At 69.5% G+C, this 461,373-nt stretch carries 396 protein-coding genes, 1 tRNA gene and 12 pseudogenes (1 of these 409 only partly in view); 227 read left to right on the forward strand and 182 right to left on the reverse strand.

What is annotated here, in order from left to right:
- Both ATK30_RS28480 and ATK30_RS28485 read right to left on the reverse strand, forming a co-directional pair.
- Positions 1–1,808, reverse strand: the 5' portion of a protein-coding gene (locus ATK30_RS28480; protein ID WP_101438102.1) for an ATP-dependent DNA helicase. 244 nt of this gene lie to the left of the window's left edge; the window shows 1,808 of its 2,052 coding nt (coding positions 1–1,808); its start codon is at positions 1,806–1,808; its stop codon lies beyond the left edge, outside the window.
- A 91-nt stretch (positions 1,809–1,899) separates the two neighbouring features.
- Positions 1,900–2,490 carry a biotin transporter BioY gene (locus tag ATK30_RS28485; protein ID WP_101438103.1) on the reverse strand — a complete coding sequence of 197 codons (591 nt, stop codon included), beginning with the start codon at positions 2,488–2,490 and terminating at the stop codon, positions 1,900–1,902.
- A gap of 187 nt (positions 2,491–2,677) precedes the next feature.
- Here ATK30_RS28485 and ATK30_RS28490 point away from each other — a divergent pair, with 187 nt between their 5' ends.
- Positions 2,678–3,334: a hypothetical protein gene (locus ATK30_RS28490; protein WP_167442022.1), complete on the forward strand. Its 657-nt coding sequence runs from the start codon at positions 2,678–2,680 to the stop codon at positions 3,332–3,334.
- A gap of 4 nt (positions 3,335–3,338) precedes the next feature.
- On the opposite strand, the gene ATK30_RS28495 is transcribed toward ATK30_RS28490, so the two are convergent.
- Complete coding sequence (locus tag ATK30_RS28495) at positions 3,339–3,914, reverse strand: isochorismatase family protein (RefSeq protein ID WP_101438105.1); 576 nt, start codon at positions 3,912–3,914, stop codon at positions 3,339–3,341.
- Positions 3,915–3,924: 10 nt separating this feature from the next.
- Positions 3,925–5,229, reverse strand: coding sequence for a nicotinate phosphoribosyltransferase (locus ATK30_RS28500; protein ID WP_101438106.1), 1,305 nt, complete (start codon positions 5,227–5,229; stop codon positions 3,925–3,927).
- A 74-nt stretch (positions 5,230–5,303) separates the two neighbouring features.
- Between ATK30_RS28500 and clpS the strand changes: the two genes are divergently transcribed.
- The 3 genes from clpS to ATK30_RS28515 are packed head-to-tail and all read left to right on the forward strand — an operon-like array spanning position 5,304 to position 7,155.
- Complete coding sequence (clpS, locus tag ATK30_RS28505) at positions 5,304–5,603, forward strand: ATP-dependent Clp protease adapter ClpS (RefSeq protein ID WP_037718267.1); 300 nt, start codon at positions 5,304–5,306, stop codon at positions 5,601–5,603.
- The gene (locus ATK30_RS28510; RefSeq protein WP_101438107.1) at positions 5,600–6,157 is read left to right on the forward strand and encodes a DUF2017 domain-containing protein; all 558 of its coding nucleotides are present in this window, start codon (positions 5,600–5,602) and stop codon (positions 6,155–6,157) included. Before clpS ends, ATK30_RS28510 begins: the two co-directional genes overlap by 4 nt.
- A complete protein-coding gene (locus tag ATK30_RS28515) occupies positions 6,118–7,155 on the forward strand; it encodes a P1 family peptidase (protein ID WP_101438108.1) in 1,038 nt (345 codons plus the stop codon). The genes ATK30_RS28510 and ATK30_RS28515 overlap by 40 nt, the downstream gene beginning before the upstream one ends.
- Positions 7,156–7,157: 2 nt before the next feature.
- On the opposite strand, the gene ATK30_RS28520 is transcribed toward ATK30_RS28515, so the two are convergent.
- A complete protein-coding gene (locus ATK30_RS28520) occupies positions 7,158–7,529 on the reverse strand; it encodes a hypothetical protein (RefSeq protein WP_101438109.1) in 372 nt (123 codons plus the stop codon).
- Between the two features lie 81 nt (positions 7,530–7,610).
- On the opposite strand from ATK30_RS28520, the gene ATK30_RS28525 reads away from it, so the two are divergent.
- From ATK30_RS28525 to ATK30_RS28580, 12 genes and pseudogenes are all read left to right on the forward strand, one after another.
- Positions 7,611–8,018, forward strand: a complete 408-nt coding sequence (locus ATK30_RS28525; protein ID WP_009082496.1) for a M67 family metallopeptidase — start codon at positions 7,611–7,613, stop codon at positions 8,016–8,018.
- Positions 8,019–8,083: 65 nt separating this feature from the next.
- Positions 8,084–8,362 carry a MoaD/ThiS family protein gene (locus tag ATK30_RS28530; RefSeq protein ID WP_009082495.1) on the forward strand — a complete coding sequence of 93 codons (279 nt, stop codon included), beginning with the start codon at positions 8,084–8,086 and terminating at the stop codon, positions 8,360–8,362.
- Between the two features lie 4 nt (positions 8,363–8,366).
- A complete protein-coding gene (locus ATK30_RS28535) occupies positions 8,367–9,317 on the forward strand; it encodes a PLP-dependent cysteine synthase family protein (RefSeq protein WP_101438110.1) in 951 nt (316 codons plus the stop codon).
- Between the two features lie 134 nt (positions 9,318–9,451).
- Positions 9,452–10,138: a rhomboid family intramembrane serine protease gene (locus ATK30_RS28540; protein WP_416332814.1), complete on the forward strand. Its 687-nt coding sequence runs from the start codon at positions 9,452–9,454 to the stop codon at positions 10,136–10,138.
- Positions 10,135–10,935, forward strand: coding sequence for a glutamate racemase (murI, locus tag ATK30_RS28545; RefSeq protein WP_101438111.1), 801 nt, complete (start codon positions 10,135–10,137; stop codon positions 10,933–10,935). The genes ATK30_RS28540 and murI overlap by 4 nt, the downstream gene beginning before the upstream one ends.
- Positions 10,936–10,971: 36 nt before the next feature.
- On the forward strand, positions 10,972–11,739 hold the full coding sequence (locus tag ATK30_RS28550; protein WP_101438112.1) for an MBL fold metallo-hydrolase: 768 nt from the start codon (positions 10,972–10,974) through the stop codon (positions 11,737–11,739).
- Between the two features lie 91 nt (positions 11,740–11,830).
- Positions 11,831–12,607 (forward strand): ribonuclease PH, encoded by a 777-nt coding sequence (gene rph, locus ATK30_RS28555; RefSeq protein WP_009082482.1) that lies wholly within the window; start codon positions 11,831–11,833, stop codon positions 12,605–12,607.
- A complete protein-coding gene (rdgB, locus tag ATK30_RS28560; RefSeq protein WP_101438113.1) occupies positions 12,604–13,212 on the forward strand; it encodes an RdgB/HAM1 family non-canonical purine NTP pyrophosphatase in 609 nt (202 codons plus the stop codon). Before rph ends, rdgB begins: the two co-directional genes overlap by 4 nt.
- Before the next feature lie 59 nt (positions 13,213–13,271).
- Positions 13,272–13,424 (forward strand): annotated as a pseudogene (locus ATK30_RS28565) (ATP-binding protein); the annotation flags it as partial.
- Positions 13,425–13,630: 206 nt separating this feature from the next.
- On the forward strand, positions 13,631–14,836 hold the full coding sequence (locus ATK30_RS28570; protein WP_037361642.1) for an IS110 family RNA-guided transposase: 1,206 nt from the start codon (positions 13,631–13,633) through the stop codon (positions 14,834–14,836).
- 44 nt (positions 14,837–14,880) lie between these two features.
- Positions 14,881–15,176 (forward strand): annotated as a pseudogene (locus ATK30_RS47790) (AraC family transcriptional regulator); the annotation flags it as partial.
- A gap of 66 nt (positions 15,177–15,242) precedes the next feature.
- Positions 15,243–15,821: a dihydrofolate reductase family protein gene (locus tag ATK30_RS28580; RefSeq protein ID WP_101438114.1), complete on the forward strand. Its 579-nt coding sequence runs from the start codon at positions 15,243–15,245 to the stop codon at positions 15,819–15,821.
- A 49-nt stretch (positions 15,822–15,870) separates the two neighbouring features.
- Here ATK30_RS28580 and bcp read toward each other — a convergent pair whose 3' ends face one another.
- The 4 genes from bcp to ATK30_RS28600 form a co-directional block, all read right to left on the reverse strand.
- Positions 15,871–16,347: a thioredoxin-dependent thiol peroxidase gene (bcp, locus tag ATK30_RS28585; RefSeq protein WP_101438115.1), complete on the reverse strand. Its 477-nt coding sequence runs from the start codon at positions 16,345–16,347 to the stop codon at positions 15,871–15,873.
- Between the two features lie 15 nt (positions 16,348–16,362).
- Entirely contained in the window at positions 16,363–16,902 is a 540-nt protein-coding gene (locus ATK30_RS28590; RefSeq protein ID WP_101438116.1) for a hypothetical protein, read from the reverse strand.
- A gap of 197 nt (positions 16,903–17,099) precedes the next feature.
- Complete coding sequence (locus ATK30_RS28595; RefSeq protein ID WP_037358542.1) at positions 17,100–17,282, reverse strand: hypothetical protein; 183 nt, start codon at positions 17,280–17,282, stop codon at positions 17,100–17,102.
- A 31-nt stretch (positions 17,283–17,313) separates the two neighbouring features.
- Positions 17,314–18,189: a LysR family transcriptional regulator gene (locus tag ATK30_RS28600; RefSeq protein WP_101438117.1), complete on the reverse strand. Its 876-nt coding sequence runs from the start codon at positions 18,187–18,189 to the stop codon at positions 17,314–17,316.
- 116 nt (positions 18,190–18,305) lie between these two features.
- Between ATK30_RS28600 and ATK30_RS28605 the strand changes: the two genes are divergently transcribed.
- A complete protein-coding gene (locus ATK30_RS28605; RefSeq protein ID WP_101438118.1) occupies positions 18,306–19,205 on the forward strand; it encodes an MBL fold metallo-hydrolase in 900 nt (299 codons plus the stop codon).
- Here the strand turns inward: ATK30_RS28605 and ATK30_RS28610 are convergent.
- Positions 19,192–19,791: a TetR/AcrR family transcriptional regulator gene (locus tag ATK30_RS28610; protein WP_101438119.1), complete on the reverse strand. Its 600-nt coding sequence runs from the start codon at positions 19,789–19,791 to the stop codon at positions 19,192–19,194. The two genes, ATK30_RS28605 and ATK30_RS28610, sit on opposite strands and share 14 nt — an antisense overlap.
- A gap of 75 nt (positions 19,792–19,866) precedes the next feature.
- Between ATK30_RS28610 and ATK30_RS28615 the strand changes: the two genes are divergently transcribed.
- The 7 genes from ATK30_RS28615 (at position 19,867) to ATK30_RS28645 (ending at position 25,802) form a co-directional block, all read left to right on the forward strand.
- Positions 19,867–20,931 carry an FAD-dependent oxidoreductase gene (locus tag ATK30_RS28615; protein ID WP_101438120.1) on the forward strand — a complete coding sequence of 355 codons (1,065 nt, stop codon included), beginning with the start codon at positions 19,867–19,869 and terminating at the stop codon, positions 20,929–20,931.
- Positions 20,932–20,989: 58 nt separating this feature from the next.
- Positions 20,990–21,796: a metalloregulator ArsR/SmtB family transcription factor gene (locus ATK30_RS28620; protein WP_101438121.1), complete on the forward strand. Its 807-nt coding sequence runs from the start codon at positions 20,990–20,992 to the stop codon at positions 21,794–21,796.
- Positions 21,793–22,383, forward strand: a complete 591-nt coding sequence (locus ATK30_RS28625) for a dihydrofolate reductase family protein (protein ID WP_101438122.1) — start codon at positions 21,793–21,795, stop codon at positions 22,381–22,383. Before ATK30_RS28620 ends, ATK30_RS28625 begins: the two co-directional genes overlap by 4 nt.
- 44 nt (positions 22,384–22,427) lie before the next feature.
- Positions 22,428–23,189 carry an SDR family NAD(P)-dependent oxidoreductase gene (locus ATK30_RS28630; protein ID WP_244194745.1) on the forward strand — a complete coding sequence of 254 codons (762 nt, stop codon included), beginning with the start codon at positions 22,428–22,430 and terminating at the stop codon, positions 23,187–23,189.
- An 18-nt stretch (positions 23,190–23,207) separates the two neighbouring features.
- Positions 23,208–23,570 carry a MerR family transcriptional regulator gene (locus ATK30_RS28635; RefSeq protein ID WP_101438124.1) on the forward strand — a complete coding sequence of 121 codons (363 nt, stop codon included), beginning with the start codon at positions 23,208–23,210 and terminating at the stop codon, positions 23,568–23,570.
- 126 nt (positions 23,571–23,696) lie between these two features.
- On the forward strand, positions 23,697–25,139 hold the full coding sequence (locus ATK30_RS28640) for an ATP-binding protein (RefSeq protein WP_101438125.1): 1,443 nt from the start codon (positions 23,697–23,699) through the stop codon (positions 25,137–25,139).
- A gap of 156 nt (positions 25,140–25,295) precedes the next feature.
- Positions 25,296–25,802 carry a hypothetical protein gene (locus ATK30_RS28645; RefSeq protein ID WP_143271442.1) on the forward strand — a complete coding sequence of 169 codons (507 nt, stop codon included), beginning with the start codon at positions 25,296–25,298 and terminating at the stop codon, positions 25,800–25,802.
- A 102-nt stretch (positions 25,803–25,904) separates the two neighbouring features.
- Here the strand turns inward: ATK30_RS28645 and ATK30_RS28650 are convergent.
- Positions 25,905–25,978 (reverse strand) — tRNA-Leu (locus ATK30_RS28650).
- A gap of 124 nt (positions 25,979–26,102) precedes the next feature.
- Here ATK30_RS28650 and ATK30_RS28655 point away from each other — a divergent pair.
- The gene (locus ATK30_RS28655; protein WP_037358573.1) at positions 26,103–26,324 is read left to right on the forward strand and encodes a DUF3618 domain-containing protein; all 222 of its coding nucleotides are present in this window, start codon (positions 26,103–26,105) and stop codon (positions 26,322–26,324) included.
- Between the two features lie 465 nt (positions 26,325–26,789).
- Here ATK30_RS28655 and ATK30_RS28660 read toward each other — a convergent pair whose 3' ends face one another.
- Both ATK30_RS28660 and ATK30_RS28665 read right to left on the reverse strand, forming a co-directional pair.
- On the reverse strand, positions 26,790–27,296 hold the full coding sequence (locus tag ATK30_RS28660; protein WP_101438127.1) for a hypothetical protein: 507 nt from the start codon (positions 27,294–27,296) through the stop codon (positions 26,790–26,792).
- A gap of 220 nt (positions 27,297–27,516) precedes the next feature.
- The gene (locus ATK30_RS28665) at positions 27,517–28,116 is read right to left on the reverse strand and encodes a TetR/AcrR family transcriptional regulator (protein ID WP_101438128.1); all 600 of its coding nucleotides are present in this window, start codon (positions 28,114–28,116) and stop codon (positions 27,517–27,519) included.
- 221 nt (positions 28,117–28,337) lie between these two features.
- Between ATK30_RS28665 and ATK30_RS28670 the strand changes: the two genes are divergently transcribed.
- Both ATK30_RS28670 and ATK30_RS28675 read left to right on the forward strand, forming a co-directional pair.
- Positions 28,338–29,546, forward strand: coding sequence for an IS110 family RNA-guided transposase (locus ATK30_RS28670; protein WP_091517282.1), 1,209 nt, complete (start codon positions 28,338–28,340; stop codon positions 29,544–29,546).
- Positions 29,547–29,629: 83 nt separating this feature from the next.
- Positions 29,630–31,090 (forward strand): flavin-containing monooxygenase, encoded by a 1,461-nt coding sequence (locus ATK30_RS28675; protein WP_101438129.1) that lies wholly within the window; start codon positions 29,630–29,632, stop codon positions 31,088–31,090.
- Positions 31,091–31,396: 306 nt separating this feature from the next.
- Here ATK30_RS28675 and ATK30_RS47550 read toward each other — a convergent pair whose 3' ends face one another.
- From ATK30_RS47550 to ATK30_RS28700, 5 genes are all read right to left on the reverse strand, one after another.
- A complete protein-coding gene (locus tag ATK30_RS47550; protein ID WP_101438130.1) occupies positions 31,397–31,987 on the reverse strand; it encodes a helix-turn-helix domain-containing protein in 591 nt (196 codons plus the stop codon).
- A 124-nt stretch (positions 31,988–32,111) separates the two neighbouring features.
- A complete protein-coding gene (locus ATK30_RS28685) occupies positions 32,112–33,800 on the reverse strand; it encodes an LCP family protein (RefSeq protein ID WP_101438131.1) in 1,689 nt (562 codons plus the stop codon).
- A gap of 164 nt (positions 33,801–33,964) precedes the next feature.
- Complete coding sequence (locus tag ATK30_RS28690) at positions 33,965–36,145, reverse strand: phospholipase A2 (RefSeq protein WP_101438132.1); 2,181 nt, start codon at positions 36,143–36,145, stop codon at positions 33,965–33,967.
- A 553-nt stretch (positions 36,146–36,698) separates the two neighbouring features.
- Positions 36,699–38,063, reverse strand: coding sequence for a GGDEF domain-containing protein (locus tag ATK30_RS28695; RefSeq protein ID WP_101438133.1), 1,365 nt, complete (start codon positions 38,061–38,063; stop codon positions 36,699–36,701).
- 464 nt (positions 38,064–38,527) lie between these two features.
- Entirely contained in the window at positions 38,528–39,736 is a 1,209-nt protein-coding gene (locus tag ATK30_RS28700) for an MFS transporter (protein WP_101438134.1), read from the reverse strand.
- 352 nt (positions 39,737–40,088) lie between these two features.
- Between ATK30_RS28700 and ATK30_RS28705 the strand changes: the two genes are divergently transcribed.
- Entirely contained in the window at positions 40,089–40,985 is an 897-nt protein-coding gene (locus ATK30_RS28705; protein ID WP_101441116.1) for an SDR family NAD(P)-dependent oxidoreductase, read from the forward strand.
- 6 nt (positions 40,986–40,991) lie between these two features.
- Here the strand turns inward: ATK30_RS28705 and ptsP are convergent, their stop codons facing one another.
- Positions 40,992–42,566, reverse strand: a complete 1,575-nt coding sequence (gene ptsP, locus ATK30_RS28710) for a phosphoenolpyruvate--protein phosphotransferase (protein WP_101438135.1) — start codon at positions 42,564–42,566, stop codon at positions 40,992–40,994.
- Between the two features lie 103 nt (positions 42,567–42,669).
- Between ptsP and ATK30_RS28715 the strand changes: the two genes are divergently transcribed.
- The 7 genes from ATK30_RS28715 (at position 42,670) to ATK30_RS28745 (ending at position 48,152) form a co-directional block, all read left to right on the forward strand.
- Positions 42,670–43,431, forward strand: a complete 762-nt coding sequence (locus tag ATK30_RS28715) for a DeoR/GlpR family DNA-binding transcription regulator (protein WP_101438136.1) — start codon at positions 42,670–42,672, stop codon at positions 43,429–43,431.
- Positions 43,428–44,372 carry a 1-phosphofructokinase gene (pfkB, locus tag ATK30_RS28720; protein WP_101438137.1) on the forward strand — a complete coding sequence of 315 codons (945 nt, stop codon included), beginning with the start codon at positions 43,428–43,430 and terminating at the stop codon, positions 44,370–44,372. Before ATK30_RS28715 ends, pfkB begins: the two co-directional genes overlap by 4 nt.
- Positions 44,369–44,821 carry a PTS sugar transporter subunit IIA gene (locus ATK30_RS28725; protein ID WP_101438138.1) on the forward strand — a complete coding sequence of 151 codons (453 nt, stop codon included), beginning with the start codon at positions 44,369–44,371 and terminating at the stop codon, positions 44,819–44,821. Before pfkB ends, ATK30_RS28725 begins: the two co-directional genes overlap by 4 nt.
- A gap of 1 nt (position 44,822) precedes the next feature.
- Entirely contained in the window at positions 44,823–46,292 is a 1,470-nt protein-coding gene (locus tag ATK30_RS28730; RefSeq protein ID WP_101438139.1) for a PTS fructose transporter subunit IIC, read from the forward strand.
- Entirely contained in the window at positions 46,285–46,581 is a 297-nt protein-coding gene (locus tag ATK30_RS28735; protein WP_009082438.1) for an HPr family phosphocarrier protein, read from the forward strand. The genes ATK30_RS28730 and ATK30_RS28735 overlap by 8 nt, the downstream gene beginning before the upstream one ends.
- Before the next feature lie 115 nt (positions 46,582–46,696).
- Positions 46,697–47,647 carry a sigma-70 family RNA polymerase sigma factor gene (locus tag ATK30_RS28740; RefSeq protein WP_244194746.1) on the forward strand — a complete coding sequence of 317 codons (951 nt, stop codon included), beginning with the start codon at positions 46,697–46,699 and terminating at the stop codon, positions 47,645–47,647.
- Between the two features lie 91 nt (positions 47,648–47,738).
- A complete protein-coding gene (locus tag ATK30_RS28745) occupies positions 47,739–48,152 on the forward strand; it encodes an SgcJ/EcaC family oxidoreductase (protein WP_101438141.1) in 414 nt (137 codons plus the stop codon).
- A 72-nt stretch (positions 48,153–48,224) separates the two neighbouring features.
- Here ATK30_RS28745 and ATK30_RS28750 read toward each other — a convergent pair whose 3' ends face one another.
- Positions 48,225–50,048 carry an AMP-dependent synthetase/ligase gene (locus tag ATK30_RS28750; protein WP_101438142.1) on the reverse strand — a complete coding sequence of 608 codons (1,824 nt, stop codon included), beginning with the start codon at positions 50,046–50,048 and terminating at the stop codon, positions 48,225–48,227.
- Between the two features lie 143 nt (positions 50,049–50,191).
- Between ATK30_RS28750 and kynU the strand changes: the two genes are divergently transcribed.
- The 6 genes from kynU (at position 50,192) to ATK30_RS28780 (ending at position 56,129) form a co-directional block, all read left to right on the forward strand.
- Entirely contained in the window at positions 50,192–51,382 is a 1,191-nt protein-coding gene (kynU, locus tag ATK30_RS28755; RefSeq protein ID WP_101438143.1) for a kynureninase, read from the forward strand.
- A 209-nt stretch (positions 51,383–51,591) separates the two neighbouring features.
- A complete protein-coding gene (locus tag ATK30_RS28760) occupies positions 51,592–51,882 on the forward strand; it encodes a hypothetical protein (protein ID WP_101438144.1) in 291 nt (96 codons plus the stop codon).
- Between the two features lie 375 nt (positions 51,883–52,257).
- Positions 52,258–54,762 carry a sensor histidine kinase gene (locus tag ATK30_RS28765; RefSeq protein ID WP_101438145.1) on the forward strand — a complete coding sequence of 835 codons (2,505 nt, stop codon included), beginning with the start codon at positions 52,258–52,260 and terminating at the stop codon, positions 54,760–54,762.
- On the forward strand, positions 54,762–55,178 hold the full coding sequence (locus ATK30_RS28770; RefSeq protein ID WP_009082431.1) for a roadblock/LC7 domain-containing protein: 417 nt from the start codon (positions 54,762–54,764) through the stop codon (positions 55,176–55,178). The genes ATK30_RS28765 and ATK30_RS28770 overlap by 1 nt, the downstream gene beginning before the upstream one ends.
- Positions 55,175–55,549 (forward strand): DUF742 domain-containing protein, encoded by a 375-nt coding sequence (locus tag ATK30_RS28775; protein ID WP_101438146.1) that lies wholly within the window; start codon positions 55,175–55,177, stop codon positions 55,547–55,549. Before ATK30_RS28770 ends, ATK30_RS28775 begins: the two co-directional genes overlap by 4 nt.
- Positions 55,530–56,129: a GTP-binding protein gene (locus ATK30_RS28780; protein ID WP_101438147.1), complete on the forward strand. Its 600-nt coding sequence runs from the start codon at positions 55,530–55,532 to the stop codon at positions 56,127–56,129. Before ATK30_RS28775 ends, ATK30_RS28780 begins: the two co-directional genes overlap by 20 nt.
- A gap of 27 nt (positions 56,130–56,156) precedes the next feature.
- On the opposite strand, the gene ATK30_RS28785 is transcribed toward ATK30_RS28780, so the two are convergent.
- Entirely contained in the window at positions 56,157–56,621 is a 465-nt protein-coding gene (locus ATK30_RS28785) for a DoxX family protein (RefSeq protein ID WP_101438148.1), read from the reverse strand.
- 137 nt (positions 56,622–56,758) lie between these two features.
- On the opposite strand from ATK30_RS28785, the gene ATK30_RS28790 reads away from it, so the two are divergent.
- Positions 56,759–57,223, forward strand: a complete 465-nt coding sequence (locus ATK30_RS28790) for an NUDIX hydrolase (RefSeq protein ID WP_101441117.1) — start codon at positions 56,759–56,761, stop codon at positions 57,221–57,223.
- Here the strand turns inward: ATK30_RS28790 and ATK30_RS28795 are convergent.
- From ATK30_RS28795 to ATK30_RS28810, 4 genes are all read right to left on the reverse strand, one after another.
- A complete protein-coding gene (locus ATK30_RS28795) occupies positions 57,220–57,873 on the reverse strand; it encodes an HAD family hydrolase (protein ID WP_101438149.1) in 654 nt (217 codons plus the stop codon). The genes ATK30_RS28790 and ATK30_RS28795 overlap by 4 nt on opposite strands.
- A 35-nt stretch (positions 57,874–57,908) precedes the next feature.
- Positions 57,909–58,709, reverse strand: coding sequence for an alpha/beta fold hydrolase (locus ATK30_RS28800; protein ID WP_101438150.1), 801 nt, complete (start codon positions 58,707–58,709; stop codon positions 57,909–57,911).
- Positions 58,710–58,831: 122 nt separating this feature from the next.
- Positions 58,832–59,962 (reverse strand): metallophosphoesterase, encoded by a 1,131-nt coding sequence (locus ATK30_RS28805; protein ID WP_167442023.1) that lies wholly within the window; start codon positions 59,960–59,962, stop codon positions 58,832–58,834.
- A gap of 113 nt (positions 59,963–60,075) precedes the next feature.
- A complete protein-coding gene (locus tag ATK30_RS28810) occupies positions 60,076–60,489 on the reverse strand; it encodes a DnaJ family domain-containing protein (protein ID WP_101438151.1) in 414 nt (137 codons plus the stop codon).
- A 118-nt stretch (positions 60,490–60,607) separates the two neighbouring features.
- Between ATK30_RS28810 and ATK30_RS28815 the strand changes: the two genes are divergently transcribed.
- Entirely contained in the window at positions 60,608–61,411 is an 804-nt protein-coding gene (locus ATK30_RS28815; RefSeq protein WP_167442024.1) for a TetR/AcrR family transcriptional regulator, read from the forward strand.
- Positions 61,412–61,564: 153 nt separating this feature from the next.
- The gene (locus tag ATK30_RS28820; RefSeq protein ID WP_101438152.1) at positions 61,565–62,200 is read left to right on the forward strand and encodes a LysE family translocator; all 636 of its coding nucleotides are present in this window, start codon (positions 61,565–61,567) and stop codon (positions 62,198–62,200) included.
- Positions 62,201–62,223: 23 nt separating this feature from the next.
- Here ATK30_RS28820 and ATK30_RS28825 read toward each other — a convergent pair whose 3' ends face one another.
- From ATK30_RS28825 to ATK30_RS28835, 3 genes are all read right to left on the reverse strand, one after another.
- Complete coding sequence (locus tag ATK30_RS28825) at positions 62,224–63,087, reverse strand: SDR family NAD(P)-dependent oxidoreductase (RefSeq protein ID WP_244194747.1); 864 nt, start codon at positions 63,085–63,087, stop codon at positions 62,224–62,226.
- A 106-nt stretch (positions 63,088–63,193) separates the two neighbouring features.
- Positions 63,194–64,408, reverse strand: coding sequence for a lytic transglycosylase domain-containing protein (locus tag ATK30_RS28830; protein ID WP_101438154.1), 1,215 nt, complete (start codon positions 64,406–64,408; stop codon positions 63,194–63,196).
- Positions 64,409–64,573: 165 nt separating this feature from the next.
- Positions 64,574–65,590, reverse strand: coding sequence for a helix-turn-helix domain-containing protein (locus ATK30_RS28835; RefSeq protein ID WP_101438155.1), 1,017 nt, complete (start codon positions 65,588–65,590; stop codon positions 64,574–64,576).
- 51 nt (positions 65,591–65,641) lie between these two features.
- On the opposite strand from ATK30_RS28835, the gene ATK30_RS28840 reads away from it, so the two are divergent.
- The 5 genes from ATK30_RS28840 (at position 65,642) to ATK30_RS28860 (ending at position 68,856) form a co-directional block, all read left to right on the forward strand.
- Positions 65,642–66,031, forward strand: coding sequence for a cupin domain-containing protein (locus ATK30_RS28840; RefSeq protein ID WP_101438156.1), 390 nt, complete (start codon positions 65,642–65,644; stop codon positions 66,029–66,031).
- Positions 66,032–66,071: 40 nt separating this feature from the next.
- The gene (locus ATK30_RS28845; protein ID WP_101438157.1) at positions 66,072–66,578 is read left to right on the forward strand and encodes a winged helix-turn-helix transcriptional regulator; all 507 of its coding nucleotides are present in this window, start codon (positions 66,072–66,074) and stop codon (positions 66,576–66,578) included.
- 96 nt (positions 66,579–66,674) lie between these two features.
- Complete coding sequence (locus tag ATK30_RS28850) at positions 66,675–67,187, forward strand: SRPBCC family protein (RefSeq protein WP_101438158.1); 513 nt, start codon at positions 66,675–66,677, stop codon at positions 67,185–67,187.
- A complete protein-coding gene (locus ATK30_RS28855; RefSeq protein ID WP_101438159.1) occupies positions 67,187–68,224 on the forward strand; it encodes an LLM class flavin-dependent oxidoreductase in 1,038 nt (345 codons plus the stop codon). Before ATK30_RS28850 ends, ATK30_RS28855 begins: the two co-directional genes overlap by 1 nt.
- Positions 68,225–68,310: 86 nt before the next feature.
- Positions 68,311–68,856, forward strand: coding sequence for a dihydrofolate reductase family protein (locus ATK30_RS28860; RefSeq protein WP_101438160.1), 546 nt, complete (start codon positions 68,311–68,313; stop codon positions 68,854–68,856).
- 72 nt (positions 68,857–68,928) lie between these two features.
- Here ATK30_RS28860 and ATK30_RS28865 read toward each other — a convergent pair whose 3' ends face one another.
- The 3 genes from ATK30_RS28865 to ATK30_RS28875 all read right to left on the reverse strand — a co-directional run bounded on the left by ATK30_RS28865 (position 68,929) and on the right by ATK30_RS28875 (position 71,751).
- Positions 68,929–70,455: an AMP-binding protein gene (locus ATK30_RS28865; RefSeq protein ID WP_101438161.1), complete on the reverse strand. Its 1,527-nt coding sequence runs from the start codon at positions 70,453–70,455 to the stop codon at positions 68,929–68,931.
- Between the two features lie 93 nt (positions 70,456–70,548).
- The gene (locus tag ATK30_RS28870; protein ID WP_101438162.1) at positions 70,549–70,908 is read right to left on the reverse strand and encodes a VOC family protein; all 360 of its coding nucleotides are present in this window, start codon (positions 70,906–70,908) and stop codon (positions 70,549–70,551) included.
- A 24-nt stretch (positions 70,909–70,932) separates the two neighbouring features.
- Positions 70,933–71,751, reverse strand: coding sequence for a LuxR C-terminal-related transcriptional regulator (locus ATK30_RS28875; RefSeq protein WP_101438163.1), 819 nt, complete (start codon positions 71,749–71,751; stop codon positions 70,933–70,935).
- A gap of 93 nt (positions 71,752–71,844) precedes the next feature.
- On the opposite strand from ATK30_RS28875, the gene ATK30_RS28880 reads away from it, so the two are divergent.
- Genes ATK30_RS28880 through ATK30_RS45700 form a run of 3 tightly spaced genes read left to right on the forward strand, consistent with a single transcriptional unit; the run spans position 71,845 to position 72,976 of the window.
- The gene (locus tag ATK30_RS28880) at positions 71,845–72,600 is read left to right on the forward strand and encodes a hypothetical protein (protein WP_167442025.1); all 756 of its coding nucleotides are present in this window, start codon (positions 71,845–71,847) and stop codon (positions 72,598–72,600) included.
- Positions 72,581–72,760, forward strand: coding sequence for a GNAT family N-acetyltransferase (locus tag ATK30_RS45695; protein ID WP_208637436.1), 180 nt, complete (start codon positions 72,581–72,583; stop codon positions 72,758–72,760). Before ATK30_RS28880 ends, ATK30_RS45695 begins: the two co-directional genes overlap by 20 nt.
- Positions 72,761–72,796: 36 nt before the next feature.
- Complete coding sequence (locus ATK30_RS45700; RefSeq protein ID WP_208637437.1) at positions 72,797–72,976, forward strand: hypothetical protein; 180 nt, start codon at positions 72,797–72,799, stop codon at positions 72,974–72,976.
- Here ATK30_RS45700 and ATK30_RS28890 read toward each other — a convergent pair.
- From ATK30_RS28890 to ATK30_RS28910, 5 genes are all read right to left on the reverse strand, one after another.
- Positions 72,973–74,022 (reverse strand): amidohydrolase family protein, encoded by a 1,050-nt coding sequence (locus ATK30_RS28890; protein ID WP_208637438.1) that lies wholly within the window; start codon positions 74,020–74,022, stop codon positions 72,973–72,975. The two genes, ATK30_RS45700 and ATK30_RS28890, sit on opposite strands and share 4 nt — an antisense overlap.
- A 14-nt stretch (positions 74,023–74,036) precedes the next feature.
- Positions 74,037–74,849, reverse strand: a complete 813-nt coding sequence (locus tag ATK30_RS28895) for a dihydrofolate reductase family protein (protein WP_101438165.1) — start codon at positions 74,847–74,849, stop codon at positions 74,037–74,039.
- A complete protein-coding gene (folP, locus tag ATK30_RS28900) occupies positions 74,849–75,718 on the reverse strand; it encodes a dihydropteroate synthase (RefSeq protein WP_101438166.1) in 870 nt (289 codons plus the stop codon). Before folP ends, ATK30_RS28895 begins: the two co-directional genes overlap by 1 nt.
- A gap of 140 nt (positions 75,719–75,858) precedes the next feature.
- Positions 75,859–76,158, reverse strand: coding sequence for a YciI family protein (locus ATK30_RS28905; protein WP_101441121.1), 300 nt, complete (start codon positions 76,156–76,158; stop codon positions 75,859–75,861).
- Between the two features lie 180 nt (positions 76,159–76,338).
- On the reverse strand, positions 76,339–77,859 hold the full coding sequence (locus ATK30_RS28910) for a PucR family transcriptional regulator (RefSeq protein ID WP_101438167.1): 1,521 nt from the start codon (positions 77,857–77,859) through the stop codon (positions 76,339–76,341).
- 161 nt (positions 77,860–78,020) lie between these two features.
- Here ATK30_RS28910 and pucL point away from each other — a divergent pair, with 161 nt between their 5' ends.
- From pucL to ATK30_RS28935, 5 genes are all read left to right on the forward strand, one after another.
- Positions 78,021–78,902: a factor-independent urate hydroxylase gene (gene pucL / locus ATK30_RS28915; protein WP_101438168.1), complete on the forward strand. Its 882-nt coding sequence runs from the start codon at positions 78,021–78,023 to the stop codon at positions 78,900–78,902.
- A 37-nt stretch (positions 78,903–78,939) separates the two neighbouring features.
- Complete coding sequence (locus ATK30_RS28920) at positions 78,940–79,428, forward strand: nucleoside deaminase (RefSeq protein ID WP_101438169.1); 489 nt, start codon at positions 78,940–78,942, stop codon at positions 79,426–79,428.
- Between the two features lie 175 nt (positions 79,429–79,603).
- A complete protein-coding gene (locus ATK30_RS28925; RefSeq protein ID WP_101438170.1) occupies positions 79,604–81,046 on the forward strand; it encodes an NCS2 family permease in 1,443 nt (480 codons plus the stop codon).
- An 18-nt stretch (positions 81,047–81,064) separates the two neighbouring features.
- Complete coding sequence (locus ATK30_RS28930) at positions 81,065–81,442, forward strand: allophanate hydrolase-related protein (RefSeq protein WP_101438171.1); 378 nt, start codon at positions 81,065–81,067, stop codon at positions 81,440–81,442.
- Positions 81,439–82,539, forward strand: a complete 1,101-nt coding sequence (locus ATK30_RS28935; RefSeq protein WP_101438172.1) for a glycerate kinase — start codon at positions 81,439–81,441, stop codon at positions 82,537–82,539. Before ATK30_RS28930 ends, ATK30_RS28935 begins: the two co-directional genes overlap by 4 nt.
- Here the strand turns inward: ATK30_RS28935 and ATK30_RS28940 are convergent.
- Genes ATK30_RS28940 through ATK30_RS28950 form a run of 3 tightly spaced genes read right to left on the reverse strand, consistent with a single transcriptional unit; the run spans position 82,517 to position 83,848 of the window.
- The gene (locus ATK30_RS28940) at positions 82,517–82,909 is read right to left on the reverse strand and encodes an NUDIX hydrolase (RefSeq protein WP_101438173.1); all 393 of its coding nucleotides are present in this window, start codon (positions 82,907–82,909) and stop codon (positions 82,517–82,519) included. The genes ATK30_RS28935 and ATK30_RS28940 overlap by 23 nt on opposite strands.
- The gene (locus ATK30_RS28945; protein WP_244194748.1) at positions 82,906–83,151 is read right to left on the reverse strand and encodes an SDR family oxidoreductase; all 246 of its coding nucleotides are present in this window, start codon (positions 83,149–83,151) and stop codon (positions 82,906–82,908) included. Before ATK30_RS28945 ends, ATK30_RS28940 begins: the two co-directional genes overlap by 4 nt.
- A complete protein-coding gene (locus ATK30_RS28950) occupies positions 83,141–83,848 on the reverse strand; it encodes an RraA family protein (RefSeq protein WP_101438174.1) in 708 nt (235 codons plus the stop codon). The genes ATK30_RS28945 and ATK30_RS28950 overlap by 11 nt, the downstream gene beginning before the upstream one ends.
- 404 nt (positions 83,849–84,252) lie before the next feature.
- On the opposite strand from ATK30_RS28950, the gene ATK30_RS28955 reads away from it, so the two are divergent.
- The 4 genes from ATK30_RS28955 (at position 84,253) to ATK30_RS28970 (ending at position 89,046) form a co-directional block, all read left to right on the forward strand.
- On the forward strand, positions 84,253–85,422 hold the full coding sequence (locus ATK30_RS28955; protein WP_244194749.1) for an EfeM/EfeO family lipoprotein: 1,170 nt from the start codon (positions 84,253–84,255) through the stop codon (positions 85,420–85,422).
- Complete coding sequence (locus ATK30_RS28960) at positions 85,419–86,618, forward strand: Dyp-type peroxidase (protein WP_101438176.1); 1,200 nt, start codon at positions 85,419–85,421, stop codon at positions 86,616–86,618. Before ATK30_RS28955 ends, ATK30_RS28960 begins: the two co-directional genes overlap by 4 nt.
- Positions 86,619–86,661: 43 nt before the next feature.
- Positions 86,662–88,287: a phospholipase C gene (locus ATK30_RS28965; protein ID WP_101438177.1), complete on the forward strand. Its 1,626-nt coding sequence runs from the start codon at positions 86,662–86,664 to the stop codon at positions 88,285–88,287.
- Positions 88,288–88,644: 357 nt separating this feature from the next.
- On the forward strand, positions 88,645–89,046 hold the full coding sequence (locus ATK30_RS28970) for a histone-like nucleoid-structuring protein Lsr2 (protein WP_009082354.1): 402 nt from the start codon (positions 88,645–88,647) through the stop codon (positions 89,044–89,046).
- 251 nt (positions 89,047–89,297) lie between these two features.
- Here ATK30_RS28970 and ATK30_RS28975 read toward each other — a convergent pair whose 3' ends face one another.
- The 6 genes from ATK30_RS28975 to ATK30_RS29000 all read right to left on the reverse strand — a co-directional run bounded on the left by ATK30_RS28975 (position 89,298) and on the right by ATK30_RS29000 (position 96,592).
- On the reverse strand, positions 89,298–90,242 hold the full coding sequence (locus ATK30_RS28975) for an MBL fold metallo-hydrolase (RefSeq protein WP_101438178.1): 945 nt from the start codon (positions 90,240–90,242) through the stop codon (positions 89,298–89,300).
- Between the two features lie 226 nt (positions 90,243–90,468).
- On the reverse strand, positions 90,469–91,386 hold the full coding sequence (locus tag ATK30_RS28980; protein ID WP_101438179.1) for an ROK family protein: 918 nt from the start codon (positions 91,384–91,386) through the stop codon (positions 90,469–90,471).
- The gene (locus ATK30_RS28985) at positions 91,383–93,008 is read right to left on the reverse strand and encodes a dipeptide ABC transporter ATP-binding protein (protein WP_101438180.1); all 1,626 of its coding nucleotides are present in this window, start codon (positions 93,006–93,008) and stop codon (positions 91,383–91,385) included. Before ATK30_RS28985 ends, ATK30_RS28980 begins: the two co-directional genes overlap by 4 nt.
- Positions 93,005–93,835: an ABC transporter permease gene (locus tag ATK30_RS28990; RefSeq protein WP_101438181.1), complete on the reverse strand. Its 831-nt coding sequence runs from the start codon at positions 93,833–93,835 to the stop codon at positions 93,005–93,007. Before ATK30_RS28990 ends, ATK30_RS28985 begins: the two co-directional genes overlap by 4 nt.
- Positions 93,832–94,791, reverse strand: a complete 960-nt coding sequence (locus ATK30_RS28995; RefSeq protein WP_101438182.1) for an ABC transporter permease — start codon at positions 94,789–94,791, stop codon at positions 93,832–93,834. The genes ATK30_RS28990 and ATK30_RS28995 overlap by 4 nt, the downstream gene beginning before the upstream one ends.
- A gap of 4 nt (positions 94,792–94,795) precedes the next feature.
- On the reverse strand, positions 94,796–96,592 hold the full coding sequence (locus tag ATK30_RS29000) for a peptide ABC transporter substrate-binding protein (RefSeq protein ID WP_101438183.1): 1,797 nt from the start codon (positions 96,590–96,592) through the stop codon (positions 94,796–94,798).
- A 150-nt stretch (positions 96,593–96,742) separates the two neighbouring features.
- Between ATK30_RS29000 and ATK30_RS29005 the strand changes: the two genes are divergently transcribed.
- The 6 genes from ATK30_RS29005 (at position 96,743) to ATK30_RS29030 (ending at position 103,074) form a co-directional block, all read left to right on the forward strand.
- Entirely contained in the window at positions 96,743–97,888 is a 1,146-nt protein-coding gene (locus tag ATK30_RS29005) for an ROK family transcriptional regulator (RefSeq protein WP_244194750.1), read from the forward strand.
- Positions 97,885–99,339 carry a M81 family metallopeptidase gene (locus ATK30_RS29010; RefSeq protein ID WP_101438185.1) on the forward strand — a complete coding sequence of 485 codons (1,455 nt, stop codon included), beginning with the start codon at positions 97,885–97,887 and terminating at the stop codon, positions 99,337–99,339. The genes ATK30_RS29005 and ATK30_RS29010 overlap by 4 nt, the downstream gene beginning before the upstream one ends.
- A 107-nt stretch (positions 99,340–99,446) precedes the next feature.
- On the forward strand, positions 99,447–100,211 hold the full coding sequence (locus ATK30_RS29015; RefSeq protein WP_244194751.1) for an ArsR/SmtB family transcription factor: 765 nt from the start codon (positions 99,447–99,449) through the stop codon (positions 100,209–100,211).
- A 303-nt stretch (positions 100,212–100,514) separates the two neighbouring features.
- Positions 100,515–101,582 (forward strand): transcription termination factor Rho, encoded by a 1,068-nt coding sequence (gene rho, locus ATK30_RS29020; RefSeq protein WP_101438186.1) that lies wholly within the window; start codon positions 100,515–100,517, stop codon positions 101,580–101,582.
- Between the two features lies 1 nt (position 101,583).
- Positions 101,584–102,075 carry a GNAT family N-acetyltransferase gene (locus tag ATK30_RS29025; RefSeq protein WP_208637439.1) on the forward strand — a complete coding sequence of 164 codons (492 nt, stop codon included), beginning with the start codon at positions 101,584–101,586 and terminating at the stop codon, positions 102,073–102,075.
- A 90-nt stretch (positions 102,076–102,165) separates the two neighbouring features.
- Positions 102,166–103,074: a class I SAM-dependent methyltransferase gene (locus ATK30_RS29030; RefSeq protein ID WP_101438188.1), complete on the forward strand. Its 909-nt coding sequence runs from the start codon at positions 102,166–102,168 to the stop codon at positions 103,072–103,074.
- On the opposite strand, the gene ATK30_RS29035 is transcribed toward ATK30_RS29030, so the two are convergent.
- Positions 102,986–104,356 (reverse strand): APC family permease, encoded by a 1,371-nt coding sequence (locus ATK30_RS29035; protein ID WP_101441123.1) that lies wholly within the window; start codon positions 104,354–104,356, stop codon positions 102,986–102,988. The two genes, ATK30_RS29030 and ATK30_RS29035, sit on opposite strands and share 89 nt — an antisense overlap.
- A gap of 188 nt (positions 104,357–104,544) precedes the next feature.
- On the opposite strand from ATK30_RS29035, the gene ATK30_RS29040 reads away from it, so the two are divergent.
- From ATK30_RS29040 to ATK30_RS29050, 3 genes are all read left to right on the forward strand, one after another.
- Positions 104,545–105,030: an Lrp/AsnC family transcriptional regulator gene (locus ATK30_RS29040; protein ID WP_101438189.1), complete on the forward strand. Its 486-nt coding sequence runs from the start codon at positions 104,545–104,547 to the stop codon at positions 105,028–105,030.
- A 168-nt stretch (positions 105,031–105,198) separates the two neighbouring features.
- Positions 105,199–106,587, forward strand: a complete 1,389-nt coding sequence (locus ATK30_RS29045) for an aspartate aminotransferase family protein (RefSeq protein WP_101438190.1) — start codon at positions 105,199–105,201, stop codon at positions 106,585–106,587.
- Between the two features lie 66 nt (positions 106,588–106,653).
- The gene (locus ATK30_RS29050) at positions 106,654–107,061 is read left to right on the forward strand and encodes a hypothetical protein (protein WP_009082327.1); all 408 of its coding nucleotides are present in this window, start codon (positions 106,654–106,656) and stop codon (positions 107,059–107,061) included.
- Positions 107,062–107,120: 59 nt separating this feature from the next.
- Here the strand turns inward: ATK30_RS29050 and ATK30_RS29055 are convergent, their stop codons facing one another.
- Positions 107,121–108,605 carry an alpha/beta hydrolase gene (locus tag ATK30_RS29055; RefSeq protein ID WP_101438191.1) on the reverse strand — a complete coding sequence of 495 codons (1,485 nt, stop codon included), beginning with the start codon at positions 108,603–108,605 and terminating at the stop codon, positions 107,121–107,123.
- A 79-nt stretch (positions 108,606–108,684) separates the two neighbouring features.
- The gene (locus tag ATK30_RS29060) at positions 108,685–109,500 is read right to left on the reverse strand and encodes a class I SAM-dependent methyltransferase (RefSeq protein ID WP_101438192.1); all 816 of its coding nucleotides are present in this window, start codon (positions 109,498–109,500) and stop codon (positions 108,685–108,687) included.
- Between the two features lie 55 nt (positions 109,501–109,555).
- Between ATK30_RS29060 and ATK30_RS29065 the strand changes: the two genes are divergently transcribed.
- The 5 genes from ATK30_RS29065 (at position 109,556) to ATK30_RS29085 (ending at position 112,760) form a co-directional block, all read left to right on the forward strand.
- Positions 109,556–110,011, forward strand: coding sequence for a MarR family winged helix-turn-helix transcriptional regulator (locus ATK30_RS29065; RefSeq protein ID WP_101438193.1), 456 nt, complete (start codon positions 109,556–109,558; stop codon positions 110,009–110,011).
- A gap of 84 nt (positions 110,012–110,095) precedes the next feature.
- A complete protein-coding gene (locus ATK30_RS29070; protein WP_101438194.1) occupies positions 110,096–111,295 on the forward strand; it encodes an FAD-dependent monooxygenase in 1,200 nt (399 codons plus the stop codon).
- A gap of 29 nt (positions 111,296–111,324) precedes the next feature.
- Positions 111,325–111,723, forward strand: a complete 399-nt coding sequence (locus ATK30_RS29075; protein ID WP_101438195.1) for a MerR family transcriptional regulator — start codon at positions 111,325–111,327, stop codon at positions 111,721–111,723.
- Positions 111,720–112,028 carry a thioredoxin gene (gene trxA, locus ATK30_RS29080; protein WP_101438196.1) on the forward strand — a complete coding sequence of 103 codons (309 nt, stop codon included), beginning with the start codon at positions 111,720–111,722 and terminating at the stop codon, positions 112,026–112,028. The genes ATK30_RS29075 and trxA overlap by 4 nt, the downstream gene beginning before the upstream one ends.
- Positions 112,029–112,109: 81 nt before the next feature.
- On the forward strand, positions 112,110–112,760 hold the full coding sequence (locus tag ATK30_RS29085; RefSeq protein ID WP_101438197.1) for a DUF998 domain-containing protein: 651 nt from the start codon (positions 112,110–112,112) through the stop codon (positions 112,758–112,760).
- Here ATK30_RS29085 and ATK30_RS29090 read toward each other — a convergent pair.
- Positions 112,742–113,872, reverse strand: coding sequence for an MAB_1171c family putative transporter (locus ATK30_RS29090; RefSeq protein WP_101438198.1), 1,131 nt, complete (start codon positions 113,870–113,872; stop codon positions 112,742–112,744). The genes ATK30_RS29085 and ATK30_RS29090 overlap by 19 nt on opposite strands.
- A gap of 263 nt (positions 113,873–114,135) precedes the next feature.
- Here ATK30_RS29090 and ATK30_RS29095 point away from each other — a divergent pair, with 263 nt between their 5' ends.
- Complete coding sequence (locus ATK30_RS29095; protein WP_101438199.1) at positions 114,136–115,077, forward strand: NAD-dependent epimerase/dehydratase family protein; 942 nt, start codon at positions 114,136–114,138, stop codon at positions 115,075–115,077.
- Positions 115,078–115,184: 107 nt separating this feature from the next.
- The gene (locus ATK30_RS29100; RefSeq protein WP_101438200.1) at positions 115,185–118,592 is read left to right on the forward strand and encodes an aminotransferase class I/II-fold pyridoxal phosphate-dependent enzyme; all 3,408 of its coding nucleotides are present in this window, start codon (positions 115,185–115,187) and stop codon (positions 118,590–118,592) included.
- 382 nt (positions 118,593–118,974) lie between these two features.
- On the opposite strand, the gene ATK30_RS29105 is transcribed toward ATK30_RS29100, so the two are convergent.
- The 4 genes from ATK30_RS29105 to ATK30_RS29120 form a co-directional block, all read right to left on the reverse strand.
- The gene (locus ATK30_RS29105) at positions 118,975–119,517 is read right to left on the reverse strand and encodes a toxin (RefSeq protein ID WP_208637440.1); all 543 of its coding nucleotides are present in this window, start codon (positions 119,515–119,517) and stop codon (positions 118,975–118,977) included.
- Positions 119,514–119,963 carry a helix-turn-helix domain-containing protein gene (locus tag ATK30_RS29110; protein WP_101438201.1) on the reverse strand — a complete coding sequence of 150 codons (450 nt, stop codon included), beginning with the start codon at positions 119,961–119,963 and terminating at the stop codon, positions 119,514–119,516. Before ATK30_RS29110 ends, ATK30_RS29105 begins: the two co-directional genes overlap by 4 nt.
- Positions 119,964–120,463: 500 nt before the next feature.
- Positions 120,464–121,018 (reverse strand): Rv1733c family protein, encoded by a 555-nt coding sequence (locus tag ATK30_RS29115; RefSeq protein WP_244194753.1) that lies wholly within the window; start codon positions 121,016–121,018, stop codon positions 120,464–120,466.
- Between the two features lie 564 nt (positions 121,019–121,582).
- Positions 121,583–122,005 carry a hypothetical protein gene (locus ATK30_RS29120; RefSeq protein ID WP_101438203.1) on the reverse strand — a complete coding sequence of 141 codons (423 nt, stop codon included), beginning with the start codon at positions 122,003–122,005 and terminating at the stop codon, positions 121,583–121,585.
- A gap of 317 nt (positions 122,006–122,322) precedes the next feature.
- On the opposite strand from ATK30_RS29120, the gene ATK30_RS29125 reads away from it, so the two are divergent.
- Positions 122,323–122,916, forward strand: a complete 594-nt coding sequence (locus tag ATK30_RS29125; RefSeq protein ID WP_244194754.1) for a GNAT family N-acetyltransferase — start codon at positions 122,323–122,325, stop codon at positions 122,914–122,916.
- Positions 122,816–123,364 carry a TetR/AcrR family transcriptional regulator gene (locus ATK30_RS29130; RefSeq protein ID WP_416332925.1) on the forward strand — a complete coding sequence of 183 codons (549 nt, stop codon included), beginning with the start codon at positions 122,816–122,818 and terminating at the stop codon, positions 123,362–123,364. Before ATK30_RS29125 ends, ATK30_RS29130 begins: the two co-directional genes overlap by 101 nt.
- On the opposite strand, the gene ATK30_RS29135 is transcribed toward ATK30_RS29130, so the two are convergent.
- Positions 123,361–124,095 (reverse strand): enoyl-CoA hydratase-related protein, encoded by a 735-nt coding sequence (locus tag ATK30_RS29135; RefSeq protein ID WP_101438205.1) that lies wholly within the window; start codon positions 124,093–124,095, stop codon positions 123,361–123,363. The genes ATK30_RS29130 and ATK30_RS29135 overlap by 4 nt on opposite strands.
- Positions 124,096–125,292, reverse strand: coding sequence for a cysteine desulfurase-like protein (locus ATK30_RS29140; RefSeq protein WP_101441125.1), 1,197 nt, complete (start codon positions 125,290–125,292; stop codon positions 124,096–124,098).
- 93 nt (positions 125,293–125,385) lie between these two features.
- On the opposite strand from ATK30_RS29140, the gene ATK30_RS29145 reads away from it, so the two are divergent.
- Both ATK30_RS29145 and ATK30_RS29150 read left to right on the forward strand, forming a co-directional pair.
- Complete coding sequence (locus ATK30_RS29145) at positions 125,386–126,018, forward strand: peptide deformylase (RefSeq protein ID WP_208637441.1); 633 nt, start codon at positions 125,386–125,388, stop codon at positions 126,016–126,018.
- Between the two features lie 87 nt (positions 126,019–126,105).
- Positions 126,106–126,930 carry an isocitrate lyase/PEP mutase family protein gene (locus tag ATK30_RS29150; RefSeq protein ID WP_101438207.1) on the forward strand — a complete coding sequence of 275 codons (825 nt, stop codon included), beginning with the start codon at positions 126,106–126,108 and terminating at the stop codon, positions 126,928–126,930.
- An 895-nt stretch (positions 126,931–127,825) separates the two neighbouring features.
- Here ATK30_RS29150 and ATK30_RS29160 read toward each other — a convergent pair.
- From ATK30_RS29160 to ATK30_RS29170, 3 genes are read right to left on the reverse strand one after another with little or no spacing between them, the layout of a single operon-like run.
- Positions 127,826–128,344, reverse strand: a complete 519-nt coding sequence (locus ATK30_RS29160) for a methylated-DNA--[protein]-cysteine S-methyltransferase (protein WP_101438208.1) — start codon at positions 128,342–128,344, stop codon at positions 127,826–127,828.
- Entirely contained in the window at positions 128,341–129,822 is a 1,482-nt protein-coding gene (locus ATK30_RS29165; RefSeq protein ID WP_101441126.1) for an AlkA N-terminal domain-containing protein, read from the reverse strand. The genes ATK30_RS29160 and ATK30_RS29165 overlap by 4 nt, the downstream gene beginning before the upstream one ends.
- A 50-nt stretch (positions 129,823–129,872) precedes the next feature.
- Positions 129,873–130,943 carry a VanZ family protein gene (locus ATK30_RS29170; protein WP_101438209.1) on the reverse strand — a complete coding sequence of 357 codons (1,071 nt, stop codon included), beginning with the start codon at positions 130,941–130,943 and terminating at the stop codon, positions 129,873–129,875.
- Positions 130,944–131,014: 71 nt separating this feature from the next.
- On the opposite strand from ATK30_RS29170, the gene ATK30_RS29175 reads away from it, so the two are divergent.
- Complete coding sequence (locus tag ATK30_RS29175; protein ID WP_101438210.1) at positions 131,015–131,434, forward strand: DUF5709 domain-containing protein; 420 nt, start codon at positions 131,015–131,017, stop codon at positions 131,432–131,434.
- 33 nt (positions 131,435–131,467) lie between these two features.
- On the opposite strand, the gene ATK30_RS29180 is transcribed toward ATK30_RS29175, so the two are convergent.
- Positions 131,468–132,352: a DUF3800 domain-containing protein gene (locus tag ATK30_RS29180; protein ID WP_167442026.1), complete on the reverse strand. Its 885-nt coding sequence runs from the start codon at positions 132,350–132,352 to the stop codon at positions 131,468–131,470.
- Positions 132,353–132,480: 128 nt separating this feature from the next.
- Between ATK30_RS29180 and ATK30_RS29185 the strand changes: the two genes are divergently transcribed.
- From ATK30_RS29185 to ATK30_RS29195, 3 genes are all read left to right on the forward strand, one after another.
- The gene (locus ATK30_RS29185; RefSeq protein ID WP_101438212.1) at positions 132,481–132,717 is read left to right on the forward strand and encodes a hypothetical protein; all 237 of its coding nucleotides are present in this window, start codon (positions 132,481–132,483) and stop codon (positions 132,715–132,717) included.
- Between the two features lie 823 nt (positions 132,718–133,540).
- On the forward strand, positions 133,541–134,080 hold the full coding sequence (locus tag ATK30_RS29190; protein ID WP_101438213.1) for a sigma-70 family RNA polymerase sigma factor: 540 nt from the start codon (positions 133,541–133,543) through the stop codon (positions 134,078–134,080).
- The gene (locus tag ATK30_RS29195; protein WP_101438214.1) at positions 134,077–134,784 is read left to right on the forward strand and encodes an anti-sigma factor family protein; all 708 of its coding nucleotides are present in this window, start codon (positions 134,077–134,079) and stop codon (positions 134,782–134,784) included. The genes ATK30_RS29190 and ATK30_RS29195 overlap by 4 nt, the downstream gene beginning before the upstream one ends.
- Before the next feature lie 295 nt (positions 134,785–135,079).
- On the opposite strand, the gene ATK30_RS29200 is transcribed toward ATK30_RS29195, so the two are convergent.
- Positions 135,080–135,763, reverse strand: coding sequence for an alpha/beta hydrolase family protein (locus ATK30_RS29200; protein WP_101438215.1), 684 nt, complete (start codon positions 135,761–135,763; stop codon positions 135,080–135,082).
- Positions 135,764–135,767: 4 nt separating this feature from the next.
- The gene (locus ATK30_RS29205) at positions 135,768–137,198 is read right to left on the reverse strand and encodes an FGGY-family carbohydrate kinase (RefSeq protein WP_101438216.1); all 1,431 of its coding nucleotides are present in this window, start codon (positions 137,196–137,198) and stop codon (positions 135,768–135,770) included.
- A gap of 36 nt (positions 137,199–137,234) precedes the next feature.
- Here ATK30_RS29205 and ATK30_RS29210 point away from each other — a divergent pair, with 36 nt between their 5' ends.
- Positions 137,235–138,056, forward strand: a complete 822-nt coding sequence (locus ATK30_RS29210; protein ID WP_101438217.1) for a class I SAM-dependent methyltransferase — start codon at positions 137,235–137,237, stop codon at positions 138,054–138,056.
- Positions 138,057–138,079: 23 nt separating this feature from the next.
- Positions 138,080–138,889, forward strand: a complete 810-nt coding sequence (locus tag ATK30_RS29215) for a class I SAM-dependent methyltransferase (protein WP_101441127.1) — start codon at positions 138,080–138,082, stop codon at positions 138,887–138,889.
- On the opposite strand, the gene ATK30_RS29220 is transcribed toward ATK30_RS29215, so the two are convergent.
- The 3 genes from ATK30_RS29220 to ATK30_RS29230 form a co-directional block, all read right to left on the reverse strand.
- A complete protein-coding gene (locus ATK30_RS29220; RefSeq protein WP_101438218.1) occupies positions 138,861–140,396 on the reverse strand; it encodes an FAD-dependent monooxygenase in 1,536 nt (511 codons plus the stop codon). The genes ATK30_RS29215 and ATK30_RS29220 overlap by 29 nt on opposite strands.
- 18 nt (positions 140,397–140,414) lie before the next feature.
- Positions 140,415–141,023 (reverse strand): TetR/AcrR family transcriptional regulator, encoded by a 609-nt coding sequence (locus ATK30_RS29225; protein WP_101441128.1) that lies wholly within the window; start codon positions 141,021–141,023, stop codon positions 140,415–140,417.
- 117 nt (positions 141,024–141,140) lie between these two features.
- Complete coding sequence (locus ATK30_RS29230) at positions 141,141–141,317, reverse strand: CsbD family protein (protein ID WP_101438219.1); 177 nt, start codon at positions 141,315–141,317, stop codon at positions 141,141–141,143.
- A gap of 230 nt (positions 141,318–141,547) precedes the next feature.
- Here ATK30_RS29230 and ATK30_RS29235 point away from each other — a divergent pair, with 230 nt between their 5' ends.
- Positions 141,548–141,757, forward strand: a complete 210-nt coding sequence (locus ATK30_RS29235; protein ID WP_037363926.1) for a TOBE domain-containing protein — start codon at positions 141,548–141,550, stop codon at positions 141,755–141,757.
- A gap of 5 nt (positions 141,758–141,762) precedes the next feature.
- Here ATK30_RS29235 and pdxR read toward each other — a convergent pair whose 3' ends face one another.
- Positions 141,763–143,160 carry a MocR-like pyridoxine biosynthesis transcription factor PdxR gene (pdxR, locus tag ATK30_RS29240; RefSeq protein WP_101438220.1) on the reverse strand — a complete coding sequence of 466 codons (1,398 nt, stop codon included), beginning with the start codon at positions 143,158–143,160 and terminating at the stop codon, positions 141,763–141,765.
- A 46-nt stretch (positions 143,161–143,206) separates the two neighbouring features.
- On the opposite strand from pdxR, the gene ATK30_RS29245 reads away from it, so the two are divergent.
- On the forward strand, positions 143,207–143,692 hold the full coding sequence (locus ATK30_RS29245) for a carboxymuconolactone decarboxylase family protein (RefSeq protein ID WP_101438221.1): 486 nt from the start codon (positions 143,207–143,209) through the stop codon (positions 143,690–143,692).
- A gap of 76 nt (positions 143,693–143,768) precedes the next feature.
- On the opposite strand, the gene ATK30_RS29250 is transcribed toward ATK30_RS29245, so the two are convergent.
- Genes ATK30_RS29250 through pdhA form a run of 3 tightly spaced genes read right to left on the reverse strand, consistent with a single transcriptional unit; the run spans position 143,769 to position 147,114 of the window.
- A complete protein-coding gene (locus ATK30_RS29250; protein WP_101438222.1) occupies positions 143,769–145,001 on the reverse strand; it encodes a dihydrolipoamide acetyltransferase family protein in 1,233 nt (410 codons plus the stop codon).
- On the reverse strand, positions 145,001–146,017 hold the full coding sequence (locus ATK30_RS29255) for an alpha-ketoacid dehydrogenase subunit beta (RefSeq protein ID WP_101438223.1): 1,017 nt from the start codon (positions 146,015–146,017) through the stop codon (positions 145,001–145,003). The genes ATK30_RS29250 and ATK30_RS29255 overlap by 1 nt, the downstream gene beginning before the upstream one ends.
- Entirely contained in the window at positions 146,014–147,114 is a 1,101-nt protein-coding gene (gene pdhA / locus ATK30_RS29260; RefSeq protein ID WP_101438224.1) for a pyruvate dehydrogenase (acetyl-transferring) E1 component subunit alpha, read from the reverse strand. Before pdhA ends, ATK30_RS29255 begins: the two co-directional genes overlap by 4 nt.
- Before the next feature lie 140 nt (positions 147,115–147,254).
- On the opposite strand from pdhA, the gene ATK30_RS29265 reads away from it, so the two are divergent.
- Complete coding sequence (locus ATK30_RS29265; protein ID WP_244194755.1) at positions 147,255–147,707, forward strand: Lrp/AsnC family transcriptional regulator; 453 nt, start codon at positions 147,255–147,257, stop codon at positions 147,705–147,707.
- Between the two features lie 6 nt (positions 147,708–147,713).
- On the opposite strand, the gene ATK30_RS29270 is transcribed toward ATK30_RS29265, so the two are convergent.
- Positions 147,714–148,202 (reverse strand): GNAT family N-acetyltransferase, encoded by a 489-nt coding sequence (locus ATK30_RS29270; RefSeq protein WP_101438226.1) that lies wholly within the window; start codon positions 148,200–148,202, stop codon positions 147,714–147,716.
- A 675-nt stretch (positions 148,203–148,877) separates the two neighbouring features.
- Between ATK30_RS29270 and ATK30_RS47795 the strand changes: the two genes are divergently transcribed.
- Complete coding sequence (locus tag ATK30_RS47795; protein WP_208637684.1) at positions 148,878–149,564, forward strand: GNAT family N-acetyltransferase; 687 nt, start codon at positions 148,878–148,880, stop codon at positions 149,562–149,564.
- Here ATK30_RS47795 and ATK30_RS29280 read toward each other — a convergent pair.
- On the reverse strand, positions 149,543–150,385 hold the full coding sequence (locus ATK30_RS29280; RefSeq protein ID WP_101438228.1) for an alpha/beta hydrolase: 843 nt from the start codon (positions 150,383–150,385) through the stop codon (positions 149,543–149,545). The genes ATK30_RS47795 and ATK30_RS29280 overlap by 22 nt on opposite strands.
- Before the next feature lie 172 nt (positions 150,386–150,557).
- Between ATK30_RS29280 and ATK30_RS29285 the strand changes: the two genes are divergently transcribed.
- The 3 genes from ATK30_RS29285 to ATK30_RS45705 are packed head-to-tail and all read left to right on the forward strand — an operon-like array spanning position 150,558 to position 153,932.
- The gene (locus ATK30_RS29285; protein ID WP_101438229.1) at positions 150,558–151,328 is read left to right on the forward strand and encodes a thioesterase II family protein; all 771 of its coding nucleotides are present in this window, start codon (positions 150,558–150,560) and stop codon (positions 151,326–151,328) included.
- Positions 151,321–152,889 (forward strand): acyl-CoA carboxylase subunit beta, encoded by a 1,569-nt coding sequence (locus ATK30_RS29290; protein WP_101438230.1) that lies wholly within the window; start codon positions 151,321–151,323, stop codon positions 152,887–152,889. The genes ATK30_RS29285 and ATK30_RS29290 overlap by 8 nt, the downstream gene beginning before the upstream one ends.
- A 38-nt stretch (positions 152,890–152,927) precedes the next feature.
- Complete coding sequence (locus ATK30_RS45705; protein ID WP_208637685.1) at positions 152,928–153,932, forward strand: acyl-CoA carboxylase epsilon subunit; 1,005 nt, start codon at positions 152,928–152,930, stop codon at positions 153,930–153,932.
- A gap of 306 nt (positions 153,933–154,238) precedes the next feature.
- Here the strand turns inward: ATK30_RS45705 and ATK30_RS29300 are convergent, their stop codons facing one another.
- The 3 genes from ATK30_RS29300 to ATK30_RS29310 are packed head-to-tail and all read right to left on the reverse strand — an operon-like array spanning position 154,239 to position 157,283.
- Positions 154,239–154,892, reverse strand: coding sequence for a response regulator transcription factor (locus tag ATK30_RS29300; protein ID WP_167442027.1), 654 nt, complete (start codon positions 154,890–154,892; stop codon positions 154,239–154,241).
- Positions 154,893–154,914: 22 nt separating this feature from the next.
- Entirely contained in the window at positions 154,915–156,030 is a 1,116-nt protein-coding gene (locus tag ATK30_RS29305) for a sensor histidine kinase (protein WP_167442028.1), read from the reverse strand.
- Entirely contained in the window at positions 156,021–157,283 is a 1,263-nt protein-coding gene (locus tag ATK30_RS29310; protein ID WP_101438233.1) for a nucleotide disphospho-sugar-binding domain-containing protein, read from the reverse strand. The genes ATK30_RS29305 and ATK30_RS29310 overlap by 10 nt, the downstream gene beginning before the upstream one ends.
- A gap of 233 nt (positions 157,284–157,516) precedes the next feature.
- Between ATK30_RS29310 and ATK30_RS29315 the strand changes: the two genes are divergently transcribed.
- Both ATK30_RS29315 and ATK30_RS29320 read left to right on the forward strand, forming a co-directional pair.
- Positions 157,517–158,449, forward strand: coding sequence for a proline iminopeptidase-family hydrolase (locus tag ATK30_RS29315; RefSeq protein WP_101438234.1), 933 nt, complete (start codon positions 157,517–157,519; stop codon positions 158,447–158,449).
- Positions 158,442–159,401, forward strand: coding sequence for an ACP S-malonyltransferase (locus ATK30_RS29320; RefSeq protein ID WP_101438235.1), 960 nt, complete (start codon positions 158,442–158,444; stop codon positions 159,399–159,401). Before ATK30_RS29315 ends, ATK30_RS29320 begins: the two co-directional genes overlap by 8 nt.
- Here ATK30_RS29320 and ATK30_RS29325 read toward each other — a convergent pair.
- Positions 159,394–159,639 carry a phosphopantetheine-binding protein gene (locus tag ATK30_RS29325; protein WP_101438236.1) on the reverse strand — a complete coding sequence of 82 codons (246 nt, stop codon included), beginning with the start codon at positions 159,637–159,639 and terminating at the stop codon, positions 159,394–159,396. The genes ATK30_RS29320 and ATK30_RS29325 overlap by 8 nt on opposite strands.
- 238 nt (positions 159,640–159,877) lie before the next feature.
- Between ATK30_RS29325 and ATK30_RS29330 the strand changes: the two genes are divergently transcribed.
- The 9 genes from ATK30_RS29330 to ATK30_RS29370 all read left to right on the forward strand — a co-directional run bounded on the left by ATK30_RS29330 (position 159,878) and on the right by ATK30_RS29370 (position 189,181).
- The gene (locus ATK30_RS29330) at positions 159,878–161,368 is read left to right on the forward strand and encodes an AMP-binding protein (protein ID WP_101438237.1); all 1,491 of its coding nucleotides are present in this window, start codon (positions 159,878–159,880) and stop codon (positions 161,366–161,368) included.
- Between the two features lie 188 nt (positions 161,369–161,556).
- Positions 161,557–163,026: an AMP-binding protein gene (locus ATK30_RS29335; protein WP_244194756.1), complete on the forward strand. Its 1,470-nt coding sequence runs from the start codon at positions 161,557–161,559 to the stop codon at positions 163,024–163,026.
- On the forward strand, positions 163,023–164,237 hold the full coding sequence (locus tag ATK30_RS29340) for a type III PLP-dependent enzyme domain-containing protein (protein ID WP_101438239.1): 1,215 nt from the start codon (positions 163,023–163,025) through the stop codon (positions 164,235–164,237). Before ATK30_RS29335 ends, ATK30_RS29340 begins: the two co-directional genes overlap by 4 nt.
- Positions 164,234–164,710, forward strand: a complete 477-nt coding sequence (locus ATK30_RS29345; RefSeq protein ID WP_101438240.1) for a cobalamin B12-binding domain-containing protein — start codon at positions 164,234–164,236, stop codon at positions 164,708–164,710. Before ATK30_RS29340 ends, ATK30_RS29345 begins: the two co-directional genes overlap by 4 nt.
- Entirely contained in the window at positions 164,707–165,975 is a 1,269-nt protein-coding gene (locus ATK30_RS29350) for a methylaspartate mutase (protein WP_101438241.1), read from the forward strand. Before ATK30_RS29345 ends, ATK30_RS29350 begins: the two co-directional genes overlap by 4 nt.
- The gene (locus ATK30_RS29355; protein WP_101438242.1) at positions 165,972–167,168 is read left to right on the forward strand and encodes a cytochrome P450; all 1,197 of its coding nucleotides are present in this window, start codon (positions 165,972–165,974) and stop codon (positions 167,166–167,168) included. The genes ATK30_RS29350 and ATK30_RS29355 overlap by 4 nt, the downstream gene beginning before the upstream one ends.
- A 108-nt stretch (positions 167,169–167,276) precedes the next feature.
- On the forward strand, positions 167,277–183,044 hold the full coding sequence (locus ATK30_RS29360; protein ID WP_208637442.1) for a type I polyketide synthase: 15,768 nt from the start codon (positions 167,277–167,279) through the stop codon (positions 183,042–183,044).
- Positions 183,041–188,428 carry a type I polyketide synthase gene (locus ATK30_RS29365; protein ID WP_101438244.1) on the forward strand — a complete coding sequence of 1,796 codons (5,388 nt, stop codon included), beginning with the start codon at positions 183,041–183,043 and terminating at the stop codon, positions 188,426–188,428. Before ATK30_RS29360 ends, ATK30_RS29365 begins: the two co-directional genes overlap by 4 nt.
- Before the next feature lie 282 nt (positions 188,429–188,710).
- Positions 188,711–189,181 carry a GNAT family N-acetyltransferase gene (locus tag ATK30_RS29370; protein ID WP_101438245.1) on the forward strand — a complete coding sequence of 157 codons (471 nt, stop codon included), beginning with the start codon at positions 188,711–188,713 and terminating at the stop codon, positions 189,179–189,181.
- Positions 189,182–189,510: 329 nt separating this feature from the next.
- On the opposite strand, the gene ATK30_RS29375 is transcribed toward ATK30_RS29370, so the two are convergent.
- The 3 genes from ATK30_RS29375 to ATK30_RS29385 all read right to left on the reverse strand — a co-directional run bounded on the left by ATK30_RS29375 (position 189,511) and on the right by ATK30_RS29385 (position 192,100).
- Positions 189,511–189,780, reverse strand: coding sequence for a hypothetical protein (locus ATK30_RS29375; RefSeq protein WP_101438246.1), 270 nt, complete (start codon positions 189,778–189,780; stop codon positions 189,511–189,513).
- A gap of 110 nt (positions 189,781–189,890) precedes the next feature.
- Complete coding sequence (locus ATK30_RS29380) at positions 189,891–190,601, reverse strand: thioesterase II family protein (RefSeq protein WP_341867366.1); 711 nt, start codon at positions 190,599–190,601, stop codon at positions 189,891–189,893.
- Positions 190,602–190,723: 122 nt separating this feature from the next.
- Positions 190,724–192,100: an HNH endonuclease signature motif containing protein gene (locus ATK30_RS29385; protein WP_208637443.1), complete on the reverse strand. Its 1,377-nt coding sequence runs from the start codon at positions 192,098–192,100 to the stop codon at positions 190,724–190,726.
- Positions 192,101–192,389: 289 nt separating this feature from the next.
- On the opposite strand from ATK30_RS29385, the gene ATK30_RS29390 reads away from it, so the two are divergent.
- Positions 192,390–194,978 carry a helix-turn-helix transcriptional regulator gene (locus ATK30_RS29390; protein WP_101438248.1) on the forward strand — a complete coding sequence of 863 codons (2,589 nt, stop codon included), beginning with the start codon at positions 192,390–192,392 and terminating at the stop codon, positions 194,976–194,978.
- Complete coding sequence (locus ATK30_RS29395; RefSeq protein ID WP_101438249.1) at positions 194,975–195,169, forward strand: LuxR C-terminal-related transcriptional regulator; 195 nt, start codon at positions 194,975–194,977, stop codon at positions 195,167–195,169. Before ATK30_RS29390 ends, ATK30_RS29395 begins: the two co-directional genes overlap by 4 nt.
- Positions 195,170–195,228: 59 nt before the next feature.
- On the opposite strand, the gene ATK30_RS29400 is transcribed toward ATK30_RS29395, so the two are convergent.
- The 3 genes from ATK30_RS29400 to ATK30_RS29410 all read right to left on the reverse strand — a co-directional run bounded on the left by ATK30_RS29400 (position 195,229) and on the right by ATK30_RS29410 (position 198,292).
- The gene (locus ATK30_RS29400) at positions 195,229–196,188 is read right to left on the reverse strand and encodes an NAD-dependent epimerase/dehydratase family protein (RefSeq protein WP_101438250.1); all 960 of its coding nucleotides are present in this window, start codon (positions 196,186–196,188) and stop codon (positions 195,229–195,231) included.
- Positions 196,189–196,240: 52 nt separating this feature from the next.
- Entirely contained in the window at positions 196,241–197,533 is a 1,293-nt protein-coding gene (locus ATK30_RS29405) for a nucleotide sugar dehydrogenase (protein ID WP_101438251.1), read from the reverse strand.
- Positions 197,534–197,608: 75 nt separating this feature from the next.
- A complete protein-coding gene (locus ATK30_RS29410) occupies positions 197,609–198,292 on the reverse strand; it encodes a PIG-L deacetylase family protein (protein WP_208637444.1) in 684 nt (227 codons plus the stop codon).
- Between the two features lie 252 nt (positions 198,293–198,544).
- Between ATK30_RS29410 and ATK30_RS29415 the strand changes: the two are divergent.
- Positions 198,545–208,006, forward strand: a pseudogene (locus ATK30_RS29415) (SDR family NAD(P)-dependent oxidoreductase); the annotation flags it as partial.
- A 294-nt stretch (positions 208,007–208,300) separates the two neighbouring features.
- Here the strand turns inward: ATK30_RS29415 and ATK30_RS29420 are convergent.
- Positions 208,301–209,011: a TetR/AcrR family transcriptional regulator gene (locus ATK30_RS29420; RefSeq protein WP_101438253.1), complete on the reverse strand. Its 711-nt coding sequence runs from the start codon at positions 209,009–209,011 to the stop codon at positions 208,301–208,303.
- 70 nt (positions 209,012–209,081) lie between these two features.
- Here ATK30_RS29420 and ATK30_RS29425 point away from each other — a divergent pair, with 70 nt between their 5' ends.
- The 11 genes and pseudogenes from ATK30_RS29425 (at position 209,082) to ATK30_RS45710 (ending at position 237,134) form a co-directional block, all read left to right on the forward strand.
- Complete coding sequence (locus tag ATK30_RS29425; RefSeq protein ID WP_208637445.1) at positions 209,082–209,501, forward strand: hypothetical protein; 420 nt, start codon at positions 209,082–209,084, stop codon at positions 209,499–209,501.
- A 108-nt stretch (positions 209,502–209,609) separates the two neighbouring features.
- Entirely contained in the window at positions 209,610–209,840 is a 231-nt protein-coding gene (locus ATK30_RS29430; protein WP_101438254.1) for a hypothetical protein, read from the forward strand.
- A gap of 23 nt (positions 209,841–209,863) precedes the next feature.
- Complete coding sequence (locus tag ATK30_RS29435) at positions 209,864–210,604, forward strand: ABC transporter ATP-binding protein (RefSeq protein ID WP_244194757.1); 741 nt, start codon at positions 209,864–209,866, stop codon at positions 210,602–210,604.
- Positions 210,601–213,156, forward strand: a complete 2,556-nt coding sequence (locus ATK30_RS29440) for an ABC transporter permease (protein ID WP_101438256.1) — start codon at positions 210,601–210,603, stop codon at positions 213,154–213,156. The genes ATK30_RS29435 and ATK30_RS29440 overlap by 4 nt, the downstream gene beginning before the upstream one ends.
- A 99-nt stretch (positions 213,157–213,255) precedes the next feature.
- Positions 213,256–214,134, forward strand: a complete 879-nt coding sequence (locus ATK30_RS29445) for a nucleotide disphospho-sugar-binding domain-containing protein (RefSeq protein ID WP_101438257.1) — start codon at positions 213,256–213,258, stop codon at positions 214,132–214,134.
- A gap of 218 nt (positions 214,135–214,352) precedes the next feature.
- Positions 214,353–219,362 (forward strand): annotated as a pseudogene (locus tag ATK30_RS29450) (type I polyketide synthase); the annotation flags it as partial.
- Positions 219,359–224,092 carry a type I polyketide synthase gene (locus ATK30_RS29455; RefSeq protein ID WP_244194758.1) on the forward strand — a complete coding sequence of 1,578 codons (4,734 nt, stop codon included), beginning with the start codon at positions 219,359–219,361 and terminating at the stop codon, positions 224,090–224,092. The pseudogene ATK30_RS29450 and the gene ATK30_RS29455, both read left to right, overlap by 4 nt.
- A gap of 138 nt (positions 224,093–224,230) precedes the next feature.
- On the forward strand, positions 224,231–234,556 hold the full coding sequence (locus ATK30_RS29460) for an SDR family NAD(P)-dependent oxidoreductase (protein WP_463672429.1): 10,326 nt from the start codon (positions 224,231–224,233) through the stop codon (positions 234,554–234,556).
- 104 nt (positions 234,557–234,660) lie between these two features.
- Positions 234,661–235,584 carry an ATP-binding cassette domain-containing protein gene (locus ATK30_RS29465; protein WP_101438260.1) on the forward strand — a complete coding sequence of 308 codons (924 nt, stop codon included), beginning with the start codon at positions 234,661–234,663 and terminating at the stop codon, positions 235,582–235,584.
- Positions 235,584–236,411, forward strand: coding sequence for an ABC transporter permease (locus tag ATK30_RS29470; RefSeq protein WP_101438261.1), 828 nt, complete (start codon positions 235,584–235,586; stop codon positions 236,409–236,411). The genes ATK30_RS29465 and ATK30_RS29470 overlap by 1 nt, the downstream gene beginning before the upstream one ends.
- Before the next feature lie 150 nt (positions 236,412–236,561).
- Positions 236,562–237,134 (forward strand): hypothetical protein, encoded by a 573-nt coding sequence (locus tag ATK30_RS45710; RefSeq protein ID WP_208637447.1) that lies wholly within the window; start codon positions 236,562–236,564, stop codon positions 237,132–237,134.
- A 347-nt stretch (positions 237,135–237,481) separates the two neighbouring features.
- Here ATK30_RS45710 and ATK30_RS29480 read toward each other — a convergent pair whose 3' ends face one another.
- Positions 237,482–238,249 carry an AfsR/SARP family transcriptional regulator gene (locus tag ATK30_RS29480; RefSeq protein ID WP_101438262.1) on the reverse strand — a complete coding sequence of 256 codons (768 nt, stop codon included), beginning with the start codon at positions 238,247–238,249 and terminating at the stop codon, positions 237,482–237,484.
- Positions 238,250–238,525: 276 nt separating this feature from the next.
- Between ATK30_RS29480 and ATK30_RS29485 the strand changes: the two genes are divergently transcribed.
- A complete protein-coding gene (locus ATK30_RS29485) occupies positions 238,526–239,143 on the forward strand; it encodes a ScbR family autoregulator-binding transcription factor (protein WP_244194759.1) in 618 nt (205 codons plus the stop codon).
- Positions 239,144–239,317: 174 nt separating this feature from the next.
- Here the strand turns inward: ATK30_RS29485 and ATK30_RS29490 are convergent, their stop codons facing one another.
- Complete coding sequence (locus ATK30_RS29490) at positions 239,318–239,944, reverse strand: ScbR family autoregulator-binding transcription factor (protein ID WP_101438263.1); 627 nt, start codon at positions 239,942–239,944, stop codon at positions 239,318–239,320.
- A gap of 197 nt (positions 239,945–240,141) precedes the next feature.
- Here ATK30_RS29490 and ATK30_RS29495 point away from each other — a divergent pair, with 197 nt between their 5' ends.
- The 6 genes from ATK30_RS29495 to ATK30_RS29525 all read left to right on the forward strand — a co-directional run bounded on the left by ATK30_RS29495 (position 240,142) and on the right by ATK30_RS29525 (position 246,046).
- Complete coding sequence (locus tag ATK30_RS29495; protein WP_244194760.1) at positions 240,142–241,098, forward strand: ScbA/BarX family gamma-butyrolactone biosynthesis protein; 957 nt, start codon at positions 240,142–240,144, stop codon at positions 241,096–241,098.
- The gene (locus tag ATK30_RS29500) at positions 241,095–242,060 is read left to right on the forward strand and encodes an NAD-dependent epimerase/dehydratase family protein (RefSeq protein WP_208637448.1); all 966 of its coding nucleotides are present in this window, start codon (positions 241,095–241,097) and stop codon (positions 242,058–242,060) included. The genes ATK30_RS29495 and ATK30_RS29500 overlap by 4 nt, the downstream gene beginning before the upstream one ends.
- Before the next feature lie 150 nt (positions 242,061–242,210).
- Entirely contained in the window at positions 242,211–243,119 is a 909-nt protein-coding gene (locus ATK30_RS29505) for a ribonuclease Z (RefSeq protein ID WP_101441136.1), read from the forward strand.
- Positions 243,120–243,851: 732 nt separating this feature from the next.
- A complete protein-coding gene (locus ATK30_RS29515) occupies positions 243,852–244,472 on the forward strand; it encodes a dihydrofolate reductase family protein (RefSeq protein ID WP_101438265.1) in 621 nt (206 codons plus the stop codon).
- Between the two features lie 36 nt (positions 244,473–244,508).
- A complete protein-coding gene (locus ATK30_RS29520; RefSeq protein WP_101438266.1) occupies positions 244,509–244,832 on the forward strand; it encodes a YciI family protein in 324 nt (107 codons plus the stop codon).
- Positions 244,829–246,046, forward strand: a complete 1,218-nt coding sequence (locus ATK30_RS29525; RefSeq protein ID WP_101438267.1) for an RNA polymerase sigma factor — start codon at positions 244,829–244,831, stop codon at positions 246,044–246,046. Before ATK30_RS29520 ends, ATK30_RS29525 begins: the two co-directional genes overlap by 4 nt.
- Before the next feature lie 248 nt (positions 246,047–246,294).
- Here ATK30_RS29525 and ATK30_RS29530 read toward each other — a convergent pair whose 3' ends face one another.
- Positions 246,295–246,825 carry a GNAT family N-acetyltransferase gene (locus ATK30_RS29530; protein WP_101438268.1) on the reverse strand — a complete coding sequence of 177 codons (531 nt, stop codon included), beginning with the start codon at positions 246,823–246,825 and terminating at the stop codon, positions 246,295–246,297.
- Between the two features lie 832 nt (positions 246,826–247,657).
- Here ATK30_RS29530 and ATK30_RS29535 point away from each other — a divergent pair.
- From ATK30_RS29535 to ATK30_RS29545, 3 genes are all read left to right on the forward strand, one after another.
- Positions 247,658–251,029 carry a TM0106 family RecB-like putative nuclease gene (locus tag ATK30_RS29535; protein ID WP_101438269.1) on the forward strand — a complete coding sequence of 1,124 codons (3,372 nt, stop codon included), beginning with the start codon at positions 247,658–247,660 and terminating at the stop codon, positions 251,027–251,029.
- Between the two features lie 1,537 nt (positions 251,030–252,566).
- Entirely contained in the window at positions 252,567–253,682 is a 1,116-nt protein-coding gene (locus ATK30_RS29540) for an FAD-dependent oxidoreductase (protein ID WP_101438270.1), read from the forward strand.
- A gap of 121 nt (positions 253,683–253,803) precedes the next feature.
- Positions 253,804–254,046 (forward strand): PLD nuclease N-terminal domain-containing protein, encoded by a 243-nt coding sequence (locus tag ATK30_RS29545; protein WP_101438271.1) that lies wholly within the window; start codon positions 253,804–253,806, stop codon positions 254,044–254,046.
- Between the two features lie 238 nt (positions 254,047–254,284).
- Here the strand turns inward: ATK30_RS29545 and ATK30_RS29550 are convergent, their stop codons facing one another.
- Positions 254,285–254,800 (reverse strand): lytic polysaccharide monooxygenase auxiliary activity family 9 protein, encoded by a 516-nt coding sequence (locus ATK30_RS29550; protein WP_101438272.1) that lies wholly within the window; start codon positions 254,798–254,800, stop codon positions 254,285–254,287.
- Between the two features lie 236 nt (positions 254,801–255,036).
- Between ATK30_RS29550 and ATK30_RS29555 the strand changes: the two genes are divergently transcribed.
- Positions 255,037–256,392 carry an NAD-dependent succinate-semialdehyde dehydrogenase gene (locus ATK30_RS29555; RefSeq protein WP_101438273.1) on the forward strand — a complete coding sequence of 452 codons (1,356 nt, stop codon included), beginning with the start codon at positions 255,037–255,039 and terminating at the stop codon, positions 256,390–256,392.
- Positions 256,393–256,465: 73 nt separating this feature from the next.
- Here the strand turns inward: ATK30_RS29555 and ATK30_RS29560 are convergent, their stop codons facing one another.
- The 3 genes from ATK30_RS29560 to ATK30_RS29570 all read right to left on the reverse strand — a co-directional run bounded on the left by ATK30_RS29560 (position 256,466) and on the right by ATK30_RS29570 (position 258,499).
- The gene (locus ATK30_RS29560; protein WP_101438274.1) at positions 256,466–257,059 is read right to left on the reverse strand and encodes a TetR/AcrR family transcriptional regulator; all 594 of its coding nucleotides are present in this window, start codon (positions 257,057–257,059) and stop codon (positions 256,466–256,468) included.
- 4 nt (positions 257,060–257,063) lie between these two features.
- Positions 257,064–257,930, reverse strand: coding sequence for an alpha/beta fold hydrolase (locus ATK30_RS29565; RefSeq protein ID WP_101438275.1), 867 nt, complete (start codon positions 257,928–257,930; stop codon positions 257,064–257,066).
- A 170-nt stretch (positions 257,931–258,100) separates the two neighbouring features.
- Positions 258,101–258,499 (reverse strand): Fur family transcriptional regulator, encoded by a 399-nt coding sequence (locus ATK30_RS29570; protein ID WP_101438276.1) that lies wholly within the window; start codon positions 258,497–258,499, stop codon positions 258,101–258,103.
- A 118-nt stretch (positions 258,500–258,617) separates the two neighbouring features.
- On the opposite strand from ATK30_RS29570, the gene ATK30_RS29575 reads away from it, so the two are divergent.
- On the forward strand, positions 258,618–259,040 hold the full coding sequence (locus ATK30_RS29575; RefSeq protein ID WP_101438277.1) for a Fur family transcriptional regulator: 423 nt from the start codon (positions 258,618–258,620) through the stop codon (positions 259,038–259,040).
- Here ATK30_RS29575 and ATK30_RS29580 read toward each other — a convergent pair.
- From ATK30_RS29580 to ATK30_RS29595, 3 genes are all read right to left on the reverse strand, one after another.
- Entirely contained in the window at positions 259,037–260,638 is a 1,602-nt protein-coding gene (locus ATK30_RS29580; RefSeq protein ID WP_101438278.1) for a DUF885 domain-containing protein, read from the reverse strand. The genes ATK30_RS29575 and ATK30_RS29580 overlap by 4 nt on opposite strands.
- A 119-nt stretch (positions 260,639–260,757) precedes the next feature.
- A complete protein-coding gene (gene argG, locus ATK30_RS29585) occupies positions 260,758–262,206 on the reverse strand; it encodes an argininosuccinate synthase (protein WP_101438279.1) in 1,449 nt (482 codons plus the stop codon).
- Between the two features lie 515 nt (positions 262,207–262,721).
- Positions 262,722–263,810 (reverse strand): glycosyltransferase, encoded by a 1,089-nt coding sequence (locus tag ATK30_RS29595; protein ID WP_101438281.1) that lies wholly within the window; start codon positions 263,808–263,810, stop codon positions 262,722–262,724.
- A 103-nt stretch (positions 263,811–263,913) separates the two neighbouring features.
- Between ATK30_RS29595 and ATK30_RS29600 the strand changes: the two genes are divergently transcribed.
- The 5 genes from ATK30_RS29600 to ATK30_RS29620 all read left to right on the forward strand — a co-directional run bounded on the left by ATK30_RS29600 (position 263,914) and on the right by ATK30_RS29620 (position 266,982).
- On the forward strand, positions 263,914–264,186 hold the full coding sequence (locus tag ATK30_RS29600) for a hypothetical protein (protein ID WP_101438282.1): 273 nt from the start codon (positions 263,914–263,916) through the stop codon (positions 264,184–264,186).
- Positions 264,183–265,109, forward strand: coding sequence for an FAD:protein FMN transferase (locus ATK30_RS29605; protein WP_101438283.1), 927 nt, complete (start codon positions 264,183–264,185; stop codon positions 265,107–265,109). Before ATK30_RS29600 ends, ATK30_RS29605 begins: the two co-directional genes overlap by 4 nt.
- Positions 265,106–265,669: a ferric reductase-like transmembrane domain-containing protein gene (locus ATK30_RS29610; RefSeq protein ID WP_101438284.1), complete on the forward strand. Its 564-nt coding sequence runs from the start codon at positions 265,106–265,108 to the stop codon at positions 265,667–265,669. The genes ATK30_RS29605 and ATK30_RS29610 overlap by 4 nt, the downstream gene beginning before the upstream one ends.
- Positions 265,670–265,735: 66 nt before the next feature.
- A complete protein-coding gene (locus ATK30_RS29615; RefSeq protein WP_244194761.1) occupies positions 265,736–266,785 on the forward strand; it encodes an NADH-ubiquinone oxidoreductase-F iron-sulfur binding region domain-containing protein in 1,050 nt (349 codons plus the stop codon).
- Positions 266,782–266,982 (forward strand): ferredoxin, encoded by a 201-nt coding sequence (locus ATK30_RS29620; protein ID WP_244194762.1) that lies wholly within the window; start codon positions 266,782–266,784, stop codon positions 266,980–266,982. Before ATK30_RS29615 ends, ATK30_RS29620 begins: the two co-directional genes overlap by 4 nt.
- 12 nt (positions 266,983–266,994) lie before the next feature.
- Here ATK30_RS29620 and ATK30_RS29625 read toward each other — a convergent pair whose 3' ends face one another.
- Complete coding sequence (locus ATK30_RS29625; RefSeq protein WP_101438287.1) at positions 266,995–267,369, reverse strand: helix-turn-helix domain-containing protein; 375 nt, start codon at positions 267,367–267,369, stop codon at positions 266,995–266,997.
- A 337-nt stretch (positions 267,370–267,706) separates the two neighbouring features.
- Between ATK30_RS29625 and ATK30_RS29630 the strand changes: the two genes are divergently transcribed.
- A complete protein-coding gene (locus ATK30_RS29630) occupies positions 267,707–267,964 on the forward strand; it encodes a P-loop NTPase family protein (protein WP_101438288.1) in 258 nt (85 codons plus the stop codon).
- 70 nt (positions 267,965–268,034) lie between these two features.
- Here ATK30_RS29630 and ATK30_RS29635 read toward each other — a convergent pair whose 3' ends face one another.
- Together ATK30_RS29635 and ATK30_RS29640 are read right to left on the reverse strand one after the other, a co-directional pair.
- Positions 268,035–269,732, reverse strand: a complete 1,698-nt coding sequence (locus tag ATK30_RS29635; RefSeq protein WP_143271444.1) for a DUF3558 family protein — start codon at positions 269,730–269,732, stop codon at positions 268,035–268,037.
- Positions 269,729–272,284 (reverse strand): ATP-binding protein, encoded by a 2,556-nt coding sequence (locus ATK30_RS29640; protein WP_101438290.1) that lies wholly within the window; start codon positions 272,282–272,284, stop codon positions 269,729–269,731. The genes ATK30_RS29635 and ATK30_RS29640 overlap by 4 nt, the downstream gene beginning before the upstream one ends.
- Positions 272,285–272,386: 102 nt before the next feature.
- Here ATK30_RS29640 and ATK30_RS29645 point away from each other — a divergent pair, with 102 nt between their 5' ends.
- A complete protein-coding gene (locus tag ATK30_RS29645) occupies positions 272,387–272,794 on the forward strand; it encodes an ester cyclase (protein WP_101438291.1) in 408 nt (135 codons plus the stop codon).
- A 10-nt stretch (positions 272,795–272,804) separates the two neighbouring features.
- Here ATK30_RS29645 and ATK30_RS46415 read toward each other — a convergent pair whose 3' ends face one another.
- Both ATK30_RS46415 and ATK30_RS46420 read right to left on the reverse strand, forming a co-directional pair.
- Complete coding sequence (locus ATK30_RS46415) at positions 272,805–273,209, reverse strand: ATP-binding protein (protein WP_244194763.1); 405 nt, start codon at positions 273,207–273,209, stop codon at positions 272,805–272,807.
- A gap of 39 nt (positions 273,210–273,248) precedes the next feature.
- The gene (locus ATK30_RS46420; protein WP_244194764.1) at positions 273,249–273,392 is read right to left on the reverse strand and encodes a hypothetical protein; all 144 of its coding nucleotides are present in this window, start codon (positions 273,390–273,392) and stop codon (positions 273,249–273,251) included.
- A 45-nt stretch (positions 273,393–273,437) separates the two neighbouring features.
- Between ATK30_RS46420 and ATK30_RS46425 the strand changes: the two genes are divergently transcribed.
- Positions 273,438–273,830 (forward strand): hypothetical protein, encoded by a 393-nt coding sequence (locus ATK30_RS46425; protein WP_244194765.1) that lies wholly within the window; start codon positions 273,438–273,440, stop codon positions 273,828–273,830.
- Between the two features lie 224 nt (positions 273,831–274,054).
- Here ATK30_RS46425 and ATK30_RS29655 read toward each other — a convergent pair whose 3' ends face one another.
- The 8 genes from ATK30_RS29655 to ATK30_RS29690 all read right to left on the reverse strand — a co-directional run bounded on the left by ATK30_RS29655 (position 274,055) and on the right by ATK30_RS29690 (position 284,475).
- Complete coding sequence (locus ATK30_RS29655; protein ID WP_101438292.1) at positions 274,055–275,155, reverse strand: methyltransferase; 1,101 nt, start codon at positions 275,153–275,155, stop codon at positions 274,055–274,057.
- A 172-nt stretch (positions 275,156–275,327) separates the two neighbouring features.
- On the reverse strand, positions 275,328–276,476 hold the full coding sequence (locus tag ATK30_RS29660) for a TFIIB-type zinc ribbon-containing protein (RefSeq protein WP_101438293.1): 1,149 nt from the start codon (positions 276,474–276,476) through the stop codon (positions 275,328–275,330).
- A 25-nt stretch (positions 276,477–276,501) separates the two neighbouring features.
- The gene (locus ATK30_RS29665) at positions 276,502–277,683 is read right to left on the reverse strand and encodes an SPFH domain-containing protein (RefSeq protein WP_101438294.1); all 1,182 of its coding nucleotides are present in this window, start codon (positions 277,681–277,683) and stop codon (positions 276,502–276,504) included.
- Positions 277,684–277,746: 63 nt separating this feature from the next.
- Positions 277,747–278,874, reverse strand: coding sequence for a serine hydrolase domain-containing protein (locus tag ATK30_RS29670; RefSeq protein WP_101438295.1), 1,128 nt, complete (start codon positions 278,872–278,874; stop codon positions 277,747–277,749).
- A 79-nt stretch (positions 278,875–278,953) separates the two neighbouring features.
- On the reverse strand, positions 278,954–280,570 hold the full coding sequence (locus ATK30_RS29675) for an ABC-F family ATP-binding cassette domain-containing protein (RefSeq protein WP_101438296.1): 1,617 nt from the start codon (positions 280,568–280,570) through the stop codon (positions 278,954–278,956).
- Positions 280,567–282,189 carry an ABC-F family ATP-binding cassette domain-containing protein gene (locus ATK30_RS29680; RefSeq protein WP_101438297.1) on the reverse strand — a complete coding sequence of 541 codons (1,623 nt, stop codon included), beginning with the start codon at positions 282,187–282,189 and terminating at the stop codon, positions 280,567–280,569. Before ATK30_RS29680 ends, ATK30_RS29675 begins: the two co-directional genes overlap by 4 nt.
- Before the next feature lie 381 nt (positions 282,190–282,570).
- The gene (locus tag ATK30_RS29685; RefSeq protein WP_101438298.1) at positions 282,571–282,999 is read right to left on the reverse strand and encodes a MarR family winged helix-turn-helix transcriptional regulator; all 429 of its coding nucleotides are present in this window, start codon (positions 282,997–282,999) and stop codon (positions 282,571–282,573) included.
- Between the two features lie 9 nt (positions 283,000–283,008).
- Positions 283,009–284,475, reverse strand: coding sequence for an FAD-dependent oxidoreductase (locus ATK30_RS29690; protein ID WP_101438299.1), 1,467 nt, complete (start codon positions 284,473–284,475; stop codon positions 283,009–283,011).
- A gap of 85 nt (positions 284,476–284,560) precedes the next feature.
- On the opposite strand from ATK30_RS29690, the gene ATK30_RS29695 reads away from it, so the two are divergent.
- A complete protein-coding gene (locus ATK30_RS29695; protein ID WP_208637449.1) occupies positions 284,561–285,598 on the forward strand; it encodes a TetR/AcrR family transcriptional regulator C-terminal ligand-binding domain-containing protein in 1,038 nt (345 codons plus the stop codon).
- Between the two features lie 164 nt (positions 285,599–285,762).
- Here the strand turns inward: ATK30_RS29695 and ATK30_RS29700 are convergent, their stop codons facing one another.
- Positions 285,763–286,332, reverse strand: a complete 570-nt coding sequence (locus tag ATK30_RS29700; RefSeq protein WP_244194766.1) for a YdcF family protein — start codon at positions 286,330–286,332, stop codon at positions 285,763–285,765.
- A gap of 129 nt (positions 286,333–286,461) precedes the next feature.
- On the opposite strand from ATK30_RS29700, the gene ATK30_RS29705 reads away from it, so the two are divergent.
- The 5 genes from ATK30_RS29705 (at position 286,462) to ATK30_RS29725 (ending at position 292,694) form a co-directional block, all read left to right on the forward strand.
- On the forward strand, positions 286,462–288,108 hold the full coding sequence (locus tag ATK30_RS29705) for a sigma-54-dependent Fis family transcriptional regulator (RefSeq protein WP_101438300.1): 1,647 nt from the start codon (positions 286,462–286,464) through the stop codon (positions 288,106–288,108).
- Positions 288,109–288,171: 63 nt separating this feature from the next.
- Complete coding sequence (locus ATK30_RS29710; RefSeq protein WP_101438301.1) at positions 288,172–289,671, forward strand: aldehyde dehydrogenase family protein; 1,500 nt, start codon at positions 288,172–288,174, stop codon at positions 289,669–289,671.
- A gap of 28 nt (positions 289,672–289,699) precedes the next feature.
- Positions 289,700–290,821: an NDMA-dependent alcohol dehydrogenase gene (locus ATK30_RS29715; protein WP_101438302.1), complete on the forward strand. Its 1,122-nt coding sequence runs from the start codon at positions 289,700–289,702 to the stop codon at positions 290,819–290,821.
- Positions 290,818–291,756 carry an AAA family ATPase gene (locus tag ATK30_RS29720; protein WP_101438303.1) on the forward strand — a complete coding sequence of 313 codons (939 nt, stop codon included), beginning with the start codon at positions 290,818–290,820 and terminating at the stop codon, positions 291,754–291,756. Before ATK30_RS29715 ends, ATK30_RS29720 begins: the two co-directional genes overlap by 4 nt.
- A 155-nt stretch (positions 291,757–291,911) precedes the next feature.
- Positions 291,912–292,694 (forward strand): vWA domain-containing protein, encoded by a 783-nt coding sequence (locus ATK30_RS29725; RefSeq protein WP_208637450.1) that lies wholly within the window; start codon positions 291,912–291,914, stop codon positions 292,692–292,694.
- Positions 292,695–292,745: 51 nt separating this feature from the next.
- Here ATK30_RS29725 and ATK30_RS29730 read toward each other — a convergent pair whose 3' ends face one another.
- From ATK30_RS29730 to mftR, 4 genes and pseudogenes are all read right to left on the reverse strand, one after another.
- The gene (locus ATK30_RS29730) at positions 292,746–293,114 is read right to left on the reverse strand and encodes an IS3 family transposase (RefSeq protein ID WP_244194767.1); all 369 of its coding nucleotides are present in this window, start codon (positions 293,112–293,114) and stop codon (positions 292,746–292,748) included.
- Between the two features lie 78 nt (positions 293,115–293,192).
- Positions 293,193–294,320: an IS110 family RNA-guided transposase gene (locus ATK30_RS29735; protein ID WP_244194597.1), complete on the reverse strand. Its 1,128-nt coding sequence runs from the start codon at positions 294,318–294,320 to the stop codon at positions 293,193–293,195.
- A gap of 296 nt (positions 294,321–294,616) precedes the next feature.
- A pseudogene (locus tag ATK30_RS46430) lies at positions 294,617–295,482 on the reverse strand (IS3 family transposase); the annotation flags it as partial.
- Between the two features lie 222 nt (positions 295,483–295,704).
- Positions 295,705–296,355 carry a mycofactocin system transcriptional regulator gene (gene mftR / locus ATK30_RS29750; RefSeq protein ID WP_101438307.1) on the reverse strand — a complete coding sequence of 217 codons (651 nt, stop codon included), beginning with the start codon at positions 296,353–296,355 and terminating at the stop codon, positions 295,705–295,707.
- Between the two features lie 292 nt (positions 296,356–296,647).
- Between mftR and ATK30_RS29755 the strand changes: the two genes are divergently transcribed.
- Positions 296,648–297,256 carry an acetate uptake transporter gene (locus ATK30_RS29755; protein ID WP_101441139.1) on the forward strand — a complete coding sequence of 203 codons (609 nt, stop codon included), beginning with the start codon at positions 296,648–296,650 and terminating at the stop codon, positions 297,254–297,256.
- 55 nt (positions 297,257–297,311) lie between these two features.
- Here the strand turns inward: ATK30_RS29755 and ATK30_RS29760 are convergent, their stop codons facing one another.
- Positions 297,312–297,770 carry an Lrp/AsnC family transcriptional regulator gene (locus ATK30_RS29760; RefSeq protein WP_101441140.1) on the reverse strand — a complete coding sequence of 153 codons (459 nt, stop codon included), beginning with the start codon at positions 297,768–297,770 and terminating at the stop codon, positions 297,312–297,314.
- Positions 297,771–297,943: 173 nt separating this feature from the next.
- On the opposite strand from ATK30_RS29760, the gene ATK30_RS29765 reads away from it, so the two are divergent.
- Both ATK30_RS29765 and ATK30_RS29770 read left to right on the forward strand, forming a co-directional pair.
- Positions 297,944–301,387: an indolepyruvate ferredoxin oxidoreductase family protein gene (locus ATK30_RS29765; RefSeq protein WP_101438308.1), complete on the forward strand. Its 3,444-nt coding sequence runs from the start codon at positions 297,944–297,946 to the stop codon at positions 301,385–301,387.
- Positions 301,388–301,916: 529 nt separating this feature from the next.
- A complete protein-coding gene (locus ATK30_RS29770; RefSeq protein WP_208637451.1) occupies positions 301,917–303,248 on the forward strand; it encodes an IniB N-terminal domain-containing protein in 1,332 nt (443 codons plus the stop codon).
- On the opposite strand, the gene ATK30_RS29775 is transcribed toward ATK30_RS29770, so the two are convergent.
- Together ATK30_RS29775 and ATK30_RS29780 are read right to left on the reverse strand one after the other, a co-directional pair.
- The gene (locus tag ATK30_RS29775; RefSeq protein ID WP_244194768.1) at positions 303,154–303,804 is read right to left on the reverse strand and encodes an SDR family NAD(P)-dependent oxidoreductase; all 651 of its coding nucleotides are present in this window, start codon (positions 303,802–303,804) and stop codon (positions 303,154–303,156) included. The two genes, ATK30_RS29770 and ATK30_RS29775, sit on opposite strands and share 95 nt — an antisense overlap.
- 131 nt (positions 303,805–303,935) lie before the next feature.
- Complete coding sequence (locus ATK30_RS29780) at positions 303,936–305,366, reverse strand: MFS transporter (protein WP_244194769.1); 1,431 nt, start codon at positions 305,364–305,366, stop codon at positions 303,936–303,938.
- A 30-nt stretch (positions 305,367–305,396) separates the two neighbouring features.
- Between ATK30_RS29780 and ATK30_RS29785 the strand changes: the two genes are divergently transcribed.
- Complete coding sequence (locus tag ATK30_RS29785; RefSeq protein WP_101438310.1) at positions 305,397–306,140, forward strand: TetR/AcrR family transcriptional regulator; 744 nt, start codon at positions 305,397–305,399, stop codon at positions 306,138–306,140.
- 31 nt (positions 306,141–306,171) lie between these two features.
- On the opposite strand, the gene ATK30_RS29790 is transcribed toward ATK30_RS29785, so the two are convergent.
- The 4 genes from ATK30_RS29790 to ATK30_RS29810 form a co-directional block, all read right to left on the reverse strand.
- Positions 306,172–306,969, reverse strand: a complete 798-nt coding sequence (locus ATK30_RS29790) for a sigma-70 family RNA polymerase sigma factor (protein ID WP_101438311.1) — start codon at positions 306,967–306,969, stop codon at positions 306,172–306,174.
- A gap of 452 nt (positions 306,970–307,421) precedes the next feature.
- Complete coding sequence (locus ATK30_RS29800) at positions 307,422–307,571, reverse strand: hypothetical protein (protein ID WP_208637452.1); 150 nt, start codon at positions 307,569–307,571, stop codon at positions 307,422–307,424.
- A 115-nt stretch (positions 307,572–307,686) separates the two neighbouring features.
- Positions 307,687–308,049 carry a DUF5313 family protein gene (locus ATK30_RS29805; RefSeq protein WP_167442029.1) on the reverse strand — a complete coding sequence of 121 codons (363 nt, stop codon included), beginning with the start codon at positions 308,047–308,049 and terminating at the stop codon, positions 307,687–307,689.
- A gap of 20 nt (positions 308,050–308,069) precedes the next feature.
- Entirely contained in the window at positions 308,070–308,936 is an 867-nt protein-coding gene (locus ATK30_RS29810) for an RNA polymerase sigma-70 factor (protein ID WP_101438312.1), read from the reverse strand.
- A gap of 134 nt (positions 308,937–309,070) precedes the next feature.
- On the opposite strand from ATK30_RS29810, the gene ATK30_RS29815 reads away from it, so the two are divergent.
- Entirely contained in the window at positions 309,071–309,805 is a 735-nt protein-coding gene (locus ATK30_RS29815) for an SDR family oxidoreductase (RefSeq protein WP_101438313.1), read from the forward strand.
- A gap of 48 nt (positions 309,806–309,853) precedes the next feature.
- On the opposite strand, the gene ATK30_RS29820 is transcribed toward ATK30_RS29815, so the two are convergent.
- Entirely contained in the window at positions 309,854–310,405 is a 552-nt protein-coding gene (locus ATK30_RS29820; RefSeq protein WP_208637453.1) for an HAD family acid phosphatase, read from the reverse strand.
- A 189-nt stretch (positions 310,406–310,594) separates the two neighbouring features.
- Complete coding sequence (locus ATK30_RS29825; protein ID WP_101438314.1) at positions 310,595–311,464, reverse strand: oxidoreductase; 870 nt, start codon at positions 311,462–311,464, stop codon at positions 310,595–310,597.
- Positions 311,465–311,605: 141 nt separating this feature from the next.
- On the opposite strand from ATK30_RS29825, the gene ATK30_RS29830 reads away from it, so the two are divergent.
- A complete protein-coding gene (locus ATK30_RS29830) occupies positions 311,606–312,793 on the forward strand; it encodes an amidohydrolase (RefSeq protein WP_101438315.1) in 1,188 nt (395 codons plus the stop codon).
- An 86-nt stretch (positions 312,794–312,879) separates the two neighbouring features.
- Positions 312,880–314,235 (forward strand): serine hydrolase domain-containing protein, encoded by a 1,356-nt coding sequence (locus ATK30_RS29835; protein ID WP_101438316.1) that lies wholly within the window; start codon positions 312,880–312,882, stop codon positions 314,233–314,235.
- Positions 314,236–314,405: 170 nt separating this feature from the next.
- Here the strand turns inward: ATK30_RS29835 and ATK30_RS29840 are convergent, their stop codons facing one another.
- Positions 314,406–315,842 (reverse strand): aldehyde dehydrogenase family protein, encoded by a 1,437-nt coding sequence (locus ATK30_RS29840; protein ID WP_101441143.1) that lies wholly within the window; start codon positions 315,840–315,842, stop codon positions 314,406–314,408.
- A 152-nt stretch (positions 315,843–315,994) separates the two neighbouring features.
- Between ATK30_RS29840 and ATK30_RS29845 the strand changes: the two genes are divergently transcribed.
- The gene (locus ATK30_RS29845) at positions 315,995–317,434 is read left to right on the forward strand and encodes a GMC family oxidoreductase (protein ID WP_101438317.1); all 1,440 of its coding nucleotides are present in this window, start codon (positions 315,995–315,997) and stop codon (positions 317,432–317,434) included.
- An 853-nt stretch (positions 317,435–318,287) separates the two neighbouring features.
- On the opposite strand, the gene ATK30_RS29850 is transcribed toward ATK30_RS29845, so the two are convergent.
- From ATK30_RS29850 to ATK30_RS29860, 3 genes are read right to left on the reverse strand one after another with little or no spacing between them, the layout of a single operon-like run.
- Positions 318,288–319,898, reverse strand: a complete 1,611-nt coding sequence (locus ATK30_RS29850) for an amidohydrolase (RefSeq protein ID WP_101438318.1) — start codon at positions 319,896–319,898, stop codon at positions 318,288–318,290.
- Between the two features lie 3 nt (positions 319,899–319,901).
- Positions 319,902–320,690, reverse strand: coding sequence for a MoaF C-terminal domain-containing protein (locus ATK30_RS29855; RefSeq protein ID WP_101438319.1), 789 nt, complete (start codon positions 320,688–320,690; stop codon positions 319,902–319,904).
- Positions 320,691–320,700: 10 nt separating this feature from the next.
- Positions 320,701–322,572 carry a primary-amine oxidase gene (locus ATK30_RS29860; protein ID WP_101438320.1) on the reverse strand — a complete coding sequence of 624 codons (1,872 nt, stop codon included), beginning with the start codon at positions 322,570–322,572 and terminating at the stop codon, positions 320,701–320,703.
- A 142-nt stretch (positions 322,573–322,714) separates the two neighbouring features.
- Here ATK30_RS29860 and ATK30_RS29865 point away from each other — a divergent pair, with 142 nt between their 5' ends.
- From ATK30_RS29865 to ATK30_RS29875, 3 genes are all read left to right on the forward strand, one after another.
- Positions 322,715–323,431 (forward strand): SDR family NAD(P)-dependent oxidoreductase, encoded by a 717-nt coding sequence (locus ATK30_RS29865; RefSeq protein ID WP_101438321.1) that lies wholly within the window; start codon positions 322,715–322,717, stop codon positions 323,429–323,431.
- 16 nt (positions 323,432–323,447) lie between these two features.
- A complete protein-coding gene (locus ATK30_RS29870) occupies positions 323,448–324,245 on the forward strand; it encodes an SDR family NAD(P)-dependent oxidoreductase (protein WP_101438322.1) in 798 nt (265 codons plus the stop codon).
- A 77-nt stretch (positions 324,246–324,322) separates the two neighbouring features.
- Positions 324,323–324,550, forward strand: a complete 228-nt coding sequence (locus ATK30_RS29875; RefSeq protein ID WP_101438323.1) for a hypothetical protein — start codon at positions 324,323–324,325, stop codon at positions 324,548–324,550.
- Here ATK30_RS29875 and ATK30_RS29880 read toward each other — a convergent pair.
- The gene (locus tag ATK30_RS29880; protein WP_208637454.1) at positions 324,542–325,228 is read right to left on the reverse strand and encodes a TetR/AcrR family transcriptional regulator; all 687 of its coding nucleotides are present in this window, start codon (positions 325,226–325,228) and stop codon (positions 324,542–324,544) included. The two genes, ATK30_RS29875 and ATK30_RS29880, sit on opposite strands and share 9 nt — an antisense overlap.
- A 70-nt stretch (positions 325,229–325,298) precedes the next feature.
- On the opposite strand from ATK30_RS29880, the gene ATK30_RS29885 reads away from it, so the two are divergent.
- The gene (locus ATK30_RS29885) at positions 325,299–326,054 is read left to right on the forward strand and encodes an SDR family oxidoreductase (RefSeq protein ID WP_101438325.1); all 756 of its coding nucleotides are present in this window, start codon (positions 325,299–325,301) and stop codon (positions 326,052–326,054) included.
- 28 nt (positions 326,055–326,082) lie between these two features.
- Positions 326,083–326,412, forward strand: coding sequence for a nuclear transport factor 2 family protein (locus ATK30_RS29890; protein WP_101438326.1), 330 nt, complete (start codon positions 326,083–326,085; stop codon positions 326,410–326,412).
- Between the two features lie 46 nt (positions 326,413–326,458).
- Here ATK30_RS29890 and ATK30_RS29895 read toward each other — a convergent pair whose 3' ends face one another.
- The 12 genes from ATK30_RS29895 to ATK30_RS29950 all read right to left on the reverse strand — a co-directional run bounded on the left by ATK30_RS29895 (position 326,459) and on the right by ATK30_RS29950 (position 338,975).
- On the reverse strand, positions 326,459–327,154 hold the full coding sequence (locus ATK30_RS29895; RefSeq protein ID WP_101438327.1) for an ABC transporter ATP-binding protein: 696 nt from the start codon (positions 327,152–327,154) through the stop codon (positions 326,459–326,461).
- Positions 327,151–328,869, reverse strand: a complete 1,719-nt coding sequence (locus ATK30_RS29900) for a branched-chain amino acid ABC transporter ATP-binding protein/permease (RefSeq protein WP_101438328.1) — start codon at positions 328,867–328,869, stop codon at positions 327,151–327,153. Before ATK30_RS29900 ends, ATK30_RS29895 begins: the two co-directional genes overlap by 4 nt.
- On the reverse strand, positions 328,856–329,716 hold the full coding sequence (locus ATK30_RS29905) for a branched-chain amino acid ABC transporter permease (protein WP_101438329.1): 861 nt from the start codon (positions 329,714–329,716) through the stop codon (positions 328,856–328,858). The genes ATK30_RS29900 and ATK30_RS29905 overlap by 14 nt, the downstream gene beginning before the upstream one ends.
- Positions 329,717–329,746: 30 nt before the next feature.
- Positions 329,747–330,925, reverse strand: a complete 1,179-nt coding sequence (locus ATK30_RS29910) for an ABC transporter substrate-binding protein (protein ID WP_244194770.1) — start codon at positions 330,923–330,925, stop codon at positions 329,747–329,749.
- Positions 330,926–331,020: 95 nt separating this feature from the next.
- Entirely contained in the window at positions 331,021–331,407 is a 387-nt protein-coding gene (locus ATK30_RS29915; protein ID WP_101438330.1) for a nuclear transport factor 2 family protein, read from the reverse strand.
- Between the two features lie 11 nt (positions 331,408–331,418).
- Complete coding sequence (locus ATK30_RS29920; protein ID WP_208637455.1) at positions 331,419–332,186, reverse strand: MoaF C-terminal domain-containing protein; 768 nt, start codon at positions 332,184–332,186, stop codon at positions 331,419–331,421.
- Between the two features lie 111 nt (positions 332,187–332,297).
- Complete coding sequence (locus ATK30_RS29925) at positions 332,298–333,245, reverse strand: AraC-like ligand-binding domain-containing protein (RefSeq protein ID WP_244194771.1); 948 nt, start codon at positions 333,243–333,245, stop codon at positions 332,298–332,300.
- A gap of 103 nt (positions 333,246–333,348) precedes the next feature.
- The gene (gene hpaD / locus ATK30_RS29930; RefSeq protein ID WP_101438332.1) at positions 333,349–334,401 is read right to left on the reverse strand and encodes a 3,4-dihydroxyphenylacetate 2,3-dioxygenase; all 1,053 of its coding nucleotides are present in this window, start codon (positions 334,399–334,401) and stop codon (positions 333,349–333,351) included.
- Positions 334,398–335,906, reverse strand: a complete 1,509-nt coding sequence (hpaE, locus tag ATK30_RS29935; protein WP_101438333.1) for a 5-carboxymethyl-2-hydroxymuconate semialdehyde dehydrogenase — start codon at positions 335,904–335,906, stop codon at positions 334,398–334,400. Before hpaE ends, hpaD begins: the two co-directional genes overlap by 4 nt.
- Before the next feature lie 2 nt (positions 335,907–335,908).
- Positions 335,909–336,853, reverse strand: a complete 945-nt coding sequence (dapA, locus tag ATK30_RS29940; protein ID WP_101438334.1) for a 4-hydroxy-tetrahydrodipicolinate synthase — start codon at positions 336,851–336,853, stop codon at positions 335,909–335,911.
- A 23-nt stretch (positions 336,854–336,876) separates the two neighbouring features.
- Positions 336,877–337,542, reverse strand: coding sequence for a GntR family transcriptional regulator (locus ATK30_RS29945; protein WP_167442030.1), 666 nt, complete (start codon positions 337,540–337,542; stop codon positions 336,877–336,879).
- Positions 337,530–338,975 carry a fumarylacetoacetate hydrolase family protein gene (locus ATK30_RS29950; RefSeq protein ID WP_101438336.1) on the reverse strand — a complete coding sequence of 482 codons (1,446 nt, stop codon included), beginning with the start codon at positions 338,973–338,975 and terminating at the stop codon, positions 337,530–337,532. The genes ATK30_RS29945 and ATK30_RS29950 overlap by 13 nt, the downstream gene beginning before the upstream one ends.
- Before the next feature lie 245 nt (positions 338,976–339,220).
- Here ATK30_RS29950 and ATK30_RS29955 point away from each other — a divergent pair, with 245 nt between their 5' ends.
- From ATK30_RS29955 to ATK30_RS29970, 4 genes are read left to right on the forward strand one after another with little or no spacing between them, the layout of a single operon-like run.
- Positions 339,221–339,898, forward strand: coding sequence for an SAV_915 family protein (locus tag ATK30_RS29955; RefSeq protein WP_101438337.1), 678 nt, complete (start codon positions 339,221–339,223; stop codon positions 339,896–339,898).
- Positions 339,899–339,900: 2 nt separating this feature from the next.
- On the forward strand, positions 339,901–340,248 hold the full coding sequence (locus tag ATK30_RS29960) for a hypothetical protein (protein ID WP_101438338.1): 348 nt from the start codon (positions 339,901–339,903) through the stop codon (positions 340,246–340,248).
- 13 nt (positions 340,249–340,261) lie between these two features.
- Complete coding sequence (locus ATK30_RS29965) at positions 340,262–341,509, forward strand: hypothetical protein (RefSeq protein ID WP_101438339.1); 1,248 nt, start codon at positions 340,262–340,264, stop codon at positions 341,507–341,509.
- A 43-nt stretch (positions 341,510–341,552) separates the two neighbouring features.
- Positions 341,553–342,236: a hypothetical protein gene (locus ATK30_RS29970; RefSeq protein WP_143271445.1), complete on the forward strand. Its 684-nt coding sequence runs from the start codon at positions 341,553–341,555 to the stop codon at positions 342,234–342,236.
- Between the two features lie 450 nt (positions 342,237–342,686).
- Here the strand turns inward: ATK30_RS29970 and ATK30_RS29975 are convergent, their stop codons facing one another.
- Entirely contained in the window at positions 342,687–343,760 is a 1,074-nt protein-coding gene (locus ATK30_RS29975) for a DmpA family aminopeptidase (protein ID WP_101438341.1), read from the reverse strand.
- Positions 343,757–344,368 carry a TetR/AcrR family transcriptional regulator gene (locus ATK30_RS29980; RefSeq protein ID WP_101438342.1) on the reverse strand — a complete coding sequence of 204 codons (612 nt, stop codon included), beginning with the start codon at positions 344,366–344,368 and terminating at the stop codon, positions 343,757–343,759. The genes ATK30_RS29975 and ATK30_RS29980 overlap by 4 nt, the downstream gene beginning before the upstream one ends.
- 156 nt (positions 344,369–344,524) lie before the next feature.
- On the opposite strand from ATK30_RS29980, the gene ATK30_RS29985 reads away from it, so the two are divergent.
- From ATK30_RS29985 to ATK30_RS30005, 5 genes are all read left to right on the forward strand, one after another.
- Positions 344,525–345,916 carry an APC family permease gene (locus ATK30_RS29985; protein WP_101438343.1) on the forward strand — a complete coding sequence of 464 codons (1,392 nt, stop codon included), beginning with the start codon at positions 344,525–344,527 and terminating at the stop codon, positions 345,914–345,916.
- A gap of 76 nt (positions 345,917–345,992) precedes the next feature.
- Positions 345,993–346,946 (forward strand): MsnO8 family LLM class oxidoreductase, encoded by a 954-nt coding sequence (locus tag ATK30_RS29990; RefSeq protein ID WP_167442031.1) that lies wholly within the window; start codon positions 345,993–345,995, stop codon positions 346,944–346,946.
- Between the two features lie 130 nt (positions 346,947–347,076).
- On the forward strand, positions 347,077–348,006 hold the full coding sequence (locus tag ATK30_RS29995; protein WP_101438345.1) for an ABC transporter ATP-binding protein: 930 nt from the start codon (positions 347,077–347,079) through the stop codon (positions 348,004–348,006).
- Positions 348,003–349,358, forward strand: coding sequence for an ABC transporter permease (locus ATK30_RS30000; protein ID WP_101438346.1), 1,356 nt, complete (start codon positions 348,003–348,005; stop codon positions 349,356–349,358). Before ATK30_RS29995 ends, ATK30_RS30000 begins: the two co-directional genes overlap by 4 nt.
- Positions 349,359–349,362: 4 nt before the next feature.
- On the forward strand, positions 349,363–352,101 hold the full coding sequence (locus ATK30_RS30005) for a bifunctional YncE family protein/alkaline phosphatase family protein (protein WP_101438347.1): 2,739 nt from the start codon (positions 349,363–349,365) through the stop codon (positions 352,099–352,101).
- 111 nt (positions 352,102–352,212) lie between these two features.
- Here the strand turns inward: ATK30_RS30005 and ATK30_RS30010 are convergent, their stop codons facing one another.
- On the reverse strand, positions 352,213–353,520 hold the full coding sequence (locus tag ATK30_RS30010) for a lipase family protein (protein WP_101438348.1): 1,308 nt from the start codon (positions 353,518–353,520) through the stop codon (positions 352,213–352,215).
- Positions 353,521–354,106: 586 nt separating this feature from the next.
- Here ATK30_RS30010 and ATK30_RS30020 point away from each other — a divergent pair.
- The 5 genes from ATK30_RS30020 (at position 354,107) to ATK30_RS30045 (ending at position 358,643) form a co-directional block, all read left to right on the forward strand.
- On the forward strand, positions 354,107–354,742 hold the full coding sequence (locus ATK30_RS30020) for an IclR family transcriptional regulator (RefSeq protein WP_244194772.1): 636 nt from the start codon (positions 354,107–354,109) through the stop codon (positions 354,740–354,742).
- A gap of 82 nt (positions 354,743–354,824) precedes the next feature.
- Positions 354,825–356,033, forward strand: a complete 1,209-nt coding sequence (locus ATK30_RS30025) for an IS110 family RNA-guided transposase (RefSeq protein ID WP_101433892.1) — start codon at positions 354,825–354,827, stop codon at positions 356,031–356,033.
- Positions 356,034–356,374: 341 nt separating this feature from the next.
- Positions 356,375–357,355, forward strand: a complete 981-nt coding sequence (locus ATK30_RS30035) for a thiamine pyrophosphate-dependent dehydrogenase E1 component subunit alpha (RefSeq protein ID WP_101438350.1) — start codon at positions 356,375–356,377, stop codon at positions 357,353–357,355.
- A gap of 23 nt (positions 357,356–357,378) precedes the next feature.
- Positions 357,379–358,413, forward strand: a complete 1,035-nt coding sequence (locus ATK30_RS30040; protein ID WP_101438351.1) for an alpha-ketoacid dehydrogenase subunit beta — start codon at positions 357,379–357,381, stop codon at positions 358,411–358,413.
- Positions 358,410–358,643, forward strand: a complete 234-nt coding sequence (locus ATK30_RS30045) for a biotin/lipoyl-containing protein (RefSeq protein WP_101438352.1) — start codon at positions 358,410–358,412, stop codon at positions 358,641–358,643. Before ATK30_RS30040 ends, ATK30_RS30045 begins: the two co-directional genes overlap by 4 nt.
- 54 nt (positions 358,644–358,697) lie before the next feature.
- Here ATK30_RS30045 and ATK30_RS30050 read toward each other — a convergent pair whose 3' ends face one another.
- Positions 358,698–359,177: a carboxymuconolactone decarboxylase family protein gene (locus ATK30_RS30050; RefSeq protein ID WP_101441146.1), complete on the reverse strand. Its 480-nt coding sequence runs from the start codon at positions 359,175–359,177 to the stop codon at positions 358,698–358,700.
- Positions 359,178–359,248: 71 nt separating this feature from the next.
- On the opposite strand from ATK30_RS30050, the gene ATK30_RS30055 reads away from it, so the two are divergent.
- Positions 359,249–360,277, forward strand: a complete 1,029-nt coding sequence (locus tag ATK30_RS30055) for an EamA family transporter (RefSeq protein WP_244194773.1) — start codon at positions 359,249–359,251, stop codon at positions 360,275–360,277.
- On the opposite strand, the gene ATK30_RS30060 is transcribed toward ATK30_RS30055, so the two are convergent.
- Both ATK30_RS30060 and ATK30_RS30065 read right to left on the reverse strand, forming a co-directional pair.
- Positions 360,252–360,728, reverse strand: a complete 477-nt coding sequence (locus ATK30_RS30060) for a (2Fe-2S)-binding protein (protein ID WP_101438353.1) — start codon at positions 360,726–360,728, stop codon at positions 360,252–360,254. The two genes, ATK30_RS30055 and ATK30_RS30060, sit on opposite strands and share 26 nt — an antisense overlap.
- Before the next feature lie 14 nt (positions 360,729–360,742).
- Positions 360,743–363,079, reverse strand: coding sequence for a molybdopterin cofactor-binding domain-containing protein (locus ATK30_RS30065; RefSeq protein ID WP_101438354.1), 2,337 nt, complete (start codon positions 363,077–363,079; stop codon positions 360,743–360,745).
- 169 nt (positions 363,080–363,248) lie between these two features.
- Between ATK30_RS30065 and ATK30_RS30070 the strand changes: the two genes are divergently transcribed.
- Complete coding sequence (locus ATK30_RS30070) at positions 363,249–364,883, forward strand: sigma-54-dependent Fis family transcriptional regulator (RefSeq protein ID WP_220817389.1); 1,635 nt, start codon at positions 363,249–363,251, stop codon at positions 364,881–364,883.
- 604 nt (positions 364,884–365,487) lie between these two features.
- Here ATK30_RS30070 and ATK30_RS30075 read toward each other — a convergent pair.
- From ATK30_RS30075 to ATK30_RS30100, 6 genes are all read right to left on the reverse strand, one after another.
- On the reverse strand, positions 365,488–366,315 hold the full coding sequence (locus ATK30_RS30075; RefSeq protein ID WP_460431609.1) for a phosphotransferase: 828 nt from the start codon (positions 366,313–366,315) through the stop codon (positions 365,488–365,490).
- Between the two features lie 78 nt (positions 366,316–366,393).
- Positions 366,394–366,879: a hypothetical protein gene (locus ATK30_RS30080; protein ID WP_101438356.1), complete on the reverse strand. Its 486-nt coding sequence runs from the start codon at positions 366,877–366,879 to the stop codon at positions 366,394–366,396.
- Positions 366,876–367,916: a DNA polymerase III subunit beta family protein gene (locus ATK30_RS30085; RefSeq protein ID WP_167442032.1), complete on the reverse strand. Its 1,041-nt coding sequence runs from the start codon at positions 367,914–367,916 to the stop codon at positions 366,876–366,878. The genes ATK30_RS30080 and ATK30_RS30085 overlap by 4 nt, the downstream gene beginning before the upstream one ends.
- A gap of 200 nt (positions 367,917–368,116) precedes the next feature.
- Positions 368,117–368,875, reverse strand: a complete 759-nt coding sequence (locus ATK30_RS30090; RefSeq protein WP_101438358.1) for an aminoglycoside adenylyltransferase domain-containing protein — start codon at positions 368,873–368,875, stop codon at positions 368,117–368,119.
- 99 nt (positions 368,876–368,974) lie between these two features.
- Positions 368,975–369,613: a CatB-related O-acetyltransferase gene (locus tag ATK30_RS30095; protein ID WP_208637695.1), complete on the reverse strand. Its 639-nt coding sequence runs from the start codon at positions 369,611–369,613 to the stop codon at positions 368,975–368,977.
- A 30-nt stretch (positions 369,614–369,643) separates the two neighbouring features.
- Positions 369,644–370,273 (reverse strand): DUF5701 family protein, encoded by a 630-nt coding sequence (locus tag ATK30_RS30100; RefSeq protein ID WP_101438360.1) that lies wholly within the window; start codon positions 370,271–370,273, stop codon positions 369,644–369,646.
- A gap of 96 nt (positions 370,274–370,369) precedes the next feature.
- Here ATK30_RS30100 and ATK30_RS30105 point away from each other — a divergent pair, with 96 nt between their 5' ends.
- Together ATK30_RS30105 and ATK30_RS30110 are read left to right on the forward strand one after the other, a co-directional pair.
- Positions 370,370–370,996 carry a TetR/AcrR family transcriptional regulator gene (locus ATK30_RS30105; protein ID WP_101438361.1) on the forward strand — a complete coding sequence of 209 codons (627 nt, stop codon included), beginning with the start codon at positions 370,370–370,372 and terminating at the stop codon, positions 370,994–370,996.
- Positions 370,997–371,142: 146 nt separating this feature from the next.
- Positions 371,143–372,675 carry an MFS transporter gene (locus ATK30_RS30110; RefSeq protein WP_101438362.1) on the forward strand — a complete coding sequence of 511 codons (1,533 nt, stop codon included), beginning with the start codon at positions 371,143–371,145 and terminating at the stop codon, positions 372,673–372,675.
- Positions 372,676–372,766: 91 nt separating this feature from the next.
- Here ATK30_RS30110 and ATK30_RS30115 read toward each other — a convergent pair whose 3' ends face one another.
- The 3 genes from ATK30_RS30115 to ATK30_RS30125 all read right to left on the reverse strand — a co-directional run bounded on the left by ATK30_RS30115 (position 372,767) and on the right by ATK30_RS30125 (position 375,110).
- On the reverse strand, positions 372,767–373,612 hold the full coding sequence (locus ATK30_RS30115; RefSeq protein WP_101441149.1) for an SAM-dependent methyltransferase: 846 nt from the start codon (positions 373,610–373,612) through the stop codon (positions 372,767–372,769).
- Positions 373,613–373,749: 137 nt separating this feature from the next.
- Positions 373,750–374,301, reverse strand: a complete 552-nt coding sequence (locus ATK30_RS30120; protein WP_101438363.1) for a cysteine hydrolase family protein — start codon at positions 374,299–374,301, stop codon at positions 373,750–373,752.
- Between the two features lie 47 nt (positions 374,302–374,348).
- Entirely contained in the window at positions 374,349–375,110 is a 762-nt protein-coding gene (locus tag ATK30_RS30125; protein WP_101438364.1) for an alpha/beta fold hydrolase, read from the reverse strand.
- Between the two features lie 67 nt (positions 375,111–375,177).
- On the opposite strand from ATK30_RS30125, the gene ATK30_RS30130 reads away from it, so the two are divergent.
- Positions 375,178–375,597, forward strand: a complete 420-nt coding sequence (locus ATK30_RS30130; RefSeq protein ID WP_101438365.1) for a MarR family winged helix-turn-helix transcriptional regulator — start codon at positions 375,178–375,180, stop codon at positions 375,595–375,597.
- Here the strand turns inward: ATK30_RS30130 and ATK30_RS30135 are convergent.
- On the reverse strand, positions 375,540–376,538 hold the full coding sequence (locus ATK30_RS30135) for a helix-turn-helix transcriptional regulator (protein ID WP_101438366.1): 999 nt from the start codon (positions 376,536–376,538) through the stop codon (positions 375,540–375,542). The two genes, ATK30_RS30130 and ATK30_RS30135, sit on opposite strands and share 58 nt — an antisense overlap.
- A gap of 89 nt (positions 376,539–376,627) precedes the next feature.
- Here ATK30_RS30135 and ATK30_RS30140 point away from each other — a divergent pair, with 89 nt between their 5' ends.
- Together ATK30_RS30140 and ATK30_RS30145 are read left to right on the forward strand one after the other, a co-directional pair.
- Entirely contained in the window at positions 376,628–377,026 is a 399-nt protein-coding gene (locus tag ATK30_RS30140; RefSeq protein WP_101438367.1) for a VOC family protein, read from the forward strand.
- Positions 377,027–377,075: 49 nt separating this feature from the next.
- Complete coding sequence (locus ATK30_RS30145) at positions 377,076–377,597, forward strand: phosphoribosyltransferase family protein (RefSeq protein WP_101438368.1); 522 nt, start codon at positions 377,076–377,078, stop codon at positions 377,595–377,597.
- 53 nt (positions 377,598–377,650) lie between these two features.
- On the opposite strand, the gene ATK30_RS30150 is transcribed toward ATK30_RS30145, so the two are convergent.
- From ATK30_RS30150 to ATK30_RS30160, 3 genes are all read right to left on the reverse strand, one after another.
- Complete coding sequence (locus ATK30_RS30150) at positions 377,651–379,345, reverse strand: bifunctional diguanylate cyclase/phosphodiesterase (RefSeq protein WP_167442033.1); 1,695 nt, start codon at positions 379,343–379,345, stop codon at positions 377,651–377,653.
- A 221-nt stretch (positions 379,346–379,566) separates the two neighbouring features.
- Positions 379,567–380,475: an SAM-dependent methyltransferase gene (locus tag ATK30_RS30155; RefSeq protein ID WP_101438370.1), complete on the reverse strand. Its 909-nt coding sequence runs from the start codon at positions 380,473–380,475 to the stop codon at positions 379,567–379,569.
- Between the two features lie 228 nt (positions 380,476–380,703).
- Positions 380,704–381,285: a TetR/AcrR family transcriptional regulator gene (locus ATK30_RS30160; protein ID WP_101438371.1), complete on the reverse strand. Its 582-nt coding sequence runs from the start codon at positions 381,283–381,285 to the stop codon at positions 380,704–380,706.
- A 78-nt stretch (positions 381,286–381,363) separates the two neighbouring features.
- On the opposite strand from ATK30_RS30160, the gene ATK30_RS30165 reads away from it, so the two are divergent.
- The 3 genes from ATK30_RS30165 (at position 381,364) to ATK30_RS30175 (ending at position 383,861) form a co-directional block, all read left to right on the forward strand.
- Positions 381,364–382,749, forward strand: a complete 1,386-nt coding sequence (locus ATK30_RS30165; protein ID WP_101438372.1) for a cytochrome P450 — start codon at positions 381,364–381,366, stop codon at positions 382,747–382,749.
- Between the two features lie 159 nt (positions 382,750–382,908).
- Complete coding sequence (locus tag ATK30_RS30170) at positions 382,909–383,406, forward strand: nitroreductase family deazaflavin-dependent oxidoreductase (RefSeq protein ID WP_244194774.1); 498 nt, start codon at positions 382,909–382,911, stop codon at positions 383,404–383,406.
- Positions 383,406–383,861 (forward strand): NUDIX hydrolase, encoded by a 456-nt coding sequence (locus tag ATK30_RS30175; RefSeq protein ID WP_101438373.1) that lies wholly within the window; start codon positions 383,406–383,408, stop codon positions 383,859–383,861. The genes ATK30_RS30170 and ATK30_RS30175 overlap by 1 nt, the downstream gene beginning before the upstream one ends.
- A 155-nt stretch (positions 383,862–384,016) precedes the next feature.
- Here ATK30_RS30175 and ATK30_RS30180 read toward each other — a convergent pair whose 3' ends face one another.
- Positions 384,017–384,562 carry a GlcG/HbpS family heme-binding protein gene (locus tag ATK30_RS30180; RefSeq protein WP_101438374.1) on the reverse strand — a complete coding sequence of 182 codons (546 nt, stop codon included), beginning with the start codon at positions 384,560–384,562 and terminating at the stop codon, positions 384,017–384,019.
- Between the two features lie 184 nt (positions 384,563–384,746).
- Here ATK30_RS30180 and ATK30_RS30185 point away from each other — a divergent pair, with 184 nt between their 5' ends.
- The 3 genes from ATK30_RS30185 (at position 384,747) to ATK30_RS30195 (ending at position 388,520) form a co-directional block, all read left to right on the forward strand.
- Positions 384,747–385,865 (forward strand): sensor histidine kinase, encoded by a 1,119-nt coding sequence (locus ATK30_RS30185; protein WP_101438375.1) that lies wholly within the window; start codon positions 384,747–384,749, stop codon positions 385,863–385,865.
- Entirely contained in the window at positions 385,858–386,493 is a 636-nt protein-coding gene (locus tag ATK30_RS30190) for a response regulator (protein ID WP_101438376.1), read from the forward strand. The genes ATK30_RS30185 and ATK30_RS30190 overlap by 8 nt, the downstream gene beginning before the upstream one ends.
- Positions 386,494–386,945: 452 nt before the next feature.
- Positions 386,946–388,520, forward strand: a complete 1,575-nt coding sequence (locus tag ATK30_RS30195) for a hypothetical protein (protein WP_244194775.1) — start codon at positions 386,946–386,948, stop codon at positions 388,518–388,520.
- On the opposite strand, the gene ATK30_RS30200 is transcribed toward ATK30_RS30195, so the two are convergent.
- A complete protein-coding gene (locus ATK30_RS30200; protein WP_101438377.1) occupies positions 388,447–389,358 on the reverse strand; it encodes a helix-turn-helix domain-containing protein in 912 nt (303 codons plus the stop codon). The two genes, ATK30_RS30195 and ATK30_RS30200, sit on opposite strands and share 74 nt — an antisense overlap.
- A gap of 102 nt (positions 389,359–389,460) precedes the next feature.
- On the opposite strand from ATK30_RS30200, the gene ATK30_RS30205 reads away from it, so the two are divergent.
- Entirely contained in the window at positions 389,461–390,366 is a 906-nt protein-coding gene (locus tag ATK30_RS30205) for an MBL fold metallo-hydrolase (RefSeq protein ID WP_101438378.1), read from the forward strand.
- 10 nt (positions 390,367–390,376) lie between these two features.
- Positions 390,377–391,681, forward strand: coding sequence for a carboxylesterase/lipase family protein (locus tag ATK30_RS30210; RefSeq protein WP_101438379.1), 1,305 nt, complete (start codon positions 390,377–390,379; stop codon positions 391,679–391,681).
- Between the two features lie 66 nt (positions 391,682–391,747).
- Here the strand turns inward: ATK30_RS30210 and ATK30_RS30215 are convergent, their stop codons facing one another.
- Positions 391,748–392,398 (reverse strand): hypothetical protein, encoded by a 651-nt coding sequence (locus ATK30_RS30215; RefSeq protein ID WP_312878690.1) that lies wholly within the window; start codon positions 392,396–392,398, stop codon positions 391,748–391,750.
- A 98-nt stretch (positions 392,399–392,496) separates the two neighbouring features.
- Between ATK30_RS30215 and ATK30_RS30220 the strand changes: the two genes are divergently transcribed.
- Positions 392,497–393,687 (forward strand): MFS transporter, encoded by a 1,191-nt coding sequence (locus tag ATK30_RS30220; protein WP_244194776.1) that lies wholly within the window; start codon positions 392,497–392,499, stop codon positions 393,685–393,687.
- On the opposite strand, the gene ATK30_RS30225 is transcribed toward ATK30_RS30220, so the two are convergent.
- Both ATK30_RS30225 and ATK30_RS30230 read right to left on the reverse strand, forming a co-directional pair.
- Complete coding sequence (locus ATK30_RS30225) at positions 393,635–394,288, reverse strand: TetR/AcrR family transcriptional regulator (RefSeq protein WP_101438381.1); 654 nt, start codon at positions 394,286–394,288, stop codon at positions 393,635–393,637. The two genes, ATK30_RS30220 and ATK30_RS30225, sit on opposite strands and share 53 nt — an antisense overlap.
- Before the next feature lie 268 nt (positions 394,289–394,556).
- Complete coding sequence (locus ATK30_RS30230; RefSeq protein ID WP_101438382.1) at positions 394,557–395,525, reverse strand: GlxA family transcriptional regulator; 969 nt, start codon at positions 395,523–395,525, stop codon at positions 394,557–394,559.
- A gap of 122 nt (positions 395,526–395,647) precedes the next feature.
- Here ATK30_RS30230 and ATK30_RS30235 point away from each other — a divergent pair, with 122 nt between their 5' ends.
- The 4 genes from ATK30_RS30235 to ATK30_RS30250 are packed head-to-tail and all read left to right on the forward strand — an operon-like array spanning position 395,648 to position 397,323.
- The gene (locus ATK30_RS30235; protein ID WP_101438383.1) at positions 395,648–396,289 is read left to right on the forward strand and encodes a DJ-1/PfpI family protein; all 642 of its coding nucleotides are present in this window, start codon (positions 395,648–395,650) and stop codon (positions 396,287–396,289) included.
- 10 nt (positions 396,290–396,299) lie between these two features.
- A complete protein-coding gene (locus ATK30_RS30240; protein ID WP_037360257.1) occupies positions 396,300–396,605 on the forward strand; it encodes a hypothetical protein in 306 nt (101 codons plus the stop codon).
- Positions 396,602–397,051, forward strand: coding sequence for a membrane protein (locus tag ATK30_RS30245; protein ID WP_037360260.1), 450 nt, complete (start codon positions 396,602–396,604; stop codon positions 397,049–397,051). The genes ATK30_RS30240 and ATK30_RS30245 overlap by 4 nt, the downstream gene beginning before the upstream one ends.
- Positions 397,048–397,323, forward strand: coding sequence for a hypothetical protein (locus tag ATK30_RS30250; protein ID WP_037360262.1), 276 nt, complete (start codon positions 397,048–397,050; stop codon positions 397,321–397,323). The genes ATK30_RS30245 and ATK30_RS30250 overlap by 4 nt, the downstream gene beginning before the upstream one ends.
- Here ATK30_RS30250 and ATK30_RS30255 read toward each other — a convergent pair.
- Positions 397,320–399,980 (reverse strand): AAA family ATPase, encoded by a 2,661-nt coding sequence (locus ATK30_RS30255; protein WP_101438384.1) that lies wholly within the window; start codon positions 399,978–399,980, stop codon positions 397,320–397,322. The genes ATK30_RS30250 and ATK30_RS30255 overlap by 4 nt on opposite strands.
- 114 nt (positions 399,981–400,094) lie before the next feature.
- Between ATK30_RS30255 and ATK30_RS30260 the strand changes: the two genes are divergently transcribed.
- From ATK30_RS30260 to ATK30_RS30270, 3 genes are all read left to right on the forward strand, one after another.
- The gene (locus ATK30_RS30260; protein ID WP_101438385.1) at positions 400,095–400,937 is read left to right on the forward strand and encodes an SDR family oxidoreductase; all 843 of its coding nucleotides are present in this window, start codon (positions 400,095–400,097) and stop codon (positions 400,935–400,937) included.
- A gap of 12 nt (positions 400,938–400,949) precedes the next feature.
- Positions 400,950–401,366, forward strand: a complete 417-nt coding sequence (locus ATK30_RS30265; RefSeq protein WP_101438386.1) for a Dabb family protein — start codon at positions 400,950–400,952, stop codon at positions 401,364–401,366.
- Between the two features lie 268 nt (positions 401,367–401,634).
- Positions 401,635–403,236 carry an ABC-F family ATP-binding cassette domain-containing protein gene (locus ATK30_RS30270; protein ID WP_101438387.1) on the forward strand — a complete coding sequence of 534 codons (1,602 nt, stop codon included), beginning with the start codon at positions 401,635–401,637 and terminating at the stop codon, positions 403,234–403,236.
- A gap of 95 nt (positions 403,237–403,331) precedes the next feature.
- Here the strand turns inward: ATK30_RS30270 and ATK30_RS30275 are convergent, their stop codons facing one another.
- The 3 genes from ATK30_RS30275 to ATK30_RS30285 are packed head-to-tail and all read right to left on the reverse strand — an operon-like array spanning position 403,332 to position 407,628.
- Complete coding sequence (locus ATK30_RS30275) at positions 403,332–404,141, reverse strand: WD40 repeat domain-containing protein (protein WP_143271446.1); 810 nt, start codon at positions 404,139–404,141, stop codon at positions 403,332–403,334.
- An 11-nt stretch (positions 404,142–404,152) separates the two neighbouring features.
- On the reverse strand, positions 404,153–407,311 hold the full coding sequence (locus tag ATK30_RS30280; protein WP_143271447.1) for an nSTAND1 domain-containing NTPase: 3,159 nt from the start codon (positions 407,309–407,311) through the stop codon (positions 404,153–404,155).
- The gene (locus ATK30_RS30285; RefSeq protein WP_244194777.1) at positions 407,308–407,628 is read right to left on the reverse strand and encodes a CU044_2847 family protein; all 321 of its coding nucleotides are present in this window, start codon (positions 407,626–407,628) and stop codon (positions 407,308–407,310) included. The genes ATK30_RS30280 and ATK30_RS30285 overlap by 4 nt, the downstream gene beginning before the upstream one ends.
- Positions 407,629–408,116: 488 nt before the next feature.
- Between ATK30_RS30285 and ATK30_RS30290 the strand changes: the two genes are divergently transcribed.
- From ATK30_RS30290 to ATK30_RS30340, 11 genes and pseudogenes are all read left to right on the forward strand, one after another.
- Complete coding sequence (locus ATK30_RS30290) at positions 408,117–408,833, forward strand: TetR/AcrR family transcriptional regulator (protein WP_101438391.1); 717 nt, start codon at positions 408,117–408,119, stop codon at positions 408,831–408,833.
- 190 nt (positions 408,834–409,023) lie between these two features.
- Positions 409,024–409,926: an NADP-dependent oxidoreductase gene (locus ATK30_RS30295; RefSeq protein ID WP_101438392.1), complete on the forward strand. Its 903-nt coding sequence runs from the start codon at positions 409,024–409,026 to the stop codon at positions 409,924–409,926.
- A gap of 447 nt (positions 409,927–410,373) precedes the next feature.
- Positions 410,374–411,132, forward strand: a complete 759-nt coding sequence (locus ATK30_RS30300; protein WP_220818023.1) for a glycoside hydrolase family 75 protein — start codon at positions 410,374–410,376, stop codon at positions 411,130–411,132.
- 434 nt (positions 411,133–411,566) lie between these two features.
- Entirely contained in the window at positions 411,567–413,450 is a 1,884-nt protein-coding gene (dnaK, locus tag ATK30_RS30305) for a molecular chaperone DnaK (RefSeq protein WP_101438394.1), read from the forward strand.
- Between the two features lie 5 nt (positions 413,451–413,455).
- Entirely contained in the window at positions 413,456–413,941 is a 486-nt protein-coding gene (locus tag ATK30_RS30310) for a nucleotide exchange factor GrpE (protein ID WP_101438395.1), read from the forward strand.
- Positions 413,941–414,858 carry a DnaJ C-terminal domain-containing protein gene (locus ATK30_RS30315; protein WP_101438396.1) on the forward strand — a complete coding sequence of 306 codons (918 nt, stop codon included), beginning with the start codon at positions 413,941–413,943 and terminating at the stop codon, positions 414,856–414,858. The genes ATK30_RS30310 and ATK30_RS30315 overlap by 1 nt, the downstream gene beginning before the upstream one ends.
- The gene (locus ATK30_RS30320) at positions 414,855–415,166 is read left to right on the forward strand and encodes a chaperone modulator CbpM (protein ID WP_101438397.1); all 312 of its coding nucleotides are present in this window, start codon (positions 414,855–414,857) and stop codon (positions 415,164–415,166) included. The genes ATK30_RS30315 and ATK30_RS30320 overlap by 4 nt, the downstream gene beginning before the upstream one ends.
- Before the next feature lie 2 nt (positions 415,167–415,168).
- Positions 415,169–417,793: pseudogene (gene clpB, locus ATK30_RS30325) on the forward strand (ATP-dependent chaperone ClpB).
- Between the two features lie 28 nt (positions 417,794–417,821).
- A complete protein-coding gene (locus tag ATK30_RS30330) occupies positions 417,822–419,009 on the forward strand; it encodes a PucR family transcriptional regulator (protein ID WP_101438398.1) in 1,188 nt (395 codons plus the stop codon).
- Positions 419,002–419,346: a hypothetical protein gene (locus tag ATK30_RS30335; RefSeq protein WP_101438399.1), complete on the forward strand. Its 345-nt coding sequence runs from the start codon at positions 419,002–419,004 to the stop codon at positions 419,344–419,346. The genes ATK30_RS30330 and ATK30_RS30335 overlap by 8 nt, the downstream gene beginning before the upstream one ends.
- Complete coding sequence (locus ATK30_RS30340; RefSeq protein ID WP_101438400.1) at positions 419,343–420,737, forward strand: glucose-6-phosphate dehydrogenase; 1,395 nt, start codon at positions 419,343–419,345, stop codon at positions 420,735–420,737. The genes ATK30_RS30335 and ATK30_RS30340 overlap by 4 nt, the downstream gene beginning before the upstream one ends.
- A 3-nt stretch (positions 420,738–420,740) precedes the next feature.
- Here the strand turns inward: ATK30_RS30340 and ATK30_RS30345 are convergent, their stop codons facing one another.
- Positions 420,741–421,718, reverse strand: a complete 978-nt coding sequence (locus ATK30_RS30345) for a cation diffusion facilitator family transporter (protein WP_037360305.1) — start codon at positions 421,716–421,718, stop codon at positions 420,741–420,743.
- Between the two features lie 65 nt (positions 421,719–421,783).
- On the opposite strand from ATK30_RS30345, the gene ATK30_RS30350 reads away from it, so the two are divergent.
- Positions 421,784–422,589 (forward strand): IS5 family transposase gene (locus ATK30_RS30350; RefSeq protein WP_244194550.1). Its coding sequence is split into 2 segments (ribosomal slippage): positions 421,784–422,129 and positions 422,129–422,589, totalling 807 coding nucleotides; the frame shifts between segments, so codons are not numbered across the junction.
- 9 nt (positions 422,590–422,598) lie between these two features.
- Here the strand turns inward: ATK30_RS30350 and ATK30_RS30355 are convergent.
- From ATK30_RS30355 to ATK30_RS30365, 3 genes are all read right to left on the reverse strand, one after another.
- The gene (locus tag ATK30_RS30355) at positions 422,599–423,231 is read right to left on the reverse strand and encodes a DUF1345 domain-containing protein (protein WP_101438401.1); all 633 of its coding nucleotides are present in this window, start codon (positions 423,229–423,231) and stop codon (positions 422,599–422,601) included.
- A 278-nt stretch (positions 423,232–423,509) separates the two neighbouring features.
- Complete coding sequence (locus ATK30_RS30360; RefSeq protein WP_101438402.1) at positions 423,510–424,379, reverse strand: class II glutamine amidotransferase; 870 nt, start codon at positions 424,377–424,379, stop codon at positions 423,510–423,512.
- 89 nt (positions 424,380–424,468) lie between these two features.
- Complete coding sequence (locus ATK30_RS30365) at positions 424,469–425,848, reverse strand: MFS transporter (RefSeq protein WP_101438403.1); 1,380 nt, start codon at positions 425,846–425,848, stop codon at positions 424,469–424,471.
- A gap of 91 nt (positions 425,849–425,939) precedes the next feature.
- Here ATK30_RS30365 and ATK30_RS30370 point away from each other — a divergent pair, with 91 nt between their 5' ends.
- A complete protein-coding gene (locus ATK30_RS30370; protein WP_244194778.1) occupies positions 425,940–426,557 on the forward strand; it encodes a TetR/AcrR family transcriptional regulator in 618 nt (205 codons plus the stop codon).
- A 498-nt stretch (positions 426,558–427,055) separates the two neighbouring features.
- On the opposite strand, the pseudogene ATK30_RS30375 reads toward ATK30_RS30370, so the two are convergent.
- The 3 genes and pseudogenes from ATK30_RS30375 to ATK30_RS46435 form a co-directional block, all read right to left on the reverse strand.
- A pseudogene (locus ATK30_RS30375) lies at positions 427,056–427,355 on the reverse strand (IS3 family transposase); the annotation flags it as partial.
- A gap of 159 nt (positions 427,356–427,514) precedes the next feature.
- The gene (locus tag ATK30_RS30380) at positions 427,515–428,642 is read right to left on the reverse strand and encodes an IS110 family RNA-guided transposase (RefSeq protein ID WP_244194597.1); all 1,128 of its coding nucleotides are present in this window, start codon (positions 428,640–428,642) and stop codon (positions 427,515–427,517) included.
- Positions 428,643–428,938: 296 nt separating this feature from the next.
- Positions 428,939–429,804, reverse strand: a pseudogene (locus tag ATK30_RS46435) (IS3 family transposase); the annotation flags it as partial.
- 68 nt (positions 429,805–429,872) lie between these two features.
- On the opposite strand from ATK30_RS46435, the pseudogene ATK30_RS30395 reads away from it, so the two are divergent.
- A pseudogene (locus ATK30_RS30395) lies at positions 429,873–429,974 on the forward strand (IS481 family transposase); the annotation flags it as partial.
- Between the two features lie 14 nt (positions 429,975–429,988).
- On the opposite strand, the gene ATK30_RS30400 reads toward ATK30_RS30395, so the two are convergent.
- Positions 429,989–430,333, reverse strand: a complete 345-nt coding sequence (locus ATK30_RS30400; RefSeq protein ID WP_143271448.1) for a hypothetical protein — start codon at positions 430,331–430,333, stop codon at positions 429,989–429,991.
- Between the two features lie 188 nt (positions 430,334–430,521).
- On the opposite strand from ATK30_RS30400, the gene ATK30_RS30405 reads away from it, so the two are divergent.
- From ATK30_RS30405 to ATK30_RS30415, 3 genes are all read left to right on the forward strand, one after another.
- Positions 430,522–430,719, forward strand: a complete 198-nt coding sequence (locus ATK30_RS30405) for a hypothetical protein (protein ID WP_101438405.1) — start codon at positions 430,522–430,524, stop codon at positions 430,717–430,719.
- Positions 430,720–430,730: 11 nt separating this feature from the next.
- The gene (locus ATK30_RS30410) at positions 430,731–430,925 is read left to right on the forward strand and encodes a hypothetical protein (protein ID WP_143271449.1); all 195 of its coding nucleotides are present in this window, start codon (positions 430,731–430,733) and stop codon (positions 430,923–430,925) included.
- A gap of 412 nt (positions 430,926–431,337) precedes the next feature.
- Positions 431,338–431,691 carry a hypothetical protein gene (locus ATK30_RS30415; RefSeq protein ID WP_101438407.1) on the forward strand — a complete coding sequence of 118 codons (354 nt, stop codon included), beginning with the start codon at positions 431,338–431,340 and terminating at the stop codon, positions 431,689–431,691.
- Between the two features lie 138 nt (positions 431,692–431,829).
- Here ATK30_RS30415 and ATK30_RS30420 read toward each other — a convergent pair whose 3' ends face one another.
- On the reverse strand, positions 431,830–433,125 hold the full coding sequence (locus tag ATK30_RS30420) for an IS256 family transposase (protein WP_101438408.1): 1,296 nt from the start codon (positions 433,123–433,125) through the stop codon (positions 431,830–431,832).
- 196 nt (positions 433,126–433,321) lie between these two features.
- Entirely contained in the window at positions 433,322–433,990 is a 669-nt protein-coding gene (locus tag ATK30_RS30425; RefSeq protein ID WP_101438409.1) for a GntR family transcriptional regulator, read from the reverse strand.
- Positions 433,991–434,137: 147 nt separating this feature from the next.
- On the opposite strand from ATK30_RS30425, the gene ATK30_RS30430 reads away from it, so the two are divergent.
- The 6 genes and pseudogenes from ATK30_RS30430 to ATK30_RS46950 form a co-directional block, all read left to right on the forward strand.
- Positions 434,138–435,337, forward strand: coding sequence for a CaiB/BaiF CoA transferase family protein (locus tag ATK30_RS30430; RefSeq protein WP_101438410.1), 1,200 nt, complete (start codon positions 434,138–434,140; stop codon positions 435,335–435,337).
- Positions 435,338–435,348: 11 nt separating this feature from the next.
- Positions 435,349–437,436, forward strand: a complete 2,088-nt coding sequence (locus ATK30_RS30435; protein ID WP_101438411.1) for a hydantoinase/oxoprolinase family protein — start codon at positions 435,349–435,351, stop codon at positions 437,434–437,436.
- Position 437,437: 1 nt separating this feature from the next.
- Positions 437,438–439,309: a hydantoinase B/oxoprolinase family protein gene (locus ATK30_RS30440; RefSeq protein WP_101438412.1), complete on the forward strand. Its 1,872-nt coding sequence runs from the start codon at positions 437,438–437,440 to the stop codon at positions 439,307–439,309.
- A gap of 5 nt (positions 439,310–439,314) precedes the next feature.
- Positions 439,315–439,926, forward strand: a complete 612-nt coding sequence (locus ATK30_RS30445) for an isochorismatase family protein (protein ID WP_101441154.1) — start codon at positions 439,315–439,317, stop codon at positions 439,924–439,926.
- A complete protein-coding gene (locus tag ATK30_RS30450) occupies positions 439,923–440,816 on the forward strand; it encodes a hydroxymethylglutaryl-CoA lyase (protein ID WP_101438413.1) in 894 nt (297 codons plus the stop codon). Before ATK30_RS30445 ends, ATK30_RS30450 begins: the two co-directional genes overlap by 4 nt.
- A 25-nt stretch (positions 440,817–440,841) precedes the next feature.
- A pseudogene (locus ATK30_RS46950) lies at positions 440,842–440,937 on the forward strand (acyl-CoA dehydrogenase family protein); the annotation flags it as partial.
- Between the two features lie 23 nt (positions 440,938–440,960).
- Here the strand turns inward: ATK30_RS46950 and ATK30_RS30460 are convergent.
- The 3 genes from ATK30_RS30460 to ATK30_RS30470 form a co-directional block, all read right to left on the reverse strand.
- Positions 440,961–442,286: an MFS transporter gene (locus ATK30_RS30460; protein WP_101438414.1), complete on the reverse strand. Its 1,326-nt coding sequence runs from the start codon at positions 442,284–442,286 to the stop codon at positions 440,961–440,963.
- 40 nt (positions 442,287–442,326) lie between these two features.
- The gene (locus ATK30_RS30465) at positions 442,327–443,697 is read right to left on the reverse strand and encodes an MmgE/PrpD family protein (protein ID WP_101438415.1); all 1,371 of its coding nucleotides are present in this window, start codon (positions 443,695–443,697) and stop codon (positions 442,327–442,329) included.
- 97 nt (positions 443,698–443,794) lie between these two features.
- Positions 443,795–444,535: a FadR/GntR family transcriptional regulator gene (locus ATK30_RS30470; protein ID WP_101438416.1), complete on the reverse strand. Its 741-nt coding sequence runs from the start codon at positions 444,533–444,535 to the stop codon at positions 443,795–443,797.
- Positions 444,536–444,665: 130 nt separating this feature from the next.
- On the opposite strand from ATK30_RS30470, the gene ATK30_RS30475 reads away from it, so the two are divergent.
- Genes ATK30_RS30475 through ATK30_RS30505 form a run of 7 tightly spaced genes read left to right on the forward strand, consistent with a single transcriptional unit; the run spans position 444,666 to position 453,613 of the window.
- Complete coding sequence (locus ATK30_RS30475) at positions 444,666–445,199, forward strand: MaoC family dehydratase (protein ID WP_101438417.1); 534 nt, start codon at positions 444,666–444,668, stop codon at positions 445,197–445,199.
- A complete protein-coding gene (locus ATK30_RS30480; protein ID WP_101438418.1) occupies positions 445,196–446,404 on the forward strand; it encodes a CaiB/BaiF CoA transferase family protein in 1,209 nt (402 codons plus the stop codon). The genes ATK30_RS30475 and ATK30_RS30480 overlap by 4 nt, the downstream gene beginning before the upstream one ends.
- Positions 446,404–447,570, forward strand: a complete 1,167-nt coding sequence (locus ATK30_RS30485) for an acyl-CoA dehydrogenase family protein (RefSeq protein WP_101438419.1) — start codon at positions 446,404–446,406, stop codon at positions 447,568–447,570. Before ATK30_RS30480 ends, ATK30_RS30485 begins: the two co-directional genes overlap by 1 nt.
- Positions 447,567–448,376: an HpcH/HpaI aldolase/citrate lyase family protein gene (locus tag ATK30_RS30490; protein WP_158242512.1), complete on the forward strand. Its 810-nt coding sequence runs from the start codon at positions 447,567–447,569 to the stop codon at positions 448,374–448,376. The genes ATK30_RS30485 and ATK30_RS30490 overlap by 4 nt, the downstream gene beginning before the upstream one ends.
- Positions 448,373–450,487: a hydantoinase/oxoprolinase family protein gene (locus ATK30_RS30495; RefSeq protein ID WP_101438420.1), complete on the forward strand. Its 2,115-nt coding sequence runs from the start codon at positions 448,373–448,375 to the stop codon at positions 450,485–450,487. Before ATK30_RS30490 ends, ATK30_RS30495 begins: the two co-directional genes overlap by 4 nt.
- Entirely contained in the window at positions 450,484–452,295 is a 1,812-nt protein-coding gene (locus tag ATK30_RS30500) for a hydantoinase B/oxoprolinase family protein (RefSeq protein ID WP_101438421.1), read from the forward strand. Before ATK30_RS30495 ends, ATK30_RS30500 begins: the two co-directional genes overlap by 4 nt.
- A 1-nt stretch (position 452,296) precedes the next feature.
- Positions 452,297–453,613, forward strand: a complete 1,317-nt coding sequence (locus tag ATK30_RS30505; RefSeq protein WP_101438422.1) for an amidase — start codon at positions 452,297–452,299, stop codon at positions 453,611–453,613.
- Here the strand turns inward: ATK30_RS30505 and ATK30_RS30510 are convergent.
- Positions 453,561–454,766, reverse strand: a pseudogene (locus ATK30_RS30510) (cytochrome P450). The gene ATK30_RS30505 and the pseudogene ATK30_RS30510 sit on opposite strands and share 53 nt — an antisense overlap.
- Positions 454,767–454,854: 88 nt before the next feature.
- Positions 454,855–455,274, reverse strand: a pseudogene (locus tag ATK30_RS30515) (ketopantoate reductase family protein); the annotation flags it as partial.
- A gap of 20 nt (positions 455,275–455,294) precedes the next feature.
- On the opposite strand from ATK30_RS30515, the gene ATK30_RS30520 reads away from it, so the two are divergent.
- Positions 455,295–455,651: a cupin domain-containing protein gene (locus ATK30_RS30520; protein ID WP_101438423.1), complete on the forward strand. Its 357-nt coding sequence runs from the start codon at positions 455,295–455,297 to the stop codon at positions 455,649–455,651.
- A 156-nt stretch (positions 455,652–455,807) separates the two neighbouring features.
- Here ATK30_RS30520 and ATK30_RS30525 read toward each other — a convergent pair whose 3' ends face one another.
- A complete protein-coding gene (locus ATK30_RS30525) occupies positions 455,808–456,599 on the reverse strand; it encodes an SDR family oxidoreductase (protein WP_244194779.1) in 792 nt (263 codons plus the stop codon).
- 191 nt (positions 456,600–456,790) lie between these two features.
- On the opposite strand from ATK30_RS30525, the gene ATK30_RS30530 reads away from it, so the two are divergent.
- Positions 456,791–458,065, forward strand: coding sequence for an IS110 family transposase (locus tag ATK30_RS30530; RefSeq protein WP_037367968.1), 1,275 nt, complete (start codon positions 456,791–456,793; stop codon positions 458,063–458,065).
- Positions 458,066–458,082: 17 nt separating this feature from the next.
- Here ATK30_RS30530 and ATK30_RS30535 read toward each other — a convergent pair whose 3' ends face one another.
- From ATK30_RS30535 to ATK30_RS30545, 3 genes are all read right to left on the reverse strand, one after another.
- The gene (locus tag ATK30_RS30535) at positions 458,083–459,264 is read right to left on the reverse strand and encodes an NADH:flavin oxidoreductase (RefSeq protein ID WP_101438424.1); all 1,182 of its coding nucleotides are present in this window, start codon (positions 459,262–459,264) and stop codon (positions 458,083–458,085) included.
- Positions 459,261–459,848, reverse strand: coding sequence for a TetR/AcrR family transcriptional regulator (locus ATK30_RS30540; protein WP_101438425.1), 588 nt, complete (start codon positions 459,846–459,848; stop codon positions 459,261–459,263). The genes ATK30_RS30535 and ATK30_RS30540 overlap by 4 nt, the downstream gene beginning before the upstream one ends.
- Before the next feature lie 122 nt (positions 459,849–459,970).
- Positions 459,971–460,942, reverse strand: coding sequence for an AAA-type ATPase lid domain-containing protein (locus ATK30_RS30545; RefSeq protein ID WP_244194780.1), 972 nt, complete (start codon positions 460,940–460,942; stop codon positions 459,971–459,973).
- Positions 460,943–461,373 lie beyond the last annotated feature (431 nt).

Raw genomic sequence — 461,373 nt, forward strand, 5'->3', positions numbered from 1 at the left:
GCTTCCACCGCGCGCTGGCGAGCGGACAACACCGGATCGTCCGGACGGGGGAACGGGATCCGGTCCACCACCACGAGCTGCAGCGACGGACCCGGCACGTCGACGCCCTGCCACAGCGTGAGCGTGCCGAACAGACAGGTGCGCGCGTCCTCGGCGAACTGCCGCACCAGCAACGGCGTGGCGTCGTCGCCCTGGCAGAGGATCGGGTGGTCGAGCCGTTCCCGCATGGCCTCCGCGGCCTGTTTCGCCGCGCGCATCGAGGAGAACAGGCCCAGCGTACGGCCGCCGGCGGCTTCGACCAGCCCGGCCAGTTCGTCCATTGTGGACTCGGCGAGCCCGTCCCTTCCCGGCGGCGGCAGGTGCTTGGCGAGATAGAGGATGCCGTTGCGGCGGTGGTCGAACGGCGATCCGACGTCCAGTCCGGTCCATTTCGGGCCGTTGTCCTCGTCGGACGGGGCTTCCTTGTCGGTGGCCGTGCCCGGCGACTTCACCACGCGCGCGCCGCTCGGCGGGAGACCCCATTGCCGGGCCATGGTGTCGAATTCGCCGCCGAGCGTCAGCGTCGCCGAGGTCAGCACGGTGGTGTGCTGATTGAAGACCCGCTCCCGCAGCAATCCCGCGACGCCCAGCGGCGCGACCTTCAACGCCGGCGGCCGCGGGTTCGCGGAGTACTTGTCGCCGGTCACCCAGACGACGTCGCGTTGGTGCGCCAGATCTTCGTCGTACGCCTCGAGCAGCCGCACCGCGGTGTCGTGCACTTCTTCGAGCAGCGACCGCGCCAGTTTGCGCGCGGTCGCCTCGCCGACGTCTTCCTTGCGATCCGAGCCCAGCGCGGTGAGGCATTCCTTCGCCGCGTCGCGCACCGCCGGGATCGCGCCCTGCAACGGCCGGGGCAGCGCGTCGAGCCGTCCGGCCGGGATGTCGTCGAGGATCAGCGCGAGCCCGTCGGAGGACTCCAGCAGCCGGTCCGCGATTCCCGCGTCGATCAGCTTTCCGCAGCGCCGCGCGGCGGCCGACACCATGGCGCTGGTGAGCTCGCCGGTCGCGACCGAGGTGACCCGGTCGACCAGGTCGTGCGCCTCGTCGATGATCACCAGGTCGTGGTCCGGCAGCACCTGGTAGCCCTGCAGCGCGTCGATGGCCAGCAGCGCGTGGTTGGTGACCACGACATCGGCTCGGCCCGCCTCGGCTCGCGCGCGTTCGGCGAAGCAATCGGTGCCGACCGGGCACTTCGCGGCGCCGAGACATTCCCTTGCGGTGACGGAAACCTGCCGCCACGCCTGGTCGGACACGCCGGGCACCAGCTCGTCGCGGTCGCCGGTTTCGGTGTCCGACGTCCACTCGTGCAGCCGCGTGACTTCCTTGCCCAGCCGGGACACCGCGAACGGGTCGAACAGCTGCGCGTCGTCGGGTTCGTCGGCCGGGCCGGTGTCGAGCCGGTGCAGGCAGAGATAGTTGCGGCGGCCCTTGAGGATCGCGAAGGTCGGTTCGCGCCCGAGCGGCTTCTTGAGCGCCTTCGCCAGGCGCGGGAGATCGCGGTCGACCAGCTGGCGCTGCAACGCGATGGTGGCGGTGGAAACGACGACGGTGGTGTCTTTCTCCACCGCGTGCCGGATCGCGGGCACCAGGTACGCCAGCGATTTGCCGGTGCCCGTTCCCGCTTGCACGGCGAGGTGTTCGCCGGTGCGGATGGCGTGGCCGACGGCGTCGGCCATCTTCACCTGGCCGGGGCGTTCAGCGCCGCCGACAGACTCCACCGCGTGGGTGAGGAGTTCGAGGACGCCGGGGAAATCGGTTCGGGCGGGCACAGCGAGACACGATAGCCGCCAGCCCCGACAGGATCTTCGATCCGGCGCGAACGGACCCGTCGCGCCGGACCGAAGCTCCCGGAATTCCGGCTCAGTCTTCCTTGCGGAAGCGCGAAACCGCGGCCCACGCGAGCGGCAGCACCCCGGCCGCGACCACGGTCTTCAGCACGTCACCGACGAGAAACGGCGTGACGCCCTTGTCGAAAGCGGTGGCGAGATCGAACCCGGTGACGGCCATCAGCCACGGCACGCCGAAGGCGTAGATCGCGACGTTGCCGAGCACCATGGTCCCCGCCGTGCGCAGCGGAGTGCGGTCGCCGCCGCGGCGGGCGAGGGTGCCCACGAGGGCGCCGGCGAACACGAACCCGACGATGTAGCCGGCCGAGGCTCCGGACAGCCCGGAGGTTCCGCCCTGGAACCACGGCACGCCGGCCGCGCCGACGAGCAAGTACAGCAGCAGCGAGGCAGCGCCGCGGCGCATGCCGAGCGTCGCGCCGACGAGCAGCGCGGCGAAGGTCTGGCCCGTCATCGGCACCGGTGTGCCGGGAAGCGGGATGACCAGTTGCGCGGCCGCGCCGGTGAGCACGGCCCCGCCGGCGACGAGCGCCAGGTCGCGCACCAGAGTGCCGGGCACGAGGTCGGCCAGCACTTGACGGCGGGCCGGGAGAGACAGTGACGACACGGGACCTCCAACCACGGAAAACGGACGTCAGGGCAGGTTATCGTCGAGCGAGGCGACGGAACGAGACAAGTTGCGTTCCTCACCACCCCTGTCGTCCGCCACACGTCCGGGTGAGCTGCGACCGTCGACGTTTGGGACCCCCTCCGCGCTGCCGATGTCGAAGCACGGGCGAAGGGAGAGCAGTCGAATGCGCGGACGGATCTTGCTGGTCACCGGGGTTTTCCTGGCGGCGGTGCCCGCGGTGGCGCACGCCGATCCGCCGACGTCCACCGGCTGGGGTTCCGCGGGCAGCCTCGACGTCCTGGTGGACCACCAGCACGTCGTCACCGGCGAACTGGCCCGGTGCGACGCCGACGGGCCGGCTTCCGCGCGTACCACCGGCGGCGCGGCAGGCGACGTCGCGGTGTTCGGTTTCGGCGGCACCACCTGCGAGCGACAAGGCCAGGTCGCGATGGTGCGGACCGGCGGCCAGCGCTTCGAATCCGACCTGCTCACCCGGTACGGCGGGCCTGAACTGAAGGTCCGCACGTACTCGGTCGGCTGCACTACCACGACGGATTCGGGCAGCACCGGTTCGATGTCGATCGGCGAGGTCTCCGGCTTCACCGCGCCGTCGTCGATCCCGGCGAACTACCGCGTCACGATCCCCGGCGGCGCCGCGGGCACGGCGCTGGCCACGATCACGCTCAACGAGACGGTGACGCCGCAGCCCGCCGACGGCAGCCTGGTCACGCACGCGGTGCACGTGAAGCTGTTCCCGCAAGGCGGTCCGGCCAGCGGGGACATCTACCTCGGCACCGCGGCGTGCAACCCGTACGGCAAGGGCGGTGCGCCCAAGCAGTGACGCGTCAGGCGGGCGGCAAGGCGGGCGTGCCGGTGTAGCGGACGCCTGCCTTGTCGAAGTCCTTCAGCGTCGCGTCCACCGTCGGCCGCGATCCGCCGACGGTCAGATCCAGCAGCACGTGCACGTTGAACCCGGCGCCCGCGGCGTCGAGGGCGGTGGCGCGCACGCAGAAGTCGGTGGCGATGCCGACGACGTCGACGTCGGTCACTTCATGCGCGCGCAGCCATTCCTCGAGCGTCTTGCCGTCGCCGGACTTGCCCTCGAAACCGGAGTACGCGGCGCTGTACTCGCCCTTCGAGAACACTGCCTCGACCGGCACCACGTCCAGTTCCGAGTGGAACGACGCGCCCGCGGTGCCCGCGATGCAGTGCGGCGGCCAGCTGGTGTTGAAGTCGGGCGTGTCGCTGAAGTGGTCGCCCGGGTCGATGTGGTGGTCGCGGGTGGCGACGATGTGCGCGTAGCCGCCGTCGGCCATCCGCCGCGAGATGGCGGTCGCGGCGGCCGCCCCGCCCGGCAGGCCGAGCGAGCCTCCCTCGCAGAAGTCGTTCTGCACGTCCACCACGATCAGCGCGGTTCCCATGGTCGGCTCCCTACAGAAAAGTCGTCGGTATCGCGGGCTCGCCGTGCGAGAGCTTGAGGCCCTCCCACGGCAGGCTCACCTGCGCGCGCCGCAGGCGGGCACGCGCGTCGTCCAGCGTGGGCAAATCATCCATCGGCACGCCACCGCGCACCAGGGGGATCTGCAGGTCGAGATCGTTCTCGCCGGGCTCCGGACGGCCGCTGGCGGCGGTCCAGACCACTTCCTCGACCGCGGTCCCGGTGTCGCGGTGCCGGCGCAGCGCGTGCTTGCGCCCGCCGCGGGATTCCTTGTGCGCACTGCGTTTCGCGACCGGCCTGCCGTCGACCTCGACCAGCTTGTACACCATGCCGGCGGTCGGCGCGCCGGATCCGGTGACCACCGAGGTGCCGACGCCGTACGCGTCCACCGGCTCCGCGCGCAGCGCCGCGATCGCGTGCTCGTCGAGGTCGCCGGACACCACGATCCGGGTGTCCTTCGCGCCGAGCGCGTCGAGCTGGTCGCGGGCCTTGCGGGCGAGCGGGCCGACGTCGCCGGAGTCGATCCGGATCGCGCCCAGCTCCGGACCGGCGACGCGCACGGCCGCCTCGATGCCCGCGGTGATGTCGTAGGTGTCCACCAGGAGAGTGGTGTCCGCGCCCATCTTGCTGACCTGGGCGCGGAACGCGGCTTCCTCGCTGTCGTGCAGCAGCATGAACGCGTGCGCGACCGTGCCGCGGGTCGGGATCCCGTAGCGGCGGCCCGCTTCGAGGTTCGACGTGGTGGCGAATCCGGCCAGGTAGGCGGCGCGCGCGGCGGCGACCGCGGCGTACTCGTGCGTGCGCCGTCCGCCCATCTCGATGATCGGCCTGCCGTGCGCCGCGCCGGACATCCGCGCTGCCGCCGACGCGATCGCGCTGTCGTGGTTGAGGATCGACAGCACCAGCGTTTCCAGCACCACCGCCTCGGCGAAACTGCCGGTCACGGTGAGGATCGGCGAACCGGGGAAGTACAGGTCGCCTTCGCGGTAGCCGTCGATGTCGCCGCGGAACTCGTAGTCGGCCAGCCACGCCAGCGTTTCCGCGTCGACGACCGCGGTCTGCTCCAGCATGGCCAGTTCGGCGTCGGTGAACCGGAACTCGGCGATCGCGTCGAGCACGCGCGCGGTGCCGGCGACGACGCCGTACCGGCGGCCGTCGGGAAGCCGGCGCGCGAAGACTTCGAACACGCACGGCCGGTCGGCCGTCCCGTCCGCGAGCGCGCTCGCCAGCATGGTCAGCTCGTAGTGGTCGGTGAGCAGCGCCGTGCTGGCGCTGGTGACCGGCTCGGGGGAACCCATGGGAGCACCCTATTCACTCACATGGACGGACCTGGCGCGGCGTACCGGGACGGCCCCGTGACACCATGGTGTGCATGTCCACGCCTGTCGCATCCGAACAGACGCAGGTCGATCCACTCGGGGCCGAGCTGGCCGAATCCGACCAGCCTTGGCGGACGATCGTCTGGAACGATCCGGTCAACCTGATGTCGTACGTGACGTACGTCTTCCAGAAGCTGTTCGGCTACAGCCGGGACCACGCCACGAAGCTCATGCTCGACGTGCACAACAAGGGCAGGGCGATCGTGTCGTCCGGTTCGAAGGAGAAGGTGGAGACCGACGTGGCGAAGCTGCACGCCGCGGGCCTGTGGGCGACCATGGAACAGCCCTCGTGAAGGCCTGGCGGCGCAAGGGGGACGCCATTCTCGCCGGGTTCGAACAGCAGGAAGCCGCGGTGCTGCGCGGGCTGGTCGGGCAGCTGGAGGACATGCTCACCGCGCGGGCCGAGGAGGCCCCGCAGGACGAACTGGCCGAGCTGACCGGCATCCGCACCGGACCCGCCGAATCGCCGGACGACCCGGTGCTGTCGCGGCTGCTGCCGGACTTCCACCGGCTCGACCCGGACAACCCGAGCCGCGAGGACCTCGATTCGGCCGCGGCGATGCGGTCGCTGCACGAGCCGGAGCTGCTGGAGAAGAAGGTCGGCGTCGCGAAGACCGTGCTCGACACGCTGCCGCGCGACGGCGGTTCGGTGAAGCTGACCTTCGAGCAGGCCGACGCCTGGCTCGGCGCGCTGAACGACGTCCGGCTGGCGCTGGGCACCGCGCTCGACGTCACCGAGGACATGCCCGACGAGCTGCCGGACGACGACCCCCGTGCCCCCCATCTCGGCGTCTACCATTGGCTCACATGGGTGCAGGAGACGCTGATCCAGGCGCTGACCGGCTGACCGGCGGGAAAATCACCGACGTTCCCGGCGTGCTCGTAGGCCATCACCAGCGGCTGGGCGACGGCTGGGCCAGCGGAACCACTGTCGTGCTCGTGCCGGACGGCGCGACCGGCGCGGTCGATCAGCGCGGCGGCGCGCCCGGCACGCGCGAAACCAACTTGCTGGAGCCGGAAAACCTGGTGCAGCAGGTGAACGCGGTCTGTCTCTCCGGCGGAAGCGCGTACGGGCTCGCGGCGGCGGACGGCGTGATGCGATGGCTGTCCGAGCGGAATTTCGGGTTTCCCGTTGGCGCACAACCGTATGAGGTGGTGCCGATCGTGCCCGCGGCGGTGCTGTTCGACCTGCCGCGCAGTGCGTGGGGCAACCGGCCGGACGCCGATTTCGGTTACGCCGCTTGCGAAGCAGCCGGGGACGCGGTCGCGATGGGCACCGTCGGCGCGGGTTCGGGCGCGGTGGTCGGCTCGCTCAAGGGCGGCATCGGGACGGCCAGCGAGGTCGTCGGCGAGGTGACGGTCGGCGCGATCGTCGCGGTGAACGCGGCCGGCCAGGCAGTGGATTTCGCGACTGGGCGGGCTTTTGCCGCTGATCACGAAGTAGACGGCGAGTTCGGCGTCCGCTGGCCGGACCGTCCCGGCGAGGTGCCCGGGCAGCGGACCGATCTGAACACCACGATCGGTGTGGTGGCTTGCGATGCGGCGTTGACGAAGGCCGAGGCGCGCCGGTTGACGGTGGCCGCGCAGGACGGGTTGGCGCGCGCGGTGCGTCCGGCGCACTCGATGTTCGACGGCGACACCGTGTTCGCGCTGGCGACAGGTGCACGGGAGCTGCCAGGGGAGCCCGGGTCGTTCGCGGTGGCGGCGCGAGCGGGCGCGCTGGACGCGCTTTGTGCGGCGGCTGCGCGGGTGTTCGCGCGAGCGATGGTGCACGGACTGCTGTCGGCGACTTCAGCGGCTGGTGTCCCGGCTTATCGCGATGTGTGGCCGGAAGCTTTCGGCTGAGGTCAGAACGGGTCCTGCGGGAGGGCGTCCTCGCTCCGCTCGAGGTCGGCGGCGCGCACCGCGGCCACATACTCGTCCTCGATCTCCAGCACCAGGCCGCCGAACGACACGGTCGCCCCGAGCGACGGATGCAGGTCCACCGGGCCCAGCTCGGTCGACCTCGGCAGCTGCGCCCACACCGAGACCGGCTTCCACCGGCGGAAAGCGCTGCAGGCGAGGACCGTCACGTGCCGGTCGGTCACCACGACGACGAAGTTCCGGTGCGCGGCCATCATCGACACCATCAGCGACGTGGCGGGAAACACGTACTGGACGACGTCGCCCTCGACCAGGAACGAACGGCAGCGTTCGCGGACCTTCGACGACACCGGCATCCCGCTATTGTGCCCTGACCTGCGGATGAGCGGTAGCTCTCACAGTGTGGACTGGTTCGGTCCACGAACTAAGATGTCCGTGTGCTCCGGATCCGCCGTGAACTCGTCGACGAGATCGTCGCCCACGCCCGCCGTGACCACCCCGACGAAGCGTGCGGGGTGGTGGCCGGTCCTGCCGGTTCGGACCGCCCCGAGCGGTTCATCCCGATGCTGAACGCGGCCCGTTCGCCGACGTTCTACGAGTTCGACTCGGGCGACCTGCTCAAGCTTTACCGCGAGATGGACGCGAACGACGAGGTCCCGGTGGTCATCTACCACTCGCACACCGCGACCGAGGCCTATCCGTCGCGCACCGACGCGAACATCGCCGCCGAACCCGACGCGCACTACGTGCTCGTCTCGACCCGAGAGCCCGATTCGCACGAGTTCCGCTCGTACCGGATCGTGGACGCCGAGATCACCGAGGAGCCGGTCGAGATCATCGACTGATCCCGGAATAAAGCGCGGCGTCCGATGCGTCAGCGTGTTAGGAACCCACCCGGAGGTAAGAAACCATGGCCGTGACCGTGTCCATCCCGACCATCCTGCGCACCCACACCGGCGGCGAGAAGTCCGTCGAGGCGTCGGGCAAGACCGTCCTCGAGATCATCGACGACGTCGAGTCGCGGCACGCCGGGCTGAAGGCGCGCCTGGTCAAGGAGGAGAAGCTGCACCGCTTCATCAACGTCTACGTCAACGACGAGGACGTGCGCTTCTCCGGCGGGCTCGACGCCGAGGTCAAGGACGGCGACACCCTCACCATCCTGCCCGCCGTCGCGGGCGGCGCGCGCTGAGCCGGTGACTCGCTACGACTCCCTCCTCGACGCCCTCGGCGGCACGCCGCTGGTCGGGCTGCCGCGGCTGTCCCCGACCGACGAGGTGCGGCTGTGGGCGAAGCTCGAGGACCGCAACCCGACCGGCTCGATCAAGGACCGGCCCGCGCTGGCGATGATCGAGGCGGCGGAGCGGGACGGCATCCTGCGCCGAGGGTCCACGATCCTCGAACCGACCTCGGGCAACACCGGGATTTCGCTGGCCATGGCCGCGAAGCTCAAGGGTTACGGCCTGGTGTGCGTGATGCCGGAGAACACGTCGGCCGAACGCAAGCAGCTGCTGCAGGCGTACGGCGCGCGGATCGTGTTCTCGCCGGCCGCGGGCGGCTCGAACGAGGCGGTGCGGCGGGCCAAGGAGCTGGCGAAGCAGAACCCGGACTGGGTGATGCTGTACCAGTACGGCAACCCGGCCAACGCGGACGCGCACTACCGCGGCACCGGGCCTGAGCTACTGAAGGACCTGCCGACGCTGACGCATTTCGTCGGCGGCCTCGGGACGACCGGGACGCTGGTGGGAGTGGGCCGGTACCTGCACGAGACCAAGCCGGACGTCCAGGTCATCGCGGCTGAGCCCCGGTACGGCGAGCTGGTCTACGGCTTGCGGAACCTCGACGAGGGGTTCGTGCCAGAGCTGTACGACGAAAGTGTGCTCAACGGACGCTATTCGGTGGGGGCGTACGACGCTCTCCGGCGGACGCGGGAGCTGCTGGAGCACGAGGGCATTTTCGCCGGGATCTCCACGGGTGCGGTGCTGCACGCCGCTCTCGGGGTCGCGGAGAAGGCCGCTGCCCGCGGCGAAAAGGCGGACGTGGCTTTCGTGGTCGCGGACGCCGGGTGGAAGTATCTGTCGACCGGCGCGTATTCCGGGTCGCTGGACGAAGCGGCAGAACGGCTTGACGGTCAGCTCTGGGCCTGACCTTTGACTGTCCGTGAAGGACTCCTTGAGGGAATCAGATTCCCGGAAGGAGTCCTTCACGGACCGCGTCCCGGGCCTGAAGTTCAGGGATTTCTCCCGAGGCCGCCCGCTCGCCCGCGACGTAGCCTGAGGTCGTGAGCACACTGCCTCCCTTCCCGCCGACCTCGCCGCCGCCCGCTGCCGGCGGCGACAAGCCGGTCGACGCCGCGAAGCGCATCCTGCCGGCCCGTCCCAAGGCCGCGGCGTTCGTCGCGCTGGGGTTCGTGGCGGTGCTGTACCTCGTGGAGCTGCTCGACGTGATCCTCCCGGGCGACTTCACGCACGGCGGGATCCTGTCGCGGGAGGCGTCCGGCCTCGACGGCATCCTGTGGGCGCCGCTGCTGCACGCGGGCTGGTCGCACCTGTTCTCCAACACGGTGCCGGTGCTGATCTTCTCCTTCCTCGCGATGGCGGCGGGCATCGGCCGGTTCGCGGTGGTCACGGCGATCATCTGGGTGGTTTCCGGGCTTGGCGTGTGGCTGATCGGACCGGCGAACGCCTACACCGTCGGCGCGTCCGGCCTTGCCTTCGGCTGGCTCGCGTATCTGCTGGTGCGCGGCCTGTTCCACCGGTCGCTCGCACAGATCGCGGTCGCGGTCGTGCTGCTCGGCGTCTGGAGCGGGATGCTCTGGGGCCTGCTGCCCGGCAACCCCGGCATCTCCTGGCAAGGCCATCTCTTCGGCGCGCTGGCCGGCATCCTCGCCGCGTGGCTGACCTCACGCGGCGAACGCGTCAAATCCCCGAAGGCTGAGCCGACGACCCCGGGTAACCTCGGGATGTGAGTTCTCCCGGCGCGCCCATCGGTGTTTTCGATTCCGGCGTCGGCGGGCTCACCGTCGCACGCTCGATTCTCGAACTGCTGCCTGCCGAACAACTGCGCTACGTCGGCGACACCGCGCGCAACCCGTACGGCCCGTTGCCCATCGCCACCGCTCGCGAGTACGCGTTGGCCGCTCTCGACGACATGGTCGAGAGCGGTGTGAAGGCGTTGGTGATCGCATGCAACACGGCGTCCGCGGCCTGCCTTCGCGACGCGCGCGAACGCTACGACGTACCTGTCATCGAAGTGGTCCTTCCGGCTGCGCGCCGGGCAGCAGTCGCGACGCACAGCGGACGCGTCGGTCTGATCGGCACCGAGGGCACTGTGCGTTCGAGGGCGTACGACGACGCCTTCGCCGCCGCGCCCGACGTACGCCTCACCAGCGTCGCTTGTCCGCGCTTCGTGGACTTCGTGGAGCGCGGGATCACTACCGGCCGACAGATCCTCGGCCTGGCGCAGGGCTATCTGGAGCCGTTGCTCGCAGCCGAGGTCGACACACTCATCCTCGGCTGCACGCACTATCCGCTGCTGTCCGGCGTGCTGCAGATCGTGATGGGACAGGACGTCACGCTCGTCTCCAGCGCCGACGAAACCGCCAAGGACCTCTACCGCGTGCTGACCGAGCTCGACCTGCTGGCCGAACGCGACGAGCCGCCGCGGCACGAGTTCCTCGCCACCGGTTCGCCGGAGCCGTTCGCCCGCTTGGCGCAGCGGTTCATGGGCTTCGCGCCGGGTGCGCTCGCCCCGCTCAGCGCGTGACGCTGCGGCGCCGCTGAGCGGAGTTAGGGTGACGGGGTGCGACTGACGATCCTCGGGTGTTCGGGCAGCATCCCCGGGCCGAACGCCGCCGCGTCCGGGTACCTCTTGGAGGCGGAGGGCTACCGGCTCGGGCTCGAGCTGGGCACGGGCACGTTCGCCCAATTGCAGACCGTGCTGGACCCGTTCGACCTGGACGCGCTTGTCCTTTCGCACCTGCACGCCGACCACTGCGCCGACGTCAACTCCCTGACGGTGCTTCGCCGCTACCACCCCGCGCCGCCGTACCCCGCGCGGCCGAGGCAGCTGCCGCTGTACGCGCCAGCTGAGGCACCCTCGCGCCTCGCGCACGCGTACGCGGCAGACGCAGCTGAACGAGCTGGCGCGGACCTATCGGACGTGTACGAGTTCCACGAGCTTCGCGAAGAGACTGTCCAGATCGGTCCCTTCGACGTGACGGCCGTCGCCGTGTACCACCCGACGCCCGCTTTCGGCCTGCGTATCGCGTACGGCGGCACCATCCTCGCGTACACCGGTGACACCGGGCAGTGCCGAGTTCTCGGCGAGCTGGCTGACGGTGTCGATGTCCTGCTTTCTGAAGCGTCCTGGACCGATGCCGCCGACCGTCCGCCAGGCGTGCACCTCTCCGGCAAAGAAGCAGGTGAACTGGCCAAGGAAGCCGGGGTAAGCCGTCTGCTGCTGACGCACGTCGCGCCGTGGACCGACCGGAACGCAGTCTTGGCCGAGGCCAAAGCTGTGTTCCCGGACGCCGAGCTGGTGACGCAAGGCGCGGTCTACGACCTCTGATCGGAAAGCGTCAGAGGCACGTCCTAGCTCCGCCTTCCTCCCCTCCACCACCCTCAACGGAGTGGCGTTGCCACGCAGTATCGTCTGCTGCGTGGCTAGAAAAGATGGCAGGAACGACGACCAGCTCCGCGAAGTGAAGCTCACCCGCGGGTTCCAGAAGTGGCCTGCCGGGTCCGTGCTCGTCGAGTTCGGCAACACCAGGGTGCTGTGCGCGGCGAGCGTGACCGAGGGCGTGCCGCGCTGGCGTGCCGGATCCGGTCTCGGCTGGGTGACCGCGGAGTACGCGATGCTCCCGTCCGCGACCAACACCCGCAGCGACCGCGAAGCGGTCAAGGGCCGGATCGGCGGGCGGACGCACGAGATCTCCCGGCTGATCGGCCGCTCCCTGCGCGCCTGCATCGACCTGGCCGCGCTCGGCGAGAACACCATCGTCATCGACTGCGACGTGATCCAGGCGGACGGCGGCACCCGCACCGCCGCGGTCACCGGTGGCTACGTGGCCCTGGCGGACGCGATCACCTGGCTGGGAGCGGCGAACCGGCTCAACGACCCACAGCCGCTGTCGTCCTCGGTGGCCGCGGTGAGCGTCGGCGTCGTGGACGGCCGGGTGCGCCTCGACCTGCCGTACGAGGAGGACTCGCGCGCCGAGGTCGACATGAACGTGGTCGCCACCGACGCCGGAACCCTCATCGAGGTGCAGGGCACCGGCGAGGGGGCCACCTTCGCGCGGTCCACTTTGGACACGATGCTGGACCTGGCGCTGGCGGGCTGCGAGGAACTGACGCGGCTGCAGAAAGAAGCGCTGGCGCTGCCGTACCCGGGCGAGTTGCCCGAACCGCGTCCGGACAAGAAGAAGGGCCAGAAGTGACCAAGCTGCTGCTGGCCACCCGGAACGCGAAGAAACTGGGCGAACTGCGCCGGATCCTGGAAGCGGAAGGCATCCAGGGCATCGAGGTCGTCGGCCTGAACGACGTCGAGGAGTTCCCGGAAGCCCCGGAAACCGCCCCCGACTTCGAAGGCAACGCCGCGGCCAAGGCGCGGGACGCGGTCGCCGCCACCGGTCTGCCCGCCATCGCCGACGACTCTGGCCTGGCCGTCGACGCTCTCAACGGCATGCCCGGAGTCCTCTCGGCCCGCTGGTCCGGCAAGCACGGCGACGACGAGGCGAACCTGAACCTGGTGCTGGCGCAGCTGACGGACACCCCCGACGAGCGCCGGGGCGCGGCCTTCGTCTGCGCGGCAGTACTGGCTCTCCCGTCCGGCGAAATCACCACGGTCCGGGCCGAATGGCGCGGCACGCTGACGAGGGAAAAGCGCGGAACCAACGGTTTCGGCTACGACCCGATCTTCGTGCCGGAAAACGAAACGAAAACCAGCGCGGAACTGAGCCCGGCGGAAAAAGACGCGGCTTCGCACCGAGGCAAAGCCCTGCGCGCGCTCCTGCCAGCTCTGCGAAAACTGGCTGACGCATAACTCCCGCCCGCCCTGGAGCCGCGCTGGTGGCTCCGGGGCGGGACCCGGGCTGGTCTCGAGACCTGCCCCGAGTTTTCGACCGTTTCTGGCGCGCAGATCCCTCGAGAAGCCGAACCTCCGGCGGCAGCGGCCTGGGGTTGGCAATCGTCCGTAACGTGGCCGAGGCTCACGGCGGTTCGGCTATTCCCCGTTACCTTTTTCGTAGCTCCTGATCAAGGAGTTCGTGGTCGCCAGGCCCGGCATGACTGAGTCCCCCAGTCGCGTTCATGATCCGGGGGGTGGTGTCACCGGGTTTGGTGGCATCGAGGGACCGCTGATAGGGACACGGCCGCCCGCTGGGTAGGTCTCGTCGTAACGTGGCTGCCGGCCTTTGATGCTCGACTGGTGACCATGCACGACAAGACGGAAGATACCTTCGATGACCAGCGAATACGCCGTGTTCCTCGGCTTGGACGTCGGCAAGGGCGAGCATCACGCGGTCGGTCTGGATCCGGCCGGGAAACGGCTGCACGACGCTCCGCTGCCCAACAGTGAGCCGAAGTTGCGGGCGATGTTCGACAAACTCACTGTTCACGGCCCAGTCCTGGTCGTGGTGGACCAGCCCGCCACGATCGGCGCACTGCCCGTGGCGGTGGCCCGCGCCTGCGGGCACGAGGTGGCCTACCTGCCAGGGCTGGCGATGCGCCGCATCGCCGACCTCTACCCGGGCAACGCCAAAACCGACGCCCGCGACGCCTATGTCATCGCCGACGCCGCCCGCACCCTGCCCCACACCCTGCGCCGGCTCAACGTCGACGACGAAGCCCTGGCCGAGCTGGACGTGCTCGTCGGATTCGACGACGACCTCGCCGCCGAAGCGACCCGGGTCAGCAACCGCATCCGCGGCCTGCTCACCGGCATCCACCCCGCCCTCGAACGCGTCCTCGGCCCCAAAATCAGTCACTCTGCCGTGCTGGAAATCCTGTCCCGCTGCGGCGGCCCTATCGGGATCCGCAAGGCCGGTTGCCGCAAACTCGCGGCGATCGCCACCACCCACGCCCCACGCATGGGCACAAAACTGGTCGAGGACATCCTCGCCGCACTGGACGAGCAGACCGTCACCGTCGCGGGCACCGCCGCCGCGGACAAGATCCTGCCCAGACTCGCCGACAGCCTGAAAACCGTGCTGCAGCAACGGAAAACCGTCGCCGCCGAAGTCGAGGAGATACTCGATGCACACCCTCTTGCCCAGGTCCTGACATCGATGCCCGGCATCGGCGTCAGGACCGCCGCCCGCATCCTCCTCGAAATCGGCGACGCCTCCGGTTTCAAAACCTCCGGACACCTCGCCGCCTACGCCGGCATCGCCCCGGTCACCCACCGCTCCGGAACCTCGATCAAGGGCGAACACCCCGCCAGAACAGGCAACCGCAGACTCAAACGCGCCTTCTTCCTCGCCGCTTTCGCAGCCCTGTCCGACCCCACCAGCCGGACCTACTACGACCGGAAGAGAGCCGAGGGCAAGAAACACAACGCCGCGCTGATCTGCCTCGCCCGCCGCCGCTGCGACGTCCTGTTCGCCATGCTCCGCAGCCGCACCAACTACCGGCACCCCGAACCGACCAGTACCCCCGCTGCCGCTTGACAACAACATAGGGACACCCCCCGGACCCGGTCCGCGAGCTGAGTCAGACCGCCGGAGTCAGCACCCATCTGGCACCGCGGTTCAAGGCACTCATCGGCATCACGCCGAAGCGACTGGCCCGCCCCCACCGCTTCACCGCCACCGTGTTCGCGATCGACCCCGCCGGACCGATCGGCTGGAGCGACCTGGCCGGTCGCGCGGGCTACTTCGAGGCCCCCTCGGCCACGAGTTCAGCGCCTTCACCGGCCGAACGCCGACCCAGTACGTCGAAGTCCGGCGGCGGTTCCTGCGCGACCATCCCGGCCACCCGCTGGAGGGCCGGCCGTTCCCGGCCGATTGATTTCTTACCAGCGCGACCGCTGGCGAGACGCTAATTTGGGGCCATCCGAACGCAGAGGAGAACCCCGTGGGCAAGGTCGTCATGTACGGCTCGGTGTCGGCGGACGGCTTCATCGCCGGCGAAAACGACCAGCCCGGCCCGCTGTTCGACTGGCTGACCAGCGGCGACGTCCCGCTGGACGAGAGCGGCGTGCTGAAGGTGTCGCAGCCGTCCTACGACTACACCCGGCAGTACTGGGACCAGATCGGGGTGACCATCGCGGGCCGCCACGTCTTCGACCTGACTGACGGCTGGGACGGGACACCTCCGAGCGGAATCGACCACGTAGTCGTCGTGACCCACCGCCCGGCACCCGAGGGCTGGAACCCCGACGCACCGTTCCACTTCGTCGACGGCGTCAAGTCCGCCGTCGCCAAAGCGCAAGAGCTAGCAGGCGACCGCATTGTCGAGGTCGCCGCTGGTGACGTCGGTGGCCAGGCGTTAGCCGCGGGCCTGGTCGACGAGGTGCGCATGGACGTGGTGCCGGTCGTCTTCGGCTCCGGCAAACGCTACTTCGGCTCGGTCGCAGCGCAGCACCTGCTGGAGGATCCGGACGTGGTTCAGGGCGACCGGGTGCTTCACCTGCGCTACCAGGTGCGTCGCTGACCGGTCGCGCGGAGAGGCGTGTCCGGCCTCTCCGCGCTCCGGCGGCAATTCAGGCGGAAATCCCCAAATCCCGGATCAGCTTCGCCACGTGCCCGGTAGCCCGCACGTTGTAGGCGGCCTTGGCGATCTTCCCCTCCGCGTCCACGATGAACGTAGACCGGATCACGCCCTGCACGATCCGCCCGTAGTTCTTCTTCTCCCCGAACGCGCCCCACTCGGTCAGCACTGTCTTGTCCACATCGGACAGCAACGGGAAGGTCAGCTTCTCCGCCTCGACGAACTTCGCCAGCTTTTCCGGCTTGTCCGGCGAAATCCCCAGCACCTGATACCCCGCGTCGTTCAGTTCCGCGAGGTTGTCCCGGAAATCGCACGCCTGCTTGGTGCAGCCCGGCGTGCCCGCGGCAGGGTAGAAGTACACCACCACGGCCTGGCCGCGGAAGTCGCTGAGCGAGACGTTCTTGCCGGTGCTGTCCGGCAGGGTGAATTCGGGCGCTTCGTCGCCCACGGCGAGTCGCTGGTCGGTCATGGGGACGAGAGTAATTCAGGCGTCTCCGCAATACGTGACGACGGCGGGCTCGCCGGTGCTCGGCCGCACCTGCACGGCCATCCGGGCGCTCTCGGCGGGCACCGCGAAAGCGAGCGTGAGCTGCGTGGACCGGCCGGGCATCAGGTCCTTCCCGGCGTCGGAGACGCCGCCGAGCCCCTGCGTGGCGTCGACGACCTGCTTCGCCGGCTTCCCGGCGACCGTGGCGGTGACGGACATCCCGGAAACCCGGTACGGATCGGTGCCGTTGTTGGTGACCTGGATGTAGAACGCCGCCGCGCGCGCACTGCGCGGGTACGCCGCCGGGCTCGGCTGGAAGGACTGCGGGGCGGACAGCGAGACCGTGATCCCGCTGGCGAAGCGGTGATTGGCGCCGAACTGCAGGTCGCCGGAGGCTTGCGCGGCCGCGGGCTGCGCCGCCGGGTTGCCGACGCCCATCGCGGCGGAGCCTTCCCGAGCGTTGACGCCGCCGCAGGCCGCCGCGGAGAACAGCAGGCAGGCGGTCAGCAGCAGTTTCGGGGTGCGCGCGGGCGCCATCGCGGGGGTACTCCAGTCGGGGTGGGGCGGTGTGCCGTTCGGCGTAGTTGCCGGGCGGACCCGCTCCACTGTGGCGGCACTATTGCCGTCACGGTGCGGAAGACGCGGACCTGGTGTACAGCCGTGGCCGATCCGTGATCGAAAGAGCACTCCGGGTGACAGTCGTCACCCCGATGTCAACGGCCGTCGGTCGGGATTCACACCGCGAACGCGAACAACAGGATGAACACCGCGACGCCGGCGCCCCAGGCGACCATGAGCCAGCCGAAGTCGCGCACCGGGTCGACCGCGCGGCTTTCCTCGCCGGGGATGTACACGCCGCGGTTTTCGAACCAGTCCGCGCATTTGCGCAGGATCCGCAGCGGATTGCGTTCCGGCACGGCCCACACCTCCCCGATGTCCGGGCCCAGCCTACGGGTTCGCGGGGGTTTCGCGGCCGTCGAGCCCGGCGATGCGCACGGCGAGTTCGACGAACGAGCGAACGAGCGGCGGCGTCGAGTCCTCGCGCCAGGCGACCACGAGCCGGCTCGGCGGGTAGCCGGCGAGCGGGACCGTCGCGACGCCCTCGGGAAACGAGTGCACGAGCGGGGCCAGCCCGACGGTTCCGTTCCACAGCACGGCTTGCAGGCATTCGTGCACGGTCCGCACGACCGGGCCGCCGGTGACGCCGCCGCTCCAGAACGCCTGCCACTGCGGGTCGGTGCCGTCCGGGAACCGGAACCACGTCCGGCCGGCGAGTTCCTCCCGGCGCACCTCGTCGCGGCCGGCCAGCGGATCGTCCGCGCGCAGGACGACGCCCATCGGGTCGGAACGCAGCACCTGTGTGCGGATTCCGGTGGTGTCGAAGGGAATCCGGGTGAGCGCGACGTCCACGAGCCCGGCGCGCAGGCCGGTCGTCGGATCGGTGAGGCCGGCTTCGCGGACGCTGATCCGCACGCCCGGATGCCGTTCGCGGAACTCGCCGGCGAGCCGGATCCCGACCGGTTCCGAGCTGTCGGCGAGGGTGCCGAGCGTGAGCGTTCCGGGCCCGGCCGCCGCGGCGACCCTCGCCCGGGCCTGGTCCGCACCCGCGAGCAGGGTGCGAGCCTCGTCGTAGAGCGTGGTCCCGGCGGCGGTGAGCGTGACGCCGGACGGCGATCGGTCCAGCAGCGTCGCGCCGAGGTCGGTTTCGAGCTGTTTGATCGCTCGGCTCAGCGGCGGCTGGGTCATGTGCAGCCGCGCCGCCGCCCGGCCGAAGTGGCGCTCCTCGGCGACCGCGACGAAGTACCGGAGTGAACGGAGATCCACAACCAGCGACAATACCCGCGCGGTATCGGGAAAAGCGGATCAGTCTTGGACACCGGCGCGGGCGCGGCGCTGGACTGGAACGGTCCCTGATCCCGCGCTGTGAGGAGCCCCCGGCGATGACCGACTACCCGTATCCCGATCCCGTCGTGCAGACCGCACAGGTGCGCGAACTCGCCCGCGACCTCGTCGTGCTCCCGAACCAGGGCGTGCAGCTGGTGCCGAACGTCGGCGTCATCGGCGGGACGCATTCCGTGCTCGTCGTCGAGACCGGCATGGGGCCGCGCAACGCGGAAACCGTGCTGAAGTTCGCGGCCGAGTACGCGCGCGGTCGCCGGATTTACTTGACCACCACGCATTTCCACCCCGAGCACGCGTTCGGCGCGCAGACCTTCGGCGGTGCCGCGACCTACCTGGCCAACCGCGCGCAAGCGACCGATCTTGTCGAGAAAGGCCCCGGCTACCTGCGGATGTTCGCCGGCTTGGGAGAACCGGTCGCGCGGCAGCTGGAAGGGGTGGAACTGCCGGCCCCGGACGTCGTCTACGACTCTTCGCACGACCTCGACCTCGGCGGTCGCGTGGTGCAGCTGCGCGCGACCGGTCGTGCGCACAGCAAGGGCGACCAGGTCGTCACGGTCCCGGACGCGCGTGTCCTGTTCACCGGCGACCTCGCCGAGACCGGCCAGTTCGCGATCTTCCCGTGGTTCCCGCCGCACGACACCGACGTGTCCGGCATCCGCTGGATCGAGGTCATGCGGAAGCTCGCGCGGCAGCGACCGGAGATCGTCGTTCCCGGCCACGGCGAGATCAGCGGTCCGGAACTGCTCGACGACCTGCGCGCCTATCTCGAACTGCTGCGCGACGAGACCTGGCGTCGCCGGGATTCGGGAATGGACGAGGCGACCGTGATCGCGGATGTGCGGGACGAGTTGATCAAGCGGCATCCGGAGTGGGAAGGCCGCGAATGGATCGACACCGCGGTGGCGTGCCTGTGCGCGGAACACGTCAGTCGCGTTTGAGCAACGGCGCGAGCGTCGTCAGGACGGCCTGCCGGGTCGCTTCGGCCCGCTGCTCGGCGGTCAGCTCGCCGACGCGGTCGAACATGGCTTGCGACGCTCCGCGCACCGCGCCGGCGAACGCGCCGGTCAACGCGCGAGCGCTGAGGTCGTCCAGCTCGTCGGGAAAGGCTTCGGCGAGGATTCCGGCGATCCGGCGCTCGGCATCGAACTGGATCTGCAGCGCTCGGCCCTGGACGGCGGGCACGGTCTGGAGCAGCCGCATCCGCAGCGGGGTCAGCTTGCCGATGATGTCGTTGCTGACCTCGCCGCCGTGGCAAAGGACGCGAACCAGCAGGTCGATGGGCCGGTCGTCCGGGGCGCGGTTCGCGAGGGCGTCGAGCAACGCCTGCACCCGGCTCTCGGCGTCCGGGAACACCAGCTCTTCCTTGCTGGCGAAGTAGCTGAAGAACGTGCGCGTGCCGATCTCGGCGGCCGCGGCGATGTCCGCGATGGTCGTCTCGTCGTAGCCGTTGCGCTCGAAGAGGTCCATGGCCGCGTCGATCAGGGCCTGGCGGGTGCGGGCGCGCTTGCGTTCACGGAGCGACATGAGGCGAGCATACGGCACTGAGTGCAAAACAGCATTCATTGCAAAATTGCACTGAGTGCGATTATCGTGAGGTGCATGACTCGTGACGTGCTCGTGTGCGGTGCCGGGATCGCTGGTTCGACCCTCGCGTTCTGGTTGGCGCGCAATGGTTTCCGGCCGACTGTCGTAGAACGGGCGGCCGGTCAGCGCAGCAGCGGCAACCCGGTGGACGTCCGCGCCGGTGCGATGGAGGTGGCCGACGCGATGGGTGTCGTGCCGCGGTTGCGCGAGGTCGCGACGCACGCGCGCCGGTTGCGGGTGCTCAACGCGCGCGGGCGTTCGGTGGCCACGGTGCGGATGGCGGTGCGCAAAGAGATCGAAGTTCCGCGCGCCGATCTGGCCTCCGCGCTGTACGAAGCGGCGAGCGACGACGCTGAAATCCTCTTCGACGACACCGTCGCCGCGTTGCAGCAGGACGAAGGCGGGGTCGACGTCACCTTCGAACACGCTGCGCCGCGCCGGTTCGACCTGGTGATCGGAGCGGACGGCGTGCACTCGGCGGTGCGGCGGCTCGTGTTCGGCGCCGAGGAGAAATTCGTCCGGCACGCCGGGTTGTATGTCGGGACGGTGTCGCTCGGCGAGCCGTCCGACTGCCCGGAGGACGTGGTCCTGCTGAACACTCCGGGCAGGCTCGTGGCGATCCATCCAGTGCGCGGGAATTGCGGGGTCGCGTTCATCTTCCGTGCGCCGAATCCCGGTCAGGGCAAGGAAATCGTGTCCACTGCCTACCGGGGGCTCGGCTGGCGAGTCCCGGAGTTGCTTGCGCGCTTCGAAGCCGCGGACGACGTGTTCTTCGACGCGGTCGCCGTGGTCGATCCGCCGAAGTGGCACCGCGGCCGGGTCGCGCTGGTCGGCGATGCCGCTTCCTGCGTCTCCCTGCTGGGCGACGGTTCGAGCCTCGCGATCGTCGGCGCGCACACCCTGGCCACGGCGCTCGCTGAAGGAACCCATTCCGAGGCGTTCGCGCACTACGAGGCGACCCATCGAGCGCGCGTAAAGCCCAAGCAACGCGGGGTCCGGGTGGCGGCTTCGATGCTGGTCCCGCGCACGAAGCGGGGGCTGGCGGTCCGCAACCTCGCCGCCCGGCTGCTGCCCGGCTGAACCCGGTCCGAAAAGAATTCCTTGACACGAATATTCGATCTGATGAATACTTCGGTGCATGGACGGGATCGCCTCAGCACTCGCAGACACCACCAGGTGGCAGCTGGTCGAGCTGCTCGCGCAGCGGCCTCGGTCCGTCGGCGAGCTGGCTGAGCTGACTGGGCTGCGGCAGCCGCAGACGACCAAGCACCTGCAGACGCTCGCGCGCGCCGGCCTGGTCACCATGGCCCCGCTCGGGCAGCGGCGGGTCTACGCGGCCGAAGCGGCCCCGCTGCGGGAGTTCGCGGACCAGTTGCACAAGCTGGCCGAGACGGTCGAGGCGCACGCGGGGGAGCGCGATGTGCTCGATCGCTACCGCGCGGCGATCGAAGCCGAAACCGCGGCCGCGGACCGGGATCGCTGGGCCGACGGACGCGCGTTCTCTTTCGAGCGGGCGCTGCCGGTACCGCCGGAAACGGTCTGGCGGTACTGGACGGACGCCGGGCTGCTGGCGTCGTGGTGGGTCCCGCCGTCCCTGACTGTCACCGAGTGTGTCCTCGAACCGGAACCGGGCGGGCGAGTCGTTCTCGCCTACCGCGACGCCGAAGGCACGTACCGCTCGGAAGGGCAGGTCCGGACCGCTCGCGCGACCGAGCGGCTCGAGTTCGACCTGTCGGTGCTGGACGCGGCCGGCGCCGTCGCGTTCAGCGGCCACTACGACCTCGCCCTCGCCGCGGCGAACGGCGGCACCCGGCTGCGGCTGGGTCTGGAGATCAGCGCAACGACCGTCGAGGCCGTGTCCGCCATCGCCGGAATCGAAACCGGCTGGGGACAGGTCCTCGACCACCTCACCGAAGTCATCGCCCGGAAGGAAGTCCAGTCATGACCGAACGTCGTGTCACCGCCAACCTCGCCCTGACCCTCGACGGCCGCTACCACGGCCCGGAAGGCCCCGGCGACATGAGCGCGATCATCCCCTACGTGACTACCGAAACCGCGCGCAACCAGATGACCCGCATCTGGGAGAACGCGACGACCGCGCTGCTCGGCCGCCGCAACGCGGAAGGCTTCCTCGGCTTCTGGCCGACCGTCGCCGCCGACGAAAACGCCGACCCGCGCGACCGCGGCTACGCGAAATGGTTGGTGGACACGGAAAAGGTCGTTCTGTCGAGCACGCTCACCGAGTCGCCGTGGGAGCGCACGCGCGTCGTGAACGCGCCCACCGCCGAGGTCGTCACCTCCCTCAAAGCCGAGGGCGAGGGCGACATCCTGGTCAACAGCAGCGTCAGCGTGATCAAGGCGCTGCTGGCCGAGGACCTGATCGACCGGCTGTACCTGATCATCTGCCCGGAAATCGCCGGCGGCGGCCCCCGCCTGTTCGACGACGGCCTGCCGGGTACCAAGTGGACAGTCGCGCACCAGGAGACCGGCAATCTCGGTGAAGTGGCGCTGGTTTACGACCGCGTGCGCTGATCGGCTTGACCTTCACGCATACGGCAATGTTTAGCGTCGATCGCATGAGTGAAGGACAGTTTCAAGGCAAGGCCGTGATCGTCACCGGCGGCGGAACGGGCATCGGACAGGTCACCGCGCGCGAGTTCGCCCGGCGAGGCGCGAACGTCCTCGTCGTCGGCCGGACGGCGGAGCGGCTCGCTGAAACTGCGGAGGGCTCCCCGCGGATCCGCCTGTTCGCCGCCGACCTCACCGAGGCGGGTGCCGCGGAGGCGATTGTCGTTGCGGCGCTTGCCGAATTCGGCCGGATCGACGTGCTGGTGAACAACGCCGGCATCGTCGGACCGGCCGCGCTGGGAGAGATCAAGGCCGGCGCGTTCGACGAAGTGGTCGCGACGAACCTGCTCGCGCCGGTCTACCTCGTGCAGGCCGCGATGCCGCACCTGAGCGAGACCGAGGGCGCGGTGGTCAACGTGACGACCGCGATCGGACAACGCGGATGGCCGATGCCCGGCCGCGAGTTCTACGCGGCGACGAAAGCCGCGCTGGAGTCGCTGACCCGAAGCTGGGCAGTGCAGCTGGCCCCGCGCGGCATCCGCGTCACCGCGGTCGCCCCCGGCCCGGTCGCCACCGAGATCTACGCACGCGAGGGCCTGTCCGCCGAGCAAGGCAAGGCACAGCACGAAGGCCTGCGGGAAATGGTGCCCCTGCGGCGGCTGGCCCAGCCGGAAGAAGTCGCCCACTGGATCGTCGAAGTCGCCAGCCCGGACGCGGAGTACATCACCGGCGTAGTGATGCCCGTCGACGGCGGCGCAGTGATCGCTTAGCGGCGTACGCTCGGGCTGGTGCGGATCGGAGAGCTGGCGAAGGCCACCGGTGTCACCACCAGGGCGTTGAGGTTCTACGAAGAGCAGGGACTGCTGACCGCGGCCCGCTCCCACAACGGTTACCGGCACTACGACGAGTCCGCGATCGAGCGGGTGGCGAACATCCGCTACCTGCTCGATTCAGGGCTCACGATGGAAGACATCCGCCCGCTGGGCTCGTGCCTGCAAGGGGATCTGCCCGCGCGACAGCTGTCGTCAAGCGCGGTGGAACTGGTGAATCGCCGGCTGGCGGTGCTGGACGAGCGAATCGAGACGCTGACCCGGGTAAGGAAGCAGCTGTCGTCACGAGCGGCGGCGGCTCGGGGCGGCGTCGGGGCCTGATCCCGGGCGGGTGGCGGTCTCACGAGTCGATGCTGTGGCAGACAGTAGCTGTTCGCTCACGGTGATCTCAGGTAAGTATGATTCATTCTAAGTAAGATCCGATCATACTTAGATGAGGTCAAGCACGTGGTGGATTTCCCAGGACGCGCGAACGATCTCGCATTGCTTGAGCGGCAGCTGCGCCTCGTCCGGGACGCGGCTGCCACTACTCCCGGCCAAGCCGTGATCGTCACCGGCCGCAGGCGAGTGGGCAAATCTCGGCTCGTCCAGGAGTTCTGCGACCGCTCCGGGCTGCCCTATCTGATCTTTCAGGCGTCTCGCGGCCGCAATCCGGCCGCGGAGCGCGCTGACTTCGCCGCCGCGCTCGCCGAGACCGCCCTGCCCGGCGCCGATCTGGTCGCCGGGGCGCTCGGCTCCGACTGGAACCAGGCACTGCGCGCACTGGCAGTCGCGGTACCCGAGCAAACCCCCAGCATCATCGTCCTCGACGAGGTGCCGTGGCTGGTCGAGCAGGACCGCGAGTTCGAAGGCGCCCTCCAGACCGTCTGGGATCGGTACCTGTCGACCAAGCCCGTGCTGCTGTTGCTGGTCGGAAGCGACCTGTCGATGATGGAGTCCCTCCAGGAGTACGGCCGTCCGTTCCACGGCCGCGCTGGCCGCATGCTCGTGCGACCCCTAAACCCGGCCGACGTCCAGCGAATGACCGGGCTCGAGCCGGCAGAGGCCATCGACGCGTTCTTGATCACCGGCGGCTTTCCGGAGATCGTCCAACGATGGAAGCCGGGCACCAGCCGTACCGCGTTTTTGCGTGATCAGCTCGCCGACCCGCTTTCCCCGCTGCTGATGGCGGGAGAACTGTCCCTGCTGGGCGAGGTCCCTGAACCGTCGCACAGTCGCTCCGCCCTGGAAGCGATCGGCACGGGCGAACGCACATTCGGAGCGATCGCCCACCGGATCGGCGTCGGCAACCCGATCCCTTCCGGCACCCTTGCCCCCATCCTGAATACCCTGACGACCAAGCGCATCGTCGCCGTCGACACTCCGTTGGCCACCCGCCCGGACACCAAGAACAAGCGCTACCGGATCGAGGATCCGTACTTGCGGTTCTGGCTGGCATTCCTGCAGCGCGGCATTGCCGAGGTCGAACGCGGCCGCGGCGACTTGGTCGCATCACGCATCGAAAGGTCGTGGCCGTCCTGGCGCGGCCGTGCTGTCGAGCCCGTCGTCCGGGAGGGCCTTGAACGGCTCCTTCCCGACGACCGGCTGCCCGGCGCGGACGTCGTGGGCGGCTGGTGGAACCGGCAGAACAACCCGGAGATCGACCTGGTCGGCGCCGACCGCGAACGGCCCGCCGCGACCCGCATCGCGTTCACGGGCTCCATCAAGTGGCTGGAGACCGAACTGTTCGGCAAACGCGAGTGCGAAAGCTTGCTCGCCGGATCCATGTCGATCCCCGGACGCGACTACGCGACGCCCTTGATCGCAGTGTCCCGCAACGGCGTCGAAGACGGACTGCCGCTGGCTGCCTCGTTCGGTCCCGAAGAGATCGTCGAGGCTTGGCGGCGTTGAGCGCACAGCTTCGTGCGGCGAGAATCCGCCGCCCTCAAGGAACGCGTCTCCTGCTTCTTGGGTGCGGCTGGCGACAATCTCTCGTTCGGTTCGGCGGTAACACGGCAGCGGCCGATGGCGACTTGCCAAAACAGCCCGTTCGAACTGGAGGGTGCGATGACGAGTACCCGCCTCGTTGTCGGTGTCGGCGCCCTGGTGCTCGCCATCACGGCCACGGCAACGGTCACCTACGTCGTGACGGAGCCGAATGCGACGGCGTTGCTCCCTCCGGTGTCGGTCCCGCTGCCTAAGAACACATTCATGCTGACCGGTGTCATCACGATCGAAAGCGGTCCGTCAGGGGTGCGGTCGACCGGCGCCGGAGGGACTGACTCCGACTGCCAAGGGACGGGCGGATACTCGGACCTCACGCCCGGAACTGCTGTCAAGGTGTCCGACAGGTCCAGCCAGGTAATCGCAACCGGTTCGATCACCGGCGGAGAGGCGCAAACTGCCTATTCCGACGGACAGAACGTCGTGACCGGCTGCCAGTTGGGGTTCACCGTCAACGATGTCCCCGACGGGTTGCCGTCCTATGTGCTGACCGTCTCTCATCGCGGAGACCAGTTTCTGACGGCTGATCAGGCGCACGCGCCGATCACGCTCACCATCGGCGGCGGGTGACCCGGCAGCCTCAGCCCGTCCGTCTTCTTGTGGCATTCCTCTGGCCCGCTTGATGCGGATCATCGACCCCGAAATGCCGCGCCACTGGTGAGAGCTCCAGGGTGGGGCCGGAGAGACTCGAACTCTCACTGGCACGGACCTAAACCGTGTGCCTCTGCCAATTGGGCTACGGCCCCCAGGAATCAGGTGTGATCGTAGCGCGCGCCACGTTCGGGTTCGCTCGGCGTGGCCAGTCGCCGTCGCGCGGGGGTTGTCCTCTACCGTGGACCGCCTACAGTCCGACTGCGGCGAGGAGGGCACGTGGCTCGCGACCCCGAGACCATCGAGCGTGAGATCGAGCAGGCGAGGACCGCTTTGGCGGCGACCCTCGACCAGCTGGGCACGAAAGCCAACCCGCAGAAACTCGCCGAACAGGCGAAGGACGGCGTGCGCGCGAAGCTCGACAACCCGAAGGTCAAGTACCCGCTGATCGGGGCTGGCGTGCTGGTGGCCGTGCTGCTGGTGCGGAAGCTGTTCCGCTGACGGCTCGCGCTGACACGCTGACGGTCACGCCGAGTGCTGTTCCGGCCGCGGCTGCGGGAGTTGTCGACTAGCTCCCTGGATGGCGGATGGGCAGGCGTGATTGTCACGCCGGGTGAACTTCGTGAGAAGAGCCACTGAATCAGGGGTCACCTGTTTGGCGGTCGCTCACCTGGGTCGGTCGGGAGCACCACGTTCGCCGAATCGGGCTACCCCTTGGGGGTGACGAGACGGTTTTTCCCGCTGTGCTGGACGCAGGCCGCTGTTTGCGGGCGCGAGGGGATGCCGAATCCGTGAGCGGACGTCGAGACGGCCGGATCTGGCCCCGCCGGGCGGTGAAGGTCTGCGACAGCAGCGCTCAAGCGCCCCAGGGCGAGCGCTCGTCAGCGTGCGCTCGGGCACTGCGGCAAGAGAAATGCGCGCAGGGCAAAGCCAGCCCGCGAACAACGCGAGCCGGACAGAACTAGGTCAGGCGCGTGTGACCGGAGGCGTGGCCGACGCGCCCGCTGTCACACCGGGGCGGTTCGCCTCGGGCTTGCGGTCCTCGACCTCTTTCGGCAGCTGCTTGCTCGGCGGCAACGCTGGCTTCGCGGCCTTGTCCTTCTCCGTGGCCGAGGACGAGGCCGAGGTCGAGGACGACGTCGAGGCAGCTGGCGCGGAAGTCTTGCTGGACCCCGAAGCGGCTTCCTTGGCCGCCTTCGCACCGCCCGACGGCGGGATTTCCAGCGGCTCGATCTCCGGCAGCGTCAGGCGCGCGGCCATGTACGCGCTGGTGAACTCCAGTGCGTTGCCGTTCAGCAGGTGCACGACCGTGGGTCGCTCGTTCGGGGCGAGCTTCTCCACGAGCTGGTCGGCCCGGTCGCGGGCGGCGATGATGCCCGGCGCCTTGCCGGTCAGCTCCTTGCCGCGGCCGCTGACGGTGATCGTCCAGTCGTCGTTGTCGTGCTTGTACGTCGCCGTGATCGTTTCCACCACTGCCTCACCCCTCTCGTCATCAGCATGCGTCACAGGTCGAGACCCGGCCACCGCAAACTCATGACGCGATTCCTGCTCGCGGGCCGCTGGCGCGACACTCAGTGTGTCTTTCTACCGTGTCATCGATACCGCAAGAAAACTCTGTGTCACAAGTAACGGGACGAGATGTGCGCTGAGTGACGACCGAATGGACTAATGCACGGTCATCTTCACGTGCACGTTAAATCGCTCGCTGTGACAACCCGGCCCACAGCAGATCCATGGCGTACTCGGTGGCCTTCTCCGGGGTCACCTCCGGGAAGCGCTCGCACCAGATCGCCAATCGCTCGCAGGCTCCGACGACGAACTCGGCCGAGGCTTCGGCGCGCAGGGTGTCCTCGCTGTCGAAGTAGCCGCTCATCAAGGCGGTGATCAGGTCGGTCTGCTGCCGGCGGGTTTCTTCGATCTCGTCCGCGGCGGGCGTGCCGATGAGGGCCATCTCGTGCCGCAGCAGCGACCAGGCCTGGCGGCGCTCGCGGATGAAGACGAAGAACGCCAGCAGCCCGCGCCGCAGCGCCTCCTGTGCGGACTCCGCGCCGACGATCGACTGCTCGGTGGCCTCCTGCAACGCCGAGCGCGACTGCCGGATGCAGGCCAGCAGCAGGCCCTCCTTCGAGTTGAAGTACTCGTACAGCATCGGCTTGGACACACCGACCAGCTCGGCGATCTCGTCCATCGACGCCATCGCGTAGCCGCGCTCGCCGAAGACCTGCTCGGCGACCTCGATCATCTGCCTTTCCCGCTCGGCTCGGGGCATGCGCTTGCGCTTGGCGGTGGTCATGCCGCCCTACCTTTCAGGGATGTCCGCGGTCCGCGAGGATCGGCGGATGCAGGTGGAGCGGGTATGGCTTTCATGCCTGCTGCCGGTGATGGTTCAGAGTGCTGTGCCGCCCGCTCCACCACCTGGTTCTGACCGCTGATTAGGCACTGCGAACCATCGCTATGTAGGGCGTTGACGGCGGAATCGGGACGCACCACACCGTGTGATCGACCGGAGGTTCGATGGCAGTAAAAGCAGGCATCGATGTCGCCAAGGAGTTCCACTGGGTCGCGATCGTCGCCGCCGAGACCGGGAAAGTCCTGCTCTCCCGGCGCGTCGACAACGACCCGGACAGCATCGACGCCCTGATCGCCCAGCTGCGCCAGGCCGAAGCCGAGCACGGCGAGCTCACCGCCGCGATCGACCTGATGGGCGGAGTGGCCAGCTTGCTGACCGCCATGCTGCTGGAGGCAGGTGTCCGCCTGGTCCACGTCCCGGGCCTGGTGGTCAACCGAGCCCGCCGCGCCAGCAAGGGCGGCGAAGCCAAATCCGATCCCCGCGACGCGGCCACCATCGCCGACCAGCTGCGCCTGCGCGACGACTGGCGCATCGTCACCGCCGAGGACGACATCACCCTCGACCTGCGGATGCTGGTCTCCCGACGCCGTGAACTCGTCATCGATCAGACCCGCCGCCTCAACCGGCTGCGCGAAACCCTGGCCGGGTTCTTCCCCGGCCTGGAACGCGTCGTGGACGTGACCAACCTCAGCGACCTGCGGCTTCTGGTCCGCTTCGTCACACCGGAAGAGGTCCGCGAAGCCGGACGCGACGGCCTGATCGATCACATGCTGGCCGCGGGCGTCCGCCGCAGCTATGCCGAACCCTTGGCAGGCAAGGCGATTGCGGCCGCTCAGGCCCAGCATGTGATCGTTCCCGGGCAGAAGCGCATGGCCGAGTTCGCCCGCGAGTTCGCCACCGACGCGATCGCGGCCCGGCACCGCATCGGCGAACTGGAGAACCAGATCGCCGACGGGCTCGACCGCCACCCTGACGCGGCCCTCGTCCGAAGCCTGCCGGGGATGGGGGCCACCCTGACCGCGGAATTCCTCGCGGAGGCAGGAAACCTGGACCGCTTCACCAGCGCCGATCAGCTCGCTTCGGCCGCCGGCCTCGCGCCGGTCCTGCAGCAGTCCGGGAAGATGAACTACCTGCGGCGAGCCACCGCCGGCAGCAAACACCTGAAGTTCATCTTCTACCAGTCCGCGTTCTGCGCGATCCGCACCGACCCACTCAGCAAAGCTTTCTACCAGCGCAAACGCGCCGAAGGGAAGCGCCATCACCAGGCACTGATCGCGCTGGCCCGACGACGCATCAACGTCCTCTACGCGCTCCTGCGCACCCGCCAGCCTTACCAGGCCGACTACCGACACACCACGGCTACCGCTGCTTGACATAAACATTAGGCAGCACACTCTACCGCCAGTAATCTACTCCGGGTAAGCTGGACTTCGGGTAACAGTTAACGGGAGGACGCATGGGCAACCGCACCGAGACCGGCGTGATCGTGGTCGGCACCGGGTTCTCCGGGCTCGGCATGGCGATTCAGCTGCGCAAGGACGGCCGCGACGACTTCGTGGTGCTCGAGAAGGCGCACGACGTCGGCGGGACCTGGCGCGACAACAGCTACCCCGGTTGCGCGTGCGACATCCCGTCGCACATGTACTCGTTCTCCTTCGAGCAGAATCCCGGCTGGTCGCGCGCGTACTCGCCGCAGCCGGAGATCTACGAGTACATGCGCGGGGTCGCCGACAAGTACGACCTGCGCCGCTTCATCCGCTTCGGCCAGGAGATGACCGGCGCGCGCTGGGACGCGGAGGAGAGCCGCTGGCACGTCAGCACCCGCGGCGGCGACGAGTTCGTGGCTCCGGCGCTGGTCGCGGGCGTCGGCGCGCTGCACCGGCCGATGATCCCCGACCTGCCGGGCATCGAGCGGTTCCAGGGCCGCGCGTTCCACTCCGCCGAGTGGGACCACGACTTCGACTTCGCCGGCAAGCGCGTCGCCGTGGTCGGCACCGGGGCCAGCGCGATCCAGTTCGTGCCGAAGATCGCGCCGGAGGTGGCCGAGCTGACGTTGTTCCAGCGCACGCCGCCGTGGGTGATGCCGAAGGCCGACCGCGACATGCCGGGCTGGCTGCGCGGGCTGTTCCGCGCGGTGCCGCCGGTGCAGCGGCTGTACCGGGATTTCCTTTACTGGGCACTGGAAGCGCGCGCGATCGGCTTCAACGGCCAGCCGTGGATCATGAAGATCGGGCAGCGGCTCGCGAAGAGCAACATCGACCGCGCGGTGAAAGATCCGGAGCTGCGCGCCAAGCTGACCCCGGACTACACCATGGGCTGCAAACGCGTGCTCATCTCGAACGACTACTACCCGGCGCTGGCCCGCGACAACGTCGACGTGGTCACCGACGGCGTCGCCGAGGTGCGCGAGCACAGCGTCGTCGACCGGGCCGGCGTCGAGCACGAGGTGGACGCGATCGTCTACGGCACCGGGTTCCACGTGACCGACGCGTTCGACAGCCTGGAGATCGTGGGCCGCGACGGGCGGAACCTCGCGAAAGAGTGGGCGACCGAGGGGATGCGGACGCATCTCGGGATCACCGTCAACGGCTTCCCGAACCTGTTCTTCCTCCTCGGGCCGAACACCGGGCTGGGCCACAACTCGGTGGTCTTCATGATCGAGGCGCAGATTTCCTACATCGCGAAGGCGTTGCGGCTCGCGGGCGATCGGGCGCTGGAGCCGCGCGAGGACGTGCAGGAGCGGTTCAACGCCGAGGTCCAGCACAAACTCGAGAAGGGCATCTGGACCCAGGGCGGCTGCAAGAGCTGGTATCTCGACGCGAAGGGCGTCAACCGGACGATCTGGCCGGGCTTCACCTGGCGGTACTGGCTGGACACCCGGACGGTGCGGCGGGAGGACTACGAACTGCTCGGGTGAGCCGGCACGAGGGGGACTTTCGCGGCGGGGGATGGAGCCGCGAAGGTCCCCCTCGTGGTCTCCGTGGCAGTCCACAGTGGACCACGGGGGTACGAGGGGAGGCCTTCGCGGCAGGGGAGGAGTCGCGAAGGCTCCCCTCGTAGTCCGAGGGCCCGGCGGGCAGCGTTCAGCAGGGAGCGGGCGCTCCACAGTGGACGCGGGCCGGACGTGGGCGGCGTTGTCGTCGAGCGGAAAGAAACCTGAGCAGTACGAGGGGGACTTTCGCGGCAGGGGAGGAGTCGCGAGGGTCCCCCTCGTGGTCTGCGGTCAGGCGGGCGCGAGCTTGCGCAGGTGCGAAACCAGCTCGGCGGTGGGAAGGCCGCACAGTTCGGCCATGCGCTCCAGCGCGGCGAAGTCGAACGACACCTCGTCGGACGAAGTGCTCGACGAAGCGGGCTGGCCCGAAGTCGCGGGAGCGGAAGTGCTTGGCGTGCCTGAAGATCCGGATACGGAAGCGGGCGGCCGGGAGGCGGCGCCCGAGCGGACGGACGACCCCGGCAACGCGACTCCGCTCTGCCGCAATCTTCCTTCGGCCCAGCGCCGCAGCGGAGTCAGTTCCGGACCGGCCTCCTCGACGACCCGGCGCAGGTCCACGCGGACCCGGCCCGGTTCCTCGGTGAAGACCCGGCTGTGCACCTTCGCCAGCAGATCCTGCGGAAGCTCGTCCATCGCCATGCACAGTTCGACCAGGCGCACCACGGAACACTGCCGGGTACCCAGTTCGTACGTCGCCAGTGTCTGCAGCGAGATTTCGCTCTGCAGATGCGCGTTCAGCTCTTTGCGCGTCCACCCCCGGCCACGCCTGAGCTTGCGCAGCTCGTCTCCCAGCACCCGCTGGTAGTGCTCAGCGTCGATCACGGCCCCTGCCCCTCAACCAACTTCGCGGACGCGGGCTTGCGTCCCGATGGTGAAAGTGCCGAGGCGGCCGCTCATTACGCGGGTTTCGGGAAAATTCTCGGCTTGCCCCGAATGGAGCAACGCGTCAGTTGACGCAGGGCACTCCGTCAGCGGTGATCGGCTGGTCGTCGCTTCCCGGGCCCGAGGGCGTGGGCGGGGGAGAGGACTCCTGCTGCGCCGAAGGGGCTTGCGCCGCACCGGTTCCGCTCGACGCGCCGACCGCCGACGGCTGGTAGTCCGACCCCAGGAACACCTTCACGTGGCCCTTGGGCACGCTCTTGTCTTCCTGCACCGTCGCCTTCGTGCCGAGCGCGTCGGCGACCGCTTGCCCGGCCGCTTCGCCGCCGTTGGGGACCCAGATCACAGTCGTCTTGCGCGAGGACGCGTTGTCCGTGTCACCCGCGGTGAAACCCTTGTCCACCAGCTGCTTGGACACGGTCGCCGCGAGACCGGTGCGGTCCGAGGCGTTGCGCACGTCGACCGTCGTGTCCTTGTGCGACTCGTTCGGCTTCGGCTGCGGTTGCTGCGCCGGGGCGCCGTCGGATCCGGTCTGCGGGCCGGAGAGGCCCTGCACGAACGCCTTCACCTTCGCCGGGTCGACCTTGATCGCGACGCCGTCGGTGGGCGTGTGGTACTCGACGTTGTCGACCGGGATGGTGCGGAACTCCAGCTGCCCGCCGGTGAGGCCCTTCATCTGCTGGGCGAAGTTGAAGATGTCCCAGTTCTGGTTCAGCACCACGGACTTCTTGATCGCGTCGATCAGCGAGTTGAGCTTGGACGGGTCGGTCAGCGTCCCCGCGGACAGCACCTTGCGCGCCATGCCGGCCATGAACACCTGCTGGCGCACCACCCGGTCGAGGTCGCCGCGCGGCAGCCCGTGCCGCTGCCGGACGAACTCCAGCGCCTCGACGCCGGAGATGGTGTGCTGGCCCTTGGTGAACTTCGCGCCGGAGTACTCGTCGTCGACGTTGTCCTTCAGGCAGACGTCCACGCCGCCGACGGCCTTCGTGATGTCGCTGAAGCCGAGCAGGTTGATCGCCGCGTAGTTGTCGATCGTGGACCCGGTCAGCTCCTGGACCGTCGCGATCAGCAGCTTCGCCCCGGCCTGGTTCGACTTGACGTCGAGTTCCTTCGGATCGGTGACGCCCTGGGCCTGCAGGTCCTTGCGCGCCTGCAGCATCGCCCTCGCGTACGCCGAGTTGATCTTGTGCTTGCCGTACCCGGGGATGTCCACGTACGAATCGCGCGGCAGCGACATCGCGACGGCCTTGCTGCCGTCGTTCGGGATGTGCACCAGGATCAGCGTGTCGGTGTTCAGCTCGCCGTCCGATTCGCCCGCGCGCAGCTGGGCGAGCACTTCCGGGGACAGCGGATTGCCCTGCATGTCGGTGCGGCTGTCGAGGCCGACCAGAAGGATGTCGCGGGCGCCGTCGGCGGGTTTGTCGCCGCCTCCGCCGTCGCCGATCACGTCGGAGTAGTTCAGCCCGTTGACCAGCCCCTGCAGCGAGGCCCACGCGTACCCGGTGAGCCCCATGACCAGCAGCGACACCACCGTGAGAGCGATCTTCGCGCCGCGCAGCCCGCCGCCGCGGCGGGACCGCCCGCCAGGACGGCGCGGGGGCGGTCCGGGACGACGGGACGGACCCGCGGACGGCGGTTCGCGTCGCGAGCGGGGCGGTGGCCCGGGCCGCCGCGCCGGTCCCCTGCCGGGCTGGTCCTGCCACGAGCGGGCGGGGCGGCGATCGCCTTGCCCGTTCCGAGGCGGGTAGTCCACGGGCCGGCTCCTTCGTGTTGTTCTGGTCGTCCGCTTCTGGAGACGCATCGTGCCGGGCGGGGGTTGCGACGGATTCGCACCTCCCCCGTGCGGTGTGGCGCGCACCACCCATGGTCCGGTATCCGAACCATTTTCGCCCGGCCGGCGGTATGCGTGTCGCCGGATCAGGGTGTCGCGGTCGCCGCCCGTCTCGTCGGCACCATGCACGAACCCGCTCCGACCAGCGCGAATGCTGCGGTGAGGAGGTGCAGGACGACGACCGCCGAGCCGTGGGTCTCACCGCCGGCGGCGGCCACGAGCGACGGCACACAGGTCAGCGCGGCGGCGAACCACGTCGCGGCCGAGGTCGCCGCTGCGCCCGTCCGGACGGCGTGCAGCAGCAGGACGCCGAGGAGCAGGTGCACGAGGCTCTGGACCGGGTCGAGGCGAAGGCCGAGCACGTCGGCGTCCGCGGCTTCGGCGCCGAACCGGGCCAGCGCGAGACCGAACACGCCGAGCGTCGCGTACCCGATGCCCAGCGCGGCGGCTGCGCGAGTGAGCAGTACCGAACGACGGCCGGTCGGGGTGTGCGGAAGCGGGACGACAGGTGTCTCAATGCGAGGTTTGCCGGGTTTGCCCGGGTGTCGTTCGAACCACCAGAACACCAGCGCCGCGGGCACGAGCAGCAGCGCGACCGCGGCGAGCATGCGGGGCCGCAGCAGCCAGCTCAGTCCGTTCGCGATCGGTCCGGGCAGATAGACCACGGCGACGAGCAGCAGCATCGCGGCGAGGAACGCCAGATAGAGGCTCATCGGGGCGCGCAGCACGAGCGCGGCGGTGCGGGTCACCCGGTCACGTGCGGCCCAGCGCCGCAACGGTGTCGCGAGGAGCCCGATGAGGCCGAGCTGCGATACGCCCAGGAGGAGGACGGTCCACGGCCTCGCGGACAGCGCGGCAGGCGCGCCTGGGTTGCCGAGCAGTACCGGCGAAGCGTCGAAGGCGAACACTGCGACCGTGAGGGCCGCGACACCGCTTACGGCGGCGATAGCGAGCACCGAGCGGCGAAGCCGGACGCCCTCCGAGTACGCGAACGCCACCTGTTGCGCGAGGAGCGCTAGGGCGAGCGTGGCTGCGTAGCGCGGCCAGGAGACGTCCGTCCAGCTAGCGGCGAGCTCTCCGGCTACGACGATGGCAGTGAGCGCCGCGACCGACCACAGCCGCGTACGGAGGTAGAGCGCGAGCAGCATCGGCGCGCCGACGACGGTCAGCAGATAGACGCCAAGCAGCCACAGCGGGTGCAGCGCGATCCGCATGACGGTGGCGTTGGTTCCGGCCGGAATGCCCAGCAGCTCCAGCGCCAGCGGCACGATCAGGGCGACCACCGCGAAGATCAGCGCCGGGCGCAGCAGCGGACTGGACCGTTCGGCGACGTAATGCCGGTAGCCGCGGTCGCGTTCGGCCCGCCAGCCCGCCGCGTTGGCGAGCCCGCCCGCGAAGAAGAGCAGCGGGGTGAGCTGGGCAAGCCAGGTCAGCGGCCACCAGGTGCTTTCCGGCGCGCCCGCCCAGTCGGCCAGCGCGGTCGCCGATTCGCCGACCGTCAGCAGCACGGCCCCGGCGACGCCGAGCACCGCCCACGGCCGAGGGACGCCGCGGGGCAGGCGCGGACGCGGGGTCGTGCGGCGGGCGGTGTGCCACCCGCGCAGGCGCATCACGAGCAGGCAGCCGATCACGAGCACGCCCGCGACTATCGGGCCGATCGGGTCGCCGACCGGCGGGCCCCAGCGCTGATGCCACGAGTTGACCACCAGTCCGCTGGTGAACACCGACGCGACGAGCTGGCAGGTGCGCTCGGAGTTCATCGGGTTCAGCTCGCAGGTGCGGTGCATGTCCTTCTCGAGCCGGTCGTCGAGAGCGGCCCGGGCGGACTGGCCGAGCGGATGGCCCTTGTCGTTGGCGTAGCGGAGCAGGTCGTAGCCGAGGTCGTGCGCCTTGCACGGGACGGAGAAGTCCCACTTCGTGTTGTCGTCGCCCCACGGGGCGGAGCAGCCGCCGTCGAGGTGCGCCGCGCGGACGGTGCCGTCGCGGGCGGGCAGCGCGCCGGGCTTCACGCCGGTGACCGCGGTGAAGTCCTTCGGCAGGAGCGCCAGCGCGGTGGCTTCCCCGCCGGGATGGGCGAGCGCGTCGACCGCGTTCTGCGCCGCGAGCACGCCGCCGGTCGGCGGGCCCTGGTCGGGCGGGGACGCGGGCCGCGAGGCGATCAGGCCGAACCCGAACACCACGAGCAGGACGAGCAGCAGCCACCCGGACGTCGACAGGGGTCGGCGAACGCGAACGGCGGCCGGGGCACGGTCGTCGGTGGCTGGCATGCGCACCAGGGTGCCAGCCCGGCGCGCGCCGCGGGAGGCGGCTGTCCCCCTCACCCGCTTGGGGGTAACCCCCGAGGCGGGCCGAGGCGGGATGGGTTGCGCAGGGCGCGCCCAACGCCACGGTGGGTGCATGCGCCGCGCTCGACGAGAGTTTCTCGCGGCGGTGCGGAGTGCGGCCGGTTCGCGATGCAGCACTCGAGACGAGACGGGGCCGCAGGACTTCGGCCTCGCGCGTCCGGGCCAGTCGGGAGGGAGAACCCCGCGCACCGCCATGCGGCAGTGGGGCGGGCTCGGCGGGGCACAGCAAAGGGGCGGGGAGCCCGGAGGCGAGTCCGGGGGAGGGCGATCCGATTTCCGGTCCTCGGCCATCCGGGTCCGGCAATCCCGGCGGTTCCGATCCGGCCCCGAAAAACCGACTGCCGCGGTTAGCGGTCCCTCCGACAATTAACCCGGCGGCTCAATCCGGCGGCGGAACGGGCGGAGGCCGTAGCGGACAGTTGCTGAATCGGTTTCGCGATTAATCGCAAACAGTGCCGGTGATCGGAATTGTGGATCACTCGGACGGCAGATTCGCGTCCGCGAAGCGCACCTGGTTCCGGCCGCCTTCCTTCGCGGTGTAGACGGCCGCGTCGGCGGCTTGCAGCAACTGTTCCAGTGTTGTTCCGTTCACCGCGAGCAATGCGACGCCGATCGACGCGGTGCGGCCGGTGATCAATGCGGAACCGCCGCGTTTGTCGGTCGTCACGATGCGCTGATCGGCGATTGCGGTACGGATCCGTTCCGAGGTCACCTTCGCCGCCGTGCTGTCCACATCGGGCAGCAGGATGAGGAACTCCTCGCCGCCGAAGCGCCCGATGATGTCCTTGGGGCGGGTTATCTCGTCGAGAGTTTGCGCCACCGTGCGGAGCACGTCGTCGCCCGCCGGGTGGCCGTAGGTGTCGTTGATCCACTTGAAGTGATCGAGGTCGATCATCAGCAGCGCCAGGGTTTCCCCGCCGCGCGCGGCCCGCGCCAGCGCGCGCTCCGCGGACTCCGACCACCCGCGCACGTTGAAGATCCCGGTCTTCGGATCGGTGCGCGCTTCGGACTGCAGTTGGTTGATTTCCGCCAGCCGGTTGCCGAGCACCGTGATCAGCACGAGGATCACGATCGCCGGCGGGATGTTCACGAGGAGGATCGTCGCGATGGTGCCGAGGCTGATCGTCGACAGCTCGAGCAGGTTGTCGTCCTTGGTGCCCAGCACGTTGCGCAGCGTGGGCGCGGACGTGCCGCCGAGGGCGAGCAGGCCGCCGATCACGATCGCCTGCAGCGCCGCGTAGCTGAAGCCGACGAGCATCAGGATCCCGAAGACCTGCAACGAGTTCGCGGGCGAAAGCCGGGCCAGTTCGGCGGACGCGAAAGTCTGGTACAGGTAGTGCGCCAGCAATGCCGACACCGCATGCGTGAACGAGGTGAACACGAACTTGTGCGGCGGTCGCCGGGAGTTGAACCACCGCTGGACGCGCAGCAGCGCGATCAGCAGCAGCGTCAGCGGGATCGGCAGCAGCAGCGCGGCCGGGAACACCCAGATGCCGGTCAGGTCGATGTGGACGGCGGTGACCCGGTTGCGCCGCCGTTCCTCCTGCCGCCGGGTGAGCTGGATGTGCACCGTCGCGCAGCCGGCGAGGATCGCGAACCGGCCCCAGTCCACGAGATCCGGGCTCGGCGACGCGATCACGCCGAAGGTCAGCAGCGCCACCGCGATCGCGTCCCAGGCGAGCAGGAACGCCACCATCCGGCGCGGTTTCGTCCAGAGATCCCAGGACGAAACGGGGTTCGCGGCGATCAGTGCGCGCAGCCGTCCCGCGAAGCCCGTCGCGGCGGGCGGTTCCTCCCCGGGGCGGCGGTCCTCACCGCGCGCCGGTTCGGTTCCGGGCATCGGGCCGTGCCTCCTCCGGTGTCGGATGCGGTTCCCGGAAGGTTCCCGGTTCTGCGTCGTTATCAGTTGCCGGTATCATCTCACTCACCGACTTCGAACGCTGTATTCGGTCGAGTCTCCGAACCCGGAGACGCCTTCCGCGACAACTGCTGCATCCATGAAGTAAATTGCGGAGGAGCGTCCCCGCCGTCCCCCCGAGTGAGGTGTTTTCCCGTGCGCGACCGCGAAGCGTGAATCGAGCTGTTGTCATTTTCCGATGAATTGTCAGCGAGCGGAGGTGGGCAGCTGTGCGTGACCGTGAGGCGTGAGTTCCGTGACCGATCCACAGCAGATTCGTGACAATGCGAACGGAGGTGTGTTCCGTGCGTGACCGTGAAGCGTGAACCGACTTCCCGTCCGGCGTACCCGGACCCATTCGGCCGGTGCCTTGACCCCGGCCACAGTTCCCTCCGGCAATCCACGATTCAGGCCCCGGCCGCGACCGCGTGCCGCACCCGGGTCCACGAGAACGCGGTGGGGATCGCCAGCGCCACGCCCGCCAGCCCGGCCAGCGCGATGGCGGTGACCGCGGATCCGGTCGCCTGTGCGACCACCCCGCCGAGAGCCACCCCGATGCCCTGCGCGACGCGCAGCCCCGTGCGGTACAGCCCGCCGGCTCCGCCGCGCAGTTCGTTCGGCACCCAGGTGGAGAACGTCGCGGTCACGGTGATGATGTAGGCGCCCATCGCACCGGCGAGCGCGAGCAGCACCAGCGCGACCACCAGGTTCGGCTGCAGCAGGAACAGCGCGAGCAAGGCCAGCGACGTCGTCGCGAGCACGCCGAGCAGCCGCTGCCGGACCGCGGCGGACGCGAATTTCGACAGCAGATAGGCCCCGGCGACGAAGCCGAGCGGGTCGGCGGCGAGCAGCCAGCCGACCGCCGCGGACGGCGCGTTCAGCTGCTGGGCCAGCGGCGCGGCCAGTCCTTCGGGCACCACGGCCAGCCCGACGAGCCACGACAACGCGATCAGCACGCGCAGTTTGCGCTGCCCGAAGACCCAGCGCGTCGCGGAGAACCAGGTGCTGTGCTCGCCTCCGGCGGCGGGCCGGTCGTGCACCCACACCCGCACGATCACCGACGCCACCGCGAAGCTCACCGCGTCGATCGCCAGCGCCCACGACGTGCCCACGGCCGTCACCAGCAGGCCGCCGCCGGCCAGTCCGAGCAGCTGCACCGTGTTGGTGGTGATCCCGCGCAGGTCCTGGCTGCGCAGGTACAGATGGTCGTCGGTGAACACCTCGCGGGTGATCGCGTTCTGCGCCGCGTTCGCCGGTGACGCGGCCAGCTGCACCGCGACGAGCAGCAAGCACAGCGCGGCCAGCGGCATGCCGGGCAGGCTCATCAAGCCGACCAGCACCGCCTGCGCCGCGGCGCTCGCGCTCAGCACGGCACGGCGCGGGTAGCGGTCGGCGAGGAAGGACAGCCCGAGCCCGCCGGCGAGCGCGGGCAGGAACGTCAGCGCGTAGACGACCGCAGCCCAAAGCGCGGAGCCGGTGCGGTGGTAGACGAGGATGGACAACGCCACCTTCGCCAGCTGGTCCCCGGCGCTCGAGACGGCCTCCGCCGCCCAGAGCACGCGATATTCGACATTCCGCAGCGGCGCCGTAAGCCGAGAGGTCGCTTCGGTCGTCACGAGATGACCACTGCCCCCTCCCCGATCGAGTGAATGCGGGTACCCCGCATTCTGCCTTCGCCTGATTCGCTCCTGGCCAGGAGTGTCACCGCTCCGGCCAGGGCGTGCACCCTCAGTATGCCGCCGATCACACCAGGGTGAACAGCCGGGAAGAATCCGGTGGCCGGAACGCGGAGCCGTTCGGAGTGACCTGCCGCGGGGTATCCGTGGCACTGATCAGCTTTCCTCGTTCGGCGCAGCGCGACCACCGTTCGTCGCCATCGTCCGGTGCGACTGGGCCGAACGGTCCAACACTGGGAGAGACCCGGCGGAGCGGTCGTCCTCTCGCCGGGCGCACCAGCGGGGAGTGAGCGTGGACAGGTTGCTGCAGGACAAGGCCGTGGTCGTGACCGGGGCCGGGCGTGGGCTCGGGGAGGCGTTCGCCGTGCACGTCGCGCGAGCGGGCGGGGCGGTGGTGGTCAACGACGTGGACGCGGACCTGGCGGAGCGCACCGCGGCGACCATCCGCGGCCACGGCGGGCGGGCGGTCGCGAACGGGCACAGCGTGGCCGACCCGGCGCAGGCGCAGGCGATCGTCGACCAGTGCGTCGCCGAGTTCGGCCGGATCGACGGCCTGGTCAACAACGCGGGGCTGAACTACGAGGCGCTGCCCTGGGAGGACGACGCGGAACAGGCCCGGCAGCTGGTCGAGGTCAACGTGCTCGGCGTGATGTACACCGGGCTGGCCGCGATCCGGGCGATGGTCGGCGCGGGCGGCGGCGGGTCGATCGTGAACATCTCCTCGGGAGCCTCGCTCGGGCAGCGCAAGCTCGGGGTCTACTCGGCGAGCAAGGGCGCGGTCGCGTCGCTGACCTATTCGTGGGCGCTGGACCTCGAGGACTCCGGGATCCGCGTGAACGCGGTGTGCCCGGTGGCGCACACCCGGATGGTGTGGAAATCCGAGCGTGCGCTGCGGGCCTGCCCGCCGGAGCGCACGCCGGCGAAGATCGCGCCGGTCGTGCTGTTCCTGCTCGGCGAGGGGTCGCACGGCATCACCGGGCAGATGATCCGGTGCAACGGCCCGCAGCTGCACGTGATGGGGCAGCCGTATCTGAAGCAGCCGATCCTCGAACGGCCGGACTGGGACACCGAGACGGTGCAGGAGGCGTTCGACGAGGTGTTCTCCGCCCACCTGGAGAACTACGGACTGGAGAAGCGCGTGCCGCCGCGGCTGCGCAAGTGGACGGAGAACTCGATGCGGGCGTCCTGACCCGGGTCAGGACGCTTTGGCGGCGGCTTCGCGGCAGCCGGGCAGGTCGACCGCGCGCAGCGTCGCGCCGAGGGAGGCGAGCGCGGCGGAGTTCATCGACAGACTGGTCACCCCGAGCCCGGTCAGCACCGGGGCCAGCCCCGGGTCGGCGGCCGCTTCCCCGCACACGCCGACCGGCTTCCCGGCGGCGGCCCCGGCCTCGGCGACCATCCCGACCAGGCGCAGCAACGCGGTCTGGCTCGGGTCGTTGAGCGCGGCGACCGCGCCGAGCTGCCGGTCGGCGGCGAAGACGTACTGCGCCAGATCGTTGGTGCCCAGCGAGACGAAGTCGACCTCGGCGAGGATTTCCCTGGCGCACAACGCCGCCGCCGGGACCTCGATCATCACGCCGGCCCGGGCGATCCCCGCGGCCCGCGCGCGTTCGGCGAACCAGCGTGCCTCGGCGGCGGTCGCGATCATCGGTGCCATCACGGAAAGTTCGGCCCCGGTGTCGGCGGCGGCCCCGGCGATCGCGGTCAGCTGCCGGTCCAGCAGCTCCGGCCGGTCGAACGCCACGCGGACGCCGCGCACGCCCAGCGCCGGATTCGGTTCGTCGCCCATGTCCAGGAAGGCCAGCGGTTTGTCCGACCCGGCGTCGAGCGTCCGGACGATCACCGGCTTCCCGGCGAACGGCGCCAGCACTGCCGCGTAGGCCGCGCGCTGTGCGTCCACGGACGGCTCTTCCGCCGCGCTGAGGTAGCAGAATTCCGTACGGAACAAGCCGATTCCCTCCGCGCCCGCGTCGGCCGCGGCGCGGGCGTCCGCCGCGGAGCCGACGTTCGCGAGCAGCTTCACCGGATGTCCGTCGGCCAGCGCGCCGACGCCGTCCCATTCCGCGCGCGGCTTGCGGCTCGCGGCGCGCACGCTCCCGTCGGACGGCGAAACCGTTCCGGCGGCGCCGTCCACCGCGAGGCCCGGGCTCTCCACGGCGAGCACTCCGGAGCAAGCGACCACGGCCGGAATTCCCATTGCCCGCGCGAGAATCGCGGTGTGGCTGGTCGGTCCGCCCTCTTCGGTCACCAGGGCGAGGACCAGCTCCGGGTCGAGACCGGCGGTGTCGGCCGGGGCGAGGTCGCGCGCCACGAGCACGCTCGGCGACGTCAGTTCGGGCACGCCCGGCGGAGCCACGCCGAGCAGGTCCGCGACGATCCGGTCCCGCACGTCGGCGACGTCGCGAGCGCGCTCGGCCAGGTAACCGCCGGCCGCTTCGAGCGCTGCCATGAACTTCGCGGCCGCTTCCCAGACCGCGCGCGGGGCGGGCAGGGACTGCTCCCGGACGAGCTGTTCGGCCGACGCGAGCAGCGCCGGGTCCGCCGCCATCGCCGCGGTCGTCTCCACGACCGACCGGGCATCACCGGACACAGAACGGGCACGATCGGACAACCGGGCAGCGACCCGGGCGGCGGCGGGCGCGATCCGGCCCGCCTCCTCGGCCAGATCCGCGGGCACCGGCTGGTCGTCGGGTTTCCGCAGGTCAGTGGCTACGACGACGCGCGGGCCCTCGGCTCGGCCGGGGCTGACTCCGACTCCGGACAACGACATGGCGAGACCTCCGGGAGCAAAGGATCTTGTAACTGGGGATTGACAGTACGGTAACAACGGGCACAATCAAATGACAACGGGCAAACAGCGGAGAGGAACGGGCATGTACGCCGCCGAACGGCATCAGCTCCTCGCACAGCGGGCACGCCGCGACGGACGGGTCGACGTGGGCGACCTCGCCGCCGAACTGGGCGTCGCGCCCGAGACCATCCGCCGCGACCTGGGCGTTCTCGAACGCCAGGGTGTCGTCCGCCGGGTCTACGGCGGCGCGGTCGCGGTGGACCGGCTCGACTTCGAGCCCGAGGTCGCCCAGCGCGACCAGACGAACGCCGCGGAGAAGGACGCGATCGCCCGCGCCGCGCTCGACCAGGTCCCCGACCGCGGTTCGGTGCTGCTGGACGCGGGCACGACGACCAGCCGCCTGGCGACGCTGCTTCCGGCCGACCGCGAGCTGACCGTCATCACGAACTCCATCTCGATCGCGTCGATCCTGGCCACCCGGCCGGGAATCACGCTGCAGATCCTGGGCGGCCGGGTGCGCGGGACGACGCTCGCCACGGTCGGCTCCGCGTCGCTGCACGCGCTCGACGGACTGCTCGCCGACGTCGCTTTCCTTGGGGCGAACGGGTTCTCCGCCGAACACGGCTGCACGACGCCGGATCTCGAGGAGGCCGCGGTGAAAGCCGCCCTCGTCGCCGCCGCTCGCCGCCGCGTCCTGCTCGCCGACCACAGCAAGTACGGAGCCGACCAGCTCAGCCGGTTCGCCCGGCTGTCGGAGATCGACGTGCTGATCACCGACGGCGGGATCGACGCGGGCGCGGTCGCCGAACTGGAAGAGGCCGGCCCCGAGGTGGTGCTCGCATGATCGTCACTGTCACGCCCAACCCGAGCCTGGACCGCACTGCGCAGCTCAGCGAGCTGCGGCGCGGCGAGGTGCTGCGCGCCTCCCGGGTCCGCCTCGATCCCGGCGGCAAGGGCGTCAACGTTTCCCGCGCGCTGGCCGCCGCCGGGTCGCCGACCGTCGCGCTGCTCCCGGCCGGAGGCCCGGTCGGCGAGCGGCTGGCCGACCTGCTCGCGCCGGAGGGCGTCCCCGTGGTCGCGGTGCCGATCGCCGGCACCACCCGCAGCAACATCACCCTGGTCGAGGCCGACGGCACGACCACCAAGATCAACGAACCCGGTCCGGAGATCTCCCCGGCCGAGCTCGCTGTCCTGCAGCAGCGGACCGTCGAGCTCGCCGTACGCGCCGAATGGGTCGTGTGCTGCGGCAGCCTTCCGGCCGGAGTGCCGGACGATTTCTACGCCCAGCTCGGCAAACTCGCCCGCGACGCCGGGGCGAAGGTCGCCGTCGACTCCTCCGGGGCGCCGCTGGCCGCCGCGCTCGCCGGCGGTCCCGACCTGATCAAACCGAACCTCGACGAACTGGCCGAACTGGCCGGCCGCCCGCTGTCCCGGCTCGGGGACGTGGTCGAGGTATGCCACGGCCTGGTCGCCGACGGCGTCGGCGCGGTGCTGGTCAGCCTCGGCGCACGCGGCGCCGTGCTGGTCGACGGCACTGAGACTTGCCACGCGCTCGGCCCGCTGGTCGCCGTGCGCAGCACCGTCGGCGCCGGAGACGCCGCACTCGCCGGATTCCTCCACGCGGGAGGAACCGGCCCCCAAGCCCTGCGCGCCGCGGTCGCCTACGGCACCGCCGCGGTCGCGCAGGAGGGCAGCCGCATGCCCGCCCCGCAGGACGTGCACCCGGACCAGGTGCGCCTGCTCGCCGCCGATCCCACCCTCACCCTCAGCGGAGCCGCAGCATGACCACATCAGACCTGATCACCGCCGACCTGGTCGACCTCGAGCTCGCCGCCGCGGACAAGAACGCCGCGGTCCGCGCGCTCGCCGGACGGCTCGTGTCCGCCGGGCGGGTGACCGACCTCGAGCTGTTCCTCAAGGACGTCGCCGCCCGCGAGGAGCAGATGGCCACCGGGCTGGAGGGCGGCATCGGCATCCCGCATTGCCGTTCGGCCGCCGTCACCGCGCCGACGCTCGCCTTCGGCCGCAGCGCCGAGGGCATCGACTTCGGCGCGCCGGACGGCCCGGCGAAGCTGATCTTCCTGATCGCCGCGCCGGACGGCGCGGACTCCGCGCACCTGAAGGTGCTCGCCGCGCTGGCCCGCCGGCTCGTTCGCGCGGAATTCAAGCAGACCCTGCTGGACGCCTCTGATCCCGCAGCGGTCGCGACCTACATCCGCGAAGAGGTGTGCTGACATGAAGTTCGTCGCCATCACCGCGTGCCCCACCGGCATCGCGCACACGTACATGGCCGCCGAATCGCTGGAGCAGACCGCGAAGGCCAACGGCGACACGATCGTGGTCGAGACGCAGGGCTCCGCCGGTTCCGAACCGTTGTCCGCCGCGGACATCGCGGACGCCGACGCGGTCATCTTCGCCGCGGACCTCGCCGTGCAGGGCCGCGAGCGGTTCGCCGGCAAGCCGATCGTCGAAGCCCCGGTGAAGGCCGCGATCAACGACGCGGCCGGGCTGTTCGAGCGGGCGAAAGCGGCCGCCGCGGAACCGCCCGCCGCCGAGCCCGCCGCCTCCGCCGCCGCGGCGGGACCGGAGCTGACCACCAAGGTCGGCGAGCACGACCGGCTCGGCTCCCGGATCCGGCAGTGGCTGATGACCGGCGTCAGCTACCTCATCCCGTTCGTCGCCGCGGGCGGTTTGCTGATCGCGGTGAGCTTCGCGCTCGGCGGGTACAAGATCGCCGACGCGCCCAGCGTCACCGAGCATTTCGACGCCGGTTCGCTCGCCGGCTGGGCCGCGCTGATGTACCAGATCGGCAGTGTCGCGTTCAAGTTCCTGGTGCCGGTGCTGGCCGGGTTCATCGCATTCGCGATGGCCGACCGGCCCGCCATCGCACCGGGCTTCGTCGGCGGGGCGATCGCGGTCGCCGTCGGCGCCGGCTTCCTCGGCGGTCTGGTGGCCGGGTTGTTCGCCGGCGGCGTGGTGCTGGGACTCAAGAAGATCCGCGTGCCGAAGGCGATGCGCGGCATCATGCCGGTGGTCGTCTATCCGCTGCTCGGGACCGTGGTGGTCGGCGTGCTGATGTACGTCGTGGTCGGCAAGCCGATCGCGATCGCCACGACCGGCCTCACCCACTGGCTGAACAGCCTGAGCGGCACCAGCGCGGTGCTGCTGGGCGCGCTGCTCGGCCTGATGATGGCGTTCGACATGGGCGGTCCGGTCAACAAGGCCGCGTACGCGTTCGCCGTCGGCGGCCTGACCACCGGCAGCGCCGGCTCGCTGCAGATCATGGCCGCGGTGATGGCGGCCGGAATGGTGCCGCCGCTCGCCCTCGCGCTCGCCTCCACCGTGCGGAAGAAGCTGTTCACCGCCGCTGAGCGCGAGAACGGCCGGGCCGCGTGGCTGCTCGGCGCCTCGTTCATCACCGAGGGCGCGATCCCGTTCGCCGCGGCGGATCCGTTCCGGGTGATCCCGTCGATCATGGTCGGCTCGGCCGTCACCGGAGCGCTGTCGATGGCTTTCGGCGCGACGCTGCGCGCGCCGCACGGCGGGATCTTCGTGGTGCCGCTGATCGGCAACCCGCTGCTGTTCCTGGTCGCGCTGGTGGCCGGGACGCTGGTCGCCGCCGCTTCGGTGGTCCTGCTCAAGCAGCTGCGGTTCCGTTCCTCGGACTCGGCCGCCGCTGTGTCCGCCCACCCGGTCAATGCCTGAGGAGGCCCTCGTGTACCAACGTCGCATCGTCGTCGCCAGCAGTGTCGGGCTGCACGCCCGACCGGCCGGGCTGGTCGCCCAGGCCGCCGCCGCTCAGCCCGCGAAGGTCCGCATCGCCAAGGTTTCCGGCGGCGCGGCCGGTGACCCGGTCGACGCCGGCAGCGTGCTCAGCCTCATGACGCTCGGCGCCGCGCACGGCGACGAGGTCGAGCTCAGCGCGGACGGCGACCAGGCCCGGGAATCGGTCGACGTGCTGGTCGAGCTGATCGCCAAGGACCTCGACGCCTGACCCCTCGCGTGCGCAGTGCCGGTGCCGGGATCTTCCTGGCACCGGCACTTCGCGGATACCGCACCGGAAGGCGATCTGCCTGTCCATAATGGTCGCGGCGGCGAAGGGGCGTGGCGTGATTTTTGGGGAAGAGGGCTTCGGCCGTCAGATCGAGCAGTTCCGGACCGAGCTCTTCGCGTACTGCTACCGGATGCTCGGGTCGGTGCACGACGCGGAGGACGTGGTCCAGGAGACGTGCCTGCGGGCATGGCGGGCCCGGGAGAGCTACGACGAGAAGCGCGGTTCCGTGCGGACCTGGCTGTACCGGATCGCGACGAACGCCTGCCTGACCGCGCTGAAGTCTCGCGGCGGCCGGGCGCTGCCGTCGGGACTGGTGGCCGAGTCGGATCCGCTCGCGCCGCTCGTCCCGGGTGAGCACGCCTGGCTCCAGCCCGTGCCGGACTCGCTGCTGGGCGACCCGGCCGCCACCGTCATCGGCCGCAGCAGCCTGCGGCTGGCGTTCGCCTCCGCCCTGCAGCACCTGTCAGCGCGGCAGCGCGGTGCGCTGATCCTGCGTGACGTGCTCAGCTTCTCGGCGTCGGAGACGGCGGAGATTCTCGACGCCACCGTCGCGTCGGTGAACAGTTCCCTCCAGCGGGCGCGGGCCCGGCTGAAGGAAACCGGCGTCCGGCAGGAACCGGCCGAGCCGTCCGCGGCCGAGCAGCGCGTCTGGGTCGAGCGTTACCTGAAGGCCTTCGAGCTCGCCGACGTCGAGGCCCTCAAACGGCTGATCACCGAGGACGTCCTCATGGAGATGCCGCCGATGCTCAACTGGTTCACCGGACGCGGGAACTACGGCCTGTTCATGGACTGGGTGTTCGACGTCGCCGGGAAGGACTGGCTGCTGCGGGAGACCACCGCCAACGGCGGCCAGCCCGGATTCGCCGCCTACCAGCGCGCCGGCGACGGGTACCGGCTGCACACGCTCCAGATCCTCACCGTCACCGCCGAGGGCATCAGCCGGAACTCGGTGTTCCAGGATCCGGAGATCTTCGAGGCCTTCGGACTGCCCTCCGCGATTTCCTGACGATCCCGCGATGAGTTCGGCCCGCCCCGCCGGTATGTACCGGCGAGCTCACCGGAACACCCCGGGCGAGCCGAGCGCGAGGGAGAACCCGATGTCGAACACCCGTGTCGAGGACGAGGCCGCGATCCAGGCCGTGCTGGCCGACTCCTACCAAGCGTGGGAGGCGGGCGACGCCGACGGCATGGTCGCCGATTACACCGCCGACGCGACCGCCATCATGACCGGCTCGTTCCGCGACAGCCGCGAGATGATCCGCGACAGCATGGCCCAGGGCTTCGCCGGCCCGCTCAAGGGCAGCTCCACGTACAACAAGCAGCTCAGCATCCGCTTCCTCGGCAAGGACGCCGCGATCGTCGTCAGCGAATCGGCCATCCTGTTCCCCGGCGAAACCGAGATCACCGACGACCACCGCAAGGTGAACGCCACCTGGGTCTTCGAGAAGCGCGACGCCCGGTGGCTGATCGCCGCCTACCACAACAGCCCGGTCCTGGCCCCCGGGCAGTAGTTCCGGTACCGCGGCTGCCAGGCCGTTCCTCGCGGAGTCTTCGCGACGGGGACGGCCTGGCGGTCGCGGCACTCAGGCGTAGAGCGAGGCGATGTCCGGCTGGTAGCGGTCGTTGATCACCCGGCGCTTGAGCTTGAGCGTCGGGGTCAGCTCGCCGGTTTCGGGAGTCCAGGCGGTGGTGATCAGGCGGTAGCGCTTGATCTGCTCGGCTCGCGCGAGCCTGCTGTTGGCTGACTCGACGGCCCGGTCGATCTCCGCGCGCACCGCCTCGTGCTGGGCCAGCGTTTCGATGTCCGCCGTCTCGATGCCCTTCGCCTTCGCCCAGCCGGGGGCGATTTCGTCGTCCAGCACGATCAACGCCGTCACGTACGGCCGCGCGTCGCCGATCGCGACCGCCTGGCCGATCAGCGGGTGTTCCTTCAGCAACCCCTCGATCCGGGTCGGCGCGATGTTCTTGCCGCTCGAGGTGATGATCAGTTCCTTCTTGCGGTCGGTGATCGTGACGTACCCGTCGTCGTCGATCGTGCCGATGTCGCCGGTGGCGAACCAGCCCTCGGCGTCGGTGGCCGGTTCGATCGTGCCGTCCGGCTGCAGGTAGCCGAGGAACACGATCGGACCGCGGACGAGCAGTTCGCCGTCCTCGCCGGTCTTCACCTCGACGCCGTCGATCGGACGGCCGACGGTGCCCGCGCGGAACGCTTCGGCGCTGTTGGCGGTCGCCGCGCCGGTGGTCTCCGACAGGCCCCAGACCTCGCGGATCTCGACGCCCAGCCCGGCGAGGAAGTACAGCACTTCCAGCGGCAACGCGGCCGCACCGCTGGAGGCGATGTGCAGCTGGTCGAGCCCGAGCATCCCGCGCACCGGCGCGAGCACGGTCTCGTCGGTCTTCGCGATGCGCTCGGCGAGATCGGCCGGGACCTCCTTGCCGGCGCTGCGGAGTTTGTAGCCCTCCTGCAGGAGTTCGTTCGCCGAGATGAGCGCTTCGCGCCGGTCCTCGGGTACGCCGGCGAGCATGTTCTTCAAGCCCGCCACCATCTTTTCCCACACCCGCGGCACGCCGAAGAAGCTCTGCGGATGCACCTGGCCGAGCGCCGCGACCACGCCGGACGGATCGCCGACGGTGTGCACGTGGCCCGCCGCGACGATCGGCAGGTAGATCGACAGCTCGCGTTCGGCGATGTGCGCCAGCGGCAGGTACGCGATGTTCGTCGGGTGCATCGGGGCCTTGTGCAGCGTGTGCACGGCGATGCCCTCGTGGATCGCGTTGCGGTGGGAGAGCACGACGCCCTTGGGGTCGCCGGTGGTGCCGGACGTGTAGATCATCGCGAGCGGGTCGTCCGGGCGGATCGCCTGCCACGCCCGGTCGAACGCCTCGGGGTCGGCGGCGAGTGCTTCGCGGCCGGCCTCGCGCACCGCGGAGTACGCGACGAACCGGTCGTCGCCGTCCGGGATCGCGGATTCGTCGATCACCACCACGCGGCGCAGCGCGGGCAGGTCGTCCAGTACCGGCAGCCAGCGGGACAGCTCGTCGGCGCCGGCGAGGACGACGACCGGGGCGGCGCTGTGCCGGGCGACATAGCGGATCTGCTCCGGGCTGAGCGTCGCGTAGGCCGTGCACGGGATGGCCGCCAGATGCACCGCGGCGAGGTCCGCGACGAGGTGGTCCGGCGAACTCGGGGCCATGATCAGCATCCGGTCGCCCGCGGCGAGGCCGAGCCCGGCGAGTCCGCGGGACACTTCGGCGATCGCGGTCCGGAACTCGCTCCAGGTGAGCGTCGGACGGCCTTCGAGGTCGAGCGAAGTGAGCGCGGGCCGGTCGCCGTACTCCTCGGCGTTGCGCCGCAGCAGCAGCGGGATCGTCTTGCCCTCGGTCTGTTCGGCGATCGACTGGGTCAACGCTGACCTCCTCCGGTGGTGCCTGGTGAGGTCACTCTAGGTCGTCGGCGCGGGGTCCGATAGAGAATCCCGGCCAGCCTCGGCGCTCGATAAGACGGCCCGCGTCCTGTTAGAAAGGGGCACCTGGAACCCGAGGAGCGTCGATGACCGAATCCGCAGTGCGCAGCGAGAGTCTTGCCGACGAGGCGGCCGCGCTCGATGCCGCCGACCCGCTCGCCGCCAAACGCGCGGAGTTCGACCTTGACCCGGAAGTCGCGTACTTCGACGGGAATTCTCTTGGCGCGCCGCCGAAACACGTCGCGGAGCGGCTGACCGAGGTGGTCCGGCAGCAGTGGGGGCGGCGGCTGATCCGGTCGTGGACCGAGGGCTGGTGGGAAGCCCCGCAGCGGGTCGGGGAGCGGATCGCCCCGCTCGTCGGTGCCGCGGCCGGGCAGGTCGTGGTGGCGGACTCGACGAGCGTGGACCTGTTCAAAGTGCTCGTCGCAGCGGTGCGGGCGAACCCCGGCCGCGACGAGGTGCTGGTCGACGCCGCGACCTTCCCAACCGACGGCTATGTCGCCGACCAGGCGGCTCGGCTCACCGGGCACACCGTGCGGCGCGTGCCGGTGGCGGAGCTGCCCGGCGCGGTGAGCGAACGGACCGCCGCGGTGCTGATGAATCACGTCGATTACGTCAGCGGGCGGCTGCACGACATGCCGTCGGTCACCGAAACCGTGCACGCGGCCGGCGCGCTCGCGGTGTGGGACCTCTGCCACAGCGTCGGCGCGATTCCGGTTCAGCTGGACGCGTGCGACGTCGATTTCGCGGTGGGCTGTACCTACAAATTCCTCAACGGCGGACCGGGTTCGCCCGCGTTCGTCTACGTGGCACAGCGGCATCAGGCGGAATTCGATCAGCCGCTCGCCGGATGGGCCGGGCACGCGGACCCGTTCGGCATGGAGCCGGGATACCGCGGCAGCGCGGGGATCGCGCGCGCCCGCGCCGGGACTCCGGACATGCTGTCGATGCTGGCGCTCGACGCCGCGCTGGACGTCTGGGACGGCGTCGACCTTTCCGTGCTGCGCGCGAAAGGCTTGGCGCTGGGCGATTTCTTTTTCCGGTGTGCGGACGAACTGCTGCCGGGAGCCGACATTCCGACGCCCCGCGAGCACACGCGCGGGCACCAGGTGTCGGTGCGCGACGCGGGCGGGCAGCAGACGATGAACGCGCTGCACGCACGCGGGGTGCTGGGGGATTTCCGGCCGCCGGACGTGCTGCGCTTCGGACTGGCCCCGCTGTACACGACCTACGCCGAGGTGCTGCGGGCGGTGACCGTGCTGCGCGAGGTGCGCTGAAAAGAATTCGCGGATTGTCCGCGCGGATTCGGGGGGATCCGGCCGGCCTCGCGGGTCCAGGTGAACAATCGGTGTCCGGCTCGCCCCTTCGGGTGATCGACGGGCGCGCCGCCGGCTGCCCGGCGGGTATGCTCGATGCCTGTTTTTTCGCGGGCGGAGCCGATCGGCGAGCTGTTCCGCCGGGCGAAGCCGGGCGGGAAGGGGCCGAAATGATCGAGACCCGCGGTCGGGAAGTGCCGCTCTCGTATGTGGTGACCCTGCTCGTCGGCGTGGCCGTCGGCTTCGTGCTCGCGCGCTTCGGCGGCCTGGTCGCGCGTTATCCGGTCGAATCGACGCTGGTCGCGGTGCTGATCGCGTCCGTGGCGGTGCTGGCGTGGGCGTGCCGGGAGATGCTGCGCGATCTGCTCCGCCGCGACCGCCCGTCCGCCGCGGAAGAAACCGAAACGGCACCGGGTCCGCGGCTTTCCGCGCACCGGCCGCCGAATGGCGTCCGGCGCTGAATTCCGGAAATCCGTCTCGGTTTTCCCTTCGATTCCGTCGCCGACGCGGAATTGCGCATAAGGTTCCGGTGAGTTTTCGCGGGCGCACTCTCGTGACCGGCCTCACGCGCCGGCGCCCAGCGGGCCGCGGCGCGGCCGATGCGACCAAGGTCACGTCCGGTGGTGATCAGTTTTCCAAGCACCGCAGCGGGTTACTAGCAGGTAACAAGAGGGTGACGGCAACCCGGGTCCGGACTTGACTCGCCGGTGAAGGTTGCTTACCGTCGTCGCGGGCAACTCAGACCACGGTGAACTGTGATCCGGCTGGTCGGACCGGTGCGAGGAAAACACCGCGGACCCGAATACCATGGCAGGGCCGGAAGGAAAACGGATCACGTGAAGCAGAATTCCGGGCGAAACGGCCGCGGGTCGTCTATTCGCTCTCGCGTCCTTGCGATCGCGTTGATTCCGAGTGCCGCGTTGCTGCTGGTCGGTATCGCGCTCGCCGGATACCTGATTTTCGACGCTGCGCAGGCGCGCGGTTACGCGCAGAAGATTCGCGGTTCGGAAGGCCCCGGCATTCCGTTCCTCCTCGCCGCGGAACAGGAACGGCAGCTGTCGATGAGCGTGCTCGCCGGCCAGGACGCCGCGCGCGCCGAGCTGCTGGCCGCCCGGCCGAAGACGGACGCGTCCGCCGCGCAGATCACCTCGGTGCTGGAGGGCAACTTCGCGACCGACTCGAACGTGCCCGCGAGCGTCAAGCAGAACATCGCCACGTTCGCCGCGCTGGAGGCGAAACTGCCGCAGCTTCGCCAGCGGGTCGACTCCGGCCAGGTGCCGCGGCTCGAGGTTTTTTCCTTCTACAACCAGATCATCGACCAGTTCACCCAGGGCGTCGCCGGGCTCGCCCAGGGCGCGCGAGGTGCGGACAACGCGTTCGCCCGGCTGTCCGCGATCCCGATTTTCAACGCCGCCGAGGAAATGCAGCGCGCCGACGCGCTGGCGTCGGCCGGGCTCGCTTCGGGCGGGCTGTCCGGCGACGAGCAGCGCGCGTACCTCGGCGAGATCGGCGCGTACCACGCGCAGCTCGACCAATCGGTGCCGCAGATGGTGCCCGAGGTGCGGGCGAACTACGACAAGCTCGTCTCGAGTCCCGCGTGGACGACCGTGACGCAGGTCGAGAACGCCTTGCTGTCCGGTGCGAAACAGCTGCCGGTGCCGCTGGAGCAGTGGCGGACCGACGCCAAACAGGTCGCCACCACGCTGATGACGATGTTCGCCGCGCAGAGCGCGCACGCGACCAACGCCGCGATCACCGACGCGGACGACACGCTGCGGAACTCGATCATCGCGGGCGCGGCGGCGGTGCTCTTCGCGCTCGCAGTGGTGCTGGTCGCGCTGCGGCTTTCGAACCGCTTCATCGCCCGGCTCGCCCGGCTGCGCGAGGACACCCTCGACGCGGCCGAGGTGCGGCTGCCGGAACTCGTCGGCCGGGTGCGGGCCGGCGAACCGGTCGACCTCGACGAGGGCGGGCACCTGCTCGACCACGGCGCGGACGAGATCGGCGAGGTGGCCGAGGCGTTCAACCTGGCGCAGCAGTCCGCGCTCGCCGCCGCGGTCGAAGAGGCCAAGACGCGGCAGGGCACGAAGGCGGTGTTCCTCAACATCGCGCACCGCAGCCAGGTCATCGTGCACCGGCAGCTGAAGGTGCTGGACGCCGCCGAGCGCAAGCAGGAGGACCCGGACCAGCTCGACACGCTCTTCCAGCTCGACCACCTCTCCACCCGCGCGCGGCGCAACGCGGAGAACCTGATCATCCTCGGCGGCGGCCAGCCAGGGCGGCAGTGGCGCAATCCGGTGTCGCTGGTGGAACTCGTCCGCGGCGCGGCGGCCGAAACCGAGCACTTCGCGCGGGTGAAGACGGCGAAGCTGCCCGACGTCGCCGTGCGCGGGCCGGTCGTCGGCGACCTCGTGCACCTGCTCGCCGAGCTGATCGACAACGCGACGTCGTTCTCGCCGCCGGAATCGCGCGTCGAACTGCGCGGCAACGTGGTCGGCAAGGGCGTCGTGATCGAGGTCGAGGACCAGGGCCTCGGCATCGAGCCGGAGCAGGCCGACGAGTTCAACGCGATGCTCGCCGACCCGCCGGACTTCGGGATCATGGCGCTGTCCGACGAACCGCGGCTGGGTCTGTTCGTGGTCGCGCGGCTGGCGTCCCGGCACGGGATCTCGGTGCACCTGCGCGACTCCGCGTACGGCGGGACTCGGGCGATCGTATTGGTGCGCAAGGATTTGCTCGCGCCGATCAGCGAGACGGAGCCTTCGGCGGCCGACGCGGAGTCCGCTTCGGGGCCGGGCGAGGCACCGGAACTTTCCCGGCTCGCGGTGGAGCCGTCGCGGCCCGCGCCGGAACCGCCGCGGGGCGAGTCGCAGCGACCGGAACTGCCGCAGCGGCGGCCGGCGCGTCCGGAACCGCGACCGCAGCAGGCGGAACAGCCCTCGCGGATCGCGCCGGAACCGCGGGTCGCGCCGGAGCAACAGCGGCCGGAGTCGCCGACCCGGCGCGCGATGCGTCCGGCCGCCGAGGCACCGCCGGCCCGCCCGCCGCAGAACCGCGAACCGCGACCGCCCGCGGACAACGGCCGCGCGCCGCGTCCGGCGGTCGACAACGGCCGGGGCGCGCCGCCGCGTCCGCCCGGACGTCCGCCGCTGCCGCAGCGGCGCCGGCAGCAGAACCTCGTTCCGCAGTTGCGCGGCGACCGGCCGGCGCCGGAATCCGAGGACGTCCGCGAGGATTCGCCGGAGCAGGCCCGCTCCCGGCTCAGCGCGTTCCAGCAGGGCACCCGGCGGGCCCGCGAGGCCGATCCCGGGCACGACAACAGGTACGGAGATCGGGACTGATGGCGAACAACGGCGTCAACGAGCTCGACTGGCTGCTCGACGACCTCGTGCAGCGGGTCGCCGGGGCGGACCGCGCGGTGGTGCTGTCCGCGGACGGGCTGCTGATCGGCCGGTCGGGCAATCTGTCCGAGGCGGACGCGGAGCACCTGTCCGCGGTCGCGTCGGCGTTCCAGAGCCTCGCCCGCGGCACCGGACGGCATTTCGGCGGCGGCAACGTGCGGCAGACGATGGTCGAGATGGACCACGCGTTCCTGTTCGTCACCGCGGCCGGGCGGGGCGCCTGCCTCGCGCTGCTGGCCGGGGTCGACGCGGACATGGGACTCGTCGCGTACGAGATGAACCTGATGGTCAAGCGGGTCGGTGCGGTGCTCACCGCGGCGCCGCGGGCCGGAGCGGTCCAGCGGACCTCGCCATGACGGCGCGGGGCCGCGAGTCCTGGTACGAGGACGAGGCCGGTCCGCTGGTGCGGTCCTACGCCGTCACCGGCGGGCGGACCCGCTCCGACACCCGCGGGCTCGACCTCATCACGCTCGTCGTCGCGCTGCGCGCCGCGAGCGAGACGCCCGGCCTCGAACCGGAGTACTCGCGCATTCTTTCCCTGTGCCAGCGCCCGGTTTCGGTCGCCGAGGTGGCCGCGCGGGTCGATCTGCCGCTGCCGGTGGTGAAGGTGCTGCTGAGCGATTTGATAGAGCGCAATCTCGTGCTGTTCCGCACCGCGACGCCGGTGACCGACGCCCCCAGCCCCCACGTACTCCAGGCGGTTCTCGATGGCATCCGGAAACTCTGAGCCCCGCCGGTCGCTCACCGCGCAAGCGGTGAAGCTGCTCGTCGCGGGCGGCTTCGGGGTCGGCAAGACGACCCTGGTCGGCTCGGTCAGCGAGGTGCCGCCGCTGCGCACCGAAGAGGTGATCACCGCCGCCTCCGAGGGCGTGGACGACCTGTCCGGCGTCGAGGGCAAGACCACCACGACGGTCGCGCTCGACTTCGGCCGGATCACCATCAACCCCGAGCTGATCCTGTACTTGTTCGGCACGCCGGGGCAGGACCGGTTCTGGTTCATGTGGGACGAATTGGCCGACGGGGCGCTCGGCGCGGTGGTGCTGGCCGACACGCGGCGGCTCGAATCTTGTTTCCCCGCAGTGGATTTCTTCGAACAGCGAGGGCTGCCGTTCGTCGTCGGGGTGAACTGCTTCGACGACGCCTACCGGTACGGGACCGAGGAAGTCCGCGGCGCGCTGGATCTCGATCCGCAGGTGCCGTTGCTGCTGTGCGACGCGCGCGAACGGGATTCGACCAAGCAGGTGCTGACGGTGTTGCTGGAGCACGTGCTCGGACGGGCAATGCTCGTGAGCGGCAATCCCGGTTAGAACCGGGATTGCCGCTCACGACGTCGTTCACCGGCGGCGCAACTGGTCCAGCGAGGCCGCGCCCGGGCCGACCACGGCGATGGCGAGGAAGATCCAGGCGTACAGCGCGGCGGGCTCTCCCATGTTGTGCACGGGGAACAGGCCTTGCGGGGCGTGCACGGTGAAGTAGGCGTAGGCCATCACGCCGGAGAGCACGATCGCGGAGACGCGGGTGAAGAGCCCGGCGAAGACGAGCACCGCGCCGACGACCTCGATCAGGCTGGCCCAGTAGCCGGGCCACTGGCCGAACGGGAACGCGCCGCCCGCGTTGTCGATGCCGCCGAGGAGGCCGAAGCCCATCACGCCGTGGCAGAGGAAGAGGAACGAGACCACGGCGCGGAAGACGGCCAGGACGGCGGGGCGGGCACGGTCGGCCAGGGACTTCGTGCCGGTGTTCCCGGCGGCGGTCTGGGTGGTCGAGGAGGTCTTGGCGGTGGCGATCGTCGTGGTCATCGTGGGGTCCTTCCCGAGTGGCTGTCGGTTGCCTTCTGCCTATGCGTCGAACGCGGCCGACGCGGATCGACACGGGTGCGGAAACTTTTTTCGCGCCCGCTTCCGGCCTGGTCAGCGGCACCGGGCAGACTGGGCGGATGGTTGTCAGGCGCAGCGCGGGGCTGCTGCTCTTCCGCCGGTCCGCCGACCGGCCGGAGGTGCTGCTCGCGCACATGGGCGGACCGTTCTGGGCGAAGAAGGACGAGGCCGCGTGGTCGCTGCCGAAGGGCGAACTCGAGGACGGCGAGGACCCCGAGGCCGCGGCCCGGCGCGAGTTCGCGGAGGAACTGGGGCTCCCCGCGCCGGACGGGGCGCTGCGGCCGCTGGGCGACGTGCGCCAGTCCGGCAAGGTCGTGACCGCGTGGGCGGTGGAGGCGGACCTCGATCCCGAGGCGGTCGTGCCGGGCACCTTCGACCTCGAATGGCCGCCGCGGTCCGGGCGGACGCAGCAGTTCCCGGAGGTGGACCGCGTCGCCTGGTTCGATCTGGACACCGCGCGCGAGAAGCTGGTCAAGGGCCAGCGCGCGTTCCTGGACCGGTTCGCCGAACTGGACCTGGATTAGCCGAACTGCTCCAGTACCGCGTTGAGCGGTGTGGTGGCGAAGGACGGCAGGACCAGGTCTGCTTTGGCGAAGTCCAGAGTCGCCGTGATGGGGTTGGGCACCGCGACGGTGGTGATCCCGGCGGCTTTCGCGGCGCTGACGCCGTGCGGCGAGTCCTCGAAGGCGAGGGCTTCTTCCGCGGTGACACCCAGGGTGCGCAGCGCCGCCAGGTAGGTGTCCGGGTCGGGTTTGGGTTTGTGGCGGTCACCCGTTTCCACGGCGGTGAAGCGGGCCGCCAGGCCCAGTCGGTCAAGCTGGCCGTGTACCCAGGCTCCGGACGAGCTTGAGGCGACACCCAGCGCCAGTCCGCGAGTGGCGGCCTCGTCCAGGTAGTCGAGGACGCCTTCGCGCGGGCCATCCTCGGCCAGGAGTTCATGCACTCGCGCGCGCATGGCGGGGCGCAGGGTCTCCGGGTCCACGTCTTCGACCTGTTCGGCCAGCAGCTTGAACATCGTCGCGGCGGTGTTCTGGGTGCCGATGACCGTGTGCCAGACATCCAGCGGCAGCTCGACGCCGTGTCCGGCGAACATTTCTTGCCAGGACCGCAGTACCGCGGCCTCGGTGTCGGCGAGGGTGCCGTCGAAGTCGAAAATCAATGCTCGCGTGGTCACGTCTCGCAGCCTGCCTCACCGCGTTCGGCGGCGCGTCAGTTCGTGGCGAAGAACTCCGCCAAAACCGGGGCGAGCGCGGCGGTTTTCACCAGGTGCGTCTGGCCGGGCAGGGTGCGGTAGTCGGCGTGGGGCAGTTGCTTCGCCGCTGCCGCGACGCCGTTGCGCATCCAGGCGGGGCTCTTGCCTCCGTCGATGATCAGCGTTGGAACGGTGATTCCGGACCAGCGTCCTTCCGGGAGCGGGCGGCCGGCCTGGTTGTCGTCCATGATCCGGGCGTCGTAGGCCAGGGTGTGGGCGACGCGTTTCATCCGCGGCCACGCGGGCATCAGCCGCATCATCAGGACCATCAGGGCGGGCAGTCCGACGCCTTCGACCATGAACGTCTTGATCGCGTCGCCCGGTTTCCCGGCGGCGATGGCCGCTTCGAGCTTCGCCTGGTAGTCGGCCGGGACGCGCTTGCGAGAGCTGTCGACGACGAACGGCGGTTCGTACACCGCGACCTTCTGCACCGACACACCGTGGTGGGCGGCCTCCAGAACCAGAGCGGCACCGGACGAGATGCCGTACAGGCCGATCTCTCCGCCGGCCTCCTTGGCGAGCGCGGCGATGTCCTCGATCTCGCGCTCGACCTCGTACGGACTGGTATCGCCGCTTTCGCCTCTGCCGCGACGGTCGAATGTGTAGACGGTGAAGCGGTCGGAGAGAGCTTTGGCGAGATCGTCGTTTGGGGTCGAGGTCCGGTAGCAGAGCGCGCCGTCGACGAGAACGAGCGCGGGGCCGGAGCCGATGCGGGAGTAGGCGATCTGGGTGCCGTCGGCGGACGTGACGGTGGGCATGGGGTTCCTCCTCAGTGGCGGGTGCCGGTGGGAAGAACTGTCGCATCCGATGGTTTGAGCTGTCAAGACAAAAAAATTAGTCGGTGGGATGTGGCGGCGGCCGGGGCGGCGGGGAACCGGTCTCAGGCGCTGTGCAGGGTCAGCAGGGCGATCTCGTTCGGGGCGAACACCCGGAACGGCGGGCCCCAGAAGCCGGACCCGCGGCTGTTGTACAGCTGGGTCGGGCCGTGCCGGGTAAGGCCGGACAGCGTGGGCTGGTCGAGGCGGACCAGCAGGTGGAACGGCCAGATCTGGCCGCCGTGGGTGTGCCCGGAGATCTGCAGGTCGACGTTTTCCTCGCGGGCCTGGGCGACCTGTTTCGGCTGGTGGGCCAGCAGGACGACGGGAACGTCCGGGTCGGAGCCGTCGAGGGCCGCGGCCAGGTCGGGGCCGTGGCCGGCCAGGCCGGAGGCGGCTCCGGTGGGGTCGTCGATGCCGGCGAAGAGCAGGCGGGCGCCGTCGCGTTCGAGCAGGGTCGAGCGGTTGTGCAGGGTGTCCCAGCCGAGGCTCGCCATGTGGTCCAGCCAGGCCTGTGCCTCGCCGAAATACTCGTGGTTGCCGGTGATGTAGAACCGGCCGAGCGGAGCCTGGACGCCGCCGAGCGGGTCGACCTGCTTGCGCCGCTTGGCGACCGATCCGTCGGCGAGGTCCCCCGCGTGGCAGACGACGTCCGGCTGCAGCCGGTTCAGTTCGGCGACCAGGCGTTCGGACCAGCGGGTGCGGTCGAGCGGGCCGTAGTGGGTGTCGGTGATGACCGCGACGCGAAGCCCGTCGAGCCCGGGGCCGAGCTTCGGCAGCACGACGTCGACCGCCTTCACTGGCGGCACCCGCATGGCGATCCGGTTCCCGGTGACGAGCAGCACCGCCGCGACGGCGAGCGTGACCGCGGCCGCGATCCGCGGCCGGGCGGGATCGTCCACTCCGGACACCAGCAGGACCAGCCGCAGCAGATGCGTGAGGACGCTCCAGGCGAACAGCACCCAGACCGTGCCGAGCAGGACGTCCGCGACCCGTGCGGCGGCGTCGTTCTGCTTCGGACCGTGCCCGAGCACCATGAGCACCGGAAAACTCAGTGCCGCCACGGCGAAAACGACCGTGCCGACGGCGGTGGCGGCCACGGGCCAGTCCGGCAGCAGCACGAGCACCGACCACGGCTCGCCGAACAACAAGAGCACCGCGGCGACCACGAAGGCGGCCCGACGAACTCCAACCACGGTTCTCTCCTTCGCCCAGGTGCTACCCAGCGTAGCCGCATCTGGGGGAAGGTGGTCGGAGTGTGAGGGGGAGGGGAGACCGTCTTCGGCGGTACGGCCCGGATTCGCCTCGCTCAGGACTCTCCGCGGCCCGCGCGCCAGCTGGCCACCGTTTCCTCCACGTCCAGCGGCCGGGCGCGCAGAACGGGACCGTCCTGCGGCATCGCGTGTGCCTTGCGGATGCGGGCGTTCAGGTCCTCGACGATCTCGCGCACCTTCTTTTCGGTGCGGACTTTCGCCAGTTTCCTTGGCAGGTCTTGGATTTCCCGCGGCAAGGCGAGCGACGGCGGAAGGAACGCGGACACGTCGACGTCGCCTTCGCGGGCGCGGCGGAGCGCCCAGTCGGTCGCCGCGTCGCGGCCGCTCGGGGGCGGCAGCGGTTTTCCCGCTCCCGGAAGGTCTTCGAAGTCTCCGCGAGCTTCGGCGGCGGCGATCTGCCGGTCGACCCAGGTGTCGTACGACACGCCCGGTGGTTTGCGTTCGGTCACGGGAACCACCTCCCTCGCTGCCCAGCGTAGCGGCCAGTGCGACCGTGCGGAGGGGACGAAGGTCCTGAAACGGCAGGTAAGATCCCACGCTGACCGTACGAGGCCGGGAGGGGACGCGATGATCGTCGAGCACGAGGGCGACGGTCCCGAGGCCGCGCGCGAGGAGATCGAGCGCACGCTCGCGCTGCTGTGGCGCGACTGTGCGGGAGCCCCGGAGCCCTCAGCCCGCGGCAGGCGGCCGACGCTCACGATCGAACAGATCATCGCGGCGGCCATCGCGGTCGCCGACGCCGAGGGACTCGTCGCGACGTCCATGCACCGCGTCGCGAAGGAGCTCGGGGCGGGCACGATGACGCTCTACACCTATGTTCCCGGCAAAACCGAACTGATCGATCTCATGGTCGACACCGTTCTGCTCGAACGGAATCTTCCTGGGCCTGGCGAGCCGCGGCCGGAGGACTGGCGGGCGCGGGTGCGCGTTTACGCGGACCGGACGCGCGACATTTACCGTCGGCATCCGTGGCTGCGCGAGAGGTCCCGGGTCCGGCCCGCGCTCGGCCCGGGGCAGCTGGCCGGTCAGGAATATCTGCTGTCCATTATGGAGAGTCTGGGTCTGCCCGCACGCGAGGTTGTTGCGGCGGCCAATTCGGTCGCGGGCTACGTGGACGCGAACGCGGCGGCCGAGGCCGAGAGTGTCCACTTGGAACGGACCACCGGACAGTCCAATGACGCGTGGTGGGGACAGCGTTCTTCGTTCTGGTACACGTATTTCGACGTCGAGTCCCATCCGGCGATGAACCGGATCTGGCTCGCCGGCGGTTTCGAAAAGCCTTCCTCGGAGCAGGCGTCGGACGCGTCGGAGTTCGGCTTGGACCGGCTTCTCGACGGGGTCGCCGCCCGGATCGACCAGGTCGGCAAGTAGCTCAAGCGCTTCACCGGAACCTGAGCCATTGGCTTGCCGGAAAGGCGGCCGGCTCCGTCGCGAGCGCTCGAGCCCCGCGCCTGCCGCGGTGACCAGCGGGCGCGGTAAATATTGAACTGGACCGAATTCGCGGCGCACCGGGATGATGAGTCCATGTCGTCGATTGCGGCTTTCGCGGCCTTGTCCTTGGTCCTGGTCCTCATTCCCGGCCCCGCGGTCATGCTGGTCCTCAAGAGCGCGGTCGCTCGCGGCCGGGCGCCGGCCCTGCTGACCGCGCTCGGCGTGCTGGCCGCGGACCTGGTGTGGGCCGGCGCGTCGGTCGCCGGCTTGACGGCCCTGCTGGTGTCCTCGCAGATGGCGTTCGACGTGGTCCACTATCTGGGTGCCGCCTACCTGGTTTTCCTCGGCGGCAAACTCCTGCTGCCCCGCTCCTCGACCGTCTCCGCCCGACCCGACGTGGCGGCGTTGACCACCAGCCGGCCACGCGGCGGGTGGCGCGCGTTCCGGGAAGGGCTCCTCAGCGACCTGTCCAACCCCAAGACCGTCATCGTCTTCACCAGCGTCATTCCGCAGTTCGTCCACCACGGCGCCGGACCCGTCGACACTCTGGTCCTCGGGGTGGCGTTCGCGGTGATCGGATTCCTCTCTCTGACCGGTTACGCCGTGGTCTTCAGCGCCGCGGCCAAAATGCTGCGCAACGCACGGGTGATTCGCGTGATCCTCCGCGCAGGCGGCGCGATCCTGGCGGCATTCGGCGTCGGACTCGCCGTCGAGCGCCCCGCGGGGTGAACCGAGCGGACCTAGCGGGCGGGTCAGGAACCCTCGAGAGCGAACCGGATCCCGGTCGCTTCCTCGGAAAGCGTCCACAACCGGCGGCCGCGCGCTGGATCCCGGGAGGTGCGCATCGCCTTCCCTGACCGGGGTCGGCCCACCACGCCGAAGGCTGGACCGTAGTAAGAACCGCCGGTCGCGGCGGGATCGACCGCGGCCCGAACCGCGGGCCAAGCGCCGTGGTCCTTCCCCTGCGTACCCGGCGCGAGGAACCGCATGACCGGCACCGGCTGGGTGATTCCCGGCCGCGCGGGGCTGGTGCGTTCGAGACTGAACCCTGGATGCGCGAGGATCGCCCGCACCGGCGAATCTGCCGCGCGCAGCCGTCGATCGAGCTCCATGGCGAACGACTGCACTGCGTGCTTCGACAGCGCATACGCGCGAAAGTCCGAATATTTGCGCGAACTCTGCAGGTCGTCGATGTCGTATGGATACATCCGGGTGATCAGGCTGCCCGCCAGCACCACCCGCGCCGCCGACGCGGTCAGGACCGGCATCGCCAGTGCGGTGAGCGCGAAGTGGCCGAAGTGGTTGGTGCCGACCGCCAGTTCCAGCCCCTGTTTCGTGGTCCGGCGCACCGGTCCGGGCGCGGTGATGCCAGCGTTTTCGATCAACGCGTCCACGCGGTCGAGCCGTCCGAGCGCCTCGACGGCTGCCGGGACGGAGTCGAGATCGGCCAGGTCCAGCGGGATCGTGCTCAGCGAAGCCGAACCGACGCGCGTGCGCACCATTTCCACCGCCGCGCGCAGCCGCGAAGGGTCTCGGCCCAGCAGGGCGACGTGGGCTCCGGCGGCGGCCAGTTGCTCGGTGATGAAGTAGCCGATGCCGGCGTTGCCCCCGGTCACCGCATAGAACCGGCCAGCGAGGTCAGGCAGATTCCTCGGATTCCACGCCACGATCGCCCCCGCAGTCCGGTGTCTCGGTCCGGTCCGGACTATACGAACGCCGCGGTCAGTGCGTCGGCGGGGCCTGGGTCGTGGTGCTCGAAGTGGTGGTCGTGGTGGTCGGCGTGGCCGGGTTCGCCGGAGCGGAGCTGGATGGCGTCGTGCTCGTCGGCGTGGTGCTGGTGGGCGTGGTGCTGGTGGGGCTCGGGCTGGCCGGCGTAGTGGGGGTGGTCGGCGTGGTGGGCGCCGTGCTCGTCGGCTTCGCCGGGGAGCCGCTGGCCGGCGCGGTGCTGCTGCCCGGCAGTTGCGTCGGCGTGCCCGGTTGGCCTGGTTGGTTCGGCTGGTTCGGGGTGCCCGGCTGGGCCGGGGTCACCGGCGGGGCGGGCGGCGCGACGTCGCCCGCCGGGCTGCCCGCCGCGGCCTCGACCGCGCCGGGGCCGGGCGGGGCTCCGATCGGGACCGGGCTGTCCGGCAGCTTCGAGACGCCGTTGCGGTAGCCGTACGCGTACGCCATCACAGTGTCCACATAGGACTGCGAGTTGTTGTACCGGCGCACCGCGAGGCGCTGGTTGGCGTCGCTGGAGAGGTCCAGACCTCCGGAACACAGGTAGCGCGCGGTGGCGAGGGTCTCGTCGTAGACGTTGTTCGGGTCGGAGACGCCGTCGCCGTTGCCGTCGGAGGCGTAGGACGCCCAGGTCGACGGGATGAACTGGGTCGCGCCGACCGCGCGGTCCCACACCGGGTCGCCGTCGTAGCGGCCGTGGTCGGTGTCGCGGATCGCGGCGAACCCGCCGGCGCCGTCGAGGACCGGGCCGAGAATGGGTTCGAGGGTGTTGCCCCGGGAGTCGACGTAGCCGCCGCGGGCGTGGTTCGACTCGACCCGCCCGATGGCCGCGATCAGCGCCCAGTCGACGTGGCAGCCGGGCTGTTCGCGGGCCATGATGTCGGCCGCGTTGCGGTAGGCCCGCAGCATGCTGTCCGGGATGCCCAGCGGGCCGGCGGTGGTCGCCGAGCCGGGGCCGTTCGGGTAGCCCGGGACGCCGAGCGCCTGCGGGACCGGCGGCTGCGGGAGGCTGCCGTCCACGCCGATCGGCGGGAACGTGATGCCCGGCGGCAGTCCCGGCGTGTTCGGCGCGGCCTGGGCGGCCGGCGGCTCAGCGGCGCGCAACGCCATCGGGATGCCGGACGACGTCACCGTCGGCAGCACCACGAGCGCGCCTCCGGCGAGGGCGGCGAAAGCCCGGCTCCGGGCGTTCCGTCCCTGCAGGCGGCGTATGGCCATGCGCTTCTCCCCGTTCGTTTGCCGGTCCGCGGCCCAAGCTAGCGGATCCGTGCGCGATCCGGTGAGGGGTCGGCGGAATTCTGTCCGTTCCGGCCAACTTTCGTTCGTCTGGCATAAAACCTTCGGCGGGTTCCGGTCATCGGGGCTTAACCGGGATTTCGCCGATTAGGCCGAATGGAGCAATCCGTTCGGCGGGTCCACTGTGGACCGCGGGGTGGCTTCCGCCGGGCCGAACCGCTTCCGGTACTCCGACGGCGACAGTCCGGTGTGCCTGCGCAGCTGCGACCGGAGGTTCGCACCGGTGCCCAGCCCGGTGCGGGCGGCGATGCGGTCCAGACCATGTTCGCCGCGTTCGAGCAGGCGGCGGGCCAGTGTGACGCGCTCGGCGGTGAGCCAGGCCAGCGGCGTCGTGCCGAGTTCGGCGCGGAACCGGCGGTGCAGGGTGGCGGCGCTGGCCGACGCGCGAGCGGCGAGATCAGCGACCGCGAGCGGCTGGTCGAGGTGCTGACGGGCCCATTCCAGCACCGGCGCGAGGGAAGCGTCCGGACTCTCCGGCACCGGGCGTTCCACGAACTGTTGCTGGCCGCCTTCGCGGTGTCCGGTGAAAACGAGGCGACGGCTGACCGCGTTGACGATTTCCGCGCCGTGATCGCGTTGGATCACGTACAGCCCCAAATCGAGGGCAGCCGCACTTCCGGCGGCGGTAAGAACTGTGCCGTCGTCGACGAACAGGACCTCCGGCTCCAGCTGGACCCGGGGGTAGCGCGCGGTGAACGCCTCGGCCCATCGCCAGTGCGTGGTGGCGCGGCGGTTGTCCAGCACGCCGGCCTCGGCCAGGGTGAACGCGCCGGTGCAGAAGCTCATCAACCGCGCGCCGCGGGCGTCCGCACGCCGGATCGCGGCGAGGATTTCCGGGTCGGCCGGGGTTTCCGGATCCGGCCGGTTCGGGACGATCACCGTGTCCGCGGCGTCGACCGCCTCGAGGCCGGCGACGTCGGCGAGGGTGAAGAAACCCCGGTGCATCCGGGCTTGCCCGCCGGGCGCGGCGAGCGCGAAGTCGTACCACGGCCGCCGCAGTTCCGGCCGGCGCAGGCCGAACAGCTCCGCCGCGACGCCCATTTCGAACGGGTTCGAGCCGTCGCTGACGATCATCACGACGCGGTGCGAGGATCCTTTCGGCATCTGCGATTCCTAGCACTCCCGGTCATCGGTGACCAGGCCCAAGATCGACCTATGTCAACTCAGCCTCTCGACCTGCGGGCCGTGCTCGCCGGATTCGACGCCCCGTGGAGCCCTCGAATCGTCACCACTGTCAACGACTACGACATCCGGCTCGCCCGGTTCTCCGGCGAACACGTGTGGCACAAACACGACAACACCGACGAGTTCTTCCTGGTCCTCGACGGCAGCATCGAGATCGGCCTGCGCGAAGCGGACGGCGAACGGACGGTGACGCTGACCCGCGAGCAAGCGTTCGTGGTCCCGCGCGGCACGTTCCACAAACCGTCGTCGAAGGAGGGCGCGGTGGTGCTGCTGGTGGAACCGTCCGGGACGCTTTCGGTCGGCGACGAGCACGAAGAAGTGCCCGACACGGTCGACGTGACCGTCGGGCATCGCGTCTGACCTGCTGGGTTGCACTGTGGGACGGCGTATCCTCGCCGTCATGAAACGCACTTCCTTCGCGCAGTGGCCGTGCTCGATCGCCCGGACCATGGACCTGCTCGGGGATTCGTGGACGCCGCTGGTGCTGCGGGACGCCTTCTACGGCGTCCGCCGCTTCGACGAGTTCCAGCAGGCGCTCGGCATCGCGCGCAACACCCTCGCCGACCGGCTGCGCAGGCTGGTCGACGAGGGTTTGCTGGAAAAGCGCGCCTACCAGGCCGAACCGGTGCGCTACGACTATGTGCTCACCGAGAAGGGGCGCGATTTCTGGAGCGTGCTGGCCGCGATGACGGCCTGGGGCGACCGGTGGCTGGCCACCGAAGCGGGCCCGCCGATCGTGCTGCACCACGACGCCTGCGGACACGACACGACCGCGGCCGTGGTGTGCGCGGAATGCGGCGAGCCGCTGTCGGCGGACGACACCCGGATGCGGCGAGGGCCCGGATTCCCGGAGCGGCTGGCGCGGCGCCCCGACGTCCAGGCGAGGTTCGAGCCCCAGGAACAGTGAGCCGGTCCTGCCCGGCTTTGTCCTCCGGCGTGATTGACAGGGTCAGTCTAGTTACGCAACTATGCTGGTCGAGACGCCAACGGAGGAGGAACCACGATGGAGTGGACCGGCGCGCGGTACGCGGACGCCCCGACCGTGCAGGTGGACGCGTGGATCGACGGCTCGCCCGAGCAGGTCTGGCGGTTCGCCTCGGATGTCGCGCTGATGCCGGAGCTGAGCGGCGAACTGCAGGCGGTCCGGTGGTGCGACGACGGGTCGGGCCCGGCGCTCGGACGGTCCTTCGTCGGGCGCAACCGGCACGAGGCGCGCGGCGAATGGGAGACCACGTCCTACATCGTCGAATGCGAGAAGCCGCGCGTCTTCGCCTGGGCGGTCGCCGATCCGGCCAATCCGACCGCGGTCTGGCGGTTCACCCTCGCCCCGGAGAACGGCGGCACGCGGCTCACCCAGTGGGCGCAGATGGGGCCGGGACCGTCCGGGATATCGGAGGTGATCGCGCGGATGCCGGAGAAGGAACAGAAGATCGTGCACGTCCGGCTGTGCGAGTTCGAGGCCGCGATGACCGCCACGCTCGGCGCGATCAAAACCCGCGTGGAGACCGCCGGATGATGCGCACGGCCACCACCGTCGAGGCGTCCTCGGGCTGGCCGGACATCCGGGATTTCGTGCTGGAGGCGGAAAAACTGGGTCTCGGCGAATGCTGGGTGGCCGAAGCGTGGGGTTCGGACGCGCCGTCGGTGCTCGGCTATCTCGCCGCGCGCACGGACCGGATCCGGCTCGGCTCCGGCATCATGCAGCTCGGCGTGCGCACGCCGGTAGCGCTCGCGCAAGCCGCGCTCACCCTGGCCGAGATGTCCGGCGGACGGTTCGCGCTGGGGCTCGGGCCGTCTGGTCCGCAGGTGATCGAGGGGCTGCACGGGGTGCCGTTCGCGCGGCCGCTGACCCGGATGCGCGAGACGGTCCAGATCATCCGCAGCGCCTTCGCCGGGGAGAAGATCTCCTTCGAGGGCAAGGCTTTCCGGATTCCGTTGCCGGGAGAGTCCCGCCCGATGCGGCTGTCGACGACGCCGAACGAGGACATCCCGATCTACCTGGCCACGCTGTCCCCGCGAATGCTGGAACTCACCGGCGAACTCGCCGACGGCTGGCTGGGCACGAGCTTCGTCCCCGAGGGGGCCGACGCCTACTTCCGGCACCTTGACGCCGGGCTCGCGAAAGCGGGCCGGAGCCGCAGCGATCTCGTGGTGTGCCAAGGCGCGGAGGTCGCGTTCGCGTCCGATGAGGACGAACTGCGCCCCATGGTCGCCGGGCGCAAGAAGGAGCTGGCCTTTTCGCTGGGCGGCATGGGTTCGGCGAGCACGAACTTCTACCACGACGCCTACAGCAGGCAAGGCTGGGCCGACGTCGCCGCGGAGGTGCGGGAGCGCTGGCAGTCCGGCGATCGCGACGGCGCGGCCGAACTCGTGACTGACGAGATGGTGCTCGCGACGACGCTGATCGGCACTGAGGACATGGTCCGCGCGCGCTTGAAGGTGTGGCGCGCCGCCGGAGTGGACACGGTCCGGCTGTATCCGGCGGGCGACACCCTGGACGAACGGCTCGCGACGCTCGGCCGGGCACTCGAGTTGGTAACGGAAGTGCCCTGACAGACCAGGCGTTGAGCCGACCGGCTGCGTCGGCGGGTCCGGCTGCGCCATAGTGGCGGCGATCCCGAACCCCAAGGAGCCGCTTGATGCGCAAGATCGTGTCCACTTTGTTCGTCTCGCTCGACGGCGTGGTCGAGGCGCCGGACCAGTGGTCTCTCTCGTACTGGAACGACGAGCTCGAACACGCGGTGGGCGACGGCATGGCGGACGCCGACGCGATGTTGCTGGGCCGCGTCACCTACGAGGGTTTCGCCGAGGCCTGGCCCGGCCGCACGGACGACCCGGGCGCGGAGTTCATGAACAGCGTGCCGAAGTACGTCGCGTCCACCACCCTGACCACGGCGGACTGGCACAACACGACCCTGTTGCGCGGCGACCTCGGCGAGGCGATCGCGGACCTGAAATCCAGCGCGGGCGGCGACATCATGACCAGCGGGAGCACGACGCTGGTGCGATGGCTCCTGTCGCACGGGCTGGTGGACGAGCTGACCCTGCTGCAGTACCCGGTGGTGGTGGGCAAGGGAAGGCGGTTGTTCCCCGCGGAGGGCCCGCAGCTGGACTTCCGGCTGGCGGACACGACGACGTTCCGCAACGGCGTGCTGCGATTGGTTTACCGGCCGTCGGACGACTAGCGGACCGATCTCCCGCCACCGCGCCGAACGCCGCATTGGGTGCGTCTGAGGCACCCAATGCGGCACCGGGGTTCAGTTCACCTGCCGGTCCTGTCCTTCCCAGAACGGCTGGCGCAGCTTGAACTTCTGGATCTTCCCGGTCGCCGTCCGCGGCAGTTCCGGGAGGAACTCGACTCGCTTCGGGCATTTGTACCCGGCCAGGTGCTGGCGGCAGTGCGTGATCAGCTCGTCCGCCGTCACCTCGGTTCCGTCCGTCACCACCAGCGCCGTGACCAGCTCGCCCCATTTCTCGTCCGGGATGCCGATCACCGCGGCTTCCCGGACGGCCGGGTGCGAGTTCAGCGCGTCTTCCACCTCGATCGACGACACGTTCTCGCCGCCGGTGATGATGACGTCCTTCTTGCGGTCGGCGATGGTCAGGTAGCCGTCGGTGAAGGTGCCGCCGTCGCCGGTGTGGAACCAGTTGCCTTCCTGGACCCGCGCGGTCTCGTCCGGGTTTTCCCAATAGCCGTCGAGGTTGTGGTTGCTTTGGGTGAGGACCTCGCCGTCGGCGTCGATCGTGACGCGGACGCCCAGGGCCGGGGCGCCGGCGCGGCCCAGGAGTTTCGCTTGCTCGTGCGGGTCCAGGTCGGCCCATTCGCTGCGGAAACGGTTGACCGTGACCAGCGGCGAGGTTTCGGTCAGGCCGTAGATCTGGATGAACTCCCAGCCGAGTTCGGCACGCACGCGTTCGATGGTCCGGGTCGGCGGCGGCGCGCCGGCCACCACGATCCGGACCCGGTCGCGGCCGGGGATCTCGCCGTCCCAGGAGGCGGCGCCGTCCAGCGCCGCGGTGACGACGGCGGGGGCGGCGCACATGATCGTCACGCCGTGTTCCTGTACGCGGCGCAGGATTTCGGTGCCGTCCACTTTGCGCAGCACGATGTGTCGTCCGCCGAGACCGGTGACCGCGTACGGCATGCCCCAGCCGTTCGCGTGGAACATCGGCAGCGTGTGCAGCAGCACGTCGTTGTCGCTGAGCGTGGTGTGCAGGCCGAAAGTGGTGGCGTTGAGCCACAAATTGCGGTGCGTGAGCTGGACGCCCTTCGGCCGCGCGGTGGTGCCGGAGGTGTAGTTGATCGTGGCGGTCGCGGATTCGTCGGCGGACCACGGTCGCGGTTCGCCCGCACCGCCCCAGATTTTGTCGTCGTCCTCGCCGAGGACGAACACGTGTTTCGCGGTTACGCTGTCCAGCAACGGTTTCAGCTCGGGGTCGAGCAGCAAGACCTCGGCGCCGGAGTGCTCGACGATGTAGCGCACCTCGGCGGCGGCGAGGCGGAAGTTCACCGGAACCAGGATGCGGCCCCAGCCGGAGACGCCGAAGAACGACGTCAGCAGCCGCGCGGAGTTGTGGGAGACGATGGCGACCCGGCCGCCGACGGGAACGCCGAGCGCGTCGAGGTTCGCCGCCTGCGCGCGGGCGCGGCGGGCGAGTTCGCGGTAGGTCACCGAGCCCCAGGACTGCGCGGGCTGGGCGGGTTCGTCCACCACCGCGACCCGGTCCGGGTACACCGTTTCGGCGCGGTCGAGGAAGTCGCGGACACTGAGGTCATAAAACACGTGCCGATCCCTTCGCGTCAGCGGGCCGCACTGCCCGCGCGGGTGATTTTCGCTCGCCGGACCGGATCCAGCCACCCCACATGGAGGGTGCGTTCAGAAGTACTGGACGACGCAGAACTCGTGCCCCTCGGGATCGGTCATCCCCAGCACGACGCCCTCGCCGGGATAGTCGTGGCGCTCGCCGGTCCAGCGCCCGCCCAGCTCCTCGATCCGCGCCCGGGCCTCGTCGATGTCGTCCACTTCGACGTCCAGATGCAGCCGCACCTTGCCGCGCTTCGGCTCGGGAACGCGCTGGAACGTCAGCCGGGGAGCAGGGTCGAACCGCGAGCCGACCGTCGCCCAGTCCGGTCTGGCGTGCTCTGCGGAAACCGGCCGGTCGAGTAGCGCGCTCCAAAAGCCAGCCAGCACAGCCGGTTCGGCGCAATCGATCGTGACTCCGCTCAGTCGCCTCATCCGGCCATCGTCGCATCGGACGCGCTAACGAAGGAGCCCAGCGGCCCGCGCCCGGTTCACTGCCTGCACCCGGTTGGACACCGCCAGTTTCCGCATCGCGTGCTTGAGATACGACTTGACCGTGTTGGGCAGCAGGCCTAGCCGGTCGGAGATCTCGTCGTTCGTGCAGCCCTCGCTGACCAGCCGCAGCACGTCGACCTCGCGCGGGGTCAGCGCGACGCCCGGCAGGTCCAGCTCCGGACGCAGCCGTTCGCACACCGCCAGCAGCCGCTGCCGGGCGGTTTCGTCGGCGATCGACCCGGCGATGGCCGTGAGTTCGGCGTGCAGGTCGCCGCGTTCGGCTGGCGGGACGACCGTCGGCGCGGCCAGCCGGCGCTGTACTTCTTCCTCGACCTCGATGTCGCGACCCAGCCGCGTCGCCACCGCGGTCGCCGCGTGCAACAGCCGGTCGCCGAACGCGATCGACTCTCGGGACGCCGCGTACAGCACCGCGCGCGTGGTCTCGCCGACGCGCACCGGGAGCGCCACCATCGCGCGCAGCCGTTCGGGCGCCACCGCGTGGTCGTATTTATGCGTGATGCCCTGTGCGCTGAGGTAGTCGACCACCGTCGACGGCCGCGCCAGGGCCACTGCTTTGCCGCCCAGCCCGGCCCCGGTGTCCACCTGCACGTGCTGCAACGACCGGGTGGCGGTGCCGCGCAGCTGGTCGATCACGTGCGAGCGGGAAGCGGCCGACACCGGTCCGCCCATCGCGACGGGCAGCTCGGTCGCGATTTGCAGTGCTTTGAGCGCGCCGGCGACCAGGGGGCTGGCCGTCAGCGCGAGCCGGCCCGGAGGCGTCATGGGCACCGTCCCGCTTCACTCGACCTTGATGGGTGGACGTCCACGTTACGCGTTGCGTCGCGTTCGGACTACTCGTGTGGTTCGGTGGCACACGTGGCAACCTCGGATTTCGATACCGTCGCCGACCGGCTCTACGCAGGTGATCCGGCCGACTTCGTCGCTGAGCGCACCGCGGCCGCCCGCGCGGCGAAGGAAGCGGGCGACGTCGAGCTGGCGCGCCGGATCCGCGCGCTGCGGAAGCCGACCGCGGCCGCGGCGTACCTCAACCGCCTGGCGCGCGACGGGTCCGCTCCGCTGTCCGAGCTGGCGTCGCTGGGCGACAAGCTCCGCGAAGCGCACGAGAAGCTCGACGGCTCCCGGCTGCGCGAACTGGCGCACCAGCGGGCGGAGCTGGTGCAGCGGATCGTGCGGGACGCGACCGGCTTGAGCGATTCCGTCGAGCGCGAGGTGGAGGAGACGCTGGAGGCGATCGTGGCGGACGCCGACGTCGCCCGGCTGGCGCTGGCCGGACGGCTGACGTCGAAGGCTCGTCAGGACGCCGACCGCTGGCTGTCGCTGCCGACGAATCCCGCGCCCGCCAAGAAGACCCGGCAGTCCGAAAAGGACCGGAAGGCCGAGGAGGAAGCCCGGGTCCGCGCGCTCGAACGGCGGCAGGCGGTGCGGGCGCGGGCGGAGGCCGAGCGGAATCTGCAGCGCGCGGAGCGGACAGCCGAACAGGCCGACGACCGCGTGACCGAATTGCGGGAACGGCTCGCCGAGGCGGAGCAGCGCGCGGCACGGGCGGCCGACGAACTGGCCAAGGCGCAGAAGACTTTCGAGGAAGCCGACGATGCCGTTCAGCGGTCTTGAGGACTTGTCCGACGGCATGCTCGTCTTGTCGCCATCGCGTCCGGACGACGCGGAGGCGCACTTCGCGGGTGAGGACTCGGAGCTGGTCCGCTGGCTCAACGGCGGCCCGGGGACGCTCGCCGGGACCCGGGAGTATTTCCAGCACTGCCAGGAGGAATGAGCCTCCGGCGGATCACGGCAGGTGTTCGGCGTCCGGGTGAACGGCGAGCTGACGGGGACGGTCGACCTGCGGTTCTCCGGTGAGCATCTCGCGCCGGGGGGGGTGAACGTGGCTTATGGCCGCTATCCCCGATGGCGGGGGCGCGGGTTCGCGCCCAGCGGTCAGCTCAGCGAGGACGGCGCAGTGTTCGACCGGTATTTCCTGGACCTCGGCTAGATTTCCGTTCCCGCACACCACACCGTGCGGATCGCCCGCGTCGCAGACAGGTCCGCCACCGGATCGCCTTCGACCAGGACCAGATCCGCTCGTAGTCCGGGCCGGATCTCGCCTCGGTCGGTCAGCCCGAACGCCCGGGCCGGGTCGACCGTCGCGGCACGCAGGATTTCCGCCGGGGTCAACCCGGCCTCGGCCAGCAGCTCGAACTCGCGGTGCAGGCTCGACCCGTGCGCGACCTCGGCCGGGGCTCCGGGCTGGGCGTTGGCGTCGGTACCGGCGAGGATCTCGACCCCGGCGGCGTGCAGCGCGGCCGCGTTGGCCACGAAATCCCCAGCAGCGCCAGCGAAGCGGGTGAGCGCCGCTTCCATCATCGTGAGCGTCGGAACGGCCGTCTGCCCAGCGGCCGTCATCGCCGCGACGTCCTCCGCCGCGATCCGGCCGATCGTCGGCACGTGCGTCACGAACCGCGCGCCGGTCGCCACCGCCAAGTGGTACGCGCCGGGAGTGGCCGCGTGCAGGACAGTGTGCAGACCCCGTTCCCGCGCCGCGTCGACCAGCGCCTGCAACGCTTCGGCGGGCGGCCCGCCGTCGCCGGGAGCCTCCGCGACGCCCTTGACGTAGTCGACCCCTTCCGCGACCCGCTTCTCGACGAACCGGACCGCCGCGTCCGCAGTCGTCACGATCGAGGACGCGGGCATCCCCGGGATCCGGGCGTGCATGCCGCCGGGACCGATCGCGGGAGGACCAGCGCTGCGGAAGTCCGCCGGGCCTGCCGACCGCAAAGCGGCTACGCGCTCGGCGGGGAAGCACCCCATGTCGAGCGCGGTCGTGACCCCCCACGCGGCGAGGTCGGCCAACTGCTCAGGTGCGGTCAAGTGGACGTGCGCGTCGATGAACCCGGGCAGCAGCGTCGCCCCGGCGGCATCGATTTCCCGTGCCCCAGCGGAGTCCGTGCCGAGGACGGACCCGTCGATCACGACGGTGCGCGGCTCGGTGAGCCCTCGCCCGTCGAAGACGCGCACGTCGCGCAGAGCGGTCTTGGCCACGATCCCTCCCCGGGTCAGTGGACGCGATACCGCAACAGTAGTGAGTTGTCGTCCACCAGGGCGGAAAGCAGTTCGAGCTGCTGCGGGTCGATGGCCGCGCCCATCGCGACGCGCGGCGCGTCCCCGGCGACCAGCATCGGTGCCACGGTGAGGCGCAGTTCGTCCACCACGCCCGCGGCGAGCAGCGACGCGAAGAGATGCGGTCCGCCCTCGCAGTCGATCCGGCGCAGGCCTCGCCGGGCCAGTTCGTCGACCGCGGCCCGCAGGTCGACGTCGCCGTGCCGGGGGCGCGGGCGCTGCTCGTCCGGATCGGCGTGCAGGGCGGGGTCGCCGGTGGCCTCGTGCAGGGTCGGGTCGCCTGTCCCGGCGATCAGGACGTCCGCTCCGGCCGCCGCCCACGCCGCGCGCAGTTCCGGGTCGGTGGCCGCGCTCGTGATGACGATCGTCGGCACCAGCGCCTTGGTGATCACCGGGGCTTCCGGCGGCAGCGAACGGCCGGTGCTGACCACCGCGATCGGCGCGATCGGGGCCAGCCCGTGCCTGCGCCGCCGCTCAGCGGTCTTCTCGTCCGGCCGCAGGCCCTCGAAACCTTCGGCCTGTGCGGTGCCCGCGCCGACCAGCACGACGTCGGCGAGGTCGTTGCCCAGCCGGTAGACGATGCGGTCCGCGGGCGTCGACAGGCCGCCCGAGCGGCCCTCGATGGTGATCCCGCCGTCCGCGCTGGACACGAAGTTCACCGCGAGCCATTTCGGCAAGTCCGGATAGACGTAGAGCTGCTCGACGTCGGCCTCGGTGCGGTCCTGGTTCCCGGGGAAGATCTCGCGCATCAGACCGACCGTACAACGTTCGCCGGCGGCCGGGTGCCGACGATGCTCGCCACCATCTCCGCGACCTGCCGCGTTTCGCGGACCTGATGCGCGCGGAACATCGCCGCGCCGTGCATCGCGGACACCGCGGTGGCGGCGAGCGTGCCGATCACCCGTTCGCCGACCGGGAGGTCCAGCGTTTCGCCGATCACGTCCTTGTTCGACAGCGCCATCAGTACCGGCCAGCCGGTCGCGACCAGCGTGTCGACGTGCCGCAGCAGTTCGAGCGACTGGTAGGAGTTCTTGCCGAAGTCGATGCAGGGGTCGATCATGATGCCCTCGCGCGGCACGCCCGCGGCGAGCGCGCGCTCGGCCAGCGCGGTGGTGCCTTCGACCACCGCGGCCACGACGTCGTCGTACACCGGCCGGACGGCTTCGGTGCGCGGCACGAGACCGTTGGTGTGCGAGCAGATGTAGCCCGCGCCGTGTTCGGCGGCGACGTCGAGGATTTCCGGTTCGACCGCGGCCCAGTTGTCGTTGACCAGGTCCGCGCCCGCGCGGCAGACGGCGTCGGCGACCTCGGCGCGGTAGGTGTCCACGCTGATGACCAGGCCGGGGAAGTTCTCGCGGGCCCATTCGACGGTCGGCACGACGCGGCGGATTTCCTCGGCCGCGGTGACCTCGGGGCCCTTGCCTGCGGGCACGCCGCCGATGTCGATCAGGTCGGCGCCCTCGGCGTGCGCGCGGCGGATGGCCGCCTGCGCGGGTGCTTCTTCGAAGGTCGCACCGTTGTCGTAGAACGAGTCGGGAGTGCGGTTGATGATGGCCATCACCAGGGCGCGGTCACTGGTGAGGCGACGGCCTCGGAACACGAGGTCGGGCGTATGCATGCGGTCTCCCGGGCCGGAACGAAAGATCTCGCGCGATCATAGGCGAGTTCGCGGCGGGAGTTCGTCCGGCAGGTGGCGGGCGGAGCGGTCCGGAGGCCACCTGCGTCCGGGCGTTCGATCGATCTGCGTGGAGCGTGCGATCAGGAGGCGAGCGCCTCGTTGACGGTCAGGAACTCGCCCGCGGTGCGGGTGGCGGTGAATTCGATCACGCGGTAATGCGCGAGCCGTTGCAGCACGAGGGGATCGGTGGCGAGCACGGCGTCGAGCTTGCCGCGCAGGCACGGGCGGGTGATGATGACCTGGTCGGCGTCCTCGTTTCCTTTTCCGGAAACGAGGAACAATCCATGCTCGAACTGGCTTCGCAGCCACTCCGCATGTTCCGCCAGCGCGTAGTCGACTTCGTTTCGAGGTGCCGTGTAGGACAGCAAGGCGATGTACATGACCACAGAGTAGGACGCCCGGTCGGATGGTGCATCCTCCTCCCGAGTGCCGTCGCGTGTCATCGAATGGTCAAGTATTCCCAATAACTCTTTACGGATAAGCGTACTGTTTGGATTTCCGTTACGGGGTACGGGAAATCGCCGCCGCTGGCGTTTCCGCAGGACATTTCGGACGGATGGTCAAGACCACCCCCAGTTCTGCGTGAAGCAGCCCGCCAGATAAAGATCCACGCGATCGGCGAACCGGCTCGGATCGCGTCCGGTGAGTTCGCCGATCCGGGTGATCCGGTATCGCAGGGTGTTCACGTGCAAGTGCAGAGTGGCCGCCGTCTGCGTCCACGATCCCGAATGTTCCAGGAACGCCTTGAGCGTCGTTATCAGTTCGGAACCGTGTGCCGCGTCGTACGCGAGTACCGGCCCCAGTACTTTTTCGCCGAATGTCCGGCGCAAGCCCTCCGGCACGGCGGCGAGCAGCAGCAAATGTGAAGCCACTTCGTCTCCGGACAACACAGTCGCGCGGCCCGGCGTCATCGCCGCCAGCGTGCGCGCGTGCCGGGCTTCCTGCACGCCGGCGCGGAGACCGGCGGCGTCCGCGGCGCGGCTGAGGCCGAGCGTCAGCCGCGCGGACCCGAGTGCGGGTTCGATGGTGTGCACCGCTTCCCGCAACGTTTCGGTGTCGCGCGAGGAGAAGAGGCCGAACGTCTCGCCGTCGACGGTCGCCACGAGCACCGGCTGCCCGGTGGTCGCCAGCAGCTCCTCCACCAGCACCTGCGCGAGGCCCGGCCCGCCGCCGCGGACCTCGGCGGACAGCGTCGTCACCGGTTCCTGCGGGGCGAACCCGGCGGCGGACAGCCGGGACGTCAGCTCGCCCGGCGCGGCGTCGTCGGAGAGCACCAGCCGCAGCAGCGGTTCGGCCGCCCGGTTCTCGATCCGGCGGGCCTCGTCCACCCGGGACCGCTCGAGCCCGACCAGCGCCGCGAGTTCCAGGGCCAGCTCGCGGCGCGCGGACGTCCACTGCGCCGGATCGCCCTCCACCACCAGGAACCAGCTCGCGATCCGGTGCCCGGAGCGTCCGGCCGCGCCGAGCAGCGTGACCGGACCGTCCTGGCACGGCAACCGCTCGGCGCGCAGGAACCGGCGAGCCAGCGCGGTGCGGCGCGCGGCGGGCAGTTCCGGACCGCCAGCGAGCTGCTGTCCGGTCGCGCTCAGCACGAGACAGTCGGTGCCCAACTCCTCGGCACCCGCCTTGACCAGCGCGGACAGCCCGTGGCCGGAGGTCACCGCGGCCACCAGCCGCCGGTGCGAATCGCGAGCCGGAGCCGACCGTTCCGCGGCCAGGCCCAGGATCACCCGCTCGGCCACGGTCGCGAACGAAACCGACACCGGCACCTCGAACAACGGCAGGCCGACGCGTTCGCAGGCGGCCACGAGGTAGTCCGGCACCGGGCCGCCGACCTCGGCGGTGCCCGCCCCGAGAGCGGTCACGCCCGCGGCGGCCAGTTTGCCGACGAACGCGTCCGCGTCCGCCGGCCCCGGCAGCCAGCGCAGGCCGCAGAGCACGATCTCGCCGCCGTCGAGGTACCGCGTCGGGTCCTGCAGGGTCGCCTGGAAGACGCGGCCGAACTCCCGGTCGCGCGCGTTCTCGCCCGCCAGCAGCCGCAACCCCAGCTCCGGGGTGTCGAGCAGTGCACCCAGCCGCATGCGCGCCTCCTTCCGCCCATCAGTACCGCACACCAGAGGGGTTTGGCGGAAACTACGAAAAACCGGCCGTTCGCGGCCGCCGCTTTCGGTGGATCTGCCGTGGCCCGGGCCACGCCGCGCCAGGTGTACTCACTCGGCGAGCGAACGAGAAGGGATGACCAATGGCGATCGTTCTTGGCGACAACCGCTACGGGAAGGCCGAAAACCGGCTGGTCCGCGTCGACCGTGCCGCCGGTGACGGTGGCGAGCACCGCATCACCGACCTCACCGTGAGCGTGTCGCTGTCGGGCGACATGAGCGACACCCACCTGACCGGGGCCAACGACAAGGTGCTGGCCACCGACACGCAGAAGAACACCGTATTCGCTTTCGCCCGCGACGGCATCGGCGAGATCGAGGACTTCGCGCTGCGGCTGGCCCGGCACTTCGTGTCCACGCAGGAGAGCATCCACCTCGCCCGGGTCGGGATCGTGGCCCATCCGTGGGAACGGCTTCAGGTCGGCGGACGTCCCGCGCACCATTCGTTCGCGCGGTCCGGAGCGGGCACGCGCACCACGCGCGTCACTTACGACGGCGAGCGGGCCTGGGTGCTCGGCGGGGTCGAAGACCTGACCGTGCTCAACTCCACCGGTTCCGAATTCTGGGGCTTCCCGCGCGACCAATACACCACGCTGGCCGAGGTGAAGGACCGGATCCTCGCCACCGCGGTATCCGCGACCTGGCGGTTCTCCGTCGAAGAGACCGACTGGGCGCACGCGCACGAAACCGCGCTCGCCACGCTGCTCGACGCGTTCGGCGGCACGCACAGCCTGTCCCTGCAGCAGACGCTGTACGCGATGGGGGAGGCCGTGTTGGAAGCCGTCCCGGAGATCGCGGAGATCCGCTTCTCGCTGCCGAACAAGCACCACTTCCTCGTCGACCTCGAGCCGTTCGGGCTCGACAACCCCGGCGAGGTGTTCTACGCCGCCGACCGGCCCTACGGCCTGATCGAGGGCACCGTCCTGCGCGACGACGCCCCGCCGGCCGGCCCGGCCTGGTCCTGAGCACACCGAAACCTGAGCTGTTGGGAGCAGTACCGTCATGACCGTGTCCATCGATGCCGACGTCGAACGCGCCTGGCTCGCCGAATGCGTGCGGATCGCCGAGAAGAACGTCGCCGACGGCGGCGGCCCGTTCGGCGCGCTGGTGGTGAAGGACGGCGAGATCGTCGCGACCGGCGTCAACCGCGTCACCCCCTCGCTCGACCCGACCGCGCACGCCGAGGTGGTCGCGATCCGCGCGGCCTGCCAGGCGCTCGGCACGTTCAGCCTCGCCGGCTGCGTGCTCGTCTCCTCGTGCGAGCCGTGCCCGATGTGCCTCGCGTCGTCGCTGTGGGCCCGCGTGGACCGCGTGCTCTACGCCGCCGATCGCGACGACGCCGCCCGAGCCGGCTTCGACGACCGGGCCTTCTACGAGCTTTTCGACCACCCGCGCGAAACGTGGCAGACCCCGGTTTCGCGAGTGTCCACACCGGACGCTTTCGCCCCGTTCTCCGCCTGGCTAGGCCGACCCGACCGGATCGAGTACTGAGCCTCGGCGAGTGCTGATGCCGGTCAGAATCGGCTTCAGCGTCCCCCGCCCCACCCCACCGGGCCACCCTCCCGGTGCTGACCGGAGCACCAGAAAAACGCAAACGTCCCGCCGTGGGCGCCCCTCGCGCATGCCAGGGGTGCGTGCGGCACACCCACCGGCAAGGGGAGGACGCATGACCCAGGTACGCCTCGACGAAGCGGTGACCTCGGCTCCCGGACCCCAGCGCAAGTCCATTGTGGAGCGACTGTTCGAACTGCGCGCTCGCAACACCACCGTAGGCCGGGAAGTACGCGGCGGCTTGACCACGTTCGTCGCGATGGCCTACATCGTGTTGCTCAACCCGCTCATCCTCGGCGCTTCCGCCGACATCACCGGCGCGAAACTCAGCGCCGCGCAAGTGACCACGGCGACCGCGCTCGCCGCCGCGGTGATGACTGTCCTCATGGGACTCGTCGGCAACGCGCCGCTCGCGCTCGCCGCCGGTCTCGGCATCAACGGCATCGTCGCGTTCCAGATGGCCCCGTCGATGACGTGGGCGCAGGCTTTCGGGCTGGTAGTGCTCGAAGGCGTCTGCATTGTGCTGATGGCGGTCAGCGGCGTCCGGGAACGCATTATGAACGCGATTCCGGGTCCGTTGAAAACCGCGATCACCGTCGGCATCGGGCTCTATATCGCGCTCGTCGGCCTGGTGAGCGCCGGGTTCGTCACGCGGACCCCGGACGCGGCGCATACGACTGTCCCGGTGCGGCTCGGCCTCGGAGGGCATCTGCACGGCCTGCCGATCGCGGTGTTCTGCTTCGGCCTGCTGCTGATGACCGTGCTGATGGCGCGGAAGGTGCCGGGCGCGGTGCTGATCAGCATCGCCGCCGCCACCGTGCTCGCGGTGGTGCTGCACGACGGATTCGGCGTCGGCGATTGGGGCCTGACGACTCCGACGCTGCCGGATTCGGTCGTGGCGGCTCCCGATTTCGGGCTGCTCGGGCACATCGACCTGTTCGGCGGATTCGCCAAGGCGGGCGCGCTGACCGCGACGATCTTCCTGTTCACCCTGGTGCTGTCCGGCTTCTTCGACGCGATGGGCACGATCACCAGCGTGTCTGCCGAGGCCGGGCTGTCGGAGAACGGCCGGGTGCCGAGGATGGGCCGGATCCTGTTCGTGGACGGGGCCGGGGCGATCGCGGGCGGGCTGACCGGCTCGTCGCCGAACACCGTGTTCCTGGAGTCCGCGGCCGGCGTCGGGGAGGGCGCGCGGACCGGGCTGGCGAGTGTCGTGACCGGACTGCTGTTCGGAGCGACCCTGCTGTTCACGCCGATCGCGGGCATCGTCCCGGCGCAGGCCGCCGCGCCCGCGCTCGTGGTGATCGGCGGGATGATGGTGGCGCAATGCCGCAATATCCCGTGGAACGACCCGGACTACACGATCCCGGTGTTCCTGACGGTCGCGCTCATTCCGTTCACCTACTCCATCACCAACGGCGTCGGCGCGGGCCTCATCGCGTTCGTGCTGATCAAGACCTTCCGCGGGAAGTGGCGTGAAGCGGGGTGGATCCTCACCGTGCTCGCGCTCGTGTTCACCGTCTATTTCGGAATCGACGTGGTGAAGGCGATCCTCTGAGAAGAAAGGGACCGACAAATGCCTCTGATGTTCCTCAACGGCGGCGCGATGCGCGGCGAACCTCTGCACCATCTGCTCGACGGCGCTCCACTGGTGGCCGAAACGACCACGGCCGCGAAGTACCGGTTCTACTCGGTAGGCGGGCAATGCCCGGCACTCGTGCCGGTAGCGCACGGCGGCGCGGCGATCTCCGGCGAGGTCTACGACATCCCGCTGGACCAGCTGCGCGACCGCGTGCTCCCGTCCGAACCGCCGGAGCTGGAGCTGGGCGTGATCGAACTGGCCGACGGCAGTTCGGCGTTCGCGATGCTGCTGCGGCGGCCGCAGACGTCGCACGTGCAGCTGCGGGACATCACGGAAATCGGCGACTGGCGAGCGTTCAAGGCCGCGGCGTGACGGTTCTGGTCGCTCCGGACAAGTTCAAGGGCTCGCTCACCGCGGCGGAGGTCGCGGAGGTGGTGGCCGCGGCGTTCGCCGAGGTCGCGCCCGGCGAGCCGGTGCGGCAGCTGCCGGTGGCGGACGGCGGCGACGGGACAGTCGCCGCCGCTGTCGCCGCCGGGTTCCGGCAGATCCCGGTGCGGGTGACCGGCCCGACGGGCCGCCGGATCACCGCGTACTACGCGCTGCGCGGGACGGTCGCCGTGGTCGAGCTGGCGGAGGCGTCCGGCCTCCACCGGCTGCCCGGCGGCCGGCCGGAACCGCTGACCGCGTCGAGCTACGGCACGGGCGAGCTGATCGCGGCCGCCCGTGCCGCCGGGGCGACGCAGATCGTGCTCGGCGTCGGCGGCAGCGCTTGCACCGACGGCGGGGCCGGGTTGTTGACAGCGTTGGGCGCGCGGTTGCTCGACGCTTCCGGTACGCCGCTTCCGCCGGGCGGCGCGGCGTTGGCGGAGTTGTCCACAGTGGATCTGTCCGGACTGCCCGAAGTGGACATTGTCCTGGCGTCCGATGTGGACAACCCGTTGCTGGGTGTGGATGGCGCGGCCGCGGTGTACGGGTCGCAGAAGGGCGCCGGCCCCTCCGAGATCGCGTTGCTGGAACGCGGGTTGACCCGTTGGGCCGAAGTTGTGGGCTCCGCGCACGCCACCACCCCGGGCGCTGGCGCGGCAGGCGGCGTCGGGTTCGGTGTGCTCACCGGACTCGGCGCTCGCCTTCGGCCGGGCATCGAGTTGCTGCTGGAATTGCTCGGTTTCCCGGCCGCGGCTCGCGACGCCCGGCTCGTCGTCACCGGCGAGGGGTCGCTGGATACCCAGTCGCTGCACGGAAAAGCACCGGTGGGTGTTCTCCGGGCAGCGGGTGACACCCCGGTGGTCGCGTTGGCCGGTCGATGCCTGCTGTCCGCGCCGGAATGGCAGGAAGCGGGCTTCGCCGGGGTGTACGCGCTGACCGATCTGGAGCCGGACGAGGACCGGTGTGTGGCGCGGGCCCGGTCGCTGCTGCGGGACCGGGCCGCGCAGCTGGCTCGGGACTTCAGCCGAGCAATACCTGCCTGACGTGGTCGGACAGGGGGAGTCCGGCCGCGTCCGCGGGGGTCAGCCAGCGGTGGTCGTCGTGTTCGGCCGGGTTGAGCTGAAGGTCGCCGAGGAATTCCGGGTGCGCGTCGTAGTAGGCGGCGTGCACGGTGAACGGTTTGCCGGTGCGGTCCGGCCAGGATTGGCGGGTCCGCTCCCCGGCGAGCCGTACGCGCAGTCCGGTTTCCTCGGCGACTTCCCGCACCGCGGTGGCCTCCGGAGCCTCGCCGGGTTCGACGGTGCCGCCAGGGAATTCCCAATGCCCACCGAGGAAAGTCCCCGGCGCGCGGCGGATCAGCAGCACGCTTTCGCCGCGGGGGAGCAGGACGTAGGCGAGATGTTTGTCGTTCATGCCGCACCTCCGTTGGCGACGAGGACTTGACCGTTCACCCAGCCGCCTTCAGGTCCGCACAGGAACACGACGAGACCCGCGCAGTCCCGTGGCGTGCCGGCCCGGCCGAGTGGCGTGTGCTGCTTGATCGCCTCGCGCAGGGATTCGGAGATCCAGCCGGCTTCCCTCAGACGCTCGGCGATTGCCGTGCCGATACCGGCTTTCCTCCCGACGCCGGTGACGAGGGCGGTTTTATTCTTCAATGGCGCCGTCTTTCGCGCGGAGGTGCTGCCGGAACGTGTAGGACGGGTCGCTTTCCCGGCGGGCCAGGAATTCGCTGAACCGAACCTGTTCGCGGAGCGTGACGCCGTCGCGGATCTTCGCCGCCTGCCGGTGCTCGGTGTCGCGAATGGACTCCGCGAGCCGGAATACCTCCTCGGCTTGGGAGGCCGGGACGAAGAGCACGCCGTCGTCGTCGCCGAACACGAGATCGTCGGTGGTCAGGGTCCATTCGCCGACGGTCGCGGCCTCCAGCGCGTCGGCTGCGCGGTCGTTGAGGTGCAGGGGGCCGGTGGACAACGAGCCCAGGCTGTACACCGGGAGGCCGATCTCGCGCAGTTCCGCGGTGTCGCGGTGCAGGCCCCAGATGACGATGCCGCTGAGGCCTGCCGCCGCGACTTCGGCGGTGATGAGATCGCCGACACAGCTCTCGTCCAGCCGTCCGAGGTTGTCGACGACGAGCACGTCGCCGGGTTGTGCGGAGGTGAGGGCTTCGAGGAAGACGTCGACACTGCCCGCGTGCCGGGCGGGGAGGACTCGTCCGGCGAGTTTGAGTCCGGGGACAACGGCTTTGGTTCCGGCAGGTGCGCATCGCACGGTCAGCCGGGCGCGGAGGCAGCCGTCGGCCAGGTGGGCGGTGGTCAGTGCCGCGAAACGGTCGGTGAGTTCGGTGTGGTTCATGGTTCCCGCCCTTCGTGCTGACTGGTTCACGCTAGCGGAATCGGGGCGGTTGTCCTGCTGGTTTTTGGGGGTTGCGTGGGGCACCCCGAAGCTGGATTGTGCTGACCGCGGGGAGGCTTCGTATCGGGGTGCGGGGGCGGGGCTGGGCGCCTCGATTGCTGGGTGCATCGGTGGCGGTTGGGGCTGCGGGAACCTCGAGTCTCTTGGCCGCTCTGGGAAGTGTCATAAGCGGCGAACTGGACAGCCCATTACCCTACGCTTTGACGGCTATATCCGTTTTATTCCGTTTCCCGGTTGAAGTCCTGGTGAATTCCCGGCTAGGTGACGCGCTCGACCAGGGTTTCTTCACTTTCCGCACGCATAATTCCGTCCCGGTAGTCCGAACGTGTGGCAGGGAGGAAACTGTGCCGGGGTCTGTGCGCGCCCGCTGGATCGGCGGCGGGGTCGCGATTGCGGTCGTCGCGGCGGGCATCGCGTTCGCTGTGTGGCCGGACGGGGCTTCGGCGCAGGATCCGGAGATCGAGATCTCGCGGTCGGCCTGCGGGCAGGGCTGGGCGGATCCGCGACCTGGGGTCCAGACCTTTCACCTGCACAACACCGGGTCCGTGACCTCCGAGGTCGATCTGATCGACCCGGCGACCGGCGTCGTTTACGGCGAGGTCGAGGGACTCGGCAGCGGAACCACCCGGCCATTGCAGGTGACGCTCGGCAACGGAACCTACGCCTTCCGTTGTCTCCCTGAGGATTCGTCGGCGATTGTCGGGCCGAGCGTCACGGTGAGCGGTGGCTCCGAACGTGGCCCGGGCGTCGCGCCGGTGACGCAGAACGATCTGCTCGGGCCGTTGAAGTCCTATCAAGCGCATGTGACGCAAGGCCTCGGCCAGTTGGCCGCCGACGTCGGCAAGCTCAAGGACGCCGTCCGCGGCAGCGATCGCGGCGCGAGCCAGGCTGCTTGGCTCGTCGCGCATCTCGACTACGAACGCCTCGGCGCGGCCTACAACGCTTTCGGCGACTCCGACAAAGCTATCAACGGCACCGCCGACGGAAAGCCCGACGGCGCCAAGAGCTCGGACTTCACCGGATTCCACCGGCTCGAATCCGGCCTGTGGCACAACGAAGACCTCGCCGCCCTGGCCCCGGTGGCCGATCAGCTGGACAGCGACGTGCAGAAACTCCGCAAGTCCTTTGCGGACAGCCAGGTCGATCCGAACGACCTCGGCCTGCGCGCGCACGAGATCGTGGAGAACACCCTGCAATTCGAACTGACCGCGCGCACCGACTACGGCAGCGGCACCAATCTCGCCACCGCCCGCGCGAATCTCGACGGGACCCAGGCGGTCCTCGACGTCCTGCGCCCGGTGCTCGCCCCGCGCTATCCGGCACTGTCCAAGGTGGACAGCTGGATGAAGCGCACCGCCGCCGCGCTCGACAGTGCCAAGAAGCCGGACAACTCGTGGACGCCGGTGAGCCAGTTGTCCGCGCCGCAGCGGCAGAAGCTCAACGCTGACGTCAGCGAATTGACCGAACTGCTCGCTCCGATCGCCGCGATCGCGGAGCCGAGGAGGACCTCGTGACGACGGAATCCTCCCGCCGGTCTTTCCTTCGCCGCACTGTCGTCGGCGCGGGGATCACCGCGGCCGCCGGAATCGGCGTGACAGCGAGTGCGAGCGAGGACTCGCCCGCCACCGTTCCGTTCCATGGCCCCAAACAGGCCGCGATTCTCCGCAAGCCCCTGGCGCAAAGCATCATCGCGTCCTTCGACGTGGTCGCCGAGAATCGTGCCGAATTGACCGAACTGTTTCAGGAAATCACCGACCGCGCGCGGTTTCTCACGAACGGCGGCGCGCCGGCGGCACTTGGCATCACCGCGCCGCCCGCTGACTCCGGGGTGCTGGGGCCGGTCGTGCCGCACAGCGACCTCGGCGTGATCGTCGGCGTCGGATCGTCCCTTTTCGACGGACGCTACGGGCTGGCCGACCGCAAGCCCAAGAAACTCAAGCCGATGACCATGTTCCCCAACGACGCGCTCGACGCCCCGCAGTGTCACGGCGACCTGTCGCTCACGTTGTCGGCGAGCGAGCCGGACACCGTGCTGCACGCGCTGCGCGACCTGACCCGCGCGACCCGCGGCGGAATGCAGCTGCGCTGGAAGATCAACGGCTTCAGCTCGCCTTCCCGCCCGTCCGGCACCCCGCGCAATCTCATGGGGTTCAAGGACGGCATCGCGAACCCGGGCGAGTCCGAAATGGACCGGCTGGTGTGGGTGTCCGGGGCGGGCGAGCCCGCGTGGACGACCGGCGGCAGCTACCAGGTGATCCGGCTGATCCGGATGCTGGTCGAGTTCTGGGACCGGGTCTCGATCACCGAGCAGGAGAACATGTTCGGCCGCCGCCGCGACACCGGCGCTCCGCTGGACGGCGCGTCCGAACAGGACGAACCCCGCTACGCCGACGATCCGATCGGCACCGTCATCCCGCTCACCAGCCACATCCGCAAGGCGAACCCGCGCACGCCGCAGACCGACGACAGCCGGATCCTGCGCCGCGCGGTCAACTACGACCGCGGCGTGGACGGCAACGGCAACCTCGACATGGGCCTCGTCTTCACCTGCTACCAGCAGGATCTCGAGCGCCAGTTCGAGGCGGTGCAGAAGCGGCTGATCGACGAGCCGCTCGTCGACTACATCTCCCCGTTCGGCGGCGGCTATTTCTTCGCGCTGCCCGGCGTCACCGGTCCCGGCGACCACTTCGGCCGGGCGCTCCTCGCCTGAGGCGCGCCCCGATCCCCACCCGCGAAACCAGGAGGAATCCTCAGTGGACACAGCATTCGGCAGACGGCGCCGTCGCCTGCTCGGTGCGGGCGCGCTCGTCTCGGCGGCCGTGCTCGCGATCGTCACCGGCTCCGCGGCGTCGTCCGCGCAGGCCCAGCCGCTGCACCCGCTGCCGGCGTCGGGGCTGCCCACGCTCACGCCGATCAAGCACGTCGTGGTGATCTTCGGCGAGAACATCTCGTTCGACCACTACTTCGGCACCTACCCGAACGCCACCAACGAGAACGGCACCCCGTTCCAGGCGGCCAAGAACACGCCGAAGGTCAACGGCCTCGACGAGAAGCTGCTCACCCGCAACCCGAACGCCTACAACCCGAAGCGGCTCGGGCCGGACCAGGCTCTCACCTGCGACCAGAACCACAGCTACGGCGCCGAGCAGGCCGCGTTCGACGGCGGCAAGATGGACAAGTTCGTCGAGAAGACCGAGACCGACAAGTGCACCGGCCAGCCGGTCCTGTTCGGCGAGCCGGGCCTGGTCATGGACTACTACGACGGCAACACCGTCACCGGCATGTGGAACTACGCGCAGCACTACTCGCTGAGCGACAACTCGTTCAACACCGTCTTCGGCCCGTCCACCCCGGGCGCGATCAACCTGATCTCCGGCCAGACGCACGGGATCCAGGCGGTCGACCCGGTCACGCACGAGCCGAAGAGCGACTCCTACGTCGTCGCGTCGCCCGACAAGGACGGCGTCGGCACCGTGATCAACGACCCGGACCCGGCGTGGGACGACTGCTCGGGCAAGAACCACACCTCGAAGGACAACCTCGGCGCGATGCAGGGCCGCAACATCGGCGACCTGCTGAACGACCGGCACGTCACGTGGGGCTGGTTCCAGGGCGGCTTCAAGCCGACCGGGACCCAGAACGGCTACGCGGTCTGCGGGCAGAAGCACGCGAACGTCGGCAATCAGTCCTCCGTGGACTACAGCCCGCACCACCAGCCCTTCCAGTACTACAAGTCCACTTCGAACCCGCACCACCTGCCGCCGTCCTCGGTGCAGGCGATCGGGCAGACCGACCAGGCCAACCACCAGTACGACATGAGCGACTTCAACGATTCGCTCAAGGCCGGTTCGATGCCCGCGGTGAGCTTCCTGAAGGCGCCGGAGTACCAGGACGGGCACGCCGGCTATTCCGACCCGCTCGACGAACAGCATTTCGTCGTCGACGAGATCAACAAGATCCAGCAGTCGCCGGAGTGGCGTTCGACCGCGATCGTGCTCGCCTATGACGACTCCGACGGCTGGTACGACCACGAGAACTCGAAGATCGTCAACGGCTCGCAGGACGCCTCGCAGGACCAGGCCGTCTGCACCGGCAAGCCGGCCGGGCTCGGCGGGTACGCCGACCGGTGCGGCTACGGCCCGCGGCTTCCGCTGCTGGTCATCTCGCCCTACAGCAAGGTGAACTACGTCGACCACACCCGGACCGACCAGACCTCGGTGCTGAAGTTCATCGAGGACAACTGGTTCTCCGGCCGGGTCGGGGACGGCTCGTTCGACACTCGCGCGGGCGGACTGTGGAACATGTTCAACTTCTGGCGGCCGCAGGCGGGCAAGCTCCCGCTCGACCCGAAGACGGGTGCGCCCGCCGGGCGGAACTAGCTCGCGTTTCGTCTCGCACACCGAAGGCCATCGGGTTTCGACCCGGTGGCCTTCGGCCGTTTCCGGGTCGGCCCGCCCGTCCGCTCAGCGGGAAACCGCGTGCGAATAGCGCAGGCAGGACTGGAAATTTTCCAGTGCCGCGAAAGTCGCTCGCATTCCCCCGGCTCCCGGACCGCCCGGACCCGCGCGGGACAAGGAACGGTGCGCGCAGTCGCGGATTGGGTACCGAAGGTGTTCGGGAACCGGAGGGGAAAGCACGGGCGGCCGGACAGGAATGGAGTCGCGGTGCGCGGTCCGTCACTCGACACGATAGGGTAATCGCAGGCACATCCTGTAGAAGGTGAAGGAACGCGAACCATGGCGCAAAAAGTCCATGTCGAGATGGTGGACGACATCGACGGCAGCATCGCCGAACAGACCGTCCCGTTCAGTCTCGACGGCGTGAGCTACGAGATCGATCTGTCCGAAGAGAACGCTGCCGCACTGCGGGAAGAGCTGGCCCGTTACGTCGCCGCCTCGCGCCGGGTCGGCGGCCGCAAGGTCCGGATGGCCGCGGGGCAGTCCCCGCGACCGGCGTCGACCGCCGCGGACCGCGAGCGCAACAAGGCGATGCGCGAGTGGGCCGAGGCCAACGGTTTCACCGTGTCCGACCGCGGCCGGCTTCCGGCCGAGATCGTGAAGGCCTACGAGGAGCGCGACACCGAGGCTCCTGCCAAGCCGGCTCGCAAGCGCGCGACGCGCAAGAAGGCCAGCGCCTGAGCGTTCTTTTCGGCAGCTGTGCCGCGGGGGCCGCGGCTAGTGATCAGCGGTGAGGGCGCCGCCGGGATTCCCGGCGGCGCCCTTCTGGCTGTCCGGGGGAAAGCGGATTTCCCGCATCGAGGCGATGCTGAGGTCCGTAAGCGACTCCTCGAGGGGAATCAGATTCAAGGAGCCCTTCGCGGATGTCCTCGAGCGGAGCGGGCGTCGGGAAAGAGCTCCGGCAACCGCTCCGGGGAATCGATTTCCCGGGATTAAGACTTGCCGAGTCCGAGCAGCGCGTCGAGATCGATCTTGCCGCCGGCGGCGTCGCGGATCGCGCGGATCGCCTCGGCGGACGCGAGCCGTTCCCCGTGCTGGTCGGCGTGCGCGCGCAGCAGATTCCCGATGTGCCGTTCCGGGACCGTCCACGTGGGCCAGCGGCGGCGGGCGATCGTGGCCAGTTCGGCGAAGTCCGGCGTGCCCGCGCCGGCGGTCGCGTCGAGCAGCCAGTGCAGATAAGTGCGCAGCACCGCGACCGGGAAACTGCCCGGGTGGCTGAGCCCGCCGTGCCCGGGCACGAAGGTGCGGACGTCCGGGAACATTTTGTCGAGCCAGTCCAATGCGGTCAGCCAGCCGGGGATCGAGCCGTGCACGGCGAACGGCGTGGACCCGACCGACAGCAGGTCGCCGGTGAAGAGCGTCCCGGTGCGCGGTTCGAACAGCACGAGGTCGCCGTCGGTGTGCGCGGTCCCGGGAAACGGGACGACCTCCACGACCACGCCGCCCAGGTCGACCTCGACCGGTTCGATCACCGCGTGCACCGCCTCGGGTCGCGGCGCTTCGAGCTTGCCCCAGTTCGCGCAGTCGAAGATCTCCTCGTTGCACTGCGGTCCGGACCGGATGATCGGCACCGCGGTGGGCGCGGCCAGGATCCGGCCGCCGTTGCGCAGCGCGACCCCGGCCCCGTTGTGGTGGGTGCCGTGCGCGTGGGTCAGCACGAGCGTGAGCGGCATTTCGACGGTCGAGTACTTGCGGACGTCGCTGACCAGGTCGAGCGTGTCGCGTTCGGTCCCGCAGGTGTCGACGAGCAGAACGCCTTCCCGGCCCCGGATCCAGCCGCAGTTGGACACCATCCAGTCGCTCGGGCTGCGCACGTAGGCGACGACGCTCGGGTCGGAATACCGCAGCGGGACGATATTGCGCCTGATGACGGGCATGGGATCCCCTCGTTGGCCACCGGACGGGAAATGATCACCGGAATGGTATAGACCAAGTCACCTGCTGTCAGCGGGGTGGAGACCACGCTCACGCGCGTGGTCTCTCGCAGTTCTCGCCTGTCCCGTTCCGCCCAGCTTCGCGCGCATCGTTGCCCCCGGCTCCGTCGGTGCCCGACAGCGTATACCCCGACGCCGCGGTTTTCTCGATGGTCCACAGAGGACTGGTTCAGGGGTTGCTCACGTCCGGTAACCGGTGAATACCAGCAGTGAGACCGGCCGCGCCCAGCGCCACCGATTTCGCCCCGTGCCGGGAGAGCCGGACGGACACCGGCTTCCCGGACAGCAGCGGCCGTTCCTCCAGCGCTTCCCGCACCGGTTTCTCGAGCAGAGCCCAGGACTTCACCACCGAACCGCCGAGTACGCAGGTCGCGATGCCGAGCAGTCCGGCCGCGTCCGCGACCGCCTCGCCGAGGAACCGGCCCGCCTCCGTGAATACCGCCTGGGCGGCCTGGTCCCCGGCGAGCGCTTCCGCGGCGACTGCCTCCGCGGTGAGGGTCCGGCCGGTCGCTTCGGCATAACGGCGGGCCAGGGCGCGCCCGGCCGCGTACGCCTCAAGGTGTCCGATCTGCCCGCATGTGCAGCGTTCCTCCCCGTAGCGGCCGATGTGCCCGATCTCACCGGCCCCGGTCGCCCCGCCGTACAGCAGCCGCCCGTCCACGAACAACGCACCGCCGACCCCGGTGCCGACCGCGACGCCGAGCACGTTCCGCTCGCCCGGCAGCAACTCGCCGAGCAGGAATCCGTCCACGTCGTTGACGGTGCGGACCGGCACCCCGCCGAGCCGCACGGACAGCTCGGCGTTGACCGGCGTGCCCGCCCATCCGCTGAACGAATCCCCGGTGACCAGCACCGTTCCGGTCACTGGATCAACGACGCCGGCCGCCCCGACGCCGACCCCGGCGAGCGCCGCGTGATCCGGCACCAGCGAGCTGACCAGCTCCGCCGCGCGGTCGAGGATCGCCGCGCCGCCCCGGTGCGCTTCGGACGGCGCGGACGCCGACCCGAGTTCCCTGCCGTCCTCGTCGCACACCACCACCAGGGTTTTCGTCCCGCCGATGTCGACTCCGGCCCGCAACTCCGTCACGCCGCGGGGTCCGCGCCGGCCAGCGCCTCGCGCCGGCTCCGCTGCAACTGCGGGTCCGGCACCGGCGAGGACAGCAGCAACGCTTGCGTGTAGGGGTGTTCCGGAGTGCGCAACACCGTTTCCGCCGGGCCTTCCTCTACCAGTTCGCCCGCGCGCAGCACCGCCACCCGGTCGCACAGGCTGTCGACCACCGCGAGGTCGTGGCTCACGAACAGGCAGCCGAAACCGAACTCGTGATGCAGCCGCCGGAACACCTCCAGCACCGCTGCCTGCACGGACACGTCCAGCGCACTCGTCGGTTCGTCGGCGATCAGCAGCTTCGGACCCAGCACCAGAGCGCGGGCGAGGCTCACGCGCTGCCGTTGCCCTCCGGACAGCTCGTGCCCGTACCGGTCCAGCAGGCTTTCCGGCAGTTCCACCGCGTCGAGAAGTTCCCGCACCCGCCGCTGGCGTTCGCCGCGGCCGGCCGAGGTGTGGACCACCAGCGGTTCGGCGACGGTCTGCGCGACCGTCATCCGCGGGTCGAGCGACGACGCCGGGTCCTGGAACACCGCGCCGATCTGCCGCCGGACCGCCCGTGCCGAACGGCCGGTGCCTTTCGGCAGCGGTCCGCCGAGCACCTCGACGGTTCCGGATTTCGGCGTGACCAGGCCCAGCGCACAGTTCCCGAGCGTGGTTTTCCCCGAACCGGATTCGCCGACCAGCCCGACGATCTCACCGGGTGAGACGGACAGGGAAACGTCATTCACCACCCGCCGTCCGCTGTACTCGACCACCACCTTCGAGAGCGCCAGCACCGGCTTCCGGATTTCTTCGGCGGCCGGTTCGTGGGTGAAGGAACCGAGTTGCGGAACCGCGGCCAGCAGTTCCCGGGTGTACTCCGCCTTCGGCGAGGCGAACAGTTCCGCCGCCGGAGCCTCTTCCACGAGCTTGCCGTTACGCAGTACCGCGACGCGATCCGCGACATCGGCGACCACGCCCATGTTGTGCGTGATCAGCAGCGTCGCGGTGCCTTCGTGTTCGCGGATATCGCGCAGCAGATCGAGAATCTGCTGCTGCACGGTGACGTCGAGCGCGGTGGTCGGCTCGTCCGCGATGATCAGCTCGGGCCCGGCAGCGAGTGCGATCGCGATCATCACGCGCTGCCGCAGACCACCGGACAGTTCGTGCGGGTACTGCTTCAGCCGCGCGGCCGGTTCCGGGACCCCGACGCGGTCGAGCAGTGCGGCGCACCGGTCGTAGTAGCGGCGGTGCCGCAGCCGCGCCGGGTCGTGGTTGCGGATCGCCTCGGCGAGCTGGAAACCGATGGTCCGCAACGGGTTCAGCGCGGTCATCGGCTCCTGGAACACCATCCCGGCGGCCGGCCCGCGCAGTTTCCGCAGGTCTTCGCCGTGCAGGGCGAGCACGTTCTGCCCGGCCAGCTCGATCGACCCGGTGATCCGCGCGGAGCCGGGCAGCAGCCCGAGCACCGCGAGCGCCGCCGTGCTCTTGCCGGAGCCGGACTCGCCGACCACCGCCACGATCTCGCCGGGCGCGACCGACAGGCTCAGCCCGTCGACCGCCGCCGCACCGCCGGAGTAGGACACCCGCAGGTCGCGGATGTCGAGCACTGCTTCGCTCATCGTCGCCCCTTCACCGCGAACGCGTCGCGCAGCCCGTCGCCGAGGAAGTTGATCGCGCACACCACCAGCACGATCGCGATGCCCGGCGGCAGGATCAGCCACCACGCGCCGTCGAAGGTGTAGGTGATTCCCTTGGAGAGCATCGCGCCCCAGTCGGTGTCGGGCGCGGGCACGCCGAGACCGAGGAAGCTGACGTACGCCACGAGCAGGATCGCGTCGGCGATCTGGAACGTCGCGTTCACCACCACGGTGCCGATCGCGTTCGGAATGATGTGCCGGAACACCACGCGCGTGCGGCTCGCGCCGAGCACGGTGATCGCGCGGATGTAGTCGCGCTCGCGCAGGCTCACCGTTTCCGCGCGCATGAGCCGCGCGGGCACCAGCCACGACACCGCGCCGATCAGCAGTGCCAGCACGCCGACGTTCGGCGTCACCAGCGTCGCGGCCACCAGCAGCAGAAACAGCGCCGGGATCGCGACGCCGGTGTCGACGATCCGCATCAGCACGGTGTCCAGCCAGCCGCCGGTGTACCCGGCGACCGCGCCCCAGACCGCGCCGATCGCGGTGGCGATCAGCCCGGCGAGCACGCCGATGATCAGCGACGTCCGCCCGGCGACCATGAGCCTGCCGAGCACGTCGTAGCCGAGGTCGTCGGTGCCGAGCGGATGCCCTCCGCCAGGTCCGAGGCGGGCCGAGGCGAGGTCGGTGTGGGACTGGTCGGTGCCGTACAGCAGCGGCCCGAGGAAACAGAACGCCACGACGAGCAGCAGCAGGATCGCGCCCGCCACGGCGGATTTGCGGGCGGCCAGCCGCGAAAGGACAGTCACGACCGCGCTCCCTTCAGCTGGACCCGCGGGTCGATCGCCAGCTGGACCAGGTCCGCGAGCAGGGAGCCGAGCACGGTCGCCACGGCGATCACGAGCACGACGCCCAGCAGCACCGGGAAATCGGCGGTGCGGGTCGCGGTCCAGAACAGCAGGCCGATGCCGGGGTAGTTGAACATCGATTCGACGACCAGCGAACCGCCGAAGACCACCGGCACGTAGTAGCCGAGCATGGAGACCACCGAGGTCAGCGAGTTCGGCCAGACGTGCCGCCAGATGATCGTGCGCTCCGGCGTTCCCTTGGCTCGCGCGGTGCGCACGAAGTCCTCGGACAGACTGTCCAGAGTGGACGCTCGCATGTACCTGCTGAACGCGGCGAGCGCGGCTCCCGTCCCGGCGAGCACGGGCAGTACCAGCGCACCTGGTTGGGACAACAGTTCGCCGATCGTTTCACCCTGCGCGGCTTGCGCCGGGAACCACGGCAGGACCTGCGCGAACAGGATGATCAGCACCAGCGACAGGAAGAACACCGGCGTCGCGTAGAGCACGAACGTGACGGCGGTGGTGAGCACGTCCGCGGTACGGCCGCGGCGGACCGCCTGGCACACGCCGAGCGGCAGCGCGACGAGGATCGCGAGCGCGGTGGACACCACGGTGAGCAACAACGTTTTCGGCATCCGTTCGGCCAGCAGCGTGCTCACCGGCGAGTTCTGCGTGTACGACTCGCCGAGGTCACCGTGTAACAGCCGCAGCAGGTAATCCCAGTACTGCACCGGAAGCGGCTGGTCGAAGCCTTGCGCGTGGTTGAACGCGGCGATCTGCGCCTCGGTGGCCTTCACCCCGAGTACGCCGCGGGCCGGGCCGCCGGGCAGCAAATGCAGCAGCACGAACGTCACCACGGTGACCAGCAGCACGACCACCACGGCCAGCACGAGCCGGCGGAGGATGTAGCGCGTCATGTCCTCACCTCGTCCAGAACCAGCGTTGCGGCAGCAGCCCGGCCATCGGATCCTGGGTCACGCCGTGCAACGCGGTGTCGATCGCCGACACCTGATACGGCGGATTCGGCAGCCACAGCACCGGAAGCTGCTCGGCCAGATATGCGCTGTACTCGAGCATCGCCCGGTCGTCCGAGGCCAGGTTGGTGGCCGCGATCAGCTTGTCCGCCTTCGGATCGGTGTAGCCGCCGAAGTTCGTGCCCGCACCGGTCGCGAACAGGTCCTCGCCACTGGGGTTCGCCGAGAAGTACCAGCTGCCTTGCGTGCCGAAGTACGACAGCTGCCAGCTGCACGAAGGGTCCTTCGGTTCGCACGTGGTTCCGTTGGCCAGCACGGTGTTGAGCGGCTGTGCGTTGATCTTCATCTCGATGCCGATCTTCGACAGCTCCGAGCGCAGTTCCTGCATGGTGCCGTCGGTCTCGTCGGAACCGGATTCGGTCAGCATGGTCAGCGACAGCCGGGTGCCCTCGGCGATGCCCTCGCCGCATTTCGCCGGGTCCGCGCAGAGGAGCACGCCGTCGGAGCCGGGCTTCCAGCCGTGGTCGGCGAGCAGCTGCCGCGACTTGTTCAGGTCGAACGGATACGGATTGGTCTTCTGCTTGGGCGACAGGTACTTCGTGTCGTTGTCCTGCGGGACCGGGCCGTAGCCGACCCGCGCGGCGCCGCGCCAGATTACCGACGTGATCACGTCCTGGTCGACGGCGTGCTGGAGCGCCTGTCGCACGTACAGCTGGGAGAACACCTTGCCCAGCTGGGGATTGTTGAAGTTGTACGGCGAGTACGTGATGGACCAGCCGTTCCACGGTTCGACCCGGTAGCCCTGCGCCTCCAGCTTCGAGCGCTGGCCGAGGTTCGACGTCGGAACGTAGCCGTAGTCGACGCCGCCCGCCCGCAGCACGTTGTACTCCGCCGACGAACTGGTGAAGGTCAGGAACCGGACGGTGTCGAGCTTCGCCGGGTCCGGGCCGGTGTACTTCGGGTTCTTCCGCAGCGTCACCTCGCCGGAGGTGGTGAACCCGGCCAGGGCGAACGGCCCGTTCACGACCTTCCACAGTGGATTCGTCGCGTAGGTGCCGAGCTGTTTGCCTTGGCTGACCAGGAAATCGAAGACCTGCTTCGCGCCGTCGGGGGTGCGGTCGTGATCGCCGACCGGACCCGCCGCGCTCGTGCGGTCCCACGCGTGCGGCATCGGGACGATCAGGCTGAGCTGGTTGGCGGTGAACCAGTCGGGGTTGTACGCCTTGTCCAGGGTGAACGTGAAGGTGCGGTCGTCCACGGCGTGAAACCCGGTGATGCTGTCCGGGATCAGGCCCTTCGAATACTTGCCCCAGTTGTCCTTGCCCGCACGGGCGAGATTGAGCCAGAACTCGACGTCCCGGCTGGTCAGCGGCTCGCCGGTGGACCAGGTCAGCGGCTTGAGCGTGATCGTCACGGTCTTGCCGTCGGACGAGTAGCGCGGCACGTTGGCGGCGCTCGCGGCGTCGTCGAGCGTGACCGTGCCGGAACTGCCGTCGTAGCTGTACAGCGGCACGTACATGGTCGACCGGATCATGGCGTTGTACGACCCGCCGTAGCCGGGGATCGAGAACGGCATGATCCAGTTCGGCGTCGCCGACGGAGGCATCGCGAACCGCACGGTCCCGCCGGTTTTCGGGGAGCCGGAACCGCCGCCGTGCGGTTCCCGGCTCGCCGCGCAGCCGGACAGCGCCAGCGCGGCGGCGAGCGTGACCCCGAGCGCGGCGCGCCACGGGCGTCGAGCCATTCGCATCACTTCCAACAATTCTGATGAAAGACCGTTGCCAGGTGGTATGCCGTGCCCTGGCTGTCGGGTAATCTTGCACGAGAGACGGGAATTGCCAAGAGTCTCATTAAACGGTTTAGTTACATCAGTTTTGATGAAAGAGGTGACGCGGTGGATCCGGCCGGACCGCTGCGGCTGTTGTGGCTGGTCGCGCACGGCCACGCGACGTCGCGCATGGACCTGGCGCGAGCGCTCGGGCTGCCGCAATCGACGGTGTCCGTGCGCACGCAGGCGCTGATGTCCGCCGGGGTGCTGAGCGAATCCGGCGAGGGGCGGTCCGCGGGCGGGCGGCGGCCGAAGCTGCTGTCGGTCAACGCGGAGTTCGGTCACGTCTGGGCCGCCGACGTCGGCTCCCGGCACGTGCGGATCGGCGCGCTCGACATCGCGGGCAACCTGCTGCAGGTGCACGAACGGCCGCTGGACATCAGCCAGGAGCCGCGCGAACTGGTCGCCGGGCTCGCGGCCGCGGTGCGCGATGTGATGGCGGGCGCGGACTGTCCGGGTCGCACGCTCGGTCTCGGCGTCGCTTTCCCCGGTCCGGTGGACGTCGGCGCGGGTACCATCACGCTGCCGTCGCGGATGCCCGGCTGGCGCGGCTTCGCGGTGCGGGAAGCGCTGGCGGAGCACTTCGAACTGCCGGTGGTCGTGGACAACGACGCGAACATGCTGGCGTTGGGCGAATCCGTGGCCGGCGCGCCCGGCCGGACGTTGCTGGTGGTGAAGGCCGGCACCGGGATCGGGTCGGGAATCGTGCTGGGCGGCGAGCTTTACCGCGGCCGGGCCGGGGTCGCGGGCGACATCAGCCACGTGCGCGTGCCCGCGGCCGAGGACCAGCCGTGCACCTGCGGGAACCGCGGCTGCCTGGAAGTGGTGGCCAGCGGTGCCGCGCTCGTCGAACAGTTGCGGGCGCAGGGATTGAAGCTGGAAACCACCGCGCAGGTGATGGCCACCGCCGAGGACGGACATCCCGAGGCGACCACGGCCGTGCGGCGCGCCGGGCTGCGGCTCGGCGAGGTGCTGGCCACGGTGGTGAACTTCAGCAACCCGGACGAGGTGCTGCTCGGCGGCGCGCTGTCCGGTTCGGAAGCGTTCGTCGCGGCGGTGCGCGGTGCGCTGTACGAACGGTGTCTTCCGTTGGCTACCAGGGAACTGCGGATCGACCGGGTGCGGTTCGGGGCGGACGCGGGACTTTACGGCGCGGGCGCGCTCGCGCTGGACGCGGTGTTCGAGCAAGCGATCAAACGGAGCGGACGATGAAGAAACTGCGGGTCGGGATCACCGGAATCGCCATCGAATCGAGTACCTTCTCGCCGCATCGATCCACTGTGGACGACTTCCGGGTGCTGCGGGGGAACGATTTACTGGCCCGCTACGACTTTCTCGACGCCGACTGGGCTGCCGAGGTGGAATGGGTGCCGCTGGTCGACGCTCGTTCTCTTCCCGGCGGCGCGGTCACCGAGGAGGCTTATGCCGAGCTGTCCGGGGAAATCCTGGACCGGTTGCGTTCCGCGGGTGAGCTGGACGGGCTGTTCTTCGACATCCACGGCGCGATGAGCGTCGTCGGACGGTCCGATGTGGAGGCTTCGCTCGCGCAAGAGATCCGTTCCATTGTCGGCCCGGACGTACTGGTTTCCGCGTCGATGGACTTGCACGGCCACGTTTCGCGGGAATTGGTCACCGCGCTGGACCTGATCACCTGCTATCGGATGGCCCCGCACGAGGACGCGTGGGAAACCCGCGAGCGCGCCGCACGCAATTTGGTGTCGCGGCTGAGGTCTGGCGGTCGGCCGAAGAAGGCCTGGGTCCAGGTTCCGGTTCTGTTGCCGGGGGAGAAGACCAGCACCCGGCTCGAACCGGCGAAGAGCATTTACGCGGCCGTGGAGTCTGTCGAAGCGCTGGACGGCGTCCTGGACGCGGCGATCTGGGTCGGCTACGCGTGGGCGGACGAACCGCGCTGCCAGGCCGCGGTCGTCGTGATGGGCGACGACGTTCCGTTGCTCACCAAAGAGGCGGAGCGTCTCGCACAGTCCTATTGGGACGCTCGGCACGACTTCGCTTTCGTCGCCCCGACCGGGACCCTGCCGGAATGCCTCGCGCAGGCGGTCGCGTCGGACGCGCGGCCGTTCTTCATCAGCGATTCCGGCGACAACCCGACCGCCGGTGGTGCCGGGGACACGTCGTGGAGCCTGGACGTCCTGCTGAACACTCCGGCCATTGTGGACTCATCGCTGACCACTTTGTATGCGGCCATTGTGGACCCCGAATCCGTCGCGACGGCGGTGGCGGCCGGCGTCGGTGGGACGATTTCGGTGGAACTGGGCGGAAAAGTCGACTCGGGCCCGCACGGTCCGGTCGCGCTCACCGCGCAGGTGGCCGCGGTCGACGCCGACGACCCGGTCGCCGGAACCGCGGTGGTGCTGGCCGTCGGCGGCCTGCGAGTGATCGTCACCGCGCGCCGCAAGCCGTACCACCTCGAATCCGACTTCCACGCGCTCGGCCTGCGCCCGCGCGAGGCGGACGTGGTGATCGTGAAGATCGGCTACCTCGAACCGGAGCTGTACGACATGGCGGCGGACTGGCTGCTGGCCCTCACGCCCGGCGGCGTCGACCAGGACCTGCTCCGGCTGGGCCATTCCGGCATCGTCCGGCCGATGTTCCCCTTCGACGCCGACATGGCGGCCCCCTCGCTCACTCCCGAGATCTTCTGAACACAGTGAGTAGTCAGCGCCGAGGCGATCGGTAGTTCGCCTCGGCGCTGACCTGTGTCCGCAGCTGCTGGGTTGACAGGCAGGCATTTGCCTGCCTTACTGTAAGTGTGCAACCTGACCTGGACAAAGTGTTCAAGGCGCTGGCGGATCCGACCCGCCGGTACCTGCTCGACCAGCTGCGCGAGGACAACGGGCAGACGCTGGGCGAGCTGTGCCGCCGGCTGGAGATGACGCGGCAGTCCGCGACTCAGCACCTCGCCGTGCTGGAGGCGGCGAATCTGGTGAGCAGCGTGCGCCGCGGCCGGGAAAAGCTGCACTACCTCAATCCGGTGCCGCTGCACGAGATGCAGGAGCGGTGGGTGAACCGGTTCGAGCAGCCGCGGCTGCGGATGCTCAGTGCCGTCAAACGTCGAGCAGAGGAAGCCATGAAGCCGAGTTTTGTGTACGTGACCTACATTCAGAGCACGCCCGAGCAGGTGTGGAAGGCGCTCACCGACCCCGAGGTGACCGCGCAGTATTGGGGCCACCGCAACGAATCCGACTACAAGCCGGGATCGCGGTGGGCGCACGTGCGGGCCGACGGGTCCGGGATCGCCGACATCGAGGGGGAGGTCGTCGAATCGGTTCCGCCGAAGCGCCTGGTCACCACCTGGTTCGACCCGAACGGCCCGGAGGACCAGGAACCGTCCCGCGCGACGTTCGACATCGAACAGCACGAGGGCATCGTCCGGCTGACCGTGACGCACGAGGACCTGCCGGACGAGAAGGCGCACCAGGACGTGTCCGGCGGTTGGGCGGCGGTGCTGTCGAACCTGAAATCGCTGCTGGAGACCGGGCACGTGCTGCCGCAGGCTCCGTGGGAGATGCCGTGACCGCCGCGGGCCGCCGGGAATAGACCGGGGGCAGGCGTTGTTGGGGTCTTGTGAGTGCCGGTGTTCACCGGGCAGCCGCTCGCAAGGCCCCTTTCGCTTGTGCGGCCGGATCCGATGCGCTACTCTCACCGCATACCCCAGGAAGTCGGCCCCGCCGCCCCGGGGTTCTGCCCTCTCCGTCAGCGTGAGTCCACGCGACGAGAATCGGCATTTTTCCCGAAGCCCGTCGCCTGACCCGCTTCGCCTCTCTGGCGGTCCGCGTTTCCGCGTCGACTGCCTCTGCCGCTCAAGGAGCCACAAACCATGACACAGCAAGGAATTCTCGACATCCACGGCAAGACCGCCGCACTGGGCTATGCCCCCGGCGGCCCGTCCGTGCCGCTGGAGCTGATCCGCAAACACGGCCTGCGCCGCGGCGACGAACTCGTCCTCGACGACGGCGAACTCGTCTCGGTCAACGGCCGCCCGCCCGGAGAAAAGCGTCCCGATTTCGACAACCTCACTCCGATTCACCCGAACCAGCGGCTGGTTCTCGAAACCAGCCGGCACCAGCTCACCACGCGCGTCCTCGATCTCGTGGCACCGCTGGGCAAAGGCCAGCGCGCACTGATCGTCGCCCCGCCGCGGACCGGCAAAACCACTGTGCTGCAAGCGATCGCGCAAGCGGTGGCGGTCAACCATCCGGAGGCGCACCTCATGGTGCTGCTCGCCGACGAACGTCCCGAAGAAGTCACGGACATGAGCCGCTCGGTGCACGGCGAGGTCGTCGCGTCCACTTTCGACCGCAAACCCGCCGAACACACCGCCGTCGCGGAACTAGCCTTGGAACGCGCGAAACGCCTGGTCGAAACCGGCCGTGATGTCGTGCTGCTGCTGGATTCCCTGACCCGCCTGGGCCGCGCGTACAACCTCGCCGCCCGCCCCTCCGGCCGAATCCTGTCCGGCGGGGTCGACGCCAGCGCCCTGCACCCGATGAAGAAAATCCTCGGCGCGGCAAGGAACATCGAAGGCGGCGGCTCGCTCACCATCATCGCCACCGCGCTGGTAGGCACGGGTTCCCTGGCTGACACGGTGTTCTTCGAAGAACTGAAAAGCACCGGCAATTCGGAACTCCGCCTCGACCGGATGCTCGCCGACCACCGCGTGTTCCCCGCAGTGGATTTCCTCGGCTCCGGCACCCGCCGCGACGAGCTGATCGTCCCACCGCAGGAACTCGCCGTGATGAACGAGGTCCGCCGCGCTTTGTCCACCCAGGACCCGAAACGAGCCGCGGAACAATTCCTGGACCAGGTCCGCACGACAAAGTCGAACGCGGAATTCATCGCGCGGGTAACCGCTTCGCTGACCGTTCCGTCCATGGCGGCTGCCTGAATTGGAGACCGAACGCCTCCGGCTGTCCCCGATCGGCCCGCATTGTGCCGATGAGCTGTACCGGTTGCACCAGGACCCCGGCATCGCCCGCTGGTACGGCGACTGGACCCGCGCTGAAGCGGAAGCCCGCGCCGCGGAGATCGGCCGAAGCTGGCACCGCGACGGCGTCGGCAAATGGCTGGCCTACCACCGGAAATCCGGAGAACTCGTCGGCCGCGATGGACTGTCCTATCAGGACGTTTCTGGTGCGCGACGACTGGAGATCGGCTGGGCGGTTCGCGAGGCGCACTGGGGAAACGGCTATGCCACCGAGATCGGCCTCGCTGGCCTGACCCGCGCCCGAGAACTCCGGGTAACCGAAGTTGTCGCCTTCACTGAGGTGCACAATGTTCGCTCCCGTGCGGTGATGGAACGCCTCGGCTTCACCTACCGCCACGACTTCCCGCATCGCGGCGAACCCTTCGCCCTCTACGCGATCTCTCAAAGCGATTGACCCTCCGTTGCCGAAGCGAAATCGCTCAGCTCTTTCGAAAAATTCCTTATTGTGCTATAGTCCCACAATACTGGGTTAAAGTCCGATCCCATGACTCCCAGCCGCACCGCTCTCCTTTCCGCCGCAGCACGAGCCGCGCATCTGCTCGTTGACGAGCGTCCGCCCATTTTCGCCGACCCGCTCGCGAAAACCCTCCTGGGAGACCGTGCCGAAGAACTGCTCGGCTACCACCTGTCCTACGGCAGCCACCCCGCCCTGTCCGGTGCTCGCACGACAGCCGTCACGCGCAGTCGCTACACCGAGAACCGTTTGGCGGAAATGGGCGTCGACCAATACGTGATCCTCGGCGCGGGTCTGGATTCCTACGCCTACCGTGGAGCCGACCACGTCCGCGTGTTCGAAGTGGACACCCCCGTCACGCAGCGCTGGAAGCGAACACTTCTGGCCGACACCGGCATCGCCACACCCAAGACAGTCGAGTTCGTCGCCGTTGACTTCGAAAAAGAACAACCACTGACCGGTCCCCTCGGGCAAGCCGGATTCGACCCCGCCCGCCCGGCGCTGGTCAGCTGGCTAGGCGTCACGATGTACCTCACCGAGGAAGCGATCAGCCACACTCTCCACGCGATCGGCAGTTTCGCCCCCGGAACGGAACTCATCGTCGAACACCTTCTCCCTGCCGCACTCCGCGATGAGGCCGGTCAGACCTACGCGGAGCTGGTCATGGCCGCAGCGGCCGAAAACGGCGAGCCCTGGCGAACCTTCCTCAGCACAGAGCAGATGGCCGCGCTCCTGCGCGACCACCTGCTCGAGCCGATCGAACACGTCGGCCAACGCGAAACGCTTGCCGATTGGGACCGCGGCGACGCACTGCGCCCGACCGAGCTGTCCGTCCTCACCCGGGCCCGGGTCAGGGCACCGTCACCAGCCACCGATCCGGCCGGCGCCGCAAATACCCCCACCAATACCCAGCCGAAATCACCAGCACCCCAGCGGTAATCGCCAGGTCCAGCAAGCTCTGCGACACCAGCACATACCCCAACACCAGCACCACGACGCCCGGCACCACCGGCCATCCCGGCATCCGCCACACCTGCGGACGCCGATGGGCCGGACGTCGCGCCCACAGCACGCTCACCGCGATCGCCAGGTACAGCGCGACCACGGCCACTCCGGTGACGCCGCTCAGCGTTTCCACCGGCACGAAACACAGCACCGCTTCCGAAATGCCGACCACGAGCGTCGCCACCCACGGCGCGCCGAATCGCGGGCTCACCACGCTCAACGCGCGATTCACCGGCTCCGGCCAAGCGCGGTCCCGCCCCGAGGCGTACAGCACGCGCGAATTCTGGATCACCATCACGATCACCGCGTTCACGATCGCCGCCGCGATGCACAGGCTCACGATCGTGCCGAAGGTCGAACTGCTCCAGCTCACCACGAGCGCGGTCAGGTCGAGGTTCCCGAGGGTCGCGAGATCCGGAACGCCCAGCGTGATCGCCACGACCGGCACCAGGATCACGACCGCGCTGACGCCGAGCGTCCAGAACACGGTCCGCGAGACCGTCTTGTGCGGTTCCCGCATCTCCTCCGCCAGGTACACCGCGGTCGAGAACCCTTGCACCACGAACAACGCCACCGCCAGTCCGGCGATCACCGAAACCAGCGCGATGGGATGCACGCCGTCCATGCTGGGCCGCACGAGCACCGCGGCCGGCCGGGCGCTGTGCGCGAAACCGAGCACGGACACCACGACGATCGCCACGATCTCGATCACCAGGAAAATCCCGGTCAGCCACGCGTTCGACCGCAGATTCACCAGGCCCATCCCGGTGGACGCCAGCATCACCGGCGCACCCGCCACCGAGGGATCGATGTGCACGGCCACCGCCAGGTAATCGGCCACCCCGATCGCGATGATCGGCGGCACCACCAGGATCACGATGAACGACAACATGAAGGTGATCCACCCGGCGAACCGGCTGACCACTGTCGACACCATGGCGTACTCGCCACCCGAACTCGGCACCAGCGTGCCGAGTTCGGAGTAGCAGAACGCGATCCCGACGCACAGCAGCACGGCGAGCCCGATGGCCAGCGCGGTGCCGGTGCCGAGCGAGCCGAACAACGGCGGGACAAGCACGAACAACGACGACGCCGGCGTCACGCAGCTCAGCGTCAGCAGGGTTCCGCCGCCGACCCCGATCGATCTGGTCAGCGAGCGGGGCGCGGGCGACCCGGCGGCAGTGTCGGTCTGGACGGGGACCGGTTGAGGCGGCATGGGGATCCCTCCGTCGGCGGCGCTGGAATTCGACGGATGGAACAGGACGGGTTTGCCGTTGTCAACGTCGGAAAGACGACGAAATCCGTTGTCCGGCACCCGGGCCGACAGTCCATCTGGACACTCTGCGCGACTGTTCGCCACGCCCCCGGTTGCCCGAGCGAGGGTCGACCCGACATGATCCGTGGATGCAGAGCCAGGACCCGAACCGGCCAGCGCCGCCGGTCGTCGACGAGATCTCGAAGCAGATCATCGCCCAGTTGCAAGAGGACGGACGGCGGCCGTACGCCACGATCGGCAAGGCGGTCGGGCTGTCCGAGGCCGCGGTCCGCCAGCGAGTGCAGCGACTGTCCGATTCGGGCGTGATCCAGATCGTCGCGGTGGCGGATCCCTTGCAGGTCGGCCTTCTCCGGCAGGCGATGGTCGCCATCACGGTCGACGGCCCGCTCGATCCGGTCGCCGACGCACTGGCCGAAATGGACGAGATCGAGTACGTCGTGCTCTGCGCCGGCCGCTTCGACGTACTGTGCGAGGTGCTCTGCGCCGACGACGAGGCGCTGCTCGACGTGATCTCCAACCGCATCCGGACGCTGCCCGGAGTGCGCACCGCGGAGACTCTCGTGTACCTCAAGCTGCGGAAACAGTCCTACCAGTGGGGCACGCACGGCGGGTGACGACGAAATCCGAAGATCCGTCCGCATTAGACTGCTGAAATTAGTCGTTCTGGGTGGCCGGGACGACTGATCCGCTTGCCAACCGGCGTGGGCTCGTGCGATAACCGAGAAGTCCGGCCGGTGCGCCACGGTGCGTGCCGGCAGCTTCGAGGCCCGTTTCGAGGAGCCATGACCACGACCGCCGAACCCGCCGGGATCATCACCGGCTCGGGCACTGCCGCACGCGACAACCTTTGGCTGCACTTCACGCGCCACAGCCGCGAGGACACCGCCGACATTCCGGTGATCGTGCGCGGCGAGGGCGCCTACATCTGGGACGACACCGGCAAGCGCTACCTCGACGGCCTCGCCGGGCTGTTCGCGGTGCAGGTCGGTCACGGCCGCGAGGAACTGGCCGAAGCCGCTGCGCGGCAAACGAAACAGCTCGCGTACTTCCCGCTCTGGGGTCACGCACACCCGCCCGCGCTTGAGCTGGCGGAGCGCCTTGCCGCCGCTTCGCCGGGCGACCTCAACCGCGTGTTCTTCACCGTCAGCGGCGGCGAATCCGTGGAAACGGCGTGGAAACTCGCCAAGCAGTACTTCAAGCTGACCGGAAAACCTACTAAGCACAAGGTGATCAGCCGCGCGCTGGCGTATCACGGCACGTCGCAGGGTGCGTTGTCCATCACCGGAATTCCCGGTGCGAAGGCCGATTTCGAGCCGCTCGTGCCGAGCACCCTGCGCGTGCCGAACACGAACTTCTACCGCGCTCCCGAGCACGCCGACGATTACGAGGCCTACGGCCGGTGGGCCGCGGACCAAATCGAGCAGGCGATCGAATTCGAGGGCGCGGACACGGTCGCTGCGGTATTCCTCGAACCCGTGCAGAACACCGGCGGATGCTTTGTCCCGCCGCCAGGGTATTTCGCCCGAGTCCGCGAGATTTGCGACAAACACGACGTGCTGCTGGTGTCGGACGAGGTGATCTGCGCGTTCGGCCGGGTCGGCTACGACTTCGCGGCCAAGCGGTACGGCTACCAGCCGGACCTCATCACCACCGCCAAGGGCCTGACCTCGGGGTACGCGCCGCTCGGCGCGGTGCTCGCGAGCGAGCGGCTGATGGAACCGTTTGCCGGCGGCGAGGCCACCTTTATGCACGGGTCGACCTACGGGGGCCATCCGGTTTCGTGCGCGGTCGCGCTGGCCAATCTCGACCTCATCGAGCGCGAGAACCTTTACGGCCACGTGCTGGACAAGGAAACCGCCTTCCGGGCGACCCTCGACCGGCTGACCGATCTGCCGATCGTCGGCGACGTGCGCGGCACCGGTTTCTTCTACGGCATCGAACTCGTGAAGGACAAAGCGACCAAGGAGACCTTCACCGCCGCGGAATCGGAACGGATTCTGCGCGGCTATCTCTCGAACGCGCTGTTCGAGGGCGGGCTCTACTGCCGTGCCGACGACCGCGCCGAGCCGGTGGTCCAGCTGTCGCCGCCGTTGATCTGCGACCAGCCGCAGTTCGACGAGATGGAGCAGATTCTGCGCGAGGCGCTCACCGGAGCGTGGAAATTGCTCTGACGCCCGCTGCCGCGAGGGTTGTCCCGCTACGCTGATCTTCGTTGCCTACCAACGGGAGGAAAGCGCGTGGCGCAGTGGAATGACCTGGTCGCCTACATCAGGCAGACCTACCGGGTGATCCGGGACGACCCGGGCGAAATCCGGATCCGGGTCCTGTTCGGCGACGACGCGGAGACGACGGGGCGGGCGCAGGTCGTGGTGATCGCGCGCGAGATCTTCGACCAGCGCGAGGACTGGGTGCAGATCGCGACCCCGTTCGCCCGCGTGGACGAGGTCGATCTGCTCACCGTGCTGACCGAGGTAGGCCAGACGCTGGTGGTCGGCGGGCTCGTGGTGATGGGCGAGCACCTCGTGCTGCGGCATTCGCTGCCGCTGCTGAACCTCGACCTCAACGAGTTCACCGATCCGCTCGAACTCGTCGCCGGTTCGGCCGAGCTGCTGGAGCAGCAGTTCACCGGGCGTGACGATTACTGAGCCGCCGCATCCACGAAAAAGCGGGGCCCTGATCCGATCAGGGCCCCGCTTTCCTTGTCTCAGTACGGCTGCACCACCGGCGGGCGCGGACCGTCCATCCTGGACTGGGCGCTCGGCTCGACCGCCGGGCAATGCTTGCCGCGGCCCGGGCTGGTGCCGTCGATCAGGAAAGCGTCCGCGGCGTCGGTGACGCATTGGCTCTTCTTGAAGTACGCGCCGTGGCCCCAGCCCTCGTAGGTGAGCAGCGGCGCGCCGGACTGCTGCGACGCGCGCGCCGCCCACTGGTACGGCGTGGCCGGGTCGTATCGGCTGTTCAGCATCAACATCGGCACGCCCGGCCGGATCGACAGCGGGTGCTGCGGGTTGCGCACCGGGCTCGGCCAGCCGGCGCATCCGGTCGCCGCGCTCCAGCCCAGCGGGGAGAAGTGCAGGTCAGGCGACACCGTGGCGAGGGCGCGACGGTAGCTGTCGAGCTGCGGGTAGCTGGTGACCGGCAGCCGCCAGTCGGAGCAGAAGATGCTGTTGAACGGGTTCGGAATGGGGAGGTCGTCCTTGGCGAAGGACGCTTCGGCCGGCTTTCCGTCGCGCAGGTCGACGAGGTTCTTCGCGAGCTTGTCCCAGGTGGGGCCGTAGAAGTTCTGCGAGACGAGCCCGACGAACGCCATCGGGTCGAGTTTGTCGTCCGGGGTGCCGAGGTCGCCGCGTTCGGCGCGGGCGTAAAGGTCCGCGACCACCGAACTCACGTCCTGGCCGTGCAGCGCGCACGACGTCGTCCGGTCGCACCAGGCGGTGAACTGCTCGAACAACTCTTGCGTGGCCTGGGTTTCCGTCTTCAGGAACTCCCAGGTGCTGCGGATGGAGTGGTCCATGTTGCTGTCGAGCACGAGCGCGCGGACCCGGTCCGGATACGCCTCGGCGTACTGCTGGCCCATCAGCGTGCCGTAGGAAACGCCGTAGTAGGTGAGCTTTTGGTCGCCGAGCGCGGCGCGGATCGCGTCCATGTCGCGCACGACGCTGCGCGTGTCGGAGTGGCTGGCGAGCGGCCCGGTGATCCGGTCGCAGCTGCGGCCGAGCGCTCGGTTGTACGCGAGCAGCTGCTGGAATTCGCCGGAATCCTTCGGCAGCACCGGGTTTTTCGCGGTGAGCTCGTCGAGTCCGCACTTGATCGCGGTGCTTTCCCCGACTCCGCGAGGATCGAATCCGACCGTGTCGAACCGTGCGGCGACCTTCGGCGACAGCGACCAGCCGCTCTGCACCTCACCCGCTCCCGCGCCGCCCGGGCCGCCGGGGTCCATGAGCACCGAACCGATCCGGTGCGCGGGATCGGTGGCCTTGCGCCGGGCGAGCGCGAGCTGGATCGTGCCGTCGCCGGGGCGGTCCCAGTCGAGCGGCACGGTGAGCTTGCCGCATTCGACCCCTTGTCCGGTGGGACACGGTTTCCAGTCGATCGCCGCGGGTGCGGCGCCTGCCGGTGCCGCGGTCAACAACGCCGTCGCCGCGGTGACCGCGGTCGTGGCGACGGCCAGTTTCCTGCCCAGACCCAATGCCCTGTCCCTTCGGCGTGAACTGGAGACGTCAGAGCCGTCGATCTTGCCAGAAGGTGACGGGTGCCATCAGGGCGGGTTACTGTCCTCTGTAGACAGACCGGGTGCTGGCGAGGTGTACCGGGAAGGCAAGCGGAATCAGCCCGTCGGGTCCAGTCAGCGCTGGGGCCTCGGCGAAAAAGGCGGCTTTCAGTGCGCTGGAAGCCGATTCGCTGAGCGGGAAGAGGTTGTAGGTGACGGAGAAGAAATCCCAGACCTGCTCGAGCGATCCGCTGAAGTCGATCTGCTCGGTGCGCCACTGAACCGGAACGAACCCGGCGGGAGCGAGGATTTCGTCCAGCCCGGCTCGAGTCCGGCACCGCTTGTCGCCCAACGGAGACAACCGCTGCTCAGCCGGGACGTCGGCGAGGGTTTCCCGCAGCAGCTTGCCGAACAGAGCGCGCGCGTCGTCTCCGGCCGCGCTGCCGCTGAGGACGAGCGCGAGTCGCCCGCCCGGCCGCAACACTCGCGCCAGCTCCGCGGCCACCTCGTCGATGTCGGACATCAGCATGAACGCCATGTGCGACACGCAGGAATCGAACGAGTGGTCCGCGAACGGCAGCTGTTGAGCCCGGCCCTCCGCCACCGATGCCGGACGCTGCCGGGCGAGAACCAGATCCCCGCTCGACACGTCGACCCCGATTGCCTGATGTCCGGCCGCGGCAAGCAGGTCGAGCAGGAAGCCGTCGCCGCACGCGAGATCGAGCACGCGCCCAGGCCCGGCGAGCTCGTCCCGGAGAAGTTCGTAGCTCGTCCGTCCGTCTGCGCCGCGCCCGTCGGCGAAACAGCGCGAGGTAACCGCCGGATGGCTGGCGTGGAAGGCACGAAAGAAGGTTTCTTGCGCGGACCTGGTCACTCTGCCAACTTACGCACCGGCGCGAAATCCCGCCCTCTCTTTGTAGAATCACCGGATGGCGGACGTGGTGCCCGATCGGCGCGAGGCTGAGGTCTGGTGTTCCTACCAGCGTGTGCAGCGGGCGCTCGGCAGCGCGCTCGACCGGCAGCTGGAGCGCGACGCCGGGATTTCCGGAGCCGACTATGCCCTCCTCGTCCCGCTCGCGAACGAACCGGACGGCGTGCTGCGGATGCGGGAACTCGGCGCGGCGGTCGAATGGGACCGCAGCCGGCTGTCGCATCACGTGAGCCGGATGTGCAAGCGCGGCCTGGTCGTGCGGGAGAACTGCACCGAGGACGCGCGCGGGGCGAACGTCCGGCTCACCGACGCCGGACGGGCGGCGGTCGCGGCGGCCCAGCGCCAGCACTGCGAACTCGTGCGCCGGTATTTCTTCGACCAGGTCAGCGGCCCCGAGCTGGACCTGCTCGGCCGCGTGTTCTCCCGGATGCTGGCCCGGCTGGCGCAGGACTGACCGAGGCCGTCAGCGCTCCGTGCGGGAGCGGTAAGCGGTGCGCCGCAGTCTTGCCGCATCGCCTACCGATCCAGGGGAGCAGAGATGACCAGCAAGACCGTTCTCGTGTCCGGCGCCAGCGTCGCGGGTCCGTCCGCCGCCTACTGGCTGCACCGTTACGGCTATTCGGTGACCGTCGTCGAGGCCGCGCCGCGGTTGCGGCCGGGCGGGCAGGCCGTCGACTTCCGCGGCGAGCAGATGAAGCTCGTCGAAGCGATGGGCCTGCTCGACGACCTGCGGGAGTACGAGACCGCGCTGCGCGAGCAGGTGCAGCTCGACCCGGACGGACAGCCCGCCTTCGCCCTGCCGAGCGGGTTCACCAACGGCGAGCTGGAAGTCCTGCGCGGCGACCTCGCCCGCATTCTCTACGACCACACCAAGGACTACACCGAGTACGTCTTCGGCGACCGCGTCACCTCGCTCGCCGAGACCGCCGACGGTGTCGACGTCACCTTCCGCCACGGCGCCCCGCGCCGGTTCGACCTGGTCGTCGGCGCGGACGGCATCCACTCCGGCGTGCGGACGGCCGCGTTCGGTCCGGAGGCGAAATTCCGCACCGACCTCGGTTACCACGTCGCCGGGTTCACCGCGCCCAACCACCTCCGTCTCGACCACGCGGGTCTGCTCTACAACGAACCCGGCCTCGGCGCGGTCGTCACCAGCCACCGCGATCCGGCGACCGTCACCGTCGGCCTCGCTTTCCGCGGCGATCCGGACGGGTACGGCCGCCCCGACCTCGCCCGGCAGAAGGACATCGTCACGGAGGTCTTCGCCGGTGCCGGATGGGAACTCCCGCAGCTGCTCACCGCGGTCGCCGACGCGCCTGACCTGTACTTCGACACCGTCGGCCAGATCAAGCTCGACAGCTGGTCCCGCGGCCGGGTCGTGGTGCTCGGCGACGCCGCCTGGTGCGCCGGACCGGGCGGATCCGGGACCGGTCTCGCGATGATGGGCGCGCAGGTGCTCGCCGGGGAACTGGCCGCGGCCGGCGGCGACCACGTGACCGCGTTCGCCCGCTACGAGCAGCGGCTGCGCAAACCCGCCCGCGTCGGGCAGCGCAACGGAGCCGGTTCGGGCGACTTCCTGGTCCCGGCCACCGCGGAGAAGCTGCGCAAGCGCAACCGGATGTACCGCTCGCTGACCGGTCCGATCGGCCGCCGCGTCTTCGAGTACATGGGCAGCCGCGCGGCGAACGCGGTCAAATTCCGCGAATACCCCCAGCCCCGCGCGCACGCCTTGCCTTGACGCCAGCGTAAAGGTTTAGCGTCGCTGTCATGCGGATCGGCGAACTGGCCCAGCGGGCCGGAACCACCACGCGGGCCCTGCGCTTCTACGAGGCCCAGGGCCTGCTCCCGGCGGCGCGCGCGGCGAACGGCTACCGCGAGTACGACGAGGACGACCTGCGCTTGGTCACGGAAATCCAGACCCTGCGCACGGTCGGATTCAGCCTCGACGACACCCGCCCGTTCGTCGACTGCCTCCGCACCGGCCACGAGGCGGGCGACGCGTGCCCGGCCTCGGTCGAGGTGTACCGCCGGAAGCTGGAGGAGGTCGAGGCCTGCATGCGCGACCTCGCCGCGGTCCGCTCCGCCCTGCTCGACAAGCTCGCCGCCGCCACCGCGCGCCCGGCCGATCCGTGCGCGGTCCCTGCCGAACTCGAGGAGTCCCGATGACCACCGACGCCACCTTCGCCGCCGACGTCCTGGAGCACGACCAGCCCGTCCTCGTCGACTTCACCGCCGACTGGTGCCCGCCGTGCCTCATGATCGCGCCGGTGCTCGCCGAGATCTCCGCGGAACGGCCCGGCCTCACCGTGCGCGAGCTCAACACCGACGAGAACCCCGAAACCATGCGCGCGTATCAGGTGATGGCGCTGCCGACGCTGATGCTGTTCCGCGATGGTGCCCCGGTGGCGTCGTTCGTCGGCGCGCGGCCGAAGGCGAAACTGCTCGCCGACCTGGACAAGCTGCTGGGCTGAACCGGTGGCCTTTCCCGCTTGCTCGGTGGGCAGGTGACGGAGCAGGTACAAAGAGTGCACGACTTTCGGGGAGGCCGTGCCATGACCGCTTTCGTGCGCTCTTACCTGTTCCTTCGCCGCGCCATCGGCGTGCTCGGGATCCTGCTGCCGATCGTCGTGATCGTCGGCAAGGAACTGCTCGAGGGCGGCGGCTTGCTCGGCTCGCTGAGCGGCTATTACTACAGCGATCTCCGCAACGTCTTCGTCGGCACGTTGTGCGCGATCGGCGTCTTCCTGATCGCCTACCGCGGGTACGGCCGGGTCGACGACATCGCGGCCAACATCGCGGCGGTCGCGGGCATCGGCGTCGCGCTGTTCCCGACCCAGCCGGTCTCGCCGACGCCCACTGAGCACGCGATCGGGATCGCGCACCTCGTCTTCGCCGCGATTTTCTTCCTCACCCTCGCGTTCTTCTGCCTCTTCCTGTTCACCAAGGACGACGGCGCACCGACGAAGCGCAAACGGTCGCGCAATGTCGTCTATCGGGTGTGCGGCATCGTGATGCTCGCCTGCCTGGTGCTGATCGTGGTCAACGGCCTGTTCTTCAGCGCCGCCACCGCGGCCTTGCATCCGACACTCTGGCTGGAATCGCTCGCGGTGTTCGCCTTCGGTTTCGCGTGGCTGACGAAGGGCCAGACGCTGCTCGGCGATCAGCCGGAGCCCCAGGTCCAGTCTCAGCCGAGCCTGGCGTAAGCCTCGGAAACCTGGGTGAGCCAGGCGACCTCGGCGGCGAACGTCTTCGCGTCGTGGTCGTCGAACGCGCCGTTGTCCTGGCTTTCCGCCGGGGCGACGCCGGACGTCTTCGCCTCCAGGGCCTGGCGGATCTTGCGGGCCTCGGCCAGCGCCTGGTTGCCGTCCGGGGTGTCGGCGCGGTCCATGTACGGCCGCAGCGCGCGCCAGCCGTCGCGGATCTCGATCACCCGGCGGTGCAGCCGGTAGTGCAGGTCCGACCAGCGCCGGTCCGTGTCGCCCTCGGCAGGCGGTTCGAGCGCGATGCCCGGCGACGATTGGTAAAGCGAATGCCACAGCGGGTAAAGCGCGCGATAAGAACGGTAATTGCGCTGCCACCGCGCGACCGACGACACGTGTTCGCCCCACGACGGCATCGTCAGCCCGAATGAGACGATCACGATGCCCAGCGCACTGAAAATCGACGGCGTGATCGCCCACGCACCGAGATGCCAGCCGAGCGCCGGGCTCACGATGTTCACCGCGCGCGTGGCGCAGTAGCAGAACAGCACCACCGCGCCGACCGCGAGCGTCCGCAGCGTCCGGCGCAGCCACACCCTCGAGGTGCTCTTCGCGTACGGCAGGCACTGCAGGTAGATCGTCACGCACGGCACGGCCTGCGAGATGATGAACAGCAGCAGGTAGGTGAGGATCACCGGGTCGCTGCTGCCCACCGCGAAGGCGGCGCCCGGGGTGCCCGGCTTGTTGCCGACGAAGAACAGCACGGTCAGTACGACGAACAGCACCGCGCCGGAAACGATCCACGCCCGGATCTGCGTACGGATTTCCGAGGGCGGATTCGCCCACAGCATCAGCAGGAGCTGCGCGCTGATGCAATACGCGACCGCGGCGAGGTGCAGGATCAGGATCGCCAGGTTGGGGATCCCGAACACCGAGCCGATGCTGAGCGAGAGCGCGCCGAGGGTGAACGTGACGCACTGCAGGATCAGCGTCGTCATCAGCACGATGTAGGCCGGGTCGCGCCACGAGCGGCGCATCGAGAAAAGCTTGTACAGCAATGCCGCGTACGACGAGACCGCCGACAACGAGAACAGGATGATCTTCAGAGTGTTCACTCGCGCCCCCGGACCGGCCTCAGTGCCCGGTGGGCGGAACGGTGTGCGCGGCGGCCTTGGCGGAATCGTTCACGATCGGCGACCATACACCACCTCAAGTGCCGGAACTAGGGCCGGAAAACGGGTTCTGGCCAGGGCGAATTCCGAGTGGATCTCGGTGTCGGCGAGCTGGTCCAGACCGGTCGGGGTGATCTTCCGGTGAACGGCGGGCGGCCAGGTCGTGAACTGCCGCAACGGGATGCGCCCGTCGCTAGGGTGTCGCCATGAGTCTTCAGGTGGTGATCGGATACGGACCGGCGGGGGCGGCCACCGCCGCGTTGCTGGCCGAACGAGGAGAGCGAGTCCGGGTGATCGGCCGTTCGCCCCGGGAGGACGAGCCGGGGCTGGAGCACGTCGCGCTCGACGCCGCCGACCGGGCCGCGCTCACCGAAGCGACCAGGGGAGCGGCGGCGATTTACAGCTGCGCGAGTCCGCCTTATCACCGGTGGGCGACCGATTGGCCGCCGCTGCAGGACTCGATCTGCGCCGCGGCCGAAGCGAACGGCGCGCTGCTGGTGTCGCTGGGCAATTTGTACGGTTACGGTCCGGTCGACGGCCCGCTCACCGAGAATCTGCCGCTCGCGGCCACCGGAACAAAGGGCCGGATCCGGGCAATGCTCTCCGAGCAACTGCACGCATTGCACGACGAGGGCCGTATCCGAGCGGTCGAGGTGCGCGCCTCCGATTTCTTCGGCCCCGGAGTGACCGACGGCGGCCATCTCGCCGCCCGCGTGGTGCCGAACGTACTGCGCGGACGGAAGGTCCAGGTGTTCGGCGATCCGGACGCGCCGCACAGTTGGACGTACATTTCCGATGTCGCGCGCACGCTGGTCGCGGCCGCGCGCGAAGAAAAAGCGTGGGGCAAGACGTGGCATGTGCCGACTGGTCCGCCGCGGTCCGCCCGGGTGATGGTGGCGCTGTTGTGCGAGGCGGCCGGAGTGCCTCCGGTGCCTGTGCAACGCCTTTCCCCGATGTTACTGCGGGCGGGCGCGCTCGTTTCGCCGATGGTGCGCGAGCTGCAGGAGGTCCGGTACCAGTTCGACCGGCCCTACGTCCTCGATTCCCGTGCGGCACAGGAATTGTTCGCTCTCCGGCCGACCCCGGAGAAAGATCAGTTCGCCAGCACCGTGGCCTGGTGGCGTGATCGCTTGGCTACCGTGAGTTGAGGTGTCTGTGCATTCCTCCGCATAATGTCCAATGCCCTTGAAAAACCGGGTAGGAACGGGCAATCTCGGTGTCGACTGGGTGGGAATCGGCACGAGGAAGTCATGCCATGGGGTCTGCTGGATCAGGGTGGGAAGAATCCGAAAATAGCCAGGACATCGCCGTTGTCGGAATGGGATGCCGTTTTCCGGGGGCGCGCAACGTCAACGAGTACTGGGATCTGCTGAGCGAGCCCAAACCGCAGTTTCGGCGGGTGCCGGATTCGCGGTGGCGGCGCGAAGCGTTCTACAACGACGATTTCCGGGACAGCGCCGCGGCCTACTCCGACCGCATGGCGCTGCTGGAGGGGGTCGGCGACTTCGACGCCGGGCACTACAAGATCCCGCCGCGGCGGGCCAAATCGCTCGACCCGCAGCACCGGCTGCTGGTCGACCTGACCCGCGAAGCCCTGCAGGACGCGGGATGGGAGGCCGAGGGGTTCGACCGCGACGACACATCGGTGATCATGTCGCTCAGCGACAGCGGATATCGCGACCTGAGCACGCTGCACCTGCGGATGAAGCAGCTGATCGGCGGCGAGTTCGGCCGGCCGGGCGACCCGGCGATGGCCGAGGCCGCGTCCGCGGTCAGCGGCCTGCACGCCACCGCGATGGCCGGGTTGCTGCTCAACATGGGGCCGAGCACGATCAGCAACGTCTTCGACCTGCACGGCGAGAGCTACGCGCTCGATTCGGCCTGCTCCGGCGGCCTGACGGCGGTGGCGAACGCGGTGTTCGCGCTGCGGGCCGGCCGCTGCCGGATCGCGGTGGCCGGCGGCGCCCAGCTGATCCTGGCCCCGGACCTGTTCGTGGGCCTGTGCCGGATCGGCGCGATCTCGCGCACCGGCGAATGCCGTCCGTTCGACCGCCGCGCCGACGGATTCGTGCTCGGCGAGGGGGCCGGGGTCCTGGTGCTGCGCCCGCTCGCGGACGCCCGGGCGGCGGGAGACCGGGTGTACGCGGTGATCCGCGGCGTCGGGCTGTCCAACGACGGCACCGTCAAGGGCGGCATGATGCCGCAGGAGTCCGGTCAGCTGCTGGCGTTGCGGCGGGCCTACCGGGACGCGCGCGTCGACCCGGCGTCGGTCGGTTTCCTGGAAGCGCACGGCACCGCGACCGCGGTCGGCGACGACGTGGAGATCAGCGCGCTGACCGAGCTGCGCCGCGGCGCGGAGAACCCGGCGTATCTCGGTGCGGCGAAGTCGGTGGTCGGGCATTCCCTTGGCACTGCGGGAATCGCCGGGTTGATCAAGTCCATTTTGTCCGTCCACAAGGGACAGATACTGCCGCAGCCGGATTTCGAACCCGCTGAGCATCTGCCGCTGGGGGACGCCGGGCTGCGGGTGGCCGGCCAGGTCACGCCGTGGGACAGCGACGGACCGCGCCGGGCCGGGGTGAGCGCGTTCGGCTTCGGCGGTTCGAACGTGCACGTCGTTGTCGAAGAGGCGGCAGCGGAAACCGTGCCCGCCGAGACGCCGCGGCTGCTGCTGCTCACCGCGCGGGACCGGGCCGGGCTGGCGCGGCATGCCCGGGAGGTGGCCGAGACGCTCAGCAGGGAGAACCCGCCGCTGGCGGCCGTCGCGGGGACGCTCGCCCGCCGGACGCTCTTCCCGGAGCGGCTCGCGGTAGCCGCGGACGACGTTGCGGGCGCGGTTTCCCAGCTGGTCGCGGCGTCGGTCGCGCTCGAATCCGGACAGGGAGGCGAGCTGGTTCCAGGCGTGTTCGCCGGTGTGGTGTCACCAGGGGAGGAGCCGGTCGAGGACGGCGCACCGGCCGAGTTGGCCCCGCGTGCGGTGACCGGCGTCGGGCTGAGGCCGGTCGCGGACGGCCTGCCGCGCTGCACGCTGCCGCCAAGCCCGCTCAGCCCGCGCCGGCATTGGGTGGTCGACGACGCGAAGCTCGCCAAAGCGCAGACGCTGGAGCCGTTGGGGGCGACCGCGGCACCGGCCGAGGAGACGGAGGAGACGTCCGCGCGGGACGTGCTGGCGGTCGTGCTCGAAGAAGTCGCGCGGACGACGGCGTTTCCGGCCAGCGACCTGTATGCCGGGCAGTTGCTCGTCGACGACCTCGGGTTTGATTCGCTGATGCTCACCGAGTTGGAGGGGCGGCTGCGCAAGCGGTTCCCGGGCCTGCCGCTGGAGGTCGAGCAGTCGGGCGCGCTGACAGTGGGCGCGGTGGCCGGGATGATCGCTCCCGCAACGGCTTTGGCGCCCGCCGCTCCGGTTCCGGCTGTCCCGGATCCAGCTGTTCCGGTTCCGGCGTGGGATCCGGCCAGCGCGGCGATCGAGGAGTTCCCGGAGGCGGCGGCGATCGAGGCGCGGCTGAAGGAGTTCGACGACCTCGGGGTGCCGAATCCGTATTTCCGCAAGCATCAAGGGCCGATGGACGCCACGACGTCGGTGTCCGGCCGGGAGTATTTGTCGTTCTCCAGCTACAACTATCTCGGGCTGGCCGGGCATCCGGCGGTGACCGCGGCGGTGCACGAGGCTGTCGAACGGTACGGGACTTCCGTGTCCGGCAGCCGATTGCTTGCCGGGGACCGGGATTTGTCGCGTGCTTTGGAGACGGAACTCGCCGCGTTCCTCGGGGTCGAGGACAGTCTCGTTCTGGTGAGCGGGCACGCGACGAACGTCGGGGCGATCGGTCATCTGGTCGGGCCGGGAGACCTGATCGTGCACGATTCGCTGGCCCACGACAGCATCCTGCAAGGCTGTGCGCTTTCCGGCGCTACGCGGCAACCGTTCCCGCACAACGACATGGCACGGCTCGAGGACGTGCTGCGCCGGTCGCGGTCGCGATTCCGGCGGGTGCTGATCGTGGTTGAAGGCGTGTACAGCATGGACGGTGACGTCGCTGATTTGCCCGCGCTTATTGAGCTCAAGCGGCGGTATGGCGCGTTGCTGATGGTCGATGAGGCGCACAGCATCGGCACGATGGGGCCGCGGGGCGCTGGGGTAGGCGACCATTTCGCCGTCGATCGTTCCGGGGTCGATCTCTGGATGGGGACGCTGTCCAAGTCGCTGGCCGGGTGCGGGGGGTACCTGGCCGGGTCGGCTCGGACGGTGCGGTGGTTGCGGTATTCGCTGCCCGGGTTTGTTTACAGCGTGGGGATTACTCCGGCCAATGCGGCTGCTTCCCTTGCCGCGTTGCGGGTTATGCGCGAGGAGCCGGAGAGGTTGGTGCGGTTGCGGGGGAATTCCCGGTTGTTCCTGGAGTTGGCGGTGGCGGCGGGGTTGCCTACCGGGTCGGCTGGGGATACGCCGATCGTGCCTTGTGTGGTGGGGGGTTCGGAGATCACGTTGCGGCTGGCTACGGCGTTGTACGAGCGCGGGGTGGTGGTGGATCCGATCCTGTATCCGGCGGTGGAGGAGTCTCAGGCTCGGTTGAGGTTCTTTGTGACCAGTGAGCATCGGGAAGAGCAGTTGAGGTATGCGGTGGGGGTGGTTGGGGAGGAGTTGGGTTTGTTGCGAGAGGGGTGAGCTGCTCGTCGCCTGGCGGCGACATTGCAGGTGGGTGTGTGCGTGGGGCACCCCGAAGCCCGAGTGTGCTGACGGTCTGGGGGTGCTTGTCAAGGCGGGAAAGATGCCTTGACAAGCACCCCCAGACCGCAGGGAGGCTTCGTATCGGGGTGTGGGGGAGGGGCTGGGTGCCTCGAGTGTTGGGTGCGCCGGTGGTGGTTGGGTGGTGGGTGTGCGCGGCTTGTGCGTTTGGTCGCGTGGGGTTCGCGGGTGGCGGTTGGGTGATCGGTTAGCGGCGCAATGTGGCGTTGGGTGGGTTTCACGCGCCGAATGCCGCATTGGGGGGCGGGGCGGTGCCCGGCGGTCCGTGAAGGGGCCCCACGGGCCAAGCCTCGCCAGGCGGCTAGAGGAGCGAGCGCTCGATCCGGTCCATCGGGTTCTCGCCGGCTTTGGGGGTTTCGGCGATGGGTTTCGGCGGCGTGCCCATGCGTTCGGACAGCAGGAAGGCGATGATCTCCGCCTCCTGCTCCTGTGCGTCGTCGTAGGTGGCGCGCATCAGCATGTCTCGGACGATGTCCGGGTCCAGGTTGGGGAACAGCGAGCGGGCGCTCTCGTCGTCTAGGAGACCCGAGCCGCGATGACAGCAGATGATGTGACCCAGCTCGTGCAAGATGATGTGCTCCTGGTGCGCCCCGGTGGTGTTGGCGTCGAAGAAGATCAGGTCCTCGCCTCGCGCGGCTACCCACATGCCGCACGGGTGCGACGCCGGCATCGGGATCGGCACGAGGGTGATCGGCCGTTCGCGGATCTCGCCTAGGCGTGCGCAGAGGGTGGCCAGGTCGTACTTCGGCGGAAGGCCGAGTTCGGCGATCCGCTGGGCGCCTTCGTCGCGCATCCGGCGCAGCTGCTCGCGCCGCTGCGGGGCTTCGGACGGGGTGCCGGTCACTGTGCCGCTTCGTCCGTGACCGGGGGCAGCCCCTGCATCTTGCGGTACTGGTCCATGATCGTGGTGATCGCCTGGAGGTTTTCCTCGCGCATGCCCGCCGCGCGCATCGCGACCGCTCGGACGCCTGCCTGGCGCATCGCCTCCACGGCCGCCAGTTCGGACAGCACCGACCCGGCGACCTCGTCGTCGAAGAAGTACGCGACCGAGACCCCGAAGAACTTCGCCAGTGCGGCCAGCAGCTCCTGAGACGGATTGGTCCGCTTGCCCGTGCGCAGCTGAGACAGGTACACCGCGCCGACCTTCAGCTCCGGCGTCGCCCGCTTCAGTTCGGCTGCCACCTCGGCGTTCGTCCAGTGCTTCCCTTGCGGGCGCACCGTGCGGAAGAGGTCGTCGAGTCTGGAGGCCAGGGTGGGCCGGGCATCCGCCGGCTGAGTGTCTTCGGACATGCTGCTACGCCCCTCCAGTTGCAGCTGATTGCTCTCAGCTAAGGCGACTATCTCAGATTAGCTCACAGTTGACAATCGCCGGAGGGCTCCACAAGACTGTGCCTCAACGAGATAGCTGGTGGCTAACTCGCCACATTCCGGGCAGGGCGGCAGGCGTAGTACCGGCCCGGGGCGACGCTGGGGGTGTCGCTCCGCTCGGTCCGCCGAGGCCGGGCCCGGAGGCAGCAGACGCATCAGCCTGCCTCCGGGCCCGGCGAACTACGTCGTCGCCGGGCCATCGAGATCACGGTGCCAAGAGCAGCGGTCGAGCGCTTGCCGGGGCGTTGAGGAACGTGGGGGTAGTGCGCGCCCGCGCGGTGGGGACCTGGTGCGCGGAACTTCCGGTGAGCGTCGGCTGGCTGAGGTGTCCGCGACGGCCGTCGGACTGGCGGATCCGCGCCATTCGAACGGCCGACCGCGCTAGCCGGAGGAGTTCCGGTGCGGAACTCCCGCCGGAACTGTCAGCGAACCGCTTCCGGCCCGGCGAGCTGCGCCCATTCCTCGGCCCACCGCGCCGCGCGCCGGTGGTCGAGCACTCGTCGCGCCACCCAGAACGCGCCGCCCAGCACTCCGACCGCGCACAGCCAGCAGAAGGCCGCGACGAGCACGCCGTTGGTGACCGCGTCCGCGTGCGTCAGCGGGGCAGTGGTCTGCCTGCCGGTGTCGTCGAGCCAGATGTCGGTGGTCGAGCCCTCGGTCGCGGAAGCGCTGGGCACCGTGATCACGCCGGTCCGCTGCACGCCGTTCGGCGGCTTCCAGACCGCGTTCACGCGCGCGGTGTTGGCGATCGGCGCGCTGTCGCCGACCGAAGCCGCCGGTTGCGTGGCCGTCGTGAGCACCGTGGCGGTGACCTGGTGCCGCGACTGCATCTGCGCGTCCGACGCGGCGGTCTCCGCGGCGATGTCCTCGCTGCCGATCATCATCGCGAAGGGAATCGCGATGAGCGCCAGCAACGTGACGATCCCGGCGAGTACGCCTTCGATCCGATCCGACCGGCGAACGAGCGGGTTGCGCACGGCGCCGAGCCGTCGGAGCAATCGTTTACCAGGGTGTGGTGGTCTGCCTGCCCGAGTCCTGTTCCGCATGACTTCCATGGTCCTCTTTCGCGCGCGCGAGCGCTGTGTCCCGCGCAACGTTTTTCGCGTTTTTCCTGGGGATCCGGTGTGTTTCTGCTTACCTCCGGGCCCGGGGTTTACCCGTGTGGGTGACGACGAGCGGAGGTTTGCCCTGCGAGGGCACGGTTTCGGCCCCGTCGCGGCGCGCGGCGAGTGGTCCAGGCCAATGCCTCACCGGTCCGGCAGGCGTTGCCCGCGTTGATCTTTCGCTCGGCTTGTCCGTGGATGGGTTGCGGTACCGACGGTTCAGCGGCGCAGTCGATCGGCGGATCGTCTGATTCGCACGGTTCACCTTGGCGGGTAAGCGATCTTGTGTCCTCGCGCACTGGACGCTGACGCGACTGTGCGCGGAAAGTTCGCCCGCGGGCCACTGCGGGTTTCCGTCGCGGACGGGCCAGGCTGGTGGGTGTGCCCGGCTGGGAATCGGGCGATTGCCGAGAAACATTCCCGCTATCCGGGAACCATTCAGTCGACCAGCCGAATCGTCGTCGTCGAGCTGTACGAACGACGCCGGGTGATCCCGTGTTCGGCGACGATTCCGAGTTGGATGCTGCGGTCGGCGGGCGCCCAGTAGCCGGTGCGCACGAAATAGCCGTCCATTGTGCAGAGCCGGTTCGCGCTCTTGCGGGAACTGATCGCTTCCCAGCCCCATTGCCGTCCGCTCTCCTCGACGCCGTTGCGCCGCACGTGCAGCCGCGGGTTCCCGATCTCCCGGCAGTACGCGCTGCCGTCCGTGATGTAGAGCACGCCGTCGACCTTGTAGAACCGCTTGCCGTCCAACAGGCTCACCTGGCCGGACAGGGTGAAGTGCACCCTGCCGCCCTGGGCCCCGTCCATCGTCCAGTCGAGGCAGAATTCCTTCGTCGGAACCTCGAGCGACTGGGTCATGGCCGTCTCTCCTTTGCTGCCTGCCGGAGCGTCCAGGAAAATATAAGGAAGAAACGGGTTTACGACAGGTATCGGGAACCGTTTTCACCCAAAGAGGCCCCGTGCACACGCATCGTGGTCAAGCCTCGATTAATCGGTGGAATTACCGCCGATGGGGTATCGCGGACACGATAAGTGAATTATTCGTGCCCGAAACCGGTGGCGGCCCGCCGGTCGCGGAGCCAGCGGGCCGGACAGGTCGTGTCGGCAGCGTGACATCGTCCATGACGCTTGTCATAGTGCTGGCGGTGTGCGACCCTCGGGTTATGACAACTGTCATGACCGCCGTGCGACCGGCCACCGCCGGTTCCGCGGCCGACCTCGTCCGCGCCTGCTCGCCGGAGTCGCTGAGCCGCCGGTTCACCCTCGGCGGCCCGATCGACCCGGAGGCAGTCCTGTCCCGGTACCGGCGTTTCCTCCTCGCTGGCACCGCCCTCGTCGCCGAGGTTTCGGGCGCGCCGGCCGGGCTGCTGAACGCGGTCCCGGAGGAGGGCTCCCGCGTCGAACTGGGGCTGCTCGTCGCCGACCGGTGGCAGCGACGCGGCATCGGTCGCGGCCTGGTGGGGCTGGCCGCTGAGCAGTGGCGAGGCTGGACGCTGCACGCCACGGTGCAGGACGGCAACATCGCTGCGGAAGGATTGCTGCGGGCGTGCGGGTTCCGCTTCGTCCCGGGGTACGGCGGGGAGCACGAGTACGAGCTGACGGTCACGGAGGAGACGCTCGATGACGGAACGGCCGGCGCGCGACCGGATGGTCTTCAGCGCTGCGCAGTTGCTGCGTACGCAGGGCTTGAGCGGCACCGGGATGCGCGAGGTAGTAGCGCATGCCGAAGCGCCGCGGGGGTCGCTGCAGCACTACTTCCCGGGCGGTAAGGAGCAGCTGTTCAGCGAGGCCATCGAGTGGACCGGCCGCCAGGCCGCGCGCCGCGTGACCCGCGCCATGGACTCTCTCGCGGACCCGACGCCGTCCACGCTCTTCGCCGCGGTTGTCGAGTATTGGCGCGCAGAGTTCGTTGAGATCGGCTACGACTACGGCTGTCCACTAGTAGCTACAGTCGCTGACACGGCGGCGTCGAGCGAGCCGCTGCGCGAGCGTGCGAACGACGCTTTCGCACAATGGCGGAAGCCCATCGTGTCCGCGCTACAGGAAATGGGCGTACCGGCGGCGCGCGCTGCTTCATTGGCAGTCTTGATGATCAGCGCGCTTGAAGGGGCCATCGTGCTGGCGCGCGTCGAGCGTTCGGTCGTGGCGCTCGACACCGTGGTCGAAGAGCTAGGTCCAGTTCTCGACGCGGCAGTGGACAAGCGTCGTCGTCGCTAACGCCGGTCGAGCTTCGCGCGCAACGTCGCCACTGTGTCCGGGTCGTGCAGCAGCTCGGCGAAGTGCTTGGACTCCGACTCCATTCGCGCTTCGACGCTCTCGTCGGTGTGGTCGTGCAGCAGCGCGCGCGTCGCCGTCAATGCGCGCGCCGACCGTGCCGCGAGCGTCTCGACGCGTTCCGAAACGCGCTTACGGAGCGCTGTCTCGTCGGGGAGCACCTCGTTGACCAACCCGAGTTGTGCCGCCTCAACCGCAGGCAAGCGTTCTCCGAACAGCAGTAGCTCCGTCGCACGCTGTGGCCCGACTCGGCGCGGCAATGCGTAACTGCTGCCGAACTCCGGCACCAGTCCCAACGGCACGAAGGGGAACTGCAGGTAGCTGCGTTCGGTGGCATAGACGAGGTCGCAGTGCAGCAGCAGGGTCGCACCGATGCCGACAGCGGGACCGTCGACCGATGCGACGACTACTGCCTGCGTCGCGAGCAATGCCTCCTGAAAGACCCGCGCGGGCGTCTTCGTGCGGTCACCGGCTTCGTGCGCGAGGAAGTCGCCGAGGTCGTTGCCCGCGGTGAACGCACCGCCAGCTCCGCTCAGTACAGCGATGGGCGTGCGGACAGCGTCGAAGGCGTCTGCGAGGGCGACGTACATCGCCTTCGTGAGCGCGTTCCGCTTCTCCGGCCGATTGATGGTGATGGTGGTGACCTGTCCGTCGACAGTCGTCTCGATGCTCATTCACAGCTCCGCAACAGCAGCGAGCAGCAGATCGACTTCCGCTGCAGTCGTGTACGGCGCGATGCCAGCGCGTATGGCACCAGTGTCGCCAAGACCGAGATGCCGCGCGCACTCGATGGCGTAGAAGGTCGAAGCAGGCGCGTTGATCCCACGCGCTCCGAGACGCTCGTACACGGCCTGCGGCGTCAGGCCAGTGACTGAGAACAACACTGTCGGCGTACGGCGACGCGTCGGCGAGCCGTAACGGACGACGCGCGGCAGTGCGGCGAGCCCGTCCTCCAACCGCTGCAACAGGGCGTCTTCGTGCTCTTCAAGCGCCGTAAGCGAGGTACGCAAACGTTCGCGACGGCTGCCTTCGCTTGGCACGAGCCCCGCGAGGAAGTCGATAGCCGCGGTAGTGCCCGCGAGAAGCTCGTACGGCAACGTACCCAGCTCGAAACGCTCTGGAACCGCGTTGCTCGACGGCAGCAGCTTGTCCGGCTGCAGTGTCTCCAGAAGATCGGGTGAGGCGGCGAGAAGGCCAAGGTGCGGGCCGAGGAACTTGTACGGCGAGCAGGCGTAGAAGTCCGCGCCCAAGGCGGCGATGTCGACCGGCGCGTGCGGCGTCAAGTGCACGCCGTCCACGTAGCTCAGCGCGCCTGCTTCGCGCACCGCGTCGGTAATCGCCGGGATGTCCGGACGCGTGCCCAGGAGGTTCGAGGCGGCGGTGACCGCGACCAGCCGGGTCCGGTCAGTGAGCAGTTCCGTGATCGATGACGTCGGCAGCTCGCCCGTCTCGGGATCGAAGTCCGCCCAGCGGACAGTCGCGCCGCGAGCTTCGGCAGCCTGCACCCACGGGCGAACGTTCGCGTCGTGGTCCAGGCGGGTCACCACGACCTCGTCGCCCGGGCCCCAGTTCTTCGCGAGAGTACGGGAGAAGTCGTAAGTCACCTGGGTCATGCTGCGCCCGAACACGACGCCCTCCGGACGCGCGCCGAGCAGGTCAGCGACGGCTTGGCGGGCTTCGCGCACGACACCGTCCGCGCGGCGCTCCGCCGCCGTCACGGTGCCGCGGTTCGCGATGGCGGAACAGAGCGTCGAGGACACTGCGTCGCCGACCACGTCCGGGACCTGGGAACCACCGGGTCCGTCGAAGTGGGCAGCGCCGTTCTCGAGCGAGGGGAAGTGCTTGCGGATCGCGTTCACGTCGTAGGCCACGGCTGCCAGCTTGCCTGATCCCCGGGCGAGTGTCGTGCTCCGCGCGGGTGCGATCATGCCGCTGTCCCGTTGCCCTTGGAGAGGGGTTCGCCGGTGCTCGCCGAACAGGTCGAAAAACTGCTCGCCCAGCCGTTGCCGTGGCCGATCGTGCAGGCAGGCGACCCCGTGCTGCGTGCCGCCGCGCGCCCGTACGAGGGCGAACTGAGCGACGAGACGCTGTCCGCGCTGATCGCGGGCATGAAGGAGACCATGCACGCCGCGCCCGGCGTCGGCCTCGCCGCGCCGCAGATCGGCCTGTCGGTCCGGATCGCGGTCGTCGAGGACAGTGCTCGGGAACGTCCGGGGGTCGCCGAATCCACCCTAGCGACCCGCGGGATCGTCCCGCTGCCGTTCCGCGTGCTGGTGAACCCGACATACACCCGAGTGGGCGACGAAACCGCCGCGTTCTTCGAGGGCTGCCTGAGCGTGCACGGCTGGCAGGCCGTCGTCGCGCGAGCCCTGCGGATCCGGCTTCGCGGCACCGACGAAACCGGTGCCGCCCTGGACGAGGAATTGTCCGGCTGGCCAGCGCGAATCGTCCAGCACGAGACGGATCACCTGCACGGCATCCTGTACCTGGACCGAGCCGAACTGCGCTCTCTGTCCACGCACGAGGCCGTCGCCCGCCGCTGGACCCAGCCGACCCCCGCCGACGCCGCTCGCGAACTGGGCTTCGACCTCCCCTGACTCCTTCGGCGCCGGTTTTTGTCGGTGGCCGCTGATACGTTCCTCCGCAGTCGCCCCGCCCGGGGCTTGCCACTGGGGAGGAACCTCGTGAACTCGTTGCAAGACAAGGCAAAACTCTTCCGTGAACTGCACGCGACGGACGTCCTCGTGCTGCCGAACGCCTGGGACGCGGGCAGTGCGGTCGCCATCGAACGCGCCGGCGCCCCAGCGATCGCCACCACCAGCGGCGGCGTCTCCTGGGCCCTGGCCAGAGGCGACGGCCAACACCTCTCCCGCGCCGAAATGCTGTCGGTGATCGCCCAGATCGCCGCGGCCGTAGAAGTCCCGGTCACCGCCGACGTGGAAGGCGGCTACGGCTCAGCTCCCTCGGCCGTCGCCGAAACCGTGACGGGCGTAGTCGAGGCCGGTGCGGTAGGCGTGAACCTGGAAGACTCCCGCGCCGGAACCGCCACCCTCTTCACCCCGGACGAACAGGCAGAACGCTTCACCGCGGCCCGCGCCGCCGCCGCGACGGCCGGTCTCTCGGAGCTGTGGATCAACGCCCGGACGGACGTGTACCTGTTCGGAATCGGCGAACCCGCCGGCCGCTTCGACGACGTGCTGACCCGGGCCCGCGTTTACGCCGAAGCCGGAGCCGACAGCATCTTCGTCCCGGGCCTGGTGGACGTCGAGGTCCTGGCGGAGCTGGCAAAGGTCTCGCCCATCCCGGTGAGCGCCATGGCTGGCCCAGGCGCACCCCCGGTGTCGGACCTGGCAGGGGCCGGAGTGCGCCGGGTGAGCGTGGGAACGGCCATTGCCCAGGCCGCCTACTCCCTGGCCCACCACGCGGCGGCCGAGGTGCTGAACCAGGGGACCTACGGGGAGGTAACGGGCGCACTGGACTTCGGGACGGTTAACGGCTGGTTCAACTGAGGACGGCTGTGGCTGAGGAACTGCTTGGGGCTAACCCTTGCCGGCGCGGCGATCCACGTCGTCCCGCGGGTTGTCGGGGCGGAACGAGCCGGAACCACTCGCCTGCCTTTTGAAACCCTTACGCCCGCCGGGTGCTGCCGCCGCTCAACCGGTCGACCGGCTCCTTGACCGTGCCGCGGGCCGTTCGAGGAGGGTCCCGGGACGAGCCTGGGATTGGAGCCATGCCCAGTCTTCGCAGGGGAGTAGAGCGGCTAGCGAGGAGGAAGTCGACACGGTCGGCGGTGGGAGCGATCGCATGCTTGGCGATCCGTCCCCGGCCGCGGACTTCAGCGGCGCGCCTCGGTGCGCCCCCGTCTGCGGAACTCTCGATGCGGCTGCGGGGTTCCTCGCGCGTGAGCCGGTCGGTGAACTCGTCCGACTCGTCCGAAGTAAGTACCGGAGGCGCGCATCGCGGCCAGCACCTGGGCGCTGAGCGTCTGCGGTTGCAGCGAGTGAGTCGGGTCTGCTCTTGCGGGCGGATTGGGTTGAGCGTGTCGGGTGTGCGTTGTGGAGCGGCCGGGCGAAGCGAGCCGGGCTCGACCGGGCCGGAGAGCAGGACCGAGTGGGTCGGGTCTGGTCTTGCGGGCGGACTGGGTTGAGTGAGTTGGGTGTGGCGTTGCGGACTGCCGGGCGAAGCGAGGCGGGCTCGGCCGGGTAGCCGCGTCGTGCGGGCACGCGGCTCGACCGGGCTGGCACGCCGATCCCGAGACAGGTCGATCGCGCAGGCGGGTCGTGCGTGCAGCCGGGTCGGGCAGGCAGGTCGGGCGGGCAGGCAGGTCGGGCAGGCAGGTCGGGCAGGCAGGTCGGGCAGGCAGAGCGAGGCGAGATGGCGGCTCGAGCCAGCCCGTCCGGTCTCCTAGCCCTGGCTTCGGGTTGGCTCAGCCGGAGCCGATCCTTTCCGTCTGCCGCGCTCAAGCTCCAGCAACCTCCGCTTGCACTCGACCCCAGCCGCGTAGCCGGTCAGCGAGCCGTCGCTGCCCAGCACCCGGTGGCACGGCACCACGATGCCGATGGGGTTCCGGCCGTTCGCCAGGCCGACCGCACGGGACGCCGTGGGGCGGCCGATCGACTCGGCCAGCTCTCGGTAGGTCGTCGTCTCGCCGTACGGGATCTGCAGGAGCGCCCGCCACACCGTCTCTTGGAAAGGAGTGCCGCTGAAAGCTAACGGAAGGTCGAACTCGACCCGGTCGCCGGCGAAGTACTCGTTCAGCTGACGCGTCGCCGCGACAAACGGGCGGTCGTCCCGGTCGCCGAAGGCGGCGCGTGGCGGGCGGTACTGCTCGTCGCCGATGTACAGGCCGGCCAGGCCGCCGTCGCGGGCCATGAGGGGCAGCGGGCCTTCGGGACTGTCGATGACGGTGTGCACCACGGTCATGCCGATTCCTCCTCGGGAATCCGGTTGATCGGGTGGTCGCCGGTAGCCCAGAGGTGTTGGACCGCGTACGCGCGCCATGGCTGCCACCGGGTGGCGTGTGCGATCAAGGCGGCTGGACTCGTTGGCAGGCCTAGGGTTTCGGCGGCGATCTTCACGCCCAGGTCGGTCGCGACGAAGGCGTCCGGATCGCCGAGGGCGCGCATGGCGATGCTCTCGACCGTCCACGGGCCGAAACCGGGCAGCGCGGCCAGTTGCGCGCGGGCGTGGACCCAATCGCCGCCGGCGGTCAGGTCGACGTCGCCGGAGACCAGGGCCGACACGAGGCCGAGCAGGGTCGCGCGGCGGGACTTCGGCATGGCCAGCGTTTCCGGGTCCAGGTCGGCCAGGTCCTCGGGCGACGGGAACAGGTGCGTCAGGCCGCCTTCCCGGTCCTCGATCGGGGTGCCGTGCGCAAGCACCAGGCGTGCTGCGTGGGTGCGGGCGGCCGCGGTCGAGACCTGTTGGCCGAGGACGGCTCGCACGGCGAACTCGGCTCCGTCGGTCGTGCGCGGGACGCGTCTGCCGGGAGCGGCGGCCACCAGGGGAGCGAGGGTCGGGTCGGCGGCGAGCTGGTCGTCGACGGCCACTGGGTCGGCGTCGAGGTCCAGCAGCCAGCGGCAACGGCTGATCGCGGCGGCCAGGTCGCGCAGGTCGGTCAGGCTCAGGCGGCACGCGACGTGGTCCGGCTCCGGGCGGAGCGACACCACGCCGTGGCCGTGCGGCAGTCGCAGGGTGCGGCGGTAAGCGCCGTCGCGCCATTCCTCGACGCCCGGGACCGCGGTGGCGATCAGGTGCCCGAACAGGTTGTCCGGGCACAGCGGCCGCCGGAACGGGAGCCGCAGCGACAGCACGCCCGGCGACTTGGTCCGTTTGCCGCCGCGGACGCGCGAGCGCAGTTCGCTCGGCGTCAGGGCGAAAACTGCCCGTACGGTTTCGTTGAACGTCCGGATGCTGGAGAACCCGGCGGCGTGCGCGATATCGCTCATCGGCATCGTGGTGGTTTCGATCAGCAACCGGGCGGTCTCGGCGCGCTGAGCCCGGGCGAGTGCGAGCGGGCCCGCGCCCAGTTCGGCCTGCACCTGGCGTTCCACCTGCCGGACGCTGTACCCCAGCCGATCGGCCAGGCCCTGCACGCCTTCCCGGTCGACGACCCCGTCGCCGATCAGGCGCATCGCGCGCGCCACGACGTCGGCGCGCTCGTTCCACTGCGGCGAACCGGGTGACGCGTCAGGTCGGCAGCGTTTGCAGGCACGGAATCCGGCGGCCTGCGCGGCGGCCGCGCTGGGGTAGAAGCGCATGTTCTCGACCTTGGGCGGCACCACCGGGCAACTCGGCCGGCAGTAGATCCGCGTCGTCAGCACCGCGGTGAAGAACCACCCGTCGAACCGGTCGTCCTTCGACTGCACCGCGCGGACACAGCGTTCGGTCTCCTCGTACACGCCGACCAGTCTGCCCCGCCCCGCGCGCGAAACCTCGCGAAAAAACGACATCACCCTGGCGGGGCAACTGGCTCCCGATCCGCCGCCCTCGTGTCGACGACGGACAACCCGCACGCCAGCCCGGTCAGGCCCCGATGTCCCCGCGTGAAGACCATGAACACCAGATGCGCCAGCAGCCACAGCGACGTCCACCCGGAATTCAAACCGACCAGGATGAAGTAGCCGCCCGAACCGACCAGGAACCGAACGATCGACTGGAGCATTGACGGTGGCCGCCCGTCCTCGCGCACCATCGTCAGCAGAACGGCGCATTGACCAGGCGTCGCGCCGTTGCCCGCCAGCGGCACGAACAACAGCAGAACCGCGGTGGGCACCCATCGGCCGAGGACGTCGTCGATCAGCGTGTTGTTCTGCAGCGTGCCCTTCGTGACGTACTGGACCGCGAGCGCGATCGTGCTCAGCACGACACCCGCCAGCGTGACCGAGATCAGATCGAGCACCATGCCCAGCAGCCGCCGCCGAGCCAGGACTGGACGCGGTTCGTCCGGACGCAGCCGTCCGGAACGGCGCACCACGGGCGCGAGCAGCGCGCCGATCCCCGCGCCGACGGTGTTGGAGAGCAGGTCGCCGGTGTCGAACAGCCGGTACGGGCACTCCATCAGGAACCACCCGCCGGTCAGCTGGGTCGTTTCGATGGCAAGCGACACCAAGAACCCGCTGACGATGGCGAATCCGACGCTCCGCCCGAACAAACGCCGCAGGAACACGCCCCACGGCACGAAGAACGCGACGTTGAACAACACCTGCCGCAGCGCCGGATTATCGAGCAATCCAGTGTCGAACTGCCGCATGTCTTCCAGGAACTGGAGCGGATTCCACACCGGGTGCCGAAGCGCTTCGTGCGTCGCGCAGTACGCGGCGTCGACGTTCGGCAACGGCAGCAGCGTGTAGGTGACCAGCGCGAAGCAGTACACGAGGAAGGCCGGTGCCGCGATCGCGCGCAGCAGACCGAGCTCGCCGCGTTTGCGATAGCTGATCGCGACATACGGAACCACCAGAACGAACGCCAGCCCGAATCCGGCGAACACGGCGATCAGCGTGGGCCCGCTCCACTGAGTCATCGTTCCTCCACCCTACGTGCGCGCAGAGGCTAGCGGGCGGCAGTAGCCTGGGCACGCGGGAAGGAGGAGCAGTGGACGACGACATCGAAGACAACGCCGACACCGGCTTGCTGGATCCGGAGGACACCCTGGAGGAGGGCGATCCTTACGACGAGGGCTACTCGCCGCCGGAACGTCCACTCGCGACTCGCGACTGGGGCACCACCGCCTCCGAAGAAGCCACCGGGGAAAGCTGGGCGGGCAGGCTGGCCCGCGAACTCCCGGACATCCGCGCGACTGACGGCGACGGCCTGGGCGACACCGAAGACACCGACGGCGAACTCGTCGATGACGAGGTCGGCGACTTCCGCGCGGGGCGCCTGGTTGCCTCGAACGCAGGCTTCGGCCCGGAAACCGAGGCCGAGTTGTATGCCTCGGACATCGGCATCGACGGTGGTGCGGCCTCAGCGGAGGAAGCGGCGGTACACGTCGTCAACCCGCGGGATTTGTGACCTTTCTGCTGGGCACTTCAAGCCTGTGTGCCGCTAGTCCGCTGGATCCCCGATCCAGACCGAGGCCGGAAGCACGTACGGCCGCAGCAGCGTGACCAGATCCGCGTCCCCGCCGCCGTGCAGGGTCTCTTCGGTCAGCCTGCGGGCGACTCCGGCCAGGAAATCGGCTATCTGGACCCGCGGTTCGGACTTCGAGTCGACGAATCGCCACTGCGGCACCGGATCGATCAGCTGCGCGAGCCGCGCCGGGGTGAGGGACGGCTGCTCGTCGTGGATGACCTTGTCCGGACGCCAGAACGCGATCGTGTCGGCGAGGGCGGGCATCAACGGATCGAGCGGCGAGACGAGGCCGGGGTCGGCGAGAAGCTGGTCGCGCAGAGCAGTCAGTCGCGGGCGAGCCGCAACCCAATCGCCGAGGACGTCCGTCTGGGCGAAGAAGCGAGCAGGCGTGGTCGCGGGGAGACGGCGGTTCGAAGTCCGCAGCAGTCCGGTGAACGAGCGCAGGAATTCGGACCAGCGGCAGGTGCCGTGGATACGCGGGCCGTCTCGGTGCAAGGCGCGGGCGCGGGCGTCCGGACGGCACCGCAGGCATTCCGGGTACGGGGTCTGGTCGATGAGAAGGTCGACGATTTTGCCCGCCAGGAACAGGGCTTTGTCGACGAGCAGCACGCTGGCGTTGTCGGCGAGAGGCTCGGTGAGCAGCCATTCCAGCGCGGCGCGGTTCTTGGCGCGCAGGAGGTGGTTGGCTTTGTACTCGAGCGCGGGTGAACCGATGAGTTCCCTCAGCCGCGTAACACATTCCGCGGCGGCCTCGGGTTCCAGCCGGACCGCGGCGTGCGCGAATACCGCGGTGTTCGCCCCGATCAGGTTCACGCCCTCCGAACCGGACTCGTCGCACGCGATCGTCGGCGGCCGCACGAAATCGGATCCTGCCAGACCCGCGAAACGAGAGCGACCCCATTTCTCCAGGGAACCCCTGAGGTGAATTCCCGGATGTGCCGGAGGCCCCGGAAGTTTCACCATGAGAGGGACGGAGGGAGCCGGTCATGGTGCTCGTCGAGGAGGACGTACACGCACTGGACGACGTCCGGCGCGGGCTGGTGGTGGTCCACAACGGATTCGCCGGGGAGTGCTACCTGTGGTCGGTCGGCGGGCGGGTTCCGCTGTGGGAAACGCAGGCGATGGACCGGCTGCGCCGCCGGGGACTGGTGAGAATCGCCCGCCGCCGGGGCGCACCGGCGAGCCCGGTCGTGCTGACGGATCTCGGAGCCGCTGCCGCCTGAGTCCTTTGTGGACTGACGGGTCGCTGAACGGCCGCGCTGACCTTGGGATGAGATGTGCGCGGCGGCGTCCGGTGCTGGTGGTCATTGGTGTGGGTTCCCGACCCGGCTCGCGAGGCTGCCACCATATCCGCACGCGTTCGCTGGCGTGACGGCTGGCGGTGGCTGGCGAGCTTCGGGACAACGGCCACGGGCAGCCTCAGCGCACCGGCACGAACCTCGCCGTTCGCCAGGCACGGAGCGCAACGGGCCCAAGGTGCCCCGGAGCCGCCGGGAGGGCGGTGTGCGCAGCGCTCCCGGCGGCTCCAGGGCGGTCGGGCGGCCGGAGCGGTGATCCCAGTGCACGGCACCGGCGTGCGCCGACCTGGTGAGCAAGCCTTCCGGCCGGATCGATTTCGAACTTAGCCCAGGTCCGGGGCCTGGAGGCGGTGTGTTCCCCGATCGTGTCGGCGGAACCACGCTGGTGGGCGGGTATCGATCGGGGAAGCGGCACCCATCGCGGAAGCCGCACCGGCCAGGCAGCGGCGACAGACCGGGAACTGCACCGATCGGGCGAGCGACCCGAGCGGACAGCGGCCTCCAGCGCGAAGGGCGGAGGAACCGGCAGAGCTCGGCGGCGGACTGAAGCGGCTTCGTGACCGGTGCGGTGCTGGGCGGGGAGTGGCAGTCCTCGGCTGCGATAGGAAGCGGGTTCGTGATGGGACCCGCACCAGGGGGGGCGATTCGGTTGCGGAACGGATCGGCACCGTGACCAAAGCGGCACCGGCAGGAAGCGATACACCTCCGCTGCGGGACAATCGGCCCCGATCGGGAGGATGATCGGGGCATGGCCGGGTTCAGGGCCCGTCACCGGCGGGCGGTTGCGGACGAGGCGCTGGTCCGCGCGCTTTTCGAGGAGCACGGGCGGGCGATGCTCGCTTACGCCACGCGGTTGCTCGGCGACCGCGCGGCGGCGGAGGACGTGGTGCAGGAGGCGCTGGTCCGCGCGTGGCGCAGTCCGGACAGCCTGGTCAACGGGCGCGGGTCCGTGCGCGGGTGGTTGCTGACCGTGGTGCGGAACCTGGTGATCGACCGTTTCCGGGCGAAGGAGGCGCGGCCGCAGGAGGTCGCCGAGTCGCCGGCGGGTGTGCCGGTCGAGCGGGACCATGCCGATCAGGTCGTCGACTCGATGGTGGTGCTCGCGGCACTCGACGGGCTTTCTCCGGAGCATCGCGAGGTGCTCGAGCAGATGTATCTGCAGGGGCGCAGTGTCGCGGAAGCGGCTGAGCGGCTCGGGATTCCCCCGGGCACGGTCAAATCCCGCTCGTATTACGGGCTGCGGGCGTTGCGGGAAGAGTTCCGGCGAGCGGAAGGGGTGGCCGGATGAACACAGCCGACGAGCACGTCGACCTGGCGGGATACCTGACCGGTCAGCTCGGGTCGGGCGAGCAGCGCGACGTCGAGGCGCATCTGGACGGCTGCGAGCGGTGCCGGGCCGAGGCCGCGTCCCTGCGGGAGGTGCAAAGTTTCCTCGGCGAGCTGCCGCCGGAGGCCTTGCTGGACGGACCGCCGGTGGGAGCGGACCTCGTGATGCAGCGGACCGTGAACCAGGTGCGGGCCGAGGCACGCGCGCAAGCCGGGCGGGGACGGTCGATGGCTATCGTCGCCGCGGTCGTGGTGGCTGCGGTCGTGTTGGGCGTCGGGGTGATGGTGGGGCGCAGTTCGTCCGGGCCCGAAGTGGCGGTGCCGACCACGCCGCCGCCGTCGACCAGTGCGGTTCCTGGCACGAAGGTGGTGTCCGGCGCGGACGCCAGCGGGCAGACCCGGCTGACCGCGAGCATCGTGCCGGAACCCGGCTGGGTCCGCGTGGACGGTTCGGTGAAGGGCATCCCCGCCGGGCAGAAATGCCTTCTCGTCGTCCTCGGCAAGAACGGCGAGCGCCAGGTCGCGGGCGGCTGGATGGTGTCGGAACGAGCGGCCCGGGACGGCGCGAACCTCTACGGCACGGCGGTCGTCGACCCGGCACAGGTGGCGGCGGTGGTCATCGAGAACACCGCCGGGCACCGGTTCGTCGAGGCGGACGTCAGCTGAACCACCGGCAGGGCTGGCACGGGTCAACCGGGCGGATGTGCTGACCGGGCGTTGCGGCGGACCGCTGGTCGGGCCGTGCGCGGGCGGGCTGCTGCTAGCTGATGCGTCGGGGCGAGTGATCTGCGGTGGGTCGGCTGGATTGATCGGGCAGCGGTGGCCTGCCGGGGTGCGGCGTTAGCTGAACCGCTGGTTGGGCCGTGCGCGGGCGGACTGCTGCTAGCTGATGCGTCAGGCGAGTGATCTGCGGTGGGTCGGCTGGATTGATCGGGCAGCCGTGGCCTGCCGGGGTCCGGTGTTAGCTGAACCGCTGGCCGAGCCATGCGCGGGCGGACTGCCATGGCTCGTCGGCCGGGTCGATCAGGCGGAAGTGGTCGACGCCGGGAAGCTCGACGTAGTCCACGTCGTCACCTGCCGCTTTTGCCGCGGCCACGTAGTCGCGGCTGTGCGCCACCGGGACCCGGACGTCGGCGTCGCCGTGGACGACCAGTTGCGGGCAGCCGATCGGGAGTTGCCGGACCGGCGACGCCGCCGGGTCGTCGCCGGTCAGGAACAGGCCAGCGGCGCCTTCGCCCAGTTCTTCGGTCCGGGCGCGCGGGACGTCGGTGATCGGAGCCAGTGCGACGACGCCGGAGAGCGCGCCGCCGGCCAGCAGGGCCAGGTGTCCGCCCGCGGAGTGTCCGATCGCGACTGTCGGCAGCGCGGCCGGACGTTCGACGGCGGCGATCGCCGCTCGGACGTCGTCGAGGGTTTGCGGCCAGCCGCCGGTGTCGCCGTCGATCCGCCGGTATTCGACGTTCGCCACGTACCAGCCGGCGGCGACGAGGTCGGCGGCCATCGGGTCGAGCTGGTGCAGGTCGTGCCGGGCGCGCCACCATCCGCCATGCAGCAGGATCGCGGTGCCCCGTCCGCCCGGGGTCCCGTGGAGTTCGACGAACTGGCTGGGCTCGGTGCCGTAGCGGCGGGTTTCCATGCTGGTCATTAGATCACCATCGCGCCAGCCGTTCGTGCACTCTTGCGAGCCCTTCGTGTGCCGCGCGATACGCCTCGTACAGTCCGGTCAAGTCCGTCCCGGGGGCGAAGGTGCGCTCGACGGCGACGGTCGAGGCTGCGGCGGTTTCGATGTCCGGGTACCGGCCCGCGCCGACTGCGCCGAGCAAGGCAGCGCCGAGCGCGGCGCTGTCGTGCACGCGGAGGCGTTCGACCGGGCGGGAGAGCGCGTCGGCGTGGAGTTGGGTCCAGAGGTCACTGCGTGCGCCGCCGCCCGAGAATGTCACCGACGGGAGGCGTTCGCCGCAGGCTTCCTCGACGGTTTCCAGCACGTGCCGTGCCGAAAAGGCGACTCCGGTGAGGACGGCTCGGGACAGGTCAGCGGTGGTAGTGGACGAGGTCAGCCCGAGGAAGCTGCCGCGCAGGTCCGGGTCCCAGAGCGGCGCGCGTTCGCCTTGCAGGTGCGGTAGGAACACCACACCGGGCGTGCCGTCCGCGGCGGAAGCGAACACTTCAGGCACGGACAATCCGGATGCCCGGCTCCACCAGCGCACCGCGTCGCCTGCTGCTTGTGTTGGCCCGGCGTGCACGACGAGATCGCCGCGCGGCGGGAAGGTGACCAGGCCACGGACCGAGTTGTGCCGGTGCGAGGCGGCCGCGACCACCAACGACGTCCCGCAGGCGACCATCGCGCGGCCCGGTTCCGTTGTGCGGGTACCGAAAACGGCGCCGAACGCGTCCATGGTTCCTACGACGACCGGGGCGTCGCCCAGTACGGCAGCGTGGCCGAGTGGTTCCTCCGGAGCGAGCAGTTCCGGCAGACGGTCGCCGAGTCCGTCCACGAGTGCGACTGCCTCGGGCAGATAGCCGGACGCGTCTGCGATGCGCACGCCGGACAGCAGGTCGGTCGCGATCCGTCCGGTGAGCCGCGCGCCGATGAAATCCTTGGGGCTCAGCATCCATCGCGCGCGGGACCACAGCTCCGGTTGCTCGCGCGCGAACCACGCGGCCCGGGCACCGGCGAACGACGCATCGAGCGTGATCGGCCCGCCCCAGATGCGTTTTTTGTCGTCGTCGGTGAATCGTGCGTCGAGTTCCGCGGCGATCTCCGCGCAGCGCTGGTCCTGCCAGATCACCGCCGGAGCGAGCGGACGCAGGTCTTCGCCGACGAGCAGATGGGTGTTGACCTGGCTGACGATCCCGGCCGCGCGCACGGAACCGGCGGGCAGTCCGGAAAGGACGGTGCGGAGCGCGGTTTCCGTTGCGCGCCACCAGACTTCCGGGTCCTGCTCGGCCCAGCCGGGACGCGGCCGCGTGATCGGGTAGGGCACGGAGTGCGCCGCGAGTTCCCGGCCGTCCGGCGCGAACGCCGCGACTTTCACCGCGGTCGTGCCGACGTCGATGCCGAGCAGAGCTTCTTCGTCCATGCCACAGGGGTACCAGGAATTCGCTACCGTCGGAGCATGACCTCTGCCGCGGAGAATTACCTGCGCGAGTACCACGATCGCAAACCGGACGCGATGTCCGTGCTGATCGAGTCCGGCCGGGTGACCGAGGACGGCCGGACGAGTTACGAGGTCCTGGCTGATCGGGTCGCGCCCGCGAGCCGGGTGCTCGATCTCGGGTGCGGCGACGGTGCGCTGCTGGCCGTTTTCGCCCGGCGCGGGGCGGAGAAGCTCGCTGGCGTCGACCTGTCCGCGGGACAGCTCGCTCTTGCCCGGCAACGGCCCGAACTGACCGGTGCGGACCTTCGTCACGGGCGGGCGCAGGAGCTGCCGTTCGAGGACGGCAGTTACGACGCGGTCGTGTCGCACATGGCGTTCATGCTCATGGACAACCCCGAGGAAGTCGTCGCCGAGATCGCGAGGGTGCTGGTTCCGCACGGAATCTTCGCGACGGTCGTCGGCGGTCCCGAATCGACCGGCGCGACTCCGGTGTTCCTGGAATTGGCCCGGCCGCTGTTCCGGGAGGTGCCGGAGGAACGACAGGCCACCTACACCGCCGAGCGGCGCACGTCTCATCGCGAGGGGATTGACGAGGTGCTCGCTCCGGCTGGCTTCGCGCCGGTTTCCTGGGAGCCGTACGAGATCGACCTGACCGCCGCTCCGGACAAGGCGTGGACGTTGTGCTGTGAATCGTATTACTCGACCGACACCCTCGACGATGCTCAGCTGGCCCGGCTGCGCGCGGCCTTTCTCGCCGAAACCGAGCATCTGCGGACCGCGGACGGGCGGCTTCCGGCGGGATTGTGCGTCAACCTGGCCAAAACCGAGCTGCTGAAGTGACCGTTCGCGCTACCGTCACGGACATGATGACGCCCGCCGAAGAGTTCCTGCGCGATTTTCACGACCGGAACCCGGCAGCTGCGTCCGAACTGGCCGAGCGGGGCCGAGTCGACGGACGCTCGGTGTACGAGGCGTTCGCCGACCACGTCGGCCGGCCGCGCAGCGTGCTCGACCTCGGCTGCGGGGACGGCGCGCTGCTGGCGGTGCTCGCCGCTCGCGGTACCGAAAAGCTCGCCGGCATCGACCTTTCCGCCAAACAGCTGGACCTCGCGCGCGGCCGGGCCGGGCTCGCCGACGCGGACCTGCGGCCGGGCCGCGCGCAGGAGCTGCCGTTCGAGGACGACAGCTTCGACGCGGTCGTGTCGCATATGGCGCTGATGCTCATGTCCGACGTCGAGAAGGTGATCTCCGAGACCGCCCGCGTGCTGCGGCCCGGCGGCGCCTTCGTGATCGGCGTGGGCGGCGGCGGGACCGACGCGCTCGAGGTGTTCCTGAAGGTCGCCCGGCCGCTCTTCGCGGTAGTGGCCGACGACCGGCAGGTGCCGACCTCCGGCGATCCGCGCAGCCGCACCCGCGAAGGCCTGGACGCGCTGCTCGGCCCGGCCGGATTCGCACCGGTCGGATGGCACGAGCTGCTGGTGGACCTGTCCGGCACGCCGGATTCGGTCTGGCAGACGTGCCACGACACCTACTACCAGGTCGACGCCCTGGACGAGACGCAGCTGATGGGGCTGCGGACCGCGTTCAAGGTGGCGTCCCGGTCGCTGGTGGCCCCGGACGGCACGCTGCCGGCCGGGGCGCGCATCAACGTGGCGACGACACGGCTGACCTGACCGGAGCGCCGAACCACTGCGTGAGTGCGGCTTGGAGCGCCTCGCCATCTGGTTCGGCGTCGGTGGAGGACCAGGCGACGTAACCGTCCGGGCGGATGAGCAGCGCGGTGGGTGCGTCGCCAGTTGCCGTGGTGGACACGGTGGTCACGCGGTCGTGCCACGGTGCGGCCACGTCCGAGAGCGCAGCGCCGGGCGTCAGGTCCAGCAACACCGGGCGCGCGGCTTGGTACGCGGCGGTGAGCGGGCCCGGGTCGGCCAGCGGCAGGTCGGGAGCCCAGCGGCCGCTGTCCGGGTCGGTTCCGTAGTGGATGTCCGCGCCGGACATCAGATCGGCGACGTGCTGCCGCACCTCCGGATAGGCCAGGAGCTGGCCGAAGAATTCGCGCAATGCGGTGACTTCCGGCCCGGGTGCGACGAGCGCGCTTTGCGCCTGCGTGTGCATCACGACGCGCTCGCTCACCGGGCGGCGCTCGGCCTCGTAGCTGTCGAGCAGGCCCGGCGGAGCCCAGCCCCGCACCTCCGCGGCGAGCTTCCACGCGAGGTTCGCGGCGTCCTGCAGACCGAGATTGAGCCCGGGGCCGCCGATCGCGGAATGCACGTGGGCCGCGTCGCCGACCAGCAGCACTCGGCCCCGCCGGTACATCTCCGCGATCCGGGTGTTGCCGCCGGACAGCCTGCGCAGCAGGAACGGACCTGGGCCGGACGGCGGTTCGAGAGGCAGGTCGACGCCGAGCACCCGCTGCACGCTCGCGCGCAATTCCTCGAGGGTCAGCGGATCGTCGTCGGCGAAATCGGCGGCACCGCTGTGTTCGGAGACCGACAGCGTCGGGTTTGCCGGGTCGAATGGCGCGAACACGAACACTCCGGTTTCGGTCCGATGGTGCTGGAACGGCGAGAGAACGCCGGTCTCCAGCTTCAGCCCGCCGGTCACGGGATCGACGAAGGACTGCGGGAGCCGCACATTCGCGCTGCGGGACACCGTTTCGTCCCACGTGACGCCGGGAAAGTCGATCCCGGCGAGCTTGCGCACTGTGCTGCGTCCGCCGTCCGCGCCGACCAGGTAGTCGGCGGCGATTTCGTAGGGCCCGTCCGGGCCCTGCACCTGCACGGTCACCGAGTTCTGGTCCTGGGCGAAACCGGTGATTTCGTGGCCACGGCGGATCTCGGCCCCGAGCGCGGCGGCGTGCTCGGCGAGGATCTGCTCCATTTCGTGCTGTGGCCGCGGCAGCACATACATCGGATTTCTGGGCAGGTCGGCGAATTCGACCGGGAAAGCGCCGAAGACGAACTGCGGTGCCGGCGTGGGTTCGTGGACACCGGCGAGCTTCCCGAACAACCCGCGACGATGCAGCAACGGCACGACCTGGCCGACGAGACCGTTGGCACGGCGCACGCCGTCAGGTTCGGCGAGCCGCTCCAAGACGACGGGGCGGACTCCGGCGAGGCAGAGTTCGGCGGCGAGCATCAGGCCGTTCGGCCCGGCGCCCGCGATGACGATGGCGGACATGGAGATCTCCTTGCGGGATCAGGGAAGCACCTCGGCGAGCGTGTCGAACGCCCGGTGCACGATGTCGGTCAGATCCGCGGGCGGGTCGGCGCGCACCCATTCCTGGATGACTGCGCGGAGCACGCCGCCCGCGGTGGTGGCGGTGAGCTGGACGCGGAGGTCGTGGACGTCCGCGCCGAGGCGTTCCGCGATCGCTTCGGCCAGTGCTTTTTCGGCCGCGGCGTTGGCTTTGAGGAATTCGCCCGCCAGTGCGGGTTCGGCGATCATGACCTGGACCCCAGCCGTCCATTGGGCGTCGGTCGTTTCGCCCGAAGAGGTGCCTCGGTCGGCGTTGAGCTGCGCGAGCGTCGCTTCGCGCAGCGCGGTCCACAGCGGTTCCGTCGCTGGGCGCGCGCGGAGGTGATCAGCGATCCCGCGAGCGCGATCCTGGTGCCGCGCGACGATCGCTTCGGCTTTGCTGGAGAAGTAGTTGTTGACGGTGCGTGGCGAAACTCCCGCTTCGCGGGCGATGTCCTCGATAGTCACTTTCGACAGACCGCGCTCGACTGTGAGCCGGATTGCCGCCCAGGAGATGTCGACCCGGGTCTCTTGGCGGCGGCGGTCTCGCAGGTTCGGTCGCTCGGTCATGAGACCCACCATAGCGCGCTTCTTGCGTAACGCGCAAACTTTGCGCGTTGTGCAAGTTCGAGCACAAGAAGAAGCCCGGGGCACGGATGCCCCGGGCTTCTCTGCTCTTGCGTGCGGTCAGTCCTTAGAGCTCTTGAAGGCGTCCTTCACCTTCTCGGCAGCCTGCTTGAGGTTGCCCTTGCCCTGCTCCGCCTTGCCTTCGGCCTGCCACTGCTCGTTGTCCGTGGCGTTCCCGACGGCTTCCTTGGCGCGGCCCTTAAGTTCTTCAGCCTTGTTTTCGGCCTTGTCGTTCACGATGGGTGTCCTCCCTTCTCGTGCCTCGCACTTCGGCTACCCGCTCTGCCGGGCGCCAAACTCGCTAAAACGCAGAATCGGCGCCACGCTCAGTGAGCGGCAGCACCTGAGGGCACGGAGGAGTGACGGGCTCCGCACCTGCCGCAGGACGGTGCGCACGGCGACGGCGAGGGGGCGGATTTCCCTTTACTGTGGCCGTGTTCCGTCCAGTTCCGAAGGAGTTCCCAGTCATGCGTCTGTCCACTCGCAACCAGCTCACCGGCACCGTGTCCGCGATCCAGCCCGGTGCGGTCATGACCGTGGTCACCGTCCAGCTCGACGGCGGGCAGTCCGTCGTCGCCTCGATCACCAAAGACGCCGCCGAGGAACTCGAACTCGAGGTCGGCAAGCCGGTGACCGCGCTGGTCAAGTCGACGGAGGTGATGCTCGGCGTCGAGTAAGGCGATCAAGGCAGCACCCGGCACAGCGCCGCCAGCGCGCCCGACCACGCGCTCGCCGACGGGGTGCTGAAGCCGATCACCAGCGCGTCGCGGTCCGCGGGCGCTTCGGGATGCCGGAACGCGCCGAGGCCGTGCATGGCCAGTCCCTGCCACGCGGACCCTTGCACCACAGCGTCTTCCTCGCCGGACGGGACGTCCACCAGCACCTGCAGGCCGGCGGACAAACCGGTCACCCGTGTGTTCGGAGCGTGCTCGGCCAGCGCCGCGACGAGCTGGTCGCGCCGGCGGCGGTAGTGCAGCCGCATCGCCCGGATGTGCCGGTCGTAACTGCCCGAAGTGATGAACTCGGCCATGGTGAGCTGGTCGAGCACGCCCGAGAACGGGTCGCGTTCGCCCTTGGCCTCGGCGGCGGCCCTGGCGATCCGCGGCGGCAGCGCCATCCAGCCCAGCCGCAGGCCCGGGGCGAGCGCTTTGCTTGTGGTGCCAAGGTAAATCACGTGCTCCGGGTCGAGGCCCTGCATCGCGCCGACCGGGCTTCGGTCGTAGCGGAACTCGCCGTCGTAGTCGTCCTCCAGCACCAGGCCGCCGGTCCGGCGCGCCCAGTCCACCACCGCGGCGCGGCGGTCCGGATGCAGTGCGACGCCGGTCGGGAACTGGTGCGACGGCGTCAGCAAGACAGCACCGACGTCCGGCAGCTCGTCGAGGCGTTCGACCATCGCGCCGTCGGCGTCGACCGGCAACTGCGGGGTGTCGAGGCCGACCTTGGCGAGATGCGCGCGATGTACTTGCAGGCCGTATGACTCGACGGCTACTGCTCGCGCTTCACGCTGCTTCAGCACTTCGGCGAGCACGATGAGACTGTGCGACGTACCGGTGGACAGCATGATCTGGTCCGGGTGCGCGCGTACGCCGCGCGTACGGGCGAGGTATGCGGCTACAGCTTCGCGTAGCTCTGGGCGGCCGTACGGACCGCCGTAGCCGAACGCGTCGTCGGGCGCGTCGCCCAGGGCGCGGCGCGCGGCTTTGAGCCAGTCTGCGCGGGGGAAGGCGGAGAGATCGGGTTGGCCGGGGCGTAGGTCGTGCACGATCCGGTGTCGCGACGCTGGCTTGGGCACGGCCGGTGCGGGCGCGATTTCGGCGCGCGCCGCAACCCGGGTTGCGGCGCCTTGCCGTGCGGTGAGCCAGCCTTCGGCGACAAGTTCCGCATACGCTTGCGCCACGGTGTTCCGGGCGATGCCGAGATCCGCGCCGAGCGTGCGGCTGGACGGCAGCTTCGCGCCCGGCGTGAGCCGCCCGGTGCGGATGGCGTCGCGCAGGGCCTCCATCAGGCCGTCGCGCAGGCGAGGCCCGCGCAGGTCGAGGTGGAGGTCTTCACTCAGCGAACTGGCCCACTCCGCGCGCACGGAAATGGACCATAACAGAGTGCCAATCGCTCGTAGGGTCGAAACTATGACCACGACAGAACGACTTCCGGTGCAACCGCCTCGCCTCACGATGGCAGAGCTGGCCCCCGAGGCATACAAGGCGATGATCCGTCTCGACGCCGCGACCCGCCACGGCCTCGACCCGGCTCTGCGGCAGCTGGTGTTGATCCGGGCGTCGCAGATCAACCATTGCGCCTTCTGCATCGACATGCATTCGAAGGACGCGTTGGCCGCTGGCGAAACGACCGAGCGCGTCATTCAGCTCTCCGCGTGGCACGAGTCGAAGCACTTCTATACGGCGAAGGAGGTCGCCGCACTGGAGTTGACCGAAGCGGTCACCGTGCTCACCGACGGCTTCGTGCCCGACGACGTCTTCGCTCGCGCCGCCGAGCACTTCGAGGAGGCCGAACTGGCTCAGTTGATCGCCACGATCACGGTGATCAACGCGTGGAACCGGTTCGCGGTGACAACGCGGATGGTGCCCGGCGAGTACGTTCCGGGCAAGCACTGACCGGTCTGAACCGCTAGGTGAGCAGAGTCGCGGGCGAAAAACGGTCAGGCTGGCGGAGCTGCCAGCCCGACCGTCCTCACAGCGTGCGCAGCAACCGCACGGGGTTTTCGATGCAGTCCGCGACAAAGCGGAGGAATCCGCCCGCGGTGCCCCCGTCGCACACGCGATGGTCGAACGCGAGCGTCAGCTCGGTGATCTTGCGGGCGGTGACCTGACCGTCCACGATCCACGGCCGGTCGATGATCCGGCCGACGCCGAGGATCGCCACCTCCGGGTAGTTGATGATGGCGGCCGAACCGTCCACTCCGAACACGCCGTAGTTGTTCACGGTGAACGTGCCGCCGGTGAGGTCGGCCGGAGCGAGGCGTCCGGCGCGGGCCTGTTCGGTGCGGTCGGCGAGCGCGGCGGAGAGGTCTTCCAGGGTGTGCTGATGTGCGTCCTGGACCACCGGGACGACGAGGCCGCGGTCGGTCTGCGCGGCGAAGCCGAGATGCACGGCCGACGGGATGACGATCTCGTCGCCTTCGAGATGCGCGTTCAGCTCGGGGAACCGGCGCAGGCCCGCGACGGCGAACCGGGCGATGAGTGCGAGCAGGCTGATTTTCGGGGCGTGCGGATCGCTGTTGAGCGCGGTGCGCAGGCGCAGCAGTTCGGTCGCGTCGACGTCCACCCAGACGGTCGCCTCAGGGATTTCGCGGCGGGAGCGGGCGAGTTTGTCGGCGACGGTTTTGCGCAGGCCGCGCAAGGGGATTCGCTGCTCGTCTGCTGCTGCCGCGGGGGTTTCGGTGGCGGCGATCGCGCGTTCTACGTCAGCGCGGCTCACGATGCCGTCGGTGCCGGTTCCGGTCAGTGCCTGAAGGTCCACTCCGGACTCACGAGCAAGTCGGCGGACTAGCGGAGACACCACGCGGACTCGGTCCGAAGTGGACTTTGTTGCTGGGGCCGGGGATGTCGCCGGTGCTTTGCTGCCGCGTGGCCGCCTCGCGCGCCGGGTGCGGGTTTGGCTGGTGCCATAGCCGATCAGGACGTTTCCGCTGCCCTCCGGCGTCACGACGCCGGGTTCGGTGAAGTCCGCGGCACTGTCCACAGTGATCAACGGACTGCCGACGGTCAGCACTTCGCCCGGTGCTCCGTGCAGCGTCGCGACCCGGCCCGCGAACGGCACCGGAACCTCGACGCTCGCCTTCGCGGTTTCGACTTCCACGACGGTCTGGTCCACGGTGACGGTGTCGCCGACCGCGACGTGCCACGCGACGATTTCCGCCTCGGTCAGGCCTTCGCCGAGGTCGGGCAGTTTGAAGACGGCCATCACTTCTCCCCGTCGAGCGGTGCCGCGTCGTCCCACTGGAGCCGTTCGAGGGCGTCCAGGATCCGGTCGACGCCCGGCAGGTGGTGCTGTTCCAGATTCGGTGCGGGATAAGGAATGTCGAACCCGGCGACGCGCAATACCGGTGCTTCCAGGTAATGGAAACAGTGCTCGGACAGTTGCGCGGCGACCTCGGCGCCGTAGCCGCAGAATCGGCTCGCCTCGTGCACTACGACCGCGCGACCGGTGCGTCGCACGGACGCGGCGACCGTTTCCAGGTCGAATGGCGCGAGGCTCCGCAGATCGATCACCTCAGCGTGGTAGCCCTCTTCGGCGGCGGCGTCAGCAGCTTCGAGCGTCGTGCTGAGAGCGCCGCCGTAGGAGATGAGGGTGACGTCGCTGCCTTCGCGGCGGATCACCGCTTTGTCGAGACCGGGAGAACGGCGTTGCGGGTCAACGGTTCCCTTTTCCCAATACCGGCGCTTGGGCTCGAGGAAAATGACCGGGTCCGGGCTGTCGATCGCTTCGCGCAGCAGCGTGTAGGCGTCCTCCGGCGTGGCCGGGGTGACGACGCGCAGGCCGGCCGTGTGCGTGTAGTAGACCTCGGACGAGTCGCAGTGGTGCTCGACGCCGCCGATGCCGCCGCCGTAGGGCACCCGGATCACCACGGGCAGTTCGACCTGGCCCTTGGTGCGGTTGCGGAGTTTGGCGAGGTGGCTGGTGATCTGCTCGAACGCGGGGTAGGCGAACGCGTCGAACTGCATCTCGATCACCGGGCGCAGGCCGTTCATCGCCATCCCGATCGCCGTGCCGACGATGCCCGATTCGGCGAGCGGCGAGTCGAAGACCCGTGCGTCGCCGAAGCGTGCGGCGAGTCCGTCAGTGACACGGAAGACGCCGCCGAGCGTGCCGACATCTTCGCCGAAGACCAGCACGCGCTCGTCCTCGGCGAGCGCGTCGGCGAGGGCGCGGTTGAGCGCTCCGGCGAGGGACAGTGTGGTGTCGAGAGTGGCGGTCATGCCTGGTCCTCGGTGTTCTCGTGCGCCAGTTGGGCGGCCTGCTGTCGCAACGCGGCGGTCGGTTCGGCGTAGACGTGCCGGAAGAGGTCCGCCGGGTCGAGCTCGGTGTCGACGTTCATCCGCTCGCGCAATGTCGCTGCTTCCTCTTCGGCGCGCGCGTCGATCTCATGCTGCGTCTTGTCGTCGAGGAGGCCACGGTCGGTGAGGTACTGCTTGAGGCGGCTGATCGGGTCGCGCGTGAGCCACTCCTCCACTTCGGCCTTCTCGCGATAGCGCGTCGCGTCGTCGGCGTTGGTGTGCGACTCCATGCGATAGGTGACAGCTTCGATCAGCGTCGGCCCTTCGCCGGCCGCGGCGCGCGCGACAGCCTGTTCGACGACAGCGTGTACGGCGGCCGCGTCGTTGCCGTCAACGAGTACGGACGGCATGCCGTAGCCGACACCCTTGTACGCGAGCGAAGGCGCAGCCGTCTGCTTCTCGAGCGGGACGCTGATGGCGTAGCCGTTGTTCTGTACGAGGAAGACGACCGGTGCCTTCCAAACGGCGGCGAAGTTCAACGCTTCGTGCGTGTCGCCTTCACTGGTAGCACCATCGCCCACGAGAACGAGCGAGACCGTGTCTTCGCCCTTCACGCGCGCAGCGTGCGCGAAGCCGACCGCGTGCAGCGTGTTCGTGGCAAGCGGCGTGCACTGCGGCGCGACGTTGGCACGGTATGGGTCGTAGCCGCAGTGCCAGTCGCCGCGCAGCAGCGTGAGCACCTCGACGGGGTCGACGCCGCGCGCGACGACGGCCATCGAGTCGCGGTAGGTGGGGAAAAGCCAGTCCTGCGGGCGAAGCGCGAGGATCGAGCCGATCTCGGCGGCCTCCTGCCCTCGCGCCGACGGGTACACCGCGAGCCGGCCCTGTTTGGTGAGCGCGGTGGCCTGGGTGTCGAAGCGGCGTCCGGAAACCATGCCGCGGTAGAGGCGGAGGAGGACGTCGTCCGCGGGCATCGCGAGCGCCGGGTCGGGCGCGGGCGTGCCGTCGGCGGTCACGAGGCCGAGCGGCTCGTCGCTGGGCAGGAAATAGGACGCGGCAGTGCGTTCCGTGGTAGTCACCGGCAGCTCCCATCGACGAAGACGAGTAGAGCCTGATATTCGCTGCCGGGCAATCAGAGATCCAGACTTGACGGAGAACTGTGGAATGATGGCCTGGTTGTAGAGTCTTGGTTGGACGATTGGCTTGCGAGGTGGCGCGGATGTCCCGGCCGGATGGACAAATGGCAGCGGTGCTGGACGAGGTCGACCTGAAACTGATCGCCGAGCTGAAGAAAGACGGCCGCGCCTCGATGCGCGCCCTCGCCGAACACGCGCACATCTCGCGGGCCGGTTGCTACACGCGCGTGGAGCGGCTGCACCGCGAGGGAGTGATCACGGGGTACACGGCCGTCACCGATCCGCGACGCATGGGACAGGGCCTCGCGGCGTACGTGTACCTGAAGGTCACGCAGAACTCCTGGCGGACGGTGAGCGCGGAACTCAAGCACATCCCGGAAATCGAACACGGCGGTCTGGTGTCCGGGGACAACGACCTGATCCTATTCGTGCGGACCCGCGACGCGGACAGTCTGCGGGACTTGGTGTTCGAACGGTTGCAGTCCATGCCGGACGTGCTCTCGACGCACACCGTGCTGGTCTTCGACGAGCTGTGAGCGTCGCTAGGCCGCTTTGACCAGGTAGACCGCGAGCCGGTACACGCCGGTCGCCTCGAACGGCATCGGCGCACGGCGGTACCCGGCGCGTTCGTAGAGGGCGATGTTGCGTTCGCTGGACGCGCCGGTGAAGAGGACGTACTGCTTCGTCTCCGGCGGAGCGTGGCGCTCGGCGTGCTCGAGGAGGAACCGCCCGAGGCCACGTCCCGCCAGGTCCGGCGCGACCATCAAGCGGCCGATCTCCCAGCCGCCATCTTCGACAGGGCGCGCACGGACCGCGCCGACGAGCCGGTGTCCCCGCCGGACGACCCAGCTGTGCCAGGTCTTGATCGACTCGCGGACCTCGGCGAGGTCCTCGGTCAGCGCGGGATGTTCCAGAGTGTTGTTGAGCAGGGCTTCCTGAACCCAGCAACACCGCTGGAGCACCATCAGCTCGGCGGCGTCGCCGGGGCTCGCGGGGAGCAGGGTCGCGCCGGGGAGGGTTTCGAGGTCCACTCGACCTGTTCTAGCCAGGAACCCGGTTCCGGGCAACGGCTCAGGAGCCCACGAGGAACTCCGCGCCGAACGGATCGTGGACGGTCACTATGCGCCCGTACGGGCTGTCTTGTGCCTCGACGACCTCGCCGCCGTGCTCGGTTGCTGGGTCGTTGACGAGCCGGGGGCTGGGGGATTGCGGCCTTGCCAGAGCCCGAACCGTGCTCCGGTCGGGTCTTCTGCGACGGCGATGCGGGCGTGGTCGCCGTCGTCGTGGGGTTGGTCGAGAACCTTGCCACCTGCGGCGGTGACGGCTTTGTCGGTGCCGGCGCAGTCGTCGGTCGCGAAGTAGACCGTCTAGGCCGGGCGGGAGTCGGCAGCTTGGCGCAGGCTGGCGACGGGGAGGTCGCGCGGCGGGCAGTGGTGGCCGTCGAAGGTCCAGCCGAGGACGGTGCCGTAGAAGCGTTGCGCACGGTCCAGCCCCGGTACCTCGAGGGCGGTCCACCTCGGCGTACCAGCGGCTGGTTGCGGTCGACGGTGCTCATCGAGGTCCCTTTATCGGCGATGGCGGCGACGCTAGGGCGGATCGCGGACAGTTGCGGTCCGAGAGCGCTCAGCATGTGGGAGGTGGTGGCCGGATCCGGTGCGGAGCACGCATTGTGGACAAGGCACCCCGGATTGGAATGGCAGGCGAGAATGAGCACGTCCCCGCTCGAAAACCCCGCTTGGGCCGCGTTGAGCGGTCCGCACGCGTCGTTCGCGGAGCAGAAGGGGCAGGTGCTGCGGTATCCGGTCGATGTCGCTCCGTTCCTCGCCGTGCCGGACCAGCCGGACGACCACGTGTGGCACGACATCGCCGACCTCGTCGGCCCTGGAGCGTCGACGGTCGTGGTCGGCCGGGTCGGGACGCCGCCGCCCGCGGGCTGGACGGTGGAGGCCGAGATCGCCGGGGTGCAGATGGACGGTTCGGCCGCCCCGGCGGTCGCCGACCCGGAAGCGGTGCGGCTGACCGAGGCGGACGTGCCGGAGATGCTCGACCTCGTGTCCCGGACGCAGCCCGGCCCGTTCCTGCCCCGGACGATCGCCTTGGGCGTCTACCTGGGCATCCGCCGCGACGGGGTGCTGGTGGCGATGGCGGGCGAACGGATGCATCCGCCGGGGTGGACCGAAATCAGCGCGGTCTGCACGGATCCGGCGTTCCAGGGGCAGGGGCTGGCGGCCCGGCTGGTGCTGGCGGTCGCCGCGGGCATCCGCGAACGCGGGGAACGGCCGTTTCTCCACGCCGCCGGGACGAACACCGGCGCGATTCGGTTGTACGAGAAGCTGGGGTTCCGGCTCACCCGGGAGATGCAGTTCGGCGCTTATCGGGCTCCTTCGCTGTAGTCGGCGGTTCCGGCGAGGATTTCGGCGAGACCCGTCGGGTGGAGCAGTGGGTCGATGTGGCCGAGGGGCAACGAGTGCACGTCGAAGGGGTTGTCGGGGGTTAGGGCGTCGGCCTCTTCGATGAAGTGGTCTTGCAGCGCGAGGGGCATGTTGGCGTCTTCGGTCAGCCGGATGTAGGTGTGCGGGATCTGGCCCCAGGCAGCGGGATTGACGAGGTCACTACCGGCGTCGCGGGATTCGTCGGGGTCGAGGGCGGATAAGAAGGCGACGACCTCCGCGTCGGTGCCGGTGGTGGTCCAGGCGCGTTTCAATGCGGCCAGGTGTGCGGGATCGGTGGTGCGCCAGTTCATCCGGACGGCACCCAGGCGTTTCGGGTCGTCGACCGGGATTGGGCCGGAGCCGGGTGCTCTGAAGGCCGGGGTGGCGAGGTAATCGGCGGCGGTGCCGGTGACGCAGCACCAGGCTGAGACGTAGACGGTTCGGGCTAGCAGGTCGGGGACGGCGTTGGCGACGCTCGTGACGGTGAAACCGCCGCGGCTGTGACCGACCAGGATGACGGGACCGTGTTCGCGTACGCGGCGGACGAGATCGATGACGTGTGCGACGTTGTCCGCATGCGTGATGCCAGCCATCGGTGATGGTTCTGCGGTGAAGGTCGCGAGGTCTTGGGCCTGGTAGGCGGCGGAGAAACCGGCGGTGCCGTGACCGGGGAGGTCGACGGCCAGGCTGCGGTGGCCGCGCACGGCTAGTTCGCGTTGGAGCGCGGTGAAGCAGCGTCCGGCGGCGTGGGAGCCGGGGATGAGGACGAACGTTGGCTGCATGTGGAGGATTCTTCCGTTCTCGGCGGTCGGGGCGCGAAGCGCGCGGTTTCCGTTGCGGCTCTAGGGGCGGTTAGGGGTCGTTGCGCTGGTGGGGCGCGGTTAGCGTGGGTCCGCGAAGAAGATCCGTGGCCGGGTCGTCCCGGCGCAGACGTCGGAAAGGCGGTGGGACGACATGACGGGTAGCGCGAATTCCGCCGAGGACAGCTGGTTTCGCCGCTTCCACACGTCGCCCGAGGCGAAGGCAAGGCTGGTGTGCCTGCCGCACGCCGGAGGTTCGGCTCCGTTCTACTTCCCGGTTTCGCGGGCGCTGACCCCGGACATCGAGGTGCTGGCGGTGCAGTACCCGGGCCGTCAGGACCGGCGGCACGAGCCGTTCCTGACCACTGTCGACGCGCTAGCCGACCGGATCGCCGACTTGCTGCGCGGCCGCGACGACCTTCCGCTCGCACTGTTCGGGCACAGCATGGGCGCGATGATCGCCTTCGAGGTGGCCCGGCGGCTGGAGGCCGCGGGCACCGCGGTGGACACGCTCTTCGTCTCCGGCCGCCGGGCGCCGTCGCGGCATCGTGACGAGAAGGTGCACACCCGCACCGATGACGGCGTCCTCGACGAACTGCGCCGGTTGAGCGGCACCGAAATGGACCTCCTCGGCGACGACGACGTCGTGCGAATGATCCTTCCCGTGGTGCGCAACGACTATGGCGCCGTGGAGACCTACCGGTACCAGCCGGGCCCGCCGCTCGCGGCCCCGGTGGTCGCGTTCACCGGCACCGCCGACCCGGTCGCCTCGGTCAACGAGGTCCGGTCGTGGGGCGAGCACACTTCGGCGGGCTTCGAGCTGGTCCCGCTCGACGGCGGGCATTTCTTCCTGACCCGCCACCAGGACGTGATTCGCCGGTACCTGACCGATCGGCTTGTCGACAAGGGGCGTGCACATGTCTGAGGCACTGGCGGTCGGATTCGACAGCAAACTCGAGGAACTGCGGGAGATCAAGGAGGCCGCCCGGCGCGGTCCCGACGACGCCGCGACCGCCCGGCAGCACGACCGCGGCAAGCTGACCGCGCACGAGCGCATCGAACTGCTCCTCGATCCGGGTTCGTTCACCGAGATCGAGTCCTTGCGCCGGCACCGCGCGACGGCCTTCGGCCTCGAACACCGCAAGCCGTACTCGGACGGCGTGGTGTGCGGCTGGGGGACGGTTTTCGGGCGCACAGTTTTCGTGTACGCCCACGACTTCCGCATCTTCGGCGGTGCGCTCGGCGAGGCACACGCGCAGAAGATCCACAAGGTCATGGATCTCGCCGCGTCGGCCGGTGCTCCGCTGGTGTCGCTCAACGACGGTGCCGGTGCGCGGATTCAGGAGGGCGTGACGGCGCTCGCCGGGTACGGCGGAATTTTCCAGCGCAACACCCGATCTTCGGGGGTCATTCCGCAGATCTCGGTGATGCTCGGCCCGTGCGCGGGCGGTGCCGCGTATTCGCCCGCGCTGACGGATTTCGTGTTCATGGTGCGCGAAACATCGCAGATGTTCATCACCGGCCCGGATGTGGTGCACGCGGTAACCGGCGAGGAGATCACCCAGAACGGGCTTGGTGGCGCGGATGTGCACGCCTCGACGTCGGGCGTCGCCGCGTTTGTCTACGACGACGAACCCAGCTGTCTTGAGGACGTGCGGTACCTGATTTCGCTGTTGCCGTCCAACAACAACGAGGTGCCGCCGGTGGAGCCGACGGCCGATCCGGCGGACCGCCGCACGGACAAGCTGCTCGAGGTGGTGCCGACGGACGCGGCCCGCGCGTACGACATGTGCGCCGTGATCGAGGAAATCGTCGACGACGGCGAGTTCCTCCAGGTGCACGCCGGGTGGGCGACGAACGTGGTGTGCGCCCTGGCGCGGCTCGACGGGCACGTGGTCGGGATCGTCGCGAACCAGCCGGCGACGCTCGCCGGGGTTCTCGACATCGAGGCGAGCGAGAAGGCCGCGCGGTTCGTGCAGACCTGCGACGCGTTCAATATTCCGCTGGTGACGCTGGTCGACGTGCCGGGTTTCCTGCCCGGGGTGGACCAGGAACACGGCGGCATCATCCGGCACGGCGCGAAGCTGCTGTACTCCTACTGCAACGCGACGGTGCCGCGGGTGCAGATGGTCCTGCGGAAGGCCTACGGCGGCGCGTACATCGTGATGGACTCGCGGTCGATCGGCGCGGACGTTTCGCTGGCGTGGCCGACGAACGAGATCGCGGTGATGGGCGCGGAGGGCGCGGCGAACGTGATCTTCCGCCGCGAGATCAACGCGGCCGACGACCCGGAGGCGGTGCGGCGGCAGAAGATCAAGGAGTACAAGACCGAGCTGATGCACCCGTACTACGCCGCGGAACGCGGACTGGTCGACGACGTGATCGAGCCCGGCCGGACGCGGGAGATGCTGATCCGGTCGCTGGCGATGCTGCGGGCCAAGCACGCCGACGTTCCGGCGCGCAAGCACGGGAACCCGCCGATGTGATGGGGGCCCGGGTCGCGCGTCGAGGAACGGATGAAGTGATGGTGGCGGATCCGGGGCCGGGGGCGGAGGTTCGTGCTCCGGGCGGGGCTGGTTCCTCTCCGAGGGTGCGGGGTGGCTCGGCTGCGGCGGAGTCCCCTGCTGGGCAGGAGGCGTTGGCTGGGGTGCCTGGCGGTTCAGGCGCGGCTGAGATTCCTGCGGAGCCGGGGGATTCGGCTGATTTCGGTCCGGCGGGGGAGCTTGACGGTCGGAGGGCTGCGGTGGCAACGACCGCGGATGCGGTCGGAACGGAATTGCTTGTCTCGGCTGTGGAATCGGCCGGAACGCCGGTCGCTTCGGGAGCGGACGGGAAGGAACTTCCTGCGGAGCAGCGGCACCTTGCTGACCTGGACCCTGTTGGGGCGCGCCGTGAACGGCGCGATGTGACGGCAGGGTGCGCAGACGCGGCCAGCCCGAAGCTTCCGGCGGCGTCCGCAGGCGCGGCCGGAGTGGGGGTGTCTGCGGTGCAGGGTGGCTTGGCTGGTGCTGGTTCTGCTGGTGGTCGCGGTGCACTGCATGGTTCGGTAGCGGTCTCTGCGGGTTCAGCGAGGGCGCAGGCTCCTGCGGTGCGGGGTGGCTCGGCTGGCCGTGGTTCTGCTGGCGATCGTGTGCGTGGTTCGGTAGCGGGCTCTGCGGACCCGGCGACAGTGGAGGCACCTGGGGTGCAGGGTGGTTCGGTTGGCTATGCATCTGGTGGAGGGCGCGAGGTGCAGCGTGACGTGATAACGGTGTCCACAGACGCGGGCAGGACGAAAGCCCCTGCGGCACAGGGAGACTCCACCGATCAGGCAGCTGCCCGGGTGCGCGGGGAACAGCGTGCTGCCGCGGTAGCGCCCGCAGTACGTGTGGTGCGGGGAAATCCGGATGACGCTGAAGTGGCTGCCCTGCTGGTGGCATTGGCCGCGGTCGGCCGGGCCGCGGGGAATGGGCGCGCGGACATTGCTGTGCCGTCACCTCGGCAACCGTTGACAAGGTTCGTTCCGGCGACGAGCTGGCGGGCGCGATAACTCGCCCCGTCGACGACGCGAGCAGGCGGGGTCCGCATCGGCGCAGGGCGATGCGTGCTTTCCGCAGGACCGCACGTCTGGCTTCGGCAACTGCGCGAAACGCCGGTCTTCGCGGCCACGAGCCACGGCGAAGCGCCGGTCTCGGCGACCTGAGCGGCCACAGCGATCGGCGGCGAGAGGCGGAAGCCTTGCGCCACAAGAGAACAACTACTTCGTCCACAACGGACGACACGGGGACAGGTCCAAGATCCATCTCTCCAAGCTACCGCCGCCGGTCGAACATCTGCACGGTATCGATCCGGTGAATCAGGCGTGGACCGCGGTACTGTCCAAATAGGTCAGAACGGCGCGGATGCGGCGGTTCTGGTCTCGGCTGGCCTCCAGGCCGAGTTTCGAGAAGATGTTGCTGATGTGGTTTTCCACCGCTCCCTGCGTCACGACCAAAGCCTTGGCGATGGCAGTGTTCGACAGTCCCTGCGCCATCTGCGCCAGCACCTCGGTTTCCCGCGCGGTCAACGCCTCCAACGGATCCCGGCTGCGGGACAGCATCTGCGCGACGACGTCCGGGTCGATGGCCGAGCCGCCGCCGGCGACGCGGCGGACCGCCTCCAGGAAGTCCGCGACGTCGGCGACTCGTTCTTTCAACAGGTAGCCGACGCCGGAGGTGCCCTCCGCGATCAGGTCTACCGCGTAGCTTCCTTCGACGTACTGCGAGACCACGAGCACCGGCAGGCCGGGGATTTCCTTGCGCGCCGCCAAAGCCGCGCGGAGGCCCTCGTCGGTGAAGGTCGGGGGCATCCGGACGTCGGCGATGACCAGGTCCGGGCGGTGGTCCCGGATCGCCACGAGCAGGTCGTCGCCGTTGTCGACCGCGGCGGCGGTTTCGATGCCGACGTCCGCGAGCAGGCTTTGCACCCCGGCGCGCAACAGCACCGAGTCTTCCGCGATCACGACGCGCATTTTCTTGCCTCCACAACAGGATTCACCAGCGGACGGGCAGGTCGGCCCGCACGACGGTGGGGCCGCCGACGGGGCTGACGACGGTGAGCACGCCGTCGATCGTGGCGGCTCGGTCGGCCAGGCCGGCCAGGCCGCCGCCGGGGCGCATCGACGCGCCGCCGTGGCCGTTGTCGGTGATCTCGACGACCACGGTGTCGTCGTCGCGGGTCACTCGCACGGACGCGCGGTCGGCGCCGGAATGTTTGGTCACGTTGGTGAGCGTTTCGCTCACGATGAAGTACGTCGTCGTCTCGACAGGTGCGGGCGGACGGGGTTCTACGGTAACCTCGACCTCAATAGGGATAGGCATTCTTGCGGTAAGAGAAGACAACGCCGCGTCCAGGCCGCGATCCTGGAGCACCGGCGGGTAGATGCCCCGGGCGAGGTCGCGCAGCTCCGAGACAGCGAGTTTGGCGTCGGCGTGCGCGGCTCCGATGAGTTCGCGGACCGCGGTCGGGTCGTCGAGGTCGAGTTTGAGCTGCGCGCGGCCCAGGCTCATCGCGACGGACACCAGCCGCTGCTGCGCGCCGTCGTGCAGGTCCCGTTCGATCCGGCGCCGTTCGGCCTCCACCGCGTCGACTCCGCGTGCACGCGAGTTCCGCAGCTGCTGCGTGCGCGCTTCCAGTTGCGCGGTGCGGTTCGGGCCGAGGAACGACGTCGCCAGTTCGCCGTGCATCGTCCCGATGCGCGGCGCCACGAAAATTCCGAAAGGAGGTACCGCGGTGGACACGACGCCCGCCACGAATTCCACGATGCCCAACGGAAAAGCGATGAGCACGAAAGCGAACTCGCGCCAGGTGGCGGTGTCGAGCAAGCGCGCCTGCCACACGGCGAGCATGCCGGGGCCCACCGGACGGCGGCGGACGGGTTCCGCGATGGTCACGCCGAGCATCCGGTGCGCCCAGCGTCGTTCGAAGGTGCAGTACGAATACATCAGCGAGGTCGCGACCAGCAGGACGGGGATGCCGATCCAGAGCATCGTCGTCGCGACGCCGACCAGCATGGTCACCAGGATCAGCACGAACGCGGCGAGCCGGATCGGGAGGCTCAGCACGAGAAACCCGATCGTCCGCATGGTCGGCGGCCGCGTCACGGGCATAGCGCGAGCCGTTCCAGCTCCGGGACGAGGTCGTCGAGCGTCGGCGTCGCCAGCATCTCGTCGCGCACCTCGAGCGCACATTCCCGGAAGGACGGTTCCTCCAGCAGCCGGCACACTCCCGCCCGGACACTCGCGGGCGTCACGTCCTCGAGGTCCACCAGCAAGCCGTTGCCGCGCTTCGCCTGAGCCACCGCCGAGCCGCGTTCGCTCCACGTGGTGCCCGGGATGACCAGCTGCGGGACGCCGTTCACCACCGCGTTGCTGATCGTCGCGCCGCCGCCCTGGTGCACGATCGCGGAGCACGAGGCGAGGAGTTCGTTCATCGGCACGAAATCGACGGCGCGGACGTTGTCCGGGATCGAGCGCACGGACGCGAGCTGGCTCGCGTTCAACGTGGCGATCACCTCGAGGTCGAGGTCGGCGAGGCCGTCCAGCAGGTCTCCGACGGAGGTTTCCTCGACGCCGAGCACCTGCCGGTTCGAGATGCCGAGGGTGAGCATCACCCGCGGCCGTTCGGGACGCTCCAGCACCCACGAGGGGATCGCCATCGGCTTGTTCTGCGGCACGAACCGGGCCGGGACGTAGTCGACGTCCACGCCGTCGTAGCGCAGATACGACGGATGGCAGTCGATGGTCCGCACGCCGTAACGGAGGGTTTCGTCGTAGTCCGCGCCGAACCGGCCGACCGCGGCGGACATCCACGTCACGAACGGGTCCGGCGAGGTGTCTTCGGGGTGGTTCGCTCTGAGGTCGCGGTATTGCGCACCGATGCGGGCGGTCTGGTCGGCGGCGTACATCATCCGCAGGTGCGGCACCCCGAGCGCGTGCGCGACGATCGGCGCGGCGTAGATCATCGGGTCCCACACCACGAGGTCCGGCTGCCATTGCCGGGCGAAGCGGACGAGTTCGTCGAGCAGCGAGTCCGGCGTGGTCCAGCGGAACACGTCGACCCAGTGCTCGTACACGTTGCGCACGTACTCGTCGGTGTAGCGCTCGGGACGGCTTTCGGAGATGCGGAAGTCGCCCTGCATCGCGTTGTTGCCGTCGACCTGCAGCTGGCGGTGCCGGGCGATGTCGAGTTCGTCGCCGAACCACATGGCGTCCAGCCCGGTTTCGGCGAACGAGGCGACCTCGCGCGGGTTGCGCTGCCCGACGAAGCGCACCTCGTGTCCGGCCGCGGCCAGTGCCCAGCCCACCGGAGCCATGCTGTAAACGTGCGTCCTCGTCGGGAAGACCATCAGCATCACGCGCATCGCGGCAGCTCCGGGATTCGTAGGCGCAGCAGGACAAGGGAAACGGTAGGGCCACGCCGCCGCTCCGCCCACCCGGTAGGGGACCCCTGAATCCGGCACGGCGAACGGGATTTGGCTCGGCTTTAGACGCCCCTTAGGGGCTGGTGGCGCGCGGGCCGCGACGGATAGACAGGTAACCGGATCCGGCCGCGCCGCGCCGGAGAAGGACGAGGGAGGCGAACGAGGTGACGAGCATGGCTGTGGCGCCCACCGCGAAAGGCTGGGTCCCGTTCGGCGAGCACCGCACCTGGTACCGGGTCACCGGGCAGCCGGGAGGAGCGGCGCCCGCTGTGGTCGTGGTGCACGGCGGGCCGGGCAGCACGCACGACTACCTGCTGAGCCTGACCGAACTCGCCGGACACGGATTCCCGGTCGTGCACTACGACCAGCTCGGCAGCGGCGGATCGAGCAGGCTGCCAGACGCCGACCCCGGGTTCTGGAACCCGGAGCTGTTCGGCGACGAGCTGGACAATCTGGTGCACCGGCTCGGCATCGAGGACAACTACGTCCTCTATGGACAGTCCTGGGGCGGCCTGGTCGTGGCGCGGCACGCCGCCGAACGTCCGGACGGCTTGCGAGGGCTGGTGATCGCCAACTCGCCGGCGTCGTACGAGCTGTGGCGCAGCGAGATGGACCGGCTGCGCGCACTGCTGCCGCCCGGCGTCGACGAGGGTCTGCGGGCGCACGAAGCGGCCGGCACCACGGACACGCAGGAGTACTTCGATCTCATGCGCGTCTTCTACGACCGGCACGTCTGCCGCGTGCTGCCGTGGCCCGCCGACTATCTCGCCTCGTTCATGGAGATGGCCGACAACAACACCGTCTACTCGGTGATGAACGGCCCCAGCGAGTTCACCGTCACCGGCACGCTCGCGGACTATTCGGTGATCGACCGCCTCGACGACATCGAGGTGCCGACCCTGCTCATTTCCGGCGCGCACGACGAGGCCACCCCGGCCACCGTGCAGCCGTACTACGACCGGATCCACGACGTGCGCTGGGAGATCCTCCCGGAGTCGAGCCACGTCCCGCATCTCGAGGAACCGGACCGGTTCCGCGAAATCCTGCTGGGATTCCTGCAGGAAGTCCATTCCCCCGCCGAAAGAGAGGTCGCCAGTCATGGATGAGGCCAGCCAGGCCGGATCGGCGGTCGTGTTCCCCGGGATGAGCCCGTGCCGGTTCGTCGACTTCGGCAAGTTCCTGCTCATCAACCCGTTCGCGCGCAGGCTCATCAAGGACGCCGACGACCGGCTGGGCTACTCGCTGGTCGACCGCTTCCGCGAGGCCGAGGGCGACTACTCCGAGTACGCCCAGGTCGGGTTCATGCTCACCTGCGTCGCGCTCGCCGAATGGGCCGAACAGGAGTACGGGATGAGCCCGGACTACTGCACCGGCCCGAGTTTCGGCGAGAAACCGGCGAGTGTGTACGCCGGTGCGCTGACGTTCCCGGACGCGGTGTGGATGACCGCGAAGCTCGCGCGGTGCCTCGACGAGTTCTTCGCGACGGAGCACACCGACGTCGTCACGCACTCGTTCGTCCGCACCCCGGAGGAGAAACTGCGCGACGCGCTGACCGAACTCGACGGGCGCGGCGAATGGTCGGACATCTCCTGCTACATCGACCACGATTTCTACATGGTCTCGGTGCGGGAGCGGAATCTCGACTGGCTCAAACAGACCGTGCGGGGCATGGGCGGGCTCTCGCTGTACACGATGCGTCCTCCGCTGCACTCGCGTGCGTTCGGCGCGTTGCGGCGCAAGGCCGAGGACGAGGTGCTCGGCGGCCTCGACTTCCATGATCCCCTCCTTCCGATCATCGCTGACCAGGACGGTTCGGTGCTGCGGTCCGGCGAGCAGGTCCGCACGATGCTGCTGGACAGCATCGTCGAGCCGCTGCGCTGGCCGGACGTCGTCTCGTCGCTCGAACAACTCGGCGTGCGCAAGCTGTGGGTGGCCGGGCCGGACACGCTGTTCGGCCGCGTCCGCGCCACCACCAGCCGGTTCGAGGTGACCACGGTGAACCCGCGGCTCGCGCTGCAGCCGCGGCGGCGCGGCGCGGGTCCCTCGCGGGTCAGCTAGCCGGCTGCAGCTGCGACAGCGTCGCCCAGAGACGTCCGGGATTCTCGAACGTCTCCAGGTTCAGCGCGTCGTCGGAGAACCGGACGTTGTACTTCTCCTCCAGCACCGCCAGCAGTTCCACCGTGGCGAGCGAGTCGAGGCCGTACTCCTTGAGCGGTGTCTCGGCGGTCAACGCCTCGTCGGCGGGCAGGAACGGGAGGTACGGGCGGAGGGCTTCGTCGAAAGAGCTGTCCCACATGGCTACTCCGGTGGCTGGCTGGGTCGGGCACTTCTACCAGGCAGGGAAACCGACCGCCCGGTTCGGTTTTGAACTCTACCCCGCGCCGCCGCTCCGGAGCGACGCGCTGGCACCCCTATTGCACATCCGACCACAAGCAGGCCGACCCCCCATCCGGCGCGCAACCGTTGCTGCAAAGCCATGAGGCCGTGACTGTGGTCGGGTTAGCAGCGATTGGCACAGTACGCGGAGGACCACGATGGACACGACGACCACCTCGGGACTGCACGCGCGGTTTCTGCGCGGGCTGGCCCTTTCCGAGTCCCGACCGGCGGTCAGCGTCGGCGGGCGGACGCTGACCTATGGCGAGCTGCACGAGAGGGCGTTGCTGTGGGGCGGCGCGCTGGCGGAGTCCGGCGCCCGCACAGTAGGGGTGCTGGCCGGGAAGGGCGTCACCGCCTACGCCGGGATTCTGGCCGGGCTGTACGCGGGGGCGACGGTCGTCCCGCTGCGGCCGGACTTCCCGGCCGCCCGGACCGCGCAGATGGTCGAGGCCGCGGAGGTGGACGCGCTCATCGCCGACGAATGCGGACTGACCATGGCTCCGCCGGTGAAGACACTGCTGGCCCCGGAGGTCAGCAAGCTGAACGCGCACCAAGCACTAGCAGCGCCGAAGGACGTGCGTCCCGAGGACTCCGCGTACGTGCTGTTCACCTCCGGCTCCACCGGACGGCCGAAGGGAGTCCGGATCGGCCACGGCTCCACCGAGCACTACTTCGGCCTGCTTGACGAGCGGTACGACTTCACGCCGGACGACGTCTTCTCCCAGACGTTCGACCTGAACTTCGACTGCGCGATGTTCGACCTCTTCTGCGCGTGGGGCGCGGGCGCGGAAGCGGTGGTGCTGCCGGGAGCGGCGTACCGGAACGTGCCGGCGTTCGTGGAGGAGCGCGGTCTCACCGTGTGGTTCTCGACGCCGAGCGCCATCGACCTGGTGCGCCGCACCGGACGGCTCACCCCGGGCGCGATGCCCGGCCTGCGGTGGAGCTTCTTCGCAGGGGAAGCGCTGACCGTCCGGGACACCGCAGACTGGCGGGCGGCGGCGGGCAATTCGGTGACCGAGAACCTCTACGGGCCCACCGAACTGACCATCACCGTCGCCGGGTACCGCTGGGACGACGAGGAAACCCCGAGGATCGCGGTGAACGGCGTGGTGCCGATCGGCGCGGTGCACGAGGGACACGAGTACCTGCTGCTCGACGAAAACGAGGCGGGGGAGGGCGAACTCGCCATCGCCGGACCGCAGCTGACGCCGGGCTACCTCGACCCGGCCGACGAGAAGGGCCGGTTCCTCGACCGCGACGGACTGCGGTTCTACCGCACCGGCGACCGGGTGCGTCGGCTCGGCGGCGACGATCTGGCGTACCTGGGACGGCTCGATTCGCAGGTGCAGGTGCTCGGCTGGCGCGTGGAGCTGACCGAGGTGGAGCACGCGCTGCAGACGTGCGGCGTGCAGGCGGTGGCGCTGGGAGTCCAAGGCGACGGCGGGACCGAGCTGTTCGTCTTCTACACCGGGCCGCAGCGGCCGGTGATCGAGCTGGTGCGGGCGCTGCGGGCGGTGCTGCCCGAGGGCGTGATCCCGCGGCGGTACGAGCACGTCGAGGAGTTCCCGCTGAATTCGAACCGGAAGATCGACCGGAAGACGCTCGCCGCGCGCGCTGCCGACCTCCTGAACCCGGTGCCCGCTTAATTGTCCGTGAAGGGCTCCTTGAGGGAATCTGATTCCCTCAAGGAGCCCTTCACGGCTTTTGTGCGGGGGAGGGCAGAGTGCCAGCTAGGGGCCGTTAGGGGTGGGGAGCACCGCCTACGCGCGGATAACTTTCCGACGTCGGGGAGCTGTCCCGTGCAGGCACGGTGATTCTACGAATCCTTTCGGGAGTGGCAGTCGTGAACGAATCCGGTTCTCTCGTCCATGCCCTGCTCGACGCGGCGGCGGCCAGCGCGCCGGACGCCGCCGCGGTGCGCGACCGGCCGGGGGTGTGGACGTACGCCGAGCTGGCCGCTTGGAGCCACGCGGTAGAGGCGGTCCTCGCGCGGCGCGGGGTGGGGCGCGGCGATCGCGTGGTGGTGCAGTTGCCGACGGACCGGGCGCTGGTCGCGCTCTTCCACGGCACCTCGCGCCGAGGCGCGGTGTTCGTGCCGATCAATCCGGCGATGAAGCAGTTCCACTTCGATTCCGTCGTCGAGAACGCCGAACCGGTGCTGATTCTCCAGCCCGCAGAGTTCGCTCCACTGTGGACGGAAGTCGAGGAAGCCTACCGCGACGGAACTCGCACCGAGCCGACCGAGGTTGACCTCGACGACGTCGCGGTCCTCGTTTACACCTCCGGCAGCACGGCCGCGCCCAAGGGCGTCATCGGACCGCACCGGCAGGTCACCTTCGCGGCCGGCGCGATCCAGGCGGTGCTCGGCTACCGCCAGGACGACGTGGTTTTCTGCCGGTTCCCGATGTCCTGGGACTACGGCCTGTACAAGGTCCTCCTCTCGACGCTCGGCCGCAGCGAGATCGTCCTCGCCGACGCTGAGTCCGATCTCCGCTTGCTGCAGCGGATGCGCGAGGTCGGCGCGACGGTAGTCCCGATCGTGCCCTCGCTCGCGACGATGATCGCCACGCTGGCCGAGCGCGAAAGCGGCGAACCGGCTCCGGTGCGGTTGTTCACCAACACCGGCGCGGCACTTCCGGATTCGACCATCGAAAAACTCCGCAACGCCTTCCCCGGTGTCCGCGTCGTCCGGCAGTTCGGCCAGACCGAGTGCAAGCGGATCACCATCATGCCGCCCGAGGAAGACGCCGAACGTCCGGGTTCGTCGGGCCTTCCGCTGCCTGGCACGACCGTGCACATCCTCGCTGCTGACGGAACTCCGTCGCCCGCTGGGGAAATCGGTGAGATCGTCGCCGCCGGACCGCACGTGATGCCCGGCTACTGGCGTGCCCCGGAGCTGTCCGCGCGAGCGTTCCGCCGCGACGAGGCCACCGGCGAGCTCCGCCTGCACACCGGCGATTACGGCCGGCTCGACGAGGACGGCTACCTCTACTTCGAGGGCCGCCGCGACGACATGTTCAAGCGCAAGGGAATCCGGATGTCCACTTTGGAGATCGAGGCGGCCGCGATGGACATCCCGGGCGTGCGCGCGGCGGGCGCGATCCCGCCGAGCGAAACGCGCGATCTGGCGATCTGCGTGGAGAGCGACCTGCCGCCGACCACGGTGCTCAAGGAACTGGCGCAGCGGCTCGAGCCGCAGAAGGTGCCCGCGCTGTGCCACGTCGTCGACGAGTTCCCGCTCACCGCGCACGGCAAGAACGCGACGAAGGAACTCGCCCTGCTGGTGGAAGGTGCCCGGAAATGAGCAAGTACGACGAGCTGGCCGCACGGTTCGGCACGCCGGCTTACGTGTACGACCTGGACGTGACCGCCCAGTCGCGCGATCAGCTGTTCGGCCTGCTGCCGGAGGGGTTCGCGGTCTACTACGCGCTGAAGGCCAACCCGCATCCGGAGATCGCACGCGAACTCCGCGAGGGCGGTTGCCGCGCGGAGATCAGCTCGACCGGCGAGCTGGCCAACGCGCTGACCGCCGGGTTCGCGCCGGACGACATCCTCTACACCGGCCCGGGCAAAACGGACGGCGAGCTGGACGCGGCGATCACCGCGGGCGTCCGGTTGTTCTCCGTCGAATCGCTGACTGACCTGCAGCACGTCGGTGCCGCGGCGGAGCGGCAGGACACCGTCGCGCGTTGCCTGCTGCGGGTGAACACCACGCAGGGCAGCGCGTCGACCGGGATCCGGATGATGGGCCGCCCGTCGCAGTTCGGGGTCGACGCCGAGACGTTGCCGGAGCTGATGCCGCTGTTCAAGGCGGTCTCCGGGGCGAAGATCGTCGGCGCGCACTTCTTCACCATGAGCAACGCGCAGGATGAGGACGCGCTGCTCGGCGAGTACGAGTTCGTGCTGCAGTCGGCCGCGCAGCTGCGCCAGGAGACCGGCCTGCCGCTGGAACTGCTCGACATCGGCGGCGGGTTCTCGTCGCCGTACGCGGTTCCCGGCGAGCGCACCGATTACCCGAAGCTGCGCAACGGTTTGGAGCAGCTTCTCGACCTCTACCTGCCCGAGTGGCGCAGCGGCGAGGTGGAGCTGGCTTGCGAATCCGGCCGGTACCTCTCCGGGACTTGCGGCACGCTGCTGGCCGGGGTCGTGAACGTGAAAGAGAGCCGGGGGCACCGGTTCGTCATCCTCGATGCCGGGATCAACGTGGTTGGCGGCCTTTCCGGGATCGGGCGTCTGCTGCCCGCCGCGGTCGGGGTCGAGCAGGCGGGGGACAACCCGGGTCAGCTCGTCGGTCCGCTGTGTACTCCCGGTGACTCGCTCTCGAAGGCCGCGAAGCTGCCTGAGCTGGCCGCCGGTGACCTGCTGACCGTGCCGAACGTGGGCGCGTACGGCGTCACCGCGAGCCTGGTCAGCTTCCTCGGCCGTCCCGCACCGACCGAGGTCGTGGTGTGCGGCGACGAGGTCATCTCAGTGTCGCGATTGGACTATCAGCGAGCCTATGAGGTGTCGCCATGAGCGAGGAAGTCCGCGCTTACGGCAATAGCGTCGTCGAAGAGCCCAGCGGGCGCACGGTGATCGTGAGCAGCATGGCGTCGGACTCGCACACTTGGAACCTCGTGTACCTCGAACTTCTCGTGCGAGAGCTGGGTTTCGACGTCGTCAACCTGGGCGCGTGCGTGCCGGACGAGCTGCTGGAGTCCGAATGCGTCAGCCGCCGTCCGGCGATGCTGGTGCTGAGCAGTGTCAACGGGCACGGCTACCAGGACGGTCTGCGAGTCGTACAGCGGCTGCGGGCCATCCCCGAGCTGCGCCGGTTGCCGATCGTCATCGGCGGCAAGCTGGGCACCGGCGGGCCGCTGTCCGACGAGCAGACCGCGGAACTGCTGTTCGCCGGGTTCGACGGCGTCTTCGACGAGCAGAACGCCGCCGCCTTCCGGCACTTCGCGGCCACGCTTCCCGGCGGGGTCAGCCAGTTGGAGGGAGCGTGAGCTTCGAGCGGTTCGTAGCGCAGCGGCACGCGGCCGGGGAACTGGTCGTGCAGCCGCGCATGGGCTTCGACAGTCCGGCCGCGATGCGCGCCGGCCTTGTCGCGACCAAGCACGCGAACGCCGCGACCGTCGGCACGCTCACGCTCGACAGCTACACCCGCGTCCGCGACACCGAATCCGCGGAACACGCTTTGCGCAACGGAATTCCGCTCAACGGTTATCCGATCGTCAACCATCCGCCCGAGGTGACCCGGGCGATGCTCGACGGTCTGGAAGGCCCGGACTTCCCGGTGCAGGTCCGGCACGGTTCGGCCCGGCCGGTGGACATCTTCCGCGCGATGATCGCCGCCGGACTGCACGCCACCGAAGGCGGGCCGATTTCCTACTGCCTGCCCTACAGCAGCACGCCGCTCGACGAATCCGTGCGGAATTGGGCGTATTGCTGCGATCTGCTGGTCGACGCCGAACATCCGGGTGGCCGTCCGCATCTGGAGACCTTCGGCGGCTGCATGCTCGGGCAGCTGTGTCCGCCGAGCGAGCTGGTCGCGATCAGCGTGCTGGAGGCGTTGTTCTTCTATCGCAAGGGTGTGCGCAGCATTTCGGTCAGCTACGCGCAGCAGACGAACTTGCAGCAGGACCGCGAAGCCGTTGCCGCGCTGCGCCGATTGTGCGCCGAGTTCCTGCCGGAAGCGACCTGGCACGTGGTGATCTACGCCTACATGGGACTGTTCCCGCGCACTCCCGATGGCGCGATGTTGCTGCTGGGCAGGGCCGCCGAGCTGGCGATGAGCACCGGCTCGGAACGACTGATCGTCAAGACCGCCGCCGAAGCCCACCGCATTCCGACCGTCGCGGAGAACGTGACCGCGCTCGAACACGCGGCCGCGTCGGCGAAAGGCATCAAGGCCATGGTGGACGCGGACAACCAGGTCTACCGCGAGGCCTATGCCCTGGTCGACGCGGTCCTCAACAGTCACGCCGATCTCGACCGCGCGCTCGTGGTCGCCTTCAAACGCGGTCTGCTCGACGTGCCGTACTGCCTGCATCCGGACAACGCCGGGCAAGCGCGCAGCACGCTCGACGCGGACGGCCGGCTCGGCTGGTCCGAGCTCGGTTCGCTGCCGTTGCGCGGGATCGCCGAACGCGCGCCGAGCGGCCGGATCACCTCGTCGACGCTGATGTCGGCGCTGTCCTACGTCCAGCACACCCACGACACCCAGGCATTGGAGCAGCCGATGACCGCGATCGGAGGGGATTCGCGATGAGCACGCGCCGTACCGTCCGGGCGTATCCGTTCGACATGCACGAGACGTCCGTATCCGAGACCTACCACCAGTTGCAGCGCGACGAGCCGATGAGCCGGGTGCAGTTGCCCTTCGGCGAACAGGCGTGGCTGGCGACGAAGTACGCCGACGTCAAGCTGGTGACCGCCGACCCGCGGTTCAGCCGGGAGCTGGCCCAGGGGCTCGACCAGCCGCGGATGCGCCGTCAGCAGATGGGCGACGGCATCATGGGCATGGACCCGCCGGACCACACCCGCTTGCGCCGCCTGGTGATGAAGGCGTTCACCGCGCGGCGCCTGGAGGCGATGCGCGAGAGCGTCCGCACGCTGGTGCACCAGCTGATCGACGCGATGATCGAGAACGGCGCGCCCGGCGACATCGTCGAAGACCTCGCGCGACCGCTGCCGGTCACGGTCATCTGCAACCTGCTCGGCGTGCCGAAGGAAGACCACACGATCTTCCGCGAGTGGACCCAGGCGCTCGTCAGCGATGCCACCGCGAAGGGCGACGTGCTCGACGTCTATGGCGACCAGCTGGACAACTATGTGGCGCAGCTGGTCGCGCAACGCCGTGAGGACCCGACCGACGACCTCCTCGGCGCGCTCGTCTACGCCCGCGACGCCGGGGACAAGCTCACCGAGAACGAGCTGATCTCGATCGCCGGCGCCGGCCTGCTCACCGGTGGCGTGGAGACGGTGTCCTCGGCGCTGCCGAGCTTCGTCTTCACCCTGCTGACGCAGCCGGAACTGCTCGCGCAACTGCGGGCGCAGCCGGAGATCATGCCGACCGCGGTGGAGGAACTGTTGCGGTGGGTGCCGATCAACACCGCGGCGATGTTCGCCCGGTACGCCCGCGAGGACGTCCGGATCGGCGACGTCGTAGTGCGGGCGGGCGATCCCGTGCTGCCCGCGCTGCACGCGGCGAACCGCGACCCGGAGGTGTTCGCGAACCCGGACGTCCTCGACCTGACCCGCAGCCCGAACCCGCACGTCGCATTCGGCCACGGCCCGCACCACTGCATCGGGGCGCAGCTGGCCCGGCTGGAGCTGCAGGAGGCGCTGAAAGCGATTCTGGAGCGTTTTCCGGAATTGCGGCTCGCGGACGGGCGCGACGGCGTGAAATGGGAGTACGGGGTGATCGTGCGCGGCCCGTCGCTGTTGCGCGTCGCCTGGTGATTTTCCGCCCCTAACGACGTTTTCTGGGGATCCGGCGCGGCGCGAGCCGGCCATACGATCCGACCGACGACCCATGAATGCTGCCTGGCTACCGCGGTGGAGTGCGCAATGCGTGAGAGTGAGAAGAATCGGGAATCCGGCTTCGCGGAGCGGCTGACGCTTCTGCCGCCGGCGGACCGCGCGGGGTTCCTCGCCGGCGTGGTCCACGACGCGACGCGGGCGGCGCTGCAGGCCGCGCTGCCCGAGGTGCCTGCCGTCCTCGACCCGGAGAAAGCTTTCTCCGACCACGGTTTCGACTCGCTCGCCGCGGTGGAGCTGCACGCGCAGCTGACCGAGGCGACCGGGTTGGAGCTGCCGGTGACGTTGGCCTTCGACTATCCGACCCCGGCCGCGGTCGCCCGGTTCCTGCACGCCGAGGTCTTCGGTGCGGAGGAATCCGTCTCGGCGCTGGCGGCCGGTGCGGCGAACGACGAACCGGTCGCGATTGTCGGAATCGGCTGCCGCTATCCGGGCGGCGCGGTATCGCCGGAGGCGTTGTGGCAGCTGGTCGCCGACGAGGTGCACACCATCTCCGGTTTCCCGGAGGACCGCGGCTGGGACCTCGACAGTCTCTATGACCCGGACCCCGACAAGCCAGGCAGCAGTTACGTCACCTCGGGCGGATTCCTGCCCGGTGCCGGGGAATTCGACGCCGGGTTCTTCGGCATCGCGCCGCGCGAAGCGTCCGCAATGGACCCGCAGCAGCGGCTCGTGCTGGAGACCGCGTGGGAAGCGTTGGAGCGGGCCAAGATCGACCCCTCGACGCTGCGCGGCACTCCGGCTGGCGTGTTCATCGGGGCCGAGGCGCAGGAGTACGGCCCGCGCCTGCACGAAGCTCCCGACGGCCTCGACGGTTACCTGCTCACCGGCAACGCGCCCAGCGTCGTCTCCGGTCGTGTCGCCTACGCACTCGGTCTGGAAGGGCCGACGCTGACCGTTGACACCGCTTGCTCCGGTTCTCTTGTCGCGCTGCACTTGGCGGTACAGGCGTTGCGCCGTGGGGAAACCCAGCTCGCGCTGGCCGGTGGCGTCGCGGTGATGGGCGCGCCGGGCACGTTCACCGCCTTCAGCCGTCAGCGTGGTCTCGCGGAAGACGGTCGCTGCAAGGCTTTCGCAGCGGCGGCGGACGGCACTGGCTTCGCCGAGGGCGTCGGCGTGCTGGTGCTGGAGCGGCTTTCTGACGCAGTCGCGAATGGACACACCGTGCTTGCCGTGGTTCGCGGCTCGGCGATCAACTCGGACGGTGCGTCGAATGGTCTTACCGCGCCGAACGGTCCGTCACAGCAGCGGGTGATCAAGCGCGCGCTGGCGGACGCTGGTTTGAAAGCGTCCGATGTGGACGCGGTTGAGGCACACGGCACCGGTACCCGGCTCGGCGACCCGATCGAGGCGCAGGCGCTGCTGTCCGCCTACGGTCAGGACCGCGAGACGCCGCTGTTGCTCGGGTCGATCAAGTCGAACATCGGCCACACGCAGGCCGCGGCGGGCGTCGCGGGCGTGATCAAGATGGTCGAGGCGATGCGGCACGGCGTGCTGCCGAAGACCCTGCACGTGGACGAGCCGACGCCGCACGTCGACTGGACCGCGGGTGCCGTCGAACTGCTGACTGAACAGCGGGAATGGCCGGACAGCGAACGTCCGCGCCGCGCTGGCGTTTCGTCGTTCGGTGTGAGCGGGACCAACGCACACGTCATCATCGAGCAGGCTCCGGCCGTCGAGTCCTCGGAAACCATGAGTGACGAGCTCCCGGTCGTGCCGCTCGTGGTGTCGGCACGCAGTGAGGAAGCACTTCAGGCGCAGGCCGCCGCGCTGGTGTCCACTGTGGAAAACGGCAACCTGACTGACCTTGGCTTCTCGCTCGCTACCACCCGCGCCGCGCACGACCAGCGTGCCGTGGTGGTCGCGGAGGACATCGCGGACGCCGTGCGCGGGCTGCAGGCGCTCGCGGCGGGGGAGCGGGATCCGAACGTTGTCGTCGGCGAGCGCACGCCGGGCAAGCTCGCGATGCTGTTCACCGGCCAGGGTTCGCAGCGGCTCGCGATGGGGCGTGAGCTGTACCTGGCGTACCCGAAGTTCGCCGAGGTCTTCGACGAGGCTGTCGACCACCTCGACGTGCAGATGGAGACCCCGCTGCGCGACGTCCTGTTCGGCGACGACGCTGAGGAACTGAACGAAACGCAGTACACGCAGTGCGCGCTGTTCGCGGTCGAGGTCGCGTTGGCGCGGCTGCTCGAATCGTGGGGCGTGCGGCCGGACATCCTGCTCGGCCACTCGATCGGCGAGCTGGCTGCTGCGCACATCGCGGGCGTCTGGTCGCTGCCCGACGCGTGCCTGGTCGTCGCCGCTCGCGGACGGCTCATGCAAGCCTTGCCGTCAGGAGGCGCGATGGTCGCCGTCGCGGCGACCGAGGACGAGGTCCAGCCGCTGCTCGGCGACCAGGTCAGCCTGGCCGCGGTGAACGGTCCGACGTCGGTCGTCGTCTCCGGCGAGCGCGAAGCGGTGGAAGCCGTCGTGTCGGTGTTCCGCATGCATGGCCGCAAGATCAGCGAGCTGCGCGTGTCGCACGCGTTCCACTCGCCGCTGATGGAGCCGATGCTGGCCGACTTCCGCGAGATCCTCGAGGTGGTCGACTACGCGGCCCCGGCGATCCCGGTCGTCTCGAACGTCACCGGCCGGATCGCGACCGCCGAGGAACTGTGCTCGCCGGGGTACTGGCTGTGGCACGTCCGCCGCGCGGTGCGGTTCGCCGACGGGGTCCAGGCCCTGGTCGACGCTGGCGTGACGACCGCGGTCGAGGTCGGTCCGGATGCCGTGCTGTCGGCGATGGCCGCCGGCACGAGCGACGCCATCGCATTCACCCCCGCGCAGCGCCGCGACCGGCCCGAGGTCACCACCCTCGCGTCCGCGCTCGGCCGCCTGCACACCCGTGGCGTGGCGATCGACTGGATTGCGTTCTTCGGCCCCGCGCAACTGGTCGACTTGCCGACGTATGCCTTCCAGCACAAGCACTACTGGCTCGCCGCGCCCACCGGCCACGGCGACGCGGCGGACTTCGGTCAGCTGGCTTCGGGGCACCCGTTGCTGGCCGCCGAGATCGGCCTGGCGGGTGACGACGGCCTGGTCCTCACCGGTCGTGTCGCGCTCCGGACGCACCCGTGGCTGGCCGACCACGCGATCGCTGGTACGCCGGTGCTGCCAGGTACCGCGTTCGTCGAGATGGCTCTGCACGCCGCCGCCCAGGTCGGCTACGGCGTGGTCGACGAGCTGACGTTGCAGGCCCAGCTCGCGCTGCCGGAGTCCGGTGGCGTCGCGCTGCAGACACTGGTCGGCCCGGACGTCGACGGCCGCCGCACCATCGAATTCCACTCCCGCCCGGACCACGACGCCGACGCGGCCTGGACCCGGCATGCCGTCGGTGTCCTCGCCGCTGGACCGGTAGTCGAACCCTCGCGTGGCGAATGGCCGCCCGCCGGTGCCGAAGTGGTCGCGACGAATGAGCTGTACACCGAACTTGCCGAGCAGGGTTACGGCTACGGGCCGCTGTTCCAGGGCCTGCAGACCGCGTGGAAGCGCGATGACGTCGTGTTCGCCGAGGTCGCGCTGCCCGCGACCGGCCGCGACGCGGCGTTCGGCATCCACCCGGCGCTCTTGGACGCGGTGCTGCACGCCACCGACTTCGCCCCCGGTGAGGCGCGCGAGCCCGACGAGATCCGGTTGCCGTTCGCGTGGACCGGCGTGCGGCTGCACGCGTCCGGCGCGACGGAGGTCCGGGTGCGGATCACGTCCCCGGCTACCGGCGGCGTCTCGATCGACGTGACGGACGTGGCCGGTACGCCGGTGCTGTCCGTCGAGTCGTTCCGCTCGCGGCCGGTCCGCGAGGCCGACCTCGGCACGCAGGCGCGCGACCTGCTGTACACCGTCGAATGGACGCCGGTCACCGGGTCCTTCGAACTGCCGACGCTCGCCTCGCTGGGCGAGGTCAGCGGCTTCGACGTTCCGGTGGTCGACTCGCTGGTGTCGCTGGTCGACGTGCCCGACGTCGTGCTGCTGCCAGTTTCCGTGCCAGGCAAGAACATCGCGGCCGCTGCCAAGCAGACTGCGCACCGCGTGCGTACTGTGCTGCAGCAGTGGCTCGAAGGCGACAGCTATGCGTCATCGCGGCTGGTCGTGCTGACGCGCGGCTCGCTGGCTGACTCCGCCGTCCGCGGTCTCGTGCGTTCGGCTCAGGCCGAGCACCCTGGTCGCGTGGTCCTGGTCGAGGGCGCTGCGACGGCGGCGACGCTGGCCACCGCACTCGGCTCGGGTGAGCCAGAGCTGCGCATCGACGGCGACACGGTTTCTGCCGGTCGGATGGTCCGGTTGGCGGCCGAAGCTGGCGAGCCGACCTGGCGGGCCGACGGCACCGTGCTGATCACCGGTGGTACCGGCGGTCTCGGTGCGCAGGTCGCGAAGCACCTCGTCGCGAAGCACGGCGTGCGCAGCCTGCTGCTGCTCAGCCGTCGCGGGCTCAACGCGCCGGGCGCGGCCGAGCTGGTCAACGAACTGGCCGAGCTGGGCGCGACCGCGAAGGTAGTCGCCTCGGACGTCAGCAAGAAGCGTTCGCTCGCGGCGGCGATCAAAAAGGCCGAGCATCCGCTGTCGGCCGTCGTGCACACCGCCGGCGTGCTCGACAACGCGATGATCGGCTCGCTGACCGCCGAGCAGCTTGACGCGGTGCTAGCCCCGAAGCTCGACGCGGCGTGGGCGCTGCACGAGCTGACCGCCGAGCTGGACCTCTCGGCGTTCGTGCTGTTCTCCTCGTCGGCCGGTCTCGCCGACGGTGCCGGACAGGCGAACTACGCCGCGGGCAACACCTTCCTCGACGCATTGGCCGAGCACCGGCACGCCGCTGGCCTGTCCGCGACGTCGCTGGCGTGGGGGCTGTGGGCCCCCGACGCCGGTCAGGCGATCGGCATGGGCGCGACGCTGTCCGAAGTGGACCGCAATCGCATCACGCGGCTGGGCCTGGCTCCGCTGACTGTGTCGGAAAGCCTTGCCGCCCTTGACGCGGCGCTCGGCACCGGAGTTCCGACGGTCGTGCCGACCCGCGTCGACCGCGCCGCATTGCGGTCGCGTGGCGAGGACGTTCCGGCCGTGCTGCGCGGGCTCGTTCCCGCCGGCCGCCGCCGGATCTCGGTCGCCAGCGGGGAAGTGACGCCCGAGCAGCAGTTCGCCGAGCGGTTCGCGCATCTCGCCGAGGCCGATCGGGACCGCGCGCTGCTCGACCTGGTGCGCACGCACGTCGCGGCCGTTCTCGGGCACGACAGCGCCGATGCGATCAGCCCGGCCCGCCCGTTCGGCGAGATCGGCTTCGACTCGCTGGCTGCGGTGGAACTGCGCAACATCCTCGACTCGGTCACCGGCATGCGGCTGCCCGCGACGCTGGTGTTCGACTATCCGACGCCGCGTGCGCTCGCCGAGTACCTGGCGTCGCGGCTGGCCGGGCTGGCTCCGGCGCGCCTCGTTGCCCCGGTGACCACTGTGGACCCGGAGGAGCCGATCGCCATCGTCGGCATCGCTTGCCGTTACCCGGGCGGGGTCGAGACGCCGGAAGACCTGTGGCGGCTCGTGTCCGAAGGCGAGGAAGCGCTGTCCGGCTTCCCGGTCGACCGCGGCTGGAACGTCGACTCGCTGTATGACCCGGAGCCCGGCAAGCCCGGCCGCTCCTACGTCAAGCACGGTGCTTTCCTGCACGACGCGGCCGAGTTCGACGCGGATTTCTTCGAGATCAGCCCACGCGAGGCGGCGGCCATGGACCCGCAGCAGCGGTTGCTGCTGGAGGTGTCCTGGGAGGCGTTCGAGCGGGCGGGAATCGACCCGGTCGGCCTGCGCGGCAGCGCGACTGGCGTGTTCGCCGGGGTGATGTACCACGACTGGGGCACCCGCCTCGGCACGGTTTCCGACGACATCGCCGGCTACCTCGGCAACGGCAGCCTCGCCAGCGTCGTGTCCGGTCGCGTCTCGTACGCATTGGGACTGGAAGGTCCGACGGTCACGGTGGATACCGCGTGCTCGTCGTCGCTGGTCGCGCTGCACTGGGCGGTGCAGGCGCTGCGGCGCGGGGAGTGCACGCTGGCGCTGGCCGGCGGTGTCACCGTGATGTCCACTCCGGACACATTCATCGACTTCAGCCGTCAGCGCGGGCTTTCCGCCGACGGCCGGTGCAAGGCGTTCGCCGAGGCGGCGGACGGCACCGGCTGGGGCGAGGGCGCGGGCATGCTGCTCGTCGAACGGCTGTCGGACGCGCGCCGCAACGGTCACCCGGTGCTCGCGGTTCTTCGCGGCTCGGCGGTGAACCACGACGGCGCGTCGAACGGCCTGACCGCGCCGAATGGTCCTTCGCAGCAGCGGGTGATCGCCAAGGCGCTGGCGGACGCTGGTCTGCAGCCGTCCGAAGTGGACGCGGTGGAAGGTCACGGCACTGGCACCACGCTGGGCGACCCGATCGAGGCGCAGGCGCTGCTCGCGACCTACGGGCAGGACCGGGAAGAGCCGCTGTGGCTCGGGTCGATCAAGTCCAACATCGGCCACACACAGGCTGCGGCAGGTGTCGCGGGCATCATCAAGATGGTCATGGCGATGGAGCACGGCCAGTTGCCGCAGACGCTGCACGTCGACCGTCCGTCCACTGTGGTCGACTGGAATACCGGCGCGGTCCGGCTGCTGACCGAACGGCGGGAGTGGCAGGTCGACCGGCCGCGCCGCGCCGCGGTGTCGTCGTTCGGCATCAGCGGCACGAACGCGCACGTCATCCTGGAACAGGCTCCGGCGATCCCGGTCGAGCGGCCTTCCGAGACGCAGACGATCGTTCCGGTCGCGCTGTCCGGCCGGTCCGCCGCGGCGGTGCGCGGACAGGCCGCACGACTGCATTCTTGGCTCACTGAAGGCATTTCCGTCGCCGAGATCGCGCGTTCGCTGGCTGCGACGCGGGCCTCGCTGGAACACCGCGCGGTGATCGTCGCAGAGACCGCAGGAGAACTCGCCGACGGCCTCGACGCGCTGGCGGGCGGAGACGCACCGACGGGCCAGGTCGTGGACGGCAAGCTCGCCTTCTTGTTCTCCGGCCAGGGTGCGCAGCGGGTCGGCATGGGACGCGAGCTGTACGACGCGTATCCGGCCTTCGCGACCGCCTTCGACGCGGTGTGCGCGGCGATCGACCCACTGGTCGACGTGCCGTTGCGGGACGTCGTATTCGGCACTACCGAACTCGCCGACCGGGGCCTGCTGGACCAGACGCAGTACACCCAGACCGGGCTGTTCGCGGTCGAGGTCGCGCTGTTCCGGCTCGCCGAGTCGTGGGGCTTCCGGCCCGATGCGCTCGCCGGGCACTCGATCGGCGAGCTGGCCGCGGCGCACGTCGCGGGCGTGCTTTCCCTTGTGGACGCGGCGAAACTGGTCGCCGCACGCGGCCGGTTGATGGGCGCGCTGAACGACCGGCGCGGCGCGATGGTTTCGTTCTCCGCGACCGAAGAGGCGGTTCGTGAACTGCTGCGGGGCCACGAAGACGCGGTCAGCATCGCAGCGGTGAACGGCCCGGCTGCCGTGGTTGTCTCCGGCGACGCGGACGTGGTCGTCGAGATCGAGCGGGCCGCTGGCGATGTCCACACGCGACGGTTGCGGGTGAGCCACGCGTTCCACTCGCCGCTGATGACGCCGATGCTCGACGAATTCCGCGCGATCGCCGCCGGACTGACTTACGAGGCGCCGAAGATCCCGATTGTCTCGACGGTCACGGGGAAACTCGCCACCGACGACGAGCTGGTTTCGCCGGAGTACTGGGTCACGCACGTCCGCGAGACTGTCCGTTTCGGTGCTGCGGTCACGACCCTGGCCGACAGCGGCGTCCAGACGTTCCTGGAGATCGGGCCGGACAGCGTGCTGTCCGCGCTCGGTCCGCAGAGCGTCGAAGCGGAGTTCGTCCCGTTAGGCCGACGCGACCAGGACGAGGTGCGCACCGCGCTCACCGCGGCCGGTCGCCTGCACGTTCGCGGCGCGGTGAAACTCGGTCCGCTGCTCGGCGACGGCCCGGTCCGGCTCGACCTGCCGACGTATGCCTTCCAGCACAAGCGCTATTGGCTAGACGCGACGCCGTCCGGCGATGTGACCTCGGTCGGCCAGCAGCCGCTGGCGCACCCGATGCTGGGCGCGGTCGTGGCACTGTCCGGTTCGGACACGACTGTCCTCACTGGACGGTTGTCCGCTTCGTCGGTGCCGTGGGTCGCCGACCACGTGGTGAAGGGCGCGATCCTGGTGCCCGGCACCGGGTTCGTCGAGCTGGCGGTCGCCGCTGGCGACCAGGTAGGCCACCCGGTGGTCGAGGAGCTGACGCTGCAAGCGCCGCTCGTCCTGCCGCCGGATGGCGCGGTCGCGCTGCAGGTGGCGGTCGGTCCGGCGAACGGCGACCGCCGCCCGGTCACCGTGTTCTCCCGTCCGGTCGAATCGGACGGCGACTGGACCCAGCACGCGCTGGGGACGCTGTCCGCGACTGCCCGGCCGGAACCCGCTGGCCTCACCGAATGGCCGCCGGCGGGCGCGACCCCGATCCCGGTCGAGGGCGCGTACGAACGGCTCAACGAGCGTGGCTACGGCTATGGCCCGGCCTTCCAGGGGCTCCAGGCCGCGTGGCGACGGGGCAACGAAGTGTTCGCCGAGGTGGCGCTGCCCGAACCGGCCGCGTCCACGGCGGGCTCGTACGGCCTGCATCCGGCGCTGCTCGACACCGCGATGCACGCCGACCTCCTCGGCGACCCGAGCGGTTCGACGCTGCTTCCCTTCGTATGGAACGGCGTCACGCTGCACGCGGTCGGCGCTTCGGTACTGCGGGTGCGGATCGTGCGGCTGGATGGCGACGAGCTGTCCTCGATCGAGGTCGCGGACGGCGAGGGCAACCCGGTCGCGTCGGTCGAGTCGCTGGTGTCGCGGCCGGTGCGGACTGAACTGGCCGCGCACGCGCAGACCACGGACGGTTCGCTGCTCAAGATCGGCTGGCAGTCCGTGCCGGTTCCGGCCGCGGAGCAGGGCGACGTCGTCGCGATCGGACAAGGCCGAGTCGGCGTGGCCGCCACCTACAGCGGGTTCGCGGACCTGCTCGGTGCGGTCGATCGCGGCGAGCCGGTTCCGGGCCTCGTGACGCTCTCGGTGCCTGCCGCGGAGGGCGCTGTGCCGGAAGCAGCGCGGGCCAACGTGACCTGGCTGCTCGCCGAAATCCAGGCGTGGCTAGCCGAATCGCGCCTGACGGACACGAAGCTCGCCATCGTCACACAGTCGGCAGTTCCGGCTGGCGAGTCCGCTGTGGATGTCACGCAGGGTCTGCTGTGGGGCCTCGCCCGGGCGGCGCAAGCCGAACATCCCGGACGCGTGTTCCTGATCGACGCTGACGAGTCCAGCACAGCTACGAAGGTCGAGACGATCGCCGCGGTGGTCGCCTCGGGCGAGCCGGAAGCGGCGATCCGGGCTGGCTCGGTGCTCGCTCCGCGCTATACGCGCACCGAATCGACCGGAAGCACCGCGTGGGACGGCACGGTCCTGGTCACCGGCGGCACCGGTGGTCTCGGCAGCTTGCTGGCGCGTTACCTGGTGGCCGAGCACGGCGTACAGAGCCTGGTGCTCACCAGCCGCCGCGGTCTCGACGCGCCGGGTGCTGCGCAGCTGGCCGAAGAGCTGACCGACCTGGGCGCGACGGTCCAGATAGCGGCCTGCGACGTCGCTGACCGTGCGGCGGTTGAACAGCTGATCAACGGCCTGCCGGACCTCGGCGCGGTGGTGCACGCCGCCGGTACCGCCGACAGCGGCGTCTTCGATTCGCTCACCGCAGAGCAGCTTGACGCGGTGCTGCGACCGAAGGTCGACGCGGCCTGGCACCTGCATGAGCTGACCGCTGACCGGCAGCTGTCCGCGTTCGTCATGTTCTCCTCGGCAGGCGGCCAGGTGCTGCCCGCCGGACAGGCGAACTACGCGGCGGCCAACGCGTTCCTCGACGGGCTCGCCGAACACCGGCGCGCGGCCGGACTTCCGGCTACCGCGCTGGCCTGGGGTCTGTGGGCGGAGAACACCGGACTTGGCGGAGACCTCGCTGAAGCCGACCTCGCCCGGATGGCCCGCCTCGGCCTGCCCGCGGTGACCGCTGAGCAGGGGCTGGCCTTGTTCGACGCCGCCGTGGCCACCGAAGACGCGGTGATCGCGCCGCTTCGCGTGGACGTTCCGGCACTGCGGGCGCGTACTGACGAACTGCCCGCACTGCTGCGTGGTTTCGTGCCGCCGAAGGCACGTCGCGTGGCGAAGGCGGCCAAGGCAGCGGACAACGCGCTCGCCGACGAACTCGCCGCGCTGGTCGAAAGCGAACGGGGCCGGGTGCTGCTCGACCTCGTCCGCACGCAGGTGGCCACCGTGCTCGGCTACGCCGACAAGTCCGAAGTGGACGGGACCAGGGCGTTCAAGGAGCTGGGCTTCGACTCGCTCGCCGCCGTCGAACTCCGCAACCTGCTGGGCACCGAGACCGGCCTGACGCTCCCCGCGACGCTGATCTTCGACCACCCGACCGCCAAGGCCGTCGCGGACTTCGTCAAGGGCAAACTGCTCGGCGCGGTCGCGAAGAGCCCGGGGACGACCGCCCGGACGAACGCGTCGATGCAGGAACCGATCGCGATCGTCGGCATGGCCTGCCGCTATCCCGGCGGCGTCCGGTCGCCGGAGGACCTGTGGCGGCTGCTGGTCGACGAGGTCGACGCGGTCTCCGGCTTCCCGACCAACCGCGGCTGGGACACCGAGGGCATCTACGACCCGGAACGCGGCAAACGCGGCAAGACCTACGCCAACCAGGGCGGCTTCCTGCACGACGCGGCGGAGTTCGACCCGGCGTTCTTCGGCATCGGCCCGCGCGAGGCGATGGCGATGGACCCGCAGCAGCGGCTCCTGCTGGAAACCGCGTGGGAGGCCATCGAGCGCGCCGGGATCGACCCGACAGTGCTGCGCGGCAGCCTGACCGGCGTCTTCACCGGCGCGATGTACGACGACTACGGCAGCCGCGCCCCGGCCGCCCCGGCCGACGTCGCCGCCTACATCCCGAACGGCAGCTCCGGCGCGGTCGTCTCCGGCCGCATCTCCTACCTGCTCGGCCTCGAGGGACCGAGCATGACGGTCGACACCGCGTGCTCGTCCTCGCTGGTCACGCTGCACCTCGCGGTGCAGGCGCTGCGGGCGGGGGAGTGCGGGATGGCCCTGGCCGGCGGTGTCACGGTGCTGTCGCAGTCGGACCTGTTCGTCGACTCCAGCCGTCAGGGCGTGCTTTCGCCCAACGGCCGGTCGAAGTCGTTCTCCGCGGCTTCCGACGGCGTCGGCTGGGCCGAGGGCGCGGGTCTGCTGCTGCTGGAGCGGCTGTCCGACGCGCAACGCAACGGGCACGAGGTGCTCGCGGTGGTCCGGTCGAGCGCGGTCAACCAGGACGGTGCGTCCAACGGGCTGACCGCTCCGAACGGCCCGTCGCAGGAACGCGTGATCCACGCTGCCCTCGCCGCGGGCGGACTGAAGCCGTCCGATGTGGACGCGGTCGAGGCGCACGGTTCGGGCACCAAGCTGGGCGACCCGATCGAGGCGCAGGCGTTGCTGGCCACCTACGGCCAGGACCGTCCGGACGGGCAGCCGCTGTACCTGGGTTCGGTGAAGTCGAACATCGGGCACGCGCAGGCGTCCGGCGGCGCGGCTGGCGTGATGAAGGTCGTGCAGGCGTTGCGGCACAACATGTTGCCGAAGACACTGCACGTCGACGCGCCGTCGCCGGTCGTCGACTGGACCACGGGCGACATCGAGCTCCTCACCGAACCGCGGCCGTGGCTGCCGAACGGACACCCGCGGCGCGCCGGCGTCTCGTCCTTCGGCATCAGCGGCACCAACGCGCACATCATCATCGAGGAGGCTCCGCCCGCTCCGGCCAACGAAATCCGGCGCACTGCACCGGAACTCCCAGCGATTCCGTTGCCGCTGGCTGGTTCGGTCGCGCAGGCTCTCGCCGACCAGGCCGCCCGGCTTGCCGCACACCTACGGGCCAACCCCGATGTCAGCCTGACCGACATCGGCTACTCGCTGGCGACCGGTCGCGCGGCGCTCGACCACCGCGCGGTGGTCCTGGCGGCCGACCGCGAAGCCGCGCTGAAGGCGCTCGACGGACTGGCCGACGGCCGGACCCCGGCGGGCACCGTGGCCGGCACGGTCAGCGCGGCCGACCTGACGGCGTTCCTGTTCACCGGACAGGGCGCGCAGCAGCCGGGCATGGGACGCGGTCTGTACGAGGCGTTCCCGGCCTTCGCCGGAGCGTTCGACGAGATCTGCGGACTCTTCGACGCCGAACTCGACACTCCGCTCAAGCAGGTGATCTGGGAGGACTCGCCGCTGCTCAACCAGACCGCATACACGCAATGCGCGCTGTTCGCGATCGAGGTCGCGCTGTACCGGCTGGTCGAATCCTGGGGCGTCACGCCGGATTACGTCGCCGGGCACTCGATCGGCGAACTCGCCGCGGCGCACGTCTCCGGAGTGTTCTCGCTGGCCGACGCCTGCTCGCTGGTCGCCGCTCGCGGCCGGCTCATGCAGGCGCTGCCGACCGGAGGCACGATGGCGGCGATCGCGGCCACCGAGGACGAGGTGCGAGCCTCGCTGCCCTCCGGAGTGGACATCGCGGCGGTGAACGGGCCGCGGTCGGTGGTCATCTCCGGTCCGGAGGAGGCGGTTGTCGCTGCCATGGCGACCTTCTCCGAGGCCGGTCGCCGGACGAAGCAGCTGGTCGTGTCGCACGCGTTCCACTCGTCGCTGATGGAGCCGATGCTGTCCGAGTTCGCGGTGGTCGCGGAGAAACTGACCTACTCCGCGCCGTCGATCCCGGTGGTGTCGAACGTGACCGGCAAGATCGCGACCGCCGCCGAGCTGTGCTCGCCGCAGTACTGGGTGGGCCACGTGCGGGAGGCCGTCCGGTTCGCCGACGGGGTCAGCACTTTGCTCGCCGCGGGCGTGACCCGGTTCGTCGAGCTGGGGCCGGACGCGGTGCTTACCGGGATGGCGCGCGAATGCGACACCGCGGTGGCCGACCGGCCGGACCGGGTCGTCCAGGTGCCCGCGATGCGGCGCGGCCGGGCCGAGGTGCCGACCGTGTTCACCGCGCTGGCCACGCTGTTCTCCCGGGGCGCGAAGATCGACTGGAAGGCGTTGTTCGCCGGACAGGGTGTGTCCACTGTGGACTTGCCGACGTACGCGTTCCAGAACAAGTCCTACTGGCTCGACGCGACGAAGCCGACCGGCGACGTCAGCACGCTTGGTGCGCAATCCGCCGGACACCCGCTGCTGGGTGCCCTGGTGGAACTGCCGGACGGCGGCGCGGTGCTGACCGGACGGCTGTCGGTCGCGACGCAGCCGTGGCTGGCCGACCACGTGGTGATGGGGCGGACGATGCTGCCCGGCACCGCGTATGTCGAGCTGGCGGTGCACGCCGGGGACCAGGTCGGCTGCAACCTTCTGGAGGAGCTGACCCAGCAGGCACCGTTGCTGCTGCCCGAGGACGGGGTCGACCTGCGCGTCGTCATCAGCGCACCGGACGCCAGCGGCCGCCGAGAGCTGTCGGTGCACTCGCGGACCGAGGCCGGCTGGGTCCAGCACGCCGCGGGCACGCTGGCCAACGGTGCGGCTGCGGAGTTCTCGCTGAGCGAGTGGCCGCCGTCGGGCGCGGAGTCGGTCGACCTGACCGGGTTGTACGACGACCTCGCCGGGCTCGGCTTCGGCTACGGGCCGACGTTCCGCAACCTGCGGGCGATCTGGCTCCGCGAAGGCGAGGTGTATGCCGAGGTCGCGCTGCCGGAAGGCACCTCGGCGAACGAATTCGGCTTGCACCCGGGCCTGCTCGACTCGGCACTCGGCGCGACGGACTACCTGATCCCAGGCGGTCCGAAGGCGCTGACCGAGACGACGATCCCGTTCGCGTGGAACTCGGTGTCGCTGCAGGCCAGCGGCGCGACGGTACTGCGGGTGCGGGTCCGGAAGACCGAGAGCGGTTCGTCGCTCGACCTTGCCGACGCATCGGGTGCCCCGGTGGCGCAGATCGCTTCGCTGGTCACGCGACCGGTGTCGGAAGGCCAGCTCGGCGCGAAGGTGCCGGACTCGCTGTACCGGATCGAATGGCAGCCCGCTTCGGGCGTTCGGCTGGTGCCGTCGCTGGACGGCTGGGCCGTGCTCGGGACCGACGACCTCGGCCTCGGCGTGCCGCTTCGGACTGAGCCGATCGATGCGGATGTCCTGGTGCTGCCGGTCGGTTCGGGTTCCGGCTCGGTTCCGTCGCGGGTGCACCAGGTCGTGCAGGAAACGGTGCGGCACCTGCAGAACTGGCTGTCGGACGGGGACGGGAAGCTGGTCGTGGTCACCCGCGACGAGCTGGCGCAGGCTCCGGTCTGGGGTCTGGTGCGGGCCGCCCAGGCGGAAAACCCGGGCCGGATCCAGGTCGTGGACCTCGACGCGTCGCCGGCGTCGGCCCGGGCGCTGCCCGCGGTCGTCGCGTCCGGCGAACCGGAAGCCCGGGTGCGGAACGGCGAGGTGCGCGTGCCGCGGCTGACCCGGGTCACCGAGGTCGGCGAGACGGTCGAGTGGGACCCGGACGGCACGGTGCTGATCACCGGCGGCGCGGGCCTGCTCGGCGGGCTGCTCGCTCGGCATCTGGTCGCTCGCGGTGCCCGTGACCTGGTCCTGACCAGCCGTCGCGGTATCGAGGCGGCGGGTGCGCGGGAACTGGTCGACGAACTGGCCGGTGAGGACGCGAAGGTGGCGGTGGCCGCGTGCGACGTCACCGACCGGGACGCGCTGGCGAAGCTGCTCGACACACTGCCGCGGCTGACCGCCGTGGTGCACGCGGCCGGGCAGATGGACAGCGCGGTGCTGAGCGCTCTCACTCCGCAGCAGGTCGAGAACGTGTTGCGGCCCAAGGTCGACGCGGCCTGGAACCTGCACGAGCTGACGGCTACTCGGGAACTGGCGGCATTCGTTCTCTATTCCTCGGCGGGCGGCCTGCTGCTCGCGGCGGGACAGGCGAACTACGCCGCCGGCAACGTCTTCCTGGACGCGCTGGCCGAGCACCGCTCTTCTCTCGGCCTCCCGGCGACCTCGCTCGCGTGGGGTCCGTGGGAAGGCACCGACGGCGAGGTGGACCTGGCGCACATCGCCCGGTCCGGGGTCGCGGAGCTGTCCGCGGCCGAGGGGTTGGAGCTGTTCGATGCCGCTCTGGCCGCTTCGTCGGCGTCCTTGGTGCCGGTGAAGCTCGACCTCAAGGACGCCGACCGCGCGTCGGCACTGCTGAAGGGGCTCGTCACTGCCGCACCGCGGCGGGCGGCGGTCTCCTCGTCGGCAGAGCCGGAGGCCGGGTTCGCCGACAAGCTCGCCACGCTCCCGGCGGACGAGCGGGACTCAGCGGCGCTGGACCTGGTGTGCGAGCACACGGCGGCAGTCCTCGGATACGACGACGCCTCGGCGGTCGGGGTCGAGAAGGGCTTCACCGACCTGGGCATCGACTCGCTCGCGGCGCTGGAGCTGCGCAACCGGCTCGGCACCGCGACCGGGCTGCGGCTGCCCGCGACGCTGATCTTCGACTACCCGAGCCCGCTGCCGCTGGCCCGGCACCTGCTGACCGAGCTGGCTCCTGAGCCTGAGGTTTCGGTCGAAGAAGAACTGAACGGCACCGACGACGCGGCGGCGGCAGTCGCCTCGATGGACCTGGCCGACCTGGTCCGCTCCGCGATGGGCGGCACCGACGAACGGGGTGAATCCCAGTGACCGACAAGTCCGCTCCTTCGACCGAGCAGATCGTCGCCGCGCTGCGGCAGTCCATGACGGACAACGAACGGCTCCGTGCGGACAACCAGCGGCTGGCCGCCCGGCAGTCCGAGCCGATCGCGATCATCGGCATGGGCTGCCGGTACCCCGGCGGCGTCACCACGCCCGCGCAGCTGTGGGACCTGGTGGCCGGCGGGGTCGACGCGATCGGCGAGTTCCCGGCCGACCGCGGCTGGGACACCGCCGCCCTGCACGACCCGACCGGCTCCCGTCCCGGCACGACATACTCGAACGAAGGCGGTTTCCTTTACGACGCCGCCGATTTCGAGCCGGAGTTCTTCGGCATCTCGCCGCGTGAGGCGGTCACGCTGGACCCTCAGCAGCGGTTGCTGCTCGAGACCGCGTGGGAGGCCGTCGAGCGCGCCGGGATCGTGCCGTCGACTTTGCGCGGCAGCGCGACCGGGGTGTTCACCGGCGTGATGTACCACGACTACGGCGCGGGCAGCAGCGACGGCAGCCTGATTTCCGGGCGGGTCTCGTACACGCTCGGCCTCGAAGGCCCGTCGGTGTCGGTGGACACTGCGTGCTCGTCCTCGCTGGTCGCGATGCACCTTGCCGCGCAAGCACTTCGGCGAGGCGAGTGCTCGCTGGCGCTGGCGGGCGGGGTGACGGTGATGGTCACGCCGGACATGTTCGTGTACTTCAGCGAACAGCACGGCTTGTCTTCGGACGGTCGCTGCAAGGCCTTCGGCAGCGGCGCGGACGGCGTCGGATGCTCCGAAGGCGCCGGAATGCTGTTGCTGGAACGGCTTTCCGACGCTCGGCGCAACGGGCACCACGTGCTCGCGGTGCTGCGCGGCAGCGCGGTGAACTCGGATGGCGCGTCGAGCGGGATCACCGTGCCCAACGGCCCGGCGCAGCAGCGGGTCATCCGTTCCGCGCTGGCCGATGCCTCGCTGGAACTGTCCGACGTGGACGCGGTGGAGGCGCACGGGACCGGCACCAAGCTGGGGGACCCGATCGAGGCGCAGGCCCTGATCTCCACCTATGGCAAGGTCGCTACTCCCGCGCGACCGTTGTATGTCGGCTCTTTCAAGTCGAACGTCGGGCACACTCAGGCCGCTGCCGGGGTCGGCGGGGTGATCAAGATGGTCGAGGCTCTCCGGCGGGGTGTGTTGCCGCCGACGCTGCACGCCGATGAGCCTTCGCCGCACGTCGACTGGGCGGATGGCACTGTTGCGCTGCTGAACGAGTCGACGCCCTGGCCGTCGACCGGACGTCCTCGGCGGGCCGCGGTGTCGTCGTTCGGCATCAGCGGGACGAACGCGCATGTGATTGTCGAGCAAGGTGATCCGGCTCCCGCACCTTCGCCTTCCGCCGGGCCGGTTACCTGGCTGCTCTCGGCTTCCTCGCCGGAGGCTTTGCGGGCGCAGGCTGCTCAGCTAGCCGGGTTCGCTTCTGCGGGCTCTCCGGCGGACGTCGGGCTTTCCCTTGCCACTACGCGAACCCTCAGCGAGCAGCGGGCTGCGGTGGTGGCTGCTGACCGGGAAGCTGCTGCGCGGGCTCTGGGAGATTATGCAGCAGGCCAAGCTTCTTCTTCAGTGGTCGAGGGCGTGGCTTCTCCGCGGCGGCTGGCGTTTCTCTTTACTGGCCAGGGGGCTCAGCGCGCTGGCATGGGTCTCGACCTCGCCGCTGCGTACCCGGTCTTCGCCGCTGCCCTGGACGAGGTCGGTGCTGCGCTGGACCTCGATGTTCCCTTGCGTTCCCTGCTCGCCGACGCTGACCGGCTCGATCAGACTGGTTACACGCAGCCTGCCTTGTTCGCGGTGGAAGTCGCCCTGTATCGGTTGCTGGAGTCGTGGGGCGTCCGGCATGCTTATCTGCTGGGCCATTCCGTCGGGGAGATCGCCGCCGCGCATGTCGCCGGGGTGCTTTCCCTTGCGGACGCCGGAAAACTGGTAGTCGCTCGGGCTCGGCTGATGCAGGATCTGCCCGCCGGCGGGGCGATGGTCGCGGTGCAGGCTACCGAGGACGAGGTCCTTCCGCTACTAACCGATGGTGTAGGAATCGCCGCGATGAACGGGCCGCGGTCGGTGGTATTGTCGGGGGCAGAAGAAGAAGTACTTGCGGTTGCTGGGAAATTTGATCGAACTTCGCGGTTGCGGGTGTCGCACGCGTTCCACTCACCGCTCATGGACCCGATGCTGGACGAGTTCGCCGCGGTGGCGCGTGCCCTGACGTACTCCGCTCCCTCGGTCCGTATCGTGTCCACAGTGGACCTCTCGGCGGATGTGGCGACGCCGGACTACTGGGTGCGTCAGGTCCGTTCGGCAGTGCGGTTCGCGGACGGCGTGCGGGCGCTGGCTGACGCCGGAGTGGACACGTTCGTCGAGGTCGGCCCGAGCGCAGTGCTGACCGCGATGGGGCAGAGCTGTGCCGATGGTGCTGCGGTGGGTGGGGCGGGGGGAGGGGGCGGGCCCGCCGGTGATACCGCCAGCGCAGCCACCACCACTCTCGCCAACGCCGCCTTCGTGCCAGTCCTGCGCAAGGACCGCGCCGAAGCAGAGTCGGCCGCCGCCGCGGTCGCGACCCTGTTCACGCTCGGCGGAACGGTCGACTGGGACGCGTTCTACTCCGGCGCGCACGTGGTCGAGCTGCCGACCTATGCGTTCCAGCGCAAGCGTTACTGGCTGGACAACCCGACCGGTGCGCGGGCTCGCGGCGTGGCCGAGGTCGGGCAGCGGGAAGCCGCGCACCCGCTGCTCGGCGCGGTAGTCCGCACCGCGGATTCCGGCGGCGTCGTCCTCACCGGACGGCTGTCGCTGGCCGCGCAGCCATGGCTGGCCGACCACGTCGTCCAGGGCACCGCGCTGTTCCCCGGCACGGCGTTCGTCGAGCTGGCCGTCCGCGCGGGCGACGAGGTCAGCTGCGGCCGGGTCGACGAGCTCACGCTGGCCGCGCCGTTGATCCTGCCCGAGCAGGGCGCTGTGCGGCTGCAAGTGACCGTTGGTGCGGAGGAGGACGACGGCACCCGAACGCTGGGCATCTTCTCCCAGTCCGAGGACGCCGACGAATGGGTCCAGCACGGCAGCGGCCGGCTCTCCCCAGCCAGTTTGCCGTCCGCGGTGACTGCGGAATGGCCGCCCACCGGAGCCACGGAGATCGACGTGACCTCCCGGTACGACGAACTGTCCGCACAAGGCTTCGACTACGGCCCGGTTTTCGCCGGCCTGCGCCGAGCCTGGCAAGCGGGCGACGTGCTGGCCGCCGAGGTCGCGCTGCCCGAGCACGCCGACGCCAGCGCGTTCGGCCTGCATCCCGCGCTGCTCGACGCTGCCCTGCACACGATCGGCCTCGCTGGGCCGACCGAGGACAAGCCAGTCCTGCCCTTCGCCTGGGCCGGCGTCTCGCTCTACGCCGGCGGCGCGGCAACCCTGCGCGTGCTGATCTGCTCGGACGTCGAGAACACCGTCTCGCTCACCGCGACGGACACGTCCGGCACACCCGTGCTGCGCGTGGACTCGCTCGCGCTGCGCCCCATCGCCGACGACGCGTTCGCCTCCACCGCGCGCTCGGCCGTGGACGATTCGCTCTTCCGCGTCGACTGGATCCCGTGGCAGGGCGACGACGTCACCGCGGTGACCACCGCAATCCTGGGCAACGACCCCTTCGGCCTGAGCGGCGATTCCTATGTGGACATCGATGCCTTGCTGGACGCAATCCACAACGGTGCCCTGGTCCCAGACGTCGTCTACGTACCCTTCGCCGCTCCGGAAACCGCCGCCCCGGAAGGCGCTCGCGCAGCCGTCCACAGCCTCCTTTCCTTGTCACAAGCCTGGGTTGCCGAGGACGTACTGGCCGCTTCGCGCCTGGTCGTTGTCGCCTCCGGCGCGATCGCCACTCGACCGGACGAGGGCGCACCCGACCTCACCCACGCGGCACTGTGGGGCGTGATCCGCACCGCACAACTCGAGTACCCCGACCGATTCATGGTCGTCGACCTCGACAACGGCCCGCTCCCGGTCGGCTCGGTCCTCGGCGCGATGTACGCCGACGAACCCGGCGTCGCAGTCCGCGATGGCGCGGTTTTGGTGCACCGCCTGGCAAAGTACCTTCCGGAGGGCACCGTCGCCTTCGACCCGGACGGCACCGTACTGGTCACCGGCGGCACCGGCGTGCTAGGCCAGCTGATCGCCCGGCACCTGGTCACCGAACACGGCGTCCGCCACCTGCTCATCACGAGCCGCCGCGGTCCCGCCGCTCCCGGAGCCGACGAGTTCGCCGCCTCCCTGACCGAGCTAGGTGCCTCAGTCTCGCTGGTGGCTTGCGACCTGGCCTCCCGAGACGCCGTCGCAGCTCTTCTCGCCGACGTTCCCTCCGACCACCCGCTGAGCGCGGTAATCCACACCGCCGGCGTCGTCGACGATGGCGTACTCCTGTCGCTGACCCCGGAACGAATGGACGCCGTCCTCCGCCCGAAGGTCGATGCCGCGTGGCACCTGCACGAACTGACCGCGTCCCTGGACCTGTCCGCCTTCGTGCTGTACTCGTCCGCCGGCGGAACCCTAGGTGCCGCAGGCCAAGCAAACTACTCCGCGGCAAACGTCTTCCTCGATGCATTAGCGCACCACCGCGCCGCGCAAGGCTTGCCAGCCGTGTCGCTCGCCTGGGGCTTGTGGTCTGAAGGCGGCATGTCCGGCGACCTGGCCGACACCGACCTGATCCGCATGGCCAGGTCTGGTGTCTTCGGCCTGTCCTTCGCCGACGGCCTGGAACTTTTCGACGCGACAGTCGCCGCCGGTCAGCCCTCGCTGGTTCCAGTACGCCTCGACATGTCCGGCCTGCGCGCCGACGCCCACAGCGTCCCCGCAATGCTGCGCGGCCTGATCCGAGGCCGCCGCCGAGTCGAGGTCGTCGACGATTCCTGGAACCAGGTGCTGCGCCTGTCCGGCGTCGAACGAGTACGAGCCGCCGTCGACCTGGTCTGCGGCACCGCCGCCGTAGTGCTAGGCCACGACCGCCGAGACGCGGTAGACCCCAGGAAGGGCTTCATCGAACTCGGCTTCGACTCCCTGACCGCCATCGAACTGCGCAACCGCCTGGACGTCCTCACCGGGATGCGCTTGCCCGCGACGCTGATCTTCGACTACCCGTCCGTGCAGGTCCTGGGAGAACACCTGGTAGCGGACGGTGCCCCGTCCGCCGTCGAAGTCCAGCTGGACGCGCTGGAAGACGTCGTACGAGGCCTGGAACCAGACGAGGTCTCCGGCGTCGTGACGAGGTTGAAGGCAGTGCTGGCGTCGCTGGTTCCGGACGAGGAAGTGGAAGGAGCGAGCGCGGACGAGTTGTTCGCGCTGCTGGACGAAGAATTGGAAGCCCGATAACGCATTGGGGGCCGCCCGCATCGACCGGGCGGCCCGCATCGGCGCTCGTTTGATCCAGGCGTACCCGGGCAGCAACTCCGTGTGCGGCAACTCTCCGCCGTGACCTTCTCGGCACCGCGCCAAGCTGCGCGTCGCCCTCCGCCGTGCCGAGCGTCAGGTCGGTCAGCCAGCTCAGCAGCGAGTCCTGCCGCGTTCACGCCACCTGCGTCCAGCTGAAGGCGTGGAATCCGAGGGCTCTCAAATTGGCTTTAGCCCTGGACCCGCCTGTGCGAAGATCACGAGGTGCCCGAGCTGACGTATCTGGAGATGACCCATCCAAGTGAGCTGCGCCCTTCGACCTCAACGTTCAGCGGACAGGTCCAGTTGAAGCCGATCGACGGGAACGAGGTCCGTACTCTGACCCTCGCGGTCGGGCGCGACTTCGCGTGGCCGAGCCAGCAGTGGGACACCCAACAGTGGGACGAATACCTGGGCAACCCAACGATGCGGCACTGGGCCGGCGTGATCGACGGCGCAGCCGTCGGGTTGCTTTCACTCAACCTCCGGCAGGCACCGGACATCGAGATCGACTCCTTTGGCCTCGTGCCGGAACGAATCGGTCACGGCATCGGCGGCCCATTCCTCACCGAGGCCGTCACCATGACGTGGGGGTTGCCCGCGCAGCGAGTCTGGCTGCACACCTCCAGCGACGACCATCCCCATGCGCTCCAGAACTACCTCGCGCGCGGATTCCGGCCATTCAAGCGACCATGACTGCGTGGTCTCGCTTCAAGCCAGCGCGGCTTGATTGTTCCCAGAAGTAGAACGGGTTCAGGCCGGTGGCGGTCGTGATCTCCCGCGTCGGGCCGGAATTTCTCCGTCTGCGGATGTTGCTGCGCGCCGGAGCGAGGTGGCGCGACGGTCGTCTGTCGCGGGGTAACCGCGGCGTTCGGCTTGTTCTCGCTGGCGTGGCGGCGTTGGATTGGGATAGCAGTGCGTCGGGGATGCCTGGCCGTGGTCTCACTGGCGGCGGCTTCCGATGCGGATGTCGGACCAGGCCGCCGCATGCTCCCGGTCCACGACAGGCTCGGAGCTACGCCGGGTTAGGACTCGGTGGCCATGCCCAGCGAGCACAGCGAACCGGCCAGGGCGATCAGGTCGTAGCGGGTGTCTTCTTCGTTCGTTTCCCACAGGGCGGAGAGGGTGGTGGCGGCCTCGTCGACGTCGCCGTTGTGCTGTTTCAGGGCGATCCACATCGCAGCGGCGACCGGTTCGCATTCGATGTGGCGGTTGGTCGTGCGGCAGGTCAGCTCCAGGTGGCCGTTGGCGAGCATGCGCTGGGTGACGCCGGGGGCGGTGGTGATCGCCATCATGATGGCCTCCTGGTTGAGGGGGGTGTTTCCTTGATGTACTTAGTTTCTCGGAACCGGGGAGCGGGAGCCATGGGGTGTGCTCCTGAAGCTTCCCTGGGGTTTCCCCACCCTTATCCCCGGTACATTCCCGGTTGCCAGGCGGCCAGGGTTGTGGTGATCGTGTCCAGGACGGCGTTGAGCTGGTCGTTCAGGTAGAAGTGGCCGCCGGGGAAGATCTTGACCTGGCAGGAGCCGGTGGTGTGGTTGCGCCAGGCGTCGGCCTCCTCCAGGTCGGTGACCGGGTCTGTGTCACCGACCAGGACCTGGATCGGGCAGCTTGGTTCTACTCCTGGTTGGTGCCGGTAGGTTTCCACTGCGGTGTAGTCGCCGCGGATCGCGGGCAGCACCATGCGCAGCAGCTCGTCGTCGCCCAGTACGCCGGCGTCGGTGCCGCTGAGTTCCTTCAGCGCGGCGATCAGGCCGTCGTCGTCGCGTTGGTGGATGAACTCGATGCGTTGCGCGGACGGGGCCCGGCAGGCGGAGGCGAACAGGCCTAGCGGGGGCGTGCCCCGGGCCTCCAGGCGGCGGGCTACCTCGTAGCCGACCGTGGCGCCCATGCTGTGGCCGAACAGGGCCACGGGCAGGTCGGACCAGCCGGCCAGGTCGTCGGCGATCGCGTCGGCGATGGCGGCGACCGTGTCCAGGCATGGTTCGGCGCGGCGGTCCTGGCGGCCCGGGTACTGGACGGCGACCACCTCGAAGTCCTGCCCCGCCGCGGTGGCGGAAAGCGGGAAGTAGGCGGTCGCCGAGCCGCCGGCGTGCGGCAGGCACACCAGACGCACCCGTGCCCCGTCGGTCGGATGGAAACGGCGGATCCACCGGCTTGTGCGTGCGTTCGCGGGTGTTTCGTCCACTGCGGTCACAAAACCAGGAGTGTTCGGGGAGGATCGGCACTGGACAACCCCTAGCTGGCCCGGCGCGCCCGGGGAGGGGTGGCGCTGGTGGCGGCGGCTGCGGTTCGCAAAGGGGTTGGCGGAGGGTTGTGTGCGGTGTTGCGGAGCGGTTTCTGCTCCGGATCGAGGATGGACGGCGGAATCCAGTACACGGCGCCGTCGCGGAGCACGATTTTCCAGCCACTGTGGTGCAGGAGGCGGTGGTGGCGTTCGCAGCACGAGGCGAGGTTGTCGAGATCCGTCGCGCCGCCGTGGGCCCAGTGGACGATGTGGTGCGGAGTGGTCCACTTTGGACCGCGGTCGCAGCCGGGGAAGGTGCAGCCGCGGTCTCGGATCGCCAGGGCCCGGCGCTGGGCGTTCGTGGCGGTGCGGGCGGAGCGGCCCAGGTCGAGGACCTGGCCTTCGGTGCCCAGGACGGCGGGGTAGACCTTGGCGTCGCACAGGATCCGGCGCAGGTGGGACGCGGGCAGGACGGATTCGTCGTCCGTGAAGATCGTCTTCGCGGCGCTCTGCAGGGTTTCCAGGCTGACGGTCACCGTCGCGACTGCGCGTTCGCCGGCTTTGGCCGGGAGGTCCGGAGTGCGGGCGGCCAGGTCGACAATCGCGGCGATGGCGTCGCCGTGGCGTTCGGCCGGGGTGCGGGGGTCGGGGGTGTCCGGCGTGGTCGCGGGGTCCGGTGCGGCCAGGGGGACCAGCAGTTGTTCGATCAGGGTGCCGGTTTCGTGGTCGACGTTCCCGGAGAAGCGGAAACGGCCGGTTCGGGTCCAGTGCCAGCTGAATTCCCGCCACGGACGGGCGGCTGCATCGGAGCCGGAACCCGCACCGGAACCCAAGCCCGACCCAGAACCAGGGTCGGGAACCGAATCAGGGTCCAAGCCGTGGTCCACGTCCGGGGACCCAGGTGAAGCCTCAGAGGAAGAACCGGACATGTCGGAAGGATCGTTGTCCCAGTAGATCTTCAGCCGGGTCGCCGCGCGGCGGACGATGCTGGGATTGGCCTGCCCCGCGAGGGTTACCAGGGTGTCTTCCGCGACGGTGTAGTCCTCGGGAGTCAGCCACCTCGGCGCGTCAGCGAGGAATTCGGCGATCACAGCCGCGTGCTGGGCCGTGATTTCGCCCGCGGACAAGGCTTTCCACGTCAGCGGCAACGTGCCGGTGGCTTGGGCGAGCCGGGCGCGGGCCTCGCGCAGCGTCACGTGCAGGATCGTCGCCAGATAGGCCGAAGTCGAGGAATAGCCCTCCGGCACGGCACCGCGCGATTCCAGCTCCCGGATGGTCTCCAGTTGCGCGGCGTAAGCGACGTTCTGCTGTCTTTGGGTGGTCAGGAGTCTGGTGGTCAGGTCCCGGTCTGACAACTGCCAGGCGGGGAGCGTCGTAGTCGTGGACACCTCTTCATTGTCTCGAACGCACGTTCGACTACGCCATCGCTCGAAGTGGTCAACCCCAACTGCGGAAGCAAGACCAGCAAGATCACTGTCCGGAGTCAAAAGGCAGCTACCGCAACAGAATTCTGCCCTTCGCAGTCAGGCGGCAACCCGGCAATGCCGCGACGAAAAACAGCGCAAGGTAGTCATGATCACCTGATTGAGTGACTTTAGATCGCGGTTGGCTGTGCTTAGGGGGCGGCTGCGACTGTGGCACACGCAGGAAGATGACCGTTGGGTCGAGGAGCTTGCGATGGGCGTGAACTGGGGGCAGAACCGCCGCACCGAGCCGAACGAAGCAGTGTCCCTCCTCGAGGGCCTGCTGATCGAATGCGATGCGCGGGCAGGAGACACGGTATTGGTCGGCGGAGGACCGGCCAGCGGCAAAACACAGGTACAGAACCAAGTAGTGGCCCGAGCTCGTGAGCTGGGCATTCTGACGCTCACCGCGGCGGGCGCGGCCGACGAGCGCGACGTGGACGGAGGCGTGCTCGACCAGTTGCTGGCCAGCCCGGCGTTGCCGCGCGAAGTGCTGGCCGCGGCGGACGGCGAGGACCGGATCGCCGCGCTGTGCAGTGCGTTGCACCGGCTGGCGCGCGAACGGTCGCTGCTGATCGCGGTCGACGACTTGCAGCACGTGGACGAGACGTCGGCCCGGTTGCTGCTGAGGTTGCAGCGGCGGGCGCGGTCGGCCGCGATGTTGCTGGTGTTGACACAGCCAGACGGCTGGTATTCGGGCGAGGGCGTCGAATTCGCCGCGCAGCCGCACCGGTACGTGCATCTCACGCCGTTCACCGTGGAGGCGATAGCGCAGCTGGTAACGGACCACGGCGAGGCTGAGCGGATCCATGGGCTAAGCGCGGGGAATCCATTGCTGGTCAACGCATTGGTCGACGCGTGCCGCAGTTCGGTGGACGACGGCGCGGCATATTCCGATGCGGTGCAACGGCTTTTGCATCGCTACGGCTCACCGCTGCGTGAGGTGGCGACCGCGATCGCGGTGCTGGACACCGACGTGACGACGGATGCGGTGGCGACCGTCGCAGGGGTGGATCCGGTCAAGGCGGAAGCGTCGGCGGGGCTGCTCGTGGAGACTGGGCTGGTCGACGGCGTTCGGTTCCGGCAGCAGCCGGCTGCGGCGGCGGTCGTCGGCGGGTTGCGCGGGTCTGAGAAAGTGCGGCTGCACATCCGGGCTGCCGAGGTGAAGCACGCTCGCGGGTTATCGGCACCGGAGGTCGCGCGGCATCTCGTGGCGGCGGGTGAAGCGCAGGCAGAGTGGGCGTTGCCGGTCCTGGTCGCGGCGGCGGAGCAGGTGATGCTCGGCGACGACGTCGACTTCGCGACTCGCTGTCTGCAGTTGGCGGCATCGACGACCACCGCGTCGTGGGAGCAGCAGATGCTTTCGCAGCTGCTGGCCAAGATCACGTGGCGGGTCAACCCGGCGGCAGCCGCGCCGCATCTCGCGGCGTTGCGCGAAGCCGATTCGCTCGACCAATCCGACCGGATCGCGCTGGTACGCCAGTCATTGTGGTTCGGGGACCGGGAAACGTTCGAATCAGCGCTGGTCCGGCTGGGCGACGACCTCGAGCCGCTGCACCCGCGAACAGCGGCGGAACTGACGCTGGCCGCGCATTGGCATTACGGCACGGCACCGGAGTTGTCGATCGACGCATCGGATCCCTGGATGCGCACGGCGGCCACACTCGCATCGGTGTGGCGCGTAGGTGGCAGCGGAGAGACTTCGGTGTGCGCGGAGCGGATACTGCAGAACTGTCGCCTCTCCGACACTTCGCTGGAAGCCCTGGCCACGGCAATCCTCGCGCTCGCGTACGACGGCAAGGCGGACCGCGCGGAAGGCTGGTGCACTTCGCTGGCCGAGGAGGCCGAGTACCGGGGCGCGGTGACCTGGAAGGCGATGCTCGACGCTCTCAGCGCAAGCCTGCTCCTCCGGCGCGGCGAACCCGCCGAAGCGGCTGAAGCCGCGAGCCGTGCACTTGCGCTGCTTGACGAACCGAACTGGGGCGTAGCGATCACGTACCCGCTGGCCACGATGCTGACCGCGCACACCGCGGCAGGGGCGTTCAAGGCCGCAGCGGGGGTGTTGCGACACGCGCTGCCCGACACGGTGTACACGACACTCGGCGGCGTGCGGTTCCTCAGAGCGCGCGGGCAGTTCCACCTGGCCACGAACCGCGGACTATCGGCTGTCAGCGATTTCCAGCAGTGCCAACGGATTCTCCGTGACAGCAACCTCGACCTGCCCGCGGTGGCGCCGTGGCGGACCGATCTCGCCGAGGCGAACCTGCGCCTGCGCAACCCGACTCTGGCGGTTGAGCTGGCGAAACAGCAGCTCGCGGACACGAAGGACCCTTTCTCGCAGGCGGTGGCGCTACGGGTGCTGGCGTTCGCTGGGGACAGCGGCGCGCGATCCGGTCTGCTGAACCGGGCGGCGGAGGCGTTCAAGGAATCCGGCGACCGGCTTGAGCTGGCCCGCACGGTCCGCGCGATCAACCAGCTGGGCCAGCGCGCGGAACGCTCCGCAGGCCTGGTGAAACCGGTGCAGGTGCCGCGACAGCCGATGCGTCCGCTCACGCCTCGTCCAGTGACGTCGAGGCCAGAGCCGCCGCGCGCGGATCCGGAGGGGCCGGTGGCGACCGCGTTGAGCGAGGCGGAACTGCGTGTCGCGGAGCTCGCAGCGCACGGGCGGACCAACCGCCAGATCGCCGAAACGCTGTACATCACAGTGTCCACTGTGGAGCAGCATCTGACCAGGGTGTACCGGAAGCTCGGCGTAGCCGGGCGGAGTGCGCTCGCCGGCGAACTGGCCGGTGCCGGACAGTGACGGAAAAGCTAACGGAACAGCTGGCGGAACAGCTAACGGGAGCGAGTGCGCTGACCGACGTAGAGCTGCGAGTAGCGGAACTCGCCGCGCAGGGCACGCCGGTGGCGGTGATCGCGGAGGTACTGGGAGTGTCCGCGAACACCGCCGCCCGCCACCTGACGGCCGTCTACGTCAAGCTCCGCAACGCGTGAAGGGCCTCTCGCGGCAATTCCGCAAGAGGCCCTTCACCGGAACCAGAACCGGGAACAGGTCAGGATCGGCGGTCGGCGACCACCGCGGCGATGATGTCGTCCAGCGAACGCGTCGGCACGAAGCCGATCTGGTTGTACGCGCGGGTGCAGTCGGGGATGCGGCGCTGCATGTCCTCGTACCCGTCGCCGTACGCCTCCTCGTACGGCACCTTCGTGATAGTGCTGCTGGAGCCGGTCGCGCCGATCACGCGCTCGGCCAGCTGCGAGATGGTGGTCTGCTCGTTGCTGCCGAGGTTGAACACCTTGCCGTACGCGGACTCGTCGGCGAGCAGGTCCGCCAGCGCGGGCACGACGTCGTGTACGTGGCAGAAGCAGCGGGTCTGCTGTCCGTCGCCGAACACAGTGATCGGCTCGCCGGCCAGCGCCTGTGTCACGAAGCGCGGGATGACCATGCCGTAGCGTCCGGTCTGGCGCGGGCCGACGGTGTTGAACGGCCGCACGATCACCGTGCGCAGGCCGTGCTCCACCGCGTACAGGTGGGCGAACGTCTCGTCCAGCGCCTTCGCCTCGGCATACGACCAGCGGTTCTTGAGCGGCGACCCGATGATCCGGTCGTCGTCCTCGCGCAGGCCGTCCGCGGTGTTCTTGCCGTAGATTTCGCTCGTGGACGCGACGAGGATCGGCACGTCGTGCCGCAGCGCCGCGTCGAGCATGTTCTCCGTGCCGTGCAGGTTGGTGCGCAGGCTGTCCATCGTCTTGTCGAGGATGGTGAACACGCCCACCGCGGCGGCGAGGTGGAAGACCGCGTCGATGCCCGCCATGCAGGATTCGACCGCGTTCGGGTCGGTGATCGAGCCGCGCACGAACCGGAAGCCGGGGTGCCCGGCGACGCCGGTGAGGTTGTCCAGGGTGCCGGTGCTGAGGTTGTCCAGTGCGACGACCTCGTCGCCGCGGGCCAGCAGGTGCTCGGTGAGGTGGGAGCCGATGAACCCGGCGCCTCCGGTGATGAGGTAACGCACTGTAGGTCCTTTCAAACGCGGCGAAGCCGCTCCGTCGGGGGTGGTGACAGCGTCAGTTCGCGAAGAGCGCGCGGTCGAAGCGGTAGGTCGCGTCGATGACGGTCGGGCAGTCGGCGAGCCATTCGTAGTCGTGGCCCGGCTGGGCGGTGTGGATGAGCGCGACGTCCCAGTCCTGGCCGTCCGGCTCGGGGACGGTGTCGAGCGAACCGCCGGTCACTCGGACGTTCGGGACCAGCGGGTCGTAGTAGCCGACCTTCGCGCCCTTCGCGGCAAGGAGGTCGAGGATGTCCAACGCGGACGACGAACGCACGTCCTGCACGCCGGGCTTGTAGGTCACGCCGACCACCAACACGCGCGTACCCGCCATGCCCCTGCCTTCGCGCGACAGTGTGTTCAGTACGCGGTCGACAACCTGCTTCGGCCGCTCCGCGATCGCGTGCATCGCCTGAGTCACCAGCGGCGCGTTGCTCTGCGTCGCGCGCAGCTGCCACAACAGGTAGTGCGGGTCGCAGGGAATGCAGTGGCCGCCGACTCCGGGGCCGGGGTGGAAGGCCATGAAGCCGTACGGTTTGCTGGCCGCCGCGTCGATGACCTCGATCGGGTCGATCGAGAAACCGTCGCTGATCTCGGCGAACTCGTTGGCCAGCGCGATGTTCACCGCGCGGAAGGTGTTCTCGTACAGCTTGGTCATCTCGGCCGCTTCCGGCGAGCTGACGCAGTGCACGCTCGGAGTGAGCACGTTGATCACGCGCTGCGCCATCGCGGTGCACACGGGGGTCACGCCGCCCAGCACACGCGGTGTCTCGGCCTGGGTGTGCGTGACGTTGCCCGGGTCGATCCGCTCCGGGCTGGACGCCACGAACAGGTCGCGTCCGATCGCGAATCCCTTGGCCACCAGCGGTTTCACCAGCAGCCGGTTCGAGGTGCCGACGTAACTGGTCGAGGTGAGGATGAACGTCTGCCCGCGCCGGGCGTTCGCGACCAGCGCCGCGCACGCCGCCTCCAGCGGGCCGAGGTCGGGCATCAGGTACTCGTCGAGCCCGGTCGGCACGCACACCAGTACCGCGTCCGCCTCGGTCATCCGTGCCGAGTCCGTGGTGAGCTGGAAGTCCTCCTGGTGCACGGCTTTCTCGAGCCGGCGGTGGTCGGCTTCGATGAGGTCGACCTCGCCGGAGCGGATCGAGTCGAGCCGGTTCTGCGACAGGTCGATGCCGATCACGCCGACGCCGCCGGCGTGCAGGCCGAGCGCGGTCGGCAGGCCGACGTAGCCCATCCCGATCACGGCGACCGACGTCAGTTCGTTCCGTTCGGCGATGGTCTCGAATTCAGCGACAGTACTGGTCATTCCTGGTCACCCGTTTCTGGATGGGCAGTGGAAAAGCGAGCGGAAAAGCGAGTCGGACAAGCGGGGGAACGCCGGTCATCGGACGGAACGGACGATTTCGAAGGCCTCGGCGAGGCCGGCACTGACCTGGGAGCCGCGGTATTCGGCCAACGCGCGGACGCCGCGTTCGCTGCGCGGGTTCGGCCACGGCTCGAGTTCTTTCCCGTAGGCGCGCAGCGCTTCGATTTTGCGCTCGAGGTGGCTCTCGTCGAGAATCTGCCAGCAGTTCGGCCGGAAGGAGACCGGCAGCCCGGAGGCCTCTCCGACGTCGGTGGCGGAGCGGATCTCGAACGTGCGGACCTCGCGCACCGGGCCCTTGCCCGGCCGTCCGGCGACCCGCGCGGCGCGGCTGACCAGCGCGTGGTCGGTGCTGAGGTCGCACATGCCGGTGGCGAAAATGGTGTCCGGCTCGAATTCGCGGACCTCGCGCTCGACGACCTGGTTCAGTTCGAGGTGGCTGACCGTGTCGAGCCGGTTGTCCCCGAATTCGTGGACTCGCACGCGCTCGATGCCGAGCGTTTTCGCGGCCAGTTCGATCGCGTCGGTGCGGTCGGTGACCTCGGTGCCGGCGGCCGAACGCGAACCGTCGTCATTGGTAAGGATGCAAAGCGAAACGGTGACGCCCTCGTCGGCGAGCCGGGCGATAGTCCCGCCCGCGCCGAGCGTTTCGTCGTCGCCGTGGGCTCCCACCACCAGCAGCCTGCGTGTCAACGTGTGCATACGATTCCCCAGTCCTTGTCCGGGCGGTGAAACCCCCCAGCGGAAACGAGCCGTGCGAAATGGCTTGGAACGCCAGCAAAATCTGACATCCGCCGTTCCCAGCGACAACCCCTAAAGACCGTCTAAAGCGGACCTTGGCCGGGCGGGCGGACCGGCTCGGCAGGGGCCGTTAGGGGTGGGTCCGCGCACGGGCGCGCTCGTATCGTCACGACGTCGGATGAGCATGCGACGCGGAAGGAACGTGGGCACGTGGGCAACTCCGAGGAGAAGCTGGTCGGTGCGCTCCGCGCTTCGGTGAAGGAAACCGAGCGGCTGCGCGAGAAGAACCGCAAGCTCACCGAGGCCGCACGGGAGCCGATCGCGATCGTCGGGATGGCCTGCCGGCTTCCCGGCGGTGCGGGCACCCCGGAAGCGTTGTGGGATCTGCTGTCCGGCGGGGTCGACGCGATCGGCGAGTTCCCGTCGAACCGCGGCTGGGACCTCGACCGGCTTTACGACCCGACCGGGGAACGGCCGGGTTCGAGTTATGTGCGCGAGGGCGGGTTCCTGCACGACGCGCTCGATTTCGACGCCGACCTGTTCGGCATCAGCCCGCGCGAGGCCCTGCTCATGGACCCGCAGCAACGGCTGCTGCTCGAAACGTCCTGGGAGGCGTTCGAGCGCGCCGGGATCGCACCGCATTCGGTGAAGGGCAGCCCGACCGGCGTTTTCGCGGGCACGATGTACCACAATTATCAGGGCAGCTACGGCTCTTCCGGCGTCATTTCCGGCCGCCTCGCCTACACCTTCGGGCTCGAGGGACCCGCGGTCACCATCGACACCGCGTGCTCGTCCTCGCTCGTCGCGCTCCACTTGGCGGTACAGGCTCTGCGCAACGGCGAATGCAGCCTCGCCCTCGCCGGCGGCGTCTCGGTGATGTCGACGCCGCGTACGTTTGTCGAGTTCTCCCTCGACGGCACACTCGCCCGCAGCGCCCGCTGCCGTACTTTCGCCGACTCAGCGGACGGAACCGGCTGGTCCGAGGGCTGCGGCATGCTGCTGGTGGAGCGGCTGTCCGACGCGCGGCGCAACGGACACCCGGTGCTGGCGCTCGTCCGCGGCACCGCGATCAACCAGGACGGCGCGTCCAACGGCATGACCGCTCCGAACGGGCCCGCGCAGCAGCGCGTGATCCGGCAGGCGCTGGCGAACGCACGGCTGCGACCGGACGAGATCGACGTCGTCGAGGCGCACGGCACCGCGACGAAACTCGGCGACCCGATCGAGGCGCAGGCGCTGCTCGCCACGTACGGCCAAGAGCGCGAAGAGCCGTTGTGGCTCGGGTCGATCAAGTCGAACGTGGGGCACACGCAGGCCGCGTCAGGTGTCGCCGGGGTGCTGAAGATCGTGCTGGCGCTGAACAACGACCTGCTGCCGAAGACACTGCATGTCGACAAACCGACCCGGCAGGTGGACTGGACCGCGGGCAAGGTCGAACTGCTGACGGAGGCCCGGCCGTGGGAGCGCGGGGAACAGCCGCGGCGCGGCGCGGTGTCGTGCTTCGGGCTGAGCGGGACGAACGCGCACGTCATCATCGAGGAAGCACCCGCACCGGAATCTGCCGCCAACCCGCGTGACGAGGCGGCGGTCCCGGTCGTCGTTTCGGGCCGGACACCGCAGGCGCTGCGGGCCCAGGCGGCGCGGTTGGCCGAACACCTGGCGGCACGGCCGGAGCTTGAGCTGCTCGACGTCGCTGCCACCCTGGGCGCGTCGCGAACGCATCTGGACCACCGTGCCGCGGTGATCGGAAAGTCCACCGAGGACGTTCTGCCTGCGTTGAACGCGCTCGCGAACGGTGAGCTCGGTGCGGTGAGCGGTCTGGCTCGCGGCGAAGCGTCGTTGGCGTTCCTGTTCTCCGGCCAGGGATCTCAGCGGGTCGGAATGGGCCGCCAGCTGGAGGTCTTCCCGGTCTTCGCGGAGGCTTACGCGGCGGCGTGCGCGGAGCTGGACCGGCATCTCGACCGGCCGATCCGCGCGGTGATCGACGGTGACGCGGATGCGTTGGCGCAGACCGCGAACACTCAGGCGGCGTTATTCGCCTTCGAGGTGGCGTTGTTCCGGCTGGTCGAGTCGTGGGGCCTCACGCCTGCCTCGTTGTGTGGCCACTCCATCGGCGAGCTTGCCGCTGCGCACTGCGCAGGCGTGTTCTCCTTGGCCGACGCGGCGAAGCTGGTCGCAGCTCGCGGGCGGTTGATGCAGGCGTTGCCGAAGGGCGGCGCGATGGTTGCGGTCGAGGGAACTCCGGACGAGGTCGCCACACAAGATCCACAAGGGACGGTCGACGTCGCCGCGGTGAACGGGCCGCGCTCGGTAGTGCTTTCCGGTGCTGAGGACGCTGTTCTAGCCGTGGCCGCGAAGTTCAGCGACGCCGGGCGGCGGACTACGCGGCTCAAGGTCTCGCACGCGTTCCACTCGCGACTGATGGATCCGATGCTCGCCGAGTTCCGTACGGTCGCCCAGAGCATCGCTTACATGCAGCCGATCCTTTCGGTGATCTCCAGCGTGACCGGCGAAGAGGTTTACGCCGAGCTGACCGACCCCGAGTACTGGGTGCGCAATGTCCGCGAGCCGGTCCGGTTCGCCGACGCGGTCCGCACGCTTGCGGCGGACGGAGTGAACCGGTTCCTCGAACTGGGTCCGGACGCGCCGCTGACCGCCGTCGTTCCGCAGTCCGCTGACGACGCCGTTGCTGTTGCCGCTCAGCGTCGTGATGTTCCCGAGGACGTCGCGCTCCTGACCGCGCTGGCGACCCTGCACGTTCGCGGCGTGGTGCCGGACTGGGCCGCGCACTTCGCCTCGCGCGGCGCGAGCCGGGCCGACCTGCCGACGTACGGCTTCCAGCACCAGCGTTACTGGCTGGAGGTTTCGTCCGAATCCGGGGATGTCTCGTCGATGGGGCTCGACCCGGTCGACCATCCGCTGCTTGGCGCGGCGACGTTGCTCGCCGACGCGGACGGTGTCGTGCTGTCCGGCCGCGTGTCGACGGCGACCCATCCGTGGCTGGTTGACCACGCTGTCGGCGGCTCGATCCTGCTGCCCGGTACGGCATTTGTGGAACTCGCCGTGCGCGCTGGTGATGAGGTCGGCTGCGGACGGGTCCAGGAGTTGACCCTGCACGCGCCGCTCGTGCTGCCCGGGAAGGAGGCCGCGCGGATTCAGGTGCGCATCGGGACTCCGGCCGCGGACGGGACCCGGCCGATCAGTGTCCACTCACGACCCGATGATCTCGCGACCGCCGTCGGCTGGACCCGGCACGCGGACGGTACGCTCGCGCCCGCTGCTTCCGGGACGAACTTCGATCTCAGCGAATGGCCGCCGACCGGGGCCGAGCCGGTCGACGTCGAGGGCATGTACGACCTGCTGGCCGAGCATGGAATGGCCTACGGGCCGGTATTCCAGGGCCTGCGGGCGGCTTGGCAGTGCGGTGAGGACGTGTACGCCGAGGTCGCGCTGCCCGAGCAGGAGCGGATCGGGGCTGAGGCGTTCGGCCTGCACCCCGCGGTGTTCGACGCGACCCTGCACGCTGTCGGGCTCAGCTCGGCGGCCGGGGAAGGGACGACGCTGCCTTACGCCTGGTCCGAAGTGGAATTGTTCGCGACGGGTGCATCGTCGCTGCGAGTCCACGTGCGACCGAGCGAAGAGCAGGCGGTCGAGCTGCGTCTTGCCGACAGCGCTGGGGCACCGGTCGCGCGGGTCGGCTCGCTGAAGCTGCGGCAGATCAGCGAGGAACAGCTCGCGGCCGCAGCCCCGGCTGGTTCGGACGAACTGTACGAAGTGGACTGGGTGCCGACGACTCTGCCCGACGCACAGGCGGCCTACGACGTCTACTCGGCGAAGGCCGGGAACGACGCCGCGTCGGCGAAGAAGGCCGTCCACAGTGCACTGTCCAAACTGCAGGAGGACGGCAAAGAGAAGCTTCTGGTGGTGACCGGCACCGATCTCGCCGGGGCCGCGGTGGCCGGTCTGGTGCGCTCCGCGCAGGGGGAAAACCCGGGCCGGATCGTGCTCGTCGAAGGCGACGCGACCGACGAACAGCTCGCGGCCATCGCGGCGGCGGACGAATCGGCGGTGCGGGTTTCCGGTGCCGAGGTGCGCGTGCCACGGCTCGTCCGGGCGACTCCGGAGCCACGGGAGCCGGTCGACTGGTCGGCCGGGACTGTGCTGCTCACCGGCGGTACCGGAGCACTCGGCCGGATCGTCGCCACGCACCTGGCGAAGCAGGGCGCGCGGCAGTTGCTGCTGGTCAGCCGCCGTGGCGACCAGGCACCCGGCACCGCGGAACTCGTCGCGGAACTGACCGAACTCGGTGCGGAGACGACCGTTGCCGCGTGCGACCTCACCGACCGCAAGGCGGTGGCGCGGTTGCTGAAGAAGCATCCGGTCGCCGCGGTGGTGCACGCCGCCGGAGTGCTGGACGACGGTGTCCTGCCGTCGATGACGCCGGAACGGATCGACGGCGTCTTCAACCCGAAGGCACTCGCTGCCTGGCACCTGCACGAACTGGCTGGCGAGGTCTCGGCGTTCATCACTTTCTCGTCCGCCGCGGGGGTGCTCGGCGCTCCCGGCCAGGCGAACTACGCCGCCGCAAACGCTTTCCTCGACGCTCTCGCCATGCACCGGCGCGCCGAGGGCAAGCCAGCGCACTCGCTTGCGTGGGGCATGTGGGAATCGGCGGCCGGGATGGCTGGCGAAACGACCGGCAAGCGGGGGCTCGGCGCGTTCACCGCGGCGGAGGGATTGGCGCTGTTCGACACCGCGGTCAGCTCGACGAGCGCGGTCTTCGTGCCGGTCAAGCTCGACCTGCCGGCGTTGCGGGAAGCTGGCGCGGTGCCGGACCTGTTGCGCGGCCTGGTCCCGACGGCTCGGCGCACCGTCTCCGACCGCGAGGCCGGGACGGACTCATTGCTCGGCAAGCTGGTCCGTCTCCCTGCTGACAAGCGCCTCGACCACCTGCGTGACCTGGTCATCGAGCACGCGGCCGCGGTACTGGGGCACGCGTCGACGGACGTGATCGACGCCGACCGCGCGTTCAAGGACCTCGGTTTCGACTCGCTGACCGCGGTCGAACTGCGCAATACGCTCAACGAGGCCACCGGCCTCAGCCTCACCGCGACGCTCGTCTTCGACCATCCGACCGCCGGCGACCTGGCCGCGCACCTGCACGAAGAGCTGCTTGGCGACCTGGACGCGGACGCGGCCGGGCCGGAAACCACCGTCGTGGGCAGCGACGAGCCGATCGCGATCGTCGGCATGGCCTGCCGGTTCCCCGGGGGCGTCAGCACGCCGGACGAGCTGTGGCAGCTGGTCGCCGCCGGGCAGGACGGGACCAGCGACTTCCCGGCCGACCGCGCCTGGGACATGGACTACTGGCTGGAGCAGGTCGCGCCCGACGGCGGCACCCCTCGCGGCGGGTTCGTGCCGGACGCCACCGATTTCGACGCGGCGTTCTTCGGCATCAGCCCGAACGAAGCCGTGATGATGGACCCGCAGCAGCGCATGTTGCTGGAGTCGTCGTGGGTCGCGCTGGAGAACGCGGGCGTGGATCCATTGGCGCTCAAGGGAAGCACGACCGGGGTGTTCGTCGGCGTGATGCAGTCCGACTACGACCCAGGCGACGCGCTCGAACAGGGCGGCGGGGCTTACCGCGGGTCCGGCGCGCTGAGCAGCGTGGCCTCCGGACGGGTCGCGTATGCCTTCGGGCTCGAAGGGCCTGCTGTCTCGGTGGACACCGCTTGTTCGTCCTCGCTGGTGGCCTTGCACCAGGCGACTCAGGCGTTGCGCGGAGGCGACTGCTCGCTCGCGCTGGTCGCCGGTGTCTCGGCACTCGTTTCGCCGGCTCCGTTCGCGCAGTTCCTCGACGGTGCTGTCGCTCGCGATGGCCGGTGCAAGCCGTACTCGGCCGCGGCTGACGGGTTTGGCTGGGGCGAGGGCGTCGGGGTGCTCGTGATCGAGCGGCTGTCCGACGCGCAGCGCAACGGGCATGACGTGCTTGCCGTGGTGAAGTCCAGCGCGGTCAACGCGGACGGCGCTTCCAACGGTCTCAACGCGCCCAGTGCTCCGGCACAGGAAAAACTGATCCGGCATGCTCTGTCGGCCGCTGGCCTGACAGGGTCCGATGTGGACGCTGTCGAAGGACATGGCGCGAGCACGCCGCTGGGCGACCGGATCGAGACTTCCGCGCTGCTGGCTACTTACGGCCGGGAGCGGGCGGCGGACCGTCCACTGTGGCTTGGCTCAGTGAAGTCGAACATCGGGCACACGCAGGCCGCGGCGGGGGTCGCTGGGGTGATCAAGATGGTGCAGGCGTTGCGGCACGGAGTGTTGCCCGCGACCTTGCACGCCGCCGAGCCGACGCACGATGTCGACTGGGCGGCCGGAACTGTACGGCTGCTGGACGAGGCGCGGGACTGGCCGGAGGTGGATCGTCCGCGGCGCGCTGCGGTGTCGGCGTTCGGCTACAGCGGGACCAACGCGCACGTGATTCTGGAACAGGCTCCGGAAGTCGTGGCGGAAGCTGCTGAGGCGGTCGATGCTGGCGGGGTGTTGCCGCCGCTCGTGTTTTCCGCGCGGACCGCGGCGGCGCTTCCGGATCAGGCGCGGGCCTTGCTGGCGCACCTCGACGCGTATCCGGCGCTGGACGTGGTGTACTCGCAGGCCAATCGGCAGCCGTTGTTCTCGCATCGGGCGGCGGTGGTCGGTTCGGACGCGGCGGAACTCCGTGCCGCATTGGAAGCTTTGTCTACTTCGGACTCTGTGGTGACCGGACGTGCTCGTTCCGGCGGGCGGACCGCGTACCTCTTGCCGGGGCAGGGCAGTCAGCGGGCCGGGATGGGTGCGGAGCTCTCGGCGGCGTTCCCCGTGTTCGCCTATGAGCTGGAGCGGGTCGCGGCGAAGTTCGACCAGCATCTCGGTCGTTCACTGCGGGCGGTGATGTTCGCCGAGGCTGGCTCGGTGGACGCGCAGCTGCTGGATCGCACTCAGTTCAGCCAGGCCGCGGTGTTCTCCTTCTCGGTGGCGCTGTACCGGCTGCTGGAATCGTGGGGACAGCGGTCGGACGTGCTGGTGGGACACTCGGTCGGCGAGATCGCCGCCGCGCATCTGGCCGGCGTGTTCTCTTTGGACGATGCGGTGAAGCTCGTTGCGAACCGGGGCCAGCTCATGTCCGAAACTCGGGACGGTGCCGTGGTCGCGGTCGAGGCCAGTGCGGACGAGGTGCGGCCGAAGCTGGGTGACGACGTTGCGCTGGCCGCGGTGAACGGGCCGCGTTCGGTTGTGGTGTCCGGTGCGGACGGTGCGGTCGAGGCGATCGTCGCGCACTTCGAGAAGCTTGGCCGTCGGACGAACCGGCTCGCGATCGACCGCGCGGTTCACTCACCGTTGCTGGACGAGATTCTCGAAGAGCTGGAAGAGATCGCGCAGGAGTTGACGTTCGAGAAGCCGACTGTGCCGGTGATCTCGACGGTCACCGGTGCCGAAGTGACGGACGAGTTGTCCGACCCGGCGCATTGGGTGGCGAACTGCCGCGGCACCGTCCGTTTTGCCGACGCGGTGCGGGCTTCGGGCGCGACACGCTTTGTCGAGTTGAGCACGAACGGTGTGCTCACCGCGGCCGCTGAGGCACTGCTGGAGGACGCGGAATTCGTTCCGGTGCTTCGGCGCGATCGTGGTGAGGTCGCTTCGACGCTCCTGGCTGCTGGGAAGTTGCACGTTCTTGGTGCGGGTCTGGATGTCCGGCGGATGTTCGCCGGTCGGTCCGCGGCTATCGTTCCGTTGCCGCCGTATGCCTTCCACCGATCGCGGTACTGGCCGTCGGTGGACATGGAGGCCCGGCGGGCGACGGGGACTGGGCTGGGGACGTGGTTCGGGCCCGCGTTGACTGTCGCCGGATCGTCCACTGTGGTCTTGAGCGGCACGTTGCCGTCCGATGAAGGGTTCCCGGTGGCCGGTTTCGTGGAGTTGGCGACTCGGGCGGGGGACGAAGTCGGATGCGGACGGCTGGTGCGGTTGACCGTCGAGTCACCGATTGCGGCCGGGGATACGCACGTGCAGGTCGTGGCCGGCGAGCCGGATGACTTAGGACAGCGCTCGGTGACTGTCCACTCGCGACACGATGGTGCGTGGATTCGCCATGCCGAGGGTGTGCTGGCGGTAGACGACGATACCGAGCCCGAGGGTATCGGCCAGTGGCCGCCCGCTGGTGCGCAATCGGTGGCTGCTGGACGGCTTGACGCTGCGTGGACTGTCGACGGGGTGGTGTTCGGGGAAGTCGAAGTCACTCCGGACGAGCAGTTCGTTCTCCATCCGGCGGCACTCGATGCGGCACTGTCCATTGTGGGCGGAGATCCGGTGGATTGGCGCGACTTCCGGCTGTTCGCCACTGGGGCGGCGAAGCTCCGGGTCCGGTTGACTCCGCTGGGCGACGACCGCGTTGCGGTGCTGTTCGCCGATCGTTCGGGACGTCCGGTCGCCGCGGCAGAGTCGGTGACTTTGCGGAAGCTCGTGGCTCCGGAGACGGCGGTGTCGGTGCAGGCCTCGGTGAAGAAGCGGCGTGCCGTTGCTGACTCGCAGCTGGAGCTGACCGCGAAGGGGATGCAGGCGTTTGTGCTGGAGCAGGTCGCTGGGTTGCTTGGGTATGCCGACACTGCCGAGCTTGACGAGGATGCGCATTTCTTGGAGATCGGGTTCGATTCGCTGACCGCGGTCGAACTGCGGAATCGGATCGCCAGTGCGGCGGGGGTTTCGCTGCCCGCGTCGATCGCGTTCGATCACCGGACGCCGGCGGGGTTGGCGAAGCATCTTCTTTCCGTGTTGACCGCGCCGGTCGTTGAGGCGGGCGGGGATCCGGTGACGGAGATGTTCTTCGACGCTATCCGGGGCGGGCAGGTGGAGAACGGTCTCGCGTTGCTGGGGGCGGCGGCTCAGTTGCGGCCGACTTTCCGGACGGTGGCTGAGCTTCGGGAGGAACCGCGGCCGGTGGAGCTGGCTTCGGGGGCCGCCGAGGTTAAGTTGCTGGCGGTTCCTACCCCGGCTGGGATGGGCGGCCCGTATCAGTACGCGAAGCTGGCGGCTCGGTTTCGGGGAGTGCGAGGGGTTGCGGCATTGCCTACGCCGGGGTTTGTGTCTGGGGAATCGTTGCCTGCTGATCTGGATGCGTTGCTGGATGCGCTGGCGGAGAGTGTTCGGCTGGCTGGGGATGGGCCGTTCGCTTTGGTCGGGCATTCTTCTGGTGGGGTGCTGGCGTATGCGCTGGCTTCTCGGGTGGATGCGGCTGGGGTTGTTCTGCTGGACAGTTACGCGATGGATGACGGTGGGGATGTGGGGGACACCGTGCGGGACATGGCCGCGGGGATGGTTGAGCGGGAAGAGCAGTATGGGCCGTTTGATCGGGACAAATTGACGGCGATGGCTTATTACTTGCGGTTGTTGGACGGGGTTGAGTTGCCTCGGGTTGAGGTGCCTACGGTTTTGGTGCGACCGGATCGCCGGTTTGTCATTGCTGGGGATTCTGTGGAGCGGGCCGGAGAGGATCCGGGGTCGTGGCGGACTACCTGGGATCGGGCGGATGTCGTGGTGACTGTTCCTGGGGATCATTTCAGTATTGTGGATGGGGATGTGGAGACAACTGCTAAGGCTGTGGAGGGGTGGTTGGGCAGTCTTCTTGTGGCGGGGGCCTGATCGGCTCGTCGCCTGGCGGCGACATTGCGGTGGGTTGCGTGGGGGCACCCCGAAGCTGAGTGTGACTACGGCGCGGGGGTGCTTGTCAAGGCGGGAAAGATGCCTTGACAAGCACCCCCGCGCCGTGTTTTTGGCTTCGTATCGGGGTGCGGGGGTGGTGTGGGTGCTTGGTGGGTTGGGTGCAGCGGCTGGGGTTGGGTGGTGGGTGTGCGCGGGTTGGGTGGGTGGTCCGTGAAGGGCCCGGGTCCCTTGAGGGAAGCCAAGTCCGTGAAGGGGCCCTTCACGGACGCGTGGTTAGGGGAGCAGCGCGGCGATTCCGTCCAAGACCCGTTCCAGGGCGAAGTCCTCGGGTGCGGCGGCCGGGTATTCGCGTGCTTCCGCTAGCTCAGCCAGGTGCGGATAACCCCCTTCGGAGAGGCGTGGTTGCAGGAAGGCGCGCACATCAGCCGCATTCTCGGTGGATTCCGGCGAGTCCGGGTCAGAGACGGTGCGGCGGCGGTCTGCGGTGGCGCGGACTACGGCCGAGACCAGGTCCGCGCACGACAGTGCGTCCACTGTGGACAAACCGGCCTCAGTGAAGACAGCCAGGAGCTGTTCGGTCCACCGGAGCCGGTGCGGGGTCAGGCCTTCGCGGACGTCCAGCAGCCACGGGCGGGCGGCGTAGCGTTTTGCCGCCGCGTCGGCCCACGTGCGGACCGCGGAGCGCCAGTCCAGGCCGTCGGGGGCGGGCGGGGGCGCGCCGAAGCCGGCCTCGGCCAGGAGGATCAGCAGTTCGTCTTTCGAGCTTACGTAGCGGTACAGCGCGTTGGTCGTCAGCCCGAGCGCGGACGCGATGTTCGGCAGCGACGCGGCGGCCAGGCCTTCGGTGTCGGCCAGTTCGACGGCGGCCGCTACCACCCCTTCGACGGTGTGCGACGGCTTCGGTCCTCGGCGGGGGCGCGGGGCGCCCAGCCAGGCCGGGGCCAGGCCGGGCGGCAGGGCTCGGGGATCGGGCTCGATCGGCATCTTTCGCTCCGGTACGTCTTTCAGTAAACTGTGCAAGTCTTACACTGATCTGGTCTGGGGGCGAGCCAACGTGAGCGAGACCAACCGGTTCGGGTTCGGGAAGGTCACCGAACTGGACCGGAAGCTGGCGGCGACCGAGGTCGAGCACGCCAGGTCCGAGGGGGCTTGCGACGGGCAGGAAGCCGCGCGCAGGCTGGCCCGGATCCGGCTCGCCGGGTCGCACGCCGCGCTGCGGGCCGCCGTCGAGGGGCGCACCTCCGTTTCGCCGCCTCCGCTGCTGGAGGCCGCGCCGAAGCTCGCGTTCGGGCTCTGGGTGCTGGTCGTCGCGGTGAACGCGCTGATCTGGTTCGGCATCGGCGTCATCGGCGGGCAGTGGGACCCGCTGTGGCTGATCTGGGTGCTGCTCGGCGGCGGCGTGCTGGTCGCGGGCGTCTGGAGCGTCCGGGACTTCGACCGGCGGGCCCGTGCTTCGGCGGGCGGAGCCTCCTGAGCTCCCCTGTGCTCCGGTCCGGGGTTCCCCGATCATCCGGGGTCCGCTAAACTGTGCAAGCCTTACACAATTAATTCCGACTCCGCCGAAGCCGTATTGGGGGGCCTCATGTCGGAGAGCACCGAGAAAACCCGCTCCGGGAGCGGACTCGCTCGCCGCGTCGTCACGATCGCCTGGGCCGCCGTCACCGGGGTCCAGTTCGTGATCTGGCTGCTGATGAGCCTGATCAGCATGTCGTTCAAATCGCCGTTTTGGCTGTGGACGCTGGGCGGAGGCGCCATCGTGCTCGCGGTGTGGTGGTCGCTCGACCGCCGCGGTTCCGGGAACGGATCGGAGTGAACGACGTGCCCACCACCACTTCCGTGGCAACGCCCGTCCAGCTGGACGCGGTGCGCAAGACCTACGGCCGGGGCGAGAGCGCGGTCGAAGCGCTCGCCGGCGTGTCCGTCGCCTTCCCGGCAGGCACCTTCACCGCGGTGATGGGCCCGTCCGGTTCGGGCAAGAGCACGCTGCTGCACTGCGCGGCCGGGCTGGACACGCCGACCTCGGGGCAGGTCACCCTCGTCGGGACCGACCTCAAGGGCAAGAACGAAACGCAGCTCACCGAACTGCGGCGCGAGCACGTCGCGTTCATTTTCCAGTCGTTCAACCTGATGCCCGCGCTGAACGTGGAGCAGAACGTCACGCTGCCCACGCTGCTGGCCGGCCGCGCGCCGGACAAGGCGTGGGTGGACCAGGTGATCGCGCGCGTCGGGCTGTCCCAGCGCGTGAAGCACCGGCCCGGCGAACTGTCCGGTGGACAACAGCAGCGCGTCGCGATCGCCCGCGCGCTCGCCGCCCGACCGGCCGTCGTCTTCGCCGACGAGCCCACCGGCGCGCTCGACACCACCACCGCGCTCGAGGTGCTCGGCCTGATGCGCGAGCTGGTCAGCGCGGGCCAGACCATCGTGATGGTCACGCACGATCCGGTTGCGGCGTCCCACGCGGACAACGTGCTGTTCCTGGTCGACGGCCGGATCGTCACGCAGATGGCCTCGCCCAGCGTCGATGCGGTCGCGAGCACCCTGGCGCACCTAGGCGAGCAAGCGCGGAGGCAGCGGTGAGCTCGCGGCGAGTGGTGCTCGCGCTCGCGCTGTCGAGCCTCCGGTACCGCGCGGCGGCGTCGCTCGCGTCGTTCGTCGCGATCCTCATCGGCTGCGGTCTGCTGATCGCGTGCGCCGGGCTGTTCGAGACGGCGATCGTGCTGAAGGCGGTGCCGCAGCGGCTGTCCGCGGCCCCGCTCGTGGTCGGCGGGTCCGCCGGGTTCAAACTGCCGGACGAGGAATCCCAGGTCGTTCCGTACGCCGAGCGTGCGGTGCTGCCGGAGGACCAGGTCGCGAAGATCTCCGCGGTGCAGGGCGTCGGGCAGGCGGTGCCGGACGTGTCGTTCGCGACGGTCCTGCTGCACGACGGCGCGCCGGCCGAATCCGGCGCGGCTGTCCTTTCCGGACACGGCTGGGATTCGGCTTCGCTGGGCGGTTACAAGCTCACCGAGGGCGCGGCTCCGAACTCCCCGGGGCAAGTGGTGCTCGACGCGACGACCGCGTCCGCGGCTGGCGTGCACGCGGGTTCAGCCGTCGACTTGGCGGTGAACGGGCAGCGGCAGTCGTTCCAGGTTTCCGGCGTCGCGCAGCCTTCGCAGACCGTGAAGTCGCCCGCGTTCTTCTTCTCCGTCGCGGACACCCAGCGGTTCAACCCGCATCCCGGCACGGTCGGGCTCGTCGGCGTTTTCCCGGCTGACGGCGTCGATGCCGCCGACCTGGCCGCCAAGATCTCGGAGCAGGTCCCGTCGCTCACCGTGCTGACCGGCGACGACCGCGGATCGGCCGAATTCCTGGGCGTGAGCGGAAGCCAGCTGCCGCTGATCCTGCTCGCCGCGGTGTTCGGCGGCATGGTGCTGGTCGTGATGGCGCTGGTGGTCTCCGCGACGATCAGCCTCACCGTCCGGCAGCGGCAGCAGGAACTCGCGCTGCTGCGGGCGACCGGGGCGACGCCGAAACAGGTGCACCGCATGGTCGTCATGGAGACGATGGCGGTCGGCGCGATCGCCGCGGTGTGCGGGGCGTTCCTGGGCAGCCTGCTCGGGAACTGGATCTTCAGCACCAGCGGCTCGCTCGGCATCGTGCCGGACGAACTCGCCTTCACCCAGGACATCATCGCCTTCGCGGCCGGGATGATCGCCACGCTCGCGATCACCTTCGGGGCCGCGTGGTTCGCCGCGCTGGCCGCCGCGCGGGCCCGGCCCATCCAGGCGCTGGCCGAGGCGGCGATCCCGGGCGTCAAGGTGAACGCGCTGCGCCGCATGGGCGCGCTGATCTGCGGCGCGGCGACCGTGCTGCTCGCCGCGACCACGATCTTCATGCCCGCCGACACCGCGTCGGCGATCGGCGGTCCGGCGGTGCTCACCGGTTCGATCGGCGTCGCGCTGCTCGGTCCGGAGATCATCGCGTGGGTGGTGGACCGGTTCGGTCCGTTCGTGCGCCGGGTCGCCGGCCGCGACGCCACGCTCGCGGTCATCAACACCCGGGCGCGGGCCGTCGCGTTCGCCGCGGTGCTCACGCCGATCACGCTCGCCAGCGCGGTCGCGCTCGGCAACGTGTATTCCGAAACCACCGCGCAGAAAGCGCAGATCGCCGCGTACGCCGGACAGTTGCAGGCGGACGCGGTAGTCACCTCGACCGCGGGCGGGTTCTCTCCGGATCAGCTCGCGCAGATCCGCAGCACGCCAGGGGTTTCGACCTCGTCGCCGCTCGTCACCAGCTCGGGCTGGGTCGAGGATCCCTACGACGGCAACGGAAGCGACCCGTTGCGGCTGCTGGGCGTTGCCGCGCAGGACCAAGGCGGCACGGTGCTCGCCACCGAGGTCACCGAAGGCTCGCTGACGCAACTGCGCGGGAATTCCGTGGCGCTGCCCGCGTCGGTGGCCGGCAACCTGGAAGTCAAGGTCGGCTCGAAGATCAAAATGCGGCTCGGCGACGGGGCGCAGGTCCCGGTGACCGTGGTCGCGCTGCTGGACAGCCCGTCCAGCTACGCGAGCATGGTGCTGCCCGCCGATCTCCTGGCCGCGCACACCACCAGCGGTCTGGCGGCGCAGGTGCTCGTGCGGGGCGGTGACGCCAGCGCGCTCGTGTCGGCGCTGTCCGACCGGGCGAAGGACTGGCCGGGGGTCACGGTCGGCGACGACAGTGCGCTCGCCGCGAGTTTCCAGGCGAGTGCCGACGTCGAGGCGCTGATCAACTACCTGCTGGCTGTGCTCGCCATCGCGTACGCCGCGATCGCCGCGGTGAACACGCTGTCGGTGGCGGTGCTGGCTCGCCGACGGGAGTTCGGCGCGCAACGGCTCGCCGGCGCGGATCGCGGGCAGGTGCGGCGGATGCTGTTCGTGGAAGGCGGGATTGTGGCGGTGACCGGGCTCGTGCTCGGCATCGTGATCTCGCTCTTCACCGTGGTGCCGATGGCGCTGACCACCGGTGAGATCATCCCGTCCGGGCCGATCTGGGTGTTCCTCGCCGTGGTGCTTGCGATCTTCCTGATCGTGTGGCCGGCGACCGCGCTCTCGGCCCGGCTGGCGATGCGCCGCAACGCCATCGAAGCGGTGAAAATGCCCGGCCAGTAACGGTTTCTAGGGGTACGCCGGGCCGGTCCGGAGTGGATAGTCTCGTCACGACTGTCCGCACCGGGCCGGCCCGGTCTTTGTCGTATCTGGAGTGATCCCATGCGTGTACTCCTGGCCGCGCCGTCCTCGACGGCCCGTCTGCACACCCTCGTGCCGCTGGCCTGGGCGCTGCGGACCGCCGGGCACGACGTGAAAATCGCCGGACGGCCCGCGTTCGTCGAAGACATCCTCCGCACCGGCTGCGTCGCGGTCGAGCTCGAGGACGGTGACGCCTCGCTGACCGAATCCGCCGCACTGGGCGATTTCGCGCAGCTGTGGCGGCCCGAGGTCGTGGTGTCGGACGCGCCCGCCGGAATCGCCGCGGCTCGCGAGGTTGGTGCCAAGGCAGTTCGTGTGCTGGGTCCGGACGACGAGCCTGATCTCGTTGCGGACCACACGCTCGACGTCGTGCCGCCTTCGTTGCGGGACAACGGCTCGGCGGGAGAACCGCTGCGGCACGTGCCGTACTTCGGCCCAGTCGAGGTGCCGACCTGGCTGCGCCGCAAGGCACGCCGTACTCGCATTCTCTTGTCGTTGACTGATCTCTCCTGGTACGAGCCGATCTTCAACGCGGTGTCCGAGGTGGACTTCGAAATTGTCTGTGCGGCGGAATTGCCTGCTGGGCTTGCCTTGCCACCGAAGGTGAAACTGGTTGACGACGCTCCTCCGGCGGCCGTGTTGCCCACATGCGCGGCGGTCGTGCACGACGGCGACGAGTCTCTGGCGTTGGCCGCAGTCGCCTACGGACTGCCGCAGCTGTCCTTGACCGAGTCCGCCTTCGGTACTCGAGTCGCCGCCGCGGGTGCGGGGCTTTCCGTTGCGGCGGAAGGGATTTCCCGGCTGGCGGACGAAACGCTTCGCGCCGGTGCGAACGCGTTGCGTGCGGAGGTGGCTGCGTTGCCGGCCCCTCGCGTGGTCGCCGCCGCGCTGGCCAGCTGAATGTGGGGCCGCTAGGGGTGGGGGCACGCCAGCGCCGTCGGTAGCGTTCCCGGCGTGGCACCTTCCACCCTTTTTCGCGGTTAGGCGGGGCGATTGGCGTGAGTAGCGACTTCCAGTCCGGCGGCGAGAACGAGCGCAAACTGCTCGCCTACCTCAAACGCGCGACGACCGATCTTCGCGAAGCGAAGCGGGCACTGCAGGAAACGCGCGAGCGTGACGGCGAGCCGATTGCGATCGTCGGCATGGCCTGCCGGTATCCAGGCGGTGTGAAGTCGCCGGAGGATTTGTGGAATCTCGTCGCCACCGGAACCGACGCGATCGGCGGCTTCCCGGAGGACCGCGGCTGGCCGTTGGACACGTTGTACGACCCCGCCGGTGAACGTCCCGGCACCACGAACACCCGCGAGGCCGGTTTTCTTTACGACGCGGCGGAATTCGACCCGGAGTTCTTCGGCATCTCGCCGCGCGAGGCGCTCGCCATGGACGCGCAGCAGCGGATCCTGCTGGAAACCTCGTGGACCGCGCTGGAACGGGCCGGGATCGTTCCGGAGACGTTGCGCGGCAGTGAAACCGGAGTGTTCACCGGCGTCATGTACCACGACTACGCCGGCCACGCGGCCGCCGGCAGCGTCGTTTCGGGCCGGGTCGCTTACGCGCTCGGGCTCGAAGGACCGGCGGTGAGCGTGGACACCGCGTGCTCGTCTTCGCTCGTGGCGCTCCACTGGGCAGCGCAGGCACTCCGCCGCGGCGACTGTTCGCTGGCGCTGGTCGGCGGCGTCACGGTGATGGCCACTCCCGAAACTTTCGTGTACTTCTCCGAGCAGCGCGGGCTTTCCGACGACGGCCGGTGCAAGGCGTTCGCCGCCGCGGCCGACGGTACGGGCTGGGGCGAGGGCGCGGGCGTCCTCGTGGTCGAGCGGCTTTCCGAGGCCCGCCGTAACCGGCACCAAGTGCTCGCCGTGCTCCGCGGCTCCGCGGTGAACTCCGATGGCGCGTCGAGCGGCCTGACTGTCCCTAATGGACCCGCGCAACAGCGCGTGATCCGCCAAGCGCTCGAATCGGCTGGGCTGACCACGGCCGACGTCGACCTCGTCGAGGGGCACGGCACCGGCACGAAACTCGGCGACCCGATCGAGGCGCAGGCGCTGCTGGCCACCTATGGCCAGGACCGTACTGAGCCGCTGTGGCTGGGCTCGCTCAAGTCGAACATCGGACACACCCAGGCCGCGGCGGGGGTCGGCGGCGTGATCAAGGTCGTGGAAGCGATCCGGCACGGCGTGCTGCCGAAAACGCTGCACGTGGACGCTCCGTCGCCGCACGTCGACTGGTCGGCTGGCGAGGTCGAGCTGCTTACCGAGGCGCGGCCGTGGCCGGAGACCGGACGTGCGCGTCGTGCGGCAGTGTCGTCGTTCGGGATCAGCGGCACCAACGCGCACGTGATCGTCGAACAGGCCGAGCCGGGTGAGGACATCGCTGCGCCGGCGGAAGTCCCAGTGCTCGCCTGGCCGGTTTCCGCGGACCGCGCGGACACCCTCGACGCGCAGGTGAACCAGCTGGCGGCAGCCGAAGGCTCGCCAACTGACATCGGTTTTTCCTTGGCCACCACCAGGTCCATGCTCGACCACCGTGCGGTGCTCGTCGGCACTACGCGAGACGAGCTGCGCGAAGTCCGGGACCGCCGCACCAACGGCCGTACCGCGTTCCTTTTCACCGGCCAGGGCGCGCAGCGTGCCGGAATGGGCACCGAACTCGCCGCGAAGTACCCCGGGTTCGCGGAAGCTTTCGACGCCGTGTGCGGCGAACTTGACCCGCACCTGGACCGTCCACTGAAGACAGTCCTCGACGATGCCGCCGAGCTGGAGCGCACCGGCTTCACTCAGCCTGCGTTGTTCGCGGTCGAGGTGGCGTTGTTCCGGCTGTTCGCGTCGTGGGGGATCAAGCCGGACTTCCTGCTTGGCCATTCGATCGGTGAACTGGCTGCCGCGCACGTCGCTGGGATTCTCTCGCTGCCGGACGCGGCGGCGTTGGTCGGTGCGCGGGCGCGGCTGATGCAGGCGCTGCCGTCCGGTGGGGCGATGGTGGCTCTGCAGGCGACCGATGACGAGGTCACGCCGCATCTGACCGGCGAGGTCAGCATTGCCGCGATCAACGGTCTGGACTCCGTGGTGCTTTCTGGGGCGGAGGACGCTGTCGCCGCGCTGGTGGCGAAGTTCGACGGGCGGAAGTCTTCGAAGCTCAAGGTGTCGCACGCGTTCCACTCGCCGCTGATGGAGCCGATGCTCGCCGAGTTCGCCGCCGTGGCCGAGGAACTCACCTACGCAAAGCCGCAGATTCCGATCGTCTCCACGGTCGGTGTCGGCGAGGATCTGTCCACTCCGGACTACTGGGTACGCCAAGTTCGCGCTGCGGTGCGGTTCCACGCCGGGCTCGAAAAGCTCGTGGCCGAAGGTGTCCGGACGTTTGTCGAGATCGGACCGTCCGCAGTGCTCACCGCCGCCGCGCAGAACGGGTTCCACGACGACACCCTCGTGTTCGTCCCGGCCCTGCGCAAGGACCGGGACGAAGCGGTCACCGCCGTCACCGCGTTCGCGACGCTGCACGCACGCGGCGTCCCGGTGGACTGGAGCGCGTTCTACCCGGGCGCGCGCCGCGTCGAGTTGCCTACCTACTCCTTCCGCCGGACCCGCTACTGGCTTCCCGCCGACACGACCAGCGGTGACGCGACCGAGCACGGCCAACGACCCGCTGAGCACCCGATGCTGAGCTCCGTCGTCCACCTGCCGGAAACCGACGCCGTGGTGCTCACCGGCCGGCTGTCGACCACCAGTGCCGGCTGGATCGCCGACCACGTCGTCCTCGGCACGGTCCTGGTGCCCGGGACGGCGTTTGTCGAGCTGGTGCACCGTGCCGCCGACGAGGTCGGATGCGCGAACATCGAGGAACTCACCCTCGAAGCGCCGCTCACCCTCCCCGAGAGCGCGTCGCTTCAAGTCTCCGTCGAAGCTCCGGATGAGACTGGTCGTCGCGCGGTCACCGTCCACTCACGACAAGACAGCGCCGAGACCTGGACTCGGCACGCGAGCGGTTTCGTTGCCCCGGCGGCGGAAGCACCGTCGTTAGACCTCACCGAATGGCCGCCCGTCGGTGCCACCGAGGTCGAGCTGGACGACCCGTACGCGACCCTCGCCGCCCTGGGCTACGACTACGGCCCGGCTTTCCAATGCCTGCAGTCGATGTGGCAGGACGGTGACGTCATCTACGCAGAGGTCACGCTTCCCGACGGTGCCGAGGCCCGCGACTACGGCGTCCATCCCGCCTTGCTGGACGCCGCCATGCACGCGCAGCTCCTCGGTCCGGCTCCCGAAGGCGGTGCCGAACCGATGCTGCCGTTCTCGTTCAGCGGCACCACGGTGCACTCGCCAGGCGCTTCGTCGCTGCGAGTCCGGGTCGCTCCGGCGGGCACCGACGCGATCACCCTGGAGATCGCCGACGCCACCGGTAGCCCGGTGCTCACCGTCGAGACTCTCGCGGCACGGGCGCTGAAGCTGGCTCCGGCGAAGGACGCGCTGTATCGGGTCAAGTGGGAGCCCGTCGCGAACATGAAAGAGCAGCACGGCTTCCGCATCGTCGAAGTGTCCGCTCCGGAGCGTCGAGTGCCGGAAGCCGCGCAGGCGGTCGCCGCTCGGGTGCTCGCCGCGATCCAGGAGACCCTCGACGGCGACGGTCGGCTCGCGGTGGTCACGCGCGGCGCGGTATCCGTGCAGGGCGAGGACGTCGATCCAGCCCTCGCCCCAGCCTGGGGTCTGGTGCGCGCGGCTGCGGCGGAGAACCCCGGCCGGTTCGCGCTGGTCGACGGCGACCCGGACCTGGCGCTGGCCACCGGTGAGCCAGAAACCGCGGTCCGCGACGGCCAGGTCTTCGCCCCGCGCTTCTCCGCCGTCACCGCGGAACCGACCGAGCTGAACTGGGACAAGGTGCTGGTCACCGGCGGTACCGGCGGACTCGGTGCGGTCGTGGTCCGGCACCTGGTGACCAAGCACGGCGTGCGGAACCTAGTCCTGACCAGCCGCCGGGGAGCGAACGCGCCCGGTGCGGCCGAGCTGCGTGACGAGCTGACCTCCCTCGGCGCGACGGTCGCGGTCGAGAGCTGCGACGTCACGGATGCGGAGTCGGTGCGGGGCCTCCTCGCCACGGTCGGCCCGCTCTCCGCGGTCGTCCACGCGGCGGGCGTGCCCTCGGCCGGACGCGTCGAGACGCTCACCGAGGCAGAGACCGCCCGCGTCTTCGCACCGAAGGTCGACGGTGCCTGGAACCTGCACGAGCTGACGAGCGACCTCGACGCGTTCGTCCTGTTCTCGTCCGCCGCGAGCACGGTCCTCGCGGCCGGGCAGGCGGGATACGCCGCGGCCAACGCGTTCCTCGACGAGCTGGCCGAACACCGTCGCGCCCAAGGACTTCCGGCGACCTCGCTGTGCTGGGGCGCGTGGTCCGAAGACGGCGGCATGGCGGGCGAACTGTCCGAAGCGGACTTCCGCCGTCTCCGCCGCCTGGGCACGCCGCCGATGGCTACCGCGGAAGCGCTCGCCCTGCTGGACGCGTGCCTCGACTCGGCCGAACCCGTGCTAGCCCCGGTCCGCCTGGACCAGGCCGCGCTGCGTGCCCGGACCGACGACCTGCCGCCAGTCCTCCGCGGAATGGTGCGCCGTGCGGTCAAGAAGGCCCCGGCACCTCGGTTGGCGACCGTGCCCGAGGCCGAGCGCGAGGAGTACCTGCTCGGCGTGGTGTCGGAGCAGGTCGCGGCGATTCTCGGCTTCGCGAGCGCCACGGCCGTCGAGCCGGAGCGTGCGTTCCAGGAGATGGGGTTCGACTCCCTGACTTCCGTCGAGCTGCGCAACCAGCTCGGCGCGCGGACTGGTCTGAAGCTGACCGCGACCATCGTGTTCGACCATCCGACGCCGGCCGCGCTCGCCCGCCGGCTGCACGAGCTGCTCGGCGCCGGCCAGGGTCCGGCGGACCCGCTGCTGAGCGAGATCGACCGGCTGGAAACCCTCCTCGGCGGCGCGGCCGGAACGCTGAACGGATCGACCGCGAAGGTCAGCGCGCGGCTGGACGCCCTGGTGCGCAAGTGGACCGACGCGCACGCCGGAGCCGAAACCGAAGCCGATCTGGACGAGGCCACCGACGACGAGCTGTTTGCCGTCCTGGACGACGAATTGGGCATCTCATGAACGGGCAGACCATGAGCAACGAGGACAAGCTCCGCGACTACCTGAAGCGTGCGACGGCCGATCTGAAACAGGCCCGCCGCCGGCTGCACGAGCTGGAAGCGCGCGACACCGAGCCGATCGCGATCATCGGCATGAGCTGCCGCTACCCCGGGGGCGTGCGGACGCCGGACGACCTGTGGGACCTCGTCGACGAGGGCCGCGACGCGATCGGGGAGTTCCCGGCCGACCGCAGCTGGGACATCGAGGGCGTGTACGATCCGACGCCCGAGCGGCCCGGCAAGACCTACACCCGGCACGGCGGTTTCCTATACGACGCAGCGGACTTCGACGCCGAGTTCTTCGGCATCAGCCCGCGCGACGCCCGCCGCGCCGACCCGCAGCAGCGGATCCTGCTCGAAGCCTCCTGGGAGGCGTTCGAGCGCGCCGGGCTCGACCCGCACGGGCTCAAGGGCAGCTCGACCGGCGTCTACGCCGGCGTGATGTACCACGACTACAGCGGCGGCAGCCCGGACGGCAGTCTGGTGTCCGGCCAGGTTTCCTACACGCTCGGTCTCGAAGGACCGTCGGTGTCGGTGGACACCGCGTGCTCGTCTTCGCTGGTCGCACTGCACATGGCGGCGCAGGGGCTGCGTCGCGGCGACTGCACGCTCGCGCTGGCGAGCGGCGTCGCGGTGATGGGCACGCCGGAGATGTTCGTGGACTTCTGCAGCCGTCGCGGCCTCGCGGCGGACGGCCGGAGCAAGTCGTTCTCTGAGGACGCGGACGGCACCTCGTGGGCGGAAGGCGTCGGCGTGCTGGTCCTGGAACGGCTCTCCGACGCGCAGCGCAACGGGCACCGCGTGCTCGCGTTGCTGCGCGGTTCGGCGGTGAACCAGGACGGGGCCAGCAATGGTTTCTCCGCGCCCAACGGTCCTTCGCAGGTCCGCGTGATCGAGGCCGCGCTCGCCGACGCCGGACTGTCAGTGTCCGATGTGGACGCTGTCGAGGCGCACGGCACCGGAACCGCGCTGGGCGACCCGATCGAAGCTCAGTCACTGCTGGAAACTTACGGGCAACGCAGCAGCGGGGTGCCGTTGCTGCTCGGTTCGATCAAGTCGAACATGGGTCACCCGCAGGCCGCCGCCGGCGTCGCGGGCGTGATCAAGATGGTGCAGGCACTGCGGCACGCTCGGTTGCCGAAGACGCTGCACGTCGGGACGCCGTCGAAGCACGTCGACTGGACGTCCGGCGCGGTCGAGCTGCTCACCGAACCGCAGGCGTGGCCCGAGGTGAACCGGCCGCGGCGGGCGGCGGTGTCGTCGTTCGGTGTGAGCGGGACCAACGCGCACGTGATCCTGGAGCAGGCCCCCGTCGCCGAGGCGATCGAGTCCGCTCCGGCTCCCGTGTACCCGCTGGCCCTGTCCGCGAAGACGCCTGCCGCACTGGCGGAGTCCGCTGGTCAACTGGCCCAAGTGGACAGTGAGCTCGCCGACGTCGTGCACACGCTCGTCAACGGCCGCGCGCCGCTGGACCATCGCGCGGTGGTCGTTGCGCAGGATCGCAAGCAAGCCGAGGAAGCGTTGCGCGCGTTGGCTTCCGGCGTTTCCCGTCCGGACGTGATCACCGGCACCGCGGATGTGCGCGGACGGACCGTCTTCGTCTTCCCCGGCCAGGGTTCGCAGTGGACTGGCATGGCGCTCGGCCTCATCGAGCAGTCCCCGGCCTTCTCCGCCCGGATGTCCGAATGCGACACCGCGCTCCGTAAGTTCACTGACTGGTCGGTCATCGAAGTCCTGCGCGGCAAGCCGGGCACTCCGCCGGCCGACCGGGTCGACGTCGTGCAGCCGATGCTGTGGGCGGTCATGGTTTCGCTGGCCGCGCTGTGGCGTGCGCACGGCGTCGAGCCGGACATGGTGATCGGCCACTCGCAGGGCGAGATCGCCGCGGCGACTGTCTCAGGCGCACTGTCGCTTGAGGACGGGGCACTGGTGGTCGCGTTGCGGAGCAAGGCGATCGGCGACGTCCTGGGCGGACGCGGCGGTGGCATGCTCGCGGCTGGTCTTCCGGCGGCCGAGCTGGAAGAGCGGCTCGGTGCGTGGGACGGCCGGATCTCGGTCGCGGCCGACAACGGCGCGACGTCCGCCGTGCTTTCCGGTGACACCGAAGCCCTCGAAGAGCTGCGTGACCAGCTGGTGGCCGAAGGCTTCCGCGCCAAGCTGGTCCCGGTGGACTACGCGTCGCATTCGGCGCACGTCGAACATCTCTCGGACTGGTTGCTCGCCGACCTCGCCCTGATCCAGCCGAAGCGCGGCGACGTCGCGATGACCTCCACTGTCACCCTCGACGCGGTCGAAGAGTCCACTGTGGATTCCGCGTACTGGTTCGCCAACCTGCGCCGCACGGTCCGGTTCGCCCCGGTCGTCGCGCAGCTCGCCGAGGCTGGCTACACACGGTTCATCGAGATCAGCCCACATCCGGTGCTGGCCATGAGCATTCAGGAAACCCTGGACGAAACCGGACACACCGGCTCGGTCGTCGGCACGCTGCGCCGCGACGACGGCGACCTGACCCGGTTCGCGACCTCGATGGCGGAGTACTCGGTGCGCGGCGGTTCGGTCGACTGGCTCTCGCTGGTCCCCGGCGGCCAGATCGTCGACCTGCCGACCTATCCGTTCCAGCACCAGCGTTTCTGGCACGAAGAGGAAGCCGTCGCGGCAGAGACGGCAACTCCGGTCGCCGACGAGGAGTTCTGGCTGGACGTGACCGGCGGCGACGTCGACGCGCTCGCCGCCCGGCTCGGCGTCGGCACCGGCCCGCTCGCCGAGGTCATCCCGGCACTGGCCGCCTGGCACAGCCGCCGCTCCGATCTGTCCACTGTGGACTCCTGGCGGTACCGCGTGTCGTGGTCTCCGCTGTCCGGCGTGCCGAGCGGGCTCACCGGCAGCTGGCTGGTCGTCGTCCCCGCGGGAGTCGCGCAGGCGACCGAACTGGCGGACGCACTGGCCGAACAGGGCGACGTCGTCCGGCTGGTCGCCGCCGACCACCGCCGCACGGCGTTGGCCGAATTGCTCAGCGAGGCAACCGCAGTTCGTCCGTTCGACGGAGTCCTGTCGCTGCTCGCTTTCGCCGAGAACCCGACACTCAACACCATCGCCTTGCTGCAAGCATTGCGGGACAACGAGATCGACGCTCCGGCGTGGGTCATCACCCGAGGCGCGATCGCGGTCGACGCTTTCTCCGACGCCGATCCCGAGGCAGCTTCGGTGTGGGGCCTCGGCACCGTGGTCGCCCTGGACCAGCCTGGCAGCTGGGGCGGTCTGGTGGACGTCACCGAGGCGGCTGACGCGGCGAAACTCGCCGCGGTCGTGTCCGGCATCAACGACGAGGACCAGGTCGCGATCCGGCCGTCGGGAGTGTTCGCCAAGCGGATGGTGCGCGCGCCGCTCGGCCCGGAGGTCGTGGAGCCGTGGCAGCCGCGCGGCACCGTGCTCATCACTGGCGGCACCGGCGCGGTCGGCGGCCACGTCGCGCGCTGGCTCGCCTCGCGCGGAGCGGAACATCTGGTGCTGACCAGCCGTCGCGGCCTCGAAGCCGCAGGCGCGCGTGAGCTGGTGGAGGAGCTGGCCGGCACCCGCGTCACCGTTGTGGCCTGCGACGTTGCCGACGAGACGGCGTTGTCCAAGTTGCTCGCCGAGCACCCGCCGACCGCGGTGGTGCACGCCGCCGGGGTGCTGACCCGCGAACCCGCGCTGGTCGACGTGACTCCGGAGGAGTTCACTGCGGCGATCCGCGCGAAGATCACCGGTGCCGAGCTGCTCGACCGGCTGCTCGGCGACACCGAACTCGACGCGTTCGTCCTGATGTCCTCCGGTGCCGCGGTCTGGGGCACCTCCGGCCAACCGGCCTACGGCGCGAGCAACGCCTACCTCGACGCGCTGGCTCGGCGCCGGCGCGCGGCCGGACGGACCGCGACCGCGGTGGCCTGGGGTTCCTGGGGCGGGGGCGGGATGGTCGACGCGGACGCGAGCGATCTGTTGCGCCGCATGGGATTGGCCGAGATGGACCCGCGGCTGGCCGTCGAAGCCCTCGGCCAGGCGCTCGACCACGACGAGTCCCAGCTGATCGTCGCGGACATCGACTGGACCGCGTTCGCGCCGGTCTACCAGCTCGCCCGGCCCCGCCCGCTGCTGCGCGGCCTCCCCGAGGCCGCGGCGGACCGGACCGGCGCCGAACCGGTGGGCGCGGGCGACCTGGCCGCGCGGCTGGCCTCGCTGAGCCCGGCCGAACAGCGCCGGACCGTGCTGGACCTGGTGCGCGGCGAGGTCGCCGCGGTCGCCGGGTACGACGACGGCGGCTCGGTGGAACCCGCGCGGGCCTTCAAGGAACTTGGCTTCGACTCGGTGACCGCGGTCGACCTGCGCAATCGGCTCGGTGCCAGCACCGGGCTGAAGCTCCCCGCCACGGTCGCGTTCGACCACGTCAACCCGCAGGCGCTGGCCGAATACCTGTGGAGCCAGCTGTGCGCGGGCGAGACGGAGGTCCCGCTCGAGGCGGGGCTCGACCGGCTCGAAGCGGCGGCCGCCGCGCTCGACGCCGCGGAGATCGACCGGTCCCGGATCCTGCCCCGGCTGCAGGCGGTCGTCGCCGCGCTGCACCAGACGCTCTCAGGCGGCCAATCCGGTTCCGAAGCGCTCGAAGCGGCCACCACCGACGAACTGTTCGCCCTCATCGACGACGAGCTCGGCGCCTGACCCCCGTTGTCCGTGAAGGGCTCCTTCCGGGAATCAGATTCCCTCAAGGAGCCCTTCACGGACAGCCCGAAACCGCGACAAGAGGTTCTCCAGATGTCTGACGAAGCCAGGACCGACGAAACCAAGCTGGTCGACTACCTGAAGCGGGTCACCGCCAACCTGCAGGAGACGCGGGCGCGGCTGCGCGCGGTCGAGGCCGCCGAATCCGAGCCGATCGCGATCGTGGCGATGGGCTGCCGCTACCCCGGCGGCGTCCGGTCCGCCGACGACCTGTGGGAGCTGGTCGCGAACGGCCGCGACGCGATCGGGGAGTTCCCCGCTGACCGCGGCTGGGCGCTGGACCGGCTGTTCGACGCCGACCCGGACAGCCCCGGCACGAGCTACGTCTCCGAGGGCGGGTTCGTGCACGACGCGGGCGAGTTCGACGCGCCGTTCTTCGGCATCTCGCCGCGCGAGGCGCTCGCGATGGACCCGCAGCAGCGGCTCGTGCTGGAGCTGGCGTGGGAGACCTTCGAACGGGCCGGGATCGCGCCGCACTCGCTGGCGAAGCAGCAGGTCGGCGTGTTCGTCGGCAGCGGCGGGCAGGACTACTACGACGAGCTGCCGCCGTCGGTGCTCGCGGGCGAGGTCGAGGACTACCTGAGCACCGGCAACGCCGGCTCGGTCATCTCCGGCCGGATCGCCTATGCGCTCGGCCTGGAAGGCCCGGCTGTCACGATCGACTCCGCCTGCTCGTCTTCGCTGGTCGCGCTGCATTTGGCGGTGCAGTCGCTGCGCCAGCGGGACTGCTCGCTTGCGTTGGCGGGCGGAGTCATGGTGATGTCGAGGCCGGGTCCGTTCCTCGCCTTCAGCCGTCAGCGCGGCCTGGCTCCCGACGGTCGTTGCAAGGCCTTCTCGGACAGCGCGGACGGCACCGGCTGGGCCGAAGGTGCGGGAACCCTGTTGCTGGAACGGCTTTCCGACGCACAGCGCAACGGACACCCGGTGCTCGCGGTCGTGCGCGGTTCCGCGGTGAACTCCGACGGCGCGTCCAACGGTCTCACCGCGCCGAACGGTCCTTCGCAGCAACGGGTGATCCGGCAGGCGCTGGCCAACGCCCGGCTGTCGGCGTCCGATGTGGACGCTGTCGAGGGCCACGGCACCGGCACCACGTTGGGCGATCCCATTGAGGCGCAAGCCTTGCTGGCCACCTACGGTCAGGACCGGACTGAACCCCTGTGGCTCGGGTCGATCAAGTCGAACATCGGCCACGCACAGGCGGCGGCAGGGGTCAGCGGCGTGATCAAGATGGTGCAGGCGATGCGGCACGGCCTGCTGCCGCGCACGCTGCACGTCACCGAACCGTCCACAGAGGTCGATTGGACCTCCGGCGCGGTTGAGCTCCTGCGCGCTGAACGATCTTGGGCAGCGGGGGAGCGGCCGCGTCGCGCCGGTGTTTCGTCGTTCGGCGTGAGCGGCACCAACGCGCACGTCATCCTGGAAGAAGCGCCTGCGGTGGAGGCTGCTGCGCCGGTTATCCCGAGTTGGCCGGAGGGCGTCGCGGTTCCGCTGCCGCTGGCTGGCCACGGCAGTGCGGCCCTGCGGGCTCAGGCCGCTCAGCTGGTTTCTTCTGCGGCGAACCCGCTTGACCTGGGCTTTTCGCTCGCCACTTCGCGGTCGCCGCTGTCGCATCGCGCGGTGGTGCTGGCCGAGGACCCGAAGCAGGCCATCGCCGCTCTCGCCGACGGCGTCGCGACTCCGGACGTCGTCACCGGGGCGCAGGTCGAAGGGTTGACCGCGTTCCTGTTCTCCGGTCAGGGCGCGCAGCGGGCCGGGATGGGGGCCGCGCTGGCCGCCGCGTTCCCCGTCTTCCGCACGGCGCTGGACGAGGTCTGCGCCGAACTGGATCAGCACCTCGACCGTCCACTGAAGACAGTCCTGTTCGAGAAACCGCGGCTGATCAACCAGACCGGCTACACGCAGCCCGCGCTCTTCGCGGTCGAGGTGGCGCTGTTCCGGCTGCTGGCGTCGTGGGGGATCGAGCCGGACTTCCTGCTCGGCCATTCGATCGGCGAACTGGCTGCCGCACACGTCGCCGGGGTCTTCTCGCTGGCCGACGCTGCCACGCTGGTGGCCGCGCGGGCGAGCCTGATGCAGGCGCTGCCGTCCGGTGGGGCGATGGTGGCTCTGCAGGCGACTGAGGACGAGGTCACGCCGCATCTGGCCGGCGAGGTCAGTATCGCCGCGATCAACGGTCCGGACTCTGTCGTGCTTTCCGGTGCCGATGACGCTGTTGCTGCGGTGGTGGCGGAGTTCGACGGGCGGAAGTCTTCGAAGCTCAAGGTGTCGCACGCGTTCCACTCGCCGCTGATGGAGCCGATGCTCGCCGAATTCGCCGCCGTAGCGCGCGGCCTGACCTACCACCAGCCGGAAATCCCGCTGGTTTCCACGGTCGGCGCGGATGTCGACATGTCCACTCCGGACTACTGGGTGCGCCAGGTGCGCGCCGCGGTCCGGTTCCACGACGGCGTCGGAACGCTTGCCGCCCAGGGTGTCGGACGCTTCGTCGAGGTCGGTCCGGACGGAGTGCTGTCCGCGCTGGTCCGCCAGACGTCCGACGCGCTCGTGGTTCCGGTGCTCCGCAAGGACCGGGAAGAACCAGCGGCCGCGCTCACCGCGCTGGCCGAACTGTTCGTCAGCGGCTTGACCCTGGACTGGGCCGCGGTGTTCGCCGACCGTGGTGCCCAGCGCGTCGACCTGCCGCCGTATGCGTTCCAGCGTAAGCGGTATTGGCTCGATGCCCGCGCCAACCGCGACGAGGTCACCGCCGCCGGGCTGACCTCCGCCGGGCACCCGCTGCTCGGCGCGGCCGTCGCGCTCGCCGACACCGACGGCGTGGTGCTCACCGGCAGGCTGTCCGTCGAAACGCACCCGTGGCTGGCCGAACACCAGCTCGGCGACGCGGTCACCGTGCCCGGCACGGCGTTCCTGGAACTGGTCGTCCGCGCCGGGGATCAGGTCGGTTCCGGCCGGATCGAGGAACTGACCCTCGGCAGCCCGCTCGTCCTGCCTGCCCGCGGCGGCATCCAGGTGCAGGTCACGGTCGGTGCGGCGGGGGAGCGCGAGGTCCGCTCGGTGACTGTCCACTCGCGACCCGAGGACGACGATGCGGACTGGACCCTGCACGCGAGCGGCAGCGTCGCTCCGCAGTCGGCGCAGGGTGGCACTGAACTGACCGAATGGCCGCCTGCTGGTGCGGAGCCGGTCGCCATCGATGGTCTGTACGACGACTTCGCCGACACCGGCCTCACGTATGGCCCGCTTTTCCGTTCCCTGCGAGCAGTCTGGCAGCGTGACGGCGAGATCTTCGCCGAGGTCGCGTTGCCGGAGGACAGCGACGCCGATCGCTTCGGTCTCCACCCGGCCGCGCTCGACGCGTGCACCCACGCGCTGCGGGTCGCCGGTGGCGGCGACGGCGGCGTCGGCCGGGTTCCGTTCTGCTGGACCGGCGTTGAGCTGCACGCCACCGGTGCGTCCGCGCTGCGCGTGCGGTTCACCCCGACTACAGAGGACGGTTTCCAGCTCGCTCTTGCCGACCCGACCGGGGCTCCGGTCGCGACGGTCGCCGAGACAGTGTTCCGCGCGTTCGCCGCGCCGGTCGCCGAGCAGGCCGCGCCGTTGTACCGGATCGAATGGCAGCGGTCGGCCGATATTGAAGCCACTGTGGACACTGCTGATGTCCGGCTCCTCGAGTGCCGCGGTGAAACTGGCACTGCGGAGGAGGCCCACGAGCTGACGCACCGGGTGCTGGCGGGCCTTCAGGAGTGGTTGTCTGAGGAGCACCCCTCGCAAGCCCGGCTTGTCGTGGTTACCCGCGGCGCGGTCCCGGCCGCCGGAGACGTCACCGACCTCGCCGCCTCCGCGGTCTGGGGCCTGGTCCGTTCCGCGCAGGAGGAGAACCCGGACGCCTTCGTCCTGCTCGACCTCGACGGCGAAACCACGCCGGAAGCGGTGTTGCCGCAGGTCCTGGCCTCGGGTGAGGCACAGGCGGCGGTCCGGCTCGGCACGGTCCTCGTGCCCCGGCTCGTCCGCACGACCCCGGAACTGGAGCGGCCGTACTTCTGCCCGCACGGCACGGTGCTGGTCACCGGCGCGTCCGGCGCGCTGGGCGGGAAGCTCGCCCGGCACCTGGTCGCCGAGCACGGCGTCCGCCGGTTGCTGCTGCTCAGCCGCCGGATCACGCCCGCTCTCGACCAACTGGCCGCCGAACTGCGCGAAAGCGAGGTCGACGTCCGGCTGGGGCGCTGCGATGTCGCCGACCGCGAGGCGCTGGCCGGCGTGCTGGCGTCGCTGCCGGAGGAGAACCCGCTCACGGCGGTCGTGCATGCCGCCGGTGTCCTCGACGACGGCGTGGTCACCGCGCTCACCCCGGAACGGGTCGACGCGGTGCTGGCCCCGAAGGTCGACGGTGCGCTGAACCTGCACGAACTCACCCGCGAAACGGCGTTGTCTGCGTTCGTGCTGTTCTCGTCGGTCTCCGGCGTGCTCGGCGCGCCTGGCCAGGGCAGCTACGCCGCCGCCAACGCTTACCTGGACGCCCTCGCGTCGCACCGCGTCGCGCACGGCCTGCCGGGTCTGTCGCTGGACTGGGGCTTGTGGGGCGAGGTCGGCGGCATGGGCGGCACGCTCACCGAAGAGGAGGTGCAGCGGCTCGCGGCCAGCGGCATCGTGCCACTGTCCACTGCGGAGGGGCTGGCGCTCTTCGACCGCGCGATCGCCGTCCGTAAGCCGACCGCAGTCCCGGCGAAGCTCGAGCTGCCGGTGCTGCGCAAACTCGACCGGCTCCCGCGCACACTGGAACAACTCGTCGGCCGCACCACGCGCCGGGTCGCCGCTGCGGCGGAGTCCTCAGTGGACTCATTCGCCACACGGCTGCTGGGCCTGCCCGAAGAGGACCGTCGCGACGCAGTGCTGGAACTGGTGCGCAGCCACGCGGCCACCGTGCTCGGTTACCGTGCGGCGCACGAGATCGAGCCGTCGGCGCAGTTCCAGTCGCTCGGCTTCGACTCGCTGACCGCGATCGAACTCCGCAACGGCCTCACCGCGGCCACCGGACAGCGGCTGCCCGCGACCCTGATCTTCGACCACCCCACGCCGACCGCCCTCGCCGCGCACCTGCTCGACGAGCTGGCGGGCACGGCGGTCGAGATCAGCACGGTGTCCACTAAGGACAACTCGGACGAACCGATCGCCATCGTCGGCATGGCCTGTCGTCTGCCCGGCGGCGTCACCTCGCCGGAACAGCTGTGGGAACTGGTCGCCGAGGGCCGTGACGCGATCGGGGACTTCCCGGCCGACCGCGGCTGGGACATCGACGGCTTGCTCGACCCGACCGGCCGACGTCCCGGCACGACCTACGTCGCACGCGGCGGCTTCGTGTACGACGCGGGCGATTTCGACCCGACCTTCTTCGGCGTCTCGCCGAAGGAAGCACCGATGATCGACCCGCAGCAGCGGCTGCTGCTCGAAGCGTCCTGGGAGGCGCTGGAGCGATCCGGGATCGACCCGGTCTCGCTCAAGGGCAGCCCGACCGGCGTGTACGCGGGTGTCCAGTACCACGACTACGTGGGCGCGAACAGTGCTGGTTCGATCGTCACCGGCCGGGTTTCCTACACTCTCGGCCTCGAGGGCCCGGCCGTGTCCGTAGACACCGCGTGCTCGTCCTCGCTGGTCGCGATGCACATGGCGGCGCAGGCACTGCGCGGCGGCGACTGCTCGCTCGCGCTGGCCGGCGGTGTCACGGTGATGGCCACGCCAGAGACCTTTGTGGAATTCAGCCGCCAGCAGGGCCTCGCGGCCGACGGCCGGTGCAAAGTGTTCTCTGACGACGCCGACGGCACGACCTGGTCCGAAGGCGTCGGCGTGCTCGTGCTGGAGCGCCTTTCCGACGCCCGCGCCAACGGCCATCCGGTGCTCGCGATCCTCAAGGGCAGCGCGGTGAACCAGGACGGCACCTCGAACGGCCTGACCGCGCCGAACGGTCCGGCACAGCAGCGGGTGATCCGTGCCGCGCTGGCCGACGCCGGACTGGAGCCGTCCGATGTGGACGCTGTCGAAGCGCACGGCACCGGTACGAAGCTCGGCGACCCGATCGAAGTCCAGGCACTGCTGGCCACCTACGGCACGCAGACCTCGGCGGACCGTCCGTTGTGGATCGGTTCGGTGAAGTCGAACATCGGACACACTCAAGCTGCCGCGGGTGCGGCAGGCGTGATCAAGATGATCGAGGCGATGCGGCACGGCGAACTTCCCGCGACGCTGCACGTGGGCAAGCCGTCGAGCGAGATCGACTGGTCCACGGGTGCGGTGCGAGTGCTCGCCGAGCCGGTGAAGTGGCTGCCGAACGGTCACACGCGGCGCGTCGGCGTCTCGTCCTTCGGGGTGAGCGGCACGAACGCGCACGTGATCCTGGAGGAAGGCGACCGTCGCGAGGTCACTACCTCGACTGGTCCGGAGTACGACGGTCCGGTCGCCTGGCCGGTCTCGGGTCGGGGCGCGTCCGCGTTGCGGGCGAAGGCGGAGCAGCTGATGTCCTATGTGGACGAGGATCCGGAAGGCAGCCTCGCCGACATCGGACTCTCGCTGGCGACCGCGCGCAGTGCGTTCGACCGTCGCGCGGTGCTGATCGGCAGCCGTTCGCCGCAGTTCGTGCGCGGGCTGGCGGCCTTGGTCGACGAGGAGGACGCACGCGGCGTCGTCCGCGGCATCGCCACCGGTAGCGGCCGTACCGCGTTCCTGTTCGCGGGCCAGGGTTCGCAGCGGGCGCAGATGGGCACGCAGCTGGCCGCGCGGTACCCGACCTTCGCGGAGGCCTACGACGAGGTGTGCGCGGAACTCGACAAGCACCTCGACCGTCCGCTGCGCGAAGTGATCGAAAGCGGCGACGGCCTTGATGAGACCCGCTGGACGCAACCGGCGTTGTTCGCGCTGGAAGTCGCGCTGTTCCGCACGGTCCGGTCCTGGGGCGTGAAACCGGACCTGCTGGCCGGACACTCGATCGGCGAACTCGCCGCCGCCCACTGCGCTGGCGTCTTCTCTCTGGCCGATGCCGTGAAGATCGTGGTTGCCCGCGGCGCGCTGATGCAGGCGTTGCCGACCGGCGGCGCGATGGTCGCGATCGACGGCACGCCAGAAGCGGTTCGCGAAGCCGCGGGGGACACTGTGGACATTGCCGCGGTGAACGGCCCGGCTGCGGTCGTCATCTCCGGTGCCGCGGAATCCGTCGCCGAAGTAGCGGCGAAGTTCCAGCGCACCAAGCAACTCCGAGTTTCGCACGCGTTCCACTCACGAATGATGGAACCCATGCTCGCCGAGTTCCGCACCGTCGCGGAAGGACTGTCCTATGCAGACCCAAGGATCCCGATCATCTCCACGGTCACCGGCGAGCCCGCCGACGACCTGACCTCGCCGGAGTACTGGGTGAACCAGGTCCGCGCAGGCGTGCAGTTCCGCGACGCGGTCACTCGGGCCGCAGCGGACGGCGTGACTCGCTTCCTCGAATTGGGTCCGGACACCACGCTCACCGCGATGGCCGACGCCTGCCTGGACGAACGTCCGGACGGTCTCGTGCTCGCCTCACTGCTGCACAAGGAGCAGGACGAGGCGGTCGCCGCGCTGACCGGCGTCGCACAGTTGCACGTGAGCGGTGTCGACGTCGACTGGGCGTCGATCTACGCGCCGACCGGTGCGCACCCAGTGCCGGTGCCGACGTATCCGTTCCAGCGCCAGCGTTACTGGCTGGAGAGCACGGCGTCCGCGCCGGGCGAGGAAGACCACCCGCTGCTCGGCACCGCGACGGAATTGGCCGGTGCGGAAGGTCTCCTGTTCACCGGACGGCTGTCTGTCGGCACGCACCCGTGGCTGGCCGATCATGTCGTCGGCGGCTCGATCCTGTTCCCCGGCACTGGTTTCGTCGAGATGGCAATCCGCGCGGGTGACGAGGCCGGGTGCCCGAGGCTGGACGAGTTGACTTTGGAGTACCCGTTGGTGGTGCCGGAGCGCACCGGTGTCCGCGTGCAGTTCGCGCTCGACGCAGCGGAAAACGGCGTTCGGACGTTCACTGTCCACTCACGACCGGAAGGTGCGGCGAACGGTGTCCCGTGGACCCGGCACGCCACCGGACGCCTGGCGAAGGCGGGCAAGTCGGAGAAGTTCGACCTGTCCACCTGGCCGCCCGCCGCCGAACAGGTACAACTCGAAGGCACCTATGAGGAACTGGCGGCCGACGGTCTCGCGTACGGCCCGGCATTCCGGGGTCTAGTCGCCGCTTGGAAGGGCGACGGGGAAGCGTTCGCGGAGGTCCAGCTGCCCGCCACCGTGTCCGATGTGGACCGTTACGGCATCCATCCGGCCGTGCTCGACGCCGCTTTGCACACCATCGGTGTTTCCGGCGCGGTCGGGGACGAACCGGCGCTGCCGTTCGCGTGGGAAGGCGTCCGCCTGCACGCAGTCGGTGCGACGACGCTGCGAGTGCACGTGAAGCAGATCGGTTCGGGAGCAGCTGTGCTGAAGATCGCCGACGGCACCGGCGCTCCAGTCGCTTCGGTGGATTCGCTGCTGCTGCGCCCGATGTCCGCACAGCCGCAAGCCGCCGAAACGGGTGGCGCGGAGTCGCTGTTCCGTCTCGCCTGGGAGCAGACCGACCTCGACGCAGTCGCCGAGGTCACCGACTGGACCGTGGTCGGCGACGACCCGTTCGGCCTCACCGATGCCCTCGGCGCCACCGCCGCGACCAGCATCGGCGACGCGTCCGGTCTGATCGTACTGCCAGTCGCCGGTGCCGAGGTGCATGCGGAACTGCACCGCGTCCTCGGCGAACTGCAGACGTTCCTCGGCCGTCCGGAAGGCTCCCTGCTGGTCGTCACCCGAGGAGCGGTCGCGGCCGACGCCGAGGAAAGCCCAGACCCGGTCGGAGCCGCGGTGGCCGGACTGGTCCGTTCGGCGCAGGCCGAGCATCCAGACCGGATCACGCTGGTCGATCTCGGCACCGGAACCCCTGGCGGCCGCACCCTCGCCGCGGTGTCGGCGTCGGACGAACCGCAGGTCGCTCTCCGTGCCGGCGCGGTGCTCGCCCCGCGCCTGCAGCGGGCCGCGGACGCGGCTGCCGCGCCGGTCTGGGATCCGGACGGCACGGTGCTGATCACCGGCGCGACCGGTGCGCTCGGCGGTTCTGTCGCCCGGCACCTGGTGGCCGAACACGGCGTGCGGAGTCTGCTGCTGGTCAGCCGCCGCGGTGCGGACGCACCCGGCGCGACCGAGCTGCGGGACGAACTGGCCGGTCTTGGTGCGGAGGTCACCCTCGCCGCCTGCGACGTGGCGGACCGCGCCGCGGTTTCCGCGCTGCTGGACGGAGTCGACCTGCGCGGAGTCGTCCACGCGGCCGGTGTCCTGGACGACGGGGTGCTGACTTCCCTTACCCCAGAACGTCTCGACGGCGTCCTGCGTCCGAAGGTCGACGCCGCGGCCACGCTCGACGAGCTGACCCGCGACCGCAACCTGACCGCGTTCGTCCTGTTCTCCTCGGCCGCCGGGGTCCTCGGCGCACCGGGCCAGGGCAGCTACGCCGCGGCCAACGCCTACCTCGACGCGCTGGCGGTCCGCCGTCGTCGCGAAGGCCTCGCGGGCTCGTCGCTCGCCTGGGGCCTGTGGGGCGGCGGCATGGGCGCGGTGCTGGAGGACGCGGACGCCCACCGCATCGGCGAAACCGGCATCACCGCGCTGTCCACAGAGGACGGTCTGCGGCTGCTGGACGCGGCGGCGGGTTCCCCTGAACCCCTGCTCGTGCCGATCGCGCTGGACACCCGCGTGCTGGCATCGTCGGGCGACGACGACCTCCCGGCCGTCCTGCGCGAACTCGCCGGCGCTCGCGGTCGCCGGGCGGCTCAGGACGCGGTGGAGGACACCGAATCGCTGGCGCGGAAACTCGGCGCGCTCCCGCCGGGCAAGCGGGTGCCGACCGTGCTCGCCCTGGTGCGCACGCACGCGGCGACGCTGCTCGGGCACGCCGGTCCGGAGGCGGTGGAAGCGGACCGCTCGTTCAACGAGGTCGGCTTCGATTCCTTGTCCGCCACCGGATTCCGCAACAAGCTCAGCCTGGTCACCGGCTTGAAACTCCCGGTGAGCCTGATCTTCGACTACCCGACGCCGCGGGTCCTCGCCGAGCACCTGGTTTCCGAGCTGGTCCCGGCCGAAGCCGCGCCGGAACCGTTGTCGGACCAGGGAATCCGGGACGCGCTCGCGGCGATCCCGCTGGACCGGCTGCGTTCGGCGGGCCTGCTCGACGGACTGCTCGAACTGGCGGGCATCCAGCTTCCAGAACAAGCCGAGGAGGCGCCGGAAGCGTCCGCGGTGGACGAGGACACGATCGACGAGCTGGACACGGACGCGTTGATCAGCATGGCAATCGGGGGTGGGGACGACGATTAGCCCACCCCTATCGGGCCCGGCCGGTATTGCCGCTCTCGCGGCCGCTGTGGCCCACTTGATCCCGACAGTTTCCCCGCTTGACCGAACCGAGGAGAGGTAACCCGATGGTCACCGGCTACGCAATCGAAGCACGGGGGCTGCGCAAGTCCTACGGCGATGTCGACGTCCTGGAAAGCGTCGACCTCAGCGTCGAGCGGGGCACGATGTTCGCACTGCTGGGCCCCAACGGCGCCGGCAAGACCACGACGGTGCGGATCCTCAGCACCCTCCTGGAGGCCGACGGCGGCACCGTGACCGTGAACGGGCACGACGTCGCCAAGCGCACCCGCAAGGTCCGCGAGCAGATCGGCCTCACCGGACAGAACACCGCGGTCGACGAACTGCTCACCGGACGCGAAAACCTGGAAATGATGGGACGGCTGTTCCACCTGCCGATCGCGCGGGCGAAGGAACGGGCGACCGAACTGCTCGCCCAGTTCGACCTCGAAGAAGCGGCCAGCCGTCCGGTGAAGACCTACTCCGGCGGCATGCGGCGCCGGCTCGACCTCGCGATCAGCCTGATCACGTCGCCGCCGGTGCTGTTCCTCGACGAACCCACCACGGGCCTCGACCCGCGCAGCCGCTCGGCGATGTGGGACGCGATCCGCAAACTGCTCGACGGCGGCACCACGGTCCTGCTCACCACGCAATACCTCGACGAGGCCGACCAGCTGGCCGACCGGATCGCGGTCATCGACAAGGGCCGCGTCGTCGCCGAGGGCACCGCCACCGAGCTCAAGCGCCGTGTCGGCACGGAACGGCTCAAGCTGACCTTCGCCTCGGCCGCCGAAGCCGGCCGCGCGCAGCAGGTCACCGGCGGCGTGCTGCTGGACGAGACGGTCAGCGTCCCGATCGACCACCCCGGCCAGGTGCGGGCGACGCTCAACCGGGTCGCCGACGCCGGGCTCGAGCCCGCCGGGATCGAGCTGTCCGAACCGACGCTCGACGACGTGTTCCACACCCTCACCTCAACCGCGGGAGCGAAGTGATGACCCAGACCTTGTCCAGGGAAACCGAGGGGGCACGGATCCCCGCGGCGCCCGAGAGCGCCGGGCTGGCCTCGGTGCTGTCCGACTTCCGCGTGCTGATCGGGCGCAACGTCAAGCACATCACGCGGAACCCGGAGATGCTGCTGCAGGCGGTGTCGCTGCCGATCGTGCTGCTGCTGCTGTTCCGCTTCATGTTCGGGCCCGCGATCACCGTGCCCGGCATGGCCTACGTCGACTACCTCGTGCCGGGCCTGCTCGCGATCAGCATCGGCTTCAACTCGACGACCACCGTCGTCGGAGTCGCCGCGGACCTCACCCAGGGCCTCGTGGAACGCTTCCGCTCGATGCCGATGTTCGGCCCGGCCGTGCTGGTCGGCCACGTCGCCGCCGGGATGCTGCGCAGCCTCGTGTCGTTCGTGATCATGGTGGCGATCGGCCTCGCGGTCGGCTTCCGCCCCGGCGGCAGCGCACTCGGCTGGCTCGCCGCGATCGGCCTGCTGGTGCTGTTCGCGGCCGGCGTCTTCTGGCTGGCCGTGCTGCTCGGCTCGATCTCGAAGACGGTCGAGGGCGCCGGCGGTCTCGGCATGATCCTCGTGTTCGTGCCGTACGCGTCCAGCGCTCTCGTGCCGACCCAGGCGATGCCCGGCGTGCTGCGCGTGGTCGTGGACAACCAGCCGTTCACCGTGTTGATGGACGCTGTGCGGGCGCTGATGAACGGCACTCCCGCCGGCGGCACCGCGTGGCTCGCGCTCGCCTGGTGGGGCGTGATCACCGTGGCGGCGTCGTTCCTCGCGGTGCGCAAGTTCAACCGGCGTACCAAGGGCTGAACCCCGTTTCCGCCGAAGGGCGACCCGCTTCCGCGCGGGTCGCCCTTTCCGTCGTGTCTAGGGGACCCCGATTCCGCTAGGTCGGCTTTAGATCGTTCCGGCACTCTCTGTGGGGTAGAGAGGACCACTGCGTGAAGTGAGGTGGCGACAATGCCGACCCGGGTGATGGAAAAGCCGGTCGATCCCGTGACCGCGTGGCTCGCCCCGCTCGCGGACGACCCCGCGGGCGCGGTCGCGTTCCTCTCCGAAGTAACCGATCGCGTATCCCGGCACCACGGCTCAGGCCGCATACTGGTGCCCGGCGGCGGCCCAGTCGCGGACGCACTGGCCGGAGAGGGCTATGAGGTCCACCTGGAACCCGGCCCGCGCTTCGACGCCGGATACCTCGGCGCGGACGTGCTTTCCCGTCTGCCGGACCAACGAGACCAGCTCCGCGCGATCGGCCGCTACAGCCGCCTCCTGCGCCCCGGCGGAGCCCTGGTGGTCCAAGGACGTCACCCGGATCCAGCCTGCTGGACCGCAGACGCCCGCGTACGCGCGGTGGACGACGTACGGCAAATCGTCCACCTGGCCGACGCCACGCTCCCGTTGCGATACGTGTGGCCCGCAGAACTGGACCTGATGGCCGAACTGGCCGGTCTAGCCCTGGACAGCCGCTGGGGCGGCTGGTACGGAGAACCGGTCACCTGCGGCGGTTTTGTAGTCTCCGTCTACCGCAGCTGAGGGGTGTCGTGAGGGGAACCCTGAGGGAATCAGATTCCCTCAGGGTTCCCCTCACGGCTTTTCCCCCAAGCTAACCAGGCAGCCGCCCCCCAGACTCGCCATGCACCCAAGCCGCGCACCCACCCATCGAGGCGCCCAGACCCTGCCCTGCACCCCGATACGAAGCCTCCCTGCGGTCTGGTGGTGGTTGTCAAGGCATCTTTCCCGCCTTGACAACCACCACCAGACCGTCAGCACAATCGGGCTTCGGGGTGCCCCACCGCCCCCTTCTTATGCGGCGCAGCCGCATAAAAAAGACCCGGCCCCCGCTGACAACGGAAGACCGGGCCGAAACCACCAAGATCAGATCAAACCGCGTCCGACATCTCCCCGACAAGAATGCTGTGGTGCAGCTTCCGCAGCGAACTCCCCGGCTCGATCCCCAGTTGCTGCACCAGATTCTGCCGAGCCGAAGCGAACGTCTCCAACGCCTCCGCCCGCCGGTTGGACCGAGCCAGCGCAGTCATCAGATACTCGGTAAACGTCTCCCGAAGCGTGTGCTCCTTCGCGAGCGCGGATAACTGTCCCACCACCTCGCGATGCCGCCCGATGAGCAACTCGGTTTCCATCAGCAGTTCCAGGCACCCAAGCCGGCTCTCCTCAAGCAACGTGGCGTACGCCTGCACATCAGAAGAGTCGGTGAAGCCCCCGAAAGCCGGGCCGCGCCACAGGTTCGTGGCCTCGCGCAGCACCTTCGCGGCCTGGCCGTAGCTGCGGTCCCAGTGCAGCGTGCGGCCCTGCTCGTACAGCCGGGTGAAGCGGTCGGCGTCGAGTTCGTCGATGCCGACGTGCAGCGAATACCCTCGCGGACTGGTGACCACCGGGCTTTCTTCCGCGTCTTTGCTATTGCCGCGCAACAGTTTCCGCAGCTGTGACACGTAGACGTACAACGCCGCGCTCGCTCGCGCAGGCGGGTGCTCTCCCCAGATCTCGCCGATCAGGTGCTCAGCGGTGACCACCTGGTTGTTCTTCGCCAGCAGCACGGACAGCAGGGTCTCGATCTTGCGGGCCCGCGGGGCGCAGACGCCGGGCCGGCCGCTCACTCTGATCTGTCCGAGAATTTCGTAGTTCAGCATGACTGCCCTCCGGTGTCTCTCGCGCCGGACCCGTCCGGCGGCGCCCCCAGCGCCGCTGCCTGCCGGTCCGATCCGGGTCCACCACTGGACCATAGCAAACCGGGAGGTCGGTTTTCAAGGTAAAACCGGGAGGTTGGTCTGTTTTGGCCCAGGCCTGCGGGATGACACCAGGTAATAGGGTGCGAAACCCTGGTAAACCGGGCGGTCGGTATGTCATGATGGACGGGTCGGAGAGCACGCGTTGTGTCCCTCCGGCGCGAGACGATGGGGAAGACGGTGACGAAACAGGCCCGTGCCGAGCTCACCAGGCTGATGCTGCTGGACGCCGCGGCGGTGCTGCTGCACCGGGACGGCTACGCGGCCACGAGCATGGTGGACATCGCGCGCGAAGCAGGCGTCACCAAGGGCGGCCTGTACTTCCACTTCTCGTCGAAGGACGAGGTGTGCGACGAGGTGCAAGCGGCGGCGGTCGCGGTCTTGCACGAGCACGTGGCGCGAGCTCGCCGGCGACGTCCGCATCTGCGCAGGCTGGCGGACCTGAGCCGGGCTTTGATGGGCTGGCTGGCCGAAGACGCGAAGGTGGGCGCGAGTTTCCGGCTCGCCCGCGAAATGGGCTCGAACGACCCGCGGTTCGTGACCTTCGTCCGCGCGTGGCTGGGCCAGGTGCGCGCGCACATCGCCGCGGCGCACGGGGCGGGCGAGCTGAGCCCGCACGTCCGCCCGGACATGGCGGCGCTGCTGGTCGTGGTGACGTGCGTGGGCCTGGAATCGGCGGCGGCGAGCGGCACGATCCCGGCGGGCACGGACCTGGCGAGCACGCTTTCCGAACTGTGGCGGGTGATCGAGGCGGCACAGCCGGCGGATTCGGCTGCCGCCGAGGCGACGGGCACCTGAGCGGCCTGCTCCCGGTCGCGCGTTCTTCGCGTCGCGGCGAGTCGAGCAGGCCCTCCTGGACGACAAGCCCGAGCGCCTGGTCCTCAGGACCCGCGGCACGGCGCCTAATTCACCAAACCGCACCAAGTGCGGCTCAGCAAACCGACCGCCCGGTTCTCTCCGGACGGCCAGTCCTCACTCGGCGTCGGCGGGAGGAGTCCCGGCCGCGTTGAACTTGTGCAGCCGCCGCGGCGGCACCACCGCGTTCAGGATCGTCTGCCACATGAAGGTGATCCGCTCGTGCAGGTCGGTCCGCCCGGTCAGCACCTGCGAACTGAGCTGGCTCCCGGTGAACGACGCGACCACGTACTGCGCGAGATCGTGCGCGTTGACGTCTTTCCGCACGTCGCCGGCCGCTTTCGCGGCGAGCAGCAGGCCGTGCACGGTGTCGATCCACTGCTTGTAGGCGTTCGCGGCCGGGGTGACGAACGAACCCTGCTCGATGACCAGCCGGATGCCGGCGCGCACGCGCACGTCGCTGCGCAGGCTGTGCCCCATGTTCTGAGTGAGGTCGATGGCCGTCTGCAGCCCAGGGTTTTCGATGTCGGCCAGCGGGTCCCACACGGAGAACTGCTCGCGGATCAACGCGTCCGCCAGCTCTTCCTTGGACCTGAAGTGAAAGTACAGCGCGCCCTTCGTGACCCCGGCCTCGGCGAGGATGTCCGACAGGCTCGCGCCGAGAAAGCCGACCGCGTCGAACCTGGACGCGGCCGCGTCGAGGATGGCCTTGCGGGTCTGCTCCGCGCGTTCCTGGCGAGCCACTGCGCACACTCCTTCCGGGGGAATCCGCGGGCCTGGACCGGCCACGCTGCCATGCCAGTCTACCTCCGCACCCGGTCGAGAAGCCAGAGAAAAAAAACCGGTAGGTAGGTATGGTTTTGTCCGCCCGTTTCCGCTAAAAATGTGGTGGGGGTACTGGGGAAGTACTTTTTTCTGGGAGGACCGACATGGTCGGTACATTGTTAGAGGAGTCTGTCAGAGGAACCTTCATCACCGATGGCGAAAGTTCGCCGGGCGCGAGCCCGGTCGACTTCCAGCAGACGATCCCGCGCAATCTCGTGCACCGCGCGGCCGTCTCGGAGGTTTTCGTCACCGACTTGAACATCGTGGCCGAGGGCCGGTTCGAAATCGGCGCGCAGTGGCCGCGCCGGCACGGCTTCTTCGGCCCGTGCGCTCCGGGGTCGCACGACCCCATGCTGTATGCGGAAACCTGCCGTCAGGCGGGGCTGCTCATCGCGCACCGCGCCTATGGCGTTTCGCTCGGCAGTGCGTTCATCTCCGACCGCAAGACCAGCTCTATCACCCCCGAAGGGCTGGTCACCGAGGGGCGGCCGATCGACGTGGTGCTGCGGGCGACCGCGCACGACCCGGTGTTCCGGGGCAAGAACCTCATCGGCATGCGGGCCGAGTTCGGCTGCTTCCGCGACGACGAACTGGTCGGCACCGCTTCGGAAACCTGGCGCTGCGTGTCCCCGGCGGTCTACCGACGGCTGCGCGGCGACCACTTCGCGGCGACGCCGTTCCAGGCCCGCGCGCTGCCCACGGTGGTCCCGGCGCTCGTCGGCCGGGACCGCGGGGAAGACGTGCTGGTCGCGGAGACCGCGGTGCCCGGCACCTGGTCGCTGCAGTTCGACCCGGACCACCCGGTCCTGTTCGACCATTCGGTGGACCATGTCCCGGGCATGGTGCTGATCGAGGGCGCGCGGCAGGCGGCGCTGCTGATGCTCGGCGATCCGCACGCGCTGCCGCTGCGCTCGGATTTCGAGTTCTCCGCCTATGTCGAGTTCGACTCCGAATGCCTGCTGGTGGCCGAGGAACTCGAACCCGACGCTGACGGATCTCGCGTGGTGCGGGTGGTGCTGGAGCAGAAAGGCCGCCCCGCGGCGACCGGCACCCTGGCGATGCGCAGGTCATGACTGCCGGCCTGGGGGCGGACAGTACGGCCGGGGAAGTCCTCCTCACCGGAGCGACCGGGTTCATCGGCTCGGCGGTGCTGCGGGCGTTGCTCGCCCGCGGCGCCGCGGTGCGGGTGCTGGCGCGGGGTGCGGTGCCGGAGTGGATCACGCGATCCGGCGCGCGGATCCACCGAGGCGACCTCACCGACGCCGCCGGACTGGCCGGGGCGTGCACGGGCGTCGCGACGCTCGTGCACGCCGCGTCCCGGATCGGCGGCACCGAAGAGGACTGCGCCGAGGTCAACGATCGCGGGACGGCCCGGCTCCTCGCGGAGGCGCACCGCGCGGGCACACGCCGCATCGTGTACCTCAGCACCTGCGCGGTCTACCGCGACGGCGAGCATCGAGGCGCGCTCGAGGACACGCTCGACCTCGCGCCCGCCTCGGCCACCAGCCGCACCAGGCTGGCCGGGGAACAGCAGGTCCGCGCCGCCGGCGGGATCGTTCTGCGGCCGCACCTGGTGTACGGCGACGGCGACCGGCACGTGGTCCCGGCGCTGGCGAAGTGGCTGCGGGCGGTTCCGGCGTGGGCGGCGGGCGGCACGGCTCGTACGTCAGTGGTCTCGTCGTGGGATCTCGCTGCTGTGCTCAGCGCGTTCGCGCTGGACCCGGCACTGGGCAGACCCGGCGAGGTGTTCCACGTGGCCGAGCCGGGACCGGTGCGGATGCGGGAACTGCTCGAAGCCGTCTGCGCAGTGCTCGACCTGCCGGTTCCGGGCGCTGACCTGCCGCTGCGCGAACATCGGGCGCGCACGCCGTGGCTCAGCGAGCACCAATGGTCGCTGCTCACCCGGGACCACTGGTACGACAGCGCCAAGGTCTGGAAGGTCACCGGAGTGTCCCCAGGACCGGGACTCGGCGTCCGGCTGGCCCAAGCCCGGACCTGGTATCGGGAAACGCTGGCAATTCCCGAGGCGGGCTGAAGATCGAATTCGGCGGAAAGTGATCGAACGAATTCATTCGGCGATAATGGCGAGCGGCCGTCCGGGAAATTCATCCCGGACGGCCGCCGTTGTTTCCGCGCAGTTCATTTCGGTGGCGGCGGGACCGGACAGGGCGCGAAGATGATCGGCATGTCCCGACGCGAGCTAGTCGTGCTCGGCTCGGCGAGCCAGACGCCGACCCGGCACCGCAACCACAACGGCTACCTGCTGCGCTTCGACACCGACGGCGTCCTCTTCGATCCGGGCGAAGGCACTCAGCGGCAGATGATGTATGCCGGCGCGACGGCGAGCGAACTCACGCACCTGTGCGTGACCCACTTCCACGGCGACCACAGCCTCGGCCTCGCGGGCATCATCCAGCGGCTGTCCCTGGACGACGTCGCGCATCCGGTGCGCTGCCACTACCCGGCGTCCGGCCAGGAGTACTTCGACCGGCTGCGGCACTCGACGGCGTTCCACGAACGTGCCGAACTGGTCCCGCTGCCGATCTCCGTGCCGGGTCCGCTGGGTGGTGCGCTGTCGGCGTACCCGCTGGAACACCGCATCGACTGCTTCGGCTACCGCTATGCCGAACCGGACGGAATCCGGATGCTGCCGGACGCGCTCGCCGCGGCAGGCGTCCAAGGCCCCGCCGTCCGGAAACTCCAGGCCGACGGCGTGCTCGAGACCGCGAAGGGCGTGGTCCGGCTGGAGGACGTGAGCGTGCCCCGCCCGGGTCAGGTAGTCGCGTTCGTGATGGACACCCGCCTGTGCGCGGGCGCGTTCGCCTGCGCGGACGGGGCGGACCTGCTGATCGCCGAATCGACCTTCCGCGCCGACGACGCCGACCTGGCCTACCGCTACGGCCACCTGACCAGCACCGACGCCGGACGGCTCGCTGCGGAGTCAGGTGCCCGGGAGTTGCTGCTGACGCACTTCTCGCAGCGTTACCCGTACGAGGAGGCAGACCGGTTCCGCGACGAAGCGGCGAAGGTGTTCGACGGTGAGATCCACGTGGCTCGGGACCTGGACGTAGTGCCATTGCCTCCGCGCCGGTGAGCAGCGACTGTCCGGCAGAATCGCGGGGATGCCGCGCCCGGTCGCTGCTGACCTGCTGGAAACACTCGTGCCCGGTGCCGCGCTCGCCTTGCCATGCAAGGGAATCCGCACCACGTCGCCCTGATGCCCGGCGTCGCCGCGGTGCGAATCAGCAAGCGCCCCGGATTCCGCCGCCGAGCCTGCCCCGCCGGGTCGAGATCCTTCGCGCGGTCGCGGCGGCCGTCTGCCGTTCGCCGTCCCCGGAGCCGCTCACGCCGGTCACCTCCTTCGGACACCGTGGCTCGAAGAGGCCCCGGCCAGGCTCGTCCACGGCGATCTCGGCTGACCGGCGGGCTCGGCTGACCGGCGGGCCCGGGGCTGACCGGCGGGCTCGGCTGACCGGCGTCCTCGACTGGGACCTGGCGAGCCTGGCCGCCCCGGCGATCGACGCCGCGCTCGTCCCGCCCTGGCCCGGCTCGGACGTCATGCGCGCACCTGCCGTACCGCCGCGCGTGGGCCTGGAACGACCTGATCAGCGTCGAGCACCTCCGCGCGATCTTCGTGGAGAAGCCGCTGACCAGCGTCGATGGCTTCTTTCGTGCCGTCGCGGCTTGGCTGGAGGCACGCGGTTAGCGGTTGCCCGGAAATTTTCTGGAAGATTTTTTGGCCGCGCTGTCGGATCGGCCCTGCGGTCTTCGTAGCAGTGGTGAAGCCGCCCGCAAGGGGCGGCACCGAGCCTAAGGAACCGCGATCATGAAGCTCACGACTGTGACCCAGTTGACCGTCGACGGAGTCGTTCAGGGCAACGGCGGCGCGTCCGACGAGGACCGCCGGAACGGATTCGAGCGAGGCGGATGGGCGCTGGGCAAGGGCGACCACGACACGCTGGCGTTCATCAACGAGACCTACCAGCGCGCCGACGCTTTCCTGTTCGGCCGGCGGACGTACGACCTGTTCGCCGGGTCGTGGGGAGCCATGAGCGCCGCGGATGCCCCCGGCCGGGAGCCCATCGTGCGGGCGCTGAACGAGCGGCCCAAGTACGTGGCCTCGGCGACGCTCACCGACCCGAAGTGGTCCGGCACGACGGTCCTGTCCGGCGACCTGGCAGCCGCCGTCGCGGACCTCAAGGCCGCACCGGGCGGAGAACTGCAGGTGCACGGCAGCGGATCCCTCGTCCAATGGCTGCTGGAACAGGGCTTGGTCGACGAGATGATCTTTCTCGTGATCCCGGTGATCGTCGGACAGGGCAACCGGCTGTTTCCGCGGAACGGCCCGGATCTGGCGCTCGATCTGGTTGAGTCTCGAGTGGACACGAAGGGCGTGACGACCCAGGTCTGGCGCCCGGCCGGGCGTCCGCAGTACGCGGGCCGCTGACCTCAGACCTCAGACACGACGGGAGACGATCCTCGGATGCAGTACCTGATTTCCGTGGTCCACGACCAGCCCACCCTCTCCACGCCGGAGGAAGACGCTGCGATCGACGTCTTCAACGAGCGCCTCCAGACCGAGAACCACTGGGTCTTCGCCGGCGGCCTGGCCGCGCCGGAAACCGCGACCGTCATCGACAACCGGGGTGCGGAGGCGATGGTCACCGACGGCCCTTTCCTGGAGTCCAAGGAGTACCTGGCCGGTTTCTGGGTCATCGAGGCACCCGACCTCGACGTGGCGCTCAAGCTCGCCGCCGAGGGGTCGAAGGCATGCAACCGGAAGGTCGAGGTGCGACCGTTCCTGTGAGCGACGTCCGGGAGGCGATCACCCGTGCCCACCGCGAGGAGTGGGCCCGGGTGGTCGCCGGCTTGACCAAACGCTTCGGCGACCTGGACATCGCCGAAGAATCGGCCGCCGAGGCGTTCGCGACCGCTGTCGAACGGTGGCCTGCCGACGGCGTGCCGCCGAACCCCGGCGCCTGGCTGACCACCACCGCCACGCGCAAAGCCATCGACCGCATCCGCCGCGAAAACAAACGCGACGACAAGCAAAGGGAGGCCCAGCCGGTGTACGACACGACGCCTCCCACTCTTATCGACGACGACCGCCTCCGGCTGATCTTCACCTGCTGCCATCCCGCGTTGGCGGCCGAAGCCCGGGTCGCCCTGACCCTGCGCATGGTCGGCGGCCTGACCGTGCCGGAGATCGCCCGCGCCTTCCTGGTGTCGGAAAGCACCATGGGACAACGGATCACGCGAGCGAAAGCCAAGATCAAGGCCGCCCGCATCCCCTACCGAGTGCCGTCCGCCGAAGACCTCCCGGCTCGCGTCTCCGGCGTCCTCACCGTGCTGTTCCTGGCCTTCAACGAGGGCTATCTGGCCACCGGTCCCGACACCGATCCCGTGCGCCAAGACCTGACCGCCGAAGCGATCCGGCTGACGCGCCTGATCCGCGCCCTGCTGCCCGACAACGGCGAGGTGACCGGCCTGCTGGCCCTGATGCTCCTCACCGAAGCCCGCCGCGCCGCCCGAGTGTCTCCCAGCGGCGAGCTGGTCGCCCTGGACGAGCAAAACCGTGCCCGGTGGGACGCGACGCTGATCGCCGAAGGCCACCGCCTGGTCCGCGAACGCCTCGCCGCCGGGGTCGCGCCCGGCCGGTGCCAGATCCTGGCCGCGATCAATGCCGTGCACACGTCCGCGCGTGACATGCGGGACACTGACTGGTCGCAGATCCTCGCCCTCTACGAGCAGCTGGTCCGCGTCGACCCGTCCCCGATCGTCGCCCTGAACCGAGCCGTCGCGGTCGCCGAACTCGACGGCCCGGAAGCGGCGCTGGAGCTGGTCGACCGGCTGGAGGACCGGTTGGCGGGCTATCACCCGTACCACGCCACTCGCGCCGACCTGCTGCGCCGATTGGGTCGAAATCCGGAGTCACGCGCGGCTTACGAGAAGGCGATCGAGCTGGCGGGCAATACAGCGGAGACTGCCGCGTTGTCTCGTCGGCGAGACGAGCTGCGGTAGCGCCATTCGAAGGGCCGTGGCGAGGAGTCGTCGGGTGCCTTGCGGGAACGCATCTGGTGCGGCGGGCAGCACCACTCCGAGCGCGGCCAGTCCGACCAGCGACGCGGCCCACCGACGACGCGGCCCACCGACGATGCGGCCAGTCCGACCGGCGATGCGGCCCACCGGCGATGCGGCCAGTCCCACCGTCGATCAAGTTCGCCCGTGCGTAACCGACCTTCCCTGCACATGCCCGGAACGCGCGCCAGTCAGCAACCTGAGGTGCGCACGTGCCGGTGCCCGCTGACCGGGAATTCCGGCGGCGCGGGCGGCAGCAGTTCGTCGAGGACGTAGCCGCATTTCTCCGCGACCCGGCACGAAGCCGGATTGTCCTCGGCATGCAGCAAGTCCAGACGGCTCAACCGGACGAGCTGTTGCGTGCCGAGCGCCCATCGCGACGTGGCTTCCAACGCCCGGGCAGCGATGCCCTGACCCCGAGCCGCGGCGGCAATCCAGTAGCCGACTTCGGCGGTGTCAGCAGCCCGAACCTTCACGACGACGTGGCCGAGAGGCGTGTCGTCGTCGGCCGCCACCGCGAAGCTGAACTGGGTTGCGGAGTCCCAGCCTGAGGCCTGTGAGTCCAGCCATCGCCGAGCTTCGGCGTCGTCGGTGAGAGGAGTCATCAACCGGCGCCGCAGCAGGGGATCTCGATGCGCGGCGACCAGAGCCCGCCGATCCTCTTGCCGCCACGGTCGCAGCCGCAAGCCATTGGGTCCGGGGATGGACAAGACAACCGTCATGATCGGCCATTCTGCACCGCGTCACAGCGGGACAAACGCCGACCTCGCAAGCCCGCCCGGACAGTGTGCACCCCGCCGAACGACCTGACCGACAACCCCAGCCCGCAGCTCACCGATCCCTGCTCGGCACATGCTCCCAACCACAACCCTCCCAACGGCAACCCTCCAAACTGCAACCCTCGGAACCGATCCCTCCAAACCGCCGCCCTCCGGACCCGGTCCGCCCAGACCGCAACGCTTCGGACTCCGGTCCGTCGGAGCCCGGTCTGTCCGAACCGCCACTCTTCGGAGCCGGTCCGTCCGGTCCCAGTCCACCCAGGCCGCGACGCGTCGAGCCCGGTCCGTCCGAGCCTGGTCGGTCTAGACCGCAATCCTCCTGACCCGGTTCGCCCGAACCCAGCCCGGCCGAACCGCGACGCGTCGAGCCCGGTCCGTCGGAGCCTGGTCCCGTCTAGACCGCAACCCTCCTGACCCGGTCCGGCCGAACCCAGTCCGGCCGAACCGCGACGCTTCGAACCCGGTCCTTCCGAACCTGATTCGCCCAAACCACCACCCTCCGAATCCCGGCCGTCCCAACCCAGCCCGTCCGAGCCAACCTCTCGATCCAACGCCCTCCCTTCAACCCAGAGCCCTTGCAGCCAGCACCTCCTCCCGGCACCGGCACCGGCACCGCCAATTCGCCATCACCTCCCCAAAACCCCGGCACTCACCTCCTCATCGCACCCTCTTCCCGCCACCCCAAGATCGTCCCATCCGCCACCGACAATTCCGGGCGGCGTGTCGTCCCCCGCCTGTCCGGAGCCCGTCCGCGCCCGTGACAGACTGCCGGGCGATGTACACGCCGTCTGATCTCGCTGACCTGCTCGAATGCGAGCACCGGAGCATCCTCAAGCAGGCACTGGCGGCGGGGATACCCGGCGCGCCGCGGCCCACTTCCGCACCCGATCGGCTGGCGGTGAAGCACGGGCGGGCGCACGAGGCGGCCACGCTCGGACGGTTGCGCAGCGAGCGGACTCAGGTCGTCGAGATCGAGGAGCACGATCCGGTCGTCGCGGCGAAGGCCACCGAGGAAGCGTTGCGCGCGGGCGCGCCGGTGATCTATCAGGCGGTGTTCCACGACGGCGAGTTCTCCGGCCGCGCCGATTTCCTTCTGCGCGACGACCAGGGCCGCTACGAGGTCTACGACACGAAGCTCGCCCGGCACGCCAAGCCGTCCGCGGTCGTGCAGCTCACCGCGTACGCCGACGCTCTGCGCCGCGGCGGCTGGCCCGCCGGGCCGGAGATGCACCTGCTGCTGGGCGACGGCAGCACGCGCAGCCTCCGCGTCGACGACTTCCTCCCGCTCGTGGACCGGCTCCGCGACCGGCTGCAGGACCGTCCTCCGCAGCTGCCGGACCGGATCTGGGCTGACGAGCGTCCGGCGTGCACCGGATGCGCGTTCGCCGAGCACTGTTCGTCCGCGCGCGAGGCCGACCGGGACCTGTCGCTGGTCGCCGGGATGCGCAGCGAGCAGCGGCGCAAGCTGGTGACCGCCGGGCTCGGCACCATCGACGCGCTCGCCCGCGCCGAGCCCGCCGACCGTCCGCGCGACATGTCCGAGGGCACGTTCGCGTCGTTGCGCGCGCAGGCCGCGATCCAGGTCCGGCAGGACGAAACCGGCGAGCTGGCCTACGAAATCATCGCCCCGGACGCGCTCGCCGAACTGCCCGAAGCCAGCCCCGGCGACGTTTTCTTCGACATGGAAGGCGACCCGTACGCCCTGGCCGGCACCGGCCTGGAGTACCTCTTCGGCGCGGTCACCCCGGACGAGCGCTTCATCCCGTTCTGGGCACACTCGCGCGCGCAGGAGAAACGAGCGTTCGAGGAGTTCATCGACTTCGCCACCGCACGGCTCGCGGAACACCCCGACGCGCATGTCTACCACTACGCGCCGTACGAGGTCACGGCGATCAAGCGGCTCGCTGCCATCCACGGCACGCGGGAGGAAGCCGTGGACGAGCTGCTGCGCAGCGGCGCGATGATCGACCTGTATGCCGTGGTACGCAAGGCTTTGCGGGTTGGACAGCGGTCGTATTCGATCAAGTATTTAGAACCACTGTACATGCCGGAAGCCCGCGCCGGCGAGGTAAAAACGGCGGTGTCGAGCATCGAGGCGTACGAGGACTACTTGACGCTCTCGTCGGCCGGAAACACCGAACAGGCCGACGAAGTGCTGCGCGGTATCGCGGACTACAACGAGTACGACTGCGTCTCCACGTTGCGCCTGCACGAATTCCTCCACCGCGTGCGCACCGAAGCCGGAATCCCCCTGGCCGAGCCGGAGCCAGAGTCCGAAGTGGACGCTCTGCTTCGCCGCACCGAGGAAGAGGAAGCCGCCCAGCGGCGAGCCGAACGCGCCGCCGCGATGGCAGCGCTGGTCGACCCGCTCCTGGACGGCCTCCCCGAGGACCCCGCGGACTTCACTCCCGACGATCACGCCCGCGCGCTGCTGGCCGCGTCCGTCGGCTATCACCGCCGCGAGACGAACCCGGCCTGGTGGGAATTCTTCCGGCAGCTGGCCGCCCCGCTCAGCGACCTCGAGGTGGACACGACCTGCGCGGTCCCGGTGTCGGTGACCGCGGGCGAGTGGGTGCCGCCGTCCGGCCGGTTGCGCACCGCGAAACGCACGCTGGTCGTGAGGTGCGATCCGGACCGTCCGCATCCGTTCGCGCCCGGCGACGACGTGCGCTTGCGTTACGGTGCCGATGCTCGCGACGCGAAAGTCGTGTCCTCCACGGCTGTCGAAGTGACGCTGGAGGAGAGCAGCGCCCCGGACCGGACGTCCAACGACCTTCCCGCGGCGGTCCTGCCGGGCAGCCCGGTCCGTCCGTCGCCGAAGGACGAGGCGGTGGCCGATCTCGCCCGGCTGGTAGGGGAAACTCTGCCCGCGCTGCCGGCACACCCCGGCGTCGACCTGCTGCGCCGCATCCCCCGATTGCGCGGCGGATTGCCCGAACCGGGGGAAGATCTGGTCGCCACGGTGATCACCGCGGTCGACCAGCTCGACGGTTCCGTGCTCGCCGTCCAAGGTCCGCCCGGAGCCGGAAAGACTTACCTGGCCGGGAAACTCATCGCGCACCTCGTGCGTTCGGGCCGGACAGTCGGCGTCACGTCGAACAGCCACAAAGCGGTCGAGAACGTGCTCTCGGCGGCCATGGAGAACGCGCCGGAAATGGCCTGCGCCAAGCGCGCGAAGCGGACGCCGGACCCGTCTTTGCCTTGGGAGCAGCCGAAAAACAACACCGCGCTGGTCCGCTGGCGCGAAGAACACAACACCGGTCACCTGGTCGGCGGCACGGCGTGGACCTTCGCCAACGCCGCCGTGCGCGAGGAACCCTTCGACGTTCTCGTGATCGACGAAGCCGGTCAGTTCGCCCTCGCGGACGCGCTGGCCGTGTCGATGTGCGCGAAAAACCTGGTGCTGCTGGGCGATCCGCAGCAGCTGCCGCAGGTCGTGCAGGGCACGCACCCGGCAGGCGCGGAGGCGTCGGCGCTGGGTCACCTCATCGGCGAGGCGGACATCATCCCGCCGGAACTGGGCTATTTCCTCGACCTGACGCGCCGCATGCATCCCGCCGTGTGCGCGCCGGTTTCGAACCTGTCGTACGCGGGTTTGCTGCACTCGCATCCCACCGCGGAACGTTCGATCGACGGCTTCCCGTCAGGTCTCTATCTGGCATCGGTCGAGCATCGCGGGAATACCACGCGGTCAGTGGAAGAAGCTGAGCAAGTGGTCTCGGTGATCAAGTCGCTGCACGGCCGTTCGTGGGAAGGCCGGCCGCTCACTGACGCCGATTTCCTTGTGGTAGCCCCGTACAACCTGCAGGCGCGAGTGGTGACGCGCGCGTTGTCCGACGCTGGTTTCGGCGACGTCCGGGTCGGCACGGTCGACCGGTTCCAGGGCCAAGAAGCACCCGTTGTGGTGACGACCATGACCTCGTCGTCGGCGGTAGACTTGCCGCGAGGCCTTGATTTTCTGTTGTCCCGCAACCGGTTGAACGTCGCTCTGTCACGCGCGCAGTCCGTCGCGGTCCTGGTGTGCTCTCCGAAGCTGCTCGAAGCCGACATCAGGACGGTGGACCAGATGCGGCTGGTCTCCGGAATGCTCGGGTTGCTCCGCGACGCACGCGAGTGGATCGACGACGTCCGTGCAGTGGCTGGCTGAATCCGCAATCCGGCGGAACTCACAGACTGGTTGGGCCCGGAGATTGGCTGAACCTGCGGTTCGGCTGGGCCCGCAGTCTGGTTGGGCCTGCGCAGTCTGGCTGAACCCGGAGATTGGCTGAACCTGCGGTTCGGCTGGGCCCGCAGTCTGGTTGGGCCTGCGCAGTCTGGCTGAACCCGGAGATTGGCTGAACCTGCGGTTCGGCTGGGCCCGCAGTCTGGTTGGGCCTGCGCAGTCTGGCTGAACCCGGAGATTGGCTGAACCTGCGGTTCGGCTGGGCCCGCAGATTGGCTGGGGCCTGCGCAGACTGGCTAGGCTCGCAGTCTGGCTGAACCCGGAGATTGGCTGAACCTGCGGTTCGGCTGGGCCCGCAGATTGGCTGGGGCCTGCGCAGACTGGCTAGGCCGCAGTCTGGTTGAGCCCGCAGTGTGGCCGAATCCGGAGACTCGCCGAGCCGGGGTGCCGCCCGGCCGGTCCGGTCGGGATCCGGCGGCCGGGCGGGCACATGTCCCCGCTCGCGCGACCGTGGGGGAGGGGTGGCGCGGCGAACGAGGTGGTCGGGGCGCCCCGCGCGTCCGGCCTGCGGGAGCCGGAGCGGGGGCGCGGGAGCCCCGTCCGCGCGGGGCACTGGGGGAGACGCCGCGACGGACGGGGTGGCTGGAGAAATCTGCGTGTTCTGTCCGGACGGTCTTGTCGCGACTGCCTGCCGCATCAACGGGACCGTCCGGCAGACCGACGGGGTTGCCCGCCGCATCGACGGGACTGCCAGGCAGGCCGACCGGGATTGCCCGGCAGGCCAACGGGGCTGTCCAGCAGGCCGACCGGACCGCCAGGCGCGCAGACCAGGACTGTCCCTGCCGACCGCTGGGGCTGCCCGGCACACCGACCGGGGCCGCTGGTGCGGCTGGCGAACGAACTCGATTTATCCGGTGAACAAAGGCGACCGCTCTTCAGGAGAACTCTGCTCAGTACAACTCGTTGCGGGCCAAGAACATTCCCGCGGCCGGGGGTGTGCTCCCGCTCCGTCCGGACCGGCTGGGGGTTACCGGCCGGCGGGAGCAGGAGCACCGGATCCCGTTCCGCGTCTGGGGGGAGCAGGCGCGCGGAGCGGGTGGTTCTGCGCCGGTACGGGGGCCGCCTCGCGGCGAGTGGCACGACCAGGCTCCGGCCGAACCGGTATTCCTGGAAGGCAGAAGGTGAGGCCCGGGGGCACCTCCGTACCGACACCCTGTACAACGCGCGGACCGCGCGAATGTTCCGGCCCCATCGGGTGATCTGGGTCGCCACCCGTCGAGGGACCGTTTGGTCGGCCCCCGGTAAGCAGACGACGCGCGAACCTCGATCAGGTTGCCCCGCCTGGGGGGTCGCTGTGCCCGCGAGACCCGGCACGCCGAACACCGTTACTCGGCCGAACCGTCCAGGGGCGGCCGCGCAGACCTGCGCGGCAGTCGACCACCGTCACCCACCTACGAACTTGTTCGTAACGAACATGTTCGTTAGACTGGCCGGAGTCACCCACGTAGAAACGGAGCAACCCATGACCATCACCATCGTCGGCGCCGGCCTCGGCGGTCTCAGCCTCGCCCGCGTCCTGCACGTCCACGGCATCGAAGCCACTGTCCTCGACCTCGACGCCTCCCCGTCCGCCCGCGCGCAGGGCGGCATGCTCGACATCCACGACGACTCCGGCCAGGTCGCTCTCCGCGCCGCGGGTCTGCACGCCGAATTCAAGGCCCTGGTCCACTCCGGCGGCCAGGAGACCCGCGTCTACGACCGCGCCGTCACCCTCCTGCTCTCCGAAGCGGACGACGGCAGCGGTGAGCGGCCGGAGGTCGACCGCGGAGCCTTGCGCGATCTCCTCCTCAACTCGCTGCCGGAGGGCACCGTCCGCTGGGGCGCGAAGGTCACCGCCGCGGAACCTCTACCCGAGGGCCGACATCGCCTCACCCTCGCCGATGGCACGTCCCTCACCACGGACGTGCTCGTCGGAGCCGACGGCGCCTGGTCGCGAATCCGTCCACTGGTCTCGCCGGGAAAACCGGCGTACACCGGGATCTCCTTCGTCGAGATCGACCTCCTCGATGCCGACTCCCGGCACCCGGACGCGGCAGCTCTCCTCGGCGGCGGCATGAGTTTCGCGCTCGGCGAGGACAAAGGCTTTCTCGCACACCGCGAGCCGGACGGGAGCCTGCACGTCTACGCCGCCGTCCGCGTCCCGGAAACCTGGACCGCGTCCGTCGACTTCACTGATCACGCCGCCGCCAAGGCCGCCGTGCTGAGCCATTTCGACGGCTGGTCCGACCGGCTCCGCGCCCTGGTCGCGGACGCGGACGGCGACCTGACCCCGCGGCTGATCCACGCGCTGCCCATCGAGCATTCATGGCCGCGGGTGCCTGGCGTCACGCTGCTCGGCGACGCCGCGCACCTGATGTCGCCATTCGCCGGAGAGGGCGCGAACCTCGCCATGCTTGACGGTGCCGAACTGGGGCTCGCGCTCGCCCGGCACCCAGGCGACGTCGAACGCGCGCTCGCCGAGTACGAGGCCGCTCTGTTCCCGCGCAGCGCGAAATCGGCGGCGGAGTCGGCGCAGAGTCTCGAGAGCTGTTTCCGCGCGGACGCACCGGCGGCTTTGCTCGAGCTGTTCGGAGCCTGACGTCCATAGTGGACGCATGTACTACTTAAGCGGTACCCGGATCGAGCCGTCAAGCCGATCCGGGCTGGGCCGTTCCGCTCGCACAATGGGTGCAAGCCCGCTGTGAGAGAGGAATCTTCTGATGACCGCCGCCCTGGCCGACACTGTCCATGAAGGCCTGCAGTTCGCCGCCGTCGCCGGGATCGCGCTGCTGGTGGCGTTTCCGGTCGTGCTGTTCATCGGCGCGCTGGTGAGCGTGCTCGGCAGCCCGCTCGGTGCCGGGATGAAGTTCATGTGGGTGGTCTTCGCGTTCTGCGCGCCGTTCCTCGGGCCGATGCTGTGGTTCCTGGTCGGCAAACGGAGCGCGGAAGCCTCGCTTCGCTGACACAAGAGGTCAGTGGGGCCCGGTTAGCGCTGGCGCGGACGCGGCGCTCGTCGGGACGAGTGCCCAAACGGTCACCCTGACCGGCAAACGTTTCGCGACCAGGTGTGCCTGACCGTCAGCGGCGGGTTGATCACGCGGTACCACGTTGACGAAGACAGCCTCGCCGAGGCATTCGCCGGATGAAGCGCCGGGCAGCCGGAGCGGACATTCCGCCTGGCTGCCCGGCGTTTTCGCGCGGTCAGGAGACGTTCAGGTCGATGCAGGCGTAGAAGGCGTTGCCGGTGTCCGCGATATTCCACACCGCGAGCACCTTCTGCTGTCCGGTGTAGCCGCTCAGGTCGACCTGGTGCGACAGGGTTTCCGGCGGGGCCGAGTCGTTGCCGCTGAAGCTCGCGACCTCGGTGTCGCCGATGAAGTACTCGAAGTCGGTAGTGCGGTGGCGCGCGGTGAACACCCAGTTGAAGGTGACCTGGGTGCCGACCGGGGTGACCGTCCAGCCCTTGCTGTCGTCGTCGAGGTCGGCGAAGCGGTCGTTGCCGCCGCTGCAGCTGTGCAGCCCCTTCGGGCCCTCGACGCTCTGCGGTTCCCATTTGATGTCACCGCAGGACACCGTTCCGTCCGCGCATTGGGCCTGTCTGCTCGGCGGAGAGTTGACGTAGCCGTGCGCGCTGGCGATGCCGGGTCCGATCAGCATCAGCACCGGGGCGAGGATCGCGCCGCCGAGTGCGGTGAGCATCGTGCGTTTGCGGGGCATGGTGGCTCCTTCGAAGCCGGGCCCGCTCCCGCGCCGGAGGGCGGCCGGCCGAGCCACGGCACGACCGACGAGCCCGCGGTGGGGTGGTGCGCGGGCGGAGGGGTGGGGAGAATTGTGGTCTAGACCATACTCGGCTGCCCGCACTGAGTCAAGGATCAGCTACTCTGCGTAATCTATACACGGGATACTGTATGCAATAGGATGCGGGCGAGAACGCCGACCGCAGGGAGACCGCGATGTACACGGTGACCGACCCGGCCACGGGTCAGCTGATCGAGGAGATCGAGAACGCGACCGACGCCGAGGTTCGCGAGGCGATCGAGCGCGTGGGCAACGGATATCGCCGCTGGCGGGACCGTCCGGTAGCGGAACGAGCAGCGATCGTCGCGCGAGCCGCGGACCTGTTCGAGGAGCGCGCCGACGAACTGGCCGCCGTCATGACCCTGGAGATGGGCAAGCGGATCAACGAGGGCCGCGGCGAGGTCGGGATCGTCGTGGACATCTTCCGCTACTACGCGGAGCGCGGCCCGGACCTGATCGCCGACCAGCCGCTCGCGATCCGCGGCGGGTCCGCGGTGATCCGCAAGGAACCGATCGGTGCGCTGCTCGGGGTGATGCCGTGGAATTTCCCGTGTTACCAGGTGGCCCGGTTCGTCGCGCCGAATCTGGTGCTGGGCAACACGATCCTGCTCAAACACGCGTCGATCTGCCCGCGCTCGGCGCTGGCGATCGAGAAGATTCTGCACGAAGCGGGCGTACCGGACGACGCTTATGCGAATGTCTTCGCGTCCAGTCGTCAGGTGCCGATGATTCTCGCTGATCCGCGCATTCAAGGCGTGTCCCTGACCGGCAGCGAAAAGGCGGGCATCTCGGTGGCGGCCGAGGCGGGCCGCAACCTGAAACGCTGCGTGCTGGAGCTAGGCGGCTCGGACCCGTTACTGGTGCTCGACACCGCGGATCTGGACGAAACGGTGCGTACTGTTGCGACCGCCCGGATGCGTAACTGTGGGCAGTCCTGTAACGCACCTAAGCGGATTATCGTCCAGTCTGACCTTTATGAGGAATTCGTGGACCGCTTCACCAAGCGGGTCGCGGACTATTACGTCCCGGGTGACCCGTCGGACCCGTCGGTGAAGCTTCCTCCGCTGGCTTCCGTCGCCGCTGCGGACGAAGTTGCCGGTCAGGTAGCGCGCGCAGTGGAACAGGGCGCGACCTTGCGGACCGGTGGCCGTCGCGGTGAGGCTGCTTATCTGGAAGCGACTGTCCTGACGGATGTCACGCCGGAGATGGACGCTTACCGCGAGGAAATCTTCGGGCCGGTGGCGATCTTGTTCCGGGCGGAATCGGATGATCACGCGATTGAGATCGCCAACGACTCGCCGTTCGGTTTGGGCGCGGCAGTGTTCGGCACCGATCCGGCCCGGTTGCGCCGTGCCGCGGACCGGCTGGAGGCGGGAATGGTGTATTTCAACAAATCCGGCGGGTCGCAGGCGGACTTGCCGTTTGGCGGGATCAAACGCTCGGGAATGGGGCGGGAGCTGGGACCGTCGGGGATTGAGGAGTTCATGAACCAGAAGTCGATCCGGCTGTGAAGCGCGCTGTGCCAGACCGCCTCGCGCCGACGTCAAACGCTGGTCCACGTCGCTGCAGGGCGAGGTTTCTGACCTAAGAAGTTCGCAACAATCCACCCAGCCACCCCAAAAACACCTGCTGCACATCCGCCCGCACCCGGTCCGGGTCGTCCGCATTGGCGATCATCCGAGCCGCCTCCATCACCGCGGCCAGCACCAGCTGCGCCAGAGCATCCACCGGCGTATCGACGATCAACCCAGCCTCCCGAGCGGCCGCCAGGTGTTCCGCGACCAGCCCCAAGCCGTACTCGGCCTCTAGGTCCCGCCAGGCGTCCCAGCCCAGCACGGCGGGGGCGTCGGTCAGCGAGATCCGCCGGACGTCCGGTCGCAGGCAGGCGTCCAGGAAAACGCCCAGCGCGGAGGAAAGCCCGGAAAGCGGGTTCGGTGCGCCGTCGAGGACTTCCGAGACCTCGGCGGTCAGCTCCCGTTCCAGCACTTCGACGACGGCTTGGAAAAGCCCCTGTTTGTCGCCGAAGTGGTGGTACAGCGCGCCCCGCGTGACGCCTGCCGTGCGAGTGATTTCTTCGGCGGGCACGTCGTGGTAGCCGCGTGCGCCGAAGAGGTCTCGGGCGGCCTTGATCAGTGCGGCTCGCGTTGCGTCGGAGCGTTCTTGCTGGGTACGTCGCACGCACCTAATCTGCCATGGCGGCGGCGAAGCGCGTGATGTGCCCGGCCAGTGCGTCCGGTTGATCCTCCGAGACGAAGGTGTACGAGTCCGCGACCTCGACGAGTTCCGCGTCCGGCAATATCTCCGCCAGGCGGTGCGCGAGGCTGATCGGGAACAGCTTCTCTTCGGGCGGCCATACCAGCAGTACCGGACGCTTGAACTGGCGCAGTTTCTCCGCCGCGGCGAGGGTGTGGCTCGAGTCGACGGTGCGCAGGAACTTGCGCAAATCTCGTTGCACCCCAGGGGATTTCCGCAGTTTGCCCAGGTACTCCTCGGCGATGTCCGGCGGCAGCGGGCGTTTCGTGACCCAGCCGAACAGCAGCGGCAGCCGGTACAGCGCCTTGATCCGCAGCAGCTGGCCGAGCACTGCCATCGAACCCGGGACGCGGGCGATCGGCGGCAGCGGCTTGAAGATCGGCGGGAAGAAGTACTCGAAGCTGTCCGACGGCGTCAGCACTACCCGTCCGACCCGCTCTGGATACCGCGCGAGCAGCAGTTGCGTGATGGCGCCGCCGGTGTCGTTGGCGACCAGGATGACGTCTTCGAGGTCGAGTGCGGTGAGGAAGTCGCCGAGGAGGGTGGCGAGGCCGGCGGCACTGAGGTCGGCGTCCGAGCGCATCGGGACCGGGTGCGCGCCCAGCGGAAGATCCGGGGCCAGGCAACGGAACCCGGCGTCCGCGACGGTCGGGACGACGTTGCGCCAGAGCAGGGCGTTGGTGAGGACGCCGTGGACGAACACGACCGGGCGGCCGCGTCCGCGTTCGAAGTACCGGAGCTCGCCTTGCGGGAGGTTGACGTGCCGGGCAGTGCCGAGTTTCTCGTGTGCGTTCATGCTGGCGAAGATACATACATGCAGTCTGTATGTAAATTACCTCGCAGGTAATGCCCGGCCTGACCGGGGAGGATGGTTACCGCGGCGCTAGCCGACGGGTGATCCTGTCGAACAGCTTGCGACTGGGTCCTTCGCCGACTGGGCGGCCCGCAATATCGCCGCGCTGAGGCTTACTCAGCCGAATGGCAGCGCGAGCACAGTCCGGACACCGTTTCGTCGGCCGATTCCGTTGGCGTGCCGGGGATTGCCTCCAGCCGGCCGCACTGGCGGCACAGCAGGTGCCGGTGGTCGAAGCCGGAAAGCTCGTAGCGCTGCGCGACGCCGACGTGGTCGAAGCGGTGAATGAGGCCGGCGGTGACGCCGGTGGTCAGCACGTCGTGGACGCCCCTCGTGGACGCCATCGACAGCCGTTCGCGGACCAGCGGCAGCAGTTCCGCGACGGTCACGTGCGGATGTTCGGCCAGCACTTCCAGCACGACCTGCCGGGCGGTCGTCACGCGCAGGCCGGCGCGCCGGAGCCGGGTCCCGGCGTCGGCGCTGGACGGGAGGGGTGCGGAGGTCGTGAGCACGCCTCATTTGTAGCCCCCAAAGTTGATCCAGTCAAATGTAAGAACGGGTCAACTCTGGCCGTGTGACCCACTGCACGCCAGAATTGATTCGGTCAAGTCTGCGGGTACGATCCGGGCCATGGACGAGTTCGGGGCGCGCCTGCGCGACAAAGGCCTGCGCAACACGCCGCAGCGGCGTGCGGTGCTGGCCGCGGTCGCGCGGACCCCGCACGTCACGGCCGCGGAAATCGCGACGGTGCTCGACGCCGACGGGGCGGTCGGCGCGTTGTCCCGGCAGGGCCTTTACAACGTGCTCGACGACCTCGTCGGCGCCCGCCTGCTGCGCCCGCTCGAACCGGCGGGGTCGCCCGCGCGGTTCGAACTCGAAACCCACGACAACCACCACCACCTGGTCTGCCGCGGCTGCGGCCGGATCCAGGACGTGCCGTGCGCGATCGGAGCCGCGCCGTGCCTCGAACCCGGTCCGGTGCCCGGTTTCCGGGTGGACCAGGCGGAGGTCACGTGGTGGGGCATGTGCGCGGAGTGCGAAGCCAAGGCTTAACGCAGCGCGTCCTGCAGCGCCGCGAGTCCGACCGGGCCGACGGCCAGCGCGTCGTGATGCCACTGGCGCAACGTAAATCCTGGTTTTGCGGCGGCTTCGGCGCGCGCCCGCAGCCACGCGCGTTCGCCGATCTTGTACGAGATCGCCTGGCTGGGCCAGCCGAGGTACCGCACGATTTCGGCGTGCACCCGGTGTTCCGCGGCCAATCCCCGTTCGTGCAGGAATCGGCACGCGGTGTCGAAGTCCCAGCGGGAACCGTCCGGCAGCGGCAGATCGAGGTGCGAGCCGAGGTCGATCACGACACGCGCGGCCCGCAGCGCGGACCCGGCCAGCATGCCGAGCCGGGTGCCGCGCTCGGAGAACCAGCCCAGTTCGTCGGCGAGACGTTCGGCGTACAGCGCCCAGCCTTCCGCGTGGCCGCTCACTGAATGGACGCGTGCGTAACGGCTGACCGAATCCCCGGCCAGGCCCGCGACGCCGATCTGCAGATGGTGTCCGGGAACGCCTTCGTGGAACACCGTCGAAAGCTCGGACCAGGTCGCGAAGCGTTTCCGTCCGCCCAGCGGCCACCACGTGCGGCCGGGGCGGGAGCCGTCTTCGGCGGGACCGGTGTAGTACGGCGAACCCGACGCGGAGCCATACGCGAGTACGACATCCAAGGCGCGCAACGGTTCCGGGATGTCGAAGTGTTCGCTCGCCGCCTCCAGTGCGCGATCGTGCGCGGAACGCAGCCAGTCCAAATAGGACTCTTCGCCGGTTACCGAGCACTCTTTGTCCAGCAGCGCGAGGACTTCCGCCACGCTCGCGCCGGGCTGGATTTTCGCGACCTCAGCGGCGATTTCCGTTTCGATGCGCTGAAGTTCCGCCCAGCCCCATTCGTAAGCTTCGGCGAGATCGAGGTCCGCGCCAAGGGAAAGCCGGGCCGCGACGGCGTAGCGTTCCGCGCCGACACCGTCGGTTTCGGTGGCATGCGGGGCGTAATCCTCGCGCAAGAATCGGGCGAGCGCCGCGTAACCGCGGTGGGCCGCGTCGGCCCCGGCGCGCAGTTCATCGGTCTGCGGCCCATCGCCGTACTCCTCGACGAGGGCATTGTGGACGCCGACGTACCGCTCGGCCTGGGCCGCCGTTTCCAGTGCCTGCCGACGGGCCGCGCGCAGACCGCGGTCGAGACCGGCTTGCAGCGTCTTCTGCCAGCCGGCGAGCATCGTTTCGACCCCGGCCATCCGGACCGCGAGGACGTGCCAGTCGTCCGCGTCGCGGCGCGGCAGCAACCGGACCGAATCGGCGATCGAACTCAGCGTGCCGAAATGCGCCTGTACCTGGCGAAACGGCTCGTCCAGCTCGTGCCAGGCCAGTTCGGCCTCGAGGCTGTTCCGCAGATGCGCCGCCGCGATCCGGTCCGCGCGGGACTCGGGGGTCAGCTTCGCGAGGGCGGCGAGCGTGCGCCGGGCCAGGTCGGCGCGGCCCGCGAAACCGTCCGGGGTGAGGTCGGTGAGCGCGGTCGCGTCGGTGGTCACGCCGTCGAGGGTCGCGGCGATCGGGTCGAGCGCCGCCTCGGCCGTGACGTGGTCGGCGGACAGCTGAAAAATCGGGGTCACGCCGCCACGTTAACCGGGAACCGCCGCCGGAATATAGAGACGTTAGCGGGGTGCGGTCGCTGGTATAGAGGGAATGCCCGCGCCGGTGGTCCGGCGCGGGCATCCGCGGGAGGAAAGCCTCAGTCCGTGCCGGATTCCATCGCGGCGCGGTCGAGCAGTTCGACGTCGTCGGCCCGGCCGCGGGACGCGATCGTCTCGGCCCCGCCCTCGGGCATCGCGCCGATCAGGCCGGTCGAGGCCGCCTGCGCGGCGCCGATCAGCTTCGGGTGCGAATTGCCGCCGACCATGCCGAGGCTCGCGTACTGCTCCAGCTTGGCGCGCGAGTCGGCGATGTCGAGGTTCCGCATGGTCAGCTGGCCGATCCGGTCGACCGGGCCGAACGCGGAGTCCTCGGTGCGCTCCATCGACAGCTTGTCCGGGTGGTAGCTGAACGCCGGTCCGGACGTGTCGAGGATCGAGTAGTCCTCGCCGCGCCGCAGCCGCAGCGTCACCTCGCCGGTGATCGCGGTGCCGACCCAGCGCTGCAGGGATTCGCGCAGCATCATCGCCTGCGGGTCCAGCCAGCGGCCCTCGTACATCAGCCTGCCGAGACGGCGGCCTTCGTTGTGGTAGCTGGCGATGGTGTCCTCGTTGTGCACCGCGTTGACCAGCCGCTCGTACGCCGCGTGCAGCAGCGCCATGCCCGGGGCCTCGTAGATGCCGCGGCTCTTGGCCTCGATGATCCGGTTCTCGATCTGGTCGGACATGCCCAGCCCGTGCCGCCCGCCGATCGCGTTGGCCTCCAGCACCAGCTCGACCGCGGTGCCGAACTCCTTGCCGTTGATGGTCACCGGACGGCCCTGCTCGAAGCCGATCGTGACGTCCTCGGCCGCGATCTCGACTTCCGGGTCCCAGAACCGCACGCCCATGATCGGTTCGACGATTTCGATGCCGGTGTCCAGGTGCTCGAGCGATTTCGCCTCGTGCGTGGCGCCCCAGATGTTCGCGTCGGTGGAGTAGGCCTTCTCGGTGCTGTCGCGGTAGGGCAGGTTGTGCGCCTGCAGCCACTCGGACATCTCCTTGCGGCCGCCGAGCTCGCCGACGAACGCCGCGTCGAGCCACGGCTTGTAGATCCGCAGGCCCGGGTTGGCCAGCAGGCCGTAGCGGTAGAAGCGCTCGATGTCGTTGCCCTTGTAGGTGGACCCGTCGCCCCAGATCTGGACGTCGTCCTCCAGCATCGCGCGCACCAGCAGGGTGCCGGTGACCGCGCGGCCGAGCGGGGTGGTGTTGAAGTAGGCCCGGCCGCCGGTGCGGATGTGGAAGGCTCCGCAGGTCAGCGCGGCGAGCCCCTCCTCGACGAGGGCTTCCTTGCAGTCGACCAGCCGCGCGAGCTCCGCCCCGTAGGCGTGCGCACGGCCGGGGACGGACGCGATGTCGGGTTCGTCGTACTGGCCGATGTCGGCGGTGTAGGTGCACGGAACCGCACCCTTGTCGCGCATCCACGCCACCGCCACGGACGTGTCGAGGCCGCCGGAGAACGCGATGCCGACCCGCTCGCCGACGGGAAGGGAAGTGAGCACCTTGGACATAGGAATGATTATGCACGACGATGTATGAACGTGCATCCCCGGGTGGTGTGAACTCGCTCTCGCGCGGTTCCGGGAGTCCGTCGTTCACCGCTCGTGCAGCCGCTGGCGCCACCACGCGGACGCGTGCCAGCGGCTGAGGGAACTCGCCGCCGGATCGGGCAGGGTTCTTCGCCTGAAGTCGTCGTCGAGGGGAGCGATGATCCGCCGCAGCTCCGCACGGGCGCGGCGAGGGAGGGCTCGCAGGGCGGCTTCCAGATCGTCGCGGGCTTCGACCGGATCGCTGCACGGGCAATCGGGCCACGGAAGATACAACCAGCGGCCAGGCTGGCGCAGGAAGCTCCGATATCGGTCGAGTGCTGGAGAGACGCATCCGGCCCGCAGATCACGGGCCTCGGGTCGGTCGGCGCGGACCGCGCCGGGCTTCCTACGAGGCATTGCCCCTTCGGGTCGACATCATGTCGGGATGATGCCATATCCGTTGCTGCACGGCGTCATCCAATTCGGTCAGCAGGGCCTTAGTACGTGCGGCCCTTCCAGCCGGTCCGGCGACGTGCGGAGTCGATCGTCATCAGCGTGTACAGCGCCGCGGTGAACGGCAGCGCCAGCCCCGCGACCAGGGGCTGCCGGTAGTACCGGGCGACCGGCACGAAGGTCGCCGCCATCAAGGCCCACGCCACGGCGGCTTGCCACGAGCCGGTCAGGGCGAGCGCTGGCGGGGCGAGGAAAACGGCGATCATGCCCACGACGGTCCCGGCCAGCAGCAGCGGCGAATACCGGAGCTGGGGGTAGGCGCTGCGAGCCACCATCTGCCACAGGTCCGCGAGCCGCGGATACGGCCGGACGCTCCAGACCTTCGACGCGTACCCCAGCCAGATCCGGCCGCCGGCGGACGCGATCGCGCGGGCGAGCGCGACGTCGTCGATGACCGCACCGCGGATCGCGGCGATTCCGCCGGCGCGTTCGAGCACTGAGCGGCGGACGAGGACGCAACCGCCAGCTGCGGCGGCGGTGCGCCAGCGCGCGGAGTTCACGCGGCGGAACGGGTAGAGCATCGCGAAGAAGTACACGAAAGCGGGCACGATCAGCCGTTCCCAGAACGTCGCGGTGCGCAGAACGGCCATCTGAGATACCAGGTCCCGGCCGCTGGTGGAAGCGGCGACAAGGGTTTCCAGCGAATCGGGACTGTGTGAGATGTCAGCGTCGGTCAAGAGGAGGAAGTCGACGTCTCCCGCCTCGCGGACGCCGTGTGCTACGGCCCAGAGTTTCCCGGTCCAGCCGTCCGGTGGTTCGCCGGGGCTCGTGACGGTGAGCGGGAGTCCATCGGGGACAGGCAGCGAGCGGGCGACTTCGGCGGTGCCGTCGCTGCTGCCGTCGTCTACGAGGATGACTCGCGCGTCGCCGGGATAGGTCTGGCGGAGCAGCGTGGCCAGGGTTTCCGGGAGCAGTTCCGCCTCGTCACGGGCGGGCACGACGATGGCGACGGACGGCCACCCGTCCGGCCGGACCAGCTCGGGCAGCCGCTGGTCGGTGCGCCAGAACCAGCTGTGGCACAACGCGAGTCCGGCCCACACCGCCAGCGTTGCCCACGCGAGGACCGTGCTCATGCGCGGAGTGTAGTGACTGGCAGCAAACTGACAGGTCGCTCCCAGCCGACTCATAGAAACGCGGCTGAGACTGGTGTTCCCAGCACCGGAGAGGACACCTGGCATGGACCCGGACATCAGCAGAAGGCAAGCGGAGCGGGCGCGCGTCCGGCATCGCACCGCGTTCGTCACGGCGGTCGCGGCAGTGCTCGGAGTCGCGGCGGCCGGCGGCATCGGATACGGGCTGACGGCGGCCGGTTCGACGTCCACCAGCGGGACCACCTCGACCGACAACGGGACAGGATCGAGCACTTCCGGCCAAGACCAGCTGCAGTCGCCTTCGCAAGACCTCGGCTCCGGCTCCGGGCACGCGCACACCGGATCGGGTGCGTCGTGACCGGGCCGTATTCGGCGGCGTTTCCCGCGCTCGGGACGACCGCGCGGGTGCTCGTCACCGAGGAAGCCGCGCTCGGCCCGGCGACCGCGTTGCTGCGGACGCGGCTCGCCGAAGTCGATCGGGCTTGCAGCCGGTTCCGGCCGGATTCGGAAATTTCGGCACTCCACCGTGCCGCGGGAAGGGAAGTCGAGGTGAGCCCGCTGCTGGCCGACGCGCTGTCGGCCGCGTTGCGCGCCTCGTGGCTGAGCGGCGGACTGGTCGATCCGACGGTCGGCGGGTCGATGGCCGCGCTCGGCTACGACCGGGACTTCGCCGAGATCGCCGACGGGCCCGCTGCGGCGCCAGTCCCCGCGCCGGGCTCGCATTGGGTGCTGTTCGAACCAGCCCGACGGGTTGTCGTGCTCCCGCGTGGCGTAATGCTGGACCTGGGTGCGACCGCGAAAGCGTTTGCCGCGGACCAGACTGCCGCGGAGATCGCGCGTCGCACCGGCTGCGGCGTGCTGGTGAACCTCGGCGGCGACCTCGCGGCGGCGGGCCCGGCTCCGGCGGGCGGCTGGCAAATAGCGATCGGTGACGACCACACGGACGCGGTCGCCCATCCTGGTGCGACGATCACACTCACCAGCGGCGGCCTGGCGACCTCCGGCGTTGCCCGGCGAACCTGGCGGCGCGGCGGTCGCGTGGTGCACCACATCGTCGATCCGCGGACGGGCGAGCCGGCGGATCCGTGCTGGCGAACGGTATCGGTAGCGGCCAAGTCCTGTGTGGACGCCAACACGGCGAGCACCGCCTCGGTCGTATTGGGTGCGGCAGCGTTGGACTGGCTGAGTTCGCGCGGATTGCCGGCACGGCTGGTGAGCTCGCGCGGCGCGGTCCGGACGACCGCGGGCTGGCCCGAGGATCGCCGGGAGCGTGCGTCGTGAGTTCCGCGCTCTGGTACTTCAGCCGCGCCACCGGAATCGTCTCGCTGGTGTTCTCGACGGCTGTCGTGGTGCTCGGCTTCCTCAATTCGGGAAGGTTCGCGACCCGGCGCTGGCCCCGCTTCGCCCTCGCGGACCTGCATCGGAATCTCGCCCTGGCCAGTCTCGTCTTTTTGGGCGCACACATCATCTTCGCGGTCGTCGACGGCTATGTGGACCTCAGCTGGCTCTCCGTCGTCGTTCCGTTCGTTTCGGGCTACCAACCGTTCTGGATCGGCCTCGGTGCGGTAGCGGTGGATTTGCTGCTCGCCATTGTCGTGACGAGCCTGCTGCGAACTCGGATCCCGCCACGGTTATGGCGCGCGGTGCATTGGCTCGCTTACTTGTGCTGGCCGGTCGCGCTCGCGCACAGCATCGGTCTCGTCGCGTCCGACAGCGCACGTCCGCTGCTCATCGCGCTCGACATCGTCTGCCTGATCGCCGTTCTGGCCGCAGCGAGCGTGCGGTTCGGCAGTACCAGCCCCGACACCGAGGCTCGCCGCCTCTCTCCGCTTCGGAGGTGACTCTTGCTTCCCTCGCACCGGCATAATCTTGCCGCTCATCTGTCCGTCCACGGTGGACTCCCCGTCTTGGACCGCGACGCACTGATCCACGAAATCGACGCCGCCGGTATCCGCGGCCGGGGTGGCGCGGGCTTTCCGGCTGCGGCGAAACTGCGCTCCGTCGCACCAGGACGGTCCATTGTGGTCGCCAACGGCTGCGAGAGCGATCCGTACAGCAGCAAGGATCGCGCGCTGCTGGAGCTCGCGCCGCACCTGGTGCTGGACGGTATCCAGGTCGCCGCTCACGCCGTCGGCGCGACCGAGGCTTATCTCTGCCTGCACGAGGGCAACCGAAGCGTCCTGGCCGCTTTGGCCGAACGCCGCGACACCGTGCCGGTAAAGCTGGTAGCAGTCCCGCACCGATACGTCGCCAGTGAAGAAACCGCGCTGGTGCATTTCCTCGGCACCGGCGGTGCCCGCCCGACCGGCAAATTCCCGCGCCCCGCCGAACGCGGACTCCGCGGCCGCCCGACACTGGTCCAGAATGTCGAAACCTTGGCCCGATTCGCGCTCGTCGCTCGGGTCGGAGCGGACCGCTATCGGTCTGTCCACACTGACCTGGTCACGGTCACCGGAGCGGTCGCTCGTCCTGGTGTGCTGGAAGTCCCGGCGGACACTCCCGTTTCCGCGATTCTCGCCCGCGCTGGCGGATCCGTTGCCGCGCAAGCAGTCCTGATCGGCGGTTACGGCGGTACCTGGATGCCGCGCTCCCTGGCCGACCCGTTGCCGCTCGGGCGCGAACCCGGCCTGTCGTCGCTGCACTTGCTCCCGGAACCGCACTGCGGGATCGAGCTGACCCGGAACATTCTCTTCACCCTGGCCGCCGAATCCGCTCGCCAATGCGGACCGTGCATGTTCGGACTTCCCGCCATCGCCGGGGATTTCGCCAACCTGCTGGCGGGCCGGGACGCAACCGGCCGCCTGGCCCGCCGCCTCCCGCTCCTCAGCGGACGAGGCGCGTGCGCCCACCCGGACGGAGCGGTCCGCCTCGCCGCGAGCGCCCTGCGCGTCTTCGCCGCGGATGTCCACGCCCACCTGGCGGCCGGCGCATGCCGAGTCACGGCAGGTGCGGCATGAACCGCCTGACAGTCGACCCGATCGCCTGCCGGGCACACGGTTTGTGCGCGGACGTCCTGCCGGAACTGATCACTGTGGACGAATGGGGTTACCCGGTGATACACGGGGAGACGGTGCCCGAGCCGCTGTTGGCCGAAGCGCGAAGGGCGGCTGCGGCTTGTCCGGCGTTGGCGTTGCGGCTGCGGAAGGTAGATTAACCGCAACGGTGGTCAATCTCGCTGGGTATCTCCTGGGTTGCGCCGACTGAGAGCGTTCTGTCCGCCGTGCGGGCGGATGGTCACTTTTTCCCGCAGCAGCAAGCGACGGATAGTGCCATAGGACGCCTGATGCGCGTCCGCGATGCTCTGCATCGTCGAGCCAGATTCGTACTCGCGGACTATTCGCGGCACGTCGAGTTCGCGGCGCACCCCCTGGCGGATTTCCGGCAAGACGGCGCCTTCCCGCCGCAGCAGCCGACCGGTCCAGCTCAGCGACAGCCCGTGTTCCCTGGCGATCTCCGTGATCGACGCGCCGGCGCGCCAGGATTCGAGCATCCGGCGATTCCGCTCGGTCCGGTTCGCGCGTGCCTCGTCCGGCGTGTCCATGCAGGTGCTCCCGCTGCTGGGGCTGAACGTGCTGGACCCTCCATTATCAGCCTCGCGGATGCGGAACGGGAACCGACGAACGTGGTGCATGCGGGGAGGTTCTTTGTCGGCAAATGCAGACGCAAGGTGAATCGACTAGCCAGTGCAGCACGCTGGCAACTCCGGAAAGCGTACCAATTTCGTCGAGAAAGAGAAAAATCTGCTGTCCGATGGTCAGTGCGGCACCACAACGTCACCCGGGTCCCGCGTCCCGGCGTCGATTCCACCTGCCCGGTGCCTCCGACCTCCGCCAGCCGGGCTTCGAGGCGTCCTCAGCGCCGCCGTCTACGGTCCGGCGGTGCGGGAGCTGATCGCTGCGCACCGTGGCCGCACGCTGGTGTACTTCCTGCGGGTCGAACTGGCCGAGACATTCATCCGCCACGCGAGCAGGCGCGAAGCGGCCGAGTTCACCACCGAAGACATGGCTTCCTGGTGGGAACCCGACGACCGCCTCGGTGTCCCCGGCGAGATCGTGATCCCGCAGACCTCCGACCTGCACGCCACCGTCGACCGGATCTTCCGCGACGCGTTCGTCGACGACTGCCGACGGAGCTAGCGCTGCGTCCCTGCGGGCGCGGTCTCCTGCAGGCCGCGGTCGATCCCGAGGCGGCGTGCCGTCGCGCGGATCACTTGAAGTACTTCTCGACTGTCTGCGCCATCGCTTTCTCCGCCGTGCTGAGGGCTTCGGGCGGCAGCGTGTTGTACGCGTCGGGCATGTCCTTGCCGCGGCCCGGTTGGCCCTCCACCTTGATGTGCAGGTTGCCGTGCGCCCGCAGGTCGTTCGTCGGCGACAGGTAGATGTCGTACTCCGTGTTGTGGTCGTCGGTGTACTCGACGGCCGCTTTGCCGGCGATGGTGGTTTCCCGCCTGCCCGGCGAGCCCTGGCCGTAGTCGCCGGGGGCGTCCTTCGGGTTGACGTTCACCTGGATCATCAGCTCGTGCTTCGGGTCCACGAAGAAGCAGTGGGATCCCCACGTCACGGGCGTGAATTGCTTGCCGTACAAGGCGACGATCGCATCGTTGAAGACCGCGCACTGCACGTTCCGGTTGATCGCCGCGTCAGCCATGATCTGCTGCGCCGAGGACGCCACCGTGACCTGCTGGTAGGGCTCGCAGTCGGGCACGCTGCCGGTCACTGCGAGGTCGATGCAGGCGCCCCGGGCTCCGGTGTCGTTGTCGCCCGGCCCGTAGAGCACCTCTTTTGCCGGGGCGACCTGGCCCGGTTGTCCCGTCGCGAGGCCCATCACGTGCTCGGCGAGCGCGGCGGCGGCGTCGCAACTGCTGTCCTCCACCTGCACGGTCACGTCCGCGAACCACTTGTTCTGGTTGCCGGCGGGGCCGGCGTCCCATTTGGCTTGGCAGTGGTCGCCGAGGGTGGTCATGCCGACGTTCTTGCCCGCGATCGACCGCGGCTGGCTCCCGGTGAGATCGGCCGGGGTGTCGTAGAACATCTCGATCTTCGGGCCGACCTTCTGCGCCGACGAATCGTAGGTCTCGCACCCCGCGAGGGGGTCCTTGCTGCCGCTGACGCGGTACCGGTACTTCTTCGCCTCGTCGCCGGGAAGCGCCGTGGCCAGCAGCGTGCAGCCGTCCCACGCGGAGTACGGCCGCTGCGCCGGGGCGATCGCGGCCGGGTTCCGCAGCCGCGGCACGGCCGCCTCCGCGTACCGGCGCACGACCGGGCAGACGTCGCCGTCGCCGCCGGTCACGCTGTAGGAGAACTCGATCGCCAGCTCGAAGCTCACCGGGAACTCCATCCGGCAGGTGGGGTGCTTGGCCGTCTCGGAGTACTGGTAGGCCTTGGCGCCCGCGATCGTGGTCGGGAAGCCGAAGTACCGCAGCAGCTGCTCGGAGTACTCGCCGACCTTCACCGTCACCCCGGGGTCGCCCGGTTCGTAGTTCGCGCCCGCGACCAGGAAACACGCGTGCGGGCCCTTCGCGATCGTGACCGCGTTGGGATTCCCGACCTGCCGTGCGACCGCCGGATCGACGAGCGCGCACGGGTCGATGGCCCGCAGCGCGGCGGTGACCGCCGCCGCGTCACGTCCCTGCGGCGCGGGCGTGTGCGCCTCCGGCTGCATCCCGCTGTCCGACGCAGACGCGCCGCCCAGCGGATCACCGCCGGTCAACACGATCGCCCCCGTGGCCGTCGCCGCGAGGACGATCACGATCAACGGGACCAGCCACAGCCACAATTTCTTCTTCCGCGGCGGGGCCGGCGGGGGCGGCGGCGCTGCCGGCCCCCACTGCGGTTGCCCCCATTGCGGCTGCGGTTGTTGCGGCCCCTGCCCGTACTGGGGCATGCCGCCGTACGGCGAATTCACGTCGATCCCCCCGACATGTGCACAGAATGCGTGTCCCGGCAGCTTAGATCTCCAAAGACCGGTGAGGGCGGCAACGCGGCCGTGTCGCCCCAGACCGACACGATGGCAACTGCCAGGTCGAGGACGTGGATCGGTGTGCGCGGACGCGCCAGCAGCGCGGCCAGGTCGCGCACGCCCTTCGCGTCGGGGATCGTGGCCGATTCGCCACGCCAGCGCAGCGTCCACACCGCGCCGGTGCGGTGCAGTTCCCCGGTGACGCGGGTCTTCGGCGCGGCCGGCGGGGTGCCGAGGAACTCGTCGAAGCGGTCGAGGAACGACGCGACCGGGCCGTAGCAGGCGGCGCCGATCCCGTCGTAGAGCCACAGGTCGCGGTACGGCCGCACCGCGGCGGCGCAGGCCTCGACCGCGCCGCGGTGCCCGAGCAGACGGCCCGCTTCGCCCAGCAACGCGACACAGGTCAGCCATTCACTGTCCTTCGGCACGACGTCGATGCCGTCGGACATCCGCTGTTCGACCAGGCGCCGCGCGCGGTCGTGCTCGCCCGCCTTGGTGAGGTAGTAGGCCAGGTAGCCTTGCGCCATGGGGGAGTCCAGGAACGGGGCCATGACCGCGTCGATCACGTCCAGGAGCGCGGCCATCGTGCCGGTCGCGTCCGCCTGGCCGATCCGCTGCGTGGCCACCATGAGGCCGGCGTTCTCGCTCTGCGCGCGGCGGGCGAGTTCTTCGGCCTGGGCCAGGCACTCGCCGACCCGGTCGTGGTCGGCGCGCATCAGCGCCCGCATGCCGCGCCAGATCGGGACGACCCACGCGTAGTAGGGGACGCGGAGCTGCTCCGCGGTGGCCGCGTAGGCGGCGATCTGCGCGTTCGCGGCGGCGAAGTTCCCCTGTTCCAGCAACGCCACGACGAGCAGCCGCCGGGCCAGCAGGGCGAGCGTGCGGTCGTCGGCCGACTCGGCGAGGGTGAGCATGCGGCGGGCCGCTTTCTCCCGCTCGGCGACGAAATCCGGGCCGCTCGCGGTGTCGCACCAGGCCGAGATCGCGGCAGCTTCGACGCGCGCGTCGCCGAGCCGCCGTGCCATCGCGACGGCCTGCTCGGCGAGCGGGCGGGCCGTGCCGTCGATCCGTCCGTACGCGCGGGTGAGCGCGGTGCGGGCGAGCGTGGCGGCCTTCGTCGCGCCGTCTTCGAGCAGCGGCAATGTCCGCTCCAGCAGCACGGCCTGCTCCGGATCTTCCAGGTCCACCTCGAAGCCGCCGGGACCGCCGCCCATCGCGAGCAACGCCCGGGCCGCGGTCTCGCCGTCGCCGTCGGCGAGCCGCTCCCGGGCGAGTTCGCGCAGCACGGCCCGGCCCTCGCCCAGCTGCCCGGCGAGTACTTGTGCCGCACCGGTTTCCAGCCGCAGCTGCGGGCCGGCGCCCGCCCAGCGGAAGAACCGGACGGCCTGCTCGTATCCACCGCGCCGCATCGCGTCCCGGGCCGCGAGCAGCGCGTGTTCGGCGGCGAGCGCGGCCGCGTCCGCAACGCCGACCGCGCGCCGGAAGTGCCCGGCGACCGTTCCCGCGTCGGCGTGCCGGGCGGCGAGGGCGTGCCCGGCCCGGCCGTGCAGGAGGCCGCGGCGTCCGGCGGGCAGGCCGTCGTCGAGGACCTCGCGCACGAGCGCGTGCGTGAACCGCATCCGCTCGTCGCCGGCGACGGCCAGCCGCGCGCCGGCCGCCTCGGCGACGGCGTCGAGCACGTCGGCGACGTCCAGCTGCGCGACCTCGGCGAGCACGTCGAGATCGGCCTCGTCGCCGAGGACGGCGGCCGCGGCCAGGCAGTCGTCGGTCCGCTGCCGCAGCCGCGCGAGCCGCCGTCCGATGACCTGCCGCACCCCGGCGGGCAGGCCGGGCCGCCCCCTGGCCGCGGACAGCAGGGCCAGCTCCAGCACGACGAACGGGTTGCCGCCGGTGCGTTCGTGCACGGCGCCGGCGAACTCCGGGTCGCGGCGGCCGAGCACGTGCTCGACCAGCGCGGCGGTCTCGTCCGGGGCCAGGCCGGCGAGGCTGAGCCGGCCGAAGAAGGGCGGCAGGGCCGCGAGCGCGGCGGCCCCGGCGGGCGCGAGGTCGACCGCGTTGTCGCGGCTGGTGAGCAGCAGGACGCAGCGGAGTTCGGGCAGGACGCAGGCGAGGAACTGCAGCAGCGCCAGCGAATCGGCGTCGGCCAGGTGGAGGTCTTCGAGGATGAGCAGTGCGGGCGTGCCGGCGGTGGCCCGGACGAGCCGATCGGCGACGTCGGCGAACATCGACGCCCGCCCGGCGTGCCCGGAATCGCCCAGCGGGGCGGCGGCGTCGAGTGGGCCGAGCGCCTGGCGCCACAGCCAGTAGGGCGCGGTCTCGATCTCGGGGCACCGTCCCCAGCCGACGGTCCAGCCGCCGGCCTCGGCCGCGAGGGCTTCGGCGAGCGTGGTCTTGCCGATCCCCGCGTCGCCGAGCAGGAGCAGGCCCCGCCCGCGACCGGACCGCGCCGCGGCGAGCAGGTCGACCAGCGCGCCGAGCTCCCACCGCCGTCCGATCATCCCCCCCAAGTCTCCCGCCGGCCCCCGGCGGGTGTTCCGAGTTGTCACGAATCCGTAAGGAGCGCCTATTCTTGGGGACCGCTCGATCGACGAGGAGGCGGCGTGGGAGCGTTCGAGAACCGTGAATTGGTCCGAAAGTACTTCGACGTCGTGTGGATCGGTGGCGACTGGAGCCGTGTCGGCGAGTTCGTGGCGCCGGACTTCCGCAATCACGGCAGCTTCCCGGGCATGCCGGCCACGACGATCGAGGACGGCAGGCGCGTCGAGGAACAAGGCAGGCTCGCCTTTCCGGACATCGTCTTCCAATTGGTGCATATCGCCGCGGATGAAGAATGGGTGGCCCGCCATTGGGCGGCCGACGCCACGCATGCGGGCGAATTCTTCGGGGTGCCGGCCACCGGCCGGAAGGTGCACATGGAAGGAATGGTTTTCAGCCGCATCGCCGACGGGAAGATCGCCGAGGAATGGCGGATCATCGACACCGCAGGCCTGATGAAGCAACTGACCTGACGCCGCCGGCTCAGCCCTCGTGGATCGACTGCCGGATGCCGAATCCCGGGCCTCGTTCGCGCACGTCGAAACCGCGGCCCTGGTCCCGCGCGACTACCGCCGTTCCGTCGTCGCGTTCCTCCACCCGGAGGACGACGCGGCTCGTCCCGGCGTGTTTCACCGTGTTGCGCAGTGCTTCCCGCACCGCTTCGCACAGTGCAATACGCCGGTCGGCGGAAAGGCGGTCGTCGTCGGCGAAGTCGGCGGCCACGAGCTGGGTGCGGAGGCCTTCGCGGACCATTTCGGCGGCGACGTCGGCCAGTTCGACCACGAAGCCGCGTCCGGTGCGCGGTTCGATCGGCTCGGTGAGGCTCCGGCGGAGTCCGGCCGCCTCGGCGTGGGCGACCGAGCGCAGCTGGGCGAGCCGTTCGACCACGTGGTCGGCGTCGTCGGACGGGGAGATCGCGAGCGCTTCCTACGTCTGCAGCACGCTGTCGTGCAGCAGCCGCCGCGTGCGCTGGCGTTCGGCCTCCTGGCCGCGGCGCAGGCCGATGTCGAGGGCGAACCGGGTGCCGACGCCCAGCAGCACGAGGATCCCGCTCGCCACCACGATCGACACGGCCAGCGCGACCAGGCAGCCGATCGACCGGCGGTCGCGAGCGGGTTGTCCAGCCGCAGCCCGCCGGCCACGGTCAGCAGAACGCGCACCGGGACGGCCGCGGCGAGCAGCAGCGCCGCGGGCAGCCCGGACGTCCCGGCCCACATCGCGACCGAGCCGACGAGCCACGTCCAGGTGACGTCGATCGCGAACGGCTGCACCGCGTCCGGTGCGAGCACCGCGATCAGCAGGTTCAGCGCGAGCCCTGCGCCGAGGCCGGCGGCGAGCACCCGCCGCGTGCGCCGCGCGGGCAGGCCGCCGGAGCGCAGCAGCCACCAGAGGAACGCGGCGTTCGCGGCGACGCCCACCGCGGCCGCGGGCAGCACCGGGAAAAATCCGGCGCTGCCGTTGGCCGCGGCGAATCCGATGAACACCTTGGCGAACGCGGCGATCCGGTAGGCGACCGGCACGACGACCCAGTACCGTGCGGCGCGCGCCAGCGTCGCGTCACCGACCGCGGCGAGGTCCCCGCCGGAGTCCGGCCGCTCCGGCGGGCTGCCCCGCTGCAGGAGCGTCCGCACGAATTCCCGGGGTGGTACGGCAAAACCCGGTCCGGGCATCGTCCCTCCCCGTGTCTCGCGCGAGGATATTCGATCGGTGCGGTCCAGCGTGGAAACGCCGGGTCACGCTCTGGACCTGGTCAGCCGCCACAGCATGGTGCGTTCCCGGGAGCGTGGTGCGTGCAACGGATCGGCACTGTCCGTGGCGCGTCGGTGTCTTGGCGTGGTTTCGCGCCGCCCCGCGACTTTCAGTCCCGCGGCGGAGATCCGCGCGAGCAGTTCGGCGCGGGTCCGCAGGCGGAGGTGTTCGGCGAGGTCGGACAGGATCAGCCAGCCTTCGCCGTGCGGCGTCAGATGGTCGGGCAGGCCGTCGAGAAACCGGTGCAGCATCGAGGACGAGGCGTCGTAGATCCCGAGTTCCAGCGCCGAAGCCGGGATTCCGGGCAGCCACGGGGGATTGCAGACGACCAGGTCGGCACGCCGGTCAGCGGGCCAGAGGTCGGTTTCGAGGACCTGGACCCGATCGGACAGACCGAGTCGCCGGAGGTTGTCCCGTGCGCAGTGCACGGCGCGTGGATTCAGGTCAGTTGCCACCACTTCGGCGGCACCGCGCCGGGCGAGAAGGGCAGCGAGCACTCCCGTACCGGTACCGAGATCGAAGACGACCGGAGACCCCTTGCCTGGCAATGGTTCCTGCGCGACGAGATCTACGTATTCACTGCGTGTCGGCGCGAACACGCTATACGCCGGATACAATCGTGAGCTTAAAGCGTTGATATGAATGCCTTTCTGGTGCCATTGATAAGCGCTCAGAGCGCCGAGCAACTCACGCAACGAGATCAATGTGCTGGCGATGCCGCCGAATGCGTGCTCGCAAGCGGCTCGAATGTCGGGAGCTCGGCGGAGCTGAAGCGAATGGTCAGCTTCCACGAAGACCAGGACCTTTCCGAGCAGCGTCGCGCGTTCTGCGCGCGCTGAACGCACTTCGGTGAAAGATCCCGAGCCCTCAGGGATTCGGCGGTCCATGGCGCGCACGAGCTGTCGTGCGTTGGGAAAGTCGCCTCGCCACAACATTCCGGTGCCAGCGCGCGCGAAACGCAGTGCGGCGGCAGCGGTCAGCCGGTCATCGACGACGACAATGCGGCCCGGCGGCGGAGTTCCGTTTCCGGAATGCCAACGGGCGGTGCGGATGGTTCCGTTTTCGGTCCACTGGACGGTGGACATGAATGCTCCCGGGAAGGGTCGAAGGGCCAGTCAGCCGTCGACGCTTCGCGGAGAGCAGGCGAGGATTCCCGCCGGTCAGGACAGCGGCGAACCCGCGTGCTCCCGCGAAACGCGGGAGCGGCGGTCGCCGAGAACCATGCCCATCAGCACGGCGCATCACATCCTGGAAGACTCAGTGGTGGGTCACGGAATGGTGGGTGACGGAATGGTGGGTCGTGCCGGTGCTGTGACCCTTCAGCACGACGAAGTAGACAATCGCCGCGATCACGATCAGCGCGAGCACCGCCGCGATCGCGATCTTGGCCTTGCTCCACGGACGCTGGCCGTGGATCTCGCCGGTGACGCCGTTGACGAGGATCTGCCAGTTCTTCCCGGCGTACATGTAGGTCGCGACCCACACCGGCAGCAGCATCAGCTTGAAGGTCACGTTGTTGTGCTGCGTGTCGACCGAATTCAGCCGCTGCGTGTCGCCGCCGATGTCGTACTTGCAGTCGTCGGCGATGACCGGGGCCATCCGGTTCTTGGCCTCTTCGAAACCGTTCTCCGGCTCGACGTCGTACCGCAGCGCGAAGTGTCCGGAGAGGAACTGCGGCTGGTACGGCGCGGCGTCGAGGAGCGGCCACGGCGCGAGGTTGTCCAGCTCCTGCAGCGGCAGCTGGGTGCTGGCCGGGACCAGGACGTCGTCGAAGTTCCGCGCGACCTGCCCGCGTGCGGGGTACCAGCGGGTATGGCGTACCTGGCGGGTCCTTTGCTCGCCGTTCTCGTAATAGGTCTCGGTGACGTAGTAGTACTCGCCGCGCGCACCGGTGTACACCGACACGGTTTGCGAGTCATACGTCCAATGCGGGATGTACGTGCTCTTCGTGGACTCCGCGGTGGTGACCTTCTTCAGCGCGGTCGGCGCGAACCAGCGCGAAGACGTCCACTTCTTCAGATGCGTGCTCACCGCGGGCCGGTCGAACGCGAACGGCAGCACGCCCTCGGGGACGAGCTGGCCGGACGCGGCGGGGTCGATCACCAGCGGCGCCCCGCAGAACTGGCACATGCTGGCGGTCTCGTTGGTTTCCGTCCTCGCCGCGCACCGCTGGCATACGAAGACGTACTTGCCGATCGAGCCCACCGGCTTGCGCGCCAGATTCGCCAGCTCGGCGAACGGGATCTCGCGGATCTGCCGGTCGCCGGCGGCGATTTCCTGCCGGAATCCGCAGTACGGGCACTGCATGGCCGTCGTGCCCGGCGCGAACTCCAGCCGCGCGCCGCAGCCGCCGCACTTGTAGGTCGTGTTGGCCACGCCGCTCTGCTGGGAACGTGGATCGGTCATGGGTCCCCCAGAAGGTCGGTGCGGCTCAGGACGGCGGCAGCGGCGGCGGGGCCGCGCCGAACAGCGCCGACACTTCCGGCACCTGCGAGGCCGGGGTCCACTGCGCCATGCCCGCCTTCCACACCAGGGTGTCCTTGGCGAGCGTGCCCGAGGAGATCTGCTGACCGAGTCCCGCACGGTCGAACGGGCCGAGCTGCTGGCCGTTCGCGCCGACGAACCACTGCTCGCCCTGCGGCAGCGGCGGCGGCATCGGCGGCGGGGCCTGCTGCTGGTACTGCGCTTGCGGCGGGGCCTGCTGGTACTGCGGCTGCTGGTATTGCTGGGGAGCCTGCTGCTGGTACTGCTGCGGGGCGGGCTGCTGCTGCGGTCCGGCCGCGCGCTGGCCGAGCGCCATGCCGAGGCCGATGCCGAGCCCCTCGCCCGCGCCGCCCTGGTTGTTCGCCGCCGCCTCGATCGCGTTCGCGGACTGGAACTTCGTGTACTGGTCGAGGTCGCCGACCACGCCCATCTGGGTCCGCTTGTCCATCGCGGCCTCGACCTCGGGCGGCACCGAGATGTTCTCGATCATGAACTTCGAGATCTCGATGCCGACCTCGCGCAGTTCGAGGTTCAGCGCGTTCGCGATCTTGCCCGAGATCTGCTCCTGCTGGGTGACCAGGTCGAGCATCGGCACCTGGGCGGCCGCGATCGCGGGCCCGAGCTTGCTGATGACCATGCTGCGCAGGTAGTCCGACACTTCTTCGGTGCGGAACTGCGGGTCGGTGCCGGCCAGCTCCTTCAGCAGCGCGACCGGCTCGACCACGCGGACCGCGTAGCCGCCGAACGCGCGCAGCCGGACCATGCCGAACTCGGCGTCGCGCAGGATGACCGGGTTCTGCGTGCCCCATTTGAGGTCGGTGAACTGCCGGGTGTTGACGAAGTACACCTCGGCCTTGAACGGCGAGTTGAAGCCGTACTTCCAGCCCTTGAGGGTGGACATGATCGGCATGTTCTGCGTCTGCAGCGTGTACATGCCGGGCGGGTAGGCGTCGGCGACCTGGCCCTCGTTGACGAACACCGCGGCCTGCGATTCGCGGACGGTGAGCTTGGCGCCCATCTTGATCTCGTTGTCGTAGCGCGGGAAGCGCCACACGATGGTGTCCCGGCTGTCGTCGGTCCACTCGATGATGTCGATGAACTCGCCGCGGATCTTGTCGAAGATGCCCACGTCTGACCCCTCGTCGTTGCCTCGTGCCCGCGGGCCACAGTACCTTGCGCCGCCCTCGCCGGATCACTCCGGCGCGGCCGCCTCCCGCCAAAAGTCCCGCATCTGCGGGATGCCGCCCGGCCCGTCCACCCCGCGCTGGGTGAGAAGAATCGCCACGGAACCGGTCGAAGGCGTCAAGTACGCGCTCGTTCCGGTGCCGCCGACCCAGCCGTAGCGGCCCGGGACCTGCCACGGCTCCGTGGGCTCGACGTCGACCGCTCCGCCGAACCCCCAGCCCTGGCCTTCGAGGAAGACCGGGTTGGCCGCGATTTGTTCCGCGGTCAGATGGTTGGTCGTCATCTGCCGGACGGACTCCTTCGACAGCAATTCCGCGCCGTCGGAAAGGAGCATTCGGGCAAAGCGGAGCCAATCGTCGGCGGCGCTGACCAGCCCGCCGGATCCGGCCGGGAACCGCGGCACCTCGCGCCACTGACCGTCCGGCGCGTCGGCCAGTTCGAGGCCGTTCTCGCCGCCGCGGTAGTAGCTGGCGAACCGGTGCCGTTTGGCGGCGGGGACCTCGAACGCGGTGTCGACCATGCCCAGCGGCTCGAACAGCCGCTCGGCGAGGAAGTCCGGCAGCGACTGGCCGGACGCGCGGGCGATCAGGATGCCCTGCAGATCGGCGCAGGTGTCGTACAGCCACGCCTCGCCGGGCTGGTGCAGCAGCGGGAGGCGGGCCAGCCGGGCGAGCCATTCGTCCGGTTCCGGGCGCAGCCGGACCTCGCGGCCGTCGGTCTGCACCGCACGCAGCTCTTGGACCTGAGGGAGGGAGAAGTCCGACGGGAAGCCGTAGCCGGCGCGGAAGGTCAGCAGGTCGCGGACGGTGATCTGCCGTTTGGCGGGCACGACGTCGTCGACCGGGCTTTCCGGCGTCCGCACCACCTTCGGGTCGGCCAGTTCGGGCAGCCATTCGGCGACGGGGGTGTCCAGGCCGAAGCGGCCGTCCTCGACCAGCATCAGCACAGCCGCCGCGGTGATCGGCTTGGTGATCGAGGCGAGGCGGAAGATGGTGTCGCGGGTCATCGGCGCGGTGCCCTCGACGTCGAGGTTTCCCACCGCGGTCACCTGGACTTCGTCGCCGCGCGCGACGAGGGCGACCGCGCCCGGGACGAACCCGGAGTCGACGTGGCGGCGCAGGACTTCGTGCATCATCGGTCGTTCCCTTCGCGGGCGGATGGTCCGCGGGGTGGTCGTTGCCCGGGCCTCCCGCCGGACATCCGCCCGGCGCGGATCACTCTAACGGCGCAGCGCGGTGGTCGGGGCCGATGCGGAGGACGTGCCCGGCCCAGTTTTCGCGCAGCCGCCGGTCGTGCGTGGCGGCGACGATCGCGCCCGGGCTGGTTCGGAGAGCCTCCTCGAGTTCGTCGCACAGCGTGGGGGAGAGGTGGTTGGTCGGTTCGTCGAGCAGCAGCAGATGCGGCGGGTCGGCGATGAGCAGCGCGAGTGCGAGGCGGCGGCGTTGCCCGACGGACAGTTCGCCGACCGGGCGGGAAGCCTCGCCGCGGGTCAGCAGCCCCAACGAGTTCAGCGGGACCGCGGCGGCGCGTTCGGGGCCCAGCGCGGCGAGGTAGGCGCCGCGGGCGGTGCGCTGCGGGCGGGCGAAAGTGGTGTCCTGGCTGAGGATTCCGGTGCTTATGCCGGGTTTGCGGGTGATGCCGTTCGCGTCGAGGGCACCGGCCAGGAGGAGAAGGAGCGTGGACTTTCCCGCGCCGTTCGGGCCGGTGACCAGCAGCCGGGTGTCCGGCCGGATCTCCAGACGATCAACGGAAAGCCGGTCTGGGAGGTGCACCTTGTCCAGCGTGGCAAGGGTTTCCCGCGGATTTTCGACCGCCAGCGCCCGCGGGCGGAATCGGAGCGGCGGCGGTGGCGCGGGAAGCTGAGTGCGTTCCCGCTCGTCCAGCCGTCGCGTGGTCGCCCGGACCCGGCGGGAGATCTGGTTCTGCACCCGGCCGGACCTGCGGCCGAGGCCCATTTTCTCGTTGTCCGGCGCGAGACGGCCCGGCGCGACCCGATGCGTGGTGACGCCGAGCGCGTCGCGCAGTTCCTCCAGCTCTTCCTGCTCTTCGGCGTACTGCCGCTCCCAGCGCTCGCGTTCGGCGCGTTTCCAGCTGAGGTATTCGGTGTAGCTGCCGCCGTGGCGCACCGGACCGTCCGGGGCCGGGTCGAGGTCGAGAATGTCGGTGCACACCGCGTCGAGGAACGCCCGGTCGTGGCTGGCGAACACCGCCGCGCCGGGCAGTTCGCGCAGCTGCGCTTCGAGGAACGCTGCGGCTTCGGCGTCGAGGTGGTTGGTCGGTTCGTCGAGCAGCACCGCCGACGGACGGCGGACCAGCAGCCCGGCGAGCGCGAGCCGTCCGCGCTGACCGCCGGAAAGGGAACCGAGCGTGCGCTCGCGTTCGATCTCGGCGAGCCCCAGCCCGGCGAGCACGATTTCCGCGCGCCGGTCCGCGTCCCACGCCTCGTGGTGCTGCGCTTGGTCGAGCAATTCGGCGTACTCGGCCAGCAAGGCAGCATTTTCTGGTGCTTCGGCGAGCAGGGCGGAGACCCGGTCGAGTTCGGCCAGCACTTCGCGGGCCGCGGCGAGGGCCTGGTCGAGGACGTCGGCCACCGTCTCGGCCGGGTCGAACGGCATTTCCTGGTGCAGGAAACCCAGATCCGGCGGTCGTTCGACCTCGCCGCGATCCGGCGCGTCCACACCCGCGAGCACTCGCAACAGGGTCGATTTTCCGGTGCCGTTCTCGCCGATCACCCCGATCCGGCGGCCGGGGGCGGCGGTGACCGACACTCCGTCGAGCACGCGCCGTCCCCCGAGCACCCGCACGATCTCGTGCGCGCGCAGGGCGGTCATTCCGTGATCCCGGCCGTTTCGCGAAGCTGGCCGTTGTCCAGCCGCAGCCAGCGGCCGACGCCGATCTCGGCCAGGAACCGCTCGTCGTGGCTGACCACCACGAACGCGCCCTGGTAGGCGTTCAGCGCGCTCTCCAGCTGGCCGGCGCTGACCAGGTCGAGGTTGTTCGTCGGCTCGTCGAGCAGCAGCAGTTGCGGTGCGGGCTCGGCGAACAGGACGCACGCGAGCGTCGCGCGCAGCCGTTCGCCGCCGGACAGCACCCCGACCGGCAGGTGCGCCCGCGTGCCGCGGAACAGGAAGCGCGCCAGCAGATTCATCCGGTCCGCGGGCAGCATTTCCGGTGCGGCGTCAGCGAGATTTTCCGCGACCGTGCGTTCGGAATCCAGCACATCGAGCCGCTGCGACAGATACGCGATCCGCCCGGCCGCACGGCTGATCTCGCCCGCGTCCGGCGTGAGAGTGCCGTGCATCAGCCGCAACAACGTTGATTTCCCGACCCCGTTCGGTCCGGTGAGCGCGATCCTTTCCGGACCCCGGACCGACAGATCCGCACCCTCGCCCGCGAACAGCCCGCGCACCCGAAGATGCTTGCCGGCAAACAACGTCCGCCCAGCCGGTACCGCCGTTTTCGGCAGTTCGAGACTGATCTTCTGATCCTCGCGCAACGATCGTTCCGCCTGGTCAAGCTTGGCCTTCGCCGCACTGACCCGCGCCGCGTGCGTGCCGTCCGCCTTCGCCGCGGACTCCTGTGCGTTGCGCTTCATCGTGCCCGCGAAGATCTTCGGCAGACCAGCGCTGGACAGATTGCGCTGCGCGTTGCTGGCCCGTTTCGCCGCGCGTTCCCGGGCTTGCTGCATTTCGCGCTTCTCGCGTTTGACCTCTTGTTCGGCGTTGCGGATATTCTTCTCCGCGACCTCCCGTTCGGCTTGCACCGCTTGGTCGTATTCGGTGAAATTGCCGCCGTAGAACCGGATTTCGTCCGCGCCCAGTTCGGCGATCCGGTCCATCCGGTCGAGCAGCGCGCGGTCGTGGCTCACCACGAGCAGGCAGCCGGACCAGTCGGAAAGCACCCCGTAGAGCTGCTGGCGGGCGGTGTGGTCGAGGTTGTTGGTGGGCTCGTCGAGCAGCAGGACGTCCGGGCTGCGCAACAGTTGCGCGGCGAGGCCGAGCGAGACGACCTGGCCGCCGCTGAGCGTGCCGAGCAGCCGGTCGAGTTCGAGGTCGCCGAGCCCGAGCCGGTCCAGCTGCGCCCGGGTGCGGTCCTCGATGTCCCAGTCCGCGCCGATGGCGGTGAAGTGCTCCTCGGCCGCGTCGCCGCCCTCGACGGCAGTGATGGCCTTGAGAATCGTGTCGATGCCGAGCACCTCCGCGACCGTGCGGTCCGCGGTGAGCGGCAGGTCCTGCGGGAGATACCCGAGCACGCCGTCGACGGTGACACTGCCTGCGGACGGTGTGAGCTGCCCGGCGATCAGCTTCAGGAGCGTCGACTTCCCGGCCCCGTTGGGCGCGACGAGCCCGGTCCGGCCGGGCGGGAAAGTGGCGGAGAGCTGATCGAAGACGACGGTGTCGTCGGGCCAGGAGAAGGAGATCCCGGACAGGACGATGCGGAGATCGGACATGGTGAGGCCTCGCGGTGAATCGGCAGGGGGGTGCCCCTGCTGGTGTTGGTGTGGACGACTGAGGTGGGGCCATCAGCGACCAGCGCATGCCCGACCTGGTTGGCGGCGCGCTCGCGCCTGCCTGCGGTCGGTTGCCTCGCGGCCCGTGGGTCTCCTGGCGTACGCCGCCTGACCTGCACGGGAAACCTCCACGCGCGGCTGCGGGCCGCGCGGGGATCAGCGAGGGGCCGGTGCCGTCCTGGCCCGTGCCCCGGGCTCACCCGGAGATGTCGTCTTCACCTGCCACGATGGAAATCCTCTTGATCAAGTCTGCGGTCCGCGAGCCAGGATACCAGGAACCGGGCAACGCGCACCCGAATTCCACAGTGGACGGACGCCGGTTCAGAACGTCTGCCCGAGCCGCTCCAGCAACGGAGCCGCCTCCTTCAGCACCGCCAGTTCCTCTGGTGAGAACCCGGATCGGAGCGACTCCGCGAACTGGCGCATCCGGGCGTCGCGGCGAGCCCGCAGGACCTCGCTGCCCTCGGGAGTCAGGGACACGATCATCTGCCGTCCGTCGGCGGGATCGGGGGTGCGGGCGACGAAGCCGCGCGCGGACAGGCCGCTGATGGTCGTGCTCATCGCCTGCGGGGTGATCTGCTCGGCACGCGCCAGCGCGGCGGTGGTGGCCGGGCCGTCGCGGTCCAGACGGGACAGCGCGGACCGTTCCGGCAGGGACAGTTCGGCCGTGACCTGGCTCTGGCGCAGCCTGCGGGCGATCAGGCTGACCGCGCCGTACAGCGTCACGGCCAGTTCGTCGGGGGCGGACATGGGAAGAGGCTAGAGCAGGTACTCCGTGACGGCGGAGAGGTCGCCCGCGTCGGAGATCAGGCCGATATAGCCGTCCGGGCGGAGCAGGACCAGGGTGCGGTCGGCCGGGGAGTACGCGCGGGCCAGGTGGCCGGAGGAGTCGGCGATCTCGTCTTCGGCGGCAGGCTCGGCGACGACGTGGAAGGTGCGGACGGAAGAGTCGAACCGGGGGCCGAAGTTCACCAGGGTGAACTGTCCGCCGCGGGTGAGGTCGAACAGGCGGCGTTCGCCGGTCGTGGTGGTGAGGCCGGGGGCGTCGGGGGCGCGGTCGCCTGCGCGGAGCTGGGCGGACTGGCCGCGGTCGTCGCGGGCCAGGACGGAACCGCGGTAGTTGACGCTGAGCTGGGTCGTGTCCCGGTCGCTGCGGATGGGGATGCTCTTCTGCTCGGCGGCTTCGGCCAGCCGCGCGGCCGACAGCCGCAGCACGGCGGCCGCGATCGGGCGGCGTTCGGACTCGTAGGTGTCCAGCAGTTCCGATGCTCCGGCGGCGAGTTTCCAGCCCAGGTTCTGCGCGTCTTGGATGCCGGTGTTCATGCCCTGGCCGCCCGCGGGGGAGTGCACGTGTGCCGCGTCGCCGGCGAGGAACACGCGGCCCACGCGGTATCGCTCGGCCAAACGGGTGTTGGAGCGCCACACCGACGTCCATTCCGGATCGTGCAGGCGGACGTCGGTGCGGCCGCTTCGCCGGTCGAAGATCGTTTGCAGGGTGGCGAGATCGAGGCCGGTTTCGCCGCCGATGGGCGCCTGGTACTGGAAAAGCCCGGTGGACGGCAGCGGGCAGAGACTGACGAAACCTTCCTGGCAGCGCCACATGTGCCAGGCGTCGCGGTCGAGGCCGTCGACGGCCACGTCGGCGACGATCATCCGGATCCGCTCGTCCGTCTCGCCTTCGAACGCGATCCCGGCTTGTTTGCGGACGACGCCGCGGCCGCCGTCGCAGCCGACCAGCCACCGTGCGCGGACGGTTTCGGTCTGGTCGCCGGTGCGCAGTACTGCCGTCACGGCGTTGGCGGATTGGTCGAAGCTCTCGAGCGCGGTGCCGAATTCGACCGTGCCGCCGAGTTCGGCCAGTCGCAGGCCGAGGGTTTCTTCGACGCGCCATTGCGGGGTGATAACCGATGCCGGGTAAGGAACATCGGGACGCTCCTCGTAGGTCGGGCCGCCGCTCGTCCGGCCGTCGGGGTCGGTCAGCAGGATCGGCATCGCAGACCGGCCGTTGGCGAGAATGCGGTCGATGACGCCGAGGTCGTCGAACACTTCGAGGCTGCGCGGCTGCAGGCCCTTGCCGCGCGAGCCCGGGCGCGGGCCTGGGGCCGCTTCGACCAGCCGGAACGCGACGCCGCGCCGAGCGAGTTCGCAGGCCAGCGTCAGCCCGGTCGGGCCCGCGCCGACGATCAGGACCGGCAAATCCGGCGTGGACAGGTTTGTGCCCGGCATTTTCAACCCCCTGGCTCCGAAGAACTCCTGTCTGCCAGAGTAGGGACACTTGATAAGAAAGACAAAACTTTCTATCGTCGGCTGAGTGGCCCCTGAAACCGTGCGCCGCCGGCATGGCGAGCAGCTGGAATCCGCGTTGCTGGCCGCCGGGTGGGACGAACTGGTCGAAGCCGGGTACGCGCGGCTGACCATGGAATCGGTCGCCGTCCGCGCCCGGACGAGCGAGGCCGTGCTCTATCGGCGGTGGGCCAACAAGGACGAGCTCGTGCTGGCGGCGATGCGGCGGCACCGCGACGACCATCCGATCGCGATGCCCGACACCGGGAGTTTGCGCGGCGATCTGCTCGCGTACCTGACCGCGGCGAGCGAATCCCTGGCCGGATTCTTCGCCATCGCGGCCGCCGCCGCTATCTCCGGACTGTCGGCGCATACCGGTGCCACTCCTGGACAGATCCGGGACAGGATCATCGGCGACCGGCTGCTCCCGCGGGGCATCTACGAGCGCGCCCACGCCCGCGGCGAGATCGACCTGACGCGCCTTTCCGGCACGGTGCTCGAAATGCCGTTCCAGTTGATGCGGCACGACCTGCTGCTGGACCTCGCCCCGCTCCGGCCCGCGCGGATCCGGTCGATTGTCGACGAGCTTTTCCTGCCGCTCGTCCAGCCGCCTTCGGAAGTTAAGGATTTAACTCCTAGTCGGGAATACAAGCCGCGACCGAAGTCCGGCGACCTTTTCCGGTCGATTCGCTGGGTGCGGCGCAAGCGGATCGAGGAATGGAGCCGCACTCGCGACCTGACCTTCGAACAGGCCATCGTGCTCGGCTACCTGGAGCGGCAGCCTGGCGTCATCCAGCGAGACGTCGCTGAGATGAGCCACACGACGCCCGCGAACGTTTCCCTGCTGCTGAAGGGGCTCGAACGCCGCGGCCTGGTCGAGCGCCGCACGGAGGGCGGGCGCAAGCGCGTTTACGCCACGGAAGCCGGGCTCGATCTGGTCGCCGGGCTTGACGCGGTGCTGGCCGAGGCTGACGAGATGGTCTTCGCTCCGCTCGGCCGGGACGAGCGGGACAGACTGGAGGCGATGGCGGCCAAGATCGACGCGCACCTGCCTGGGGGCTCGTGAGCGGCGATCGCGGTAGAGCCGGCCGCTCGCGGGCCCTGAACGCGCGCCCTGCGGCGGGGTGGAGTCGGTTTTGGTGCGGCGGGGCGGTGGCTGGCTCGCAGGCCAGCAGCGGAGCGTCCCGGCTCGGGCTAGCCCGCGATGCCAGCCGCACCGCGAGCCCCGGCTCACCTTCGCAACCGCCGCAGATTGCGTTTTCCCAGCACCGTCAGCACCGGCTTCGCCGCCAGCCACTCCCCGAACCGGTACTCCTTCGCGGGCACCAGTCGTTCCGCCAGGTCCGGCCGGTGCCGCCGCAGATAGTGGCGTGCTTTCTCCGCGTGCAGCGGATTCGAGACGATCTTGATCCGGTCCGCGTCCTCGATCAGCGGCGCCGCGCCGAGCACGTTCTCCCACGTCGACCGGCTCTCGGTCTCCAGTACCAGCTCGCCGCGATAGCCGTGCTCCCGCGCGTACCGTGCCATCAGCGCGGCCTCCGCCGCCAGGCCGCCGACGGCTCCGCCGCACAGCACCAGCCTCGACGGTCCTGGCGCCTGGGAACGTACTGCCGCCCGCACCCGCCAGCGGTTCACGAAATTGGCCCGCGACCCGCGGTTGCGGTAGCCGAGCACGACCACTGCCTCGCCGGTGCCGGACGTCCCCGGGCGGCCGCCCATCGCGCGGCGCGAGGATCTCCAGTGTTCCCATTCGGCCCAGCCGAACAGCAGGACGAAAAACATGATCAAACGGCGCGGCACTCACCCGATCTTACCCTTGTCCACAAAGGACAGACCGGGTCGCGGGAAGACGCACGTCTGGAACTTGTCGATCCGCGAAGGTACTGTCACACGAACCGCTACGTCGCCGTCCGGTAGTCGGGAGGAGCAGTGTCGCTCGGAGGGATACCGTCGCAGGGCTCCGCCGTCCTGCGGCCGCCGATCGCCGATTCGTGGCGCCGGTCCCGGCTGTTCGGCGTGGAGCCGGAGCTGGACCGGGCCGCGATTTCGATCGCCGAGGTCGATCCGCGCAGCAGGCTGATGACCGCCGCCCGCCCGGTGCTGGACCAACTCGTCGAGCAGCTGACCGGCACCCGCTTCTCCATCCTGCTCGCCGACCGCGACTGCCGGCTCGTCTTCCGCTGGTTCGGCGACCGCGGCTTGCAGCACCGGCTGGAGGAGCTCGGCGTGCTGCACGGTTCGCAGCTGAGCGAGGGCCGGGTCGGCACGAACGCGCTGGGCACGCCGCACGAATCGCGTCAGGCGGTGGAAATCCACGGACAGGAGCACTACGTCGACGCGTTGAAGCGGTTCAGCTGCTACGGCCATCCGATCCGGCATCCGCTCACCGGGCGGATCGAGGGCGTCCTCGACATCACCGGCGAAAGCGACAGCAGCAACCCGCTTTTCGGGCCGCTGGTGAAACGCGTCGTCGGCGACATCGAACAGCTCGTGCTGGAGAGTGCCCGCGCCTGCGAACGACGGCTGTTCCTCGCGTTCCAGCAGGCCACGCACCACCGCAGCGTGCCGGTCGCGGTGCTCGGCGGCGATCTGGTGTTCGCCAACGAAGCCTGCATCGAACAGCTTCGCCCCGCCGATCCGACCCTGCTGCGCACGTTGTTGCCGCAAGTGCCGGAACGCGGAGTGTTCGACACTCGCCTCGATGTGGGTGACGGAACCAGCCTTTCGGTCGTAGCCGAACGCGTTGAGGGTTCGACGGACGGTGCTGTCTTCCGTATCGCGAAGAGCCCGAGCAGCAGCCGAAAACCGGCCCCCGCCGCGACAAAACCAGCACGCTCGGTTCTGGTCACCGGCGAATCGGGAACTGGCCGGACCGCTGAAGCCCGCGCGCGCGCCGGCGTGGACGATCCGGTCGTCCTGCACGCCGCCGCCGCGCTGCGCGAGGAACCGCGAGCCTGGGCAACGAGGTTCGCCGACCTCGTCGCGCAGCCGCGCACCGCCGTCGTCCTGGACGACGTTCACCTTCTTCCGGAGGGCCTGCTCCCGTTGGTCGGCGAAGCGCTCGACAACCCCGGATCGGCCCGGTTGTTGCTCACTTCGGTCGCGTCGGACGCGATGTCCCCAGCCGTCGCGGCGATCGCCGCGAGATGCGCCGAAACCGTCACCCTCGCTCCGCTGCGCGAGCGCCTCGACGACCTGCCCGCGATCGCCGTGGCCATGCTCCGCGACGAATATCCGGACCGGAAACCGCACTTCACCGGCACCGCGCTGGCCGCGCTGCGCACGCATCCGTGGCCGGGCAACCTGCACGAGCTGCGCGCGGTGATGCGGGAAGTGTCCCGCCTTCCGTACACGGGGGTGATCGACCTCGCGCAGCTGCCGCCCGCCTACCGCGGCAGTTCGCGCACGAGGCAGCTCGGCGGGCGCGAACTCGCCGAACGGAACGCGATCGTCACGGCGCTGCGCGCCAGCGAAGGCAACAAGCTGCGCGCGGCCCGCGAACTCGGGATCAGCCGCACCACGCTCTATCGCCGCATGCAGGCGCTGGGCGTGACCGACGACTGTCCACTTCTGTAACACTTCGCCCCCGGTCCGCCGGGTGACGATGACCTCCGTCACAACGAAGTGAGGAGGCGCCAGGTGACCGCAACGGTGGAATTCCCCCTGCACACCCAGGTCCGGGAGTTCGTGTCCGGCCCGCTGGAGCTGCTGATCGGCGGGCGCTGGGTCCCGGCCGCGTCGGGCCGCACGTTCCCGACCTACGACCCGGCCACCGGGGAGAAGATCGCCGAGGTCGCGCACGGCGAGGCCGAGGACGTCAACCGCGCCGTCGCCGCCGCGCGCAAGGCGTTCGACGAGGGCCCGTGGGCCGCGATGAAGCCGAACGAGCGCGAACGGCTGATCTGGCGCATCGGCGATCTGCTGTCCGAGCGGGCGGAGATCTTCGGCCAGCTGGAAGCGCTCGACAACGGCAAGTCGGCGGCCATCGCGACCGCCGTGGACACCGGCTGGGCCGCCGACGTCTTCCGGTACTACGCGGGCTGGGCGACCAAGATCGAAGGCAGCACGGTGAACGTGTCGATGCCGTTCGCGCCGGACGCGCAGTTCCACGCCTACACGCTGCGCGAGCCGGTCGGCGTGTGCGGGCAGATCATCCCGTGGAACTTCCCGCTGCTGATGGCCGCGTGGAAGATCGCGCCGGCACTCGCCGCGGGCAACACCGTGGTGCTCAAGCCCGCCGAACAGACGCCGCTGACCGCGTTGCTGCTCGGCAAGCTGTTCGAGGAAGCCGGCTTCCCGCCCGGCGTGGTCAACATCGTCACCGGTTTCGGCGACGCCGGGGCCGCGCTGGCCGCGCACGACGGCGTGGACAAGGTCGCGTTCACCGGCTCGACCGAGGTGGGCAAGAAGATCGTCCAGGCGGCGAGCGGAAACCTGAAGAAGGTCTCCCTGGAGCTGGGCGGAAAGAGCCCGAACGTGGTGTTCGCCGACGCCGATCTCGACCTCGCGGTGCCCGGTTCGGTCAACGCGTGGATGTTCAACCACGGCCAGTGCTGCGTCGCCGGAACGCGGCTGTACGTGGAGGACACGATCTTCGAGGAGTTCACCCAGGCGGTCGCGCAGGCGGCGAGCCAGGTGAAGATCGGGCCGGGCCTCGACCCGGAAACCCAGCTGGGCCCGATGGTTTCCCAAGAGCAGTTCGACCGCGTTTCGCGCTATCTCGGCGAAGGTCTCGCCGACGGCGCCCGCGCGCTCACCGGCGGAAAACGCTGGGGCGACACCGGATACTTCATCGAGCCGACCGTTTTCGTCGACGTGAAACCGGAATTCAGCATCGTCCGGGAAGAAATCTTCGGCCCGGTCGTGGCGGCCATGCCGTTCAACGCCGAAGCCGGCGTGGCCGCCGCGGCCAACAACAGCGAGTACGGACTGGCCGCCGGGGTCTGGACACGCGACGTCGCGAAGGCGCACCGTACCGCGAAGGAACTGAAGGCAGGCTCGGTGTGGGTCAACCAGTACAACGGCTTCGACACGGCGATGCCGTTCGGCGGCTACAAACAGTCCGGCTGGGGCCGGGAACTGGGCGCGGCCGCGCTCGACCTCTACACGCAGACCAAGTCCGTGAACATCGCGCTGTGATCCGCCCGCTCGAACAAAGGAGTTCCCGATGAAGACGAAAGCAGCGGTCGTCTACGAGGTGGGCAAGCCGATCGAGGTGGTCGAGCTCGACCTCGAAGGCCCCGGCGAGGGCGAGGTGCTGATCCGGTACACCCACGCCGGGCTGTGCCATTCGGACGTGCACATCGCGCACGGCGACCTGGAGGCCCGGCTGCCGATGGTGCTCGGCCACGAGGGCGCGGGCATCATCGAGGACGTCGGCCCCGGCGTCACCCGGGTCAAGCCGGGCGACCACGTGGTGTGCTCGTTCATCCCGAACTGCGGCGTGTGCCGCTGGTGCGCCACCGGGCAGCAGGCGATCTGCGACATGGGCGCCACGATCCTCGAGGGCTACCTGCCGGGCGAGCGGTTCCCGTTCAGCGGCCCCGGCCCGGTCAAGGAGTACGGCGCGATGTGCATGCTCGGCACGTTCAGCCAGTACTCGACCATCCACCAGAACTCGGTCGTGAAGGTCGACGACGACCTTCCGCTCGACAAGGCGGTGCTCGTCGGCTGCGGCGTTCCGACCGGGTGGGGTTCGGCGGTCAACGCGGCCAACGTCCGGCCGGGCGAGACGGTGATCGTGTCCGGTGTCGGCGGCATCGGCATCAACGCGGTGCAGGGCGCGCGCTACGCCGGTGCGAAGAACGTGATCGCGCTGGACCCGCTGGAGAACAAGCGGGAAAAGGCGATGGAACTCGGCGCGACGCACGCGGTCGCGACGCCGGAGGAGGCGGCCGAGCTGGCGCAGTCGTTCACCAACGGCAACGGCGCGGACAAGACGATCGTCACCGCGGGCATCGTCACCGAGGAGATCGTGACCGGCGCGTTCAACGCCACCGGCAAGGGCGGCACGATCGTGCTGACCGGGCTGAACAAGCTGTCGGTCAACAACGTCAACCTTCCCGGTTCGATCCTGACGCTGTTCAAGAAGACGGTGAAGGGCAGCCTGTTCGGCGACTGCAACCCGACCACGGACATCCCGAAGATCCTCGGGCTGTACCAGAGCGGGGACCTGAAGCTGGACGAGATCATCACCCGCACGTACCGCCTGGAAGAGGTCAACCAGGGGTACGACGATCTGCTGGAGGGCCGGAACGTGCGCGGCGTGCTGGTCCACGACGCGCCGTGACGGCATTGTCGGCGGACTGCGGGCCGGTTTCCGGTCCGCAGTCCGCGGTTCCCCTCCTGGCCGCGGACGTGGTCGGCCGCCGTCGCGAGATCGAACTGCTGCTGGCCGGTCTCGACTGCGGCGCGCACGTCGTGCTCGAAGGCCCGCCAGGCACCGGCAAAACCACGCTCTTGCGTGCCGTCGCAGAGGCCGGAGGCTCGCCGTTCGTGTTCGTGGAAGGCAACGCCGAGCTGACGCCTGCCCGGTTGGTCGGACAGTTCGATCCTTCGCGGGTACTGGCGGAAGGCTACGTGCCGGAGACCTTTGTGGACGGTCCGCTGATCGAGGCACTGCGCACCGGCGGCCTGCTGTACGTCGAGGAGGTCAACCGGATCCCGGAGGAGACGCTCAACGTCCTGATCACCGTCATGTCCGAAGCCGAACTGCACGTCCCACGCCTGGGCCGGGTACGGGCGGCTGACGGGTTTCGCCTGGTAGCCGCGATGAATCCGTTCGACGCCGTCGGCACCGCACGGATCTCGTCGGCGATTTACGACCGGGTCTGCCGGATCGTGATGGGCTACCAAAGCCAAGCCGAGGAGAGCGACATCGTCGCCCGGCGCGGCCCGTCGGTACCTGCCGAATGGCGTGACCAAGTCGTGGATCTGGTACGCCGCACGCGCGAACATGCCGACGTCCGGGTGGGTTCGTCAGTACGCGGCGCGATCGACGTGGTGCGACTGGCAGTTTCGCTGGCCCGCATCCGCGGCGGCTCGGCAACAGACTGGCGGATCGGCCACGACGCCGCGATGGCCGCCTTGTCCGGCCGCATCGGCCTGCACGAATCCAGCGGCCGCACCACGGAGTCAGTGATCGACGAACTGTATGTGGCAGTCTTCGGAACGGAATCTCCGCCGGAGGATTCGGAAAGCGGTGACCCGCCGGGGGAAGCCTGAGCCCGCCGCCGGCGGGCCCCCAGCAACAACAACGACCACCCCGTCCAGGTTCGGCGCGCAGCAGCACCACGCCGCGCTCCGAACTGTCCCGCAACGGCCGTTTCGCGGAAATCTCGCCCGAGGTCGGCACCCTGGACGAGGAAGCGTTCAGCGCGGTGTTCCGCGAGGACGCGGACGAGGCCATGGCTCTGCTGGTCGAGATGAGCAAAGCCACCGACGAGTCCCTGCGCGCGGCGGCGCGACAATTGGCCCGCCGCTTGATGATCGACGTCGCACGACGCGGCGTAGCGCGGGGCCGAGGCGTAGGAAAGCTGCGCCGAGACCGAGCCGACCGAGGCGGCGAACTCGACCTGGACCGGTCGCTGCCCGCACTGGTAGACGCGGCAGCAGTCGGTGGGGTCCCCGCACTGGACGACCTCGTGGCACGCCGGTGGGCACGGCCAGAATTGGCTCTGTGCCTGGTAATTGACACGAGCGGCTCAATGACCGGCGCACGCTTGGCCGCAGCCGCGCTCACAGCCGCGGCCTGCTCGTGGCGAGCACCGGTCGAGCACGCCGTGGTGTCGTTCGCCCGGACAGCGGAGGTCATCCGCCCGCTGCGGTCTTCCCGTTCTCAAGCTGCGGTCGTGGAATCGGTCCTGTCGCTGCGAGGACACGGAGTCACGGCATTGTCGGCGGCCTTGCGCAAGGCGAACGAGCAACTGGCCCCCTCGCGCGCGGCCCGGAAAACGGTTCTCCTGTTGTCAGACTGCCGGGCCACCGACGACGAAGACCCGCTGCCCGCCGCCCGCGCGTGCGAAGAGCTGTTGATCCTGGCCCCCGCAGAGGACTGCGAGGAAGCCGAACGCTTCGCCCGCGAATCCGGCGCCCGGTGGCATCCGCTCAGCGGTGCCGCAGCCGCCCCCGCCGCGCTAGCCACACTGCTGGACCGTCCGTGAGGGGACCCCTGAGTGAACTGGGCCCCGGAAGTTGGACTGGTTATGTAGAGGTTAGGCGGCGAGGGTCTGGGCTCGGTATTCGGCTGGGCTGAGGTCGCCGAGGGTGGTGGAGATGCGGGTGGTGTTGTACCAGTCGATGTAGTCGTGCAGTGCCGTGGTGAACGTGTCGACGGTGTCGAACGTGTTGTGGTGGAAGAGTTCTTCTTTGAGGTGGCCGAAGAAGTTCTCGGCGACGGCGTTGTCCAGGCAGGTGGCGCGGCGGGACATCGACTGGGTCAGGCCGGCGTCGGCGAGCAGGGTGCGCCAGGAGGCGTGCTGGTATTGGAAGCCCTGGATGCTCTCCTGTTTGTCAACCGTGGGGTGGCTGGCTCCTTCGCCTGTGATGGTGTGCCGGTGCTCGGCGCGGTCAAGGTCGTTCATCCGGTGGGGTGCTCCATCGTGACCGCGCCTGCGCTCCGGCGGTTGCGGCGGCGACGGAGGAGCCGGCAGAGTTTGGGGTCAGGTGGCCGTGTGGCGGCGGTAGGGGCGGCGGGCGATCCGTTGTTGGCCGGGGTTGAGGAGGTAGTAGACCTCGCGGGCGAGATAGCGCTTCAGACAACGGATGATCTCGAGCTTCGAGTGGCCTTCGGCGGTCTTGCGCGCGAGGTAGGCCTGGGTTCTCGGGTCCAGGCGGATGCGGCTGACGACAGCCAGGTGCAGGGCGCGGTTGGCTTGCCTGTCCCCGCCGCGGTTGAGCCGGTGGCGCTGGGTCGTCCCGGATGACGCGGGCAGCGGCGCGACGCCGCAGAGCATCGCGAACCCTGCCTCCGACGTCATCCTGTCGGGGTTGTCGCCAGCGGTGACGAGCAGCTGTCCGGCGATCTCGACGCCGATGCCAAGCCGCGCGAGCAGCTGCGGCGCGAGTGCCTCGACCAGCGGGTTGATCAGGTCGTCGAGGTCGGCGATCTCGTCGGTCAGTTCGAGGTAGCGACGTGCCATCGACTTGAGCGCGACCCGGTAGGCGCCGATCGGGTCGGCGGCGTTCGACACGTCCGGACGCCAGGCGGCGACCACCCGGATCAGCTGCATGCGGGTGAGGTTGCGGATCTGGTCACGCACCTCGTCCGGTGCTGAGACGATCGTCATTCGCAGCAGTTGCAAGGCGTTTCGCCGCTCGCGGACCGCTTGGGCTCGTGCCGTCCGCAGGACCCGCAGCGCCTCGACGGCCCCGTCCTTGGACTTCGGGATCGCGGTCCGCCGGTTGTGCAGCACCGCCCGGGCGGCGCTGATCGCGTCCAGGTCGTCGTCCTTGCCCCTGCGGCGGCGATCGGAGCGGTCCGGCCGGTCGACCTCGAGAACGGTCGCACCGGCCTTCGCCAGGTGCCGGGTCAGCCCGGCGCCGTAGGAGCCGGTCCCTTCGACGCCGATGCGGGCCAGCCGGCCGTGTTCGCCGATCCAGGCCGTCAGAGCCCGATAGCCAGCGCGGGTGGTGGAGAAACTGTGCGTGCCCAGTACTGTCCCGCCGTCGTCGACGACCGCCGCCACGTGCAGCTCCTTGTGCGTGTCCACGCCGGCGTACACGGTCTTCCCGGATGCTGCCGACTCCCGGGTCTGGCCCGTTCGCGCAGCATGCGCAATGCTGGTCATGTCGTCCTCTCCGATCCGCTCGATGGGCAGGGCGGCGCCGCGCATCGACCGAACCGGCGGACAAGACAGTGATGAGCGCCTGGTGGCGCAGGCTCTCCTTAGGTCACCCCGACGGCGAGGCGTAGCGCCTCGCCGGGCGCTCCCAGAGCAACCGACAGATCCGAGGAAAGACAACACTTCGTCGATCGGAGTGAGGGTCAGGAAGCTCTCGGAGCGCCCGGCACCAGCATCCTCCCGCGTCCGTCCCTCTCGCGGGCCGGGAAACCCGGGGCAACACCGGCAGAAACAGTCTCACTGTCGGAGTGGACGACGACATCGTGCGGGTCGCGCAGCGCGATCGCGTTCCGCAGCGCGCTGACGGCGAGTGAGGCCCGCATGTGCGAGGCGATGGAGTATCCGACGATCTTGTTGGAGTAGCAATCCTTGACCGCACACAAGTACAGCTTGCCCTCACCGGTGGAGTGCTCGGTGATATCGGTCAGCCACTTGGTATTCGGTGCATCAGCGGTGAAATCCCGGCGGACCAGGTCGTCGTGCACCGGCGGCCCCGCCTTACGGGAACGGCCTTTCGTCTTGGCATGCAGGGAGAAGATCTGCTGCATGGAGCAGATCCGCCACACCCGGTTCTCCGAGGCGGTGAAACCCCGGCGAGCGAGCTCGTCGGCGATGAACCGGTACCCGTCGGCCGGGTCGTCGGCATGAATCTCGAGGGCGGCGTTGATCAGCTGCGCGTCGTCCCAGTCCCGCTGCGAGAACGGGGCTGCGCACCATTGGTAGTAGGCCTGCCGGGAGATACCCAGCACCCTGCACGTCACCGCGACCGGCACCCTGATCGGGGCGCCGGCCGCGGCCAGTTCACGGACGAGCGGGAAGGCTATTTTCCCGGCAGGTGGCCCTGCGCCAGGTAAGCCGCAGCCTTGCGCAGGACCTCGTTCTCCTGCTCTAGCAGCCGGTTGCGCTTGCGCAACTCCCGCAGCTCAGCGGACTCGTCGCGGGTCACACCGGGCCGGGCGCCGTCTTCGACGTCGGCGGCGCGCAGCCAGTTGGCCAGGCACGATTCGGAGATCCCGAAGTCCTTGGCGACCTGCTTCAACGGGGCCTCGCCGCGGCGGGCCACCGCGATCACGTCGTCGCGGAACTCACGGGGGTAGGGCTTGGGCACGGTGACATCCTTCCAGGCGAGGCCGGAGCCTCACAGGTGAGGTGTCAACCAGACCCTGGGCAGACCCATACGAAGCCTTCCTGCGGTCTGAGGGTGGTTGTCAAGGCATCTTTCCCGCCTTGACAACCACCCTCAGACCGTCAGCACAATTCAGCTTCGGGGTGCCCCACCGCACGACCCGGCGCAACGTCGCCGCCAGGCGACGAGCAGGCCCCGAACCCCTCAACCCCCCTCAGGCTCCCCAACAAGCACCTCATCAGCGAACCCAGCCGCCAAAGCCCGCAACCCGGCATCCAAATACACCGTCAAATCGGCATCCGCCCGAGCCGACCACCGCTCATAAGCCGCCCGGCACGTAGCCAGCACCGCCCGCCCCACCGCCAGCGGATACAACGAATCCTCGACCTGCCCAGTCCGCCGAGCCACGAAACTGATCACAGCCCGTTCCCAAGCGTCGTAATGCCGCGTCGCACTAGCCGCCAACTCCGCCACCGTGCTGAGCAGATTCATCCGCATCCGCAACTCCGGAACGTCCTCGGCCCGGTAATGATTGGCAGCCAGCACCGCCCGCCGAACCGCTTCCATGACCGGGATATCGTCCGGCACCTCGGCGAGCAGCTCCCGGATCGTGTCCACCTCGGAGTCGAACTCGTTCCACAGCACGTCCGACTTCGCGTCGTAGTACCGGAAGAACGTCCGCCGGCTGACCCCGGCCGCGGCCGCGATCTGGTCCACCGTCGTCTCGTGGAACCCCTGCTCGGTGAACAGCCGCAGCGCGATCTCCTCCAGTTGCCGCGCACTGGTGCCCCGAGGACGGCCCCGCCGGGGCCGGGGCCGGTCCTCGCCAGGTTCGCCGACCGGTTCAGCAGGCATGCCTCCCCCTCCCGCGGACGCTTCTGTCACCGGGTGACACTACTCGGTCGCGGACATCGAGCGGCACCTGCGGCCCGCCGCGAGACCGTCCAGCGCACTCCACAATGGACTGTCGAATTCCCGAAGAATGCGCGCTCCGGGATGGTAAGTCCGGAATAAACCGCAGATACCGATTCGCCGAGTGGCATTCGCCGATTGCCACTCGAAAGAGGGACGTTATGGACAGTGGACAAGTCTGTTGCGCCAGGTGTCAGATGTGAAGATCCTGCCGCAAAGCAGAATCGAGGATCCGATGAGTGAGGCAGTTGCTCGCCCGACCTCAACCGCCGCCGAGGGGATCGCCGATCCCGGTCCGCTCGGCCTGGCCGGCTTCGCCGCCACCACCTTCGTGCTGAGCGCGGTCAACGCCGGACTGATTCCCAAGGCCGTCGAACCGGTCGTCCTGCCGCTGGCGTTGTTCTACGGCGGACTGGCCCAGTTGCTCGCCGGGATGTGGGAATTCCGCAAGAACAACACCTTCGGTGCGACCGCGTTCGGCACCTTCGGCGCGTTCTGGCTGGCTTTCGCCTTCTACGTCTGGCAGTTCGCGGCGAAAATCCCGCCCGCCAACGCGGCGACCGCGACCGGGATGTTCCTGTTGGTGTTCACTATTTTCACCGGCTACATGATGATCGCGTCGCTGCGCACGAATGCCGTCCTCATCGGGGTTTTCGTCCTGTTGTTCCTGACCTTCCTTTTCCTCACCATCGGCGAATTGGGCGGCGCGGAAGGCGCGGGCAAGATCGGCGGCTGGCTCGGACTGGCCACCGCGGTGGTCGCCTGGTACGGCTCGTTCGCGGTCGTCACCAACGCCACCGCGGGCCGCACGCTGCTGCCGATCGGGCCGATCGGCAAGCGCTGACGCTCCGCGAGAGACAGCCGCGGGACCAGCGGTCAGTGAGGCGCTAAGGCCGGGGTTACTCCGGCCGGTCCTCGCCGCGCACCCACGAGTCGAGCACGATCAGGGTGCGCGTGCTGGTGATCCGGTGGCTGCGCCGCAGCTCGTCGATCGTGCTCTGCAGATGCGCCATGTCGCGGCTGCGCAGCCACACCACCGCGTCCGGGTCGCCGGCGATGGTGAACACCGCCTGCGCCTCCGGAATCCGCGTGGTGGTTTCGACGATCTCGGCGACGTTCGTGCTGCCGAAGAACCTCAGCTGCGCGAACGCCTCGATGCCCCAGCCCAGCTTCGCGTGGTCGACCTGCACGGTGAAGCCGGTGATCACGCCCTTCTCCCGGAGCCGGTCGACGCGCCGCTTCACCGCCGCGGTCGAGAGCGACACGCGCACGGCGATGTCCGAGAACGTGCGCCGGGCGTCCTCGCGGAGCAACGCGATGATCTCGTGGTCGGTCGCGTCCAGCAGTTCTTCGGCCATGAGCGGCATCGTACGCAACAGATCTGCCCGATCCGCCCTCTCGCGCGTCATCCTTTGCGTCCTTGCCACTACAGTGGCCGGGCACGTTGCGCCGGATCCAGGCGTCGGGTGAGGTGGCTCACGTCCCAACGGCGGGTGCCCGCCGGCTGATGGCGTGCGGAAGGGAAGTGCGGATGAACGCCTTCACGTTGGAAGACCGGTACGTGCGCGAAGCGGGCACCGTCTACTTGACCGGGGTGCAGGCGCTGGTGCGCGTCCTGCTCGACCGGATCCGGCTGGACCGGCGGAACGGCGCGGATTCGGCCGCCTTCGTGTCGGGGTACCAGGGTTCGCCGCTCGGCGGGTTCGACCTGGAGCTGGCGCGGCGGTCGGCTTTGCTCGCCGAGCACGCCATCGTGCACAAGCCGGGCGTCAACGAGGAACTCGGCGCGACCGCGGTCATGGGCAGCCAGCTCGCCGCCCGGGCGGGCACGATGCGACCCGACGGCGTGGTCGGCATGTGGTACGGCAAGGCCCCGGGCCTGGACCGGGCCACCGACGCGCTGCGGCACGCGAACCTCGCCGGCACCGATCCGCGCGGGGGCGCGGTCGCGCTGGTCGGCGACGACCCGAACGCGAAATCCTCGACCATCCCGTGTGCGTCCGAGCACGCGCTCGCCGACCTCGCGATGCCGGTGTTCTTCCCGGCCGATTCGCAGGACGTGCTGGAGCACGGCAGGCACGCCGTCGAACTTTCCCGCGCGAGCGGGCTGTGGTCGTCGATGAAGATCGTCGCGAACGTCGCCGACTCCGGCGGCACCGCGGTGGTCGATTCGGAATGGACCGCGCCGGAAATGCCCGAGGGCGCGTACAAGCACCAGCCGAACAGCCGGCTGCTCGGGCCGGAGCTGATCACGCTCGAGCACAGCCTGCACCGCGTCCGGCTGCCGCTCGCGATGGACTACGTGCGGGCCAGCGGAATCAACCGGATCGTCCGGTCCGGACCGGGGGACCGGATCGGCATCGTCACCGCCGGGAAGTCCTATTTGGACCTTCGGCAGGCGTTGCGGATGCTCGGCCTCGACGAAGCCGAGCTGTCCCGTTACGGCATCCGGCTGCTGAAGCTCGGCGTCGTGTACCCGGTCGAACCCGGCATCATCAAGGAATTCGCCGAGGGCCTGGACGAAATCCTGGTGATCGAGGAAAAGCGCGCGCTGGTCGAACCGGCGATCAAGGAGATCCTCTACGGCCGCACCGGCGCGCCGCGCGTGTACGGCAAGTCCGATCAGCACGGCCAGGTGCTGTTCACCGAACTCGGCGAGCTGGACCCGGACCGCATCGCGAGCGGTCTGGCCAAGCGCCTTCCCGACGCGGAACCCGTTGCGGCGTGGAAACAACGGCGTCGCCGTGAGCGGATTTCCGTGCCGCTGCTGGCCCGTACGCCGTACTTCTGCTCCGGTTGCCCGCACAACTCGTCCACCAAGGTTCCGGACGGCACGCTCGTCGGCGCCGGAATCGGCTGCCACACCATGGCTCTGTTCATGGAGCCGGAGCAGGTCGGCGAGGTCGTCGGGCTGACCCAGATGGGCGGCGAGGGCGCGCAGTGGATCGGCATGGCGCCGTTCGTCGAGACGCCGCATCTGATGCAGAACATCGGCGACGGCACGTTCATGCACTCCGGCAGTCTCGCCGTGCGCGCGGCGGTGGCGGCGGGCGTCGACATCACCTACAAGCTGCTCTACAACTCCGCGGTCGCGATGACCGGTGGTCAGGACGCTGTCGGCGGGCTGTCCGTGGAGAAGGTCGCCGCACTGCTGTTGACCGAGGGCGCGGCGAAGGTCGTCATCACATCGGACGCTCCACGCCGGCTGCGGAAGCGCAAGCTGCCGCGCGGGGTCGAGGTGCGCGACCGGTCGGAACTTCTTCGCACGCAAGAAGAACTCGCGAAGCACCGCGGTGTCACGGTGTTGATTCACGAGCAGGAGTGCGCGGCGGAGAAGCGGCGCAAGCGCCGTCGCGGGAAGCAGGAAACGCCTGCGCGCAAGGTGTTCATCAACGAACGCGTCTGCGAAGGCTGCGGCGACTGCGGCGTGAAGTCGAATTGCCTTTCGGTGCAACCGGTCGAGACGGAGTTCGGCCGTAAAACCCAGATCCACCAGGCGTCCTGCAACGTCGACTACTCGTGCCTCGACGGCGACTGCCCGTCGTTCCTGACCGTCGTCCCGACCGGTGAGGTCAAACGGCGGCATCTCGCGCCGATCAGCGCGGACATCCTTCCGGAACCGGCGAAAGCCCGCTCGGACGTCGCCGTGCGGATCACCGGCATCGGCGGCACCGGCGTGGTCACTGTCGCGCAGATCCTCGGTGTCGCCGGGGTTCTCGACGGCAAGCAGGTGCGCACGCTCGACCAGACCGGCCTCGCGCAGAAGGGCGGCGCGGTCGTCTCGGACGTGAAGATCTCCACCGGCGCGGTCGAGCAGGCCCCGAAGCTCGCCACCGGGGAGTGCGACCTCTACCTCGCGTGCGACGCGCTGGTCGCCGCCGACCCGGCGTACCTCGGCGTGGCCGACGTCGAGCGTACGGTCGCCGTAGTGTCCACTTCGGAGGTTCCGACCGGTCGGATGGTGGTGGACAAGGAAGTTTCCTATCCGGACCAGTCCAGCATCCGCGGCGCGCTCGGCGACGCGACCGCCACCGGGCACTACCTCGACGCGCGCGGCCTCGCCGAGCAGATCTTCGGCGACGACCAGTTCGCCAACATCCTCCAGCTCGGCGCGGCCTACCAGACCGGCTCGCTGGCCGTCACCGCGGAAAGCCTGGAACAGGCCATCAAGATCAACGGGACCGCGGTGGAGACGAACCTGCAGGCGTTCCGGCGCGGCAGGCAGCTGGTCGCGGACCCGGACGCGCTCAACGCGGAACTTTCCCCGTCGGCGGAGGCGTCGGCTCCGGCCGCGGTCGACGCGGAAGCGGTCCGCCGCGTGCGTGCGCTGGTGCGAGCGGAGGGCGAACTCGCCCGGCTGCTCGACCTGCGCGTCCCGGACCTCATCGCCTACCAGGACGAACGCTACGCCCGGGAGTACGCGGAGTTCGTCGAACGGGTCCGCACCCGGGCCAGCGCTTCGGTGACCGAGGCGGTCGCGCGGAACCTCTACAAGCTCATGGCCTACAAGGACGAGTACGAGGTGGCGCGGCTGTCGCTGGACCCGCAGCTGACCGCGGAAATCGAAGCCCAGTTCGGCGTCGGCACGCGGTTCGCGCACCGGCTGCACCCGCCGGTGCTGCGCGCCCTGGGCATGAACCGCAAGATCAGCCTCGGCGGACGCGGCTTCCGGCCCGCGTTCGCGGCGCTGCGGGCCATGCGCAAACTCCGCGGCACGCGGCTGGACCCGTTCGGCCGCGCGGAGGTCCGGCGGGTCGAGCGGGCGCTGATCGGGGAGTACCGGCAGGCGCTGACGCGCGCGCTCGAGGTGGCCGACCGGGGCGACGCCCGGCTGGTCGAACTGGCCTCGCTGCCGGACTCGGTGCGCGGGTACGAGGAGATCAAGCTGGCCAACGTGGCGGCCTACCGGCGGCGGCAGGAAGAGCTGCTGCGGGAACTGGAGATGCCGGACTCGGTGCGAGTCGCCACCGCCTGAGGCGGGCGACCCGCCTGAAGGTGGAGTCGGCGGCGGATTCCGTGGGGAAATGCGGCAATCGGAGCGGGATCGCCTTCGCTGAGCGCTATTCGACGCGGATTACCCGTTCCTCTTCCGGGTGGCACTGGAAACGGCGGGGAGACCGGTGAACCTGGTCTCCCCGCCGTTCCCGTCTTCCGAATCGGCCCGCGCGAGTCCGAAAAGCCCTGTAGGTGTCACACCAACGGGTGGTCCTGGCGAACCTCTCCGGGAGTCCCGCGTCCGTCCCCCGATCGGTGGGGTGGGCGGCCCTCGGCGGGGTGGTGCGTCGGCGACGCTGTGACCAGCGGGGACGCGCCGAATCCCCTAGTGCCCCTAATCGGGGGAGGGGTGAAGTCCCTAGTGGGTGCCCCGGCTAACCCGGGTGACCCCCCGATGGCGGGCATTCGGCGGCGTCCTATGTTCGGAAAAGGAGCCGGCTCTGGGGCCGGCTCGTCCGTTTCTCGGACACCCCACCCCGATCCGTTGTCACCACAGGAGAATACAAACTATGGGCCCGGTGCAGACGCTGCACGAATTCGCGCTGAACCTGCTGAACGACCCGCAGTCGCTGGCGGAGTACAAGGCCGACCCGCAGGGGGTGCTCAACGGCGCCGGCCTCGGCGAGCTGAACCCGTCGGACGTGCAGGACATCATGCCGCTCGTCATGGACAGCGCCCCGCTGCCGGCCGCTCCCGCCGTGCCGGGCGTCCCGGCCGTGCCGGGCGTGCCCGCCGCCCCGAGCGTGCCCAAGGCCGACCTGGCCGGCGCGTTCGACAAGGCCAACTCCGCCGCCGAGCCGGTGGCGCACGAGGCGGGCGACGGCCTCGGCGGCCTCCTCGGCGGCCTGCCGAACCTGAGCCCGGTCTTCGAGGGCGTCAGCAACGTCGCGGACGCGACCGGCCTGAACACCGTCACCCACGGCACCCTGGGCGCGGTCTCCGGCGTGCTGGACCACGTCGCCGACGCGACCCACTCGGTCCCGGTGGTCGGCCCGATCCTCGACGCCGCGGCGATCGACACGCAGAACACCGTGAACGCGGTGGGCGAGCACGTCTTCGACGGCAAGCTCGTCGGCTCCGCGGTCGACGCGACCACCAACCACCTCGGCGACGCGCTGACCTGGAAGGCCGTCGTGTCCGAGTCCGGGAAGCTCCCGGTCGTCGGCGGCCCGGTCAGCGGCATCGTCGAGGACGTCCGCCAGGGCGGCTCGCACCTGCTGGGCACCGTCAACGAGGCGATCGGCTCGACCCCGGTCGGCGTCCACGACGTCCGCGCCGACCTGACCCAGGCGACCGGCGACCTGACCTCGGCCGGCGACCTGTCCGGCACGCTGGACCACGCGACCGGCGCGCTTCCGGCCGTTCCGGGTCTCCCGGCGGTTCCGGGTGCGGGCGAGCTGCCGCACCTGCCGCAGGTCCCGGGCGTCGGCGCGCTGCCGCAGGTCCCCGGTGTCGGTTCGCTTCCGCAGGTTCCGGGCGCCGGCGAACTGCCGCAGGTGCCGGGCGTCGGCGCGCTGCCGCAGGCCCCGTCGGTCCCGGGCGTCGGCGAGCTGCCGCACGCTCCGGAGCTGCCGGCCGCCCCGAACGCGGGTTCGCTGACCCACGCGATCGAGGGCGCGACCGCGCACGCGCCGGCCGTCAACGCGGCTGCTCAGCACGTCACGAGCACCGTCCAGGACGCGGTCGAGACCGGCACCCAGCACGCGACGACCGGCGAGCTGCCGGAAGCCGCGCACGCCGCGCCGCTCAACGAGGTCCAGAACCACCTGCACGACGTGGCGGGCGGCCTCGAGTCGCACGCGAGCAACGTGCACCTGGACAGCCTGCACCTGGGTCACTGATCCTGGCGTAATAGGGGTTTCCCGCTGTGGGCCCGGACCGGTCACGGTCCGGGCCCGCGGTGTTTTCCGTTCCGGGAAGCAGGGACAGCACCAGCTGGCCGTCGCGGAAGAGACCGCCGGTCGGACCGCCGGGCGGCAACGTCGCGGCCCACCCCACCCCGCGGGCGCTTTCGAGCGCTGGGCGGGCCGTGTCCTCGTCCCCGCGTTCGGGATGGGTGGCGGTTTCGCCCGGATCGACGGCGTTGACGAGGATCGGCGTGTCCCGCAGCGCCGTGGCGAGCACGCCGGTCAGAGTGTTCAGCGCGTGCTTGGCGAAGGAATGCGCCGGAGCGGCTTTCAGCAGCGGCAGCACCAGCTGCGTCAACTGCCAAGGGCCGAGCACGTCAATGTCCAATGCGGACTGGACGGCGGCCGGATCGGCGTCGAGCGCGGACAGCGCAGCGAAATCGACGATGTCGCTGGCGTTGTTGATCAGCACGTCGAGGCGACCGAAGGTTCCGGCCGCATAGTCGGCGACGGCGGTCATGGTCGAGTGATCGGTGAGGTCGAGCCGCAACGCGGTGGCGTTCGGGAGTTGTGCGGCAAGGGATTCCGCGCGGCTAGGTCCCGGGCGGTGAGGATTACGTGATAGTCCAGTTCGGACAGGAGCCGGTGAGCAGAGCGGTCTTCGGCACTGGGGGCCTCGTCTCAGTGGCCGGAATGTTTCGGGAGGAACCCGACGAGGGATAGCGCCACGAGGCAGAGACCGGCGCAGAGACCGAAAACCAGTTCGGCGGCGGGAATCCAGGACGGTGCGGCCGCGGGGCCGACCCGGGCGAAAAACACCGTGCCGAGCGCGGCGACCCCGATGGCTCCGGCGAATTGCTGGGCGGCGTTGAGCATTCCGGAACCGCTGCCGGCTTCTTCGGGTGTCGCGTCGCCGAGGACGAAATCGAAAAGCGGAATGAACAACAGTCCGGAACCGGCGCCGGTGACGAAGAGGGCGGGAGCCATCTGCCAGACGGTGATGGCGGTGCCCCAGTGCGCGATCGACCACCACAGGGCGAGCAGGCCGGCGACGGCGATGGCCAGTCCTAAGCGGAGGGAAGCGCGGCCGAGTCGCGCGGCGAGCACCGCACCGGACAGCAGGGTCGCGAGCGCGGTGCCAGCGGCCCAGGGGAGCAGCGCGAAGCCGGACTGCAGCGGCGTCCAGCCGAGACCGGACTGCAGGAGCAGGTTCACGACGAGCACGAATCCGCTGAGCGAGGCGTAAAACCCGCCGGTGATCAGCAGCCCGAACACGAAGCCGCGCTGGGAAAACAGCGACGGCGCGATCACCGGGTGGCTGCTGCGGCGTTCGGACCTCGCGAACAAACCGAAGGCGACCACGCCAGCGGCCATCGACACGTACGTCCACACCGGCCAGCCGAGTTCGCGTCCTTGGATGAGCGGCACGATGAGCAGCGCTGACGCCGCGGTCAGCAGGCCGACACCGCGCAGGTCGAGGCGGGCATCGCGGTCTTCGCCGCTGTGCCGAGGCAGCACCCGCAGGCCGAGCAGGCCGGCGAGAAGGCCTAACGGGACGTTGATCAGGAAAATCGAGCGCCATTCGCTGCCGAACAGGTTCAGGTGCAGCAGCCAGCCGGCGAGGATCGGTCCGGCGACCGTGGCCAGGCCCATGATCGGGCCGAACGGCATCAGGGCCTTGCGCAGCTGGTCGGGTGGGAACACGACCTTCACCAGCGCGATGCCCTGCGGGATCATCACCGCGCCGAACAGGCCCTGGAATACGCGGGCGCCGATCAGGAACCCGGGGCCGGGCGCGAGCCCGCAGGCCAGCGACGAGACGGTGAAGCCGGTCATGCCGAGCAGGAACAGCCTGCGCCTGCCGAGCAGGTCGCCGAGCCGGCCGGACGTCACGAGGCCGAGCGCGAACGCCGCGGTGTAGGCCGACAGCACCCACTGCAGGGTGATCGGCCCGCCGCCGAGGTCCGCGCGGATCGAAGGGCCGGCGAGGGCGGCGACGCTGGTGTCGATCAGGTCCATCAGGTCGGCGATGACGACGACCGCCAGCACGAGCGATGCCTGGACCAGCGGAAGCGGTTCGGCACGCGGAGACGAACTAAGTTCAGTAGTCACGAACTAAGTTCTAAATGACGAACTAAGTTCGTGTCAAGCTATAGTGACGGGCATGCCCGCTGCCCCCGAGAGCGCCGCGCCGCCCGGCACGCGTCCGCCCGCGCCGAGGCCGCGCCGAAACCGCGGAAAGAACCCATCACGGTCGAGCGGATCACCGACGCCGCGCTGCAGGTCGTCGCCACCGAGGGCTACGACGCGCTGACCGTCCGCCGGGTCACCGCCGTGCTCGGCACCGGGCCGTCGTCGCTGTACGCGCACATCGTCAACAAAGAGGACCTCGACGATCTGCTCATCGGCAGGCTCTGCGCGCAGATCGAACTGCCCGAACCGGACCCGGCGACGTGGCGGCAGCAGGTCCTGGACGTCTACGGGCAGATCCGGGACCTGTACCTGAAGTACCCAGGGGTGTCGCGCGCCGCGCTCGCGATGGTTCCGACGCACCTGGAAACACTTCGGGTCAGCGAAGGAATCCTGGCGATCCTGCTGGCCGGCGGCATCGAACCGCAGACCGCCGCGTGGGCTCTGGACTCGCTCACGCTCTACGTCACCGCGTACGCCTGGGAACGGTCGCTCGTCCAGCAGCGCCAGCAGCACGGCGGCGAGTGGGTGCTGAGCCGGGAGGACCTGATCGATCGGTTCAGCGGACTGCCGGAGGAGAAGTTCCCCCGCACCCGCCAGTACGCGGCGGAGCTGACGTCCGGCACCGGGCACGACCGGTTTGTCTTCACGGTCAATCTGATCACGCAGAACCTGGCTGGCGGGATTTCCGGATAGCGGACGTCTGGGCGCGGGACCGCGGATCTGGCTAGCGGGGCTTCGGGATCGCCGGGTCGCAGCAGCCGGTCATCCGGGGCAGTTCGCGGTTGACCTCGGCCAGTTCGGCGGCGACCGCGTGGCACGGTTCGCACGCGGCGAGGTGTCCGGCGAGAACTCCGGCCCGACGGGCAGGCAGGGTGCCGCGCAGCCACGCACCCATCCGGCGGCGGACTTCTTGGCACTGCGGCAGTTTCGCGTCCGGCACCTGGACTTGCAGGTACGCCTGCCGGAGTCCTTCGCGGGCGCGGCGGGCGAGCACCGCGACGCCGTTCGGGGAAACGCCGAGCAGCGGCGCGAGTTCCGCCGGCGTGTTGCCTTCGGCGGACATGCGCCACAACACTGTGCGCCAGCGTCCGGGCAGGGTCCGGTAGGCCGACCACACGAGCCGGTCTTCTGAGCGCATGACAGCGAGTTCGTCAGCCCCGCCGTCGAGAGTCACGGGTTCCGGCACTGTCGCATAGAGATCGATCCGGTTTTCGTGGCGGCTCCAGCGTGCGAAGAGATTTCGCATTGTGGCCACGAGATACGCCGGCGCGTTGGACTCCGGGCCGCCGCCGGCCGCGACGGTGCTGAGCACGCGCGCGAAGGCTTCGGCGACCAGGTCGTCGCGTTCGGCTTGCTGGCGCACCAAACCTGCGGCGACGCGGCGCATCAGCGCGACGTGCCGCCGGAACAATTCCCCGCCGGCCTGGCAATCTCCGGCGCGTACCGCGGCGAGGAGCTCGGCGTCGGTGCGCTCGTCCTCGTCCGCCTCGGCGACCAGCGTGCTGCCCAGTGTCGCGTCCACCGTGCACCTCCCACCGGACCGGCCCACACCTCGTCACGCGGGACTACTGAAAGTAACTGGTACAGCAGTGTACTCCATATGCCGCCGAGGATCGGACAGTCGGTCACGCGAGTCCGCGCTGGCTGTCTCGATCAGCCGAACGGGGAAGTCTTGGCTGCTCAAGGATATTGCGTCCGGCCGCCGACTGTCCGAAGTGGACTATTGACGGCCGGTCAGGAGAACTTTCCGGCCAATTCGGTGAAATAGGGCGTCATCGAGGGGTGGTATCGGCATCTGGACTCGGATCGTCCGACCGGGTGTCTCGTCGCCCTCCCAGGGGCCGAACCAGCGCGTGGTGCGTTCGGGTTCGGTGATCGCGGCCCACCCGTCGTCGATCGGAGCGCGGAAGCTGCGCGGCAGGACCAGGTCGATGTGGTCAGCGAGACGGTGCGCGCTCGCGGTGGGCACGGGCTTCATGCGGTGTGGACCTCGGTCTCGAGCGCGTCGAGCCGCTGCTGCCAGGCCGGCGGGGCGAGAAGCTGGGTGAGCCAGGCGGTGAGTTCGGCGAAGCCTTGCGGGTCGAGCGCGTAATACCGTTGCCTGCCTATGACTTCGTCGCGCACCAGCCCGCTTTCCCGCAACACCCACAAATGCCGCGACACCGCAGGTCGGCGATCGCGCTCGCGACCAGATCCATGACGGAAGCGTAACCCGGCGGCTACACGTTCGGCGTCCTGCTCAGGGCCAGGTCGACGCGCCGCCGCGGCGTTTGCGGACTTCTTTCCCGGCACCGGGCGGGAAACCGTGTTTGGCGAGCCGGACCTCGGCGAGTTCGTCGGCGCTGGTGACGGTGAGGAACAGGCTCAGCAGCAGGCTGATCAGCAGCGCGGCGATGATCATCCCGGCGGGCATCGGCGTGACCAGGGTGAGAACGACGTAGCCCGCGACCAGCCAGGGCAGCGCCTCGATGAAGATCCGGAACGCGAAGCGCAGCACCCAGGTTTTCGCGGTCGCGTCGTACAGCACCCACTCCCGGTACTCCTCGGGGAGTACTCCGCCGTACACGTAGTGCAGCCAGCGCACCGGGCCGGGTCGCTTCATCCCCGTCGGGTACCCCGCGTTCAGGCCGCGTACGCCTCGAGCTTGGCCGGGTTCATCTGCCAGAACACGCGGTGGATGCCCTCGGCCGACGCCGAGACGGTCAGCACCGCGGTCACCGTTCCGCCGTGGCTGACCACCGCCGCGGGCTGGCCGTTGACGTCGCTCCAGCGCACCTCGGCATCGGTCCAGAACCGGTCGGCGAACGCGCGGAGGTACTTCGCCACCGTGACCGCGCCGACCACCGGAATCCGCGTCGCGCGGACCGCGCCGCCGCCGTCGGAGTAGCTGACGACGTCCTCGGCGAGCAGTTTCTCCAGCGTCGCCAGGTCGCCGGAGCGCGCGGCGTCCACGAACGCGGTGAGCAGCCGCCGCTGTTCCGCCGGTTCGACGGGCGTCCGGCGTTCCGCGGCGAGGTGCTTGCGCGCACGGCTGACCAGCTGGCGCGCGTTCACCTCGGTGGTCTGCACGATGTCGGCGATCTGCTGGTACGGATAGTCGAACGCCTCGCGCAGCACGTACGCCGCCCGTTCCGTCGCCGGCAGTTTTTCCAGCAGGAACAGCACGGCCACCTCGAGGGCGGCGGCTCGCTCGGCGCCGAGTTGCGGGTCGGCGGAGGTGTCGACGGGTTCGGGCAGCCAGGGGCCGACGTAGGTTTCGTGCCGGACGCGCGCGGTCTGGCTCGCGGTGATGGCCAGCCGCGTCGTGGTGGTCGCGAGGAACGCGCCGGGGTTGCGGACGGCCGAACGGTCGCAGGTCTGCCAGCGCAGCCAGACGTCCTGCAGGAGGTCTTCGGCGTCGGCGACGCTGCCGAGCATCCGGTACGCGATCCCGAACAACCGTGGCCGGACCTGCGCGAACACCGAGGCGGCCTCGGCCATTTCCTCCATCAGCGGGCGGATTCCTTCCTCCTCCGGCGGGTATCGCGAGCTTAGCGGGCCGGGGTGTCACAAACCGGCGCGCTGTCCGGTCCTGACTGGCGACGCTCGCGGCGGCCGCCGCGGCGGGAACGGAGGGAACGAGCATGAAGATCGTCGTCATCGGCGGCACCGGGCGGATCGGTGCGCAGGTCGTCCGGTTGCTCGCGGGACACGAGGTCGTGGCGGCCTCGCCGAGCACCGGCGTGAACGCGGTGACCGGCGAAGGGCTGTCCGGCGTGCTGCGGGGGGCCGACGTGCTGGTGGACGTGTCGAATTCGCCGTCGTTCGCGGACGACGACGTCCGGGAATTCTTCCAGCGCTCGACCGGGAATCTGGTGCGGATCGCGCGCGAAGCCGGAGTCGGGCATTTCGTCGCGCTGTCCGTCGTGGGCGCGGACGAGCTGCCGGATTCGGGTTACCTGCGGGCAAAGGTCGCGCAGGAGAAACTGATTCGGGAAAGCGGGCTGGCTTATACGATCGTGCGCGCGACGCAGTTCTTCGAATTCGCCGACGCGATCGCGGACTCCTCGACGGTCGACGGCGTGGTGCGGCTTTCCGACGGCGGCACGCAGCCGATCGCGGCGGAGGACGTCGCGGTGGTGGTAGCGCAGGCCGCGGGCGAACCGCCGGTCGGCGGGATCGTCGAGATCGGCGGTCCGGACGTGCTGCCGATGGACGAGTGGATCCGGCGGGTGCTGACCGCGCGGAAGGATCCGCGCGAGGTGGTGACCGACCCGGAGGCGACGTACTTCGGGGCGGTGCTGGGCAAGGACAGCCTGGTGCCGGCGGAAGACGCGTGGCGGGGAAAGGTCGGGCTGGCGGAGTGGCTGAGCCGGTGACGCTCGTGCGCGGCGATGCGGGTGGGACCCGGAACCGCCGCGCACGAGTCACGAGAGCTGGCCGTCGTAGTCCGGCAGTTTGAAGCCCTTTTCGTAGTCCCCGCCCTCGAGGTCGGTGGACCGGTTGCCGATATTCGCCGTGATCGTGTAGCCCTGCCGGGTCAGGTCGGCGCGGCAGCGTTGTTTGCCTTGCGCGGTGCCTTCGCCGGACTTGCGGGTGCAGATCGCGTCGATCGGGTAACCCGCGTTGCTCAGCTGCGTGCGCGCTGAGGAGGAACTGGTCCGCGCCGTCACGAACAGGACGGACATCTGGTGCTGGCCCGCCCATTGGGCGACCGCGAGCACCGGCCGGTTCGGCGCGCCGGGGTGGTATTCGGTTTCGAGCGAGGTGTTGTCGATGTCCAGCACGATCGCCAGCCTCGATCCGCCCTTCGCGACCCGGTCGGTCAGCCACGGGATGGCCGGGTCGACGGCTGCGCGCACGTCGGCCTGCCATTGATCGTAGCTGGGCAACTCGGACGTCGCGGCCGAGGCGGTGGCCGGGGCGGCGATCAGCCCGGCGACGGCGAGAATCGCGGCACAGGCGCTTTTGACGTTCATCGGCGCGTTTTTCTCCTTAGCGTGGCGGAAACTGCCGTCGGTCACGCTAATCGCGCCAGGACTTCTGGTGCACCGTCGTTCGTCGGGTGATCGCTCGTACCGGGAAAGGAATTCGCTGACCGTTCACCGGACACTATCGCCGGGTTTTCCGGGGTGCTGGCTGCCGACAACCAGCACCCCGATCCGTGGTTATCCGGCGATAGCGTCCAATTCGGCCAGCGCGTCCGCGGGCAGTTCCAGGTCGCCCGCAGCCACGTTCTCCCGCAGGTGCGCGACCGACGACGTGCCGGGAATCAGCAGGATGTTCGGCGACTGATGCAGCAGCCAGGCCAGCGCGACCGCCTTCGGGCTGACGCCGAGCCGGGCGGCGACCTCGTCGAGGGTGGACGACTGCAGCGGGCTGAACCCGCCGAGCGGCCAGAACGGGACGTAGGAAATGCCCTGCGCGGCAAGGGATTCGATGAGCTTCTCGTCCCCGCGGTGCGCGACGTTGTACCAGTTCTGCACGGTGACCACCGGCGCGATCGACTGCGCCTCGGCCACCTGCTCGGCGTCGACCACGCTCACGCCGAGTTCCTTGATCTTGCCTTCCTGGCGCATTTCGGCGAGCGCGCCGAACGGTTCGGCCAGCGAACCCGGCACCGGCGAGTGCCCGTCCGGTCCGCCGCCGACGCGCAGGTTCACCACGTCGAGCGCCTCGACGCCGAGGTTCCGCAGGTTCGACTCCACCTGTTCGCGCAGCTGCTCCGGCGAACGCTCGTGGATCCAGCCGCCCTGGTCGTCGCGCACCGCGCCGACCTTGGTGACGATCTGCAGCCCGTCGTAGGGCGCGAGCGCTTCGCGGAGCAGTTCGTTCGTCACGTACGGCCCGTAGAAGTCAGCGGTGTCGATGTGGTTCACGCCCAGTTCGACGGCCGTGCGCAGGACCGCGATCGCCTCGTCACGGTCCTTCGGCGGTCCGAAGACGCCGGGTCCGGCCAGCTGCATCGCGCCGTATCCCAGGCGGGCGACGGTGCGCCCGCCCAACGTGAACGTCCCGCCGGGGAGGTTGTCGGTCAATGTTCCGCCCTTCTTTTCTCACCGCGCCGGTTCCGTCGCGGCTGCTGTCCATGGTGCTGCCGGCGGCGCGGCGCGGCCAGTACCCCTCGGTCCTGGGAGTGTCAGGGCCAGGCTGGCAGGGCGGTTTGGTATACCATTGACATGGCTTCTCTCACTGTGACCGGCGTGCGCCCCTGGGGCGGCGACCCGGCCGACCTCGTCCTTGACGGCGACCGCATCTCCGACGTCCGGCCCGCGGGTTCCGCTCCGGTCGAGGGCGAGCGGATCGACGGCGCGGGGCTGCTCGCCCTGCCCGGGTTCGTCAACGCGCACGCGCACGTCGACAAGAGCTGGTGGGGCAAGCCGTGGGTCTCCTACGGCGGCGTCGCGAGCACCGAGGGCCGGATCGCGCACGAGCGGGCGGAGCGGGAGGCGCTGGGGATCCCGAGCGTCGAGCTCGCCGAGACGGTGCTGCGCGAATTCCTGCGGCACGGCACCACCGCGGCGCGCAGCCACGTGGACGTCGACCTTGGCCTGGGGCTGCGCGGCATCGAAATCGTGCGGCAGGCCGCGGAACGGCTGGGCGGCGCGGTGGAGGTCGAGATCGTGGCCTTCCCGCAGGACGGGGTGCTGCGGCGGCCCGGGGTGCTCGCGCTGCTCGACGAGGCCGCGGCGGCGGGCGCGAGCCGGATCGGCGGCCTCGACCCAGCGGGCATCGACCGCGACCCGGTCGGCCAGCTCGACCGGCTGTTCGAGATCGCCGAGCGACGCGGCGTCGGCCTCGATATCCACCTGCACGACGGCGGTGAGCTGGGCGCGTTCCAGTACGAGCTGATCGCCGACCGGACCGTGCGGGCCGGGCTGCAGGGCAAGGTCACCGTGTCGCACGGCTTCGCGCTGGGCGAGGTTCCCCCAGCGCGACAGGCGGCGCTGCTCGACCGGATCGCCGAAGCGGGCATCTCGCTGGCGACCGTGGCACCCGTGCGGAAGGCCCCGCTGCCGTGGACCGAGTTGTCCGCGCGCGAGGTCCCGGTCGGCCTCGGCACCGACGGGATCCGCGACCTGTGGTCCCCGTATGGCGACGGCGACATTCTGCGGATCGCGTTCGATTTCGCCCGCCTGCACGGACTGCGGACGGACGAGGAGCTGACGGCGGCGGTGGAGCTGGCGACGCGGCGGGCGGGGTCGTTCGTGGGTCGGGTTCGGCATGATCTGGTGCCGGGTTGCCGGGCGGATGTGGTGTTGGTGGCGGCGGAGAATGTGCCGGACGCGTTGCTGCGGGCGCCGGTGCGTGCGTTGGTGATCGCGGGCGGCCGGGTGGTGGCGCGGGACGGGAAGGTGCTCGTCTGACGGTTCGTCCGGCGCTCCAGACCGCCGCGGGTTTTTCCGTGCCCAGAGACGAACTTTTCGCCTCCGCACGGCGATATCTTGCCGGGATGGACAAGCTCGACGCTCTCCGCAGGCGGCTGGAGCAGGAACTTCCCGCGCTGCTGGAACACCACCGGGTCCCCGCCGCCGTGCTCGCGGTGGCGGTCGGCGAGGAGACGGCCACCGCGGCCGCCGGGGTGCTGAATCTCGGCACTGGGGTCACCGCCACCACCGATTCGGTATTCCAAATCGGCTCGATCACCAAGGTGTGGACCGCCACCCTCGTCCTGCAGCTCGTGGACGAGGGCCTGGTCGATCTCGACGCCCCTGTCCAGCGGTACCTCCCCGAGCTCAAACTGGGCGACGCGGCCGTCACCGTGCGCCAGTTGCTCAGCCACACCGCCGGGTTCGAGGGCGACCTCTTCACCGACACCGGGCCCGGCGACGACGCGGTCGAGAAGTTCGTCGCGACGCTCGACGGCGTTGCCCAGCTTTTCCCTCCCGGCGAGTTGTTCTCCTACAACAATGCTGGGTACGTCGTTCTCGGCCGGCTGGTGGAAGTGTTGCGCGGCAAGCATTACGAGGACTGCCTCCGCGAATACCTCGGCACCCCGCTGAAACTCCAGCAGTTCTCGCCGAACGCCCTCGACGCGATCCGCTTCCGCGCCGCGCTCGGGCACCTCGAACCCGAACCCGGTGCCGACCTCGTGCCCGCGCCGTTCTGGTCGATGCTGCGGTCCAACGGTCCGGCCGGGTCGTCGCTCGCGATGTCCGCGGCGGATTTGGTCGCCTTCGCCCGCATGCACCTCGCGGGCGGGGCCGGAGTGCTGAGCGCGGAAAGCGCCGCGGCCATGGTGGAGCGGCAGGTCAGCCTCCCGCCGCTCGGCATCATGGGGGACGCCTGGGGCCTCGGCTGGGAGCTGTTCGACACTCCGGCCGGCCAGGTCTACGGCCACGACGGCAACACCATCGGCCAGGCCGCGTTTCTGCGGCTGGTGCCCGAAAGCGACCTCGTGGTGGCATTGCTGACCAACGGCGGTGACGCGATGGGCCTGTACGCCGACCTCATTCCCGCGCTGCTCAAGGAATTCGGCGGCGTCGAGGTGTCGCTTCCGCCTCGTCCGCCGGAAGAGCCGGAGCCGTTCGCCGCGGACCGTTATCTCGGCACTTACGCCAGCGCGGTCGCCGATCTCGTGGTCTCCCAAGACGACGACGGGCGGGTCTGGCTGGAGCAACGTCCTAAAGGGACGGCCGCGGAGCTGAGCTCCGCCAGCAAGTCCGAACTGGTCCTTCTCGAAGGTGACACGCTGATCCTTCGCGAGGCTCAGGGCGGAATCCACCTGCCCCTGGTCTTCCTCGGCGACGACGGCACCGGCCGCGCACGATACGTCCATTCGGGGAGGGCGACCCGTCGCGCCGGGTGACCGGACGGCTTTGTCCCGAACCGCACGGTCCGGGCGGGCGCGGCGACCTGGCGCTGCTCCGAGCGGGCTGACCCGTGGACCGACGGATCGTCAACGTCGAGCCGAGGTGCAGGTTGGCCCGCTGACCGAGGCTCGGCAGTCCACACCGGACTGCCGAGCCTGGCACGCGTTCAGTAACCGTAGTGCAGCCAAACAGCTTTCGTCTCGGTGTACGCGTCCAGCGCCCACGGTCCCATCTCGCGGCCCCAGCCCGACGCCTTGTACCCGCCCCACGGAGCGGCCATGTCCGGAATCGGCGGCATGTTCACGAACACCGCACCCGCGCGGATCCCGTCCGCATAACGTTGCGCGGTACGGATGTCGCGAGTCCACACGGTCGCGGCGAGGCCGTACTGCGTGTCGTTCGCACGCGCGACCAGCTCGTCTGGGTCGTCGTACGGAGTCACCGCCAGCACCGGGCCGAAGATCTCCTCGCGCATGATCGTCATGGTGTCCGTGACGCTCGCGAACAGCGTCGGCTCGTAGAAATAGCCGTCGCGGTCGACTTCCGAGCCCCCGGTGATCAGGTCCGCGCCTTCGGAGCGACCGGTCGCGACGAGGTTCGCCACGTGGTTGCGATGCTTGTCCGACACGAGCGGCCCGACCTGGGTCGTCTCGTCCAGGCCGGGGCCGACCTGGAGCCCGGCGAGTCCGGCGGCCATTTTCTCCACGAACTCCTGCTCGCGTTTGCGGTCGACGTAGAACCGCGTATACGCCGCGCAGACCTGACCGGTGTTCAGCGTCGCGCCGGCGAGGTTGCCCGCGACGGCGGCGTCCAGATCGGCGTCGGCGGCGATGATGCTCGGGGCCTTGCCGCCGAGTTCGAGGGTCAGCCGCTTGAGGTTGGACTCCGCGCTCGCCGCGGTGATCAGCTTCCCGACCGCGGTGGAGCCGGTGTACGACACGTGGTCGACGTCGTGGTGCGAGCTCAGCATCGCGCCCACCGGACCGTCGCCGGTCACCAGGTTGACCACGCCTGCTGGGATACCAGCCTGCTCGGCCAGCTGTACCAGCCGGATGCTGGTCAGCGGCGTGACCTCGCTCGGCTTGATCACGACGGTGTTGCCGGTGGCGAGCGCGGGCGCGAGTTTCCACACGAGGATCATCAGCGGGAAGTTCCACGGCGTGATCAGCGCGTTCACGCCCACCGGCTCGCGGCGCGTGTAGTGCAGGGTGTCCGGGAACGAAACCGGGTTCGTGGTGCCCTGGATTTTCGTGACCCAGCCAGCGAAATACCGCAGGTGCTCGGCCGCGCCGGTGACGCTCACCTGCCGGGAGATGCCGATCGGCTGGCCCTGGTCGCGGGTTTCCAGCGCGGCGAGTTCCTCGTGATGTTCGTCGACGAGATCGGCGAGGCGGAACAGCAGTTTCGCCCGCTGCACCGGCGCGAGCCCGGCCCACTCCGGCGAGGTCAGCGCGCGGCGCGCGGCGGCGACCGCGGCGTCGACGTCCGCCTGCGTTGCTGTCCCGACGTCTTCGAGAACCGTGCCGGTGGCCGGATCGCGGGTCGGGATGGGCTCCCCGCCGGCCTCGGTCCACTGACCGTCGATGAACAGGCGTGTCGGCAGTGTCGTCGGCATGGCGCTCCCTAGTCCCAAGCTTCTGGTCGGTTCCGAGTATCGGCGCGCGGCGGGCGGGCGGTCTTGTCCGCGAGGGCACGCCCGTTGTCGGCCAGTGAAGACAATTCCGGTCGCTGCCGGGGGACCGGTCAGGATAGGACATGGACGTGATCGTGGTAGGCGCGGGTTCGGCGGGCTCGGTGGTGTGCCGGCGGCTGGTCGACGCGGGCGCGAAGGTGACACTGCTGGAAGCGGGCGGACCGGACACGAACGCGGCGATCCACGACCCGTCGCGCGCGGCGGAACTGTGGCACGCCGCCGAGGACTGGGACTATTACACGGTGCCGCAGCCGCACGCCGGAAACCGCAGGCTGCATCTGCCACGCGGAAAGGTGCTCGGCGGCTCGCATTCGCTGAACGCGATGATCTGGGTCCGCGGCGCGGCGGCGGACTACGACGGCTGGGACCTGCCTGGCTGGACCTGGAACGACGTGCGCCCGGTGTACGAGCGGATCGAGCGCGACCTGCTCGACCTGGAGCGGCACGATCCGCTGCAGCCGATCCAGCAGTCCATTGTGGACGCGGCGCAGGAAATCGGCCTGCCGTTCAACGACAATTACAACAGCGGCACCCTCGACGGCATCTCCGTGCAGCAAGTCACCATGGCCGGCGGACGGCGACGCAACACCTGGCTCTGCTACGCCGAACCGGTCGCCGATCAGATGACCGTGCACACTGGCGCGCTGGTGCATCGCGTGCTGTTCGAGGGTGACCGCTGCGTCGGGGTCCTAGCGGAGATCGACGGTGAGCTTCAGCCACTGTTCGCCGATCAAGTCGTGCTCGCCGCCGGTGCGCTGGCGGCCCCGGCAATCCTGCTGCGCAGCGGGATCGGCCCGGCCGACGACGTCACCGCGCTGGGCCTGGACGTCGTCGCGGACCTGCCGGGCGTCGGCGAGAACCTCCATGACCACCTGCTGTCACCGGTCGTGTTCGCCACCGACCGGCGCGAGGTCGCGCCACCGCAGACCGGGCATTCGGTCACGCAAACACATCTGTTCTGGCGCAGCCGTCCAGGCTTGGCGGTGCCGGACACCCAGCCGATCCACTTCAGCGTGCCGATGTACGAGCCGTGGATGACCGGGCCGCCGACCGGGTTCTCGCTGATGGCGGGCATGATCACGCCGCAGAGCCGGGGAACGCTGCGGTTGCGCAGCGCGGATCCGAACGAGATGCCGCTGATCGATCTGGCCGCGCTCGCGCATCCGGCGGACTTCGAAAGCCTGGTCGCGTCGGTGGAGCAGTGCCGGTCGATCGGCCGCGCCCCGGCCTTGGCCGACGAGTGGGGTGCGCGGGAGCTGTACCCGGGACCGGCGGAGGTCCGGGAGTACGTCCGGCGCACCGCGATCACCTATCACCACCAGGTGGGCACGTGCCGGATGGGAACGGACGAGCTGGCAGTGACGGATCCGACGCTGGCGGTGCGCGGGGTGTCCGGTCTGCGGGTCGCGGACGCTTCGGTGCTGCCGCGGGTGATCAGCGGGAACACGAACGCGCCCGCGGTGCTGATGGGGGAGCGAGCGGCGGAGTTCCTGCTGGCGTAGTGGCGTCGTGCGTGGCGCTCGCGGTTTTGTGTGCGGTTGCCACGCACGAGGTCACGCCGAGGGAGGGTTGTTGTGGGGCGCGGTTCTGGAGGGGTGTCGTCGCCGGGCCGCTTAGCCGCCGCGGTGCCACGGCGGGCTGCGCCATCGCGGATTCGTGATCCTTGCGCAAGCCAGGGTGGCGCGATGCCTGGGTGGCGCAATGCGCCCGGGCGGCGCGATGCCTGGGTGGCGCAAGCCGCGCGGGCGGCGCAATGTCCCGGGGGTCGGAATCTCGCCCCGAGAGTGCCGCGATGCCCCGGGCGGCCCAATGTCCTGGGAGGCGCAATGTCCTGGGGGCGGAGTGCCCCTCGAGCGGCGCACTGCCCCGGACGACCCCTTTTCCTGCGTGGCGTGATGCCCCGGGCGGTCCAATGCCGCCGCGGAGCAAATCCCCGGCGCCGCAAACCCCCGGAGACACCGACCCGCGGCGGCGCAAACCCCCGGCGGCGCCAAACCCCCGCCCTCCTCTGGGGGACGGCCCTTGCCCAGTCTATCCGCCCCCACCGACAATCCCGGCCCCTTCAGCCGGCTTGTCCACAGCAAGCGCGACTTGGGGAAAGTCCCGCACGCGCCGCAGGGGTCGTGCGTGGTTATCCCGCTGAGAACCGGAATTTCCACGCACGAGTCCTCTGAGAATCGGGATTGCCATGCACGAGTCCTCTGAGAATCGGGATTGCCATGCACGAGTCCGCTGAGAATCGGGATTGCCATGCACGAGTCCTCTGAGAATCGGGATTGCCATGCACGAGTCCTCTGAGAATCGGGATTGCCATGCACGAGTCCGCTGAGAACCGGCATCACCACGCACGAGCCCTCAATCCCGCGCGAACACCCGCTTGCCGCCGAACCACGTCTCTCGCACCTTGATCCCGGCCAGCTCGTTCGCCGCGGTCTGGAACGGATCTTGGTCCAGCACCACGAAATCCGCCGATTTGCCCGGCGTCAGCGACCCCGTCACGTCGTCCAGTCCGCAGGCCCGGGCGGAGTTCAGCGTGAACACCCGGATCGCCTCGGCCAGCGTGATCGCCTGTTCCGGCCACAGGCTCCCGCGGTGCTTGCCGTGCGGGTCCTGCCGGGTGATCAGGCCCTCGATGCCTTCCCAGGCGTTCGGGGATTCGCTCACCGGCCAGTCCGAACCCCCGGCGACGAGCGCGCCGGTGTCCAGCAGCGTCCGGTTCGGCTGCATCCGCGACGCGCGTTCGGGGGGAATCACCTGGGCGATCGCTTCCGGGATCACGCCGGGCACCCACAGGAAGGGCGAGATGTCCGCCGACACGTCGAGTGCCGCGAACCTTTCCAGGTCATCCGGGTGGATGAACTGACCGTGTGCCACTTGGATTTTCGTCGTGTGGTCACCGCGTGCGCGTAGGGCGCTGGCAGCGTCCAAAGTGGCCCGGACGGCCGCGTCGCCCGCGCAGTGGATCTTCGCCGAAAGCCCGGCCGAGACCGCGACGTCCAGCCAGGCCGCGAGTTCCTCCGGCGGCATCGTGGTGTCCCCGCAGAAGCACTCGTGGTCCAGATACGGCTCGAGGAACGCCGCGGTGTGCGCGGGCGGGGTGCCGTCGAGGAAGATCTTCACGAAGTCCGGGCGGTGGTGCTCGCTGCGATACTCCGCCGCGCGGTCGAGCAGCGGTTTGCCGATCGGGTCCGCCCCGAAAATCGGGTCGTTCACCAGCATCGACGACACGACCCACGCGGCCAGTTCGCCCGCGTCGTCCAGCGTCTTCAGGGCGGCGAGGATGTCCAGCGTGGCGGCGGCGTCCTGGAACGCCGTAATGCCGTACGAGTGCAGAATTTTGATCGCCCGCCGCGAAGCTTCGGCGTGCTGCTCGGCGGTGAGCGTGCGGGTGTCCCGCATCGCCCGCTCCACCGCCAAGCCCGCGGCCTCGATGAGCAAGCCGGTCGGCGCGCCGCTGTCCGGGTCGCGGTGGATCGTCCCGCCGACCGGGTCCGAAGTGGACTCGGTGATCCCGGCCAGTTCCAGCGCCCGGCTGCTCGCCCACCGGTTGTGCCTGCTGTCCTCGATCAGCACCACCGGACGGCCGCCTGCCGCCTCGTCCAGCGCCCGGCGCACCGAATCGTGGCCGAGTTCAGGGGCCAAAGTGGACGGCCAAGCCCCGCCCACCACCCATTCGTCCGGACCGAGCCCTGCCGACCATTCCCTTACCGCGGCGAGGATTTCGTCGAGACCCGCGCCGCTTTCCAGCCGCAGATCGAACAATTCCCGCCCGGCAAGTGCGTGGTGGCTGTGCACGTCCACGAAACCCGGCAGCACGAACGCGCCGCCGAGGTCGAGAACTTCGGTGTCCGGACCGGCCTCGGCGGTCGTCACCCGGCCGTTCTCGACCGCGAGCGAGGCCGCCCACGGCCGATCTTCGTCCACTGTGTACACAGTGGCATTGGTGAGAAGCAGTTCAGGTGCCACGGGTCACTGTCCAGCGGGGTCGTAGTCCGGCGAATAAACGGTGTTGCTGAGCAGCCGGCCGTACGCGCCGAAGGTGAAGTGTGTCGGCGTCGTGCCGTCCTCGCCCAGTCCGAACAGCGAGCCGTGCGACCGCAGTTCGCGCACGTTCCGGTGGTCGGCCACGGTCACCGACGCGCACGGGATGACCTTCTCCCGCCAAGCGAACACATAGATTCCGGGCCGGATTTGGTAGACGGAGTTCTCGTCGGTGTCGGCGAGCCCGCGCTCCGGACCGGAGAGGCATTGCCAGGTGTACCAGTGCGGGGTGAGGTAAACGTGCTCGTACGCGTGCTCTTCGCTGTAGACCCACTGCACGCGGCGGCCGATCAGCGCCGTGCTGGGCGCGATCTCCTCGCCATGTGCTTCGCGGCCCTGGATGGCCGCGGGACGGAACCGTTGCGTCACGCGGGGCAGTCCGTCGCCGATCGTGCTCGTGATGACCAGCGCACGGCCCTGGCGCACGTCCAGCAGCAGGCTGAACGCGGTTTCCGCGCCGGGGTGGAACTGCACGTAGAACAGTCCGGCGTCGACGAGGAACGTCTCGGCGGCGGTCTCGCCGGTGGTGCCGTCCTCGTCCCACGACGCGCGACCGTGCGCGAAGCTGATCGAGAACGTGCCGCCGTCGGCACAGTCCACAGTGAACGACTGGTCGTCGAGATCGTCCACAGTGGTCGCTTTGTTTGCGTCGAAGCCGGGAGCGAGACCGTCGAGCGGGAGCCAGGTGGAGGTGTCGGACAGATTCGTCGCGGGCATAGAGCCTTCCTCAGTGTTCGCAGTGGCCGTGGGCGGCGGAGGGCAGGTCGAGTGCCGGGTTCCGGTCGCAGAACCCATAGGGGCGCACCATGAATCCGGAGTAGTCGACCGGCATGACCGGCCAGTCCTCCGGACGCGGGATGTGTGTCGGGCCGAAGACATGCCACAGCACGACGTCGGTGTCGCTGATCGAACGATCGGCCGCGGTCCACGCGGGCAGGCCGGCTCCGCCCGGGTGCGCGTTGGGGCGGTCGCCCGCCGGGAAGCGTTCGCCGGGCGCGTACGGCGTGACCCACAGGTGGTTCGTGGCGAACGTCGCGCGCTGGTAGACCGACGATTCCGGTTGCGCCATCAGGGTTGCCGACGGACGCGGCACGAGCTGGTAGGCGGTCGGCGCGCCGAGCCGGTTGGTGTGCTCGGTGCTGCGGACTTCCCAGACCCGCGCGGTCGCCGGGTTCGCGTGCCGTTTCGCTTCCTGTTCGGTGCGCAGTTCCGTGGCCTTCCAGGTGAAGGCGTTGCCATACGGGTTTTCGTCGCCGACCGGAATGCCGACAGCGTCCACTTCGTACACCGAGTTGCGCTGGCCGTCGACCGCGAAGTCGAGCCGGGCGCAGAACAGGTGCTGGTGCACCGGTGCGAACAGGCCGGGCGCGATTTCGGACGCGTGCGGCTGCGTCGACCCGGGCTCGCCCGCGCCGGAGAAGACGATGCCGGTCGCCTTGGCCTCGCATTCGATGGTGCCGTCGAGGTAGAGGTACCAGAAGAAACCGTAGTCGTAATTGCCGATAGTGGAGATCGACGAGATCACCAGCCGGCGCGATCGGCGGACCTCGGCTTTTCCGTCGAGATCGGTGTGCTTCCAGAGGATTCCGTAGTCCTCCTCGTGCATGCAGATCGCGTTCGGCACGCGCACCGGCCGGCCGTGGTCGTCGGCGAGGAAGGCGTCGAAGTAGTGGATCACGCCGAGGCAGTCGCAGCCCAGGCGCAGGCTGTTGCCGTTCTTGCCGAGCAGGTATTCGCCGGCGTCGAAGTAGCTGATCCAGAACCGGCCGATTGAAGTATCACCGTAAGGAACAACCATCTCAGGCACGGAGGCGCGATACAGCACCGAGCGGTCCTGGAAGGTCAGCTGGTGCAGGGTCAGGCCCTCGCGCGCGTTGAAGCCGACGCGCAGCTGCCAGCCCTCCCACGTCACCAGCGAGCCGTCGACCTGGAAGCTCGGGCCTTCCGGCTGGGTGATCTCGATCGGCTTGAGGGTGGTCCGCGCGGGGTGGTGGCCGTAGCGGCCGGAGTCCTCCGGGACCGGGGTGTCGCCCTCGTCCTCGACGCGGAGGACGCGCTGTTCAGTGAGGTCGAGGTGCGCGACCAGCCCCTCGACCGGATGCGCCCAGGGGCTGTCGGTGCTGTCCTCGCGCAGGAACGTGAGCGAGCGGATCACCCGGCCGGTCTCGTCCTCGCGGCCGAAGTAGCCGGGGGCAAGCGGGGCGCAGAACGCGTGCTCGATGCGGTCGCCGAGACCGCGGCGCCGCATGGCGGCCTGCCATTCCGGGGAGGCCTTGGTGATGGCCTCGGCGAGGTCGTACTCCTCGAAGAGATACGGCGGCTGACCCTCGCCGCACTTCTCGTGGCTGACCAGTTCCCCGGTGGCTATCGAGACGACCGCGTCGGCCGATTCGCCGGTCGCGGTGTCCAGCAGGGTGAACTGGATCCGGCGGTCGGTCCGGGCCCCGGCCAGTACGGCGGCCTTGTCCGGCTCGACCGGGAGGACCTGCGGAAACCGGGTCGTCTCGGTGATCAGGCCCTGTGTCTCCAGCACTGCCCGGCCGGCGGCGAGCTCGTCGGCGGTCAGCGGGTCAAGGGGGTGCGGGTGTGCGTTGCTCATGGTGTCCCTTCGCGCTCCTCGCCGCAGTGTTGGCGGAGGCCCGGGGGAAGCGGTAGCCGGGCGCCGGGGGTCGTGCGGTCGCTGACAACAAGGATGCACTCGTTGCCAACCCCCGGAGGGTCCGTTGCTGCAGGATTGCGGAATGCGACTCGACCTCTCCGGCAAAGCCGTGCTGATCACCGGGGCCGCGTCCGGGATCGGGCTGGCCTGCGCGCGGGCGTTCCTGGAGGAGGGCGCGCGGGTCGGAGTCCTCGACCGGGTCCGGCCGCCCTCGTTGCCGGGCGACGTCGTCGCGGCGCGGGCGGACATCACCGACGAAGGCCAGGTCGCCGCGGCGGTGCGGCTCGTGGCGGAGTCGTTCGGCGGGATTGACACGGTAGTCGGCTGCGCTGGGATATCAGGGCCGGTCGGGCGGCCGCTCGCGGAGACCGGTGCCGAGGACTTCACCGCGGTCCTAGCGGTGAACGTGCTGGGCCAGTTCCTGGTCGCGAAGCACGCTCGGCCCTGGCTGGGAGACGGGAGTTCGATCGTCTTCCTGGCCAGCGATTCGGCTTTCGTGGGCGCGCCGGGAATGGTGCCCTACTGCGCTTCGAAGGGCGCGGTGGTGTCGTTGACACGCGCCCTTTCGGTCGAGTTCGGCGGCGTACGGGTCAATTGCGTGTGCCCGTCGGTGGTGGACACGCCGATGGCGCGAGGGGATTTGGGGAATCTGCTGGACGAACCGGGATTTCCGGTGCAAACGGCCGACGACGTCGCCCAGCAGGTGCTGTATCTGGCTTCCGCGCGGTCGCGGACGGTGAACGGACAGGCCTTGCTCGCCGATTTCGGCGTCTCCGCTCGGTCTGGGTTTCCTGCTTGAAAGGGAAGGAATGACGATGGCGGACAAGCGGGTCGTGGCGATTACCGGCGGGGGAACGGGCATTGGAGCCGCGGTCGCTCGGCGGTATGCCGGCGAAGGCGCGCAAGTCGTGGTCCTGGGACGGCGGCGGGAACCGTTGGAGAAGGTCGCGGCGGAGACCGGCGCGCACGTGATCGCTTGCGACGCCAGCGTTCGGCAGGACGCGGAGGCGGCGATCGCGGAGGTGCTCGAGAAGTACGGGCGGCTGGACGTGATCGTGGCCAACGCCGGCGGGCACGGGCTGTCTTCGGTGGTGGACACCGGGGACGAGGAGTGGGAGATCGCGCTCCGGTCCAATTTGTCCAGTGCGTTCGTGTTTTGCCGAGCAGCGTTGCCTTCCCTGGTGGAAAGCGGCGGACAGGTCGTCATTGTTTCTTCGCTGGCGGGATTGTTCGCCGGGCCCAATGTCGCGGGATACACGGTGGCCAAGCACGCGTTGATCGGGCTGAGTCGGTCTATTGCCCGGGATTACGGGCCGCGCGGAGTCCGGGCCAACGCGGTGTGTCCGGGCTGGGTGCGCACGCCGATGGCGGACGGGGAAATGGAGCAATTCGCCGAGGCGGCCGGGTTTGACGGCGGGCATGACGAGGGGTATCGGCGGGTGACCGCGGAGGTGCCGCTGCGGCGGCCTGCGGAGCCGGAGGAAATCGCGTCCATTGTGCGGTTTCTCGGATCTTCGGAGTCTTCGTACATCACCGGGGCGGTGCTGGTCGCGGACGGCGGGGCGCACGCGGTTGATCTGCCTACACTGGCCTTTGAGCGGGCGGGAATGTAGCTCCGCACTGGCCGGATGACATTCGAGGGGGACTGGGCGCGAGACCACCACCTTCCACACCGTCGAACAGGTGCTTGGTGACGATCGTGCCCGACGTCAGCCACGTGCGTTCGCGGTGCGCCCTGAGCTGGGCGACGGTGGCCGCCGGTTACGCGGAAAACTCCGACGGATCCGGTCTCGCGGTCAAGCGCAGTACCAACGGGTACCTCGGCATCGCGGGGACGACACCTCCCGCCGCAGCGGACTCGTCCGAAGGAGACTCGCTTCCCGGCCGGATCGACCGCCTCGCCGTCGAATCAGCTTGATTCGGCGAGGGTCCGGAGCCATTTGGTCAGCAGCTGGGTTTCCGCGGCGCCCAGGATGTCCGGGTTCGCCGCGGCGTACTCCAGCACGCGGTGGATCTCGGCGTGCCGGTTGCCGGTGGCAGCGGTGCCGGTGATCGCGGCGATCGCGCCTTCCCGGACCGCCACGGACAGCGCGCGGTCCTCCTCGGCGAGGATGATCTGGCGCAGCGTGACCCCGATGTTGGCCACGAGGATGTGCGCGGCCGCCTGGTCCGGAGGGACTGTCAGGCGGCCCTGGTCGGCGGCGGCCTGTGTCAGGGCGCGCAGCATCGCGCTGGGCCGTTCTTGCGCCTCGGGCGCGTGGCCGGGGTGGACCTGGCCGTACATCAGCGTGTAGAAGCCGGGGTTCGCGATCCCGAAGGCGACGTGGGCGTCCCATCCGTCGCGCAGGTCCTGGATCGGGTCGCCGGACGGCTCGTGCGCGCCTTTTTCCGCCAGGTACAGGTCGAAGCCGCGTTCGACGACCGCGTCCAGCAGGCCCTGTTTGCTGCCGAAGAAGTGGTACAGCGTCGGCATTTTCACCCCGGCCTGTGCGCAGATCGCGCGCAGCGAGATGTCCTCGCCCGGCGTCGCGGCGACCTGCTCGGCGGCGGCGTCCAGGAGCCGGGTCCGTGTATCCGCGTTCGCAATCTGTGTCACACCGCTATGGTAGTCGCTGTTGCACTGATACAGTGGTGCATATCAGCGATAAAGAGACGGAGGGGTCCTCATGACCGACCACACGCTCAAGGGCAAGAACGTCCTCGTCGCCGCCGGGGCGAAGAACCTGGGCGGGCTCATCAGCAGGCAGGCCGCCGAGGCCGGTGCGAACGTCGCGATCCACTACAACTCCGAGCAGACCCGTCCGCAGGCGGAGGAGACGCTCGCCGCGGTCGAGGCCGCGGGCGGCAAGGGCGTCGTCCTGACCGGCGACCTGACCGTTCCTGCGAACGTCGAGAAGCTGTTCGCGGACGCGGAAGCGGCGCTCGGGAAGATCGACGTCGCGGTCAACACGGTGGGCAAGGTGCTGCGCAAGCCGATCGTCGAGACCACCGAGGACGAGTACGACTCGATGTTCGACATCAACTCGAAGGCCGCGTACTTCTTCATCAAGGAAGCGGGCAAGAACGTCGCCGACGGCGGCAAGATCATCACGATCGTGACCAGCCTGCTCGCGGCGTTCACCGACGGGTACTCGACCTACGCGGGCGGCAAGAGCCCGGTCGAGCACTTCACCCGGGCCGCGGCCAAGGAATTCGCCTCGCGCGGGATCTCGGTCACCGCCGTCGGACCCGGTCCGATGGACACGCCGTTCTTCTACGGCCAGGAAACCCCGGAGCGGGTCGAGTTCCACAAATCGCAGGCGATGGGCGGGCAGCTGACCAAGATCGAGGACATCGCCCCGATCGTGTCCTTCCTCGCGACGTCCGGCTGGTGGATCACCGGGCAGACTATCTTCGCCAACGGCGGTTACACCACCCGCTGAGATTCGCCGCGACAGCAAGGGAAGCGCAATGTCCGAAGTGGAAATTCCGGAACCGGTGGCGTCGTTCGTCGACGCGGTGAACCGGCACGACGACGCCGCGTTCCTGGACGCGTTCACCGAGAACGGCGTCGTGGACGACTGGGGCCGGTCGTTCTCCGGGCGCGAAAAGATCAAGGAATGGAGCGACGTCGAGTTCATCGGCTCGCGCGGTGTCCTGACCCCGGAGGAGATCACGGTCTCCGGCGACACCGTCACCGTCGTCGGGGACTGGCGCAGCAATCACGCCAACGGCCGGTCGAAGTTCGTCTTCGAGGTCGACGGCGACCGGCTCGCCAAGATGACCATCCGGGAAGGCTGACCGGCCGGGGTGTGGGCGTTCCACCGCGGAACGCCCACGCCCCGGGTCAGGTGGTGCCCAAGTACGCCTGATGCAAGGTGTCCGGGTTGTCCAGCAAAGGCTGGGATTCTCCCGCGTAGGTGACCTTGCCGGAGGAGACGACCAGGGCTTCCTGCGCGACTTTCAGTGCCAGGTGGGTGAACTGTTCCACCAGGAGGATCGCCGCGCCCGCGTCGGCGAACTCGGTTACCGCCGGGAGAAGCCTGGTGAAGACGGCGGGTGCCAGTCCCAGGGACATCTCGTCGATCAGGAGGAACTGGGGCTTCGCGGCGAAAGCCCGGCCCAGGACCACCATTTGCTGCTCGCCGCCGGACAGCAGCGCGGCAGGCGAGTCCTTGCGTTTCTCCAGTTCTGGGAAGAGCGCAAGGACTTCTTCCACGCCCGCCGGAGTTTTGGCGGTCAGCCGGAGATTCTCCAGGACAGTCAGGCTGGCGAAGACCGCCCGTCCCTGTTCCACGTGAGCCAAACCCAGTCTCGCTCGGGCCACCCGAGAGTGTTTCGTGACGTCGACCTGTCCAATATGGATACGACCGGACGCCGCTGGGAGCACCCCGGACAAGGCTTCCAGCAGGCTGGTTTTGCCCGCACCATTGGGGCCGACCAACGCGGTGATCTTGCCCTGTTCCAGAGTCAGGTCGACGTCGGCGATGACCGGGCCCGCACCGCGCGTGACGGTCAGGTTTTCGATTCGCAGCGTGCTCACAGCATCTCCGTTTCGCCCAGGTAGGCCTTCAGAACCGCCGGATCCGCCAGCACTTCCGCCTGCGGGCCGCTGGCCAGCACCTCGCCGAAGTCGAGTACGGTCAGGGTGTCGCAGACCGACCGGACCAGGTCCAGATCGTGTTCGATGATCAGCAACGAGACGCCGAACCTGGCCGGAACCTGGCGCAGGCGTTCGCCGAACGCGATGTGCTCCTCGTGCGGGAGCCCCGCCGCCGGTTCGTCCAGGAGCAGCACCTGGGGCTTCGCCATGAGGTGGCCGACGACTTCGATCAGGCGGCGCGCGCCCACGTCGACCCGGTCCAGCGGGGTCGCCGCCGGCGGGCAGCCGAAGAACTCCAGCGCGGCGGCGACTTCGGCGGCGGGCGGTCGTCGGCGGGCTGCGAAACGCACGTACGCCTCGATGGTGAGGCCCGCCGGGACCCGGTCTTGCTGGAACGTCCGGCGCAGGCCGGAACGGGCTCGTTGCGTCGGGTTGCCGGTGAGCGCACGGCCGGCCAGTTCGACGGTTCCTTCGGCCTGGGGCAGGAAGCCGCTGATCGCGTCGACCAAAGTGGACTTTCCCGCGCCGTTCGGGCCGATGACGCCCAGGACTCCGCCCTTGGGGACAGCCAAGTCCACTCCGGACAGTGCCTTGACCTGACCGAAGGTGACGCTCAGGCCGCGGACGACCAGCACCGGTTCGCCCGGCGGCAGACGGGGAGGTTCTTCGTCCAGCGCGGTGATCTGGACTCCGGCACTGGCCCTCGAGCGGCGACGCCACAGTTCGCGGATCGCGGTCCCCAGGTTGCCGCGTCCGGCCAGGGCTTGGATGCCCAGCAGGCCGAAGATCACGTAACCCCAGTCTTGCGGGACTCCCCATCGCTTCAACAGCTCCGGTACCGCGACCCACAGGACAGCGCCGAAGATTGCCATATCAATCAGGTGTGCGCCGGACATGATCGCCAGGACGTACAACGCCAGCGACTGCAGCGGTGCGAAGCTGGTCGGGAAGGCGAACCCGACCTGCGCGGTCAGCAGACCGCCGCTGATGCCGCCCAGAGTGGCGCTGACCGCGAAGGCGGAGAGCTTCGCGGTACGGACGCTGGCTCCGGCCGCAGCGGTGCCGCGTTCGGAGAACGCCACCGCGGCCCAGCTGCTGCCCCACGGACCGCGGCGCAGGAAGTGCACGAGCAAGGCGCAGACGATCAGGACGACGACGCAGAGCAGGAAGTACGCGTTGTCGTCGGCGACCAAGGACGGGCGGTCCACCGAAACGCCGTCGGTGGTGCCGGGGAACTGGATTTCCACCAGGGTGACGTCGGCGGCCGCGGCCAGTCCGAGCGTCACCACCGCCAGGTTGATTCCGCGCAGCCGCAGCGCGGGGAGTCCAATGAGGACACCGACCACGCCCGCCGCGAGACCGCCCAGCAACAGCCAGAACAGGAAGCCTCCAGGGGCGTGCGCGACGTTCAGGGCCGAGACGACCCACGCGCCGATCGCGCCGAAGGTCAGCTGGCACAAGGAGATCATCCCTGCACTGCCGGTCACGACGCCTAGGCCGAGCAAGGCGATGGCGGCTACTACGACGCTCACGCCGAGGTAGGCGAAGTAGCCGTTGAGGCCGACGGTCAGGCCGATACCGACCAGCACCGCGACGACCGCGACGACCAGTGGGGTTCCGAAGCGGGACACCGCGCCCCGGTCAGCGAGCTGCATCCCACACCTCCTTGCGCTGAGACCACACGAGCAGGCCGACGATGGCCAGGAACGGGACGAAATTCCGCACTACCGAAAGCTGGTCGACCTGCGCGAGCGCACCCTGCAGCATGCCGAGCACCAGCCCGCCGAGGACGGCGAGGTCCAGCCGGCGGAACCCGCCGAGCAGGGCCGCCGCGGCCGCGGGCACGACCAGCATGGCCAGCGAGGTGGCGTCGTTCGATTGAGACGGGGCGACGATCACGATGATGATCGTGCTGAGCAGGCCGGTGGCGCCCCAGACGGCGGCACTGAGCCGTTTCGCCGGGATGCCCAGCAGTTCGGCGGTCGTCGGGCGTTCCGACAACGCACGCAGTGAGATGCCAACTGGTGTCTTTGTCAGGATCAGCCGCGCGGCGAAGGCGATCACCACCGCCAGCGCGACGGTCACCACTGTCACCTGGCTGATCACCACACCGCCGAGGGTGAAGGCCGGACCGGCCAGCAACGCCTGGAACGGCTGCGGTTTGTTGCCGAACAGGATGAACGACAACGAGATCAACAGCAGCAGCACCGCGACGGTGACGGCCGAGCGGGTTCCGGTGCCCGCTTCGGCCAGCCAGGTCGAGACGACCCAGCCGATCAGCACACTCAGCAATCCGCCCAGCAGCACGCCGAGGACCACTGCCAGCCACTCGGGCAGTCCGCCGCGGACGGACAGCGCCACCCCGACGTAACTGCCGAACATGCCGGTGGCCGCCTGGGCGAAGTTGACGACCCGGACCAGCCGGGACATCAACGTCAGGCACACCGCCAGCACCGCGTAAAGCCCGCCGGCAGCCAGCCCGGCCAGCGCTCCCTGCACCATTGCAGTCTCCTCTGTCCAGAGTGGATCGGGCTAGCGCCGCGGGATCCGCAGCCAGTCGGCACCGGCGATCTGCCACCGGTTGGTGCCCGTCGCGAGCTTCACCGGCCAGCCCGCGATGTTGTCGTGGTGGGTCTGCCCAGGGCCGAACACGTACGGCGTGCCGACCATCGGGTCGGAGATCGGCTTCATCTCGCGCAGCGCCTTCGTCACCGATTCCCGCGTGATCTCGCCTTGCATGCCGTTCAGCACCTGCAGGAAATACTTCGCCGCGAGGTAACCGCCTTGGCTGAACGAGGTCAGCGGAATGTTGTTGCGCGTCATGAGATCCCGCCACTCCTTGGTGCGCGGGCTCGACGGGTCGGTGAACGGGTAGAACTCGGCCGGCACGTAAACGCCCTTGCCCGCTTCCGAAACCGCCTTCGCGTACTGTTCACTGTAGACACTCGTGAGCAGCAGCCAAGTCACGTCTTTCCAACCCTGTGCCTGCGCGGCTTTCAGCTGGCCGATCGAGTCGGGTTCGACGGGGTTGACCGTCACGGCTTTGCATCCGGCGGCGCGTGCCTTGACGATGTAGGGCGTGTAGTCGGAACCGTTGTACGGCACGGTCGCGTCGACGTACTTCAGTTTCTTGCCGGTGATCTTCGACCATTCGTCGATGGCCGCGCGGTAATACGGCAGCGTGTTCCCGGCGATTTCCAGCAGTGCGCACATGTCTTGCAGGTGCAGCACTTCGGAGCCGTACAACAGGGTCAGTGTCATGTCGTGGAACGGCCCGACATTCGCGGGGCCGATGTTCGGGCTGGTGAAACACGACGGGTCGACGCCGATGCCGGAGATGGAAAGCACCTTCTCCTGCTGGTAGTACTTGGCGTTGATCTGGCATTCGATGAGGCTGGAAGAACCGACGAGTGCGACTGCCTGATCGCCGCCGACGATTTCGCGCGCGGCGGCCGCCGCGGCGGCGGGATCGCCCTTGTCGTCGATGGCGTGGTATTCGATCTTGCGCCCGTGCACGCCGCCCGCCGCGTTCGCCGCGTCGAAGACGGCCTTGGCGGCCTGGGAGGATTCCGGGAAGGTAGCGGGTCCGCTCAGCGCGTTGACCGAGCCGACCACGATCGGTCCGTTCGGATCGGCGGTGCCCGCGCAGCCCGCCGCGACCAGCGTGACGAGCACGGCGGAGGCGAGCGCGGGCAGGAACTTTCTCATCATGGCTCGGCTTTCCGGTCCACAGTGACCAGAGGGGAGAGGGAAAGAGGTCGTGAGCGTTGCTGCCGGTTCTAACCGGGATGAACACTCACGAGGCGTTAGTCCGTCGCCGCGGCGACCGGAGCGGAATCCACGATCTGCTCGAAGCTCGCGACCTTGCCGCCGTCGAACTTCCACACGTGCGCGACTCGTGCGGTAAACGCCTTGCCGGACTTGCGATTCGTGCCGGTGTACGTCCCCAGTCCGACAATCGAATCGCCAGCGTCCAGCAGCGCGGACAGGGTGAACTGATAACCGTCCCAGTCGCGCGCGATCGCCTCGAAGACGTTGCGGCGCACCTCGTCCGGACCGGTGTAGGTGCCCGCGTAAGGGAATCCGGCGGCCTCGGTCCAGGTGGTGTCCGGGCCGATCGGGGCCAGCATGCCGTCGAGGTCGCCGCGGTCGCTCGCCTCGTAGTGCGCGGTGATCACGTCCATATTGGACACGGGAGAACTCCTTAGACAGGCTGGACGTCGGGATAGCTGATCGAACCGAGCGGGTAGATGTGCCCGCCCGCGCGGGAGTGCTCGGATCGGCCGTCGCCGGTGATGCCGAGGAAAACGCCGGTGGTGCGCAGGGCGTAGCCGAGGTCGTGCAGCCACACGCTGGCCACCGCGATCCGGAACTCGCGGAAGCAGAACAGGTACAGGCCGTCGGCGAACTTCCAGACAGTCGACAGGTCCACGTCGCCGTGCCCGCGCTGCACGCCCTCGACGCACTGCCAGCAGTAGCGTTCCGAGGAGAGATAAACGTGCTCGTACAGGTGGTTCGGGCTGTAGCGGTAGACGTTGCGCTTGCCGATGAGGTCCCGCGACGGACCGGGCACGTGGCCGGTCGGCTCGCCGCCGTCGGTGATGCCGGCGTGGAAGGTCTGCGAAACCCGCGGCGTGCCTTCGATGTCCTCGTCGCCGATCACCGACCGCACAGTGAGCGCGCGGTGCGTGGTGGTCGAGTAGACGATCGTGCGGGCTTCGCCTTCGACGCTTGTCATCGGCACGTTCACGAAAAAGACGTCGGGACGCACCGCGACCGCGTCGTACGGATCCTCGACGCCGTTGCAGGCAAGCCGTTCACCGTCGAGGAACCGCAGCTCGAGTTTCGCGCCGTCGTCGAGCGTGACGGTGAGCTCCCGGCCGGTAAGGTCCGCGCTGGGCAGCCGGTAGGTGTCGATCCCGGCGGCGAACTCGTCGTAGGTGCGCCATTCGTCAGGGGAAGGGTCGGACATGCCCATCATGCTCGCCGCGCCCCGGCGCGGGAGCGAACGTTCATGCGCTGGCGGGCAACTGCCGGACGCTCGCGGTCAACCCTCGTGAGCGATGCTAACCGCGATGGCCGCTCAGGACGCCTGTGCCCGCAGCCCGCTCGGCGACTCCCCGAACGCGGCCCGGAACACCCGCGAAAAGTGCGCCGCGTCGACAAATCCCCACCGCGCCGCGATGGCCGCGACCGGACGTGCCGCCAGCAACGGATCCCGCAGATCCCGGCGGCAATGCTCCAGCCGCCGCTGCCGGATCCACCCCGCCACGGTCGTCCCCTGCTCCTGGAACAACCCGTGCAGATGCCGCGTCGAGATGTAATGCTCCGCCGCGATCTGCGCCGGACCGAGGTCGGAGCGGGACAGATTCGCGTCGATGTAGCCGCGGATGCGCCGCATCAGGTCGTGGTGCGGGTCGGCGGCCGCGCGGTCCAGGTCGAGTTCGGTGGCCAGCATCGTGGTGAGCAGGTCGACCGCGTTGTGCGCCAGCCGGACGCCCACCGGGCTCGTCAGCACGTCCAGATTCCCGCCCAGCTGCGCCAGGAACGGCACCACGACGTTGCCGACGCCCTCGCGTCCGGACATCCGCACCGCGGTGAGCTGACCGACCAGATCCCGGGGCAGGTCGACCTTCTGCTGCGGGAACATCAGCACCAGCGTCCGGAAATTCTCTTCGAACACGAGCGAATACGGCCGGTTCGTGTCGTACAGCGCGACGTCGCCGGGCCGCAGCACGGCTTCGCGGCCGTCCTGGGTGAGGATGCCGGTGCCGGCCAGCATCACGCTCAGCTTGTAGCACGGCCGGTCGGAGCGGGCGATGAGTTCCGGCGTGCGCTCCACCTCGTGCGGCGACGCGGTGATCTCGGTGAGCGCGATCTCGCCCGCCTCGTGCGTGCGGAGCCTGCCGTGGAACCGGTCGCGGTGCTCGGTGCTCACCTGCAGCGGCACGAACGAGCGCAGGACCGCGGACCGGAATTCCGTGAAGTCCTGCGCGACCGCGGTCGGCGTCTGCAAGATTGCCGTCATCATGTCACCTCTCCGTCGAAGTGCCGATACCGCTGCTGGTGGTCCGTGAAGGGCCCCTTCCGGGAATCAGATTCCCTCAAGGAGCCCTTCACGGACGGAACGCACCTTAGACCTGTTCGCCCAGTTTGAAACCCTGGTCGGCCCCGTCGGCGCGGGTGTAGGAGAACCCGTCCGCGCCGATGGTCACGTCCATTTCCTTCGTTTCCGTGCGTTCGACGACCGGCTGAAGCTTGCCGTCGAGGTCGAGGACCCGCGAGGCCTCGGTGTACCAGCTCGGCACCACCGGATTGCCCCACCAGTCGCGGCGCTGGTTGTCGTGCACGTCCCAGCTGATCACCGGATTGTCCGGGTCGCCGGTGTAGTAGTCGTGCGTGTAGATCTCGATCCGGTGCCCGTCCGGGTCGCGCACGTACAAATAGAACGCGTTCGACACGCCGTGCCGCCCGGGACCGCGTTCGATCTGGTCCGATTTCCGCACCGCGCCCAGGTGGTCGCAGATGTGCAGGATCTGGTGCCGCTCGTGGGTCGCGAACGCGATGTGGTGCAGGCGCGGGCCCGCGCCGCCGGTGAGCGCGACGTCGTGCACGGTCGGTTTGCGGAACATCCACGCCGCGTACACGGTGCCCTCGTCGTCGCGGATGTCTTCCGACACGCGGAAACCGAGGCCCTCGTAGTAAGCCCGCGCGGCCGGGACATCCGGCGTGTTCACGTTGAAGTGGTCCAGCCGCGACAGCGCGCCCGCGCCGTGCACGTCGTAGCGCTGGGTGAAGCGCTCGACGTGTTCGGCCTCGTAGAAGAACTCGATCGGGAAACCGAGCGGATCCAGCACGCGCACCGCTTCGCCGATGCCGCGCGTCGTGCCCGCCGGGACACGGCGTACCTCGACGCCGAGTTCCCGGTAGTACGCCTCGGCGACGGCGAGTTCGCCTTCGCCGCGCACGCGGTACGCGAGCACGGCCAGCGCGGGTTCCGCACCCTTGCGCAGGATCAGCGAGTGGTGCAGATATTCCTCGAACGCGCGCAGGTATATCGCTTCGTCGTCCTCGTATGTCACGACGAGACCGAGAACGTCCACATAGAACTCTCGCGACGCTTTCAGGTCGCTGACGACGAGTTCCGCGTAGGCGCAGCGGATGACGTCCGGCGGGGTCGTGGTCATGCGTTGTCCTTCCCGGCCCCGAAGCGCGCCGTGTGCACGTCGCCGAGCGTGATGTGCACGGCCTGCTGTTCGGTGTAGAAGTCGATCGAGCGGTAGCCGCCTTCGTGGCCGAGGCCGGACGCCTTGACCCCGCCGAACGGCGTGCGCAGGTCGCGCACGTTGTGCGAGTTCAGCCAGACCATGCCGGCCTCGATGTTCTGCGCGAAGGTGTGCGCGCGGGTCAGATCGGCGGTCCAGACGTAGGCGGCCAGACCGTATTTGACGTTGTTGGCCAGCTCGAGCGCTTCCTCGTCGGTGTCGAACGGCGTGATCGCCACGACCGGGCCGAAGATTTCCTCCTGGAAGATCCGCGCGTCCGGCTTCACGTCGGCGAACACCGTCGGAGCCACGTAGTTCCCGGTGTCGAGGCCCTCCGGACGGCCGCCGCCGGCGAGCAGTTTCCCTTCCGTCTTCCCGATTTCGATATAGCTCATCACCTTGTCGAAGTGCTCCGGGTGCACCAGCGCGCCGACCTCGGTGGCCGGATCGTGCGGGTCGCCGACCACGATGTTGCGCGCGCGTTCGGCGTACCGGGCGCAGAACTCCTCGTAAATCGAGCGCTCGACGAGGATCCGGCTGCCCGCCGTGCAGCGTTCGCCGTTGAGCGAGAAGACGCCGAACAGCGTGGAGTCCAGCGCCGCTTCGAAGTCCGCGTCGGCGAACACGACGGCCGGGGACTTGCCGCCCAGCTCCATCGACATGCCCTTGAGGCCGGGCGCGCAGTTGCGGAAGATCGTTTCGCCGGTGGTGGTTTCGCCGGTGAACGAGATCAGCCGGACGTCCGGGTGCTTGACCAGCGCGTCGCCCGCTTCCTCGCCGAGACCGTTGACGAGGTTGAACACCCCGTCCGGCAGGCCGGCCTCGCGGAAGATGTCGGCCCACAGGCTCGCCGACAGCGGCGTGAACTCGGCCGGCTTGAGCACCACGGTGCAACCGGACGCCAGTGCCGGCGCGAGCTTCCAGCTCTCCAGCATGAACGGCGTGTTCCACGGCGTGATCAGCCCGGCGACGCCGACCGGCTTGCGGTTGACGTAGTTGACCTGGCGGCCGGGCACCTTGTAGGTGTCGTCGGCCTGCGCGACGATCAGGTCCGCGAAAAACCGGAAGTTCTCCGCCGCGCGCTGCGCCTGGCCGAGCGCCTGCTTGATCGGCAGGCCGGTGTCGAAGGTTTCCAGCTCGGCCAGTCGCGCGTCGCGGCTCTCCACGAGATCGGCGATCTTGTTGAGGATCCGGGCGCGCTGGCGCGGCAGCATTTTCGGCCAGGGGCCGTGGTCGAACGCCTCTTTGGCCGCGGCGACGGCGAGGTCGATGTCCTCGGCCTTGCCCGCCGAAGCCGTCATGTACGGCTTGTTCGTGACCGGGTCGAGCACCTCGAAGGTCTCGCCCGAGACGCTGTCGGCCGGCGCGCCGCCGATGTAGTGGCGGATGTGCTCCGGCAGGTTCTCCGGAACGTAGTGCGCGGTCATGGTCACTTTCCTTCCACAGCGAAGCCGTCGACGGGCGAGAGGTACTGCTCGCCCTGGCGCATCAGTTCGGTGATCCGGGCGATGCCCGGTTCGGTCGGGGTGATCAGCGGCGGGCGCACGAAGCCCGACCGGATGAGCCCGCGCTGCTCCAGCACCCATTTGCCCGGTGCCGGGTTGGTCTCGACGAACAGCAGGTCGACCAGCGGGTGCAAGCCGTAGTGGATCTCGCGGGCGCGGTCGAAGTCGCCTTCAGTCCACGCGCGATACATCTCGGCGCTGGCCACCGGGGCGATGTTGGCGGTGGCGCTCACGAAACCGGCGCCGCCGAGGGAAAGCAGCGGCAGGCACAGCAGTTCGATGCCCGACCAGACGAGCAATTCCTTGCCGCACAAGTGAAGGACGCGGGAGAAGTGCTCGAAGTCCTTGGTGGTTTCCTTGATCCCGACGAAGTTGTCGAAATCGCGGAACAGCCGCGCGACCGTCTCCGGCGCGAGGTCGACCGACGTCCGGCTCGGCACGTTGTACGCGACGATCGGCAGGTCCGGGAATTCCTTCGCGACCGTGGCGTACCAGCGGTAGAGCGCTTCCTGAGTGGGGCGCGCGTAGTACGGGGTGATGATCAGCGCGGCGTCGATGCCCGCGTCGCGAGCCTCGGCGGTCAGCTCCAGCGTCTCGTCGAGCTTCGCCGAACCGGTGCCGGGCATGAACGGCACCTTGTCGTCCACCGCCTTGGCGACCGTGCGGATCGTCTCCGCGCGCTCGGCCACCGTCATCGCGCCGGGTTCGCCGGTGGAACCGCCGATCGAGACGCCGTGCGAACCGGACGCGAGCTGCCAGTTCACCAGGTTGGTCAGGCTCTCGTGGTCGACCGCGCCGTCTGCGGTGAACGGGGTCATCAGCGGCGCGATCGAGCCGGTGATGGCGTTCGGGGTACTGCGGAACCTCATGGAGTGGGGTCCTTCCGGGTAGCTCAAGCGGGCGGGGCGGCCCGCCGGTCGAGGTAGGCGTCGAGGGTGGCGGTGCGGTGCCGTCGCGCGGCCAGTTCGAGTTCGAGCGGGTCGGCGTTTTCCTCGATCAGCACCAGCAGTTGTTCGTGTTCCTTGACGGATTCGTGCGCGCGGCCCGGGACGAAACTGAACGTCGAATCGCGCAGCGAGGCCAGCCGGTGCCAGCCGCGGTGCACGAGGTCGAGCACGTGCGGGTTCGGGCAGGGTTCGAAAAGGACTGAATGGAACTCTTGGTTCAACTCGGTGAACCGGTGCGGTTCGAAGTTTTCCAGCGACAGGCGCATCTGCTCGTTGATCGCGCGCGCCCGTTCGATGTCCCCGGGGGACAACTTCGGCGCGGACAGCGAGGTGGCGAAACCTTCCACCAGGGCAAGGGTTTGCATGGTGTGCTCGTAGGCGGTCTCGTCGACCATCACCACCTGCGCGCCGACGTTCCGCTCGAACGTGACCAGCCCTTCGGCTTCGAGCAGCCGGATCGCTTCGCGCACCGGGACGACGCTGACGTCCAGTTCCTTGGCGATTTGCCCGAGCACCAAGCGATAGCCGGGACCGAAGGTCCGGTCCGCGATCCGGTCCTTGATCCAGCGGTACGCGCGCTGGGATTTGCTTTCGCCTGCTACGGGCGCCACTGGGCGTACCTGGCCTTCCAGTGTTCGTTCATCGGGTACAGGCCGTCGACGCTTTCGCCGTTCGCGACCTGTTCCGCGATGAACGTTTCCTGACGTTCCTGTTCGATCGCCGCGTCCGCGATCTTTTCCGCCAGCTGCGGCGGAATGACCAGCACGCCATCGGAATCGCCGACAATCACGTCGCCGGGCTGGACGGTCGCGCCGCCGCAGGCGATGGTGACGTCGATGTCCCAGGGAACGTGGCGGCGGCCGAGCACCGCGGGGTGCGGGCCGGAGTGGTAGGTCGGAATGTCCAGTGCTGCCACCGCCGCCAGGTCGCGGACGCCGCCGTCGGTGACGATTCCGGCCGCGCCGCGGACCTGGGCACGCAGCGCGAGGATGTCGCCGATCGTGCCGGTTCCCTTTTCGCCGCGGGCTTCCATCACCAGGACGTCGCCGGGGTTGAGGGAATCGATGGCGCGTTTCTGTGCGTTGAAGCCGCCGCCGTGGGTTTTGAAGAGGTCCTCGCGGAAGGGGACGTAGCGGAGCGTCCTTGCACGGCCGACGAGTTTCGTGTCCGGACGCGTGGAGCCGAGGCCGTCGATGGAGACGTGGTTGTAGCCGTTTTTGCGCAGCTGGGCGGACAAGGTCGCCGTGCCTACGCTGGTGAGCTTGGTCTTGAGTTCTTCCGTGAGCACGAATTCCGCCGGGAGTCCCGCGGATTCCCGGTCGCCGTACGCCTGTTCGCGCTGGTTGTCGTCGATCTTGGGCTGGGCGCTGAACTCCGGGAGCGGCGTGGTGCCCTCGGTGACCGGCGTGACCAGGCGGCCGGTGGTCTTCTCGCCGTGGCTGACCTCGACCTCGACGACGTCGCCCGGCTTGACGACGGACGACCCGGCCGGGGTCCCGGTGAGGATGACGTCGCCGGGTTCGAGGGTGCTCAGCTGCGAGAGGTCGGCGACGAGGGTGCCGAAGTCGAAGATGAGGTCTTGGGTGGTGTCGTCCTGGACGAGCTCGCCGTTGACCCAGGTGCGGACGCGGAGGTTCTGGGGATCGACCTCGGCGGCGGGGATGGTGGCCGGACCGAGCGGGGTGAAGCCGTCGCCGCCCTTGGAACGGAGATTGGAGCCGCCGTCGGCGTGCCGCAGATCGTATACGCCGAAGTCGTTGGCGGCAGTGATGCTCTCGACGTGGTCCCAGCCTTGTTCAGGTGTGATGCGCCGGGCTCGCTTGCCGATGATCAAGGCGATCTCGCCCTCGAAAGCGAGGAGTTCGGTGCCCGCCGGGCGTTCGATCGGGGTGCCGGAGGAGCTGATCGAGGTGGCCGGCTTGAGGAAGTAAGAGGGCTTCGCCGGGGTCCGCCCGCGTTGCTTCGCGCGCGACGGGTAGTTCAAGTGAAGCGCGATGACCTTGCCCGGCCGCTCCGGCGGGATGTCGCTCGATACGGGACTCATGGGGGTTGACCTGCCCGGATGTCGTCGGGAGAGGAAGATATCTCAAAAGATATACGATCCTGGTGGGCGGGGCAAGGGTGGATTCGAGTCTTGCTCGGTAACGCCTGAGGGTGTGTCGCGGTGCATACGTGCTGGTCAGGGCGCGGTTGTTCGAGCGCGACTGGGGGCGAGCTGCTGACAATGCCTTGCTGTCGCCACTACAGTGACGGCGCGACCACGTACAGTCGTGCGGGGGAGGGGCGAGGATGAGGGGTCACTTCGACGCGTCCAACGTCGTTCAGGCGCTCGTGCGCCTCGACGACGTGCCGGATCGGTTGCCGGACCTCGTGTTTGTGCTGGTCGCTCCAGGAACAGACAAGCAGTCGGGCGAGCTTGAGGTTCGCCGTACGGAGCGGAACGAGCTCGCGGTCGCGGCGTACTCGTCTCTTGACCGGTTGGCCGACGCCTGCGGGAGCGGGCAGCCGTGGGTGCAGGTCACCCGGGAGCGGTTGCTTGAAACATGCCGCGAGCTGGACCTCGGCATCGTCGTGTTCGACGCCGTACTCGACCTCGTGCCGCGATATCCGGAAGTCGACAGTCGGGAGCAGCCTCCGCTGGAGCCAGCCGAGCCGCTGGCCGAACCGGACGGCCGGTGCTACGTGCCGTCGCGCCCGGTCCGGGCTGGTCAGCAGGTGGTGGAACTGGAATTGCAGCCGGTTCGCAACGGTCGGCCGGTGCTCCTGGCCTACACGTCGCCGGAACTGCTGGCCGCTGGGTGCGGGCCGTATCAGCCTTGGGTCGCGATCAACGGCGACGACCTCGAAGCCATCGCGAACGAGGCGGGAGCGCACGGGGTGTTGCTCAATCCCGTGCTCGCCGAAGAGTCTCGGCATGCCGCGCCCGTGCACGACTGGACGTCTCGGCCAGCGATCGGAGGGGAGTAGGCATGTCCGCGCCTTATGGGGACACGACCGGTTACAGTTTCACTGAGGGAGCGCTGAACAGCATTGTCAGCCAGCTCCGCGAAGGCGAGAAAGCACTCGACGAGGTGACATCGAAGGTCGTGCGCGGAGTCGATGCCGGCGCATCGTCCGCGATCGTCGGTACTGTGCTGGACGACCTTGTGAAACTAGGCGTCGGAGCGGCTGGCGCGGCCGGTGGTGCCGCGGGGAAGGTGCATGCCGCTATCGGTGCCTACGACGACATCGAAAACACCCATGCCGGGCAGCTCAAGCTCAACGACAAACACGCCGACGATCCGGATACGCAGCGGGAAACACACGTCCACGGCTGAAGGGGAGGTCAGCATGGGACAGGCGCTCAACACTACGGTGAACGGTTCGTCCGGCACCTGCGTCGCCGCCGCGGACTGGCTGCGCACCGTCGCCGAGGCAGGACATCGCGCGGCAGGCAATGTCCGCGCCGCACGCAGCGGTGCCGAGGCGGGCTGGCACGGACCTTCCAGCCAGGCGTTCCAAGAATCGATCGCCAACATCGACGTCGCTGCGGAAGACATGGCCAACTGGGCCGCGACCGCCGAACGCGGCCTCCGCGACTTCGCGTCGTCGCTGGACATGGTGACCGCCCGCATGAACGACGCTCTCGCCCAAGCCCGCGCGGCCGGTCTGCGGGTCGACGGCCCGTTCATCGTCGAGCCGGACCCGATCCCCGCGAATAAGCCCGGCACCCCAGTCGAGGTGTGCACCGCCGGTGGCGCTACCCGCGCGGTTGGCACCTATCAAGGAGATATCAAGCAGTACAACACCCTCGTCTTCCAGTACAACGCCAAAGTCGCCGCCTACAACGAGTGCAAGGCGATCGTTGACGCCGCGCGCACCACCGAAGGCAACGCGCACCAGGCACTCCGCCGCGCCCTCCAACCACCGTCAGGCCGGCTCGACATCGATGCCTATGCGGTGGGGACCACCACCATCGCCCGGGTCAACGGCTACATCAGCTCGTTCGAAAATCCGCGCAAGGAGGCGCTCCTCAACGCTCAGCGGTCCGCGGCCAGCGCGCAGTTCTTCGACGACTGGGCCCACGGCACGCGCATCAGCTTGACGGCGCTCAACAAAGAGGACCTCGCGTGGGCAGCCAGCAAGGCCCGGGACAACAAGGCTGCTTACGAGACTCGCGCGCAACAGTTTCAGCAGTACGTCGACAAGGTTCCGGAGCCGGTCCGTAAAGCAATTGCCGCCTATCCGGGAAAAGGCAAGTACCACGTCCTTCCTGAGGAAGCAGGGGCAAGCCTGAAAGCCGGGCAAAAGCTGCTCAAGGGAATGCCGTACGTCGGTAGCACGCTAACCGTGATCAACGAGGCTGCCGGGGCAATGAGCGGCGAGCAGTCCTGGGGCAAAGCCGTCGCGGATTCGGGCGGTTTGATCGTCGGAGGCGCAGCGGGGGCGGCCCTTGCGAGCGCAGGCGCGGGCGCAGCCAGCGGCGCTCTCTTCGGCACGCCGTTAGGTCCGGTCGGCTCTTTCGTGGTAGGCACGGTCGGCGGAATCGCCGGTGCGGTCGGGGGTCAAGCTGTCGCTGACTGGCTCGTGCCGAAATAACTCGAGGATTGCGATGACAGACGCAGCAGGGTCGGATGACGCCATGATCGACGCGCTTCCGCCGCGACCGGACAGAGAGACGGGCGTACCGTTCCCTCCGCCCGGTCTCAGTTACTTTCGCGGTGAGGAAGCAGCTCCGGAGCAGGACGACCGCCGGGAGGGCCAGCTGGCAGACCGGCCGGACCCGCCGCCGGGCCTGGGGCCCGCGCTTGCCTGGCATCGGGAGAGCCGCCGCGGGAAAATCGCGCTCATCCTGACCAGTGCGCTCATCCTGATCGTCGGGGCCATTGTCATTTCCTTGTTCCACCAGGGCGGGATCGGGATCTTGGCGGCGTGGCCGATCTGGGCGATTGTCGCCGTAGGCGTTTTCTTGATTTCCAGTCCGTTCAGTTACTTCACCTACGCGGCGGGCGCAGACTGGTTGATGGTCGAGCGCAGCCGGTGGGGAGTGAAGAGCCGGGCCTGGGTGGATATCTACGAACTGACGAGGATAGACGCGGCGTACGGCGGGACGACCTTCCATCTGTGGCTGTACGACAAGGACATGGGCATAACCCGCAGCAGCGAAGAACTCCAGCGCGATCGCCGGATCTGGGATCTGGTGTACAACGGGATCCTGCACTCGGTGGCGGGCGGTGCGCAGGTCAGCCCCCAGGCGATCGGCATTCTGCAGCTCAACAAGACGCCAGCGCTCAAGATCCGCGACTCTGACGACACCGGCCGGTAATGCCCCACCGGTGAGGCAGCATTCGTTTGTCGATCGGGATTTCTCGTTCGGTCGGATGGTCGAGTTGACGGTCAACTCCCGCGAGACGTTGGAGAATATGCGAGAGATGCTCGATGAGACGTTCGAGGCTGCGCAGGGGGGAGCTTTAGAGAACCCGGCGTAGTCGTCGCGGACACGGAGAGCCATCTCCGGTCGATGGCCCACGAGAGTGCGAACACGAGGCTCGGATTCTCGAGCCATAGCTCATCGGTAGGTGGGCGCTCCTGCGCGACGACTGCATGGAAGGCTCTTTTCAAGGTTTGGGCCTCGTCAGTGCCCGGTCCTGGTTAGAACCGGCCCAGGTGCCCGCGAGGCTTTCTCGGCGGGGACGGTTCCCTGCGGCGAAGCCCCGGCTCGCCCAGGCGCGGCGCACCCTCAGCCGATCACCCAGGCGAGCCCGCCGCGCCTGCCTTACGCCTCCTCCAGCCAGCGGCTCAACGGGAGCGCCGGAACGCGGTGCCCCCGATGCCCGACCATCTCTTCGTTGGCCACCAACGCATTCAGCACCGCCTCCTCGACCGCCTGCACCACCGCCTCGAAGAACGGGTCTATCGCGCCCCACGGGATGAACCGCATGCTCTCGTACGGCTCATCGTCCGGCCGGGGGAAATGGCTGGTCAATGCGCCCGCATTGGCCGTGCTGAAGGCCAGGAACAGGTCGCCTGAGAAGTGCGACCCGGTGGTCCCGGTCCGGGCCAGCCCCAGCGGTACCCGGCGGGCTAGAGCAGTGCACTGCCCGGGCAGCAGGGGCGCATCAGTGCCGATCACGACGATCACCGAACCGGCACCGGCGGGGGCCAGCCAGCTGGTGTCGGCCATGGGGTTGTCGTTGGCCAACGCAACGCCCACAGGTGACCCGGCCACGGTGAGTTCCGGGCGGCTCCCGAAGTTCGCCTGCACCAGGGCACCCACGGTGTAGCTGTCCGCCCCATGGGCAACAACCCGTGACGAAGTGCCAGTACCGCCCTTGAAGCCGTAGCAGGTCATGCCCGTTCCGCCACCCACCGAACCTTCGGCGATGGGGCCGGAAGCCGCCGCGTCGATGGCGGCGACGGCGTGTTCGGTCCGGATCGTCGGGGCGTTGACGTCGTTGAGGTACCCGTCCCACGTCTCCGCCACCACCGGCAGCAGCCACTCCGCCGCGGCGTCCGGGCGTTCGCGGACCACCCAGTCGATGATGCCCCGGTGACATGGCCCGACCGAGTGGGTGCTGGTGATCAGAACCGGCAGCATCAGCGACCCGGTCTCGGCGAGCCAGGCGCGGCCGGTCATTTCGCCGTTGCCGTTCAAGGAAAAGGTGCCCGCGGAGCAAGGCACGTCGAAGTGGGAACGGCCGCGCGGGAGGATCGCGGTGACGCCGGTCCGCACCGACGAACCTTCGATCAGGGTGGTGTATCCGACCTCGACGCCTGGGATGTCAGTGATCGCGTTGTGCGGGCCGGGCTTGCCGCCGAGGGCGAGGCCTAGGTCGCGGGCGCGGGTCATGCGGGGACCTCCAGCGAGCAGCGGGTCGAAACGCGGGCGTAGGACAGCACCATCGCCTCGGCGGCGGATCGGTCGAGCGGCGGCACCGCTTGAGTCAGGTGCAGTCCGTACCCGTCTTCGAGGGTGACGAGGTTGCGGGCGATGGTGACCGGGTCGTCGGTCAGGTCGAACACCCCCGTCGCGGCACCGGCTTCCAGGATGCCGACGTAGCCGCGGACCTGGCGTTCGTACAGCGCGATGTGCCGCGCGGCGTACGCCGGTTCGCGGCGGGCAATGGTGCCCAGTTCGTACAGCAGCACGCACAGTTCGTCGTTCTTGCCGTTCGGCAGGCCGCTGCCGATCATCGCGCGCATCCGGGCGCGCGGGTCGGACTCGGCCGCGACGGCGGCTTCGCGCGCTACACAGAAGCGTTCGACGGCTTCCTGCTGCACGTCTTCGAGCAGGTCGCTCAGGGAGGGGTAGTAGTACAGCAGGGAACCCGGCGACATGCCGGCGTGGTCCGCGACGTCGCGCAGCTTCAGGTTCAGCACGCCGCGTTCGACGACCGTGTGCCGCGCCGCGGCCACCAGTTCCGCCCGCCGCTCGGGGGCCTTGCTCGGTCTTGCCATGCCTTGATTCTTTGAACAAATCGCGAAAAACGCAACCCCTGGAGAGGCCCAGCCACGCTCACCCCTTGACGCGGCGGGCTTGAGGGCCTTAGCTGAACGCCCGGCTGGTTATTTGAGTTCCATTCAAAGAACGTAACGACGTGATGGAGGCCAGCGTTGTCCACCCCCGTCTTGCGCCGCGGGTTGCGCTCCCTCGGCACGCTGCTGATCACGCTTTCCGCGATCAGCCCGGCGTCCTCGGTGTTCGTCATCGCGCCGGGCGTCCTCACCGGCGCCGGATCGGGCGCCTTCTACGCCTTCCTCGCCGCCGCGGTCGTCGGTGTTTTCATGGCCTTCGTGTACGCCGAACTGGGCTCGGCCTTCCCGAGCGCGGGCGGCGAGTACACGATCGCCGCCCGCACGCTGGGCAAACTGCCCGGATTCATGGTGCTGGGCATCATGATCGTGACGCAGGTGCTGATCGTCGCGGTGATCGCGCTCGGCGTCGGCACCTACCTGAGCGTGGTGCTGCCCGGCGTGTCCCCGGCGGTCGTGGCGTCGGTGACGTGCGTTCTCGCCGCGATCGTCGCGGTGTTCGACATCAAGCTGAACGCCTGGGTGACCGGCGTTTTCCTCGCGGTGGAGCTGCTGGCGCTGATCGTGGTCGCGGTGCTCGGGCTGGCCAGCCCGGCGCGGCCGTTCACCGACCTGCTCGCGCATCCGGTCGCCCCGGGCGGCGGTCCGGCGACGATCAGCGCGGTGATGATCGCTACCGCGATCGCGATCTTCGCCTACAACGGCTACGGCTCGGCTGTCTACTTTGGAGAAGAGACCAAGGACGCCGGGCGCGGGGTGGCGCGCGCTGTCCTCATGGGACTCGGGGTCACCGTGCTGGCTGAGCTGGTCCCGGTCACCGCGGTGCTGATGGGCGCGCCGGACCTCGGCACTTTGTTCAGTTCTCCCAACATGTTGTCGTACTTCGTGCGGGCCCGCGGCGGCAGCACGCTCGACACCGTGCTGAGCCTCGCGGTCGCGCTCGCCATCATCAACGCGGTCCTCGCGATCGTGCTGATCAGTTCCCGGCTGGTGTTCAGCAGCGGACGGGACCGCGCGTGGCCGAAGGCGATGAACCGGGCGCTTTCCGCGGTGCACCCGAAGTTCGGCACCCCCTGGGTCGCGACGCTGGCGACCGGCTTCCTTGCTGCCGCACTGTGCTTTGTGGACCCGCAGATCCTGACAGTCGTGACGAGCACGTCGATCGTCGTGGTGTACGCGGCGCTGTGCCTCGGTGCCATCCTGGGCCGGCGCTCCGGAGCGACGGCGGGGGCGAAGTACCGGATGCCCGGGTTCCCGATCGCGCCGGTGGTGGCATTGGTCGCGCTGGCGTTCGTGCTGTATGTGAACGCGACCGATCCGGTGATCGGACGGCCGAGTCTCATCGTCACCGCAGTGATCGCGTTGCTGGCCTTGGGGTACTACCTCGTGGTGCTGCGTCGCCGGGGCGGCTGGCAGCTGAGTGACGCGGTGGAGGAGGAGGCCACGCCAGCGCCGGTGCGGGAGACGTCGTAATACGCGACAGGACCGTCCACTTGAGACCGTGGACGGTCCGGTTGTCCTGCCGCACCGGGTCCGGGATGATGCCCGGGTGCGGGTTTCAGTGCTGGACACATCGCCGATCGTCGCGGGATCGACCGCGCGCGAGGCGTTGCAGCGCACTGTCGACCTCGCCGAACTGGCGGACGAGTTGGGATATCACCGCTACTGGTTGCCCGAACACCACAGCATGCGTGGTGTCGCGAGCGCCGCGCCTGCCGTGTCAGTCGCCCGTGTGGCGGATGCGACGAAGAGGATCCGCGTCGGCGCGGGCGGCGTCCTGCTGCTCAATCATCCGCCGCTCGTCGTCGCCGAACAGTTCGGCACGCTCACCGCGTTCCATCCGGGCCGCATCGACCTCGGACTCGGCCGCGCGCTCGGCGGTCCGCAACGTGTGGCCGCGGCGCTGAACACGGGTCCGGCGGAAAGCTCTCCCGGTCGCGTCAAGGAGTTGCTGGAGTACTTCGCCGACACCGACCAGCCGCTGCGCGCAACTCCCGCACGAGGGAACGTGCCGGACGTCTGGCTCCTCGGCTCCAGCACGGCCAGCGCCTGCCTCGCCGCCGAACTGGGCCTGCCGTACGCGTTCGCCCGTCACCTCCGCCCCGCCGAAGCCGCCGCCGCGACCCGGATCTATCGCGAGTCCTTTCGTCCCGGCCGGACACGCGAACCGTCCATTGTGGTCAGCGTCGCGGTGGTCGCCGCCGCGACCGAGGAGCGGGCCGAATGGCTCGCCAGGTCCATTCGGGCTAAGGCGTTGAGCCGTTCGCGCGGCAAGCGGATCTTGTTGCCGCGCCCGGAAGACGCGGTCGTCGACCCGGCGGTCGGTCCCGGCCCGGTTCTCGCCGGAGCCCCGGCGGCACTGCGGAATTCGTTGCGCACAGTCATCGCCGAAACCGGCGCGGACGAGCTGATGATCACCACTCCGGTCCACGACCATGCCGAGCGGAAACGGTCCTATGTGCTGGTCCGAGAGATCTCGGACACTTTATCGCCGCCCGATTGATCCTATCTTGTCCGGTTATCTCAAGAAGGACCAGCTATGGCGCACGGGGTTTCCCCAACGTTCAACCTGGCGCTGGTTCGCATGTCACTTGTCGTGCCTAAGTTCCTGACGGCTTGGAAAGTGGGGATTCATGAACACCAGCGACGCGGTGCGGGCTCGCGCGATCACCAAGTGTTTCGGCGACGTGGTCGCGCTCGACGGCGTGGATCTCGACGTGGCGTACGGCGAGATCCATGGGCTCGTCGGCCCGAACGGCGCGGGCAAAACGACCCTGCTCGGCCTGCTGCTCGGACTCGCGGTCGCGGACGAGGGCGACCTCGAGATCCTCGGCCGCCCGATCGGCCGGGCGCTCGCCGCCCCGGACGGCATCTCCGGGTTCGTGGACGGGCCGGGCCTCTACCCGTCGCTCACCGCGCGGCAGAACCTCGCCGCGCTGGCCTCGCTGCGCGGCCAGACCGTCGACGTCGACGACCTCCTCGCGCAGGTCGGGCTCAGCGACGTCGCCGACGACCGGGCACGCGGGTTCTCGCTCGGCATGCGCCAGCGCCTCGGCCTCGCCGCCGCGCTGCTGACCAAGCCGCGGCTGCTGGTCCTCGACGAGCCCGCCAACGGTCTCGACCCGGCGGGCAAGAAACACGTGCACAGCGTGCTCACCCGGCTCGCCGACGAGGGCGCCGCGGTGGTGCTGTCCAGCCACCGGATGGACGATCTCGAAGCGCTCTGCTCGGAGGTCACCATCCTGTCCGCCGGGCGCGTCGTCTTCACCGGACCGCTGGCGAAACTGTCTTCCGCGGACCGCGAGCTGGCGTATCGCCTGGTCACCTCGGATCAGAAAGCAACCCGCGAGATCGCCGAGAACGTCCCGGGGCTGCGGATCGACGACACCCAGACCCCGCGCGGGCAGGCCGACGTCCTGGTGGTGAGCGGCCTGGTGCCCGCGCTGGACGACCTGGTCGCACGCGTCGTCGGCAAGGGCATCGGCGTACGGGAACTCGCTCCGGTCGTCTCGCCGCTCGAAGCGGCGTTCCTGGAGCTGACGGAGCAGGGGGACAAGCGATGACCGCCGTCGAGGAACGGGACGCACCGGCCTCCGTCCGCCCGGTCGGACTGGGCCGCGGCTACCGGTTCGAACTGGTGAAGCTGGTGTCGCAGTGGCGGATCCGCGTGCTGCTGCTCGCCTGCTGGCTCGCGCCGGCGGTGTTCGTCGCCGCGGTCAGCCAGCAGAGCGACCTGCCGGTGGACACCCTGTTCGGTCGCCTGATGAACATCACCGGCTGGGCCGGACCCCTCGTGCTGCTCGGGTTCGCCGGCAGCTACGCGCTTCCGCTGCTGACCTCGCTGGTAGCCGGCGACGTCTTCGCGGCGGAGGACCGGCTCGGCACCTGGCGGCACCTGCTGGTGGCGATGCGGTCGTACCGGCGGATTTTCGTCTCGAAGGCGCTCGCCAGCCTCACCGTGATCCTGTTGCTGGTCCTCGGACTGGCGGTGTCCAGCACCGTCGGCGGTCTTGTCGCGGTCGGCGGACAGCCCCTGGTCGGACTCGACGGACACCTCCTGTCCTCGGGCGACGCCGCGCTGAAGGTCATGCTCGCCTGGCTCTGCGTGCTCGCCCCGACCCTTGCCCTGGCGGGGGTCGGCCTGCTCGGCTCTGTCGCGTTAGGACGGTCGCCGATGGGCTTGCTGCTGCCCGCGGTCGTCGCGCTCGTGATGACGGTCGCGCAGCTGCTGCCGCTGCCGGTCGTCGTGCGGCTCGCGCTGCCGACGTACGCGTTCATCTCGTGGAACGGCCTTTTCAGCGACCCGGTCCAGCTCGGTCCGCTGCTGGTCGGCGTCGGGGTGAGCCTGGTCTGGGCAGTGGTCGCCACCGCACTGGCCTACGCGCTGTTCCTGAGGCGCGACTTCACCGACCTGACCTACGACGGCGCCGGTCGTCGCGTGCTGACCGCGGGTTTGCTGCCGCTGGCCGGGCTGATCGGCGTCACAGTGGCGGTCGTCGCGGTCGCCGCGCCGGCGTCGGGTTCGGGCATCGACCAGGCGAAGATGCAGCAGTCGCTCTCCACCGAGTTCGCGCACCTCTACCGGATCCAGACCGCGCAGCTGCACCGTCCGGACGTCACGGAGGAGCAGCTCGCCGCGAGCACGGAATGCACCAAGGGCGGCGGCCTCGTCGAGGCCGAAGGCCCCGGCAACGACTGGCGTTGCGTCGTCTCCTGGCATCTCCCTGGCAGCTCCGCGACCGGGCAGGCGATCTACCAGCTCGATGTCACCTCGGACGGGCGGTTTGTCGCCGACGGCGACGGACCGAAGGAAGTGAACGGCTACTTCCAGGTGCGGACCCCGGAAGGGGACCGGCCCAACCCGCTGTGGCAGTTCGACGGCAACGTCGAGCTGCTCTCCTCCACGAAGGGATGAGGACATGCAAGTAACGCGCCGTCGCAGGCGTGGCGGGAAAAAGGATTTCCGCAGATCCCGCAAGCTGCGCTTCGTCACGGCGGGCGCGACCGCGGTCGCTCTCGTCGCCACGGGCTCGGGCATCGGCCTCGCCTCCACCAAGCAGTTCGGCACCGACCAGGTCGGCCAGGAAACCGACAAGGGCCTGACCATCTCGAGCGACCAGTACCTCAAGCCGATCGGCGAGCGGCTAGTGGTGCCCAACGGCAAGATCATGTCCTCGGCGGTCAGCCCGGACGGCAGCCACCTCGCCGCGCTGACCACCGACGGCGGCATCGCGCTGACCATCGTCGACCTGAAGAGCTGGAAGGTGCAGCAGCTCGTCGGCAAGGACAAGAAGGCCGACCTGCAGCTGCCGGGCAATGACGTCGGCCAGGAAGGCCCGTCGTACTCGCCCGACGGCAAGACGCTGTGGCTGGGCCAGATCGACGGCTACCGCAAGTTCACCGTCAACCCGGACGGCACGGTCGCCAACCCGACCTTCGTGCCGATCCCGGCCGACGGCGCGAAGCATTCCCTTGCCGCGGGCGCGATCTTCTCCGCGGACGGGTCCACTGTGTACTCCGCGGTGAACGGCCAGAACCGCGTCGTCGCGATCGACGCGGCCAGCGGCCAGATCAAGCAGAGCTGGACCGTCGGCAACGCGCCGCGCGCACTCGTCCAGATCGGCAACCGGATCTACGTCAGCAACGAGGGCGGCCGCGCGGCGAAGCCGGGCGACAGCACGCTGAACTCGTACGGCACCGACGTCGTCGCCGACCCGAAGACCGGGGCCGCCACCACCGGCACGGTCAGCGTGATCGACCTGGCGAACCCGGCCGCTCCGGTCAAGAGCATCGACGTCGGCCTGCACCCGACCGCGTTGCGCGCCAAGAACAACACCCTGTTCGTGGCGAACACCGGCGGCGACAGCGTTTCGGTGATCGACACCCAGCGCGACGCCGTGGTGCAGACCATCGCGACGCAGCCGTGGCCGGAAGCGACGGTCGGGTACGAGCCGACCGACATCGCGCTCACCCACGACGGCCACCTGCTGGTGACCCTCGGCCGGGCGAACGCGGTCGCGGTCTACCGCTACTGGTCCCCGCAGGCCCCGGCCGCCTTCATCGGGCTGCTGCCGACGGACTACTTCCCGTCCGGCATCTCAGCGTCGGGCAACAACATCCTGGTCGCGAACACCCGCGGCATCGACGCCCGCCGCCCGACCACCGCCGCCGGGCACGCCACGCACGACACCACGTCGAGCCTGCAGCGGTTCACGCTGCCGAGCGACCAGCAGACCTGGGCACAGACCTCTCAGGTGTTCAAGCAGAACGGCTGGACGCCGGGTTCGGTGCAGAAGGCGAACGACAACCGCGACGTCAAGCCGGTTCCGGTGCCGCAGCGTCTCGGCGACCCGTCCACGATCAAGCACGTTTTCTTGCTGGTCAAGGAAAACCGGACGTACGACCAGGTCTTCGGCGACATGGCGAAGGGCAACGGCAACCCGGCGCTCGCGCAGTTCGGCCAGGCCGTCACGCCGAACCAGCACGCGCTGGCCAGCCAGTTCGGGCTGTACGACAACACCTACGACATCGGCACGAACTCGGCCGAGGGCCACAACTGGCTGATGCAGGCGGACAACCCGGAGTACACCGAGTCGTCCGCGGGCGAGTACAAGCGCAGCTACGACACCGAGGACGACGCGCTGGGCCACCAGCGCAGCGGCTTCCTGTGGACCGGGGCGCAGGCGGCGGGCAAGACCGTCCGCGACTTCGGCGAGTTCCAGCAGTTCCTGACCAAGCCCGCGGGCGCGACCTGGCAGAACCTGTACTGCGACTCGAAGAACATGGCCGCGACCGGCGAGCCGACCGCGTACCCGCTGGTCTCGTCGTCGCCGATCCCGTCGCTGAACAGCGTCTCGGTGCCGGGCTTCCCGAAGTTCGACACCGACGTGCCGGACCAGTACCGGTACGAGATCTGGAAGAACGACTTCGAGAAGAACGGCCCGGCGAACCTGAACATGTTCTGGCTGTCGAGCGACCACACCGGCGGGCCGCCGAGCCCGGCCGCGCAGGTCGCCGACAACGACCTCGCCGTCGGCAAGATCGTCGACAAGATCTCGCACAGCCAGTACTGGAAGGACTCGGCGATCTTCGTGGTCGAGGACGACTCCCAGGCCGGGCTGGACCACGTCGACGGGCACCGGGCCCCGATCCAGATCATCAGCCCGTACGCCCAGCACGGCAAGACCGACAGCCGGTACTACTCGCAGATCACCATGATCCGCACCATCGAGCAGATCCTCGGGATCCACCCGATGAACCAGAAGGACAGCGCGGCCACCCCGATGGCGACCGCGTTCACGCCGCAGCCGGACACCACGCCGTTCACCGCGGTGCCGAACCAGACGTCGCTGACCGCCGGGCTCAAGACCCAGCCGTCGTGCGGCCCGGACAACGTCCCGACGGCGTCCACCGCGGCGGCGTCGGCGGCGGTGCCCGCGGACAAGCAGCAGCTGGTGCAGCAGTGGCAGCAGTGGCAGTCGCAGCAGAAGCTGACCGGCCCGAACGCCACGGCGGACTACGCCAACCCCGCGCAGATGGACCACTTCACGTGGTACCAGGTGCACGGATGGACCCAGCCGTATCCGGGCGAGGACAAGATCTTCGCTCCGGACCAGGTGCCGGGGGCGTTCATCCCGTCGGCCGAATCGGACGGCTGATATTCGTTAGCCGGTAAAGGAAAGCCCCTGTCCGCTTACCAGGCGGGCAGGGGCTTTCTTCGTGGTATCTCAACGCGCGTGCGGTAGTGGAGCACACTCCCGAGGATCCGGTCAGGAGCCGGTGTGCTGCTCCGGTGCCAGCGAGTTCCCCGGCGCGATCTGCCCGCAGCTGGACGGAGCGGCTTTGCCCGCGAACCGGTCGCCGAGCCAGGCGATCGCGGCGGGAGCCCACGCCGGGAGCGCGGTGGCGTGGCTGAGGGCGTCGTACTGCGTGTACGTGATCGAGGTGTTTCCGTCCGCGCAGTACTGCTTCGCGAGCGCGCGGACGTCCCCGGCCACCATCACGCCGTCGCCGGTGCCGATGCCCGGCTCGTTGCTCACGGTGCCTTCGAGCGCGCCGTTGTTGGCCTGCGCGATGAACCCGGGAATCGACGGCGTCGCGGCCGAACCGATGTTCACCTTGTTGACCGCGTCGACGAACGGCGGCACCGAATCCGGGTTCGCGTACTCCGGCTTGACCAGCTTCTGCCAGGTCAGCCCGGGGTAGTGGCCGAGCGCCTGTGCGATCGACGCGTGCTCGAGTTCGGCGAGCACCTTGAGGCCGTACTCGCTGGCGTACGGTTTGAGGTCGATGCCGTAGCCGCGGGAGACGCCGATCAGCGCCATCGGGATCACGCCGGACCAGACCGGGCTGCCGCCGACGTACTTGAGATTGTGCGCGGGATCGACGAGCACCCCGCCCTCGGCGAAACCGACGAGGTTCTTCTCGACCTCCGGCGCGTAGCTCGCGGCGATCGCCGAGGCCCAGCCGGTCGCGATCGCGCCGCCGGAATATCCGAGGAGGCCGAATTTGGTGGACTCGGTCATCCCGGTGCCGGACGCGTGCGTGGCGGCGCGGAGGGAGTCCAGAGTGGTTTTGCCGTATTCCGGACCGGCGGCGAAATCGGCGGCCGGGCCCTCGGTGTCCGGGATGACGACGCTGTACCCGAGCGCGAGTGCCGGCGCGATCAGCAGCGACTCGGCGTTCGGCAGCACGCCTCCGAGCCGGACGTCGCCCGCGATCGCGCGAGACGGTGCGTCCGCGGGGTCGAGCGAGTCGTACGCGGATTGGTACGAAACGGCTTTTCCGTTGTCGCCGGCGGGATTGCGGACGACCGAGGTGACGTTCGCGGTGGGATTGCCCTGTGCGTCGGAGGTCCGGTACAGCACCTGGGTGGCCTGGACTGGAGTCGGGAAGCCGAAGACGTGATACGTCAACGTCCGCGTCTTCAATACGGTGCCCGGTGCATACGACGAGAGCGGGGTGCTGCCGTCGTAACTGTAGAAGGAATCGGCCGAGGCCGCGGCGGGCAGCGCGACGGCGGACGTGATCGCGAGAGCGGCGGCGGCGATCAGCGCGCGGACGGATTTCCGGACCATGACTCCCCTTTGAACCATGAAGTGGATCACAACTGGCGGGTAACTTACCAGCGAGTAGGTATCCGCACAACTACGGAAGGTGCAGGCAGTGCCGGTGTTGGGGGTCCAGGCAGGCCCGGCGTAGGCCGCGGCGATCGCGACGGCGCGGTCGTGCCGCGCTTGCGGCGCAAGGACTTCCGCGTTGATCCCGGGTGCAGCGCCCATTCGGCGTGCTGGGAATCCTGGAAACCGCCTCCAGCCCGAATCCACCCGTCGCGGGCGATTTCTTCGGTGCGAATCGCGAACGGGGTCCAGGACAATTCTTCCCGCCGTTCTGGACGAATTCGGACTACCGCGACGATGTGGCCGCCTTGGGCCCGGAACCGCGTGTTGCGTTCCTGCCAAGCCCGGCCGAGGTCCACTGGATCCGGCCGCTGCGCGGGTTCGTCGAGTTCTTCGGCGGCCACGCGCCGACCACTGTGAGCAGGGCCGAAGCGAGCGCCGAACCTGCCGCGAACCCCGTGATCCGTCCGGTGGACCTGCTCTTGCCCAGGTCAGAGCGGTAGCGCATGCTGGAGTCCGCAAGGACGCGGCGGAGGTGACGGGGATGGCGGCTGAGCCGACCTTGATCGGGTCCGTGCAGCGTGCGCTGCATCTGCTCGACGCGGTCGGCGCGAGCGAGCGGCCGGTGCCGGCCAAGGTGCTCGCCCGCACGGTCGGGCTGCCGCTGCCCACGACGTATCACCTGCTGCGCACCCTCGTCCACGAGGGATATCTGTGCAAGCTCGACGACGGCTACGCGCTCGGCAGCCAGGTCAGCGAACTGCGCCAGCACACGTCGCTGCACGCGTTGCTGCCGAAGATCCGGCCGGTGCTGCGCGCGCTTCGCGACGAGGTGCACGGCGCGGCCTACCTCTCGCTCTACTCCGACGGCGACATCAAGCTCGTCGACATCGCCGACGGCCCGGCCGCCCCGTCGGTCGACCTGTGGGTCGGCGTGCACGAATCGGCGCACGCGACGGCGTTCGGCAAGTGCATCCTGTCCGGCCTCGACAGCGAGGGCCGCCGGGACTATCTGTCGCGGCATCAGCTGGCGGACCTCACGCCGCCCTACCTTTCAGGGATGTCCGCGGTCCGCGAGGATCGGCGGATGCAGGTGGAGCGGGTATGGCTTTCATGCCTGCTGCCGGTGATGGTTCAGAGTGCTGTGCCGCCCGCTCCACCACCTGGTTCTGACCGCTGATTAGGCACTGCGAACCATCGCTATGTAGGGCGTTGACGGCGGAATCGGGACGCACCACACCGTGTGATCGACCGGAGGTTCGATGGCAGTAAAAGCAGGCATCGATGTCGCCAAGGAGTTCCACTGGGTCGCGATCGTCGCCGCCGAGACCGGGAAAGTCCTGCTCTCCCGGCGCGTCGACAACGACCCGGACAGCATCGACGCCCTGATCGCCCAGCTGCGCCAGGCCGAAGCCGAGCACGGCGAGCTCACCGCCGCGATCGACCTGATGGGCGGAGTGGCCAGCTTGCTGACCGCCATGCTGCTGGAGGCAGGTGTCCGCCTGGTCCACGTCCCGGGCCTGGTGGTCAACCGAGCCCGCCGCGCCAGCAAGGGCGGCGAAGCCAAATCCGATCCCCGCGACGCGGCCACCATCGCCGACCAGCTGCGCCTGCGCGACGACTGGCGCATCGTCACCGCCGAGGACGACATCACCCTCGACCTGCGGATGCTGGTCTCCCGACGCCGTGAACTCGTCATCGATCAGACCCGCCGCCTCAACCGGCTGCGCGAAACCCTGGCCGGGTTCTTCCCCGGCCTGGAACGCGTCGTGGACGTGACCAACCTCAGCGACCTGCGGCTTCTGGTCCGCTTCGTCACACCGGAAGAGGTCCGCGAAGCCGGACGCGACGGCCTGATCGATCACATGCTGGCCGCGGGCGTCCGCCGCAGCTATGCCGAACCCTTGGCAGGCAAGGCGATTGCGGCCGCTCAGGCCCAGCATGTGATCGTTCCCGGGCAGAAGCGCATGGCCGAGTTCGCCCGCGAGTTCGCCACCGACGCGATCGCGGCCCGGCACCGCATCGGCGAACTGGAGAACCAGATCGCCGACGGGCTCGACCGCCACCCTGACGCGGCCCTCGTCCGAAGCCTGCCGGGGATGGGGGCCACCCTGACCGCGGAATTCCTCGCGGAGGCAGGAAACCTGGACCGCTTCGCCAGCGCCGATCAGCTCGCTTCGGCCGCCGGCCTCGCGCCGGTCCTGCAGCAGTCCGGGAAGATGAACTACCTGCGGCGAGCCACCGCCGGCAGCAAACACCTGAAGTTCATCTTCTACCAGTCCGCGTTCTGCGCGATCCGCACCGACCCACTCAGCAAAGCTTTCTACCAGCGCAAACGCGCCGAAGGGAAGCGCCATCACCAGGCACTGATCGCGCTGGCCCGACGACGCATCAACGTCCTCTACGCGCTCCTGCGCACCCGCCAGCCTTACCAGGCCGACTACCGACACACCACGGCTACCGCTGCTTGACATAAACATTAGGCAGCACACCATCACCGACAGCCGGGTTCTGGAGCAGCGGCTGTCGCAGAGCGGCGACGTTTTCAACGATCGCGAGGAGTACCTGCTCGGCACCGCGTGCCTGGCGACGAGCGTCCGCACGCCGGGCGCGCTGGGCGCGGTCGCGATCTCCCTGCCCGCGCGACGGCTGGGCTCCGCCCCGTTGCAGTCGTTGCGCCGGGCTGCCCAACGGGTGTCGCGCGCGCTGGCCGTCACGCACTGAACCGGCTGTTATCACCATCTGAAATCCAGCCCGTTGTCCGGCGGACCGCGCGCGGCGAAAGTGGCCTCCAGAACGAACGGGAGGTCCCATGGAAGCGCAGGACAGGCTGGACCTGTACCGCACGATGGTCCTGATCCGCACCTACGAGGAGGCCATCCTCCGCGAGTACCACGCCGACAAGAAACCCGTCTTCGACATCGGCGCCGGCCTCGTCCCCGGCGAGATGCACCTGTCCGCCGGGCAGGAACCGGTGGCGGCGGGCGTCTGTGCGCACCTCACCGGCGACGACGCGGTCACCGCGACGCACCGGCCGCACCATTTCGCCATCGCGCACGGCGTGGACCTTCAGCGGATGACCGCTGAGATCTTTGGCCGGACCACCGGACTCGGCGGTGGCCGCGGCGGGCATATGCACCTGTTCGACCCGGCGGTGCACTTCTCCTGCTCCGGCATCATCGCCGAGGGCTACCCGCCCGCGCTCGGGCAGGCGCTCGCGTTCCAGCGCCGGGGGACGGACCGGATCGCGGTCGCGGTGACCGGCGAGGGCGCGGCGAACCAAGGCGCGTTCCACGAATCGCTCAACCTCGCGGCGTTGTGGAAGCTGCCGGTGGTCTTCGTGGTGGAGGACAACGACTGGGGCATCTCGGTGCCGCGCAGCGCGTCCACGTGCGTCACGTCGAACGCGGACCGCGCCGCCGGATACGGGATTCCGGGCGTGCGCGTCGAGGACAACTCGGTCGAGGCCGTCCACGAGGCGGCAGGCCAGGCGGTCGCGCGGGCTCGCGCCGGCGAAGGACCCAGCCTGATCGAGGTGCACACGCTGCGGCTGTGGGGGCACTTCGAGGGCGACGCGCAGGGTTACCGGTCTGATTTGGACGGTGTGCCCGGGCGGGATCCGTTGCCTACCTACGAGAACCAGCTGCGCGCTGATGGCGAGCTCGACGACGCGAAGGTCGCCGGGTTCCGGGCGGCGGCCAGCGAACGAGTCGAAGCGGCGATCGCGTTCGCCAAGGAAAGCCCTGAGCCGGACCCCGCCACCGCGCTCGATTTCGTGTTCGCGCGAGCCTGACGACACAGCGAGGAGAAGCAGCAATGACGCTCACCGAACCCTCCGCGCCCGCCGGGCGGAAACTCAGCACCGCGAAGGCCATGGTGGAGGCCATCGCCCAGGAAATGGAACGCGCCGAGCGGGTGTTCGTGCTCGGCGAAGACGTCGGTTCCTACGGCGGCATCTTCAGCTCCACCACCGGATTGCTCGATCAGTTCGGCCCGCGGCGCGTGCTCGACACGCCGATCTCCGAGACCGCCTTCATCGGCACCGCGATCGGAGCGGCGGTCGAGGGGATGCGGCCGGTGGTCGAGCTGATGTTCGTCGACTTCTTCGGCGTGTGCATGGACCAGATCTACAACCACATGGCGAAAATCCACTACGAATCCGGTGGGAACGTGTCCGTGCCGATGGTGCTGACCGCCGCGGTCGGCGGCGGGTACTCCGACGGCGCGCAGCATTCCCAATGCCTGTGGGGGACGTTCGCGCACCTGCCCGGGATGAAGGTCGTCGTGCCGAGCAATCCCGCCGACGCCAAGGGGTTGATGACCTCCGCGATCCGCGACGACAACCCGGTGGTGTACCTGTTCCACAAGGGCGTCATGGGATTGCCGTGGATGGCGAAGAACCGCCGGTCGATCGGCCCGGTCCCGGAAGGCGACCACACGGTCCCGATCGGCAAGGCGAACGTCGTGCGCCCGGGCAGCGACGTCACCGTCGTGACGCTGTCCCTGTCGGTGCACCACGCGCTGGACGTCGCCGACGAACTCGCCGGGCAGGGCGTCGACTGCGAGGTCGTGGACCTGCGCAGCCTGGTCCCGTTGGACACCGAAACGATCCTCGATTCGGTCGGCAAAACCGGCCGGTTGCTCGTCGTGGACGAGGACTACCTGTCGTTCGGCCTGTCCGGCGAGGTGATCGCCCGCGTCGTGGAGCGGGATCCGACCCTGCTGCGTGCCCCAGCGGCGCGCGTAGCGGTGCCGGACGTGCCGATCCCGTACGCGCGTCCGCTGGAGTACGCGGTGCTGCCGACACCGGCGCGGATCCGTCAGGCCGTCCTCAACCTGGTGGGCGCATGACCGACGTTCCGTTCCCGGTCCTGTCCGAAAACGACCCGGACGGCGAGGGAGTCCTCGCCACCTGGTTCGCGACGGATGGCGCGACTGTCCGCGAGGGCGAGCTGATCGCGGAGGTCGCGGTGGACAAGGTCGACGCGGAGGTGCCCGCTCCGGTCGGCGGTGTGGTCCGGTTTCTGGTGGGGGAGGGCGAAGTGGTGAAGCAGGGCGCGCCGATCGCCCGCATCGAGTAAGCGCACGGGCCGCCGCCGGGTTCCACCGCTGCCCGGCGGCGGCCCGTGTTTCCCTCAGCTGACGTTCGCGAACTGCCCCGGCTGGTACAGCCCGGCCGGAGTGCGCACGATGACGTTCATCCGGTTGGCCGCGTTGATCAGCCCGATCAGGCATACCAGCACGGCGAGCTGGTCGTCGTCGTAGTGCTCGCGCGCCTGCGCCCACGTTTCGTCGGATACGCCGCCGCCGTCCGCGATGCGGGTGCCCTCCTCGGTCAGCGCGAGCGCGGCCCGCTCGGCGGGGGTGAACACGGTCGCCTCGCGCCAGGCGGCCACCAGGTACAGCCGCTCCGCGGTCTCGCCGGCCGCGGTGGCGTCCTTCGTGTGCATGTCGGTGCAGAAGCCGCAGCCGTTGATCTGGCTGGCCCGCAGCGAAACCAGTTCCTGTGTCGGCTTCGGCAGCGACGAGTTGTGCAGCAGCATGCTCAGCCCGGCGAACCGCTTGCCGAGCGACTTGCCGAGGTCGTTGTTCATCAGGTCGAACCGTGCGCTCATCAGATCCTCCAGTGTGGTGAAGCGGATGCCCATGAGATGCCGGCCGCCCGCCGGATGTGACAACCCGCTTGGTGACCCGCGTCGCATCCGGAAAACCAGTGGCCGCGGCACTGGGCCGGGACTCAGAATGCGGAGATGGCTACCAGGGCAGTACCGCGCGGGCGACCGGGCTGAGCCTGGTCTCGTGGGTGCTGTTCGCGAGTTCGGGTCCGCTCGCCAAGGCGGTGCTGGACGCGGGCTGGACCCCGGCGGCGGTCACCGCGGTGCGGATCGGCCTCGCCGCGGTCCTGCTGGCGCCCGGCGTCGCGTTGCTGCGGCCGCGAGCGTTGCGGTTCCGGCGCGCTGAACTCTGGCTGCCGCTCGGCTACGGACTGCTCGGCGTCGCGGGTGTGCAGCTGTTCTTTTTCGTTGCGGTGTCCCGGATTCCGGTCGCGGTGGCGATGGTGCTGGTGAACCTGTCGCCGGTGCTGGTCGCGCTGTGGGTGCGCGTCGTCCGGCGAACGCGGCTGTCCGCGGCGGTGTGGCTGGGAATCGCGCTGGCGGTCGCCGGGCTGGTGCTGATCGCCGGGCTCGGGCGCGGGGCGAAGCTGGACTTCCTGGGCGTCGCGGCAGGATTGGCGTCGGCGGTCTGTTCCGCCGGATACTTCCTGCTCGGCGAGCGCGGTGCGCAGCGGCACGATCCGCTCGGGATGACCGCGGCCGGGCTGGCGATCGGTGCGGTGGCGACCATCGCGGTAAGTCCATTATCGACTATCGCGATCGCCTCGAGTCCGGTGTTGCTCGGCACCGCGACAATTCCGGTCTGGCTGGCCCTGCTGATTCTGGCTGTCTTCGGCACGGTGCTGCCGTATCTGGCGGGGCTGCACGCGTTGGGCGGCTTGCCGGTCGCCTTGGCCGGAGTCCTGGCGCTGGCCGAACCCTTGGTCGCCGCACTGCTCGCGTGGCTGTTGCTGGGCCAAGCACTGGGTCCCGTGCAGCTGGTCGGAATGGCCGTGCTGCTCGGCGGCGGAACACTGGTGCAGACGGGAAAGCCTGCCCCGCAGCCGGGATTGGCTGCGGGGCAAGCGAAACCGGTCACATCTTCGCGGCGCCGGCCTTGATCGCCTCGCGGATCCGGGAGTACGTGCCGCAGCGGCAGACGTTGCGGATCTCGTCCAGATCGGAGTCGTTGATCTCGCGGCCCTTCGCCTTGGCCTCCTTGACCTTCGCGACCGCCGCCATGATCTGGCCGGGCTGGCAGTAGCCGCACTGCGCGACGTCGTTCTCCAGCCAGGCCTCCTGCATCGGGTGCAGGTCGGCCTTGACCGTGTCCGCCAGGCCCTCGATCGTGGTGATCTCGTCGGTGGCCTTGATGTCGGCCACCCGCACCGAGCACGGGTTGAACGCCTTGCCGTTGAAGTGCGACGTGCAGGCCTTGCACACGTTGATGCCGCAGCCGTACTTCGGGCCGCGGACGCCGAGCACGTCGCGCAGGACCCACAGCAGCCGCACGTTGTCGTCGACGTCGACGGACACCGGCTTCCCGTTGAGGATGAAGGTGTGCTTGCTCATCGGTGGCTTGCTCCTCAGTAGGTCCAGTTCAGGCCGTCGGTCGGCGATTCGGGAACAGGCGGGACAAACGACTTGACCTCGAAGGCGAGCGGGTCGTCGTGGTTGATCGGGAACCGCTTCGGGACCTTCCCGGTCGCACGGGCGTACGCGCACGCGACGGCCGCGACTGAACAGGCCACGCCGGCCTCGCCGCCGCCGCCGGGCTGCTCGCCGTTGGACGGCATCGCGATCGCGGTGAAGTCGTGCGGGATGTTCCACTGCCGGGTGTAGAAGTAGTTGTCCCAGCTGGCTTCCAGGAAGTGCCCGTCCTTCAGGTGGACACTGCTGGTGAGCGCGAGCGCCAGCCCGTCGGAGAAACAGCCCATCATCTGGGCTTCGAGCCCGCGCGGGTTGATCACCAGCCCGGCGTCGATCGCGATGACGGCCTTCGTCACGCGCGGTCCGGTGACGCCGTCGCGCACTTTGCGGTTCACCGTCTCCGGACGGCAGTCGATTTCCACCATGCAGGCGCTGGCGCCCTTGTATTCCTTGTGGATCGCGATGCCCTGCGCGGTGCCCGGGGCCATCTTCCGGCCCCAGCCACCGACCTCGGCGACCTTGCGCAGGACGCCCTTCACCTTGTCGTTCTTGAGGAATTCCATCCGGAAGTCGTACGGGTCCTTGCCCATCGCCTTGGCGAGGATGTCCACCATCAGCTCGTTGGCGCAGCCGACGTCGGGCGAGTAGACGTTGCGCATCGACCCGGTGTTGAACCGCTGGTCGGTCTCGGTCAGCGTCTGGTCGACGACACCGAAGTTGTACGGCATTTCCTGGCTCAGCACGAAAACCGCCTCGGCCACGCCGAGGTTGCCCAGCCCGGTCGGCATTTTCGTGGCGACCGAGGTGAGCATTTCGCCGAGCCCGTGCCGGAACGACGTCTCGACCGAGGTGTGCCGCTGCTCGAAAGTGAGCACGTTCCCGGCGAGCACGGTGGCCCGCAGCCGCGACGTCGCCATCGGGTGCAGCCGTCCTTGCCGGGGCTCGTCGGCGCGGTGCCACATCAGCCGCACGGGTTTGCCGAACGCCTTCGACGCCTGCGCCGCTTCGACGGCGTGGTTGCCGAACAGCTTGTGCCCGAAGGAACCGCCGCCGGTGATGACGTGGACCTTCACCTTGCCCTGCGGCAATCCGACCGCCTGCGCGACCTCGCCCTGCGCGACGATCGGCGACTTCAGCCCGGCCCAGATCTCGGCGCTGCCGTCGCGCACGTCGGCGACCGCGCAGTACGGCTCCAGCGCGGCACTGGAGCGGAACATGAACTCGAAGTCCGCCTCAACCGTCTGCGCCAGGACCGGAACCTTCGGCACGGCAAGGGGAAGTTCGGCGCGGCGCAGGTTGGCGAGCACGGTTTCGTCGTTCTCGCCCTCGACGCTGCCGGGGCCCCAGTCGACCCGCAGCGCGCGCACGCCGTCGATGCACTGGCCGAACGTCTCCGCGCGGACCGCGACCCCGGTCGGGATGATCGCGACGTCGGTGACGCCGGGCAGTTTCAGCACGTCGGCCTTGTTGAGGACGGCTTTCGGCGTGCCGTTGAGCGTCGGCGGACGGCAGATCATCGTCGGCAGCGCGCCGGGAATCTCCAGGTCCATCGCGAACTGCTTCTTGCCGGTCACGATGTCGAGCGCGTCGAGCCGGTTCTGCGGCTTGCCGAGCACCGTGAACTCGCTGGAGCCCTTGAGCTTGCTCGGGTCCAGCTGCACCTGCTTGGTGGTGCTGGACGCGGCCTTCGTCGCCAGTTCGCCGTACGTCGCCGTCTTGCCGTTCGGCGCGGTCACGACGCCGCCCTTGACGATGAACCGCTCCGCGGTGCCGCCGAGCAGGATCGCCGCCGCTTCGAGCAGCTGCTGCTTGGCGATCGCGGCCGCGACGCGGATCGGCGTGTAGGTCGAGACCGTGGTGTTCGACCCGCCGGTGAGCTGGTTGAACAGCAGTTCCGGACGCGCCGGGGCGAGCGTGACGTGCACCTTCTCGACCGGCAGGTCCAGTTCCTCGGCGATGATCATCGCGCTCGAGGTGGTGATGCCCTGGCCGACTTCGGCGCGTGGGATCTCGAACGAAGCGCTGCCGTCCCTGTTGATGGTGACGGTGATCAGCTGCGACGTCGGGAGGGCGGCGTCGGTGAGCGCGTCGTTGAGGTCGTACAGCTCGGGAGGCTGCGGAGCCGACGGAACGGCGGCCGCCGCGGGGGTGGAGAGCCCGACGTCCGCGGCGACGACGAGGGTCCCGGCCGCGACGACGTAACCGAGGAACCCGCGCCGCGAAACGCCGGCGCGCTCCTTCCCGGTGTCCGGCTCGGAGTGACTGAGAGTCACGCTGATTCCCCTTTCGAGGTAAGGACCGCGTGCCGGATGGCAACACGTGCACGCGGGTGGTGGTGAGGGACCACCTTGCCGGGTGAATCCGGGCTTGAGTGTTCAAGTTCTGTACAGCGGCAGCGGAGAGCGATGGTTATCCTGCTGCGCGTCACCAACGAAGGTGGAGATGCGCGTGAGCTCGATGACGTCCTCGCGCAGCGTGGCGCTGCGGGAACCGATCGCCCAGTCCTGGCGACGTGCCTCGCTCGCCGGGGTGCGCCCCGAAACCGCCCTGCTCGACCTGCGGTTCGAGGAGGTCGACCCGGCCAGCAAACTGCTCGCGGCGGCCGCGCCGGTGCTGGAGGACCTCGACGAGCGTCTCGCCGGCACCGCGATGTCCACTGTGCTCGTCGACCACGACGGCAAGCTCGTCCACCGGTGGAGCGCCGACCGCGCCGCCGAGAACTGTTTCGAGCAGCTGGGCCTCGGGGTCGGCGCTTGCCTGCTGGAGGACGAGGTCGGGACCACCGGCCCGGGCACCGCACTGGAAACCCGGTCGAGCATCGTGGTGCACGGGGAGGAGCACTACGCCGAGGCGCTGCGCGGGTTCAGCTGTTACGGGCACCCGATTTTCCACCCGGTCACCCGCCGGCTGGAGGGCGCGCTCGACATCACGCTGCTGGCCGCCGAGGCGAATCCGCTGCTCGCGCCGCTGGTCGCGAAGGCCGTCGAGGAGATCGAACGGCAGCTGCTGGAAGGCAGCCGGATGTCCGAACGGTCGCTGCTGGCCGCGTTCCAGGCGACGTCCCGCCCGACCCGGCCGGTGGTCGCGATCGGCCCGGACCTGTTGCTGTGCAACCAGGCCGCGGCGGACCTCCTGGAAGGCGCGGACGTCGCGCTGCTGTGGAACCTGGCGGGCGAGGCGGCCGGACCGTCCGAAATGGAGACCGAACTGCGCTCCGGCCAGCGCGCGCGGGTGCGAGCCGAACCGGTGCCCGGCGCCAAGGGCGGAGTGCTGGTCGAGATCCGCCCGCTGAGCGCGACCGAGGCCCGCCGGACGCGACGTCGTGCAGCGGTCGCGCCCGATCCGGTGGCCGGGCACGTGCACATCTCGGGCCCGCCCGGAACCGGCCGCACCACCGAGGCCAGGCTGCGGGTGCCCGAGGAACCGTGCACCACGTTGACCGGCGCGGAAGCAGTGCTCGGCGGGTCGGCAGCCTGGGCCGCGCGCTTCACCGCCGCCGTCGAGACCGGTGCCGGCAGCATCTGCGTCGACGGCGCGGACCTGCTGCCCGCCGAACTGGTCGACCTGGTCGCCGCCCACGCCGCCCGCGGCGTCGGCCCGCACCTCGTCCTGACGACCGGCCCACGCGAAGGACTGACCGGTCCGGAACGAGCGCTGATCGCGTCGTGCGCGGAGAACGTCGAACTGCTGCCGCTGGCGCACCGCCCGGACTTCCCCGAGGTCGCGGCGCGAATGCTGGCCGAACTCGGAGCGGCGCGGACGCACAACATCACGCCGGGCGCGCTGCGGATCCTCGGCTCGTACGACTGGCCGGGCAACCTGCCCGAACTGCGCGGCGTACTGAGCCAGGCGATCCGCAAACGGTCCGTGGGCGCGATCGGCCCGGCGGATCTGCCGCCCGCGCTGGTGGCTGACGCTTCGGGGCACGAGCTGGCGCCGATCGAGCGAGCGGAACGAAACGCGATCGTCGCAGCGCTGCGGTCGGCTGGCGGGAACAAAGTCCGGGCGGCGAGCACTTTGGGGATTTCGCGGACGACGTTGTATGCGCGGATGCGGGCGTTGAAGGTGCCGGGTTAGCCGCGGGGTGGTTGCCCGGTCATTGAAGGTGCGCTCGGCTAGCGGTAGTCGCCCGGCGGTTGTCCGGTCCAGCGGCGGAATGCGCTGGCCTCGGAAACCCCGGAGGTCGGCCGCCGACCCGCGCTTGGGTGTCCCGAATCGCCGGATCGTGCGCGGTTCAAGGCAAGCGGATGGTTAACGCGCGGCCCTATGCGGTTTTCTACCCGATCGGGTGACGAGGCTCGGTCGAGAACCGGCCGCCGAGCAGCCGTTCGGGCTCCGCCCGCAGCCATCTGCCCGGCTTCGGATCCTGGTTCGTGGTCACCGGCTGTGGCATTTCTGCGCAGCACCCGGAAGCGGAGCGAAACCCGGCGAACCGATCGCGGCCGGTCGGTCCGCCTCTTCCTTCCCCGCACGATCACTCGGGACGCCGAGCGCAGGACCGCAGGGCACTCCGCTCCCGCCAAAGTCCGTGAAGGGAACCCTCCGGGAATCAGATTTCCCTCACGGGCCTTCCCGATTCCGCACCACTTCCGAAGAAACCGCAGTCCGGCTGGATGGACGTGATCGCGGGCGGACCGGTCCGCGGCATCCGGTAGCGGTGGCACCTGGGCCTCAACCGGGGTCAGGCGTTCGCCAAGCGCAGCCGTTCCGCTGCCTGCAACCGAAGCGCGTCACCGCAAAGCGGCCGACCTCCGTGCAGCGCTTCCCACCGGGCATGGTGCGAAGCTGGCCACAAGCTGGCCGCCCACGCGACTTCCTGTTCGGCCAAGGAGAACCGTCGGCCGCGGAAGTCCTGATAGGACTCCAGGAACGCCGCGGAACTCTCGATCGGCGCCAACGTCGGCGGGGTCGTGCTCGGGAACGTCCCGCTCGCCGCGCCCGCGAGTGCTGCCTCCGGTTGCCATGCCAGACTGTCCCAGTCGTGGACCGTCCAGCCTTCCTGGGCATCCCAGCGGAGGTTCTGTGCTTCGAAATCTCCGTGGCCGAGGACATTCGGCAGGTCAGCCGCGAGCAGCCGGCGGCGGGCTCGGTCGGCGGTCTTGGCGACCTCCTCGGGCACCGCGCTCTGGTCTCGTTCGTCCAGGAAGTCGATGGCCGGCCACAGGCCGGGGTCGGCGTGATCCCAACGCAGCCAGCGCGGGTTCGGCAGCGGCGGCTGGACGGAAATCTCGGAGAGGGCGGCCATCAGCAGGGCGAAGACCTCGGCATAGCGCGTGGCGATCTCAGGCGAGTCACCGGAAATCACGTGGCCCCCGGGGCGGTATTCCTCGGCGTGCACGGCCAGAGAGCCGACTGGGACAACCGGCGTCAGCGGCCGTGCGCACGGAAAGCCCCGCGCAGCCAGTTCAGCTTGCGCGGCGACGCACGACTCAGCGCGGCCGTCGTCCGGACGGGCTTTGACCACGACCTTCCGACCGTCTTCCAGCCGCAGACCGTGCACGGTCGAGATCATTCGTGCCTCGAACAGCACTTCTGCAGGTGCGACGCCGAGATGCGTGAGGCACCAAAGCGACAGCCATTGTTCCACTTAGTCGACTCCCGGTGCTGTCGTGCGTCGTTCGGTGGACCGGCGTTCGATGGCTTCCGCGACGCCGTCGATCGCCTGTCGGATCATCGCACCGTATTCGTCGTCGGCCAACGCGTCCTGGCCGTTTCGCGCTTCGGAGATCTGTTCCTCTGCTGCGGAGAACGACCCCAGACGGCGGAAGTTGTCGGCCAGGTTCAGGTGCAGCGACGGGTAGAAGCCTGCGATCCGAAGCCCGGCGTCGTGGGACTGCACCTGTTCATCAGTCACTGTCGCGGCGGCGTCCAGTGCTCTGATATCCCAGACCAGCGCTTCTGCCGGGTCAGCGAACAAATCCGCTTGGTAGTGGGCCAGAACGCAACGGTAGAACGGGTTTCCGCCCGGCCCGATGTCGTCCCACAGTTCCTGCAGACGCGCCCGCGCGGCGTCCGTCGCGCCCGTTCGGCCTTGCGTGACCGCGGCCGTGATCTCGGCCATCGTGTCCGTCATCCGGCATTTCCTTTCACTGGCATGGCGAGGGTGGTGAGGTCGCCGTCGTCGGCGGAGCGCACGACGACCGGCAGGTGCGGGCCCGCGACGTCCAGCATCACGTCCGGGCCGACGGCGGTGCTGATCGCCGGGTGCAGCGTGCTCACGGCGAAGGAGAGGGAGATCGGCGGTCCCATGACGTCCGCGGGGATTGCGTCGGTGCCTACCGTGATCGCTGCGGCGGAGAGATCCAGTTGGATCTGCGGGGTGTACTGGCGCTCCAGACCTGCCACGAGCGCGTTGCGAGATATCACTGCCCGCGTAAGGACTTCTGGCAGAGACGCGAGCATCAGCCGGTAGTCGGGGAACTCGTCGGCCAGCGTGCGACAGGTCCGTACTGTCCCGTCGTCGCCCTGGAAGAGGATTTCCTCCCCGCGGACGCTGAGCCGCAGTTCGTGCCGACGGCGCGTCCACGGCATCGCCAGCCGCAGGTCGTCGGCGTCGACAGTCGCGGTCCACGTCGACGAGCTCGGTTCGGCTGGGACCAACGTGCGGGTCGAGAGCCGGTACCGGTCGGTGGCGGTGAGCACGATCGCCTCGGGAGAGACCTCCAGGTGCACCCCGTTGAGCACCGGCAGGTCCTGCGTGGTCGCGGTCAGCACCTGCTCGACGGCCGCGGTCAACACCGGACCAGTCAGCTGGACCGACGACGCGGGTGCCGGCGAGCCCAGCGTGGCCTTCACCGCCGCGGCGGTTTCCCGTGCCTGCTGCACCTGAGATACCAACCCGGCGACGTGGTCGTCGATGATCCGCGACGCGTCGGCCGGCTCCGCGGCGAGAACCGCACCGACCCGTTCCAGCGGCAGGCCGATCTCCCGCAACCGCCGGACAAGCAGCGCGGCCGAGACCTGCCCCGGGGAGTAGTAGCGGTAACCGGATTCCTCGTCCACCCGGACCGGCCGCACGAGGCCGGAATCGGCGTAGAAGCGCAGCGCGCTGGCGGTCAGCCCGCAGCGGCGGGCGAACGCTCCGATAGTCAGCAGGGCAGAGGTGGACACCTGCCCATCATCGGGCTTCAAGCAGCTTGAAGGTCAACCCCGACGCAGTTGACCACGGGATTTCGCCGGGTGCAGGCCGGGCCGCCGGACGGCCGCCGAGGTCGCGCTGTCGGTTGAGCGGAGCCGTCTCCGCCGGACGGCTGCGGCACCGAGCGGCTGCCACCCCGCGCGAACTCACCGCGGCTGGCCCGACCGGTGCGTTAGGCCAGCGCGAGCGCGTCGTCGATCGTGGCGTCCAGGAACGCGAGCGTGTCGCGGCGACGCGCCAGGGGATTCCGGTAGCTGCGACGGCCTTCCGCGCCTTCGGTGCGCAGGCTCAAGCTCTCCGCGATGATCCGCTGCCATCGTGGGGCGAATTCCCTTGCCGCATAGCGGCCCGCGCCGCATTTGGACGTCATTTCCCCGGTGGCCAGCAGATGGTGCAGGCGGCTCACTCCGAGCACCGCCCACACCGGGAACCACGGGCTCATCCCGATCGCGAGCGACAGCGCACTGGTGCGCCGGTTCTTCTCCCACCACGGCCGCCAGTAGCGGCTCAGATTGTCCACAGTGAACGCGCGCAAGGCATCCTGGTCCGCCCAAACGTCCACATCGGACGGCTCAGGACCGCGCAGTGCGATCCCGCGGCTGGCGAGTTCGCAGAACAGCACCGGGTTGACGCCGCCCCGGCCCGCCGACGTGAACCGGCCTTCCTGCATGCATGGAACGTCCGGGCAGTCGTCAGGTCCGGCGGCGAGGTCGGCCCAGGTCAGCACGGACCCATCGAAATGCGGCTTCGGGAACCGGGCGACCGTCGTGGCATGCGCCTGCGCCAGTGCTGATATCTCACCGGGTTCCGGACGCCGATCAGCGACCGCGACGAAATCGATGTCGCTGGCGGTGCTGAGCCGTCCGCGTCCGGCACCGCGAGCGTGGAAGTCGCCGAAGCAGACCGAGCCGACCAGGTAGAAACCGGTCACCAGACCTGGTGCAGATCGGTCCGCTGTGGACAGAAACAGCTCGGTGCTTCGGCGGGCTTCCTCAGGTATCTCACGGGGCACGCCTGCCACGTTACCCAGTTACGCGAGCTCGGCCGCGGCCTTCGCCAGTGCGTCGACACTGCCGGACATGACCGTGCGGACGTGCTTGGTGAGGTGGTCCAGCGGCCAGTCCCACCAGGCGATCGCCAGCAGTCGCTCGACGTCCTCGTCGCTGTACCGGCGGCGGATCAGCTTGGCCGGATTGCCGCCGCCGATGCCGTAGTCCGGCACGTCGTCGACTACCACGGCTCCGGACGCGACGATCGCGCCGTGTCCGATGCGGACGCCCGGCATGACCATCGCCCGGTAACCGAGCCAGACGTCGTTGCCCAGCACCGTGTCGCCGCGCCCGGGCAGACCGGTGATGGCGTCGAAGTGCTCGGCCCAGTCGCCGCCCATGATCGGGAACGGGAACGTCGACGGCCCGTCCATCCGGTGGTTCGCGCCGTTCATGATGAACCGCACGCCTTCGCCGAGCGCGCAGTACTTGCCGATCACGAGCTTCTCCGGCCCGTAGTGGTACAGCACGTTGCGGGTCTCGAAGGCGGTCGGCTCGTCCGGGTCGTCGTAGTAGGAGAACTCGCCGACATCGATCAGCGGCGAGGTGACCAGTGGTTTCAGCAGCACCACCCGCGGCTGCTCGGGCATCGGGTGCAGGACGGTCGGATCAGGGAAAATGAGAGATCTCCTTGGCGTGGTTCTGATATCTCAAAGGCGGCCGGCGGCGGACCCGAAACCCAGCCAGGTGTGCCGGTTGCCCCACCAGCACCAGCCGACCTTCGGGGCGTCGCGGCGCTCGCTTCCGTCCCGGCCGGTGCCGTTGCTGATCCACAGCGCCGGCGTGCGGGCGTCGAACTTGCCGTTCTCCTTGCGCAGCCGGGAGCCGATGGTCATGAAGCAATGATTGCGCTCGAGCGCCGACGGCTGGTGCAGCACCCAGTGGATCCCCTCGGTCAGCAGCAGCGGACTGCGCCCGGCCTTGGCGATCGCCGGCAGGGCTTCCTCGGGGCTCCAGTTCGCCATCTCGTCACCGCGGTCGATCCCGGTCACCAGATACAGCGGCGCGTCGGGGAGGTCGATGTCGTGCGGCGCGAACTGGTCGACGTCCGGCATGTCGGTGACGACGAATCCGGGCTTTCCTTCGCAGCGGAGCAGCGGCGAGAGCGCCGACGCGGGCGCCCGATCCGGATGGATCGCCAGCAGCGCGCCGTCCGCGTCGCTGTGGTCCGCGGCGAAAGCGCGCAGGTCATCGGCGGAAAGCCGCGCGATCTCGGGCACTCCCAGCGCGATCAGGTGGTCCGCCTGGTCCGCGAGCGACGGGAGAGCAGCGATCGACAAGAGGTTCTCCTTCGGATTATCTTACATCGGTAGTAAAAGTATGTCCGCACGACTAAATGGGTGTCAAGGTAAATTTACGTCGGAGGTAAGTTTTCGATGGAGCTAGGCCTGCGGGAAGCCAAGAAGCAGGAGACGCGCCAGCTGATCTCCGACCACGCGACGCGGCTGTTCCTGGAGCAGGGCTTCGAGGAGACGACGATCGCCCAGGTCGCGGCGGCCGCGCGGGTCGCGAAGAAGACGGTGACCAACTACTTCGCCCGCAAGGAAGACCTGGTCCTGGACCACCAGGACGAGTTCGTCGCGACCCTGGCGGACGCGGTGTCGTCGCGGCAGCCAGGGGAGTCCGCGCTCGCCGCGCTGCGGCGGACGTTCGAGGCCGCGGTCGCCGCGAAGGACCCGGTGGCCGGGTTCGCGGGCCAGGAGTTCAGCCGGATGATCGCCGAGAGCCCGACGTTGTCCGCGCGCCTCCGAGTCCTGCATGAACAGCGGGAACGAGCCTTGGCGGACGCACTGGCGGACGCGGTCGGCAGCTCTCGGTCGGACATCATCGTCCGGACCGCGGCCGGGCTGCTGGGGGCGGTGCACCACATCCTGTTCCAGCGGATCGAGGAGCTGACCCTGGCCGGGCGGCCCGTCGACGAGGTCGCGGAGACGGTCGCGGCGGAGGCCGCACAGGCGTTTGACCTGCTGGAACCCTCGCTGGGGAACTACGCCGTGGCCTGATCCGGCGCGGATCGCGGCCGCGGCGTCGTGCGCGCGACTGCTTCCCCCGAAACCGTCCGAAGAAGTTTTCCCCGGGATGTCGATCCGCCCGCAGCTCGATCGTCGCTTGAGTGAGACGACCGAAAAGACCTCACAGGGGAGACGACATGAGTGCCGGACGACGCGAGTGGCTGGGCCTGGCAGTGCTGGCGCTGCCGACCGTGCTGTTGTCGCTGGACATGAGCGTGCTGCACCTCGCGGTTCCGCACCTCGCCGCGGATCTGCGGCCCTCCAGCACGCAGCTGCTGTGGATCATCGACATCTACGGCTTCATGATCGCCGGGTTCCTCGTCACGATGGGGACCCTCGGCGACCGGATCGGCAGGCGGAAGCTGCTGATGATCGGCGGCGGCGCGTTCGGGCTCGCGTCGGTCGCGGCGGCGTTCTCGACCAGTCCGGAGATGCTGATCGCCGCGCGGGCCGTGCTCGGGATCGCCGGGGCGACGCTCATGCCGTCGACGCTCGCGTTGATCAGCAACATGTTCCCGAACCCCAAACAGCGCGGCACCGCGATCGCGGTGTGGATGAGCTGCTTCATGGGCGGCATGGTGGTCGGCCCGGTCGCCGGCGGGTTCCTGCTGGAGCATTTCCGCTGGGGTTCGGTGTTCCTGATGGGCGTGCCGGTGATGATCCTGCTGCTCGCGACCGCGCCGAAGCTGCTGCCGGAATACCGCGACACCTCGGCCGGACGTCTTGACCTCGCCAGCGTCGCCCTGTCGCTCGCCGCGATCCTGCCGGTCATCTACGCGCTCAAGGAAATCGCCAAGAACGGCTTGTCCCTGACCGAAATCGTCGTGCTCGTCGCGGGACTCTCGGTCGGTGCGGTGTTCGTCCGGCGACAGCGGCGGCTCGAGCACCCATTGCTGGACCTCCGGCTCTTCCGGGTGCGCGCGTTCAGTGCGGCAGTGGCGATCATGCTGGTCGGCGCGGTCACCATGGGCGGCGTGTTCATGCTGGTCAGCCAGTATCTGCAGATGGTCGCCGGGCTGAGCACCGTCGACGCCGGGCTGCTGCTGGTCCCGCAGGCGCTCGCGGTGGTCGCCGGATCGATGATCGCGCCGCGGCTGGCGCGCCGGTTCCGTCCGGAATTCGTGCTGGGCTTCGGAATGCTGGTCGCGGCGGCGGGAATTCTGTTGTTCACGCTCGCCAGCGGGTCCGGCGGGGTGACGTTCGTGGTGCTGGGCATGTCGATCGCCAGCTTCGGAATGGGCCCGCAGGGCGTGCTGTGCACCGAAATGGTGGTCGGCTCGGTCCCGCCGCAACGGGCAGGCGCGGCCTCGGCGATGTCGGAGACCAGCGCGGAATTCGGGATCGCTATGGGAATCGCGGTGTTCGGCAGCGTCGCGACGGCGGTGTACCGCGGTCAGATCGCGGTCCCGTCTCACGTACCGGCCGCGGCGGCCGCCCAGGCGACCGACAGCATGGCCGGCGCGATGGAGGCGTCGGCGACGCTGCCCGGCGCGATGGGGGAGCAGTTGCTGGCTACGGCGCGGGACGCCTTCAGCTCGGGGCTGCACACTGTCGCCGGGATCGGTGCGGCGATCGTGGTGGTGTTCGCGGTGGTCGGGATGGTCGCGCTGCGGAGTTCCCAGACGAAGGCGGCGGCGAAGGCCGAGGAACCGGTGCCGGTCGCGTCGTGAACCTGGTGTTCCCACGCCAGCGGGCCGGTGTTCCCGCCGAGCTTCAAGCCCGGCCGGAGCACCGGCCCGCAGTGATGTCTCTGGTGCGCGGTCAGGGTTTCCGCGCGACCCCGATCGCCACGATCCGCTGGGCCACCGTCGGCTCGCCCAGCAGCGGGCCGTCCGGCCACCATTCGACCACCGGCACGATTTCCGCCGGCTTGTTCGGTCCGCTCGGGATCAGCTCCAGGTCGTGGAACAGTTCCTTGATCTCGGCGCGGGTGCGGGACGAGACGTCCTTCATCGATCCGTTGTGGACCGTTTCGATGATGCCCTGCACCACTTCGTCGTCCTCGGAACCGTCGTGGGCGTCGAGCAGATGCGAGATCGCCACGTACGAACCCGACGGCAGCCGGTCGATGAATTCCTTCGTGACCTTCGCCGGAACCGAGCGATCGCCGGTCTGGTGGTGCAGGGCCAGCAGGAACAGCACCGCGATCGGCTCGTTCCAGTCGAGGTGCTCGGTGACCGTCGGGTGGTCGAGAATGCTCGGCGGGTCGAAGAAATCCGCCTGGATGTATTCGGTGAATTCGTTCTCGTCGAGCAGCGCACGCCCGTGGCTGGCCACCACCGGGTCGTAGTCGACGTAGACGACCTTCGCGGTCGGATCCGCGCGCTGGACGATCTGGTGCACGTTCTCCGCGGTCGGCATGCCCGAACCGCAGTCGATGTACTGGCGGATGCCCGCGTGGTAGGCGAGGAACCGGCAGATCCGGGTCATCAGATGCCGGTTGACCCGCGCGGTTTCCGCGATGTCCGGCATCACCCGGGCGGCTTCCCGGGCGACCTGCCGGTCGATCTCGTAATTGTCTGTCCCGCCCAGCAGATAGTCGTACACGCGGGCGGCGCTCGACTCGTTCGGGTTGACCCCCGGCGGTGCGTTGACTGCGTCGGTCACGACGCGTACCTCCCGCGTGTCGACACGGTGATAGATGTCGCACCGAGAGTAGCGGACTTCGGGAAAGCGGCGAAACCGGTGCCACCGGGATGCCGGATCAGCCTGTTTCAGGGCGCTGACCAGCGGCGGCTTCGCGCTCAGGCGGTCGCCGCGGCCCACTCGGCGCAGGACACGACTTCGAATCCCCGGCTGGGGAAGACCTTGTCCAGCAGGAAATCGTGGACGGCTTGGTCGCTGTCCGCGCATCCGTCGCGCAGCACGGTCACCTGATAGCCGCGATCCGCCGCGTCGTAGCACGTCGCGGTGACCATCGCGCTGGTCGCGACCCCGGCGATCGCGAGGCGGCGGACGCCCCGGGCGCGAAGCACCAGGTCGAGATCCGTTCCGGCGAACGCGCTGGCCCGGCGCTTCAGGACGACGACGTCCTCTTCGGCAACCGGCAGCGTCAGTTCAGTGCCCGGCGAACCTTCGTGGAAAGCGTCCCCGGCGTCGAAGAAGGAGCGGTACAGCGCGCCGTCGGGCAGGTCAGTTCCGTTGTCCCGCATGGCGAAATGCACGAATACGACGAGAGCGCCGGTTGCTCGGGCTCGCGGCAGCAGATCGGTGAGCGGCGGCACGACCTGGCGGGCGAACGGGTAGCCGTCGGTGATGCCTCGCTGGATGTCGCCGACGATCAATGCGGTGGTCATGAGAATCCCCCTTTGCGCGATAGCCGCTATTTAACCCGGAGGCACGGTCAGGCATCGAGGGCGAGCAGCGCGTCGAGCAGTTCCTCCGGGGTTTCGACCTGCGGCAAATGCCCAGTGCGAGGAAGCACGGTGAACGTCGCGCCCGGGATCGCGGAGGCGTACGCCTCGCCGTACTGCGGGTCGGCGATGCGGTCGCTCTCGCCCCACAGGACGTGGGCGGGGATGTCCACCTTGCTCAGCCGCTCCGCCAGGGACGGGTCGGACATCGTCGGGCCGGTGTAGCCGACCAGTGCCACGACGTCTGGGCTCGGACCGCTGCTGCCGGCCGGCGGCTTCGGCGCTTTCGCCGGGTCGTGGAACGAGAACTGCTGGATTTCCGCGATCGTCTTGCCTCGGACGTCGGCCAGCGGGTGGCTGTCGACCTCGATGCCGATGCCGTCGACGAGCACCGCGCGGGTGACGCGCGGGCTGTGCAGCAGAGCGATTTCCGCGGCCAGCCAGCCGCCGAAGGAGTTGCCGACCACGGTGACGTTCGAGACGTCGAGGTGGTCGAGCATCGCGACGTACGCCTTGGCCAGTGCGGTGACGTCGGTGAGTTCGGCGGCTTTCGGGGTGCCGTTGAAGCCGGGGTGGGTGGGCAGGAGGACTCGCGAGCGGGTGCGTTCGGCCAGCAGATCGGCGAAACCGGCCATCGTCGCGACGCCGCCTCCGCCGTGCAGGAGCAGGAACGTCCGGGTGCGGTCGTGGTCTTGGACGGCGATCTCGACCGGTCCGGCGGAGGTGAACCGGAGCGTCTGGGAGGAATTCATAACAGGAACCTTATATAAGGAACTTGAGATAAGCAACCTGTTTTCGCACGGGGTAGGCTCCGCGGCCATGAAGTACCGCCACGCCGACGTCGCTCTGGCCGTCAAGCGCCTGCAGCACCGCCATCACCGCGCGCTGAGCCAGGCACTGCAGCCGCTGGGGCTTTCGCTCGTGCAGTGGGACACGTTGCGGCACTTGGACAACCATCCGGAGGCATCGCTGCACGACCTCGCCGTGCTGACCTTCCAGACCGACCAGTCCTTCGGCACGCTGGCCGCGCGGATGGTCGACCGCGGTCTGATCGAGCGGGTCCCGGGGCCGGGCCGGGCGGTGCGGCACCGGCTCACCGAGAAGGGCGCTGAGCTGCGGAAGGCGGGACAGGAACTCGCGGACGTCGTGGTGAAGAAGTCGTTCAGCCGGCTTTCGGCGGCTCAGCTCAACGAACTGGGCGCGCTGCTGGACGCCGCGTTGGAGTCTGATCCGGCGTAACCGGCCAGCCGGTCGGCGAGGGCGCGCATCTGGTCGCGGAGCGCGTCCGGTCGCTCGATGACGAACGGCCGGTCGAGCGCGGCGAGCCGCGGCGGGATCCAGTCGAGGCGTTCGGCCCGGATCCGCGCGCGGATCCACGGGTCGTCCGCTTCCAGGACGGCGATGGACGGCGGGAACGCTGCGCGGATCTCCTCGGCGGTCGCGCGGATCCGCACTGACACGTCGTGCCGGTGCGGTGCTTCGGCGATGCCGGTGAGCACCTGGTGGGCGGGGTCGAAATCCGTTGGGGCGCTGAAGGTTCCGTCCTGCGGTTCGGCCCGTTCGATCCGGTCGACGCGGAACGTGCGCACCTGCCCGGCACTTGAGTCGAAGCCGGTGAGATACCAACGGCCGGAATGTGCCACGACACCGTACGGCTCGACGACGCGCTCGCTGCTGCGGCCGTGAACCGCGGTGTAGGCGAGTTTGACCGGCCGCTGATCGCGCGCTGCCTCGGCGACCGCGAGGAGCACCTCGGCCTCGGCGGTGAGCGAGGCGCGCGCGGGAGCGGTGAAGTCGGCGACCTCCAGCAGCGCGTCGAGCCGGCGGCCGAGTGCCTCGGGCAGCACCCGGCGGACCTTCGCGACCGCGCTTTCCGCGGCCGCGACCGACGTGGTGACCAGCCCGGCGCGCCGGCCCGCGACCAGTCCGAGCAGGACCGCGAGCGCCTCCTCGTCGGTGAGCATCAACGGCGGCATCCGGTAGCCGGGCGCGAGCCGGTATCCGCCGTAGCGGCCGCGCACGGAGCGGACCGGAATGTCCAGGTCAAGCAGGTGCTCGACGTAACGGCGGACGGTGCGCTCATCGACGTCCAGCCGCCCGGCGAGTTCGGCGACGGTCCGCGTGCCGCCGCCCTGGAGGATCTCCAGCAGCGCCAGCACGCGGGCGATCGGCCGGGTCATGCCGGGAATTCTCGCAATACCGGGCGGATCCTGTCCACTATTGCTTCTAGCGTGGTCGGCAGGTAATCACCCCAGAAAGGAATGTGGCCGTGCAGTTGACTTCCGTCCGGATCATCACTGGTGACGTCGACCGTCTGACGTCCTTCTACGAGCAGGTGACCGGCCTCGTGGCGAGCCGGCCCGCGAAGCAGTTCGCCGAGTTCGCCGGCGGGCCGGCGACCCTGGCGATCGGCAGCGCCGAGACGATGGCGCTGTTCAGCGCGGGTGCGGCGGTGCCGGAGTCGAACCGGACCGTCATCCTGGAGTTCCTGGTCGAGGATGTGGACCGCGAGTTCGCGCGGCTCCGCCCGCTGCTCGCGGAGATCGTGCAGGAGCCGACGACGATGCCGTGGGGCAACCGGTCGCTGCTGTTCCGCGACCCGGACGGCAATCTGGTCAACCTGTTCGCGCCGCAGACCGAGGAGGCCCGCGCCCGGCTCGCCCGGTGACCGGGAAATCGCCTCGCCTGACCGGCAGGTGACCCGCCAGGATCGCCGCATGACACGTGCTCTCCTGCTGGACCGGTTCCGCTGGGTCGACGGACATGCCGATCTCTGGCCGGTTTTCCGCGACGGGGCGGCGTTCGCCGAGGTGGTGCGGGCACTGGCCGAGCCGTTCCGGGACGCGGGCGTCACCGCGGTGTGCGGGATCGAGTCGCGGGGCTTCCTGCTCGGCGGTGCCGTCGCGCTGGAACTGGGCGTGGGGTTCGCCGCGGTTCGGAAGGCCGCCGGGCTGTTCCCCGGCGAGAAGCTGACGCGCGAAACGGACCCGGACTACCGAGGTTTCCGGCACGTCCTGCGGATGCAGCGCTCGGCGCTTTCGGACGGCGACCGGGTGCTGCTGGTGGACGACTGGGTCGAGACGGGCAGTCAGGCGCTGGCCGTGCGCGACCTGGTGACCGAGGCGGGCGCGGAGCTGGTCGGCTGCGCGGTGCTGGTCGATCAGCTCGACCCGGCGGTGCGGTCGCGGCTCGGGCGGCTGCACGCGTTGCTGGCCGCGGACGACTTGCCGGAGTGCTGACTCTTGGCTGGGGCCGGTCGTTTCAAGGGGTCGCCCGGCGAGCTGAATCGCGGCTAGGGCTGGGAAAGCAGCATCGGCGGCCGGTCGTTCTTTTCCTTGCCGCCGCGGAGAATCTGCGCCCGCCCGGCACCTGGCCAGCTGTTGACCCAGCTCGAGCCCCGGATCCCCTTGGCCTGCTTCTTCAACGGTGCCAGCAGCCGCGCGCTTTCGCGGTACGAGCCCGCCGAAGCGCCGGTCTGGACGATGCTCGCCAGGGAAAGCGTGACCGGCACGCCGTCGGCGGACCAGTCGCGTCCGAGGACGGCGTCGGCGAGGGCCGTGATGTTCTCGACGCCGCATACGACGAGGAAATCGTCGCCGCCGACGTGGCCGACGGTGACATCGCCGAGCCTCCGGGCCTGGTCGGTCAGCGCTCGGCCGATGGCGCGGATCAGGTCGTCGCCCGCGGCGAATCCGGCGGTGTCGTTGAGCCGTTTGAAGTGGTCGATGTCCAGCCAGGCCACGACGAACGGCCGTCCGGCGCCGGCCCGGCGGGCGACGTCCTGGGCGATCGCGTCGCTGCCCGGCAGCCGGGTGAGCGGGTTGAGCGCGACCGCGGCCTCGACTTTCACCGCGGCCATCCGGCGCATCACCTCGTTCGGCCGCACCACGCCCTGGAACCGGCCGGACGCGTCCGTTACGACGAGGTCGTCGCCGCTGTGCTCGGCTCCGCCGTCGGCGATGAGCTCCAGCAGTTCGCGGGTGCCGGTGTCGATCCGGACCAGCCGCGGCGGGCTGGCCAGTTTCGCGGCGAGCTTCCCGGAGTACAGCGCGTGCCCGTACCGGCCGGTCACCGCGAGCAGGAACCGCATCCGGTCGATCGTCCACTGTGGACGCGCCTGCTGATCCAGGCCGACGATCGCCTTCGGCGCGTGCTCGGCGGACAGGATCGCGTGGACGTCGTCGCACGTCGCGTCGTCCGGCAGGGTCTTGGCCTGGCGGAGGAATTCGGGGATCCGCAGCCCGGCCGAGGGCGAGACCACCATGGTGCCTGGCTGGTCGCCGCGTTCGGCGGTCGGCAGCACCCGCTCGGGAGCGGCGGTGGCGAACAGATTCCCTTGGACCAGACGGATTCCGGCGCGCCGCGCGACGTCGAGTTCCGCGTCGTTCTCGATCCCCGTCGCGACGAGCCGCAGGTCGGTTTGCGCGGCGAACTGCACCAGCGCCTCGACGAGCGCGACGGTCGCCGCGTTCGCCGGGAGCCGCCGCAGCGTCGCGCGGTCCAGCTTGATCATCTCGATCGGCGCTTCGGCGAGCAGGTTCATCGGCAAGCCCGCGGCGCCAAGCCGGTCGAAGGCCAGCCGGAAGCCGAGGTCGCGCAGCCGGTGCAGGCCCCGCAGCAGGGTTCCCGGATTCGGGATGGCGAGCGGTGCGGTGATTTCCAGCACGACGTCGGCGGGACGGCGGCCGGTGCGTTCCAGAGTCTGCAGCAGCGGGATGAAGCGCTCGGCGGGCGCGCCGGCGGTGCTGGAGCTCAGATTGAGATGCAGCGACACCCCGGCGGAGGTTTGCGGGACCACCGCGGCCGCGCGCACCAGGAGGTCGAGGTCGGCGTCGATCAACTGCGCTTGATCGCCTGCCGCGTCGAGCAGGTCTTGGACCCAGCCGGCCGCGGGGTGCCCGACTGCTTCGACTGCGACAGCTGAGCCGCTGTAGAGGCTGTACAGCGGCTCGAAGGCGAAACGGACCTGGTCAGCGGGGGCGAGCACACGCAGATCCTCGCTCGGAACGCACGGATCTCCATAAAACCGTTATCTTCTGTTGACCTGCCCGGCGAGGGGCTCGAACCGGAAAACTTCTCGGGATCGTTGGCTGTGCTTGGGATTCGCGCGCGTCCGGGCCAAACCCTCGGTATGGTCCGTGATGACCATCACAAATCGGCTACGAAGCCCGTGTGACCAGGCGTGACGGCTTGACCACCGGCGATGTCCTACGCCAATACGCCGCTGATGTACCGAAGATCGCCCATGCGCAGATCGTCGTCCCGCAGAGGCGGCAGACCGTTGGCGGCGAGCAGCTCCCGCACCGTGCTTCCCCGCACCGCCCAGCCGAGCCCGGTCAGGTACGGGGCCGCTTCGTTGCGCTTGCCGAAGTAGCGAAGCCTCGTCATGTCGGTGTCGAAACCCTCGCCGCGCCATTGTGCGGAGATGCGGTCGAGGCGTTCCTTCGTCTTGTCCTCATCGCCCGGACGCGGGTTGGGCCGGTTTTCGGTGGCGACCCAGCTTCCCGGCGCGCTGAGTGCGGTGATGGTGTCCAGCAAGCGATCTTGCGCTTCGGGCGGCAGATATCCGAGCAGGCCTTCGGCGCTCCACGCGGTCGGCTGCGCCGGGTCGAACCCGGCGGCGCGCAGGGCGGCGGGCCAGTCGTCACGCAGGTCGACGGCGACTGCCCGCCGCTCGGCGGTGGGCTCGGCGCCCAGTTCGGCCAGGACGCGGGCCTTGAACTCGACCACCGGCTCCTGGTCGATCTCGTACACCACGGTTCCGTCCGGCCAGGGCAGCCGGTAGGCGCGAGAGTCCAATCCGGACGCGAGGATCACGGCCTGCCTGATGCCCGCGGCGGACGCGTCGAGGAAGAACTCGTCGTAGAACTTGCCGCGGATCTTGGCCGCGTCGATCCAGATCCGGCCGACTAGGTCGTTCGACGGGGTCTCGCCGGACGCCAGTTTGGCGAGCAGGTCGACGCTGACCGCCTGGACCAGTGGTTCGGCGAAGCGGTCCGAGAAGAGGGTGTCGTCTTCTCGGGTCGCGATCGCTCGTGCTGCTGCGGCCATGGTCGCGGTCGCGCCGACGCTGGAGGCCAGGTCCCAGGTGTCTCCGTCTTGTCGGGCGGAAGTCATTGTGCTGATTTGCCTTTCGCCGGGGGGCGTGGTTTCTGCTCGTCGCCCTGGCGGGCGACATTGCAGGTGGGTGGTTGCGTGGGGCACCCCGAACCGCAGAGGAGGCTTCGTATCGGGGTGCGGGGGAGGGTGTGGGTGCCTCGGTTGTTGGGTGCGCTGGTTGCGGTTGGGGGTGGGTGCCTGGTGGGTTGGGTGCGGCGGTGCGGTTGGGTGGTGGGGTGGCGCGGGTCAGATCGTTTCCGGGTTAACGTCAACCGCTGCGAAAAGAGTTCGTGCGCAGAGGTCCCGTAGTTCCTCGGTGCTGATCTTCGGTTCGTCCAGCCAGTCCAGGATCAGCGTCGCCACGAACGAAAGCCATCCTCGGACCGCCAGTCGAGTCGTTGGGGTGACCGGGCGCAGCAGGCTCACCGCGGACAGGATCCGTTCTGCGTTCGCTGCCATCCCGGCTTCGCAGATCTCCCGGATCTCGCGGTCGGCGTCGCCTGCGCTGCGGTGCACGATGCGGTAGCCGTCCGGGTGGGTGCGGGCGAATTCCAGGTACACCTCAAGTCCGGCGCGCAGTTGCTCGGCCACCGGCAGCGCCGGGTCGGGTTCGCTCATTTTCAGCAGCTGGTCGCGCTGCTCGCGGACGATCGCGGCGAAGAAGTCCTTCTTGGTCGGGAAGTAGTGGTACAGCAGGCCGCGCGAGACGCCGGCGATTTCGGCGACTTCTTCGATCCACACCTCGTCGTACGGGCGGCCCGCGAACAGGCCGGCTCCGATGGTCAGCAGCTGTTCGCGCCGCTGTTCGGTGGTCAGGCGCGTCCGCATCGCCCCAGCTTACTTGACACCGGTTCAGTAGCGGGGGATCGTGACCCTATTGGATGTGGGTTCAGTAGGGAGCGAACGTTGGACACCACCGCGATTCCGCACCGGCCGGGCAGGCTGCCCGTGGTCGGCGACCTGCTCGGGGCCAGCCTGCGCACGCCGCTGCAGAGCACCATGCGCGCCGGGGCGGGGCTCGGGCCGATCTTCACCCGCAAGTTCTTCGGTCTCGAGATCGTGTTCGTCGCCGGGATCGACCTGGTCACCGAGTTGAACGACGAGACGAGGTTCGGCAAGCACGTCGGGCTCGGCGTCGAGCGGTTGCGTGCGGTCGCTGGCGACGGGCTGTTCACGGCGCACACTCGCGAGCCGAACTGGCGCCTCGCCCACGACATCCTGCAGCCCGCGTTCTCCGCCGAGTCGATGCGCCGCTACCACTCGACGATGCTCGAGGTCGCCAGGGAACTGACCGCTGCGTGGGACCACGCGACCGGGCCGGTCGACGTCGCCGCCGACATGACGCGGCTGACCCTCGAAACGATCGGCCGCGCGGGCTTCGGCTACCGGTTCGGGTCGTTCGAACGGGCCGAACCGCATCCGTTCGTCACCGCGATGATCCGTGCGCTGCGGTACGCGCAGCTGGAGAACGTCAAGCTTCCGTTCGTGCGGCGCGCGCTGGCTGGGTCGGCGGCGCAGAACCAGGCCGACATCGCGACCATGACGAACCTGGTCGACGAGGTTATCGAGGCGCGGCGCAGGGAAGGCGGCGAGGCCCGTGACCTGCTTGGCCTGATGCTCACCGAGGGCCACCCGGAGACCGGCGAACAGCTCGATCCGGTGAACATTCGCAACCAGGCCATCACTTTCGTCGTCGCGGGCCACGAGACGACGTCCGGTGCGCTGTCGTTCGCGCTGTACTACCTGACGCGCCACCCGGAGTTGCTGGAGAAGGCTCGCGCCGAAGTCGATGCGGTGTGGGGCGATCGCGAACCGGCTTTTGGCGACGTCGCGAAACTCCGGTACGTCCGCCGCGTTCTCGACGAGGCGATGCGGCTGTGGCCGACCGCGCCCGGCTACTCCCGGGAAGCCCGCGAAGACCTGGTGCTGGGCGGAAAATACCCGATGCGCAAGGGTGATTCGGTCATCGTGCCGCTGCCGATGCTCCACCGCGACCCGACGGTGTGGGGGCCGGATCCGGAGAAATTCGACCCGGACCGTTTCGAACCGGCGGCGGTGCGGAAGCGCCCGGCCCAGGCGTACAAACCGTTCGGCACCGGGGAACGCGCGTGCATCGGCCGCCAGTTCGCGTTGCACGAAGCCGTGCTGGCGTTGGGGATCATGGTGCAGCGCTACGACTTCGAGGCAGACCCGGCGTACGAGCTGAAGATCGCGGAATCGTTGACGCTGAAGCCGAGCGGGTTCACCGTCCGGCCGCGGATTCGGGAGCGGGCGACGGCCCTGACCGCTTGATCCGCTGCCAGTTCCCCGGACAGCGTCTTGTGCATCGCCGCGCTATCTTTGTTCGGCCCGATTGCCGGCAATTGACCGATTGGTGGCCGGGAGTTTGCTCGGGAACTCCACCGCGCTCATCGCGGACCTGCATCATGCGGCAGGGGAAGGAGTTCGACCGTGAAACCGATCGCGCGCACGGTCTTCAAGGCGCCGGCGAAGCTGTACGACCACGACCTGGGATGGTTGCTGGGCAAGCGGTTCCTGTGCCTGACCCATTTCGGCCGCAAGTCCGGTCGCCGATACCGGACGGTCCTGGAGGTGGTCGGCCTCCGCCCCGGAACCGGCGAGGTGCTGGCCATCGCCGGGCTGGGCCCGTCCTCGGACTGGTTCCGCAACATCCAGGCGGCCCCCGCGGCGGAGGTCGCGATCGGCCGCCGAAAGTTCGTCCCCTCGTGCCGCATCCTCGACGAACCCGAAGCAGTCGACGCGATCGCCGACTACGAACGGCGGAACCTGCTGCTGCGGCCGGTTTTGCGTCCCGTGCTGAGCAGGCTGCTGGGCTGGCGCTACGACGGCTCCGACGCGGCGCGGCACCGGTTGGTCCAGCAGTTGCCGATCGTCGCCTTCCGTCCTCGTGGCGGAGCCGAACCCGACCAAGAAGGTACTGACCGCTGATGAACTACATCGCCGAACTGCGCGCACTAGTCGGCACCCGCCCGCTGATCCTGCCCGGCACGTCAGTGCTGATCGCCGACGAACGAGGCAGGCTGCTGCTGGTGTTCCGCGAGGAGAGCCAGGACTGGGGGCTGCCCGGCGGATTCCTCGACCCCGGCGAGTCCTATGAGGACGCCGGCCGTCGCGAAGTACGCGAAGAAATCGGCTTGGTGGTACGGGATCTCGAACTGCTCGGCGTCTACTCCGGACCGGAGTACTTCTACCGCTACCCGCATGGCGACGAGGTCCACAACGTCACCGCGGCGTTTGCCGCGACCGTCGAGAACACCGACGTCACCGTGGACGGCACGGAGATCACCGGCTACGAGTTCTTCGACCTGGACCGTCTTCCGGACGACATCATCGCGCCGGAAAGGCCGATCGTCGAGGACTACGTGAAGCGGTTCGGCGGATAGGTTCTCGGTGCCGGGCCGACGAGTCAGTCGAGCGCTCATTTCCGGCTCGGCGAACTAGCTGCTTGCACGTCGAGTGGTCCGGTCAATTATCGCCCGGCGTCGCGACCCGGCCAGTGGGCCTCGCCGCCAGCGACGAGGCCCACCGCACCAGTGCTTCACTTGCCGAGCGCGTCCACGCCCGCCTGGGCGAAGCTCTCGTCCTGCGCACCCGACGGCGCACCGGCCACGCCGACCGCCGCGATCGGGGCGTTGTTCGCGTCCACCGGGACCGCTCCGGCGAGGAACAGGGTGCCCTTGATGTCCTTCAGGGTCGGGGTCTGCTGCAGCCGGCCGGTCAGCTCCGAGGTCTTGGCGTTCCACGAAACCGCGGTGAACGCCTTCTCTTCGGCCGACGAGTACGACTGCGGGCCCGCACCGTCGCCGCGCAGGGTCACGATGGTGTTGCCGTCGCGGTCGACCACCGCGACCGACACTTTCTGGCCCGCCTTCTCGGCGGCGGTGAGCGCGGCCTGCGCGGCCTTCTGCGCGGCGGCGATCGACAGGTGGGTGGTCTGGACCAGCCCGTTCGGCGCGGCTTGGGCAGGCGCGGCCGGAGCCGGGGTGGCGGCGTTGGCGGCCAGCGCGCCGGTGGTGGCGGCTCCGATCACGGCGAGTCCGCCGACGACGGTGGCGATGCGGGTCTTGGCGGTGAAGCTCTTCATCGGGGTGCTCCTTGGCTTGTCCGGCTCGATGCGTTCATCGTGCGTCCGGGACTGCCTTCGCCGGATCGGAGTCTCGGCTCGCCTCGCGGCGCGGAACGGCCGACACTCAGGTCATCCGATCGGCTGATGTCGGCCGGGTTCGCACAGGTCAGGCTCCAGAGCGGAACGGAAACGGAGGGCGGCGATGACCGATCGGGACGCGCGGTGGCTGGCCGCGACCATGCACACGGCGTTCTTTCTGCTGCTGGTCGCGTCGATCGTGCGGTTCCTCGACCACCATCACGGCGAGCCCGCCGCGCCGTGGGTGATCGCGCTGACCGGCTGCCTGGCCGCGGTCTACGCGGTCGGCCTGGTGCTGCGAGTCACCGGGCCCGAGCAGGTGACCGTGCCGTATCTGGCCTGGCTGACCGTCGTGACCGTGCTGTGGGTGGTGCTGGTGCTGCTCGCGCCGAGCTTCGCGTGGTGCGCGGTCCCGATGTTCGTCACCGGCCTCCGCACGCTGCCCACCGGACCCGCATTAGTGCTGGTGACGCTGGTGACCGCACTGGTGGTGATCTCGCAGAACCGGCTGTCGACCGGCTTCGACCCGAACCTGACGATCGTCCCAGTGGCTGTCGCCGCCGTGACCGCCGCGGTGATCACGTACCTGCGCCGGCAGGCGGTCCGGTTGCGGGAAACCGAGCGTCGCGCGGGAATGCTGGACGAACGCCAGCGGCTGTCGCGCGAGATTCACGACGCATTGGCGCAAGGGCTGTCCAGTCAGGCGATGCTGCTGCAGGCGGCCGACCGCGCGTGGGGCGACCCAGACCTGGCTCGTGAGCATTTGCATGCGGCACAACAGATCGGCACGCGCAACCTCGCCGAAGCCCGCGGCCTCGTGCAGGATCTGGCCCCCGCCGACCTCGACGGGCACTCGGTCGAGGAAGCCCTCCGGAACGTCGCCGAACGTGAACCGCAGCCGGTGCGCGTCCAGATCGACGGGCCCGCGCGGCCGCTGCCGAGCCGCGTGCAGTCCACTTTGGTGCGTATCGCGCAGGGCGCGCTGGCCAATGCGCGTGAACACGCCGACGCGTCGGGAGTGGCGTTGACCCTCACCTACCTAGACGATGAGGTCGTGCTGGACATCACCGACGACGGCCGCGGGTTCGACCCTGCCACCCCGAGCGCCGACGGCCGCGGTCACGGCCTGCCCGCGATGCGCGCGCGGGCGGCGCAACTCGGCGGCCGGTTGACCGTCGAATCCGCGCCCGGACAGGGCACCGCCATCTCGGCTGCGATTCCGTTGGGACCAAGCCATGCCTGACGACCAGCCCATTCGCGTCGTGCTCTGCGACGACCACGCCATGGTCCGGGCCGGTCTGCGTGCGCTGCTGGCCGGTGCGGGCGGGATCGAGGTCATCGGCGAGGCGGCGACCGGGCAGGAAGCGATCAACCTCGCTGCGGCGTTGCGGCCGGATGTGGTTTTGATGGATTTGCAGCTGGGCGACGGAATGGACGGAGTCGAGGCGATCCGGCGAATTCGTTCTGTTGCCGAGCCGCCTCGGGTGCTGGTTTTGACGACTTATGACACGGACGCTGATATCACGCGATCTATTGAGGCTGGGGCTACGGGATACTTGCTGAAGGCTGAGTCCGCGGACGAGTTGTACGCGGCGATTCGGGCGGCCGCGGCTGGTCGGACTGCGTTGTCGGCTCCGGTGGCGGACCGGATGATGGCGCAGTTGCGTGCACCTCGGCCCGCGTTGACTGACCGGGAGCGGGACATTCTCGAGCAACTCGCGCAGGGGTTGGGGAATCGGGAGATCGCCCGGCGGTTGTTTATCAGCGAGGCTACGGTCAAGACGCATTTGGGGCGGATTTACGAGAAATTGGGGGTGGATACGCGGGCAGGGGCGGTTGCGGTGGCTAAGGAGCAGCGGTTGTTGCCTTGACCGTGGTGGCGTGGGGTGCCCCGAAGAAAGCGTGGGGCCCCGAAGAAAGACGGTGGTTGCGCGGGGCGCCCCGAAGCTGAGTGTGACTACGGCGCGGGGGTGCTTGTCAAGGCGGGAAAGATGCCTTGACAAGCACCCCCGCGCCGTGTTTTTGGCTTCGTATCGGGGTGCGGGGGTGGTGTGGGTGCTGGGTGGGTTGGGAGCGTGGGCTGCGGTTTGGTGGGCGCGGGGTTTGGCTGCGTGGGCGAGTGGAGGTTGACGCCGAGTTGCACGTTCACCTCATCGGTTCCGCCGACGTAGGCACGGAAAGCGAGACTGGTGCCGAGGCCTGACTGGGCTCGGAAGCCGTGCTGGATCGCTGATGCCCGTTTCCGCTTACCCGCAGTGTACGAAGCTCCAGAAAGTTCACCCGGTAAGGTGGCGGCCGTTGTCCACAGCCAGGGAGCAGGGGTATGACGGCTGTCCACGCCGACATCGATTCGACAGTGCCGGAAGCGGATCGCCCGAAGCGGACCCTGCCGGCGCTGCTCGCGTCGCTCGGGCTCCTCGTCGTGTTCCTCGCCGGCGCGTGGGCGGCCTGGTTCTTCACCATCGACGACGCGTTCATCAGCTTCCGCTACTCCGCGAATCTCGCGGCCGGCCACGGTCCGGTGTGGAATCTGCAGGGCCCGCCGGTCGAGGGCTTCACGAACTTCGCCTGGGTCGTGTGGGGCGCGCTGGGCTCGGTCCTCGGTGTCGCGCTGCCGTTGTTCACGAAGCTGACTTCGCTGGTACTCGGACTCCTCACGCTGGCGATGCTGCTGCGCGAAGGGCACCGCCGCGGCGGGATGCTGGGCCTGCTCGTCGGGGCGGGCGCGTACGTCGTGTTCCTTCCGACCTACTTCCACATCACCGGCGGCCTCGAAACCGCCGCGTTCGCCGCCGTGCTGCTCCGCGTCGTCGTGCTCGGACTGCGAGTCCTCGACGGGACGCAGCTGCGCGCGTGGGAACCGCCGGTCCTGCTGGTCCTGCTCGGCATGATCCGCCCGGAGGGTGCGCTGGCCGCGCTGCCGGTGGTCCTGTGGTGGCTGGTTCGGCAGCGCGGCCGGGCCCAGTGGCTGTGGACGGGGGCCGCGGCGCTGGTCGGCGCGGGGTATTTCGTCTGGCGCTGGCAATTTTACGGCCAGCTGCTGCCCAATACCTTCTACGTGAAGTTCGGCAACCTCTCGCTCGGCTGGATCTGGACGAAGCACACGACGCTGGTCCTTCTGCCCTTGCTCCTGCTGACCCTCTCGCTGCTGTTCCGCCGGGCAACGCGCGCGGTTGGCGTACTCCTAGTCGTGACTGTCGGGGTCACGTACGTGACGTACGCGGTCTCCGGCCCCACCATGGATTACCTGGACCGGTTCGCGGACCACGCAGTGCCGGTGCTGTGCTTGGGTGCCGCGCTGGCGGTCGGAACGCTGGGCAGCCGCGTGGTCGGATCAGTTCTGGGCGCGGTCGCCGTCGGCTGGTCGGCGTGGGCGGGCGCGACGGCTCCGGACCTCGGCGCGATCACCAACTACGGACCGGACCTGCAGCGGGCGCACGTCGCGATCGGCAAGGGCCTCGCGAAGGCGGAAGTCCCGGCCGCGAACCGCACCCTCGCGGTGACCGACGCGGGTGCCATCCCGTACTTCAGCGGGTGGGAATCGATCGACTACATCGGCCTGAACGACCGCGCGATCGCGCACGGAGCCGACCCGACCGACGTGGTCGCGAACGCCCGCCCGACGGTGGTCGTGGTCACCTCCGCCGATCCGGTGCCGACGGCGGGGCGGTACGGCTTCGATCTGGCCCGCGGCACCGCCGGGTACGTGCGGGTCAACTCCGTGCAGCTGCGCGAGGGTTATTGGCAGGTGGTGTACGCGCTGCCGCAGTACGCCGGGACCGTGGGTTCGCACGTCCAGGAAGCGGTCGCGCAGGCCGCGCCGGCTAACGATCCTGGGCAGCCGCTGGACACGGTGGAGCGCTGGCTGAACCGGTTGCGGCGGCAGTTGCCGTTCTGAGCGGGTCCCGTTCGCTGAGCTGCCGAAGCAACGTCAACGCTTCCTCCGAAGCCGACCCAGCCGGAGTCGTGCACACGATCAGCACCTGTTCCGGCGACCGAGCCATCGACAGCGTCTGCTGCGTCACCGTCACCCGGCCGACCAGCGGATGCCGCAGCTCGTACGCGTCGGCGTCGCACGGACCGACCCGATGGTCCTGCCACAGCGAGACGAACTCCGGGCTCTTCATCGTCAGCTCGCCGATCAGCTCGGCCAGCAGCGGGTCGTCCGGATGCTTCCCGACGGTGATGCGCAGGTTGCCGACCACTGCGCGGGCTTTGCGTTTCCAATCCGCGTACAGCTCGCGGCAGTGCGGGTCCAGAAACAGCATCCGGCTCAGGTTGGGACGCTGGGCCAGGTCCAGGTGCCCGGCCAGCAAGGCGTGCCCGAGGGTGTTCCACGCCAACACGTCCGTCCTGCGGCCGAGCACCAGCGCAGGGACGCCCTCGACTGCGCGGAGGAGGTCGCGCGTTTCGTCGGCCAGTTTCTCCGGGCGTGGACGGCGCGGCTGGGGCGTGCGGCGGGCCGCGTCGGCGAGGCGGTCGAGGTGGGCTCGTTCGTGGGCGTCCAGCTGCAGGGCCCGGGCGATCGCGTCGAGGACCTCGGCGGACGCGCCGCGGGAGAGCCCCTGCTCCAGCCGGGTGTAGTACGAGACGCTGACGCCGGCCAGGTGCGCCAGCTCCTCCCGGCGGAGGCCGGCGACCCGGCGGCGGGGGCCGATGTCCCGCAGACCGACGTCCTCAGGACGCAGCCGGGCGCGTCGCGCGTGCAGGAAGTCTCCCAGCGGGCCAGCGGTCATGGATTCCACTATCCGCCGCGTGAGATATCGCTGCCACACCCTGCGCGGGGTAGGACAACGCGGGAGTGGTCCGGCCGCGCGGGCTCGCCCAGGCTCGGTCGCATGGACGAGATCATTCTGGGCGACGTCACGGTCACCCGCGTCAAGGAGTTCGCCGGTTCGGTCGAGATGAGCCCGGACCAGTTCTTCCCGGACAGCCCGGCGGGCTCGTGGGACGAGCACCGCGGCTGGCTGGCCCCCGATTTCTGGGACCCGGAGACCGGCGAATGCCAGTCGGCGATCCAGTCGTGGCTGCTGCGCAGCGAGGGCCGCACGATCCTCGTCGACACCGGTGTCGGCAACCACAAGGACCGGCCGTACGCCCCGGTGTGGAATCGCCTCGACACCGGTTACCTCGACCACCTCGCCGCCGCTGGTATCTCACCCGAGGACGTTGATGTCGTCATCAACACCCACTTGCATATCGACCACGTCGGCTGGAACACCCGCTTGGAGGGCCGCACCTGGGTGCCGACCTTCCCGAACGCCACGTACCTGATGCCGTTGCGCGACTTCGAATTCTGGGACCCGGCCAACGAAAACGAGACCGTGCTCGGCCGCGGGAACCAGAACGTCTTCGAGGACAGCGTCGCGCCGGTGCGGCGGGCGGGACAGGTCGAGCTCTGGGACGGGACGTACCGGATCGACCGGAACCTGCGCCTCGACCTCGCCCCCGGACACACCCCCGGCTCGTCGGTGCTGACCCTGGATTCCGGCGGCGACCGGGCGTTGTTCGTCGGCGACTTGGTGCACACGCCCCTGCAGATCGTGGAACCGGAGACCAACTCTTGTTTCTGCGAGGACCCGGCGGAGGCCAGGGCCACCCGGCGCGCATTGCTCGGCCGGGCGGCCGAGGACAACGCGCTCCTGTTCCCGGCGCACTTCCCCGGCTCCGGCGCGGCGCAGGTCGAACGGGACGGGGCGAGGTTCGCGATCAAGAACTGGGCCGGGTTCTCCCGGATCTCCTGAAAGGTTTCCCATGCGTCAGAAGGAAAATCCAGTCGTCCAGACCGCTGCGGGCGCCGTCCGGGGCCGTGCGGACGAAGCGGGCGAACTGTACTGGGCCATTCCCTACGCGGCCGCCCCGGCCGGTCCCGGCAGGTTCGCTCCTCCCGCGCCGCATCCGGGCTGGTCCGGGGCGCGGGACGGGACCCAGCCGTCGCCGACGGCGCCACAGCCGGTCCGGGACTTCGGGCGGCTGGACCTGACCCCGTACTTCGGGCCGGGATGGGTGCCCGGCGACGAATACCTGACGGTCGACGTCCGCACTCCAGCCGCGGACTCGGGCAAGCGCCCGGTCATGGTGTTCGTGCACGGCGGCGGGTTCGTCACCGGGTCGACGCGCGCCGCGCTCTACGACGGCAGGGCCTTCGCCCGAGACGGCGTCGTCCTCGTGACGGTGAACTACCGCCTCGGCATTCCCGGCTTCCTCGCGCTGGAGGGCGCTCCGGACAATCGCGGGTTGCTCGACGTCCTGGCCGCACTCCGGTGGGTACGCGATTCGATCGCCGCGTTCGGGGGCGATCCGGCGAACGTGACGGTCTTCGGGCAGTCCGCGGGCGGCACGCTCACCGGTGCGCTGCTCGCGACGTCGGAGGCCAAGGGGTTGTTCCGCCGCGCGATCGTCCAAAGCGGAAGCGGAACGGGCGCGTTCACCCCGGAACAGGCGCGACGGGTCACGTCGGCGGCCGCGGCGGCCTTGGGCGTCGCTCCGACCGCGACGGCGTTCGCGGAGATCCCGGACGCGCGGCTCCTGGAGATCTTGCCCGCACTGGCCGGTCTTGACCTGGACACCAGCACCGCACCGGATCCGCTGGCCGGGCTCAGCCCGTTCAGCCTGGTGCTGCCCGCGCAACCGGCCGACCGCCTGGTGTGCGACGTCGACCTGCTGCTCGGCACGAACACCGAGGAGGGGCGGCTTTACCTGGTGCCGCAAGGAAAACCGGACGACACCGCGGACGAGCTGGGCGAGCGGCTGTTCGGCGCGGGCACCGCCCGGTTGGCGCAGGCGCACGCGGAGATCGCCGGCGGCGGCACCTACCGCTATTCGTTCGGCTGCCGCTCGACCGCCCTCGACGGCCGGCTCGGCGCCGCGCACACCGTCGAGCTGCCGTTCGTGTTCGATCTCGCCGACGAGCCCTGGCTGCACGGCGACACCGGCCTGCTCGGCCCGGATCCCGCTCCGGCCGGTCTGGCGGCGGAGGTCCATGCGGCTTGGGTGGCGTTCGCGCGGACCGGAAACCCGGGCTGGGCGGCGGGGAAGCCGCACAGTTTCGTGGGCTGAAACGGCTTTCCACCTGACTGGGCGCGCTGCCGGTGAAGCTGCTCGGGTTGGCTCCTCCGCGGCTCGTCACGTCCCCGGACTGATCTCCAGCGGAGCGGTGGCGCCTCGGCCGAGCTGCTGCCGCTGGGCGACGGTGTGGTCGAGCTGCCGCGCCAGATGCGGGACGTTCGCCGAGGTCAGGTAGGTCTCCGCGCCGGCGTCGAGCAGCCGCCGGACCGGACCGTGGTAGCTGATGCCGAGCTCCGTGTCCTCGACCTCGGCGAGGACGACCCGGGCCTTCGGGAACTTCGCCCGGAGATTCCCGATCAGCTGCGGGCTCACCGGCGGCACGAGCAGCACGTCGGCGGTGGCGGGGGCCGAATGCGGGTCCAGCACGACGTAGTCCGGGCCGAGTTCGGCCGAGAGCGCCCTTCGGGCCGAGGCGGACAGCTTCATCGCCGTGGCGACCACGGTGACGTCGGCGTCGTCCGTTCGCGGCGGCCCGGGCCGGGGACCAGCGCTGGAGATCGCCGCGACCGGGAGGCCGTCCCGGGTGAGGACCAGGTTTTCGCCCGGCCCGAGTGCGTCGACGAGGGCCACGACGTCGTCGGGAAGACGGCCGATGTCGACCTGCCGCGCCCGCTCGCCGGTCATGACGGGCCGGGTGGGCTCGGCAACTCTCTCGAGCGCGGCGGCGCGGCGGCCACCGGTGATCGTGTCGTCATGGAACTCGATCATCCCACAATCGCGGCGCCGTTGTCCGGTCCTTCACGGGAGCCAGGGTGATGGCGGTTTCTCGCCAGCGTTTCCCGCTCCGCGCTTTTTACGCTCGGCCGGTGCATTCAGACTTCCTTCGCGGCCCGATCATCTGGTTCGTCTCGCTTGCCGCCGCATTGGGCACCGCGGCTATCTACCCGTTGCAGCCTGCGATCGCCGAGGTATCCGGCGCTCTCGGCACTTCGCTCGGCGCGGTCGGCGTCGCGCTCGCGTGCGGGCCGGTCGGTTACCTGTGCGGACTCGCGCTGCTGGTGCCGCTCGTCGATCAGTTTCCGCCGCGATGCGTCCTTTCCGTGCAGTTCGGCGCACTCGCGATCGCGTTGGGGCTGAACGCGATCGCCGGCCAGGTGTGGGTGCTCGGCCTGGTGGTCGGCGTGCTCGGGGCGTGCTCGTCGGTCGGGGCCGGGCTGAGTTCGGTGACCGCCCGGCTGGCCAGCCCGAACCGGCGGGCGACCGCGCTGGGAATCGTCACCGCTGGCATCTCGGCGGGCATCCTCGCGGGCCGCGTCGTCGGCGGCTGGCTGGCCGACCTGATCGGTTGGCGCGCGATGCTGGGCGTTTTCGCCGCCGGATGCGCTGCGGTCGCGGTCGCAGTGCTGCTTGTGCTTCCTCCGGTGGCCGGTGCGCACAATCGCGGCTACTTCGCCACGTTGCGTTCGATTCCCGGGCTATACCTGAAGTATCCGGCGCTCCGGCTCGCGGCGGTCCGGGGCGCGCTCTGGTTCTTCGCGTTCTGCGCGGTGTGGTCCGGGATCGCGGTGGCGCTGTCGAAGCCGCCCTTTTCGTATTCCGCTGAGCGCATCGGGTTGTACGCTTTCGCTGGCATAGTGGGCATTTTCGCCACCCGGATCGCGGGCGCGTGGACTGATCGCGTCGGTGCGCGCCGGGTCATCCTCTGCGGGTTGGGTCTTGCTGGCGTGGCGAGCGCGATGCTTGCGATTGCCTTGCCGAGCACCGTTTCGACCGTGCTCTGCTTGGCTTTGTTCGACGCGGGGCTTTTCGGTGCTCAAGTCGCGAACCAGAGCACGGTGCTGGCGATCGAGCCCAGCGCACCCGCGCGGTTCAACAGCGCGTACATGGTGGTGTATTTCGCTGGGGGAAGCCTCGGCACCGCGTTCGGCGCGACGGCGGCCGAGCAACTGGGCTGGCCGCTGACCGCATTGGGCACCACGGCGGTGATCGCGGGCGCGGCTGTCCTCACCCTGGCGTACCGGACTCGGGTGGGCGCGGTATCAGTTCCGGTGAAGTGAGCTCTCCCGAACCGGCGAGAAGAATCGCAGCCTGCACGGCTTCTTCCAGATGCGCGTCCACCGACTCACCGTGCCGCAACGCATCTTCGGCTAGCTTTTCCAGCCCTCCGCACAGGATCACCGCTCGAGCCCGTGACAATGCGGCTCCGCCCGATTTTCGAAATTCGGTGCCAGCCGAGACGGTGCGTACGACGTTGACATACGCGTCGTGGTTCAAGCTTGCGGCGAGCGGGGTGTCCAGCAGCGGCACGTCGCGGAGGTAGCTCAGCATGACGGCCGGCCGGGCATCGACGACGCCGATCCACGCCGTGACGAGCTGGCGCAGTTGCGTTTGCCAGGGAGCGCTGCGGTCGACCGCGGCGGAGACCTGCGCGGATCCGCTCTCCGCCGCTTCCTTGAGCAGGGCGAGCAGGCACGCTTCTTTGGATGTGAAATGCTCGTAGAAGCTGCGGCGGGAGGTGTGTGCCCGGCCGACGAGGTCGCCGATGGTGATCTTAGGGAAGCGTTTTTCCGCGAGCAGCGACTCCAGCGCTCCGGTGAAGCGGCTCCGGTAGGCGCCGGCGGATTCGGCGGCCGTTTCCGGCTCTGCAGCGCGAGGCACCGCGCGGGTCCTTCCTGTCCGCGGTTATCTCGCGATCCTACCAGTCCGGCGGACTGCCATATTCAGAATGGTTGCCGGATATTCGTGGAATGCCAGTAAGGAATGCGCGCGACGGCATTCGGCGGCGCTGGTTCGTCCGGGCGGCCGTACGATGGAGTACCCGGCATCCCCGCGGTGTCCCGTGCTGCCGCCGGGTGCTGGTTCCGCTCGCGTCCCGGCGGCACGGGATCCGGTCGCCCGTTTCCGGCAAGAAGACCGACGTCTTCGATCAGCGGGACTCCTCGGCTGTCCGGTTCGGTTCCGTCCGGAATACCTTCCGGTATGCGCCCGGCGTGACGCCGACGACGTGGCCGAACTGGGAACGGAAGTTGCTCGTCGTGGGAAATCCGGTCTGCGCGGCGATCCGGTCGACGGTGTGGTCGGTGGTTTCGAGCAGTTCCTGCGCCTGCCGGATGCGCACCCCGGCCACCCATTGCATGGGACTTTGCCCGGTTTCTTCCTTGAAGCGCCTGGTGAGTGTGCGCACGCTCAGTCCCGCCGCGTCGGCGAGATCGGCGAGCGAGAGGTCCCGGTACGCGTTTTCCTCGATCCACGGCAATACCCGGTCGAGTGCGGTCGGGCGGCGGGGCGCGCGGTTGCGGACGATGTATTGCGCCTGTCCGCCGGGCCGGTGCAAGGGCGCGACAGCGAGGCGGGCGGCATCGGCCGCGACGACGCTTCCGTAATCGTTCTGGACAATGTGCAGGCACAGATCGATTCCGGCCACCGCTCCGGCGGACGTGAGGATTTTCCCGTTGTCGGTGTAAAGCAGGTCGGGATTCACTCGGACCGCCGGGTATCTCCTGGCGAATTCGTCGGCGGCGAGCCAATGCGTGGTCGCGTCCCGGCCGTCGAGCAATCCCGCTTCGGCGAGAGTGAACGCCCCGACGCAGATCGACGCGATGCGCGTACCGCGGTCCGCGGCCGCGCGCAATGCGTCCAGGACGGCTGGCGGGGTCGGCGCCAGCGGGTTGTTCCGCCCGGGCACCACGATGAGGTCGACGCGCTGGAGGGCGTCGAGGCCCTCGTCGACCGCCAGTCGCAACGGGCCCGCGGTGACCTCGTGCTCCGGACCGGCCACCAGCGTCCGGTACCCCGGCCGGCCGTCGGGGAGGCGCACGCGGCCGAAGGTCTCGATCGGTGTGGCCAGATCGAAGGCAATCGCGTCCGGCAGGGCGAGCACCGCTGTGGTGTACATCCCTGCAGAATAAGCCATCTGTGCGGTGGCCAGATCTGAGTGGAAGCTGTCCAGATAGCCACTGTGGAGATCATCGCGGATGCCTTTCGATGGAGGAAAGCGTCCAGCGAAAGGAACCACTCATGCTTCGGGCCCAGTTCGTTCTCTTCGACGGGTTCGACCCGCTCGACGTCGTCGCGCCGTTCGAGGTGCTCACGGCGGGAAGCGGCTTTCTCGGGGGCAAGCTCGCCGTCGAACTCGTGAGCGCGGACGGCCCCGGCGTCGTGGGCTCCGGCAATCCCGGGCTCACTCTGACCGCGACCGCCGCGTTGGACCCGGATGCACCCGGCTACGTCCTGGTCCCCGGAGCCGCTGGCCCGGTGGACGGCGATCCCGACGCGGGCGTCGAAACCATCCCGGTCCTGCTGTCGCACTTCGCGTCGAGCGACGCCATGCCGTTGCTGCGTCGCGCGTTCGACAATCCGGACTGCACGATCGCGACCGTATGCGGGGGTTCGCTCGCGTTGGCGATGGCGGGATTGCTCGAAGGCCGCACCGCGACGACGCACGCGCTCGGCATCGACCTGCTCGACGCGACCGGCGTGCACATCGTCCGTGCCCGCGTCGTGGACGACGGCGACCTGATCAGCGGCGGTGGCGTTACTTCCGGGCTCGATGTGGCTCTGTACGTGCTGGAGCGGGATTTCGGCTCGCACACCGCGCACGCCGTCGAAGAGCTTTTCGAATACGAACGGCGCGGCACCACCTGGAAAGCGTCGCACTGAAGGGAAACAGATGAACACCATTGCCGGCACCTGGCTGCTGCGGATGAAAACCCCGATCGGCACCATGGAAGCCACTTATACCTTCGAAGAAACGGACGGCGTGCTCCGCGGCAGCGCGAGCGGATTCGGGGAAACTACTCCGCTTACCGATCTCGAGGCCGAGGGAAACCGGTTTAGCTGGCGGCAGCGCATCACCCGGCCGATGCGCCTCAACCTCGACTATTCCGTCGTAGTCGACGGCGATTCCCTCTCCGGCGAATCCCGTGCCGGACGGCTCCCGCGCACGAGCGTGACCGGTGAACGGATCTCCGCGTGAACGCTTTCCTGCTTTCCGTGCACGTACTGGCCGCCATCCTCGCCATCGGCCCGGTCGCCGTCGCCGCGAGCATGTTCCCGAGCGCGGCCCGGCTCGCCTCCGACGACCCGAAGAAGGCCGCGACGGTGCAGATTCTCCATCGCACGACTCGGGTTTACGCGGTGCTCGGGGCGCTGGTCCCGGTCTTCGGCCTCGCGACTGGCGCCCGGATCGGCGTGCTGGGAAATGCCTGGCTGATCGTCTCGCTGGTGCTGACGGTCGCCGCCGCCGGAATTTTGGTCGGAGTGGTTCTGCCGGGACAGAAACGCATTGTCGATGCACTCGGTTCGGACCGGCCGGCGCCGGTTCGCCTGGCAATGCCGACCGGCATCTTCAACCTGCTTTGGGCGGCGGTGGTCGTGTTGATGATCTACCGCCCCGGCTCGACGACGGGAGTGGGATTGTGAGCCCGCGAAGGATTCTGGAAATCATCGGTGCGGTGGAGCTGGTGACGCTGGTGCTGATGCTGGGAAACCTCGTCACTGTGCATCAGCCGGAGGTTTCCCAGGTGCTGGGTCCGGTGCACGGATTGGCTTACACGGCAACGGTGCTCGCCGCGGTGCTGGTCATGGACGGCCGCCATCGGGTGTGGCTGCTGGCGTTGCTTCCGGGGATCGGCGGGCTTCTTTCCGCTCGGGCCGCTTCGTCGCGGAGAACTCCCTCGGCGGGAGGCGCCTAACTCGGATCCCGGAGATCAGGCATGTCTCTGAGCTGTCTCCGTGACGTGATCCCGAGTTTCCGAAAGATATTCCGCAGGTGCGCATCCACCGTCCGCGGACTGAGGAACAACCGGGTAGCCACCTCCTTGGAAGTCGCCCCGGCAGCGACCTCGCGCGCGATGTGCATTTCTTGCATCGTCAGCCGGTCATAGGTATGCGCCGAACGGCTGCGCGCCACTTCCCCGGTCGCGCGCAGCTCGTCGGCGGCCCGTCGGGCGAAGGCTTCCAGTCCGATGTTCGACAACTGCTCATGCGCCGCACGCAACTGCGCACGGGCGTCTCGGCGACGACCCGCGCGGCGCAGCCATTCCCCGTACCGCAAGTGCGCTCGCGCAGTCTGCACGGAAAGCGGGCTGTCGGCGAGATACGAGAGCGCCGCGACGTAGTCATCCTCCGCGTCGTTGACCATCGCCCGCGCCCCAGCCGCGACGCCGAGCGCGAAGTCGGTGCCCGCCGGTTCCGCGCGCTCGGCCAGCGCGTCCAGCGCGGACCGGGCGACGGCGTCCTCCCCGCACCGCACGGCGGCCTCGATTTGCTCGGGCAGCGCGATGCCGGTGAGGAAGAGATCGCCGCTCGCGACCGCGTGCGTCGCGGACTCCAGGGCGGCGGGGTAGTCGCCGAGGCCGTTGTGCAGCACGGCCATCGCCCAGTGCGCGTTCGCGGTCAGCTGGCCGGTCTGCCGACTCGTCGCCTCGGCGAACAGGTCGAACACCTCCTGCCGGCGTCCGCGGATCGCCGCCAGGTGCATCCGGGGATAGAGCTGCGGAGGGTCGCCGAGGGCGTCGGCGATGGCTTCTTCCTCGGCGATCGCGGCCATCGCCTGGCCGAAGTTCCCGGCGAACACCGCGGAGAGCGCGGCCTGCGACAGCCCGAGCCGGACGGTCATCGGCGAGCCGGTCGTCTGTCCCGTCCGCGTCAGCCAGTCGACGATCGTCCGGTGCAGGTCGAGATCCCACAGTTCGCCCGCGAGCACGGTGGCCAGTGCGGGGGTACGGGTCCAGTCGTCGCCGGCGAGGGCTTGCCGGATCGCCGGGATCCCGGCACGGTGCCCTTCGGCGGTCAAGCGCACGAGCGCGGTGAGCAGGTCCGGCGGTCCGGCCGCGGGAGCCGCGGCGAGCACCCGGTCCAGCACGCCCGCGGCCCTCCCGACGACGAGCCCCATCTCCAGCGCCGCGACCAAGAACTCGCGCGACCGTTCCCGATCGGTGGCGGGGAGCTGCTGCGCGGCCCGCAGGATGATTTCCGCGCCGCGAACCGCCCCGTCCGCGCCCTGGACGAAGGCGATCTGCCCGCGCAGGAGTTCGGCGGAGGCGCGTTGGGGGATCGCCAACGTCGAGGTGTCGATGCTGGTCAGGAGGCCCGCTGCGGCTTCCGCACGGCCGGCTGCGAGGGTCGCTTGGGCGGCGGCGAGAGTGCGCTCGACCTTCTTGCCGTGGCCGAGCGACAGCGCGGCGGCCCGTTCGAGGAACGCGGCGGCGGCCGCTACGCCGCCCCGGGCTTGCGCGCGGGACGCCGACGTCTCCAGCTCCGCCGCGACCTCCTCGTCCGGCCCGGCGGTGGCCTGCGCACGGTGCCAAGCGCGCCGGTCTTCAGCCGTGTCGGGGTCGGTCGAGTCGGCCAGCGCCCGATGGGCCGCCCGCCGCTGTGGTGGCTCAGCCGCGCGATAAGCGGCCGAGCGCGCGAGCGGATGACAGAACCGCGCGCGGGTGTCGAACTGGATCAGCCCGGACGCCTCCGCCGCGGCGCTCGCGGCGGACACGTCGAGGTTCAGCCGCCGGGCGGCCGCCCAGAGCAGGGCCGGGTCGCCGGTGGGGTCGGCGCTGGCGAGAACCAGCAGTTCCCGCGCGTCCGGGGGCAGGTCCGCCATGCGAGAGAGGAAACTCCGCTCGATCCGGCTCGCGACCGGCGACGGCGTCGGCAGCGCGAAACCGCCTGCTTTCGGCAGCTCGATCAGGGCCAGCGGATTGCCGCGCGCCTCGGCGAGCAGGCGATCGCGCACCCGCTCGTCCAGCGTCCCGGTCTTCTCCCGCGCCAGCAGGTCGCGGGCGTGCGCGTCGCTCAGCCCGCGGATGGCCAGCCCGGGCAGTTCGTCGAGCCCGGGGACCGGCTCCTGGTCGCGGGCGGCGAACAGCATCGCGATCGGTTCGGCCGCGATGCGCCTGGCGAGGAACGTCAACGCGCGCGCCGAGGCGGCGTCCAGCCAGTGCGCGTCGTCGATCAGGCAGAGCAGCGGACGCTCCGCCGCGGCTGAGGCGAGCAGTTCGAGGGCGGCGAGGCCGACGCGGAACGGGTCCGGCGCGCCCTCTGCCAGGCCGAACGCGACCAGGAGGGAGTCGCGGTAGGGCGTCGCGAGGGAGTCGAGATGCGTCAGCACGGGAACGCACAGCTGGTGCAGCGCGGCGAACGGCAGCTCGCCCTCGAACTCCGAACCGGACGCGCGGATGCGCTGGAACCGGTCCGCCGCCTGCTCGACTTGGTCCAGCAGCGCGCTCTTGCCGATGCCCGGCTCGCCGCGCAGGACGAGCACCCCGCCCACGCCCCGTTCCGCCGCCCGGACCAGCGCGAGGAGGCGCTCGATCTCGTCGTGCCGGCCGAGGAGGGAGGACGTCGTGGGCATGGTCCGAACCTTAGGACAGCCCTAGGCAGGCGAAGTAGGCGATTGTCACCGACGCGAGCGAGCGGGCTTCCCGGCGATGGTGGGGCAGGCCAGCCGAGGAAAGGAAGTTCCACAATGGACACTGTGCTCGTCACCGGCGCGACCGGAACCGTCGGGTCCGCGCTGATTCCCGCTCTGCAAGCCCGCGGCAGCACCGTCCGCGCGATGACGCGGGGCCGTCCCCTCGACGGGGTGGAGACCGTGGTCGCCGACCTGCGGGACCCGGCCTCGATCGCCGTGGCACTGAAGGGGGTCGACGCGGTCTTCCTCAACAGCCCGTCCGCGCCGGACGCCGCCGAGCTGCAGATCCAGTTCGCGAACCTGGCGCGCGACGCCGGGGTCGGCCGGCTCGTGCTGCTCTCCCAGTACGCCGCCCGCGCCGATTCGCCGGTGCGGTTCCTGCGCTGGCACGCCGAAGTCGAGGCGCACGTCGAGAAGCTCGGGCTCGACCACACCGTGCTCCGCCCCAACCTCTACCTGCAGGCGCTGCTCAACTTCTCCGCCACCATCGCGCAAGGCTTCCTCGCCGCGCCCATCGGCGACGCGCCCGTCAGCGCGATCGACACCAGAGACATCTCAGCCGCCGCCGCTGCCGTACTGACCACGACCGGACACTCCGGCCGCACCTATACCCTCACCGGCCCGCGCGCGGTGACCCACGCCCAGATCGCCGAAGCACTCTCCTCGGCCACCGGACGGGAGATCGTCTTCCGCGACGCGCCCGCCGACCAGTTCGCCGCCGCGCTGACCGGGCTGCTCCCGTCGTGGCAGATCAGCGGCCTGGTCGAGGACTACGCGCACTATTCCCGGGGCGAGGCCGCCGAGGTGCACGACTCGGTCGCTGACCTCACCGGACGCCCGGCCCGTGACCTCACCGATTTCGCCCACGACTACGCCGCCGCGTTCGCGGCCTTCTGAAAGGCAATTCCGATGATCTACCACAGCATCCGGTTCGCGCTCAAGCCTGAGGTCACGCCGGAAGAAAAGGCCGCTGTCGTCGCGAAAATGCACGAGCTGTTCGCCGCGATCCCGGCCGTCAGGACACGGATCGTCGGCGGCGATTTCGGCGGCAAGTACGAGCTGGGCGCCGTATTGGTGATCGAGGACATCGAGGGGTACGCGGAGTACCTGAACCATCCCGCGCACTTGGAACTGGACCGGGTCGGGCTTCCGCTGGTGCGGGAGTTCATGTCGTCCGACATCACCGACGACCCGGACCCGGAGATCGGCGCCAAGATCGCCGAGGTGCACCGGAGCCGGTTCGAGAACGTGCCGGACATCGCGGACCTCATCTCCGGCCTCGCCGAGTACACCGGCAGCGCGGCACCAGGGAAACACGGCAACTGACGGACAACGGGCGCGGTTTCTTTCGGGAACCGCGCCCCGCCGCGGTTAATTCGGTCGCGCGCCGCCCGGCTCGGTGCGTATGCTGCGGTCAGTTGCTGCCGTTCATCGGAGAGGTGCCTTGATCTTCTGAGGTGTATGGACACCGCGATCCCGGGTTTCTTCCGCCCGTCGCGCGTCTGGCCTCGGATGACGGCAATCCGTCCCGTACCTGGGTGTGCCCGCGCGGTGTCTCCGCGTTCTTGTCCATCGCGAACGGGGAGGTACGCCTGTGTCTTCGTCCATTGTGTGCTCGGACCTCAGCTTCGCCTGGCCGGACGGCGACGTTGTCTTCGACCGGTTCTCGCTGGCGATCGGCGAGGGCCGCACCGGCTTGATCGGCCGGAACGGGTCCGGGAAATCCACCCTTCTCCGCCTGATCGCCGGCGAACTGCGCCCGGCGTCCGGCTCGATCAGCGTGTCCGGCGAACTCGGCTACCTGCCGCAGAACCTGGCCCTCGCCGCCGAACGCCGCGTCGACCAGGTGCTCGGCCTGGCCGACGTCCGAGCGGCACTCGACGCGATCGAACGCGGGGAAGCCGACGAACGCCATTTCGCGACCGTCGGCGAGCAGTGGGACGTCGAGGAACGCACCCGCGCGACCCTCGACCAGCTCGGCCTCGCGCACGTCGCCCTCGACGCCCGGGCGGGAGAGCTGTCCGGCGGCGAACTGACCCTGCTCGGCCTCGCCGCGCAGTTTCTGCGGCAGCCGGACGTGCTCGTGCTCGACGAACCGACCAACAACCTGGACCTGCGGGCCCGGCGGCTGGTCGGCGAGGCGGTCCGGGCGTGGAAAGGAGTGCTGGTGCTGGTATCCCACGACCGTGAGCTGCTGCGCCACGTCGACCGGATCGGAGAGCTCCGGTCCGGGGAGGTGACCTTCTACGGCGGCGATCTGGAGGATTACGAGGCGGCGGTGGCCGTGCAGCAGGAAGCGGCCGCGCGGATGCTGCGGGCCGCGGAGTCGGATCTGAAACGGCAGAAGCGGGAGCTGGTCGAGGCGCGGACGAAACTGGACCGGCGGGCCCGGTACGGCCGGAAGCAGTGGGAAAACAAGCGCGAGCCGAAAGTGCGGATGCGCAAACGGCAGGAGGACGCGGAAATCGCCGCGGGCAAGCATCGCACGCTGCACCTCGACAAGGTCGCGGAGGCGAAGGACCGGGTGAAGGAGGCGGAGGAAGCGGTTCGCGCCGATGCCGAGATCCGGATCGATCTTCCGGACACCTCGGTGCCGTCCGGAAAAGAAGTGCTCACTCTGTCCGATGTGGAGCTTCGGAACGGCCTCGCGGTGAACCTCGCGCTGCGCGGACCGGAACGGATCGCGCTGGTCGGTCCGAATGGTTCCGGCAAGACCACGCTGCTGGAGACGATCGCCGGGGCGATCGAGCCGCGCTCCGGAGCGGTCCAGGTCCCGGTGCCGGTGCGCTGGCTGCCGCAACGGCTAGACCTCCTGGACGACACGGTGTCGGCGGCGCAGAACATGGCGCGGGCGGCCCCCTCCGCGTCGGACAACGAGATCCGCGCCCACCTCGCCCGGTTCTTGCTGCGCGGCAGCCGAGCCGACCAGCCAGCCGGAAGCCTTTCCGGCGGCGAACGTTTCCGGGCGACATTGGCGACGCTGCTCCTGGCCGAACCAGCACCGCAACTGCTGCTGCTGGACGAACCGACGAACAACCTGGACCTCGCCAGTGTCCGGCAGCTGTCACAGGCGCTGAAGTCATACGCGGGCGCGCTGATCGTGGTCAGCCACGACCTCCCGTTCCTGCACACGATCGGTGCGACGAGATGGGTGCGGCTCGGCTCGGCGGTGGAGGAGGTCGCGGTGGAAGCCTGACCTCGGACCTGCGGGCGGTCACTCCGTCTGCGATCTTCGCAACGGCCTCCCCGCCGGTCGTTTCCGGCGGACCCGAGGGCACCTGTCCGCGGCGGTCACGAGCACGGACGGGTTTGGTCCGCACCCGCGGGCAGACGGGTTTTCTCGGCCGGAGTAAAGTCCCGGTCGTTGAGCCCGCACAGATGCCGCATCCAGGCGGTGCCGTCGAGCGGGACCGACGGCTGGGGGCCCGGCCTCGTGTCGAGGATCAGTTTCCCGTCCGCCACGGCGCGGGTGAGGGATTGGTCGCCGAGTTTGACGTCGGTCACCAGTTTGTGGTCCGGCCAGTGCCACACCTGGAAGTCCAGGGTGCTTTCCCCGAACAGGTAGTCGCCGTCGATGCCGTGCAGGATGTTCATCGACGCGGGCATCGTCGGCAGCATCCGGTTTTCGTTCAGGTCGAGGAGGACCACGCCGCTGACCACCCCGTTGACCATGGCCACGAAGGAGCCGCTGGGATCGATGGCCGGAGTGCCGGGATAGAAGTCCGAATGGAAGGTCTCGATCGCTTTCCGGCTCCGGAGATCCCACAACGCGGCCGTTCTTGCTCCGTAGACGAAGATCTGGCCGGGGTGACCGGGTCTCGCCTTGGCGTTGGCGGCCTCGTCCTGCAGCGGCAGCGGCGGTGCGGTCTGCTGTGCGGTGGCCGGGTCCCAGAACGTCGCGGTCCCCGCGTAGACGACGACCGCGTTCTGGCCTGGCACGACGACGATCGTGCCGTTCTCGTTGGGGTTCGGGCCGCCGGGCAGCGGCGCTTCGTGTTCGAGGACGAGGTCGTCCGCCCGGTAGATCCGCAGCATGCCGTTGCTGACCGACAGAAGGTGTTTTCCGCTGGGGTCAAAGGAAAGCGCGGTCGGCGACGGCACGGAGACCTGCTTCAGCATTTGTTGCCGGGCGTCCAGGAGCGCGAGTTCTCCGGTCGGGGACCGGGCAACCCAGCGCTGGCCGTCGGGGACAGCGCGTAAGGGTTCCAGTCGGCGGCGTTGACGGGCTGGGTGTCCGTCGTGGCCACGGTGCTGAGCTGCATCGAACCGTTCCGCACGGTCAGCGCGGTCAACCGGCCGTCCGGCGCGGGGAGGAGGAGCGGGGTCACGACGGTGTTCGCGGACGCCCAGTTCACCGTCACCGTCGGATCGGCGAACAGGTATCGCTTCCCGTCCGGCCAGTGCACGGCTCCCAGCGGTCCTGCCCCCGGTTTGTTCAGAAGCACGAACTGCCCGGTGACGTCGGTGTCCAGGCCGGAGCAGTCGATGCCGGTCGCCAACTGCCTCAACCGACTGCCGGAGGCGTCCGCGAGAGTGACCGTTCCGGCGTCGCAGACAGCGATCTCGCGGCCGTGGTCGACGAGAACGCCCCGGCCCAGCGACCGGACCAGCGCGCCGGACGCGCTGTCGCGCACCGCTGCCTCGGTCTTGGCATTGGGGTCGCTCGGCTGCTCGACCAGAACCACCTGACGTCCGTCGTCGGTCGGGTACACCGTGTCGACCATGCCGGTCGCCAGGGTGGCCGCCAGCGGTGTCGCAGTCCCGCGGCGGCTCTGGAGATCCCAGATCTGGAGGTTCCGGGGCCGGGCGGCCTCGTTGGGCACGCCCAGCAGGTACCGGCCGTTCGCGCTGAACGACACGGATTCGAACGCGGTCGCGTCGTCGGCACGGAGCACGACCGGGGGCGCCGGGCTGTCCAGGTCCCAGATCTTGACGCCGGGTGCGTTCCCGGACTCGGCGAGCAGGCGGCCGTCCGGGCTCAGCTCCAGGAAAGAGGTGGGGTCGACGGCGAGTGCGCGCGACCGGGGCTCGGGGCCGGCCAGCCCCTGCCAGAGCAGCACCGGCGTGGTCGGGTCAGCGGATTTGACGACTACCCGCTGACCGTCCGCAGTGGACAAAATCCGATCCGTCGGCGCGATGTGCTGCGGAGGAAGGATCCGGTCGATTCCCCGCCAATACAGCTCTTGCTGCAGCAACGCGCCATACGCCTCACTGCTGCGCGGATTCTCCCGCCAAGCCGCCTGTGCCATCTGCAAGGCAGACGTATCCTGGCCATTGGCGTCCCGCAAGGATTCCTGAGCCAGCAGGATGGCGTTGGCGGTGTGCAGGTTGTCGTTGATGGTCTCCTGATTGCGCAGCACCACCACGGTGAGCGCGCTCGCCGCCAGAGCCAAAGCCAGCGCGACCGCCGTGACGATGCGCCAGCGTCGGATGCCCCGCCGCTCGGTGGCGTAGCTGCGTTCGACGTATTCCTTCTGCGCCGCGGTAATATCCGCGCCACGCTCGGTGAGCCATTGTCGGGCGGTGGCGAGTGCCGCGCCTCGGAGCAGGCTTCCGTGGTCTCGGCCGGACTGTTCCCACTGTTCCATGTCCTGCCGCAGACCCGCTTGCCAGACCAGGAAGTCCCGGTCCGCGGCGAGCCACTTCTGAAGCTGGGGCCAGTAGTCGATCAACGCCTGGTGGACGAGGTCCACGCGCTGGTCCTCGTCGAGCACTACGAGCCGGCGAGCGGCGAGTTCGTGCGCGATGCCGTGCAGTTCCGGGCTGAGGTCGGAGACCCGGACCGAACGCCGGGCGAATCCCGCCTCGCCGTCCGGTCTCGCGAGCTGGGCGAGCAGTCTGCGCGCAGGGCGCTTTTCAAACGGACGCAGGGCTTCGATCGCTTCGTTCGCCGCCTTGCCCAGCGCGCCGGCGACCCGGCCGAGGTTGTCGTACGCCGCGTGGGTCAGCCAGCCGCCATAGCGTTGCTGCCAAAGCCTTTCCAGTACCAGGGAAACCAGCGGCAGAGTGCCGGGCTGTCCCGTCGCGTCGTCGAGAATGCGCGATACCAGGCCGGATTCGAAGGCCAGGCCGCCGACCGCGGCGGCGGGCCCGGTGATCGCCTCGGACAACTCGGCGCGCGACATCGGCTGCAGGAAACGGACGGCCTGGTTCAGCCGGTCCGCGGTCTCGCTCGTGAGGAGCGAGTCGAGGGACCGTGCGCGCAACGTGAGCACGACCCGCAGCGGAGCCGGTTCGCCCGGTTCCCGTCGTTGCGACGCGATCATCCGGGTGAGCAGTTCGAGCAACCGGCACGCGCCGTCGCGGTCGGCGACCACGAGCTCCTCGAACTGATCGACGAAGAGCACTGCGGGACCGTCCGCGACCAGCGCGTTCGCCGCTTCCCTCGGATCCTGGACCGGCTGCCCGATCGCGGCGGCGAACATGGCGACCGGTTCGATCGCGGTGTCCGGGCGGATGTCGTGCACCCGTGCGCCTTCGCCGCGGAGCCGGGGCAGCAGCCCGGCGCGTACCAGCGACGACTTGCCCGAGCCGGACGGACCGGCCACGACGAGCAGATCCTCGCGGGCCGCCTGCGCGGCCAGTCCGGCCAGTTCTCTGTCTCGGCCGTGCAGCAGCGGGGCGTCGCGTTCTTCGAGCGGTTTCAGGCCGCGGTAAGGGTTTTCCGCTGAGACGGTCCAGGCGTCGCCGAGTGCGGTGGTGGGGATGAGGTGCGCGGTGGTGTCGTGCCGGTTGGCCCGGGTGACCACCATGCCCACCACGCCGCCCGCGTCGTCGTCCCACACCGGGGCGCCGCTGAACCCGCGTTCGATGCGCCACTGCCGGTCGTCGGTCTCGATCTGGATGCGGCCGGTGCTCTGCGCGCCGAGAAGCTTGCCCTCGACCCAGATCCCGGCATCCTGGTCGAACGGGAACCCGAACGTGCGGATCGAGTGCCCGCGGACGTCGTCGGTGATCCGCGAAGGCGCGGGCACCGCTCCGGGCGGTTCGGGCGTTTCCAAGCGGAGCACGGCGATGTCGCCGACCCCGTCGCTGCTTTCCGGCTGCCAGTCGACCACCCGCGCGGTAATCCGCGAATTCGTTGCCAGCAGCGGGAATTCGACCTCCACCGTGCCGTCGGGGCGGGGCGCGTTTCGACGGATGCCGAGCGCGTCGGCCACCACGTGCGCGCACGTGGCGACCCGGCCCGGGGCGACCAGGAAACCGCCCCCGGCGGTCTTCGCCGCCCCGCTGATCCGGACGACGGCTGCGGCGAGCGGATCAGCGCTCATGACGACGGCGCGGTCCACTCCATGCTGACCGTGAAATTCGCTTCGCCCGCGGTTTTGGCGATCGCCAGGTTCGCCTCGCCGGTGACCTTGATGCCGAACTGCAGGCTGATCTTGGACGGCTGCTGCTCCATCGCCCGGAACTCGGCGAGCACGGCCTCGGCGGCCGGTCGGATGCGCTGGAGCGCTTCCTGGACCGACTCGGACGCCCGCTCAATCGACGGACCACGCCCGACCTGCTCGTTTCCGCTGGGGGCATGGCCCCCGCCGTCGGCTGGATCGGTCTCGAAAAGGATGGCGTCGCCGCCGCCGACCGGCATGCTGACCCACTGCGCCATGGTCTCGGTACCCCCTGGGACCCGCGATCGCTTCGTGCCGGTCAGTTAAACACAGAACGCTGGCTGGGCGGGGCGGAATCGAAGAATCCGCTGGCACCCAAGCTTTACGTTCGACATTGGCGAGTTCTGGTTCGCTCGAAGGCCGCCTCGGGTGTCTCGCGGTAGTCGAGCTGCGTCGTCGCGGCATCGGATCTCGCCGGGATGCTTGTCTGTCCGCGCCGCGCAGCTGAAGACGTTGTTCGGCGACAGTGGTGTGGTGTTGCCGTCGCTGGACTTCGGTGGCCAGCCGAGCGGTTCCCGGTTCGGTCAGGCGGTAGCGGCGCAGTCTGCTGTCCACGGCTTCCCCGCGATCACCTCCACCCAGCCCTCTGTAGGCGGTCCAGGGCGGAACCCTATACCGGTGGGCGGTATATGCAACAGGCCCGGGCGAACAGTGTTCGGTCAACGAACGGCCAGGATAAAGTGGGCTCGTGGACCCCAAGGAACGGCGTGCGGCACGGCATCAGCCGCCGAAACCCGGAACCAGCCCGAAACCCCGGCGGCGCACAGTGCCGATCACCGTCGAGCAGGTTGTCGACGCCGCGCTGGGGATCATCGCCGCCGAGGGGTATGAGGCGTTGTCCATGCGCCGCGTGGCCGACGCCCTCAACACTGGCCCCGCCTCGCTTTACGCGCACGTGGTCAACAAAACCGACCTCGACGAGCTGCTCATCGCGCGGTTGAGCGCGAAAATCGTCGTGCCGAAGCCGGAGGCGGCGAAATGGCGTGCGCAGATTCGCGAGGTGTGCGTCCAGTTGCGCGACCTGTATCTGGCCTACCCCGGGATCTCCGGCGCCGCGTTCGCGGTGGCGCCCACCGACCTCGACACCGCGCGGCTCACCGAGGGAATGCTGGCCATCCTGCGGAACGGCGGCGTCCCGGCCCAGGCCGCGGCTTGGGGCGTGGATTCGCTGCTGCTCTACGTGGCCGCCTACTGTCTCGAGACGTCGATCGTGCGTCGGCGGGTGGCGGAAAAGGATGCCGTCTGGGTGGTCGGCCGAGACGAGATGCGGCGGCGGCTCGCGTCGCTGCCCGCCGAGGAATTTCCGTACACCGCGAGTCATGCTGCCCAGCTGACGGCCGGGGAGGGCCATGACCGGTTCGACTTCACCCTCGAGGTGATGCTCGACGGTCTGGCCCGCCGATAAGCGATCCTCCGCTGCGGGTCAGCGTTCCTGTCGCCCGGTGCTCAGCCGAAATCCATCATTCCGCCCTGCCGGAGCGCTTCGCGCGTTGACAAGAACACTGTTCGTTGATAGAACGATGTTCGTTCAAGTTCTGGCGGGTCCCGATTTCCCGTGCCTGCCTCTTCGCCCCTCCCCGAGAAGGGAGCACCCAGTGAAATCGGTCCGGTTCAGCCGCTTCGGCGGGCCGGAAGTCCTCGAAATCGTCGACGTGCCGGATCCGCATCCGGGCCCCGGCGAGGTCCGGATCTCCGTGCGCGCCGCGGGAATCAACGCCAGCGACTGGAAGAAGCGCCAGGGCCTGATGGACCAGGAACTCCCGCAGACCATGGGGTACGAAGCGGCGGGCGTCGTGGACGAACTCGGCGAGGGCGTCACGGATGTCCTGCGCGGAGACCGCGTGTTCGGGTTCGCTGCTTCCGGTGGCGCACAAGCGGAATTGACCGTGCTGTCCTGCTACGCGCCCATCCCGCCGTCGCTCAGCTTCGCCGCAGCAGCCGCACTGCCCGCTGCGGCTGAGACCGCTGCGCGTGCGCTCGATCAGCTCGGTGTCGAAAGCGGCGCGACTCTGCTCATCAACGGTGCTTCCGGCAGCGTCGGCAGTGCTGCGGTTCAGCTCGCCGTGGCTCGCGGCACCCTGGTGATCGGCACGGGAAGCCTTGCCACCCATGACTTTCTGCGCTCGCTCGGTGCGGAACCTGTTGCGTACGGACCGGGGATGTCAGACCGCGTCCGTGCGCTCGCACCCGACGGTGTCGACCGGGCGCTGGACGTCGCCGGAAGCGGGATTCTGCCGGAGCTGATTCAGCTCGCGGGCGGCCCGGAGCACGTCCTCACCGTCGCCGATTTCGCCGGTGCCGAGCAGTACGGCGTGCGGTTCAGCCGCGGCGACGGCGGACACGCGTTGTACGTGCTAGCTCAACTCGGCGAGCTGATCGAAGTCGGGAAGTTCACCCTGCCAGTCGGACAGACCTTCCCGCTGGCCGACGTCGCGGAAGCGCACCGGGTCGGCGAATCGGGTCGCGTGCGCGGAAAGCTCGTCCTTCTGCCCGGTTGACGGCCCCGCGCTCCAGCGAGAGCACCGCCCATCCGCTGCTGCCGCTGCGGGTGATCCTCGATCGGGCCCGCGGCGCGGCGTACCTGCCCCCGGTGTCACCGGGACTGGGGTCCCTGCGGCCTTCCTCCCCTCCTATCCCGCGAACACGCTGCGAGGTAGCTCGCTACGGGCGTTCCTGTCGGTAGTCGATCTGGTCCTGGCGGGCACTGTGTTCTCCGGCTTGATCCTTATGTCGTGCCGAACCCTCCCGGAATCTGCCTGTTTTGTCCGAGTGTTCGTGGACATTCAGGCGGCTGTCGTTCCGGTCAGCGGGAGCCGCTTCGCGCAGACGCCCAGCGCCAGGGCGTCGTCGCCGATTTTCTCCGGTTCACCTCGTGACAGCGGCCGGTCACGGATGGTTCAATATGTTAGGAAGTTTTCCTAATGAAGGCTGGAGGTCGCCCGGTCATGTCATCCTCCCGTAGGCGTTTCGCGGTGGTCGGCGCCGCTCTGGCGCTTGCCGTGCCGCTCGCGGTCGATTCCGCGCACGCGGAAACCGCCGCCGCCACCGCCAAGTCCTATACGGCCGCGCAGGTGCTGGCCGGCGTGAAGAAGAACAGCACGGACGCGAACAAGGTCAACTCCAAACCGCACATCAACACCATGACGCGGGCCAAGGACGTCAACGTCTACCAGGTCGCCAAGGGCGTCTACGCCTACGGTTCCGGGCTGGCCGTCGACACCGACGGCAGCGACCCCGACCCCGATCCCGATCACCAGGGCACGACGACTTTCAAGGACAGCAACGGAAAATATCTCGGCGCGCACCACGTGCCGTTCTACGTCCTCGGCGATGACTGCTACGACAAGAAGAGCCCGTGCCCGCATTTCTTCTACAAGGAACACGGCATCAGCGGCCGGCAGTTCGCGTTAATGTTCTACAAGAGCAAGGTCATCGGCGCGATCTTCGGCGACACGCAGACGGCCAATGGTCAGGATACTTCGGACAACGACTCGCGCGAATTGGGCGAGGCGTCGGTGAAGGCGGCTTCGCTGCTCGGCATCAACAGCAGCGGCACTGACGGCGGCGTGGACAACGGCGTGACCGTGGTGATCTTCTCCGGCTCGGACTGGGTCGTGAACGGGACGAACTCCACTCTGAACGCCAACGCTCAGGGCATGGTCAACAAGGCGCTGGACAGTCTCGGCGCGAGCATGGGAATCTAGTTCCCGGAAAGTATTTATCTGACCAACGAATGCGGTCACTGCCGAAGCCGGCGGTGACCGCATTCGGCGTTTCCGGGGTTCGCCGGGGGCGGCCAGCTCGCCGGGGCATCGCGCAATTTCCGCACCGACAGGCGCGGCAGAGAGATCGTCGCTCGGCCTGCTCCGGCTTGGCGCAGGCAGCGCGGCCGGAGCCGAAGACGACGCCGCCGGCCTCGGCTGACGCACCCGCCGCGAGCAATTCGATCACCCCTCGATTGTGTCGCACAACAATATTCTTTGGCGCCTCCCACAATCGCCCGGCAAGCGGGCAGGAAAACGCATGTCTGGAGATTATTCCGGTTTGACGGCCCTTTCCCGCTCCAGTACACCAGACCTCGAACTCGTCCGGTCCGGAGGTTTTCGGGCCGGGAATAGCCCGAGAAAGGAACGGCGTCGTGGCCAAAGCGGTGGGCATCGACCTGGGGACGACCAACTCGGTCATCGCGGTGCTGGAGGGCGGCCAGCCCGAGGTGATCGCCAATGCGGACGGCGCGCGGACGACCCCGTCGGTGGTCGCCTACACCGATTCCGGCGAGCGGCTGGTCGGGCAGCTCGCGCGGCGGCAGGCGATCATGAATCCGAAGGGCACGATCTCGTCGGCGAAGCGGTTCATCGGCCGCCGGTTCGACGAGGTGGCCAGCGAGATCGACGCGGTTTCCTACGACGTCGTGCCGGGGCCGGACGACGCGGTGCGGTTCGACGTGCACGGCAAGAAATACGCGCCGGAGGAGGTTTCGGCGCTGGTGCTGCGCAAGCTGGTGGACGACGCGTCGAAGTTCCTGGGGGAGAAGGTCACCGAGGCCGTCATCACGGTTCCGGCCTACTTCAACGACGCGCAGCGGCAGGCGACGAAGGACGCGGGCCGCATCGCCGGGCTCGAGGTGCTGCGGATCATCAACGAGCCGACCGCGGCGGCGCTGGCTTACGGGCTGGACAAGAAGCAGCACGAGACAGTGCTGGTGTTCGACCTCGGCGGCGGCACGTTCGACGTCAGCGTGCTAGACATCGGCGACGGCGTGGTCGAGGTCCGGTCCACCGCAGGCGACACGCATCTGGGCGGCGACGACTTCGACCGCCGGGTCGTCGACCATCTCGCGGACCAGTTCGAGCGCGAGAACGGCATCGACCTGCGCGCGGATCCGCAGGCGCTGCAGCGGTTGTTCGAGGCCGGGTCCAAGGCGAAGGAAGAGCTGTCCTCGGTCGCCCAGACCACGATCAACCTGCCCTTCATCACCGCGGACGCGTCCGGGCCGAAACACCTGAACACGACGCTGATGCGGTCGACGTTCGACCAGATCACCGCGGACCTCGTCGAGCGCTGCAAGGTGCCGGTGGAGCGCGCGCTGGCCGACGCGAAGCTGACCGCGAACGACATCGACGAGGTCATCCTGGTCGGCGGTTCGACGCGGATCCCGGCGGTGCAGGCGCTGGTGCGGCGGATGACCGGCGGCAAAGACCCGAACATGACGGTCAACCCGGACGAGGTCGTCGCCCTCGGCGCGGCGATCCAGGCGGCCATCATCAAGGGCGAGGCCAAGGACGTCCTCCTGCTGGACGTCACCCCGCTTTCGCTCGGCATCGAGACGATGGGCGGCGTGATGACCAAGGTCATCGAGCGCAACACCACGATCCCGGCCCGGCGCAAGGAAACCTTCTCCACCGCGGAGGACAACCAGGCCGCGGCGGACATCGTCGTGCTGCAGGGCGAGCGCGAGAAGGCCGCGGACAACCGGGTGCTCGGCCGGTTCCGGCTGGAGAACATCCCGCCGGCCCCGCGCGGGGTGCCGCAGATCGAGGTCACCTACGACATCGACGCCAACGGCATTCTCAACGTCTCGGCCAAGGACACCAATTCCGGCCGGGAGCAGACCATCACCATCTCCGAAAGCTCCAATCTGGACTCCGCGGAGGTGGACCGCATGGTCGCCGACGCCGAGGCGCACCGGGCCGAGGACGCCAAGCTGCGCGAGATCGTCGACGCGCGCAACACTCTGGACAGCGCCGTCTACCAGGTGGAGAAAAGCATCGCCGAACTCGGCGACGCGGTGCCGGTCAACGAAAAAGCCCGCGCGGAGAACCTCGCCGTGGATGCCCGCGACCTCCTCAAGCAGGACGAGCCGAGCCTGGAGAAGCTGCGTTCGACGACCTCGGAACTGCAGCAGCTGTTCCACGGTCTGTCCGCGGTCGCGTCCGCCGCCGGCGACTCGCCGGGCGCGCGTCCGGCGGGGAACGACGACGACGGTGACGACGTCGTCGACGCCGAATTCACCACCTCCTGACCGCCATGGAGAACACGCAGGAGACGGAACCGGAAGACATCCCCGACGTGGCCTGGCTCCAGTCCCGGGTCGCCGAGCTGGAGAACAACTGGCGCACCGCGATGGCCGATCTGGACAACCTCCGCAAGCGCACCGTGCGCGACACCTTGCAGGTGCGGCACCAGGAACGCAAACGAGCGGCCAAGGAACTGCTGACCGTGCTCGACAATCTGGACCTGGCCATCGGGCACGCCGAGGCGGACCCCAAAGCCGTCGTCTCCGGGGTCGAAGCGGTGCGCGCGCAGGCGGACCAGGCGATGGCCAACCTCGGTTTCCCCCGGCACCGGGACGACCACGGGGCCCCGTTCGATCCGCAGCTGCACGAAGCGGTGTCGGTCGTTCCGGCGGCCGGCGTCGAGCCGGGCACGGTGGTCGAGGTCGTGCGCCCGGGGTACGGCGATGCCGAGAACCAGTTGCGGCCCGCGGCGGTCGTGGTCGCGAAGGCGGATTGATGAGCGACAGCGAGGACTTTTACCAGCTGCTCGGCGTCTCCCGGACGGCGAGCCAGGACGAGATCCAGAAGGCGTATCGCAAGCTCGCCCGCAAGTACCACCCGGACGTGAACAAGGATCCGGGGGCGGAGGAGAAGTTCAAAGCCGTCTCCGAGGCATACGACGTGCTGTCCGAGCCGGAGAAGCGCAAGCGCTATGACGCGTTCGGCAAGGACTTCCGGCAGGTTCCGCCGGACATGGACCCGGAGACCTACGCCCGGGCCAAGGCGGGCTCCGGAGGATTCTCCGGCTTCCGGAGCGCGGAAGGGGTCGACTTCGAGGACCTCTTCGGCGGCATGTTCGGCGGCGGATTCGGCCGTCAGCGCGGCCCGATTCCGGGTGCCGATCAGGAAGCCGGGATCGAGATCAGCCTGAGCGAGGCCTACCACGGCGGACGGCGTTCGTTCACCCTCGACGGTCCGGAAGGTTCGCGCACGGTGGACGTGCACATCCCCGCCGGAGTGAGCAACGGCAAGCGCATCCGGCTGGCCGGGCAAGGCGGTTACGGAAGCGGCGAAGGCGCGCCGCGCGGCGACCTGTACTTGGTGGTGCATTTGGTGCCGGACAAGCGTTATCAGGTCGACGGCCGGGACGTCACGGTGGATCTTCCGTTGCTGCCGTCGGAAGCGGCGTTGGGCGCGACCGTCGCGATGGATCTCCCCGGCGGCGGCGAGGCGAAGCTGAAGATCGCGCCGGGAACGTCGAGCGGGCGGAAGCTGCGGCTGCGCGGGCGAGGCATTCCGAACCCCCGGGGAAAGCCCGGCGATCTGTACGCCGCGGTCAAGATCGTCGTCCCCAAGGAACTCACCGACGAGCAGCGCAAGCTCTACGAGGAACTGGCCGCGGCGACCGACCACAACCCGAGGAGGCCGGGATGACCTACGCGCTCGTGCGCCGCCGCCCCGCCGCGGCGCATCTGGACCTGCCGACGTTCGCGCACGCGACCGGCCTGCACCCGGACCTGGTCCGCCGGTTCACCGTGCTGGGCCTGCTGGAACCGGTCGAGGACGCGCGCGGCGACTGGTGGTATCCGGTGGCGCAGGTGGCCGCGGCGGCCCGGATCCAGCGGCTGCGCGCCGGGTTCTCGCTGAACTACGCCGCGGTCGGCCTGGTCGCCGACCTGCTCGACCGCATCGCGGAACTCGAAGCGGACCTCCGTACCCGATCCCGACGCAGCGGAGACTGACCATGGATCCCAACCGGCTCACCCAGAAATCCCAGGAAGCACTGCACGACGCGCAGACCGCCGCGCTGCGGTACGGCCAGCCGGAGGTCGACGGCGAGCACCTGCTGCTCGCGTTGCTCGACCAGCCCGACGGGCTCGCGTCCCGGCTGCTGGACGAGGCGGGCGCGGACCCGGCCCGCCTCCGGCAGGACCTGGAAGCGGAACTCGCCCGGCGTCCCAAGGTGAGCGGACCCGGGGTCGCGCCCGGCGAAACCCGGGTGACCGCCCGCCTGGCCCGGGTGCTCGACGCGGCCGATCGCGAAGCGGGCCGGCTCAAAGACGATTACGTGTCCGTCGAGCACCTCGTCGCGGCGCTGCTGGAGGAAGGCAGCTCCAGCGCGGCGGGACGGCTTTTGCGAGCGCAGGGGCTGACGCGGGACAAGTTCCTGGAGGTGCTGCGGAAGGTGCGGGGGAATCAGCGGGTGACGTCGGCGACGCCGGAATCGGCTTACGAGGCTTTGGAAAAGTACGGTCGCGATCTCGTCGCGGACGCGGCGGCGGGGAAGCTGGACCCGGTCATCGGGCGCGACGCGGAGATCCGCCGGGTGATCCAGATCCTTTCGCGCAAAACGAAGAACAACCCGGTGCTGACCGGCGATCCGGGCGTGGGCAAGACCGCGATCGTCGAGGGGCTCGCGCAGCGCATCGACCGCGGCGACGTGCCGGAAGGGCTCAAAGGCAAGACGGTGTTCTCGCTCGACCTCGGCGCGCTGGTGGCGGGCGCGAAGTACCGGGGCGAGTTCGAGGAGCGGTTGAAGGCCGTGCTCACCGAGGTGACCGCGGCCGAGGGCCGGATCCTGCTGTTCGTCGACGAACTGCACACCGTCGTGGGCGCGGGCGCGACCGAGGGCGCGATGGATGCCGGCAACATGCTCAAACCCATGCTCGCACGCGGCGAATTGCACATGATCGGCGCGACGACGGCGGACGAGTACCGCAAGTACATCGAGAAGGACGCCGCGCTGGAGCGCCGGTTCCAGCCGGTCCTGGTGGACGAGCCGTCGGTCGAGGACGCGATCTCGATCCTGCGCGGGCTGCGCGAGCGGCTCGAGGTGTTCCACGGTGTGAAGATCCAGGACAGCGCGCTGGTCGCGGCGGTGGTGCTGAGCCATCGCTACATTTCGGACCGGTTCCTGCCGGACAAGGCGATCGACCTGGTGGACGAGGCGTGCGCGATGCTGCGCACGGAGATCGATTCGATGCCCGCCGAACTGGACGAGCTGAGCCGGCGGCTGACCCGCACCGAGATCGAGGAAGCCGCGCTGGCGAAGGAAACCGACGCGGCGAGCAAGTCCCGGCTGGAGGAGCTGCGCCGGGAGCTGGTCGATCTGCGGGCCGAGGCCGGCGGGATGCGGACCCAATGGGAGGCCGAACGGTCCGCGCTGCACAAGGTGCAGGCGCTGCGGGAGGAGATCGAGCAGGTCAGCCGGGACGCCGACGCGGCCGAGCGGGCCTACGACCTGAACAAGGCCGCCGAACTGCGCCACGGCAAGCTCCCCGAGCTGGAGCGCCGGCTGGAGGGCGAGGAGGAACTGCTCGCGACGCGGCAGGCGGGCACCCGGTTGCTGCGCGAGGTCGTGACCGAGGAGGAGATCGCGGCGGTCGTGTCGCGCTGGACCGGGATCCCGGTCAGCCGGCTGCAGGAGGGCGAGCGGGAGAAGCTGCTGCGCCTGGACGAATTGCTGCGCGAGCGGGTGATCGGGCAGGACGAGGCGGTGCGGCTGGTCGCGGACGCGATCATCCGGGCGCGGTCGCGGATCAAGGACCCGCGCCGGCCGATCGGGTCGTTCCTGTTCCTGGGCCCGACCGGGGTCGGCAAGACCGAGCTGGCGAAGGCGCTGGCGGCGGATTTGTTCGACACCGAGGACAACATCGTCCGGATAGACATGAGCGAGTACTAGGAGCGGCACACGGTGTCGCGGCTGGTCGGCGCGCCGCCCGGGTATGTCGGCTACGACGAGGGCGGGCAACTGACCGAAGCCGTGCGGCGGAAGCCGTATTCGGTGGTGCTGTTCGACGAGATCGAGAAGGCGCACGCAGACGTGTTCAACACGCTGCTGCAGGTGCTCGACGACGGGCGGCTGACCGATGCGCAGGGCCGCACGGTCGATTTCCGCAACACGGTGATCATCATGACGTCCAACATCGGTGCGCACTTCCTGATCGAGGGGGTGAACGACGAGGGCGAGATCACCGAGTCCGCGCGCGAGGAGGTGATGGCGGCGCTGCGCGGGCATTTCCGGCCGGAGTTCCTCAACCGCATCGACGACATCGTGCTGTTCAAACCGTTGACGCTGCCGGAGATCGAACGGGTCGTCGAGCTGATGCTGGGCGAGCTGCGCAAGCGGCTGGCCGAGCAGAACATGACCCTGGAAGTGTCCGACAAAGCGCTGCGGTTCATCGCGGAACAGGGCTTCGACCCGGTGTACGGCGCGCGGCCGCTGCGGCGGTTCCTCGCCCGCGAGGTCGAGACCCGGATCGGGCGCGCGCTGCTCGGCGGCGAAGCGCACGACAACACGGTCGTCGAGGTCGGCTTGGACGACGGCGTGCTCACCGTGACCTGCCGGGACCGCGAGGCGGCGGCATGAGCCGCGGCGCGGCCTCGCGGGCGGCCCGATGACCAGTGGCGGGATCGCCGAACTCGTCGGCTGGGTCCGTCCGCGGCTGCCGCGGCTGATCGACGGCATCTGCGCGGCGGCGGGCGAGCGGATCGACCTCTACCGGGACGAGACGATCGTGCCGCGCGCCGACCTGCACCGTTCGATCGCGGTCAACATCCGGTTCCTGGTCGACGCGCTCGACGGGCGCGAAGACCCGGACCAGGGCGCGCCGCAGGAGACCGGCAGCCGGCGCGCACACCAGGGCGCGCCGCTGCCGGAAGTGCTGCAGGTGTACCGGATCGGCTGCGCGATGCTGTGGGATCTGCTGGCCGCGCACGCGCGGGAGATCGGCCGCACCGAGGCGCTGGTCGACGCGGCGAGTCTGCTTTGGCAGGTCACCGACGAGCACGCGGTCCGCGTGACCGAGGCGTACCGGGCGGCGAGCGCGGAGCTTCTCGCCGCGCAGCAACGCCGTCGCTCGGCGCTGGCCGAGGCACTGTTCACCGGCCAGCGGCTCTCCGGAGCCGGGCCGTGGGAGGCCGGACGGCTGCTCGGGCTGCCTCCCGACGGGAGACTCGCCGTCGTCGCGGCCGAGACCCGCGGGCTGGCCGAGGAGAGCCTGGTCGGCGTCGAACGGCGGCTCGGACAGCTCGGCATGGTGTCGGCGTGGCAGCTCACCCCAGCGCTGCAAGCCGGTCTGGTGTCGGTGCGCGACGAGCAATACCCCGCCCTGCTCACCGTGCTCGGCGAGGTGGCGTCGACCCGCACCGGGGTCAGCCCGCTGTACCCGTCGCTGGCCGACACCCCGCGTGCGCTTCACCTGGCGCGGACCGCGCTGGCCGGGATTCCGCCGGAACGCGTCGAGGTCCGCGCGTTCGATCCCAGCCCGCTGGCCGCGCTCGTCGCCAACGACCCCGACGAAGGCCAGCGGCTCGGCGACCACGTCTTCGGGCCGGTGCTGGATCTGCCCGCCGACGAACGCGACCTGCTCCTGAAAACCCTCCACACGTACTTCGCCGACGGCGGCTCCACCGAACGCGCCGGACAGACCCTGCACTGCCACGCCAACACCGTCCGCTACCGGCTGCGGCGGATCCGCGAACTCACCGACCGGACGCTCACCGATCCTCGCGATGTGGCCGAGCTCGTCGCCGCGATGCACGCGCTGCGCATCGACACTCTCAAAGGGATGGACCATGACTGACACACCCCAGATCACCGCGAAAACCCTCGGCACTCCGAGCGGCGGGCTTTTCGACAACCCGTGGCCGCCGGACTTCCCGGCCGCCGGACAGCGCGTCGCGATCTTCGCCTACGAGGTGACCCGGGTCGACGGCACCGACCAGGACGACATCCGCACGTACCACGTCGGTCCCGCCGAAACCGCCGCACGCGGCCCGATCGGATCGAGCCGCGACGAGCCGCAGGGCATCACCGTGGCCTGGCGCGGCTGCGGCACCGGAACGGTCACCTCGGTGTCCGCGCCGCTGGGCCGCGAACGCACCTGCGAGGTCGCCCCGGACGAGACGGATCTTCTATGACCGCGGGGTGGAATGCCGGAGCCCTGGTGATTTTCGGGATCACCGGCGATCTCGCGGCGAAAATGACCCTTCCCGCGCTCTACTGGCTGGAGCAGCGCGGCGAATTGCGCTGTCCCGTCATCGGCGCCGCCACCGCGCGCCTGTCGCGGGCGGAGTTCACCGAATTGGCCCGCCGGTCGCTCGAGAAGGCCGTCAACGACTTCGACCCGGCGGTGTTCGCCCGGCTGGCTCGGCGGTTGTCCTACCTGAGCGGGGGCGCCACTGATCCGGAGCTGTACGAGGGACTCGGCGAACGTCTGGCCGCCACCGGCCGCCCTCTCTACTACTTGGCGTTGCCGCCGTCGCTGTTCGCCCCCGTCGTCGAGCGGCTGGCCGCCGCGGGCCTGCTGGCCGACGCCCGCGTAGCGCTGGAGAAGCCCTTCGGCACCGACCTGGCTTCCGCGCAGGAACTACGCCGTCGCCTGGACGCAGTCCTGGACGAGCGGCAGCTGTTGCTGGTCGACCACTTCCTCGGCAAGGAACCGGTCACCGAGATCGAATACCTGCGGTTCGCCAACCACGTGCTCGCCCGACTGTGGGACCGCGACAGCGTGGCCGCCATCCAGATCACGATGGCGGAGAAACTGGACGTGGCCGGGCGCGGACGGTTCTACGATCAGGTCGGGGCGCTGCGCGACGTCGTGCAAAACCATCTGCTGCAACTGCTGGCGCTGGTGGCGATGGACGCGCCGGTCGGGTCGAGCGTGGCGGATCTGCGCGCGAAGAAACTCGAAGTGTTCCGGGCGATCCCGGCCGTCGAGCCGGGCGACTGCGTGCGGGGCCAATACGAGGGCTACCAGGGCGTGCCCGGGGTGGCCGCCGGGTCGGACACCGAAACGTACGTCGCGCTGAAACTGGCGATCGACGACTGGCGCTGGGCCGGGGTGCCGATCTTCCTGCGCGCGGGCAAATGCCTTCCCGCGAGCGCCACCGAGGTCCGGCTGATCTTCGAAGACACGCCGCGGCTGCGCTTCCTGCCCGACGCCGCGCGGGTCGAGGCCAACCAGCTGGTGCTGCGTATCTCTCCAGACCCGGCGTTCCGGCTCCGGCTGTCCGGATTGGACAGTGCGGAGCAATGGCGGCCGGTGCGCCTGGACACCACCTTCGAACGGGACCTGGGCACCCCGCGCTCGCCCTACGAACGCCTGCTCGCCGACGCCCTGTCCGGCGACGACCGGCTGTTCGCCTGGCAGGACGCGGTGGAGGAGAGCTGGCGGATCCTGCGGCCGGCACTGGCTTATCCGCGTCCGGCCCGGTCGTACGCACCGGGAACGTGGGGGCCTTCCGCCGCGGACGAGCTGGTGGACGGATACCCGGCCTGGCAACCGCCCTGGCTGCCTTCGCCGGCGTGAACCTCACTCGACATACCACTCGGGGAGCGGAGCGGGCCGCAGGTCGGTCGGATCGCCGGGACGCGCCAGCGTCAGCACCGCCCGCTGGATTTCCGGGCGGTCGTTGAGCGCGTCCTGCACCTCGTTCAGCCGGGCCGCCACCGCGGATTCGGGTGCGTCGCCCGTCAGGTCGACCGCGGCGACCAGGAAAATCTTGTCCGCGCCCACCCATTCCATGTGCAGGAAACTGACCCGCTCGACCGCGTCGTGCTCCAGCAGGATCCGCAACGCGCGATTGCGGGCCAATGGAGTGACCTTCTCCCCGGTGAGGAAGTCCATGTTGCGCATGATGAGGAAAATCGCGACCGCTCCGAGCAGGATTCCCACCAGGATAGAGCCGAGCGCGTCCCAGCGAGCGTCGCCGGTCAGCTGGTGGGCCAGAATGCTCGACCCGGCGATGAGCAGTCCGATGAGCGCCGAAAGGTCCTCGGCGAACACCGCCCGCAGCACCGGGTTGGACGTGACGCGCACGTACCGCAGGGGCCGGAGCTTGCGGGTCAGCGCGCCGCGCCGGGTCTGGCGCAGCGCCTGGGCGAACGAGGTTCCCTCGAGTACGAAGGAGATTCCCAGCACCGCGTAAGCCCAGGCGTACGAGGACGTTTCCTCCGGCGCGCGCAGCGACTGGATCCCGTGCCAGACCGAGACCGCCGCGCCGACGGTGAAAAGGCCGAACGCGGCGAACATCGACCACACGTACCCGCCCCGGCCGTAGCCGAGCGGATGGGTCTCGTCCGGGCTCTTGCCCGCCTTGCGTTCGCCGACGAGCAGGAACACCTCGTTGCCGGTGTCCGCCCAGGAATGCGCCGCCTCGGCCAGCATCGCCGCCGAACCGGTGACCGCCGCCACCGCGGTTTTCGCCGCCGCGATCAGCACATTGGAACTCAACGCGACGAGAACGGTCGTCAGGCTCTCGCCCGCCTGGCTGGGCCGCGATGCGGTCATGCTCGGTCCTTAGAGCGTGTCTCACTTGGACTATGGGTGAGGTCCGGGCATGATCGTGATCTGTGATGGACGAGTTGTCGCGGCGTCTGGTGCCCGACGAGTTATGGGCGCTGGTGGAACCGTTGATCCCGCCGGGCAAGACGCGGCCGCAGGGCGGCGGGATGTCGCGCGTCGACGATCGGGCGGTGTTCACCGCGATCGTGTTCGTGCTGACCAGCGGATGCGCCTGGCGGCATCTACCGCCCAGCTTCGGGGTCACCGTGCCGACGGCGCATCGCCGATTCGCCGAATGGACCGAGGCCGGACTGTGGCGGCAGGTGCACCAGGCTGTACTGGACGAACTGGGCGCCACAGGCATGATCGACTGGTCCCGCGCGGTCCTGGACGGAGCCTCCGTCAGGGCCAAAAAAGGGGCGGTCTGACCGGACCGAGCCCGGTCGACCGGGGCAAACCCGGTTCCAAGATCCACGCGCTGTCCGACCGCGCCGGCCTGCCCCTGACCGTCGGGATCTCCGCGGCCAACACCCACGACAGCCACGCCCTGCGGCCGTTGGTCAACGCATTGCCGGCGATCCGGTCCCGCCGCGGACCGCGGCGCCGGAAACCGGCCAAGCTGCACGCGGACAAGGCCTACGACATCCCCGCCCTGCGCACCTGGCTCCGCCAGCGCGGGATCGTCCCGCGCATCGCACGCAAGGGCATCGAATCCGCCGAGAAACTCGGCAAACACCGGTGGGTGATCGAAAGGACGATCGCCTGGCTGACCGGCTACCGACGCCTGACCATCCGCTACGACCGCAAACCCAGCCACTACCTCGCCTTCCTCACCCTCGGCGCCGCCATCACCTGCTACAAGAAACTCGCCAAATGAGACACGCTTTTAGTGGGTGACGATTCCGGCGACAAGATTGATCGTGGCGGCCAGGATCACCGTGCCGAACACGTACGACAGCAGCGTGTGCCGCAGCACGACGGCGCGGATCGTCGAACTGGACACGCTGGTGTCGGACACCTGGTAAGTCATGCCGAGGTTGTAGCTGAAGTAGAAGAAATCGCGATACGCGGGCGGATTGCCGGAATTGAAGTCGATCCCGGCGGACGATTCCGCGTAGTACAGGTCCGCGTAACGCGTCGCGTACATGAGATGCAAAGCCGCCCACACGGAAAACACGCCGCCGAGCGCGACGGCCGCGGTCGCGGGTCCGGCCGACTGTCCGGAGACCAGCAACACCACGATGCCGGCCAATCCGCACAGCGCGGCGGTGACCACGATCATTTCTTCAACCGCCGGACGAAGGTCCTCGCGACGCGCGTATCGGCGGGTCCGGTCTGCCGCCATGGGCCACAACGCGAGCCAGCCGGAGACGACGAACACGGCCGCGGCCGCGGCGATCCCGGCCAGTACCCCCAGCGCCGGGCCAGCGGCGAACCCGACTGCGGTCCCGACCGCGACTCCTGCCGCTGCCGTGCTCCAGAGCCGCCGGGCTACGGATTCCAGAAAACTGAACTGCATCGCGCTATGCCGCCGACAACTGAGACGTTCGATCGCTTTTATTGCGTGCGTCGAGCTGTTCCGTTCTGGGGGTCATGACGGATACCGTACCGTTTCGGTTGATCCGGGGACATGCGAAGGTATTGTTGCGCGAGACAAGGAAAATTGTGCGCCGCCACCAGAGCGCGGCTCTCGCTCGCAGGCACCGGCAGTACTACCCGGAGATCGTCGCCGCCGACGAGGCACTGCAGACCCGCCGTTAGCTGGCATCGTGGACTCGGTTTCTCCTCGCTTCCGGATCACTGGGCTTGCTGAGACGCGGCGGCGTGCGCACCGAGGTCGTCGAGAGTGAGCGCATGCCGCGGCGGCTGTTCGAGCACGATCCGGCGGGTGGCGGTCAAATCCGCGCCCACGTGCAGCAGTTCACCGGGCCGGAGGTTCTGCCAGCCAGGGTCTTCGTCCATGCGTTCGCTGGCGACGACGACGGACCGGTGCCGGGCGAGACCGCTGGACCGGGCCCGGATCCGGCCCGCCGCGCTCGCGTGTTCCAGGTGCCGGTCGCCGTGCGGGCCGCCGGCACCGCGCTGGAGGACGTAAAGATCGTGGGTGTCGGGGTAGCGCAGGGCCCAGAGCTCGTCCGCGGTGGTGAGGACGAGGTTGATCGCGAACACCGGCAGGTTCGCCGCGGCCCAGCGCGCGGCGGCGGTGATCCCAGCGCTCACGTCGCCGTGGTGGGCGTCGATTTCCTGGGTGACGAGGGCGAAGAACCGTTCGGAGTCGGTGTCGCCCTGGACGAGGTCACGGTACTCGCCGAGCCGGTCTTCCAGGCGGGGCAGATCGCCGAGGACGCCGTTGTGGGCGAACAGCCGGCCGTGCTGGAGGAAGGGATGGGTGTTGGCCGGGTCGAGGCCGCCGGTCGAGGCGTAGCGGATGTGTGCGAGAAAGGTCGTCGACGCGCATTCCTTGGCCTCGCAAGCGAACTTTTTGTCCGCATACGCGGCCAAGGGCTGTTTCCAGACCTCCGGCGAGCCTGCCGCGTCGAAAACGCCGAGTCCAGTCCCGTCCGGTTCCCGCCTGCTCTGGGCAGCGAGGCTGTCGGGCGCTTCGAGCAGCCAGAACCTGGCGTGCACGCGCCGCGGGGCAGCGGACAGACCAAACAGACGGCACATGCCGACCCCCTTCCCGTCACGGTTCCTGGTTACCCGCGGGAACCGTCCTAAACCTCGCTGGCACAGTGGCCCAGGAACCACGCGCACAGTCAGCGGCGGATGTACCGGGCGGCGAGGACGATGACGGCCAGGAAGCACACGACGCCGACGACAAGGTCAATGTGCAGACCGGCGGACGAACCGGCGGTGCTCAGCACCGCGCCTAGCACAGCGACCCCGACGGCGAGACCCATCTGGCGGAACGTGTTGAGCACCCCCGAGGCCAGCCCGGCGAACTGACCGTCCACTTCGGCCAGCGCGGCTCCGTTGATGCTGGGTGCGAGGATCCCGGCGCCGAGACCGGTGAAGGCGAAGCCGATCGTCAGCGCGGGCCAAGTCGAAGGGGTTGAAGCGGCAAGGCAGGCAAGGGTGCCGAGAGTCGCTACGGCGGAGCCGTTGATGAGCAGCCAGCGCATCCCGCGTGCTTTCCACAGCCGGTTGAGGAAAGAAGTTCCGATAGTCAGCAGGATGGCGAAGGGCAACAGAAAGAAACCAGCCTGCACCGGCGAGTATCCCCACGCCTCTTCGACGAAAATAGCGACAATGAACTGCAGTCCGAAGGTGCCGAACTGAAATGCGAAGCCGGACACTACTGCGGCCGTGAACGCGGGCCGGCGAAACATGCCGAACGGCAGCATCGGAGACGCGACTTTGTTCTCGACGTAGGCGAACAAGGCGAGCATGAGAAGACCGGCTGCGCCGAGTGCGAGAGTGACCGGGTCTCCCCAGCCCAAGGCACCGCCTTCGATCAGCGCGGCAACGACGAGGCCGAGGCCCGCGATCGCGCACACCTGGCCGAGCAAGTCATACGAGGCCGCGTCGCGGCGCTCGGTTTCCTTGGCGTATCGGAACGAAAGCCACAACGCGAGGAGGCCGACTGGCAGGTTGACCAGGAAGATCGCGCGCCACCCGAGCGATTGGGTGAGCCATCCGCCGCCGATCGGCCCGAGCACGAGGGCGATGCCGCCGGTCGCACCCCACGCGGTGATCGCCTTGGCGCGTTCGGCCAGGTCGGGATAGCTGCGGGCGATGATCGCCAGCGTAGTCGGCAGCACCCCGGCCGCGCTGATTCCCTGCAGCGCCCGGCACACGATCAACATCCCGACATTCACGCTGAGGGCGCAGGCGAGCGACATCAGCACGAATCCAGTCAACGCCACCATGAATACGCGACGCGAACCGGCACGGTCGGCGAGCACGCCCGAGGACAGCAACAGGCAGGCCAAAGGGATCGTATAGATGTTCACGAGCCACTGAAGGGTGGCCAGCGATCCGTGGATGTCGTGCTGAATGGACGGCAGCGCGATGTTCAGGGCGCTGCCGTCCAGCAACACCATGAAGTAGCCCAGGCACGCCGAAAACAGTGCGAACGCGGCCCCTCGCGCGTGCTTCGGCGCTGCGGCGGCTTGCGCCTGCTCGACCGTTCCCATTGCTGATCCCTCCCCCGACCGCCCGTACCTCTAAGTACAATGTACTTAGAGGTACACTGTATCCGCAAGTGCAAAGTGGTAGTGTGCTGGCGTGGATGCGAAGACCGGCCCGGGCGTTGACGCTGCGAAAGGCAAGCGGCGGAACAAGGGGGAGCTGCTGGTTCAAAGCATGCAAGAGCTGCTCTGGGAGCGCGGCTACGCCGGCGCCACCCCGGCCGAGGTGCAACGCCGCGCGGGTGCCGGGCAGGGCAGTATGTACCACTTTTTCCGGGGCAAGGCCGAGCTCGCGCGTGCGGCCGAACTCGGAATGGGCGAGGACCTCAAGCGCGAGGTGGAGCAACGCTTCGCCGGACGGCAGGGCTTGCTCGAGAGGATCGAGGCGTACCTGGCTCCGGACGGCGTCGTGACGCGGGGGTGCCGACTGGGCAGGCTGGTCCAGGAGGAAGAGGTCGCGAGAAGCCCGGAACTCATGGCCCCGATCGCCGAAACGTACGGCTGGATTCAGGGGCGGCTGGAAGAGGTGCTAGCCGAAGGCGTCGAACGGGGCGAGCTGCGCCCGGACGTCGACGTCCAAGCGCTCGCGGTGACTATTCTGGCCATTCGCCAGGGCGCGTACGCATTGGCCCGCCTGGCCGACAGCGACGAGCCGTTTCGGCAATCGGTCAAGGCTGTTTCTCAGCTCCTGGAAACGGCTCGCCCTGCAGTCTGAAATTCGCCGAGTGTGCCTGAAGGGCCCCGGAGCCGCCTTCTCGACCTCGCGGTCAACCATCTCCGGTATCCGTCGTTCCGTTTGGTCGCGCGCATCGGGTTGCGGCGTGCGGAGATCGGGTCTCGATCTCGAACCAGATCACGCAGCCGGTCTGGGAGACCGGAGAGCTAGCCGAGGATGGACTCGGTGAACGCGGTAGCGATCGATCAGAACACGGCGTTTGTGCTGACATTCAGCCGCACGTGCCGCGGACCGCGCACGCCGCGGGTAGCGGTGGAAAGAGCACGATCTCGCCTTCGCCCAATGGGACGGCTCGCCACTGCACCCGGCGCACGTCACGGACGTCTTCTACGACCTGTCCCGACAGCCCGGGCTGCCGCCGATCCGACTGCACGACCTGCGCCGCGACTCCCGCGCTCGCGGCCGGTGTCGAGATGAAGGTCGTGCAACGCATACGGGTCTGCCCAGACTTCGATTGACACCGGGGCTGACTGTTTCTCAGGCCGCTGACGTGGCCGTGTAGATGGTCTCAAACTCGACTGGGGTGAGCTTGCCCAGGGTGCGTTGGCGGCGTTTGCGGTGGTATTTCGTCTCGATCCAGGACACGATCGCCAACCGGAGTTCCTCGCGGGTGCGCCACCGCCGGGTATCGAGAACATTCTTCTGCAGCAACGAAAAGAACGACTCCATCGCAGCGTTGTCACCACACGCCCCGACCCGCCCCATCGACCCGGTCAGCCCATGGCCGTGCAGCAGACGCCGATAGGCTCCCGACCGGAATTGAGCGCCGCGGATGCTCTCCTGTTTGTCAACCGTGGGGTGGCTGGCTCCTTCGCCTGTGATGGTGTGCCGGTGCTCGGCGCGGTCAAGGTCGTTCATCCGGTGGGGTGCTCCATCGTGACCGCGCCTGCGCTCCGGCGGTTGCGGCGGCGACGGAGGAGCCGGCAGAGTTTGGGGTCAGGTGGCCGTGTGGCGGCGGTAGGGGCGGCGGGCGATCCGTTGTTGGCCGGGGTTGAGGAGGTAGTAGACCTCGCGGGCGAGATAGCGCTTCAGACAACGGATGATCTCGAGCTTCGAGTGGCCTTCGGCGGTCTTGCGCGCGAGGTAGGCCTGGGTTCTCGGGTCCAGGCGGATGCGGCTGACGACAGCCAGGTGCAGGGCGCGGTTGGCTTGCCTGTCCCCGCCGCGGTTGAGCCGGTGGCGCTGGGTCGTCCCGGATGACGCGGGCAGCGGCGCGACGCCGCAGAGCATCGCGAACCCTGCCTCCGACGTCATCCTGTCGGGGTTGTCGCCAGCGGTGACGAGCAGCTGTCCGGCGATCTCGACGCCGATGCCAAGCCGCGCGAGCAGCTGCGGCGCGAGTGCCTCGACCAGCGGGTTGATCAGGTCGTCGAGGTCGGCGATCTCGTCGGTCAGTTCGAGGTAGCGACGTGCCATCGACTTGAGCGCGACCCGGTAGGCGCCGATCGGGTCGGCGGCGTTCGACACGTCCGGACGCCAGGCGGCGACCACCCGGATCAGCTGCATGCGGGTGAGGTTGCGGATCTGGTCACGCACCTCGTCCGGTGCTGAGACGATCGTCATTCGCAGCAGTTGCAAGGCGTTTCGCCGCTCGCGGACCGCTTGGGCTCGTGCCGTCCGCAGGACCCGCAGCGCCTCGACGGCCCCGTCCTTGGACTTCGGGATCGCGGTCCGCCGGTTGTGCAGCACCGCCCGGGCGGCGCTGATCGCGTCCAGGTCGTCGTCCTTGCCCCTGCGGCGGCGATCGGAGCGGTCCGGCCGGTCGACCTCGAGAACGGTCGCACCGGCCTTCGCCAGGTGCCGGGTCAGCCCGGCGCCGTAGGAGCCGGTCCCTTCGACGCCGATGCGGGCCAGCCGGCCGTGTTCGCCGATCCAGGCCGTCAGAGCCCGATAGCCAGCGCGGGTGGTGGAGAAACTGTGCGTGCCCAGTACTGTCCCGCCGTCGTCGACGACCGCCGCCACGTGCAGCTCCTTGTGCGTGTCCACGCCGGCGTACACGGTCTTCCCGGATGCTGCCGACTCCCGGGTCTGGCCCGTTCGCGCAGCATGCGCAATGCTGGTCATGTCGTCCTCTCCGATCCGCTCGATGGGCAGGGCGGCGCCGCGCATCGACCGAACCGGCGGACAAGACAGTGATGAGCGCCTGGTGGCGCAGGCTCTCCTTAGGTCACCCCGACGGCGAGGCGTAGCGCCTCGCCGGGCGCTCCCAGAGCAACCGACAGATCCGAGGAAAGACAACACTTCGTCGATCGGAGTGAGGGTCAGGAAGCTCTCGGAGCGCCCGGCACCAGCATCCTCCCGCGTCCGTCCCTCTCGCGGGCCGGGAAACCCGGGGCAACACCGGCAGAAACAGTCTCACTGTCGGAGTGGACGACGACATCGTGCGGGTCGCGCAGCGCGATCGCGTTCCGCAGCGCGCTGACGGCGAGTGAGGCCCGCATGTGCGAGGCGATGGAGTATCCGACGATCTTGTTGGAGTAGCAATCCTTGACCGCACACAAGTACAGCTTGCCCTCACCGGTGGAGTGCTCGGTGATATCGGTCAGCCACTTGGTATTCGGTGCATCAGCGGTGAAATCCCGGCGGACCAGGTCGTCGTGCACCGGCGGCCCCGCCTTACGGGAACGGCCTTTCGTCTTGGCATGCAGGGAGAAGATCTGCTGCATGGAGCAGATCCGCCACACCCGGTTCTCCGAGGCGGTGAAACCCCGGCGAGCGAGCTCGTCGGCGATGAACCGGTACCCGTCGGCCGGGTCGTCGGCATGAATCTCGAGGGCGGCGTTGATCAGCTGCGCGTCGTCCCAGTCCCGCTGCGAGAACGGGGCTGCGCACCATTGGTAGTAGGCCTGCCGGGAGATACCCAGCACCCTGCACGTCACCGCGACCGGCACCCTGATCGGGGCGCCGGCCGCGGCCAGTTCACGGACGAGCGGGAAGGCTATTTTCCCGGCAGGTGGCCCTGCGCCAGGTAAGCCGCAGCCTTGCGCAGGACCTCGTTCTCCTGCTCTAGCAGCCGGTTGCGCTTGCGCAACTCCCGCAGCTCAGCGGACTCGTCGCGGGTCACACCGGGCCGGGCGCCGTCTTCGACGTCGGCGGCGCGCAGCCAGTTGGCCAGGCACGATTCGGAGATCCCGAAGTCCTTGGCGACCTGCTTCAACGGGGCCTCGCCGCGGCGGGCCACCGCGATCACGTCGTCGCGGAACTCACGGGGGTAGGGCTTGGGCACGGTGACATCCTTCCAGGCGAGGCCGGAGCCTCACAGGTGAGGTGTCAACCAGACCCTGGGCAGACCCCATCCACTACAACTACCATCGACCACACACCGCCGCCGGAAACCAGCCACCAGTCACCCGGCTCCACACCGGCGTCACCAACGTCATGACCTCATACACCTAACTGCCGTTGCAGTACTAGGGCGATACGACGAGCCGGGTCGGACGGGTGCCGGTGGCGATGGCCGCGACGCCGCGGGGGCTGTCGGCGATGGACGCCAGGCATGATATCCGCGACACTAGCCGGTCGCGCTGCGGGTTGGGCTGCACACGCTGGAATGCGACGACCTTAGCCCCGCCGTTGGCGTACTCGCCGAACTCGACGACGAACGCCTCACCGTAGCCGTGGAAGACGATGACGACGAGCTCGCCACCGCGGCCGATGCGCATGTGCTCGGCCGGGCAGCGCCGCTGTATCCCGAGCTGCTCGACAGCCCGGCCTTCGAGGAACCCGGATCGCCGTTGTCCGACACCCGCGGTCACCGAGGGCGCTACACAACGTCGCCCACGACGCCGTGCTTACCGTGGGTGTCCCGCGGCAATCGTCGCGGGACACGGCTTGGGCTACTTCGCCTGGCGGTGCCGGGGCCGCCGTCCTGGTCGCTCGTGAGCTCGGATCCGGTCGTAGTAGTCGTAGTAACGGAGCGCGTCGCACCTGCGACACGCCGGTTGTGGAATCCCTGCCGGGTGTTTGGTCTCGCGCGGTCCACCCGTACGGACTGCTGTGCGGGTTCCTGATGTCGGTGTCGGCGTATCCGATGCGACACTGGGACGCGCCGGTCCCGATGATCGATGTCGTGCTGTTCGTCCCTTACTACATCGGACAGGATTCCTGGCTGCACGACGTGGTGGTGTCGCGTCAGCAGTGACGACCGGCGCGGTGACTGCGCTGACCGGCCACGTCGTCGTGTTCGGAGCGACAGTGCTCTACACCCTCATCAACGGTACGTGGCCTGGGGCGCTGACCTGGTTGGGAATAGGGGTGTCCTTGGCGCTGGCCACGCTGTTGCTCGGCGCAGTGGCAGGCGTGGCGGGCGGCATGCTCGCCAAGTTCATCGAGTCGATCCGGTCTTGAACCGCCCAGCTGCACGGCTCCACGGTGCTGAATGGCATCGGTGCTCTACAACGCGCGCCGGCGACAGGGCACGCCTGGCGAAGCTGATCCCGGCAACCTCTGCTCAGCATCGCAACTCCATCCGACACGAGAAAGTCCGGGCGGACGAGCTGATCGCGGCGTTACCTGCCAGCGGTCGAGGACGCGCATGTGCCCCGGTTTCCCGCCACGCGCACCCAGCAGGCCGCACCGAAATCTCGGCAGCGCGGATCCCCTCACTCTGACCGATCTTTCCGAAAATCGCATTTTGCCGCTAAAGACCGCCTTTGTGTCAGATTTTCGAAGTGTGCAGTCATGACGGTGTTTGCTCACCGGTTTGGCGGTACGATCATCCTGGCCTCGTGGTTAGCTTCGCTATTGGGAGGGGACGTCGATGCATTCCATACCGCTCAACGTGATCTCAGTATCCAGTGTCCGCGATCGGCCACGACTGGCCATCATCAGCGACTCCGGACCGGATCTCCAGGCCGCGGAGTGGACCATCGGCGCTCGAACCGATGACGATCTGAGCCTGGAAGTCATCGTCAATCACAGCCGCCAGAACATCGCATCCATCGAGGGCATCAGCCTCTCCGAAGACGATCACCACGTCTACTTGACGGTATGGGTTCGCCGACTGCCGCCGCGTCGGGCACGGACCCTTCATTCCCTGACCGGCAAACACATGGTTGACCTTTCCGGCCCGCTCGCCGGCCGAACCGTGGTGAATCCGCCAACGGATCCGTAACCACCACAAGGCGTAGCCGGAGCAGCGTGAAGCCAACCGGCCCGCGAAATCAAATCACCGATAAGACAATTGAAGATCGAACAGGAGTGCACGCATGAGACGGGTCTATCCCGTGATCGGTGTTTCCGGCGTTGTTGATCAGTAGGTCTCGGCTCCCGGCCAGCGGTCACCGAACGTGATGGCAAACGCGTTGATCACTGGCTTCCAACGCATCGTCCATCGAGCGCGGCCTGTCCCGGTCGGGTCCAGGCTGCGGGTCACAAGGTACAGGCACTTCATCGCGGCCTGCTCGGTCGGGAAATGTCCACGTGCACGGATCGCCCGCCGATAACGGGCGTTCAGCGACTCGATCGCGTTCGTGGAGCAGATCATCGTCCGGATCTCGACGTCATAGTCAAGGAACGGCGTGAACTCATCCCATGCGTTGCGCCACAGACGAATCACCGCTGCGTGCTTTGCGCCCCATTTCTCTTCGAATTCGTCGAGAGCGGCCGCCGCGGCGCCCGGGCCCGGTGCGGTGTAGATCGGTTTGATGTCGCGTTTCACCGCGTCCCAGTCCCGGCGGGACACGAGCCGGAAGGTGTTGCGGATCAAGTGGACGATGCAGGTCTGCACGACGGTTTGCGGCCACACGTTCGCCACGACCTCGGGCAGACCTTTGAGGCCGTCGCAGACGAGGAAGAACACGTCCCGGATGCCGCGGTTTTTCAGGTCGATGAGCACGCTCATCCAGAACTTCGCACCCTCGCCGCCGGTGCCCATCCACAGCCCCAGGACGTCCTTGTGGCCGTCGATGGTGACGCCGATGGCGGCGTAGACGGGCCGGTTGGCGACCTGCCCGTCGCGGACCTTGACGTGGATAGCGTCGATGAACACAGCCACGTACACCGCATCCAGTGGACGGCTGGCCCAGTCGTTCATGTCGGCGACGACCTTGTCGGTGATCCGCGAGATCGTTTCCTTGCTGACCGAGGACCCGTAGATCTCGGCGAAATGCGCCGAGATATCCCCGGTCGTCATTCCTTTCGCATAAAGCGACAGCATGATCTCGTCCACCTCGGTCAGTCGACGCTGTCGCTTGCGCACGATCTGCGGTTCGAACGTGCTCTCCCGGTCCCGTGGCACGTTGATACCGACCTCGCCCGCGGCGTCCGAGACCACCGTTTTCGACCGGGTACCGTTGCGCACGTTCCTCGACTCACGGTCCGGGTCGGCCTGGTTCTTCTCGTGGCCGAGATGCTCGGTCATTTCCTCGTTCAACGCGGTTTCCAGCACGTTCTTGGTGAACAGCTTCAGCAGCCCGTCCGGTCCGGTCAGCGCCAGCCCGCGGGCCTTCGCCTCCGCCACCATCGCCGCCGCGGCGGCCTGCTCCGGCGACAGCTCCCGCGCCGGCTTGGACTCACTCTTGCGTGGACTCACAAGGTCCGATGTCATCACTCACCGTGCCCATCTCGCCGGACCTCAGCCCGGCGTGTCGGGCCGGAAACACCGATCTTGGAACAGTCCCCAATCGAAGTCTGGGCAGACCCGAGGCGCGATTGCGCCTGCCGTTGACGGATGATCGCAGACCGCTGCGCGGGGGAGGTCAGACCTGCGCTTCCGGCGGAAGGCGTGCGTCGGGGAGGCGAGTTCAGGCCTGCGACTGCTCCCGGATGGAGTGCCATGCCGACTTGATGTGGCTGCACATCACCGACTGGGCCCAGTCGGCGTCGCGGGCGCGCAGCGCGGCGATCAGTTCGTGGTGGTGGGCGAGGCTGCGGCGCAGTGCTTCCGGTCGGTAGTGGGCGAACGTCCGCCAGACGATCGGCAGCTGCACGACCGACGCGAGCACCGCGGCGAGGCGGTTGTTGCCCGACCCCTCCAGGATCGCGCGGTGGAAGCGGTTGTTGAGATCGGTGAGCTCGTCGAGGTCGGTCGGCTGGCCGTTCGCGACCAACGCGTCCATCGCGCACGCCAGCTCCTCGAGCCGGTCGACGTCGACCGTCGCACGTTCGGCGGCGAGGCTGCAGCCCCACGGTTCGAGCACCATGCGCAGGCTGAAGATCTCGTCGAGGTCGGCGATGTCCCAGCGCTTGACCTGCACGCCGCGATGGCGTTCGTAGATCAGCAACCCCTCGGCGGTGAGCCGGCGCAGGGCTTCCCGTACCGGGGTGCGGCTGACCCCGATCGAGTCGGCGAGCTCGCCTTCGCGCAGCCACTCCCCGCCTGCCCGCCTGCCGGAGAGGATCTCGTCGCGGATCAGCCGGTAGGCGTGATCGGCCGCGTGCCGGCCGTCCTGCTCGTACGCCGTGTCGCTCATCGAGGACGACCCTAAAGGACGACCAGAATTGTATGCAACTTTCACTGAGCCGTTGACACACTGCCGCCGTGAGCTCTACTTTTTTCCTGGTCGAGCGGCGACGCAGATCACGTGTCGCGAAAAGTTGCATACAACGAGGAGTGCTGGATGCCTGAAGAGATGCCCTTGGCCGGTCTGCGGGTGGTGGAGCTCGGGCAGTTGCTCGCCGGGCCGTTCTGCGGGCAGCTCCTCGGCGACTTCGGCGCCCAGGTGATCAAGGTCGAGGACCCGCGCACCGGTGACCCGATGCGCCAGTGGGGGCGGGAACGGCCCTACGGCCGGTCGCTCTGGTGGCCGGTCGTGGCACGCAACAAGCAGTCGGTCACCGCCGACCTGCGGACCGAGGAAGGACAGCGGCTCGTCGCCCGGCTCATCGTCGAGGCCGACGTGCTCATCGAGAACTTCCGCCCCGGCACGCTCGAGCGGTGGGGGCTGAGCCCGGAGGTGCTCTGGGAGCGGAACCCTCGCCTGATCATCACCCGCGTGAGCGGCTACGGCCAGACGGGACCGTACGCCAAGCGCGCGGGGTACGGCTCCATCGGCGAAGCCATGGGCGGCATCCGGTACATCACCGGTGACCCGGACCGCGCCCCGTCCCGCACGGGCATTTCCCTCGGCGACGCGCTCGCCGCGACGTTCGCCTGCATCGGCACGCTGGTGGCGCTGCACAACCGGGGACGCACCGGCAAGGGCCAGGTCGTCGACTCCGCCATCTACGAGGCGGTGCTCGCGATGATGGAGTCCCTAATCCCCGAGTACCAGGTGGCGGGCTACCAGCGGCAGCGCACCGGCGCGACGCTGCCGAACGTCGCGCCGAGCAACGTCTACCCGACCGCCGACGAGGAGATGATCCTGCTCGCGGCCAACCAGGACACGGTGTTCCGGCGGCTGGCCGATGCCATGGGGCGGCCCGAGCTGGCCACCGACGAGCGCTACGCCACGCACGGCGCCCGCGGCAAGTCCATGGAAGAGCTCGACGGCCTCATCGCCGAGTGGACCTCCACCATGAAGGCGGACGACCTGCTGGAGCTGATGAACGACAAGGGTGTGCCGGCCGGGCGCATCTACCGCGCCAAGGACATGCTCACCGACCCGCACTTCGCCGCGCGGGAGGCGATCGTCCGCCTGGTCCACCCCGAGATCGGCGAGTTCGCCATGCACAACGTGGTGCCGAAGCTCTCGGACACGCCGGGGAAGGTCCGCCACGTCGGGCCCGAGCTCGGCGAGCACAACGAAGTCATCTACCGCGATCTGCTCGGCCTCGCCGACGACGAGCTGGTGTCGTTGCGCTCGGCCGGTGTCATCTGAGGAGACCACCAATGACCTACCGGCTCGGCGTGGACGTGGGCGGCACGTTCACCGACATCCTTCTCATCGACGAGGACTCCGGTCAGACCTACCGGGCCAAGACGTCCTCCACCCCGCGGGACCAGTCGATCGGCGTGCTGCGCGGCATCGAGCGCGTGTGCGCGGTGGCCGGCGCGGACCCGGCGGAGATCGCTTCCGTCTACCACGGCACCACGGTCGCGACGAACGCGATCCTGGAGGGCAAGGGCGCCAAGGTCGGCCTCGTGACCACCCACGGTTTCCGCCAGGTGCTCCAGATCGCCCGCTCCTTCGTGCCCGGCGGCCTCGCCGGCTGGATCATCTGGCCCAAGCCGGAACCCTTGGCGGCACTGGAGAACACCGTCGAGGTCCGGGGCCGCATCGCCGCCGACGGCTCGGTGGTCGACGAGCTGGCCGAGGACGACGTGCGGGCCCAGCTGGCGAAGCTGCGGTCCGCGGGCATCGAGGCGCTGAGCGTCAGCCTGATCAACTCCTACGCCAACGCCGCGCACGAGCGCCGCGTCGGCGAGATCGCGGCGGAGGAACTGCCCGGCGTGCCGGTCTCGCTGTCCTCCTCGGTGCTGCCGGAACTGCGCGAGTACGAGCGCACCATCACCACGGTCGCCAACGCCGCCGTGCAGCCGCAGGTGAAGCTGTACACGGCCAACCTCGCGGACAAGCTCGAAGAGAACGGCATCACCGGCCAGCTCAGCATCCTGCGCAGCGACGGCGGCCTGGTCTCCGCCGGCGCCGCGGCCGACAACCCGGTGAGCCTGCTGCTGTCCGGCCCCGCCGGTGGTGTCACCGGCGCGACCTGGGTGGCGGAGCAGGCGGGCTTCGCCGACTTCCTCACCTTCGACATGGGCGGCACGTCCACCGACGTGGCGCTGGTGCAGAACCTGACGCCGCGGATCGGCCGGGAGACCACCGTCGGCGACCTGAAGGTGCGCGCCACCTCGGTCGACGTGCGCACGGTCGGCGCCGGTGGCGGTTCCATCGGCCACGTCCCGCCGCTCACCCAGGCGCTGCGGGTCGGCCCGCAGTCCGCGGGCGCGTCGCCGGGACCGGCCGCCTACGGCGCCGGGGGCACCGAGCCCACGGTGACCGACGCCAACGTCGTGCTCGGCTACCTGCCGGCGGAGCTGGCGGGCGGCGAGATCACCCTCGACCGCGAGGCGGCCCGGTCGGCGGTCAAGTCCATCGCGGACGCCACCGGTCTCGGGTCGGTGGAGGCGGCCGCCGCCGGGATCATCGACATCGTCAACGAGAACATGTTCGGGGCCCTGCGCCTGGTCTCGGTGCAGCAGGGGTTCGACCCGCGCGACTTCGCGCTGGTCGCGTTCGGCGGCGCCGGACCGCTGCACGCCAACGCGCTCGGCAAGCTCACCGGTGCCTGGCCGGTGATCATCCCGCCGTCGCCCGGGGTGCTGTGCGCCTACGGCGACGCGACCACGAACCTGCGCGACGAAGCCGTCCGCACGCTCGTGCGCCGGTTCGGCGAGTTCACCGACGAGAGCCTGCGCGAGCTGCTCACCGAGCTGGCCGACAAGGCGCGCGGCACGCTCGTCGGCCAGGACGTGCCCGAGTCCGACATCCGCGTCGTCTACTCGGCCGATTTGCGTTACCACGGCCAGGGTTTCGAGATCCCGGTCGAGGTCGACATCACCCGGTTCACCGGCGGCGGGGCCGGCCTGGACAGCCTGCGCGGCGCGTTCGACGCCGAACACCAGCGGCTGTTCTCCTTCGTGCTCGACAACGAGCACGAGGTCGTGACGATCCGCGCCACCGCGCACGGGCCGCGCCCGCAGGTCGCCTCCCCGAAGCTGGCGGACGGCGGCACCGACGCCGCGCCCGCGTTGCGCGACCGCACGGCGATCTGGGTCGAGGGCGCAGAGGTCGAAGCCGGCGTCTACGAGCGGGCGAAGCTGCTCGCGGGCAACGTGGTGACCGGTCCGGCGATCGTCACCGAAATGGACTCCACCACGCTGGTGCTGCCCCGCCACGCGGCCACCGTGCACGCCAGCGGCAGCCTGCTCATCCGCCCGGTCGCCGAGACCGCCGAGCACACCACGGAGAACTGACATGGCACGGCTTGTCGAAACCGCGACCGGATCGCTGCGGCGGGTGGACGTCGACGTGGTCACCCTCGACCTCGTCGAGAACGGGCTGCGCAACGCCCGCTACGAGATGGACGAGGTGCTGTTCCGCACGGCGCTCTCGCCGGGCATCCGCGAGCAGCACGACGAGTTCCCGCTGATCGCCAACCGCGACGGCAAGATGGTCGTCGGCCAGTTCGGACTGTCCATTCCGGACTTCCTCGACAACTTCGCCGGCGACATCGAGGAGGGCGACGTCCTGTTGACGTCCGACCCCTACTCGTGCGGTGCCGCGATCAGCCACGCCAACGACTGGCTCGTGGTGATCCCGATCTTCTTCGAGGGGCACATCGTCGGCTGGTCGGCGATGTTCGGCCACATGTCCGACGTCGGCGGCAAGACCCCGGCGTCCATGCCGACCGACGCCCGCACGATCTTCGAGGAGGGGGTGGTCATCCCGCCCTTCAAGCTCTACCGCAAGGGCGAGCTGGCCGAGGACGCGCTGCGCATCATCCTCAACCAGGTGCGCAAGCCCGACTGGAACCGCGCCGACCTCAACGGCATCGTCGCGGCGTGCCGCACGGCCGCGCGCCGTGTGCAGGAGATGTGCGCCCGGTTTGGCGTCGACACCTACGACTCGGCGCTCGAGCAGCTGCTCGACCGCAACTACCGGGCGATGAAGGTGCTGCTGCAGGCCGTCTTCAAGGACGGCGAGACAATATCCTTCACCGACTACATCTGCGACGACGGCCTCGGCTACGGCCCGTACGAGCTGAAGCTCAGCCTGACCCGGCACGGGGAGAAGGTCACCCTCGACTTCAGCGGCAGCAGCCCGCAGGCGCAGGGGCCGATCAACTACTTCATCAACGAGAACCTCATGCGGATGTTCTTCGGCATCTACATGATCACCGTCGCCGACCCGCAGATCCTCTGGAACGACGGCTTCTACCCGCTGGTGGACGTCATCATCCCCGAAGACTCGTTCTGGAAGCCGAAGTACCCGGCCGCGCTCAACGCCCGCAACCACGGCATCGGCCGCGTGTTCGACCTCTTCGGCGGGCTGCTCGGCCAGACGAACCCCGACCTGCTCAACGCCGCGGGGTTCTCGTCGTCGCCGCACTTCATGTACTCGGGCACCTACAGCGACGGCGACCGCAAGGGCGAGTGGTTCCAGCTCTACTCCATCGGGTTCGGCGGCATCCCCGGCCGGCCCCTCGGCGACGGGCCGGACGGACACTCGCTGTGGCCGTCGTTCGTGAACATCCCGTGCGAATACCTGGAGTCGTACTACCCGCTGCGCATCGAGCGCTGGGAGACCGTCGCCGACACCGGCGGGTCCGGGCTGCATCGCGGCGGCAACGCGGTCGACGTGGCCTACCGGTTCCTCGAGCCGGGCACGATCGCGATCCACGACGACCGCTGGCTCACCTACCCATGGGGCGTCAACGGCGGCGAGCCCGGCGCCCGCAGCCGCAAGTGGATCGAGCGCGCCGACGGCAGCACCGAGGTGCTCGGCAGCAAGGTGCACGACGTGCCCGTGCACCGCGGCGACCTCCTGCACTTCGTCACGTGGGGCGGCGGCGGGTGGGGCGACCCGCTGGCCCGCGACCCGGAGCTGGTCGGCCTGGAGGTCCGCCGCGGCCTCGTGACCGCCCCGGGCGCGCGCCGCTACGGCGTCGTCTGCGACGGCGATGGCCGGGTGGACGCCGCCGCGACCGAGGCGCTGCGGGCGGAGCTGCGCGGCACCCGTCCGGAGCCGCTCCCGACGTTCGACCGCGGTCCCGAGCTGGCGACGATCCTGGAGCGGGCCCTGGCCGAAACCGGCCTGCCCGCCCCGCTGCGGCCCGTCGTCTCGTGAGCGACATGTCCACTTCGGACCCGTTCGACGGGACGCTGGCCGGCGGAAGCCGTCCAGCACTGGTCCTGATCGACCTGATGCGGGCTTACTTCACCGAGGGCAGCCCGCTGCTGCTGCCGTCGCGCGACTGTCTCGGCTCGGCGGCCCGGGTCCTGGCGGCCGCGCGGCGGCACGGGATCCCGGTCGTACACACGCGGGTGGCCTACGGCGCGGACGGCGTGGATGGTGGCCTGTTCCTCCGCAAGGTCCCGGCGCTGCGGATGCTGCAGGGCGGGGGCGGCCCGCTCGGTGAGTTCATGCCGGAGGTCGCGCCGGCGGAGGGTGAGCAGGTGGTGGTGAAGCAGTACCCCAGCGCCTTCTTCGGGACTCCGCTGGCGTCCTCGTTGCGGGCCCGTGGCGTCGACACCGTGGTGATCGGCGGGGTCAGCACGAGCGGTTGTGTCCGGGCGAGCGCGCTCGACGCGCTCCAGCACGGGTTCGTCCCGCTGGTGGTGCGGGAGGCGGTCGGTGACCGCACGCCCGAGACCCAGGAAGCGAACCTGTTCGACATCCAGGCGAAGTGCGGCGAGGTCGTCGGCGAGGCGACCGCGCTGGCTTACCTGGCGGAGGAACGATGAACATCGAGATCGTCGAAATGTCCCCGCGGGACGGCCTGCAGAACGAGAAGGCCGTCCTGAGCACCGAGGACAAGGTGGAGCTGGTCGGACGAGCCGTGCGGGCGGGAGCCAAGCGCATCGAAGTGACCAGCTTCGTCAACCCGGCGCGGGTCCCGCAGCTGGCGGACGCCGACGCGCTGATGGCCGCCCTGCCCCGCCACGACGGCGTCCGCTACGCGGGCCTGGTGATCAACGAACGCGGCCTCGACCGGGCGCTCGAGGGCAAGGTGGACGAGGTCGACGTCGTGGTCGTGGCCACGGACACCTTCTGCGGCCGCAACCAGGGCATGACCACGGAACAGGCGTGCGAGACGGCCGCGAGGCTGGTCGCGGCGGCCCGGCAGGCGGGCAAGTTCACGACGGTCACGATCGGCGCGTCGTTCGGGTGCCCGTTCGAGGGTGAGGTCTCCCTGGACCGGCTCGGTGAGGTGCTCCGGCGGGTGCACGCCACCGGCGCGGACGAGATCGCGCTGGCGGACACGATCGGCGTCGCGGTCCCGACCGACGTCACCGAGCGGCTGACATTGGCCCGGGACATCGTCGGCGGCGACACCCCGCTGCGGCTGCACCTGCACGACACCCGCAACACGGCGGTCGCCAACGCGGTCGCGGCTGTCCACAGTGGAGTCGCGGTGCTGGACGCGAGCATCGGGGGAGCGGGCGGCTGCCCGTTCGCGCCGGCCGCGACCGGCAACGTGGCCACGGAGGATCTGGCGTACCTGTTCGCCCGGATGGGCCACGCGACAGGGATCGACCTGGCCGAGACGATCTCGGCGGCGGTGTGGCTCGAGGAGCGGCTGGGCAAGAAACTGCCCAGCGCACTGGCCCGCGCGGGCGCCTTCCCCGCCTGAGCCCCGCGCCGGCCCGGGCCGATCGATCCACGGCGGCATGGGGTACATGCGCGAGTCCGAAGTGGACCGCCACTACCGCGATGCCCGCATCCTCGGCATCGGCGGCGGGGCCAGTGAGGTGCCGGAACCGTTCGCCGGATCAGATCACGCGGCGGGCTGGTCCCGGCGGGTGCGGCGCGCGAGCGCGACACCCGCCAGGGTCAGCACCCCGCACAAGACCAGCGTCAGCGACAGCGGCACCGACGAACCGCCGGTCTCGCCCACGACCGCGAGCCCGGCGATGGGCAGGATGCCGCCCGCCACGGCCGTGCCGAACGCGATGCACAGGCCGCAGCCCGTGTAGCGGGACGCCACCGGGAACAGGTCCGCCATCAGCGACGGGACCGCGCCGTTGAACGCCGCGTAGCAGACGCTGCCCACCAGCATCGCCAGCAGCATCGGGCCGAACGCACCGGTGTCGACGAGCCAGAACGCCGGGAACGCCCACACCACCAGCAGCACACCCGACCAGCGGATCAGCCGCTCGCGGCCCCAGCGGTCGGCGCGGGTCGCGCTCACCAGGGTCAGCCCGGCCAGCACGACCGAGGTGATGAGCAGCCCGAGCTGGACGTCCAGCCCGCTCAGCGACGGCACGTACGTCTTCGTGTAGGCCACCAGCCCGGTCATCAGCACGTAGAGGAACGAGCAGGGGGCCGACCACATCAGCGAACCCGCGATCAGCTCCCGCCAGTGGTCGCGGAAGACCGCGCGCACCCGGGGCCGGCGGCCGGTGGTCGCTTCGTGCTTGGCCAGCTCCGCCACGAACTCCGGGGTCTCCTCCAGCCGCTTGCGCAGCACCAGGCCCAGCACCACCAGCAGCGCGCTGGCCAGGAACGGCACGCGCCAGCCCCAGGCGCGGAAGACGTCCGCGCTGACCGCCGTGCTCACCAGCAGGACGACCCCGCTCGCCAGCGCGATGCCGAGCACCGTGCCCAGCTGCACGAACGAGCCGTACAGCGACCGCCGCCGCTTCGGCGCGTGTTCCACCGCCACCAGGACCGCGCCGCCCCATTCGCCGCCGACCGCCAGGCCCTGCAGCATCCGGAACGCGAGCAGCAGCACCGGCGCCCACAGCCCGGCCGTGGCGAAGGTGGGCAGCAGCCCGATCGCGACGGTCGCGGTGCCCATCAGCAGCATCGAGCCGAGCAGCGCGGTGCGGCGGCCGCGGGTGTCGCCGAGCCAGCCGAACAGCAGCGCGCCGAGCGGGCGCATGCCGAACGCCACCGCGTGAGTGCCGAGCGCGGCGAGCGTGCCCATCCAGGGCGAGGCCGCCGGGAAGAACAGCGGGCCGAACACGAGCGCGGCCATGAAGGCGTAGACGATGAAGTCGAAGATCTCGACCAGGGTGCCGATCATCGACGACGTCGCGATGCGGGCCGCGGACAGGGGTTTGCCGGTCACGACCGGGCGTGCGGGAGCTGTTTCGGACATGGGGGTATCGCCTCGGGAATTCGCAGGGGGAGAAAAGAATTCAGGATGCGAGGGATTCGGCGAACGCACGGGCGTCACCGGGCTCGCCCAGGGAAAGCACCAGCGGGAGCACGGCGGCCGCGCGCGGTCCCGCGTTGCCGGTGAACTTCTCGCGGATGTCCTCGTGGGACAGGGGCCGCTCGGCGTGGCCGCGGTGGACGGCTTCGCGGCGGGCGAGCGTGCGTCCGTCGTGGAGGTCGATTTCGACGGCCGCCGAATACGCGTGGGGGAACAGGCTTTCCGGGTCGTCGCCGATGTCGACGAGCTGCGCGAGCTCGAGGATTTCCTTGTCGCCCAGAGCTTCGTCGGTGAACTCGGCCAGCGTCAGCCGGCCGCGTGCGACGCACGCGGCGGCGACGAACGGCAGGCTGAACTTGGCGTCGTAGTCGTCCTGCGGCGCGCGCTTGCGCTCGATCGGGTCGCTCACGGCGGCGCCCGGGGTCGGGTGGATGAAACAGCGGATGCGGGCGACGTCGGCCGCGCCGAAGCCGCCCTCGGCGCGCAGGGCCAGCACGGCGTCGGCGAAGCCGTGCGTGAAGTGGCAGCTGGGGAACGGCTTCACGGCCGTGTCCAGCAGTTCCCAGCGGGTGCCGAGGTCCCGCACGAGTTCGGTGACGTCCCACTCGCGGCCCTGCAGGTGGGTGGCGTACAGGCCGTGGCGGCCTTCGTAGACCCGCGGGGGACCGGGCCAGTCCTCGGCGGCGAAGGCGACCGCCGTCAGCGCCGAGTTGGCCGCCCAGCCCGGGTGCAGGCGCTTGGTCCACGCGCCTTCGGCGAGGAATTCGAGGATGCCCGACGCCATCGAGCCGACGATCTCCTGGGCCGCAGTGATGCCGTCGGCGTCCAGACCGGACAGTTTCGCGGCCGCCACCGCCGAGCCGAACGCGCCCGCGAGGCCGGTGGGGTGAAAGCCGACCGCGTGGAAGCCGCCGCGCGCGACCTTGCCGACGCGCGCGCTGATCTCGACCCCCAGGATGTAGGCCAGCAGCAGGTCTTCGGTGGAGCGGCCGTGCTGCACCGCCGCGGCGAGCGCGGTGGGCAGCGCGCTCGCCGAGACGTGGGTGATCGAACCGCTGTGCGTGTCGTCGAAGTCGAGGCCGTGCACCAGCACCGCGTTGAGGATCGCTGCTTCGCGCGGGGCCAGCCGGTCGGGCAGCCCCAGCACCGGCTGGTCGCCGCCGCCGAAGCGGGCCAGCGCCCGCCGCGCCCGCCGGGTGAACTCGTGCTCCCCGGCGGCGAGCGCGACGCCGACCGCGTCGAGGATCAGGTGGCGGGCCCGGTCGAGGACTTCGGGCGGCAGGTCGCCGAGCCGGAGGCGCGCGGCGAACTCGCCGACGGTCCGGGCGACGGGCTCGGTGGCAGCGGGGGACACGGCTCCTCCAAGGGACTCGGCGTTGATGACCCACGGGCCGCCGGAGCGTCCCGCGGGGTAAGTCTGCAAGCGTGGGGGCCGAGACGCAAGGAAAAGTTCAGACGTTTTCCGATCCGGTCTTCATGCGCTCGTAGACCGGACGCAGCGCGACGAGGTGCTCGCGGGTGAGCCGCTCGGCCGTCTCGCCGTCGCCGGCGGCCACGGCGGCGTAGATCCCCTCGTGGTGGGTGTCGATCTCGGCCCAGCGCGACGCCGCGATCCGGTCGCGGTGCATCCGGGAGCGCAGTACGACGTTGACCGGCTGGCACATCAGCCGCAGCAGCGGGTTGCCGGTGATGGACACGAGCGTGGTGTGGAAGTCCCAGTGCAGGACGAATCCCTTGTCGGGATCCAGCTGCGCGGTCTGCTCCATGGTCCGGCGCAGGCTCTCGAGGTCGACCTCGCCGGCGCGTTCGGCGGCCAGCCGCGCGGCGGGCGGCTCGATCATGAGCCGCGCTTCGATCAGGTTGTCCACGCTCAGGTTGTTGGCGTTGACCAGCAGGCCGAGCGTGCCACCGAGGTTTTCGGCGACCGTGCCGGCGTCGGGCGCGGCCACGAAGCTGCCGCCGGTGACCCCGCGGGTGGTGTCGATGAGCTGCTGGCTGGTGAGCAGCCGCAAGGCTTCCCGGACGGTGCTGCGGCTGACGCCGAAGAGCGTGCACAGCTCGGCCTCGCTCGGCAGCCGCGTGCCGGTGGGCAGCGCGCCGCCGATGATCTGCTCCCGCAGCTGGGTGGCGATCTGCACGTAGGCGGCCTGTACGCGCCGCACGCGCAAGCCCGGGGCGGTTTCGTCCTTCATTCGGCCAGCGTAGGGCGTGGGCCACCGTTTCGGTAGCAATCCACGACCTAAAAACGTCTGACATATTGCGCGAGCGGGTTTCGCCCCGCATACTCCTCGGCACGAGCCCGGAACGCACGAGGAGGTGGCCGTGGCTGTGCACGAGAGCCGGCTGGGACGGTTCTACGAGGAATTCACCGTCGGCGACGTTTACCGGCACCCGCTGGGACGCACGATCAGCGAAACCGACAACACGTGGTTCACGCTGCTGACGATGAACACCCACCCGGCGCACTTCGACGCGCACTACGCGGGGAAGACGCCGTTCGGCAAGATCCTGGTGAACTCCGGGCTCACCATCGCGATGCTGCTGGGCCAGAGCGTCTCCGACATCAGCCAGCGGGCCGTCGCGAACCTCGCCATGACGAACATCCAGCTCACCCACCCGGTGTTCGTCGGCGACACGCTCTACGGCGAGTCCATCTGCACCGCCAAGCGCGAGTCGAAGTCCAAGCCCTACGCCGGCCTGGTCGAGGTGCACACCCGCGGCCTTAACGCCGGCGGCGACGTCTGCCTTTCGTTCGACCGGACCGTGCTGGTGTTCAAGCAGTCGGCGGCCGGCGACATCGACTCGTTCCCGGCCGCCAAGCCCGGCCCGCTGACCCTGGGGGAGGTGCGCGCGTGAACCTCCCGTTGCAGGACCTGAAGATCCTCTCCCTGGAGCAGTACGGCGCCGGTCCGTTCGGCTCGGTCCACCTGGCCGACCTCGGCGCCGAGATCATCAAGATCGAGGACCCGCGCTTCGGCGGCGACGTCGGCAGGCACACCCCGCCGTACGCCGAGGACGGCGACTCGTTGTTCTTCGAGGCGTTCAACCGCAACAAGCGCTCGATGGTCCTCGACCTCGGCAACCCGCGGGGGCGGGTGGTGTTCGAGCGCCTGGTGAAGGTGAGCGACGCGGTGTACTCGAACCTGCGTGGCGACGTGCCGGCGAAGATGCGCATCCGCTACGAAGACCTCAAGCACCTCAACCCGAAGATCGTCTGCTGCTCCCTGTCGGGCTACGGCATGACCGGCCCGCGCAGCAAGCAGCCCGGGTACGACTACATGCTGCAGGGCCTGGCCGGCTGGATGGCGGTGACCGGCGAGCCGGACGGCCCGCCCACGAAGTCCGGTTTGTCCATGGTGGACTACTCCGGCGGCATCGTGGCGGCGCTGTCGATGGTCTCGGCCATCCACGCGGCCCGCCGCGACGGCGTCGGCATGGACTGCGACGTCAGCCTGTACGACACGGCCATCGGGATGCTCACCTACCTGGCGACCTGGCACCTCAACGAGGGCTTCGAGCCGCAGCGCACGCACCACTCCGCGCACCCCAGCCTGGTGCCGTTCCAGAACTTCCCGACCGCGGACTCGTGGGTCGTGATCGGCTGCGCCAAGCAGAAGTTCTGGGAGCGGTTCGTCGGCGTGCTGGGCTCGCCCGAGTGGGCTCGCGAAGAACGCTTCGCCACGCCCGCGTCGCGTTACCAGCACTCGGCGGAGTGCGTGAAGCTGATCGAAGCCGAGCTGGCGCGCCGGACCACCGCCGAGTGGCTGCCGCTGCTCGAAGAGGCCGGCGTGCCGTGCGCGCCGATCAACACCATCCCGCAGGCCCTGCGCGAGGAACACACCCTCGCCCGCGGCCTGATCGTGGAAACCGAACACCCGCGGTTCGGGACCGTCCGGCAGGTCGCGTCCCCGGTCCGCGCCGGAACCCCGCGCACCGAGCACGTCCGCGCGCCGCGGATGGGGGAGCACACCGAAACCCTCCTGGCCGAGCTGCTCGGCACCGGGACCGACGAGTTCGCCGAGCTCACGCGCGCGGGCGCGTTCGGCGTCGAGGAGCACTGATGGACTTCCGCCTCACCGACGACCAGGAGCAGTTCCGCTCGATGCTGCGGACCTTCGTCGACAAGGAGATCGTGCCCGTCGCCCGCGAGTGGGAGCAGGCGGGCCGGTATCCGACCGAGATCGTCGAGCAGATGAAGCAGCTCGGCCTGTTCGGGCTGATGATCCCCGAGGAGTACGGGGGCGCGGCGGCCGACTTCACTTCGTTCACGCTGATGTTCGAGGAGATCGCGCGCGGCTGGATGGGCGTCGCCGGCATCCTCGGCAGCCACTCGCTCTCCTGCTGGATGATCGCCCGGCACGGCACCGACGAGCAGAAGCGGCGGTACCTGCCCGACCTGGCCACCGGCAAGCGGCGCACCGGCATCGCGCTCACCGAGCCCGACGCGGGCACCGACCTGCAGGGCATCCGCACCACCGCAGTCCGCGACGGCGACGAGTACGTCGTCAACGGCGCGAAGATGTGGATCACCAACGCCCGCTACGCCGACCCGCTGCCGGTGCTGGTCAAGACCGACCGCACCACGACCCCCGCGCACAAGGGCATGAGCGTCCTGCTGATCGACGCGAACACACCCGGGTTCCGCGTCACCAAGGACATCCCGAAGCTCGGCTACAAGGGCACCGAGTCCTGCGAGGTCGTGTTCGAGGACGTGCGCGTCCCGGTGGGGAACCTGCTCGGCGGCAGCGAGGGCCGCGGCATGCAGCAGGTGCTCTCGGCGCTGGAAGTCGGCCGGCTCAACATCGCCGGCCGCAGCCTCGGCATCGCCCAGCGCGCCTACGACGAAGCTCTCGCGTACTCGCGCGAGCGGCAGGCGTTCGGCAAGCCCATCGCCGACTTCCAGGCCATCCAGATCCGGCTCGCCGAGACCGCGACGCAGCTGCAGGCCGCGCGCCTGATGACGTACTGGTCGGCCACCGCGCTCGACCGCGGCGAGCGCTCGGACCTGCAGACCGGCATGGCGAAGCTGTTCTCCTCGGAGATCGCGCTGCAGGCCGCGCAGGAGTCGATGCGCATCCACGGCGGCTACGGCTACTCGGCGGAGTTCGAGATCGAACGGCTCTACCGCGACTCGATCCTGATGACCATCGGCGAGGGCACCAGCGACATCATGCGCACGGTCATCGCCAAGTCGCTGGTGGCCGGCAAGGGAAAGGTCGGCTGGTGATCCCGCGCAGCTGGCTGTTCTGCCCCGGCGAGCGGACCGACCGCCTGGCCAAGGCCGTCGCCGCGGCGGACGTCGCGATCGCCGACCTCGAAGACGCCGTCGCCCCGGACCGCAAGGACGCCGCCCGCAAAGCCGTCGCGACGGCGCTGCACGGCGACCCGGCCGCGGCCGCGCGGACCTGGGTGCGGGTCAACCACGACCCGGCCGACCTGGCCGCGCTGGCCGGGCTGGACTTCGCCGGGATCGTGGTGCCGAAGGCGGAGCCCGGGATCGTCGAGCGGGTCGCCGCCGCGACCTCGGTGCCGCTGGTCGCGCTGATCGAGACCGCCGCCGGGCTGTGGGCGGCGCGCGAGCTGGCGGCCCACCCGCGGGTGCGGACCCTGGCGCTCGGCGAGTACGACCTCGCCGTCGAACTGGGCACCTGCCCACCCGACGTGGACGGCGCGCCCCTGGCGTGGGCGCGTGCCCGCGTCGTCGCGGCCGCCGCGGCGGAGGGCTGCCCGCCGCCCCCCGCCGCGGTTTCCACCGTCCTGCGCGACGAACCCCGGTTCCGCGCGGACACGCAGCAGCTGGGGCGCTTCGGCTTCTTCGGCCGGATGTGCATCCACCCGGCACAAGTGTCCACAGTGCACGAAGTGCTGCGGCCGTCCGACGAAGAAGTCGAACGGGCAACGAAGATCGTCCAGGCGGCCGAGGAAGCGACCGACGCCGTCCTCGTGGTGGACGGGAAGATGATCGACCCGCCGGTCGTGGCACACGCCCGCCGGGTCGCCCACTTGGCAGGGCCGGAGAGGACCAGGCGATGAAACGCATCGGAGTCGACGTCGGAGGCACGTTCACCGACATCATGTACTGGGACGAGGACGGCGATCTCGCCGTCCACAAGGTCCCGTCCACCCCGCACGACCCGTCCCAGGCCACTGTGGACGGGGTGCGGCAGCTGGCCGAGCAGGTCGGGATCTCGGTCGCCGACCTCGGGCAGTTCCTGCACGGAACGACCGTCGCGACCAACATCGTGCTGGAGCACAACGGCGCCGACGTCGGCCTGATCACCACCGAGGGCTTCCGCGACATCCTGCACATCGCGCGCAAGAAGCGGCCCTACAACTATTCGTCCTACCAGGACCTGCCGTGGCAGAAGTGGCAGCTGGTTCGCCGCCGCAACCGCCGTGTGGTGCCGGAGCGGATCAACGCGGCCGGCGAGGTCCTCGTCCCGCTGGACGAAGAAGCCGTGCGCGAGCAGGTCCGCGTGCTGAAGGACAACGGCGTCGCGGCCATCGCCGTCTGCTTCCTCCACGCCTACCGCAACCCGGCCCACGAGCAGGCCGTCAAGCGGATCATCGAGCAGGAGTACCCGGGCGTGTTCATCTCGCTGTCCAGCGAGGTCGCCCCGCAGTACCGCGAGTACGAGCGCTTCTCGACCACCGCGCTCAACGCGTTCGTCGGGCCGAAGGTCGCCCGGTACATCGACAACCTCGCGAACACCACCCGCGAGGCGGGCGTGCGCGGCGACATCCGGCTGATGACCTCGGCCGGCGGTCTCATCACGTCCCAGCACGCCGTCGACAACCCGGTCCTGCTGCTCACCAGCGGTGTGGTGGCCGGGTTGCTCGGCGGGTGCGCGATCGGCCGGGCGTCGGGGTACCCGAGCGTGATCACCCTCGACGTCGGCGGCACGTCGGCCGACATCGGCGTCGCGCCCGACGGCAAGCTGCGCATGAAGCACCTGCTCGACACGCGCATCGGCGACTACCACGCGATGGTGCCGATGGCCGAGGTCGACACGATCGGCGCCGGCGGCGGCTCGGTCGCGTTCGTCGACGAGGGCGGCATGTTCCGCGTCGGCCCGCGCAGTGCCGGCGCCACTCCCGGCCCGGCCTGCTACAACCGCGGCGGCACCGAGCCCACCAGCACCGACGCGATGGTGGTGCTGGGCTGGCTGCAGGCCGACAGCTTCCTGTCCGGCTCGATGCGCGTGGAGCCGCAGCTGGCGGAGAAGGCGATCGAGGAGCACATCGCGAACAAGCTCGCCACGAGCGTCGAGCACGCCGCGGTCGGCATCTTCCAGATCCTCGCGCACGCCATGACCGAGGCGATCAGCCTGCACTCGGTCCGCAAGGGCTACGACCCGCGCGACTTCTCGCTGGTCGCCGAGGGCGGCGCCGGGCCGCTGTACGCGTGGCACATCGCGCAGCAGCTCGACATCCCGCGCGTGATCGTGCCGCACCACCCCGGCATCGCCTCAGCGATGGGCCTGCTGGCCACCGACATCCGCGTCGAGCAGCCCGCGACCGTGTGGACGTCGCTGGCCGCCCCGGACCTCGACAGCGTGCGCGACGCGTTCGCGCGGCTCGAAGCGCAGGTGACCGAGCAGCTCACCGGCGACGGCCTCGCGCCGGAGGACTTCGTCATCGAGCGCAGCCTGGACTGCCGCTACATCGGCCAGGGCTACGAGCTGCGCGTCCCGGCGCCCGCCGGCGACATCGACAACACCTGGGTCGCGAGCGCGTCGGAGGCGTTCCACCAGGTGCACGAGCGCACTTACCTGCAGCGTTTCGACGACAAGCCGGTGCACCTGGTCAACGTCCGGGTCACCGGGATCGGCAAGGTCGGGCACGTCCCGCTCGCCGAGATCGAGAGCGGCGGCGAGGACGCCTCCGCCGCGGTCAAGGGCACCCGCGAAGCCGTGTTCTGGACCGACGGCAGCAAGCCCGCCACGTTCCCCACCACCGTCTACGACCGCGCCCTGCTCAAGGCGGGCAACGTGCTCACCGGGCCCGCGATCGTCGAGCAGTTCGACTCCACCACGGTCATCGGGCCGCGGCAGCGTGCCACGATCGACCGGGTGGGCCACATCATCATCGAGACGGCCGCCGGTGAATCCGCTGCCGTGGACGCCGAAGGAGGCCAGCGGTGACCGCACTCGATCCCGCCGGTGTTTCGCTCGCCGGACCCCGCCCGGACGACTTCACGCCGGTCGACGTCGACCCGATCACGTTGCGCGTCATCGGCGGCGCGCTGAACTCGATCGCCAAGGAAATGGCCCAGATCCTCTACCGGATGGCCTACTCCAGCCTGATCCGCGAGTCCGAGGACCTCGGCGCCGGCTTGTTCGACGTCAACGGCCGCGAGCTGTGCGAGTCGGACTCGACCCCGATGCACTGCGGGTCGATCCCGGCCTACATCCGGGGCATCAACCGCAAGCTCGCCGGCACGTACAAACCGGGCGACGTCATCCTGCACAACCACCCGTACCACGGCGCCGCGCACTCGCCGGACTACGGGATCATGATCCCGATCTTCTTCGGCGGCAGGCACATCGGCTTCGCCGGCTGCACCGGGCACGTGTCCGACATCGGTGGCAACTTCCCCGGCCTGTGCATGGACGTCGTCGACGTCTGGGCCGAGGGCAAGCTGATGGACGCGGTCAAGATCTACGACGGCGGCGTCCGCAACACCGCGCTCATCCAGCACATCCTCGACAACGTCCGCACGCCGGAGCAGAACGCGGGCGACCTCGAAGCGCTGATCGCGTGCTCGCGGCTGGGGGAGAAGCGGTTCCTGGAGCTGCTCGACCGCTACGGCTACGACACGGTGATGTCTGCCGCCGACAAGTGGATGGACTACTCCGAGGACATGCTGCGCCGCCGGATCACCGAGATCCCGGACGGCGTCTACGAAGCACCGCTGTCCTATTTGGACGACGACGGCAAGAACCGCGACGTGCCGCTGAAGGTGTCGGTGCGGGTCCGCGTCGAAGGCTCCGACATCGTCGTGGACCTCACCGGCTCGCACGGCCAGGTCCCGACGGCGTTCAACGTGCCGTTCGAGGGCTCAGTGCTGCCGACCGTGGCCTCGGCCGTGCGCACGCTGCTGCTCGACGAGGCGCTGACCGAGGAGTTCGTGCCGCAGAACGACGGCTGCTTCCGCCCCGCCAAGGCGTACGCGCCGGAGGGCACGATCTTCAACCCGGACTTCCCGGCGTCGTGCTTCGCCCGGTTCTCGCAGATCAACCGCATCTTCGACTCGATCAACCTGGCGCTGTCGGACGTCCTGCCGGAGCGCGCGGTGGCCGGGTCGTCGGCGGCGCTGTGCGCGATCGCCTATTCGGGCCTGGCCGAGGACGGCCAGTCGTACTGGGTGTACATCGAGATCAACGAAGGCTCCTACGGCGCGCGCAACGGCAAGGACGGGCTCGACTGCGTCGACTCGCTGATGGCCAACACGCGCAACAACCCGATCGAGGAGCTGGAGCTCAACCACGCGATGATCGCCGAGCGCTACGAGCTGCGTGACGAGCCGCCGGCACCGGGCCGCTACCGCGGCGGGATCGGCAGCGTGCGGAAGTGGAAGATGCTGACCGACACGTTCATCGGCTCGGAGGCGGACAACCGCACCGACCCGCCGAAGGGCCTGGCCGGCGGGCACGACGGGCTCGCGGGCTCGTTCACCCGCAATGCCGGTACCGAGCGCGACGAGCCGCTGTACTCGAAGGTCACGCAGGAGAAGTGCGCGGCGGGCGACACCCTGGAGATCAAGCTCCCGTCCGGCGGCGGCTACGGCAGCCCGTTCGAACGGGAGGCGGCTCAGGTGCTCGACGACGTCCTCGACGACTACCTGTCCGTGGCGGACGCGCGGGCGCACTACGGTGTCGCGCTGACCGGGTCCGGGAGGGCGCTGGCGGTCGACGAGGCCGAGACCGCGCGGCTGCGGGCGGCGGTCTGACGTGGACGAGGTGCGCTCGCTCGTCGAGGCCCAGCTGGCCGTGGCCCGGGACCGCAACCCCGAGCTACGGGCGCTGATCCGGACCCTGGATCCGCCCGCGGCCGGCGACGGTCCGCTGCACGGGCTCACGGTCAGCGTCAAGGACAACATCGACGTGGCGGGCGTGCCGACCACCGCGGGTTCGGCGCACCTCGGCACCGAACCCGCGGCGGTCGACGCCGAAGTCGTCCGGCGGCTGCGGGCGGCGGGCGCGCTCATCACGGCGAAGGCCAACCTGGCCGAGTTCGCGATGGGCGTAGTCGGCCGGAACGCGGCCTTCGGCGACGTCCGCAACGCCCGCGATCCGCGGTGCATCTCGGGCGGGTCGAGCAGCGGTTCGGCGGTGGCGGTGGCGAGCGGCATGTCGACGGCGGCGCTCGGCACGGACACCGGCGGGTCGGGGCGGGTGCCGGCGTCGGTCAACGGCATCGTCGGCCTGCGCCCGACGCTGGGCCGCGTCTCCAACCAGGGCGTGCTCCCGGTCGGCGAGTCGTTCGACACGGTGACCCCGCTGACGGCCGACGTCGCCACGGCGGCGGCGATGCTCGCGGTGCTGTCTTCCGATGGGCCGACGGTCGATTCGCTGCTGGGCCAGGACATCGCCGGGCTGCGCGTCGGCGTCGCGACCGGCTTCTTCCGCGCGCGGGTGGACCCGGGGGTGCAGCGGGTGGTCGACGGCGTGGTGGCGGCGCTGCGCTCGGCGGGTGCCGTGGTCCGGGACGTCGAGGTGCCGGGCGCGGCGGAGGCCCAGGACCGGATGATCGAGATCATGTACCCGGAGGCGGCGGCCGTGCACGCCCGGCGGCTGCGCGAGGAGTCGGACACGATCGATCCGGACGTGCTGCGGCGCCTGCGGATCGGCCAGTCCATCCCGCCGGAGACGTCGGCCAGAGCGCGGGCGTGGCAGCGGGATTTCCGCGATCGGGTCGACGCGCTGTTCGAGGACTGCGACGTGGTGCTGACGCCGACGATCCCGGTGGACGTGCCCCGCCGCGACGCCGTCGACCTGGCGGCGTCGACGCAGGAGATCGCGCGGTTCTGCTACGTGTGGTCGTGCTACGGCGGCCCGTCGATCAGCGTCCCGGCCGGCGACCACCCGGGCTCGGGGCTGCCGGTGGGCGTCCAGCTGTCGGCGGCACCGTGGCGGGAGGACCGCCTGCTGTGGGCCGCGGCCAGGCTCAGTGAGCACACACTGTCCGGCACCGGTGGGGGTGGCGGTTCGTCCGCTACCAGATCGCCGGAAGCCGGTGCAGGCCATAGATGTTCGCGTCGTCCTTGAACGGCAGCTCGTCGACGTCCACCGCCGGCTCCAGTGTGGGGACGCGGCGGAACAGGGTGTCGAACACGGTCTGCAGCTCCATCCGAGCCAAGTTCTGACCCAGACACTGTTGCGGCCCGAACCCGAACGCAACGTGGTGGCGCGCGCCGCGCTCGACGTCGAGGTCGTCCGGGTTCTCGAATACCCGCGGGTCCCGGTTGGCCGAACAGCCGAGCGTCAGCACTCCTTCGCCAGCACGGATCAGCTGCCCGCCGACCTCGGTGTCCTCGACGCACAACCGGGCTGCCGCCGCGTCGATGATCGTGAAGTACCGCAGCATCTCCTCGACCGCGTCGAGCGTCTTGCCCGGGTCGGCCTTGATCAGCGCGAGCTGCTCCGGGTTGCGCAGGAATGCCACGGTCGACAGCGAGATCATGTTCGCCGTCGTCTCGTGACCGGCCACGAGCAGCAGGAAGCCCAGGCCGGCCAGCGCAGGCCGCCGGTAGGTGCCGTCCGCGCACAGCTTGACGATCTGGCGCCCGAGCAGGTCGTCCGGCGGGTTCTCCTCCTTCTCCGCGATGAGGTCGGCCAGGTAGCCCTGGATGGCTGCCATGGCCGCGCCCCGCTCCTCGGGCAGTGTCGACTGCTTGAGCATCTTCACCGTGTGCCCCTGGAAGGACTCGTGGTCGGCGTAGGGCACACCCGACATCTCGCAGATCACCAGGGACTGCACCGGCACCGACAGCGAGTCCACCAGGTCGCCGGGCCGCGGGCCGGCCAGGAGCGCGTCGATCCGCCCGTCGACGATCTCCTGGATCCGCGGCCGCAGCGCGTCCAACCGGCGCACCGTGAACTCGCCGAGTACGGCTTTGCGGGCCGGCCCGTGCTCGGGTGCGTCCATCTCGATCAGGGTGCGCTCCTCGCCCGGCCGCCGGGCCGCCGCCCCGCCCTCGACCAGCTGCGGGAAGTCCGGATGCTGCCGGTCGGCGCTGAACCGCCGGTCGTTCAACACGGTTCGCACGTCTTCATGGCGGCTGACCACCTAGGCCCATCCGCCGTCGGGCAGACGAACCCGCGAGACCGGCTCTTCTTCGCGGATCTCTTCGTACGCCGGCGGCAGCGCGAACGGGCAGGTACGGGCCATGGGGAACTCGTGCCTCTCGGCGGTGGTCATGACTTTCCCTCCAGTACGTCACAGACAGGCGATCGATGTGGACCACGGAACCGCAATGGACCACGGGGACCGGCAACTCCGGTCGGATTCAGGCTCGATCCGTTGCCTCACGGGCAAAGTACGGTTCGGCCGCTTCCAGTCGCGGTACCGAGATACCCAGCCGTCTTGCTTCGGCCAGGGTGTCCCGGCAGATCTCGCGCGGCTCCTCGGCGCCGGGGTCGGAGTGCGCCGCAAAACTCACGCGCAGGGGCGCGACAGGAGCGATCAACCAGGCGAGCGCAGGGGCCGTCAGCCAGGTGGGCGCCCGGAACAGCAGCACCCCGCCCCGGTGCCGTCGCAGGTCAACGCCGCGGGCCCGCAGGAGCGGCAGCAGCTCGCGGCCGGCCAGCAGCCCCTCGCGCAGGTCACCCGTTGCCCCGGCCAGCTTGGACAGGGAACCCAGCCGCAGGCCCTGCGAGAACAAGCCGGCGTCCGACACGAAATGGACCCACAGCCAGCCGCGGAAGTGGGCGGTACTGCTTGATCGACATGCGCGTGCCCGACGGCGGCGGCCCACCGCCGCACCGGCACGACTTCGAGGAGATGTTCACCATTCTCGAAGGCGAGATCGAGTTCACCTTCCGGGGCGAAAAGCACACCGCGGCGGCCGGGGCCACGGTGAACATCCCCGCCAACGCCCCGCACCACTTCCGCAACGTCGCCGGCTCCCCGGCGCGCATGCTCTGCATGTGCACGCCCGCCGGGCAGGACGAGTTCTTCCGCCGCGTCGGCGACGAAGTCGCGAGCATGGACGCACCGCCCCCGCCCCTCACCGACGACGAGGTGGCCGAACGCCGACGGCGAGCCGCCGACCTGGCCCCGTGGTACCGGACCGAGATGCTCTGACGAGCCGGCGTGCGAACGACAGGCCAACGGGCCGGCCGCGGCGGGCGCCACGTTCGCCTGACATCCACCGCCGGTGGAGGAGCAGGCAGCAACCGGGAGTCGCCGTGGCCGGCGAGGATTCGCCGCGTCGGGGCGAGCTGAAGAACGGGCCGCGGATCAGAACACGGTCGGCCGGAGCAGCGCGTCGATGCCCCCGTCGACGACGAACTGGGCCCCGTGGACGAACCCCGCGTCCGGGCCGAGCAGGTAGCAGGCCAGTGCCGCGATCTCGTCGGGCCGGCCGTGCCGGGGGATCGGGGCCGTGAAGCCGCGGATCGCTTCGCCGTAGCGCGGGTCTTCGGCCGTGGCCGCCAGCAGCGGCGTGTCGACCGAGCCCGGGGCGACGGTGTTGAGGCGCACCCCGGCCGCGCCCCACTCGGCCGCGCGCCGGCGCACGGCCACGGTCAGCGCGTTTTTGCCCGCCGCGTAAGCGAACTGGCCGCGGTAGTCGCCGCCCGCCGCGACGGCTTCGGCGATCAGCGACTCGTCGCCGGTCTCGATCGCCTCGGTCAGCGGGTTCTCCTCCCACTTGAGGTGCGTGGAGGCGACGGACGACACGACGACCGCCGCCGCGGCCGTTCCCTTGCGCAGCGCGGGAAACAGGCCATCGATGACGGCGACGGTCCCGAAGTAGTTGACCTGGGCGATCCGGGCGACGTCGTCGACGTGCGGGCCGAGGCCGGCGCAGGCGACCAGGCCGTCGAGCACGCCGTCGCAGCGGTCGAGTACGCCCTCGACGGCCGCGGTCCGGCCCTCCGTGGCGGCCAGGTCGGCGGGCACGTCCGCCGAGCGCAAGTCGACGCCGATGACCCGGTGCCCGGCATCCCGCAGCCGCGTGGCGGTGGCGGCGCCGATACCGGACGCGCTGCCGGTGACGGCGACGGTGCTGATAGCGGTACCTTCTTTCATGGCTGGGACCTCCGGGGAACGCTTCTGGTGCTTGTCCTGCGAGGACTGAAATGAGACAGCGTCCTCGGGGGTTGTAGCCGGAGGCTTGTCGTCTTGGAGGGTGTTGTCCCGATGAGGACTGGTTTATCAGCACGACGCGCGGCCTCCGGTTCCAGTTTTTTCGTTGCTGGACGCGAAGGGAGTCGGAGCATTTGCTTGGAGCAGGCATCGACTGGGCGGAATCGTTTCACGACGTGGCCTTGGGTCGCCCCGGAGAAGGGGTGATCGAACAATTCCGTATCGACCACACCGCAGCGGGAGTCAACCGGCTTGTGGCCCGTTGCCTGGAGCTGGAAACCGACCCGGCCGACGTGCGGGTCGTGCTGGAAACCCGACACGGCCTGTTGGTGGAAACGCTGGCCGACGCCGGTTTCACTGTTCTTCCGGTCAATCCGGACGTGGTGGCCCGCCGCCGCGGGCCGGCTAAAAAGAAAGACGACGCCGAAGACGCCAGGATCTGCTGCCTGCTGGCATTGGACCAGTTTCTGGAATTGCGGAAACTGATCCCGCACGGCGAGCTGGCGGGAGAATTGCGCACGATCGCCCGGGACGACGAACGCGCCGCCCGCGACGAGCGCCGGCTGCTCAACCGGCTGCGCGCGGACCTGCTGGCAACCTTCCCTGCCGCGCTGGCCATCGCCGGCGGCAACCTCGGTTCGCCGGTCATGCTCAAGCTGCTGAGCCGCTGGCCCGGCCACGACGAGCTCGCTGCGGCCGACCCGCACGACATCGCCGCGTTCGCCCGCGCCGCCAGCCACGGCTGGCCCGACCGGTTCGCCGCCCGCGTCGCCGACGCCCTCGCCGCCGACCGGCTGCCGGTGAAAGACTACCTGGCGCGCGCGAAAACCGGCACGATCGCGCTGACCGCGACCCAGCTGCTGGCCATCCGCGACCAACGACGGGCCTGGGAACGCCGCATGGCCGAACTGCTGCTCGGAACGGCCCGCCGCGGCCACGCAACACAGGCGAAGGAACCCGATCCGGGAAAAGCGGTCCCGGGCGGTGACATCTACCTGAGTTTCCCCGGACTCGGGGACCGGCTCGCCGCCCGGATAGCCGGAGAAATCGGAGACGACATCACCCAGTTCGCCACACCGAACGGGCTGCAATGCTACGGCGGAACCGCCCCGGTCACCCGCCGCTCCGGCCGGAGCGAGTTCGTCGTCGCCCGTCGTCTGGCGCACAACCACTACCTGGGCGCAGCCGTGCATCAGTGGGCCTTTTGCAGCCTCTCCCGCAGCGCATGGGCGCGGGAGTTCTACGACGGGAAAATCGCCGCCGGGAAGAGCCATCACTCGGCCCTGCGCGCTTTGGCGAACCGATGGCTGGAAATCTTGTGGCACTGCCTGGTCAAACGCATCCGCTACGACGAGACCATTCACATTCGCAACCGGCAGCAAGCCCACCAGCCTCCCTCGGCGGCCTGAGGTTGACAGAGGGTGTCTCATCGGGGTTTCCCTTCGGTGGCCAGCACGCAGCGGGTGCCGGAGTAGATGGTGGGCATGCAGCGGTTGCAGTGGATGCACAGCGACCGCGCGTCCGCGTCGGCCCGCATGCGATGCAGGAGATCGGGCTCGCGCAGCAACGCCCGGGCCATCGCGACGAACGCGAACCCTTCCGCCATCGCCAGATTCATGGTCTCGACCGTGGTGATGCCGCCGAGCAAGATCAGCGGCAGGTCCAGCGCCGCGCGGAACTGGCGGGCGCGGTCGAGCAGGTAGGCCTCGCGGTAGGGGTACTCGTGCAGGAAGAACCGGCCGCCCAGGCGCAGGCCGAGCCGGGCAGGCTGGGGGAACGCGGCCGCGAAGTCGCGGACCGGGGCGTCGCCGGTGAACAGGTACATCGGGTTGAGCAGCGAACTGCCCGCGGTCAGGGCCAGGGCGTCGAGGCCGCCGTCGGCTTCCAGCCACTGGGCGACCTGGATGCTTTCGTCGAGCCAGAAACCGCCGGGGACGCCGTCGTCCATGTTGAGCTTGGCGGTGATCGCGATCCGGTCGCCGACGGCGTCGCGCACCGCGCGGGCGATCGCGCGGGCCAGCCGGGCGCGGTTGGCGAGGCTCCCGCCGTAGGCGTCGGTGCGGTGGTTGAGGCGTGGGCTGAGGAACGAGCTGACGAGGTAGTTGTGTCCGAAGTGGATTTCCACGGCGTCGAACCCGGATTCCAGGGCGGTGCGGGCCGCACTCGCGTGGGCTTCGACGATGCGGTCGAGGTCGGCGGGGGTGGGGGCGCGCGTCGGGCGCAGGCCGAGCGGGCTGAACCAGCGGGTCGGCGACAGCGCGGGCAGCCGGTTCGACGCCGCGTTCGCCACCGGCCCGGCGTGCCCGATCTGCGCGCAGGCCGCCGCGCCTTCGGCGTGGATCGCGTCGGTGAAGCGGCGCAGCCCGGGGACGGCTTCGGGACGCATCCAGATCTGGTGGCGATCGGTGCGGCCTTCCGGCGACACCGCGCAGTAGGCCAGCGTCGTCATCCCGACGCCACCGCGGGCCGGGCGCCGATGGTACTCGATGAGCTCGTCGGTGACGAGCGCGTCCGGCGTGCGGCCTTCGAACGTGGCGGCCTTGATGACGCGGTTGCGCAGTTCGACCGGGCCGAGGCAGGTCGGCGCGAAGACGTCCGGCGCGCTCACGGCGCGTCCAGCCCGGCGACGACGAACGACCGGACCGCCTCGGCGGGCAGCCGCGGCTCGGCCGGCGCCGGGGCGCCCGGGGCGCCGAACACCTGCAGCAGCAGCTGGAAAGCCAGCACCCAGCGGGTGGCGGCCTGCTCCCCGGTCAGGTCGGGACGGGCCGCGCGCAGCATCCCGATCCACGGATCGAGACTGAACCACGGCGACGTCCAAGGCAGCCGCTGGCCGGAAAAGAGCACCCGGGCGAGCAGGTGCAGCCGCAGCCGGCCGACGGGGTCGGCGGCCTGTTCGGTCAGCGGGGCGAGGACGGCGTCGACCAGGTCCGCGGCGGCGGGCACCCACCCGTCCCGCCGCCGGCGTTCGACGTCGTCGAGCAGGCCGCTCCACACGGGCGCCAGCCGTACTTCCAGCATCGCGGCGACCAACGCTTCCTTGGAGCCGAAGTGGTAGTGCACGGCGGCCGGGTTGAGCCCGGCGGCCGAGCAGATCCCCCGCACGGAAACGTCGTCGTAGCCGGCGGTCAGCAGCAGCCGTTCCGCGGCGGCCAGCAACCGGTCGCGAGTCGAGTCCACCGTCGCTTTCATGCGTCGAGTAGAGCATCGAACGCGGTCGGTTTCAAGCATTGATTGAATCACTGATGGGATCGACGACCCGGTCGTCGACCGCGCTCATGGCCCGGCAGCGCCCGGGCTCGCGCAGTGCCCGGCTAGCCGCGGCGCTGGTCGGGGACGATGCCGAACGCGCGGATCTTGCGGTAGATCGTGGCCCGGGACATGCCGAGGTCGGCCGCGGCGTGCTCCTTGTTGCCGTCGTTCGCCGCGAGGCTGCGCACGATCGCCTCGTACTCGATCGTCTCCAGTTTCGTCAGCTGGCGGCGGGTGAACATGCGGCACTCGGCGGGCAGGTCGGTGACCTCGATGGTGCCGGTCCGCCGCTGCCGGGAGGCCTCGCTCAGCACCTGGTCGAGCTGCCGGACGTTGCCCGGCCACGGCAGCCGCATGAGCTGCCGCAGGCACGTGTCCGAAACCGCGACGTCCTGGTTGCTGTGGCGGCCGAGCAGGTGCGGGACCAGCCGGCGCAGGTCCTCGATCCGGTGCCGCAGCGGCGGGATGTCGATCGCCCGGGTGAAGAACGGCATCAGCTGCAGCTGGACGTCGGGGCCGGGCGCCTCGTCGCGCACCGTGGCCGCGACCCAGGCGGGGCCTTGGTCCGCGGGCATCGCCTGCCAGGTGGTGAGCAGGTCGGCCACCCGCTGCAGGGCCTCGCCGGTCAGCGCGTCCGCGTGCTGGAGGATCACCACCGGCGGCCGGCCGCCGGCGACGTCGTCGGCCAGGGCCTGGACCTTGGCGGCCCGGTCGTCGAGGCCGGCGCAGTCGAGCAGCAGCGCACGGCGGCCGTGGCGGACGGCGACCGCGTGGGCCACGGCGGTCTTGCCGGTGCCGGGCTCGCCGCTGAGGGCGGCCCAGCTGCGCGCGGCGAAGCTCGCGGCGGCGGCGCAGCCCTGCCGCCAGAGCGAGCTGCCGCCGACCAGGCCGGGCGGCTGCAGGTCGGTCTGGCACGCGGTGGACCGGGCGGCGGACTGGTTCTTCACCCGGAACACCCCGCCCGCGAGGGTCGAGCCGCTGTACACCGGCCGGTACTCCAGCCGGGCGACGAGCCCGGACGGCAGGTCCGCCACGACGGTGACCGGCCGTGGTGAGCCCGCGATGTCCTTCGTGTGGGTGATGAGCGCCGCCCGGTCCGTGACGTCGTAGCGTGCTTCAGTCGTGTAAACAGGTCACCCCTGGCGCCATGGAGGCAGCTGTCGAGCCGGGCGGTACCCGGCTCGACAGCATCCACGTGAGCTATGCGGTCGGGTCCGTAGCCTGAGCGGCGTGCTCTTCCAGCGATCATGACTATGGCCCGTGATGCCGTTTCGCGACCGCATGGTGGGCTAAGCGGAGGAGACTATGGCTGTCAGCAGGTTCGTGGTCTGCCGGAGTGCCGGCAGAGCAAGATTTTCGCCCTGACGTGGGGGCGGTCGAAGCGCTCGAAGCGCTCGAAGCGGTCACGTCATCGGGGGCCGACGCTGGTCGCCGCTTGCGTCTGCCCGGCCGCGCACGCCTACCT

Origin of the sequence: Amycolatopsis echigonensis (assembly GCF_002846615.1) — a bacterium.
Taxonomy (GTDB): Bacteria; Actinomycetota; Actinomycetes; order Mycobacteriales; family Pseudonocardiaceae; genus Amycolatopsis; species Amycolatopsis echigonensis.

Bases quoted from the DNA above. Each gene is read 5' to 3' on its own strand.
- ATK30_RS28490 (WP_167442022.1), top strand. From the start codon at position 2,678: ATGCGCGGACGGATCTTGCTGGTCACCGGGGTTTTCCTGGCGGCGGTG.
- ATK30_RS28495 (WP_101438105.1), bottom strand. From the start codon at position 3,914: ATGGGAACCGCGCTGATCGTGGTGGACGTGCAGAACGACTTCTGCGAG.
- ATK30_RS28500 (WP_101438106.1), bottom strand. From the start codon at position 5,229: ATGGGTTCCCCCGAGCCGGTCACCAGCGCCAGCACGGCGCTGCTCACC.
- clpS (WP_037718267.1), top strand. From the start codon at position 5,304: ATGTCCACGCCTGTCGCATCCGAACAGACGCAGGTCGATCCACTCGGG.
- ATK30_RS28515 (WP_101438108.1), top strand. From the start codon at position 6,118: ATGGGTGCAGGAGACGCTGATCCAGGCGCTGACCGGCTGACCGGCGGG.
- ATK30_RS28520 (WP_101438109.1), bottom strand. From the start codon at position 7,529: ATGCCGGTGTCGTCGAAGGTCCGCGAACGCTGCCGTTCGTTCCTGGTC.
- ATK30_RS28530 (WP_009082495.1), top strand. From the start codon at position 8,084: ATGGCCGTGACCGTGTCCATCCCGACCATCCTGCGCACCCACACCGGC.
- ATK30_RS28570 (WP_037361642.1), top strand. From the start codon at position 13,631: ATGACCAGCGAATACGCCGTGTTCCTCGGCTTGGACGTCGGCAAGGGC.
- bcp (WP_101438115.1), bottom strand. From the start codon at position 16,347: ATGACCGACCAGCGACTCGCCGTGGGCGACGAAGCGCCCGAATTCACC.
- ATK30_RS28590 (WP_101438116.1), bottom strand. From the start codon at position 16,902: ATGGCGCCCGCGCGCACCCCGAAACTGCTGCTGACCGCCTGCCTGCTG.
- ATK30_RS28605 (WP_101438118.1), top strand. From the start codon at position 18,306: ATGACCGACTACCCGTATCCCGATCCCGTCGTGCAGACCGCACAGGTG.
- ATK30_RS28610 (WP_101438119.1), bottom strand. From the start codon at position 19,791: ATGTCGCTCCGTGAACGCAAGCGCGCCCGCACCCGCCAGGCCCTGATC.
- ATK30_RS28615 (WP_101438120.1), top strand. From the start codon at position 19,867: ATGACTCGTGACGTGCTCGTGTGCGGTGCCGGGATCGCTGGTTCGACC.
- ATK30_RS28620 (WP_101438121.1), top strand. From the start codon at position 20,990: ATGGACGGGATCGCCTCAGCACTCGCAGACACCACCAGGTGGCAGCTG.
- ATK30_RS28625 (WP_101438122.1), top strand. From the start codon at position 21,793: ATGACCGAACGTCGTGTCACCGCCAACCTCGCCCTGACCCTCGACGGC.
- ATK30_RS28630 (WP_244194745.1), top strand. From the start codon at position 22,428: ATGAGTGAAGGACAGTTTCAAGGCAAGGCCGTGATCGTCACCGGCGGC.
- ATK30_RS28645 (WP_143271442.1), top strand. From the start codon at position 25,296: ATGACGAGTACCCGCCTCGTTGTCGGTGTCGGCGCCCTGGTGCTCGCC.
- ATK30_RS28665 (WP_101438128.1), bottom strand. From the start codon at position 28,116: ATGACCACCGCCAAGCGCAAGCGCATGCCCCGAGCCGAGCGGGAAAGG.
- ATK30_RS28670 (WP_091517282.1), top strand. From the start codon at position 28,338: ATGGCAGTAAAAGCAGGCATCGATGTCGCCAAGGAGTTCCACTGGGTC.
- ATK30_RS28675 (WP_101438129.1), top strand. From the start codon at position 29,630: ATGGGCAACCGCACCGAGACCGGCGTGATCGTGGTCGGCACCGGGTTC.
- ATK30_RS28690 (WP_101438132.1), bottom strand. From the start codon at position 36,145: ATGCCAGCCACCGACGACCGTGCCCCGGCCGCCGTTCGCGTTCGCCGA.
- ATK30_RS28695 (WP_101438133.1), bottom strand. From the start codon at position 38,063: ATGCCCGGAACCGAACCGGCGCGCGGTGAGGACCGCCGCCCCGGGGAG.
- ptsP (WP_101438135.1), bottom strand. From the start codon at position 42,566: ATGTCGTTGTCCGGAGTCGGAGTCAGCCCCGGCCGAGCCGAGGGCCCG.
- ATK30_RS28715 (WP_101438136.1), top strand. From the start codon at position 42,670: ATGTACGCCGCCGAACGGCATCAGCTCCTCGCACAGCGGGCACGCCGC.
- pfkB (WP_101438137.1), top strand. From the start codon at position 43,428: ATGATCGTCACTGTCACGCCCAACCCGAGCCTGGACCGCACTGCGCAG.
- ATK30_RS28725 (WP_101438138.1), top strand. From the start codon at position 44,369: ATGACCACATCAGACCTGATCACCGCCGACCTGGTCGACCTCGAGCTC.
- ATK30_RS28730 (WP_101438139.1), top strand. From the start codon at position 44,823: ATGAAGTTCGTCGCCATCACCGCGTGCCCCACCGGCATCGCGCACACG.
- ATK30_RS28735 (WP_009082438.1), top strand. From the start codon at position 46,285: ATGCCTGAGGAGGCCCTCGTGTACCAACGTCGCATCGTCGTCGCCAGC.
- ATK30_RS28745 (WP_101438141.1), top strand. From the start codon at position 47,739: ATGTCGAACACCCGTGTCGAGGACGAGGCCGCGATCCAGGCCGTGCTG.
- kynU (WP_101438143.1), top strand. From the start codon at position 50,192: ATGACCGAATCCGCAGTGCGCAGCGAGAGTCTTGCCGACGAGGCGGCC.
- ATK30_RS28760 (WP_101438144.1), top strand. From the start codon at position 51,592: ATGATCGAGACCCGCGGTCGGGAAGTGCCGCTCTCGTATGTGGTGACC.
- ATK30_RS28770 (WP_009082431.1), top strand. From the start codon at position 54,762: ATGGCGAACAACGGCGTCAACGAGCTCGACTGGCTGCTCGACGACCTC.
- ATK30_RS28775 (WP_101438146.1), top strand. From the start codon at position 55,175: ATGACGGCGCGGGGCCGCGAGTCCTGGTACGAGGACGAGGCCGGTCCG.
- ATK30_RS28780 (WP_101438147.1), top strand. From the start codon at position 55,530: ATGGCATCCGGAAACTCTGAGCCCCGCCGGTCGCTCACCGCGCAAGCG.
- ATK30_RS28785 (WP_101438148.1), bottom strand. From the start codon at position 56,621: ATGACCACGACGATCGCCACCGCCAAGACCTCCTCGACCACCCAGACC.
- ATK30_RS28790 (WP_101441117.1), top strand. From the start codon at position 56,759: ATGGTTGTCAGGCGCAGCGCGGGGCTGCTGCTCTTCCGCCGGTCCGCC.
- ATK30_RS28800 (WP_101438150.1), bottom strand. From the start codon at position 58,709: ATGCCCACCGTCACGTCCGCCGACGGCACCCAGATCGCCTACTCCCGC.
- ATK30_RS28815 (WP_167442024.1), top strand. From the start codon at position 60,608: ATGATCGTCGAGCACGAGGGCGACGGTCCCGAGGCCGCGCGCGAGGAG.
- ATK30_RS28820 (WP_101438152.1), top strand. From the start codon at position 61,565: ATGTCGTCGATTGCGGCTTTCGCGGCCTTGTCCTTGGTCCTGGTCCTC.
- ATK30_RS28830 (WP_101438154.1), bottom strand. From the start codon at position 64,408: ATGGCCATACGCCGCCTGCAGGGACGGAACGCCCGGAGCCGGGCTTTC.
- ATK30_RS28835 (WP_101438155.1), bottom strand. From the start codon at position 65,590: ATGCCGAAAGGATCCTCGCACCGCGTCGTGATGATCGTCAGCGACGGC.
- ATK30_RS28840 (WP_101438156.1), top strand. From the start codon at position 65,642: ATGTCAACTCAGCCTCTCGACCTGCGGGCCGTGCTCGCCGGATTCGAC.
- ATK30_RS28845 (WP_101438157.1), top strand. From the start codon at position 66,072: ATGAAACGCACTTCCTTCGCGCAGTGGCCGTGCTCGATCGCCCGGACC.
- ATK30_RS28850 (WP_101438158.1), top strand. From the start codon at position 66,675: ATGGAGTGGACCGGCGCGCGGTACGCGGACGCCCCGACCGTGCAGGTG.
- ATK30_RS28855 (WP_101438159.1), top strand. From the start codon at position 67,187: ATGCGCACGGCCACCACCGTCGAGGCGTCCTCGGGCTGGCCGGACATC.
- ATK30_RS28860 (WP_101438160.1), top strand. From the start codon at position 68,311: ATGCGCAAGATCGTGTCCACTTTGTTCGTCTCGCTCGACGGCGTGGTC.
- ATK30_RS28870 (WP_101438162.1), bottom strand. From the start codon at position 70,908: ATGAGGCGACTGAGCGGAGTCACGATCGATTGCGCCGAACCGGCTGTG.
- ATK30_RS28875 (WP_101438163.1), bottom strand. From the start codon at position 71,751: ATGACGCCTCCGGGCCGGCTCGCGCTGACGGCCAGCCCCCTGGTCGCC.
- ATK30_RS45695 (WP_208637436.1), top strand. From the start codon at position 72,581: ATGCCGTTCAGCGGTCTTGAGGACTTGTCCGACGGCATGCTCGTCTTG.
- ATK30_RS28895 (WP_101438165.1), bottom strand. From the start codon at position 74,849: ATGCGCGAGATCTTCCCCGGGAACCAGGACCGCACCGAGGCCGACGTC.
- folP (WP_101438166.1), bottom strand. From the start codon at position 75,718: ATGCATACGCCCGACCTCGTGTTCCGAGGCCGTCGCCTCACCAGTGAC.
- ATK30_RS28905 (WP_101441121.1), bottom strand. From the start codon at position 76,158: ATGTACATCGCCTTGCTGTCCTACACGGCACCTCGAAACGAAGTCGAC.
- ATK30_RS28910 (WP_101438167.1), bottom strand. From the start codon at position 77,859: ATGCGGCTGGGTGCACTGCTCGACACCCCGGAGCTGGGGTTGCGGCTG.
- pucL (WP_101438168.1), top strand. From the start codon at position 78,021: ATGGCGATCGTTCTTGGCGACAACCGCTACGGGAAGGCCGAAAACCGG.
- ATK30_RS28920 (WP_101438169.1), top strand. From the start codon at position 78,940: ATGACCGTGTCCATCGATGCCGACGTCGAACGCGCCTGGCTCGCCGAA.
- ATK30_RS28925 (WP_101438170.1), top strand. From the start codon at position 79,604: ATGACCCAGGTACGCCTCGACGAAGCGGTGACCTCGGCTCCCGGACCC.
- ATK30_RS28930 (WP_101438171.1), top strand. From the start codon at position 81,065: ATGCCTCTGATGTTCCTCAACGGCGGCGCGATGCGCGGCGAACCTCTG.
- ATK30_RS28940 (WP_101438173.1), bottom strand. From the start codon at position 82,909: ATGAACGACAAACATCTCGCCTACGTCCTGCTCCCCCGCGGCGAAAGC.
- ATK30_RS28950 (WP_101438174.1), bottom strand. From the start codon at position 83,848: ATGAACCACACCGAACTCACCGACCGTTTCGCGGCACTGACCACCGCC.
- ATK30_RS28970 (WP_009082354.1), top strand. From the start codon at position 88,645: ATGGCGCAAAAAGTCCATGTCGAGATGGTGGACGACATCGACGGCAGC.
- ATK30_RS28975 (WP_101438178.1), bottom strand. From the start codon at position 90,242: ATGCCCGTCATCAGGCGCAATATCGTCCCGCTGCGGTATTCCGACCCG.
- ATK30_RS28985 (WP_101438180.1), bottom strand. From the start codon at position 93,008: ATGAGCGAAGCAGTGCTCGACATCCGCGACCTGCGGGTGTCCTACTCC.
- ATK30_RS28995 (WP_101438182.1), bottom strand. From the start codon at position 94,791: ATGACGCGCTACATCCTCCGCCGGCTCGTGCTGGCCGTGGTGGTCGTG.
- ATK30_RS29000 (WP_101438183.1), bottom strand. From the start codon at position 96,592: ATGGCTCGACGCCCGTGGCGCGCCGCGCTCGGGGTCACGCTCGCCGCC.
- ATK30_RS29010 (WP_101438185.1), top strand. From the start codon at position 97,885: ATGAAGAAACTGCGGGTCGGGATCACCGGAATCGCCATCGAATCGAGT.
- rho (WP_101438186.1), top strand. From the start codon at position 100,515: ATGACACAGCAAGGAATTCTCGACATCCACGGCAAGACCGCCGCACTG.
- ATK30_RS29030 (WP_101438188.1), top strand. From the start codon at position 102,166: ATGACTCCCAGCCGCACCGCTCTCCTTTCCGCCGCAGCACGAGCCGCG.
- ATK30_RS29035 (WP_101441123.1), bottom strand. From the start codon at position 104,356: ATGCCGCCTCAACCGGTCCCCGTCCAGACCGACACTGCCGCCGGGTCG.
- ATK30_RS29040 (WP_101438189.1), top strand. From the start codon at position 104,545: ATGCAGAGCCAGGACCCGAACCGGCCAGCGCCGCCGGTCGTCGACGAG.
- ATK30_RS29045 (WP_101438190.1), top strand. From the start codon at position 105,199: ATGACCACGACCGCCGAACCCGCCGGGATCATCACCGGCTCGGGCACT.
- ATK30_RS29065 (WP_101438193.1), top strand. From the start codon at position 109,556: ATGGCGGACGTGGTGCCCGATCGGCGCGAGGCTGAGGTCTGGTGTTCC.
- ATK30_RS29070 (WP_101438194.1), top strand. From the start codon at position 110,096: ATGACCAGCAAGACCGTTCTCGTGTCCGGCGCCAGCGTCGCGGGTCCG.
- ATK30_RS29075 (WP_101438195.1), top strand. From the start codon at position 111,325: ATGCGGATCGGCGAACTGGCCCAGCGGGCCGGAACCACCACGCGGGCC.
- trxA (WP_101438196.1), top strand. From the start codon at position 111,720: ATGACCACCGACGCCACCTTCGCCGCCGACGTCCTGGAGCACGACCAG.
- ATK30_RS29085 (WP_101438197.1), top strand. From the start codon at position 112,110: ATGACCGCTTTCGTGCGCTCTTACCTGTTCCTTCGCCGCGCCATCGGC.
- ATK30_RS29095 (WP_101438199.1), top strand. From the start codon at position 114,136: ATGAGTCTTCAGGTGGTGATCGGATACGGACCGGCGGGGGCGGCCACC.
- ATK30_RS29100 (WP_101438200.1), top strand. From the start codon at position 115,185: ATGGGGTCTGCTGGATCAGGGTGGGAAGAATCCGAAAATAGCCAGGAC.
- ATK30_RS29110 (WP_101438201.1), bottom strand. From the start codon at position 119,963: ATGTCCGAAGACACTCAGCCGGCGGATGCCCGGCCCACCCTGGCCTCC.
- ATK30_RS29120 (WP_101438203.1), bottom strand. From the start codon at position 122,005: ATGACCCAGTCGCTCGAGGTTCCGACGAAGGAATTCTGCCTCGACTGG.
- ATK30_RS29125 (WP_244194754.1), top strand. From the start codon at position 122,323: ATGACCGCCGTGCGACCGGCCACCGCCGGTTCCGCGGCCGACCTCGTC.
- ATK30_RS29135 (WP_101438205.1), bottom strand. From the start codon at position 124,095: ATGAGCATCGAGACGACTGTCGACGGACAGGTCACCACCATCACCATC.
- ATK30_RS29160 (WP_101438208.1), bottom strand. From the start codon at position 128,344: ATGACCGTGGTGCACACCGTCATCGACAGTCCCGAAGGCCCGCTGCCC.
- ATK30_RS29170 (WP_101438209.1), bottom strand. From the start codon at position 130,943: ATGACTCAGTGGAGCGGGCCCACGCTGATCGCCGTGTTCGCCGGATTC.
- ATK30_RS29185 (WP_101438212.1), top strand. From the start codon at position 132,481: ATGGTGCTCGTCGAGGAGGACGTACACGCACTGGACGACGTCCGGCGC.
- ATK30_RS29190 (WP_101438213.1), top strand. From the start codon at position 133,541: ATGGCCGGGTTCAGGGCCCGTCACCGGCGGGCGGTTGCGGACGAGGCG.
- ATK30_RS29195 (WP_101438214.1), top strand. From the start codon at position 134,077: ATGAACACAGCCGACGAGCACGTCGACCTGGCGGGATACCTGACCGGT.
- ATK30_RS29200 (WP_101438215.1), bottom strand. From the start codon at position 135,763: ATGACCAGCATGGAAACCCGCCGCTACGGCACCGAGCCCAGCCAGTTC.
- ATK30_RS29205 (WP_101438216.1), bottom strand. From the start codon at position 137,198: ATGGACGAAGAAGCTCTGCTCGGCATCGACGTCGGCACGACCGCGGTG.
- ATK30_RS29210 (WP_101438217.1), top strand. From the start codon at position 137,235: ATGACCTCTGCCGCGGAGAATTACCTGCGCGAGTACCACGATCGCAAA.
- ATK30_RS29215 (WP_101441127.1), top strand. From the start codon at position 138,080: ATGATGACGCCCGCCGAAGAGTTCCTGCGCGATTTTCACGACCGGAAC.
- ATK30_RS29220 (WP_101438218.1), bottom strand. From the start codon at position 140,396: ATGTCCGCCATCGTCATCGCGGGCGCCGGGCCGAACGGCCTGATGCTC.
- ATK30_RS29225 (WP_101441128.1), bottom strand. From the start codon at position 141,023: ATGACCGAGCGACCGAACCTGCGAGACCGCCGCCGCCAAGAGACCCGG.
- ATK30_RS29235 (WP_037363926.1), top strand. From the start codon at position 141,548: ATGCGTCTGTCCACTCGCAACCAGCTCACCGGCACCGTGTCCGCGATC.
- ATK30_RS29245 (WP_101438221.1), top strand. From the start codon at position 143,207: ATGACCACGACAGAACGACTTCCGGTGCAACCGCCTCGCCTCACGATG.
- ATK30_RS29250 (WP_101438222.1), bottom strand. From the start codon at position 145,001: ATGGCCGTCTTCAAACTGCCCGACCTCGGCGAAGGCCTGACCGAGGCG.
- ATK30_RS29255 (WP_101438223.1), bottom strand. From the start codon at position 146,017: ATGACCGCCACTCTCGACACCACACTGTCCCTCGCCGGAGCGCTCAAC.
- ATK30_RS29265 (WP_244194755.1), top strand. From the start codon at position 147,255: ATGTCCCGGCCGGATGGACAAATGGCAGCGGTGCTGGACGAGGTCGAC.
- ATK30_RS47795 (WP_208637684.1), top strand. From the start codon at position 148,878: ATGAGCACGTCCCCGCTCGAAAACCCCGCTTGGGCCGCGTTGAGCGGT.
- ATK30_RS29280 (WP_101438228.1), bottom strand. From the start codon at position 150,385: ATGCAGCCAACGTTCGTCCTCATCCCCGGCTCCCACGCCGCCGGACGC.
- ATK30_RS29285 (WP_101438229.1), top strand. From the start codon at position 150,558: ATGACGGGTAGCGCGAATTCCGCCGAGGACAGCTGGTTTCGCCGCTTC.
- ATK30_RS29290 (WP_101438230.1), top strand. From the start codon at position 151,321: ATGTCTGAGGCACTGGCGGTCGGATTCGACAGCAAACTCGAGGAACTG.
- ATK30_RS45705 (WP_208637685.1), top strand. From the start codon at position 152,928: ATGGTGGCGGATCCGGGGCCGGGGGCGGAGGTTCGTGCTCCGGGCGGG.
- ATK30_RS29300 (WP_167442027.1), bottom strand. From the start codon at position 154,892: ATGCGCGTCGTGATCGCGGAAGACTCGGTGCTGTTGCGCGCCGGGGTG.
- ATK30_RS29305 (WP_167442028.1), bottom strand. From the start codon at position 156,030: ATGCCCGTGACGCGGCCGCCGACCATGCGGACGATCGGGTTTCTCGTG.
- ATK30_RS29310 (WP_101438233.1), bottom strand. From the start codon at position 157,283: ATGCGCGTGATGCTGATGGTCTTCCCGACGAGGACGCACGTTTACAGC.
- ATK30_RS29315 (WP_101438234.1), top strand. From the start codon at position 157,517: ATGGCTGTGGCGCCCACCGCGAAAGGCTGGGTCCCGTTCGGCGAGCAC.
- ATK30_RS29320 (WP_101438235.1), top strand. From the start codon at position 158,442: ATGGATGAGGCCAGCCAGGCCGGATCGGCGGTCGTGTTCCCCGGGATG.
- ATK30_RS29325 (WP_101438236.1), bottom strand. From the start codon at position 159,639: ATGTGGGACAGCTCTTTCGACGAAGCCCTCCGCCCGTACCTCCCGTTC.
- ATK30_RS29330 (WP_101438237.1), top strand. From the start codon at position 159,878: ATGGACACGACGACCACCTCGGGACTGCACGCGCGGTTTCTGCGCGGG.
- ATK30_RS29340 (WP_101438239.1), top strand. From the start codon at position 163,023: ATGAGCAAGTACGACGAGCTGGCCGCACGGTTCGGCACGCCGGCTTAC.
- ATK30_RS29345 (WP_101438240.1), top strand. From the start codon at position 164,234: ATGAGCGAGGAAGTCCGCGCTTACGGCAATAGCGTCGTCGAAGAGCCC.
- ATK30_RS29355 (WP_101438242.1), top strand. From the start codon at position 165,972: ATGAGCACGCGCCGTACCGTCCGGGCGTATCCGTTCGACATGCACGAG.
- ATK30_RS29360 (WP_208637442.1), top strand. From the start codon at position 167,277: ATGCGTGAGAGTGAGAAGAATCGGGAATCCGGCTTCGCGGAGCGGCTG.
- ATK30_RS29375 (WP_101438246.1), bottom strand. From the start codon at position 189,780: ATGATGGCGATCACCACCGCCCCCGGCGTCACCCAGCGCATGCTCGCC.
- ATK30_RS29390 (WP_101438248.1), top strand. From the start codon at position 192,390: ATGGGCGTGAACTGGGGGCAGAACCGCCGCACCGAGCCGAACGAAGCA.
- ATK30_RS29405 (WP_101438251.1), bottom strand. From the start codon at position 197,533: ATGACCAGTACTGTCGCTGAATTCGAGACCATCGCCGAACGGAACGAA.
- ATK30_RS29410 (WP_208637444.1), bottom strand. From the start codon at position 198,292: ATGCACACGTTGACACGCAGGCTGCTGGTGGTGGGAGCCCACGGCGAC.
- ATK30_RS29420 (WP_101438253.1), bottom strand. From the start codon at position 209,011: ATGCCGATCGAGCCCGATCCCCGAGCCCTGCCGCCCGGCCTGGCCCCG.
- ATK30_RS29430 (WP_101438254.1), top strand. From the start codon at position 209,610: ATGTCGGAGAGCACCGAGAAAACCCGCTCCGGGAGCGGACTCGCTCGC.
- ATK30_RS29445 (WP_101438257.1), top strand. From the start codon at position 213,256: ATGCGTGTACTCCTGGCCGCGCCGTCCTCGACGGCCCGTCTGCACACC.
- ATK30_RS29455 (WP_244194758.1), top strand. From the start codon at position 219,359: ATGAACGGGCAGACCATGAGCAACGAGGACAAGCTCCGCGACTACCTG.
- ATK30_RS29465 (WP_101438260.1), top strand. From the start codon at position 234,661: ATGGTCACCGGCTACGCAATCGAAGCACGGGGGCTGCGCAAGTCCTAC.
- ATK30_RS29470 (WP_101438261.1), top strand. From the start codon at position 235,584: ATGACCCAGACCTTGTCCAGGGAAACCGAGGGGGCACGGATCCCCGCG.
- ATK30_RS45710 (WP_208637447.1), top strand. From the start codon at position 236,562: ATGCCGACCCGGGTGATGGAAAAGCCGGTCGATCCCGTGACCGCGTGG.
- ATK30_RS29480 (WP_101438262.1), bottom strand. From the start codon at position 238,249: ATGCTGAACTACGAAATTCTCGGACAGATCAGAGTGAGCGGCCGGCCC.
- ATK30_RS29500 (WP_208637448.1), top strand. From the start codon at position 241,095: ATGACTGCCGGCCTGGGGGCGGACAGTACGGCCGGGGAAGTCCTCCTC.
- ATK30_RS29505 (WP_101441136.1), top strand. From the start codon at position 242,211: ATGTCCCGACGCGAGCTAGTCGTGCTCGGCTCGGCGAGCCAGACGCCG.
- ATK30_RS29515 (WP_101438265.1), top strand. From the start codon at position 243,852: ATGAAGCTCACGACTGTGACCCAGTTGACCGTCGACGGAGTCGTTCAG.
- ATK30_RS29520 (WP_101438266.1), top strand. From the start codon at position 244,509: ATGCAGTACCTGATTTCCGTGGTCCACGACCAGCCCACCCTCTCCACG.
- ATK30_RS29530 (WP_101438268.1), bottom strand. From the start codon at position 246,825: ATGACGGTTGTCTTGTCCATCCCCGGACCCAATGGCTTGCGGCTGCGA.
- ATK30_RS29535 (WP_101438269.1), top strand. From the start codon at position 247,658: ATGTACACGCCGTCTGATCTCGCTGACCTGCTCGAATGCGAGCACCGG.
- ATK30_RS29540 (WP_101438270.1), top strand. From the start codon at position 252,567: ATGACCATCACCATCGTCGGCGCCGGCCTCGGCGGTCTCAGCCTCGCC.
- ATK30_RS29545 (WP_101438271.1), top strand. From the start codon at position 253,804: ATGACCGCCGCCCTGGCCGACACTGTCCATGAAGGCCTGCAGTTCGCC.
- ATK30_RS29550 (WP_101438272.1), bottom strand. From the start codon at position 254,800: ATGCCCCGCAAACGCACGATGCTCACCGCACTCGGCGGCGCGATCCTC.
- ATK30_RS29555 (WP_101438273.1), top strand. From the start codon at position 255,037: ATGTACACGGTGACCGACCCGGCCACGGGTCAGCTGATCGAGGAGATC.
- ATK30_RS29565 (WP_101438275.1), bottom strand. From the start codon at position 257,930: ATGAACGCACACGAGAAACTCGGCACTGCCCGGCACGTCAACCTCCCG.
- ATK30_RS29575 (WP_101438277.1), top strand. From the start codon at position 258,618: ATGGACGAGTTCGGGGCGCGCCTGCGCGACAAAGGCCTGCGCAACACG.
- argG (WP_101438279.1), bottom strand. From the start codon at position 262,206: ATGTCCAAGGTGCTCACTTCCCTTCCCGTCGGCGAGCGGGTCGGCATC.
- ATK30_RS29595 (WP_101438281.1), bottom strand. From the start codon at position 263,810: ATGAGCACGGTCCTCGCGTGGGCAACGCTGGCGGTGTGGGCCGGACTC.
- ATK30_RS29600 (WP_101438282.1), top strand. From the start codon at position 263,914: ATGGACCCGGACATCAGCAGAAGGCAAGCGGAGCGGGCGCGCGTCCGG.
- ATK30_RS29620 (WP_244194762.1), top strand. From the start codon at position 266,782: ATGAACCGCCTGACAGTCGACCCGATCGCCTGCCGGGCACACGGTTTG.
- ATK30_RS29625 (WP_101438287.1), bottom strand. From the start codon at position 267,369: ATGGACACGCCGGACGAGGCACGCGCGAACCGGACCGAGCGGAATCGC.
- ATK30_RS29640 (WP_101438290.1), bottom strand. From the start codon at position 272,284: ATGATCGGACGGCGGTGGGAGCTCGGCGCGCTGGTCGACCTGCTCGCC.
- ATK30_RS29655 (WP_101438292.1), bottom strand. From the start codon at position 275,155: ATGTCCACCGTCCAGTGGACCGAAAACGGAACCATCCGCACCGCCCGT.
- ATK30_RS29660 (WP_101438293.1), bottom strand. From the start codon at position 276,476: ATGACCGATCCACGTTCCCAGCAGAGCGGCGTGGCCAACACGACCTAC.
- ATK30_RS29670 (WP_101438295.1), bottom strand. From the start codon at position 278,874: ATGATGCACGAAGTCCTGCGCCGCCACGTCGACTCCGGGTTCGTCCCG.
- ATK30_RS29675 (WP_101438296.1), bottom strand. From the start codon at position 280,570: ATGACCGCCCTGCGCGCGCACGAGATCGTGCGGGTGCTCGGGGGACGG.
- ATK30_RS29680 (WP_101438297.1), bottom strand. From the start codon at position 282,189: ATGTCCGATCTCCGCATCGTCCTGTCCGGGATCTCCTTCTCCTGGCCC.
- ATK30_RS29685 (WP_101438298.1), bottom strand. From the start codon at position 282,999: ATGTCCGCCCCCGACGAACTGGCCGTGACGCTGTACGGCGCGGTCAGC.
- ATK30_RS29690 (WP_101438299.1), bottom strand. From the start codon at position 284,475: ATGCCGGGCACAAACCTGTCCACGCCGGATTTGCCGGTCCTGATCGTC.
- ATK30_RS29715 (WP_101438302.1), top strand. From the start codon at position 289,700: ATGAAGACGAAAGCAGCGGTCGTCTACGAGGTGGGCAAGCCGATCGAG.
- ATK30_RS29730 (WP_244194767.1), bottom strand. From the start codon at position 293,114: ATGAACGACCTTGACCGCGCCGAGCACCGGCACACCATCACAGGCGAA.
- ATK30_RS29735 (WP_244194597.1), bottom strand. From the start codon at position 294,320: ATGACCAGCATTGCGCATGCTGCGCGAACGGGCCAGACCCGGGAGTCG.
- mftR (WP_101438307.1), bottom strand. From the start codon at position 296,355: ATGCCTGCTGAACCGGTCGGCGAACCTGGCGAGGACCGGCCCCGGCCC.
- ATK30_RS29755 (WP_101441139.1), top strand. From the start codon at position 296,648: ATGAGTGAGGCAGTTGCTCGCCCGACCTCAACCGCCGCCGAGGGGATC.
- ATK30_RS29760 (WP_101441140.1), bottom strand. From the start codon at position 297,770: ATGGCCGAAGAACTGCTGGACGCGACCGACCACGAGATCATCGCGTTG.
- ATK30_RS29765 (WP_101438308.1), top strand. From the start codon at position 297,944: ATGAACGCCTTCACGTTGGAAGACCGGTACGTGCGCGAAGCGGGCACC.
- ATK30_RS29770 (WP_208637451.1), top strand. From the start codon at position 301,917: ATGGGCCCGGTGCAGACGCTGCACGAATTCGCGCTGAACCTGCTGAAC.
- ATK30_RS29805 (WP_167442029.1), bottom strand. From the start codon at position 308,049: ATGAAGCGACCCGGCCCGGTGCGCTGGCTGCACTACGTGTACGGCGGA.
- ATK30_RS29810 (WP_101438312.1), bottom strand. From the start codon at position 308,936: ATGGAGGAAATGGCCGAGGCCGCCTCGGTGTTCGCGCAGGTCCGGCCA.
- ATK30_RS29815 (WP_101438313.1), top strand. From the start codon at position 309,071: ATGAAGATCGTCGTCATCGGCGGCACCGGGCGGATCGGTGCGCAGGTC.
- ATK30_RS29820 (WP_208637453.1), bottom strand. From the start codon at position 310,405: ATGAACGTCAAAAGCGCCTGTGCCGCGATTCTCGCCGTCGCCGGGCTG.
- ATK30_RS29830 (WP_101438315.1), top strand. From the start codon at position 311,606: ATGGCTTCTCTCACTGTGACCGGCGTGCGCCCCTGGGGCGGCGACCCG.
- ATK30_RS29835 (WP_101438316.1), top strand. From the start codon at position 312,880: ATGGACAAGCTCGACGCTCTCCGCAGGCGGCTGGAGCAGGAACTTCCC.
- ATK30_RS29845 (WP_101438317.1), top strand. From the start codon at position 315,995: ATGGACGTGATCGTGGTAGGCGCGGGTTCGGCGGGCTCGGTGGTGTGC.
- ATK30_RS29855 (WP_101438319.1), bottom strand. From the start codon at position 320,690: ATGCCCGCGACGAATCTGTCCGACACCTCCACCTGGCTCCCGCTCGAC.
- ATK30_RS29860 (WP_101438320.1), bottom strand. From the start codon at position 322,572: ATGAGCAACGCACACCCGCACCCCCTTGACCCGCTGACCGCCGACGAG.
- ATK30_RS29865 (WP_101438321.1), top strand. From the start codon at position 322,715: ATGCGACTCGACCTCTCCGGCAAAGCCGTGCTGATCACCGGGGCCGCG.
- ATK30_RS29870 (WP_101438322.1), top strand. From the start codon at position 323,448: ATGGCGGACAAGCGGGTCGTGGCGATTACCGGCGGGGGAACGGGCATT.
- ATK30_RS29885 (WP_101438325.1), top strand. From the start codon at position 325,299: ATGACCGACCACACGCTCAAGGGCAAGAACGTCCTCGTCGCCGCCGGG.
- ATK30_RS29890 (WP_101438326.1), top strand. From the start codon at position 326,083: ATGTCCGAAGTGGAAATTCCGGAACCGGTGGCGTCGTTCGTCGACGCG.
- ATK30_RS29900 (WP_101438328.1), bottom strand. From the start codon at position 328,869: ATGCAGCTCGCTGACCGGGGCGCGGTGTCCCGCTTCGGAACCCCACTG.
- ATK30_RS29905 (WP_101438329.1), bottom strand. From the start codon at position 329,716: ATGGTGCAGGGAGCGCTGGCCGGGCTGGCTGCCGGCGGGCTTTACGCG.
- ATK30_RS29910 (WP_244194770.1), bottom strand. From the start codon at position 330,925: ATGATGAGAAAGTTCCTGCCCGCGCTCGCCTCCGCCGTGCTCGTCACG.
- ATK30_RS29920 (WP_208637455.1), bottom strand. From the start codon at position 332,186: ATGTCCGACCCTTCCCCTGACGAATGGCGCACCTACGACGAGTTCGCC.
- ATK30_RS29925 (WP_244194771.1), bottom strand. From the start codon at position 333,245: ATGATGACGGCAATCTTGCAGACGCCGACCGCGGTCGCGCAGGACTTC.
- hpaD (WP_101438332.1), bottom strand. From the start codon at position 334,401: ATGACCACGACCCCGCCGGACGTCATCCGCTGCGCCTACGCGGAACTC.
- hpaE (WP_101438333.1), bottom strand. From the start codon at position 335,906: ATGACCGCGCACTACGTTCCGGAGAACCTGCCGGAGCACATCCGCCAC.
- dapA (WP_101438334.1), bottom strand. From the start codon at position 336,853: ATGAGGTTCCGCAGTACCCCGAACGCCATCACCGGCTCGATCGCGCCG.
- ATK30_RS29950 (WP_101438336.1), bottom strand. From the start codon at position 338,975: ATGAGTCCCGTATCGAGCGACATCCCGCCGGAGCGGCCGGGCAAGGTC.
- ATK30_RS29955 (WP_101438337.1), top strand. From the start codon at position 339,221: ATGAGGGGTCACTTCGACGCGTCCAACGTCGTTCAGGCGCTCGTGCGC.
- ATK30_RS29960 (WP_101438338.1), top strand. From the start codon at position 339,901: ATGTCCGCGCCTTATGGGGACACGACCGGTTACAGTTTCACTGAGGGA.
- ATK30_RS29965 (WP_101438339.1), top strand. From the start codon at position 340,262: ATGGGACAGGCGCTCAACACTACGGTGAACGGTTCGTCCGGCACCTGC.
- ATK30_RS29970 (WP_143271445.1), top strand. From the start codon at position 341,553: ATGATCGACGCGCTTCCGCCGCGACCGGACAGAGAGACGGGCGTACCG.
- ATK30_RS29975 (WP_101438341.1), bottom strand. From the start codon at position 343,760: ATGACCCGCGCCCGCGACCTAGGCCTCGCCCTCGGCGGCAAGCCCGGC.
- ATK30_RS29980 (WP_101438342.1), bottom strand. From the start codon at position 344,368: ATGGCAAGACCGAGCAAGGCCCCCGAGCGGCGGGCGGAACTGGTGGCC.
- ATK30_RS29995 (WP_101438345.1), top strand. From the start codon at position 347,077: ATGAACACCAGCGACGCGGTGCGGGCTCGCGCGATCACCAAGTGTTTC.
- ATK30_RS30000 (WP_101438346.1), top strand. From the start codon at position 348,003: ATGACCGCCGTCGAGGAACGGGACGCACCGGCCTCCGTCCGCCCGGTC.
- ATK30_RS30005 (WP_101438347.1), top strand. From the start codon at position 349,363: ATGCAAGTAACGCGCCGTCGCAGGCGTGGCGGGAAAAAGGATTTCCGC.
- ATK30_RS30010 (WP_101438348.1), bottom strand. From the start codon at position 353,520: ATGGTCCGGAAATCCGTCCGCGCGCTGATCGCCGCCGCCGCTCTCGCG.
- ATK30_RS30020 (WP_244194772.1), top strand. From the start codon at position 354,107: ATGGCGGCTGAGCCGACCTTGATCGGGTCCGTGCAGCGTGCGCTGCAT.
- ATK30_RS30025 (WP_101433892.1), top strand. From the start codon at position 354,825: ATGGCAGTAAAAGCAGGCATCGATGTCGCCAAGGAGTTCCACTGGGTC.
- ATK30_RS30035 (WP_101438350.1), top strand. From the start codon at position 356,375: ATGGAAGCGCAGGACAGGCTGGACCTGTACCGCACGATGGTCCTGATC.
- ATK30_RS30040 (WP_101438351.1), top strand. From the start codon at position 357,379: ATGACGCTCACCGAACCCTCCGCGCCCGCCGGGCGGAAACTCAGCACC.
- ATK30_RS30045 (WP_101438352.1), top strand. From the start codon at position 358,410: ATGACCGACGTTCCGTTCCCGGTCCTGTCCGAAAACGACCCGGACGGC.
- ATK30_RS30050 (WP_101441146.1), bottom strand. From the start codon at position 359,177: ATGAGCGCACGGTTCGACCTGATGAACAACGACCTCGGCAAGTCGCTC.
- ATK30_RS30060 (WP_101438353.1), bottom strand. From the start codon at position 360,728: ATGAGCAAGCACACCTTCATCCTCAACGGGAAGCCGGTGTCCGTCGAC.
- ATK30_RS30070 (WP_220817389.1), top strand. From the start codon at position 363,249: ATGCGCGTGAGCTCGATGACGTCCTCGCGCAGCGTGGCGCTGCGGGAA.
- ATK30_RS30080 (WP_101438356.1), bottom strand. From the start codon at position 366,879: ATGACGGACACGATGGCCGAGATCACGGCCGCGGTCACGCAAGGCCGA.
- ATK30_RS30105 (WP_101438361.1), top strand. From the start codon at position 370,370: ATGGAGCTAGGCCTGCGGGAAGCCAAGAAGCAGGAGACGCGCCAGCTG.
- ATK30_RS30110 (WP_101438362.1), top strand. From the start codon at position 371,143: ATGAGTGCCGGACGACGCGAGTGGCTGGGCCTGGCAGTGCTGGCGCTG.
- ATK30_RS30120 (WP_101438363.1), bottom strand. From the start codon at position 374,301: ATGACCACCGCATTGATCGTCGGCGACATCCAGCGAGGCATCACCGAC.
- ATK30_RS30125 (WP_101438364.1), bottom strand. From the start codon at position 375,110: ATGAATTCCTCCCAGACGCTCCGGTTCACCTCCGCCGGACCGGTCGAG.
- ATK30_RS30130 (WP_101438365.1), top strand. From the start codon at position 375,178: ATGAAGTACCGCCACGCCGACGTCGCTCTGGCCGTCAAGCGCCTGCAG.
- ATK30_RS30135 (WP_101438366.1), bottom strand. From the start codon at position 376,538: ATGACCCGGCCGATCGCCCGCGTGCTGGCGCTGCTGGAGATCCTCCAG.
- ATK30_RS30145 (WP_101438368.1), top strand. From the start codon at position 377,076: ATGACACGTGCTCTCCTGCTGGACCGGTTCCGCTGGGTCGACGGACAT.
- ATK30_RS30155 (WP_101438370.1), bottom strand. From the start codon at position 380,475: ATGACTTCCGCCCGACAAGACGGAGACACCTGGGACCTGGCCTCCAGC.
- ATK30_RS30160 (WP_101438371.1), bottom strand. From the start codon at position 381,285: ATGCGGACGCGCCTGACCACCGAACAGCGGCGCGAACAGCTGCTGACC.
- ATK30_RS30175 (WP_101438373.1), top strand. From the start codon at position 383,406: ATGAACTACATCGCCGAACTGCGCGCACTAGTCGGCACCCGCCCGCTG.
- ATK30_RS30180 (WP_101438374.1), bottom strand. From the start codon at position 384,562: ATGAAGAGCTTCACCGCCAAGACCCGCATCGCCACCGTCGTCGGCGGA.
- ATK30_RS30185 (WP_101438375.1), top strand. From the start codon at position 384,747: ATGACCGATCGGGACGCGCGGTGGCTGGCCGCGACCATGCACACGGCG.
- ATK30_RS30190 (WP_101438376.1), top strand. From the start codon at position 385,858: ATGCCTGACGACCAGCCCATTCGCGTCGTGCTCTGCGACGACCACGCC.
- ATK30_RS30195 (WP_244194775.1), top strand. From the start codon at position 386,946: ATGACGGCTGTCCACGCCGACATCGATTCGACAGTGCCGGAAGCGGAT.
- ATK30_RS30200 (WP_101438377.1), bottom strand. From the start codon at position 389,358: ATGACCGCTGGCCCGCTGGGAGACTTCCTGCACGCGCGACGCGCCCGG.
- ATK30_RS30205 (WP_101438378.1), top strand. From the start codon at position 389,461: ATGGACGAGATCATTCTGGGCGACGTCACGGTCACCCGCGTCAAGGAG.
- ATK30_RS30210 (WP_101438379.1), top strand. From the start codon at position 390,377: ATGCGTCAGAAGGAAAATCCAGTCGTCCAGACCGCTGCGGGCGCCGTC.
- ATK30_RS30215 (WP_312878690.1), bottom strand. From the start codon at position 392,398: ATGATCGAGTTCCATGACGACACGATCACCGGTGGCCGCCGCGCCGCC.
- ATK30_RS30230 (WP_101438382.1), bottom strand. From the start codon at position 395,525: ATGTACACCACAGCGGTGCTCGCCCTGCCGGACGCGATTGCCTTCGAT.
- ATK30_RS30235 (WP_101438383.1), top strand. From the start codon at position 395,648: ATGCTTCGGGCCCAGTTCGTTCTCTTCGACGGGTTCGACCCGCTCGAC.
- ATK30_RS30240 (WP_037360257.1), top strand. From the start codon at position 396,300: ATGAACACCATTGCCGGCACCTGGCTGCTGCGGATGAAAACCCCGATC.
- ATK30_RS30255 (WP_101438384.1), bottom strand. From the start codon at position 399,980: ATGCCCACGACGTCCTCCCTCCTCGGCCGGCACGACGAGATCGAGCGC.
- ATK30_RS30260 (WP_101438385.1), top strand. From the start codon at position 400,095: ATGGACACTGTGCTCGTCACCGGCGCGACCGGAACCGTCGGGTCCGCG.
- ATK30_RS30265 (WP_101438386.1), top strand. From the start codon at position 400,950: ATGATCTACCACAGCATCCGGTTCGCGCTCAAGCCTGAGGTCACGCCG.
- ATK30_RS30280 (WP_143271447.1), bottom strand. From the start codon at position 407,311: ATGAGCGCTGATCCGCTCGCCGCAGCCGTCGTCCGGATCAGCGGGGCG.
- ATK30_RS30285 (WP_244194777.1), bottom strand. From the start codon at position 407,628: ATGCCGGTCGGCGGCGGCGACGCCATCCTTTTCGAGACCGATCCAGCC.
- ATK30_RS30300 (WP_220818023.1), top strand. From the start codon at position 410,374: ATGTCATCCTCCCGTAGGCGTTTCGCGGTGGTCGGCGCCGCTCTGGCG.
- ATK30_RS30310 (WP_101438395.1), top strand. From the start codon at position 413,456: ATGGAGAACACGCAGGAGACGGAACCGGAAGACATCCCCGACGTGGCC.
- ATK30_RS30315 (WP_101438396.1), top strand. From the start codon at position 413,941: ATGAGCGACAGCGAGGACTTTTACCAGCTGCTCGGCGTCTCCCGGACG.
- ATK30_RS30320 (WP_101438397.1), top strand. From the start codon at position 414,855: ATGACCTACGCGCTCGTGCGCCGCCGCCCCGCCGCGGCGCATCTGGAC.
- ATK30_RS30330 (WP_101438398.1), top strand. From the start codon at position 417,822: ATGACCAGTGGCGGGATCGCCGAACTCGTCGGCTGGGTCCGTCCGCGG.
- ATK30_RS30335 (WP_101438399.1), top strand. From the start codon at position 419,002: ATGACTGACACACCCCAGATCACCGCGAAAACCCTCGGCACTCCGAGC.
- ATK30_RS30340 (WP_101438400.1), top strand. From the start codon at position 419,343: ATGACCGCGGGGTGGAATGCCGGAGCCCTGGTGATTTTCGGGATCACC.
- ATK30_RS30345 (WP_037360305.1), bottom strand. From the start codon at position 421,718: ATGACCGCATCGCGGCCCAGCCAGGCGGGCGAGAGCCTGACGACCGTT.
- ATK30_RS30355 (WP_101438401.1), bottom strand. From the start codon at position 423,231: ATGCAGTTCAGTTTTCTGGAATCCGTAGCCCGGCGGCTCTGGAGCACG.
- ATK30_RS30360 (WP_101438402.1), bottom strand. From the start codon at position 424,379: ATGTGCCGTCTGTTTGGTCTGTCCGCTGCCCCGCGGCGCGTGCACGCC.
- ATK30_RS30365 (WP_101438403.1), bottom strand. From the start codon at position 425,848: ATGGGAACGGTCGAGCAGGCGCAAGCCGCCGCAGCGCCGAAGCACGCG.
- ATK30_RS30380 (WP_244194597.1), bottom strand. From the start codon at position 428,642: ATGACCAGCATTGCGCATGCTGCGCGAACGGGCCAGACCCGGGAGTCG.
- ATK30_RS30415 (WP_101438407.1), top strand. From the start codon at position 431,338: ATGCATTCCATACCGCTCAACGTGATCTCAGTATCCAGTGTCCGCGAT.
- ATK30_RS30420 (WP_101438408.1), bottom strand. From the start codon at position 433,125: ATGACATCGGACCTTGTGAGTCCACGCAAGAGTGAGTCCAAGCCGGCG.
- ATK30_RS30425 (WP_101438409.1), bottom strand. From the start codon at position 433,990: ATGAGCGACACGGCGTACGAGCAGGACGGCCGGCACGCGGCCGATCAC.
- ATK30_RS30430 (WP_101438410.1), top strand. From the start codon at position 434,138: ATGCCTGAAGAGATGCCCTTGGCCGGTCTGCGGGTGGTGGAGCTCGGG.
- ATK30_RS30435 (WP_101438411.1), top strand. From the start codon at position 435,349: ATGACCTACCGGCTCGGCGTGGACGTGGGCGGCACGTTCACCGACATC.
- ATK30_RS30440 (WP_101438412.1), top strand. From the start codon at position 437,438: ATGGCACGGCTTGTCGAAACCGCGACCGGATCGCTGCGGCGGGTGGAC.
- ATK30_RS30445 (WP_101441154.1), top strand. From the start codon at position 439,315: ATGTCCACTTCGGACCCGTTCGACGGGACGCTGGCCGGCGGAAGCCGT.
- ATK30_RS30450 (WP_101438413.1), top strand. From the start codon at position 439,923: ATGAACATCGAGATCGTCGAAATGTCCCCGCGGGACGGCCTGCAGAAC.
- ATK30_RS30460 (WP_101438414.1), bottom strand. From the start codon at position 442,286: ATGTCCGAAACAGCTCCCGCACGCCCGGTCGTGACCGGCAAACCCCTG.
- ATK30_RS30470 (WP_101438416.1), bottom strand. From the start codon at position 444,535: ATGAAGGACGAAACCGCCCCGGGCTTGCGCGTGCGGCGCGTACAGGCC.
- ATK30_RS30485 (WP_101438419.1), top strand. From the start codon at position 446,404: ATGGACTTCCGCCTCACCGACGACCAGGAGCAGTTCCGCTCGATGCTG.
- ATK30_RS30495 (WP_101438420.1), top strand. From the start codon at position 448,373: ATGAAACGCATCGGAGTCGACGTCGGAGGCACGTTCACCGACATCATG.
- ATK30_RS30520 (WP_101438423.1), top strand. From the start codon at position 455,295: ATGCGCGTGCCCGACGGCGGCGGCCCACCGCCGCACCGGCACGACTTC.
- ATK30_RS30525 (WP_244194779.1), bottom strand. From the start codon at position 456,599: ATGAAAGAAGGTACCGCTATCAGCACCGTCGCCGTCACCGGCAGCGCG.
- ATK30_RS30540 (WP_101438425.1), bottom strand. From the start codon at position 459,848: ATGAAAGCGACGGTGGACTCGACTCGCGACCGGTTGCTGGCCGCCGCG.